This window comes from Wolbachia endosymbiont of Listronotus oregonensis (genome assembly GCF_031205055.1).
GTDB lineage: Bacteria > Pseudomonadota > Alphaproteobacteria > Rickettsiales > Anaplasmataceae > Wolbachia.
This window is the reverse complement of sequence record NZ_CP102118.1, coordinates 1,153,430-1,567,375: the sequence shown is the minus strand read 5'-3', so window position 1 is coordinate 1,567,375 and position 413,946 is coordinate 1,153,430. Positions and strand designations below refer to the sequence as shown.

General features: G+C 35.5%; 338 protein-coding genes, 14 tRNA genes, 1 rRNA gene, 1 other RNA gene and 63 pseudogenes (1 of these 417 running past the window's edge). 192 read left to right on the top strand and 225 right to left on the bottom strand.

Annotated elements, in window-relative coordinates; genetic code table 11:
• Positions 1 to 287 precede the first annotated feature (287 nt).
• Positions 288 to 455, top strand: coding sequence for a hypothetical protein (locus NMD99_RS07910; protein WP_265017346.1), 168 nt, complete (start codon positions 288 to 290; stop codon positions 453 to 455).
• 178 nt (positions 456 to 633) lie between these two features.
• Here the strand turns inward: NMD99_RS07910 and NMD99_RS07905 are convergent, their stop codons facing one another.
• The 3 genes from NMD99_RS07905 to NMD99_RS07895 all read right to left on the bottom strand — a co-directional run bounded on the left by NMD99_RS07905 (position 634) and on the right by NMD99_RS07895 (position 1,976).
• A complete protein-coding gene (locus tag NMD99_RS07905; RefSeq protein ID WP_309166145.1) occupies positions 634 to 891 on the bottom strand; it encodes a hypothetical protein in 258 nt (85 codons plus the stop codon).
• A gap of 124 nt (positions 892 to 1,015) precedes the next feature.
• Positions 1,016 to 1,144, bottom strand: coding sequence for a hypothetical protein (locus NMD99_RS07900; protein ID WP_309166144.1), 129 nt, complete (start codon positions 1,142 to 1,144; stop codon positions 1,016 to 1,018).
• Positions 1,145 to 1,379: 235 nt separating this feature from the next.
• On the bottom strand, positions 1,380 to 1,976 hold the full coding sequence (locus tag NMD99_RS07895; RefSeq protein WP_309166143.1) for a hypothetical protein: 597 nt from the start codon (positions 1,974 to 1,976) through the stop codon (positions 1,380 to 1,382).
• Between the two features lie 959 nt (positions 1,977 to 2,935).
• Here NMD99_RS07895 and NMD99_RS07890 point away from each other — a divergent pair.
• From NMD99_RS07890 to NMD99_RS07880, 3 pseudogenes are all read left to right on the top strand, one after another.
• Positions 2,936 to 3,960, top strand: a pseudogene (locus tag NMD99_RS07890) (extracellular solute-binding protein).
• 202 nt (positions 3,961 to 4,162) lie between these two features.
• Positions 4,163 to 4,954: pseudogene (locus tag NMD99_RS07885) on the top strand (aspartate carbamoyltransferase catalytic subunit).
• A gap of 325 nt (positions 4,955 to 5,279) precedes the next feature.
• A pseudogene (locus NMD99_RS07880) lies at positions 5,280 to 5,432 on the top strand (IS4 family transposase); the annotation flags it as partial.
• Positions 5,433 to 5,553: 121 nt separating this feature from the next.
• On the opposite strand, the pseudogene rho reads toward NMD99_RS07880, so the two are convergent.
• Together rho and NMD99_RS07870 are read right to left on the bottom strand one after the other, a co-directional pair.
• Positions 5,554 to 6,956: pseudogene (gene rho, locus NMD99_RS07875) on the bottom strand (transcription termination factor Rho).
• A 192-nt stretch (positions 6,957 to 7,148) separates the two neighbouring features.
• A pseudogene (locus NMD99_RS07870) lies at positions 7,149 to 7,756 on the bottom strand (cell cycle transcriptional regulator TrcR).
• 337 nt (positions 7,757 to 8,093) lie between these two features.
• Here NMD99_RS07870 and NMD99_RS07865 point away from each other — a divergent pair.
• The 5 genes and pseudogenes from NMD99_RS07865 to trpS all read left to right on the top strand — a co-directional run bounded on the left by NMD99_RS07865 (position 8,094) and on the right by trpS (position 13,243).
• Positions 8,094 to 9,901: pseudogene (locus NMD99_RS07865) on the top strand (peptidylprolyl isomerase).
• Positions 9,902 to 10,277: 376 nt separating this feature from the next.
• A complete protein-coding gene (gene rpsP, locus NMD99_RS07860; protein ID WP_253307256.1) occupies positions 10,278 to 10,598 on the top strand; it encodes a 30S ribosomal protein S16 in 321 nt (106 codons plus the stop codon).
• A gap of 11 nt (positions 10,599 to 10,609) precedes the next feature.
• Positions 10,610 to 11,596, top strand: a complete 987-nt coding sequence (locus tag NMD99_RS07855; protein ID WP_253307255.1) for a polyprenyl synthetase family protein — start codon at positions 10,610 to 10,612, stop codon at positions 11,594 to 11,596.
• Between the two features lie 61 nt (positions 11,597 to 11,657).
• Positions 11,658 to 12,227, top strand: coding sequence for a nucleotide exchange factor GrpE (locus NMD99_RS07850; protein ID WP_253307254.1), 570 nt, complete (start codon positions 11,658 to 11,660; stop codon positions 12,225 to 12,227).
• A 17-nt stretch (positions 12,228 to 12,244) separates the two neighbouring features.
• On the top strand, positions 12,245 to 13,243 hold the full coding sequence (trpS, locus tag NMD99_RS07845) for a tryptophan--tRNA ligase (protein WP_264688393.1): 999 nt from the start codon (positions 12,245 to 12,247) through the stop codon (positions 13,241 to 13,243).
• An 86-nt stretch (positions 13,244 to 13,329) separates the two neighbouring features.
• On the opposite strand, the pseudogene NMD99_RS07840 reads toward trpS, so the two are convergent.
• Positions 13,330 to 13,538, bottom strand: a pseudogene (locus NMD99_RS07840) (IS256 family transposase); the annotation flags it as partial.
• A 10-nt stretch (positions 13,539 to 13,548) separates the two neighbouring features.
• Positions 13,549 to 14,064: a gamma carbonic anhydrase family protein gene (locus NMD99_RS07835; protein ID WP_253307252.1), complete on the bottom strand. Its 516-nt coding sequence runs from the start codon at positions 14,062 to 14,064 to the stop codon at positions 13,549 to 13,551.
• A gap of 144 nt (positions 14,065 to 14,208) precedes the next feature.
• Here NMD99_RS07835 and secG point away from each other — a divergent pair, with 144 nt between their 5' ends.
• From secG to NMD99_RS07815, 4 genes and pseudogenes are all read left to right on the top strand, one after another.
• On the top strand, positions 14,209 to 14,529 hold the full coding sequence (secG, locus tag NMD99_RS07830; RefSeq protein WP_264732556.1) for a preprotein translocase subunit SecG: 321 nt from the start codon (positions 14,209 to 14,211) through the stop codon (positions 14,527 to 14,529).
• Positions 14,529 to 16,131 (top strand): annotated as a pseudogene (locus NMD99_RS07825) (CTP synthase). Before secG ends, NMD99_RS07825 begins: the two are co-directional and overlap by 1 nt.
• A 41-nt stretch (positions 16,132 to 16,172) precedes the next feature.
• On the top strand, positions 16,173 to 16,592 hold the full coding sequence (locus tag NMD99_RS07820) for a nucleoside deaminase (protein WP_253307249.1): 420 nt from the start codon (positions 16,173 to 16,175) through the stop codon (positions 16,590 to 16,592).
• Positions 16,593 to 17,193: 601 nt separating this feature from the next.
• Positions 17,194 to 18,375 (top strand): WD_0033/WD_0034 family tandem repeat-containing protein, encoded by a 1,182-nt coding sequence (locus NMD99_RS07815; protein ID WP_265017585.1) that lies wholly within the window; start codon positions 17,194 to 17,196, stop codon positions 18,373 to 18,375.
• Between the two features lie 243 nt (positions 18,376 to 18,618).
• On the opposite strand, the gene NMD99_RS07810 is transcribed toward NMD99_RS07815, so the two are convergent.
• Positions 18,619 to 19,836: an MFS transporter gene (locus NMD99_RS07810; RefSeq protein ID WP_309166137.1), complete on the bottom strand. Its 1,218-nt coding sequence runs from the start codon at positions 19,834 to 19,836 to the stop codon at positions 18,619 to 18,621.
• Positions 19,837 to 19,913: 77 nt separating this feature from the next.
• Between NMD99_RS07810 and NMD99_RS07805 the strand changes: the two are divergent.
• Positions 19,914 to 21,144 (top strand): annotated as a pseudogene (locus NMD99_RS07805) (IS256-like element ISWpi15 family transposase).
• Between the two features lie 299 nt (positions 21,145 to 21,443).
• Here the strand turns inward: NMD99_RS07805 and NMD99_RS07800 are convergent.
• From NMD99_RS07800 to NMD99_RS07725, 16 genes are all read right to left on the bottom strand, one after another.
• A complete protein-coding gene (locus NMD99_RS07800; protein ID WP_309166135.1) occupies positions 21,444 to 22,943 on the bottom strand; it encodes a recombinase family protein in 1,500 nt (499 codons plus the stop codon).
• Positions 22,937 to 23,371: a DUF2924 domain-containing protein gene (locus tag NMD99_RS07795; protein ID WP_309166132.1), complete on the bottom strand. Its 435-nt coding sequence runs from the start codon at positions 23,369 to 23,371 to the stop codon at positions 22,937 to 22,939. The genes NMD99_RS07800 and NMD99_RS07795 overlap by 7 nt, the downstream gene beginning before the upstream one ends.
• Before the next feature lie 42 nt (positions 23,372 to 23,413).
• Complete coding sequence (locus NMD99_RS07790) at positions 23,414 to 23,971, bottom strand: ankyrin repeat domain-containing protein (RefSeq protein WP_309166130.1); 558 nt, start codon at positions 23,969 to 23,971, stop codon at positions 23,414 to 23,416.
• A gap of 313 nt (positions 23,972 to 24,284) precedes the next feature.
• Complete coding sequence (locus tag NMD99_RS07785; RefSeq protein ID WP_309166128.1) at positions 24,285 to 24,683, bottom strand: ankyrin repeat domain-containing protein; 399 nt, start codon at positions 24,681 to 24,683, stop codon at positions 24,285 to 24,287.
• On the bottom strand, positions 24,680 to 25,084 hold the full coding sequence (locus NMD99_RS07780; RefSeq protein ID WP_309166127.1) for an ankyrin repeat domain-containing protein: 405 nt from the start codon (positions 25,082 to 25,084) through the stop codon (positions 24,680 to 24,682). Before NMD99_RS07780 ends, NMD99_RS07785 begins: the two co-directional genes overlap by 4 nt.
• A gap of 194 nt (positions 25,085 to 25,278) precedes the next feature.
• Positions 25,279 to 26,439 (bottom strand): phage tail protein, encoded by a 1,161-nt coding sequence (locus NMD99_RS07775; RefSeq protein WP_264688208.1) that lies wholly within the window; start codon positions 26,437 to 26,439, stop codon positions 25,279 to 25,281.
• A complete protein-coding gene (locus NMD99_RS07770; RefSeq protein ID WP_253308960.1) occupies positions 26,439 to 27,221 on the bottom strand; it encodes a baseplate assembly protein in 783 nt (260 codons plus the stop codon). Before NMD99_RS07770 ends, NMD99_RS07775 begins: the two co-directional genes overlap by 1 nt.
• A gap of 2 nt (positions 27,222 to 27,223) precedes the next feature.
• Positions 27,224 to 27,559 (bottom strand): GPW/gp25 family protein, encoded by a 336-nt coding sequence (locus tag NMD99_RS07765; protein WP_253308961.1) that lies wholly within the window; start codon positions 27,557 to 27,559, stop codon positions 27,224 to 27,226.
• Between the two features lie 19 nt (positions 27,560 to 27,578).
• On the bottom strand, positions 27,579 to 28,682 hold the full coding sequence (locus NMD99_RS07760; RefSeq protein WP_309166124.1) for a PDDEXK nuclease domain-containing protein: 1,104 nt from the start codon (positions 28,680 to 28,682) through the stop codon (positions 27,579 to 27,581).
• Entirely contained in the window at positions 28,666 to 28,920 is a 255-nt protein-coding gene (locus tag NMD99_RS07755) for a PAAR domain-containing protein (RefSeq protein ID WP_253308963.1), read from the bottom strand. Before NMD99_RS07755 ends, NMD99_RS07760 begins: the two co-directional genes overlap by 17 nt.
• An 8-nt stretch (positions 28,921 to 28,928) precedes the next feature.
• A complete protein-coding gene (locus NMD99_RS07750; RefSeq protein WP_253308964.1) occupies positions 28,929 to 29,384 on the bottom strand; it encodes a phage baseplate assembly protein V in 456 nt (151 codons plus the stop codon).
• The gene (locus NMD99_RS07745; RefSeq protein WP_264688407.1) at positions 29,371 to 29,847 is read right to left on the bottom strand and encodes a hypothetical protein; all 477 of its coding nucleotides are present in this window, start codon (positions 29,845 to 29,847) and stop codon (positions 29,371 to 29,373) included. The genes NMD99_RS07750 and NMD99_RS07745 overlap by 14 nt, the downstream gene beginning before the upstream one ends.
• Positions 29,848 to 29,955: 108 nt before the next feature.
• Positions 29,956 to 30,339 carry a phage tail protein gene (locus tag NMD99_RS07740; protein WP_253308966.1) on the bottom strand — a complete coding sequence of 128 codons (384 nt, stop codon included), beginning with the start codon at positions 30,337 to 30,339 and terminating at the stop codon, positions 29,956 to 29,958.
• Positions 30,340 to 30,645 carry a head-tail joining protein gene (locus NMD99_RS07735; RefSeq protein ID WP_253308967.1) on the bottom strand — a complete coding sequence of 102 codons (306 nt, stop codon included), beginning with the start codon at positions 30,643 to 30,645 and terminating at the stop codon, positions 30,340 to 30,342.
• Between the two features lie 192 nt (positions 30,646 to 30,837).
• The gene (locus tag NMD99_RS07730; protein ID WP_309166120.1) at positions 30,838 to 31,842 is read right to left on the bottom strand and encodes a major capsid protein; all 1,005 of its coding nucleotides are present in this window, start codon (positions 31,840 to 31,842) and stop codon (positions 30,838 to 30,840) included.
• Positions 31,843 to 31,914: 72 nt separating this feature from the next.
• Positions 31,915 to 32,244 (bottom strand): head decoration protein, encoded by a 330-nt coding sequence (locus NMD99_RS07725; RefSeq protein ID WP_265016806.1) that lies wholly within the window; start codon positions 32,242 to 32,244, stop codon positions 31,915 to 31,917.
• A 227-nt stretch (positions 32,245 to 32,471) separates the two neighbouring features.
• Here NMD99_RS07725 and NMD99_RS07720 point away from each other — a divergent pair, with 227 nt between their 5' ends.
• Positions 32,472 to 33,431: an IS110 family RNA-guided transposase gene (locus tag NMD99_RS07720; RefSeq protein ID WP_253308968.1), complete on the top strand. Its 960-nt coding sequence runs from the start codon at positions 32,472 to 32,474 to the stop codon at positions 33,429 to 33,431.
• A gap of 112 nt (positions 33,432 to 33,543) precedes the next feature.
• Here the strand turns inward: NMD99_RS07720 and NMD99_RS07715 are convergent.
• The 7 genes and pseudogenes from NMD99_RS07715 to NMD99_RS07685 form a co-directional block, all read right to left on the bottom strand.
• A pseudogene (locus NMD99_RS07715) lies at positions 33,544 to 33,753 on the bottom strand (major capsid protein); the annotation flags it as partial.
• A gap of 34 nt (positions 33,754 to 33,787) precedes the next feature.
• Complete coding sequence (locus NMD99_RS07710; RefSeq protein WP_264687786.1) at positions 33,788 to 34,165, bottom strand: head decoration protein; 378 nt, start codon at positions 34,163 to 34,165, stop codon at positions 33,788 to 33,790.
• A 347-nt stretch (positions 34,166 to 34,512) separates the two neighbouring features.
• Positions 34,513 to 35,976, bottom strand: coding sequence for an AAA family ATPase (locus tag NMD99_RS07705; protein WP_264688405.1), 1,464 nt, complete (start codon positions 35,974 to 35,976; stop codon positions 34,513 to 34,515).
• A gap of 104 nt (positions 35,977 to 36,080) precedes the next feature.
• Positions 36,081 to 37,133: a S49 family peptidase gene (locus NMD99_RS07700; RefSeq protein ID WP_253309939.1), complete on the bottom strand. Its 1,053-nt coding sequence runs from the start codon at positions 37,131 to 37,133 to the stop codon at positions 36,081 to 36,083.
• A gap of 21 nt (positions 37,134 to 37,154) precedes the next feature.
• Entirely contained in the window at positions 37,155 to 38,582 is a 1,428-nt protein-coding gene (locus NMD99_RS07695) for a phage portal protein (protein WP_309166117.1), read from the bottom strand.
• A gap of 147 nt (positions 38,583 to 38,729) precedes the next feature.
• Positions 38,730 to 39,794, bottom strand: a pseudogene (locus NMD99_RS07690) (IS256 family transposase).
• A 112-nt stretch (positions 39,795 to 39,906) separates the two neighbouring features.
• Positions 39,907 to 40,740 carry a coiled-coil domain-containing protein gene (locus NMD99_RS07685; RefSeq protein ID WP_309166115.1) on the bottom strand — a complete coding sequence of 278 codons (834 nt, stop codon included), beginning with the start codon at positions 40,738 to 40,740 and terminating at the stop codon, positions 39,907 to 39,909.
• Between the two features lie 633 nt (positions 40,741 to 41,373).
• On the opposite strand from NMD99_RS07685, the gene NMD99_RS07680 reads away from it, so the two are divergent.
• The 4 genes from NMD99_RS07680 to NMD99_RS07665 are packed head-to-tail and all read left to right on the top strand — an operon-like array spanning position 41,374 to position 55,500.
• The gene (locus NMD99_RS07680; protein ID WP_309166114.1) at positions 41,374 to 44,010 is read left to right on the top strand and encodes a hypothetical protein; all 2,637 of its coding nucleotides are present in this window, start codon (positions 41,374 to 41,376) and stop codon (positions 44,008 to 44,010) included.
• A 35-nt stretch (positions 44,011 to 44,045) separates the two neighbouring features.
• Positions 44,046 to 50,498 (top strand): hypothetical protein, encoded by a 6,453-nt coding sequence (locus NMD99_RS07675; RefSeq protein WP_309166112.1) that lies wholly within the window; start codon positions 44,046 to 44,048, stop codon positions 50,496 to 50,498.
• Positions 50,499 to 50,507: 9 nt separating this feature from the next.
• Positions 50,508 to 55,316 carry an RHS repeat-associated core domain-containing protein gene (locus NMD99_RS07670; protein WP_309166111.1) on the top strand — a complete coding sequence of 1,603 codons (4,809 nt, stop codon included), beginning with the start codon at positions 50,508 to 50,510 and terminating at the stop codon, positions 55,314 to 55,316.
• Positions 55,317 to 55,344: 28 nt separating this feature from the next.
• Positions 55,345 to 55,500 (top strand): hypothetical protein, encoded by a 156-nt coding sequence (locus tag NMD99_RS07665; RefSeq protein WP_253303103.1) that lies wholly within the window; start codon positions 55,345 to 55,347, stop codon positions 55,498 to 55,500.
• Between the two features lie 172 nt (positions 55,501 to 55,672).
• Here the strand turns inward: NMD99_RS07665 and NMD99_RS07660 are convergent, their stop codons facing one another.
• On the bottom strand, positions 55,673 to 56,578 hold the full coding sequence (locus NMD99_RS07660; RefSeq protein ID WP_309166110.1) for an Rpn family recombination-promoting nuclease/putative transposase: 906 nt from the start codon (positions 56,576 to 56,578) through the stop codon (positions 55,673 to 55,675).
• Between the two features lie 121 nt (positions 56,579 to 56,699).
• Here NMD99_RS07660 and wmk point away from each other — a divergent pair, with 121 nt between their 5' ends.
• From wmk to NMD99_RS07645, 3 genes and pseudogenes are all read left to right on the top strand, one after another.
• Positions 56,700 to 57,611 (top strand): WO male-killing family protein Wmk, encoded by a 912-nt coding sequence (gene wmk, locus NMD99_RS07655; RefSeq protein ID WP_309166109.1) that lies wholly within the window; start codon positions 56,700 to 56,702, stop codon positions 57,609 to 57,611.
• Positions 57,612 to 57,781: 170 nt separating this feature from the next.
• Positions 57,782 to 58,438, top strand: a complete 657-nt coding sequence (locus tag NMD99_RS07650; RefSeq protein WP_265022664.1) for a JAB domain-containing protein — start codon at positions 57,782 to 57,784, stop codon at positions 58,436 to 58,438.
• A gap of 99 nt (positions 58,439 to 58,537) precedes the next feature.
• Positions 58,538 to 59,002 (top strand): annotated as a pseudogene (locus NMD99_RS07645) (hypothetical protein); the annotation flags it as partial.
• A gap of 81 nt (positions 59,003 to 59,083) precedes the next feature.
• Here the strand turns inward: NMD99_RS07645 and NMD99_RS07640 are convergent.
• Complete coding sequence (locus NMD99_RS07640; protein WP_309165561.1) at positions 59,084 to 60,049, bottom strand: IS110 family RNA-guided transposase; 966 nt, start codon at positions 60,047 to 60,049, stop codon at positions 59,084 to 59,086.
• Between the two features lie 215 nt (positions 60,050 to 60,264).
• A pseudogene (locus NMD99_RS07635) lies at positions 60,265 to 60,709 on the bottom strand (IS110 family transposase); the annotation flags it as partial.
• A 490-nt stretch (positions 60,710 to 61,199) separates the two neighbouring features.
• Between NMD99_RS07635 and NMD99_RS07630 the strand changes: the two are divergent.
• A pseudogene (locus NMD99_RS07630) lies at positions 61,200 to 62,215 on the top strand (IS110 family RNA-guided transposase).
• 251 nt (positions 62,216 to 62,466) lie between these two features.
• On the opposite strand, the gene NMD99_RS07625 reads toward NMD99_RS07630, so the two are convergent.
• The 4 genes from NMD99_RS07625 to NMD99_RS07610 form a co-directional block, all read right to left on the bottom strand.
• Positions 62,467 to 62,652 (bottom strand): hypothetical protein, encoded by a 186-nt coding sequence (locus NMD99_RS07625; protein ID WP_265017479.1) that lies wholly within the window; start codon positions 62,650 to 62,652, stop codon positions 62,467 to 62,469.
• 597 nt (positions 62,653 to 63,249) lie between these two features.
• Positions 63,250 to 64,005 (bottom strand): cytochrome c1, encoded by a 756-nt coding sequence (locus NMD99_RS07620; protein ID WP_373457563.1) that lies wholly within the window; start codon positions 64,003 to 64,005, stop codon positions 63,250 to 63,252.
• A 5-nt stretch (positions 64,006 to 64,010) separates the two neighbouring features.
• Positions 64,011 to 65,213 (bottom strand): cytochrome b, encoded by a 1,203-nt coding sequence (locus tag NMD99_RS07615; RefSeq protein ID WP_309166966.1) that lies wholly within the window; start codon positions 65,211 to 65,213, stop codon positions 64,011 to 64,013.
• A 108-nt stretch (positions 65,214 to 65,321) separates the two neighbouring features.
• The gene (locus NMD99_RS07610; RefSeq protein WP_264329184.1) at positions 65,322 to 65,573 is read right to left on the bottom strand and encodes a DnaJ domain-containing protein; all 252 of its coding nucleotides are present in this window, start codon (positions 65,571 to 65,573) and stop codon (positions 65,322 to 65,324) included.
• Positions 65,574 to 65,742: 169 nt separating this feature from the next.
• Here NMD99_RS07610 and NMD99_RS07605 point away from each other — a divergent pair, with 169 nt between their 5' ends.
• On the top strand, positions 65,743 to 66,315 hold the full coding sequence (locus tag NMD99_RS07605) for a NifU family protein (protein WP_253309984.1): 573 nt from the start codon (positions 65,743 to 65,745) through the stop codon (positions 66,313 to 66,315).
• On the top strand, positions 66,312 to 67,538 hold the full coding sequence (hisS, locus tag NMD99_RS07600; RefSeq protein ID WP_253309703.1) for a histidine--tRNA ligase: 1,227 nt from the start codon (positions 66,312 to 66,314) through the stop codon (positions 67,536 to 67,538). The genes NMD99_RS07605 and hisS overlap by 4 nt, the downstream gene beginning before the upstream one ends.
• Positions 67,539 to 67,558: 20 nt before the next feature.
• On the opposite strand, the gene surE is transcribed toward hisS, so the two are convergent.
• A complete protein-coding gene (gene surE / locus NMD99_RS07595) occupies positions 67,559 to 68,311 on the bottom strand; it encodes a 5'/3'-nucleotidase SurE (RefSeq protein WP_309166103.1) in 753 nt (250 codons plus the stop codon).
• Between the two features lie 1,073 nt (positions 68,312 to 69,384).
• Between surE and NMD99_RS07585 the strand changes: the two genes are divergently transcribed.
• Positions 69,385 to 69,531, top strand: a complete 147-nt coding sequence (locus tag NMD99_RS07585; protein WP_309166102.1) for a hypothetical protein — start codon at positions 69,385 to 69,387, stop codon at positions 69,529 to 69,531.
• Positions 69,509 to 69,640 (top strand): hypothetical protein, encoded by a 132-nt coding sequence (locus tag NMD99_RS07580; protein ID WP_265017474.1) that lies wholly within the window; start codon positions 69,509 to 69,511, stop codon positions 69,638 to 69,640. Before NMD99_RS07585 ends, NMD99_RS07580 begins: the two co-directional genes overlap by 23 nt.
• A gap of 343 nt (positions 69,641 to 69,983) precedes the next feature.
• Here NMD99_RS07580 and ffh read toward each other — a convergent pair whose 3' ends face one another.
• From ffh to rseP, 7 genes and pseudogenes are all read right to left on the bottom strand, one after another.
• Positions 69,984 to 71,327 carry a signal recognition particle protein gene (ffh, locus tag NMD99_RS07575; protein ID WP_253309603.1) on the bottom strand — a complete coding sequence of 448 codons (1,344 nt, stop codon included), beginning with the start codon at positions 71,325 to 71,327 and terminating at the stop codon, positions 69,984 to 69,986.
• A pseudogene (locus tag NMD99_RS07570) lies at positions 71,312 to 72,870 on the bottom strand (proton-conducting transporter transmembrane domain-containing protein). The gene ffh and the pseudogene NMD99_RS07570 overlap by 16 nt, the downstream one beginning before the upstream one ends.
• A 344-nt stretch (positions 72,871 to 73,214) precedes the next feature.
• Positions 73,215 to 76,016 (bottom strand): FAD-dependent oxidoreductase, encoded by a 2,802-nt coding sequence (locus tag NMD99_RS07565; protein ID WP_373457549.1) that lies wholly within the window; start codon positions 76,014 to 76,016, stop codon positions 73,215 to 73,217.
• Between the two features lie 29 nt (positions 76,017 to 76,045).
• A complete protein-coding gene (gene fabZ, locus NMD99_RS07560; RefSeq protein ID WP_253309601.1) occupies positions 76,046 to 76,486 on the bottom strand; it encodes a 3-hydroxyacyl-ACP dehydratase FabZ in 441 nt (146 codons plus the stop codon).
• Positions 76,487 to 76,490: 4 nt separating this feature from the next.
• The gene (locus NMD99_RS07555; protein WP_253309600.1) at positions 76,491 to 77,042 is read right to left on the bottom strand and encodes an OmpH/Skp family outer membrane protein; all 552 of its coding nucleotides are present in this window, start codon (positions 77,040 to 77,042) and stop codon (positions 76,491 to 76,493) included.
• The gene (gene bamA, locus NMD99_RS07550) at positions 77,043 to 79,379 is read right to left on the bottom strand and encodes an outer membrane protein assembly factor BamA (protein WP_253309599.1); all 2,337 of its coding nucleotides are present in this window, start codon (positions 79,377 to 79,379) and stop codon (positions 77,043 to 77,045) included.
• A 7-nt stretch (positions 79,380 to 79,386) separates the two neighbouring features.
• Positions 79,387 to 80,505, bottom strand: a complete 1,119-nt coding sequence (rseP, locus tag NMD99_RS07545; protein ID WP_309166097.1) for an RIP metalloprotease RseP — start codon at positions 80,503 to 80,505, stop codon at positions 79,387 to 79,389.
• 100 nt (positions 80,506 to 80,605) lie between these two features.
• Between rseP and NMD99_RS07540 the strand changes: the two genes are divergently transcribed.
• Positions 80,606 to 80,884, top strand: coding sequence for an FAD assembly factor SdhE (locus NMD99_RS07540; RefSeq protein ID WP_182158663.1), 279 nt, complete (start codon positions 80,606 to 80,608; stop codon positions 80,882 to 80,884).
• Here the strand turns inward: NMD99_RS07540 and NMD99_RS07535 are convergent.
• The 3 genes from NMD99_RS07535 to NMD99_RS07525 form a co-directional block, all read right to left on the bottom strand.
• Positions 80,859 to 81,185 (bottom strand): cell division protein ZapA, encoded by a 327-nt coding sequence (locus tag NMD99_RS07535; RefSeq protein ID WP_182183710.1) that lies wholly within the window; start codon positions 81,183 to 81,185, stop codon positions 80,859 to 80,861. The genes NMD99_RS07540 and NMD99_RS07535 overlap by 26 nt on opposite strands.
• Positions 81,186 to 81,257: 72 nt before the next feature.
• Positions 81,258 to 81,536 carry an HU family DNA-binding protein gene (locus NMD99_RS07530; protein ID WP_010963035.1) on the bottom strand — a complete coding sequence of 93 codons (279 nt, stop codon included), beginning with the start codon at positions 81,534 to 81,536 and terminating at the stop codon, positions 81,258 to 81,260.
• Positions 81,537 to 81,565: 29 nt separating this feature from the next.
• The gene (locus tag NMD99_RS07525) at positions 81,566 to 83,218 is read right to left on the bottom strand and encodes a 30S ribosomal protein S1 (protein ID WP_309166090.1); all 1,653 of its coding nucleotides are present in this window, start codon (positions 83,216 to 83,218) and stop codon (positions 81,566 to 81,568) included.
• 147 nt (positions 83,219 to 83,365) lie between these two features.
• On the opposite strand from NMD99_RS07525, the gene trmB reads away from it, so the two are divergent.
• Positions 83,366 to 84,031, top strand: a complete 666-nt coding sequence (gene trmB, locus NMD99_RS07520; protein ID WP_253309594.1) for a tRNA (guanosine(46)-N7)-methyltransferase TrmB — start codon at positions 83,366 to 83,368, stop codon at positions 84,029 to 84,031.
• 590 nt (positions 84,032 to 84,621) lie between these two features.
• Here the strand turns inward: trmB and NMD99_RS07515 are convergent.
• The 9 genes from NMD99_RS07515 to NMD99_RS07475 form a co-directional block, all read right to left on the bottom strand.
• The gene (locus tag NMD99_RS07515) at positions 84,622 to 84,765 is read right to left on the bottom strand and encodes a hypothetical protein (RefSeq protein ID WP_309166088.1); all 144 of its coding nucleotides are present in this window, start codon (positions 84,763 to 84,765) and stop codon (positions 84,622 to 84,624) included.
• A 582-nt stretch (positions 84,766 to 85,347) separates the two neighbouring features.
• A complete protein-coding gene (locus tag NMD99_RS07510) occupies positions 85,348 to 86,076 on the bottom strand; it encodes a putative folate metabolism gamma-glutamate ligase (protein ID WP_253309580.1) in 729 nt (242 codons plus the stop codon).
• A 1-nt stretch (position 86,077) separates the two neighbouring features.
• On the bottom strand, positions 86,078 to 86,557 hold the full coding sequence (locus NMD99_RS07505; RefSeq protein WP_264687902.1) for a dihydrofolate reductase: 480 nt from the start codon (positions 86,555 to 86,557) through the stop codon (positions 86,078 to 86,080).
• A complete protein-coding gene (gene folP, locus NMD99_RS07500; protein WP_253309582.1) occupies positions 86,554 to 87,834 on the bottom strand; it encodes a dihydropteroate synthase in 1,281 nt (426 codons plus the stop codon). Before folP ends, NMD99_RS07505 begins: the two co-directional genes overlap by 4 nt.
• A complete protein-coding gene (locus tag NMD99_RS07495) occupies positions 87,834 to 88,064 on the bottom strand; it encodes a dihydroneopterin aldolase (protein WP_309166083.1) in 231 nt (76 codons plus the stop codon). The genes folP and NMD99_RS07495 overlap by 1 nt, the downstream gene beginning before the upstream one ends.
• Before the next feature lie 195 nt (positions 88,065 to 88,259).
• Complete coding sequence (locus NMD99_RS07490) at positions 88,260 to 88,919, bottom strand: CADD family putative folate metabolism protein (protein WP_253309584.1); 660 nt, start codon at positions 88,917 to 88,919, stop codon at positions 88,260 to 88,262.
• A 78-nt stretch (positions 88,920 to 88,997) separates the two neighbouring features.
• Positions 88,998 to 89,074: transfer RNA gene (locus NMD99_RS07485), tRNA-Ile, on the bottom strand.
• A 42-nt stretch (positions 89,075 to 89,116) separates the two neighbouring features.
• A complete protein-coding gene (trxA, locus tag NMD99_RS07480; RefSeq protein WP_253309585.1) occupies positions 89,117 to 89,440 on the bottom strand; it encodes a thioredoxin in 324 nt (107 codons plus the stop codon).
• Positions 89,441 to 89,565: 125 nt separating this feature from the next.
• The gene (locus NMD99_RS07475) at positions 89,566 to 90,186 is read right to left on the bottom strand and encodes a ribonuclease D (RefSeq protein WP_264687899.1); all 621 of its coding nucleotides are present in this window, start codon (positions 90,184 to 90,186) and stop codon (positions 89,566 to 89,568) included.
• A gap of 180 nt (positions 90,187 to 90,366) precedes the next feature.
• On the opposite strand from NMD99_RS07475, the gene NMD99_RS07470 reads away from it, so the two are divergent.
• The 7 genes and pseudogenes from NMD99_RS07470 (at position 90,367) to NMD99_RS07440 (ending at position 96,027) form a co-directional block, all read left to right on the top strand.
• A tRNA-Gly gene (locus NMD99_RS07470) sits at positions 90,367 to 90,439 on the top strand.
• Between the two features lie 324 nt (positions 90,440 to 90,763).
• The gene (locus tag NMD99_RS07465) at positions 90,764 to 90,949 is read left to right on the top strand and encodes a hypothetical protein (protein WP_309166081.1); all 186 of its coding nucleotides are present in this window, start codon (positions 90,764 to 90,766) and stop codon (positions 90,947 to 90,949) included.
• A gap of 154 nt (positions 90,950 to 91,103) precedes the next feature.
• On the top strand, positions 91,104 to 91,541 hold the full coding sequence (locus NMD99_RS08070) for a J domain-containing protein (protein WP_373457548.1): 438 nt from the start codon (positions 91,104 to 91,106) through the stop codon (positions 91,539 to 91,541).
• Positions 91,542 to 91,557: 16 nt separating this feature from the next.
• Positions 91,558 to 92,445: an ankyrin repeat domain-containing protein gene (locus NMD99_RS07455; protein WP_309166080.1), complete on the top strand. Its 888-nt coding sequence runs from the start codon at positions 91,558 to 91,560 to the stop codon at positions 92,443 to 92,445.
• 389 nt (positions 92,446 to 92,834) lie between these two features.
• The gene (locus NMD99_RS07450) at positions 92,835 to 93,971 is read left to right on the top strand and encodes an ankyrin repeat domain-containing protein (RefSeq protein WP_253309587.1); all 1,137 of its coding nucleotides are present in this window, start codon (positions 92,835 to 92,837) and stop codon (positions 93,969 to 93,971) included.
• Between the two features lie 359 nt (positions 93,972 to 94,330).
• Entirely contained in the window at positions 94,331 to 95,215 is an 885-nt protein-coding gene (era, locus tag NMD99_RS07445) for a GTPase Era (protein WP_253309588.1), read from the top strand.
• Positions 95,208 to 96,027 (top strand): annotated as a pseudogene (locus tag NMD99_RS07440) (3'-5' exonuclease). Before era ends, NMD99_RS07440 begins: the two are co-directional and overlap by 8 nt.
• Before the next feature lie 43 nt (positions 96,028 to 96,070).
• Here NMD99_RS07440 and NMD99_RS07435 read toward each other — a convergent pair.
• On the bottom strand, positions 96,071 to 97,411 hold the full coding sequence (locus NMD99_RS07435) for a lipase family protein (protein WP_265016682.1): 1,341 nt from the start codon (positions 97,409 to 97,411) through the stop codon (positions 96,071 to 96,073).
• Positions 97,412 to 97,748: 337 nt separating this feature from the next.
• Between NMD99_RS07435 and NMD99_RS07430 the strand changes: the two are divergent.
• From NMD99_RS07430 to NMD99_RS07415, 4 genes and pseudogenes are all read left to right on the top strand, one after another.
• A pseudogene (locus tag NMD99_RS07430) lies at positions 97,749 to 99,759 on the top strand (WD0745 family porin).
• A gap of 148 nt (positions 99,760 to 99,907) precedes the next feature.
• Entirely contained in the window at positions 99,908 to 99,970 is a 63-nt protein-coding gene (locus NMD99_RS08065) for a GIY-YIG nuclease family protein (RefSeq protein WP_373457562.1), read from the top strand.
• A 402-nt stretch (positions 99,971 to 100,372) separates the two neighbouring features.
• A complete protein-coding gene (locus NMD99_RS07420; protein ID WP_264687893.1) occupies positions 100,373 to 101,179 on the top strand; it encodes a DUF2163 domain-containing protein in 807 nt (268 codons plus the stop codon).
• Positions 101,180 to 101,210: 31 nt separating this feature from the next.
• A tRNA-Ser gene (locus NMD99_RS07415) sits at positions 101,211 to 101,296 on the top strand.
• 260 nt (positions 101,297 to 101,556) lie between these two features.
• On the opposite strand, the gene NMD99_RS07410 is transcribed toward NMD99_RS07415, so the two are convergent.
• Positions 101,557 to 102,600, bottom strand: coding sequence for a class I SAM-dependent methyltransferase (locus NMD99_RS07410; protein WP_253309925.1), 1,044 nt, complete (start codon positions 102,598 to 102,600; stop codon positions 101,557 to 101,559).
• A 101-nt stretch (positions 102,601 to 102,701) separates the two neighbouring features.
• Between NMD99_RS07410 and NMD99_RS07405 the strand changes: the two genes are divergently transcribed.
• Positions 102,702 to 103,073, top strand: a complete 372-nt coding sequence (locus tag NMD99_RS07405; RefSeq protein WP_353273101.1) for a hypothetical protein — start codon at positions 102,702 to 102,704, stop codon at positions 103,071 to 103,073.
• The gene (locus tag NMD99_RS07400) at positions 103,074 to 103,358 is read left to right on the top strand and encodes a DUF2610 domain-containing protein (protein WP_007549418.1); all 285 of its coding nucleotides are present in this window, start codon (positions 103,074 to 103,076) and stop codon (positions 103,356 to 103,358) included.
• 6 nt (positions 103,359 to 103,364) lie between these two features.
• Here NMD99_RS07400 and dapD read toward each other — a convergent pair whose 3' ends face one another.
• Positions 103,365 to 104,195, bottom strand: a complete 831-nt coding sequence (dapD, locus tag NMD99_RS07395; RefSeq protein ID WP_253309923.1) for a 2,3,4,5-tetrahydropyridine-2,6-dicarboxylate N-succinyltransferase — start codon at positions 104,193 to 104,195, stop codon at positions 103,365 to 103,367.
• A gap of 73 nt (positions 104,196 to 104,268) precedes the next feature.
• Here dapD and NMD99_RS07390 point away from each other — a divergent pair, with 73 nt between their 5' ends.
• The gene (locus tag NMD99_RS07390; RefSeq protein ID WP_309166078.1) at positions 104,269 to 104,685 is read left to right on the top strand and encodes a zinc-ribbon domain-containing protein; all 417 of its coding nucleotides are present in this window, start codon (positions 104,269 to 104,271) and stop codon (positions 104,683 to 104,685) included.
• A gap of 128 nt (positions 104,686 to 104,813) precedes the next feature.
• On the top strand, positions 104,814 to 105,494 hold the full coding sequence (gene rpe / locus NMD99_RS07385) for a ribulose-phosphate 3-epimerase (RefSeq protein WP_253309921.1): 681 nt from the start codon (positions 104,814 to 104,816) through the stop codon (positions 105,492 to 105,494).
• 202 nt (positions 105,495 to 105,696) lie between these two features.
• On the opposite strand, the pseudogene pnp reads toward rpe, so the two are convergent.
• From pnp to truB, 3 genes and pseudogenes are all read right to left on the bottom strand, one after another.
• Positions 105,697 to 107,969 (bottom strand): annotated as a pseudogene (gene pnp, locus NMD99_RS07380) (polyribonucleotide nucleotidyltransferase).
• A gap of 14 nt (positions 107,970 to 107,983) precedes the next feature.
• Entirely contained in the window at positions 107,984 to 108,256 is a 273-nt protein-coding gene (gene rpsO, locus NMD99_RS07375) for a 30S ribosomal protein S15 (RefSeq protein ID WP_006279944.1), read from the bottom strand.
• A gap of 12 nt (positions 108,257 to 108,268) precedes the next feature.
• Complete coding sequence (truB, locus tag NMD99_RS07370) at positions 108,269 to 109,204, bottom strand: tRNA pseudouridine(55) synthase TruB (protein WP_264688464.1); 936 nt, start codon at positions 109,202 to 109,204, stop codon at positions 108,269 to 108,271.
• Positions 109,205 to 109,337: 133 nt separating this feature from the next.
• Here truB and NMD99_RS07365 point away from each other — a divergent pair, with 133 nt between their 5' ends.
• On the top strand, positions 109,338 to 110,138 hold the full coding sequence (locus NMD99_RS07365) for a hypothetical protein (protein ID WP_309166073.1): 801 nt from the start codon (positions 109,338 to 109,340) through the stop codon (positions 110,136 to 110,138).
• Positions 110,139 to 110,194: 56 nt separating this feature from the next.
• On the opposite strand, the gene ribD is transcribed toward NMD99_RS07365, so the two are convergent.
• Together ribD and NMD99_RS07355 are read right to left on the bottom strand one after the other, a co-directional pair.
• Positions 110,195 to 111,415, bottom strand: coding sequence for a bifunctional diaminohydroxyphosphoribosylaminopyrimidine deaminase/5-amino-6-(5-phosphoribosylamino)uracil reductase RibD (gene ribD, locus NMD99_RS07360; RefSeq protein ID WP_373457561.1), 1,221 nt, complete (start codon positions 111,413 to 111,415; stop codon positions 110,195 to 110,197).
• A 28-nt stretch (positions 111,416 to 111,443) separates the two neighbouring features.
• Positions 111,444 to 112,625, bottom strand: coding sequence for a deoxyguanosinetriphosphate triphosphohydrolase (locus NMD99_RS07355; RefSeq protein WP_264687883.1), 1,182 nt, complete (start codon positions 112,623 to 112,625; stop codon positions 111,444 to 111,446).
• A 47-nt stretch (positions 112,626 to 112,672) separates the two neighbouring features.
• Here NMD99_RS07355 and NMD99_RS07350 point away from each other — a divergent pair, with 47 nt between their 5' ends.
• Both NMD99_RS07350 and NMD99_RS07345 read left to right on the top strand, forming a co-directional pair.
• Positions 112,673 to 113,134, top strand: a complete 462-nt coding sequence (locus NMD99_RS07350; protein WP_253309915.1) for a HesB/IscA family protein — start codon at positions 112,673 to 112,675, stop codon at positions 113,132 to 113,134.
• 39 nt (positions 113,135 to 113,173) lie between these two features.
• Complete coding sequence (locus NMD99_RS07345) at positions 113,174 to 113,848, top strand: ABC transporter ATP-binding protein (RefSeq protein ID WP_253309781.1); 675 nt, start codon at positions 113,174 to 113,176, stop codon at positions 113,846 to 113,848.
• A gap of 246 nt (positions 113,849 to 114,094) precedes the next feature.
• On the opposite strand, the gene NMD99_RS07335 is transcribed toward NMD99_RS07345, so the two are convergent.
• Positions 114,095 to 114,793: an alpha/beta hydrolase gene (locus NMD99_RS07335; protein ID WP_309166068.1), complete on the bottom strand. Its 699-nt coding sequence runs from the start codon at positions 114,791 to 114,793 to the stop codon at positions 114,095 to 114,097.
• A 155-nt stretch (positions 114,794 to 114,948) separates the two neighbouring features.
• Between NMD99_RS07335 and NMD99_RS07330 the strand changes: the two genes are divergently transcribed.
• A complete protein-coding gene (locus NMD99_RS07330) occupies positions 114,949 to 116,085 on the top strand; it encodes a cysteine desulfurase family protein (RefSeq protein WP_253309913.1) in 1,137 nt (378 codons plus the stop codon).
• A 696-nt stretch (positions 116,086 to 116,781) separates the two neighbouring features.
• Positions 116,782 to 117,073 (top strand): annotated as a pseudogene (locus NMD99_RS07325) (IS4-like element ISWosp8 family transposase); the annotation flags it as partial.
• An 81-nt stretch (positions 117,074 to 117,154) separates the two neighbouring features.
• Here the strand turns inward: NMD99_RS07325 and fumC are convergent.
• On the bottom strand, positions 117,155 to 118,549 hold the full coding sequence (gene fumC / locus NMD99_RS07320; protein ID WP_253309912.1) for a class II fumarate hydratase: 1,395 nt from the start codon (positions 118,547 to 118,549) through the stop codon (positions 117,155 to 117,157).
• 613 nt (positions 118,550 to 119,162) lie between these two features.
• Here fumC and NMD99_RS07315 point away from each other — a divergent pair.
• On the top strand, positions 119,163 to 119,333 hold the full coding sequence (locus tag NMD99_RS07315) for a hypothetical protein (protein ID WP_309166066.1): 171 nt from the start codon (positions 119,163 to 119,165) through the stop codon (positions 119,331 to 119,333).
• Between the two features lie 10 nt (positions 119,334 to 119,343).
• Here NMD99_RS07315 and ispG read toward each other — a convergent pair whose 3' ends face one another.
• From ispG to ssrA, 9 genes and pseudogenes are all read right to left on the bottom strand, one after another.
• Complete coding sequence (gene ispG / locus NMD99_RS07310; RefSeq protein WP_264687879.1) at positions 119,344 to 120,624, bottom strand: flavodoxin-dependent (E)-4-hydroxy-3-methylbut-2-enyl-diphosphate synthase; 1,281 nt, start codon at positions 120,622 to 120,624, stop codon at positions 119,344 to 119,346.
• 25 nt (positions 120,625 to 120,649) lie between these two features.
• Positions 120,650 to 121,269 (bottom strand): annotated as a pseudogene (locus NMD99_RS07305) (TRP75-related protein).
• Positions 121,270 to 121,465: 196 nt separating this feature from the next.
• The gene (locus tag NMD99_RS07300) at positions 121,466 to 121,990 is read right to left on the bottom strand and encodes a GAS domain-containing protein (RefSeq protein ID WP_253309908.1); all 525 of its coding nucleotides are present in this window, start codon (positions 121,988 to 121,990) and stop codon (positions 121,466 to 121,468) included.
• Positions 121,991 to 122,144: 154 nt separating this feature from the next.
• Complete coding sequence (locus tag NMD99_RS07295; RefSeq protein ID WP_253309907.1) at positions 122,145 to 124,268, bottom strand: FtsK/SpoIIIE family DNA translocase; 2,124 nt, start codon at positions 124,266 to 124,268, stop codon at positions 122,145 to 122,147.
• Positions 124,269 to 124,547, bottom strand: coding sequence for a YggT family protein (locus tag NMD99_RS07290; RefSeq protein WP_006279515.1), 279 nt, complete (start codon positions 124,545 to 124,547; stop codon positions 124,269 to 124,271).
• 142 nt (positions 124,548 to 124,689) lie between these two features.
• Complete coding sequence (locus NMD99_RS07285) at positions 124,690 to 125,001, bottom strand: type II toxin-antitoxin system RelE family toxin (RefSeq protein ID WP_264687877.1); 312 nt, start codon at positions 124,999 to 125,001, stop codon at positions 124,690 to 124,692.
• Positions 124,982 to 125,203, bottom strand: coding sequence for a hypothetical protein (locus NMD99_RS07280; protein WP_253309905.1), 222 nt, complete (start codon positions 125,201 to 125,203; stop codon positions 124,982 to 124,984). The genes NMD99_RS07285 and NMD99_RS07280 overlap by 20 nt, the downstream gene beginning before the upstream one ends.
• Positions 125,204 to 125,417: 214 nt before the next feature.
• On the bottom strand, positions 125,418 to 125,855 hold the full coding sequence (locus NMD99_RS07275) for a ClpXP protease specificity-enhancing factor SspB (protein ID WP_265016675.1): 438 nt from the start codon (positions 125,853 to 125,855) through the stop codon (positions 125,418 to 125,420).
• Between the two features lie 22 nt (positions 125,856 to 125,877).
• Positions 125,878 to 126,213, bottom strand: a transfer-messenger RNA (tmRNA) gene (gene ssrA / locus NMD99_RS07270).
• A gap of 311 nt (positions 126,214 to 126,524) precedes the next feature.
• Between ssrA and NMD99_RS08060 the strand changes: the two are divergent.
• Positions 126,525 to 126,712: pseudogene (locus tag NMD99_RS08060) on the top strand (hypothetical protein); the annotation flags it as partial.
• A 125-nt stretch (positions 126,713 to 126,837) separates the two neighbouring features.
• On the opposite strand, the gene NMD99_RS07265 reads toward NMD99_RS08060, so the two are convergent.
• On the bottom strand, positions 126,838 to 127,479 hold the full coding sequence (locus NMD99_RS07265) for a hypothetical protein (protein WP_264687874.1): 642 nt from the start codon (positions 127,477 to 127,479) through the stop codon (positions 126,838 to 126,840).
• Positions 127,480 to 127,635: 156 nt separating this feature from the next.
• Here NMD99_RS07265 and NMD99_RS07260 point away from each other — a divergent pair.
• Positions 127,636 to 127,849 (top strand): annotated as a pseudogene (locus NMD99_RS07260) (IS110 family transposase); the annotation flags it as partial.
• 419 nt (positions 127,850 to 128,268) lie between these two features.
• On the opposite strand, the gene NMD99_RS07255 reads toward NMD99_RS07260, so the two are convergent.
• Positions 128,269 to 129,645: an ankyrin repeat domain-containing protein gene (locus NMD99_RS07255; protein WP_309166046.1), complete on the bottom strand. Its 1,377-nt coding sequence runs from the start codon at positions 129,643 to 129,645 to the stop codon at positions 128,269 to 128,271.
• 100 nt (positions 129,646 to 129,745) lie between these two features.
• Between NMD99_RS07255 and priA the strand changes: the two genes are divergently transcribed.
• Entirely contained in the window at positions 129,746 to 131,749 is a 2,004-nt protein-coding gene (gene priA / locus NMD99_RS07250) for a replication restart helicase PriA (protein WP_253309901.1), read from the top strand.
• Between the two features lie 9 nt (positions 131,750 to 131,758).
• Here the strand turns inward: priA and petA are convergent, their stop codons facing one another.
• The 4 genes from petA to NMD99_RS07230 form a co-directional block, all read right to left on the bottom strand.
• Positions 131,759 to 132,358: a ubiquinol-cytochrome c reductase iron-sulfur subunit gene (gene petA / locus NMD99_RS07245; protein WP_253309900.1), complete on the bottom strand. Its 600-nt coding sequence runs from the start codon at positions 132,356 to 132,358 to the stop codon at positions 131,759 to 131,761.
• An 86-nt stretch (positions 132,359 to 132,444) separates the two neighbouring features.
• The gene (gene gyrA, locus NMD99_RS07240; RefSeq protein ID WP_309166045.1) at positions 132,445 to 135,153 is read right to left on the bottom strand and encodes a DNA gyrase subunit A; all 2,709 of its coding nucleotides are present in this window, start codon (positions 135,151 to 135,153) and stop codon (positions 132,445 to 132,447) included.
• Positions 135,154 to 135,205: 52 nt separating this feature from the next.
• Positions 135,206 to 135,278, bottom strand: a tRNA-Val gene (locus NMD99_RS07235).
• 81 nt (positions 135,279 to 135,359) lie between these two features.
• Entirely contained in the window at positions 135,360 to 136,235 is an 876-nt protein-coding gene (locus tag NMD99_RS07230) for a tetratricopeptide repeat protein (protein WP_253309898.1), read from the bottom strand.
• A 459-nt stretch (positions 136,236 to 136,694) separates the two neighbouring features.
• Between NMD99_RS07230 and NMD99_RS07225 the strand changes: the two are divergent.
• Positions 136,695 to 137,319: pseudogene (locus tag NMD99_RS07225) on the top strand (IS110 family transposase); the annotation flags it as partial.
• 243 nt (positions 137,320 to 137,562) lie between these two features.
• Here the strand turns inward: NMD99_RS07225 and NMD99_RS07220 are convergent.
• Positions 137,563 to 138,576, bottom strand: a pseudogene (locus NMD99_RS07220) (IS110 family RNA-guided transposase).
• Positions 138,577 to 138,799: 223 nt separating this feature from the next.
• Between NMD99_RS07220 and NMD99_RS07215 the strand changes: the two are divergent.
• Positions 138,800 to 139,345, top strand: a pseudogene (locus NMD99_RS07215) (IS256-like element ISWpi15 family transposase); the annotation flags it as partial.
• Positions 139,346 to 139,368: 23 nt separating this feature from the next.
• Here the strand turns inward: NMD99_RS07215 and NMD99_RS07210 are convergent.
• Both NMD99_RS07210 and NMD99_RS07205 read right to left on the bottom strand, forming a co-directional pair.
• Positions 139,369 to 140,252 (bottom strand): annotated as a pseudogene (locus tag NMD99_RS07210) (Rpn family recombination-promoting nuclease/putative transposase).
• A gap of 367 nt (positions 140,253 to 140,619) precedes the next feature.
• Positions 140,620 to 142,261 (bottom strand): annotated as a pseudogene (locus NMD99_RS07205) (ATP-dependent helicase).
• Positions 142,262 to 142,521: 260 nt separating this feature from the next.
• On the opposite strand from NMD99_RS07205, the gene NMD99_RS07200 reads away from it, so the two are divergent.
• The 9 genes and pseudogenes from NMD99_RS07200 (at position 142,522) to ccmE (ending at position 150,653) form a co-directional block, all read left to right on the top strand.
• Positions 142,522 to 143,799 (top strand): leucine-rich repeat domain-containing protein, encoded by a 1,278-nt coding sequence (locus NMD99_RS07200; protein WP_265016509.1) that lies wholly within the window; start codon positions 142,522 to 142,524, stop codon positions 143,797 to 143,799.
• Positions 143,800 to 143,859: 60 nt separating this feature from the next.
• Positions 143,860 to 144,446 (top strand): annotated as a pseudogene (locus tag NMD99_RS07195) (NADH-quinone oxidoreductase subunit J).
• On the top strand, positions 144,437 to 144,745 hold the full coding sequence (gene nuoK / locus NMD99_RS07190) for an NADH-quinone oxidoreductase subunit NuoK (RefSeq protein ID WP_019236815.1): 309 nt from the start codon (positions 144,437 to 144,439) through the stop codon (positions 144,743 to 144,745). The pseudogene NMD99_RS07195 and the gene nuoK overlap by 10 nt, the downstream one beginning before the upstream one ends.
• A 4-nt stretch (positions 144,746 to 144,749) precedes the next feature.
• A pseudogene (nuoL, locus tag NMD99_RS07185) lies at positions 144,750 to 146,596 on the top strand (NADH-quinone oxidoreductase subunit L).
• A 3-nt stretch (positions 146,597 to 146,599) separates the two neighbouring features.
• Positions 146,600 to 148,042 carry a complex I subunit 4 family protein gene (locus tag NMD99_RS07180; RefSeq protein WP_253309434.1) on the top strand — a complete coding sequence of 481 codons (1,443 nt, stop codon included), beginning with the start codon at positions 146,600 to 146,602 and terminating at the stop codon, positions 148,040 to 148,042.
• Entirely contained in the window at positions 148,039 to 149,403 is a 1,365-nt protein-coding gene (locus NMD99_RS07175) for an NADH-quinone oxidoreductase subunit N (protein WP_265045032.1), read from the top strand. The genes NMD99_RS07180 and NMD99_RS07175 overlap by 4 nt, the downstream gene beginning before the upstream one ends.
• Positions 149,404 to 149,420: 17 nt before the next feature.
• Positions 149,421 to 150,143 carry a biotin--[acetyl-CoA-carboxylase] ligase gene (locus NMD99_RS07170; RefSeq protein ID WP_253309436.1) on the top strand — a complete coding sequence of 241 codons (723 nt, stop codon included), beginning with the start codon at positions 149,421 to 149,423 and terminating at the stop codon, positions 150,141 to 150,143.
• Entirely contained in the window at positions 150,140 to 150,277 is a 138-nt protein-coding gene (locus NMD99_RS07165; protein WP_253309437.1) for a CcmD-like small membrane protein, read from the top strand. Before NMD99_RS07170 ends, NMD99_RS07165 begins: the two co-directional genes overlap by 4 nt.
• On the top strand, positions 150,261 to 150,653 hold the full coding sequence (gene ccmE / locus NMD99_RS07160; RefSeq protein WP_253309438.1) for a cytochrome c maturation protein CcmE: 393 nt from the start codon (positions 150,261 to 150,263) through the stop codon (positions 150,651 to 150,653). Before NMD99_RS07165 ends, ccmE begins: the two co-directional genes overlap by 17 nt.
• Positions 150,654 to 150,728: 75 nt before the next feature.
• Here ccmE and NMD99_RS07155 read toward each other — a convergent pair whose 3' ends face one another.
• The 4 genes from NMD99_RS07155 to NMD99_RS07140 form a co-directional block, all read right to left on the bottom strand.
• Positions 150,729 to 151,157, bottom strand: coding sequence for a hypothetical protein (locus NMD99_RS07155; RefSeq protein WP_253309439.1), 429 nt, complete (start codon positions 151,155 to 151,157; stop codon positions 150,729 to 150,731).
• Between the two features lie 121 nt (positions 151,158 to 151,278).
• The gene (locus tag NMD99_RS07150; RefSeq protein ID WP_253309440.1) at positions 151,279 to 151,593 is read right to left on the bottom strand and encodes a hypothetical protein; all 315 of its coding nucleotides are present in this window, start codon (positions 151,591 to 151,593) and stop codon (positions 151,279 to 151,281) included.
• Between the two features lie 62 nt (positions 151,594 to 151,655).
• On the bottom strand, positions 151,656 to 153,188 hold the full coding sequence (locus NMD99_RS07145; protein WP_309166039.1) for an MgtE intracellular N domain protein: 1,533 nt from the start codon (positions 153,186 to 153,188) through the stop codon (positions 151,656 to 151,658).
• A 198-nt stretch (positions 153,189 to 153,386) separates the two neighbouring features.
• Positions 153,387 to 153,462, bottom strand: a tRNA-Ala gene (locus NMD99_RS07140).
• Positions 153,463 to 153,865: 403 nt separating this feature from the next.
• Here NMD99_RS07140 and NMD99_RS07135 point away from each other — a divergent pair.
• Positions 153,866 to 153,938: transfer RNA gene (locus tag NMD99_RS07135), tRNA-Lys, on the top strand.
• 19 nt (positions 153,939 to 153,957) lie between these two features.
• A complete protein-coding gene (gene nuoF / locus NMD99_RS07130) occupies positions 153,958 to 155,211 on the top strand; it encodes an NADH-quinone oxidoreductase subunit NuoF (RefSeq protein WP_253309962.1) in 1,254 nt (417 codons plus the stop codon).
• 28 nt (positions 155,212 to 155,239) lie between these two features.
• Here nuoF and infC read toward each other — a convergent pair whose 3' ends face one another.
• The 4 genes from infC to nuoI form a co-directional block, all read right to left on the bottom strand.
• Positions 155,240 to 155,758: a translation initiation factor IF-3 gene (gene infC / locus NMD99_RS07125; RefSeq protein ID WP_253309442.1), complete on the bottom strand. Its 519-nt coding sequence runs from the start codon at positions 155,756 to 155,758 to the stop codon at positions 155,240 to 155,242.
• A gap of 12 nt (positions 155,759 to 155,770) precedes the next feature.
• Positions 155,771 to 157,672 carry a threonine--tRNA ligase gene (thrS, locus tag NMD99_RS07120; protein ID WP_253309443.1) on the bottom strand — a complete coding sequence of 634 codons (1,902 nt, stop codon included), beginning with the start codon at positions 157,670 to 157,672 and terminating at the stop codon, positions 155,771 to 155,773.
• Positions 157,669 to 157,845: a hypothetical protein gene (locus NMD99_RS07115; protein WP_309166037.1), complete on the bottom strand. Its 177-nt coding sequence runs from the start codon at positions 157,843 to 157,845 to the stop codon at positions 157,669 to 157,671. Before NMD99_RS07115 ends, thrS begins: the two co-directional genes overlap by 4 nt.
• A 77-nt stretch (positions 157,846 to 157,922) precedes the next feature.
• Positions 157,923 to 158,405 carry an NADH-quinone oxidoreductase subunit NuoI gene (gene nuoI, locus NMD99_RS07110; RefSeq protein WP_038199316.1) on the bottom strand — a complete coding sequence of 161 codons (483 nt, stop codon included), beginning with the start codon at positions 158,403 to 158,405 and terminating at the stop codon, positions 157,923 to 157,925.
• Positions 158,406 to 158,618: 213 nt separating this feature from the next.
• Between nuoI and mnmE the strand changes: the two are divergent.
• The 3 genes and pseudogenes from mnmE to NMD99_RS07095 all read left to right on the top strand — a co-directional run bounded on the left by mnmE (position 158,619) and on the right by NMD99_RS07095 (position 161,265).
• Positions 158,619 to 159,946: pseudogene (mnmE, locus tag NMD99_RS07105) on the top strand (tRNA uridine-5-carboxymethylaminomethyl(34) synthesis GTPase MnmE).
• 47 nt (positions 159,947 to 159,993) lie between these two features.
• Positions 159,994 to 160,081: transfer RNA gene (locus NMD99_RS07100), tRNA-Ser, on the top strand.
• Between the two features lie 168 nt (positions 160,082 to 160,249).
• Positions 160,250 to 161,265: pseudogene (locus NMD99_RS07095) on the top strand (NAD(P)/FAD-dependent oxidoreductase).
• An 858-nt stretch (positions 161,266 to 162,123) separates the two neighbouring features.
• Here the strand turns inward: NMD99_RS07095 and NMD99_RS07090 are convergent.
• The 3 genes from NMD99_RS07090 to rpmE form a co-directional block, all read right to left on the bottom strand.
• Positions 162,124 to 163,758 carry a hypothetical protein gene (locus NMD99_RS07090; RefSeq protein ID WP_309166032.1) on the bottom strand — a complete coding sequence of 545 codons (1,635 nt, stop codon included), beginning with the start codon at positions 163,756 to 163,758 and terminating at the stop codon, positions 162,124 to 162,126.
• 91 nt (positions 163,759 to 163,849) lie between these two features.
• Positions 163,850 to 164,644 carry an NAD kinase gene (locus tag NMD99_RS07085; protein WP_264688435.1) on the bottom strand — a complete coding sequence of 265 codons (795 nt, stop codon included), beginning with the start codon at positions 164,642 to 164,644 and terminating at the stop codon, positions 163,850 to 163,852.
• 27 nt (positions 164,645 to 164,671) lie between these two features.
• Positions 164,672 to 164,884 carry a 50S ribosomal protein L31 gene (gene rpmE / locus NMD99_RS07080; RefSeq protein ID WP_253309449.1) on the bottom strand — a complete coding sequence of 71 codons (213 nt, stop codon included), beginning with the start codon at positions 164,882 to 164,884 and terminating at the stop codon, positions 164,672 to 164,674.
• Positions 164,885 to 165,012: 128 nt separating this feature from the next.
• On the opposite strand from rpmE, the pseudogene fabD reads away from it, so the two are divergent.
• A pseudogene (fabD, locus tag NMD99_RS07075) lies at positions 165,013 to 165,992 on the top strand (ACP S-malonyltransferase).
• A 31-nt stretch (positions 165,993 to 166,023) separates the two neighbouring features.
• On the opposite strand, the gene gpmI reads toward fabD, so the two are convergent.
• From gpmI to NMD99_RS07055, 4 genes and pseudogenes are all read right to left on the bottom strand, one after another.
• On the bottom strand, positions 166,024 to 167,598 hold the full coding sequence (gene gpmI, locus NMD99_RS07070) for a 2,3-bisphosphoglycerate-independent phosphoglycerate mutase (protein WP_264688433.1): 1,575 nt from the start codon (positions 167,596 to 167,598) through the stop codon (positions 166,024 to 166,026).
• Between the two features lie 33 nt (positions 167,599 to 167,631).
• A tRNA-Asn gene (locus NMD99_RS07065) sits at positions 167,632 to 167,703 on the bottom strand.
• A 19-nt stretch (positions 167,704 to 167,722) separates the two neighbouring features.
• Positions 167,723 to 167,914: a hypothetical protein gene (locus NMD99_RS07060; protein ID WP_253309452.1), complete on the bottom strand. Its 192-nt coding sequence runs from the start codon at positions 167,912 to 167,914 to the stop codon at positions 167,723 to 167,725.
• Between the two features lie 35 nt (positions 167,915 to 167,949).
• A pseudogene (locus NMD99_RS07055) lies at positions 167,950 to 168,061 on the bottom strand (IS5/IS1182 family transposase); the annotation flags it as partial.
• Between the two features lie 98 nt (positions 168,062 to 168,159).
• Between NMD99_RS07055 and gatA the strand changes: the two are divergent.
• The 3 genes from gatA to NMD99_RS07040 all read left to right on the top strand — a co-directional run bounded on the left by gatA (position 168,160) and on the right by NMD99_RS07040 (position 170,755).
• Entirely contained in the window at positions 168,160 to 169,629 is a 1,470-nt protein-coding gene (gene gatA / locus NMD99_RS07050) for an Asp-tRNA(Asn)/Glu-tRNA(Gln) amidotransferase subunit GatA (RefSeq protein WP_264688431.1), read from the top strand.
• Positions 169,630 to 170,253: 624 nt separating this feature from the next.
• Positions 170,254 to 170,445, top strand: a complete 192-nt coding sequence (locus tag NMD99_RS07045) for a hypothetical protein (protein WP_309166029.1) — start codon at positions 170,254 to 170,256, stop codon at positions 170,443 to 170,445.
• A 121-nt stretch (positions 170,446 to 170,566) separates the two neighbouring features.
• Positions 170,567 to 170,755, top strand: a complete 189-nt coding sequence (locus NMD99_RS07040) for a hypothetical protein (RefSeq protein WP_309166027.1) — start codon at positions 170,567 to 170,569, stop codon at positions 170,753 to 170,755.
• Positions 170,756 to 170,844: 89 nt separating this feature from the next.
• Here NMD99_RS07040 and alaS read toward each other — a convergent pair.
• Positions 170,845 to 173,453: pseudogene (gene alaS / locus NMD99_RS07035) on the bottom strand (alanine--tRNA ligase).
• 174 nt (positions 173,454 to 173,627) lie between these two features.
• On the opposite strand from alaS, the gene NMD99_RS07030 reads away from it, so the two are divergent.
• The 5 genes from NMD99_RS07030 to purH all read left to right on the top strand — a co-directional run bounded on the left by NMD99_RS07030 (position 173,628) and on the right by purH (position 177,273).
• Positions 173,628 to 174,071 (top strand): PAS domain-containing protein, encoded by a 444-nt coding sequence (locus NMD99_RS07030; RefSeq protein WP_253309455.1) that lies wholly within the window; start codon positions 173,628 to 173,630, stop codon positions 174,069 to 174,071.
• Positions 174,072 to 174,169: 98 nt separating this feature from the next.
• On the top strand, positions 174,170 to 174,376 hold the full coding sequence (rpmI, locus tag NMD99_RS07025; RefSeq protein ID WP_253309456.1) for a 50S ribosomal protein L35: 207 nt from the start codon (positions 174,170 to 174,172) through the stop codon (positions 174,374 to 174,376).
• 20 nt (positions 174,377 to 174,396) lie between these two features.
• Positions 174,397 to 174,762, top strand: a complete 366-nt coding sequence (gene rplT, locus NMD99_RS07020; RefSeq protein ID WP_064125369.1) for a 50S ribosomal protein L20 — start codon at positions 174,397 to 174,399, stop codon at positions 174,760 to 174,762.
• A 19-nt stretch (positions 174,763 to 174,781) separates the two neighbouring features.
• Positions 174,782 to 175,681 carry a methionyl-tRNA formyltransferase gene (gene fmt, locus NMD99_RS07015; protein WP_309166022.1) on the top strand — a complete coding sequence of 300 codons (900 nt, stop codon included), beginning with the start codon at positions 174,782 to 174,784 and terminating at the stop codon, positions 175,679 to 175,681.
• An 80-nt stretch (positions 175,682 to 175,761) separates the two neighbouring features.
• The gene (gene purH, locus NMD99_RS07010) at positions 175,762 to 177,273 is read left to right on the top strand and encodes a bifunctional phosphoribosylaminoimidazolecarboxamide formyltransferase/IMP cyclohydrolase (protein WP_309166020.1); all 1,512 of its coding nucleotides are present in this window, start codon (positions 175,762 to 175,764) and stop codon (positions 177,271 to 177,273) included.
• Between the two features lie 524 nt (positions 177,274 to 177,797).
• Here the strand turns inward: purH and NMD99_RS07005 are convergent.
• Positions 177,798 to 177,923, bottom strand: a complete 126-nt coding sequence (locus NMD99_RS07005) for a hypothetical protein (RefSeq protein WP_309166019.1) — start codon at positions 177,921 to 177,923, stop codon at positions 177,798 to 177,800.
• A gap of 585 nt (positions 177,924 to 178,508) precedes the next feature.
• Positions 178,509 to 179,938 (bottom strand): annotated as a pseudogene (gltX, locus tag NMD99_RS07000) (glutamate--tRNA ligase).
• Positions 179,939 to 180,087: 149 nt separating this feature from the next.
• Here gltX and NMD99_RS06995 point away from each other — a divergent pair.
• Positions 180,088 to 180,840: an ankyrin repeat domain-containing protein gene (locus NMD99_RS06995; protein ID WP_309166018.1), complete on the top strand. Its 753-nt coding sequence runs from the start codon at positions 180,088 to 180,090 to the stop codon at positions 180,838 to 180,840.
• A gap of 72 nt (positions 180,841 to 180,912) precedes the next feature.
• Positions 180,913 to 182,990: pseudogene (locus tag NMD99_RS06990) on the top strand (acetyl-CoA carboxylase biotin carboxylase subunit).
• Here NMD99_RS06990 and NMD99_RS06985 read toward each other — a convergent pair.
• Genes NMD99_RS06985 through NMD99_RS06960 form a run of 6 tightly spaced genes read right to left on the bottom strand, consistent with a single transcriptional unit; the run spans position 182,973 to position 187,546 of the window.
• A complete protein-coding gene (locus tag NMD99_RS06985; RefSeq protein WP_253309463.1) occupies positions 182,973 to 183,971 on the bottom strand; it encodes a COX15/CtaA family protein in 999 nt (332 codons plus the stop codon). The pseudogene NMD99_RS06990 and the gene NMD99_RS06985 sit on opposite strands and share 18 nt — an antisense overlap.
• Positions 183,953 to 185,551 carry a glycosyltransferase family 2 protein gene (locus NMD99_RS06980; RefSeq protein WP_309166964.1) on the bottom strand — a complete coding sequence of 533 codons (1,599 nt, stop codon included), beginning with the start codon at positions 185,549 to 185,551 and terminating at the stop codon, positions 183,953 to 183,955. The genes NMD99_RS06985 and NMD99_RS06980 overlap by 19 nt, the downstream gene beginning before the upstream one ends.
• Positions 185,552 to 185,565: 14 nt before the next feature.
• Complete coding sequence (locus tag NMD99_RS06975) at positions 185,566 to 186,042, bottom strand: F0F1 ATP synthase subunit B family protein (RefSeq protein WP_064125097.1); 477 nt, start codon at positions 186,040 to 186,042, stop codon at positions 185,566 to 185,568.
• Between the two features lie 8 nt (positions 186,043 to 186,050).
• A complete protein-coding gene (locus NMD99_RS06970; RefSeq protein ID WP_264688424.1) occupies positions 186,051 to 186,530 on the bottom strand; it encodes a F0F1 ATP synthase subunit B family protein in 480 nt (159 codons plus the stop codon).
• 3 nt (positions 186,531 to 186,533) lie between these two features.
• Positions 186,534 to 186,761 (bottom strand): F0F1 ATP synthase subunit C, encoded by a 228-nt coding sequence (locus NMD99_RS06965; protein WP_250294934.1) that lies wholly within the window; start codon positions 186,759 to 186,761, stop codon positions 186,534 to 186,536.
• 59 nt (positions 186,762 to 186,820) lie between these two features.
• On the bottom strand, positions 186,821 to 187,546 hold the full coding sequence (locus NMD99_RS06960) for a F0F1 ATP synthase subunit A (protein WP_253309466.1): 726 nt from the start codon (positions 187,544 to 187,546) through the stop codon (positions 186,821 to 186,823).
• A gap of 230 nt (positions 187,547 to 187,776) precedes the next feature.
• Between NMD99_RS06960 and NMD99_RS06955 the strand changes: the two genes are divergently transcribed.
• From NMD99_RS06955 to NMD99_RS08050, 3 genes are all read left to right on the top strand, one after another.
• A complete protein-coding gene (locus NMD99_RS06955) occupies positions 187,777 to 188,064 on the top strand; it encodes a hypothetical protein (RefSeq protein ID WP_253309467.1) in 288 nt (95 codons plus the stop codon).
• A gap of 120 nt (positions 188,065 to 188,184) precedes the next feature.
• Positions 188,185 to 190,404 carry a phenylalanine--tRNA ligase subunit beta gene (gene pheT, locus NMD99_RS06950; protein ID WP_373457545.1) on the top strand — a complete coding sequence of 740 codons (2,220 nt, stop codon included), beginning with the start codon at positions 188,185 to 188,187 and terminating at the stop codon, positions 190,402 to 190,404.
• The gene (locus tag NMD99_RS08050) at positions 190,389 to 190,580 is read left to right on the top strand and encodes a phenylalanine--tRNA ligase subunit beta-related protein (protein WP_373457560.1); all 192 of its coding nucleotides are present in this window, start codon (positions 190,389 to 190,391) and stop codon (positions 190,578 to 190,580) included. The genes pheT and NMD99_RS08050 overlap by 16 nt, the downstream gene beginning before the upstream one ends.
• On the opposite strand, the gene NMD99_RS06945 is transcribed toward NMD99_RS08050, so the two are convergent.
• The 4 genes from NMD99_RS06945 to hemJ form a co-directional block, all read right to left on the bottom strand.
• Positions 190,574 to 193,261 carry a hypothetical protein gene (locus tag NMD99_RS06945; RefSeq protein WP_309166012.1) on the bottom strand — a complete coding sequence of 896 codons (2,688 nt, stop codon included), beginning with the start codon at positions 193,259 to 193,261 and terminating at the stop codon, positions 190,574 to 190,576. The two genes, NMD99_RS08050 and NMD99_RS06945, sit on opposite strands and share 7 nt — an antisense overlap.
• A gap of 68 nt (positions 193,262 to 193,329) precedes the next feature.
• Positions 193,330 to 196,716 (bottom strand): isoleucine--tRNA ligase, encoded by a 3,387-nt coding sequence (gene ileS, locus NMD99_RS06940; protein ID WP_253309963.1) that lies wholly within the window; start codon positions 196,714 to 196,716, stop codon positions 193,330 to 193,332.
• A 334-nt stretch (positions 196,717 to 197,050) separates the two neighbouring features.
• Positions 197,051 to 198,370 carry a tRNA (N6-isopentenyl adenosine(37)-C2)-methylthiotransferase MiaB gene (gene miaB / locus NMD99_RS06935; RefSeq protein WP_264688421.1) on the bottom strand — a complete coding sequence of 440 codons (1,320 nt, stop codon included), beginning with the start codon at positions 198,368 to 198,370 and terminating at the stop codon, positions 197,051 to 197,053.
• Positions 198,371 to 198,639: 269 nt separating this feature from the next.
• Positions 198,640 to 199,068, bottom strand: coding sequence for a protoporphyrinogen oxidase HemJ (gene hemJ, locus NMD99_RS06930; protein WP_253302778.1), 429 nt, complete (start codon positions 199,066 to 199,068; stop codon positions 198,640 to 198,642).
• A 65-nt stretch (positions 199,069 to 199,133) separates the two neighbouring features.
• On the opposite strand from hemJ, the gene pdhA reads away from it, so the two are divergent.
• Together pdhA and NMD99_RS06920 are read left to right on the top strand one after the other, a co-directional pair.
• The gene (gene pdhA, locus NMD99_RS06925) at positions 199,134 to 200,114 is read left to right on the top strand and encodes a pyruvate dehydrogenase (acetyl-transferring) E1 component subunit alpha (RefSeq protein ID WP_253302779.1); all 981 of its coding nucleotides are present in this window, start codon (positions 199,134 to 199,136) and stop codon (positions 200,112 to 200,114) included.
• A 160-nt stretch (positions 200,115 to 200,274) separates the two neighbouring features.
• A complete protein-coding gene (locus tag NMD99_RS06920; protein WP_264688224.1) occupies positions 200,275 to 200,505 on the top strand; it encodes a hypothetical protein in 231 nt (76 codons plus the stop codon).
• A 523-nt stretch (positions 200,506 to 201,028) separates the two neighbouring features.
• Here the strand turns inward: NMD99_RS06920 and ccmA are convergent.
• Together ccmA and NMD99_RS06910 are read right to left on the bottom strand one after the other, a co-directional pair.
• Positions 201,029 to 201,652 (bottom strand): heme ABC exporter ATP-binding protein CcmA, encoded by a 624-nt coding sequence (gene ccmA, locus NMD99_RS06915; protein ID WP_253309471.1) that lies wholly within the window; start codon positions 201,650 to 201,652, stop codon positions 201,029 to 201,031.
• Between the two features lie 3 nt (positions 201,653 to 201,655).
• On the bottom strand, positions 201,656 to 202,087 hold the full coding sequence (locus NMD99_RS06910; RefSeq protein WP_253309472.1) for a hypothetical protein: 432 nt from the start codon (positions 202,085 to 202,087) through the stop codon (positions 201,656 to 201,658).
• Positions 202,088 to 202,282: 195 nt separating this feature from the next.
• Between NMD99_RS06910 and aspS the strand changes: the two genes are divergently transcribed.
• Together aspS and NMD99_RS06900 are read left to right on the top strand one after the other, a co-directional pair.
• The gene (gene aspS, locus NMD99_RS06905; protein ID WP_309166010.1) at positions 202,283 to 204,082 is read left to right on the top strand and encodes an aspartate--tRNA ligase; all 1,800 of its coding nucleotides are present in this window, start codon (positions 202,283 to 202,285) and stop codon (positions 204,080 to 204,082) included.
• 35 nt (positions 204,083 to 204,117) lie between these two features.
• The gene (locus NMD99_RS06900; RefSeq protein ID WP_253309473.1) at positions 204,118 to 205,380 is read left to right on the top strand and encodes an MFS transporter; all 1,263 of its coding nucleotides are present in this window, start codon (positions 204,118 to 204,120) and stop codon (positions 205,378 to 205,380) included.
• A 7-nt stretch (positions 205,381 to 205,387) separates the two neighbouring features.
• On the opposite strand, the gene NMD99_RS06895 is transcribed toward NMD99_RS06900, so the two are convergent.
• Positions 205,388 to 206,347, bottom strand: a complete 960-nt coding sequence (locus NMD99_RS06895; RefSeq protein ID WP_253309474.1) for an RluA family pseudouridine synthase — start codon at positions 206,345 to 206,347, stop codon at positions 205,388 to 205,390.
• Positions 206,348 to 206,522: 175 nt separating this feature from the next.
• Between NMD99_RS06895 and NMD99_RS06890 the strand changes: the two genes are divergently transcribed.
• Entirely contained in the window at positions 206,523 to 207,818 is a 1,296-nt protein-coding gene (locus NMD99_RS06890) for a Na+/H+ antiporter NhaC family protein (RefSeq protein WP_265016436.1), read from the top strand.
• A 1,037-nt stretch (positions 207,819 to 208,855) separates the two neighbouring features.
• Here the strand turns inward: NMD99_RS06890 and ppdK are convergent.
• On the bottom strand, positions 208,856 to 211,534 hold the full coding sequence (ppdK, locus tag NMD99_RS06880; RefSeq protein ID WP_309166007.1) for a pyruvate, phosphate dikinase: 2,679 nt from the start codon (positions 211,532 to 211,534) through the stop codon (positions 208,856 to 208,858).
• Positions 211,535 to 211,800: 266 nt separating this feature from the next.
• Here ppdK and NMD99_RS06875 point away from each other — a divergent pair.
• The 4 genes and pseudogenes from NMD99_RS06875 to NMD99_RS06860 form a co-directional block, all read left to right on the top strand.
• Positions 211,801 to 212,046, top strand: a pseudogene (locus tag NMD99_RS06875) (PD-(D/E)XK nuclease family transposase); the annotation flags it as partial.
• A gap of 357 nt (positions 212,047 to 212,403) precedes the next feature.
• Positions 212,404 to 212,682 (top strand): hypothetical protein, encoded by a 279-nt coding sequence (locus NMD99_RS06870; protein ID WP_264377970.1) that lies wholly within the window; start codon positions 212,404 to 212,406, stop codon positions 212,680 to 212,682.
• Entirely contained in the window at positions 212,679 to 214,226 is a 1,548-nt protein-coding gene (gene ltrA, locus NMD99_RS06865) for a group II intron reverse transcriptase/maturase (protein ID WP_309165860.1), read from the top strand. The genes NMD99_RS06870 and ltrA (NMD99_RS06865) overlap by 4 nt, the downstream gene beginning before the upstream one ends.
• A pseudogene (locus NMD99_RS06860) lies at positions 214,223 to 214,807 on the top strand (Rpn family recombination-promoting nuclease/putative transposase); the annotation flags it as partial. The gene ltrA (NMD99_RS06865) and the pseudogene NMD99_RS06860, both read left to right, overlap by 4 nt.
• Positions 214,808 to 214,827: 20 nt before the next feature.
• Here the strand turns inward: NMD99_RS06860 and NMD99_RS06855 are convergent.
• Positions 214,828 to 216,153: an IS110 family RNA-guided transposase gene (locus NMD99_RS06855; protein ID WP_309165749.1), complete on the bottom strand. Its 1,326-nt coding sequence runs from the start codon at positions 216,151 to 216,153 to the stop codon at positions 214,828 to 214,830.
• 272 nt (positions 216,154 to 216,425) lie between these two features.
• Here NMD99_RS06855 and NMD99_RS06850 point away from each other — a divergent pair.
• Positions 216,426 to 216,572 (top strand): annotated as a pseudogene (locus NMD99_RS06850) (Rpn family recombination-promoting nuclease/putative transposase); the annotation flags it as partial.
• Between the two features lie 106 nt (positions 216,573 to 216,678).
• Here the strand turns inward: NMD99_RS06850 and NMD99_RS06845 are convergent.
• The gene (locus tag NMD99_RS06845; protein ID WP_253309477.1) at positions 216,679 to 218,034 is read right to left on the bottom strand and encodes a phosphomannomutase/phosphoglucomutase; all 1,356 of its coding nucleotides are present in this window, start codon (positions 218,032 to 218,034) and stop codon (positions 216,679 to 216,681) included.
• A 131-nt stretch (positions 218,035 to 218,165) separates the two neighbouring features.
• Here NMD99_RS06845 and NMD99_RS06840 point away from each other — a divergent pair, with 131 nt between their 5' ends.
• The gene (locus NMD99_RS06840) at positions 218,166 to 220,361 is read left to right on the top strand and encodes a coiled-coil domain-containing protein (RefSeq protein WP_265016437.1); all 2,196 of its coding nucleotides are present in this window, start codon (positions 218,166 to 218,168) and stop codon (positions 220,359 to 220,361) included.
• 677 nt (positions 220,362 to 221,038) lie between these two features.
• Here the strand turns inward: NMD99_RS06840 and NMD99_RS06835 are convergent.
• The 6 genes and pseudogenes from NMD99_RS06835 to NMD99_RS06810 all read right to left on the bottom strand — a co-directional run bounded on the left by NMD99_RS06835 (position 221,039) and on the right by NMD99_RS06810 (position 228,474).
• Entirely contained in the window at positions 221,039 to 222,334 is a 1,296-nt protein-coding gene (locus NMD99_RS06835; RefSeq protein WP_309166004.1) for a cbb3-type cytochrome c oxidase subunit I, read from the bottom strand.
• 185 nt (positions 222,335 to 222,519) lie between these two features.
• Positions 222,520 to 224,970: an endopeptidase La gene (gene lon, locus NMD99_RS06830; RefSeq protein ID WP_265016438.1), complete on the bottom strand. Its 2,451-nt coding sequence runs from the start codon at positions 224,968 to 224,970 to the stop codon at positions 222,520 to 222,522.
• Between the two features lie 15 nt (positions 224,971 to 224,985).
• Positions 224,986 to 226,262, bottom strand: a pseudogene (clpX, locus tag NMD99_RS06825) (ATP-dependent Clp protease ATP-binding subunit ClpX).
• The gene (gene clpP, locus NMD99_RS06820; protein ID WP_253309482.1) at positions 226,262 to 226,888 is read right to left on the bottom strand and encodes an ATP-dependent Clp endopeptidase proteolytic subunit ClpP; all 627 of its coding nucleotides are present in this window, start codon (positions 226,886 to 226,888) and stop codon (positions 226,262 to 226,264) included. The pseudogene clpX and the gene clpP overlap by 1 nt, the downstream one beginning before the upstream one ends.
• An 11-nt stretch (positions 226,889 to 226,899) precedes the next feature.
• Positions 226,900 to 228,234 carry a trigger factor gene (tig, locus tag NMD99_RS06815; protein ID WP_264688507.1) on the bottom strand — a complete coding sequence of 445 codons (1,335 nt, stop codon included), beginning with the start codon at positions 228,232 to 228,234 and terminating at the stop codon, positions 226,900 to 226,902.
• Positions 228,235 to 228,392: 158 nt separating this feature from the next.
• Positions 228,393 to 228,474, bottom strand: a tRNA-Leu gene (locus NMD99_RS06810).
• 140 nt (positions 228,475 to 228,614) lie between these two features.
• On the opposite strand from NMD99_RS06810, the gene NMD99_RS06805 reads away from it, so the two are divergent.
• The 3 genes and pseudogenes from NMD99_RS06805 (at position 228,615) to NMD99_RS06795 (ending at position 231,536) form a co-directional block, all read left to right on the top strand.
• Positions 228,615 to 229,211: a BON domain-containing protein gene (locus tag NMD99_RS06805; protein ID WP_064124795.1), complete on the top strand. Its 597-nt coding sequence runs from the start codon at positions 228,615 to 228,617 to the stop codon at positions 229,209 to 229,211.
• Positions 229,212 to 229,271: 60 nt separating this feature from the next.
• Positions 229,272 to 230,201, top strand: coding sequence for a glutathione synthase (gene gshB, locus NMD99_RS06800; RefSeq protein ID WP_264688409.1), 930 nt, complete (start codon positions 229,272 to 229,274; stop codon positions 230,199 to 230,201).
• Between the two features lie 104 nt (positions 230,202 to 230,305).
• Positions 230,306 to 231,536 (top strand): annotated as a pseudogene (locus NMD99_RS06795) (IS256-like element ISWpi15 family transposase).
• Here NMD99_RS06795 and NMD99_RS06790 read toward each other — a convergent pair.
• Together NMD99_RS06790 and NMD99_RS06785 are read right to left on the bottom strand one after the other, a co-directional pair.
• Positions 231,477 to 232,667 carry an OTU domain-containing protein gene (locus tag NMD99_RS06790; RefSeq protein ID WP_253309837.1) on the bottom strand — a complete coding sequence of 397 codons (1,191 nt, stop codon included), beginning with the start codon at positions 232,665 to 232,667 and terminating at the stop codon, positions 231,477 to 231,479. The pseudogene NMD99_RS06795 and the gene NMD99_RS06790 overlap by 60 nt on opposite strands.
• A gap of 194 nt (positions 232,668 to 232,861) precedes the next feature.
• The gene (locus NMD99_RS06785; protein WP_309165998.1) at positions 232,862 to 233,644 is read right to left on the bottom strand and encodes a DsbA family protein; all 783 of its coding nucleotides are present in this window, start codon (positions 233,642 to 233,644) and stop codon (positions 232,862 to 232,864) included.
• A gap of 118 nt (positions 233,645 to 233,762) precedes the next feature.
• Here NMD99_RS06785 and NMD99_RS06780 point away from each other — a divergent pair, with 118 nt between their 5' ends.
• The 6 genes from NMD99_RS06780 (at position 233,763) to NMD99_RS06755 (ending at position 238,188) form a co-directional block, all read left to right on the top strand.
• Positions 233,763 to 234,008, top strand: coding sequence for a hypothetical protein (locus NMD99_RS06780; protein WP_264688386.1), 246 nt, complete (start codon positions 233,763 to 233,765; stop codon positions 234,006 to 234,008).
• The gene (locus NMD99_RS06775; protein ID WP_253309840.1) at positions 233,986 to 234,498 is read left to right on the top strand and encodes an AAA family ATPase; all 513 of its coding nucleotides are present in this window, start codon (positions 233,986 to 233,988) and stop codon (positions 234,496 to 234,498) included. The genes NMD99_RS06780 and NMD99_RS06775 overlap by 23 nt, the downstream gene beginning before the upstream one ends.
• Positions 234,491 to 235,456, top strand: coding sequence for an AAA family ATPase (locus tag NMD99_RS06770; protein ID WP_309165996.1), 966 nt, complete (start codon positions 234,491 to 234,493; stop codon positions 235,454 to 235,456). Before NMD99_RS06775 ends, NMD99_RS06770 begins: the two co-directional genes overlap by 8 nt.
• 18 nt (positions 235,457 to 235,474) lie before the next feature.
• The gene (locus NMD99_RS06765) at positions 235,475 to 236,962 is read left to right on the top strand and encodes a UbiD family decarboxylase (RefSeq protein ID WP_253309842.1); all 1,488 of its coding nucleotides are present in this window, start codon (positions 235,475 to 235,477) and stop codon (positions 236,960 to 236,962) included.
• A gap of 43 nt (positions 236,963 to 237,005) precedes the next feature.
• Complete coding sequence (locus NMD99_RS06760; protein ID WP_253309843.1) at positions 237,006 to 237,536, top strand: phospholipase D family nuclease; 531 nt, start codon at positions 237,006 to 237,008, stop codon at positions 237,534 to 237,536.
• Between the two features lie 109 nt (positions 237,537 to 237,645).
• Positions 237,646 to 238,188: a hypothetical protein gene (locus tag NMD99_RS06755; RefSeq protein ID WP_253309844.1), complete on the top strand. Its 543-nt coding sequence runs from the start codon at positions 237,646 to 237,648 to the stop codon at positions 238,186 to 238,188.
• Between the two features lie 417 nt (positions 238,189 to 238,605).
• Here NMD99_RS06755 and NMD99_RS06750 read toward each other — a convergent pair.
• The 18 genes and pseudogenes from NMD99_RS06750 to NMD99_RS06660 form a co-directional block, all read right to left on the bottom strand.
• Positions 238,606 to 238,741, bottom strand: a pseudogene (locus NMD99_RS06750) (IS66 family transposase); the annotation flags it as partial.
• 81 nt (positions 238,742 to 238,822) lie between these two features.
• Positions 238,823 to 239,521 (bottom strand): ribonuclease III, encoded by a 699-nt coding sequence (gene rnc, locus NMD99_RS06745; RefSeq protein WP_253309845.1) that lies wholly within the window; start codon positions 239,519 to 239,521, stop codon positions 238,823 to 238,825.
• Between the two features lie 90 nt (positions 239,522 to 239,611).
• On the bottom strand, positions 239,612 to 240,679 hold the full coding sequence (locus tag NMD99_RS06740; protein ID WP_264688383.1) for a quinone-dependent dihydroorotate dehydrogenase: 1,068 nt from the start codon (positions 240,677 to 240,679) through the stop codon (positions 239,612 to 239,614).
• Between the two features lie 138 nt (positions 240,680 to 240,817).
• Positions 240,818 to 240,889, bottom strand: a tRNA-Cys gene (locus NMD99_RS06735).
• A 5-nt stretch (positions 240,890 to 240,894) separates the two neighbouring features.
• Entirely contained in the window at positions 240,895 to 241,791 is an 897-nt protein-coding gene (locus tag NMD99_RS06730) for a class I fructose-bisphosphate aldolase (RefSeq protein ID WP_253309992.1), read from the bottom strand.
• A 64-nt stretch (positions 241,792 to 241,855) separates the two neighbouring features.
• Positions 241,856 to 244,161, bottom strand: a pseudogene (locus NMD99_RS06725) (AAA family ATPase).
• 204 nt (positions 244,162 to 244,365) lie between these two features.
• Positions 244,366 to 245,592, bottom strand: coding sequence for a DEAD/DEAH box helicase (locus tag NMD99_RS06720; protein ID WP_253309848.1), 1,227 nt, complete (start codon positions 245,590 to 245,592; stop codon positions 244,366 to 244,368).
• 35 nt (positions 245,593 to 245,627) lie between these two features.
• A complete protein-coding gene (locus NMD99_RS06715) occupies positions 245,628 to 245,879 on the bottom strand; it encodes a cold-shock protein (RefSeq protein WP_064124857.1) in 252 nt (83 codons plus the stop codon).
• A gap of 174 nt (positions 245,880 to 246,053) precedes the next feature.
• Positions 246,054 to 247,388 (bottom strand): TldD/PmbA family protein, encoded by a 1,335-nt coding sequence (locus NMD99_RS06710; RefSeq protein ID WP_253309849.1) that lies wholly within the window; start codon positions 247,386 to 247,388, stop codon positions 246,054 to 246,056.
• 18 nt (positions 247,389 to 247,406) lie between these two features.
• Positions 247,407 to 248,279 (bottom strand): ATP synthase F1 subunit gamma, encoded by an 873-nt coding sequence (gene atpG / locus NMD99_RS06705; RefSeq protein WP_264688382.1) that lies wholly within the window; start codon positions 248,277 to 248,279, stop codon positions 247,407 to 247,409.
• A 209-nt stretch (positions 248,280 to 248,488) separates the two neighbouring features.
• On the bottom strand, positions 248,489 to 249,709 hold the full coding sequence (locus NMD99_RS06700; RefSeq protein ID WP_253309851.1) for a heme biosynthesis protein HemY: 1,221 nt from the start codon (positions 249,707 to 249,709) through the stop codon (positions 248,489 to 248,491).
• Positions 249,706 to 250,436: pseudogene (locus tag NMD99_RS06695) on the bottom strand (hypothetical protein). Before NMD99_RS06695 ends, NMD99_RS06700 begins: the two are co-directional and overlap by 4 nt.
• Positions 250,429 to 251,657: pseudogene (locus NMD99_RS06690) on the bottom strand (lipoprotein-releasing ABC transporter permease subunit). Before NMD99_RS06690 ends, NMD99_RS06695 begins: the two co-directional pseudogenes overlap by 8 nt.
• 133 nt (positions 251,658 to 251,790) lie before the next feature.
• Positions 251,791 to 253,079, bottom strand: a pseudogene (locus NMD99_RS06680) (sugar phosphate nucleotidyltransferase).
• 117 nt (positions 253,080 to 253,196) lie between these two features.
• Positions 253,197 to 254,459: a hypothetical protein gene (locus NMD99_RS06675; RefSeq protein ID WP_253309856.1), complete on the bottom strand. Its 1,263-nt coding sequence runs from the start codon at positions 254,457 to 254,459 to the stop codon at positions 253,197 to 253,199.
• A gap of 76 nt (positions 254,460 to 254,535) precedes the next feature.
• Entirely contained in the window at positions 254,536 to 254,892 is a 357-nt protein-coding gene (sdhD, locus tag NMD99_RS06670) for a succinate dehydrogenase, hydrophobic membrane anchor protein (protein ID WP_253309857.1), read from the bottom strand.
• Complete coding sequence (gene sdhC, locus NMD99_RS06665; protein ID WP_253309858.1) at positions 254,889 to 255,266, bottom strand: succinate dehydrogenase, cytochrome b556 subunit; 378 nt, start codon at positions 255,264 to 255,266, stop codon at positions 254,889 to 254,891. Before sdhC ends, sdhD begins: the two co-directional genes overlap by 4 nt.
• Positions 255,267 to 255,366: 100 nt before the next feature.
• Positions 255,367 to 256,871 (bottom strand): 16S ribosomal RNA (locus NMD99_RS06660).
• Between the two features lie 153 nt (positions 256,872 to 257,024).
• Here NMD99_RS06660 and NMD99_RS06655 point away from each other — a divergent pair.
• Together NMD99_RS06655 and NMD99_RS06650 are read left to right on the top strand one after the other, a co-directional pair.
• Positions 257,025 to 257,639, top strand: coding sequence for a hypothetical protein (locus NMD99_RS06655; protein ID WP_253309859.1), 615 nt, complete (start codon positions 257,025 to 257,027; stop codon positions 257,637 to 257,639).
• Positions 257,640 to 258,206: 567 nt separating this feature from the next.
• The gene (locus NMD99_RS06650) at positions 258,207 to 258,338 is read left to right on the top strand and encodes a hypothetical protein (protein ID WP_309165984.1); all 132 of its coding nucleotides are present in this window, start codon (positions 258,207 to 258,209) and stop codon (positions 258,336 to 258,338) included.
• Between the two features lie 8 nt (positions 258,339 to 258,346).
• On the opposite strand, the gene NMD99_RS06645 is transcribed toward NMD99_RS06650, so the two are convergent.
• Positions 258,347 to 258,526 (bottom strand): hypothetical protein, encoded by a 180-nt coding sequence (locus tag NMD99_RS06645; RefSeq protein WP_265016489.1) that lies wholly within the window; start codon positions 258,524 to 258,526, stop codon positions 258,347 to 258,349.
• Between the two features lie 227 nt (positions 258,527 to 258,753).
• Here NMD99_RS06645 and radA point away from each other — a divergent pair, with 227 nt between their 5' ends.
• Positions 258,754 to 260,097, top strand: a complete 1,344-nt coding sequence (gene radA / locus NMD99_RS06640; RefSeq protein ID WP_265045316.1) for a DNA repair protein RadA — start codon at positions 258,754 to 258,756, stop codon at positions 260,095 to 260,097.
• Here the strand turns inward: radA and ftsY are convergent.
• Complete coding sequence (ftsY, locus tag NMD99_RS06635; RefSeq protein WP_253309540.1) at positions 260,084 to 260,995, bottom strand: signal recognition particle-docking protein FtsY; 912 nt, start codon at positions 260,993 to 260,995, stop codon at positions 260,084 to 260,086. The genes radA and ftsY overlap by 14 nt on opposite strands.
• Before the next feature lie 190 nt (positions 260,996 to 261,185).
• Here ftsY and iscU point away from each other — a divergent pair, with 190 nt between their 5' ends.
• Genes iscU through hscA form a run of 4 tightly spaced genes read left to right on the top strand, consistent with a single transcriptional unit; the run spans position 261,186 to position 264,206 of the window.
• Positions 261,186 to 261,578 carry a Fe-S cluster assembly scaffold IscU gene (gene iscU, locus NMD99_RS06630; RefSeq protein WP_114516867.1) on the top strand — a complete coding sequence of 131 codons (393 nt, stop codon included), beginning with the start codon at positions 261,186 to 261,188 and terminating at the stop codon, positions 261,576 to 261,578.
• A gap of 10 nt (positions 261,579 to 261,588) precedes the next feature.
• Positions 261,589 to 261,993: a HesB/IscA family protein gene (locus NMD99_RS06625; protein WP_264328899.1), complete on the top strand. Its 405-nt coding sequence runs from the start codon at positions 261,589 to 261,591 to the stop codon at positions 261,991 to 261,993.
• Positions 261,986 to 262,444 carry an iron-sulfur cluster co-chaperone HscB C-terminal domain-containing protein gene (locus tag NMD99_RS06620; RefSeq protein WP_253309542.1) on the top strand — a complete coding sequence of 153 codons (459 nt, stop codon included), beginning with the start codon at positions 261,986 to 261,988 and terminating at the stop codon, positions 262,442 to 262,444. Before NMD99_RS06625 ends, NMD99_RS06620 begins: the two co-directional genes overlap by 8 nt.
• A complete protein-coding gene (hscA, locus tag NMD99_RS06615; RefSeq protein WP_253309543.1) occupies positions 262,422 to 264,206 on the top strand; it encodes a Fe-S protein assembly chaperone HscA in 1,785 nt (594 codons plus the stop codon). Before NMD99_RS06620 ends, hscA begins: the two co-directional genes overlap by 23 nt.
• A gap of 7 nt (positions 264,207 to 264,213) precedes the next feature.
• On the opposite strand, the gene lepB is transcribed toward hscA, so the two are convergent.
• Together lepB and NMD99_RS06605 are read right to left on the bottom strand one after the other, a co-directional pair.
• Positions 264,214 to 264,960 (bottom strand): signal peptidase I, encoded by a 747-nt coding sequence (gene lepB, locus NMD99_RS06610; protein WP_253309972.1) that lies wholly within the window; start codon positions 264,958 to 264,960, stop codon positions 264,214 to 264,216.
• 36 nt (positions 264,961 to 264,996) lie between these two features.
• A complete protein-coding gene (locus NMD99_RS06605) occupies positions 264,997 to 265,362 on the bottom strand; it encodes a hypothetical protein (RefSeq protein WP_309165981.1) in 366 nt (121 codons plus the stop codon).
• A gap of 80 nt (positions 265,363 to 265,442) precedes the next feature.
• Here NMD99_RS06605 and NMD99_RS06600 point away from each other — a divergent pair, with 80 nt between their 5' ends.
• Positions 265,443 to 266,630, top strand: a complete 1,188-nt coding sequence (locus tag NMD99_RS06600) for a phosphoglycerate kinase (RefSeq protein ID WP_265016494.1) — start codon at positions 265,443 to 265,445, stop codon at positions 266,628 to 266,630.
• A gap of 58 nt (positions 266,631 to 266,688) precedes the next feature.
• Positions 266,689 to 267,516 (top strand): EndoU domain-containing protein, encoded by an 828-nt coding sequence (locus tag NMD99_RS06595; RefSeq protein WP_253309545.1) that lies wholly within the window; start codon positions 266,689 to 266,691, stop codon positions 267,514 to 267,516.
• A gap of 177 nt (positions 267,517 to 267,693) precedes the next feature.
• Here NMD99_RS06595 and NMD99_RS06590 read toward each other — a convergent pair whose 3' ends face one another.
• The 3 genes and pseudogenes from NMD99_RS06590 to NMD99_RS06580 form a co-directional block, all read right to left on the bottom strand.
• A complete protein-coding gene (locus tag NMD99_RS06590) occupies positions 267,694 to 268,659 on the bottom strand; it encodes an RluA family pseudouridine synthase (protein ID WP_253309973.1) in 966 nt (321 codons plus the stop codon).
• The gene (locus NMD99_RS06585) at positions 268,650 to 270,500 is read right to left on the bottom strand and encodes a hypothetical protein (RefSeq protein ID WP_253309546.1); all 1,851 of its coding nucleotides are present in this window, start codon (positions 270,498 to 270,500) and stop codon (positions 268,650 to 268,652) included. The genes NMD99_RS06590 and NMD99_RS06585 overlap by 10 nt, the downstream gene beginning before the upstream one ends.
• Before the next feature lie 34 nt (positions 270,501 to 270,534).
• Positions 270,535 to 272,455 (bottom strand): annotated as a pseudogene (locus NMD99_RS06580) (ComEC/Rec2 family competence protein).
• Between NMD99_RS06580 and NMD99_RS08045 the strand changes: the two are divergent.
• From NMD99_RS08045 to NMD99_RS06570, 3 genes are all read left to right on the top strand, one after another.
• Positions 272,448 to 272,585, top strand: a complete 138-nt coding sequence (locus tag NMD99_RS08045; RefSeq protein WP_179945548.1) for a hypothetical protein — start codon at positions 272,448 to 272,450, stop codon at positions 272,583 to 272,585. The pseudogene NMD99_RS06580 and the gene NMD99_RS08045 overlap by 8 nt on opposite strands.
• 190 nt (positions 272,586 to 272,775) lie before the next feature.
• Positions 272,776 to 272,852 (top strand) — tRNA-Met (locus NMD99_RS06575).
• Between the two features lie 531 nt (positions 272,853 to 273,383).
• The gene (locus NMD99_RS06570) at positions 273,384 to 273,548 is read left to right on the top strand and encodes a hypothetical protein (protein WP_309165978.1); all 165 of its coding nucleotides are present in this window, start codon (positions 273,384 to 273,386) and stop codon (positions 273,546 to 273,548) included.
• 232 nt (positions 273,549 to 273,780) lie between these two features.
• Here the strand turns inward: NMD99_RS06570 and NMD99_RS06565 are convergent.
• Positions 273,781 to 274,530: pseudogene (locus NMD99_RS06565) on the bottom strand (DNA-methyltransferase); the annotation flags it as partial.
• A complete protein-coding gene (locus tag NMD99_RS06560; RefSeq protein WP_309165976.1) occupies positions 274,521 to 274,733 on the bottom strand; it encodes a hypothetical protein in 213 nt (70 codons plus the stop codon). The gene NMD99_RS06560 and the pseudogene NMD99_RS06565, both read right to left, overlap by 10 nt.
• 67 nt (positions 274,734 to 274,800) lie before the next feature.
• On the opposite strand from NMD99_RS06560, the gene NMD99_RS06555 reads away from it, so the two are divergent.
• Complete coding sequence (locus NMD99_RS06555) at positions 274,801 to 275,520, top strand: helix-turn-helix domain-containing protein (RefSeq protein WP_253309548.1); 720 nt, start codon at positions 274,801 to 274,803, stop codon at positions 275,518 to 275,520.
• A gap of 401 nt (positions 275,521 to 275,921) precedes the next feature.
• Here the strand turns inward: NMD99_RS06555 and pdxH are convergent, their stop codons facing one another.
• The 3 genes from pdxH to NMD99_RS06540 are packed head-to-tail and all read right to left on the bottom strand — an operon-like array spanning position 275,922 to position 277,586.
• A complete protein-coding gene (gene pdxH / locus NMD99_RS06550; protein WP_253309549.1) occupies positions 275,922 to 276,515 on the bottom strand; it encodes a pyridoxamine 5'-phosphate oxidase in 594 nt (197 codons plus the stop codon).
• 16 nt (positions 276,516 to 276,531) lie between these two features.
• Positions 276,532 to 277,347 (bottom strand): bifunctional DNA-formamidopyrimidine glycosylase/DNA-(apurinic or apyrimidinic site) lyase, encoded by an 816-nt coding sequence (gene mutM / locus NMD99_RS06545; RefSeq protein WP_253309550.1) that lies wholly within the window; start codon positions 277,345 to 277,347, stop codon positions 276,532 to 276,534.
• A gap of 17 nt (positions 277,348 to 277,364) precedes the next feature.
• A complete protein-coding gene (locus NMD99_RS06540) occupies positions 277,365 to 277,586 on the bottom strand; it encodes a hypothetical protein (RefSeq protein WP_253309551.1) in 222 nt (73 codons plus the stop codon).
• 19 nt (positions 277,587 to 277,605) lie between these two features.
• Here NMD99_RS06540 and NMD99_RS06535 point away from each other — a divergent pair.
• Positions 277,606 to 277,678 (top strand) — tRNA-Thr (locus NMD99_RS06535).
• Positions 277,679 to 277,731: 53 nt separating this feature from the next.
• Here NMD99_RS06535 and NMD99_RS06530 read toward each other — a convergent pair.
• Entirely contained in the window at positions 277,732 to 279,258 is a 1,527-nt protein-coding gene (locus tag NMD99_RS06530) for an acyl-CoA carboxylase subunit beta (RefSeq protein WP_309165974.1), read from the bottom strand.
• A 107-nt stretch (positions 279,259 to 279,365) separates the two neighbouring features.
• Positions 279,366 to 280,490, bottom strand: coding sequence for a hypothetical protein (locus tag NMD99_RS06525; protein WP_309165973.1), 1,125 nt, complete (start codon positions 280,488 to 280,490; stop codon positions 279,366 to 279,368).
• A gap of 125 nt (positions 280,491 to 280,615) precedes the next feature.
• Here NMD99_RS06525 and der point away from each other — a divergent pair, with 125 nt between their 5' ends.
• The 10 genes from der to NMD99_RS06475 all read left to right on the top strand — a co-directional run bounded on the left by der (position 280,616) and on the right by NMD99_RS06475 (position 290,249).
• Positions 280,616 to 281,941 (top strand): ribosome biogenesis GTPase Der, encoded by a 1,326-nt coding sequence (der, locus tag NMD99_RS06520; protein WP_253309555.1) that lies wholly within the window; start codon positions 280,616 to 280,618, stop codon positions 281,939 to 281,941.
• Positions 281,938 to 282,468, top strand: a complete 531-nt coding sequence (locus NMD99_RS06515) for a disulfide bond formation protein B (RefSeq protein WP_309165970.1) — start codon at positions 281,938 to 281,940, stop codon at positions 282,466 to 282,468. Before der ends, NMD99_RS06515 begins: the two co-directional genes overlap by 4 nt.
• Positions 282,443 to 282,985 carry a demethoxyubiquinone hydroxylase family protein gene (locus NMD99_RS06510; protein ID WP_253309557.1) on the top strand — a complete coding sequence of 181 codons (543 nt, stop codon included), beginning with the start codon at positions 282,443 to 282,445 and terminating at the stop codon, positions 282,983 to 282,985. Before NMD99_RS06515 ends, NMD99_RS06510 begins: the two co-directional genes overlap by 26 nt.
• Positions 282,986 to 283,155: 170 nt before the next feature.
• On the top strand, positions 283,156 to 284,706 hold the full coding sequence (locus tag NMD99_RS06505) for a collagen-like protein (RefSeq protein ID WP_309165969.1): 1,551 nt from the start codon (positions 283,156 to 283,158) through the stop codon (positions 284,704 to 284,706).
• A gap of 225 nt (positions 284,707 to 284,931) precedes the next feature.
• Complete coding sequence (locus NMD99_RS06500) at positions 284,932 to 285,714, top strand: collagen-like domain-containing protein (RefSeq protein ID WP_309165967.1); 783 nt, start codon at positions 284,932 to 284,934, stop codon at positions 285,712 to 285,714.
• A gap of 92 nt (positions 285,715 to 285,806) precedes the next feature.
• The gene (locus NMD99_RS06495; RefSeq protein WP_309165965.1) at positions 285,807 to 287,219 is read left to right on the top strand and encodes a collagen-like domain-containing protein; all 1,413 of its coding nucleotides are present in this window, start codon (positions 285,807 to 285,809) and stop codon (positions 287,217 to 287,219) included.
• Positions 287,220 to 287,223: 4 nt separating this feature from the next.
• On the top strand, positions 287,224 to 288,357 hold the full coding sequence (locus NMD99_RS06490; protein WP_309165964.1) for a hypothetical protein: 1,134 nt from the start codon (positions 287,224 to 287,226) through the stop codon (positions 288,355 to 288,357).
• Positions 288,354 to 288,551 (top strand): hypothetical protein, encoded by a 198-nt coding sequence (locus tag NMD99_RS06485; protein ID WP_309165962.1) that lies wholly within the window; start codon positions 288,354 to 288,356, stop codon positions 288,549 to 288,551. The genes NMD99_RS06490 and NMD99_RS06485 overlap by 4 nt, the downstream gene beginning before the upstream one ends.
• A 114-nt stretch (positions 288,552 to 288,665) precedes the next feature.
• Positions 288,666 to 289,646, top strand: a complete 981-nt coding sequence (gene mraY, locus NMD99_RS06480; protein WP_253309561.1) for a phospho-N-acetylmuramoyl-pentapeptide-transferase — start codon at positions 288,666 to 288,668, stop codon at positions 289,644 to 289,646.
• A 6-nt stretch (positions 289,647 to 289,652) separates the two neighbouring features.
• Positions 289,653 to 290,249: a ribonuclease HII gene (locus NMD99_RS06475; RefSeq protein ID WP_010082329.1), complete on the top strand. Its 597-nt coding sequence runs from the start codon at positions 289,653 to 289,655 to the stop codon at positions 290,247 to 290,249.
• Between the two features lie 14 nt (positions 290,250 to 290,263).
• Here the strand turns inward: NMD99_RS06475 and virB9 are convergent, their stop codons facing one another.
• From virB9 to NMD99_RS06460, 3 genes are all read right to left on the bottom strand, one after another.
• Positions 290,264 to 291,049, bottom strand: coding sequence for a P-type conjugative transfer protein VirB9 (virB9, locus tag NMD99_RS06470; RefSeq protein ID WP_253309562.1), 786 nt, complete (start codon positions 291,047 to 291,049; stop codon positions 290,264 to 290,266).
• Positions 291,050 to 291,236: 187 nt separating this feature from the next.
• The gene (gene mlaD / locus NMD99_RS06465) at positions 291,237 to 291,692 is read right to left on the bottom strand and encodes an outer membrane lipid asymmetry maintenance protein MlaD (RefSeq protein ID WP_264688362.1); all 456 of its coding nucleotides are present in this window, start codon (positions 291,690 to 291,692) and stop codon (positions 291,237 to 291,239) included.
• A 2-nt stretch (positions 291,693 to 291,694) separates the two neighbouring features.
• Positions 291,695 to 292,009, bottom strand: a complete 315-nt coding sequence (locus NMD99_RS06460) for an NADH-ubiquinone oxidoreductase subunit NDUFA12 family protein (protein ID WP_253309564.1) — start codon at positions 292,007 to 292,009, stop codon at positions 291,695 to 291,697.
• 64 nt (positions 292,010 to 292,073) lie between these two features.
• Between NMD99_RS06460 and NMD99_RS06455 the strand changes: the two genes are divergently transcribed.
• The 3 genes from NMD99_RS06455 to purF are packed head-to-tail and all read left to right on the top strand — an operon-like array spanning position 292,074 to position 296,100.
• On the top strand, positions 292,074 to 293,540 hold the full coding sequence (locus NMD99_RS06455) for a proton-conducting transporter transmembrane domain-containing protein (protein WP_253309565.1): 1,467 nt from the start codon (positions 292,074 to 292,076) through the stop codon (positions 293,538 to 293,540).
• Between the two features lie 45 nt (positions 293,541 to 293,585).
• On the top strand, positions 293,586 to 294,689 hold the full coding sequence (rodA, locus tag NMD99_RS06450; protein ID WP_253309566.1) for a rod shape-determining protein RodA: 1,104 nt from the start codon (positions 293,586 to 293,588) through the stop codon (positions 294,687 to 294,689).
• 25 nt (positions 294,690 to 294,714) lie between these two features.
• On the top strand, positions 294,715 to 296,100 hold the full coding sequence (purF, locus tag NMD99_RS06445) for an amidophosphoribosyltransferase (RefSeq protein WP_265016499.1): 1,386 nt from the start codon (positions 294,715 to 294,717) through the stop codon (positions 296,098 to 296,100).
• 19 nt (positions 296,101 to 296,119) lie between these two features.
• Here the strand turns inward: purF and NMD99_RS06440 are convergent, their stop codons facing one another.
• The 6 genes from NMD99_RS06440 to smpB form a co-directional block, all read right to left on the bottom strand.
• Entirely contained in the window at positions 296,120 to 296,629 is a 510-nt protein-coding gene (locus NMD99_RS06440) for a DNA-3-methyladenine glycosylase (protein WP_253309568.1), read from the bottom strand.
• A 398-nt stretch (positions 296,630 to 297,027) separates the two neighbouring features.
• Complete coding sequence (gene ruvB / locus NMD99_RS06435) at positions 297,028 to 298,002, bottom strand: Holliday junction branch migration DNA helicase RuvB (RefSeq protein ID WP_250296119.1); 975 nt, start codon at positions 298,000 to 298,002, stop codon at positions 297,028 to 297,030.
• Positions 297,999 to 298,571, bottom strand: a complete 573-nt coding sequence (ruvA, locus tag NMD99_RS06430; protein WP_253309569.1) for a Holliday junction branch migration protein RuvA — start codon at positions 298,569 to 298,571, stop codon at positions 297,999 to 298,001. The genes ruvB and ruvA overlap by 4 nt, the downstream gene beginning before the upstream one ends.
• Before the next feature lie 83 nt (positions 298,572 to 298,654).
• Entirely contained in the window at positions 298,655 to 298,933 is a 279-nt protein-coding gene (locus tag NMD99_RS06425) for a hypothetical protein (RefSeq protein ID WP_309165956.1), read from the bottom strand.
• Positions 298,934 to 299,749: 816 nt separating this feature from the next.
• Positions 299,750 to 300,541 (bottom strand): prolipoprotein diacylglyceryl transferase, encoded by a 792-nt coding sequence (gene lgt / locus NMD99_RS06420; protein ID WP_253309570.1) that lies wholly within the window; start codon positions 300,539 to 300,541, stop codon positions 299,750 to 299,752.
• Positions 300,542 to 300,547: 6 nt separating this feature from the next.
• A complete protein-coding gene (gene smpB / locus NMD99_RS06415; protein WP_253309571.1) occupies positions 300,548 to 300,997 on the bottom strand; it encodes an SsrA-binding protein SmpB in 450 nt (149 codons plus the stop codon).
• Between the two features lie 98 nt (positions 300,998 to 301,095).
• Between smpB and NMD99_RS06410 the strand changes: the two genes are divergently transcribed.
• Complete coding sequence (locus NMD99_RS06410; protein WP_253302098.1) at positions 301,096 to 301,617, top strand: Na+/H+ antiporter subunit E; 522 nt, start codon at positions 301,096 to 301,098, stop codon at positions 301,615 to 301,617.
• Here the strand turns inward: NMD99_RS06410 and NMD99_RS06405 are convergent.
• From NMD99_RS06405 to NMD99_RS06390, 4 genes and pseudogenes are all read right to left on the bottom strand, one after another.
• Positions 301,610 to 302,026: a hypothetical protein gene (locus NMD99_RS06405; protein ID WP_253309572.1), complete on the bottom strand. Its 417-nt coding sequence runs from the start codon at positions 302,024 to 302,026 to the stop codon at positions 301,610 to 301,612. The genes NMD99_RS06410 and NMD99_RS06405 overlap by 8 nt on opposite strands.
• An 846-nt stretch (positions 302,027 to 302,872) precedes the next feature.
• A complete protein-coding gene (locus tag NMD99_RS06400) occupies positions 302,873 to 304,015 on the bottom strand; it encodes a group II intron reverse transcriptase/maturase (RefSeq protein ID WP_309165955.1) in 1,143 nt (380 codons plus the stop codon).
• 50 nt (positions 304,016 to 304,065) lie between these two features.
• Positions 304,066 to 305,154: pseudogene (locus NMD99_RS06395) on the bottom strand (IS481 family transposase).
• Positions 305,155 to 305,207: 53 nt separating this feature from the next.
• A complete protein-coding gene (locus NMD99_RS06390) occupies positions 305,208 to 305,873 on the bottom strand; it encodes a reverse transcriptase/maturase family protein (RefSeq protein WP_309165954.1) in 666 nt (221 codons plus the stop codon).
• Positions 305,874 to 307,181: 1,308 nt separating this feature from the next.
• Here NMD99_RS06390 and purN point away from each other — a divergent pair.
• Entirely contained in the window at positions 307,182 to 307,748 is a 567-nt protein-coding gene (gene purN, locus NMD99_RS06385) for a phosphoribosylglycinamide formyltransferase (protein ID WP_187297655.1), read from the top strand.
• A 2-nt stretch (positions 307,749 to 307,750) separates the two neighbouring features.
• Here the strand turns inward: purN and NMD99_RS06380 are convergent, their stop codons facing one another.
• From NMD99_RS06380 to ribF, 4 genes are read right to left on the bottom strand one after another with little or no spacing between them, the layout of a single operon-like run.
• A complete protein-coding gene (locus tag NMD99_RS06380) occupies positions 307,751 to 309,061 on the bottom strand; it encodes a M16 family metallopeptidase (protein ID WP_265016709.1) in 1,311 nt (436 codons plus the stop codon).
• Complete coding sequence (locus NMD99_RS06375; protein WP_253309575.1) at positions 309,048 to 310,388, bottom strand: M16 family metallopeptidase; 1,341 nt, start codon at positions 310,386 to 310,388, stop codon at positions 309,048 to 309,050. Before NMD99_RS06375 ends, NMD99_RS06380 begins: the two co-directional genes overlap by 14 nt.
• A gap of 29 nt (positions 310,389 to 310,417) precedes the next feature.
• The gene (gene lspA / locus NMD99_RS06370; RefSeq protein ID WP_096617753.1) at positions 310,418 to 310,894 is read right to left on the bottom strand and encodes a signal peptidase II; all 477 of its coding nucleotides are present in this window, start codon (positions 310,892 to 310,894) and stop codon (positions 310,418 to 310,420) included.
• Entirely contained in the window at positions 310,891 to 311,823 is a 933-nt protein-coding gene (gene ribF / locus NMD99_RS06365; RefSeq protein WP_264687999.1) for a riboflavin biosynthesis protein RibF, read from the bottom strand. The genes lspA and ribF overlap by 4 nt, the downstream gene beginning before the upstream one ends.
• Before the next feature lie 68 nt (positions 311,824 to 311,891).
• On the opposite strand from ribF, the gene grxC reads away from it, so the two are divergent.
• From grxC to NMD99_RS06350, 3 genes and pseudogenes are all read left to right on the top strand, one after another.
• Positions 311,892 to 312,242, top strand: a complete 351-nt coding sequence (gene grxC, locus NMD99_RS06360; protein WP_164224674.1) for a glutaredoxin 3 — start codon at positions 311,892 to 311,894, stop codon at positions 312,240 to 312,242.
• 115 nt (positions 312,243 to 312,357) lie between these two features.
• Positions 312,358 to 313,229, top strand: a pseudogene (locus NMD99_RS06355) (hypothetical protein).
• Between the two features lie 568 nt (positions 313,230 to 313,797).
• Entirely contained in the window at positions 313,798 to 313,989 is a 192-nt protein-coding gene (locus tag NMD99_RS06350) for a hypothetical protein (protein WP_309165944.1), read from the top strand.
• On the opposite strand, the gene NMD99_RS06345 is transcribed toward NMD99_RS06350, so the two are convergent.
• Complete coding sequence (locus tag NMD99_RS06345; RefSeq protein WP_253309578.1) at positions 313,980 to 314,447, bottom strand: SWIM zinc finger family protein; 468 nt, start codon at positions 314,445 to 314,447, stop codon at positions 313,980 to 313,982. The genes NMD99_RS06350 and NMD99_RS06345 overlap by 10 nt on opposite strands.
• Before the next feature lie 203 nt (positions 314,448 to 314,650).
• On the opposite strand from NMD99_RS06345, the gene NMD99_RS06340 reads away from it, so the two are divergent.
• Positions 314,651 to 314,872: a hypothetical protein gene (locus tag NMD99_RS06340; protein ID WP_264688003.1), complete on the top strand. Its 222-nt coding sequence runs from the start codon at positions 314,651 to 314,653 to the stop codon at positions 314,870 to 314,872.
• 98 nt (positions 314,873 to 314,970) lie between these two features.
• On the opposite strand, the gene NMD99_RS06335 is transcribed toward NMD99_RS06340, so the two are convergent.
• The 4 genes from NMD99_RS06335 to rsfS are packed head-to-tail and all read right to left on the bottom strand — an operon-like array spanning position 314,971 to position 317,411.
• Positions 314,971 to 315,531, bottom strand: a complete 561-nt coding sequence (locus tag NMD99_RS06335) for a hypothetical protein (RefSeq protein WP_253307172.1) — start codon at positions 315,529 to 315,531, stop codon at positions 314,971 to 314,973.
• Between the two features lie 54 nt (positions 315,532 to 315,585).
• The gene (tyrS, locus tag NMD99_RS06330) at positions 315,586 to 316,836 is read right to left on the bottom strand and encodes a tyrosine--tRNA ligase (protein WP_253307173.1); all 1,251 of its coding nucleotides are present in this window, start codon (positions 316,834 to 316,836) and stop codon (positions 315,586 to 315,588) included.
• A gap of 60 nt (positions 316,837 to 316,896) precedes the next feature.
• Entirely contained in the window at positions 316,897 to 317,094 is a 198-nt protein-coding gene (locus NMD99_RS06325) for a hypothetical protein (protein ID WP_265017553.1), read from the bottom strand.
• Entirely contained in the window at positions 317,085 to 317,411 is a 327-nt protein-coding gene (gene rsfS / locus NMD99_RS06320; protein WP_253309997.1) for a ribosome silencing factor, read from the bottom strand. Before rsfS ends, NMD99_RS06325 begins: the two co-directional genes overlap by 10 nt.
• A 180-nt stretch (positions 317,412 to 317,591) precedes the next feature.
• On the opposite strand from rsfS, the gene NMD99_RS06315 reads away from it, so the two are divergent.
• Genes NMD99_RS06315 through NMD99_RS06305 form a run of 3 tightly spaced genes read left to right on the top strand, consistent with a single transcriptional unit; the run spans position 317,592 to position 319,513 of the window.
• Positions 317,592 to 318,209, top strand: coding sequence for an AAA family ATPase (locus NMD99_RS06315; RefSeq protein WP_253307174.1), 618 nt, complete (start codon positions 317,592 to 317,594; stop codon positions 318,207 to 318,209).
• A complete protein-coding gene (locus tag NMD99_RS06310) occupies positions 318,202 to 318,687 on the top strand; it encodes an RNA pyrophosphohydrolase (protein WP_253307175.1) in 486 nt (161 codons plus the stop codon). The genes NMD99_RS06315 and NMD99_RS06310 overlap by 8 nt, the downstream gene beginning before the upstream one ends.
• Positions 318,688 to 318,703: 16 nt before the next feature.
• Positions 318,704 to 319,513: a TatD family hydrolase gene (locus tag NMD99_RS06305; RefSeq protein WP_253307176.1), complete on the top strand. Its 810-nt coding sequence runs from the start codon at positions 318,704 to 318,706 to the stop codon at positions 319,511 to 319,513.
• Here NMD99_RS06305 and mdh read toward each other — a convergent pair.
• The 6 genes from mdh to NMD99_RS06275 are packed head-to-tail and all read right to left on the bottom strand — an operon-like array spanning position 319,488 to position 323,232.
• A complete protein-coding gene (mdh, locus tag NMD99_RS06300) occupies positions 319,488 to 320,450 on the bottom strand; it encodes a malate dehydrogenase (protein WP_253307177.1) in 963 nt (320 codons plus the stop codon). The genes NMD99_RS06305 and mdh overlap by 26 nt on opposite strands.
• Before the next feature lie 3 nt (positions 320,451 to 320,453).
• Positions 320,454 to 321,026 (bottom strand): NADH-quinone oxidoreductase subunit C, encoded by a 573-nt coding sequence (locus NMD99_RS06295; RefSeq protein ID WP_253307178.1) that lies wholly within the window; start codon positions 321,024 to 321,026, stop codon positions 320,454 to 320,456.
• Positions 321,019 to 321,534: a NuoB/complex I 20 kDa subunit family protein gene (locus NMD99_RS06290; RefSeq protein WP_164224545.1), complete on the bottom strand. Its 516-nt coding sequence runs from the start codon at positions 321,532 to 321,534 to the stop codon at positions 321,019 to 321,021. The genes NMD99_RS06295 and NMD99_RS06290 overlap by 8 nt, the downstream gene beginning before the upstream one ends.
• Positions 321,535 to 321,537: 3 nt before the next feature.
• Positions 321,538 to 321,891: an NADH-quinone oxidoreductase subunit A gene (locus NMD99_RS06285; RefSeq protein ID WP_006279576.1), complete on the bottom strand. Its 354-nt coding sequence runs from the start codon at positions 321,889 to 321,891 to the stop codon at positions 321,538 to 321,540.
• 18 nt (positions 321,892 to 321,909) lie between these two features.
• Complete coding sequence (locus tag NMD99_RS06280; protein WP_164224547.1) at positions 321,910 to 322,278, bottom strand: HIT domain-containing protein; 369 nt, start codon at positions 322,276 to 322,278, stop codon at positions 321,910 to 321,912.
• 3 nt (positions 322,279 to 322,281) lie between these two features.
• The gene (locus NMD99_RS06275) at positions 322,282 to 323,232 is read right to left on the bottom strand and encodes a hypothetical protein (RefSeq protein WP_264688007.1); all 951 of its coding nucleotides are present in this window, start codon (positions 323,230 to 323,232) and stop codon (positions 322,282 to 322,284) included.
• 179 nt (positions 323,233 to 323,411) lie between these two features.
• Between NMD99_RS06275 and NMD99_RS06270 the strand changes: the two are divergent.
• Positions 323,412 to 324,940 (top strand): annotated as a pseudogene (locus NMD99_RS06270) (Mur ligase family protein).
• Between the two features lie 50 nt (positions 324,941 to 324,990).
• Entirely contained in the window at positions 324,991 to 325,941 is a 951-nt protein-coding gene (locus tag NMD99_RS06265) for a complex I NDUFA9 subunit family protein (RefSeq protein ID WP_253307182.1), read from the top strand.
• An 8-nt stretch (positions 325,942 to 325,949) separates the two neighbouring features.
• Here the strand turns inward: NMD99_RS06265 and NMD99_RS06260 are convergent.
• Positions 325,950 to 326,023: transfer RNA gene (locus NMD99_RS06260), tRNA-Arg, on the bottom strand.
• 654 nt (positions 326,024 to 326,677) lie between these two features.
• On the opposite strand from NMD99_RS06260, the gene NMD99_RS06255 reads away from it, so the two are divergent.
• The 6 genes and pseudogenes from NMD99_RS06255 to NMD99_RS06230 all read left to right on the top strand — a co-directional run bounded on the left by NMD99_RS06255 (position 326,678) and on the right by NMD99_RS06230 (position 336,498).
• The gene (locus NMD99_RS06255) at positions 326,678 to 326,860 is read left to right on the top strand and encodes a hypothetical protein (protein WP_309165917.1); all 183 of its coding nucleotides are present in this window, start codon (positions 326,678 to 326,680) and stop codon (positions 326,858 to 326,860) included.
• A 310-nt stretch (positions 326,861 to 327,170) separates the two neighbouring features.
• A pseudogene (locus tag NMD99_RS06250) lies at positions 327,171 to 327,326 on the top strand (transposase); the annotation flags it as partial.
• Between the two features lie 119 nt (positions 327,327 to 327,445).
• The gene (gene clpB, locus NMD99_RS06245) at positions 327,446 to 330,109 is read left to right on the top strand and encodes an ATP-dependent chaperone ClpB (RefSeq protein WP_253309998.1); all 2,664 of its coding nucleotides are present in this window, start codon (positions 327,446 to 327,448) and stop codon (positions 330,107 to 330,109) included.
• A gap of 26 nt (positions 330,110 to 330,135) precedes the next feature.
• On the top strand, positions 330,136 to 334,842 hold the full coding sequence (locus NMD99_RS06240; protein ID WP_309165914.1) for an NAD-glutamate dehydrogenase: 4,707 nt from the start codon (positions 330,136 to 330,138) through the stop codon (positions 334,840 to 334,842).
• A gap of 5 nt (positions 334,843 to 334,847) precedes the next feature.
• Positions 334,848 to 335,144 carry a Sec-independent protein translocase subunit TatB gene (tatB, locus tag NMD99_RS06235; RefSeq protein WP_253307184.1) on the top strand — a complete coding sequence of 99 codons (297 nt, stop codon included), beginning with the start codon at positions 334,848 to 334,850 and terminating at the stop codon, positions 335,142 to 335,144.
• Complete coding sequence (locus NMD99_RS06230) at positions 335,116 to 336,498, top strand: PleD family two-component system response regulator (RefSeq protein ID WP_264688012.1); 1,383 nt, start codon at positions 335,116 to 335,118, stop codon at positions 336,496 to 336,498. The genes tatB and NMD99_RS06230 overlap by 29 nt, the downstream gene beginning before the upstream one ends.
• A 143-nt stretch (positions 336,499 to 336,641) precedes the next feature.
• Here NMD99_RS06230 and recO read toward each other — a convergent pair whose 3' ends face one another.
• On the bottom strand, positions 336,642 to 337,364 hold the full coding sequence (gene recO, locus NMD99_RS06225; protein WP_253307186.1) for a DNA repair protein RecO: 723 nt from the start codon (positions 337,362 to 337,364) through the stop codon (positions 336,642 to 336,644).
• Positions 337,365 to 337,515: 151 nt separating this feature from the next.
• Between recO and NMD99_RS06220 the strand changes: the two are divergent.
• Positions 337,516 to 338,141 (top strand): annotated as a pseudogene (locus tag NMD99_RS06220) (hypothetical protein).
• A gap of 230 nt (positions 338,142 to 338,371) precedes the next feature.
• Here NMD99_RS06220 and NMD99_RS06215 read toward each other — a convergent pair.
• Positions 338,372 to 338,710, bottom strand: a complete 339-nt coding sequence (locus tag NMD99_RS06215) for an outer membrane protein assembly factor BamE (RefSeq protein ID WP_309165911.1) — start codon at positions 338,708 to 338,710, stop codon at positions 338,372 to 338,374.
• Between the two features lie 130 nt (positions 338,711 to 338,840).
• Between NMD99_RS06215 and NMD99_RS06210 the strand changes: the two genes are divergently transcribed.
• The 3 genes from NMD99_RS06210 to tsaB all read left to right on the top strand — a co-directional run bounded on the left by NMD99_RS06210 (position 338,841) and on the right by tsaB (position 341,826).
• Positions 338,841 to 339,830 (top strand): ribonucleotide-diphosphate reductase subunit beta, encoded by a 990-nt coding sequence (locus NMD99_RS06210; RefSeq protein WP_253307200.1) that lies wholly within the window; start codon positions 338,841 to 338,843, stop codon positions 339,828 to 339,830.
• A 263-nt stretch (positions 339,831 to 340,093) separates the two neighbouring features.
• Entirely contained in the window at positions 340,094 to 341,224 is a 1,131-nt protein-coding gene (locus NMD99_RS06205; protein ID WP_253307199.1) for a cation:dicarboxylate symporter family transporter, read from the top strand.
• A complete protein-coding gene (gene tsaB / locus NMD99_RS06200; protein WP_309165909.1) occupies positions 341,224 to 341,826 on the top strand; it encodes a tRNA (adenosine(37)-N6)-threonylcarbamoyltransferase complex dimerization subunit type 1 TsaB in 603 nt (200 codons plus the stop codon). Before NMD99_RS06205 ends, tsaB begins: the two co-directional genes overlap by 1 nt.
• Here tsaB and NMD99_RS06195 read toward each other — a convergent pair.
• Positions 341,821 to 342,444, bottom strand: coding sequence for an AAA family ATPase (locus NMD99_RS06195; RefSeq protein WP_253307197.1), 624 nt, complete (start codon positions 342,442 to 342,444; stop codon positions 341,821 to 341,823). The genes tsaB and NMD99_RS06195 overlap by 6 nt on opposite strands.
• Before the next feature lie 280 nt (positions 342,445 to 342,724).
• Between NMD99_RS06195 and NMD99_RS06190 the strand changes: the two genes are divergently transcribed.
• The 7 genes and pseudogenes from NMD99_RS06190 to NMD99_RS06170 all read left to right on the top strand — a co-directional run bounded on the left by NMD99_RS06190 (position 342,725) and on the right by NMD99_RS06170 (position 346,419).
• Positions 342,725 to 343,435, top strand: a complete 711-nt coding sequence (locus NMD99_RS06190) for a class II aldolase/adducin family protein (protein WP_253307196.1) — start codon at positions 342,725 to 342,727, stop codon at positions 343,433 to 343,435.
• Between the two features lie 165 nt (positions 343,436 to 343,600).
• Positions 343,601 to 344,312, top strand: a pseudogene (locus NMD99_RS08125) (transposase); the annotation flags it as partial.
• Positions 344,313 to 344,520: 208 nt separating this feature from the next.
• Positions 344,521 to 344,754, top strand: a complete 234-nt coding sequence (locus NMD99_RS06185; RefSeq protein WP_253307195.1) for a DDE-type integrase/transposase/recombinase — start codon at positions 344,521 to 344,523, stop codon at positions 344,752 to 344,754.
• Entirely contained in the window at positions 344,751 to 344,879 is a 129-nt protein-coding gene (locus NMD99_RS08035) for an IS3 family transposase (RefSeq protein WP_353270857.1), read from the top strand. The genes NMD99_RS06185 and NMD99_RS08035 overlap by 4 nt, the downstream gene beginning before the upstream one ends.
• A gap of 74 nt (positions 344,880 to 344,953) precedes the next feature.
• Positions 344,954 to 346,132, top strand: coding sequence for a ribonuclease D (locus tag NMD99_RS06180; protein ID WP_253307194.1), 1,179 nt, complete (start codon positions 344,954 to 344,956; stop codon positions 346,130 to 346,132).
• A 37-nt stretch (positions 346,133 to 346,169) separates the two neighbouring features.
• Positions 346,170 to 346,292 (top strand): hypothetical protein, encoded by a 123-nt coding sequence (locus tag NMD99_RS06175; RefSeq protein WP_265017559.1) that lies wholly within the window; start codon positions 346,170 to 346,172, stop codon positions 346,290 to 346,292.
• Positions 346,270 to 346,419 (top strand): hypothetical protein, encoded by a 150-nt coding sequence (locus NMD99_RS06170; RefSeq protein ID WP_309165904.1) that lies wholly within the window; start codon positions 346,270 to 346,272, stop codon positions 346,417 to 346,419. Before NMD99_RS06175 ends, NMD99_RS06170 begins: the two co-directional genes overlap by 23 nt.
• 2 nt (positions 346,420 to 346,421) lie before the next feature.
• On the opposite strand, the gene coaE is transcribed toward NMD99_RS06170, so the two are convergent.
• Complete coding sequence (gene coaE / locus NMD99_RS06165; RefSeq protein WP_253307192.1) at positions 346,422 to 347,009, bottom strand: dephospho-CoA kinase; 588 nt, start codon at positions 347,007 to 347,009, stop codon at positions 346,422 to 346,424.
• A gap of 166 nt (positions 347,010 to 347,175) precedes the next feature.
• Here coaE and NMD99_RS06160 point away from each other — a divergent pair, with 166 nt between their 5' ends.
• The 3 genes from NMD99_RS06160 to NMD99_RS06150 all read left to right on the top strand — a co-directional run bounded on the left by NMD99_RS06160 (position 347,176) and on the right by NMD99_RS06150 (position 349,677).
• Positions 347,176 to 348,579, top strand: coding sequence for an NAD(P)H-dependent flavin oxidoreductase (locus NMD99_RS06160; RefSeq protein WP_309166959.1), 1,404 nt, complete (start codon positions 347,176 to 347,178; stop codon positions 348,577 to 348,579).
• An 80-nt stretch (positions 348,580 to 348,659) separates the two neighbouring features.
• Positions 348,660 to 349,511: a hypothetical protein gene (locus NMD99_RS06155; RefSeq protein ID WP_265016717.1), complete on the top strand. Its 852-nt coding sequence runs from the start codon at positions 348,660 to 348,662 to the stop codon at positions 349,509 to 349,511.
• A gap of 43 nt (positions 349,512 to 349,554) precedes the next feature.
• Complete coding sequence (locus NMD99_RS06150) at positions 349,555 to 349,677, top strand: hypothetical protein (protein ID WP_264688022.1); 123 nt, start codon at positions 349,555 to 349,557, stop codon at positions 349,675 to 349,677.
• 335 nt (positions 349,678 to 350,012) lie between these two features.
• Here the strand turns inward: NMD99_RS06150 and NMD99_RS06145 are convergent.
• From NMD99_RS06145 to NMD99_RS06125, 5 genes and pseudogenes are all read right to left on the bottom strand, one after another.
• Positions 350,013 to 351,120 (bottom strand): annotated as a pseudogene (locus NMD99_RS06145) (transposase).
• A gap of 243 nt (positions 351,121 to 351,363) precedes the next feature.
• On the bottom strand, positions 351,364 to 352,536 hold the full coding sequence (dxr, locus tag NMD99_RS06140) for a 1-deoxy-D-xylulose-5-phosphate reductoisomerase (RefSeq protein WP_264688023.1): 1,173 nt from the start codon (positions 352,534 to 352,536) through the stop codon (positions 351,364 to 351,366).
• A 73-nt stretch (positions 352,537 to 352,609) separates the two neighbouring features.
• Complete coding sequence (locus tag NMD99_RS06135) at positions 352,610 to 353,107, bottom strand: hypothetical protein (RefSeq protein ID WP_264688024.1); 498 nt, start codon at positions 353,105 to 353,107, stop codon at positions 352,610 to 352,612.
• Positions 353,108 to 353,373: 266 nt separating this feature from the next.
• Positions 353,374 to 354,078, bottom strand: coding sequence for an ABC transporter ATP-binding protein (locus NMD99_RS06130; RefSeq protein WP_264688025.1), 705 nt, complete (start codon positions 354,076 to 354,078; stop codon positions 353,374 to 353,376).
• Positions 354,071 to 354,853, bottom strand: a complete 783-nt coding sequence (locus NMD99_RS06125) for an MlaE family ABC transporter permease (RefSeq protein ID WP_264731954.1) — start codon at positions 354,851 to 354,853, stop codon at positions 354,071 to 354,073. Before NMD99_RS06125 ends, NMD99_RS06130 begins: the two co-directional genes overlap by 8 nt.
• 331 nt (positions 354,854 to 355,184) lie before the next feature.
• Between NMD99_RS06125 and rpmF the strand changes: the two genes are divergently transcribed.
• The 3 genes and pseudogenes from rpmF (at position 355,185) to NMD99_RS06110 (ending at position 357,363) form a co-directional block, all read left to right on the top strand.
• Positions 355,185 to 355,367 (top strand): 50S ribosomal protein L32, encoded by a 183-nt coding sequence (rpmF, locus tag NMD99_RS06120; RefSeq protein WP_010962967.1) that lies wholly within the window; start codon positions 355,185 to 355,187, stop codon positions 355,365 to 355,367.
• Between the two features lie 10 nt (positions 355,368 to 355,377).
• Positions 355,378 to 356,414, top strand: a pseudogene (gene plsX, locus NMD99_RS06115) (phosphate acyltransferase PlsX).
• Entirely contained in the window at positions 356,407 to 357,363 is a 957-nt protein-coding gene (locus NMD99_RS06110) for a beta-ketoacyl-ACP synthase III (RefSeq protein ID WP_264688027.1), read from the top strand. Before plsX ends, NMD99_RS06110 begins: the two are co-directional and overlap by 8 nt.
• A gap of 912 nt (positions 357,364 to 358,275) precedes the next feature.
• Here NMD99_RS06110 and NMD99_RS06105 read toward each other — a convergent pair.
• A complete protein-coding gene (locus NMD99_RS06105) occupies positions 358,276 to 358,770 on the bottom strand; it encodes a Smr/MutS family protein (RefSeq protein ID WP_264688028.1) in 495 nt (164 codons plus the stop codon).
• A 92-nt stretch (positions 358,771 to 358,862) separates the two neighbouring features.
• Between NMD99_RS06105 and rlmB the strand changes: the two genes are divergently transcribed.
• The 7 genes from rlmB to NMD99_RS06070 all read left to right on the top strand — a co-directional run bounded on the left by rlmB (position 358,863) and on the right by NMD99_RS06070 (position 363,194).
• Complete coding sequence (gene rlmB, locus NMD99_RS06100; protein ID WP_253307272.1) at positions 358,863 to 359,627, top strand: 23S rRNA (guanosine(2251)-2'-O)-methyltransferase RlmB; 765 nt, start codon at positions 358,863 to 358,865, stop codon at positions 359,625 to 359,627.
• An 80-nt stretch (positions 359,628 to 359,707) separates the two neighbouring features.
• The gene (locus NMD99_RS06095) at positions 359,708 to 360,430 is read left to right on the top strand and encodes a Bax inhibitor-1/YccA family protein (protein WP_264688029.1); all 723 of its coding nucleotides are present in this window, start codon (positions 359,708 to 359,710) and stop codon (positions 360,428 to 360,430) included.
• Positions 360,431 to 360,967, top strand: a complete 537-nt coding sequence (locus NMD99_RS06090) for a cytochrome c oxidase assembly protein (RefSeq protein ID WP_253307274.1) — start codon at positions 360,431 to 360,433, stop codon at positions 360,965 to 360,967. It abuts the gene before it with no gap.
• A 143-nt stretch (positions 360,968 to 361,110) separates the two neighbouring features.
• Positions 361,111 to 361,425, top strand: coding sequence for a GIY-YIG nuclease family protein (locus NMD99_RS06085; RefSeq protein WP_253307275.1), 315 nt, complete (start codon positions 361,111 to 361,113; stop codon positions 361,423 to 361,425).
• Positions 361,426 to 361,524: 99 nt separating this feature from the next.
• Positions 361,525 to 362,502 carry a quinone oxidoreductase family protein gene (locus tag NMD99_RS06080; RefSeq protein WP_265016719.1) on the top strand — a complete coding sequence of 326 codons (978 nt, stop codon included), beginning with the start codon at positions 361,525 to 361,527 and terminating at the stop codon, positions 362,500 to 362,502.
• Positions 362,503 to 362,747: 245 nt separating this feature from the next.
• Complete coding sequence (locus tag NMD99_RS06075; RefSeq protein ID WP_264688032.1) at positions 362,748 to 362,945, top strand: hypothetical protein; 198 nt, start codon at positions 362,748 to 362,750, stop codon at positions 362,943 to 362,945.
• Between the two features lie 51 nt (positions 362,946 to 362,996).
• Complete coding sequence (locus NMD99_RS06070) at positions 362,997 to 363,194, top strand: hypothetical protein (protein WP_309165895.1); 198 nt, start codon at positions 362,997 to 362,999, stop codon at positions 363,192 to 363,194.
• A gap of 553 nt (positions 363,195 to 363,747) precedes the next feature.
• Here the strand turns inward: NMD99_RS06070 and ispH are convergent.
• On the bottom strand, positions 363,748 to 364,677 hold the full coding sequence (gene ispH, locus NMD99_RS06065) for a 4-hydroxy-3-methylbut-2-enyl diphosphate reductase (RefSeq protein ID WP_309166956.1): 930 nt from the start codon (positions 364,675 to 364,677) through the stop codon (positions 363,748 to 363,750).
• Positions 364,678 to 364,697: 20 nt separating this feature from the next.
• On the opposite strand from ispH, the gene NMD99_RS06060 reads away from it, so the two are divergent.
• Positions 364,698 to 366,323, top strand: coding sequence for a peptidoglycan D,D-transpeptidase FtsI family protein (locus NMD99_RS06060; protein ID WP_253307277.1), 1,626 nt, complete (start codon positions 364,698 to 364,700; stop codon positions 366,321 to 366,323).
• A 2-nt stretch (positions 366,324 to 366,325) separates the two neighbouring features.
• On the opposite strand, the gene NMD99_RS06055 is transcribed toward NMD99_RS06060, so the two are convergent.
• Together NMD99_RS06055 and elbB are read right to left on the bottom strand one after the other, a co-directional pair.
• A complete protein-coding gene (locus NMD99_RS06055; protein WP_253307278.1) occupies positions 366,326 to 366,634 on the bottom strand; it encodes a hypothetical protein in 309 nt (102 codons plus the stop codon).
• A 178-nt stretch (positions 366,635 to 366,812) separates the two neighbouring features.
• Complete coding sequence (gene elbB, locus NMD99_RS06050; protein WP_264688033.1) at positions 366,813 to 367,538, bottom strand: isoprenoid biosynthesis glyoxalase ElbB; 726 nt, start codon at positions 367,536 to 367,538, stop codon at positions 366,813 to 366,815.
• Between the two features lie 256 nt (positions 367,539 to 367,794).
• Between elbB and NMD99_RS06045 the strand changes: the two genes are divergently transcribed.
• On the top strand, positions 367,795 to 368,691 hold the full coding sequence (locus NMD99_RS06045) for a hypothetical protein (RefSeq protein ID WP_373457559.1): 897 nt from the start codon (positions 367,795 to 367,797) through the stop codon (positions 368,689 to 368,691).
• Between the two features lie 53 nt (positions 368,692 to 368,744).
• Here the strand turns inward: NMD99_RS06045 and NMD99_RS06040 are convergent, their stop codons facing one another.
• From NMD99_RS06040 to NMD99_RS06025, 4 genes are all read right to left on the bottom strand, one after another.
• The gene (locus NMD99_RS06040; RefSeq protein WP_253309836.1) at positions 368,745 to 369,296 is read right to left on the bottom strand and encodes a 5-formyltetrahydrofolate cyclo-ligase; all 552 of its coding nucleotides are present in this window, start codon (positions 369,294 to 369,296) and stop codon (positions 368,745 to 368,747) included.
• Positions 369,280 to 369,900, bottom strand: a complete 621-nt coding sequence (locus NMD99_RS06035) for a ferredoxin reductase domain-containing protein (protein ID WP_253309835.1) — start codon at positions 369,898 to 369,900, stop codon at positions 369,280 to 369,282. The genes NMD99_RS06040 and NMD99_RS06035 overlap by 17 nt, the downstream gene beginning before the upstream one ends.
• Before the next feature lie 95 nt (positions 369,901 to 369,995).
• Complete coding sequence (locus NMD99_RS06030; RefSeq protein WP_264688035.1) at positions 369,996 to 371,141, bottom strand: SurA N-terminal domain-containing protein; 1,146 nt, start codon at positions 371,139 to 371,141, stop codon at positions 369,996 to 369,998.
• 167 nt (positions 371,142 to 371,308) lie between these two features.
• Positions 371,309 to 371,399, bottom strand: a tRNA-Ser gene (locus NMD99_RS06025).
• A 99-nt stretch (positions 371,400 to 371,498) separates the two neighbouring features.
• Between NMD99_RS06025 and NMD99_RS06020 the strand changes: the two genes are divergently transcribed.
• Both NMD99_RS06020 and NMD99_RS06015 read left to right on the top strand, forming a co-directional pair.
• Positions 371,499 to 371,642, top strand: a complete 144-nt coding sequence (locus tag NMD99_RS06020; RefSeq protein WP_264688036.1) for a hypothetical protein — start codon at positions 371,499 to 371,501, stop codon at positions 371,640 to 371,642.
• Between the two features lie 12 nt (positions 371,643 to 371,654).
• On the top strand, positions 371,655 to 371,783 hold the full coding sequence (locus NMD99_RS06015; RefSeq protein ID WP_265017222.1) for a hypothetical protein: 129 nt from the start codon (positions 371,655 to 371,657) through the stop codon (positions 371,781 to 371,783).
• 123 nt (positions 371,784 to 371,906) lie between these two features.
• Here the strand turns inward: NMD99_RS06015 and ppa are convergent, their stop codons facing one another.
• The 5 genes from ppa to mnmA form a co-directional block, all read right to left on the bottom strand.
• Entirely contained in the window at positions 371,907 to 372,413 is a 507-nt protein-coding gene (gene ppa / locus NMD99_RS06010; RefSeq protein WP_182183735.1) for an inorganic diphosphatase, read from the bottom strand.
• Positions 372,414 to 372,483: 70 nt separating this feature from the next.
• Complete coding sequence (locus NMD99_RS06005; RefSeq protein ID WP_309165888.1) at positions 372,484 to 372,663, bottom strand: hypothetical protein; 180 nt, start codon at positions 372,661 to 372,663, stop codon at positions 372,484 to 372,486.
• A complete protein-coding gene (locus NMD99_RS06000) occupies positions 372,648 to 373,574 on the bottom strand; it encodes a WD1261 family protein (protein WP_309165887.1) in 927 nt (308 codons plus the stop codon). The genes NMD99_RS06005 and NMD99_RS06000 overlap by 16 nt, the downstream gene beginning before the upstream one ends.
• A complete protein-coding gene (locus NMD99_RS05995) occupies positions 373,531 to 373,701 on the bottom strand; it encodes a hypothetical protein (protein WP_309165886.1) in 171 nt (56 codons plus the stop codon). The genes NMD99_RS06000 and NMD99_RS05995 overlap by 44 nt, the downstream gene beginning before the upstream one ends.
• A gap of 107 nt (positions 373,702 to 373,808) precedes the next feature.
• Entirely contained in the window at positions 373,809 to 374,921 is a 1,113-nt protein-coding gene (mnmA, locus tag NMD99_RS05990; RefSeq protein WP_253309830.1) for a tRNA 2-thiouridine(34) synthase MnmA, read from the bottom strand.
• A gap of 186 nt (positions 374,922 to 375,107) precedes the next feature.
• Between mnmA and NMD99_RS05985 the strand changes: the two genes are divergently transcribed.
• Entirely contained in the window at positions 375,108 to 375,242 is a 135-nt protein-coding gene (locus NMD99_RS05985) for a hypothetical protein (RefSeq protein ID WP_309165885.1), read from the top strand.
• On the opposite strand, the pseudogene NMD99_RS05980 reads toward NMD99_RS05985, so the two are convergent.
• Together NMD99_RS05980 and NMD99_RS05975 are read right to left on the bottom strand one after the other, a co-directional pair.
• A pseudogene (locus NMD99_RS05980) lies at positions 375,239 to 376,314 on the bottom strand (rod shape-determining protein). The gene NMD99_RS05985 and the pseudogene NMD99_RS05980 sit on opposite strands and share 4 nt — an antisense overlap.
• 20 nt (positions 376,315 to 376,334) lie before the next feature.
• Positions 376,335 to 377,750, bottom strand: coding sequence for a gluzincin family metallopeptidase (locus tag NMD99_RS05975; RefSeq protein ID WP_253309828.1), 1,416 nt, complete (start codon positions 377,748 to 377,750; stop codon positions 376,335 to 376,337).
• 277 nt (positions 377,751 to 378,027) lie between these two features.
• On the opposite strand from NMD99_RS05975, the pseudogene NMD99_RS05970 reads away from it, so the two are divergent.
• The 6 genes and pseudogenes from NMD99_RS05970 (at position 378,028) to NMD99_RS05945 (ending at position 384,038) form a co-directional block, all read left to right on the top strand.
• Positions 378,028 to 378,506 (top strand): annotated as a pseudogene (locus NMD99_RS05970) (OmpA family protein).
• A gap of 142 nt (positions 378,507 to 378,648) precedes the next feature.
• Complete coding sequence (tilS, locus tag NMD99_RS05965) at positions 378,649 to 379,935, top strand: tRNA lysidine(34) synthetase TilS (protein WP_264688043.1); 1,287 nt, start codon at positions 378,649 to 378,651, stop codon at positions 379,933 to 379,935.
• Positions 379,936 to 380,143: 208 nt separating this feature from the next.
• A complete protein-coding gene (locus NMD99_RS05960; RefSeq protein WP_309165882.1) occupies positions 380,144 to 381,103 on the top strand; it encodes an ATP-binding protein in 960 nt (319 codons plus the stop codon).
• A gap of 82 nt (positions 381,104 to 381,185) precedes the next feature.
• Positions 381,186 to 381,356: pseudogene (locus NMD99_RS05955) on the top strand (tRNA lysidine(34) synthetase TilS); the annotation flags it as partial.
• A gap of 12 nt (positions 381,357 to 381,368) precedes the next feature.
• Positions 381,369 to 383,201, top strand: a complete 1,833-nt coding sequence (gene ftsH / locus NMD99_RS05950; RefSeq protein ID WP_264731997.1) for an ATP-dependent zinc metalloprotease FtsH — start codon at positions 381,369 to 381,371, stop codon at positions 383,199 to 383,201.
• A 159-nt stretch (positions 383,202 to 383,360) separates the two neighbouring features.
• Positions 383,361 to 384,038, top strand: a complete 678-nt coding sequence (locus tag NMD99_RS05945) for a hypothetical protein (RefSeq protein ID WP_264688046.1) — start codon at positions 383,361 to 383,363, stop codon at positions 384,036 to 384,038.
• 25 nt (positions 384,039 to 384,063) lie between these two features.
• Here the strand turns inward: NMD99_RS05945 and tmk are convergent, their stop codons facing one another.
• Entirely contained in the window at positions 384,064 to 384,666 is a 603-nt protein-coding gene (gene tmk, locus NMD99_RS05940; RefSeq protein ID WP_253302246.1) for a dTMP kinase, read from the bottom strand.
• 108 nt (positions 384,667 to 384,774) lie between these two features.
• On the opposite strand from tmk, the gene NMD99_RS05935 reads away from it, so the two are divergent.
• Positions 384,775 to 385,347 carry a thioredoxin family protein gene (locus NMD99_RS05935; protein WP_182367219.1) on the top strand — a complete coding sequence of 191 codons (573 nt, stop codon included), beginning with the start codon at positions 384,775 to 384,777 and terminating at the stop codon, positions 385,345 to 385,347.
• A gap of 5 nt (positions 385,348 to 385,352) precedes the next feature.
• A complete protein-coding gene (locus NMD99_RS05930; protein WP_264688048.1) occupies positions 385,353 to 387,071 on the top strand; it encodes a monovalent cation:proton antiporter-2 (CPA2) family protein in 1,719 nt (572 codons plus the stop codon).
• A 30-nt stretch (positions 387,072 to 387,101) separates the two neighbouring features.
• Here the strand turns inward: NMD99_RS05930 and NMD99_RS05925 are convergent, their stop codons facing one another.
• From NMD99_RS05925 to NMD99_RS05910, 4 genes are read right to left on the bottom strand one after another with little or no spacing between them, the layout of a single operon-like run.
• A complete protein-coding gene (locus NMD99_RS05925) occupies positions 387,102 to 387,719 on the bottom strand; it encodes an SURF1 family protein (protein WP_253309892.1) in 618 nt (205 codons plus the stop codon).
• Position 387,720: 1 nt separating this feature from the next.
• Positions 387,721 to 388,197 carry a bacterioferritin gene (gene bfr / locus NMD99_RS05920; protein WP_253309893.1) on the bottom strand — a complete coding sequence of 159 codons (477 nt, stop codon included), beginning with the start codon at positions 388,195 to 388,197 and terminating at the stop codon, positions 387,721 to 387,723.
• Positions 388,198 to 388,256: 59 nt separating this feature from the next.
• Complete coding sequence (locus NMD99_RS05915) at positions 388,257 to 388,751, bottom strand: RDD family protein (protein ID WP_253309894.1); 495 nt, start codon at positions 388,749 to 388,751, stop codon at positions 388,257 to 388,259.
• Positions 388,751 to 389,389, bottom strand: coding sequence for an HAD family hydrolase (locus tag NMD99_RS05910; protein ID WP_253309895.1), 639 nt, complete (start codon positions 389,387 to 389,389; stop codon positions 388,751 to 388,753). The genes NMD99_RS05915 and NMD99_RS05910 overlap by 1 nt, the downstream gene beginning before the upstream one ends.
• Positions 389,390 to 389,549: 160 nt before the next feature.
• On the opposite strand from NMD99_RS05910, the gene NMD99_RS05905 reads away from it, so the two are divergent.
• From NMD99_RS05905 to NMD99_RS05895, 3 genes and pseudogenes are all read left to right on the top strand, one after another.
• The gene (locus NMD99_RS05905) at positions 389,550 to 390,377 is read left to right on the top strand and encodes a hypothetical protein (protein WP_253309896.1); all 828 of its coding nucleotides are present in this window, start codon (positions 389,550 to 389,552) and stop codon (positions 390,375 to 390,377) included.
• Positions 390,378 to 390,456: 79 nt separating this feature from the next.
• Positions 390,457 to 390,594, top strand: coding sequence for a hypothetical protein (locus tag NMD99_RS05900; protein WP_265017218.1), 138 nt, complete (start codon positions 390,457 to 390,459; stop codon positions 390,592 to 390,594).
• 144 nt (positions 390,595 to 390,738) lie between these two features.
• Positions 390,739 to 391,753: pseudogene (locus NMD99_RS05895) on the top strand (IS110 family RNA-guided transposase).
• A gap of 228 nt (positions 391,754 to 391,981) precedes the next feature.
• Here the strand turns inward: NMD99_RS05895 and NMD99_RS05890 are convergent.
• From NMD99_RS05890 to NMD99_RS05880, 3 genes and pseudogenes are all read right to left on the bottom strand, one after another.
• Positions 391,982 to 392,684, bottom strand: a pseudogene (locus tag NMD99_RS05890) (IS256 family transposase); the annotation flags it as partial.
• Between the two features lie 23 nt (positions 392,685 to 392,707).
• Positions 392,708 to 394,255: a hypothetical protein gene (locus NMD99_RS05885; protein WP_309165871.1), complete on the bottom strand. Its 1,548-nt coding sequence runs from the start codon at positions 394,253 to 394,255 to the stop codon at positions 392,708 to 392,710.
• 140 nt (positions 394,256 to 394,395) lie between these two features.
• The gene (locus tag NMD99_RS05880) at positions 394,396 to 395,757 is read right to left on the bottom strand and encodes a DEAD/DEAH box helicase family protein (protein ID WP_309165869.1); all 1,362 of its coding nucleotides are present in this window, start codon (positions 395,755 to 395,757) and stop codon (positions 394,396 to 394,398) included.
• 777 nt (positions 395,758 to 396,534) lie between these two features.
• On the opposite strand from NMD99_RS05880, the gene NMD99_RS05875 reads away from it, so the two are divergent.
• The 4 genes from NMD99_RS05875 to NMD99_RS05860 are packed head-to-tail and all read left to right on the top strand — an operon-like array spanning position 396,535 to position 408,758.
• Entirely contained in the window at positions 396,535 to 397,725 is a 1,191-nt protein-coding gene (locus NMD99_RS05875) for a hypothetical protein (RefSeq protein WP_309165867.1), read from the top strand.
• Between the two features lie 29 nt (positions 397,726 to 397,754).
• The gene (locus NMD99_RS05870; RefSeq protein WP_309165865.1) at positions 397,755 to 403,367 is read left to right on the top strand and encodes a hypothetical protein; all 5,613 of its coding nucleotides are present in this window, start codon (positions 397,755 to 397,757) and stop codon (positions 403,365 to 403,367) included.
• A 55-nt stretch (positions 403,368 to 403,422) separates the two neighbouring features.
• Positions 403,423 to 405,411 carry an ankyrin repeat domain-containing protein gene (locus tag NMD99_RS05865; protein WP_309165864.1) on the top strand — a complete coding sequence of 663 codons (1,989 nt, stop codon included), beginning with the start codon at positions 403,423 to 403,425 and terminating at the stop codon, positions 405,409 to 405,411.
• Positions 405,369 to 408,758, top strand: a complete 3,390-nt coding sequence (locus NMD99_RS05860) for an ankyrin repeat domain-containing protein (protein ID WP_309165862.1) — start codon at positions 405,369 to 405,371, stop codon at positions 408,756 to 408,758. Before NMD99_RS05865 ends, NMD99_RS05860 begins: the two co-directional genes overlap by 43 nt.
• A gap of 333 nt (positions 408,759 to 409,091) precedes the next feature.
• Here NMD99_RS05860 and NMD99_RS05855 read toward each other — a convergent pair.
• The 4 genes and pseudogenes from NMD99_RS05855 to NMD99_RS08030 all read right to left on the bottom strand — a co-directional run.
• Positions 409,092 to 409,909: pseudogene (locus tag NMD99_RS05855) on the bottom strand (Rpn family recombination-promoting nuclease/putative transposase).
• Entirely contained in the window at positions 409,906 to 411,453 is a 1,548-nt protein-coding gene (gene ltrA / locus NMD99_RS05850) for a group II intron reverse transcriptase/maturase (RefSeq protein ID WP_309165860.1), read from the bottom strand. Before ltrA (NMD99_RS05850) ends, NMD99_RS05855 begins: the two are co-directional and overlap by 4 nt.
• Positions 411,450 to 411,728 carry a hypothetical protein gene (locus NMD99_RS05845; RefSeq protein WP_264377970.1) on the bottom strand — a complete coding sequence of 93 codons (279 nt, stop codon included), beginning with the start codon at positions 411,726 to 411,728 and terminating at the stop codon, positions 411,450 to 411,452. Before NMD99_RS05845 ends, ltrA (NMD99_RS05850) begins: the two co-directional genes overlap by 4 nt.
• A gap of 357 nt (positions 411,729 to 412,085) precedes the next feature.
• Positions 412,086 to 412,328 (bottom strand): annotated as a pseudogene (locus tag NMD99_RS08030) (PD-(D/E)XK nuclease family transposase); the annotation flags it as partial.
• A gap of 556 nt (positions 412,329 to 412,884) precedes the next feature.
• Between NMD99_RS08030 and ltrA (NMD99_RS05835) the strand changes: the two are divergent.
• Positions 412,885 to 413,946, top strand: the 5' portion of a protein-coding gene (gene ltrA / locus NMD99_RS05835) for a group II intron reverse transcriptase/maturase (RefSeq protein WP_265016383.1). The gene runs 174 nt beyond the window's last position; the window shows 1,062 of its 1,236 coding nt (coding positions 1-1,062); the start codon lies at positions 412,885 to 412,887; its stop codon lies beyond the right edge, outside the window.

The window sequence follows — 413,946 nt, the reverse complement described above, 5'->3', positions numbered from 1 at the left end:
GCAAAGGTTTAAATTGTCAAGATGCATGCACATCGAACATTGCAGACCAAAATTTGGGGAGATTTAAAGAAAATATAAAAATACTCTTAAAGTTGATATTTAAAGGGGAATTTGACGTTCACTATAACCCTGGGGTAGCGAAGAAACACTAAAGGATTATTTCTTTTTTGATTATTTCCATCCAACTGCAGAACTTCATCATGAAGTTGGTAATGAAGTGTATGAGTTGATTTGACACAGTTTTTTGAACATTCCCTAGATCCCAGTGTCCCTATGATGTCATCCCAGTGCTTGACACTGGGAACCAGAAAAGTTTGCTTGTGAACAAGCAAACTAGCACAGAAAGTGATTACAACATTTTCGATGAGATTATATGGAAAACTGGATCCCAGTGTCTGGGCACTGGGATGACATCGTTTACTATGTGCCATATTGCAATGTTCGTACAGCTGTGAGTCACGCACTTTGCTTCAATATTTGCACATTAGCCACTCCTCTGAACAGATACAGTCAGTTTAGCTATAACTTCCTAAGTTTGCTCACAATCTCTTGACTTGACCATATGTTTTTTTCCCAAATGTTACTATCTTCCTCCTTTTCCTTTCTCAATTTGTGCAACCATTTCCTTAACACTTACTTGTGTGGGGGGGATTTTTTCTGACATGAGATTTTGGATAATTTTGCTGTTATGTGTTTCGTTGCAGATCTTTTATTCTCTGTTAGAAATGAATGAGATTGTTTTTTCTTCACACCGATATCCGCTTGTGCTGCTGGGGTAGTTTTGCTTTCAGCAAGCCGTACATTAGCATTTCCTTTTGCTTGATTTTGCTCAAATTTTTCTTTTAATGCCTTTACTTTACTGCCCATCTCGCGATTAGCTCCTCCTTTCATAGTAGCTGCTGCTACTTTTGGTATCGCCTTACCAGCAGCTTTTTGTGCTGATTTCCTATTGTCTTGATTTTCAGATTTTAGTGGTACTGTAGGTTTACTTTAGCTGATTTTTTAAGAATTACTTCTATACTTTTGGCTCTGTGCTTACTTTTTTATCAGCACGGTTTAGATTTTTAGGCTTTGGCGGTACTGCAGGTTTATCTTTGACTACCACTTTCGATTCTTGTCTAACTTCTTGACCAGTAGTAAACATTTTTTTTGGCACTTGCGATGCTCTTGGTGGTTTTGGTAGTACGAGGGATTGAGGTTGTTGTTTCTGCTTACGTTTTCTTTTTGCCTCTATATGTTCTTTAGAAACTGTTGCATAAATTGGCTCTTCTTTGGGCGATTTTGAACTCTGCGAATTTTCTATTAAAATTTTACTCTTCTTCTCTTATAATTTGATATGTCTTCATATTCATGCTCTTCATTTAATAAACTTCCATAGCCTAAATCTTCTCTCTGCTCATATAAAGGATTTTCCTTTTGCTTTTTCTCTTATAATGTGATATGTCTTCATATTCATGCTCTTCATTTAATGAACTTCCATAGCCTGAATCTCCTGCTTGTAGATCATATAAAGGATTTTCTTCTTGCTTTGACGCTGTTCTATCCTCTAAGTTCACTCCATACAATCTATGTTCCTCCTGATTTTTTTTACTTTGCTCTAAATCTGAAATTTTCTTTAAAACATTTAGGTATTCGAATGTTATTTTTTCAGCAAGACTGGGCAATTTATCATTAGCAAAATTTCTTATATCGTTATCCTGAATTGAAGCATCTTTTCCCAAGATTTTATTAAATGTTTCCTTGAATATTCCAAAAAAACCTGATGGCTTTTTGTTCACCGGTTCTATATAATTATTCAAGTCACTACATATAACAAACTTAGCTACATCTTCTGCCTTATCTGTAAAACTCTCTAATGTCTGGGATAAATCTCTCACTGTTTTATTATATTGTTCACCAATATTTTTCAGCTTTATAGCTTCTATCAAGGAGTCGAGATTTTTTTTATAGTTCTCACTTTTAAATGGATCATTCATACTAATTACAGCTCATTATTTATTAAAATATAGATCTAAAATATTAAGATCTAGTAAATATTACTTTTGTAATTCATGTAGAACTATAGCTATAATAAGTAATACGTCATACCGCCGCGGTATCTCTTAGCCGCTAACACGTAGCGGGATGACGATTGTCAGGGTGTCATCCCAGCGCCCCTATGATGTCATCCCAGTGCGTGACACTGGGATCTAGTCTTTATCATGCAGCCACTTATTTAAAGTTAAGTTTTCTGGATTCCAGTGTCTGGGCACTGGGATGACACCTGTAGCCCTACGTCATACCGCCGCGGTATCTCCAGATCCGCTAACACGTAGCGGGATGACGGTTGTCGTTTAGCCATAAATATTTAAGAAATTTACCAAACGAAAAAAAAGGCAAAAGAGGCCCTGGTCATTGTCTATTTTCTGTATTGGCGTTTTTTTAAGTCTTAAACACTGCAATTTAGCTGCTTTTAAGTGCAGCTCACCTTAGTTCAAATGTTTAAGAAATTTACTAAGCAGAAAAAAAGGCAAAAGAAACCCCGTGTTAGCTAGTTATCACTCTCTAATCCTGCAAATTGGCGTACTATACTGTCTTAAACGCTTTATAAGCGCGTTTCAGCTTGTGTAGGTAAAAACCTAGAAATGTTGTGAAGACATAAGGTGCACATAGTGCAAAAAATTAAAAATAAGACGCCAACTACGTTGTTTTTTTGCTGTTTAATCTGCACAGATGAAGATAACTGAATACCTTCAGTTTCATGATAAGGGGGCTGACGGAGTTTGTCAAGTAGGTTTTATGGCCTAGCGTCACGCGCTGGAATGACAATTTCGATTATTTCATACATTGACTTCGGTAAATCCAAATTATATTAGCTACATCTAACGAATTTTACACTTGCTAAGATTGCGCTATTTGAGTATCTTTAACTGAAAGAAGTTATTTTTTATCCAATATGAAAAAAGCCTTTATATTCACATCCTTAATAGCAGTTGTATTAATAGTCATTACTTTTTTGTATAAAAACAGCGGAACTGACAATTCACAAGTAGTGAATGTCTATTCATCGCGCAAAGAAGAATTAGTACGTACTTTATTTGATGAATTTACAAAAAATACAGGCATTAAAGTACGTTACATCATTGATGATTATTCTCAGCTACTTTCACGCATGGAAAATGGCGGTGAAGCTGACTTGCTTTTAACTGCAGATGCAGTGAACCTGATTTTGGCAAAAAAAAGAGGGCTTTTATCTCAAGTGGATTCAGAGATTTTAAAAAGTGTTATACCTGCAAAATTTAGAGATAGTGAAGATTATTGGTTTGGCCTTACAAAAAGAACCAGAATATTAGTTTATAATAAAGAGTCAGTAAATCCTAAAAACTTAAGTACTTATGAAGATTTAGCAAATGAAAAATGGAAAGGAAAAATATTAGTGCGTTCTTCTACAAGTCCATATAACCGGTCATTGATTGCTTTTATGATTGCAAATAATGGTTTTGAAAAGACGAAAGAATGGGTAAGTGGAATTGTGAGTAATATGGCAAGAAAACCAAGTGGTGGTGATACTGACCAAATTTATGCTGTAGCTGCTGGTGAAGGAGATGTTGCAATAGTAAATAGTTATTACTTTGCAAGAATTCTTTCATCAGAAAATAAAAAGAATGTTATAGACAAACTAGGGGCTTTTTTCCTAATCGCAATGATCACGGCGTAATGGTAAACATCAGTGGTGCAGCAGTAACAAAAAACGCAAAAAACAGGGAAAATGCTATAGTCTTATTGGAATTTTTAGTAAGCAAGCAGGCTCAAGAGCTATACGCTAAAAAAAACCAAGAATACCCTGTTATTGAAGGCGTTGAAACTTCCGATATACTAAAGTCTTGGGGAAATTATCCACAAAGTGATTTACCTCTAAGTGAACTTGAGAAGCATCTTCTTGAGGCTGTTATGATAGCGGATGAGTGTAAGTGGAAGTAATCCCCAGTGCCACTGAACACTGGGATGAAAGATTTATGCTAATGTACCTTACTCTTGACTCGCTGAACTTTTTCTTCCTTCTAACTTAATTTTGACTTTACTATCTTTTTCTGTTCTTTCACCAAAACAATTGCTGCACAAAGGTCTATTGAAAAACAATAATAAGAAAGTAGAATAGGTTCAAGTAGTTGAAAAGGAAACTATGCACAAGAGAAGGAATTTGTTAAACATTCAGACCTTACAGTCGATGATGTAGAAAATATAACTAAGTTTTGAAATAGCAGCAAAAAGCCTTGGAGCAAATGTTGTAACTTTGCCAATAAGATCTTCTTCTATTAACAAGGGAGAAGATCTAAAAGACATGATCAAAACATTAAATGCAATGAATCCTGACTATATAATAATCAGGCAAAAAAATAGCGGTATTGTTAATATGCTGGCTAAGAATGTTAGCTGCTCGCTAATCAACGCAGGCGATGGAAGCAGTGAACACCCAACTCAAGCTCTTGCAGATTATCTTGTAATCAGCAGTCATAAAAAGCAAATAAAGGATCTCAAAGTTGTGATATGTGGAGATATTCTGCACAGCAGAGTTGCAAGGTCAAATATAAGGTTGCTAAAAATGTTTGGAGCAGAGATAAGCTTGGTCGCACCACCAACTTTGATTTGTAAGCATTTTCCTGAAGTAGATTCAGTCCATTATTCATTAATTGAAGGTATAAAGGATGCTGATGTAATCATGCTTTTAAGACTGCAGAAAGAGCGCATGAATAATAGTTGTTTTGTTCCTTCAGAGAAAGAATATTTTCATTTGTATGGACTTGATTCACAAAAGCTATCATACGCAAAACCAGATGCGATTGTTATGCACCCAGGGCCAATAAATAGAGGGATTGAGATTAGCAGCGATGTAGCAGATTGTGTTATTTTACAGCAAGTAGAATTTGGATTGGCAATACGTAAGGCAGTGCTGCACTATTATAGGCCTTGTTAATATTAAAAGATGCTACACAACTAATGCGAAAGAAGGGTTTTTTCATGAAATGACGAGAATGGTTTGAGAATGGCCATTAAGATGTTAAGGCCGAGGATATAGTGTGGAAGTTTTTACGAAAGCCTGAAGTCAATCAACAACCTTGCAGAACGGCAAATTAGACGGCTATCGTAAAAACAGCTTTTTCACCTGGTTGGAACGTGGGGAAAGGTTCGTGGAAGAATGTTGTCGATATTTTTGACATCACGTCTCAATGGCCAAAATCCCTTCCAAAAGTTACGACTGCTTAGTTCTTTATTCATTCTCACAATCCGTGAACGGTTACTTGTTTTTAGCGTTAAGCAGCAAAATTAATAATTTGAGAATTTTCCTGAAAAAACTTACCACAAACTGGTCACAATTTTCTGTGAAAGACAGATATAGAAAGACTAGAGTATCCACCTTAAGTTCATTGAATTTTCTTACCTTTGCTTCTTAACTTGACGCGTATAGTTTATTTAACGCTCCCTAAGTTCGCCATTGCCTGAACGGATACAATTATTTTAACTATAAAAGCGTTTTACTTTTTGCTCAGCATATCCATCATAACTGGCTTACTTTTAGTGATTCATGGAGTTAAAAAAGTCAGCATTGCTCTTTGTTAAAAGTAGTTTGTCACGTAAAAATTCCATTGCTTCAACAGATCCCATAGGATTGAGTATTCTACGCAACACCCATATTTTATTTAGTATAGCCTTATCAACTAATAGCTCTTCCTTCCTTGTTCCGGATTTTGTAATGTCAATAGCTGGAAATATACGTTTATCAGAAAGTTTTCTATCAAGTATAATCTCAGCGTTTCCTGTACCTTTAAACTCTTCAAAAATAACCTCATCCATTTTTGAACCAGTGTCTATAAGAGCTGTAGCAATGATTGTCAAAGAACCACCATTTTCAATATTACGAGCCGCTCCAAAAAAACGCTTGGGTCTCTGCAGTGCATTTGAATCCACACCACCAGTTAGAACTTTCCCAGACGAAGGAATAACAGCGTTATAAGCACGTGCAAGTCTAGTAATATTGTCAAGTAGGATTACCACATCTTTTTTATGCTCAACCATTCTTTTAGCTTTTTCTATTACTATTTCAGCAAGCTGTACGTGACGGTAAGCAGGCTCATCAAACGTAGAACTCACTACCTCACCTTTTACAGAACGTATCATATCTGTTACTTCTTCAGGTCTTTCATCTATAAGTAACACTATTAATTCTATTTCAGGGTGATTTATAGCTATAGAGTTAGCCATTTGCTGAAGCAATACAGTTTTTCCTGTGCGAGGTGGAGCAACTACTAACGCTCTTTGCCCTTTTCCAAGAGGAGCTACTATATCTATAGCACGCATGCTTAAGCCTTTTTTATCATCACCACTATTACACTCAAGTACTATGCTTTCCTCAGGATAAAGAGGAAGCAAATTATCAAAATGGACGTACTTTCTTAATTCACTGACTTCAGTAGAGTTTATACTTTGAACCTTAGTTAAAGTAAAATATCTTTCTTTATCACCAGGTGGCCTTATTTCTCCACATGCCATATCTCCTGTACGTAAATTAAACTTCTTTATTTGCCCGTTAGAAATATAAACATCATCGGTACTTGGAGCATAATTTGCACTTGCTGAACGTAAGAAACCGAAACCATCAGGCAATATTTCCACTATTCCACTCCCTGTGGTTATGCCTCCTTCTTCGCTCATTTTCTTCATTAAGCTGAATATCATTTCCTGCTTTAGCATTCTACCATTGCTTTTACCGTTAGTTGAAATTTTTCTTTCTTCAGCTAACTCTAACAATTCTTCTGCTGTTTTCTCTTTTAATTCGCTCAGATCTAATGTTTTTCTGTTTTTCTAGTACCTTCATTGACCATCTGTTTTACTGTATCGTTATTGTGAATTTGCTCACTTTTTTCAGGTTGAGCTGTAACCTTTCCTTTTGCCAAAACATCTTCATTGATTGTTGTCATAATCCTCCAAAAATTTTAATTGATGCTTACTAACCTAAAATGTGACTATAAGATAATAAATTAGGCTGAGCTAGTTTTAGTGCGTATTAAGCTTAATTATTATTAAACCCCGTACTTTACTTACATTATACTAATAAACACTAGCAAGTCAAGTTAATTTAATGTTAACAAAGCACAAAAATTTGAGGATTTTCAATAGCTATTCTTTATATTTTTTAACCTTTCTTGCTTCTCTTCTTCTACTTTTGCTTTTTCCACTTCTGCTTCTAAATTTTCTTGACTACATAAGCCAAGTAGTACAGGATCTTGGGGTTTTATATTTTGCATGTTATGATGAGATCCATCTCTTACTTGCTCAACTGTGTAATTTGTTGTACTAATTAATTTAGCTATAACGTTATTATCCAAGATAGGAAATTTTTTTACTAAATAATAAATCGCATCAGGTTTATCTCTACGCCTTGCCGTAGAGGCAAAGCCAAGAATGCTACCAATCGCTTTACTCCTTTTTTTATATTTTTTATAATCAAATTTGGTACACGGTTTGAATTTTTTTTGCAATCATCGATTTCTTTTTCAGTAATTACCCCAGAAATAATAGGGTTATATTTTTCAACTTCTATTTCCTCATCAGCTATGTCTTGTACTTCTTCAAGGGCCAACCTACAGCATTGTGCTATTTGATTAAAAGTTAAACCAGTGTTGTCTACTAACCAAGCAGCTATTTGCATTAGAAACTGTTTATTTCCATCGTTATTGCCCTTAGAAGATTCCATTGACATCAAAAAAGCATCTCCCATTTAAAGTATCCCTTACTGTTATACAGAGCTAAAATATAAGCTATTAAAACTAAAAAAGCATTAATTTTGTCATTCAATGACTTTTTGTTTGTCACTTCCCACCTCTTAAGTTAATTAAATGCGCTTACGTTTAAGCATATTTCAAACGATTCAAAAAAATATTTTCCCTTCTTAAGGTATAGTATAACTTAGTCAAACATATGTTTCTATTTAAGAAAAGAGTTAAATTTTAAGTTAATATATTGTAATATTATATATATTGGCTAATAAAGCAACAGGTTTACAAGAATTAAATTATCACTATTCTATAATTAACCATTAATTAACTGAGTTTAAAATGAATGTTAAAAATTTTTTCACTAAAGTAACCGTTGTCCTTTTAGCTTGCTTATTAGTCTTCATGGGAATTGGCAACCTTTTATCAGGTGATGATGAAAAAGAAGAGGTAGCTAGGGTTGGAAAAGAAGTTATAACGTCAGATGAGTATAAATCACTATATCAAAATTATGAAAAGCAAATTTCTGGATCTGATGCGAGTAGAGAACAAGTAAAAAAGCTGAAATATGATTTGCTTAACGCACTTATAGAGCAAAAACTATTGTTTAACCTAATTAGTGAGCTGGGGTTGACAGTTGAGAAGAGTCTATAAAAAACCATATTAAAAATACCAAATACTTTCAAAATGATAAAGGCGAATTTGACAAAAATAAATTCCATGAAACGCTAAATGACCTGCATATGACAGAGAAAGAGTATATAGCAAAGCTAGAGAAAGTTCTGCCTGCAATGATGTTCATGACTTCGTTATTTAAAGATAATTATCCGGTAACTTTTGGCGAGAGAGTTGATGAGCAGATATACAAAAGTCGCTACCAAACTAGAGTGGTTGATATTGTTAAAATAACTGAAGATGCAGTTACAAACATTCCTGAACCAGATGATCAAGCATTACTTGATTTGTACGAAAGAAATAAATCCCATTTTTATTATCCTGAGTATCGAACTGCGCAATATATTTCCCTAGGCCAAAAGTATTTTGAAGATCAAATCAAGATCTCAGATGAAGAAGTTGATGGTATAATAGAACAACAGGAACTAAAAGATCAAAGAGATGTATTCAATGTAATATTTTCTACCAAAGAAGAAGCTGAGACAGCAAGAAGAGCATTTGAGGAGGGTAAAACAAGCTTTGAACAGATAGTAGGAGAGTTTGGCAAAGCAAAACTTGAGGAAACTAGAGTAAATAATATAACTAAGGATTTTTTACCAGAAGACGTGAGGGAAAAGGTATTTGCTCTCAAAGTAGGTGAAGTAAGTGAAGTTTTAGCAAGCAGTTTTGGTTGGCATATAATAAAAGTGGAAAGTGCGCATCAAATCTCTGATGAAGACTTAGTTGATTTAAAAAAAGACATAAAGTCAGTTCTAACTAACCAAAAGTCTTTTGAAAGAGTCAATGATTTCATAAACCAAGTGAACTATAAGATATACAATGGTTCAGAAATTGAAGAAATATTGAGTGAATATAATTTACCTATACAAACTATTGGTCCAGTAGATGCGAGTGGAAAAGATCAAAGCGGTAATAACGTAGGAGATTCTGGTGATTTGATTTCTTTCATTTTTTCGCGAGAAAAGGATCAGAAAGGTTATTTCAAGGGCGTTGGGGACGCTGTTGTTAGTGTAAAAATCATTGATATCGTTCCACCCAAATTGCAAAGTTTTGAAGAAGGCAGGGCATTAGCGGTAGAGCTTTGGTGTAGTGAGTTTATAAAAGAAAGAATGTTTAAAATTGGGCAAGAGGTTGCAGTTCAACTAAGAGAAAAAACAGATTTGGAAGAAATTCAAGGTGTGGAATTAGTTAAAGGTCAGCAGATGCAACGCAATGAAGTGGATCAACAAAACTACCCCTTTTCTTTTGTAGAAGAGATTTTCAATATGAAAACAACTGGTTCAGTGACAGACCCTATTCAATACAATAATGAAATTATAATAGGTGTTCTAAAAGAAATGCATTCATCAAATGGTAAATTAAACACGCTTGACACCGGAAAACGTGTGATGATATCGCTAAAAGAGCAATTAATTAGCTATCTGGAATCAAAGTATAAAGTCGAAGTTAATCACGCTATACTTGATGATATATAGTCAAAAATCTTATAAGTTGCTTCAAACGCATCCAGTGCCGAGACACACAACTGTACGAACATTGCGATTTGAGAGCAATCTTCACTAGGAAGGATGTCATCCCAGTCTGGGATCCAGGAATTTTATTAAGTATAAAAGTAGCCGTTTTATGTTAAAATACAACGTTTTAATGATTATGAAAAGGCTGGATTCCAGACTGGAATGACACCATTTGCTGTGCAATTTACCTTCAAAAATGAATGTTCGTATAGCTGTGCGCCCGGCGCTGCCCTACATTATTGGTAATTATATTATAAGGTGCAAAAGTTGTATAATTCATTTGACTTAAAACGGCTCATTGTATAAAATTGTGACTAATATATGAATAAAGGTTAACATGGTAGTTAAAATAAGGTTGGCAAGGTTTGGCGCAAAGAAACGCCCTTTTTATAGGATAGTTGTAGCTGATTCACGAGCACCAAGAGATGGGCGTTTTATTGAGAAAATAGGACAATATGATCCAATGTTACCAAAAGACAATAAAAATCGTGTTGTGGTGAAGGCTGATAGATTAAAACATTGGCTAAGCGTAGGCGCGCAAGCAACTGAAAGAGTACTATGGTTCATTAAAAAAGGCATAGTAACTTTAGAAACAGAACCAAAGAAAACAGAAAAGAAGAAAGTAGAGAACGAGAAAGCACAGGGACAAGAAGCATAAGTCTCTTTAAAATGCTAAATACTGATTTAACAAATAATGGTAAATTAGACGATGTCGTATCTTCTGATCTATCAGCTATGAAGGACTTTATCTTCAAAAATGTCAATGATGAAGGTGCTAAGCTTGCTACTGATATTATATCTCATCTTGTTAGTTCAGGTGGAAAAAAAATAAGGCCTAAACTAGTTTTTATTATATGTAAAATGCTAAACTATTCTGGGGAGGATAGGATCAACGTTGCTGCATCGGTAGAGTTTATACACAATGCTACTTTACTTCATGATGATGTGCTCGATGAAAGTGAGGCACGCCATGGAGTTAAAACAGCGAATAAGATTTGGGGAAATAAATCAAGCATTTTAGTTGGTGATCTATTGTTGACTCTAGCATTTAGATGGCTTATAGAGTGTGGAAATTTAAATATTCTCTCTATTTTATCTAAAGCATCGCATTTACTTGTGAAGGGTGAAATAAAGCAGATGACAACACGTTTTGACCCCCACACAGTCAGGGAAAATTATTTTGATATCATTGGAGAAAAGACAGCATCTTTATTTTCTGCATGCTGTGAAGCTGCATCTACAGTATCTGGTGCAACAAATGACGAAACAGAGAGGCTAAAGAATTTTGGTTTTAATTTTGGTATGGCATTTCAAATAGTTGATGATATGCTCGATTATACTGCTAATCAAGGCACTTCTGGAAAACAAGTCGGAAAAGACTTTTTCGAAGGTAAAGTCACCTTACCTGCTATTATAGCATACGAAAAGGGCAGTCCAGCAGAGCAAAAATTCTGGGAAAAATGCTTTTCTTCAGCTAGACACAATTTTGACCAAGCATTACACTATATTAATCACCATAATGCCATTCAGCTTTCTATGGAAAAAGCTAGATACTACATTAATATGGCACAAAATGATATTAGTACTTTTTCTGATTCTTTTTATAAAATTACTTTAATTGACTTTTTAAATGCGAGCATAGAAAGACAAATGTAGCTGGTGCTTGATATTTTCGAATTAATTGCTATATATTTATTAGATTCTTAAGGATAGTGATATGTCAGACAGTAGTAAAGAAAAAAAGAGGAAATTTGCCGATATGGTAAATAGGCAGAAAGGTGACGACCAACAAAGTGATAACCATAAGCAAACTGATGATTTAAATGAAGATCTCAATACATTAAAAGAACGTGCAGCTCAGCTTGAAGATCATTTACGCCGTGCTGTTGCAGATAATGAAAACGTCAAACGTATAATGCAAAAGCAAATTAGCGATGCAAGTGACTATGCAGTCACAAAATTTGCACGTGATATGATCGACTCGTGCGACAATTTAAAAAAAGTAATGGAAATTTTGAAAGACGGTGATCCTGTTCATGAGGGGATTAAAGTAGCTTATCAAAAAATTATAAATGATCTAAAAAAACATGGAATAGAGGAAGTAGATCCACTTGGTGAGCTTTTTGATAGTAATTTACACCAAGCTGTTGTGGAAAGAGAAGACAATGAAAAAGAGCCTGGCACTATTATAGAAGTACTACAGACTGGTTATACTATCAAAAATAGGTTGCTCCGTCCTGCAATGGTTATTCTTTCTAAGAAATCTGCTGATTGTGGAAGCGATTAGCATGAGGTAAATGTATAATGACAAGTATTGTCTTTTCAGGTATCCAGCCAAGTGGCGTACTACATTTAGGTAATTATCTTGGTGCAATCAAACAGTGGATAGACTTACAGCATAAATACAAATCTCTTTTTTGTATTGTCGACCTACATGCAATCACAGCAAATAAGCTTCCCGCAAGTGAATTAAAAAGTAATATTTTCAAAACAGCAGCAGCTTATATTGCATGTGGAATAGATCCAGAAAAGTCCATTATTTTTAATCAGTCCACGGTTAGTGGTCATGCAGAACTGGGCTGGCTGCTTGGGTGCTATACACCAATTGGTTGGCTTAATCGCATGACTCAATTTAAAGATAAAGCTGGCGGCGATAAACAAAAAGCCTCTCTTGGATTATATAGTTATCCAGTACTTATGGCTGCAGATATATTGTTGTATCAAACTAAATACGTTCCTGTTGGTGATGATCAAAAACAGCATTTGGAGCTTGCACGTGATATTGCATCAGCTTTTAACAATCATTATAAACTGGATTATTTCATCGTACCTGAAATCTTAACTTTGGATTGCACATCAAGAATAATGAGCTTAAGAGATGGCACAAGCAAGATGAGTAAATCTGACCCTTCAGAATATTCGTGCATTAACCTTGATGATACGGATGATTTAATTGTCAAAAAAATAGAAAAAGCAAAAACAGATTCAATTCTAGGCTTTGATTTTGCTACTTTAGAGTGCCGACCAGAAATAAGCAATTTGATAAACATTTATTCAGTGCTTAGTAATGTAAATGCGGAAAAAGTATGTGAAGAAGTGAACAAACATGACATGAAGCACTTCAAAAAAGAGTTAGCTGATTTAATTATCAGTGTTATATCACCCATACGTGAGAGAATGAATGATCTTTTAAAAGACCAATTCCATTTACGTGAAATATTAAAAAAAGGTACAAAGAAAGCAGCAGAAATTGCAACCCATAATATAAAAGAAATCAAGGATATTATTGGATTTGCTCAATAGACCTCTTGCATAACCTAAGGAATCAATTCAAAATTGTAAAAACAGGCAATAAGGAAATGTTCAAAAAAGTGTGTCAAACCGCATTTTTAACTCAACTCAATTTTCAATCTACCAGGAAAGAAAATATCAAGTTGAGATATAGTTAAAGCCCAATTAGGATAGTCCAATTTTGCTCTGCCTTTTTTATAGCACAATATACCTGTTTGTACAAGCTAGTAAATGAGCCCTTAGTTTTAGTGAATTTTCTAATCTGTCTATGCAGTCCCTCAATAGGGTTGGTAGTATAAATTAGCCTCACGCGAACTTTAATTTTTATATTCCTTCATTAGCATAATATAATTTTGTGCTGATTGTGTAATATGTTTAATTTCTTCATTCGACATTTTTTTGAAGAACTTTGCTGGCCTGCCAGCCCATATTTCCCCACTTTTTATTACTTTTCCATGTGTCACTAGCGAGCCAGCAGCTACCATAGCTTCAGGCTCCACAACTGCATGGTCCATCACGGTAGAGCCCATACCAATAAACGCTTTATCATGCACCATACATGCATGCAACATACAAAAATGTCCCACTGTTACCATATTGCCAATAGTTGTATCACCACCTGGGTTTCTATCCACATGAATTACCGTTCCATCTTGAATATTTGTTCCATCACCTATTTTTATTGATCCAACGTCCCCTCTGACCACACAATTAAACCAGATGCTCGCATCTTTTCCTATTTCAACCTTGCCTATGATATGCGAACCACCTGCGATGAAAGCACTTTCGTCTATTTTTGGTTCATAATCTTTGTATTTTAAAATGTGATACATATTAAGCCCACAGTTTTATGCATATGCTAACCAAAATAAGGTAGGCAGTAAATACATACTTAGATTCCAAGCTACTTGGGTGACAGATGTTCTTGACTTATGCACTTTATGCTCCTAAAATTTTTATTTTCAGCTCTATCTATAATGTCAGTAGCGGTATTAAGTATATTTCAAGTAATATTGGTTGTTGTGTTAGTAATTTTAGTGCTCTTGCAGCCGCCTGGGAGTAGTTCGTTAAGTGGTTTTAGTAATACACAACAGGGAGTCAATTCGATGATTCCGGTAAAATCTTCTGAAAACCCGCTCAGCAGAATAACGGCTATTGTTGCTGGATTGTTTATTATAAACACATTGCTATTGTCAGGATTATATTCAAAAGACGTACATAAAAAATCGATTGCAGAGAAAATTATATTAGAAAAAAAGCAAGAAAGTGAACCTACTTCTGTTCCATTTGAAAATTAATGAAGGAAGCTAAATTTATCTTTGTCACAGGTGGAGTTGTGTCATCGCTTGGTAAAGGCTTAGTTGCTTCAAGCGTTGGTGCGCTTCTTCAAGCTTACGGTTTTAAGATCCGTATCAGAAAACTTGACCCGTATCTCAACATTGATCCTGGGACAATGAACCCAACTCAGCACGGAGAGGTGTTTGTTACCGAGGATGGTGCTGAAACTGATTTGGATCTTGGGCATTATGAGCGTTTTACTGGAATTAAAGCAACAAAAGATGACAATATAACAACTGGTAAGATATATCATGAGTTGTTGAAGAAAGAGAGGCGTGGTGATTATCTGGGCAAAACTGTGCAAGTCATTCCTCATGTGACAGATTTAATCAAATCGTTCATTTTTAATGGTACGGAAGGTTTAGATCTTGTAATATGTGAAATAGGCGGAACTGTAGGTGACATTGAAAGCCAACCATTTTTGGAGGCTATACGCCAAGTTAACTACACATTAGGAAAACAAAGAGTTATCCTTATTCACTTAACTTTAATACCATATCTTGCCGCAGCGCAAGAATTAAAGACAAAACCAACGCAGCATTCAGTTCGAGAGTTAAATTCCGCGGGGTTACAACCAGATATTATATTATGCCGCAGTGAGAAAGAAATTTTCGATAATCAGAGAGAAAATAGCTAAGCTTTGCAATGTTTCTTTGTCCAATGTGATACCTGCTCCTGATGTGAGTCATATATATGAGTTACCGGTGTTGTATAGCCAATGTGGGCTTGATACGCAAATTTTGGAGCACTTTCATTTAAGTGAGCCAAAACCAAGCTTGATTGAATGGGATCAAATAGTGCATTCCATAAGGCACCCAACACAGGAAGTTACTGTGTCTATAGTGGGAAAATACACCGAATTCCCTGATGCGTATAAATCACTAGTTGAAGCATTAAATCATGGTGCGATTAGTAATAAAGTCAAAGTAAAGATAAATTGGGTTAACTCAAGAGAGAAGGAAGAAAAACCTATAAATGAAAAGCTTATAGGGGAGAAGTTACAGAATTCTCATGCAATTCTTGTCCCAGGGGGGTTTGGTGATGACGGAGTAGAGAGTAAAATATTAGCAATAAATTATGCCCGTACAAATAATATCCCATTTTTCGGAATTTGCCTTGGTATGCAGCTTGCAATTATTGAGTTTGCTCGTAATGTTGTTAAGCTTGAAGATGCACACTCTGAAGAATTTCATAACTGTAAACATCCAATCGTTAAGTTAGCTGGCGATCAAGATGACGATCTTGGTGGAACCATGAGACTTGGGGCATACAAATGTAATATAAATGCAAGCTCTAAAATGATGGATGCATATAGTAACACTACTATTTCAGAAAGACACAGACATAGATACATAATCAATTCAGATTATAAAGATGATTTGGAAAAAAATGGGCTGCTATGCAGTGGCATATCAGAAGATGGAACATGTATAGAGGCAGTGGAGTTAGAGAGTCATCCGTGGTTTATTGGTGTGCAGTTTCATCCAGAGTTTCAATCAAAGCCGTTTTCTCCTCATCCTCTTTTTATATCGTTTATTAAGGCAGCAGTTAATAAAATTTAAAAAAAGAAGATTAGCAAAGGAAAGTGTTCAAGTATCAATATATGGAGCTTGCCATAGAGCAAGCCAAACTTGCTCAAAAAAATGATGAGGTTCCCATAGGTGCCGTAATAGTTAGTGGAAGCAATGTCGTTTCTTCTGCACACAACATATCCAACGATCCAACTGCACATGCAGAGATGTTAGCGATCAAGCAGGCATGTGAGTTGCTCTCAACTTCAACGCTTTATGATTCTGACATATACGTAACATTAGAACCATGTCCGATGTGTGCTCAAGCTATTTCCTTTGCCAGGATTAAACGATTGTACTTTGGAGCTTATAATCCAAAAGGTGGAGGAATTGAAAATGGTGCTAAGATATTTCAATTTTGCAGCCATATACCTGAAGTTTATGGTGGGATATTAGAAACAGAATGCTCTTTTTTGTTAAAGGATTTTTTTGAGAAACTGAGAGACATTTGACAAACCGTCATGCTACTTGTTTTCCGATACAAATTCGTCATCCCGCTACGTGTTAGCGGGATCTATGCTAGGAGATACCGTGACGGTATGACGGTTAAGTAATTCGTCATTCCAGCGCGTGACGCACAACTATACAAACATTGTCCCACCAGCAGGGTGTCATGCAAGTAGCTGACACATAGCTGTACGAACATTCATTTTTGAAGGTAAATTGCACAGCAAATGGTGTCATCCCAGTGCCCAGACACTGGGATCCAGAAATTTTGCTTATAACTGAGCTGATGAGCTAAAGGTAGTTGTCTTACGCTAAAACAAACGTTTTTAATTAAGTTGCATAGAAGCTGGATCCCAGTGTCTGGGCACTTTAGACAATGTTACAAAAAATAATATCATAGAATTCAATAGGATAATCCCTAGAGAATTACTCATCTACAAAAAGGCAAATCGTGTTAATGCTGTTTAGATGTAAAAGATAAGCTAAATCTTTACATGGAATTTAAAACAGTAGAATACCTTTGATTGAAAGAAAGCACCAACTTTATGGGGTGAGCAACTGCAACTACTACCACTAAATCAATAAATCTTAATAGGGGAAAACATTATGAAAACGTCAAAACTGACATTAGTATGTGATATATATGAGTTAACAGATAAAGATAGAAAGAATATACAAAAACTAGCAAGAAAAATAGAAGAAGGGGAAGGTGTTGCCGAAAAGTTCAAAAATGGAATATTCAAAAAGTCCAGCTATAACGCAAGCACAATTCTTTTAGCAAAAATAACTTACGAGTATCATGGTAGAGAGGAGACGTTGTCACTACTACATTATGCTATAAGTCATAAAAATAATCAAGCTGTAAAAGATCTTTTAGAAGAAGCCAAAAAACAAAAACTATTAAAGGAAGTTCTGAATGAAGAGATGACCACAAAACATTCAGATGGTCGGGAAGAAATTCATACAATACTTACAGATGCTATATCACGTAGAGACAATGACATGATTAGAGCAGTGTTAAAGATCTCTGAGGAAAATGGTATTTTGAAAGATATTCTAAAAAAGAGAATAATTATAAAACATTCAAATAGCAAGGAAATGACTTACACCCCATTCACCTATGCTGAAGCGTGTGAAAATAGTGAAGCTGTAAGAGAACTGGGAAATATTCTTAATAAGAGAGCAACCCAGCAGCCCACTGTTGTAACAGCCAAAACTACTACAGCTAGAAGTGAAAAAGTGCTTCAAGATACTATCGGTAATATCGAGGCACCGGCTAACGCATATGAAAATAATAATGAAAGTAGTCTTGAAGAATCTATAGAACATAAATATCTTGAGCCATGCGAAAATAGTAATGAAAGTAATACAATAGCTATAGAGCACATCGCTGCTTCAATAGAAAAGCTCGATAATACTGGAATATGCGAAAAAAATGAAACTGCTGTAACAGAAACTGACATACAAGAGCCAAATGCTTCCAACAGCCTTTCTTCTGCTGCATGTTTTGATAATGGATCTAGCAAAGAAAATACTGCAGACAAAAAAGAAAAACCATCAATGCAACAAAGACGAGCAATCTTGGCTGGTAGTGTTGGTGCGGCATTACTAGTCTGTGGTATTGTAGCTTGTATATTGAAAATGTATGCCATAGCGGTGATTGGGGGAATAGTTGGATTAGCGTGTATAGGTTTTGCACTGTACAATTCGTTCAAGCCAAATACCAAGCTCGAGAAAGTGAGAGATGTAGAACAGCCAATTATTGAATCTTCTTTAAACCCAATATAAATCAAAAAAAATGGTCATAATCATCAAGTAAATTTTTTAAAAAAGTAAAATGAGATAATTTCTTTGGAAGAATCTATAAATCATTAACTTATAGCCCTTCTCATAATAATCCAAATTAGGTAAGATACGGATTCATGGCTATGGTGGAAGTCAGTAGGCAAGCAGCGTATAGTGATCGGATTATTGTGAAAAGAGCTATACTATAAAACGTCTCAACTTTCTCTCCACTTTTTCTGGGTAAGGTCACTTAAGTGATAACCTTTGATTATTCATTATTAATGATAGCCCTAGCAATACTAACAACAAACCAACTAGTAAAAACATTATATCAATCGTAATAAAATTGGTTAACAATGCACCAATTAAAGGAGATATAATCATGAAAAAGTTTTGAATAGATTCACTGAATGCAGAAACTGAGCCTATTATATTTTGTTCAACTTCCGTCTGTAATAGAATAGCGTATGGTATATTAATAAGTGCTCCTGTTATCCCAAATAAAAGCCATATTAATACATAAAAATATACAGACAAATTTATCTGATAAAAAGCCAATAACCCTAAAAGCAATAATAATAACCCACCAAAGATTTGCCCTGCAGAAATTAATGCAATATATCTAAAACGGGCAATATAAGTAGTAACTATTACTGAACCGACAACACTACCTACTCCAATAGCACTTATTGCTATTGCATATATTGATGCATTAAAATTCATGAATTTGTTTAAAACTATTATATAAAAATCGAATACAAATATTATGGCAAATCTTAATGCACTGTTAATAATAACAACATTTAAAAGTTTATTATTTTTAATTGTATTGCCCACATTTATCAGCTTCTTATATATAAAAGACAATTTACTAACCTTATTATTAGTTAATTTTGTTTCTGTAAATTCCACAGGTAAGCTAATAGCTTTAATAAAGCATGCAGATACTAAAAAAGTGAAGGCATTAACAATAAACAGAAAATCTATATCACAATATAAGATCAACAAACCGCCGAATGCAGGACCAATAATTTTTGCAAATTGGTTCGAGGTATGCAAAAAACCTGATGCTCTTGGCAATAAATCATTAAGAACCATTACTTTTAATGCTATTTGTCTAGAAGGTAAGAAAAAACAACGGCATATTCCCTCTAAGAATAGTAGTAACAAAATTATCTTATAATGATAAGCTGAAAAATACAAAATAATAGATAAAGCTGCTCGAAAAACATCAGAATAAATCAAAATAGGTATTGGATTTTTATTATCTACTGATACTCCTATAATTGAACCAAAAAAGACGCTTGGAGCTGCCATAGCAATCTCAACAATAGCGAGCATTTGTGATGGTAAGCCAATATCATAGATGAATAATGAGGCAATAATGGGTATTATCATCCAATCACCTAAACTGGAAATAAAATCGGCAATAAGTAAGTTGACGTAGTTAGCATTACCGATCAAACGATGGGAGTGTTAAATAAACTGTGTCAAACCGAAAAAAAAGTAATAAATTGATATAAAAAAATGGAGGTTTGACAATGAGTCAGAAAGTAGTAAACAGAACTACCGGTTTGGTAGATTATAAAGAATTAGAAACAAATATCCTGTCGTCTATACGAGAAGGAAGACCGTTGACAGGAAGAGATGGAGCATTAACACCGTTTATAAAAAAGTTGCTGGAGGTAAGCCTGGAAGGTGAAATAGAAAACCACTTGTCGGCTGAAAGCGAAGAGAATAATCGAAGAAATGGGAGGAATGCAAAGACTTTACGTACAAGCGCAGGGTCATTTGAGCTTTTGACGCCAAGAGATAGGGAAGGAAGTTTCGAACCACAAATAGTCAAAAAAAGGCAAACAAACTTACATCCAGAGCTTGAAACGAAGATTTTGAGCACATTTGCCAGTGGTATGGGCTATAGAGATATAGTGTCACATGTTGAGGAAATTTATGATCACAAAATATCGGTGGCAGAGATATCAAGTATTACTGACAAATTGCTACCAGTAATCAACGAATGGCGTAGTCGCCCGCTGCAGTCTGTATATCCGATAGTTTTCATGGTTTTTTAAAGTCAAAGAGGACGGGCATTGCGTAAGTAAATGCATGTATAACATATTAGGCATAGATCAAAATGGCAAAAAAGAAGTATTAGGTTTTTATTTGGCTGAAAGTGAAGGAGCTAACTTCTGGTTGGGAGTGCTAAATGACCTCAAAGAAAGAGGAGTAGAAGATATCCTTATTGCCTGCGTTGATGGGCTGAAAAGCTTTCCTGCAGCTATAAACAGTGTCTTTCCTAATGCGGAAGTGCAGATGTGTATAGTGCATCAGATACGCAACTCACTGAAGTATGTGGCCAGTAAAGATGCGAAGAGTTTTTTGAGCGATTTAAAGAAGGTATATCAAGCTTCAAGCAAGGAAATTGCCGAGAATTATCTGTTGGAATTGGATGAAAAATGGGGCACAAAGTACCCTATGGTTATAAAATCTTGGCAGAATAATTGGGAAAACTTGTCTGGTTATTTTAAGTATTCTGGTCCAGTTAGGAGGATAATCTACACCACCAATCCCATAGAGGGGCTACATAGGCAAATTAGGAAATTCACTAAGACCAAAGGCTCATTTACCAGCATAAATGCCTTGTATAAGCAGGTATATTGTGCTATAAAGAAGGCAGAGGAAAAGTGGACGATGCCTGTACATGATTGGGCATTAACTATCTCTCAACTTGATGTTTTCTTTCCTGGCAGATTGAAAATTGAGTTGAACTAAAAATGCGGTTTGACACAGTTTATTTAACACTCCCTCTGTTATTCCAGGACTATATGTTCTGGTTTTGTTGCATATTTGTTTTTTAAATGAGCTATACTCCTTAATATGGTCCCAACTGAAAATTGATTTCAGGAACATTTGTTCTTGTTTTATTGAAGCATTTTGAGTTTTTTAGATGGTTTTGTATGTAGATTTAAGATTATCACTATTTTTGTTATATAATTAAGCCTTTAATACTGATTTCCCTCAATTTTTGAAGTATTGGTTTTCTGGCACATACTCTTTTCGATCTGTTGCTTTTATAAATCAAGACCATAGAATTTCTCCATTTGCTCACTCCATAACACCGGTATTTCTCTCAAATCCACTAACTTCAAGCTTCTTGGCTGTCTCCCATTTATTATGTCTTCCTTAATCTTCGGAGCTAAATAATTCAATCTTAAAATTTGTTGTATTCGTCTTGTACCTATATTAATTTTGGTACTCAGCTCCTTCACACTTGCATATTTTTCCTCTTCTAGTTGCCGTTTCCACAGATGGGCCCTTACCACTGCTTTCAGTAGTGCATTGTTTGTTTTACCTTCTGGTTCTACTACTGTGCATTTATTTCCTTTCTTTTTTAACCCCATTGGTATAAATTTTTCTTCTGACTCAGAGTGCACCTCTATTCCATCTTCTTTTACCATTACTCCCTTTATTAACTTTTTCACTACTTCTTTCTGCTTTCCAAAACTTAAATTTTCCCATTTTTCTTCGGTCTTTTCTCCCCATTTTTCATATAAATCTTCTGCTCTCTTCATTGCTTCTTTCTCTACTTTTCCCGCTACTATTGTTCGATTTACTGATTCACAATTTTTTCCCCTTAAATGATTGTTGCATACGTAATATCGATATCTCTTATTCTCCTTTTTTGAGTACGTCAGAGTCATGTTTACATCACAGCTCTTGCACTTAATTATTCCCCTAAGCAACGCTTCCTCATATTTTGCTTTTCTATATGGTTGATTCTTTATCAATTCCTGCGCTTTTTGCCATTTTTCCTCTTCTATTATCGCCTCATGCTTTCCTTCATACTGTTTTTCATAATGCCGTACTTTTCCCATATATATCGGATTTGTTATTATTCTCCTCACCGTTGCTTTTTTAAAGATATCTGACTTTGCTTTCGTTCGATATCCTTCTCTGTTTAACTCCCTTGCCAACTCTGCCATTGACTTCAGCTCTACATACCTTTCAAATATATGCTTCACTGTCTTTGCTTCTTTCTCATTTATTATTAATTCTTTATCTTTTACATCATACCCTAGTGGCAAAGTTCCTCCCATCCATAGCCCTTGTTCTTTCGATGTTGCTATTTTATTTTTTACCCTCTCTACTATCATTTCTCTTTCTAGTTGCGCTGCTCCTGATAACACTGTTTGCACAAATTTTCCCATTGGCGTATTATTGTCAAATATTTGTGTTACCGCTACAAAACTTATCCGGTGCCTTCTAAAAAATGACGTTACCTCTATGCAGTCCTTTGTTTCTCTTGATAACCTGTCTAGCGTATACACTACCACACAGTCCACTTCTCCGGTTTTTACATCTTCAAATAATTCCTTTATCGCTGGTCTATTTAAATTACTTCCTGAATAGCCTCCATCATCGTACCTTTTGGCCAGTGCTACCCACCCTTCTCGGCTTTTTATATATTTTTCACATGCAACCCTTTGCGCATCTAAACTATTAAACTTTTGCTCTAGACCGTCTTCATTTGATTTTCGCGTATATATTGCACATCTTACCTCTTTTAGCATTTTTTCTCCTTTTCTCTCATTCCAAACAAGAGCGGTCCATTGTAGCTCATTCCCATTATTTTTCCTGCTACTGCTGATAATGACGTATAAAACTCTTCTCGGTAGATCAATCCTGTATTTGTTACCATTACAACGTGGACTTCTTCTCCTCTCTCTAATATCAACTCTGTTCCCTCTACTGGCAGTTTATCGCTACTTATTCTTTTTCCCTTCTCTAGCCGATCTGCTAGGTATTCTAGTCTTTTTGCCCCTTTTCTTGATATTTCTCCATACGCTTTCTCCTGTAACCTATATGCTAACCTCGATATCAAATATTTCTTTGTGTATTTAGGTGCTTCTTCCCCAAATACCTTTCTCCATATTTTCCTCAGCTCTTCCAACGCTTTTTTCTCTAAACATTTCACTTCTTTTTCTACTTTTTTTTCCATATAATCACCTTTTCAAACACAGCACTTCTGAATTTTTAAACGCTATAGCACTTTCTCATCCACAAGCTCTTCTTTTACACCTGCTGTCGTACTTTCCCTTGTTTTTTCTATGAACTCCCTCTGTTTATTTGCGATTTTTACGTTCTCTAACACTTCTTTTATCTCTTTATTATTTCTCGCATAATCCATTGCCGTTTTGCCAAATTTATCCTTTTGCTCTACATTTGCTCCCGCTTTTACTAGCTCTTCTACTATTTTTACCTCACTTACCATGCATGCCAGGTGTAACGCGGCAAATTTGCTACTTCGTTCCACTGCGTTTACCTCTACTCCTGCCTTTATCAGCTCCTTTGTATTTTCTACACGTTGTCCCATTACTGCTAAGTGCAATGGTCTATATTGTCCCGCATCTGCCACATTTATATCTGCTCCTTTTTTGATTAATAACCTCACTTTTTTTGGATCTGGCATTCCCACCGCGTAATGCAATATCGTCCTTCCTTTTGTGTCTTTTTTATTAATATTTTCTATTGAGTTATCTAATACTTCTTTCCACGACTTATTAAACTCTTCTCTTTCTTTCTTACTAAATTTTACCATAATGTTCCTCAGCTATTAATGCAATTTAAAGTGCCTCCAATTTGGCTCACTTTAGCGCTTAGCAAATCTTGTTTGTTTACTAGCTACTTTTTCACTTAGGGCTGTTTTGGCATAAAAAGCAAGTTTTTTTTACAAAATATACACATTTTTTTCGCATATTAGATTAAGATATAAATCTATATACTTAATCTGTTAAATAATAAGCGGTTCCTCTCCTGCTGTTGTCAGCTTTTTCTTTTAAATTTAGGCTTCCTATTTTTCCTATTATCTTGTAGCCAACCCTTTTACTCCCTTCTCTTACAGAAAGCTCTTTTTATAGCCCTTTTATCTTCTCATCCATATCTTCTAGCTCTTTTTCCACTTCCATCAGTGCCTTCTTGACCAATGGCGCTTCTTCTAACTTTTCCCTTATTTCTTCAAACCTTCTTTCTCCTTTTTCTTTTAAATCTAGGCTAAATATCGCATCTACTGTCCGCTCCGACAACTCCCTTAGTTTTTCTAGCAACTCTTCAGTTCTCGCATAATACATTGCTGTTTTGCCAAATTTATCCTTTTGCTCTACATTTGCTCCAGCTTTTACTAGCTCTTTTATTATCTCTTTTGTTTCTCCTGTCTTGCATGCTATATGTAGTGGTGTATATCCTTTTTGGTCTTTCGCATTTACGTCACCTCCCGCTTCTAATATTGCCCTCACGTTCACTATTTCCCTCATAAATACTGCTTCATGTAGGGGGTCCTTCCTATGTAGTTCCCAGTATTAACATTCGACCCTGCTTTTATTAGCTCCCTTACTGTCTTTTCACAACTCATTAAGCTCGCACTATGTAATGCCGTATATCCTCCATCATCTATAGCATTTACATTTGCTCCTCCTTCTATCAGTGCTTTTACATTCTCTACCTTTCCATAGAATGCCGCTAGGTGCAATGGTGTCTCGCCTCTATTGTTTCTATCGTTTGTACCTGCACCTTTTTCTATTAATAACTTTATTACTTCTGGATTTGACACTTGTGCTGCTCGGTGCAATATTGTGCAACCTGCTGCGTCTTTTTCATTTATTCCACGAAATGAATTCTCCTTTAATTTTTCCAGTCTTTTATTTAAATTGAACATTTTAGTTACCCCACTATAAAAACATACATAAAGTCGCCAATTTGGCTCACTTCAGTGCAAGATCAATTTCTTATGTTTACCTACACCTACCTAATTTATAGCTGTTTTGGCATGGAAAAGCAACTTCTTTTTTTCAAAAAACACACATTTTTACCGAATGTTAATGTAGTATATGAAGATATAAATATATGTATTTAATTCATTAAGCATATAGGTTGTTTTTCTTCCCAGGACCTGTTCAAATGTCGATGTTCATGCCATGTTAGTACACCTGGGTAAAACACTAAAATGTAGTTTTCTAGCTCGTATGTTGCATTTTTTTGCTTTGAATCCAATTCGTTTTCAAAATGAATGTAGTGTTCTGCTACGCTAAATCTTATTATTTTGGGGGTAGAGAAATTCTTTACTTGATAGTGGTGAACGGCAAAAAATCTTTCTAAAATTGGCTTGTATTTTAAATTCCACAGTTGTTCAGATAGCTTATCACTTCCTAGTAAAAACCTTTTTCCCCTCTCTTCTATACTACTTACTGGAAAACATGCGTTTATTTCTCCTAAACTCCAACTGTCCGATAATACTATCTGCGCTTTAGCAAACTTAATCTCAGGTAATAAGCTCTGTGGTAGCGGATATAACGTTTTTAAATTATTCCACTGATGACTTCTTTCATAAATACCGTTATAATTCTTTGTGTGAGGCTCGGTTTCTCCAAGTATTGCTACATCTAGCCTATACAGATCATTACTTAATGCCTGCTCATAATGATCGCGTAGATAGTTTTCTATAATCCTAATAACTGGACCACTAGACCTGAAAAAATTTACTCTCCCAAATGATAACACTGGTCCATCTTTTTCTATTTTTACCCCCGAATAGTCAGAAAGAAGATCTCCAAATAAACTCTCATCCAATATAAATCTCTGCGCATTATAATAATCGTTAAAAATCCTCATTAGCCGTGATCTTGCTGGCAATGATAGTTTTGCTAATTCTACTACTGCATCAACGAAGAAGTCGTTCGGAACATCTTTTATCCCTATCTGTAATTCAAAAAAGTGTTCTCCGGGTGGCTCTTCAATAATTGTAATATCTTCTATATTTGCCCACTTCAGTGCTATTTTCAGCGATGCTGGTGTTCCTCTCAAACGCTGAAATTTTATTCCTTCTTTTATCGCCTTTCTTTTGTCTTTTACCCAGCGTAGAATTTCCCCCAATCCATATTCTTCAACCAACCACGGCAATATTTTTTCCCCTAGGCTAAATTTAAATCCTTTTACACAGCTTGGGTCTACTTTGTAATCGATTGCATCAATCAGCGCTTTTTCTTGCTTTGTTGCGTTTGGTGGTAATAGCATTAATTCAACTCAACATTTAAACTTCTTAAGGCAGCACACTCATTCCCCAGTACCACAACATCCTCTCTTGGCTCGATTAATTCTACGTTTTCTACCCCATCCACAAACAGGTTGGCTATAATCCATGATTTCGTTACTTTCCATCCTAATCTTTTCGTTGTTTCAAATTTTTCTATAAATTGCTTCTTCACCGTTTCAATAATATCTGGTCTTTTAATGCTAATTTTACTGTGGATATCTATTTCTATAATATTGCAACTTACCACTTCTATTGTATCTGTTAAAATCCTCACATCCTCCCTGTTTAGCTGATTTCTGACAATTTCTAGTAATTCTTCTGGCAGTGTGGATAATTCTGTGGATAAGATTGAAACTTGTACTTTTCCTGGTACAGGTGATTCTACTAATGCATCTTTTACTCTCGTATCTGCTGATAATGCATAATACCGATAATTTCCTCCTGTGCTTGAGCCAACTATTCTTGCCTTGATTCTTTTTCTAAATCGTTCATCCTTTTCCCCGTTCTCCCTTTCCACTCCGTAAAATTCAGCTAAATCATCAAGTTCTTCTCCCCTTGCAAACTTAAGTAAGTTGCCCCTTGCTGCTTCGTTTATTCTTTCTCTCAGCAAAAGTTCTCGCCATGCTGCTACCTCTAAAATCTTTATTGCTGGGTCACTTTCTACTAATGCTGTAAAACTTGAGTCTCGACGTATCAACTCCTCCTTCATACGTGAAAAGATTTCTTCGAAGTTCAGTGGCTCAATAATGTTAGGCTGCTCCATCTTTATACCACAACTCCATCAAAGCGAATCTTTTCCCCCATTGGTAAGTACAATCCTTCTAGGTCAAGCGTTACTTTTCCTTCTTTCACTTCTGTTATTTTTACTTTTTCTAACTTAAATCTCTTTTCCCACTTTTGTAGTGCTTCTGCTGTTGCTGCGTAAATTTCTAACGTAAAATCACGATTGATTGGCCGGTCAACTAACTCAAGTAATCTTGACCCATAGTTCCTGCGCATTATTCTGCTGTTAATAGGAGTAGTTAAAATATTAACTATTGATTGCTTTAAATGTTCTATTCCTTCTAACTCTTTTCCAGTATTAACGTCCATTCCTCGCATAAACACGTTGCCTTTTGTGTTATATCTGTTTAATCATTTTCTTCTTAGTACTTGCGTGTTTTTCACGAGCTATAGAGATAGCTTTTCTCAACTTCTCCTCAAGGATTTCCTTAGGAGGCAACTGTCTTAAATACTGTGCAACATGAATATTAGATCCTTCAAGCTCCAGGTATTCTATATCTTCTTGATCCTTATCAGCACACAAAATAATCCCTAGGGGTTTTTCTTCATCTGGTTTTCGTTCATTTTTATCTAACCAATTTAAGTACCATTCCATCTGTCCTTTATAAGCTGGTTCAAATCGACCAATTTTTAGTTCTATTGCAATAAGGCGCCTTAATCCCCTATGAAAAAATAGCAAGTCTAAATACCTATCAATTCTTTCGGTACTCATCCTTTTTTGACGTGTCACAAAACAAAAATCATTACCAAACTCTTGTAAAAATTTTACCAATTCATCCAAAATCGTATTTTCTAGATCAGTCTCACTATGACTTGATGGCAATTCCACAAAGTTAAGGAAGTATGGATCGTGAAAAATGAATTCGGGGGCTAACGTATTTTCTTCACGTAACTGTTTGATGCTTTGTCTTATGAAGTCCTCAGGCTTTTTTGCTAGTGCTGTACGTTCATACAACATGGTATCGATTCTACTACGTAGTGCTCTAACACTCCATCTTTCAATACGACACATTTCTATATAATAATTACGCTTCAGCTCATCAGAAATTGCAATAATTTCTACAAAATGTGACCAACTCAATTGTTGTGACAGTGTCGCGACAATTTCTTGATCGGGAAAGAATTTGGAAAATTGCACCATCCGAAACAATGAAGCTCTATCAAATCCACGTCCATATTTCATCTGAAGTTCTTTTGCAAGTTGGGAGATGATTTGCTTCCCATAATCTGCACGTTTGTGCTTTAGGATATCTTGATCAATTCTGGAGCCAATTTCCCAGTTTAACAATACTAGAGTAGAATTGAATTGAACAGAAAGATGATTCTTTGCTCTATCTATTAAATTACTAACGTCTCCTAATAGGCTAGTAGTTATATCCATGTTCATAATTTTACTTTTGGTAAGTATAGCACATGGTTTATTTTTATTCTGAAAAAACATTACTACTTCCACTTATTACCTTAAAACCACAAGATACTGAATCCCCAACTCTTCCTATACCATGACCATTTGCAAACACTGTTTTTGACCCTTGTGCCATTACCTTACCTTCTGTAAAACTATCTCCTTGCCGACAAACTGGTCTTCCGTTTACAAATATATCTCTGCTTCCACTTATACAAAAATGCGGCAACGCTTCCCCGCAGTGATCTCCTAGGCATATAACTGATTTATTCATTCCTTTTCCTAATTTAGATTTATTCTTTGTGCCTTAAGTTTTATTCCATCCTTTGTCATCTCTACGCTTGATCCTTCTACTTTCAACGTTATTTTATCTACTACTTCAATCTCAAGATGATGATTCTCCTTGTCGTACGATAATTTTGTTCCATCTTGAAATTTTACACTATTTATTTCCTTTTTATTCTCCGGAGGCGGATATTTCTCCTGATATATTGCCGGTAACACCACTCCTAATGATAATTCCCCAAATGGTGATAACACTACCACTTGCTCATCAATATTCGGTGGTGACCAGCTTTCAGCTCGGCAAGTAATCCATGGTAACCAATCTGTTAAAAATTCTCCTACTTTGACCCTTACTCTTGCTTTTTCATAGTCGATTTCTTTCACTAGACCTATACGAATAATATTCGCTAGCCTTCTATTTAGCTCTGCAATGGCAAAATTATGGTCTAACATTTATATTTCCCACGTTTATGGTATGTGGCTTAATTTTTCCCTCTAACCAGACTGATTCTCCCAAATGCAGCTCGTGAACCCATTCAACTAACCACACTAAATACGCATCCAACTCTGGCCTAAATCCGTCAATTTCCGCAGATATAAATTCTCCTGGCGAAACATTTTCCACGTTCCAAGTATTTTTACTTACAACCCTTGCAACTTCCGCTGCCAGTGACCTTACCACTACCTGAGAATCCTCGACTGTTCCATCAACTACTACTCTTGCCTCAAATCTTGCCCTCAACGCTAATTCCTCAGTCCCCGGATCTTTTCCTGGTTCTAAACTTGCAAGCTCTACAAACACTGCTGGCGCTATTATTTCCCGACGTTCTGCTCTATACATTTCGCACGTTTGTATTGCTGGGATTTCTTCTTTTAGCGTTTTACAAATTGCCTGATGTAAATTTCCCCAGAACATTATTTCATATAACTCATTTGCTGATCAAAATACTTCTCAAATACTCTCTCTACTTCATTATCAACTAACTCTTTCATTATTTCCCGAGCTTGCGTGTTTACTTTAATTTCATCTATTGGTATGTACCTTCTTTTCTATATGACCATTTTTCATTGTTGCTATAAATGCTCCTTCATACATACGGCTTCCTACTTTTGCTCCTATCTTTGTCTGTTTTATACTCCCAAGTTTTGCTACTCCTATCCACTGCGAACTCAGCTTCACTACTGACCATAAACGCTTTCTATTTGCTTTATCCACACTTAACTTTTTTCTCATTGCTTTTTTTGGTATTTGTTTTTCTTCGCTAACTTGTTTGACAGTTTGCGATCTTACCCATAGTGCTGTTTTGTTTAATGCCCTCACCGTCGCTTTTTCCACTTTTTTCCTTTCAGCATCTATACTTTGTATTACCTTTTCAATACTACCGGTAACTTCAACGTTAATACGCATTTACACCCCTGACGCTTGAATTTTCCAGATTATTCCTGAATTATCCCTAAGCGGCGGTGAGTGTACTCTGTATCTACAACTACCTATGGAAAAAGTATCTCCCACCATTGGCTTTAATACATCAAACACACTTACTTCTAAAGTCAAAATTTCTCCTACAAATTGTCCTTCACCAATCCCGTATAATTTATCTGGCTGTTGCTTTAATATCTGTACCTTGTATGACTTATCCTTTGACTCATACAACGCTTGCTCTCCCAGATGTGCAAAACAATCTTTAAATAATCTCTTAATATTTCCTTGCATTCTTCCTTTATACTTACTAAACTTCTAAAGCTTGTGTAGGTAGCTTTTTCGTACCTCTTTTCTTGTAGTTGCTCTGCCTACAAAAACCATTTGCACATCTTACCTTTATATAGTAATTTAAGAAGCACGCTAAGAAAGTGGCTACATTGGTAGGAGAGTTTGATTAAAGTCATTCTCTCCTTTTTGGCTCCTCTATGCTGCAACGATTTTTACTAATATCCCCGGACGGTGGCACATCGGCAAAGGGTTTGATTGGGTATGAAGGTCAGTTCCTCTATCAAATCTTCTTGGCTCTTGTTTTGCATAGAGCGGCTGTCCTAGTGTATTTACTGTTTCATTGAAGTCCGCTGGCGCAAAGTAAGTAGTAAATGTGTTTGCTGTACCAAGTGGAAAACAGTGCCCCGTATCTTTTTCTATAAACCTTCTCACATTTCCTTCAGGGTCAGTTGCTTGTCCTCTGTACTCCTCAAATGTTATTCCACAGAACGTAAATCCTGATCTCATGTCGTTCCGGAGTGCTGCTCCTTCTTGCCATCTCTCGTATGCTTCTTTTACCTTGGTATGAGAAGTTAAAGCGTCAAAAAACTCTGGGCTTACCAGCGCATGAATCCCGGTCATATATTCACCACTTAAGTTGTCCTCAACATGCCTCAATACTTCCAGACACTTACGCTTGACATCGGTGGTTGCTGTTCCCAGCGCAAAATTTACTACTTTTGGCGTAATTTCAAATTCGTTGTAAAGGTTTAATAACTCACTGCCATCAGCATCCAGAATAATCCCTTTTAACGCCCCCATCCGCAAATGTTCTAACGTTATTGCGTGTTTGTTTCTCATCAATTGCAAATGATCGGTTACTACATCTGCAAGTGCTTTTAGTTCACTCTCTGACCCAAATGCCCTTATTCCTTGTACTTCTTCAGGCAATACTACGTCATCATGGGGAATATGTGGTATCGTAAACGTCCTTATTTTCCTTTTTCCTCTTTTCCCTACTGTTGCTGGTGCTCCTGGGACTTGTGTTGGTAATAAAGTTAAAACTCCGTGGTGTTCTTCTATCGTAATATGTCGAAATCTTACCGATCTACTTGGAAATAAATTTAAGCTTTCTGTTCGACCATAATTTATCGGCAATATGTTTATTGCTTTAGTTAATTCCGTCATACTAAATGCTGGATTTGTAAATGGATTTTGCATTCTTTCCCCCTTTCCCTTTAATGCTGTGTGTTTTAAGTTGTTTCTATGTAAGTTGCTGAGTCTGGTAGCTCGTTAAACTCCCTTGCGGATGATAACGCCTCGTGCTTCAAGTTGCTTTATTGCTGCAGCTTTCTGCTCTTCTGTTATATTTGCTGGCCACACAACCGCATGATCTGCTAGCATTGCTATACGAGTAATGATTACTGCTTTGGTGGTTTCCGTTGCGTTTACATCACTTGTTATTACACCTATTGCTGTTTGTGTGCCATCTGTGGCTGTCGGATTTATTATCTTAATCATGTTATCTTTATCATAGCCAACAACTGTTCCAAGTTTGAGGTTTTGTCCTTTGACTACGGTTATTTCCTCTCTTGTATAATCTCTATATACTTCATATTTCAGAAGATCACCTTATATGTTAAAAACAAGTTCATAAATATTACAAAGTGGTAATATTAAGAACATGCAGAGAAGAGGAACCGTAGATCGCCTTGGTCATAAAGGACCGTAATTTAGCAAGGTTCTCTTCCCTGATTATTTACTGAAAAGTTCCGAACAACTGATTGAGCTTTTAGGCTCGTATATAAGGGTGGAAAATGCAGTATTACATGTTATTCTATGGAGGAATTATGAATTTATCAAATATCATTGCTGGCATTGATGTTAGCAAAAATAAACTAGATATCCACATTCATCCACTTGGACATTATAAAGTATTTGAAAATAACGTTCAAGCTATTGATCAAATACTCGACTTTTTGCATTTACATAATGTAATCAAAGTTGGACTTGAAGCAACTGGTGGGTACGAAAAATTATGTGCTTATACTTTACTAAGCCATGGTTTCGAAGTATATGTAATTCAACCTAGATGGGTGAGAGACTATGCAAAAAGCCTTGGTATTGCTACTAAAACTGATAAAATAGACTGCAGCATTATCTCACGTTATATTAATAATACAGATATGCGCGTTACTCCTTTAAAAGTTAGTAATGTTGACTTCTTGAGGCAAAAGCTATCTCGTAGAAATCAACTAGTAGAAATGGCAAAAATACAAAAAACTCAAGCTCATCAAGTAACTGATATATCCATAATCAAACAAATGGAAGAGCTACTTGTCATATTACAGAATCAAATTCAAGTTTTAGAAGATGAGATGATTGAGTTGATTGAACAAAGTCAAGAGCTTAAAAAAAAATACATATCAATAACTAGTATACCAGGTGTAAGTAAAATCACAGCTATTACTATTATTTGTTATCTGCCAGAATTAGGAACTCTTCAAAGAAAGCAAATATCTAGCATTGCCGGAGTTGCACCTTTTAATCGAGACAGTGGTTTTAATAAAGGAAAAAGGTGCATTCAAGGCGGTAGGTCACAAATTAGAACAGTCTTGTATATGTGTATTCTTAGTGCGCGGAAATGGAATTCTTTCATAAAAACTTTTTTTGATAGGTTACATAATCAATATAAAAAACCATATAAAGTTGCTTCCACTGCTGCTATGAGAAAGTTACTTTTACTTGCTAACTCTTTAGTAAGAGATGACAGGGTTTTTACTGAGGAATACAGCCCTAAGTCTGCTTAGATCCAACACTAGCAGATTAGTGTGGATGTGGATAAGTGCGCTTACACAGACTGAAAGCACTTATCCACATCCACACTTTTTAAAAGAATTTAAATCAAATATTACAACTTATTTTTCCAACAGTTGCTGGTGCTCCTGGAACTTGAGTTGGAAGTAGTGCTAAAAAACCGTTTTGTTCTTCAATGGCAATATGGCGAAACCTTACTGATTTACTCGGAAAAAGTTTTAAACTTTCAGTTCGACCAAAACTAATTGGTAAAATATTAATAGCTCCAGTTAATGCTGTCATATTGAATGCTGGATTTGAAAGTGGATTTTGCATAATGTTTAGCTCCTATTAAAAATTAATATAAAATTCAGATTCCTTTACGGACAATAATACCCCTCTCTTCAAGTTGTTTTATTGCTGCTGTTTTTTGCTCTTCAGTTATATTTGCTGGCCAGACAATTGCATGATCAGCAAGTAAAGCTACGCGAGTAATGATTACTGCTTTAATATCTGCATCTTTACTATTTACATCGTTTATAATCACACCTATTGCTGTTTGAGTACCATCTGTGCCTAGCGGATTTAGAGCTCTTATAAAGCCCCCATCATCTGTCTTTTTGCTAACCACTGCTCCAAGCTTTAGGTTTTGTCCCTTAGCAACAGTAATTTGGTCACGTGAGTATAGATTTGATGCCTCATATTTTAAGAGGTCACCAAGATTATTTGGTTCAGTTATACAAGACATGTTTTTCTCCTGGAAATTTTGGCTGATAAAGTTATTAATTTTGTTTTTTCCGCTGAATTTGTAGTTGCTATAGTCCGCGGAATAGCTTTAGCTTTGTAGGTTTATATATTTTGTCGTGCCTTGGCTGCCTGCATCAATAAATCCTCCGAAATTACGTAAAATATGTTAAAAGCATCTTTGGCTTTATAGCCCACCAAGTAAAAATTATTTTTCAGTATTTTTCATTTCTCTATTGACTTTTAACACAACTGCTAAATTATTTGTTTCAGTTATACTTGTCATGTTTTTTCTCCTATATTTGTTACTTAAAAAAACTGCTTAAGTTTTTCTAAAATTTTGATGTTAAGTTAAAATAAATCTTCTAACGTAATCACTTTGTTGATTATATCTTTCAAGTGCTGGTTTTCAGTCGCTCCGTTTGCAGCAATAAGTACCCAAAATATTTGTTTCTTTGACCTAGTTTTCTCTTTATAAATTGCCTCTTTTTTTCTTAACTGTTCTATATATTCTTTTGTTATCGTATAAGGCTTATCACTGTATTTTATTTCACAAAGTGTCGTACATCCATCCTCTCGATCAAACACCAAGTCTATCTGAGCACCACTTTCTTCGCTGTCTTTCTCTGGGTGATATTGCCACTCACCACATACAGTTAGTATATGTTCCATCTCTAGTTTTCTTTTAATCGTATTGGCATGTTTAAAACACACTGCTTCAAATGCTTGTCCTGTCCATGTTAGCCAAGCTGGTTTTTTTATTGCTAACTCCCAATAATGAACATCACTTGTTATTGCCTTTTTCATTACTTCTCTGAATGGTTCAATCCACGTTAGATAAAATAACACATATTCGTCCATTACCCTGTAATATACTCCTCTCTTTGCCTTATTCAGTGGTAAAAAACCTCCAATAAATCCTGCTGCTTCTAAGCTCCTTAGTTTAGTAGTTAAGTACCCACCTTCAGTGATTTTAGTTGCTTTTATAAGTTCTTTCCTGCTGATCCCTTTTGGCTTTCTTGCAATCGCACGAATAATATTTATATATATTTCTGGTTCTTCATACAACGAGTGGAACAACATATCAAATTCATCAAATAACAAACCTTCCTTCTGAAAACAGATCGCATTAATATTTTGTGCTGCTGATAATCCTTGACTTACTTCCTTAAGGTAGTGTGGTATCCCTCCCATGTCCATATAGATCTGTAATATCTGCTGGTGATTAAGATTGACTCCTGAATACCTTAGATACTCTTTAGTTTCACTTAAGTTAAAAGGCTGCAAAGGTATTCTTGCAGTAATACGGTTATGTAATCCTCCTTTATTATAGATTAAATTTTCTAACATCCATGATGCTGCTGAACCACACACGATCAATATAAGCCTTTTTCGATATGTCCAATATACATTCCAGTAGTGTTCCAGTGCTACTAAAAATCCAGATTTTCTTGCAGCAAGCCATGGCAACTCATCAAAAAATAAAACAACCTGCTCATTTCTATGAATATCAATCGAAAGAGTTAATTGATGCAATGCATCCATCCAGTTTTTAGGCAAAGCCATTCTTACACCATTGTAAAAAGATCTAGATAATGATTCTGCAAAGATCTCAAGCTGCTCCTTCAAAGCACCTTTGTTGAGACCTGTCTGCTCAAATAGGATTACATCACGTTTGTTGAAAAATTGTTTTATTAAATATGTTTTTCCTACACGACGTCGACCATACACTGCGATAAACTCGGCTGATTGGGAAAGAAGCTTATTTTCTAGGATGGCTATTTCTTTTTCTCTACCAATTATTGGTTCACTCATACAATTTACCGCGGCGTATGTTAGCATTATATACCGCGGTTATAAGATGATCAACTTTATTTTACCGCGGCGTATGTTAGCATTATATACCGCGGTTAAGACCATCAAATGCCCCGACTTTTCGCTACCTGCATCATCAAGTCTTCCGGTGTACTTTGCGGTATTGTACTCAAAATCTCTGTCTTCTTCGTACGCTCTGCTAGTATCGACATTAATATCTCTTGCGCTTGTTTCGCATTTACATTCTGCTCAATAAATTCTCCTATCTTCTCTGGCATCTTTGATAAATTACATAATCGTATTACCTCTAATACTTCCGTGCGGCAGCTCTCGTACCCTAAACATCTTCCTTGCTCAATTAGATCATCAATATCTATTGCTTGTTCTTTTATCTCAGTTTTAGTCATATTATTTCTCCTATAATTATCTATAAATTCAGAAAACGTTGTGATTCCATCAGCAAGACCTATTTCTATTGCTCTCTCACCAAAATATAGCCCTGCTTCCGTTGATTTGATTCTTTCCGTGGACAAATTTCTGTTTCTTGCTATAAGCTGCAAAAACATTTCATATAGGCGGTCTACTTCCTCTTGTAAGCTTTCCAGACTTTCTGATGTTATTGGCTCATGCGGGTTTAAATCGTTTTTTCGACTTCCTGCAAATACTGTGGTATATTTTATCCCTTGTTTTTCATCAAACCCACTTTGATCTATATGACTTGCTATTACTCCTATGCTTCCTACCCCAGATGTTCTGCTTACAAATACTTTTTCGGCACTTGACGCTATTGCATACGCCGCAGAATACGCATCATCATTTGCTATTGCTATGATCTTTTTTAATGCCCTTGCTTCGTAAATAAAGTCAGCAAGGTCGAATAAACCGTTTACTTCTCCTCCGGGGCTGTCTATGTCCAAAATTATTATTTCTACTTCTTCATCTATTAAAGCTTCTTCTATCTCTTTACGTATCTTCTCATACGATGTCATCCCCAACACATCATCAAAAGCTTCTGAATTCTTCGTCAAGATTCCATGTATTGGTATTACTTTTATTCCCCTTTCACTATTTCTTACTGCATGTTTTATGTTTTTAAACGTTGGATGCTTCTCTACATGTAATGACAATAAATCAAAGCTTCTTTGCTCTATCATCATCGGTTTATTGAGCCAGCTCACTTATATTATTTCAGTATTAGAATTAAAACTACTGACGTCCGAGTCAAAACTTAAGTTGAGTGAACTAGCACGTCTTTGATCTTCGGCAATTTCTTGGTCTATTTCCTCTACATCATAACCAAGTTCTGATACCACTTCTGACCTGCTCTTAAACCCATTCCTTACCGCCATTTGCTGTGCTTGCTGGTCTTTTAGCGGATCCACCCAATCAAATCCTTGTGGTATCCATTTTACCTCTTTCGCCGCTTCTTTTGCCCACTTTTCACCTATGTCTAGTTCTCCAGATAGTATTGCTAACTCTAACCACCTATCCCATACTGGCCGGCAAAATTGAAATACCATTATGTTATGCTGTAACATTCCGCACCTCCGGCGAAACTCTATTAACCCGGCTCGGATTGATGAATAATTGACATTTGTTAAGTCACCTGTTAGCTGCTCATAAGTTATTCCCATGCCTACTGCTATTGCCCTGAGCTGCTGTTTCATGAATGCTTCATAACTTCCTCCAACATCTGATGGTTCCGAGAACTTAATATCTTCTCCGGGATCAAGTAATTGCATAATCCCAGGTTCTAAGCCTGACAGCGCTACTCCTTGTTCATTACTCTCTCCTTCTCCCATGATGTTCGCTTCAGGATCAAGTCTGGTAATAAATCCCGCAAACATTGCTGCAGTCTTTTTTCTCACTAATTCCGCATCGTCATATTGATCAAGTTCATAGAGCTTTAACAGTACACTGGACAACCACGGTACTCCTCGAATCTGCCCAGGTCTTAGTGGTCTATAGATATGTAAAACATCATTTGCTGGTACACGAACTGATTCGCCAAATGATCCTTCTCCAGGGTGTTCTCTAAATAGGTAATATGCTTCTCTTTGCCCAAGTCTATTGAACTCAATGCCGTTTCTAATTACATTACCATTGGCAAGGGTTTGATTGCTCTTATTGTCTAAATGCTCTGATTCCAGTACTTGCAGTTGCAACGGCACACAAAGTCCATCTTCTCGTTTTCTTGTTCGGAGTCTTACAAAACATTCTCCTCCTTCTATCATGCTCCTACAAACCAAAGCTTGTAATCCATAAAAATCACTCACTCCGCTACTGTCTGCTTCATCTGTCCATCTCAGCCATAACTCTTGGACTTTTTTCCGAAATTCTGCATCTTTCGCCTTTGACTGCGGTTTTATCCCTGTTCCAACGCAATTACTCACTATCGTATCGATTATGTTTGCTGCATAGGAGTTCTTTCTTACCATATCACGAGACCGACTACGTAGGTGCTCAAGGCTTTGAGACAGCAAATTGTTTATACTTCCTGACTCTGGTTGAAAGTGCAATAATCTCCTTCCTGAACCTGATGCATCCCACGCTGAGCTCTTGATTTTTGGTTTCCGGAATAATTGTTTGAATGATTTCAATAACATTTAGCCTCTGATTGTTTTAATTATGCAGCAGGTTGTTGCACAAATTTATAGTTTAATATTGAGAAATTTCAGCAAGCTGCTGGAGAATTTGGTCATTATAGTGCATTTACCTCGGGAGTGTTAAATAAACTGTGTCAAACCGCATTTTTAGTTCAACTCAATTTTCAATCTGCCAGGAAAGAAAACATCAAGTTGAGAGATAGTTAATGCCCAATCATGTACAGGCATCGTCCACTTTTCCTCTGCCTTCTTTATAGCACAATATACCTGCTTATACAAGGCATTTATGCTGGTAAATGAGCCTTTGGTCTTAGTGAATTTCCTAATTTGCCTATGTAGCCCCTCTATGGGATTGGTGGTGTAGATTATCCTCCTAACTGGACCAGAATACTTAAAATAACCAGACAAGTTTTCCCAATTATTCTGCCAAGATTTTATAACCATAGGGTACTTTGTGCCCCATTTTTCATCCAATTCCAACAGATAATTCTCGGCAATTTCCTTGCTTGAAGCTTGATATACCTTCTTTAAATCGCTCAAAAAACTCTTCGCATCTTTACTGGCCACATACTTCAGTGAGTTGCGTATCTGATGCACTATACACATCTGCACTTCCGCATTAGGAAAGACACTGTTTATAGCTGCAGGAAAGCTTTTCAGCCCATCAACGCAGGCAATAAGGATATCTTCTACTCCTCTTTCTTTGAGGTCATTTAGCACTCCCAACCAGAAGTTAGCTCCTTCACTTTCAGCCAAATAAAAACCTAATACTTCTTTTTTGCCATTTTGATCTATGCCTAATATGTTATACATGCATTTACTTACGCAATGCCCGTCCTCTTTGACTTTAAAAAACCATGAAAACTATCGGATATACAGACTGCAGCGGGCGACTACGCCATTCGTTGATTACTGGTAGCAATTTGTCAGTAATACTTGATATCTCTGCGTCAAAAGCTCAAATGACCCTGCGCTTGTACGTAAAGTCTTTGCATTCCTCCCATTTCTTCGATTATTCTCTTCGCTTTCAGCCGACAAGTGGTTTTCTATTTCACCTTCCAGGCTTACCTCCAGCAACTTTTTTATAAACGGTGTTAATGCTCCATCTCTTCCTGTCAACGGTCTTCCTTCTCGTATAGACGACAGGATATTTGTTTCTAATTCTTTATAATCTACCAAACCGGTAGTTCTGTTTACTACTTTCTGACTCATTGTCAAACCTCCATTTTTTTATATCAATTTATTACTTTTTTTTCGGTTTGACACAGTTTATTTAACACTCCCGAGCTTGGACCAGTATTCAATTCATCAGAAGACTCAGCTACTAAATTAGAGGCTTGAGATTCATGTATATCATGATTAATTGACCTACTTTCACTTCTTTCTTTATTAGTTTTCTTTCTTGATTCTCCTGAAATCGTCTCATTAGCTCTTGTATTAACTCTTTTTGGCCCTCCATTAACTCTTTTTTAAAATCTTCCTTGTCTTGCTTCATTTGATTCATCCCTTCTTGATGTCTTTCCTCTGCTCTTTTCCTTTCTTGCTTCATTTGATTCATCTCTTCTTGATGTCTTGTCTCCGCTTCTTTTTTTGCTTTAGACATCTCTCTTATTAACTCTTTTAAGTTCTCTTGTTCAACTTTAGAATTCTCTCTTTCCTTTTTATACCTTTTTTCATCTTCCTCCGCTTGCTTCATTAAATCTTTTATCCCTTGTTCTAATTCATTAATCAACGCTTGATTCCTTCCCCCTGTTTCCTCCCCTTTTTTAACTGCTTCTTTCAACAGCTTTTGCAACCTTTCTGTTTCCTTTTGCAACTTCTCTCTTTCCTCCGTAGACTTTTCTCTCTCCTCTTTAGATTTGTTAATTGATTCATTAAGTTTGTCTGTTAGATTTTTGTTTTCTTGTTTTATTGCTGCGATTGCAGAATTACACTCCTCTTTAACTTCTGTCAATTGTTTCTCAAAACTTTCTAACATTTGCTTATTCTCAGCTTCTAATTTTGATATCATTTCTTCCTTCTGAGATATGGTATTATTTTGCACAGCTATAGCGTTATCCTTCTCAGCTACAACATCCTCTAGTGTAGCTATAGTATTATCTCTCTCAGCTATAGCTCGATTTCCAGTAGCACTACCAACAATACCACCTAACACCACCAATAGCACTACCAACTGCAGCACCAGCAACTCCAGCAGCAATAACTGCAGTATCCACTCCAAACATATAACCTCCTCTTAAAATAAAAATTATTATGTATAACAAAATTGATTAGTAAGTCAACTACCTTTTTCAAAAAATACTTTCAATAAAAATGTAAGTCAATTAGCACCACAAAAAATCTAATTATTGACTTTTTCTAAAATTGCAAAAAAGTACCTACCTTTGTGAGAACTTATTGGGTAAAAATAGGGTTGTGCAAATAAAGGTGTGAAATTTTTGCAATAAAGCTAGGTACGTTAGTTCGCACCTAAATATCACAAAAATAGGCTAATATAGCTGATTTTACGATATAGTAGAATTATTATATAGAAAAGTTCGCACAGAACAAGCGGTAGACCATGCCATCCCAAGAAAAATAGTTCTCACGGTCCTTGATTTTGAGTGCTGAGAATGGCCAAATTACCTAGGTTTTCAATATAATATATTGATAAATTAATAGTCTGTCATCTGATAATGAGATAGGAAAATTACAATAAGCCTATCATAAAAAAAATTTCAATTTGAATAAATAAATGTTGCTTTCATCATAATTCTTATTATTCTACCTTTGGAATATTATAGAGGTTTATATGTTTGCAAGTAAAAAGCTAAGTCTAAATGAGTGGAAAAATTGGGCTATCGGTCTTGTGGGTAATACTATGTCTTCAATTGATCAAGCTACCTCACGTTGGTTTTGGAATTTAATTAATGGTCTACCTCGTGATTACTTTGCCAAAACATTTGATCAAGTTAATTACCTTGATAAACGAGTTTGGGAAGGAATGTTTAGAGCAAGGATAGATGAAATAAAGGAACAGCTAGAGTTGGAAGTATCAGAAAGTATTTTTGAAGCTGATCTTCTGAAGTTGCAGGGGTTAGTCGTTAAGTATAGTTTGTCTCCTGTTACTTATGAAGATGGACTTGAGGAATTAGAAAATTTTATATCTACCTTGGGTAATGGAGATAATTATCTCAAAATATTGAGAGAAGTAAGGAATGAGTTTAGGGAAGAATTAAAATTACAACCTGCACTATTAAAAGAATGTATCGAAGGCGAAGCTAACTTAGGAAGAAAGGAAAGTGAGTATTATAAATCTCTATTGGATGATAGAAGCTTAAAAAACACAAGCCCTGAAAGGGTTATTAGTGAATCGCCAATTTTAGATAAAGCTGCTGTAAGCAAAAGGGGAAATAACAATTATAAGTTAAGGAATATTAGCAAGTTGCTTTTTAGTAATCCCGGACAAGCATTAACTCTGTTTTTAGCCGCTCAATCAGCTTTTGCTAGCGCTGCTAATATTCAAATGAGTAATTCTACTGGACTTGCTATAGGAAATGATACTTTATCTTTTGATAATAATCTTTCTAATTTATCTGAGTTTAAAGGGAGAATAAATGAAAATGTTTCTCCCAATAGTATTTCCAAAAGTAGCAATTTTAGGAATAGTAACAAGGTAAGAAAAGAAATTGAAGTTGTTGAAAGAGACCTTGATGGTAGGTCTACAGAAATAAGAAGAGACACCGGTGAGCTGGTAGAAGTTTTAACATATGTAAAGAGCCAACGCTCTAAACGTGCTGCTAACGAGTTAGACTCAGAGATGGAGACTGTGCCTGAGAATCAAGAGGAAATCATTATCGGGCTTGAAAATAAAGTGAGAGAGTTAAAAAAGGAGATTGAGGAGATAAAGAATTCTTCTTCTGCTTCTGATGAACGTTACAAAGAACAAATCTCCCCGCTTGAAGGGCAACTGTTTTTTTTACAACGATCGTTCAATGATATGAAAAGGCGGTTTAATCAAACACTAACACAAAGAGATGGTGAAATATCCGGGCTGAAGGTAATTGTGGAAAATCTTGAAAAACAAGTCAAAAATTTGAAGGAAACAATTCAAGAAAATGAGCGAAAGTACCTATATGTTGAATGTACTAAGGATATAGAAGCAAGGAAGTTTAAAGATGCAGAAAAAAAACTAGCACAGATTAATAATGAAACTGAAACTTCTAATATAGTAAAAAATGTATATAGTGGCCGGATAGATAACTTTCCTTTGTTGCTTGAGTTTGGTAAGAGTGTCGGGGATACCAAGTTAGCGTTTTGGGTTTACAGAGCTTTAGATTATGAGTTGAGGGACACTCACAATGATGATATTTTAAAAGTCATTGAGTTAGCTGGGGCTGTAAAATCAGAAGTACTTGAGCAACAAAACACCACTCCTCATCTTGGGATAGAAGCAAATAATCTTTCAAGCAGCTTAAAAGATTTAATAAAGATTATGGCAGTAAAAAACTTAAGTGATGCTATAAAGGATAAAACTTATGCTCAAGGAGAGCGAAATGTTTTTGAAATCTCTAATGCGATTTTTTCACTGGAGAAACAGTTGTTCAAAGAGTTAATTACAAGTGTTATTGATGATGTATATGGCAAAGTGGATACGTATGGTGGAATATTAGGCTTTATATCGGAGAATCGTGATATTTCCCAGCGTGTATATGAGTATGAAGCGCTGCTTAAAAAAATGAAAGTTCAAAATCATCTTAGCTATGATACTGCAGCAGTTGAGTTAGCTTGCTGTATTAAAGACTTAATAGCTGATGTTAATCTTTCGCAAGAAACACGAGGTATACTTTTGAAGTTACAAGTTGAATTACCTGAAACTCTCAAGATTATAGTATTTGCAGAAAAAGTATGTATTAAAAATGTTGGATTTGGTGAGTATCTGTATGCTGCCTCTGATGGTTTCAAATATGGTGAGAAACGTAGGGTTTTTACTTGGCGGTCTCGAGATGAAAAAGTTACGCAAGGCGTATGGGAACTCGAACGTCATGGCAAAAATTATTACATAAAAAATACTCAGCATAATGAATATTTATCTTCTGGTAATATGGGTTATGACTATATTGGAACTCCATTTACTTTGCCTAGAGAAAAATTTCAACCTTATGAATGGGAGCTTAACCCTACTCATTCTGGTATTGAGATACTTTATCACAGTGAAGGCAAAATTACATCTGGTTTATGTATCTGGAGTGTTGAACCATATGACAATGGAAGGAATAATGTAATGGAAGGAGATAGGAAAGGATCGTTATGTATGTGGAAGTTTGAAGACTGTAGTAATATGCGCAGGCGTCGTGATGTACAAAGCTACTCAGAGCCTTCTTCTTACCTCAGCGATGTTACTTTAGATAAAGCAAAAGGTACTAATTCTTCTTCTATTGCGAGGTAACTACTTGTTTTCATAGGTTTTTTAATGGATTTCATATGCCAAATTTTTATAAATTGAGTTTTACTAAACAAGTCTTTCCTTTTGATGAAGGGGTACAACTCTATCAAGGTGATAGCCCGTTACAGTTCTATGCTCCTCATAAAGGAGAACTGGGTAGATACGAGTATAACAACAATACTTGGAAAGAGACATTATCTATGAAAGGTCTTCATGCGCGGCAAATCTATTTTGCTGACGTATTAGGGAATGGGGAGTTGATGTTGATTGCAAAAACTCAAGAAGGAATTAGTTTTTACCAACACAAAAATAGTGAATTTAGTCTTTTAAGTAAAACTGAGAATTTTAGGAACAATGCTTTTGGTAGTACCCGTGACTGGGATAAACCTGACAGTATTATAAAGTTTGGCCATTTTTACCGTGATCAAGGCTTGGTTGGAATATTAACTTATCGAAGAAATTATGGAACAAAGCTCTTTTTGATTAGGAAGGATTTGCTTCAAAAACAGCAGTATCCAATTCATACACCTAAGTATGATTATGCTATTCCTGGTAATTTTTCTCAAGCTAAGTTTGCCTTATCTGATTTAAAACAAAATGGCCAGGAAAATATTATTGTTCATGGTAATAATGGTTTTAATATATATTCATTCAATCAAACTCACCGACTAGAACATCTGATGCAGGTACCAAGTAGTGCCAAGTCTGATGATTCTGAAGAGGAGTTATTCTTTCCTAATTTAACCGGCCAGTCTTATCGTGATATTGTTGTATTAAATTCCAGCGGACTGTTTGTTTATCAATATAACAATAGTATCAATAATTATGGACTGATTGATTATCAGCCTTCATTCTCAAAGTTAAAGGGCTGGGAGCAAGAATATATAAATTCCATTCAATTTGAAGACATAGATTTAGATGGCAGAGAGGATATGCTCTTTACTGGCCCGAGTGGAATAAACTTACTTTCATTTAATAATCGTACTAATCAGTGGCAGTCCTTGTTGGACAATTCTGAGCTTACTATTTCTCAGCGTCATAGTGATGTAGTGAAGGTGTTCCCCGCTAGTCCTCCGATTACAAAATATCCGATAGTTTTTACAAAGTATAAGAATCAATTACACTCGGCAAACATTGTCGAAATTAAAGATTCACTATCTTTAGAAGAGGAACTTGAGATACACAGTACTTCATCTCAGGTGGCAACATCAAAGGTAGTGCCACAAGTATCTAAGGTTCATCTTGAAGAAGAAAAGCCTCCTCTTTTACTGAGGGATCAATTAGATTACTCTTCGATTATCGATGCGGTTAATAAGAATACAGGAAAGCTAAATTTTAAATTGCCATTAATTGATTTATCAAATCTTTCATCTGATCTTAAGTTGGATGTGCTTTATGATGGTAATAGTCAAATATTCGGTAACTTGGGACTTGGTTGGTCTTTACCACAAAATTTCATAATGATGGATCACCAATTGAGTATTTTTCCTGAAGATAAAAAGTATTATGTTATTCTGCAAGATTTGCCACAGCAACTAGTATTTGATTCTAAAAATTCAACTGATAACGTTTATTCCTTTAAATTATCGAATGAACAATCTGATGTACAGGTACGTTATTATAGAGACAAAGAAAGATGGGAAATAGATAGTAAAGATGTTAAGCAGAGTTATGGTGGTGCTCAAAGTGGTGCTGTTAGTTGGCAATTGAAGTGGAAAAACTGGCGAGGTGTAGGTAGTAGCTCCACAGGACAAGAGCAATTTGCCAATGTTTGGTATTTAGCTCAAGTAGAGGATAAAAATAATAATGTTCTGCATTGTACGTATGACGCAATTAACGTTGAAGTAGCCGGTGGTAATAGTTTTACCAGGGAAATTTACTTAAAGACCATTAGTGATGATCAGGGCAATAATATTACCTTCAATTACTCTGATAAAGACAAAAGTGAGTATGATTTACCTCCTATAGTAGATAAGCAAGGCAATATCGATACACAAATTGTGCAAACTCGTTATCTTAGTGGCTATAAGGTTAGTACCGCAAGCTATCAACAAGATATCAGTTTCGTTTATGAAGTAAAAGATAGAAAGCGTTTATTATCTAAAATTAAGCAAGAAGGTGATTCCACTAATCAGCCGATTCTACAATTTTCTTACAGTAAATCACATATGTTAGAGAAAGTTGTTTTACCAACTGGTGCGAGTGTTCAATTTGACTACCAATTCTTGGAAAAAGACTCCTCAATTAATGAGAGGATTGGGCAAAGGTATGATGTAGGGAAAGACTACAGAGTAGACTATGTCTATGATTGCCTACTTGTGAGTTATCTCGATAGACAAGAGCGAGTAGTACTTAGAATGTTTAATCAAGAGGTGACAGAGGAGTTGTACTCTTCTCTAGCATGGAAAGATTCATCAAAATTGCCGCTGTTAGGAAGGGGTGGAGCAAAATCTTATGAGATTGTTCTCGTAAGTGGATTTCTTGCCGTTGTTTTATCTTATAGCACTGATCAAGAGTTGCACTTACTACGCCGAGAAGAAGGTAAATGGGTATCCAAATCTTACACTTTTAGTGAAAAAACAACAATCAATTCTGGCAAGGATTTTATGGTTGTAGTAGATAATGACTCTGCTATAGAAGTAATTAGCTGGAATAAAGATTCAAAAGAGTGGAGAAAGGATAAACCTTTTGCTGAGTCAGAAGCACCACTATTGCTCAAAGTGTTTGGTAGAGGGTTTATCTTTTATGATAACGATCTTTTGTCAATAGGATATAAAGATTATGAAGACCGGTGGCGGTATAATACAATTGAAGCAATACCTGGAGTGATTAATGATATAGAGGAAACATTAGATAAATTTGATTTAGATAGCAAGCGGCGTGATAATTTTTTCGCATTCTTCAAAAATAATGCATTGCAAGTCAGTAATAATTTGTTGTTTCTAAATAGATGGAAAACGGAGGGAATGAAGCTTTATTCTGTAATAGACTTATTTGTTCTGGATAGTAGTTATAAATTAGCTAAACACGAACAAAAAAAGATTCTACAAGATGATTTAAATCAAATTTCAGATTGGTTGGAAAATGGTAGTGGAAGTTCTTTCAAACTTGCTTATCAAATTGTTAACGATAAATTGAAGGTTGTTGCTAAGGATGTTCGTGGTAGTATTGTTGATGAAATACATAAGCAAACTGATAATTCTAATCGAAGAAATGATCAAAAAGATGAGGTTCTCAAGGATACTACTAAATTTCTGGAAGATCCTGCAAAAAAGCCTTTTCTGCTGAATCCTTATAAGTATCTTGCAGCTCTCAATTCACAAGTGGTGATATGTAACAACACGAAGCTTACTTTTACTGGTGATAACTGGAAGGAAGATAAGGTATCTGAAGAAGAGTTAAAACAGTTGAAACAGGAGAAATTTTCTATTCCACTTGGTGAAAAATTTGTTTTGAAAAAGGAAGATTTAAATTTTTCCATCAAGCTATATAAGAAGTCAAATGATAAAGAGGAGCTGGTTAAAAATCTAGGAGTCAATCAATTGAATCAGACTGTGATCAGATATCCGATTTACTTAGCTTATCAGCCAAGGGATCAACGGGTAAACGTGATTAAGTTTGCAAATGATGGTAGTATTAGTAGAACTGATGAATTGTCTTGGTTAGAGAAATTAAGTCCATTCAGTAGTTATCAAACATTAGTAACGAGTGAAAATAGTGGTAAGACTTTGGTCTTTCGCAAACAGGCTGGACATTTATTTCCTGATCCTGTTATTACACAAGTTACAGTGAGTTTTGATGATGGTAATAAGCGTATTACTGGATATGAATATAGTAAAGCAAAAGCGTTAGGTAATATTATATATTATGAAAATGTTTCTGTAGTTCCAGGCAATGATAAGGGATCTTTTGGTTGGATAGAAGAAACCAGAGATCTTGGCAACCAATCTAGAACAGAAAAAAGAATTTTTAACTCACAAAAAGAGTTAATAAAAACTGTAAATTTTGAAGATAAGCAAGCTAATGCTACCGCAGTAGATAAGGAGAATTTATACTTAAACACTACCTTACTGGATAGAACAGGAAGACTGGAAATAGCACAGTTTTTTCCTTACGAAATAGCAGGTGAAGAAGTTGGTTACTATGGCTTTGAAGGTTATGAGATAAATAGAATTGGTAAAAAGGATTCCACATTTGAAAAGAAATGGGTATTTGATGAAAAGGATATAATAAGAGAAGGTTTTTCATTTACTGGAAGAAACTATCTAAGCTTATCAGGAAAGTCCTTGGTAGGGAAGTTTCAGCCAAATGATCAAAATCAGGAATACATAGCATCATGCTGGGTAAGGCCACACAGCGAAATGTTTAAACTTGGTGATATTGTTCCTTATCTAAAAGCAGTTGTTTCAGCTGAAAACAAAAATGAGACGGTTTTACCACTTGGTGAGGTTAAGTTGCAGTTTGGTAATTGGTTCTATTTAGAGGTAATTATAGATTTATTTTATGCGAAAGAGGTTTTGAAAAATTTAAATGAAGTACAGACAAATAAAACTCTAGTAGAAGAAGAGAATGTTAAATTAACAACATCTATTATTGTAGCTCCTGGTACAAACACTACTATTGATGTAGATCATGTTCGTTTCTCTCCGCTCAAGAGTAGTTTTAAAGCTAATGTATATACCAAACAGGTGAAAGAAGTAATAAGTGCTAGTGGACTGGTTGAGAGACAGATTTATGATAAATATCAAAAGCAAGTAGGAAGCATCAGTGGATATGGTGAGCTTAAAGAGCTTAGCACTTACACTAAGTCTTCAAGTATTGGACAAATTTTAACAGAGCTAAAGAGTAGTGTTATGATTCAGCCTGAAAATGGTTTTTACGAGGATTTTGCTCCTGACTCATTTAACGAGCGCTGGAAAATAGATAGTGCTGATGCTTGGCAAATTTCTCCTGGTCGATTACACCATTTAACTAATGATTCGCATACATTGCAGTTAGGTTCAAGCGATATAAATCGTAGTTCATGTGGAATGAGGTTTTATTTCTCACTACAGTCAGATGGTAGTGTAATCAAATTTAACAATAATCTCAAAGCAATGCGCACAGGAAATAAAGCGGAGATTACATTCTCAGGGAGAGATCAATCTATACCACTTGATGGTGAACTACTAATAGTTGCTGAGGGTAAGCGGATATTCGTATGGGTAGATGGAGGTTTATACTTTGATGGATTTTTGAATGTTTCCCTGTTCAATTTAGAAATTAGCGGTAAAGCAAGAATAAGTGATGTGATTGTCTTTAGTCAGCCAAGTGTTGAAGTAACTTATTTGAATAAACTGAATGAAAAATTACAGAAGATTGTGTTAGAGAGTGAAAATGTTTCAGTAATAACGCAATATCTGCATAATGAGCTTGGTAGACAATCTATTACCACACAACCAGCAGGCATAGAGAGAGCTAACCCTCTAGCTTACTATTCTAATTTTGTTACAAATGGTAATCCTTATACAGCAAATTCAGTATGGAAAACTGGCAAATTGGAAGGTGATGCTGCAAGAATTGTAGGAGAATATGGTTACAGTCAGGTTAAATATTGCGATAATCCACTGAATGAGGAGTGTGTAGTAGGTTTACCTAGCAAAGAGTTCTCTATTTCAGGTCCTTATGCAAAACGTTTTTCTTCTTCATTAGATAATTTGTTTATCAGCAATCTCTTTCCTGCCAGCAAAAATTATAGTTACCGTGTAGAGCATAAACCTGGAAACGTGAAAGATATTTCTGTTTTTGACAGCAAGGATAACAGAGTAGCTTGGTATATCTCCACTCCAAAAAGTGTTGGTCTACTAAGCACTTATGAGTATGATGAGAATGACAAACTAGTAAAGAGTTTACCGCCTATTTATCATGAGAAGGTGGGTACTTTTTACAAAATGAATTCACAGCTTAATTCTACGTCTAGAGAGGAAAAGACTTTGCAAGATTCTTTAGGCGTAAATATAAGTTATGACCAAAGGGGAAAAATCATTAGTAAAACAACGCCAGATTCAGGGAAAGTAGAGAATTTATACGATAAGGATGGATTGCTAAGATTTGTTTTACACTATTCTAATAATGAGAAGATTGATAATACTGTATATTTTGATTATGACGAACTAGGAAGACTGCAAAGTACGGGTGAAGTAATTTCTTCAACGCCTAATGAAGAGCTGCTGAGTTTAGAGCTTTCTGGTAACAATACAAGAGCATATCAGGAGTTTTACTATAGCGATGCTGAACGTCAGCCTGTTCTTCGTGGAAAGGTAGCTAGAACTATTACTTTTAACGCTGGTGAACCTCTGATTGAAGAATCGATAGTAAATATAGATGAAGAAACCATAAGTAAGCGAATTTTTATTCCAACTAAAGATGGAGAAAAGCCTTTATTGATTGGAGTAAATAAAAGATATGGAGCAGGGAAATTAAGGGAGGTAGAATATCCAATTGATATTTAGGATAGACCTTTGAGGATTAACTATCAGTATGACAAGCTTGGTAGGATTGAAGGTATTGGTATAAGGGGAAAAGAACACCTGTTTGCAAGTTTTACCTATAATTCTTATGGACAGATCAGTAGTGAGATGCACTTACCAGATTTAGAAAAGAACTTTACGCGTCAATATAGTTATAATTCTGCAGGCTTTTTAACTGAACTAAAGGATAAATTTTTAACGGAGAGGGTTTACTATACCAATGGAAGTTATGGTGGTTATGGATATGGTGATGGAACTATTACACGCACTGAATTTCAAGCAGACTGGCATGAAAATTGTGATGATAGTAAACTTGGATTGAATGAGAAGTCATTTGTAAGTGAATATGTCACTTCTGAAGAATCAGCACTTTGTTTTCGCGAGCTAAAGAAAGGAGGTTATCTGAATGACAATGGGCATCAAGCAAAAGTTTCTTCTACCATGAGGGGCGAGCTCCCAATTATTTGCAGGTATGGTTCGACTGGTCGTCACATTCAAAACACCTTGGGAAGAGAAGGATTTCCTAGAGAATATGGACATAGCTATGATTATGGTAATTATCAAGAGTTGACTAAGGCCAAGTATTTTGTAGGTAAGGAAGCGCCTATGCCGCTGCAGCCTGATAGTTTTGCTAGAGAAATTCCTAGAATGAATGAAACGGCCTCACGTGATATTTGGAAGAGGTTAAAAGAGTCTTGGTATCTGATAGAAGACAATGAAAAAGTTGATCTATCTTTAGGTCATGGTAAAAGGGGAAAATCTTTTATTAAAGGCACACTGCTTGATGATCTTAAAAGTGTTAATGCTGATTATGAACGGTATAAATTACCTTTAGAAGAGGTATTGATTGAATATTTTGCTCAAAAGCGGGATTTATCATCATTGAAGGTAAGTTTGCGAGATGCATTTGTAAGGTGGGGTAGTATTGAGGAAGCAAATGCAAATAAGATTGTGAAAATGTTAGAAGAGAAGGGATACTTAAAGAACCCTTTTGCAAAAGAGTTTAATGAGGTAATGGAGCGGTATCAGCCATATGTTCACGAAATAGTTAGTGTTTTATCGGAACATTTTGCTAAACGGCTTGGTGAAGCAGAGTTTGATGTTGAGTCTTATAGTATAGATGCAAATGGTAATCATGGTCATTTTTATACTGGATTTGATCGTTATGAGATTGGCTATCGTAATAATACCAACCAAGTTAGCAATGTGAAATTTCAATCTTTTGCTTCATCTGAAAGAAAACAAAATTTTTTAATGAAACATGATAGTCGAGGAAATGTTATTCAGGCTTTGCACAAAGGCATTGAGCAAATTGATTATCATCCGGTATCAAATCGTGCTACTAAAATTAAATTAACCGACGGTAGAGTGTTAGAATTTTACTATGATGCACGTGGTGAACGTGTACTAAAGAGAGTTTACGATAAAGCAGGGGAAGCAACAAAAGAAATACACTATATAAGAGATGAGTTTGGTCGAGCATTAGTAGAAAGGGAAGTTACTTATATTGCTGGAGGTTTGAGACCAGACGTATCAGTAACAGCATACATCTATGGTCCGAGAGGGTTGTTTGGGTTTATTAGGAATAATGAGTTTTATAGTGTAATAACTGACCATGAAGGCTCAATAAGGTTAGTGGTAAAGGGTGATGAAGTTGTAGCAGCGTATGATTACTTACCATATGGTAATTTAATGCGTAAGTACGAAAGTGATCCTGAAGGTAAAATTTCATATCGTTATACAGGTCAAGAATGGGATGAAGAAATAGGTTTATATAACTACCATGCAAGATTTTATGATCCGAGTATTGGCCGTTTTTATCAGATTGATCCGAAGGAGCAGTACTTTAGTCCATATAAATATGCTGGTAATTCGCCGGTATCAATGGTTGATCCAGATGGAGAGCTTGCCTTCCTGGTTCTTCTACCATTTATCATAGCTGGAGCTATAGCAGGAGGGTATTTAGGTGGAGCTGCAGCGAATAATAGATGGGATCCCACGGTATGGGATTTTAAAAGTAAAGAGACTTGGCTTGGTATAACAGGTGGAGGTATTGCTGGAGGATTCTTGCCAGTAGGATTTGCTGGATCTGTGCCTGCTTTGACTACCATGGGATTGTCAACTGGAGGAGCTATTGCTACAACAACAGGGTTAGGTCTTGGTGGTAGTTACTTGGGCATGAGCGCAGCTAATAATGAATGGAATCCTGGCAAGTGGAATTATGAATCGCCTGCAACATGGAATGCGGGATTTCATGGGTTTGCATTAGGCTCTAGCATACCAGCTGGAATCCATGGTGCTAGAATAGCTTACGGAAAGTTAAGTTCTAGTTTGAGTAGAGGTGCTTTCATTGGTGGTGGAGGAACTTTCGGTGTGGGGTCATTTGTTAAGAGTGGATTTGACAATCAGTGGGATTTTTCAAAGCCTGGAATGTGGTATGGTGGGCTACAAGCATTTGATGATGCTACTAATTTGCCGGTGTTTGCACGAAGCTTTTTTAAATCTGCGCGTAGGGGTTTTAAGGATATAGCAAAGGGAATGGGTGGTGGTCGTTATAGTTTGCTTGATGAGACACATAAGATGTATGGTTATCCGTACGCATCTTATACTGCGGGAAAGATGGCTTTAAAGGTGTTGGGAGTGTCTGTGCCAGCCTTCATACTTACTGCACTGAGTGAGGAACTGGATATGAGTAACCCAGGGACTTATTTTTCCATAGTTCGTCAAATGGCTATGGTCAATCAAAATTGGCTGATTGGTAAATCTTTTTACCGAAAATCAGGATTTAAAAAAAGGTTAGAGATTAATGAACAAAAAAAATTATTGTCTAAGCGAATTGCAGACGATGCTATTGATTCATATAGGAGTGAACTCAGAAGTACACCAGGGAGCAGTAGTGCTGACAATGCCATGATTCCCAACAGAGCAGTTGCTGTAGGAATGAGTGATAGATATGCAGTAGTTGGATTTTCGGGAAACAAAGGTAAGGGATTTATAGCGTTCTATCGTCATAATAAATTCAAGGCCTATCAGCCACTAGATGAGTTATACCTAGAAAATAATAAGTATATTGCTAATAGAGAAGTAAGTGCAAGCGATGATCCTGTTCGTAATCTAGAGATTATCACAGCAATTAATAAAGTTCAAGAGGATATAAAAAGGGATAATGCAAGATTGTTGAATGATATTAGTGCAGAGGATTTATCTAAAATGTTACCTGGTTTGGGGGTGGATTTGAGGGAGCGTGTGGTTCAAGAATTGAAGGCAACTCTAGGAAAGGGTGTGATGATAGATAAGGGTGATTTAAGCAGAAAAATGGTAGAATATCTAGAAAGAGTGAATACCAATTATGTAAAATATTTACGTGAAAAGATTAAACAACATCAAAATAGAATGAAAGAGTTAGGAAGAGATGTCAAACAAAGTACAGGACAAGAAAATAAAATCAAGGAACTAAAAGGGTTGCAAAAAGAAGTACAAACCCTCAATGGCTATCTGAGAGAACAGAAAACTGATAATCTAAAAAAACAAGTTGATTCGTACCTGAACAGAGAAAACGGGCTTGTTGAGATAATTCACAGCCTTGATGATAGGCTGACTCATTGGGATTACAACAACTGTGCTGAGCCTCACGTCATTACAGCGTTATCTAGGGGTAGGGAAACTTTCTCTAATCAGGCGTTAAATATCTATCAAGCATTCAAAGAAGACATAAAATTTTTGTCTACTTATAAAATAAATCGTGAAACAGGAGAGTTAGAAGATTTTCCTAGGTGTGATAAATGTATGATATCAACTCAAACAATTCGTAATGTTATAACAGATCCTGATTGGTCTGCCTATCTTAGTTACAACATAGACAATTATAATAAAAAGTTAGGGCGTTATGGTAAGAATGTGCCACATTTCCTTCTGACTATAACAAATAGTTCGTTGAAAGCAGAAAATTCTAGTTCAATCAGAGGAAAAAGATCGGTATTTGTTGGACAGGGTGAAGTAGAGACGATATCTAACTCTAAAATTAGAGCTGGTAGAGTAACTTCCATTTCAAATCAACTAAGTAAGGAAAGTATTATTGATATAAACAAAAAAATTACAAATAGTGCTACTCGAACGTCTTCATGGATAAATGATTTATTTGGTTGGATAAGAAGCTCTGTGAGTGGGTTATTAGGTTCTGAGTTACCTGAAGTAGTATCAAGTACTAAAAGTCCAATCTCACAAGTTGATGCAAAAATGGATGTAAACGGTACGATAATGTTACTTGACTTATTAATTAGAAAGGTTACAGGTCAAAAGTATATTTCTACAGCAGATCAGTCTATATCTCCACTAGAGGCACAGGGATATGCACTCAATATTACAAAGGGATTTGAGAAAGTAGTAGAGCAAGCTGCATTAAAAAGTGGCATATCAATGCACCGGTTAAATATTGATTATATGGGAATGCAGAAAGAGATTACTAGGAAAGTCATGAGTGGTAAATTTAATGAAATTTCAGGGACTTTAAAATCGTATGTAGAGAAAGCATTTCCTGGTAGAGAAGCTGGTAAATTAAGTTCGAAAAAGTTTGACAAGTTTATGGTAGAGTTTAATAGCGGGCTAAATGTTGTACTAAATCAATCAATAGAGCAGATATTACACAACGGAGATGGTAGATTAGAAGTTGGTGGTGCAAAGGAAATGAGTTTAGAGCCTCAAAGTTATTTAAGTAATGCTTCCGTTCAAGGCCATTCAAAAGTATCAACTTGTCTTTCTGACATAGGAGTAACTAAGCTTGTGAATAACCTCAGTAGGTAGACTAAAATATGAGAGATGGAGGTATAATATGCAAAATAGGGGAAAGTTTACAATAGGATTTAAAGTAAAGGTAGTCAAAATAATTAGGGAAACCAGTAGCAAGTTTGATGGTCTTAATAATAAAATGGATGAAGTAGACGTTACAGGTAATAATGCTAAGTGGTTAATGTGTTTTCCATATTGAACTTACAGTACGTAGCTTTGATATAGAAGTTTGGGTAACGTTATGATAGTAATTTATATAATTCTTTGTGCAATCTTTATAGCTGTTTTAGACAGTTCATTAGACTCTTAATTAGGGGATATGTCTAACTTAGAGAAGGTTTTCATAAATATTGAAGTGAATAAGTAGGGATTTATGTTTTTTCTTTGAGTTGTGAAATTTCAGAATGAGAGAGACCAGTAATTTGAGCTATAACATCAATAGAGACACCGGCCTTGAGTGAGTTTTTTGCAACTTCAATTTTACCTTCAATTTTACCTTTTTGATGACCGATTTGGATGCCTTCTTGTCTACCTTTGTGAGTAGCATCATCGAGTTTTTGTTCCAAGATAGCAGCTTCTTTTTGTAAATCCATTACCCTTTCTTCATAAGCTACAAGATCTTTCTCATTCCAATGAAATTTATCTAACTCGTCATACGCTAACTTTATTATCGGTGACTTTTCTGCTATTTTTCTTAAATCTTCATCCGTAGTTTCTTCTGCATATTTGAAGAAAAAGAGCCAACGATCTACTACATTTTCTAGCTGATCTTCTCTGCTCTTAGGAAACTTTGGCAGCTCAATGAAGATAAATTGAAAATCTTTTAAGTCATGCTCGTTAGTTTTTTCATCTCTTATGGTATGGCTAGATATATAATCAGGCTTATCAGGAAATAAATTACAATTGGAAATAGCAATAAAGAAAACCTTCTTTAAATCAATGTACTTACCACCTTTATCAGCCTGCCTTGAGTAAGCCTTAGCAGCATAAAGTTGAGCACGTTTTTCGAAGCCTTTATCACGAGCGAGTTGCATTTCCGCAATATACCTATTTCCATATGAATCCTTACAAAGAACATCAACAATGCTTTGTTTATCAGAAGCAATCTCAGGATCCATAATAGTGCTAAGGAACTCAACATCTTGAATAGTGTTAACCCCAGTAAAGCCTAAGATGTCATTTAAGAAGTGAATAAGGATATTCTTATTTTTCTCAGTGCCAAACACTCGTTTAAAGGACAGGTCGAATTTTGGATCAAGAAACTTAGAAAGAGCCATAAGAAAGTAAGATAAAAAGCATTGATAATTATACACAATTATGAAGAAATATTCAACTAAAATTGAAACGTAGAAGTTTTTGTATATCTTTTATTTGGTAGTATTAACCTATATAATATTTATGGTAAATATCTCAATAAGGTATCAGATAGCACAAAAAGTAAGGAGCTGGAGGTTAAAGCGAGGATATACTCAAAAAGATTTAGCGGGAAAAATCAGCGTAACGTATCAAATAGTACTACAATATGAAAAAGGAACACGTAAAATTTCGATTGAAAAGTTGTATGCTATAGCAGAGATATTGTCGATTGGTATTGTAGACCTAATTCCTGTATCAAATGAAAAAATCTGTTTTGAAGATGAGGGAGAGGAAATATTAAATCTAGTAAGAAAATATAAAAAGATTAATGATCAAGAGTTGCGTAGAATGTTATGTTTTTTAACCAAATTTGTTCAAGTTAGTGAGAAAAGTAGTAAAAAAGCAGAGAAAGTAAAAATTGCAAAGGATTTGGTTAAAGCAGGAATTTCTGTTGATACTGTTTCAAAAACAATTGGTCTCTCTGCTGATGAATGTGTTGAAGAAAAAACGGGTTCTATCTACTGCCAAATAGGAAAAAAGATAAAAGAATGGAGGGCAGTACGGGAATATACTCAGAAGGATTTAGCAGAGAAAATGGTTACAACACGTGATGAAATAAGCAATTATGAACAAGGAAGGGTTGCTGTTCCACTTGATAAATTATATGAGATAGCAAAGGCATTATCGATTAATATTATGGACCTACTTGAGCTAACAGAAGATGCAGATGATAAAGTGGTACCTGATTTAATAAAAGAATACAAAAAAATTGAGAGTCAAGAATTACGCTATGCGCTAATAAAATCTCTGTTTGAAAGCATACAAATTTGCGAAGAAAAAGTGAAAAGAGCAGAAAAGATGAAAATTGCAAAGGATTTAGTGAAAGGAGGAATTTCTACCGATATTATTTTGCAAATAACAGGCCTCTCTTTAGGAGAAATTCAACAGATTTAAAATAAAAAATCAGTATATATTAATATCTTTACTCTTAGATGAAAAAATAAGTAAAAAAGATTGAGAAATTGATTTGACTTCACTCGAAAGCTATGGCTTTATGCCAATGCTGATAAAAAAACAGCAGTAAATATTTAAAAAAAGTTTGTTGTTAGTGAAAGGTAAATTATATGAATAAAAGTAAAGAAGAAATCGAATTCAGAATATTAGAAAGCAAAGGCAAAGCACTACTTGATCGTGAAATAATGGAAACGTTTTTAAGTGCAGTACATGAAAGGCCACAGGCTCAAGAAATTGCTAAAAATCTGGTGAATACTTATACGGGAGTAGGAAAGATTTTAGGTAGAGAAATGGATGACCTGAAAGTTATAGAAGGAGTAACTGATTCTGCAGTAGCAATGATTATGTGTGTTAAGGAAACACTAGAAAGAGTACTGAGAGAAAAGCTCAAGAGTGAGCCAATAATGGACTTACAAGGGCTAGTAGAGTACTTAAACGTAAGTATAGGCCACTCAGAAAGGGAATGTGTAAAAATACTGTACTTGAATAAGAAGCGCCAACTAATTGGAGAAGAATCCTATATTGGTGAAATGGAAAAAGCACCAGTGTACATAAAGGAAATTATAAGAAAAGCATTAATAAAGAATGCAACATTAGTAATAATGTCACACAACCATCCTGGGGGACGCTTAGAACCATCAGAAGAAGATCAAGCAGTAACAAAGAGCTTAGCAGCAGCATGTAGTACTGTAAGCGTTAGATTATTTGATCATATTATTATCACAAGTGGAGGCTATTTCAGCTTTCGAGAAAACGGATTGTTATAGTAGAAAGTATTTGCAAATATACTCACTATAATTTATAATGAGTAGTAGAGTGTATAACAACTATACACTTAAAAAGTATATTTAATAGCGGAGGCTAATATGGGTAATAAGATAATTGTACCTTTTAATGATAAAAAGGGAGGTACTTACGAATTAAACATTGATCTTGATAAATTATCAAAAGGTGAGATGTTGAATGCTATTATAGGAATTGGTCGTGCTAAAGAGCAGTCCACTTTTGTAAGCAAAATTAATAAGGCTAAAAAACCTGGAGAAGTGCCCTTCCCTAATAGAGACGTTCAAATCAACTACGGAAAGGGACTTGATTACATATATGGCACAAAACCTATAAGTGATCAAGAAGATAAAAATCCATTTACCTCTGCCTTGCAAAAAATAAAGCCAAGTAGAGGTGAAAGTGAAAAGTTGAGCTGGTTTAAGAGTACTGTGGTAAGAGCAAAAAGTCCAAATGAACTGCACAAGGCTGTAGACGAAGCACTAGCTGCTGGAGCAAGGCTAAATGCATGTAATGATAGGGAATGGAGTTTTGCAGCAGTTGTGTTAAAAGTCAATAGAAAAATTGATGTAGCTGTGAATAAGTACTTAAAATTTGTGTGGGCGTACTTATTCACAGCTATGCTATTGCTATATAGAAGCAGTTTTAGGGCTATACTCCTCAGTAAACAGTCTACCGTCTCTTACTAAAGAGTTAGCAAGGATAAGTAATTTTCTCATTGCAGCAGTAGAGGTAACTTTATATGGTTTTTTATATTGATTGTATAGCCTATCAAAGAAGATTTTTATATAAGAATTGTACCTTTGCGCACTAAGAATGCACATATGTAAAACCTTTCTAATTTGTGATCTACCACCCTGAATACACCTTTTTCCCTTACTAAAACCACTATCTCGATTAAAAGGTGCAACTCCGGAAAGGCTGGATATTTCTTTATGTTGGAGAGTTCCAAGCTCGGGTAGATAACAAATAAAAGTAATAGCTGTTATTGCACCTACACCAGGTATACTAGTTATTGACATATACTTTTTTTTAAGCTCTTGATTTTTATCGACTAATTCCATTATCTCATCTTCTAAGACTTGAATTTGATTTTGTAAAACTGCAAGTAGCTCTTCCATTTGTTTGATTATAGATAAATCGGTTACTTGATGAGCTTGGGTTTTTTGTATTTTTGCTATTTCTACTAGTTGATTCCTGCGAGATAATTTTTGCTTCAAACAGTCAATACTACTAACTTTTAAAGGAGTGACACGCATGTCTGTATTACTAACATAACGTGAGATGATGCTACAGTCTATTTTATCAGTTTTAGTAGCAATACCAAGGCTTTTTGCATAGTCTCTTACCCATCTTGGTTGAATGACATATACTTCAAAACCATGTCTTAATAAAGTATAAGCACATAATTTTTCGTATCCACCCGTTGCTTCAAGTCCAACTTTGGTTACGTTATGTAAACGCAAAAAGTCAAGTATTTGATCAATAGCTTGAACGTTATTTTCAAATACTTTATGATGTCCAAGTGGATGAATATGGATATCTAGTTTATTTTTGCTAATATCAATGCCAGTAATAATATTTGATAAATTCATAATCCCTCCATAAATAATGTGTATACTGCATTTTCCACCCTTATATACGAGCCTAAAAGCTCAACCAGTTGTTCGGAACTTTCAGTATAATAAACCAGAGAGGAGAACCTTGCTGCAAAACGGTCCTTATGACCAAGAATATGTACGGTTCCTCCTCTCTGCGTGTCTTTATACCGCTATTTCGTAACATTTATAAAGACTTGTTTTTAACATATAAGAATATGTGTAGATGCACTTTCAGTGAGATTTTTGCGTTGCCGCACGTAACTGCGCAATACACACATCTGATTATCTGGCCTAAACGATCCATGAAGCAGTCCGTAGCTATGCAGTTGTTGGAGCCATTGGCAATCTTGAACGTCAGACTTCCTACCAGGTACATTCTTTACATGCCGTGCATTTTACCTCGAATTTGTATGACTCAAGTATTTGAAATAAAGGAATCCAGTATACTCCTGTTGATTCCATAGCTACTGTTGTAACTTTACACTTTTTCAACCACTGTGCTAAGTTATGAAGGTCTTCAGTAAAGCAGCCAAATTTCTGAACGCGTTGTTCATCTCTTCCTTCAGGTACACACACATAGTGTACAGCTGAACCAATGTCTATTCCTGCTGCATTAGGATTCACTATTTCTAATTTACTTTTTGCTTTTTTCATGGTAACTCCTACATATAATTTGTAATAGGGAAACGCTTCAGCTTGGAACGGTTGATAGTACAATCTCCTAACCGAGGTAGTCTAAATGACTCCATCAATGATTTGACCGTTCCTTCCAAAACCATGCTTGCATACGGGCACTTAGGCACCATTGAAAATGTCGGTCATAACTGCAGAGGCGCTCCCTGTACAACTATACTTGAAAACTACTAAAAACTTAAATTTGTGTGTTTCTTTCTGATTTGACAGATTTCGTCTGTTCGATGCTTGTATCTTGTCAAAAGCATCTAATGTTTTAAGCTTAAGCATTAGGTGGAGAAGGGAGGAACTCTGTGCTTCTTCTTAGATATAAAATCTGTAGAGGAGATAAGAATTCCCTTCTCAAAAGTATAGGCTGGACGGTATCGTAGAAAGACCTGAATGGTTCTAATTCTGTATTCACAAGACTAGCCTTACTTTTCATTTTTAATGGTAACGTATGGGGTTATATATGATCAACAACTTTTTGGGCATAGATATATCAAAAGATCGCTTTGATGTTTTTCTCTCATTTATAAGCAAAAAAGGAAAGCGTGAAACTAGAAAAAGAAGCTTTAAGAACGATGGTTTCAAAGTCTACTGAATTTTCTACACAAACATAATGTAGAAAAAGTAAAAACCTGCATGGAATCTACTGGTTGTTATAGCGAAGCACTGGCTGAATTTCTACACAATGCTGGACATTTTGTAAGTGTTGTAAATCCTTATTGCATAAAATCTTATGCAAGGAGTAAGCTGATACGACAAAAGAATGATCAGACCGATGCAGAAGTTATTGCTGATTATTGCCAAAGACAGGAACCTTCTAGTTGGACACCACCTTCTCCTGAAATGAAAAAATTAAAACATCTTTATCGTTGCTCAGTTGCGTTAAAAGATGAGTTAACATTAGTAAATAACCACTTAGAAAAAAAGAGAGACTGCCTAAAGAAGTTGCAAATGCTTGGGAAGACCTTGCAATGAATATAGCTCAAAAAATAGAAACAATAAAAAACTCCGTACGTGAACTATTAAATCAACACAAAGAATTGTTGGAAAATTTTCAACTTCTATTGACTATTCCAGGCATAGGAGAAGAATCAGCAATAGCTATTTTAGCTGAAGTTTCTGATATAGAGGTTTTTAGAGATGCCAGGCAATTGGCAGCATATACAGGAGTTATACCACGAAATATGACGTCAGGTTCCTCTGTATATGCCAAACCCAGATTAAGTAAATCCGGTTCACAAACATTACGTAAGGCACTTTTCTTTCCTGCCATAGTAGCTTAAGAATCACAATCCTATCATTATGAGCTTTTGCCAAAGATTAAAGGAAAAGGGTAAGCATAATATGGCCATCGTTGGTGCTGCAATGCGTAAGCTACTCCATATCATTTTCGGTATTCTGACATCCAAAAGTGCTTTTGATCCTAACCATATCAAAAACTACAGGGCTAGGAGGTTGACTGAAGGTTTAGTACTTTAAAATCAAAAATGCTTCCTATCTATCTTATGTAAAGTGGTATCTTACACAAATTTATTGAATGTTGTTGGTTAGTGGATATGTTGATAAGTAAATTAGTTTTATACGCACAAAACAGATGAAGTTTACTTATCAACATATCCACTAACTATAATCTGTGTACTGTTACACAATTGGAAGTATTTTTTGATTTTATGATGCAACTTGGGAAATTTTTATAATTTTTTTGTTGACTAACAAGACGGTATCTCCTGTCATCCCAGTGCTTGACACTGGGATCCAGGAATTTTAATTGTAAGTAATGCATTGGGTTTGGTGAGTATGGGTTTTGCGTTATAAAATGAAGCACTTTTGGTGAATTTGTAAAGAAAACTGGATCCCAGTGTCTGGGCACTGGGATGACATCCTCCTAGTAGAGATCGCTTTTGTAATTGCAACATTCGTGCAATCTTTAGCTATAAATATTTAAGAAATTTACCAAACGAAAAAAAAGGCAAAAGAAGCCCCATGGTGGTTGGCTATTCACTATGTACTAAAATATCGGCGTTTTTTTTATTCTAAAACGCTTGATTAAGAGCGATTTAGCTGCTTTTAACTTGCAACTAACCTACACCGCAAGTGTTTAAGAAATTTACTAAGCAGGAAAAAAGGCAAAGAAACCCCAGGGTAGCTAGTATTCAAATTCTCCCTTGTCTATTTGACGTTTTTTGCTGTCTTAAACGCTTTATAAGCGCGTTTCGGCTTGTATAGGTAGAAACCTAAAGTTTTATAAAGACATGAGGTGCACATAGTGCAAAAAATTAAGCATGATTTACGCCAAATACATTAAGTTTTTTTGTCATTAATCCACTGTAGAGATTGCGAAGATAAATAAATAGCTTCAGTGTTATGATAAGGGGGCTGGCGGAGTTTGTCAAGTAAGTTTTTCGTTTCTATGTTGTCAGCTACTTGCATGACACCTCTGGGCACTGCCGTCATAAAGGAACCAGTGTTAGCTACTTGGATGACAACCATTGTATTTGAGGCAAAATTGACTATCACTTCTTTTTATAGAGCTTGCTCCAAATTCTATTGTTAGTTAATACAAAAAACACTGTTAAAATTATAAAATACGCCACTACTTTTAATCCAAGTTTATGCCGGCGCTCTAATTCTGGCTCTGCTGCCCATTGTAAAAAATTTATCACATCATACGCCATATTTTCAACTGTGGCTTGTCTTGCACCATCATATTCCACCATTCCTTCAGAAAGTGGTGGCGCCATAGCTAACCTGCCTGTTGAAAAGTAAGGGTTGAAGTATAAATCATTTTCATCGTGCTCGCCGTTTTGATAGCCTGTTAACAGTGAATAGACATAATTTGCACCATCATGCCTTGCTTTAATAATTAACGATAAGTCTGGTGGAACTGCACCATTATTGCTTGCTGCAGCTGCTTCTTTTGTATCAAAAGGTGCAATAAAATAATCCGAAGGTACTCCAGGTCTATCGAACATTTCACCCAAATCGTTCGGACCATCTTTAACTTGATAAGAAGCTGCAATCTGTTTTATATCTTCTTCAGAAAAACCAACATCTTGCAAATTACGAAATGCTATCCTATTCATTGAATGACAAGCAGCACAGACTTCTTTATACACTTTATAGCCTCGTTGAATTGACTCTCTATCGAAAGATCCGGTAATTCCATCAAATTTCCAGTCCATTTTTTTATTTGGTGATGGCTTGAATTCTTCTGCATACACAAAATTAGCAAAAAACAATATGCAAAGTATAGCTAACATACTTCTCATCAGCATTACTTCATCTCCGGCACAGAATCACTTAAGGTTTTTGGTGGTTCTTTTGGCTTTTCATATTTACTAAGCAGTGGTAAAATTATTACAAAATATGCAAAATAATAAAGAGTGGATAGCCTACTCATAGTGATGTAAGGCTCTTTCACCTCTTGTCCTCCAAGCCAGGCAAGAAGTGCAAAATTTATTGCGAAAACCCAAAAAAATTTTTTGAACACTGGGCGATAAGCACCACTTTTAACTTTTGATTTATCAAGCCAAGGTAACAAAAACCAAACTAAAATAGACGCAAACATGGTAAGCACACCAGTAAGTTTATCTGGAATTGAACGTAGCATTGCATAAAAAGGTAAAAAGTACCACTCTGGCACTATATGTACCGGAGTGACCATAGAATCAGCTTCTATATAATTGTCTGGATGTCCAAGATAATTAGGAGCATAGAAAACAAATGCAAACAAAACTACAAAAAACAGACCAAAAGTTATGCAATCCTTGACTATATAATAAGGATAGAGAGGAATGGTATCCTTATCTGATTTTACCTCCACTCCACTTGGGTTACCAGAGCCAAACCTATGCAGAGCTATCACATGAAGCATAGCTAAAGCAATAATAATGAAAGGCAGAAGATAATGCAGAGCAAAAAAACGGTTAAGTGTTGGATTATCAACGGAAAAACCACCCCATAACCATATAACTATTTTATTGCCAATTAAAGGTATAGCTGAAAATAAGTTGGTTATGACTGTTGCACCCCAGAAACTCATTTGTCCCCAAGGCAATACATATCCCATAAAGGCAGTTGCCATCATTGCAAAAAATATAAATATACCAACAAACCACACCATCTCTCGTGGCCTCTTGTAAGATCCGTAATATAATCCACGCATTATATGAACATAGACTACCATAAAGAAGAGCGATGCCCCAACAGCGTGAGTGTAGCGTATTAACCACCCGTAATTCACATCTCGCATTATGCGCTCTACACTATTAAACGCATAATCAACATGCGGAGTGTAGTGCATAGCAAGAAATATACCTGTTATTATTTGTAAAATTAGCGCTATACCAGCCAAAGAGCCAAAGTTCCAAGCATAATTTAAGTTTTTTGGCACTTGGTAAGAAGCAGTGTGTTTCAAAAAAGAAAATATAGGCAATCTATATTCTATCCACCCTAATATGCCTTTTTCTTCTTCTATCGTTGTTTTTTTTTCTGCATAACTTAAAGCTTTCTCTACCTTTAACTCGTTTTATTGTAGCAACTTATCCTTTACACACAAATAAAAAGTTTAAAGCGATATTAATTACTACCTCTTCAGCAACCTATCACGTGCCGCATTTAATTTCTGTGCAAAATACTCTGAGCCTCCTTTATCTGGATGAACTAATTTCATTAAATTTTGATATGCTTTATTAATTTCATTTTGACTTGCCTCAGGATTCAGCCCCAGTATCTTTAATGCCTCATCTTTGGACATGTTATCACCAGTGTAATTTTCAGTATAACTTCTACTGCTATTAAATTCGTTCAAAAACTTACTCAATATAGAGTTCATCATGAAACTTATGTTATTTTTTTTTGTCAGGAAAAGAAAAAATACAACAACGCTAGGCAAAACAAATGTAACTACTATGAATACTAAAAAAAGAAAAAAGATGAATGACATGTATATTTTTTTATCATTTTATGATTAAATAGTAACAATTATAATTGTCATGGTAAATAACATGTTCATCCAGATTGAAGAAACACCAAATCCAAACACACTGAAATTTCTCCCTGGATTTGCAATTCTAAACGAAGGAGAAACGGCTGATTTTTCAAATGCAGATGAAATAAAAAACTCCAAGCTAGCAGCAAATCTTTTTCAAATAGAACATGTGGTAAGAGTGTTTTTTGGTCATGATTTTATTTCAGTAACAAAATTGGGTGGAATTAATTGGGATACATTAAAAGTAGAAATTTTAACTACAATCATGGATCACTTTACTTCAGGTGGAAGAGCACTAGATAAAGAAGGAGTAAATGATAATAATATACCGGATGAAGAATTTTTTGATAAAAATGATATAGAAATTGTAAATAGAATAAAAGAATTGATGGAAAGTTATATCAAACCTGCAGTTGCTCAAGATGGTGGCGATATCAAATTTCGTGGCTATAAAGACGGGATAGTCTATGTTGAGTTACAAGGAGCTTGCTCTGGATGCCCAAGTGCTGCAATTACTTTAAAGCAAGGAGTGCAGAATATGCTGAGCTACCACATACCAGAGGTTGCAGGTATAGAGACCACACTATGACTAATCAAACGGTTAGAGGAACAAAAGATCTCCTGTTTGATGAATGGTACAAGTTTAAACACATAGAGCAAACAACAAGCAGAATCTCAAGTCTATATGGCTTTTTGCCTGCTCAAACTCCGATATTTGAATATACGGAAGTTTTCACAAAGACTTTAGGTGATAGCTCAGACATCATCACTAAAGAGATGTACACCTTTAATGATAAAGGGGGAAAGAGCATAACTTTACGTCCTGAGTTCACTGCAGCGGTTGTTAGGCTATTAATTGAAAAAAAACTGCAAACGCCGATAAAATTATTTTCAACAGGGCCTGCATTTCGTTACGAAAGACCGCAAAAGGGAAGACAGAGGCAATTTCATCAGATAAATTTTGAGGTTTTTGGTGTAGAAGATTCAAAAGCCGATGTTGAATTGATATCACTCGCTCAGCACTTACTAACTGAATTTAGCATCAATAAAAATGTAAAGCTGGAAATCAACTCTTTAGGTGATAGTGAAACAATAACTAAGTATAGAGAAGCTTTGATCTTATACTTTACAAAGTATCAAAACGATCTATCAGAAGATAGCAAAAATAGGTTGATCAAAAATCCACTCAGAATACTGGATTCTAAGGATGAGAAAGATAGATTAATAATTTCTGATGCGCCTAAAATCAGTGATCACTATACAAAAGAATCTTCATATTTCTTTGACCAGGTGTTAAATGGACTGCAAGCTCTTGGCATACCTTACACTGTAAATAGCAAATTAGTTCGAGGTCTAGACTATTATTGTCACACAGTATTTGAATTTGTCACAGAAGATTTAGGTGCACAAGGGGCAGTTTTTGCCGGTGGAAGATACGATAATTTAGTATCTTCAGTAGGTGGAAAACACACTCCAGCGATAGGATTTGCAGGAGGTATTGAACGCATAATGGAGTTAATCAATTATTCTCCGAAAGAAGAGCGACCTATTTACCTAATTCCGATCGGCAGAGAGGCTGATGAACATGCTCTAACACTTGCGAATGAATTGCGCAGAAATGGTTTATATGTAGTCTACGAATATAGCGGAGCACTTAAAAACCGAATGAAAAAAGCAAATCAAGCAAATGCTAAAGCTGCTTTAATCTTTGGCGATGAAGAATTGAGTAGTAAAACTTTAAAGATCAAAAACATGGATACAGGTGAAGAAAAAATAATTGCTCGCGATAACACAATAGAAAACATCAATTAAGAGCAATGCAAATGTTTTTCTTAGTCAGCTATAGAAGAAAATTCGTCTGCACAAGAATTTTTCATAGCATTCAATGTATCATAATCTGTAAAATCTAATTTTACTGGTGTGATAGTAATAAATCCTTCTTTTATTTTATTTACACTACCACTGCCTGAGTGCTCTCGAGACCAATTTAAGCTAAAAAAGCCATTCGAATTTTCAGTAAAAGTTAAATCCCCATCAATGTTATATTCACCTTGTTCAGCAAATTCTACTCCTTTTACTTTTTCCGTAGCAGGAAAATTTACACTCATCACTATGTTTTTAGGCCAACCAACCTTAACTAGCTTGGCAATAACCTTTGGTGCAAAAACCTTTGTATTGTGCCAGTCTATTTTATCATGATAAACTTGGCTCAGCGCAATAGAAGGTATAGAACTTGCAGCACCTTCCATTACAGCACCAATTGTTCCTGAATAACAAATATCGTCCCCGACATTTGATCCAATATTTACTCCGGACAATATTAAGTCTGGTTTTTTATTCATAACTTTATTTAGCGCAATAATGACACAATCTGCAGGAGTACCAGACACACTAAATTCCCTTTCACTATGTTGGTTTATTCCAATAGATTGTTTCACTGGATAATCAAGAGATCTTGCAGCCCCGCTTCTATCAGTATCTGGTGCCACTATCCATATTTCTGACGCAAAATTCCGTGCAATCTCTTTGAGTAATTTTATTCCTTCACTTCCAAAGCCATCATCGTTTGTTATCAATATTATCATATACAATACTCAGCTATACAGTTCCAAATTATGTAAATCACTGGCTGTAAATAAACTCATGAGGCTTTAAGTTTCTTTGCATAACTATGAACTGTAACAAAGAACCTGCTGTAAATCAATAGATTTCTTGCACAGGCTATAACTGTCATTACAATAGAAACGAAAAAACCTACTTGACAAACTCCGCCAGCCCCCTTATCATCTTACTATTACCCACAAATAAAAACATAGTATTGTATTTACTCAAATAATTTAATTTTATTAACCTGAAAGCTTATTGGATTAAAATTATTAAACTAAGAGTTATAATTTTAGCAACTAAAAGCTGTAAATTGCACCATATAAACAGTTATTTCAAGCAAAAGTTATGCCATTAAGAGCTATGCAACAAACATTTATATTTGTGGGTAATAGTAAGCTTATCATGGTACTGAAGGTATTCAGTTATCTTCATCTGTGCAGATTAAACAGCAAGAAAACAACGTAGTTGGCGTCTTATTTTTAATTTTTTGCACTATGTGCACCTTATGTCTTCACAATATTTCTAGGTTTTTACCTATATAAGCTGAAACGCGCTTATAAGTCGTTTAAGACAGTATAGTACGCCAATTTGCAGGATTAGAGAGTGAACACTAATTACCACGGGGTTTCTTTTGCCTTTTTTTCTGCTTAGTAAATTTCTTAAACATTTATGACTAAAGGTTAGTTGCATTAAAAAGCAGCTGAGTCGCGGTTATTAAACGTTTAAAACATAAAAAAACGCCAATACTGAAAATAGACAATGACTAGGGCTTCTTTTGCCTTTTTTTTTGTTTGGTAAATTTCTTAAATATTTATGGCTAAACGACAACCGTCATCCCGCTACGTGTTAGCGGGATCTCTTGTTAGCGGCTGAGATACCGCGAATGAATCGCGGTATGACGGTTAAGTAGGGTGTCATTCCAGTCTGGGATCCAGTCTTTATTATGCAGCCACTTGGTTAAAATTAAGTTTTCTGGATCCCAGTGTCTGGGCACTGGGATGACAAGAAAGAGGCTACTCGGATGACACCCTGACACCCGTCATCCCGCCACGTGTTAGCGGGATCTATGCTAAGAGATACCGCGAATGAATCGCGGTATGACGGTCTGCGGCGATATGACGGTTCGCGGTGGCATGACGATAACTTCGTCATCCCGCCACGTGTTAGCGGGATCTATGTTAAGAGATACCGCGAATGAATCGCGGTATGACGGTCTGCGGCGATATGACGGTTCGCGGTGGCATGACGATAACTTCGTCATCCCGCTACGTGTTAGCGGGATCTATGCTAAGAGATACCGCGAATGAATCGCGGTATGACGGTCTGCGGCGATATGACGGTTCGCGGTGGCATGACGATAACTTCGTCATCCCGCCACGTGTTAGCGGGATCTAGAGATACCGCGGCGGTATGACGGTGTAGATAGTAATTCGTCATCCCGCTGCTTGTTAGCGGGATCTCTTGTTAGCGGCTGAGATACCGCGAATGAATCGCGGTATGACATGTTGCTTGGATCAGCTATAGTATTTCTTAAAATTAATAATAAATTTCTTGGCTAGCAAGAAGCTGTAAATTTTTTTGCGAGACCTAAGCCGCTTTTGATATAGCTAAAGGTTTACTGACAATCGTCTCATTCCACTACCTGCTGACTTACTTTCTGCTTAGCATATCCATCAAATCAGATTCTTTGAGTTTACTATGGTCAACTTTACTGAACTTATTTACCACAGAGCTCATTTGATTATACTGCTTAATCAGAAGATTAACTTCAGTTACACTTGTTCCGGACCCCTTAGAAATTCTAAGTCTTCTTTTGCCATTTAAAATATCTGGATTTTGCCTTTCTTTTTCGGTCATTGAGTTTATGATGGCTATATATTTTTTCACTTTATTGTCATCTGGCACACTGCTACTTAGCTTTTTTGTGAATGAACTAGGGATGAATTTCATTATGTTGCTAATGCCATCCATTTTACTCAGAGTTTTTAACATTCCCACTAGGTCGTTTAGGTCGAATTTACCCTTTTTTACTTTCTTTTGTAACTTATCAATTTCTTCCTGACCAACAATCTCAGCAGCTTTTTCAACCAATGAGACAACATCACCCATGCTAAGTATCCTTTTTGCAATTCTATCGGGATAAAAATCATCGAGGTCACTTAATTTTTCACCACAAGCAATAAATTTAATTGGACAATCGGTGATCATTTTCATAGAAAGAGCAGCACCACCACGTGCATCACCATCAACGCGGGTGAGAATAATGCCGGTTACACCTATTACCTCATTGAATGATTTGGCAATGTTGACCGCATCCTGGCCTATCATTGCGTCGGCTACTAAAATAACTTCTGCAGGTGAAGCTATTTCCTTTACGGCTTTCAACTCATTCATCATATTATTGTCAATATGAAGCCTGCCTGCGGTGTCTAGTATTAATACATCATAATTATCGTTCTTTGCTGCTGCCAGTGCCCTTTTTGTAATTGCAATAGGCCCCTCATTTATTACTGTAGGTAAAGTTTGTACGTCTATCTGTTTACCCAGCACCTCAAGTTGTTTTTGGGCAGCCGGCCTATAAATGTCTAAAGAGGCAAGCATCACTTTTTTCTTTTGCTTTTTTAGCTTTAAAGCAAGCTTTCCTGAGGTAGTTGTTTTACCTGCACCTTGTAAGCCCACCATCATAATCACAGCAGGGGGTTTAACTGCTAGATTTAAGTCACTTTTCTCTGATCCGAGAACTGCAACTAAATTATCCTGCACAATTTTAATTATCATTTGTGCTGGAGAAACACTTTTTATGACTTTTTCCCCAATCACTTTATCTTTAATGTCGTTGATGAATTTTTTTGCAACTTCAAGTGAAACGTCAGCTTCAATTAAGGCTATGCGTATTTCACGCATGGCAAGATTAAAATCATCTTCAGAAATGATCGACTTTCCTCTTAGTTTACTAAATACAGAATTTAAACTTTCAGTTAACGATTTAAACATAATAGCGTTAGTAGAATACTCATTAAAAGAGAGAAGAAGCTGAAACAAAACTCACTGAGTTATAACCCAGCACTTCTTTAAGTTTAGTAATATTATTAAAGTATAAACTAGTAAGTGAATTAGTCAAGTTTTGCACTACGCTGGCAAATATTTCTCTAGTTTTAGAGACTAACTGATTGAACAGCAAGACAATATAGGGTATGAAAGCTCTAAAAGTCCAATCAACATCCATTTTAAAATTTATTCTCGGGTAAAATAACTTGCGTAAAGGAATAAACAATAAAGTGGTACATAATAACAAATTAAATTGCGACAAAATATTTTTTGTGTTGTACACAAAATCGAAAATCGAAGATTTATTGTAAATAGGTAAGTAAGGATTGCCAGTGATTACGCATATAAATGCTAAAATGATCATAGTCATTTTGCTCCCCCTCTCTGCTAAAGGTTTTGACTTACTTTTTGCAATAAATAAGTAATAAAGAAACTTTAGCCCCACGCTTAAATGAAGCAGCAAATTTAGAACCTTATATAAATTTTTATACCCTTTTAAGGCAACAGTGTTCATTTCAATTTCAGCTGTGATATATGATTTACTGATAAATCCAGCGGTTCCAGGAAATGCAGCCATTGTAAGTATTGCGATTATAGCACACATGCCTTCCACTGACATCAGTTTACCTACTCCATTAAAACTAATTGTTTTTGTTCGTGAAATAATCGAATTGCTGACCACAAACAATAATGATTGATAAACAAGAGAGAAGATTATATGCAGTATCAAAATTGGTATTGCCTTTTCCGAAGGGCTGAGTAAACCTCCTGCAATAATCAGCAAGCCCATTTGTCCTACAATATTATAGCATAAAAATCTACGAATATTTTGCTCAAGAGAAGCAAATATAATGCTGTAAATTGCAGTGATGGCGCCTACAAGCGCTAATATTTCAGTACAATCTTGCCATAGGTTATAAGTGTGTAAAAGCATCACTAAAAAAGAGACTTTAGTGGTAAATAAAGAGAAATATGTAGTGCCATGTAGCGATGCAGCAGGATATGCATCAACAACCCAAAACGAAAAAGGGAAACAAGCGCAGTTTATCAATAAACCTAAAATTATCAGGTTAGTACTTTGCAGTGCCAATCCTGCTGTTAATATAACTCCAACGAAAAAGTGTACACAAGCGTACCTTATTGCAGGTCCACTATCTCTACAGCCAGCTGCGATAGTAAAAAATGCACTGACGGTCATTAATTCACAGAATATTATAACCAATATCATATGTTCAGATAAAACTGCATAAAGTGAACTAATAGTGTAAGCAGCAAAAGATAGCATCTCTGAAAAAGTCAAATTTTGTGCTGGTAGAACAGCTAAAAATGCAACTGATAAAAAAGATATTAGTATGATACGAAAAGATAAATCAAAATCTAGAATTGGGAGAGACCAATTTACTGCAATGCTCAAATTTTCAGGTAATTTTAGGACTATAACTATTAATATAGTCAGTAGGAGTAACAGTGACGATTTACAAAGTTGCACAATAATTTAAACCAATATGGTTTATGCTATCTCAATATATGAATAAAATCAATTTGCATATTAACCACTAATTAAACTAATTATCATATAATTATATCAGAGTTTAGAGGGTTATAGAGAAACCGGTCAGATTAGGTTTTTAACCTAATCTGACCGATAGCTTTAATAGTGAGGTAAGCTTTAATATAGCATTCTTAATTCACAATGCTACACTCGTGCATAATTTATTTTTAATTTGTGCACGAGCGTTAGTAAATTATTTACTTTTTGAAATAAAATTTGGCATCACTTTAATATCCAGACTTAGTAAACCTCAGTTGGGCTTCCAGTTGGACCCATAAGAATTACTTGTTCACCTTCTTTAAAACATTTACATAAATTAGTGGAACCGCCAGTTTCAAGCACAATAGTGGAAATAATTCCTTTTTTTTGTCTACTTCAGTGCCGGTTACGGCTATACCTTCCATAGCAAGGTTTGTATTATTGGCTTTTCTGCTATTGGTTTCAAAATTTTGCAACCTAAAGAATTGTCCAGGTTTAAAATTCTTTGCCGCAAGTGGTGCTTTGATCACTATTTCCACAACTTTGTCTGTTAAATATTGAACTTTTATAACCTTTGCAGTGAATTGCTCTTTGATTTTATTGAAAAATTCTTTGTTAGCCAGATCTTCAACGCTTGACCACGCATTTTTTTTCTGGATCTCAGTGTCAGCTACTTGGATGACATCTTTTTTGGTGAAAGTTACTCTTACATTACAACATTCATACAATTGTGCATATGACTCCGAGATTCTAGCTGGAGTGACAGAAACGAAGCTATTAACTCTATTCAAAAGCTGGGAAATAATAGGGTAGCCGTTCTTAGCACTTGCCATAGCTTTCACGACGCTGCCGCTATACGAAGGATGAAGATCACCAAAAAAGCTAATTGTTTTATTGCCTTGCTTATATACTAATATTCTGTCTTTATTCTGCATCTTAGGAGAAAATATTGGATCTATTTCTTTTCCTGATGAATTCAAATGAGTAAAATACCCATTGCTTAATTTAAAATGCTTTTTATCTTCTGTTGCAATAACTGTATTTGGCTCAGTACCTGCTGCTATAAAAATAGAACGTGCTTTCATGCATTTGATTTCGCCGGATTTTGTGTCTATTAGTTTTATTGATTCAGCATGATTATATTTATCCGTCACAACTTCAACTGGCTCTAAGTTTTCAATAAAGTAAATCCCTTCTGACAGTGCATTTTGCACCTCTTCGCTATTTAATCGATAACTTGGCGAATCTTTTAGCTCTTTTCTATATACAACTTTCACTCCCCCCAAACTCTGCATTAACTCTAATATTTTTATTTCTCTACTCTCTTTTTTTGCTAACTTTTGCTTTTCTCGGATCAATTGTGCGTGCGATATAAACTCATTCGCAATTTCGCGCTCTTCCTCTGTCCAATCTTTTTCAACATAGTCTTTTCCATATTTACCAACCAATACCTCGTAACGAAGAAGAAATTTTTCTACTTGAATTGGATAATACGCTAAAGCTTCAGTAGCAGTGTCAATTGCAGTAAGCCCAGCCCCTATTACAACTATCGGCATACGAACTTGCAGATTTGCTATAGAATCAAATTTAAGAGCGCCAGTCAGTTGTAACGACATAAGAAAGTCAGATGCCATACGCACTCCACGAGCTAGCATATTCTTTATTTTTATCATTCGAGGCTTACCTGAGCCAAGCGCCAAGGCGATGTGATCAAAACCTAGATTGAAGCTATCTTTCACGGTAATTGTGCCACCAAAACGAATGCCGCCATAAATTGCAAAATTTTCACGTCTTTCTAGTAATAACCTGATAATTTTTAAGTAATTTTTATCCCACCTAGAAGTAATGCCATATTCTGCCACTCCACCAAACCCACCTGCCGTGCGTTCACTCAATTTTTCGTGTTCAAAATCTTTAATTAGCTGGAAATTATCGATTAAAGGTTCAATCTTTAGTCCATCAATGGCGATAACGTTATGCCCATCATTCAACAAATGATGAGCTAAATTAAAACCAGCAGGACCAAGGCCTACAACTAGAACGTTTTTTCCGGTGTTTTCTCTTGGCAATGAACGCTGAAAATTTAAAGGATTCCAACGGCTGAGCAGAGAATATATTTCAAATCCGTACGGTAAACTAAGCACATCATCCAAAATCCTTGTTTCAATCATTGGCACATTCACGGGTTCTTGTTTCTGATATATGCACGAGTTCATGCAGTCATTGCATATTCTGTGCCCAGTAGCCGCACATAATGGGTTATCTATCATCACAATTGCAAGGCTTGCTATGCTGTAACCTTCGCTTTTCACCAGATTCATTTCTGATATTTTCTGTTCTAGTGGACAGCCATGCAGCTCAACTTTTAGTGGGGACTGTTTAAAAGTATTGTCGTTATTAATTAGCCCCTTTGAGCAGCTGTCCTTATTTTGCTTATGACAGAATATGCAGTAGTGAGCGTTATCTAATGCTTTGTTCAAACTCACCTTTTTGCTTGTTAGATCAAAACCATATCGTCTTTTTACTTCATTTGAATACAGCACTTCAACTTTGTCTACTTCTTTTTTAGAAAATGGTATGAGATTTTCATGGTCAATTTTCCTATGGATACTAAAGAGTATACTCCGTTTATTTTTTACTCTCCACACTGCATATTGTGCCGCAAGTTCTATTTCTTCTTTGTGATTTTCTTTATCTTCAAACCAATGCATCACCTGCTCGGCAAAATTTTTTTCTGTTGTTGGCAAAGTGAGAAAATGACTTAGTTTGTTAGTAATATCTATATTCGCCACATTAATGTATTTCTTCAATGCGTAGCGTTGGACAAATAACCTTTTGCATTTATATATCACAGCAAAGTCATTGTGTTTTTTCTTTAGCTCTTCTATTTCTTTTTCAATGTTGAAAAGTTTTGCAATAAACTCGTCAAATAAATATGAGAGGTCTATTATTAACTGGCTATCACCAATCTGATTTTTCCTTGCTTCAATTAATGAACAAAACAAGCTTTCATCACATGATTTAATATAATTCAAAAATGTCTCATCCAATTTTATTAATCCACTGCGAGTATATAAATTTGAAAATGAGATATTAAGCTGCATTATACAGTATGCACACTGTCTTTTGTATATTACGTATTTTGTAGCATAGCTAAAATCGTTGCTTCTGCAACCTTTTCTTCACCAACACACGCAATACACTCAAATTTACATGCACTTAAACGTGCGTTTTTAACATTAGCTTGCAGAATCAGTGTGTCCCCTGGAGTGACTGGCTTTCTGAATTTTGCATTTTCAATAGACATAAAGTAAATAGCTTTGTTTTCTATTGTACCTTGACTTTCTTTACCAAGAACACATATAGCAGATGCTTGAGCTAGCGATTCAATTATCAAGACTCCTGGCATTATTGGATGACCAGGGAAATGACCAATAAAAAATGGCTCATTAAAAGTCACATTTTTGATTGCTTTTATACTTTTACCAGGATCACACTCTATAACCCTATCTACTAAGAGAAACGGATAAGAATGTGGTAGTATTTTTATAATATCACTGATATTAAATTGCATAAGCCTACTCAATGCCTTTTAAAGCAAATTCAGGTATTTCCTTGTTTATATTGTTTAATACCATATCCGATAAATCAACTTCATCCATAGAGTATAAAACTTGTTTCTTTTTTGAAATAAATAGTACTAAATCTATGTTGTTTTTTTCTGCCGTTTTTTTAGCAACTTCTTTTATCTTGTTAAAAACACTCTCTACTGCATCTCTATAACTTTCTTCTAAATACAACATTTTTTCAGCGTAAGCATCTCTAGCATTTACAGTATGCTTATTAAACTGTTCTGTCTTTTCCTTTTTTGCTTCTTCTGACAAAAGTTCAAATTCTTCTTTTGATGGCTTAAGTTTTTCTAACTCACTTTCAAATTCTTGTTGTAATCTAGAATTCTGCTCCTTTATTTGTTGTTGTATGTTTCGCAGAGCAAGAGATTCATTGATAACTTTATCACTATCAATAATGGCAGCCTTTGTGTTCTGAGGTTGATATCCTGCAAACTTATACCCCACAAATAAGGAAATAATTAAGGCAATAACTGATATAAATAACTGTATATATTTCATTCAAATCCCCGCTTCAATAGAAAATTTAACATTTGGTGATGGTATTATATCATAAGATTCCTTTACTAAAGGAAACCCAAAATCTAATCTAAGTCTACCAAAAGGAGAAGGCATTGAAAAGCCAAAACCTGGTGACACTCTTATAAGCTTACTATCATTATATGGATCTTTATATTTCTCATTTTTATCATCTAAGCCAAAAAGTGTTGCATAGTCAACAAATAATGAGCCTTTGATACCAGCATAGTCATATAGTTTTGGTAGTGGAAAATCTACTTGCTGTGTTAAATTAAAATAAGTTTTGCCTCCCAATGAGCTTTTATTTTTGTCTTCTGCTCTTGGTCCAATGCCGGAAAGGTCAAACCCTCTAATCTCATTACCCCCTTTAAAAAAGTGCTGGCCAATGTTTAGATCTTCATCGGTATAAGAAAAAATATGACCTGCTGCCATCTTAAAGCGTAGTATTATGCTATCGTCAATTTTACTTAATATAGGATGCGTGTAAAAAGACAAGAACTCAGATTTTAGGAAGTTTACATTCCCTCCCAATCCTGAAATATCCTGACTTAAGCGCAGTAAATACCCTTCTTTTGGAGTATAGAGGTTATCCAGTTTATTATACGCTAATGTGTATCCTACTGATGAAATCTGATGTTCACCTTCTTGCCCCTTTATTATATCAGAGATGTCATTGTCTTTTCCATCCTTATTATCCATATGTATACGGTTATACTTGTAAGAGTAGCGAATGGAATTAGTTAAGTTTTCTATAACTTTGTATGATAATTTGGTTGAAAATCCCATGTCACAACTGTCGAAGCTAGTGTGTGGTTTATCTTGTTTTTCATAAAATACGCCCACACCTAGTGATGTATCAGAATCGTTAAAATTATTTTCAACAACCTCTACATTAGTAGAAAGTGAATATTGATTTTTCTCAAGAGCAAAAGAGAGCTCTTTACCACTACCAAATAAATTACGATCTGTGAAATCAGTTTTTACAAATGCTCCACCAGGAAAGGACATACCTCCTGCTAAAGATAATGAAGCAGTTCTTTTTTCTTTAACATTTAAGTCAAGATTTACTGCATTGTCATTAACTGCGTAACTATTTACTTTCACTGTTTCAAAAAAATCACTACTAATTAGTTTTTTACGTGATTTTTGAATCTCAGATATATTGTATGCATCACCTTCTGCTACACTTAGCTTACTTCTGATCACTTTATCTAAAGTGCGATCGTTACCATCAATTGTAATTTGATTTATATAAATCTTTTTACCCGGCAGCACTCTGTAGGTCACATCTACAACATTGTCACGTTGTGCATACTCTGGATTAACTTTTGCAAATATATATCCTTTCTCATTTAAATACTTGTTTATTTTTTCTACTGTATTATTAATTTTAACTCTATTAAATATCTTATCGTTTTCCTCTGTTATAAAGTCCAATATTTCTTCTTTTAGGCTTAAATCCTGAATTTCAGTTTCAATATTAACCTCATTATTTCCAAACAAATATTGCTGTCCTTCGTCAATCAAAAAAGTCAATTCTATCTGATTGTTATTATCAATCTCAACAATCGGTTGAATATTATTTTGAATATATCCCTTAGACGAATAAAAACGATCGAGCAATTCTGTGTTAATCAATAAATATTGTGGTGAATAACGAGTTCCGCCCTTAAACATGGCTCTAAATAACTTACTAAATATGTCATTACTATGCACTTTAATAGCTTGCTCTAGCTCGTTTTCAGAAAAGTTTTTGTTACCTATAAATCTTATATCCTTAATTTTAGAGGTTTTACCTTCTTTTATTTTAAAAATTAGATTGACCCTATTACTATCAAGCTTATTCAGCTCATATGCAACGTTAACACCAACCTTACCGTTATTTCTATAAGTAGTGATTAAATTCATTAAATCGTTTTGCAATTTTGTTTCAGTGAAAATAGTTAGCGATTTTGATTGAATTACATTATTTAGCAGCTCTTTGCTGTTAAATAATTTATTACCCTTTAATATTATCTTGTTAATTAGTGGATTTTCTTGAATTTTTACTACTAAATTTTTTTTATCATCGATATAAGCGTTAACACTAGCAAACAACTTTGTTTTATATAAACCTTTTATAATCGAATCTATATCATCGTCGTCTACATAGCTACCAGGTTCTAACTTTATATAAAACCCTATTGTTTGATTGCTTACTCGCTCATTGCCAATGCATTTGATATCTTTTATCTGTACTTTTTCCTTATTTTCTAAAGCAACAAGTAGAGCGGGAAAGGAGATAAAAATTACTATTAGTATGTAAAATAGCTTTTTCATATTTATTTTAAAAAAGACTCCTAATATCATTCGAAATTGCAATTGCCATCAGCAAGAACAAAATGAAAGTACCAAAGGTAGCCTCATATTTTTGATATTTCAAACTTAAATCTCTACGTATAACTGCTTCTATAATATAACGAAATAAATGCCCACCATCCAGTAGCGGAATTGGTAGCAAGTTAATCGCAGCTAAATTAGCTGAAATAATTGCCATGAGATACACAACCATAATAAATCCTTTTTTGGCTGATTGCCCTGAATATTTTGCAATTTTTATTGGTCCACCTATTTCACTTGCACTTCTCTTACCAACGATAATTTGAAAGATAGCTTTGATCGTTAAGCACATAGTGTGGTAAGTTTCACTTACTGATAAGCTCACAGCCCCAAGAAAAGATGACTGCTTTAATGTATTGACTGAAATAATCCCTATAGTTTCTCTTTCTATTATGTTGCCAAAAACATCTCTACTCTCAATTGTCAATGGAGTCAGGCTAGTTCTACGCTCCTCATTATTTCTGCTATATTTAATTTCCATTCTCGTCTTGGGGTGCGACATTATCACACGTGAAATATCTTCAAAGTATTTTATTTTATGTTCATTGATTTGTGTAATAGTGTCACCTGGTAATAGGCCAGCTTGTTTGGCTGCACTTCCTTCAATTACATCCCTAATCACCGGTGGAGTGCGGTAATAACCTGCCGTGCTAAAAAATATTGTAAAAGCTATAACAGCAAGTATCATATTTGCAAAAGGTCCTGCAAAAACCACTGCTGCTTTTTTATACCGCGGTTTTGTATGAAATGAATACAACTTTTCTTCTTCAGTTAATTCTTTTTGATCAGCTGGGACACTCACTGCATTAGTATCCCCTAACATTTTAACATAACCACCCAATGGAACAGCGCTTAGTTTCCATCTAGTTCCAGACTTATCGTTAAAACCAAAAATTTCAGGACCAAAACCTATAGAAAAAGATTCAACTTTAACTTTGCATGCTTTGGCAACAACATAATGCCCATATTCATGCACAAACACTATAACAGAAATGATTAAGGCAAATGACAAAAAACAATATATTCCATCGCTAAATTGATGAATAAGATTAGAAATTAATTCCACCTGTATATTTAGATCTTAAACAAATGTTAAGTATATTAAAACGCGCCTCGCTTGACAAGTATTTAGTTTAACTTTTAAATTAAAAAAAAGTTTAATTGTAATGACAGATACCTCACTACTCAGAAGAAAATTGATGTATAGAAGCTGGCATAGGGGTTGCAAAGAAACCGATATACTTTTAGGGCATTTCGCATTGAAATATCTTGATAAATTTTCCTTGAGCGAACTAATCGAATACGAAAAAATAGTTGATCTTGATGATTACGAATTATATTGTTACATAACTCGTAAGACAAACCTCCCTCCTGGCTTAAATAGTCAGATAGTCAATTTAATTGCTTGCTTTATTGAAGCTAATCCTTTATGCACTCAAGATTAGTGATAATCTTATTTACCTTATCTAGTACCTCAATATATTCTATTCTTTTCTCGTTTCTATACTTTTCGCGCTCTTGATTTGCTTCATCCAACCGCTTTGTTAATTCTAAAATTTTATCCTCAAGAATTAGCGCTGCAAGTAAGAAATTTAATGCATCCGAACCCTTACCTCCAGTTTTTTGAGATACAGAACCAACTAGCTTGTCAAAACTATTAGCAAGACGTAATAAATGGCTCTTTTTCCCACTTTCGCAAGATATTTTGTATGTGTTATTACGTATAACTATTTCTACTACTTGCATATGGTGCTAAAAATTTCTATCGTACAGTATAAACTCAAACCCCTACTTTCATCTTATTTATGGTATAAATTTTTATTCATTTATCAAATCAGATAATTTTTTACTGCTACGAAAATATGTTTTAAAGTATTGATTCTTTGTAAACTTCTGTAACATTAAATGGCTTGTTTCTTTCAAGTTATAACTTCTAACTGAAAAAGAACCAAACCCCCTAATTTCAACTCTATTATGATGCTTCAATGTGCTTGAAAGTATCCCAAAAAATCTATCAACTATAGCTGCTATAACAATCTTATCTAAAAAAGGATGTCTTTTTGCTACCCTCGCTATTATATCAGACTTTGTTGCCATTTATATGAAGCCAAAATAAGTAAACCTTATCACTTAGCAGATAATACTATGTTATATTCTTCAACACCCAATACTTCAACTTCTATTTTTTCTGATATAGAGAACTTTTTATTTTCCGGTAAATGCTCTTGATCTATTAGAAGGGTTACATCGTTCTCAACTTCAACGACCAGTCCATTATCTTCTCTCTTACCTACAATAACCTGTATTTTATCGCCTACCTTAACTTTCTTTATCAGTTCTTCAAGAGGATCATACTCTATTTGTTTTATTCCAAGATAAATTCTTGCCCGATTCACGTTAGCCCTTATTACTTTTGCTTCTATTTTATCACCTACATTATACTTCTTTATCTCATCTGAGCTATTTTTAGACCAACTTAAATCTTTCACATATATTGTCCCTTCTACGTCCTCATCTATTTCAGAATCATTGAAAGCAACAGATACATATGAGCCGGTATTATTCTTCACTTCACCAGAAACAATAGAACCAGGAGGATATTTCTTGATAAATACTTGCCAAGGGTTGTCTACACACCTTTTCATGCTTAAACTCATCCTACTCTTAGCAATGTCAATACTGAGAATTTTTACATATACTTCTTGTCCCCTTGTTACAAGACTACTAACTGGTAAATTACTCTTAACCCAAGTTATTTCTGACGAGTGCACTAAACCTTCAATTCCAGGTCTAAGCTCAACAAACAATCCATAATCTTCTATGCTTGTTACATAACCCTTATGCACACTATCAACTGGATATTTTGACTCTGCATCTTGCCAAGGGCTATCTTCTAGCTGCTTCACACCCAAGGAAATTTTAGCATTTTCCTTATCTATTTTTATAATTTTAACTTTTATAGTCTGGCCACAAGCAAAAACTGCAGATGGATGACTCACTCTACTCCAAGAGATATCTGTAATATGTAGCAATCCATCTATAACTCCCACTATATCTGATTCATGAATACCGACAAATACACCGTAATGAGTGATGCTTTTTATTTTTCCTTCTATTATATCGCCTTCATTTAAAGATTCTAAAAATTTAATTTTTTCACCAGCGTGCAATTTTTCTAACACCAGCTTTCTTGATACTACAATATTACCTTGCTTCTTATCCATTTTAAGCACGATGAACTTTTGTTCAGTTTCAATAAGGTGCTTCGCGTCTTTTACTTGCTTCAAATCCACATGACTCAGCGGTAAAAAAGCGCTTATTCCGTCACCAAGATCAACAATAAAACCACATTTAATTGAGCGTTTAATAACTCCTCTTACTTCAGCTCTTGTAACTGTATCTTCTTCCAACTTATTCCATTTCTCGTCTCTAATTGCTTTTTCACGGCTAAGAACAACATTACCATGATAATCTTCAATTCTTTCCACATAAACTCTAATTTTCGAGCCAATAATGATCTCATCATTACAACCGAGTTCCTTGATCAGAATTCTCCCGTCAGACTTTAAACCAATATCAACCACAACGTCGTTAGGGTTTATTCTTGTAATTACACCTTCTACCACATCTCCTTCTTTAATTTTGTTAACAAAAGAATCTTCAAACAAGGCATTATCTTGATCCTCAAATTGGCCTTGACATATCTCTTCTATAAACTTGTTTGATGATAGCTTTCTGATAGTAACCGGTAGATTTACAACTGGATCATTATTATTCATGCAATGTGACCTTTAATTTAAACTTTATTAGAACTCATATATTATATAATATTAATAATTATTGACAAGTAATTTTTCGTTAATTCATTTCGAGAATTGTTTAAGCTATATAAAATATAGTGAGAAAATTATATATGTATCAAGAATATGCTATTTAAGAATAGCAAGTGGATTAGATCGTTCTCCAGAAGGTCCAGGTTAAAACCGGATGTTGATGAAATATTGGAAAAATATTCTATTCAAAACAGCAAGGAATCTATAGAGAAGATTGTAAATTCACGAAAAAGAATATGGGTAGAAATAGGCTTTGGCAACGGTGAAAATATGCTTTACCAGGTGCTCAATGAACCTGATCTATTATTTATAGGATGTGAGCCCTACTTAAAGGGGGTTTCTCGCTTGCTAACAAACATAGAAATACAAAACATAAAAAACATTTTAATATGGACAGAAGATGCAAGAGAATTGATTGCAAATTTTCCTGACAACAGTGTTGAAAGATTCTTTATTCTCTTTCCAGATCCATGGCCAAAAAGAAGTCACAATAAAAGACGATTAATTAATACGGAATTTTTAAATTTATTAGCAAAAAAAATACTTATAACAGGGGAAATATTCATTGCAACCGATCATCAGGACTATGCAGAGTGGATAGCATCACATATAAAGCAGTGTAACTCTTTAATCTATAGGGAAGACGATTTCACAAGTTATACTCTTACAAAATACCACAAAAGAGCGCTCAAAGATCAGCGTAAAGTAAGGTTCTTTAAAGTAAGTGTTATTAATAATTTGCAGACTATGGATCAATAGAGTTTTTGCATATCTCTTTTACGTTAACTATAGATTAAAAATAATAAAAAAGAGGGAGAAATAGAGTAAATTCCTTTAACTACTTCTCCTTATGAAGGAATAGACTTCTTGCATAACCCAAACTAATACCAATTCTCATTGTTGACCAGTCAAATAGGAGACATTGGTATGACTACTTGGATCCAGCCTTTCCATCCAAGACGGCAGTGCCCTGACTACTTGAATCCAGAAAAAAGAATGGTGTCATGAAAGTAGCTGACACTGGCTTCCATCCAAGAGGGTGTCATCCAAGTAGCCCTTTGTTGTCATCCGAGTAGCCCCTTTCTCGTCATGCCGCCGCGAACCGTCATACCGTCACGGTATCTCTTAGCCGCTAACAAGCAGCGGGATGACGAGTTACTATACCGCCGCGGTATCTCTTAGCCGCTAATAAGCAGCGGGATGACGAGCTTATCGTTATGCCGCCGCGAACCGTCATACCGTCACGGTATCTCTTAGCATAGATCCCGCTAACACGTAGCGGGATCTATACCGCCGCGGCGCTAACAAGTAGCGGAATACTTAACCGTCATACCTTAACATAGATCCCGCTAACACGTAGCGGGATGACGAGGCTTATCGTCATACCACCGTGAACCGTCATACCGCGATTCATTCGCGGTATCTCTTAGCATAGATCCCGCTAACACGTAGCGGGATGACGAGCTTATCGTCATGCCGCCACGAACCGTCATACCGCGATTCATTCGCGGTATCTCGGCATAGATTCCGCTAACACGTAGCGGTATGACGGTTGTCGTTTAACTATAAATATTAAGAAATTTACCAAACAAAAAAAAGGCAAAAGAAGCCCTAGTCATTGTCTACTTTCAGTATTGGCGTTTTTTAAGTCTTAAACACTGCAATTTAGCTGCTTTTAAATGCAACTCACCTTTGTTTAAATGTTTAAGAAATTTACTAAGCAGAAAAAAAGGCAAAAGAAACCCCGTGTTAGCTAGTTGTCACTCTCTAATCCTGCAAATTGGCGTACTATACTGTCTTAAACGACTTATAAGCGCGTTTCAGCTTATATAGGTAAAAACCCAGAAATGTTGTGAAGACATAAGGTGCACATAGTGCAAAAAATTAAAAATAAGACGCTAACTACGTTGTTTTCTTGCTGTTTAATCTGCACAGATGAAGATAACTGAATACCTTCACTATCATAATAAGGGGGCTGGCGAAGGGTGTCAAGTAAGTTTTTTCGTTTCTATTCCCAATAAAAGTTCGTTATATGGTTATGCAAGAAGTCTAATAGCAGATTTTTAAGTTTCTCTTTAACTCTTTAACCAGCGGGCTCCCATGAGGAGAGGAGAGTAAAGATCTTTTTTCATAGATATCTTAACACTTTTTTCTTCTTTTGTAGTTGGCGGACGAGTAAGAAAGTGAACCTTTGGTGCACCACTAATTATTGCCATTGGTGTTTGCTCTGCCCCTTCTCCCATAACTAAAACAGCAGATGTTGCCAGTGCATCAAGAAGATTGACTTGTGTTACTTGCAGTGATTGATTATAAAGATCTGGCTTGCCTATATAGGAATAAAGTGGTTCAAATCCACACCAACCAAGAGCAACGCCCGTAATCCCACGACGCATAGGTGTTACATTACTATCTGTAATCAAAATACCAAGATGTTTTATGCAGTGTTTTGTCTTGAGATAATTCCATATTGACAGAGCTGTTTTCTGAACATCTTTTGGATATAGAATATATACCTCATTACCATTTGATTCATCAATACCAGCAGATGGAATTAAGATATTATCTTTAATCGTTAAACAGATACTGTGAGCCACATCAACAACTGCATCAGCTTCCCTTTTGATTAGCTCTTCTTTAGAACAAGCAGTTTTGCAAACCACTTGTTTTTGACAAATGGAAATGATTTTTGATGTGATAGCAAGAACAACTTCCTCTTTTAACAAATTTGAAACATAGCGATCAAGAACTGCTTCTAATAACTCGCCGCATTCAATACGATGGGTGTAAATTGCTTCAACATGCATATTAACGTGTTAGCCTGCATATAGTATAATCTTTTGTTTGAGCAAGAGCGGTTTTATACCATCCATCAAGAAGTGTTAAGTTGAAATATACATCACCTTTATAAAGTCTGTGAATTTCTGTTATGATAAACTCTGAGATTAGATCATACTCCAAAAAAAGGTGCGCTATTTGTGCTCCACCAATCATAAAGACTTTAGAACTACTTTGGATTGACAAAAACTCTTGCATAGAAGAAATAATAGTGCACTTTATACCTCTATTAAAACAAGAACTTAACTTGTTACGAGAAAAAACAACAGGGATACGATCCTTCAATATGTTTTGGGGTACTATTTCAAATGTTTTTCTTCCCATAACAATAACTTGTTTGTCAGTCACCTGACGAAAATGATCTAACTCACTTGGATAATGCCAGGGCAATCCATTATTTATTCCAATTACCCCCTTGGGATCAACAGCCATAATTCCGATAACTATCATCCCTGTAAAGCAGCTTGAGCTGCAAAAAATCGCATGTGATCACGCACATTATGCACTCGAAGGAAATCAACCTTGTTGTGCAATGCAGATGATAAAGCAATTGTTTCTAAATCTCGGTTAAAGACAGGTTCTGTAGAAAAAGAAGAAATAAATGACTTTCTAGAATGGCCAACCAGAACTTTGCAGCCAAAATTTTGTAACGTTTCTATACTGCGTAAAATCTGGATATTCTGGTACATAGATTTGCCAAAACCAATACCAGGATCAATAATGATCGAGCTTTGATCAAAACCTAGAGCTAGTAATCTATTAATGTTCCTTTCTGCCCAATTATTTATGTTATCAATTGGATCAATGTCACTTGGGATAATGTTGTCTCTATGTGGTGGTATGGAAAGTGAGTGCATAATAACGATGCCACATCCACTGCTAGCAATTGCTTTTAAGGTATTATCATCTAGATCTCCCTTCTGATCGTTTACCCAGGCAATGTTGTAGTGCTCCAAAACGTTCAAAATAACATCTGGCCAGAAACTATCAATGCTGACTTTAATATCGCCAGCTTTCATATAATCGCTAAGATTATCAAGTACTGGCTTTAGACGTGCATACTCTTCCTCTGGGATCTGCATTAAAGATCCAGGTCTTGTTGATTGAGCACCAAGTTCAACTATGCTTGCACCATCTGATAACAGCCGCAGTGCCTGCTTGGTTGCTTGATCTGAATCATAATAAAGACCACCATCTGAAAATGAATCAGGAGTAATATTGACAATACCTACAAGTTCTGGTGAAAGCGTAAAACTCCTTAAAAAGCAATCCTTAATGTTAGGGTTAACAGTACCAAACGTTTTGTTAACTACTGCCATGGGGCTCAGCATTGCCATCAAGTGAAGCAAAAATGGTCTGTTTATCAATTCTGGGTGAGGAATTCTAAGGTAGGGTGTATCGAGCGTTAGATCATCCCATAACAAAATATCCAAATCAATAACGCGAGGTGCCCACTTTTCATAGACCTGCGAACGGCCAATATCACACTCAATTTGTTTTAGACCTTTTAATAGCTCTTCGGGAGAAGAAGAACAACTTCCATAGACAATCATGTTGAGAAATGGCTTATCCCACTCAGGTGGAGCACCGTTTGGTAAAATGGCCTTAGTTTCTAGAATGATCGAAGACTTTAAATCTTTAAAATAGCGTTCCTTTAGTAACTGAGCAGCCCTTTGTAAATGGGAAAAGCGATTTCCTATATTTGAGCCAATAGAAATATAGATCATTAGTTATCTTCCTGTTCTTGTAATGTATTACAATAAGTAAAGAGAACACCTCCATGCACACCGGGAACGGGTGGTGCAACTTTGTGAGTAGTCACTCTTATGGAAGAAATAATATGTTTTTTTTGCACCAAAAGATTATTAATGGCTCTGTATATATCATGGGTTAAGTGCTCGATTAAATTGAATTGCTTGCTTTGAACGAGAGATTGAATACTCTGAACTACCTCCAAGTAGCATATAGTATCCTCAAGCCGGTCAGTTGTAAGTCCTAAAGGGGGGATTTAAAGGTAAAATCAATATTAACACTAACTAATTGAGAATGAAACTTCTCTTCTGCACTACATCCTAAATGAACCCAAAGCCGCAGGTCAGATATAAGAAGATTACATTGCATTTTAATATCACTGAGTTTAATCTACTTACAATTAATGACACACACTAGCGTTCATCATCCCGTCAAGAAAACCCCACAAGAGTTTTGCTCCTTTTTTAGCGCCTTGCATGGCTTTCTCTTGCTCTTCTTCGCTTAAGTCTGCAATAAGATTTGCACATTCCTCAGAATGCCATTCATCAGCATGCATATGAACCGTAAAAAATTGAAGAGAACGCTCATCACTTATTGAATAGTGTTTTTTTAAACCTTCAATTTTAGACTTAGAAACCTCTGGAGTTTGACGTTCATAAGCATAAAGTGCACCCAAACCGGAAGCAAAGTCTGATCGTACAATATCAAAGTAACCATCAACTAACTCCTGTGTCTCTTTAATCTGTGCATCCTTATGGAGATCAGACCGTGTTACACCAAGCCCTTCAGCAAAACGTTTCCATAACTCTGGGTGATTTTCATCACCTTGTTCTTCTTCTATCAAATTACCAAGCAAAACCTGTCGCATTTTTAGATCTGGGCACAAAAAATGTATACCACTGATATAACGAGGAAACGCAGCAACGTGGTGATAATATTCTTTAGCATAGGTTTGTAAAGCTTGCAAGCTTAAGCTTCCTGTATTCCATGATTGGTAGAATGGATGATTTAGTAAGTGCAACTCATCTAACTTATTATTCAAAGATTTAGTAAATTCCATTATTTCCTCTATTATATCAACATATAATTCATATACTATAGTTTTCTCATTGTTACGATCATGCTAAGATCAACACAATGGTGGGATTGGTAGGACTCGAACCTACGACCAATTCGTTATGAGCGAACTGCTCTAACCGACTGAGCTACAATCCCTTTTATCAATATTTATAATACACACAAAAGCAAATTTGTCTATTAGCTTATTTCACTATCAACCCAACTTAGCAAATCATTTGTTGCACCAATTTTGCGTGCAATTTCCTTACCATCTTGAAATATGATTAAAGTGGGTATAGATTGCACTCCATACTTACTTGGCACTTCAGTCCCTTCATCTATGTCGAACTTGCAGATCTTAATCTTGCCTTTTCTGTCTTTAGCCAACTGTTCAATACGCGGCATTAGACTTTTACATGGCCCACACCATTCTGCCCAAAAGTCTATCAGAACAAACCCTTTATAGTCAGTGACTTCAGATTTGAAATTTTGATCATTTACTGATATAATGTCATCACTCATAAAATACCTAAACTTAGAACGATTGCTTGTAAAATATAGCGCATCAATCAACAGTTAATCAACTAAATTCTTCTGAAAAATTGCCCTAAAGTGTCTTGCACAAACAAAAAACTTCTCACAAATGGTTATATCTGATGATTAAAGATATCCACGTTTTCCCAACCCATTAAGTCTAACTCAATGCGAGTAGGAAGAAATTCAAAGCACTTTTGGGCCAATTCTTTTCTATTTTCACGTTCCAACATTAAATCTAGCTTTTCCTTTATCTTATGGAGATACAAAACATCAGATGCAGCATAATTTTTTTGTTTGTCTGTCAAATTTTCATTTCCCCAATCAGAAGATTGCTGCTGCTTATTTAATTTGGTATCAAGTAGTTCTAAGCACAATTCTTTTAAGCTATGATTATCTGTGTAAGTGCGAACTAAACGTGAAGCTATTTTTGTGCAATAGCACGGAAGTGCCCAAATTTCCAAGTAATAACGTATTATGCTTACATCAAATCGCGCGAAGTGAAATATTTTAGTTATATTTTTATCCTCTAATATTTTTCTCAAATTTGGCGCTGTGTAATCGTTCTTGAGTTGAACTAAGTGAACGTTGCCATCATTAAAAGAGAGCTGCACAAGGCATAATCTATCTCTGCTATGAAGTAGCCCCATTGCCTCGGTATCAACAGCTATAGAACTTATATCATCTGGTATTGAACTAGCTGGCAAGTCGTCTTTATATAAAAATATTCCCATAAAATTAATACATTTTTTGGCACAATTGAAAACCTATGATAATCAAAAATGAGCCTTAAGTATACGAAAAGATCATAGAAGGAACCACGCAAATTTATGGGCTCTCACATTTTTCGTGTACACGGGGTTTACAAATCGCTGTATATGCCTATAATTAAGTAAATTTAGGTTAATTTAATTGCGGGAGTAGCTCAGTTGGTAGAGCGCAACCTTGCCAAGGTTGAGGTCGAGGGTTCGAACCCCTTCTCCCGCTCTTTACTTTCAAAATCATTTCGTCAAAAATCCCTTGACATATTTCGCCAGCGCCCTTATTATGACAATAAGGGTATTTATGACTCAAAACTTGTTTTTGACCTGCAGGCTCAATGACAAAATTCAGTAAAAAACTTAGGGTATTTATTGGCGGATTACATAAAATTATAGCGGCTGCATGTCTTTTTTATTTTTTCTACATTCAGCCAAATCGCGCTTATTTTAAGCGTTAGCACATTATTACAGCGCCACTTACAGTAATATAGAGTCAAAACTCGCTACTCGGGGCTTCTTTTGCCTTTTTTTTCATTTGGTAAATTTCTTAATGTTTATAGCTCAAAGAGAGGTGTCATTCCAGCACTTGATGCTGGAATCCAGGAATTTTATCAAGTATAAAAGTTATGTTAAAATGCACCATTTATGGAAAACTAGATCCCAGTGTCTGGGCACTGGGATGACGAGAAAGGAGCACTGGAATGACATCATAGAGACCGCTGGGATGACATCATAGGGGCGCTGGGATGACACCCTTTCCTAGATGGAGATAAATTACAATGTTTGTACAGTTATGGGATTGCGCAGTGGATGCAGTTTAACATAAAAAGCTTTGCTTTTTGAAATTTTGGGTTATACTTAGCTTAAGATATTCCAGTAGGAGGTTTATTGTGAATAGAAAGGAAGCTTTAAAAATATTAGGCTTTAGTCCAAGTGATAATCCAAGTGAATACGAAATTAGAAAAGCATATAGAAAATTAGCTCTTGAATATCATCCTGATAAACATTCAGGTGAGAGTAAGGATGTGCAAAAACAAAACGAGGAGAAATTTAAAGAATTAGGTGTTGCATATAACCTTTTCACTGGAAAAGATACGGAAGAAGTTACAAAACTGACTGATGAAAATTTAGATGAAATTAATTCTCCTGAAGATTTAAAGTTTTATCTATATGAGGCTATCTCAGAGGGAAATACAGCATTTCTGAAAAAACTTTTTTCCAAGTTCAAGAGCAGTAAAGATGGAAAATTTGGTGATTATATTAATGATAATATATATGCCTATCCAGCACTGATGCTTTCTGTGCTTAAAGGGGGGGGGGAACATTAAAATTATAAAGCTACTCTTGGAAAATGGTGCTAATTGTAACGTACAAGACGAATACGGTGACACTGCGTTACATCAGGCTTGTAGTGGCTGTTATGATGAAGTTGTAGAATTACTCCTGAAACATGGTGTTAACCCTAATATACAAAGAAAAAATGGTGACACTGCATTATTTGCCCATATTATGTTTGGGTTACCCCGTAATGCGGATAGTAAAATTACGGAACTACTTCTGAAACATGGTGCTGATCCGAACATAAAAAACGATAACGGTGATTCTACATTATACTGGGCGTGTTATCGCAGGAATAGCAAGGTTGTAGAGTTGCTATTAAAGTACGGTGCTGACCCTCTTGCCAACAGTAATTCTGCACTATACTCAGCATTTCGAAAGTGGTACAACGAAATTATAGAGTTATTACTGCAATATCGTGCAGACCCTAACGTTATATTAGGTAGTGCTTGCAGAGGAGGTGACGTTAATCTTGTAGAACTGCTTTTAAAATATGGTGCAGATCCTAAAGGAAAGGTTTATGACTGTGATACGGGTGGCCTAATAGAGCTAACTTCTGCATCTTTCAGAAACAGTAAAGTTAAAGTGCTACTAGCACAATATAGTGGTGTTGAGAAGCACTACCTGCGTAATCGAACAATAGAAGCTCTGGTCTGTTGCTGTTTTGCAGCAGGTTTTACTGCCTTAGGTGTTATGTATTCCCCTTGGTGCTTTATACCAGCAGTAATTTGTGCCATTTTTACATGTCTTGCTGTAAGAGGTATTGTGAAGGCAGCATTTCTCACAGAAACAAAAGAACCTTCTCCTGAATTTGCTGAAGTTATTACTGAAAAAGTAGTAAATAATGTTGAGCTAAATGCTGAGGACAATCTAAAAGAATTGACAATGCATTAGCTTAATCACAACTGTACGAGCATTGTTATTTAAGAGCAATCTCTACCAAGAAGGGTGTCATTCAAGTAGCTGACACTGGAATAACGTCCTCCTTTGTCATCCAAGTACCCTCTTCTTGTCATTCCAGTGCTTGGCACTGGAATCCAGGAATTTTATCAAGTATAAAAGTTATGTTAAAATGCACCATTTATGAAAAACTAGATCCCAGTGTCTGGGCACTGGGATGACATCATAGGGGCGCTGGGATGACACCCTTTCCTAGATGGAGATAAATTACAATGTTTGTACAGTTATGGGATTGCGCAGTGGATGCAGTTTAACATAAAAAGCTTTGCTTTTTGAAATTTTGGGTTATACTTAGCTTAAGATATTCCAGTAGGAGGTTTATTGTGAATAGAAAGGAAGCTTTAAAAATATTAGGCTTTAGTCCAAGTGATAATCCAAGTGAATACGAAATTAGAAAAGCATATAGAAAATTAGCTCTTGAATATCATCCTGATAAACATTCAAGTGCAAGTGAGGATGTGCAAAAATACAACGAGGAGAAATTTAAAGAATTAGGTGCTGCATATGACCTTCTCACTGGAAAAGATACGGAAGAAGTTACAAAACTGACTGATGAAAATTTAGATGAAATTAATTCTCCTGAAGATTTAAAGTTTTATCTATATGAGGCTATCTCAGAGGGAAATACAGCATTTCTGAAAAAACTTTTTTCCAAGTTCAAGAGCAGTAAAGATGGAAAATTTGGTGATTATATTAATGATAATATATATGCCTATCCAGCACTGATACTTGCTATAAAAGAAGGAGGGAACATTGAAATTATAAAGCTATTCTTGGAAAATGGTGCTAATTGTGACACGCAGGACAAACAAGGTTGTACTGCGTTACACAAGGCCTGTAATAAATGTTATAATGAAATCATAGAATTACTCCTGGAGCGTGGTGCTGACCCTAATAAAAGAGATCAAGAAGGTAAATCACCACTTCATTATGCTATTTATAGTTGTTGTGGCATTGCTCGTCATAAAGCTGTGGAATTACTTTTGGGTAAAGGCGCTCATCTTAATATGCAAGATAATCAAGGTAAGGCACCACTGCACTATTTGTGCAGTGGACATTTTTTCGGCGGTAGCGTTGAAATTGCGAAATTACTTCTAAAAAAAGGGGCTGATCCAGGTTTGAAGGATAAAGATGGCAAAAAACCAGTGGACTGTGTTGCTGGTGCTAGCAGTGATGCTGGAGAAATGTTTGGTGCTATTAATTATGAGAAAGCATTCTGGATTGGGTGTGCTACGCTATTAACTACAGCAGGTAGTATTGCCTTGATTTCTGGGGTTGCAGACGCGTACATAGGTAAAGTTTGGTGTTCTACTCTTGCAGTAGGTATGGCTGCTGTTGCATTATGTAGTGCGTGCTGTGCAATAAAAATTATGTTCTTTTCAAGACCCTCAACTGAGTTTACTGAAGCTAGGGCAGAGTTTCTTAATAGTCAATCACCAAATCCAGCAGGTGCAGCTTAATAATTATAGCTAAAGTAATCTAGGTTTACCGTCATTCCGCTACTTGTTAGCGGAATCTATGCTGGGATACCGCGAATGAATCGCGGTATGACGGTTAAGTAATTCGTCATCCCGCTACGTGTTAGCGGCTAAGAGATACCACGGCGGTATGACGTAGAATTGCTGTCATCCCGCTGCTTGTTAGCGGATGAGATACCGTGACAGTATGACGGTTCGCGGCGGTATGACGTAGGATTGCTGTCATTCCGCTACGTGTTAGCGGGATCTAGAGATACCGTGACGGTATGACGTAGGGGTTGCCGAGAACTTGTCATTCCAGTGCTTGACACTGGCATCCAGTTTTCTTTATAATTTCCTTTGTGAAAGAACAAAAGTGCTTATTTGTAACCATAGCTGGCTTACCAAATGCTGGGAAGTCTACATTAATTAACAGCATCATAGGCAAGAAAATTGCAATTGTTACACCCAAAGTGCAAACAACAAGGACGCAAATAAGGGGTATTGCAACATGCAACAACACACAAATTGTCTTTACTGACTCCCCAGGAATTTTCTCAGCAGAAACAAAACTTGAAAAAGCTTTAGTCAAATCTGCATGGTCAGCAATCAAGGGTGATGACATCACTTTGTTACTTGTTGATGTAAGCAATTATTTGAAAAATATAGAAAGAATTAAGACTATATTTACGCGGCTGCAGCGCACAAAAGGCAGATGCATTTTGGTTATCAATAAAACTGATTTGGTAAAAAGGCCAGAACTCAAGATGGCGCATGAGCATCTGAATTTGCTTTATAAATTTGAAAAAGTTTTTACGATATCAGCATTAAAGAATGATGGACTTTCTGATTTGATGAATTACTTGTCTGAAGTTGCACCGGTGAGCCCTTGGTTTTATGAAGAAGATCAAATAACCGATTCCTCGACAAATTTTTTATCAGCAGAAATTACGAGAGAAAAATTATTCTTGAACTTGCGTGAAGAATTGCCATACTCTACAGCTGTTATAACTGAACAATTTGAGGAAAAAAAAGATAAGAGTTTAGTCATCAAACAGATCATATTCGTGTTGAAAGATAGTCATAAAAAAATAGTGCTAGGGAAAGATGGCAGTAATATTAAAAAAATTAATATCGAAGCACGTGCTGAACTAGAAAAATTATTTGAGTGCAAGGTTCACCTCTTTTTGTTCGTAAAAGTGCGACCTTGGATCGACCGTCCTGAGGAGTATATAGGCAATGCTTAATTCTTTGTTAGTATTTGATATTGAAACTATACCAGATGTAAATTCCTGCAAAAATTTACTCAATATTAGTGATGATAGTAGTGTAGAAGAGAAAAGGGATGCATTAACAAAATACCACCTGGAAATAACAAACGGGCAAAACTCTTTTCTGCGTCAGCCCTTCCACCAAATTGTAGTTATCAGTTTTTTACTTTGCAATATAAGCCACCAGAGCGGTTATGAGGTGTTCACACTGCAAGAAATAAGATCTGGAGGCACACTAAATTCCAGTGAAAAGGAGCTAGTGAAAGGATTTTTTAACTACATATCAGAGAAAAAGCCAAGATTAGTTTCGTTCAACGGACGCACTTTTGATATACCAGTACTGAAGTATCGTGCTATGGTCCATGGCATTCAAGCAGAATACTTTCATAAAGCTGGTGATAAGTGGAATAGTTACAATCAGAGATATAGTAGTGATTGGCATTGTGACTTACTTGAAACCCTCTCTGATTTTGGAGCCTCTGCAAGAGTAAAAATGAACGAAGTTTGTGCAGCATTTAACCTTCCTGGCAAGATTGGAGTTGATGGGTCACAAGTTATGGGCTTATATGATAGCGGCAAGATACAAGAGATTCGAGATTATTGTGAAACAGATGTGATTAACACTTATTTGATTTACTTGAGGTTCATGCATCATCAGGGAAGGATTACTACTGAAAGCTACAACAAAAGCGTGGAAGAGCTGCTTTTAGAGTGCGAAAAAAAAGAACATCTAAAAAAATTTAAAGAGGAATGGTTGTGGTGGAAATTTTTATATTGAATTTAAATGAATAGATGTTATGGAGCAATCTAATAATTGCTCCATAGTAATAGTTATAAACTCCTTGCAGTAGACAAGTAATTCTCATATGCTATCTTGCTTTGCACAACTTCTGCTTGTTCAATCTGAGAAGAATTTTTATTTTTTACTTCTTCGAAAAAATTTGACCCACCAAAAATATAATTTACTGCATTGGCAGCGTAATATTGAGCATTACCTAAAACTGCAGAGTTAATTCGATTTAATATCCTAACAGGATAGTAAAAGAGAGATACGTTATTATTTGATCGAAAATCACTTTCATCCATCCTATAAACGGCCTCATGATAACCATCTATTCCATGCAAATAACTTACTAGACTAGAATATCTTTCTGGTGTCGATACTCTTAATTGTGCACCTACGTGAGCATAACCAAACGAACCAGGGCACAATGCTGGCACTGGATCTCGCTGATGGTGAGTGACCCTTATGGTTTTTTCCTGAAGAGCGTCATTATAAATTTCACTGGCAGTCAGGTCAAAAACCCTTGGATCAGCAAAAGTTGCAACATGAACATCTTCAGCGCCTTCTGTTTTGTTGAGGCATAAAGCAGCTATCTTAGCAATAGCTCCTCCCATACTGTGACCTGTGAGATTGATTTTAAAATCTTTGATTTCTGATCCTTGTTTTTCAGCATGAGATTTCAAAATGCCATAAAGATTAGGCCATGAATCTGTAAATGAATTATAAAAACCACGATGAATTCTTCCACCGTCAGGTAAAAGTTCTGAAGTAGTAAAAGATGCATTTAGATCAGTGATTGCATCATTTAAGCCACGAGTACCGTGGTAAGCTATTGTTATTTCTTCACCTTTTATGAAAACATACCCAGCATCTTCTTCGAAACTATTACCAAATGGAATGATTTTATAACCTTCGCTAAAAAGTTCAGCTCTAGTTTTATACATTTTTTTAAATTCAAAAATAATATCCTCAGAAGGATTAGTTTCTTTGTGCATTCTCCCATCTGCTTCAATAGCTATAAAATCTTCCTCACTTACATTTTTACAAGTTAATATATGATGTTTTTTTTCATCTAACTTATCGTCACTATCACCATAGCTTATTTTACAGAAATTACTCATTTCCAATAATTTCTCTTTATCAAACCCTGCAATTTCTGCGATACTTTCATCTATCTGGTAAGCAGAAGGTAAAGAATGTGGTTCATTTGGGTCAGCAGGATTTATAAATTCATAATCTTCAATGATCTCAAACTCATCATCCACCTTATATTTGCCGTTATCTGCTAAGATGGAGCTTGATTGTTCAACATCACCTAATTGTGAATCTATACTACTTGCACTAGTACCTGTGGTGCTAAACCAATTGCGTAAAAAACTAAAATCCATAACTACCTCAATCTACTATCAGCTAAACAATTTATTTAACTATAATGTAGATTGATATTATTGTCAATAGTATTTTCTATAATCTTTCTATTGCTAGAATAAAAAAATTTTACTTCCATAGAATAAATAGTAGAGTTATAATGCACTAGTAAGCAAAAAATATTAACCTTTGTGCTAAATTTTGGTTAATATAAACGTTAGGCATATTAAAAAAGTTGTTTTTAAGGTGTTGCACTTTACTTTTGTTTTCGCTATAAGATTGCTTTAAGTTGAATTTTCAACATTTTTATATATTTACATTTAAGACAATGATTTCGAAATTTTTTGGGGGCACTTCATGAAAAAATCTATTTATACTAGAACTGCTCTAGTTTCTTTATTAACTTTATGTTCTTTCAGCAGTTTTGCAGCTGACTTTCCTGATGAGAGTATGAAGGAAATAAAAAAGCAAGAGAGCACAAAAACTTCTGGAAAAACAGAAGTTATGAAAACATCAAATAAAAAACTGAAAGAAAAGATGGACAGAATATGTAATGCTGATCCAAGAAAAAAGCTGAAGAGCTTAAGAAAAAAGAGGAGCTAAGATTAGCAGCCGAGCAGAAGAAAAAAGAGGAGATCAGGCTAGCAAATGAGAAAAAAGCAAAGCTTATAGAGGATTCAAAAGCGAAAGCTCTAAATGCTAAGAATTCTAATATAGAAAAAGGTAAAGTTTCAAAAACTAAGGCTTCTAAAACTAAGAATGCTAAAATTAAAGCTAAAGATGTAAAGAAGGATGTAAAAGTTGTTAACAAAAATACAGAGGAAAAAGGTAAGGCAAGTCCTGTTGTTTCAGTTGGTGGAGTTGATATTATCGACACCAACCAAGGAAAAGATGGCTTAAGAATAACTTTTGGTGGTGTTGTTGATGCTCAAAGCTATGGCAAAGCAGGGCCAAGTGGTGAAGAGTATAAACGTTACAACGTTATGCCAAACAGATCTATAGAGTATTATACTGCCCCTCAGGATAAGATACAAGGAGCAAATCCCGTATTCCCTAGTGGAATAGGAAATATTGGTGATTACAGCAACGATATGGGTATGACTGCTGATGCGATATTACACCTCAGAGCAGAAAATAAAAATGAAGATTTAGGTCTTCTTTATGGTGCTGACGTGCAATTTCACGTCCCAGTTACAGAAGGCAAAGGGGCTTCACAGGGTGTTTACGCTGCAAGGAGCAGGAGTGCACATGTATTTTTAAATTCAAAACATGGTGATCTAAAGCTTGGTTATCAATTTGGTCCTGAGGCTCTGATGAGACTTGATGCAACAAGAATTGCAACTGTTGACGGAGCTGCAGATAGTGACTGGTTCAGAAAAGTGAACTTAGAAGGAAGCGCTGCGAGCTTTCCATTTTATGTAACACCACGTCTTTACACTGAAAGTTTTTCGAGTGAAAGTGAAAAATTCTCTTTCCGCATGGCAGGGAAATACAACAAAGATGTTATGACTACACTGCCATTTAGAGTTGCTTACTACTCACCAAATTATATGGGCGCAAGATTTGGTATCAGCTACTCACCTCGTTATGATAGTAGCTTGTTTACTGTAAAAGAAACAGTTCCTTTCAAGGATAGTACAGATAATGATAAAATAAAACATAAGGAAGAGATAAAACATGTCGGTCCAGACTATGAGCACATAATAAGTGCTGGTGCATCATATGAATATGACTTTGATAAATATAAGGTGAAAGTTAAAACTTCTGCAGTTGGTGAGTATGGTCAAGCAAAAAACCAAGTAAAGATAAGCATCTTTATAAGGAATTTGTAGAGTACAATGACCTTATGGGTGTTAATTTGGGTGTAAGCGCTGATTATAAGATTAATGAGGATCAAGGCATAAAATTTGCTGCCTCTTTTGCATATCTGGGCAAATCTGGTCAACCAAAAGGTATTGAAATACTGACAAAAGATGCTAATAATAAAATTGAAAAATATGAACTGCTTCCTGATGCTAACAAAAGAATGAAAGGGCTGAAAGCTCAATTTGGTGAAGATAGTATGGACACCATGTATTGGACTGTAGGAGCTGGCTATCAATATGAGAATATCTACACAAGTTTGACGTACTTTGGTAGCAGAATGAATGATGGAGATATGCTTCACGATGGCGCACTTGGCGTTCAATATGATCTATCTCCTGCATGCAGTAAGAGCAAATTTGTTCCTTACGCAGCTCTCCATTATTTTATGACTAACGAGAAACAAAACGCAAATCATAAGATTACAAAAGCAGGTAGTACCACAGAAGAGGCACCTTCTAACCAAGGAATTCTCCTTCTTACTGGTGTGAAGTTTTCTTTCTAACCAGCTAGTACACACCACAATTTAATGTGGTGTGTATCTTATTTGTTAGTGTTTATTTGTCAATCAAATAAACATATAGTGTCCTCTCTCCTGTCATCCCAGTGCGTGACACTGGGATCTAAGTTATATGCAAAATTATTACGTTTACATACTTGCAAGCAAGAATAATCGAACTTTATATACAGGTATAACATCAAATCTGATTAAATGAATCTGGGAACATAAGAGTAAAGTTATTTCTGGCTTTACATCAAAATACAATGTACATAAATTAGTTCATTTTGAAGAATTTCAAGATATAAATTCAGCTCTTAATAGAGAAAGACTGTTAAAAAGTTGGAAAAGAAAATGGAAGACTGATTTGATCGAAAAAGAAAATCCAAATTGGGTAGATTTATATGATAACATAGTCAGGTAAAATTAGATCCCAGTGTCACGCACTGGGATGACACCCTATGGTTACTGGAATGACACCCTATGGTTACTGGAATGACACCCTATGGTTACTGGGATGACACTCTATAGCTACTCAGATGACGGGAAAAGAACACACTGGCTTATCTACTAGCCGTATAGCTACTTTCAAATTCAATCAATTAAACAGGAGGCCCCTATGCAAACCACACTAAAAAATCATTTAGCTGGAGAATTACTTACCACTGCTACGTGCTGGAAATTAACGCTTGCAGGTGGAGAAGTAATGGGATTCACTGACTATGATGAAGATTTAAATATTAATAATATACTCTATAAATCTTCAAGTGGATTTACAGCCAGTAGTATAATATTAAACAGCGATTTAAAAACTGATAATCTAGAAATTGAAGGGATATTAAATAGTGGTGATATTAAAGAAGAAGATGTTTTATCAGGAAAGTACGACTTTGCAAATATTGAAATATTTCTTGTGAATTATAAAGACTTGACCCAGGGAACAATGAATCTACATTCAGGAACTTTTGGTAAAGTGACATTAAGTAGTGGAAGATTTATTGTTGAAATTAGAGGGCTCTCAGCAAAGCTTGAGAGAAGCATAGCAGAATTATACTCTCCTGCATGCAGAGCACAATTTTGCGATGATAAATGCAAAGCCGATACTAAAAAATTTAGTAAAATAAGTACAATCACTAAAGTAATAGACGAAAGAAGATTTGAAGACACGAATTTAGCTGAGAGTGATGAATATTATAAGCACGGAGTAGTAAAATTCTTTGGCTCAACAGCATTTGAAGGTGTAGTAAAAGAATATAAAAATAAAGTAGTTACGTTGTTTACTTCGCCTCCATACCAAATTTCTGCTGGGGATAAATATTCAATACTCGCAGGTTGCGATAAAACATTTCCAACTTGCAGAAGCAAGTTTAACAATACTGTAAATTTTCGTGGTGAACCCTATATACCAGGTTTTTATATTGTTTAGCAGCACAATTTTCAATATTATGAATATGCATGGAAAGGTGGCTGAGTGGTCTAAAGCACACGCTTGGAAAGCGTGCACATATGAAAATATGTCGGGGGTTCGAATCCCCCTTTTCCGCATATTACTTCTAGAATGGTATAAAACCCTCGGTCGCGCGCGCAACTCTATTCCTATAGTGAGTAGCTCCCTCTTATCTCATTTATATCATATTTTTAACTTACCCAATAACATAAATTACTTTAGCTATGCTATAGCTAAAGTGACTTAGGTTTACCTACAATTTGAAAAACAACAAATTCGTCATTCCGCTACTAGTTAGCGGCTGAGATACCGCGAATGAATCGCGGTATGACGTAGGGAAACCTTTCTTGGGCTAGCTATATCAATAGCATTGCTTTAAAAAGAGTGCCCATATTTTCAGTCAACCTTAAGAATTCACTAAAGATCCTATTCCTTTGTTCATCACTTGCGCTTTTCATTAAAGCCTGGGTTCTTTCTTTTATGCCAAAAAGATATAAAAATTCTCTTTGAGTTAAAATCTCGCAATCTACGTGTTTTAATGAATCTTTTAATGCTTGAAAGTTCACAAGTGCAGTAATATCACTATTACCAACATTCTCAAGAAAATTAGCATACTTATGTTGTTTTATCGATTGCAAAGTGCTCTTATACGCGGGGTATACATAACCGTAATCTATAATCAAAGCAGCTCCTTTATTATTATGTATCTTCTTCTCAAGTTTTTTTAATATTTCAACCCCAGTTGAACATATTTCCACCACTGCACCATCGAAACTCCCTGTCATGCAAGTAGCTGACACTGGAATCCATGATTCTTTTTTTCTGGATTCCAGTGTCACGCACTGGCATGACACCAAGAGACTGCCATCATCTTGTTTTGTCACCCTATTTTCATACCACCCCTCATCACGATATACAAACTGATCTATCGGAAGAGCGTCAAAGAACTCATTTGCTAAAAAAATGGTTGGTTGTTCTGGTAGGTTGTCAATATCTTTGTGCCAATTAACACCTAAGCCTTTTAATTTTTCCTTTTGTATCTTCCGTAAAGTAGGGCTTATTTCAACTAAGTGGATCAACATTGAATTAAAAAAGCTGCTGTATTTTTTAGTGACTCTTATTATATCGTGAATGAGTGTTCCTTTGCCTGGCCCAAGTTCAACTAGAGAAAATTTTGATGGCTTTCCTAATTTTTCCCATGTATGCATTATCCAAACTGCAATTACTTCACCAAATAATTGGCTGATCTCAGGTGCAGTAGTAAAATCACCATCCTTACCAAGTGGTAATCTACTCGTATAATAGCCGTATTTTTCATGGTACAAAACGGCATTCATGAAATCACTGATGGATATTGATCCTTGACTTTTGTCAATTAATTCGTGTATATAAGTGAGCATGTTATTAATAAATGTTTAACTATAGCGTGCCATAATATAAAATAGTAGAGTATTTATATATATAGTATAAACTTAAGTTTGTGAGTAATAGTGCTTCAGTTATGGACGACAAAAACACCGATTATGTTGCCCTTATACCTCAAGATGATAGTATTGAATACAAATTTGAAGAAGCTGTCAATTTTATAGAAAACAAGGTTATAAATGCTGATGGACTAACTTTAGCGGAAGTGTTTCAAGTGCTAGTTCAAATGCTAGATGGTGATCTAGAATTGGTAAAAAAAGTACTAGCATATGCTAATATTATGGCAAAGCATGGAATGAAGGTAGCAAAAGAGTCGCAATTAAGCAGAGCTGATGTTCGCCGAGCTTTGGAAGGTAAAGAAAGTGTTGTCAATAGACAAGATTTTATAAAGAAACCACCTCTTCCACCTGCTATAAAATCGACCAAAAAGAAAAGTAGAGGTCTTTAGATGGCTGAATCTATAAAAAAATTTACTGTACAATGTGACTTCAAAGGACAAAGTTCACCTTTTGCAATATATATAGGAAATCCAAAAAGTGATGCTCATCCAATTCATCATCAAGATTCCTGGCTTGTAAAAGAACGTGGAGGGAATATCCCTAATAAAGTAAAAGAAAGTCTACAAAAATTATATAAACTATCTCAAGAAAATGGAGTCTCTTTCTCAGAGTTATGTGCGTATGCCATTACTGTGGTTAGTAATAATGATAAAAAAAGTGACGACAAGCAGTGAGATAGTTTAATCCCTCAATATTTCATTTATAGAGGTTTTCGATCTCGTCTTTTCATCCACTTTTTTTACTATAACTGCACAATAGGTTGAAATGTTATTTTTAGATGGAATAGACCCTGGTACCACTACAGAATAAGGTGGCACTTCGCCATAAAATACCTCGCTAGTTTCTCTATCAATAATCTTTGTTGATGCTCCAATAAACACACCCATGCCAAGGACTGATCCTTCTCTCACTACCACACCCTCGGCTACCTCGCTACGTGCTCCAATAAAGCAATTATCTTCTATAATGACAGGTGAAGCTTGAATAGGCTCAAGGACTCCACCTATTCCCACTCCACCGGAAATATGGCAGTTTTTTCCTATTTGCGCACAGCTACCAATCGTTGACCAGGTATCTATCATTGTTCCTGAATCAACATATGCACCAACGTTGATAAAACTTGGCATTAGAACAACATTTGTACCTATATAAGCAGATCGGCGGACAAAACACCCAGGAACTGCTCTAATTTTTAACTGGCGAAATTTCTCCTCATTCCATTCACTAAATTTGTTACCGATCTTGTCAAACCAGCAATTGGTATTGTCTATTATTTTGTTTTCTTCAGTGAGAAAATGTAATAATATTGCCTGCTTTATCCACTTATGTACTACCCATTCTCCACTTGATAGCTTTTCTGCTACTCTAATTTTGCCACTATCAAGGAGCTCAATTACCTCTTTAATTGCTATTCTTGCTGTTTCCTTTAGGTTACAGTCATTAAATTTTTCTCTATTTTTCCAAATATTTTCTATCTCACTTTGTGTTTTTTTTAGTTGCAAACCTTCCATTTGTTATATATATTAATATTAAATTTATAGCTCTGTATCATTTGAGCTTGTTACCACTTTATATGTAAGTGCTATGAAAATACAATGTAATAGTTGTACTAAAACTTACTTAGTATCTTCTGAGCAAATTGGTGCATTTGGAAGAAAGGTAAAGTGTACGAACTGCAATCATATATGGCATGAACATCTAGAAGAAGCGTCAAACAAATCGCACTCTGCTAATATACAGGAAAAAAAAATTAGTGGAAGGAATTTTTTACAAAATCTAGCATTTACCACTCTAGCTTTTGCAACAGCTACAGGGTTATGCGTCGTAATTGCTAATGGCATCTTTCCTAGAGAGATGAACAAAGCATACAAAACGATCAGTTCATATAAGGATTCAATAAGCTATAAATTAGGGTACAAAAAAGAACAAACAGAAAATCCAAATGTAAAAAAACTTGTTGTAAATAAGTTTTATCAAGACTACCTTTTTTATCTAATTTAAGATCTAGTTAAATAGGCATAAATCATCGCCGATATCGGTATCCAGTTCCTATAGCTACTCAGATGATGCAAATAGTATTAGGGTGACAGAGTCTTAAAAATAAGTTATTTTTTAGTAAAAAACAGCTCATGAGTATTAAAATTGCACCTTCTATACTTTCAGCAGACTTTGCAAAATTAGGAGAAGAAGTAAGAAAAATTAGCGATTTAGGTGTAGATTACATACACATAGACGTTATGGATGGGAATTTCGTTCCAAATATTACAATTGGTCCTAGCGTTGTCTCTGCAATACGTAAATATAGCAATCTTCCTTTTGATGTGCATTTAATGGTCAAATCTCCTGGTAACCACATTGAAAGCTTTATAAATGCTGGTGCTGATATTATCACTGTACATGCAGAAGCAGAGATACACCTTGAGAGGTTGATAAGAAAGATAAAGTCATACAAAAATGTAAACGACGCAAAAAAAACGATTCAAGCTGGAGTCTCAATTGTTCCTTCAACTTCCCCAAGTGTGCTTGAATACATAATACATGAGCTAGATATTGTGCTGATTATGACAGTCAACCCTGGCTTTGGAGGGCAGGAATTTATTCATTCACAGTTGAACAAGATATCTACTATAAAAAAAATGATACAGGAGCGTAATCTTAAAACACAAATTTCAGTAGATGGTGGAATTAACTTTTCTAACGCAACTGATATAATAAAAGCAGGTGCTGATATTTTAGTTGCGGGATCGGCGATATTCAAGGCTGAAGATATTAAGAAGGCCGTAAATGATCTTAAAAATCCATCGTGGTAATCCTATATAGCTAGTGCAGCCCTACGTCATACCGCGATTCATTCGCGGTATCTCAGCCGCTAACACGTAGCGGAATGTTGGCAAACCTAAGATCTTTAGCTAGTTAACACAAATTATTTCTATTATCTACCAATTTGAAAAAGTCTCTGGTCCAAGTAGTCAAGCTACTTGGATGACAAGAGGTAACGCAAGAAGTTTACTTTTAATAAAAGCCTGATGATGAATCATTATTACCAAATTTCGGCTTATTTCTGTTGCTGAAACCAGAACGAGGACGAGAAGGCTTCTTATGGTAACTTCCTCCAGGTTTTCTATTAAATGAATTATTGTAATAATTATCCCTGTCATTTGGACCATCTTTCCTTTCCTCGTTGTAAAGCTCACCTTCAAAAAACTCTCCCGTCTCTTGATCAACTCGACGTCTTGACAACTTTGGACACCCACCTTTTTCGAAGTCAATTACTAGTGCTTTGAAAGTATCATCTTGTTTAAGTATGCTCTCTATAGAATCTATGTGTTCATTAGCTACTTCACTTATGTGCATTTTTCCTTTTCTGCCATTAAGAAATTCAAGCTCTACAATAGACTTCTCTATTTTTACAACTTTGACATCAACTATAGAACCTTGTTCTAGTTCTGTTATTGAATCAATCATCATACTCTTTGCAATTTCAGCTTCAGTGCCACTCGTGGCAAAAACAGAAACTTTACCATCATCTCCTATTTCAATTTTTGCATTACTTCTTTCACACACACTGCGTATATTTTTTCCTTTAGCACCAATAGCTGCAGAAATTTTGTCTTTATCTATGTAAAATGATAACATCCTTGGTGCATGGTCTTTGACGTCATCACTGTGTTCTGAAATCACTGCATTCATTTTTTCTAAAATATGTAATCTTCCAGCTTTTGCCTGTTCTAAAGATTTTTCAACAATTTCAAAGCTTATACCAGAAATTTTCATATCCATTTGTAGTGCCGTAACCCCTTCACTAGTTCCTGCTACTTTAAAGTCCATATCACCAAGATAATCTTCATCACCCAATATATCGGAAAGTATCACATACTCGTCTTTATCTTTAATAAGGCCCATAGCAACTCCAGCAACAGGGGCCTTTATTGGCACACCCGTATCCATTAAAGCAAGAGAAGTCCCACAAACTGTTGCCATAGAAGAAGAACCATCAGACTCCAAAATTTCGGACACTACTCTTATTGTATAAGGAAATTCAGATTTATCGGGTAAAACAGGATGAATTGCTTTCCAAGCAAGTTTGCCATGACCGATTTCTCTTCTTCCTGGTGCACGTGCAGCAGAAGTTTCTCCAACAGCAAATGAGGGAAAGTTATAATGCAACATGAAATGCTCACGTCTATCCCCTTCAATATCATCCACAATTTGCTCATCTTGAGTAGTACCAAGAGCAGTAACAACCAATGCCTGAGTGTTGCCTCTTGTAAACAGCGCAGAACCGTGAGTTCTGGACAGAATATCAACTTCAACTTCTATCTGACGTATCTCATCATGCTTACGACCGTCTATCCTTACACCTTTCTTCCTAATTATTTCACGTACTAAAGATCTTTCAAAGTTTTTTACTGCATACGTAATTAACTTTTCATCTTTTCCAGTCTCTTTAAGAGTATTCAATATATTCTCCTGACCGCTTCTAGAGCTTGAACTCGCTCTTGTTTTACTGTTTGCGAATATGCTTTTTCAAAATCTTTACCGTATTTTTCGAGCTCTTGTGTTATATCTGATGTATCAACAGGAGCAAAGCTTTCAGGCTTATTGCCAACTGTATCAGCAAACTCTTTTATGAGCTTAATGACAGGTTTAAGGTGTTCATGGCCAAATTTTATTGCATTAAAAACATTTTCTTCAGAGAGCTCTTTCACTTCTGACTCAACCATTAAAATCGAATTTTCATCACCAGACAAAAACAGATCCAAGCTGCTTGCTTTCATCTCTTGAACAGAAGGGTTGAGTATATAGTTATTATTTTCATCACAACCAACTATCACTCCAGCTATAGTAAAGTGAAAAGGAACACCAGAAATCGCAAGAGCTGCAACAGCACCAATCAATGCTGGCACTTCAGGAGGATTGACTGTATCATAAGTTAATAGATTACACATCACACTAATTTCATCATGAAATCCTTCTGGAAAGAGTGGCCTTACACTCCTATCTATTACTCTTGAGATTAAAGTTTCTCTATCAGATGGCTTGCCTTCCCTTTTAAAAAAACCACCAGGGATCTTACCCATGGCATAGCTTTTTGCGATAAACTGCACATTTAAAGGTAGGAAATCAACGCTTTCTTCCTTCTTTTTACGTACAACAGTTACTAAAACAGAAGTATCACCGTAATTTACAACTACTGAACCATGAGCTTGGCGTGCTATTTTTCCTGTTTCTAAAGATAAGGTACGACCACCCCACTCTATAGATTTTTTTATAATTTTAAACATACTAAATTCCTCGATTATTTTCTAATGCCTAACTTCTCTATTAATTCCTGGTAGGCTTCATTACCAAATTTACGCTTTATATAATTTAAGTGCTTGCGTCTTCTACCTATCAATATAAGTAAACCACGCTTAGAGTGATGGTCATGCTTGTGCACTTTAAAATGCTCAGTTAAGTTACTGATCCTCTCGGTCAAAATTGCACATTGTACAAAAGATGAACCTGTATCATCCTCTTTAATCGCATATATATTTATCAAACTCTTTTTCTTTTCGGATGTTATCGACATCTAAACCTCATTTTAAATATTAAAAACACGAATAGGTTTCACACAACCATAAATAAAACTGCAGATTGCAATAGGTACACTACCCACTATCGTACAACAAATATCATAATTCTTTAAATTACGCAAGTTATTTAATACAACTTCCTGACCTTTTCTGATTTTCCCCGCATCTTCTGGGGAAATTTCAATTTTGAACATCGATTTTAAAGCCGATTCAATGGGAATGATGAAACTTTTTGCATTACTCCCTGTACCTTCTATTACTCCAGTATCACCTTTTGTTATCGGAGAGTAAGTTATTGTGTTTCTTTCAGCGAGCTGTTCAATTGTCACTGATTCGTTTTCTCTAAAGTCACCTACCATAGTTCTTCTTAATTTCGTAATGTGTCCAAAACAATTTAATGCAATGCCAAGATCCCGAGCAATTGATCTCACATATACACCACTACCGCACATCATAGAAAAATTTGCACTATTATTTATGGTGTCCACAGATATCAATTTCAGCTCATGTATTTTGACTTGTCGGGGTTTTATATTTACCTTTTGCCCACTTCTTGCCAATTTATACGCCCTTGCTCCTTTAATTTTTATTGCTGAAAATTGAGGAGGAGTCTGCTTGATCTCACCAATAAAATTTTTAATTGCACAATTTATTTGATTATATTCGGGTTTTATATCGCTAGTTCTAATGATATCACCACCCAAATCATCCGTTGTTCTTTGTTCGCCCCATTTTATTGTAAAATCGTATGCCTTTAAGTCACAAGATAAATACGGTACAGTTTTTGTTGCCTCGCCAAGAGCAATTGGCAACACACCTGAAGCTAAAGGATCAAGTGTTCCCAGATGACCAGCTTTCTTAATTCCAAAGATCTTTTTAACTTGGGTTACAGCTTGTGCAGAACTAATTCCTATTGGTTTATCGAGATTCAGCCAGCCGTGTATCATATGTGAATTATATACAGCTGATGACAGTTTAGGAAGCAGCTTGAAATATATACTTTAAATAATAATGTAAAAAATAGCTTGACTAACATGCATCTATTAACACATACTTAATCCTTTTAAGGGGACTATTATGACTATAAATACAAATAAAAGCATATTGAAGTGGGAAAACACTGCACATATAACAAAAATGAGTATTGAAGGTTTAGTTGCACTTGCATCTTTAGCGGGAGCAATAACGGCAATATTAATTGCTACTAAAGTAATTGCTGGACCTGCATCTTTAGCACTTGTTGCTAGCCCTGCTGGAATTGCAGTTCTATTTATTGCCGCTGTATATTTTGCCGCAGCAGCTTATGCTTCATATCAGCAAATGCAGAAGAATGAAGAAATAGGAGTGAACGGTAAGGATGGTAAGGATGGTAAGGATGGTAAGGATGGTAAGGATGGTAAGGATGGTAAGGATGGTAAGGATGGTAAGGATGGTAAGGATGGTAAGGATGGTAAAGATGCAAACTTTGCTACTCTTGTCAAAGATGTGGTAAAGAGTGGTACGATTGTTGAAGAAACAGTTAAAAAAGACGGCGATAACGATGTTCAGCAATTATTCCTGACACTTCCAATTGCTGATTACAAAGAACTAGCAAAAAATAATGAACCAGTTCACATATTATTAGCAGATGGGAAAGTTGTTAAGCTTGCACACGTAGCTCCTGAAAATAATGCTACTGAATATAAGGTGCAAATAACTAAAGTTGCTGAAAAAACAACTGTTGCTGACATGAAAGCAGAGTTAGGTATGACTACTGATTCTAAGCCATCAAAAGTTGCGGTGAGTAATGAAGCTTTGGAAGCTTTAAAAGGTAAAGTAGCAACTAACTTAGCAGATGTTGCATTAGAAAATGCTATATCAAACGCTAAAAAAGTTTAAAGTTAATGAAAGAAGAGGTAGAGGTGGTTCTGCCTCTTTTTTTCATTTGAGAAGAGTTACGGTAATCTATCCCACATCTCAACTACATCCTTACTAAACTCTATTATCTCTACTTTTTTAAATTGGTAACAGTTGTTGATGGATTGAATTCCTAAATTCCCTATAAAGGGGATGGCATCATTACCTAAAATTTTACCACTGCGGCAGATTATCAGCCTGTCGATTAAACTATGCTTCAGTAGCTCTGTGATTAACACTCCTCCACCTTCAACTAATAGCCTTGTTATACCAATTTCTGAAACAAGTTTTGATGCCATGTCTTTTAGGCAGACTTTATCGATAATGTCAGGCTCCGATGTCATTCCAGCGCGTGACGCTGGAATCCAGTTTTCATTATGCAATTGCTTGAAGTTTTCTGGATCCCAGTGTCTGGGCACTGGGATGACAGGAGAAGGCGTTAGAATGACAGGAGAGTGTGTTGGGGTGACATCTGGAATAACAGGAGGTTTGTGATTTGAATTGACTATCAAATAATTAATGTTTTTTATTTTTCTCTCTATTTCTCTGTTTGTAATCACCCAAGTTATTACTTTATCTGCAGTCTTTGCAATATTATGCTCTTCCTGCAATTTTTCCTGGCTATCAATAATTAGCCTTATTGGCGATCTACTTCCGAGTTCTGGTAATCTGCAAGTTAAGAGTGGATTATCGTTAATAAGAGTATTGCTGCCAATCATAATTGCATCATATTTTGCTCTGAGCTCATGCACCCAATTTCTCGTATCTTCACTTGTTATCCATTTGCTATCGCCTGTAAATGTTGCGATTTTTCCGTCAAGAGTTGTTGCAATTTTGCAAGCTATAAATGGTCTATGAAATTCTTTAGTGGTGAAAAAACCGACATTCAGTTCTTCTGCCTCTTTTTGCATAATACCTTGCTCAACTTCAATTCCTGCTTCTTTCAGAGCTTTAATGCCTCCACCTGAAACTCTGCTATCTGGGTCAATAGTTGCAATTACTACCCTTTTTATTCCAGCTCTTATGATTTCCGCAGTACATGGTCCTGTAACTCCAAAGTGGCAACATGGCTCGAGCGTGATATACATAGTTGCACCATGGGTTAAACCTTCTGCACTTTGCAAAGCAACCACTTCTGCATGTGGGCGCCCACCTACTCCTGTATATCCCTCACCAATGATTATACCATCTTTTACAATAACACACCCGACAGTAGGATTTGACGCAACATTCCCAAGATTTTTTCTGCAAGCCTTAATGCAATTGACATGAAATGATCATCAGTCATTAGAAAGAAGTCATTTCATATGAAGTGTCGAATATTCTCCTGTGCTCATGTATAGCAAATCTATCTGTCATTCCCGAGATATAGTCGCATATTACTATTGAACGCTGGGATTCACAAGCAAGTTTGCTCCACTCTGTGGGAAGTAATCTTGGATTTTCATAAAAACATTGAAAAAGTTCCTGTATTATGCGTTTCGCTTTGTTCATCGTTCTACTCAGTTTATAGCTTCTGTATATTTTCTCCATGTTGAATCTTTTCATTTCTTTTGTAGCATTCGCAACTTCTGGTGAAAATGTGACTAGCATTTTATTTAGACTTCTTACGTCTTCTACACTTTTTATTTTATGATCTTCAATATTTCTTTCAGTCTGAGAAACAACATCACTTATCATAGTTCCTATAGTTCCACTCAGTGATTCATGTATGAGTTTGCTCTGAGGTAATTCTGAATATCTGCTCCTTATGTCTTTAAACATTTTTTCAATTAAAGGAACATTCAGCAAATCTTCGATGGTTACTAAATTTGCTCTGAGTGCATCATCAAGATCGTGAACACTGTAAGCAATATCATCGGCAATTGAAGCAACTTGCGCTTCAATGCTTGAAAATTCCTCAAGTTTTAGATCATATTTTTCATTATATTCTAATAACAGCTGATTATTTGTAGAAGACTCCGCGTTTTGACCAAGCAAGGGACCATTATGTTTTGCAACCCCTTCAATCACCTCCCAACTTAGATTCATACCATCAAAATCAGCATGTTTTTGTTCAAGATAAGTTAAAATCCTTATAGCTTGAACATTATGATCAAACTCATACTTCTCACTATCAACTTGAACTAGAGCATCCTCACCTGTGTGACCAAATGGGGGATGACCAAGGTCATGTGCAAGCGCTATGCATTCAGTGATGTCCTCATCTAAGCTGAGCCTGCGTGCGATGGATCTTGCAATTTGTGCAACTTCAAGGCTATGAGTCAGCCGAGTGCGATAGTAATCGTGCTCGTAATTGATAAAAACTTGTGTTTTGTACCCCAATTTCCTAAACGCATTAGAGTGAACAATGCGATCCCTATCACGCTGAAAGCAGCTGCGATTCTCATCTTCTGGCTCTTTGAAGTATCTCCCTTTTGTTTTGCTTGGAAAGCATGCATAACTTAATAGAAAATTATTGTTTGACATGTAAAATTTCTACTATAATAAATTATCAATAATAAACGGTGGTTACTATGTCAACAAATTACAACATCAACTTAACTGATAATGCACTAAAAAAAATCCACTTTCTTGCAGAGCAGGAAGGGGATAAGAGTTCCGTTTTGCGGGTTGCAGTTTCAGGCGGTGGATGTTCTGGCTTCAAATACAATTTTCTTATGGATCAAATGAATAAAAATCTATCTTTGGATGATGAAGATGATGATTACGATGATGAGTTTGATGACGAAGACGAAGATGATGACTATGAAGAAAGCGAGGACTATAGAAGCCACTCCAATTTTAGCGAAAAAGGTAAAGATATAGTAATTAATGATGAAAATGGAAACCCTGTATTAATGGTTGATAATTGTTCAGCAAAATTTTTAAATAACTCAGTTATAGATTATACTGAGGATCTCAGTGGTTCTGGTTTTCAAATAAAGAATACCCTTGCTAAGTCTCAATGTGGTTGTGGTAACAGTTTTTCGGTTTAATTATTACCAAAATTTAGATGCCTTCTGGGTCTTTTAAACATGGGTGATAATGTAGCTCTAGAACTAACTTCTGTAGATAAAAGCTTCAAGGACAATTCTGCTGTTGTAAAAGACATCAACCTAAGTGTCACAAGAGGGCAAGTAGTAGCGCTGATTGGCAATTCAGGTGCAGGAAAAACAACTATATTGCAAATCGCAGGCTTGTTGGACAAGCCAACTTCAGGTATAGTTACGATAGATGGAATAAATTGCACACAAGCCAATAATAAGCATAAAACCCATGTAAGAAGAAATTTTCTTAGTTTTGTTTATCAATTTCACTATTTGTTACAAGAGTTATCGGTGTTGGAAAATATTATGCTTCCTCAACTTATTGCAGGAAAAAGCAAAGCTGAAGCAAAAAAAAATTCGCAAGCAATGTTGGAAAAATTTGGTCTGGAAAACAAAGCAAGTAGCATGGTATCTGAAGTTTCGGGTGGGGAAAGGCAGAGAGTTGCAATTGCAAGAAGCATTGTAAATTCTCCAAAGCTTTTACTTGCAGATGAGCCAACAGGAAATTTAGATCCAACAAATTCTTTTAACGTGTTTTTACTGCTACATTCATACGTAAAGGAAAATAACAGCTCTATGCTTATAGTAACGCACAATCATCTCCTTGCAGAAAAGGCAGACTGCATTTTCCAATTGAGAGATCGATCATTAGTGAAGTTGTGAATAGGAAAAATAGCACAATTTAAAACTACCTATGCCTTATACTTATCTAACCAATGATCATTAACAGAGTACAACTCGCATGAAACGCTTTCATTGCTTTTTATACACGGACTTTTTAACTTACGCTGTTTACTTAGGGAACACCCCGATAACATAAACACAGCTAAAACAAAAAATAATAGCTTTTTAAACATAACAAAACCTTTTCATTTATATTACTACACTCATTTCTCTTGTTTGTAAAGGTTAGGCATATTCTTTTACCCTTACCTCTTTTTTGACCTTTTGAGAAGAAATAGCTGCACTGTTTAAGCGCAGTTTTATATAACCATCTACGATTTGAGTCACTTCCTCTTCTTTATCCCTTAGAAAGTGATTAGTATCGTCTATTATATGGTATTTCATGTGATCACTTTTTACTGAATTTATTAACCTTTTTGCTAATTCTGTTACATCGCTTTCTTCTGAGATTGTATCGTTACTGCTTTGTATTATAAGCCCAGAAACTGGACAGGGAGAAAGAAAAGAAAAATCGTACTTAGTTACCGGAAGAGAAAGAGCAATAAAACCCACTATCTCAGGGCGACGCATTGTTAGCTGCATAGCCACCCATGCTCCAAAAGAAAAACCAGCGATCCAAATTGGAACGTTGCTAGGATTATGTTCCTGAAGCCAATCAATAGCTACCGCAGCGTCAGTTAATTCTCCTATAACCTTATCAAAAGTTCCGGTAGATTTTCCCACACCACGAAAGTTAATTTTCAATGCAGAAAAATTGTTATCGATAAAAGACGTATATATACCATGTACAATTTTACTACCCATATTACCACCATATTGAGGGTGATGATGTAAAACCAGCACAACCGGCGCGTTGGCATCTTTGCTTTGGTGGTATTCACCTTCTATCTTTCTTGTTGCATTATTCAAAAAAACTTCTACCACGGTAACTCCTAATAAAAACCTGCTTGACAGGTATTGATGACATGAATTATTAATTATGTATTAATTTCGCTGTTTTTGCAATAAATTTTTTATCGTGTTAAAGCTAACGTACATAGTTATGGCTATAGTTGATGGTAAACTTATTTAAGTGACAGATGAGTCCATTCTCTTTAGAAAATAGTGGTTACGTATATGCTGATTACAATGCAACTGCTCCAATTAGTGAGAATGTAAAAAAAAGTATATTTGAGGTCTTGTTAAAACAAACGCTCAATCCATCATCACTACATAAAAGAGGACAAGAAGCGAGGAAGATTCTTCAGGATGCAAGAGATAACATACGTGATGCTCTTGGTGTTCCAAGTGATAAAGAAATAGTTTTTACGTCTGGTGCGACTGAAGCGAATAACCTTGTTATGAGAGGAATAGCAGGCTATCTGCATGTAATTTCAGCTATAGAGCATCCTTCAATTCTTAATTCTGCATGTAATCCATATATAATACCCGTTAATCAGGAGGGCATTGTTGACTTTTTAGAGCTAGAAAAAATTCTAAGCGAACTTAAAGGAAACAAAGCAATAGTTTCAGTTATGATGGCAAATAACGAAACCGGAGTTATTCAGCCTGTTAAGGAAATAGCTGAAATAGCACACAAATTTGGAGCAATTTGCCACACTGACACTGCTCAAAGTGTTGGAAAAATTAAAGTTAATATGGAAGATTTAGGAGTGGATTTACTCACTTTATCCGCCCATAAATTTGGCGGTGTAGCAGGCAGTGGAGTTTTAATATTCAATAAAGAACTTGCGATAGAACCTATTATAATAGGTGGTGGACAAGAGAAGGGATTTCGTGGTGGTACGGAAAATATTGTTGCGATTGCAGGCCTTTCTGCTGCACTGCAAAATATTCCAGACCTTCTATTAAAAATGGATGAAGTAAAGGAGCTACGTGATCAATTAGAGTGTGAATTATTAAATCTTGCCAGTGATATAAGAATCTTCGGTAAAAACTCTAAGAGGCTGCCAAACACAAGTTTTATTTATATGCCAGGAGTAAAGAGTGATGTGCAGCTCATGCATTTTGACTTGAATCATATTGCAGTTAGTAATGGTTCTGCATGTTCTTCTGGAAAAGTTGAGCCTTCCCATGTTTTGCTTGCAATGGGGGCAACAAAAGAGCAAGCAGAGTGTTCAATTAGAATCAGTATAGGTCCAGAAACTAAACCACAAGACATAAAAAAAATAGTGGATTGTTGGTATAATATCTACAAGAAGAACACCTTGGTATAGATAATACGTGGTATCATGCAGGGAGCTATAAATTAGATGTAAAAACTTACTTGACACCCTTCGCCAGCCCCCTTATCATAACAGTGAAGCTATTTATTTATCTTCGCAATCTCTGCAGTGGATTAATGACAAAAAACTTAATGTATTTGGCGTAAATCATGCTTAATTTTTGCACTATGTGCACCTCATGTCTTTATAAAACTTCTAGGTTTCTACCTATATAAGCTGAAACGCGCTTATAAAGCGTTTAAGACAGTAAAAGACGTCAAATAGACAAGGGAGAATTTGAATACTAGCTACCCTGGGGTTTTTTTGCCTTTTTTCCGCTCAGTAAATTTCTTAACGTTTATAATTTAGGTTAATCGCATTTAAAAGCGGCTGAATCGTAGCGTTTAGAATAAAAAACGCCAATATTTTGAAGTACATATAAATAACTAGTCACCAACGGGGCTTCTTTTGCCTTTTTTTTCGTTTGGTAAATTTCTTAATATTTATGGCTTAGGTTAGTTACAAATTAAGAGCAATATTCACGGAAATGGTGTCATTCCAGTGCTTGACACTGGGCACTTTAGACAATGTTACAAAAATAATATCATAGAATTCAATAGGATAATTCCTGGTGTACAGTCCCAGAGTGTGATGGTATGATAAAATATGAGAAAACAATACCATCAAAGGAGGAATTATGGGACCATACACCTAGAGGCTGTATTACAAGAATTTTGGGCGAACTTAGTTATGTGTAATATATTATCGCTTCATATGTGTGATGCACAAGGGCCTTGGAACCCAGATCAAATTACTGAGTATCGTTTAAATTTTTCAGTTTTGTTTGGTGTAATGAGCAGAAACTCTATCAAGTACTTATTGCACCAAAAAACTTTCAAGCCCTTTTTAAGCATGCGTGCTAAAGTTAAAATTCGACCAGGGCAGCCACAATAAGGTAGATAAGCCCAAACGCCATCATGTTTTTAGGAGAGTTTGCTAATGGAGGCTCTTAAGTTGACGCCATTGGCTGAACGGATACCTCTTAACTTGACGCGTATGGTTTATTTAACACTCCCAACGGTTACAAATAATTCACCATTTCTTCTGGTTTCACTATCCTTTCAAACTCCTCCTCAGTGAGCAGTTGAAGTTTTGCTGCTGCTTCTTTTAGAGTGATATTTTCTTTATAAGCAAGCTTCGCTATTTTTGCTGCATTGTCATACCCTATATGCGTATTTAATATAGTGACCAACATTAACGACTGATTCAGTAAATCTTTTATCCTCTCTTCATTTGCCTTAATACCAACTACACATTTTTCTGTAAAATTTAAACTTGCATCAGCTAAAAGTCTTATAGACTGCAAAACATTGTAAATTATCACTGGCTTAAACACATTCAATTCAAAATGACCGTTTGAACCACTAATGGTCACAGCAACATGATTTCCCATAACTTGAGTGCACACCATAGTTACTGCTTCACACTGAGTTGGATTCACTTTACCTGGCATAATTGAAGAACCAGGCTCATTTTCCGGTAACATTATTTCCCCAATTCCACATCTTGGACCAGAACCAAGCAACCTTATATCATTTGCAATTTTCATTAAACTGACTGCTACTGTATTGAGTGTTCCACTGAGCTCAACTAAAGCATCGTTTGCTGCTAGCGCTTCAAATTTATTGCCTGCTGAAGTAAATGGAAGATTAGTAATTTCTGCAACTTTGCTTGAAAAACCTTCAGCAAAACCCTTTTTAGTATTGAGTCCTGTGCCAACCGCAGTGCCACCTTGTGCAAGCTCGTATATACCACTTAAAGTTAATTTTACTCTCTCTATCCCCTTTTTAATCTGGGCTGCATAGCCAGAAAACTCCTGTCCCAGTGTTAGGGGCGTTGCATCTTGTAAGTGAGTACGTCCTACTTTTATTATATTTTTAAATTCCTGAACCTTATTATCCAGCACCTTATGCAATTTTTCAAGATTTGGAATAAGCAAGCAGTTTATTTGCTCTGCTGCTGCTATATGCATTGCTGTTGGAAAGGTGTCATTTGATGACTGACCATAATTCACATGGTCGTTTGGATGTATCGGAGATTTACTACCCAAATTACCACCTAAAATCTCTATTGCGCGATTGCTGATCACTTCATTCATATTCATATTAGTCTGCGTTCCGGATCCGGTTTGCCAAACAACAAGCGGAAATTCATTATTAAATTTGCCATCTATTACTTCCCTTGCGGCTGCGCAGATTGCGTCCCCTACCTTATTATCTATGCTACCCTGCTTCATGTTAACACGTGCTGCTGCAAGTTTTACTATTGCTAATGCTTTAATCAGAGGCTCTGGCATTTTTTCTGTGCCAATCTTAAAATTTTCTAAAGAACGTTGAGTCTGCGCTCCCCAGTAATGTTCACTTGGTACTTTTACTTCCCCTAAGCTGTCTGATTCTATTCTCGTTTTTCTATCCATATTTTCCTTCTTAGCGTCATGCAAACTGGTTCACTACATAATTTTTTCATGTCTACTTCTTGGTTAATTAAATCATACTAGATCCAAGTAGTCAAGTGTGACCTTACCCAGAAAAAGTAGAGAGAAAGTTAAGACGTTTTTGGAGTAAAATAAAACGTTTTTTCAAAATATGGCAAATAGTTTATTCTCTTTGTAAAAAACATTCCAAACTTTCTCTCTACTTTTTCTGGGTAAGGTCAGTTCAGCTATAGGCAGCAGTTTTCTGTATTTACTTTAAATTGAAGAAAGCTCAAATGAAAGATCGTGTTTTGCTAAAAATCACAGAATGCAGTCTGGTTACAATTATTTATCACTAGTGCCTAAAGTGATCTCCTTTATCCTCTCATCTGCTAGTATTTTTAATTCCTCACCGTATCTATAATAATTTCGCTTTATAACGTGTAACTCATCAGCAGAAGAAGAATCTAATTTAGGGTAATATTCGTAATCGCAATTTTCTTCGATGTCCTCAATGCTTATAGATGATGCTAAAAGTGGAAATAGAATTAATAGTAAAGTTAGTAGGATTCTTGTACACCACGTCCTGGGTAGCGCGTGACCAGAGAAAAAAGATATGGATCCAAGTAGTCAGGGCACTGGGATGACAGAAGATAGTGCAAGAAATTTCGTAAAAAGCTTTTCATACCAACTATTTAAACTCAATTGTGTTATAAATATATTAATAGCGAAAAAAGAAAAACAAGGTTTAATTTTCTTTTTTATTTGCGATTTATCTATTAATTAACCGTGAAAGGTTACGTGTAATGCTCCTTCACATAATTATCAATAATTACCTTAAATTCTTCAGAGACATTATCACCTTGTAAAGTTTTGAAATATTTGCCGTCTTTGTAGACTGCTGAAACAGGTTTTTCTCCATATCCAGGCAAGCTGATTCCCAAATTTGCGTGTTTGCTTTCTCCAGGACCATTTACTATGCATCCCATAACAGCAATGCTCATATGCTCTACACCTGGATTTTTTTTCTTCCACATCGGCATATGAGTTTTTATATAGCCATTCACCTCTTCAGTTAATATACGAAAACGATCGCTACTCGTGCGCCCACAACCAGGACATGAATTAACCTGAGGGTTAAAGTGTCGCAAGCCTATAGACTGCAATATTTCCTGACACACCACCACTTCATTAGTACGCGATTCACCAGGACGTTGAGTCAAAGAAGCCCGTATTGTATCTCCAATGCCATTTTGCAATAAATAAGTAAGCCCTGCTGCGGTATTTACCACACCTTTATTGCCCATACCAGCCTCAGTTAAACCCAAATGTAGTGCATAATTGGAAGATTTTGCAAGTGCCATATAAACTAAAATTAAATCTTGTACTTTGCTAACTTTACATGAAATGATTATTTTGTTTGAATTTAGACCAATTTCTTCAGCTTTTTTTGCACTATCAAGAGCAGACATTACAAGTGCTTTGCGCAGTATAACGTCAGAAGGCCTTGAATTACTAAGCGAAGAGTTTTCATCCATCAATTTTTGCAAAAGGTATTTATCAAGACTACCCCAATTTACTCCAATTCTAACCGGAAGATTGTGCATTATTGCATACTCTATAACCCTTTCAAACTTCTCATCACGTTTGTCGCCAAAGCCTATATTGCCTGGGTTTATCCTAATTTTACCCAGCATTTTGATGTTGTCTGGATAATCTTGAACTAATTTATCTAGCTCATACTGACCACAGCCTACCAATATTTTACCGTCAAAACCTTCTTTATTTATCTCTTCTACTATATAAGGTATTGCCCTTGCTACTTCCTCTGAATTCAAGGCAATTCGCACCAATTCTGAACCTGTACGCGCTAGTTCTGTTATCTCTTTTGCATAATGTTTTGCGCTACTTTTTATATTATCAGAATCTATATGCACGCCAAGCGCCATAGATTGTACAACTATAGGATTATTTCCACCTATCTTTACTTTTCCAACTTCCACAACATGAGTTTTGTGCCTGGAAATCGGCAATAATTCATATGCATCATCATTCAATATCAGGTCTTTATCTAGCATATTATTAATGGCCAATATTGTGATACTATTTTACTGTGTCAGCTACGCTGCCAAATGAACTCGAACCATTCAAACTATAAGCATCTACGTTATCCAAATTAGCAATAGAATCATGTGAGCACGTTTTTCTTGATGGATTTTCTTTTATAGTGACATTTATAGGAGAAACTTTTTTTTCTCGTGTTGAAGTAACTTTCTTCCCTTCTTGTTGTTCACTTTCATGCTGCTCGCTTTCATACTGGGAAACTGGCTCTTGATCTATAAATACAGCACCCTTTAAACGTGCGATATTAATACCATGCTGATTTATCATAGCGCTCTCTTCATCGTCGACTATGCACGCTTCCATGTCATTTGGCTCATTATCAAGACTAGCAATTTTTTTCTCTTTTAATTTTTTGATTAGATCTTCTTTATTTATAGCTCGATCTTGTGACTTTTTTTCTTGAGCAATTCCCTACGCTTCTCATACAGTTTATATGACTCAGCAAAATCCTCATCTGTATGAAAGTTTGCACCACCAGGGTTACCAGGAGGTATGTATCTCTTACTGAGCTTAGATTTAGCTTCAGCACTATGCACAGTAAAAAAGCTAGAAACCAAAAACATTAATATAAACAAAACTTTAGAAAAAACCCTAAGCATATGGTGCTATAGTAAATATCGTGTTTTAAAAGATAGCAATTAACAAACTTTAAGTAAACCAGAATCTTTACTAACTTTACAATACAAATATTTTTCTAAAAAGTGATATACTTACTATCAAAAACCTACATAGGCTAAGAGAAGAGTAAGGTGCTACAAGTTGCGTAACACCTTCTCAAGAAGAGTGTTATGCAACTTAGTCTGGCATTTGCATATGCTTCTTTTCATTGCCATCGATAGCATCTACATTATTAAGTTTTGCGTCTGGTGTATCTTTAGACAAGTTCTTTTCTTTCTCCCTTTCACACTTAACTCCCTGATAGATACAGAATGCAACAAAAGAAGTTATCGCTATTGCGGCAACAGCACTGACTATGGCACAAATTAGTAGTGTTTTTTCTTGATCTGCTACTGCTTCTGTGAGTGTTTCCACTTTTTCTTCTAAACCTGTGAAGTTTTCTTGCAAGCCTGTAAACTTTTCTTGCAAACCATTGAATTTATCTGATAGATCTGTTGACAAACCGTCAAATTTACCTGACAACTCTGTAAATCTTTCTGATAAACCACCGAATTTATCTGACAGTTCTGTTACTTGTTCTGGCAAACCTTTGAAGTTTCCTAATAGCTTCTCTAGTTCTTCTACTTGTTCCTGCAATTTTGTTATGTCTGTTATGTCATTGCCAGACAAACTATACCAAGCATTACTCAAAATATTTGACATTTTTACCCCCTAATTAATTAATATATTACTATTGTACGTTCTCAGTACTTAAATTAGTATTAAATCAATTGTCATTATGTATTGATCTTTTAATAATTTTGTTTTACTTGCTTTTTGAAAGTGCAAAAACTTAAGTTAATGTATTACAAGGTTGCTATTCAACCAATATCTCTCTCTTTCCTGAGTAATTTGGAGAGCTGACAATTCCTTCTTTTTCCATTCTTTCAACAATATTTGCAGCTCTGTTATAGCCTATTCTAAGTTGTCGCTGAATGTAACTGGTTGAAACTTTTTGATCTCTTTGAATGATGGCCACTGCTTGATTGTAGAGGTCGTTTTCTTCATCCTCTGTTTCACCTTCTGATTCCACAGAAGAATTTTCATCTTCTTTGGTGATTTCCTCCATATAATTTGGCTCACCTTGCATTTTTAGATGATCAACTATATCTTGCACCTCATTATCACTTACAAATGGGCCGTGAACTCGAATGATCTTACCACCAGAGGCCATATAGAGCATATCACCCATACCGAGCAATTGTTCAGCTCCTTGTTCGCCAAGTATTGTACGGCTATCTATCTTAGAAGTAACAGCAAAACTGATTCTCGTTGGAAAGTTCGCCTTTATCACACCTGTGATCACATCCACAGATGGGCGTTGTGTTGCCATTATGATGTGTATTCCTGCAGCACGAGCCATCTGAGCTAAACGTTGAATAGAGCACTCTATCTCTTTGCCAGCAACAAGCATCAAATCTGCCATTTCATCCACGATCACTACAATATACGGAAATGTCTCCATCTTGATTGGTATTTTTTCAAACAAAGGTTTGCCTGTTGTTGAGTTAAAGCCAATCTGCACAACGCGCTCCAATTCTATTCCACTATTCATCGCTTCTGTGATTTTTTGGTTATAGTTTATTACATTGCGTACATTTAAATACGACATCATGCGATAGCGATTTTCCATTTCTTTCACTATCCACTTAAGAGCGATAACAGCCTTTTTTGGCTCTGTTACTACTGGCGCCATTAGGTGCGGTATTGCATCATATATTGAAAGCTCAAGCATTTTTGGGTCGATCATTATCATCTTACATTCATCAGGACTTAATCGATAAACGAGCGAAAGAATCATAGTGTTAATCGCAACTGATTTACCCGACCCTGTGGTTCCAGCAACGAGCAAGTGGGGCATTTTAGTCAGATCTGCAATAACTGGTTTTCCACTTATTTCTTTGCCAAGGGCAATTGGGAGATTTAAGTTTGCATTCTGGTATTCTGGTGATTCAAGCAAATCACGCAGCATTACAATTTCTCGTTCCTTGTTCGGCAACTCTATTCCCATAGCATTTTGCCCACGAATTATTGAAATACGTGCAGAGAGTGCACTCATCGAACGTGCAATGTCATCTGCAAGGCCAATTACTCTTGCAGATTTCGTACCAGCTTGTGGTTCAAGTTTGTATAAAGTCACAACCGGCCCATAGCATACACTGATAATTTTTCCTTGCACGCCAAAATCACTCAGGACTTGTTCCAGCAGAGATAAATTTTTATTGCTCTCCATTTCATTCAGCTGCTTTCTCTGCAAAGACTCCTCTGCTTTAGAAAGTAAATGAATGCTTGGAAACTCGAACTCACTGGAAGGTTTAAAAATTTCTTCGGTAGCTTTTTTCTGTCTTTCTTTTGGTTGTTGTTTAGTAGTGATTTTAGTTCTATGTTTTTCTTCTACTACTAATGGTGCAACTGAATATTCAGCAGTTTTATGTGATCTGAAGAATGGAACATTTACAAATAAGCAAGCTATTTTTTTACATAAGAAGAATAGAGAGTAAATTGCTCTCTTCCAACCAACCGATCCTACAAGACCTATTGATGTTACTATCACAAATACATAAAATGGGCAGTTATTAACGAGTGCATTCCCTATTATTCCACTGTGTCTGTACCTTGCAGTGATGCCTAGCGAAAGTTGTGGTAATATAGCACATACCCCTAAATTGATTAATATTAAATAGAGAATTTTCAGCAGTATTTTTGCTGGCCTGAAGATCAACAAGTAAACTATGGTTGTAGCTATTGTAACACTAGTTAATCCAAGAAATTGAACCAATATATCAGCTAAATATGAACCTACTATTCCACCTAAATTTGTCACTTCCTTATTTGTAGCCGTGTTTAAGGAAGGATCTTTATAGTTGTAGCTAAAAACTGATATATATACATATATTAAAAGGGATAGATATATTGCTGATTTTAGATATTTTTTTAACATCTACCTAAAGTAGTAAGCTACTGTATATTTTACAAAGTGAATTGTTATTAGCAATATCATTATAGATAAATCTAATCCATTGAACGGTGGTATATATCTTCTAATAATCTTTAGTGGTGGATATGTCAATTGGTTCAAGATGTGCATTATGCTACTGACAGTTTCATTATATATGTTCACCATATTAAGTTTAACCAGCCAGTTTAAGACAACCCAACATATTAGAATGAAGCTATAAAGATCAAGTAACGTGTTGAGTAGATATATAATTGGATGCATGCATATCTATTACACGAAAGTTATAATAAAGACAAGTATTTAGCCTTTTCAAACTCAAAATGTTGTTTTTGCTGAACCAAAAAAAACTTCATTTTTTGAGCTGCACCTAAGGTAGGAGGAAGGAGGGCTGTATAAAATATATTTAATGTTTCAGTAGGTCCAATATTGCCTGCTTGTAAATATTGTCCCTGTGTCCTATTGAAACAATAATTACTATACGTTTTGCAGTATTTACACGATAGACAATACGGTAATCATCAGCAACTTTTATTCTTCTATGTCCCTTTAATCTCTTGCGTAGCAACACACCGTTACCAATAGGATCAATCTCAAGATACTTTTTTATTGCGTCTTTAATACTTGGCTTTACATCTTTCGGCAAGAAAGGCAAATTTCTTTTAAGAACATGCTTTAGATATTTAATGGTGTATCGCTTATTTCCAGATGTCTTCACTATCCTCTACTTCTTCTGCATCATCAGCATTTAACTCCCTAATAATTTTGGAAAATGCAATATCTTCCGCTTCAAGTTCGATTGCTTCCTTGACTAGCTTTTCTGTTAATTTTTGAACAGACTGCTTAGTGGCTCTAGCTAGTTCAACAAGATGCTGCGAAGTTTTTGGGTCAAAAGTTATACTAATTCCTGAATCTGCCATAAGTTTTACCGAAGCCTACTACCACAACTATTTTACAACATTTTTCTGAATTTTTCAATAAAGAAAGTTGATGATATGTAAGAAAAATTTTGCCACCTGCGTTAATAAACAATTAAAGATTTAGCATATTTGTCTACGATAGTATTCCTCTATTCTATTACTTAAGTTAGACCACTTTTTTCTATTAATATTTTTTGTTTACAAAGATGAGCAATTACTCATCACGCAGTTGATCTATGGATATAATACTACCGTTTGATAATTTTTCAGTACATTTTTCACTTTTGTATTCTTTATCAGAATCGATACTGATTTTGTCAAATATTAAAACATCTCCTGAAATTTTATCACGAAACTCACTAATAGCAAAAAACGGTATAGTAATTCGCTCTTGTTTTCCTTGAAAACTCAAACTGACGCTAAATTTATCCTCAGAAACTTTTAAATCATAGAATTGATGCTGTAATATAATAAGCATTTGAGTGGGGTATGACTTTTTCAAATGATCTGGCATGGTTACACCATTAAAATATGTGAAAAATAATATTTCTAAATGAGGGATAAAACCATTACCTGATATAACATCTAAAGTCTTTTTGATAACTTGAAACTTAGCAGAATTAAGCAATTTTTTGTAATCTGTTTGCTCCATATAACTTTCACATACATAAATTTTTGGGGAACTTCTGTTACCCGGCGTTCCCTGAACCGTGCTTATAGCAATGAAGTTATAGTGCTTAAATTAAGCAGCTATTGCAACATTGTCTTCAGCAGCAAAATTATCGTTTGCATTTAAATTATGAACTCTTAGCGGTGGTGTCTAACCGAGCAAAACTACCATCTTTACTATGCATGTCGATCCTTATTCGCCCCCATATAAATTAAAAATATGGTGGAGGCGCCGAGTACTGCCCTCGGGTCCAATACACCTATTACAGGGTGATTTTATTGCTATAGTACACAAAATGTACGTAGCTATTATATAGCAACATTAAATAAATGTCAAGATATTATGACCTTAAGTTGATTTATTGCTAAGACAAAATTAAGATTTCCAGTAAAAAATTCTGTGACCTTACCCAGAAAAAGTGGAGAGAAAGTTAAGAAAATTTTTTACAAAAAGAATAATGAATCACAATGTTCAGGAATGCAATAATTAATAGCAGAATGCCTACGCTGTTTTTTGTAAAAATTTCTATGTATTCAAATATAGCAGTTCTAGCTTGTTAAACAGAGTGCTTAGGTCCAAAGTGTGATGGTATGATACATAAGAAATTGCCATCGAAGGAGGAATTATGGTTACACCTTTACAACTTTGTTATATTACGCAAAAAGACTCAAAACTCTCAAAACCTTATGAATTTATATGTAACCAGTGGACACAAGCATCCTGAATTATTTATACTAAATCCATACCATCACACTTTGGACCTAGTTCCTTATTCATTCTCACAATCCGTGAACGGTTACAAATACTGGAGTTTACCCTTTTTCTTGTTATTTTTTTAATCTATAGTTAGCATTCAAAACCATATTCGAAAAGTATCTCATATATTTCCAGATTTTTTCAATGCTGTTTATTTCATCCTCAACATTGTCTCTACCTTTATGAACTAAGTTACAATTTAGCAGCATTAAAAATTATAACGTATTCCTACCTCCAGAGTTGCATCTGGTATTTGTAATGCTTTTATACCACTTAGTTGCCCGCCTGCAGCAATACCAACTGCACCAACTATCTGTGGAGCAATTTCATAATCAACACCGACCTTCAGTTTATAGGAAATAGAACCCAGTATTTTATCTACTACAGATGCCTCCTCTGCAGCAGCTCCAGTAACCTCACCTGCACTCGAAGTAGTGGTAGCTCCTGGATCTTGAGGTTTTGAATCTTTGCTTTTACCACCTTCACCAAAGCCAAAAGGTATTACTTGTAAGTATCCTCCTAAACCTCCACTGACATATAGTTTAACGGGATCAATATCAAGGTCAGGGTAATAACGATAATTTGCCAATAAGCTAGCCCCTATTTTCCTTGTATCCTTATTAGCAATATCACTCATGTTAGCAAGAACCTCAAGTTCAAACTTAGAGTTTTTGTCATGATGATAACCAAAAACAACGCTAGGTTTCATTACAAAGCCACCACCCCATCCAGCACCAAAGTTTAAACCTGCATAGTACTGATCTTCTGACTTACTTGCACTATTATTAGCTGCACCTGCTAGAGATGAAGTAAGCAACACAGCCAAAACGCATAATCTCTTCATTTTCATATAACTCCTCATACAAAAAAATATATAATGCATAAGTATATATCCTTTATATTAAAAAAGATATAACCGCATGTCAAAAAAAGTATACCTACAAAGTAAAGGATGTGCTACTCGGATGTATCCGTTCAGCAGAATGGCAAAATAGGTAGACAAGCTAACGTATTTGTTAAGTTATGTGTAAACAGGAGGTTATGAGAAACTTGTAATAAAGTTGTATAACATAGCTGTTCATAGAGCTCACCCAAATCGGGCATATGCATTTGCAAAAGCCTGCAATCACTTTGCAAAAACCGATAAATTAGATGCAAAACTGTTGGAAAAGTATGCTGAATTCATCGCAAAAAACGATGGGGTAAAAGACTTACTATTACCCACAAATAAAAACATAGTATTGTATTTACTCAAATAATTTAATTTTATTAACCTGAAAGCTTATTGGATTAAAATTATTAAACTAAGAGTTATAATTTTAGCAACTAAAAGCTGTAAATTGCACCATATAAACAGTTATTTCAAGCAAAAGTTATGCCATTAAGAGCTATGCAACAAACATTTATATTTGTGGGTAATAGTAAGATCTAAATCCGATAGAGCATTGTTGGCACACCATCAAAAGTCGCCTCAGACCTCTAATGCATCAATGTACAGACTTACACCTTTTAGTTGGTAATACCATTTTAGACGTTTATCATTCGTTTTAGAAAATACTATAGAATCCAGAAAAAAACATGCCTAGACGAGCTATTTGAATGACATTAGTTGTTAGTTATGCAGCTAACAGCTTCACTATTACAACATTTGTTTACTGTTATGTCTGTAAGATACCCTACTACCACCTAATGCTGCACCTGCAATTCCTAATAATACAGCAGTTGCAACTACTCCAATAGCAACAATCTCAGGTATAATTCCTATTGCAGCTAGTGTGGCTCCTACAGCACCAAATAATAATGCTAAGCCTATAACTCTTGGGGAAATTCCTGAAGCTTGTTTTTGTGGAGAATGATGATTCTTATTATCTGTTATAGGTGGCTGAGCACTTTGCTTTTCCACTGTATGTAAGTTATTGTTAGTTGCTTTTTCTTTGTGTTCATTAAATAATTTTACAAGCTTACTTTTCTTTCTAAGGTCGGCCCAACATGATGCACTGGCGTTTGACTCCCCCTTTTCTTTTTGACCACAAAATTTAGGGTCAGCGTCTGCCTTCAATAGTAATTTTGCAATTTCAATATCATGATCAGTTTCCACACTATTACTGTAAGCAATACATTGTAACATCTTACTTTTTTGCCTATTAGATGCATACGGTAAAAGCATTTCTACTGTACTCTGACTATATTTTGTAATATTGCCGATAATTAACTTTTCTTCTACAGAACCTACACCAATTTCAGCACCGTGTTCAAACAGTACCTTAACAACATCATTTTTGCTTTTTTCTAGAGCATAATACAGCGGTGTAAATTCAGATACACTACATGTATTAGGATCTGCTCCATGCTTTAGAAGCATACTTATGACATCAAGATTACCTAGATCACATGCAATATATAAAGGGGTGCCAATACCTTCCATCAAAATATTAACATCTATTGCGTTAAGTTGTGAGCATAGCTCGACACTGCTATTATGAGCTGATATTGAATTGTTAGCGCTATACTTTGATAAAACTTCTTCAAGTAGCTCTATCCAACCTGATTCAAAATTGCTGCAGGAATTTTTTACAATGTAGTGCAATATTGACTTCCCAGTCCATAAATCAAAAGGTCTGGTTTGTGAATTGATATTTTTGACTTTTTCTAACAAAATTTTTGTCTTGGCTAGATCTTTATCATCAAGAGCCTTAAATAAATCAACCTCTTCTTCACTTAGATGTGAGCCGTAGCGCTCTCTAAGAAGTTCTTTTGCCAAGTTGTCAATCCAATCATCATTAGGCTGTTTGCTAATGAATTCTTCATTCATCTCGCCTATTGATATTTTATATGCTACTGATATTTCTTTAAACTTTTCTGTTGCTGTCTTTTGCTCTTCTTGGCTTTTATCTGACCATTTGTCGGGATGCCATTTCAATGCAAGCTTGCAATATGCCTCCCTAATCTCTTTTGTGCTTGCACTCTCTGACAATCCTAATACTTTGAATGCCTCTTTACGTATTTTTGGAATCATACTCACTCCCCCAATCAAATTAATTTAGTATAATACTATACCAGTTTAATCCACAAAAATCAAACGAATATTTTCAAAACAGTGCTAAACTTAGGCTGCTATGACAAGAACAGTTGATGTATTACTACCACTTCCAATTGATCAGTTATTTTCGTATGCAATTGAGGAAAATACTGAGATTTTACTTGGAGATTACGTAGTGGTGCCATTTGGCAAAAAACGCTTGATCGGAATAGTTTGGAAATATAGTGACAAGAGTGGTCGAGCATTAAAATTTATTGAGCAAAAAATCGATTTACCAAATATTAGACCAAAATTGATTACATTTGCAGAGTGGGTTGCGCAATACAACTTAATACCTATTGGTATGCTTGCCAAAGTGATAATGGGAGGAGTGTTAAAAGTAAACCAAATAGATAAATTGGTTTGTGCTAAGCAGAAGCAGGAAATAAGTGAAATAAGTTGCCAATTAAACCCTGAACAGCAGATAGCTAGCGATAAAATAATAAGCAGTTTGAATGAGTATTCAGTGACTTTGCTTGACGGTGAGACAGGATCTGGAAAAACGGAAGTTTACTTATCCGCAATTGCAAAATTGGTAGAAACTGTAAACAGTGCACAAATTTTAATCCTCTTGCCTGAAATTGTTTTAACTTCACAATTGGTAAATCGTGTTCGCGGTCAGATATCAAAAAACTTAGCTGAATGGCACTCAGGGCTCACTCCAAAAACTCGCCGGAATAATTGGCTCAATATAGCAAGTGGAAATGCGCAGATAATTATTGGTGCACGGTCAGCGCTTTTTTTGCCTTATAAAAACCTAAAATTGATTATCATTGATGAAGAGCACGACTCATCTTTTAAACAAGAACAGGGAATTATATATAATGCTCGAGATATGGCGATAATCTTAGCCAAATTTGAAAATATTCCGATTATTTTATCATCAGCAACTCCACTGCTTGAAACGATTCATCATGTTAAAAGCGGGAATTATAATCATGTAAAGCTAACCAAGCGATTCGGTGGTGCAGAATTGCCACTCATTAAAGTAGTAGATATGAGGAACAACAAGCAATGGATCTCCTCTGAGCTTTTTGAAAGCATCAAACAAACCATAGAGAAAAAACAGCAGGTTATGCTCTTTTTAAACCGCCGAGGGTATGCACAACTGGCAGTTTGTAAAAAGTGTGGATATAAAATTTCCTGCTTAAATTGTGCTGTTTGGCTTACATATCACAAGAAAAAAAATGCTCTTTTGTGCCATCATTGCTCTTATCAATTAAAACTCCCAGAAAAATGCTCTGATTGCCAGAGTGAACAGTCATTTTCCCTTTATGGCGTAGGAATTGAAAGGTTACTTGAAGAAATGGTGAAATTAATACCAAACGCAAAAACTGCGATGATAAGCAGCGATCAGAAGTCGGTTAGTAACGTAATTGACTTGGTACTGAAAGAAGAGGTGAACATTATAATCGGCACACAAATAATTGCTAAGGGGCACAATTTTCCTAAATTAACTTTGGTTGGAGTAATGAATGCAGATTTGAGTCTCGAAAATTCTGATTTAAGAGCAGCAGAAAAGACGTATCAATTGTTGCACCAAGTTGCAGGCAGGTCAGGAAGGTTCAATGAAAAAGGAATGGTAATAGTGCAAACCAATAATCCTGAAAGTTCAATAATAAAAGCATTGCTACATCAAAAAAGGGACTCATTTTATGAAATTGAACTTAAGTCAAGACGCGAAGCCAAAATGCCACCATTTAGCAGATTAATAGCGCTTATAATTTGTGGTAAGAATCAGATTGCGACACAAAAAGCAGCGAATGAAATAGTAAAATCTCTTCTCTGTCATACAAGTAGCTCAACTACTTGTATTCAGGAAAAAAATGTAAGTGCAGACAAAAAGGAATTTGAAATTCTTGGTCCATCACCAGCAGCAATAAATTTCTTAAATAATAAGTATCGGTATAGGGTGTTGCTAAAAATACACAATAAGCACAGTCTATCTATACAAAAGAAGCTGAAATGTTGGATTAAAAATTGTAACTTGAATTCGAGTATTGCAGTGATAATAGATGTTGATCCTGTGAGTTTTTTTTAACGAGTTCCGTTAAGCCTTCTTGCCAATTACCACAACATTCTCACTGGGAAAAAAATAATCAGGTACAACCATATTTTTTGGTGCAGGTCCCCCAATTACTCGGCCTGATGTGTCATAATATGAACCGTGGCAAGGGCAGAACCAACCGTTACCATCTTTTGTAGCGTGATCAATCGGCACACACCCAAGATGTGTACATATTCCGATCATGATTAACCATTCATCTTTTCCTTCGTATACTCTCTGCTCATCTAATTGAGGATCCCTCAAGCTCTTCACATTCACAGCTCTTGCAGCCTCAATTTCTTGCTTTGTGCGTCTACGAATGAATACTGGTTTACCTTGCCACTTTACTTTTACTCCGTGTCCTTCCTGAATTCCAGACAAATTCACCTCCACTGTGGAAGTTGCTAAAACTTCAGCAGAAGGATTCATAGACTTAACCAGTGGCCAAAGTCCACTTGCAGCTCCTATACCTGCCATAGCGCATGTAGTTAATGTTATAAAATCTCTCCTACTCTTATTTTTAGTAAGATCTTTAACAGGAGGTGTTTTTTTATCCTCTTTATTTGCCAGTGGTTTTTTATTTTTAGTTAAATTTTTGTCCATTGATCTCTACTTAGCCATAAGTATATATTTTAAATTAAATACTGCGTATTAATCAACAAAAACTTGCGCTTTTTGTTTAACCTGTACTACAGTTGAGAAGAGATAGAGTTTTCAACTTCAGAAATACTATCTTCAGTGGAATCAGGATCTTCAATTTTCGCTACTGACACCACCTTTTCTCTACTCTCTGTTTTAAACAGAGTGACTCCTTGAGTGCTACGTCCTGCAATTCTGATATCATTTACTGAAATACGAATTAACTTTCCTTTATCTGTAATAAGCATGATATTATCACCCTGCTCAACTGGAAAACTAGCAACAACATTACCGTTTCTGTTGGTAGTAAGAATATTGGTGATACCAACACCACCCCTGTTAGTTATTCTATACTCATACGCAGAAGTTCTTTTACCAAAGCCATTTTCGGTAATAGTTAATATAAACTCCTCATTCACTGCAAGTTTTAAGAACAATTCGTTATCTATTCCTAAATCATTCAAAGTCTTTTCCAATTTAGAATCAATGGAGTTATTAATTGCAGTCCCCAGTCTTTTTGCAAGTGGAACTTTTAAGTAAAGTTCTTTTGTTTCTGTTGCTACACCTATCCCATTTAATATGGTCATGGATATCACGCTGTCATTCTTTGCAAGTTTGATACCTCTTACGCCATCTGAATTGCGACTTTTAAATTGACGCACATCACTTACAACAAATCTGATACTTTTGCCGAATCTTGTTGAAAGAAAAACATGATCAATTTCATTGCATACTTTAACTGATATTAACTTATCTCCTTCATCGAGCTTGATTGCTATTTTTCCATTGCTTGGAATATAGTGAAAATCCGCTAAAGAGTTGCGCCTTATGTTCCCATGAGCAGTAGCAAAAACTATGTTTTGATTTTCGTCATTTTCACTTGGTAATGGCATTATATTAGTTATAGTTTCACCATCGCTAAGCGGGAATATATTAACAAGTGCTCTTCCACGTGCAGTTGGCTCTGCAAGAGGTAACTTATAAACTTTTAATCTATAAACTCGGCCAATATTAGAAAAGAATAAAAGGCTAGTGTGGGTATTCCCAACAAATAATTTTGTGGTTACATCCTCTTCTTTTAATCCTTGTCCTAGCTTTCCTTTTCCACCACGACGCTGAGTTCTATAATGAGAAAGCTTCACACGCTTGATATAACCATTCATAGTTACGGTTATCACCATATCCTCTTGTGGAATTAGATCTTCAGCTTCAATGTCCGTATCTGATTCCTCTATTGAAGTTTTTCGCGGCACAGCAAATCTGTTCTTTATTTCTTGTAGATTGTTTTTTATTTCTTTCATCAACTTCTCTCCTGAGCCAAGAAAAGCGATATATTCTTTTATCAGGTTGATCATTGAACTTAGCTCAGCTTCTAATTTGTCTTTTTCAAGGCCTGTTAAACGTTGCAATTTCATGTCAAGAATAGCTTTCGTTTGCAGCTCAGTTAATCTATACACTCCGTCTTTCAAAAAGCTTGTGCTGTCTGAGATTAATCCAATAATTGTGTTTATCTCAGCTGAAGTTTTCCATTCTTTATTTAAAAGTTCTCTACTTGCTTCCGCAGGATCTTTTGCACCACGGATGATTTTTATCACTTCATCTATGCTCAAGACCGCAATGTAGAGCCCTATATATATATGAGCTTTTTCCCTCGTTTTTCTTAGACGAAATTCTGTTCTCCTGATTAATACTTCTTTTCTAAAATCAACAAAAGCAGCTATGATTTCTTTTAATGACATAAAAGCAGGCCTGTTGTTGTTGAGGACTAAAGTGTTAACACTAAAACTACTTCTTAGTGGAGTTAGTCCCAATATTTGATTAAGTATAAAACTTGCTTCAGCATTTCTTCTGAGGTCAATTACTACTCTAATACCAGACTTATCAGACTCATCCCTAATTTCTGTTATGCCATCAATTCTTTTTTCTTTTACAAGCTCACCTATCTTCTCAATTAATTTTACTTTATTTACCTGGTAAGGTATTTCATCAATCACTATTGCTTGCCTATCTTGTGGCAGGTCTTCCATGTGAGTCTTGCCTTGCACAACAATTGATCCACGACCCGTTGCAAATGCTGATCTTATTCCAGACCTTCCAAGAATCGTTCCCCCAGTTGGGAAATCCGGCCCTGGCATCACTTCAAGTAACTCATCCAAAGTAACTTCAGGATTATCTATATATAACATACAAGCATCTATTATTTCTCCAAGGTTATGAGAAGGAATATTGGTTGCCATACCAACTGCAACACCGCTTGCACCATTTACCAATAGATTCGGAAATTCTGCAGGCAGTACAACAGGCTCTGTTTCATTTCCATCATAGTTTGGCCTAAAATCAACTGTATCTTCGTCAATATCATTTAGTAAGAAGTGCGACACTTTGTGAAGCCTTGCTTCTGTATATCGCATCGAAGCGGGTGGATCTCCGTCTATCGAACCAAAGTTACCTTGTCCATCAACAAGTGGTAAAAGAAGAGAGAAATCTTGGGCCATTCTAACCAAGGAATCGTAAATAGCTGCATCACCATGTGGGTGATATTTCCCCATTACATCCCCTACTATACGAGCCGCCTTTTTATATGGCTTACCAGCATCGTATCCAGCCCTTGACATTGCATATAATATGCGCCTATGAACAGGTTTAAATCCATCTCGCACGTCAGGTATAGCCCGGCTTATGATAACGCTCATTGCGTAGGAGAGATAAGAATCTTCCAGCTCTTTTACTATTGAGATTGGTACTATATTATCCTGCATTTTCTATATTTTGATTGAAGTAATTAATAATATTAACATTCAGTTAAGCAAATGGGCAATGACAGACTTGAACTGCCGACCTCCTCGGTGTAAACGAGATGCTCTACCAGCTGAGCTAATTGCCCCTTTAGATGTAATTCTATAGCTCAATATTATTATTGTAAACAAAAATAGCGATAAATTAGATTTAGGTAAGCTATAAGCTTTTATGAAATCTTTGGGTGCGTGCTGTGGAGTTTTATAAATTTTAGTCTTGCTGTCACTTTGTATAAAGGTATTTTTTCACTCACATCTTTCGAAGTTGTAGCCATGTTCAACAACTTTAAGTAGAATATTGTAGCATTTTTAAAATCTGAAAGTTTATCTAGAATAACAGCTAAATTATAGGTATAAAAAATATTGTTTTCATCAAGGGAAATAGCAGTTGTCATATACTCTTTACCTTTTACATAATCCTCCTTTTTCATATAAATCAGACCTAAATTTGCTAATAAAGGAGCATAATTTTTATGTATATCATACAATTTCAACATTTCACTCAACGCCAGATCAGGATCATATTGTGAGATTATCGTCAGAAAATTTTTTAATATGTAAGGGTTACTAGGGTATTCTTTTAACAGTCTTGTGTAAATCTCTACAGCTTTTTTGTATTCTTTATTAGCGTAATAAATATTTCCCAATCCAATTAAAGCATTTTTATGATAAGGAAACTTTGTGATGATCTGATTAAGGAGAGAAATAGCTGTTTCATTATCTCCTGACTCAAAGGAATCTTTTGCTTTTTTTAAAGTAGAGTATATGTCAAAACTCTTGCCAGAATTCTGCGCAATTTTGATATTAAATTTGTCACTTTTTCTCTCAATAACATCAAGATCTTTATACTTTTTATCAGCTTTTATATGCTTGACAACACTATCAAAGGCCTTCTGTATCTCCAAATTTTCACTAGCATAGGTAACAGAAGACCTCCATAAAATCACAACGCAAATTAACATGCAGACAAACATAGATCCTAGTGTTGTGGCATTGGCTGCAGCGTGTAACCAGTAAACCTTATTTCTTTGAGCTATGCGTAACACATTACAAATTCATAAATGCTAAATTACCTATCTCATACAATAATAAAGATATTATTAATTAGCGATGCTGCGTAGAATGCACTTATCTTTTGTCTTCCATATTTCGCTCTATTAGACTTCTTGCATAACCCAAACTTAAGTAGAAAAAAGGCAAATAGTTATTATGGCTCTAAGTTTACCGACGATAAGAACCGTCATTCAAGTAGCTCCTCCCTGCCATCTAAGTAGCCTTCTTCTTGTATCTTGTCAAAAGCATCTAATGTTTTAAGCTTAAGCATTAGGTGGAGAAGGGAGGAACTCTGTGCTTCTTCTTAGATATAAAATCTGTAGAGGAGATAAGAATTCCCTTCTCAAAAGTATAGGCTGGACGGTATCGTAGAAAGACCTGAATGGTTCTAATTCTGTATTCACAAGACTAGCCTTACTTTTCATTTTTAATGGTAACGTATGGGGTTATATATGATCAACAACTTTTTGGGCATAGATATATCAAAAGATCGCTTTGATGTTTTTCTCTCATTTATAAGCAAAAAAGGAAAGCGTGAAACTAGAAAAAGAAGCTTTAAGAACGATGGTTTCAAAGTCTACTGAATTTTCTACACAAACATAATGTAGAAAAAGTAAAAACCTGCATGGAATCTACTGGTTGTTATAGCGAAGCACTGGCTGAATTTCTACACAATGCTGGACATTTTGTAAGTGTTGTAAATCCTTATTGCATAAAATCTTATGCAAGGAGTAAGCTGATACGACAAAAGAATGATCAGACCGATGCAGAAGTTATTGCTGATTATTGCCAAAGACAGGAACCTTCTAGTTGGACACCACCTTCTCCTGAAATGAAAAAATTAAAACATCTTTATCGTTGCTCAGTTGCGTTAAAAGATGAGTTAACATTAGTAAATAACCACTTAGAAAAAAAGAGAGACTGCCTAAAGAAGTTGCAAATGCTTGGGAAGACCTTGCAATGAATATAGCTCAAAAAATAGAAACAATAAAAAACTCCGTACGTGAACTATTAAATCAACACAAAGAATTGTTGGAAAATTTTCAACTTCTATTGACTATTCCAGGCATAGGAGATACCGTCTTGTTAGTCAACAAAAAAATTATAAAAATTTCCCAAGTTGCATCATAAAATCAAAAAATACTTCCAATTGTGTAACAGTACACAGATTATAGTTAGTGGATATGTTGATAAGTAAATTAGTTTTATACGCACAAAACAGATGAAGTTTACTTATCAACATATCCACTAACCAACAACATTCAATAAATTTGTGTAAGATACCACTTTACATAAGATAGATAGGAAGCATTTTTGATTTTAAAGTACTAAACCTTCAGTCAACCTCCTAGCCCTGTAGTTTTTGATATGGTTAGGATCAAAAGCACTTTTGGATGTCAGAATACCGAAAATGATATGGAGTAGCTTACGCATTGCAGCACCAACGATGGCCATATTATGCTTACCCTTTTCCTTTAATCTTTGGCAAAAGCTCATAATGATAGGATTGTGATTCTTAGCTACTATGGCAGGAAAGAAAAGTGCCTTACGTAATGTTTGTGAACCGGATTTACTTAATCTGGGTTTGGCATATACAGAGGAACCTGACGTCATATTTCGTGGTATAACTCCTGTATATGCTGCCAATTGCCTGGCATCTCTAAAAACCTCTATATCAGAAACTTCAGCTAAAATAGCTATTGCTGATTCTTCTCCTATGCCTGGAATAGTCAATAGAAGTTGAAAATTTTCCAACAATTCTTTGTGTTGATTTAATAGTTCACGTACGGAGTTTTTTATTGTTTCTATTTTTTGAGCTATATTCATTGCAAGGTCTTCCCAAGCATTTGCAACTTCTTTAGGCAGTCTCTCTTTTTTCTAAGTGGTTATTTACTAATGTTAACTCATCTTTTAACGCAACTGAGCAACGATAAAGATGTTTTAATTTTTTCATTTCAGGAGAAGGTGGTGTCCAACTAGAAGGTTCCTGTCTTTGGCAATAATCAGCAATAACTTCTGCATCGGTCTGATCATTCTTTTGTCGTATCAGCTTACTCCTTGCATAAGATTTTATGCAATAAGGATTTACAACACTTACAAAATGTCCAGCATTGTGTAGAAATTCAGCCAGTGCTTCGCTATAACAACCAGTAGATTCCATGCAGGTTTTTACTTTTTCTACATTATGTTTGTGTAGAAAATTCAGTAGACTTTGAAACCATCGTTCTTAAAGCTTCTTTTTCTAGTTTCACGCTTTCCTTTTTTGCTTATAAATGAGAGAAAAACATCAAAGCGATCTTTTGATATATCTATGCCCAAAAAGTTGTTGATCATATATAACCCCATACGTTACCATTAAAAATGAAAAGTAAGGCTAGTCTTGTGAATACAGAATTAGAACCATTCAGGTCTTTCTACGATACCGTCCAGCCTATACTTTTGAGAAGGGAATTCTTATCTCCTCTACAGATTTTATATCTAAGAAGAAGCACAGAGTTCCTCCCTTCTCCACCTAATGCTTAAGCTTAAAACATTAGATGCTTTTGACAAGATACAAGTAGAAGATATCCTTATTGCCTGCGTTGATGGGCTGAAAAGCTTTCCTGCAGCTATAAACAGTGTCTTTCCTAATGCGGAAGTGCAGATGTGTATAGTGCATCAGATACGCAACTCACTGAAGTATGTGGCCAGTAAAGATGCGAAGAGTTTTTTGAGCGATTTAAAGAAGGTATATCAAGCTTCAAGCAAGGAAATTGCCGAGAATTATCTGTTGGAATTGGATGAAAAATGGGGCACAAAGTACCCTATGGTTATAAAATCTTGGCAGAATAATTGGGAAAACTTGTCTGGTTATTTTAAGTATTCTGGTCCAGTTAGGAGGATAATCTACACCACCAATCCCATAGAGGGGCTACATAGGCAAATTAGGAAATTCACTAAGACCAAAGGCTCATTTACCAGCATAAATGCCTTGTATAAGCAGGTATATTGTGCTATAAAGAAGGCAGAGGAAAAGTGGACGATGCCTGTACATGATTGGGCATTAACTATCTCTCAACTTGATGTTTTCTTTCCTGGCAGATTGAAAATTGAGTTGAACTAAAAATGCGGTTTGACACAGTTTATTTAACACTCCCCTTCAATCTCACTAATAGAAAGGCCAGTAAACTTGACAATAGTGTTGACATCAACATTATTAGCCAGCATTGCTTTTGCGACTTCAATTTTCCCTTCAATTTTCCCTTTCTCTATACCTTTTTGTATACCTTTCTCTTCAGCAAGATCAAGTCTGTATTCAAGAATGGCTTCTTCTTTCCGTAGATCCATTATTCTTTCTTCGTAAGCTACTAAATCTTTTTCGTTCCAACGAAACTTGTCTAATTCATCATATGCTAGCTTTATTATTGGCGCTTTTTCTGCTATCTCTTTTAAGTCCTCTTCTGTTGTTTCTTCTGCGTATTTAAAAAGAAACACCACCTTTCTACTATACTTTCTAACTGCTCTACTTTACTTTTTGAAAATTTGGGCAATTCTATAAAGATAAATTGAAAATCTTTTAAGTAATGGCCGTTAGTTTTTATATCACGTATATTGTGAGTAGAAATATAATCAACTTCTTCAGGAAGTAAGTTACAATTTGATATAGCAATAAAGAAGACTTTCTTTAAATCAATGTAGTTGCCAGATTTATCTAATTGTCTTGAGTAGGCTTTAGCGGCATATAATTGAGCGCGTTTTTCGAAGCCCTTGTCTCTAGCGAGCTGCATTTCTGCTATATATCTATTTCCGTGAGAATCCTTGCAGAGAACATCAACAATACTTTGTTTATCAGAGGCAACTTCGGGATCCATAATAGTGCTAAGAAACTCAACTTCTTGTATTGCATTTATCTCAGTAAACCCTAAAATATCGTTCAAAAAGTGGATCAGGATATTCTTATTTTTTTCCGTTCCAAAGATTTTTTTGAAACACAAATCATTGCGAGGATCGAGAAATTTTGAAAGAGCCATGGCAAAAATGCTTGAAAATATTAATAATTATACACTATTATTAACAATTATTCAACCATATTTTTGAAGATAGCTATAGCTATGCTGCCGCGGTATCTCTTAGCATAGATCCCGCTAACAAGTAGCGGGATGACGAGGTTATCGTCATGCCGCCGCGGCGCTAACTAGTAGCGGAATGACGGTTTTTCAAATTGTCGGTAAATCTAAGTCAGTTTAGCTATAGGCAGCAATTTTCTGTATTTATTTTAAATTGAAGAAAGCTCAAATGAAAGATCATGTTTTGCTAAAAATCACAGAATGCAGTCTGGTTACACATATAGTTGAAGTAATTCAGATTTGTAAGATATGTTTATCTGCAGTTATAGCTTCAACAGTAGGCGTTACTCTTGATTACCTCAACATTTTCTCTTGGCAATTCTTTAATGAACCGAGAAGTGCGCATCGGTTGCCACTGGTTGTTAATTTCCCTCCTATCTGCACATGAAATGATTAACCTTTCTTTGGCTCTGGTTATGCCAACATATGCGAGTCTCCTTTCTTCTTCTAAAGCTTTACCACTTTTATCTTCAAAAGATCTTTGATGAGGAAATAATCCCTCTTCCCAACCAGGTAGAAACACGCACGGGAATTCAAGTCCTTTGGCTGCATGAAGAGTCATAACATATACGGTGTCATCGTTATTCATATTATCCACTTCCATCACTAGACTTATATGCTCCAAGAAAGTTGTGGCATTATCGAAATTTTTTAAAGATGAGATGAGCTCCTATGCTTCTTTTTGGCCGATTTACGATCCTTTCGAAAGCTAAGTCATCGTTATTGTTTGTAACGAGTCTTAAATATGCAATTATATCCCTGACTTCCTGACGTTCGTAGAATTTTACGCCACTTATAATCTTGTAGGGAATTGAATATTTTATAAAATACTCTTCGAGAACTCTAGTTTGAAAAGTGGCCCTTACCAGCACTGCAATGTCACTAAATCTGTATTTATTGAGCTTTAATATCTGTTCGCTTATGAACCTTGCTTCAGCTTTTCCGTCCCATAATTTTATTAGATTTACCTTTTCCCCTTCAACGTTTGTTGTCCACAATTTTTTTTCTAGCCGAGTTTTATTGTGATTGATAACATATGACGCAGTTGCAAGTATGTGAGATGTTGATCTATAGTTACACTCTAGTTTGACAGTTTTTGCATTTTTAAAATCATCAGAAAATTTTAAAATGTTTTCAACTTCTGCACCACGCCAACTGTATATTGACTGATCGTCATCTCCCACACAGCAAATATTTGAGTGCTTTTTTGCAAGGTATTTTAGCCAAAGATATTGTATTGCATTTGTATCTTGATACTCATCTACCATGACATACTTAAACTTGTTTTGGTAGTAGGACAGAACTTCGGTCTTTTGATTAAAGAGTTGTATGTTATATAGCAATAAGTCACCAAAATCGACAGAGTTAAGGAATTTTAACCTTTCCTGATACTGGTGATAGACTTTGAGTGCAATCACGTATACTGATCTAAATGATTGAACGTCTTCCACTTCAGATGGCAACAAACACTTCTCTTTCCATTGCTGAATAATATTCATAATGGTCTTACATTTTTCTGATAGGTAATCAGGGCTGATTTCATTCATGATGTTTTTTATTACCTGTAATTGGTCATCCACACCAATAATTGTAAAATTGGAATTTAGCCCCACGACTTCAGCATGATGACGTAGAATTTTTGCTGCAATTGCATGGAAAGTGCCAAGCCATGGTATGTTTGTGCCTGTTAGCTCAAGTACCCTTGATACCATCTCATTTGCTGCTTTGTTTGTGAATGTCACTGCTAATATCTCATCAGAGTAAGCGTGACCGTTCCTAATTATGTGCGCTATTCTTGAAGTGATCGTTCTTGTTTTTCCGGTTCCGGCTCCTGCCAATATTAAAACCGGTCCATCTATGTTAGTTACAGCTAATTGTTGTTCTGGATTTAGCAGTGAGAGATAATCGTTCATTTGCAGCTCTATAGATTATAACTTCGTAAAGTTAAACCTATGATCGAAATATTGTAAAGGTTTTATTGAATAGAACAGTTAAAGAATGTCCTAGGTGTATGGTCCCACCATACCAATTTATTGTACTAATTCTAGTATAACCTGCCGGGACAATCTATTTCAGTTCCAATACCTTACATTATAAGGATACAAGTCAATAATTGACAATCACTGAGATACAGGCTAAAATGTTTATATGATAATTCTTGTGAGGAGGAAAAATGGATTTTGACAAATATATTAAAGGCAATGCACTTTTTATACATGGATGTGTTGCTGTAGATATAGTGGTTAAAGAGCTAGTAAGGTTTTTACAAAATGAAACACACATTACAGAACTTGGTCTAGAATGGTGTAAAATTGATGATGAAGATGCAAAAGAGTTAGCTAAGCTTACACATCTTACTTCACTTGATTTATCCATGAACAACATTAGTGATAAAGGTGCAAAAGCTTTAGCTAGTCTTACCAGTCTGACTAGACTTAACTTATTGAGTAACAATATTAGTGTTGAAGGTGCAAAAGCTTTAGCCAATGGCAAGCTTAAAAATCTCAAGCAGCTTAACTTAGAAAACAACAATATTGGTGATGAAGGTGCAAAAGCTTTAGCCAATGGTAAGCTTGAAAATCTCAAGCAGCTTAATTTAAAAAACAACAATATTGGTGATGAAGGTGCAAAAGCTCTAGCTAACGGTAATCTTACAAGTCTTGAATGGCTTAAATTATCATGTAACAAAATTGGTGGTAAAGGTGCAAAAGCTTTAGCTAATGGTAAGCTTGAAAATCTTAAATATCTTGATTTAACGCAAAATAATATTGGTGCTTCTGAAGGTGCAAAAGGGTTGGCTGAAGGTAATCTTATCAATCTTGTTCAACTTAATTTAACCCGGAATAAGATTGGTAAAAAGGGCGCAAAAGTTTTAGCCAATGGTAAGTTTGAAAATCTCGAGCAGCTTAACTTAGAAAACAACAATATTGGTGATGAAGGTGCAAAAGCTTTAGCTAATAACAATCTTACAAAGCTTGAATACCTTAGTTTAAAAGACAACTACATTCGTAATGAAGGTGCAAAAGCTTTAGCTAATGGTAACTTTACAAAGCTTCAACATCTTATCTTAACCGAAGGTGTTGGTGATGAAGTTAGAAAAGAGCTAGAAGCTAAGCTTACAAATTGTACTGTTGTTGTACATTACCATAATCAAAATCTACCATTCAGTCCTGAAAACAATAGCAAATATTATGCTGGCTACAGTACAGCAATTGGCTTATTTTTAGGTTTGAGCATAGCATATCTTGCAGGAGCTGCTGCTTTAACTCCTGTTGTTGCTGTTGCAGTATTTATTGCAGCCACTGTTGTTGGTGCACTGGTGGGTTATGGTATTGGAAAATTTTGTGAAAAGGTCAGTGAAGAGAAGCAAAATGATCCTGATATGAGTATGTGTACTGCAATTAAGAATGTCCTTATCCCTGAGTGTTTAATCCATAAGGTAGGCATTTAGTATTGACTTTACAACGATAGTCACTTTAAATTAGTAATTGTTGTTGCAGTTAAAGTATCGATGCCTTTTTTCTTTTATTTTTTCGCAATTCTTAGCATTTTATCTGCTGTTTGTGTAATTAGTGTAAGAAATCCTGTGCATGCAGTATTATTTTTAATTTTCACCTTCGTTAATTCTGCAGTTCTTTTTATTCTCCTTGGAGCTGAATTCATTGCTATGATGGTGCTGATAGTATATATCGGTGCGGTTGCAGTGTTATTCCTTTTTGTAGTTATGATGCTCGATATTGACTACATAAGGTTGCGCCAGGGTTTTGCGAAGCATTTCACTCCTGGTGCTATATTATGTGTTGTGTTTTTTCTGATTATCAGTTTTGTAATCCGCAGCTCAACGCTGAATATAAGTAATGTTATAAACTATAATGCCAATAACGTGAAAGCTATCGGTAATTTGCTCTACACTGACTACATGTACGCTTTTCATCTTTCTGGTATTCTGCTGCTTGTTGCAATTGTCGGTGCAATTGCTCTTACTTTGCAGGACAAGAAAAAGGAGTTAAAAAACAGAATGTATTAAAGCAATTGACACAATCTTCATCTGTAAAATTGGTTAAGGCTAAATTTGGAAAAGGAGTAGAATGGAAATAGGATTAAATCATTTTTTGATAGTTGCTGCTATTTTGTTCACTATTGGGGTGTGCGGTATTTTCATTAACCGTAAGAGCATAATCAATATACTGTTATCAATAGAAATATTATTGCTGGCGATTAACATCAATTTAGTTGCTTTTTCTGCCTTTATGAATGATATAGTTGGGCAAATTTTTGTGATGTTTGTGTTGACTGTTGCGGCAGCAGAGTCAGGAGTTGGGCTTGCAATATTGGTTGTATATTATAGAAGTCGTGGCAATATAGATGTTGAACAAGCGAACTTAATGAAAGAATGAAAGTATGATGGATATACTGAAATTAATAGTATTTTTGCCACTCTTTGGTTCGCTATTTGCAGCACTTTTTAGAAAAAGTCAGTTAGTTACAACGGCAGGGATTGGAATATCTGCAGTTTTATCTTGGTATGTTTTTCTCACCTTCTCTGAAAACTATCATTTAGTTTTATTTCCTTTGTTTTCATTAAGTGTATTAAAAGTAAATTGGGCAATTAGTGTGGATGCTCTCTCATCCTTAATGCTTATTGTTATTACCACCGTTTCACTAGTAGTCCACCTCTATTCTATCGGTTATATGGAGCATGATAAAGGGAAGTCGAGGTTTTTTTCTTACCTATCGCTATTTACGTTTTGCATGATTGTGCTGGTTGTAAGCGATAATTTCGTGCAGCTTTTTTTGGCTGGGAAGGGGTTGGCCTATGTTCTTATTTACTCATAGGATTTTGGTTCCAAAAATATTCTGCAAATAATGCAGCAATTAAAGCATTTGTTGTAAATAGGGTAGGAGACTTTGCACTATTAATTGGAATCTTTCTTATTTATTATACATTTCACTCTTTGAAATTTACTGAAGTTTTTGACACAGCTGATCTTCTTGGCGCACAGAACATTAGGGCATTCTGCTGTGAATTTAAAATAATTCATATAATATGCATATTACTTTTTATTGGCTGTATGGGTAAATCTGCACAGCTTGGTTTACATGTTTGGTTGCCAGATGCAATGGAAGGGCCAACCCCTGTTTCTGCACTCATTCACGCAGCAACGATGGTAACAGCAGGTATATTTTTAGTAGCAAAATGTTCTCCATTGTTTGAGCTATCAAATGTGGCACGAGAATTAATAGTTATTGTTGGGGCACTTACTGCTTTTTTTGCAGCTACGGTTGCGATTACTCAGAACGATATAAAAAAAATAATTGCTTATTCAACCTGCAGCCAACTTGGTTATATGTTCATGGCATGTGGGCTTTCTGCTTACAATGTTGCTATTTTTCATTTAATGACACACGCTTTTTTTAAAGCTCTACTATTTCTTGGTGCTGGCAATGTAATTCATGCAATGCATCATGAGCAAAACATTCAGAAAATGGGAAATTGCTGGAAGAAAATCCCTTGCACTTACACTCTCATGTGGATTGGGTCTCTTGCGCTTTCTGGAATATTTCCATTTGCAGGTTTTTACTCAAAGGATTTGATAATTGAACATGCTTATAGCACGGATAGCTTTGCTTTTGTAATAAGCTTAGTTGTTGCATTCTTCACAGCGTTTTACTCTTGGAGGTTATTGCTTCTTGTGTTCCATAGCCAAAAACAAAGTAAAATTAATATACATGAAGCACCGAAGATTATGCTTATACCATTACTGATACTTGCTTTTGGATCGGTATTTTCTGGAGTGTGGGGAGCAAATATTTTGAACATAACTAGTAATGCGTTTTGGAAATCAAGTTTAATGGTGATTGATGAGCATGGAGTTCATAATTTCTTTATAAAACTACTACCAACCTTGGCAAGCCTAAGTGGAATAGCTCTTGCGTACCTGATTTACCAATATCAAGTAATTAGGCAAATTAAGAGTAAATTTTTACTTAAGTTTTTGCAGAATAAATGGTACTTTGATGAGGTGTATGAGTTTGTTATAATTGCACCGATAAGGTTTATATCTAGGCTTCTATGGAAGTTTGATGTTAAGGCTATTGATTCATTTGGACCAAATGGTGTTGTAAGGTTGGTTAACGAATGTTCAAAAAGTTCTATAAAGTTACAAACTGGTTATATATTTGATTATGCATTTATTATGTTTGTTACTTTAATAATCGGTGCTTTATATATTATTGGAATTAAATAGAAGGTGTTGTTACTTAGTATATTCTTGCTTCCACTGATAGGAGCGTTGATTTTATCCTCGATCAGGATTAATCATCAATCTATACACTTAAGATTCCTTGCCCTATTTTTTGCTGTACTTCCATTTTTGCTTAGCATTGTAGCTTGTATAGAATTTGATTATAACAATGCGGACTTTCAGTTTGTCAGCTATCCAGTAAGAGATATTGGAATAGGGGTGGATGGAATATCGTTGCTTTTCCTTCTACTTACGACCTTCTTGTTTGTTATTTGTATGCTCTATAATTGCAAAATGAGTTATACGACCCTAAAAGCCTATATGGCATTATTTCTACTGCTTGAGAGTTTTGTAGTCGGTTTTTTCGTTTCACTGAATGCTATAAGCTTTTATGTGTTTTTTGAAGCTGTCTTAATACCAATGTTCTTTATTATTGGCATTTGGGGAGGGAAGCAAAGGATATATGCGACGTTTAAGTTATTTCTTTATACATTAACTGGCTCATTATTATTTCTACTTGGGTTGGTATACATCTATAGTGTTTTTGGAACGTTTAGTATACAAAAATTAGCTACATTAGTGCCAAGCCTTGATCTTGAAGTGCAGTCATTGCTGTGGATTGCATTTTTTATTTCTTTTGCAATAAAAGTACCTATGTTTCCATTTCACACTTGGCTTCCTGATGCGCATGTGCAATCACCAACTTCTGGGTCTGTGATTTTAGCTGGCTTGCTTATTAAAATGGGGGGATATGGATTTTTAAGGTTTTCTATTCCAATGCTTCCTCAGGCAAGTTTGTATTTTTCAAATTTCGTTGTTGTGCTGAGCATTATTGCGGTGATATATGCTTCTCTAGTTGCGTTTGCTCAAGATGATATAAAGAAGTTAATAGCTTATTCTTCAATAGCACATATGGGAATCGTTACCGCTGGCCTCTTTTCATTTTGTGAGGAAGGAGTACTGGGTAGCATATTTCAAATGATTAGTCATGGCCTTATTTCTGCTGCTTTATTTTTGTGTGTTGGAATGCTATATACTCGAACTGGAACTTTGGAGATTGCAAAGTACTTTGGCATAGTAAATACAATGCCAAAATTTGGTTTTATGTTCATTTTGTTTTCAATGGCTTCAATAGGGCTACCTGGAACATCTGGGTTCATAGGTGAGTTTTTGGCTATGGTTGGAATGTTTAAGAGCATAGGTTTTTTTACAGGATTTATCGCACTTGGCACTATTTTAAGCGCAGTTTATATGCTGAATTTATGTAAGCAAATAATATGGGGGGTTAGCTATTCTAAATTATTAAATAATCGCTTGGATAGCATAGAATTTTCTGTCTTAATTCTGCTTGCAGTGTTTGTTATTTTGCTTGGATTCTACCCAACCCTTGCACTGAATTATTTGAAGCCATGTATGGCAAATTTGTTAGTCAAATATAATGCGCTATGAATTATATACAGATATTGCCGGAAACGTTCTCTATTATCTCCTCGTTAGTGTTGCTACTGCTTGGAATTATATTTAACCGCCGAACTATCAACTTATTAGCACTTGGCTGCACAGTGGTAACTTTGATTATTTTAATTATTTCGGCAGAAAACAATGAAATTTTTCTCTTTAATTCGTTGTTAAAACTCAATTTATACATCAGGTCAGCCCAAGGGTTAATTCTCAGCACAGGAATTTTAATACTTTTGATGCTGAATTTATCAAAATATGACTATAAATATGAATTTTCAATACTGATTCTTTTTGCGCTATTTGGCATGATAACTTTGGTTTCAGCAAATAGTCTGATTTCTTTTTACTTAGCTTTTGAGTTGATGAGTATATCTTTATATGTTCTTGCGAGCTTTAATAAAGATTCAGCTTATTCATGTGAAGCAGGAGTGAAATATTTTACACTTAGTGCACTATCTTCCTGCATTATGCTATATGGAATGTCGCTGCTTTATGGATATACAGGACAAGTCAATTTCTCTGAGCTCTGTTCATTCTTGCAAAACCATCAGATAACTTATGGAATAGTTTTTGGGTTAGTTTTTATCCTTATTGGTTTGTGTTTCAAGCTTGCTATTGCTCCTTTTCATATGTGGGCTCCAGATGTCTATCAAGGTGCACCTACCATAGTAACTGCGTTTTTTTCTACGGCCCCAAAAGCTGCACTTGTAACATTTTTAATTCGATTGATGAATGAAGAGTTAGTAAATGTAAAAAGTTATGTTCAGCCTATTTTCTTATACGTTTCAGCATTGTCTGTGCTTATCTCAGCTTTTGGGGCCTTGCGTCAGCAAAACTTAAAAAGGCTGCTTGCTTACAGTTCAATTGGTCACATTGGTTTTATATTTGCTTCACTTTCTATTTTTACACAAGCAGGAACAGATAGTGCCTTAATGTATTTGGTGATATATATCATCACAAGCATAGGACTATTCTCATATCTCGTACAAATTGACGATGACGATTGTGATATTGCAAATTTATCTGGTATAGGGAAGAAACACCCAATTGTAGCATTTCATCTTTCTGTACTGTTACTCTCGATGTCGGGAATACCTCCACTTGCAGGTTTTATCGCTAAATTTTTTATATTCAAAAGTTTAATAAATTCTGGCTTTATCAGCCTGTCTTTGATCCTTGTAATAGCGAGTGTGATATCATGCTACTATTATTTAAATATCATGAAAGTTATGTATTTTGATAAAGCTAGTGGTAATAAGGTTGCTTATTCTAAGGGTCTATTCATTATCACTTCAGTGGCTTCACTTATCAACCTCGTTCTTTTCTTATACGTTTTACTCACTCATTGAACTAAAGGGCTGACAAGGTGATCCCTAAGGGCTTTCATATTCATCATTACAAAGAAGTTTCAAGCACTAACGAAGAAGCGTTAGATTTAATTGATAAAGGAATATCAAATGAAACTGTCATTATTGCTGATAAACAAACAGAAGGTAGGGGACGCACTGGAAAAAGCTGGATTTCTCCAGAGGGTAATCTCTATGCGAGTTTGATAATTAACCAAGAAACGGATGTCAGCAAATTGACAGAATTGACTTTTGTTACTGCTCTTGCTGTTGGCAACACGTTACTATCATTTATAAGTGACAGTAACGTTCAACATAAATGGCCAAATGACATTCTAATCGATGGCAAGAAAATAAGTGGAATATTGCTTGAAAAAAGATCCAATTCGAATTGGCTCATTATAGGAATTGGAATTAATGTCAATCATGCACCACTTCCAGGAACAACGTGCATTAGCAATTACGGTGAATCTGTGTCTAACATGGATCTGTTAAAGGAATTAATAATAAATTTTAATAAGCTAAGAAAGCAATGGCTATTTGATGGGTTTTATGCTATAAGAGAAATGTGGTTAAAAAAAGCATTCAAAATGAATGAGCAAATCAGTGTAAAGTTAGCTGACAAATTGTATGAAGGAATTTTTGCTGATATAGATAAAAGTGGTAAATTGGTGTTGCAGCAAAAGGATGGAAGCTTAATTTATTTTGATGCAGGTGAGTTATTTATTGATAATGCATTATGAATACATATGTAATTTTTGCTTACCTTATTAGTTTCACGCTGATTGCTGGAGAGCTAATTTTTACCATTTCTTGCTATATTAAAAGTAAAAAAATCTTAGAAAGCCTTAAAAGTAATAATGAAGAAGAAACATAAGCGATTACTTATAACTTCAGGAATTTTCTGCTTTTTAAGTTGTGCAGTTTTTTTTATTTTAACAACGCTCAAAGAAAATATCTCATTTTTCTATACAGTAAGTGAGGCAATAGTTTTACCAAATAATCAAAAGCCAATCCGTGTTGGTGGAATGGTTGTTGAAAATAGTGTGATACGGAGCGAAAGCGAAGTGATTTTTCAAATGACAGATTTTAATAAGAGCGTTATGGTGAAATATCAGGGAATACTTCCACCAATGTTTTCAGAAAAAAGTGGTGTTGTTGTGCAAGGTAAAATGTTTGATAATAGTACTTTTCTTGCAGATACAGTGTTTGCAAAACATGATGAGAACTATATGCCGAAAGTTTTAAAATAGATTCCCTAATTCAGCTGTATTGAAACGATATGTAGAGAGTAACAGCCTGCTAGCAAGCTGTTACTTTCCTAACTACTATAATATATCAGAGTGAGTTGGCGCTTCCCATTCATCTATGTTATCACCACCAGTTGTTCCTGTTTTTAATTTTCCAACCTCTTCGTTTAGGTTGTCAAAGTTTTCTTTCAAAAATTTAAGATCCTTCTTATTATCCATAACTAGCTCTTCAACCCTATTTGAATTATCATACAATTCATCCATATAATCTTGATGACCTTTCAACACGTCATTCAATTTAGGAACAAATGTGTCATTTAAATCTTTGACTAGTTTATCTAGAATTTTGTGGACGTAATCGACCGACGCATTCTTTTCTTTATTGCCTTCAAAAGATTTAGGCTTAATTTTGACCTCTATGTCATTTATTATTCTACGATTGGTACCGCTCATTCTGCTTGTTACTCCAAAGTTGCTTTCGCTTTCTTTTACACTGTAATTACTCATATTAACTCCTATAAAAAATTAGAATTTAAAACTAACTAGTTACCTTGAAATGGTATGTGAAAAAAGTAATAGCCCACTGGGCTATTACTTTTTCTTATTTTTGCTAATTATTAGCTATTTTCTATCCTAGTGGATTTAACTCTGGAGAAAAAAAGGTGTTGGGATTTGTTATGTCAGAATCCGTGAATGAATCTACTTCATCTCTCAATTTATCGATTTTCCCAATTAAACCTGAATCTTTATCACCAATTTCCTTCTTTATTGTAGATAAGTGCTGTGTGGTTTGGCTTACTACATTATTGATATGTTTTATTATGGGATTGACTGATTCTACAAATGTGTCAGCTTTTACCATCCCTTTAGTTCCTGTTATCTCTTTTAATGGTGCCTCAATTAACTCCACATTAAATTTTTTATCTTCTGTTGAATTATTCATGTTTATTAACTCCTTAAATAATAATATTAAAAATAATGTTATTCATTATCTTCTGTAATCTGCTAAACAGATATGGAGTAATCCTGAACAGTATAAGCATCATTACTGTTAAGGTAATACTCTTCATTTACTACAGAAGAATGTTGATAGCTAAATTGATTGGGGTTAACTATATCATCACCTTCCAGCAATTCCTTAAGTTCTTCAAGTTTTTCTTTCATTTCCTCTTGTTTCTTGTTTTGTTCATCAAACTTCTCTTTTAATGCATCAATAATAGCTTTAGACTGATCTTGATTGCTGAGATCACCAATCACAGCTGTCACTTTCTCATAAGGCAGTTTGTGAATGATGTCTTTAAGCTCTTCTGCGCCTATGTTATCCAAAAGTTCTTTAAACTGCTCATTAGACATATTGCGAGCAAAAGCTTGAAGTTTGTCTGGGTTATCAACTAAAGACTTAATGATAATCTGAATCTTATTAGGATTAGTTAAATCTCGAGCTACTATTGCAAGTTTCTTGTGGTCTAGCTTATTAATTAAATCATGTAATCTATCTCCTTCTAAATTGTGTACTAGGGCTGGAAGTCGATTTTTCAACGTTTCGTCCAAAATAGTGTTTATACTTTTCTCATCTGCATCTTTTATTAGTTCTACAAACTGATCATTGCTTATTGTCTTGATAGCCTCCAGAAACTGATTCATTTTAAGGTGAGGGAAAATTTCTTTTACTTGGTCTAGATTTAAGTCTTTCACTAGGTTTGTAAGCTGATTTTTATCTAAAAGAGGAACAATTATTTGTAACTTTTCTGGATTTAGTTCCTGAGCAAGGGTTTTTAGCTGGTGATTGGTTAGATGATCCACTAAAGCTTGGAGTTGTTCATCCATTAAGTTCTCTGCTAAGACCTGCAACTGGTTTGAATTTAGTTCAGGAATTATTTTTTGCAGCTGCTCATTCGTTAAATTCTGTGCTAAAATCTGGAGTTGATTTGAATTCAGTTCAAAAATTATTTTTTGCAGTTGAATAGGTATATCAAGTAACATATTATTCACTATTTCCTTTATTTCCCCTGCATTACAAGGTGCTACGTTTTTTTGCAGCGCTGTATTGTAAGGTGAATCGATAATATTTCCTTTTTTATCTGAGAAATAGTATTTACCACTTTCGTCTCGCGTTACGTATTGATACGATACAGCTTGTGCAAGAAAATCCACACTACTGTATCTTTCACTGTTATCTCCTACACTAGTTACTACGTTTACTAGCTGATCATTAAGGTATATAAGAGAATTATTAGTGGCATCTCGGTTATACCAGTTATTAGCGTTCAGACTTTGTCCCGATTCATTAAGACAAGTATACATTCCGTTATGAAATTGACAGAAGTTTACGTTTAGTGTTAGCACCTCTTCACTTTTATCATTCAGCGGTATAAAAGCAAGTTTAGCAATTTTGTATGGTCTACTCACATCAGCATTATCTCTGCCAGAAAAAGAGGTTCCTAAACAAACATTTTTGCCTGGATAGCATGTCATTCCTTCGCTTATCACAAGAGACTTTCCAGGTACCATCTTAAAAACATGCTTTTTTCCACTCATAGGCATTACCAATAAATTAACTGTTAGTATTCTAACATTTATTGATTAATTTATTATTAAATTGGTATATATTAGAATTATAATAACAAACATTACTTGCATAAAGAAAAGTTACAGAAAGAGGGATTTTTTAGGGAACTAGTATAAAATACTAATGGGCTAAAATAAGCTGACTTTATGATATGCTAGAACCTATATTGGTGGAGGCAAGCGGGATCGAACCGCTGACCTTCTGCGTGCAAAACAGATGCTCTACCAGCTGAGCTATGCCCCCAATTCTTGCTTAAAGCATAAATCACTCAGGCTGAAATGCAAGAAATATTTATCTGTTATAGCTAAACTGACTTAGATTTACTGACAATTTGAAAAACCGTCATTCCGCTGCGTGTTAGCGGAATCTATCTGCAGCAGTGTGACGTGTTAGCTATAGGCTATTGCTAAGCATTATAATAGTGCACAAATTCTGCAGGGTATATACAGTTTTCTATTTTTCTTATCTCCTTAGCGTTATACTTCACACCATCCAATAAAAATTTTTTAAATTATCCATAGATTTTTTAACTAAATTATCACTAACGCAGTATATTATATAATTTATTTAACCACACATGAAAATTTTAGTTTGATTAAAACGGATAAAAACTGTATTGATGTTTAGTATAGCTGAAAAATGAAATGATCCCGTAGCTCAGCCGGTAGAGCAACTGACTTTTAATCAGTGGGTCACGCGTTCGAATCGCGTCGGGATCACTCACAAATTTTGAAAAACATGCTAAAAGAACAAGACAAAATATTCACCAACCTAAATGGTAAAGAAACTCCACTACTTAAGGGTGCAAAAAAACGTGGTAGCTGGCAAAAAACAAAGGAGTTACTAGATTTAGGATCAGAAAAGATCATTGATGAAGTAAAGAAATCTGGTTTGAGAGGTCGAGGGGGTGCAGGATTTTCCACCGGCCTTAAGTGGAGCTTTATGCCCAAAAATCTCCCAAAAGCATATTTAGTAGTCAATGCAGATGAGTCAGAACCTGGTACATGTAAAGATAGAGATATATTGCGATATGAGCCACATAAGTTACTTGAGGGAATTCTCCTAGCCGGCAAAGCGATCAGCGCATCAGTTGCGTATATTTATATCAGGGGTGAATTTTATAATGAATATTTAGTTCTAAAAAAAGCACTTGAGGAAGCCTATAAAGAAAACTTAATTGGAAAAAATGCCTGCAAATCAGGTTATGATCTTGATGTGTTTATCCATAGGGGTGCAGGAGCTTACATATGTGGGGAAGAAACAGCTCAACTCGAATCAATTGAAGGAAAAAAGGGCTTTCCTCGCATGAAACCTCCATTTCCCGCAGGTGTTGGACTTTTTGGCTGTCCAACCACAATAAACAACGTTGAAACTATAGCCATGGTTCCAGATATTCTAAATCGCGGAGGAGAATGGTTTGCATCTCTTGGTAAACCAAATAATACTGGTACTAAGATTTTTTGTATTTCAGGACATGTAAACAACCCGTGTAATGTTGAAGAAGAGCTCGGAATTCCACTACGTGAATTGATTGAAAAATACGCAGGTGGAGTGCGAGGGGGTTGGGATAATTTACTTGCTGTAATACCTGGTGGGTCTTCAGTGCCATTAATTCCAAAATCTATATGCGATACTATTGAAATGGATTTTGATTCATTAAGAACCGCACAATCAGGGCTTGGTACTGCTGCTGTAATAGTGATGGATAAATCAACTGATATAATAGCTGCAATAGAGAGGTTATCACACTTTTACATGCATGAGTCCTGTGGACAATGCACACCATGCCGTGAAGGTACTGGATGGATGTGGAGGATTATGAAGAGGATGGTGGCAGGAGATATTAAGCCTGATGAAATAGATAAGCTGCTTGACCTTACAACTCAAATAGAAGGACATACAATTTGCGCGCTTGGTGATGCTGCAGCTTGGCCGATTCAAGGATTAATAAGACATTTTCGCCATGTTATCAAAGAGAGAGCGATAATTTAACTCTACTTATACTTCTTAAGCCGTTTTGCTACTTAGCAACCAAAGTTAAAAAATATTGATTTCCTTCTCTTTTAGGTGCTAATTCTACCTTTGCAATATCTTCAGTGTCTCTAATTAGCCGTTCTAATTTTTCCAGTCCAACTTCAGTGTTTATAAGCTCTCTCCCTCTAAATCTCATTGTAACTTTAATTTTATGTCCATGCACAAGAAAATCCATTGTTTGACGCAATTTTGTTTCGTAGTCGTGATCACCAATATTGGGACCCAGTTTAACTTCTTTTATAGTTAATGCTTTTTGTTTCTTTTTTGCTTCACTTGCCTTCTTTTTTGCATCATATTTTTGTCTGCTGTAATCCAGAACTTTACATACTGGAGGAGTTGAATCAGGTGCAATTTCCACCAAGTCTAAACCGACATTCTGAGCAGATGCCAAAGCTTGTTCTATTGGCACAATTCCGACCATTTCACCACTGTGATCAACTAAGCGTACCTCCTTAGCTGTGATGAGTTCATTAATTCTATTTTTATTGTTCTTTTTTATTTGCAAACTTTAACTCCCTTAATTCAAATTAACACTTTTTAACAGCGATTCAGTAGCCTTTTCCAAAGAAAAAGACTCCTGTCTTTCTGATCCTAAATTTCTCACTGACACAGTTTTACTTGTAACTTCATTTTTGCCTATAATCCATAATATAGGAACCTTGTTTGAACTATGCAAACGTATCTTATAACTAATTTTTTCATTGGTCAAATCAGTCTTGACTCTCACACCTTGTTCTTTTAAAATATTGCTAATTTCTGTGGCGTAACCGTCAGCTTCATTTGTAATGGTCAGAATAGCAAGTTGCGTTGGAGCAAGCCAAACTGGAAATTTTCCTGCATAATTTTCTATCAAAATTCCGATAAAACGCTCAAAAGTCCCAAGAATTGCCCTATGTAACATGACAGGGTGATGCTTGTGCCCATCTGCCCCTATATAAAAAGCTCCCAGACGTTCTGGTAAAATGAAATCAACTTGTAATGTTCCACATTGCCAATTTCTGCCTATTGCGTCTTTCAAAACGAACTCTAACTTTGGACCATAAAATGCACCTTCACCAGGGCTCAGTTCATAACTCAAGCCCGCTTCTTTAACGGCTTCAAGCAGCGCTTTTTCAGCTCTATCCCACACTTCATCATTACCGGCTCTAATATCTGGACGGTCTGAAAACTTCACAGAAATTTCATTGAATCCAAGCTCTGAATATACTTCTTTTAAAAGGTCACAAAACTTTACAGTTTCAGAATTTACTTGTTCTTCCATACAAAAAATGTGTGCATCGTCTTGCGTAAAACCACGCACTCGCATCAGTCCGTGCAATGAGCCTGAGCTTTCATTTCTATGGCATGTACCAAACTCTGCCATACGTATTGGTAGATCACGATAGCTTCTCGTGTGAGAATTAAAAATCTGCACATGACAAGGACAATTCATAGGTTTTATTGCTAGCTTTTTGCTTTCAGATTCATCAACAATGAACATATTTTCACGAAATTTATCCCAATGTCCCGACTTTTCCCACAGTTCTTTACTTACCAAAATAGGAGTTTTTACTTCAAAATAGCCATTATTTATCAATTTCTTTCTTATATAAGACTCAAGAACATTATATAGAGTATATCCTTGTTCATGCCAAAAAACCTGCCCGACAGCTTCCTCTTGGATGTGAAATAAATCCATATCCTTAGCAATTTTGCGGTGATCACGTTTTTCTGCTTCTTTGAGACACTCAAGGTAAGCGTTTAATTCATCCTTATTTCTCCATGCGGTGCCATATATTCGCTGTAACATTGGACCCTTAGAATCACCACGCCAGTATGCTCCTGCAACTTTCATAAGCTTAAACGCTTTGACTCTGCCAGTTGAAGGAGAATGTGGACCGCGGCATAAGTCAACAAAATCGCCTTGTCTATAAACAGTTAGGTTTTCACTCTCTGGTATAGAGGATATAATTTCAACCTTATATTTTTCGCCTATACCACTAAAGAAATCAACTGCCTGCTTGCGAGTCCAAACCTCTCGAACAAATCTGTGATTACTTTTTACAATCTCTTTCATTTTCTTTTCTATTGCAGCAAGATCATCCGTAGTGAAGGTACGATCTGTAGCAAAATCATAGTAAAAACCGTCCTGAATTGTTGGGCCAATAGTAATCTGAGTATTAGGAAATAGCTCTTTCACTGCCTGCGCCATTATATGAGCAGCATCGTGCCTTATTATGTCCAAACCCACTTCGTCACTCAGTTGTATCACCTCTATCTCTGTATCAGATTCAATTTCACGTGAGAGATCATACAACTCACCGTTTACTTTCAATGCAACTGCTTCTTTCAAAGCATCCAGTTGTAATATATCAAAGCCAGTGACTTTATCGTCATATTCTTCTATTCTTTTTTCAGCTGGAAAAGTAATTTTAATCATTTATCGACCCTTTTGTCTAACCCTCTCTTTGTCATCCCAGTGCGTGACACTGGGATCCATCTTATTTTTATAATGGAAATTAGTTTAACGTATGCTCCTAAAATCTGTTGTCCATTGCACAATTTACAAATATTTTTATACCTGGATCCCAGTGTCACGCACTGGGATGACAAAAAAAGGAACACTGAAATGACAGAAAAACAGCACCTGGGTAACAGAGGAATGATTTGAAAGCTATAAATTTTTAACATCAGTAGTACGGTCTATTCTTTTTTAACCTGAGTGCAATTGCGTCTTCCCAAACTTCACCATTACGCAATAACTTTTCTTTATTGTACATTAGCTCCTCTCTTGTTTCAGTAGCAAATTCAAAGTTAGGACCCTCCACAATTGCATCAACTGGACATGCCTCTTGGCAAAGTCCGCAGTATATGCATTTTGTCATATCAATATCATAGCGCGTGGTGCGACGACTACCGTCTTCTCTTTCCTCTGCTTCAATAACTATTGCTTGAGCAGGGCAGATAACTTCGCATAATTTACAAGCTATGCATCGTTCTTCACCGTTTGGATACCTACGCAACGCATGCTCACCACGAAACCTTGGACTTAAAGGGCCCTTCTCCATAGGATACCTCAAAGTAACCTTTGGCTTAAACATATATTTTAATGTAATAACAAACCCTTTAATTAACTCTACAAAAGACCAATACCAAGCTAATTTCTTGAGCATAAAATATTTAAAACCTATGTTGATAATTATAAATCATATTATCAGTTTTCAAAATAAATATTTTCACCTGAGTGACCTTTGCAGTTTTTTATATAATGTATTTATTAATATGATATTACTATAAACTAGCAAGATAGATAAAAATTTTGAATATTTTCAAATTAGGTATTTTGGTTTCTTAAGTGTAATATTGCTAAGTAGTTTATATAAATAATGACAAACACAAATGAAACTATTTTCGCTTTATCGACCGTATTGGGTAAGTCAGGAGTTGCAGTAATCAGAATTTCAGGCAACTACGCGCTTAAAGCTTTAAATCATTTTCATATTAAGAAAGAAATTAAACCAAGATTTGCTACTTTAGTTGATCTATATGATGATTCCAATCAATTGATAGATAATGGAATAATCATCTATTTCCCTGCTCCAAACAGTTTCACTGGCGAGAACGTTATAGAGTTACAAGTGCATGGAAGCAAGGCAGTCATAAAAATCATCTTGGAGGAATTATCAAAAATTTTCGTTATGGCCAAGCCTGGAGAATTCTCACTTAGGGCTTTTCTAAATAGTAAATTTGACTTAACGCAAATAGAAGGGATTGCAGACTTAATTGATGCTGAGACGAAAATGCAAGCTAAACAAGCGATTAAGCAGATATCGGGAGAATTGGAGAGACTATACAGCAATTGGAGGCAAAGATTAATAACGATACAATCCAAAATCGAAGCATATATAGACTTTCCAGAGGACATTTGGGCAGAAAAAAGTGAATTGAAAAAAATTAATAATGAAGTGCAATCTCTCGTGCAGTTGATACAAGAGCATTTAAATGATAATAGACGGGGCGAAAGGTTGCGTGAGGGTTTACATATTGTAATAACTGGTGAACCAAATGTCGGTAAATCAACTCTATTTAATTTCTTAGCCAAGCGTGATATTGCTATTGTTTCTGAATATGCAGGCACAACAAGAGACGTGCTTGAAGCTCATATTGACATTGGCGGATACCCAATCATTCTCTCTGATACTGCTGGAATTCGTGAGAGTTCAGACCCGATAGAATCAGAAGGCATAAGTCGAGCAAAAAGAGGTCTTTTGAAGCTGATCTAAGAATAGAACTATTTCCTTTTGAACAACGTTATAATATCAATTGCAACGTTGTAAATAGCGATACTATTTATGTATTGAGCAAAGCTGACGATGCAATTAATGACAGAAATATACTGATTGGCGATGTAGATTTTCTACCTATTTCTATTTTAAAGGGAATAGGTACAAACAAGTTGATCTCTCTCATAAAAAAGAAGGCAGAGGAAAAATTTGGGCATGATAGAGACACTCCTGTGATTACTCGGCAAAGACATAGGAGTCACATGCAGAAAGCACTGGAACATTTACAACGTTTTAATATCGATAATCCAATTGAGTTGATATCTGAAGATTTGAGGCTTGCTGCATTTGAACTTGGTGCGGTGATTGGAATTATTAATGTTGAGGAAATATTGAGTAGTGTGTTTAGCAACTTTTGCGTGGGCAAGTAAAGCTTTTATAGATTGCTTAAAATCAAATGTTGTGATAGAAAAGAAATGGACGGATGGCCGAGCGGTTTAAGGCACCAGTCTTGAAAACTGACGTACGTGATGAGCGTACCATGGGTTCGAATCCCATTCCGTCCGCACAGCATCCCGCGATGTTAGCTGATTTTTAGAGCTTATTTGGACTATGTGGTTCATAACGCTGGAAATCTTATCTAATCTAGCCACATCTTTTAAAAATACATCCCTTTGTAAATTGACCTTATTAGCGAAGAAAGCTAATATCTATAAATAGATTACCATCTGAATATGAAAACCGATATAGTAATAATAGGTGCAGGGCCTATTGGAATATTCACTGCTTTTCAAGCGGGAATGCTTGATATGAGATGTCATATAATAGATGTTTTGGATCAAGCAGGAGGACAATGCACAGCTCTTTACCCAGAAAAGCCAATATATGATATACCTGGTTATCCTGTAATTACTGCCCAAAAATTAATTGAGCAATTAATGGAGCAAGCTTCACCATTTGAGCCTGTTTACCATTTAAGTCAAAAAGTGGAAAAGATTTCGAATAACTGTGATCAAAGCTTTACTATCATAACTAACACAGGTACAGAGGTAAAATGTAAGGCTGTTATTGTTGCTGCAGGTAACGGAATGTTTGAACCTAACCGTCCACCCTTAAGTGGTATATTAGAATATGAAAATCAATCTGTATTTTACAGTGTAAATAAAATTTCTGATTTTCAGGACAAAACTATAGTCATTGCAGGGGGGGTGATTCTGCAGCTGATTGGACTGTAGAACTTTCTAAAGTTGCAAAGAAAATTTATGTGATACATAGAAGAAAGGAATTTCGCTGCACTCCTGAAACTAGAAATAAATTAGAATCACTTGAAAATGATGGAAAGATAGAACTGGTAGTGCCATATCAATTACACGAACTAGCAGGAGGTAATGGGCAGTTGAGCGCAGTGATAGTAAAAAACATTGCCTCTAAGGAAGAAAAAGAAATATCCGCTGATTCTTTGCTGCCATTTTTTGGATTGTCAATGAATCTTGGTCCAATAAACAGTTGGGGTATAGAGTTAGAACATGGCCGCATAATTGTCGACCCAGCTACACTTAGAACCAGTAGAGATAGAATATATGCAATCGGAGATATAGCTACTTATCCAGGCAAACTCAAGTTGATACTAAGTGGTTTTGCCGAGAGTGCCATGGCTTGTTATGACATATACAAAGTAATCCACAACTCTCCAGTCAATTTTCAATACTCGACTTCAAAGGGAATTCACGGAAAAGAAAAACTTACTTGACACCCTTCGCCAGCCCCCTTATCATGAAACTGAAGGTATTCAGTTATCTTCATCTGTGCAGATTAAACAGCAAGAAAACAACGTAGTTGGCGTCTTATTTTTAATTTTTTGCACTATGTGCACCTTATGTCTTCACAATATTTCTAGGTTTTTACCTATATAAGCTGAAACGCGCTTATAAGTCGTTTAAGACAGTATAGTACGCCAATTTGCAGGATTAGGGAGTGAACACTAATTACCACGGGGTTTCTTTTGCCTTTTTTTCTGCTTAGTAAATTTCTTAAACATTTAAACTAAGGTTAGTTGCATTTAAAAGCAGCTAAATTGCAGTGTTTAAGGCTTAAAAAACGCCAATACTGAAAATAGACAATGACTAGGGCTTCTTTTGCCTTTTTTTTCGTTTAGTAAATTTCTTAACGTTTGTAGCTAAACGACAACCGTCATCCCGCTGCTTGTTAGCGGCCAGAGATACCGTGACGATATGATGTAGGACTGCTGTCATCCCGCTACGTGTTAGCGAGATACCGCGAATGAATCGCGGTATGACGGTGTAGATGATGGTTAAGTATCCCGCTACTTGTTAGCGGCTAAGAGATACCGCGGCGGTATATTCGTCATCCCGCTGCTTGTTAGCGGGATCTCTTGTTAGCGGCTGAGATACCGCGGCGGTATGACGGTTAATTATTCTGCGGCGGTATGACGTAGGGTTGCACTAGCTATATCATGCATTTTATTAACCGACACTATAAACAACATCCTTACAATTATGAGATTGGACTACAACTTGCTCAAGCGTTAAGCTGCTGCGTTTAGCATCTTTACTGTGGTTTTCTCCAAGAACCTCTGTTCTTTCTTGTTTTATTTCTTCAATGAATTTCTTGTTAACGCTTTCAGTGTTAATCTTTTCCTGAGAATAATAAGGTTAGTGCAATTTGTTTTGTTATAATAATGCACGCCAAAACATACAACTAATAATGCAAGTACACCTGAGCCTATAAGCAATGATAACCCTATGTTATTAGTCAAAGGGTTTTGGTAAAATTTTTGTACGTTATTAACACCGCCTTCCGCGTACAGCAATAAAGGAAGTGCTATATTTGCAGCAACTACACCGGTCAGTAATGCAGTAAATAGTGGCCTATTGTTAATTACTGATTCTATTTTATTAGTTCTACTAATTACTTTTTCATCAATGTTAATGAAGTCGTTTTTAGATTCCCAAGCATTAAATATAAAATTTGAATGAGTGTTGTTGTTATACTCTAATCTTACAGATTTTATAGCTTTATTTTCTGGCTGATGCTTTAACACCTCATCTAAAATTCCATCCGCATTTTTTTCTTGAGTTTTATGCTCTGCAGTATCTCTAAATTGCCTTATTGCAAAAAGTATTGGACTAATTGCAAGCAACGCAGCAAGTGCGATAACTGGTATAGTGATATATTTTGGGCTGTTTGTAAAAAATGCAATAAATTTTGCTTTATCTTGTAAGTATAATAAAGCTGCAGATGTGCCAAGTATAATAGCACTTGCACCAAAAATTATAAAGCCCTTCTGCTGCATGGCATATTTTGCTCTTGGCCAGGATCTGTTTGTTTTTTTATTTGTTGTACTACCTATATCAGAATTTAGTGACAAAGACTCTTCAGAGTCATCTTTGCTTTTATACGATGGTGGAGGAGTTGGAAACGTACCTGGACTTTTAATATCCTGAGGATTCGGTATAGGTTCTCCAATCCATTTTTCTACTTTGCCTAAATAACCATCATCCGCTGCTCCGTCTGTTCCTGTTGTTGGCTCACTAGATACATTAATCCCTTTAAATGCAATATTGTTTATTTCCTCTTCCCTGACATCAACTTCCGCTATTTCTTGATCTATATTTTCTAAGAGACCCTTCATATCTTTTTCTAATAATCCTTCCTTGATGCTTTTATAAAAGTCATCAGCAGGATTAATGCCCCGCTGATTACCATCAACTAACATGACTTTTTGCGGTAACATACCTTTGTCTTTCTTATATGCTTTTAAAAGAGATAAAACACATAGATGTTTTCCAATTTGTGGATCTTGAGGCTCATTCATTCTTTTAGCTACTTCTGCTGAATTTAGTGGATCTTGACGCTTAGTCGTTCCTCCAACTACTTTAATACCTTGTGCCTGCTCTTCTGTTAAGCCTAAATGATTTTTCACTACATACTCTACTGCTTTTATGTATTTTGCAGACGATACAATAGCAACTTCTACTCCGCTTGAAAGTGCAGAATCTAATACAGACCTTAGCTTTTCTTTATTTTTGATTCCCGAGCCTTCCTTTTGTAAAAATTCTTCTATTTTTTCTTTAATTACTGCTTTTTCTTTGCCAGAATCATAATCATCATATCCCTTGGATGTAAAGAAATTGCACATAGACTTATTTGTAATTGTTTGATCAAAGTCAAATATTAATAGTGCATTCTCTTCAGACGATGGTAGATTCGTTACTGGTCCCATATTTACTCCAAAATTAATTACTATGTTGTGTTGATTACGCTATAGTTATTAAGATGTAGTAAATACCAGTTTACGGATAATTATGAAAAATTTAGTATAGAAATTGCCTATCAAAGATTCTTTCATTGAGTGAGTCGTCTTTGTCAAAAAGCAGAGTGATTGTGTTCTCATGGTCTTTTTGTATTTTTATCTGTGATATATTATGAAACTCTTTGTAATCTGATACTACAAGCGCTGGACGATTTTTTGTGTCGTTAATGTCAATTTGTACGATCGTATCATTTGAGATTAGTGCTCCATTCCAATGCCTTGGGTAATAGCTATTGATGGAGGTCAGTGCAAGTAAGTTTGAATTTAGTGGCAAGATTGGGCCACCGGCAGAGAAGTTATATGCAGTGCTGCCTGTGGGAGTAGATAATATTACTCCATCCCCTCTAAATTTTTCTACTTTTAGTTTATCATTAATAGTAATATTCATCTCTACTATTTGGTTTGCTTTCCTAAAAACATATACTTCGTTTACCGCTATATAGTGGTATTTCTTGCCACTTGTGTCTGTTGCTTCCATTTTTAGTAAAGTTAACTGAGTTGAAGTTGCGTGCTCTATATGATCAATTAAATCTTCACTGCGGCTAAAGCATTTATTCATCAAAAACCCAACATTGCCAGTGTTTACTCCGTATACGTGTGTGTTTTTGTTTTCTATAACGTAATTATGCAAGGTGCGTAGCATAAAGCCATCACCGCCAACAACTATCAATAGATCGATTTCGGACTTATTTTCTTCTGTTATATTGATAAAATTAAGTTTCTTTAATAGTTTAGATACTTCCTGCGATTTTGGTGACTCAGAAGCGATATAGCCTATATTTTTGTATTTATGCATGCTTCACTCTGAAAAAGAAGCGAAAAACTAGAAAATATCCCCATATTTATCGTTAAACTTAGCTAATTTGCTAGTTTTACTTGCTGACCCGCTTGTCAAACTTCCAGTCCATGCAGGGTGAGTGAGAGGATCCCTATCAAGTTTTATCTTATCACCTTCCTTTCCATAAGTGGAACGAGTTTCAAACTCTTGACCATCTGTCATGACTATAGTAACCTTATGATAATCAATTTCTGCCATTGTTGCTTATAAACTTTTAGTCAGTTAATATTCTAGTGAACTTAATTCACTAAGTCAATCATTATTCTAAAATATTGACAAAAAATAAATAAAATGTTATACTTAATAAGGAATAAATAATAGTTATCATGATTTTTGCTTTCCCTGGTCAGGGCTCTCAGTTTGTAGGAATGGGAAAGAGCTTATATAGTGAGTTTTCCGTTGCAAGACAAGTATTTAATGAAGTGGATAGCATATTGGGTAGAAAGCTGTCTCATTTAATCTTCAACGGTCCTATTGAAGAATTAACCATTACAGAAAACGCTCAGCCAGCTATAATGGCAGTGTCAATCGCGACGCTACGCGTTATCGAGCATGTGTTTGGTGAATCTCTTTTTCTAATTATGGAATTAAATATGTTTGTGGACATTCAGTCGGTGAATATACAGCGCTATGTGCTGCAGGGGCATTGACTCTTGAGTCTGCAATCAAGCTGCTGAAAGTTCGCAGCGAAGCAATGCATGAAGCTTCTTTGAAATGTGAAGGGGGAATGGTTGCGTTGCTTGGAGCAGAGATAAATGAAGTGGAAGATATATTGAAATCAGTTCAAATTGACGGAATTTGTGAAATTGCAAACGATAACGGTGGCGGACAAGTGGTTATAAGTGGTACTAGAGAGGGTCTTGAAATATTACCCGATTTGCTCAAGAACTTGAACATCAAGAGATTAGTTAAGTTACAGGTTAGTGGACCTTTTCACTCATCTCTTATGAAACCTGCTGATGAAAAAGTTTTGGAATTTTTGGAGGGTATTAAAATAACCCGTCCTATAGTTCCTTTGATATCAAATGTTACAGCTAAAGAGGAGAGTGATCCCAAAGTTATAAAAGCTTTACTTGCTAAACAAGTCATAAGCAGAGTGAAATGGAGAGAAATGGTTTTGTATATGGCAAGCCGTGGCATTAACAAATTTGTTGAAATTGGCCCTAATAAAGTTTTATCTAATTTAGTCAAAAGGATTGACCAATCTATCAGTACAAAAAGTATAGGTAATATTGGTGATATAGACAGCTTCTTTAATGAATCATTAGTACTAACAGCGAAAAATTTAAAAGTTGGGTTAAGTTAAAACACATCTATTTGCCAGCGCATGACGCTGCCTAGCTGGAATGACAGAGGGTAATGCAAGAAATCAACGAACTGCCTGTCATTTCATCCGGTTTCTTAATTCCAAGTAGCTGTAAAATAGTGGGAGCGATATCAGATAATCTTCCGTCTCTTAGTTTTAGATTATCGCAAGACACAATAAATGGCACTTTATTTAGAGTGTGCGCTGTATGAGGTGTATTATTTTCTTCATCGAACATACATTCCACATTACCATGGTCTGCAGTAACAATTAATGCAGTGTTGCTTGACTTTTTAACAGCACTCAGCACTTTCGCAAGACAATCATCTACAGCTAGCACAGCTTTCTCGGCTGCTTTTATATTACCTGTATGCCCTACCATATCAGGATTAGCGTAATTTACAACTATCAGTGCGAATTCTTGGGAGTGAATTTTTTCTACAAGCTTTTCTGTGAGCTCAAAGGCTGACATTTCGGGCTGCAAATCATAAGTTTGAACTTTTGGTGAGGGAATGAGTATTCTTTCTTCACCAGAGAAAGGTTCTTCTTTTCCACAATTGAAAAAGAAAGTCACATGAGCGTATTTTTCGGTTTCGGCGATGCGTAATTGTTGCAATTTATTGTCTTCTATTGTTTGTCCTAAAGTGTTAGCAAAAGATATAGGAGGAAAAATATAAGGAATTTTAAGATCTTCTTTATACTTCATCATACTTAGAATTGAAGAAAATGGTTTTCGTTTACGACCTTCTGTCGTACGAGTAGTTTGACCATAGATTCCAGCGTCACGCGCTGGAATGACACCTGATTGGTTTAGTAAAATACTTGCTAATTGTATCATTCGATCAGCACGAAAGTTAGCCAACAGCACTCCATCTTCTGGTTTTATACCTTGATAGTCACCTATTACTGCGGGCCTGACAAACTCATCAGTTATGTTATTTTGATAATTTTCATCAATCAACGATACTGCATTATCATGACGAGGTGCCTTTGCAAATGCGATAGCCTCATAAGCTTCAATTGTTCTCTCCCACCTGTTATCACGGTCCATAGCATAGTAACGCCCAGAAACAGTAGCAATTCTTATGTCATTTCCCTTTATACTCTTTATAAATTCTTGAATGCATTTTTTTCCTGAATTTGGTAATGTGTCTCTGCCATCTAAAAATGCATGTATCACCACTTTGATTCCATGCTGTGATATTTTATTTGCTAAAGTCGAAATATGCTTTTGATGCGAATGAACACCGCCATCTGACACTAATCCCACCAGATGGCATACTCCGTTCTTACTTTTTAGATTACTAATAAAGCTTTGTAGATTTGCATTGTTTTCTATTGTTCCAATTTCTTGATTAATGCGCTGAAGGCTTTGCATTACTACTCTACCACTGCCAATATTCATATGGCCAACTTCTGAATTACCTATTTGACCACCAGGTAACCCAACATCAGTTCCACAGGCGGACAAACTGCATTTTGGATAATTAGAGCTAATATATTGCCAACAGGGTGGATTTGCGTTGCTAATAGCATTATATTTACTGCTTTCTACTCCATTTCCCCAGCCATCTAGTATACATAAGACAACTGATTTAATGCCCATATAAGATTAACACTAGAATTTCACAGAGAAGAGCTCCCCGGGCCGGATTCGAACCAGCGACCAATTGGTTAACAGCCAACTGCTCTACCACTGAGCTACCGAGGAATAAACCGTCTTTAATTTATCACGTTGAACGTTGATTGTAAACGTTTTTTGTATACTTTGTAAGAGCCTGTTCAAATTCACTTCGCTTTATTACTTCAACAGTTGCACCAATAATATCTTTTATTTGAGTTGCAAAATTCTCTCCTGTATAGCCCGCATCAACCAGTATATTTTTAACTCCAGAAAGGTTTTCTTTTGCATTGTTGACCATTCTCACAGCACTAGTTGTTCCTGCAGTTGCTACATAAATTGCATGTCTTGAGTATCAACTGCGATATGGCCCTGAGATTTTTTTACCAGCGTCATAGCCTTTTTCTTCAGCAGTATCTGCGTTCTTTACACTCTGAGCATCAATTATGTACAGGTTCTTAGCTATATTTCTAGCTGTAACTATAAATGTATGGATTTTTTATCGTGCCATGTTATAATTAACGTCTTGCTAAAAATTAAATATTGATGAATGAACTAAAAAAGTTAAGTATTACACAAATGCATGACGGGCTCAAAAAAAGGAGTTTTTCCGCTGTTGAACTCGTGGAGGCGCACATCAGTGCGGTTGAAAATGAGAAATTAAATGCATTTATAACAAAAACCCCAGAGATAGCAATGAAAGCTGCTAAAGCTGCAGATGAACATTTCTCTAGGCAAAAGGATGATTTAATCTCGCCGCTCATGGGTATACCAGTTGGCATCAAAGATCTATTCTGTACAAAAGGAATAAAAACAACAGCATGCTCAAAAATGCTGGAAAATTTCGTTCCGACTTACGAATCTACGGTGTCTGACTTGCTTTTAAAAAGTGGAGCAGCCATGCTCGGTAAGCTTAATATGGATGAATTTGCTATGGGTTCTGCGAACACAAACAGCTATTTTGGCCCTGTTGAAAATGTGTGGATTAGAAAAAGTGATGGGGAAAAAGTTGTTCCTGGTGGATCATCTGGTGGATCTGCAGCATCGGTTGCTGGATTTTTATGCGCTGGAGCGTTAGGAAGCGACACCGGTGGATCTGTACGCCAACCAGCAGCTTATTGTGGAGTAGTTGGAATAAAGCCAACTTATGGAAGATGCTCGCGTTTTGGTATGATTGCATTTGCGAGTTCTCTGGATCAAGCAGGAGTCATTACTCGTTCTGTCTCTGATTCAGCATTAATGCTGGAAGCAATTTGTGGCTATGATAAAAAAGATTCAATATCGAGCGAAAAGCCAGTGCCTAAATTTTCTAGCTTTATAAATGGTGATGTCAAGGGTAAGTGTATTGGTATACCAAAAGAATATAGGATGGATGGAATTTCAGAGGAAATAGTTCATAATTGGGAAAGAGTTGCTTCCTATTTAAAAGAAAATGGCGCTGAAGTTGTTGACATTACTCTGCCACATACTAAATATGCAATACCGGTCTATTATTTAATCTGTTCTGCTGAAACTTCATCCAATCTTGCTCGTTACGATGGTGTGCGTTATGGATTAAGGGTTGATGCTGATACCCTTGAAGAAATGTATTCACTAACAAGAGCAGAAGGTTTTGGTAAAGAGGTGAAAAGAAGAATTTTAATTGGCGCTTATGCGCTTTCTTCAGGTCATTATAATGAATATTACGAAAAAGCGCAGTGCATTAGAGCATTAATCAGAAATGATTTTATAAAAGCGTTTGAAAAAATAGATTACATACTTGTGCCATCTGCTCCAACAGAAGCTTTTGGCTTAAATGAAAAGCCAGATCCGCTAATTATGTGCATCAATGATGTGTTTACCGTGCCAGCAAGTCTTGCAGGATTGCCTGCTATTTCTGTTCCTGTTGGGCTTTCCAATGAGGGTTTACCACTTGCCTTGCAAGTGATTGGAAATTATTATGACGAAGCTGGAATATTAAATGTGGCAAGTTTGATAGAGCAAAATTGCGGCAGAATAATTAGACCTCTTGCGTAATCTATTTTCTGATAGTAATTTTTGCATTAAAATTTGCTTATGCTCATCAACGTACTCTATGGCTCCATTTTTAGATGAATAGCAAAAACAGGGCATATTAATCTGTTTACAAAATTTTCGTGTAACAGTTCACACTTAATTAAACAGACTAAATTCTGTAATTTTGGGATGTTGAAAAATTCACCTTACGTTGTCATTCCAGCGCATAACGCATAACTGTACGAACATTGTGATTTGGGCCTACCAGAAGTGCAATGCCTCTTATCCAAGTACCCTCTTCTTGTCATTCCAGTGCTTGACACTGGAATCCAGTTTTCCATATAATCTCATCAAAAATGTTTATTTTCTAGCTACTTTTATACTTATCAACTCAGTATGCTTACTTACAATTAAAATTCCTGGATCCCAGTGTCAAGCACTGGGATGACACCCTCCTGATGGGCCAAAATCACAACGTTCGTACAGTTGTGCACGTGACGCTGGAATCTAGTCTTTATTATGCAGCCACTTATTTAAAGTTAAGTTTTCTGGATCCAAGTAGTCAAGCTACTCGGATGACACCCTCTTGGATAGAAACCAGTGTCAGCTACTTTCATGACACCATGACAACCGTCATCCCGCTGCTTGTTAGCGGGATCTATGCTAAGAGATACCGCGAATGAATCGCGGTATGACGATCTGCGGCAGTATGACGGTTCGCGGCGGCATGACGTAGGACTGCTGTCATCCCGCTACGTGTTAGCGGATGAGATACCGCGAATGAATCGCGGTATGACGATCTGTGGCGGTATGACGGTTCGCGGTGGCATGACGTAGGACTGCTGTCATCCCACTACGTGTTAGCGGATGAGATACCGCGAATGAATCGCGGTATGACGATCTGCGGCAGTATGACGGTTCGCGGCGGCATGACGTAGGACTGCTGTCATCCCGCTGCTTGTTAGCGGGATCTATGCTAAGAGATACCGCGAATGAATCGCGGTATGACGATCTGCGGCAGTATGACGGTTCGCGGCGGCATGACGTAGGACTGCTGTCATCCCGCTACGTGTTAGCGGATGAGATACCGCGAATGAATCGCGGTATGACGATCTGCGGCAGTATGACGGTTCGCGGCGGCATGTGACGATAACCTCGTCATCCCGCTGCTTGTTAGCGGGATCTAGAGATACCGTTACGGTATGACGAGGGAGAACAGTTGCTACTTGTTAGCGGCTAAGAGATACCGCGGCGGTATGATGTAGAGTGCTTAGAAGCGGTTATTTTGCTATAAATGGCTGTAATGGCATCATCTATTTTATTGCTATCACAGCCTGTTTGTGCAAGTTCAGCATTCCCACCACAGTTCTTTTCAACTGCTATTGATATTAGTTCTTTTGCGCTAATCTTATTGATTAAGTCTTTACTTACTTTAATAATCAAGACTGTTTTATCTTTTTCTGTTGCCGTGAAAGCTATTACCGTTTTTGGTTTTTGTTGCTGCAAAACAAACTCTCTTATCACATTTGCTGGAATATCAGTGAAAGTGTGGCTTATAAAATTTATTCCATTTATTTCAGTGCTTTTTATATTCTCTGCACTCACAAGCTTTTTATATAGGTTTCTTATTTTGGTTTCGGATTTTTTGTGTTCTTGACTTAAAACACTTAATCTGCTTGTTATTTCACTTACTGGCACTTTTACGAATTCTGCAACTTTTTTTAAGTTAATTTCATTATCACGTACATAATTGATTGCTTCCTGACCAGTTAAAGCTTCAATTCTCCTCACTCCAAAAGCAACAGAACTTTCTGTTACTATCTTAAATAAACCGATTTCTCCAGTATGTTCAACGTGCGTGCCACCACATAGCTCTTTCGAATCTCCAATATTTACAACTCTAACCTGATCACCATATTTTTCACCAAACAACGCCATGGCTCCTTCGTCTATTGCCTGATTCATGCTTTGAATTTTTGTAGATGCAGAAAGATTTTCTCTGATTAGAGAGTTTACCATATCCTCTACCCAGAATAACTGATCTTGAGTCACTTGAGTGTTATGGCTGAAGTCGAATCTCAGTCTATCTGGTGCAACTAGGGAACCTTTTTGAGTGACATGATCACCCAAGATTTTCCTCAATGCAAAGTGCAGAAGATGCGTAGCCGAATGATTTCTTCTTAAGGTTTGCCTTCTTTCCTTGTCGATGCTTGCTGTAACTACATCACCTTTACAAATTGAGCCGAATTTAACTATGCATCTGTGCAAACATAGGTCATTAACCTTATGGGTATTCTCGACTATAATAATACTTCTACCAGGTTTGATCAGACTGCCAGTATCCCCACCTGTCCACCTGACTCGCCATAAAAAGGTGTTTTATCAAGTATAATGATTATCTTTTCTCCCTCCTTTGCAGAATCAATTACTTCATTTTTAGAGGAAACTATAGCTAGTATTTTCGCATCACTTACTTCATTGAACTCATAACCAACAAATTTTGTTTTGCCAAATTTATTGATCAAATCAAACCATACTTGCTCAACAGATTTTTCACCAGATCCAGCCCATTTAGCACGTGCTCTCTCTTTTTGTTCTCCCATTGCATTATCAAAACCCTTCTGGTCAAAATTTATTTTTTTCTCTTTTAAAACATCAAGTGTAATATCCAAAGGAAACCCATAGGTGTCATATAGCTTAAATGCTGATTCTCCAGGTAAAGTATCGCCCGATTTTAAATCTGTAGTGAATTTCTCCAGAAGATTGATACCTTTCATCAAAGTGTCTTTAAAGTTTTCTTCCTCTGATTTTAACGTCGTTTCTATTAAGCTTTTGGCTCTGACTAATTCAGGATAAACATCTCCCATATAAGCCGAACTCGTGCTATCTATCAGCGCCGGAAAAATGCGATGGAGTAGAGAATCATTATATCCAAGCAAGTGGATATAACGCGCGGCTCTCCTAATTAATCTGCGTAATACGTAATTCCTGCCCTCATTTCCAGGAAGCACTCCTTCTGCGATGAGAAATGCAGCCGCGCGAAGATGATCTGCTACGATCTTATGCGCTATTTTATTTTCCGTTCTTCCACAGTACTCTTGAGATTTATTGATCAGAGCAGAAAATAGATCAATATCATAGTTATCATGGACATTTTGCATTACAGTAGCTATTCTCTCAAGACCCATTCCAGTATCGATGCATTTTTTTGGCAATTTGTGTAAATTACCTTCTTCATCTTTGTTAAACTCCATGAATACCAGATTCCAGATTTCAACAATTCTATCGTCGTCTTGTAAATTAGGACTCCCATGATCATAAAAAATTTCAGAACATGGACCGCATGGACCAGTGCTTCCCATACTCCAAAAGTTATCGTCCGTTGCAATTCTTATGATTTTATCACTTGAAAAGCCACTTATCTTACGCCAAATCTCGTACGCCTCATCATCAGTATGGTAGACGGTTATGGATAGTCTGTTTTTATCAAGAGATAACTCCTTAGTGATAAATTTCCACGCAAATTCTATCGCAGTTTCCTTAAAGTAATCACCAAAGCTAAAATTTCCGAGCATTTCAAAAAATGTGTGATGCCGAGTTGTATAGCCAACATTTTCAAGATCGTTGTGTTTACCGCCTGCTCTTAGGCACTTTTGACTTGAGACAGCACGTTTCATTTCAGTTTTTTGAGCACCAGTAAAAATATTTTTAAACTGCACCATACCAGCATTTGTAAACATGAGTGTTGGGTCATGTTCTGGAATCAAAGGAGAAGAAGAAACCTGTTCGTGGCCATTACTTATAAAAAATTTTATAAATCTTTCTCTGATTTCACTTAACTTCATTATTTTTATTGAGATTATTCATGAATAATAAGCTGCAATGGAAATAAAATCAATTACAATACCACCACTCTCTAGATCTCAGAACTTCTAGTGATATGCACCTTGTGGTAAGGAAAAATCAATATATTCACGATAAATTTACCTCATATCTGTGTTTTATATGTGGAAATTGGAATGGAAATTTATGTAGGCAAAGAAAAAAGAATAGCAAATGTGGTAACTGAGCACTGGAGTGACATAAAAGGACCAGACAGAGATTGGCCAGAAAGGCACGAAATAGACACTGCAGAAATAATGGAGTCATGGCAGCATTGTTTTATCATTGAAGTCAAGGATCAAGGTTATATTTGTGAAAATGCAGGAGAAAAGGCTGTTGAATTCTATGGTTTTGAGAAAAAGACGCGCATTGATAATAAGTATGCAATTGATGCACCATTTTTGCGACTATATAAAATAGATGCAGTTATTGATAAACTTGATGCTGTAATAGAGAGTAAATGCCCAATCAATGAAGAGGAAGAAAGTGAAAGTGTTAAAATGAGGCAAGTATTGTTGCCACTTGGGAATAAAGAAGGTATAACACACATATTGGGCGTAATTACTTTTAAACTCCTTTAATATACAATTTTAATTTGATTCTTTAATAAAATTATTTATACTAATGCTTAATTACTATTAAAGAACTCAATAGTAGTGTTTGTAAATTTATTTGGAATATGAAGAGAATAAAATTAAAAACCAAATCTTCTGTTAAAAAGCGCTTTCACCTTACAGCTAAGGGTAAAGTCATTTCTACTCAGTCAGGCAAAAGGCATGGCATGGTAAAGAGAAGTAAATCTAATATTCGTAATCAGCGCGGTACAACGATTCTTGGTAAATCTGACTCGCGTATAGTTAAGCTTTATATGCCTTATGATATTTAACAAAATGGAGGTAAAATAAAATGGCTCGGGTAAAACGTGGAGTCACTACTCACGCTCGTCATAAAAAAATATTGAAACTGGCAAAGGGTTATAGAGGACGTGCAAAAAGCTGTTATAGAATTGCATTACAAAGAGTTGAAAAAGCATTGCAATATGCTTACAGAGACAGAAGAACCCGTAAACGTGATTTCCGTAGCTTATGGATAATACGTATTAATGCAGCAGCAAGAGAGCATGGGCTTACTTATGGTAGGTTTATGCATGGTCTTACACTTGCCGGCATTGATTTAAATAGAAAAATTCTTGCTGAGATGGCCGTTAATTATAAGGATGATTTTGCCAAATTAGTAGAAGCTGTAAGTGGTAAATTAGCGGAGAATTCTTAAAGCAAAAACACTTGAAAGCGTGAGAATTATTTTCATGGGGTCACCGGAATTCGCTGTTAGTACGCTAAACTTACTATTGAAATCACAGAATGAAATAGTAGCAGTATACACCAAGGCTCCAAAACCTTCAGGACGTGGACAGAAGCCAACGAAATCTCCAGTACATGTTATCGCTGAAGAAAGTAACATAGAGGTATGTACTCCTATCTCTCTAAAGTTTTTGGCAGAGCAAGAAAAATTTAGAAATTTCAAACCAGACGTTGCAGTTGTTGCTGCGTATGGATTGATACTTCCAAGAAAAATTTTGAATATTCCTAAATATGGTTGTATTAATATTCATCCTTCATTACTACCAAGGTGGCGTGGTGCAGCTCCGATACAGCACACAATTTTAGCAGGAGATCAAGAAACCGGGGTTAGCATTATGCAATTGGATGAAGGATTAGATTCCGGCCCTATTTTAAAACAGGAAAAATTTCTTATCGAAAAGAACGATAACTACAAGACATTGCATGATAAATTGTCTGAATTAGGCAGTGATTTACTGCTGAAAGTGCTAAACGAAATTGAAAAACAGGTTCCCTTAAAACAGAACGATAATGATGCATGTTACGCTGACAAAGTGGAAGACTATAAAATTTATGCAAGTGATGCTTGTGAGGTTGCTTATAGAAAGGTTAAAGCGTTTTACCCAAAAGCGTTCATCAAGATAGAGAATAAACGTATCAGGATACTTGATGCTGACTTTGAAGCTCTCGCTTCAGAACAAGGTAAGATTGTTAACGATAATATGCACATAAGTTTAAAAGGTGGCACTTTAATTCCTAAAGTTGTACAAATGGAAGGGAGAAATCCTTACAGTATTGAAGATTTTATTCGTGGCTTGAAATCAAGCATGGTAAAAAAATTTATAGAATAGACTGCTTTAAATTAGTGTAGAAATGTAATAGCTAAATTTCCTTTTCTTAGATATAATCTTAAAAAACTTTCCGTACAAAAATGAAAATAAAAAGAGCTTTAATATCAGTATACGACAAAACGAATATAATTGATCTTGCATCGTTTTTAATGCAGCAACAAATAGAAATTCTCTCAACGGGAAATACTTATAAAGCACTATCTGATGCCGGAATAAAAACACAAGAGGTCTCAGATTACACACAATTTCCAGAGATACTGGGTGGTAGAGTAAAAACTTTACACCCTAAAATTCATGGAGGAATACTTTGCAATAGAGAAAAGCACAAAACGGAAATGCAAAATCTAGGTGTTGAGCCAATAGACCTGCTTATAACTAACCTATACCCATTTTGGGAGACAGTAAGTAGCGGCTCAAATGAAGATCAAATTATAGAACAAATTGATATCGGCGGAGTGGCGTTAATTAGAGCTGCAGCAAAAAACTTTTGTTTTACTTCAGTTATTTCTAGCATTCAAGACTATGAAGCACTAAAAGCTGAGATGATAAAAAATAACAATGAAACAACATTGGAATATAGAAAACATTTAGCAACCAAAGCATTTGCTCTCACTGCACACTATGATTCTAATATTCACAGTTGGTTTTTATCCCAGAGTAAAAATAATGAGTTGCCAGAGTTTTTTGCACTATATGGACATAAAGTACAAGAACTCAGGTATGGTGAAAATCCCCATCAAAAAGCTGCATTTTATAGTAATCAATTTACCAAATATCCGCTAGAAAAAATACATGGGAAAGAGTTGAGTTATAATAATATAGTAGATATAGAGTCCGCACTTAACATAATTTCTGAGTTTAAAGAGCCTGCAGCAGTGATAATAAAGCACAATAACCCATGTGGCACTGCTGTTAGTGATAATGCTTTGGAGGCATATGAAAAGGCCCTATCGTGTGATGAAGTAAGCAGTTTTGGTGGTATAGTAGCTTTAAATCGGGAGATAGATTTAAAGCTAGCAGAAAAATTAAACGAGATATTTTTGGAAGTAGTGATAGCACCTTCAGTCAGCAATGAAGCACTAAAAATTTTGCAAAGAAAGAAAAATTTAAGAGTGATTATTCATAAATCTTTCCAACAAAATGTGAAATACCAAACTAAAAATGTTGTTGGTGGGTTTTTGGTGCAAGAAAATAATGACCACACAATAAAAGCAGAACAAGTAACAGAATGTACTACAACAGAAAAAGAAAAGGAAGATCTTATTTTTGCCTGGAAAATATGTAAACATGTGAAATCCAACGCAATAGTTATAGCAAAAGATGGTTGTGCTATTGGCATCGGTGCAGGGCAAACAAGCAGAATAGATAGTGTGAACATTGCAGTAAAAAAAGCAGGTGAAAAATGTAAAGGTGCAGTGCTTGCTTCAGATGCATTTTTTCCATTCCCAGATAGCATAGTAGAAAGTGCAAAACATGGAATTACAGCTATAATTCAGTCTGGTGGCTCGCTGAAAGATCAAGATGTGATAAAAGCTGCAAATGAAAATAAAATTGCTATGTTTTTCACTGGCGTTCGCAGTTTTTTCCATTAGGCTTTGTGTCTTATGGCTAGAGATTTTTCCATATCATACCACCATAACTGTACGAACGTTGTGATTTGAGTCCACAAGGTAGGATGTCATTCAAGTAGCCTCCTTCCCCTGTCATCCCAGTGCCCTGACTACTTGGATCCAGATTGGACACTGAGCTGGTGAGTATAAAAGTATAGCTTCTACGTCATACCGTGATTTATTCACGGTATCTCACATAGATCCCGCTAACAAGTAGCGGGATGACGATTCTTCAAATCGTCAAGGTGTCATCCGAGTAGCTTGACTACTTGGATCCAGGAAACTTAACTTTAAATAAGTGGCTGCATAATAAAGACTAGATTCCAGCGTCACGCGCTGGAATGACAAGTTCGCGGCGGCACCCTCGTCATCCCGCCACGGTATCTCTAGATCCCGCTAACAAGCAGCGGGATGACGGTTGTCAGGCTAGCTGTCATCCCAGTGCTCCTTTTTGTCATCCGAGTAGCCCCTTTTGTCATCCCAGTGCTTGACACTGGGATGACACCCTACTTAACCATCATACTGCCGCGGTATCTCTTAGCCGCTAACACATAGCGGAATGACGAAGTTATCGTCATTCCACCGCGAACCGTCATACCGCGATTCATTCGCGGTATCTCATCCGCTAACAAGAGATCCCGCTAACACGTAGCGGGATGACGGTTGTCGTTTAGCTACAAACGTTAAGAAATTTACCAAACGAAAAAAAGGCAAAAGAAGCCCCGTGGTGCGAGTTTTGACTCTATATTACTGTAAGTGGCGCTGTAATAATGTGCTAACGCTTAAAATAAGCGCGATTTGGCTGAATGTAGAAAAAATAAAAAAGACATGCAGCCGCTATAATTTTATGTAATCCGCCAATAAATACCCTGAGTTTTTTACTGAATTTTGTCATTGAGCCTGCAGGTCAAAAACAAGTTTTGAGTCATAAATACCCTTATTGTCATAATAAGCTTACTATTACCCACAAATAAAAACATAGTATTGTATTTACTCAAATAATTTAATTTTATTAACCTGAAAGCTTATTGGATTAAAATTATTAAACTAAGAGTTATAATTTTAGCAACTAAAAGCTGTAAATTGCACCATATAAACAGTTATTTCAAGCAAAAGTTATGCCATTAAGAGCTATGCAACAAACATTTATATTTGTGGGTAATAGTAAGCATAATAAGGGGGCTGGCGGAGTTTGTCAAGAAATTTTCTTATTTCATTTAAATTGCTTGTAACCTTCTTATACACTCGTCTTTACCAAGAATCACCATGATATCGATGATTCCAGGTGCATCCATTACTCCAGTTATAGGGGCACGTAATGAGTGGTATACACTGCTTATTTTCATATCATGTGATTTTGCACATTCCTTGATCTGAGAAGATAAAAAACCCTTATTCCAATTTTCATCACCGATCTTTGACAGAAATGATGCGAGTAACTTAATTATATTGAGGTTAGATTTGACAATTTGACAAGCTTCTTCACTTAAATCAAGTGGCGGATCTTGAATATAAAATTTTGCTAAATCCAATAATTCGGTCAGGTAGTTTGCTCTTTTTTTCAGCTCTGTCAGTCCCTGCAGTAAATAGCCCTTTTTTTTGTCAGTTAGAGTATTTTCTCTAAGCATTAGAGTCAGAATATCTTCATTGCTCATATTACTAATATAGTGGTTATTCAAATGCTCCAGTTTTTTGAAATCGAGCCGTGCAGGTGAACGACCAATACTTTCTAAATTAAACCACTCTATTGCTTGCTCATCGCTAATAATCTCATCGTTGCCGTGACTCCAGCCAAGTCTCAGCAAGTAATTACGCATCGCTTTTGGCAATATTCCCATCTTTTCATAATCGCAAACGCTTGTGGCACCATGCCTTTTGGATAGCTTATTCCCATCTTCCCCATGGATAAGCGGTACGTGTGCAAAACGTGGAACATCAAAATCAAGAGCCTGGTATATTAGCAATTGCTTAAAAGTATTAGTGAGATGGTCAGAACCGCGTATTATATCAGTTATTCCAGCATCATGATCGTCAACTACCACGGCGAAAATATATGTTGGAGTGTTATCAGAGCGTAAGATCACTATATCATCAAGCTGGTCGCTATTTACTTTGATTTGGCCGTATATTTTATCATCAACGACGATCTCTTGCGAGTCTGGCACTTTGAAACGGATAACTGACCTCACACCCGATGTCATTCCAGCGCGTGACCACATATTTTTTCTGGATCCCAGTGTCGAGCACTGGGATGACAAGAAGGAGGTTTTGTAGTACATTTATGCTTGTATATCTTGCCCTCTTCTCTTGCTTTTATTTTCTTTTCTGCAACTTCATCTTCAGGGCAGTAACAGTGATACGCCCTACCCTTCTCAACTAAAAGGTTTGCTACTTCTTTATGCCGCTCTATTCTTTTTGACTGATATACTATTTCTCCATCATAACTCACACCGAGCCATTTTAGCCCTTCTATAATTGCATCAATTGCTTCTTGTGTTAAACGTTTTCTGTCGGTGTCCTCAATCCTTAGCAAAAACCTGCCACCATGGTGCCTCGCGTAGAGCCAATTAAATAAAGCAGTACGAGCCCCTCCAATGTGCAAAAACCCTGTTGGTGATGGAGCGAATCTAGTGACTACGTCTGGCATATTTGTCTATTACAGTAATGTAAATGATGATAGCTAAAATTTATGCTTGCAACAATGTGGAATTTATTTATTCTGAGAGATAAGATTTACTTGTTTTTCATAAGTTATGTTGTATAATTTATTATTGGTTGAATATAGCGAGGTGAGTTATGGATGGACTTGTAGATATAGCAAAATTGCTTTCAGATAATGAAGCTACTGTCGGTTGGCGTTACACCGGCCCTTTTGATAAAACAAAACAAATAGTACGGGTAGATAATCTCTTGCATCTAGCTGCAAGAATACCAAAAAAAGATAAATTTGTAGACATTTGCAGGAAGAACATTGCTTCTGTAACTGCGCATAATGAATATGGAAATAATCCATTTCATGAAGCAGCAAGGAGTGGGATTTTGCTGCCTGCAGTAAAAGAGATTGTGCATTACTTAGAGACGGAAGCTGATAACAAAATTACAAAAGCAGAAGAAGCTGGAGATCGGAAAGAAGTAAGCAGATTGAAAGAGGAACTCAAATGTAATAAAAAATATATTAAAGATGCGCTCTGCAGTAAAGACCATGCTTTTAATAAGAAAAGGGAAACTCCTCTTTATTACTTAGATGCTGCACAACAGAAAGAAATTAAGCAAATCGCAGACATAAAAGACAGCTTTATATGTAATCAGAAGTTTCACCTGTGTTTATATATAGTAGGGGCTATAGCGTGTATTGCTGCCTTGTGTTTATCTTTATATTTTCTGTATCTATCTTCTCAGACTTTTGCACTAAGCTCGATGGTTGCAATAGCTTCTGGCGGAGTCACATACCTGTCAGTTAAGGCATGTAACGAGATACATGCCTTGCATAACGAAAGCACTTTAGTGGAAACTAATGTACAACTTGCAGGAGAAGGTTTGGGTGTTTGATGAAGCTAGAAATTACTTGCAGGCAATGATATAGAAATTTACTTTCTTAACTTAAGAAAGTATACTGATACGATGACGGAAAAGAAGTACAGTAAGATTTTAATAGCAAACAGAGGAGAGATTGCTTGCAGGATTATCAGAACTGCCCATAAGATGGATATATCTTGTGTATGCGTATATTCGGATGCGGATATAAATTCTGTGCATGTAAGGCAAGCAGATGAGTCGAGGTATATTGGCCCTTCGCCATCTTGCCTCAGTTACTTAAACATCGAAAAAATATGCGAGGTAGCAGTTGAAACAGGTGCACAGGCAGTTCATCCTGGTTATGGGTTTTTAGCGGAAAATCCAGATTTTCCACGTGCTCTTCAAAAACATAATATAGACTTCATCGGTCCCAGTGCAGAAACAATAGAAGTTACAGCCAATAAAATAACGGCAAAAGAAGAGGCAAGAAAGGCTAGAGTAAATGTAGTACCAGGATATATGGGCAAGATTAAAGATGTCGCTCATGCAGCCATCGTTGCTGAAGAAATTGGCTTTCCGGTTATGCTTAAAGCTGCATCAGGCGGTGGTGGCAAAGGAATGCGAATTGTAAATTCCAAAAAAGAAATTGAACTAGCGTTCACATCAGCAACAAATGAAGCAGAGAAAAGTTTTAAGGATGGCAGTATCTTTATAGAGAAATATATAGAACTACCAAGACATATTGAAATACAAATCATAGCAGATAAATATGGCAATATAGTGTGTCTTGGAGAAAGAGAATGCTCGATACAAAGGAATAACCAGAAAATAATGGAAGAAACGCCAAGTCCATTCATTAGTGAAGAAGTAAGACAAAAAATGTATGTCCAATGTGTTTCTCTGGCAAAGCAAGTTGGCTATTTTTCAGCAGGCACTGTTGAGTTTGTTGTAGATAAAGACCAAAACTTCTATTTTCTTGAGGTAAATACGAGATTGCAAGTTGAGCATCCAGTAACAGAATTTATAACTGGAATAGACATAGTAGAAGAAATGATTAGAACTTCCTGTGGAGAGAAATTGAGATTCAATCAGGATGATATTAAACTTACTGGTTCTGCAATAGAAAGTAGAATTTGCGCTGAAGACCCATCGAAGAAATTTTTCCCTTCCAGCGGAAGAATAAAATATTACGATAAACCGGATGAAAATGATTATGTAAGAATAGATGATGGAGTTGCTGCAGGTTCAGAAATTAGCACGTTCTATGACTCAATGATTGCAAAAGTTATAACATATGGAAAAGATAGAGTAGAAGCGATCAGTAGAATGCAAAAAGCATTGTCTGAATGCTATATAGAAGGAGTAACAAATAATATAGAATTTCTAGAATCCATCTTCCATCACCCAAATTTTATTGCAGCAAAGCTCCATACGAGATTCATTCCAGACCATTACCCTAGTGGGTTTCACGGCGATTTTGTTACAGAGGAGTATATTAAAATATTTATTTTCACTGCGTTATATGTTCATTTGGAAAATGAAGAAAGGTACCATCATAAAGCAGTGAATGAAACACCTCAGGTGTCATTCCAGTGCGTGACACTGGAATCTAGTAAAAAGAAGGGGCACCAGTATCAGCTACTCGGATGGCAGGTGACCGTGCAAGAGATTTATTCATAGTGAATATAAATGACAATGAGTACTCCGTAAGTGCAAGATATCAAGATAATATATTAACAACAGTATATAACCACAATACATACTCTGTAGTAGGCAAGTGGAAATCAAGTCATAAGTTACTATATATTACAATTAATGATGATGCTGATATAACATTTAAAGTAGAAAAACAAGGCAGCAAATACTTCATAAGACATGCAGGCATGAAAGCTGAGTGTTGTATATTTAAGCCTCATGTAGCTGAATTAATTAGGTTAATGCTAAATAATGAAACAGAAGGGATTTCAGCAGATGCTGTAAAATCCCCAATATCTGGCTTATTAGTTAAGTTGCACGTAAATATAGGAGATCAGGTGGAAATAGGACAACCTTTATTTGTGGTGGAGGCAATGAAAATGGAAAATATCATATGTGCTGAAGCAGCAATGGTGATAAAAAATATTCTCGTTCAAGAAGGAAAAAATGTGCAGATTGGTGATGTAGTATTAGCTCTGCTTTCTTAAATAACACAAGAAGTATAAACTTGACCCAAACAAGATAAATGAAAACACTTGATGAGCTATGGCAATGGCTATTGGTATGTGCAATAATAGAGTAATTACACCCAAAATGATCTGAATGATAACGGAGAGCAGCATAATATATACCGGTTTTACGCTAGCATTTTTTACTGTGAGTATTACTACCAAAGCTAGTATTAGCAATGCCAGTGCTCGATGTATAAATTGCACTGTTGCTCTGTTCTCAAAGATATTCAGCCATATAGGGTGTAAGAAAAATAAATCTTCTGGAACGATTTGTCCGTCCATTAGTGGAAAGGTATTGTAAATCAAACCAGCATTTAATCCCGCAACAAACGCACCGAAAATTATTTGTATTACAATTAGGGCCAAAATCATCCCTGTGTAGTATATAGTGTCACTACTAATCTTAAGTTTAGTTTGCTTTGGCCTGATTTGGTAATCAAAAAATTGATATGACAATAATGCAAAGACAATTAATGCTAATAATAAGTGAAGTGCAAGCCTATAGTGGCTAACATGAGGTTCAGTTACTAAACCACTTTTAACCATATACCAACCAGCAAAAGCTTGTAAAGCTCCAAATAATAATGCCACAAATAGCCTTATTACTACCTTTTTAGATATTTTTCTTCTTAATGTAAAATATATAAATGGCAGGACAAAAACTAAACCTGTTAGTCTTGCAACCAATCTGTGTACATATTCTATTAAGTATATAGCCTGAAATTCCTCCATACTCATACCATAGTTGAATGCTTTATACTCAGGTGTAGTTTCATATTTTAATTTTTCTTGTAGCCAATCTTGTCCACTCAGTGGTGGCAATGTTCCAGTGATGGGTTTCCACTCCGTGATTGACAATCCTGCTTTTGAAAGTCTGGTAAATCCACCAATCCCCACCATGAGAATTACCATAATACAGCAGAGAAAAAGCCAAATAGCTACAGGTTTTGATTCCATAAACCATGCTGAGTTTTGTTCCATCGCTCAGGGTAAAGAATAAATTCCCATAAGGCAAGAAAAGCTGCAACACTATGTAGCAGACTATAGACCGGAAAAAATATCGATACTATATAAAAATAAAAAGGCATCTTTTGCTGTTTGACAGCTATTACCAAAAGAATCAGGTTAGTAACGTATACCACTACAAAGTAGTACAAAAATAATTCATTTAAAACTTTAGTTAATATCAATGAAAGCAGTAAAAATGGAGTAGTAAAAAATATAAAAGCTGCAGAGCCAACAAAAAGATTCAATAGCAAAATTCCCTTAAATCCAGTGTGTTTATAAAGTGACTTTATATTTTTTAAATGAACAATATAAGTTTGCATATAGCCTTTGATCCAGCGCGCTCTTTGCTTAATCCAAGCAAATACAGCAATTGGTGACTCTTCCAATGTTTCTGAGTCAATCATCCTGGTTTTATATCCCATTTGCGCAAGTCTCAAACCAAGGTCAGCATCTTCGGTAACACTATAAGCATCCCAGAAAAACAATTTTTTTAGAATTTTTACTGAAAAATGATTACTGCTACCACCCAAAGGCATTGGCATGTTCATTTTTTGGAATCCAGGCAATAAGTATTGAAACCAGTTCATATACTCCAGAGAAAAGGATTTTGTCAGAAAATTATGATCATAATTATAGTAATTCAACCTTGCCTGTACACAGGCAAGCTTATCGTCGCCCTTATTAAATTCAATCAGTGCTTTTTTTAACTGCAATGGGTCTGGTTTATCATCCGCATCATATATTACTGCATACTTTCCTCTAGCAAAGCTCATAGCATAATTGCATGACTTGGCTTTTGTTCTAGGCAAAGAATGAGGCACTTTTATTACTTCAAAATACTGTGGTAAAGTGTACTTTTCTATAGCTGCTAGCGTTTCCTGGTCATCACTTTCTACCTGAAGCTTCACATCTAATTTCGATTTTGGATAATCCAAACTTTCAATGCTTTCGATCAATTGCTCTATCACTGCACTTTCTTTAAAAGCAGGCAATAAAATAGTATATATAGGAAAATCTTCTTCATTCAGCTTACTATAATCCACTTTTTGGTTGGAGGTTTCACATAAGTTAAAAATTGTAGCTATAAACTTGAATAAATAACTAGAACATCCGATTATAAATATCAACATCAAAGCAAAATATGTATATTTCTCTGTTAGTGTTAAAATTGAAGTTACAATAAAGAAAGAAGCAAAAAATATTGAGCTTAGTTTAATGCTTTTAGCTGAAAAATTAGCATTCTTGTAATATAAGTAGTTGCTTGCAAATTCTGAAATACCAAAGTGCGAGTTAAGAAGATTTAAAATCTGTTCGCTATCCACTTTTATTAATACATAGTCAATACCGTAATGAGCTTCGACCCAACGGTTGATATCTCGGCTTGTGTCTTCAACCATAAAAAAAGTAGTATCATTTAATTTTTGCCAAGGAATTATATTAAATTTATAGTAAAAAAGTTTCTCTTGCTCTTTGCATAAACTAGAATCAAACTTAATTTTTTCTACATTATCAGCTTGAAGTATAGGCAATTGTTGCATTAAACCTAATGCAATTTTTTATTTAAGTCACGTGAAAATGAAGATATGACCTCGCTACTACGCTTATCATCTTTACGTTCATGCATTATTTTTTTTACAGCATCAGCAGCTATATTCGCTGTGTTAGCCTGTAAGTCTCCAAGAGCTTTTTCAACTTGGTCAGTGACTTTCTTCAAGTTAGAATGGGCATTGTCATCTAATGTCTGATCTAGCTGCTGTCTATTGTGCTTAATGATACTATTAGCTTTATCAAGTGCTTCATTCATCATTTTATTAACTTCTGCATCTAATTCTTTGTATTTTTCAGAAGATTTTTTGTAATACTCCAACATATCTTTCCTGAATTTTTCAGTTTCTTCACTTGAAAATTTGCTTTTGTTACGCTTATTGTTAAGCGCATTTTTTATCACTTTCTTTAGCAATTTATACGAAAGGACAAAACTTACCAAGAAGGCAAGACCGATAATCAGTGATGTAGACATAAAAACCCCTAAAATTCTTTGGACACCAAGTCAGCAACAAACTCCTCTTCAATTTCAGAATTGGTCAATTTAGTATAATAAATTAAAGCAATACTAGTAGCCATTTGTTTTAACTGATCAGTATATTCAGATTTAAATTCTGCCACTTTTTCTTCAATAAGCTTGCTCATTTTTTTGTCTTCCTCTTCTAATATATTCTTAACATTAGCTCTCATTTCTTCTACCTGAGCAAGTGCATCATCTATGATCCTTTTTGCCTGTATTCTAGCTTGGTTTAAAGCGGCATTATACTTGGCAATCTGCTCTTCCGTGAGTCTTAAAAGATGAACAGAACTATTAAAAGAATCCAATACTTTTTTACTTCTAGTGCTTATTATTTCATCTAACTTTGGTAAAAATAAACAACTTACTACGAAAAAAAGTGAAGAGAAAAAAATTAAAAACCAAAAAACTTGAGAAAAGAAGTTTGAAACATCAAGCTGTGGCATGTGTTAAGCAACAAATATTAATAATACTGCAAGTAAAAACGCAAGCAATCCCATTATTTCAACCATAGCAGCACCAATATAAACGTAAGTTTTCATTTTACCTTCCGATTCAGGATTCCTCGCAATCCCATTCAGCATAGCAGAAAAGATATTAGCTATACCTAAACCAGCACCGAGCATTCCAAACGCAACTAAACCAATTGCTATAAATTTTAAAGCTACTAAATCCATATATTACCTTTAAACATTTCTTTATAATATAATTGTAAAATATTCTGCAAGGAAGTCAATTACTTTACTGCATCTGACAAATATACACATGTTAATATAGTAAATATATAAGCTTGTAAAACTGCAACAAATACTTCAAACCCTATCAATGCAATTATGAACAAAAACGGCGCAGGAGTGAGAAATATGTTCATATTTACAATAAACCCTGCTATCACTTTGATAATTGTATGACCCGCAATCATATTTGCTGCAAGCCTTATTGATAGGCTAATCGGCCTTACTAAATAAGCAAACAACTTAATAATAATTATTATAGGTGCAAGCCACGAAGGAGTTCCTTTTGGTAGCAATATGCGTAAAAATTCTACTCCCCTTTCTTTAAATCCAACAATCGTTATATAAATAAAAACCACCATCGATAAAGCGAAGGTGACTATCACATGACTTGTGACCGTGAAACTATAAGGAAGAACACCAACCAAATTACATGATAAAATGAAAATAAACACTGTAAATATCAATGGAATGTGCTGCAAGCCTTTGCTTCCAGTGTTACTTTCTATTATTGAAACAACAAAATCATATACATATTCAACTGCAGCTTGCAAATATCCTGGTATTACTGACCCCTTCTTTATTCCAAAAAGCAAAAAGAGTATCACCAATATCACCGAAATCATCATGAAAAGAGATGAATTGGTAAAGCTTACGTCATACCCAAATAACCTAGGTAACTCTATTATTGTATATACTTTAAACTGTTCCAGTGGATTTAATGCCATTTTAATCTGAACTATAAACAGTAAATAAAGTATGAATTTTATAGGACAAAGTCAAGAATTAAGATAAAGCCCTGTATCATTATAACATTGATACATTAACAAAATATGTAATTAGAGTGTTAATTACAGTCAGCTCTGTATTTTAAAACTTACTAATCTTATTAAATAATTCAATATCTTGACTTAACATCTTATTTTAATTATAATTTAATTTTTAGTGAGGTATTATTATGAACGAAATAGATTTTATTAACACTAATCATCCTTTAAATTTAGAGCAGGAATTTGGTAGTGGATACATTAAACTAACAGATGGCTCCTTTAACGAATATACTGGCCATTATCAAATGGGAAGCGAAATACTAGATAAAAGCCATAATATGATAGGAAACTTAACTATTGATGGTTACATTCATAACTTCCATGAAGATAACCACAATATGAATCTTAAGCTCTCTATGGAGATAGATTTAAAAGGTGATATCGAGAAGATAAATTCTCTCTACAATAATATATAAAATTACAAAAACTTCTGCATCCTTGTTTATGATGTAGAAGTTACCTTTTATTCCATTACAACAAGCTTTAAAAGCACTACATTTTATATTACAATAACTCTTTTATTTCTTTAAAGGTTCATGAAATTCACATTATCTTGGTTATTAGAACACTTAGAAACCAATGCTAGTTTAGAAGAAATTACCGATAAATTAACTCACATAGGGTTAGAAGTAGAAGATGTGATCGACAATACCAAATTAGCTGGTTTTATTGTTGCAAAAGTATTAGAAGTTGCACCTCATCCAAATGCCGATAAATTAAAATTATGTAAAGTAGATGACAGAAGTAAAACTCTACAAATAGTTTGCGGAGCAAACAATGTTAGAGAAGGTATGAAAACTGTGCTTGCATCTCTTGGTAGCACATTGCCAGAAAGTGATTTCACAATCAAGCCTACAAAAATACGAGGAGTGCTAAGTGAAGGGATGCTCTGCTCTGCTTCTGAACTTGCGCTAGTTCAAGAGGAAAGTGAAGGAATAATCGAGCTTTCCGATGATTATAAAGTAGGGGATAAATTTTTCAATTGTGACCCTGTAATTGATATAAATGTTACTCCAAACCGTGGAGATTGCTTAGGCATTTATGGAATAGCTCGCGACCTTGCTGCAACTGGAATTGGGACATTAAAGACTTTAAGCATTCCACAACTTACCAGCTCCATAAATTCACCAATCGATGTTGAAGTGACTGACGGAGAAAGTTTTATTAGTGGAATATACATCGCCAATGTAAAAAATCAAGAAAGCCCAAAGTGGCTAAAAGATAAATTGGAATCGATAGGAATGCGCTCCATTTCTACAATAGTTGACATTACTAACTATATTATGATATCTTTTAATCGTCCAATGCATGCGTTTGATGCAAACAAAGTAGATGGCAAACTTACAATAAGAAAAGCAAATGATGGAGAAAGCTTCTTTGCTTTAAATGGTAAGGAATATTTACTGGACAATAATATAAACATTTATTCTGATAGTAAAAATATTCATGGAGTTGCTGGAATTATAGGTGGAAAGTGCAGTGAATGTACTCTTGAAACCACCAATATTTTTTTGGAATTAGCTTTGCTCGATCCAATCTCTATCACTAAATCTTCAAGACAGCTCAGCATCTCCACAGACGCTAGTTACAGATTTGCACGTTCAATCGATCCTGGATTTACCCTTGATGGACTCAATCTTGCAGCCAAAATGATTTTGGATTTATGTGGTGGAGAAGTCTCAAGCGTAGTGTCTGCCGGTAATCTAGATAAAGAATACACCTCTGTCATCCAAGTAGCTGACACTGGGATCCAGAAAAAACCATGCCGGAATGATGCTAAGATAAGCCTTGATTACCAAGATATAAACAAGTTTGGAAGTGTATCTGTATCACCTGATGAGACGTTCGATATCTTAACGAAACTAGGGTTTAGTATTGATAAAAAAACCGAAGGCAATTGGAATGTACAAGTACCAAGCTGGAGACCGGACGTGACTATACCTGCTGACCTAATTGAAGAAGTAACAAGAATATACGGCTATGACAAAATAAAAGAAGAACCACTACCAAATAATGTTGAAGAAGTAGATAGTACATACGACAATTTGCGTATTTTGATGACAAACAGAGGGTTTCATGAAGTGCTAACCTGGTCATTTATGAGTGAATCAACAGCTGAAAAATTTGGTTACTCGAATAAGTTATTTATCATCGATAATCCGTTTAACAATAACTTTAATATGATGAGACCAAGTATTATGCCAAATTTATTGCAAGTCACTGCTGATAATATTGCCCATGGAGTATCTGATCTTGCAATCTTCGAAATTGGGCCGATTTACGATGGTGAAGCTCAGTCTAAACATGTCTTAAGTGGAATAAGAACAGGAAATAATTTACCGCGAAACCATTATAATATTGATAGGAAAGTAGATGTTTTTGACGCAAAGGCTGATTGCATAGCAGCTTTGGAGTTTTTTAACGTCAATTGCGATAATTTAACGATAGAGAGAGCAGAAAAAGAACATTACCACCCAGGAAAGTCAGGCACTCTCTCTTTTAAGAATAAAGTAGCAGGTTATTTTGGAGAGTTGCATCCTAATATATTAGATCTTTTTGACATCAAGCAAAAAGTTGTAGGTTTTGAGGTAATACTAGAAAATATTGAAAATTTACCTGTAAGTAGAAAGAAATTTATCGATTATAAATACCAAAGTGTAAAACGTGATTTTGCATTTATTGTAAATAAGGATGTGGAAGTAGGTAACATAATCAATGTGGTAAAAAAAGCTCAGAGCTCATCACAGAAGTTTTAGTATTTGACGTATACCATGGAAACAATATAGAACCGAATAAGATGTCTATAGCATTGTCAGTTACTTTCTGCTCTCCAATCCACACTTTAACTGAAAAAGAGATCCAAAAAGAATCAAGTGCTATAGTCAATTTGGTATATGAAAATACCGGAGGAACTTTGAGAACTCATCATTGAGTCACAATCATAGTGTTCTGCTTTTGCTGTGTCACACTTACTTCATCCAATCTATTCCCAATCTTGAATTCAACATCCTTAAAAAATCTATTCCACATTCCATGCAAATGCTCTTCTACTTTAGGCCATACATCATTTTTAAATGTTTTCCCATCATCAGAAAATACATCACCTATCAAGGCTCCTACTTCTTCATAACTTGATTCGAAATGTTGAAGAAATGTCTCTATTTCCTTATGAGTATCATGTGCCACACTCAACGCTTTTCCTTCTGTGCTCTTATCTTTGTTTACGGTAGCTGACCATCCAATCACATTATAATTAAAACCAACTTTAAGAGAGTTCCAAATCTTCCACAAACTATTCCCATTATCTTTTGGTACATTATTTATTATGAGGTTCGCTAACCTGTCTACCAGAGGAGACAATAAATCTTGACAAAAATGCTTGATATTATCTTTCGTTTTAATCACAGGATATTTGATGCATCTTTCTGCCAAATAGTACTCAAGTTCCGCTTCCTCTAATAATCTCTTAATTGCTTCTTCGTTAAAAGTTTCATGCTCGAACGCTTTCAGTAAATCATCTTCTATTATTGCAAATTTTATTTTTTCACGAGATTCCAGCTCTTCTCTATAATTATTTTTTGTTTCTTCATTTATCAACAATCCTTCTTTTTTTAACTCTAATTGCTCTAATGCTTCTAAAATTTCTTGGTTATTTCGCAAGCATAACTCTATTAACTCCATACTTGAAGATTTCTCTTCTTTACTATTTTTCTCAACATCCAAATCCTCATTCTGCTTTCCTATTATTTCCTTCAGTCTTGTAGGTTGCGTAAAATATTCTCCAATTTCTTTTCGATAAGAAACAATCTTGTTTACTAGACGTTTTTCATCTTCTCCATTGAATAGCATGTCCTTATTATCTTCTACATTCTTTATACTTTCCCCTTGCTTTTCAAATAACTCTTGAATTCTACATCTTGTTATTTCTAAATACATCTTCTCTACAAAGTCATTCACTTTATCCGAAGTCCTTGTTTCCTTTAATTCACTAAAATCTTCTGCTAAAGATTGCTTTATTTTTTTATCTGACTTACTCAGTAGAGTGTTAATAGTCCTTATTCTCGATTCTATTAGCCTTTCCTCAACTTTTTGATCATCATATTCAAATTTAAAAAGATCTTCTAATTTCCTTTTTAAAGCACCATCTTTTAAGTTACCGTTTTTCCTATTTTTATGCATCTCTTTTAATTTTTCACATATCCCATTATATCTTTTCTGTCCTATTTCTCTTAAATCCTTAATCTCTCTTTCAGCATTATCTAGAGCTTTCTTTGTTTCTTGAGGGTACATATCTTCATAAGTATTAATTATTGTCCTTTCAGCTATTTTCCCTTCTTTTATAAGCTGTTTCCATTTTGCTTTAAACATAGGAAGCCCTCTATCGTCCAAGTCATCTGGTACTTTTGCTCCTGCTTTTTTTAGATCTTCTAGTATCATTTCCTTTTCAGTCGGCAATTCCTTACCTTGGCTTTTCAGTTCTTGCTCCACTAATACCTCTTTCAGTCTTTCTTCTAATGAAAAATCTTCCTTTTCCTCTCTTCTTTTTTGTGCAAATTTAATTGCTTGTATAAAAGCAATTCGATAAGCATTTTGTATTAAGTAATTCACCAGTTTAGAATCTACACTATCCACCACTTTCAGTCTGAATTCGTTCAACAGTTCCTTCAGCTTATCATATGTAATATCTTTTCCTTCTAGCTTCATTAGCTCTTCCATAGTCTTTGCGAATTCCTGAATCGAAATTGCAAGCACATTCTTGATCTCATTACGTAAAGGCCTAAGGCCGTTTTTTAAATTGATATTAGCTGATAATTTCAGTATGGTATTATGTTCTGAATCACGTGCAACATTAAACCAACTACCATCTTTATCTTCATATAAATCTCTAAGTAATTGTTCAAATTGCGGTGGAAACTTAACTTCCATATCCCACTTAATGTCCGACTTACCAGCATCTATTTCACGAAAAGACACTTCAATATTCTGGTGTTCATTCTGATATAACCCATTACTTATTTTTAGAGCAGCAACCAAAGAATGAGATAACTTTCTGTTTGTAAGATAAAAAGTAGCTAAGGCGGGTGTTGCAGGAATAATTAAGGCTATAAGCACAGCTATATCAACAAGAATTGCAATTGCAGCAAGAACGCCATATGCCAATCTTTTTGCTGTACTTACCTCACTCTTTTTTGTTTTACTTTCCTCTGAACTGGTTTGTGTTTTACTGTTTGTTTTATATATAACTAACCCCAATGCAACAGAAGCAACATAAGGAAACATTAAAACTGATAGAGCTGAATTTAATACTTTCTTCTCCAGGCAAGCTCTGTTTATTTCCTTAAATATTTCGCTTGATATATTATACCAGGAAGTAAAAAAATCGGAGCCGTAACCTTTATAATGAAATATACTTAGTGGAATGCTAAAATCAGCACCTATTTTTTTTAAATTACTAACAGATTCTTGCTCTTCCAAAGTAGCAACAGGTCCTTCCTGTTTTTCTGAAGTAGCAAAAGATTCTCTTTGTAAATTAGGTTGTCCATTTAATGCATCTAAATCACCACTATTGTTATTTAAGTCAACAACTTCCTCACAACCTACAACAGCATTCATACCATAACCTTATCCAATTACCTTAAGTATAGCATAAATACTGACAATCTTGCAACTTTATTAAAAATCTAACGCTCAATGCTAACATTTAAATCCTGATATTCCTTAGAATAAAAGTTAGTTCCAATTTCTGTATTAATGTCCAAAGATAAGGCAAGGGTCTGCTCTTTTATATATTCAATCCACGTATTTATTGCTTCCTTAATTTTCTCATCTTCTGTTTTGATTATTACTCTGATTCTATCGGACATATGAAAATCAGCTTGTTTCCTAGTTTCCTGAATGAGCCTCACTACATCTCTTGCAAGCCCTTCTAGAATCAATTCATCATTTAAAGTAGTGTTTAGGATAACAACCCCTTTGTTGTTATCAAATACAGAGGAGAATTCACTGTTTGCTTTTAATAATAGTTCATATTCGCCTTTTTCTATGATATAATTTTCTGACTCGTCCCCCAAAAATATGAGACCTCTTTCTGTCATTCCAGCGCGTGACGCTGGAATCTGCGTCTGGATCCCAGTGTCAGCTACTCGGATGACACCGGATTCAACTTGTTTCCACTTTCCTTGTTTAACATATTGAACCAGTGTCTTAATCTTCTCCGGAATTCTTTTTCCAAGCACAGGGAAGTTGAGTTTTAACTCTAGTGATGCAATATCTTCAAGTCTGTTTACTAACTTCAGTTTTTTTACATTTACCTCATCTTTTATCATCTCTTGGTACTCATTTGAGTTTTCAGCACACTGGATCCCAGTGTCACGCACTGGGATGACAGAAAACGGCTCACCTTCAAGAAAACTACAGGAAGACTGATGATAAATGATCATACTGCCAAGTGGCTGTCTGATACGTATATTAAAAGTGTTTCTAATAGAGAGTGCAGAGTTACATATCTCTCTCACTAGATCCATTTTGGCAATGAGCTGACTATCAAACTTCTCTAATTGTGGGAAATCAGCCAAATGAACAGATGTTTCTTCATACTTAAGCCCTTGCCATATATTCTCTGTTATAAGTGGCAACAAAGGGGCTGCAGCTCTTAGTATGTAATAAAAAACCGTATATAGAACATTATAAGCATCAGTTTTATCCTGATCCAAATCACTTTTCCAAAAACGCTCGCGACTGCGACGAATATACCAATTATTTAGCACTTCAAAAAAGTTCATCAAAATTTTGCAAGCCTCTTGGGAGTTATAGCTGTTCATAGAAGTTTGGATACTTTCTACAGCTTCAAAACATTTGGAAATCATGTAGCGATCAATAGTACTTTGATAATCCTTACAAACTTCAGCTTTAATTCCATCTGCATTTGCATACATGGTAAAAAAGTGATAACTGTTCCAAATAGGTTTTATTACGTTTTTCAGAACGTCTCGTACTAAATTCCCTTCTTTATCAAGTAGCAAATTACCACCACAAACAATAGATCCAGAAAGCATAAGAAAACGCAGTGCATCAGAACCGTATCTATCAAAAACCTCCATTGGATCTGCATAGTTATTCAAACGCTTGGACAATTTTTGCCCTTTTACATCCAAAACAACACCGTGGCATATGCAGTTCTTAAATGGTTCCCTATCAAACAAAGCAGTGGACAATACAAAGAGCGTATAAAACCACCCCCTGGTTTGCGCTATGTATTCAGTGATAAAATCTGCAGTTTCAAACCACTCCTTATTTTCAAACGGATAGTGGACTTGTGCGAATGGCATCGAGCCAGATTCAAACCAGCAGTCAAATACGTCAGGCACACGACGCATAACTGATTTTCCTGTTGGATCATCAGGATTTGGCCTCGTTAAAGTATCGATAAATGGTCTGTGCAAATCATCTACTTTAACATTAAAATCTCGCTCTAGTTCTTCTATCGAACCATATACATCCACTCTTGGATATCTTGTATCATCTGATTGCCACACAGGAATCGGAGTACCCCAGAATCGATTGCGTGAAATTGACCAGTCGTGTGCCCCTTCAAGCCATTTTCCAAATTGACCATCTCTAATGTGGTTTGGTATCCAATTAACTCTCTTATTTAGCTCTACCATTCTGCTTTTGAATTTTGTAACGGCAACATACCAAGAAGGCATAGTGCGATAGATCAAAGGAGTGTCAGTTCTCCAGCAGTGTGGATAATTGTGAATATATTGTTCAGTTTTGAACCAGTTTCCTTGTTCTTTCAATTTTTTTATTACTGTATCATTGGTATCAAAAACATGAACCCCTGCCAAATCTGAAACTTCAGCAGTAAATTTTCCACTGTTATCAATTGGACAAATAACTGGAATATCATGGCTTTGGCAAAGGTAAAAATCTTCCTCACCAAATCCAGGAGCAGTGTGTACAACGCCAGTACCATCTTCTCCTGTAACATAATCAGCAACAAAAACACGGAATGCATTCTTTGTATCTTTAAAGTAATCAAACAGCGGCTTATAGGAAAGGCCTGCAAGATCATTCGCTTTAAGTTTTATATTGCAGTTTTCATATGGAATATTGTTTTGTTCAGAGTGGCTGATAAATTTTTCTAGGTAGCTTTCAGCGAAAATATAAATTTCACTCTTCACTGAACTCCTTTCATTAACTTCTGTCATCCCAGTGCTTCGACACTGGGATCCAGAAATAGATTCCAGCGTCACGCGCTGGGATGACACCAAAGAGTGGACTGACACTGCACAATACTTGATGTCCTTTCCTATCGCCAATGCCAGATTGCTAGGAAGAGTCCAAGGAGTTGTAGTCCAAGCAAGTAATTTACATTTTTGTTTAACACTTTTAAACTGCTGTGGGTTTTCTAAAAGCTCAAATGCAACAGTTACAGCTTTGCTAGTCTTTTCTCTATATGCGTTATCAAGCCTTGTTTCAAAATTGGATAATGGAGTTTCGCACGCCCAGCTATATGGAACAACGCGTACTGATTCATACACTAGACCCTTATCATAAAGCTGTTTAAATGCCCACATGACCGACTCCATGAATGATTTATCCATGGTTTTATAGTCATTATGAAAATCCACCCACCTTGCCTGCCTATTGACATATTTTTCCCACTCTGATGAAAATCTCATTACAGAAGTACGACAATGGTTATTGAATTTTTCAATGCCGAATTTTTCTATCTCAGTTCTACCAGATATTCCAAGTTCTTTTTCTGCACCCATCTCAGCCGGTAATCCATGGCAATCCCAACCAAATCTACGTTCAACCCTTTTTTGAAGCATAGTTTGATATCTTGCAAATGCGTCTTTGATGAAACCAGTGAGTAAATGTCCATAATGTGGAAGTCCATTTGCAAACGGAGGCCCATCATAAAACACAAAACAATTATCCTTGGAACGTTCTCCAACTGACCGCTCAAAAACTTTATTTTCCTGCCAAAATTTTATGATTTCTTTTTCTAACGACGAAAAATCAGGACTACTTACTGTATCAGGATAATGCTTTGACTTCATGTTCATTTTGACCGGATAAAGCCAAAGAATATAGGGCTTTCTAGAAAATTACAAATGCAAAAAGAAACAAACTTATTCCTGCACCCCACACCCTATAGCTAACACAATCCCACGTCATACCGCGATTCATTCGCGGTATCTCAGCTTAACCGTCATATCGTCACGGTATCTCTAGATCCCGCTAACAAGTAGCGGGATGACGGTTGTCGGTAAGCCTAAATTACTTTAGCTATAGTTGATAAACTTGAAATAAACTACGTGAAGTACTTCTATCTTGTTCTATAGGGGTACTTTCTCTCAATCAAAATAATTCTCTGACGGATGTCCAACAGAGCTATCCTGCACCACACCCCAACAAACTATTCTGCCGAGCTTCCAATACCTTCACATTTACTATTTTATCTCTATACTTCCCTTCAGGATCATCAATGCACACTGATTGCATATATGGGCTTTTACCAATAATTTGGTTTTGGTGTTTGCCTTTTTTATCACTGAACAAAGCAGGTATAGTTTTGCCTACCATACTCTGGTTAAACTCAAGTTGTTGCTTACTAATTAATTTCTGTAAACGAAGAAGGCGTTCTGTTTTAACCTCTTCTGGTACTTGATCTTTTCTTTCTGCTCCTGGTGTACCTGGTCTTGGGCTATATTTAAAGCTATAAGCCTGAGCATATCTAATTTTTTCTACTAATTTTACAGTTTCTTCAAAATCTTTTTCGGTTTCTCCAGGAAAACCAACAATAAAATCAGAAGAAAATTCGATTTCAGGTTTCAATTTGCGAAATCTGTCTATTATTTCCAAATACTCCTCTGCAGTGTGCTTTCTGTTCATCGCGTGCAATATTTTATTCGAACCTGACTGCACAGGCAGGTGAATAAATGGCATGAGTTTTGGCTCTTCCGCATGTGCCAAGTAGAGAGATTCATGCATATCTCTTGGATGAGAAGTTGTATAACGAATCCTCTCTAGCTTTTCAATTTTAGCAATATGACTAACTAATTTGCCTAAATCCCACACTTCCCCTTCGCATTTCCCATGGTAAGCATTGACGTTCTGACCAAGCAAATTGATTTCCTTCGCCCCATTTGCAACTAATTTCAATGCTTCACGAAATATTTCATTCACTGGCCGTGAATACTCAGCTCCACGAGTATATGGTACTACACAAAACGTACAAAATTTATCACAACCTTCTTGTATGGCAAGAAACGCAGAAGACCCCTGGCTATTGCCATAGCATTCATCTGGCAATTTATCAAACTTTGCAACTTCAGGAAAATCAGTGTTTATTACATGACCTTTACTTCTGCTTGCTTTGACTATCAGCTCCGGTAAGGTAGCGATACTCTGCGGACCAACAACAATATCAACAAAAGGAGCCCTTCTGAATACTTCTTCTCCCTCTGCTTGCGCTACACATCCAGCCACCACTATAGTAATTTCTTTTCGTGACGAATGAATCTTCCCGAGCTCAGAATAAAGCTTTTCTGCTGCCTTCTCTCTAATGTGACAAGTGTTCAGTATCACCAAATCAGCTTTTTCTGCATCACTAACAACGTTGAACCCCAAAGGTTTAATTATATTTTCCATTAAAACGGAGTCATAAACGTTCATCTGACAGCCGTAAGTTTTAATATATAGGCCTTTCATATTTGGTATGTCTTTTTCAAAACCCTACATATAATCACATTAAATGTCCAACAGACCAGCGCGTGACGCTAGTGAACTTGCTAGCACAATAGATTTTTATAAAATTGGATCCCAATGTCAAGCACACAGCTATTGCAACTCGACTTCACCAGTATCCCTGTAAAAATCATTGGTAAACCTCAGTAACTTTAGCTTATGTTATTTTCAAAAAAGTCAAAAATGAAAATAGAAGAGTAGCTGAGCTTTCTGCTTTTTCTGGGTAAGGTCAGTCAAAAAGGTTTTACAACAACCATAATAACTATAACTATTATCAATACTGTAACTGCTTCATTTAAAACACGAAAATAAACGTGTTTTTTTTCATTTGAACCCATTGCAAAATTTTTCCTATATTTTGCAAGTAGCATATGAATAATTAACATCAAAAGTATTGCAAATGCTTTTACATGAAACCATCCTTCACGATATGCTTCCCTAATAACCATTAATGTGATTCCAAGACCAAGTGAGAAAAGCATTGCAGGGTTTATGATATATCTAAGTAGCCTCTTTTCCATTGTTTGAAGCAAGCTATCATTTTCCGATCCCGGTTTTACAGTTGCGTGGTAGACATAAAGCCTGGGTAAATAAAGCATACCTGCCATCCACATAATGGCGGAGATAACGTGAAAAGCTTCAAGCCAGTGGTAGTAATCCATTGAGATTTATTACAAAATGTTAAAAATTTCTGATATTATTTTAGTTTAATGAAAAAGAAATCGATATGAAAGCAGAAAATTTCACTAAAGAACAGATAATTGGATTCTACAGGAAAATGCTACTCATACGCAGATTTGAAGAAAAAGCAGGACAATTATATGGAATGGGATTAATAGGTGGGTTCTGTCACCTATCAATAGGGCAAGAAGCAGTTGCAGTTGGAACTCAAGCTGCATCAAAATTAGGTGACGCTTTTATCACAAGTTATAGAGACCATGGCTTAATGCTCGCATGTAATTCTGATCCAAATGTTGTAATGGCAGAACTCACTGGCAAAGAAACAGGATGCTCGAAAGGTAAAGGTGGTTCGATGCACGTATTTGACGTTGCAAAAAAATTCTTCGGCGGACATGGAATAGTGGGGGCACAAGTTCCAATTGGCACAGGAATAGCATTTGCTAATAAATATAAGAAAAGAGACAACGTGGTATTCACGTATTTTGGTGACGGTGCTGTAAATCAAGGGCAAACATATGAATCATTTAATATGGCAGCTTTATGGAAGTTACCTGTAGTTTATATTATAGAGAATAACGGATATGCAATGGGTACTTCTGTAGAAAGATCCACTTTGGTAACTGAGCTATATAAAAAAGGAGAAAGTTTTGGTATTCCTGGAAAACAAGTTGATGGAATGGATTTTTTCTCTGTTTATGCGGCTACAAGCGAAGCAGCGGAACACACACGCAGCGGAAAAGGGCCTATCCTGCTTGAAATGAAGACATATCGATATCGCGGCCATTCGATGTCAGATCCTGCTACTTATCGCTTAAAAGAAGAAGTTGAAGATATGAAGCAAAATCATGACCCTATAGGCACTTTAAAGAAATACATGATAGATAATAAAATTGCTTCAGAAGAAGAATGTAAAGTAATTGATAAGGAAGTACGTGATTTAGTAAAAAAGTCGGAAGATTTTGCCAAAAATAGTAAAGAACCAAGCGTTGATGAGTTGTATACTGATGTTTACAAATTTGTTAGCTAAGTAGGCTTCTTTTTTTTATCCAGGTGGCAACTAACTGTACGAACATTGTATAGTAAACGATGTCATTCAAGTAGCTCCTTCTCCCGTCATCTAAGTAGCCTTCTTCTTGTCATCCGAGTAGCTGAAACTGATTCCTTTATGACGGCCCAGTGCCCTCTTCTTGTCATCCCAGTGCCCTGACTACTTGGATCCAGGAAAAAGAATGGTGTCATCCCAGTGCCCCGACACTGGGATCCAGAAAAGTTTGCTTGTAAGCAAGCAAACTAGCATAGAAAGTGGTTACAACATTTTCGATGAGATTATATGGAAAACTGGATCCCAGTGTCTGGGCACTGGGATGACAGCAGTCCTACGTCATACCGCGATTCATTCGCGGTATCTCTTAACATAGATCCCGCTAACAAGCAGCGGGATGACACCTCTCTTGGGCTCTTTTAGCTACAAACATTAAGAAATTTACCAAACGAAAAAAAAGGCAAAAGAAGCCCTAGTCATTGTCTATTTTCAGTATTTGGCGTTTTTTAAGTCTTAAACACTGCAATTTAGCTGCTTTTAATTGCAACTAACCTACGCTGCAAATGTTTAAGAAATTTACTAAGCAGAAAAAAAGGCAAAAGAAACCCCGTGTTAGCTAGTTGTCACTCTCTAATCCTGCAAATTGGCGTACTATACTGTCTTAAACGACTTATAAGCGCGTTTCAGCTTATATAGGTAAAAACCCAGAAATGTTGTGAAGACATAAGGTGCACATAGTGCAAAAAATTAAAAATAAGACGCCAACTACGTTGTTTTCTTGCTGTTTAATCTGCACAGATGAAGATAACTGAATACCTTCACTATCATGATAAGGGGGCTGGCGGAGTTTGTCAAGGAAGTTTTTTCGTTTCTAACGGTTGTTAACGTGCTGCCAAAAACTATGCAAGAAGTCTATTGAAATCGCGTATATCAATCGTTGTAAAATCACACAATTGCTCTGTAGAGCTATGCCCTGTAATAATTACTATACCATTTTGCTCAGAGCGTATTGAGATTAGGTTCAGCACTAATTCACACGTTGCACTATCAAGATTACAAAATGGTTCATCTATCAGCCAAACGTTTGCATTAGAAATCAAGAGGCGAGCAAGTGCAACTCTTCTTCTCCAGCCTGCAGAAAGTTCGCCATATCTAATATTAATTACAGGCTGCAACTGCAAGCAACAAATAGCTGCCACAATCAATTCCCTAGTATTTCGTATTCCTGCCCAGAATTCTATGTTTTGGGCAACAGTTAAGCTATCTTTACAGGCATTCTTATGCCCTACGTAGACCATAGAAGGTATATAGGATTTTGGATCATCATATATGTCTTTTCCGCAGTACCTTATATTGCCTGATACCGGCGGTAAAAGTCCAGATAAACTTCTAATTAAGCTGGTTTTACCACTACCATTTGGACCAGTGATTAGAATCTTTGATTTTGGCTCAGCTTTAAAACTGAGATGTTTAAATAATACTTTGTTATTACGAGCGCAGGATAAATTTTCACATTCGAGCATGAATTATCTGCCCTTCCCCTTATGTTTACCTTGAGTTGAAGCCTGAGCTTTTACAAATAGCTCCCAAAATCCTTTCTTTCCGCCTTCTCTATGTATCAATTGTGCAAAACGCTGCATTAAACCATTACCCATCATAACCATCTTTGTCCATTTACCTACCGGTTTTGCTATGTCAACTATTTCTAGATCTTCTTTATAAACCTGTATATCTTTTTGCTTTTCGCGTAGCATTTCCTGTTGTTTCATCAACTCTTTTTGCTTATTTTTTTGATATAATTCGTTGAATTTTCTGTCTTCTTCCCACTCTTCTTTAAAAACTTTTCTAGGAAATATGATTTTTCTAATGCGATTTTTGTATATTTTTCTCAAAAAGAGAAATACTGCAGCTACAGCAAGTAATGTTACGCTATATAATATGATCTGTGTAAGTGGCATTTCCTGTATCTAATTCATTAAAAATACCCTTACTATTATACCATAATTATAGAAATTGTGCAATTTCTTTGCGGGTAAAGACAGTATAAAAGTAATACTGCTCTATTTCGTAAATTGGACAAATATCTGAGAATGGGCTTGTATGTAGTAAGGTTTATTTCTATACTTTTTAAAGAATTTAGAAGTAAAACAAATATGAACTGCTATAAAACTCACACGTGTGAAGAATTAAGGAAGAACGACGTAAAAGGAAGTTACCTCTCTGGATGGTTATATCGTAAGCGCGATCACGGTAACTTAATTTTTGTTGATTTAAGAGACTTCTATGGAATCACTCAACTAGTATTTAATAATGATAAAGACTTTTTTGATGAGACATCAAATTTAAAATTGGAGAGTATAATTACTGTTACAGGAATAGTTGAAGCTAGAACTGAAGATACGGTAAACAGCTCTATCGCAACCGGAGAAATTGAGGTTGTAGTTAGCAATTTACACGTTGAATCAGAAGTTGAGTTCCACTGTGATGAAGAAATAGCAAAAGAAGAAAGAAGTATATTAGCGAGCATTGCTGGCGAACAAGAATACCCAGAAAATATGAGATTTAAATATCGTTTTCTTGATTTAAGGCGAGAAAACACCCGCAACAATATTATTCTGCGCTCACAAATTATTGCAGAACTCCGCAAGCTCATGATAGAGCAAGGGTTTTTGGAAATTCAGACTCCAATACTTACTGCTTCGTCCCCTGAAGGTGCACGTGATTATTTGGTGCCAAGCAGACTAAATCTTGGTAAATTTTATGCATTGCCGCAAGCTCCACAGATTTTTAAGCAATTGCTCATGGTTTCAGGGTTTGATAAATATTTTCAAATTGCACCGTGTTTCCGTGACGAAGACGCAAGGGCTGACCGTTCTCCGGGGGAGTTTTATCAACTAGATCTTGAAATGTCTTTTGTGACTCAAGAAGACATCTTTCAGATTATTGAGTCTACCTTATATAAAGTGTTTGCCAAATTTTCTTGCAAATCAGTTGATAAAGATTTTCCGCGCATTACATACAAAGACGCAATGCTCAAATATGGATCTGATAAGCCAGATCTGCGCAATCCATTATTAGTCAGCGATGTTACAGAAATTTTCCGTGATTCAGAGTTCAATATTTTCAAAAGCAATATTGAGCGCGGTATGGTAGTGAGAGCCATCCCTGCTCCTAAAACAGCAGAAGAACCACGCAGCTTCTTTGATAAAAAAATAGAACATGCGCAAAAAGAATTCGGCGCTAAGGGGCTTGGGTATATAACATTTGATAAGGACGGCATCGCAAAAGGGCCAATTGCTAAATTCCTTGATGAAAACAGGCTAAATTCTATAAAAGAAATAACGGATGTAAAGCCTGGAGATAGTGTATTTTTTGCTTCTGATAAGGAAAATGAAGCAGCAACAATTGCAGGGAAAGTGCGCACTCTTTTAGGGTCAGAACTCAGTCTTATAGATGATAATATCTTCAAGTTTTGTTGGATCATTGATTTTCCCTATTTTGTATATGACGATAAAAGTAAAAAAATCGATTTCTTTCATAACCCATTCTCCATGCCACATGGTGGCTTGAAAGATTTAGAGGACAAAAATCCACTGGATATCCTTGCTTACCAATATGATCTTGTTTGCAATGGAATAGAACTGTCAAGCGGGGCGATTCGTAGTAACAAGCTGGATATCATGTATAAGGCCTTTGCCATTGCAGGCTACAGCAAAGAAGAAGTTGATACAAAATTCGGTGCGCTCGTGCGTGCATTCAGGTTCGGAGTGCCGCCTCACGGCGGTATAGCACCAGGGGTTGACAGAATGGTTATGCTGCTTGCTGATGAGCCAAATATTCGTGAAGTAATCTGTTTTCCTATGAACCAGCAAGGTGAAGATGTTCTAATGGGTGCTCCTTCTGAAGTGGACAATAAACATTTACGTGAATTATCCTTAAAGGTTATTGAATAAAAATTTTTATAGCGGAGTGTGGTAAACCGAAAATCATGAACGATATTCAAAAAGCAATACTATCAAGCATAATCTGCAATATGATTATATGGTATGAAGTAACTCTATTTGGAGTTTTAACACATATAATAAGCAATGTTTTTTTTCCTTCAGAAAGCGATTATTTAAGCACAATCAAATTTCTTGGTAGTTTTGCAATTGGATTTGGATTTAGACCGCTTGGTGCGTTTATTTTTGGTTGCATTGGAGATAAGTACGGTAGGAGGAAAGTTTTGCTGACTTCCGTAATATTAGCTTCGATATCATCTACTGCAATTGCGGTCATACCAGGATTTAAAGAAATAGGAATATTTTCTCCTATATTACTTCTGCTTTGTAGAATAATACAAGGAATGGCAACAGGAGGGGAAACGAGTATCAACTCAGCCTTTTTAATAGAGCATTCAAGCGATAAAAAAAATCTAGGCTTTTTAGGTAGCATGAAAGCTTTTAGTGGTGCTCTTGGTTCTATTACATGTTTTGTAATGATAGCTATTTGCAAAAAATTTACAGGTGAAAATTATGAAATTTGGGGCTGGAGGTTGCTCTTCTATTTCTGCTTTATTATGGGCATAATAGGCTTCTTAATAAGATACATAATGGAAGAGAGCCTAGCATATAAAATTCATGATCAAAATAGAAGCTTATCTGATTCTCCATTTTTAGAATTAATCAGGGACTATAAAAAGGCATTTGTGCTAGCAATTGGGCTTGGCGTTGCCCAAAATGCAATCGTTTATTCAGCAATCATGTTTTACAACATATCTGTAAAAGAACTTATTCTCTCAGGCATCAATATTAAAAATGTAGTAAGGATTATAGTTGAAATTACATTTGGAGCGTCTGCAGTGCTGTTTGCAATACTGTCTGATAAAGTTGGAAGAAAAAATGTAATGATTCCTACATTAGTAGCTCTAGCTTGCGCCGGTTTGCCGGTACTTTCGCTATTATCGTATGATAATCACTATGTTATAACGCCCACTTATTGGCTAATAACCATACCAATAAGTGCATCTTTTGGAATATATAATTCTCTTGCTTGCGAGTTATTTCCAACGAAAGTTAGGTGCACGGGCTTTAGCCTCGCACATAACATATCTGCAGGAATATTTGGTGGCCTTTCTCCATCCATATGCATGTGGCTTATAGAAAAAACCGAAACAAAACTTGCAGCAGGCATTTATCTTACTGCCTGCGCATTAATTAGCCTAATATCTGTGCTTCAAATTAAAGCCAAAGACAGAAAAGTTGATTGGTGAAATCGTTTCAGTCGAAAAATAGCGCTTCAATGGATTTTTCGATGTGTTTAGTGATAGGAGCGGTGATAGTGATTTCTTTATTGTTTGGCAGTTTTAAAGATAAAGAATGCGAATGAAGGTGAATTTTATTTGCTATCCCATCAATAAAAGCTTTTTTACCACCATATTTACCGTCACCAAGAATAGGGCAATTTATATGAGCTAAATGTGCACGTAACTGATGGGTTCTGCCGGTAATTGGTTGTAATTTTAAATAAGCAACATTGTGTTTGGATTTTGCTATAATTGAAAAATGCGTAGTGGCATTCTGAGGTGAATTTTCATCAACGACCACTTTTTCTTGACCTGAAACATATTTTTTCACCAATGGATAGTCTATTGTTCCACTATCCTTGCTCGGTATGCCAGAAGTTAATGCTAAATAAGTTTTTTTTACTCTTCGTCCTTTAAATTCTTCCATAAGGTATCTGGCAACATTAGCGTTGCGTGCGAATATTATCACTCCACTCGTATCTCTATCTAGCCTATGGACAATTTTAAATGTTTCTCCCTCTCTTATTTGGTCAAGCAAATCACTCATGCTAATCTTTACTTTTACGCCACCTTGAACGATGACCCCTGCGGGCTTGTTTATAGCTAGTATATATTCGTCTTCATATAATATGTTCTCTCTTAGTAGATTCACTAACTTTTCATTATATTTGCGATCAGAATTAGCGTTCTCAATATAATTCAAGTGCTTCAGCGTTATAGTTTGTCCAGAATTTACTCTATCACTAGACTTTGCTTTGCAATCATCAACTTTGATTAACCCTTTCCTTAAAGATTTTTCAATTACAGATTGCTTTAGATCAGGAAAGATTCTTCTGATGTACCTATCCAGCCTAACGTTATCGTCTTTTACTGATATGGTTTTTATATTCTCCATTACTTTATTTGGATGTATGCTAATATCAACTGTTTGCATGACATAAAATAAAGTATAGCACAAGATATAAACCCTTCGGCTACATGTGCTATTTATTTAGTAGATTAAATATGAAGTTTAAAACTCTGCTGTCAACTTCCTGCAAAACTAGTGAAAAACAAACTTGCTTAAAACCACTTAATTAGTTATAGTCGTAAGTTTGAGGTACAGTAAAATGACAGCTTTTGTCCCTTTGATTGTTTTTTTAATCTTGTACCTTGGAAGTGGTGCTTATTTTTCTTTTATCGGAACTGATAATCCACTTCATCAGGTTTCACCAGTAATCTGCTTGTTACCAGCGCTATTTTTTGCTGTCTCACGTGGTACAAATAAAATTCAGCATAACATCGATACTGTTATCAAGGGCATGGGTGACAAAAATACCCTTACTATGTGTTTAATTTTTTTATTTTCTGGAGCATTTTCTGCGGTTACTCAATCAATTGGTAGCGCAGACACTGTTGCTAATTTAATTCTTAATTTCCTTCCAGCAAGATTAATGCTGCCTGGAGTATTTTTGGCTTCTGCTTTTATTTCAACTGCAATTGGTACATCTATGGGAGTTGTTGCGCTGATGGTACCTATAGCTGTTAATCTGGCAAAAAGTGGAGCTTTTGGCCTTGAAATAGGAACTGCAACTGTAGTAGGTGGTGCCGTGTTTGGTGACAACCTCTCAATGATATCTGATACCACCATTGCATCTGTTTCTTCACAGGGAGCTTCAGCAAAAGATAAACTTAAAATAAACTCTAAGGTTGCATTTACTGCAGGTATTATAACACTCACCTATCTGGCAGTGATTTCAAGTAGTACAAAAATTATTTCTATATCAAATTTAGATTATTATTCTATAATAAAAATTATTCCTTATATTTCTTTAATAATCATGGGGCTGCTTGAAGTCACCACTTTAGTAACAATAACTGTAAACATAATTATTGCTGGTGTGCTAGGAATAGCTTTTTTTGATTATGCCATCGTTCAATTTCCTCATGACGTGTACGACGGTTTCAAAAAAGTAAACGAAATAGTAATATTTGCTCTATTTATCGGTGGGTTGAGCCATATAATGTACAAACAAGGTCAAAAAGCGTTGCATAAACTCATCGATGAAAGCAATATCACAAAAACTAAAGCTGAATTTTTGATAGCAGGAATTGCGTCTATGTTTACTACCTTAGTTGCCAATAATACCATTGCTATTTTACTAAGTGGTGGCATTGCAAAAAGACTCGCACAGAAACACGATATTGTACCATACCGCAGTGCATACTTATTAGATGTTTTTGCTTGTGCTACAAAAGGCATCTTACCTTATGGTTCTCAACTATTGCTGGCAGGTAGCATCGCCTTTGTATCACCTGTTTCTTTATTAACACAGGTATATTACTGCTTTATTTTAGCAGCAGTTACAATAGGCGAAATAATCATCAACAGCAGAAAAGAGAAACATCGTGCGGCTGCAACTTAGAGTTTCTCTTTTTTTACCCATAAGGAACGGAATTACTTGACAAACTCCGCCAGCCTCCTTATCATGAAACTGAAGGTATTCAGTTATCTTCATCTGTGCAGATTAAACAGCAAGAAAACAACGTAGTTGGCGTCTTATTTTTAATTTTTTGCACTATGTGCACTCTATGTCTTCACAACATTTCTGGGTTTTTACCTATATAAGCTGAAACGCGCTTATAAGTCGTTTAGACAGTATAGTACGCCAATTTGCAGGATTAGAGAGTGACAACTAGCTAACACGGGGTTTCTTTTGCCTTTTTTTCTGCTTAGTAAATTTCTTAAACATTTGCAGCGTAGGTTAGTTGCAATTAAAAGCAGCTAAATTGCAGTGTTTAAGACTTAAAAAACGCCAAATACTGAAAATAGACAATGACTAGGGCTTCTTTTGCCTTTTTTTTCATTTGGTAAATTTCTTAAATATTTATGGCTAAACGACAACCGTCATCCCGCTACGTGTTAGCGGGATCTCTTGTTAGCGGCTGAGATACCGCGAATGAATCGCGGTATGACGGTTAAGTATCCCGCTACGTGTTAGCGGCTAAGAGATACCGCGGCGGTATGACGGTGTAGATAGTAATTCGTCATCCCGCTACTTGTTAGCGGGATCTCTTGTTAGCGGATGAGATACCGCGAATGAATCGCGGTATGACGGTTAAGTAGGGTGTCATCCCAGTCTGGAATCTAGTCTTGATTATGCAGCCACTTATTTAAAGTTAAGTTTCCTGGATCCCAGTGTCTGGGCACTGGGATGACGAGAAAGGAGCACTGGGATGACAGAAGAAGGAGGCTACTTACATGACATCATTCTTTTTCCTGGATCCAAGTAGTCTGGGCACTGGGATGACATCATAGAGGCGCTGGCCCTGACAATCGTCATCCCGCTACGTGTTAGCGCCGCGGCGGTATAACGGTTAAGTAGGGTGTCATTCCAGTGCTTGACACAGTTGTCTAAGTGAGGAAAGTCACCAGTGGTTATATTATTGCTATATTTCTCACTTACCCAACAAACTTAGATTTTACACTAAACTGTGCTGCCACTAACTTTGCAACCGGTACTCTATAGGGTGAGCATGAAACATAATCCACCCCTGATTCGATGAGAAACTCTATAGATTTTGGATCTGCTCCATGCTCTCCACATATACCTAGTTTTATTTCTTTTCGGGTTTTTTTGCCTCTTTCAATGGCTATCTTGATTAACTCCCCTACCCCTTCGATGTCCAGCACTTCAAATGGATCATTGTCAAATATATTGCTTTCCTTATAAGAATCGAGGAAATTAACTGAATCATCTCTTGAAAGTCCCATGGTTGTTTGCGTTAAATCATTAGTGCCAAAACTAAAAAACTCTGCATGTTTTGCTAACTTATCAGCAATCAGTGCTGCTCTTGGTAGTTCTATCATCGTTCCAATTGAATAAGCCTTGTCTGATGTCATTCCAGCGCGTGACGCTGGAATCTGCGTCTGGATTCCAGCTGAGATGACAGAGGATTCTTTCTTTGCTAGCTCGCATATCAGAATAAATTCTTTCTCATTCATTATAAAAGGGATCATGATCTCAGGCTTGATTTCTACACTTTTTTCCTTTTTTAGCTCATTTGCAGCACTAAGTATTGCCCTAATCTGCATGCTATATATTTCAGGATGAGAAATGGCAAGTCTACAACCTCGATGGCCAAGCATTGGGTTCTTTTCTGACAACTGTGCTATTTTATTTTTTACTGATTCAACTGACTTACTAAGTGATTTGGCGATTTTTTCTATAGTAGACTGATTATTGGGTAAAAATTCATGTAAGGGTGGATCAAGCAACCGTATAGTGACTTCCCTACCCTCCATAATAGAAAATATTTCTTTAAAATCAGACTTTTGCATTTCTTCCAGTTTAATGAGCGCATTTGCCCTTTCATTTTCATCGTCAGCTATTATCAACTTTTGAATGAATTCGATTCTATCACTAGCGAAAAACATATGTTCTGTGCGACATAAGCCTATACCTTCTGCACCGAATTCTTTTGCAATTTTTGCATCTTTTGGAGTATCAGCGTTCGCTCTCACTTTGACCGTTTTGATTTCATCTATCCAGTTGATTATCGTTTTGAATTCTTGCGATAATTCAGGTGAAATTGTAGGAAGAATGCCAAGCATAACCTCCCCTGTTCCTCCGTTGATGGTAATTGGTTCACCTTTATTTACTTTTGTATCCCCCACAGAAAAGAAAGTTCCATCTTTATCGATATAAAGTCCACTTACACTGCAAATGCATGGCTTACCCATTCCACGGGTTACAACAGCAGCATGCGAGGTCATCCCTCCCCGTGCTGTTACTATGCCACTTGCAGCATTCATTCCATTAATATCTTCAGGACTCGTTTCTGACCTTACTAAAATCACTTTTTTACCCTGCTCTGCAGCTTTTTCAGCATCACTTGCACTAAACACTACATATCCAGAAGCAACCCCTGGAGAAGCCGGCAGTCCCTTCCCTATTACTTTTTGGTCACTCTTAACGTCAAGAACTGGATGCAATAAATTGTCAAAAGTTTTTGGATCAATTCTCAATATTCCTTCTTCTTTTGTAATCGTTCCTTCGTTTACCATATCAACTATTATGCGAATAGCAGCTTCAGCCGTGCGCTTGCCAGACCTAGTCTGCAAAATCCATAACTTACCGTCCTGCACAGTAAATTCGATATCCTGCATGTCTTTATAATGCCTTTCAAGTTTTTCACATACCACACATAATTCTCGGTAGACACTTGGCAGCAACTTCTCCATGGTGTTTTCTTGCTCTCCGTCAATTGGCATAGGAGTATAAACACCAGAAACCACATCCTCACCCTGAGCATTAACCAAAAACTCACCAAAAAGCTTTTTTTCTCCAGTTGAAGGATTTCGTGTAAATATCACACCAGTTGCAGAATTATCATTTAAATTACCGAAAACCATTGCTTGCACGTTGACCGCTGTTCCAAGGTTTTCAGGAATGTTATGTATTCTTCTATAGGAAACAGCCCTATCATTTTTCCAAGAGGTAAATACTGCATTAACTGAGTTTAACAATTGCTCTTCAACGTTCTGCGGAAAATGTTTTCCTGTTTTTTCATGTACTATCCTTTTGAAATTGTTAACAATTCTCTTTAAAACATCAACATCAAGATCAGCTAAGCTTTTTGCTCCACTCTTTTGCTGCTTATTATCAACAACATCTTGAAATAGGTGATGGTCAAGCTGTAGTACAACATTGGAGTACATCATAATGAAGCGGCAGTAGCTATCGTAAGCAAAACGTTCGCCACTTTTTTTTGCAAGCCCAACAACGGTTTCATCATTTAGACCAACATTTAAAATAGTATCAAGCATGCCCGGCATTGAACTAACACTACCAGAGCGTATTGAAACTAATAAGGGATTATTTAAATCCCCAAACTTACAACCGATGTCATTTTCGAGCATCGCCATGTAGTTTTTGATTTCACTACATATGTCATTCCAGTGCGTGACCACATTTTTTTCTGGATCCGAGTAGTCAGCTACTTGGATGACAGAAGATCTATTGTCTTGATAATAGACTTTGCAAGCAGAGGTGGAAATTGTGAAACCGGGTGGAACAGGAATGCCAACATTGCACATTTCTGCTAAATTTGCCCCCTTTCCTCCCAGCAGATTTTTCATTTCTGCATTGCCTTCGCATTTACCCTGGCTAAAGTAATGTATTAACTTTTCCCCATCATTTTCTCCGGATTTTCACTGATAAACACATTGTACATATAGTTCCAATAAACCTGTGAAGACTTGAAACCTTAGGATAATAAATTTTACAAAATTTTGCAACAACGTTCCTTCTGGCAACATCAGTAAAGTTAACAAAAAAGATGACAAATTATTGAATTATTATCAATAAGAATATATAATATAAAGATACATTTAAAAATTTTTTTATGGCTCTTTCTAAATTTCTCGACCCCAAGAATGATGTTGCGTTCCGGCGTATTTTTGGTACTGAAAAAAATAAAGACATCCTCATTCACTTTCTCAATGATATTTTGGGGTTCACTGGCAAAGATGAAATAAAAGAAATAGAATTCCTCAGCACTATTCAAGATGCTGAAATTGCCTCTAAAAAACAAAGTATCGTTGATGTACTCTGCAGGGATGAAAATGGGGTGCAAGTAATAGTCGAAATGGTGCGACCTGAAAGTCTTCGGTCATATTGTTTAAAAGGAGAGGAATTCATTCAGAAAGAAACTGAAAGGATTCTAAAACTTATTAAACCAGATGTTTTGCCATCTGAGTCTACGCATCAGTGCGAATCGGGCAACCGGTTGGTGACAAGCGATGCGGACAATGAACCTCCTCTTGAAAAGAAGATGCTCAATCGTGAGAGGAGCATAAACTACAAGCATCATGTGGTTGGAGGGCTAGGCTAGTGGTATGGTGAACGTAAGTGAAGCTTCATAAGTATCGTAATGATTAAGGAGCTAAAGATGCTGATAAGCTCTGACCAAAAGATAATGTGGATAAGTTACATTTTTCATTTCTAGATGTACGCAAATAATAACTCCACCGGTATAGAGAAGTCACCTAACCTACTATTGTATGACAGAAGGAACAGGGTAAACCTGTATTTTTGCCTACATGGCAAGCAAACCGCAAGGAATGCTGATGAAAGTGCAGGTAAAGGAGAATGGAGAAAGCGAATGCCATTTTGTAACGAAATGGATAGAATTTGTAACATTAATTCGCGTGAAAACGAGCAGACTTCCATTTGGTCCCTCGTGACAAGAAACTTTGTTAACCACTTAAGGGAGGAAAGCAGATGATTACAGATAAAACTGTAAGTGCACCTACCGACAACTCCGAAGCATGGAAACAATTGCCATGGAGGAAGTGCCAAAAAGTTGTTATAAGGCTACAAAGACGTATTGTTAAGGCTGTCCAACAGGGAAGATGGGGTAAGGTAAAAGCTTTACAGCGTCTTCTCACACGCTCCTTTAGCAGCAAAGCTTTAGCTGTTAAAAGAGTAACTGAAAACCAAGGAAAAAACACGGCAGGTGTAGATCGTCAACTGTGGTTAACTTGCAATGCTAAATTTCAAGGAATAAAGCAGTTAAAGCAAAGAGGATATAAACCTTCTCCGCTAAAACGGATTTATATCAGTAAATCTAATGGCAAAAGAAGACCTCTTGGAATACCAACGATAAAAGATAGAGCCATGCAAGCATTATATCTGTTTGCCCTGGAGCCAGTATCTGAAACGATCAGCGACCGTCACTCCTATGGCTTTAGACCTAAAAGATCCTGCGTGGATGCTATTGCTGCTTGTCACTTATTACTGGCAAGACGCAATCGACCACAATGGATACTAGAAGGTGATATCAAAGGGTGCTTTGACAACATTAACCATGAATGGCTTATGAAGCATATTCCTATGGAGAAGAAAATTCTGCATAGTTGGTTAAAGGCTGGTTTCCTAGAGTCAAAAACCTTGTATCCCACAACTGCTGGCACTCCGCAAGGAGGTATAATTTCTCCAATACTAGCTAACTTTACCTTAGATGGTCTTGAACAGTTATTAGAAAGTCGCTTTGGTAAATTAGGTAGCAAAAGAAGAGGAAAAATCAGAAGTGGAGTGAATGTAATCAGGTATGCAGATGACTTTATTATTTCAGGTTTTACACATGAACTACTGGAAAATGAAGTTAAGCCATTAGTATCATCTTTCCTTCATGAGAGAGGTCTAGCTCTGTCAGAAGAGAAGACAAAGATTACATTTATTACAACAGGGTTTGACTTTCTTGGTTGTAATGTACGTAGATATAATAAGAAGTTAATTATTAAACCTTCGAAAGAAAGTATTAAAAAACTTCTTAATAAAGCACGTACATTGATAAAAGCAAATATAGCGAACACTCAGGCTATAGTAATTAAGTCACTTAACTCTCTACTGAGAGGATGGGGAAATTACTATCACCATGTGTGTGCTAAAAAAGCGTTTAGAAAAATCGACAATGAAATTTGGCATAGTTTATGGAAATGGGCAAAGAAAAGACATCCTCGTAAAGGATTACGTTGGATAAAGAATCGTTACTTCAAAGTAATGGGTCAACGACAATGGGTTTTTGCTGCACCCATATGCAAGAACAAACCAAAAGAGATACGGTATTTAAGACTGCTTAAGCTGATTGATATACCTATCAGACGACATGTTAAAATCAGAGCGGATGCAAATCCCCTTGACTTAAAATGGAAAAAGTATTTTGATGAGAGAGTGAAACGAACAAGAATGTTAGCAAGCTCCTTTTCAAGAGAAGGTTCTCTACTGTTAGTGTCACCACTAAAGTTGATGTATTCTGAGGATTTATGAAAGACAAGCCGGTTCGAGAAAAGAAGAACTTAGATAAGGGGCTCAAGCGTAGTGTGGGGAAACCTGCATGCTGCGTTTCTAAGGGAGGGAGTAGTAGTAATACTGCTTCCTTACCTGACCAAGTTGCCAAAACTAAAGGCTTTGAAAAACGCGCTCAATATTACGCTGCTAAAGCTTATTCAAGGCAAGCTGATAAAGGTGATCAATATCATAATCTTAAAGAAATTATCTTTATTGCTATTGCTGATTGTATTCTCTTTCCTAATAAATCTGAGTATAAGTCAGATCATGTAATGTTAGACAAAGATAGCTATGAACATGATTTAAAAGATTTTTATTTTACATTTATTGAGTTACCAAAATTTCCTAAAACTAAAGAAGACCAATTGGAGAGTATAGTTGAAAAATGGATCTATTATTTTAAATATGCAGATGAAACTAGCGAAGAAGAATTGGAAAAGATAATAGGTAGTGATGTAATAATTAAAAAGGCATATGAAGAACTAAATAGATTCAACTGGTCAGAGAAAGAATTTATTGCCTACGAACAGGAAATAAAACGTATTCGTGATGAACGGGCTTCTAAGAAACTTCCCATTAGTTATTCCTGTTGAACTAAGATATAACCGAATTCCTGTGCCTTTTTGATTAAATTTTTTACAACTTTCTCTTTGTAACGTGTTTCATAATAATCTATTCCTCTTTCTACATATTCTTGTCCATACTTCAACATACTATAAAAGATACATGCTAATTTCCTTGCCGTAGCAGTAATCGCTTTTGGTGCACCTAGTCGTTTTTTTAACCTTCTACAATATGCACCTATTCCGCTATTGCTTCTTGATACACAGTGAGCAGCCATTCGAAATGCATTCGCGGCACGATTAATGACTTTACGTGTTCTTGTGCTAAACACTTTTTCCCCTGTAATTTTATTAGCAGGGCTTAGCCCCAACCACGAAGTAAAATGCTTTTCTGATCGCCATTTATTATAGTTAATACCAACTTCCGAAATGATAGTTTGTACAGTTAGTATATCCAATCCAGGAATTTTGGTAAAATCTATACCAGTTACTCGATATAATTCTTCATGCAAAGCAAAGTTTGGTTTACTTTTTCTGTGCTTATTTTTCTCTTCACCTAACTTTTTACTCTCATCAGACTTTGTCTCAAATGTTTTATAATATTCTTCAATGCTCCTGTCACATTCTGCTACTTTTTCCTGATAAATATTATATAGCTCAAATTCTTGCTTTAATGTAAATAGGTGTTCTTTTCTATAGTTTCCTGCTAATGCTTTTGCAATAACAGATTTATCACTTTTTATTCGTCCATCTCTTAGTTCAGCCAATTTTTCAGGATTATTCTCACCATCTATTATTGCTTTAATAATTTGCATTCCAGTTACACCAGTTGTATCGCTTATAACTTTATGTAGTTGAATATTCATTTGTGTTAGCGCTTTTTGCATACGCAAAGTATGTGTAGAAGCATTTTCAATTAAATTTTTACGTTGCCGAACATAACTACGCAATACACACATTTGATCATCTGGCCTAAATGACCCTTGGAGTAACCCGTAACTGTGTAGTTGTTGAATCCATTGACAATCTTGCACATCTGATTTTCTCCCAGGTACATTTTTAACATGTTTTGCGTTTACCAGTTTTACTTCAAATCCGTGTGATTCAAGTACTTGAAACAAAGGAATCCAGTACACTCCTGTTGACTCCATGGCTACTGTATTAACTTTACATTTTTTCAACCATTTTGCTATGTTGTAGAGATCTTCCGTAAAGCAGCTAAATTTTTGTATACGTTGTTCATCGCTTCCTTCGGGTACACATACATAATGTACAGCCGAGCCAACATCGATTCCTGCTGCATTAGGATTCGTTATCTCTAATTTACTTTTGAACTTTGCCATTTTTAATCTCCATTATATAATAATCCATAATTGAGAAGTGCTTAAGCTTGGGACGATTGAGTTATACATTCTTCTAATCGAGGTAGCCCAAAAGGCTCCATCAGTGGTTCGACCGTTCCTCCAAAGCCACGCTGTCCTACGGGCACTTAAGGCACCATTGCACAGTTCGGCTATAACTGCAAAAAGCTCTTCTCTACAAAATTATACATAAAATTTGCCATACACTCAGCTAGGAAGTTTCTTTTTGGTTTGACAGGTTTTATCTGTCCGGCGCTGTTCTTGAACAAAAACTTGATGATGCTAAAAAGGAAGGAAAAATTGAAGTTGCAAAAACAATGCTGGCTAATAATGTTGATGTCACCACTATTGTTAAGTTTACTGGCCTCTCCATGAGTGAGATCAAAGAATTGCAGAATTAAGTGGACCCGCAAACGGTTACACGAAATAATGCTGCAGCCTGACCAGGTGATAAGTACATTTAGCCTATTTATCTTTATACTTTCATGCCAATTTTATAAATCAAATTTATTTCTGTGAATAGCTACAATTTAAAGACCTTGCTTCATCAATGTAATGGAACAAAACCTTTTTAGTAAGTTCAAAACCTTCTAAAGTCTCTCCTTCGCATCTTGCTGTAATGCAGTTTTGCGTATTTGATACCCTAAGAAGCCACCAACCTTTATTATCGGTTACTTTAACACCATCAAGATCTGAAAATACAATATTTTGCTTCTCCAGTATTTTCTTTATTGATTCAATTATTTGAAATTTTTTCTCATCTTTCACTACAATCTTTACTTCATGAGTGATATATAACCTCGGTAAATCCTCAATTACCTGAGATAGGCTTTGGTTTTTCTTAAGCAAAATGTCAACTGCTTTAACAGCAGAATATAGCCCATCATCAAAACCTAGCTCAGAAAAGAAGAAGTGCCCGCTTAATTCACCAGCAAACTTTGCCTCTTCCTCTACCATCTTCTTCTTAACTAGTGAATGTCCAGTAGCGCAGGTAATAACTTGCCCTCCTAACTTACTAACAAAATCATGCACTTTCATACTCATTTTTACGTTGGCAATAACTTTGCTTTCTGGATATTCCTCCAACACTTCACGTGCAAAAATTATAAATAAATGGTCATTGGAAACAACACTGCCTTTATTATCAATTAAGCGCACCCTATCGCTATCGCCATCTAGCGCAATGCCAAGATCACATCCATATTCCTTCACAATGTCAATTAATTGAGCGAGATTTTTTTCCTCTATGGGATCTGGATCATGCAGTGGAAATGCCCCATCTATAGAGTTATTGGTTACGATGTGTGTATGACCAGGCAAGATCTTTTCAATATACCTTATAATTCCACTTGCTGGACTATTTCCACAATCCCAGGCTATTTTTAATTTCTGTGTAGTATCGTTCTTCACTGCACTTTTTAATATGCGAATGTACTCACTATATATATTTATGTTAATTAAGCTTCCAATCCTTGTACTGTCTTTAATTGGATTGCTTATAATTTCCTTTATCTCTTGATCTGAGAAGACTTTTTTATTACTAAAAAATTTAAAGCCATTGTATTCACTTGGGTTATGAGAAGCGGTTATTACAATACCAAGATCCGCCTGCGTGATTTGTGTTGCAGCGTAGAGCATAGGTGAAGAGCATAGTCCAACGCGTATAACATTTGCACCGGATAAAGTTAAGCCCCTAATTAATTCTCTTTCTATACCTGGTGAATCTATTCTGCTGTCGTAGCCGACACAAACACTAGCTACGGTTTGGCCAAACTTTCTACCTATCTCGTACCCATCATTAATCTGCAAATCTTTGCCTACTATACCTCTAATATCGTATTTTCTTATAATGGTATTGTCCATACTGCACTGCTTAAGGAGTAACTACTATATAACATAATGGACAAGTGCTCAAGTTTATTTACTCAACGATTAGTTGATTTTTTAAAAAAAATCTGTTAATATTATAGTATACTTTTTAAAGATGCAAAATTATGCCACAGGAAAACGAAAATGTATTTATAGCTGAGAATCAAAGTCTAAATGTAGATGAACAGAAGAAAAATGATATTCTAAGTGTCATTGAATCTTGCAACGATCTTCAGGATTTTATTAAAAGACTGGAGGAAGAAAATTTAATCTGGTACTTTATTGGTCCTTTACGCAAAGATGAGGACATTACAGGACAGATAAATTTAAAGTGGGAAAAGGAGTTCCAAAAATTTGAGCAATCAATAAACACAATGCATAAAGAACTTAAGTCGTCTCTGCCTGGTCAAAATTTCTTAGCGTATTCAACAAAAGATAACGACTTCAAAATTAGATTTGAAAATGAAGAAAAACCAATAGAAATTAGCAATATTTTAAGAGCCAGCAGAGAAGGTAAGGTTTATAACATATCTTTAGAGAAAGATAGTCAAATAACTGCGACCAAAAAAGGCAGCGAAAGGCACTATGATTTTACTGGTTCAAGCTCATGTGAAATGACCATTAACTGGCAGGCTAAAGATTCTGAAGGTAACAGCATAGACTGTAGCATGATCGTAAAATTGGATTCTAGTGGTATACAAAGTGTCATTGGTGAGCCAAAGTTTGGTGATTTAAAGTTCACACCAGAGGAAATAAAAGATAAAATATTAAAATTAGTTGAGCAGAATAAAGAAGTTTTTATCAATGGAAAAACTCTGCATCAAGCTTTTACTGACATGTCCAGGAGTGTAGACGATCAGCAAGTACCAGCAGAGGAAATATTTACAAAAGATCCACATATATCACCACAGTCACCTACACCAAGCAGCAGTGGGTATTCCTCTCCTAGCACACCTTCTTCACGTAGAAGTTCTTTCTCTAGTGTTAGTGAATTTAGTGATGAAGATGAAATACTTGAGGATGATATGTCTAGTGATGAAGAAGAGCATGAACAAGAAGGAGCAAAAGGTGAAGTAGACGAAATTGAGGAATTAGAGAAAGAAAAAGAAACATTTGCTAAATATTTTGCAGCGCAGGCAAAGCAGCTTGAGGATCTAAGATTAGAACGTGACTTCTTGAGAGATGAAGTTAATGAACAACGGCAAGTTATATCTGAAAAAAATCAAAGAATAAAGGAACAAGGTACTTTAATTGAGTCGCTTATGAGTAAAGAGCAATTAAAGAATCAAGAGTTAGTTAAGGAATTAAATCAACTGTACAAAGAAAAAGAAGATTTAGAAATGGCAATTCAGCAATCTGGTATAGGTAAAAAGTCTCTTGCAGATGAGATAGAAGAAGTGGAGAAAAATGAGAAAATAGAGAGTTTGAGAAAAGAAATTAAGCAGAAGGATGAAAAGATACAGCAGATAGTAAGAGAGAGCCAGAAATTAGAAGGAAAGCTTCAAGATTTAAGGGCAAAGTATTCGGAAGTAAAAAACGAAGATAGTGAGTATATTGAAAATTTAACCCGTAAACTAAAACAAGCTGAGATTGAATTTATCGATAATAAAGATAAGCTGACTGAGCAAATAGAAAAATTGGCAGAAGAAAAGGAAAATTTATTTAGACAATTAAGAGCAAAAAGTACAGATTCAACATCGTTCAGAAAGCAACAATCAGAAATAGATAAGCTTAAACAACAGCTTAAGGAAAAGGAAGGGATGTTAACGTGTACACAGGAAGAGCTGGCATCTGTCAAAGAGAGTCTAGAGCAACTGCAGAACATATTACAGCAGGAAAAAGGTCAGGCAACTCAAACTGAAGTTGAATATGAAAGTAGAGGAACAAGCATGCAGCAGCAAGACCAAGGTACACAAGCTGTAAACAACAACTCAAGCAGAATAGCTAGTGGGTTAAGACAAGAAAACAAAAAATTGACTAGAGACAAACTAACTATATCTGAACAATTAAAACAAAAAATAAGAGAGATTGACGAGTTAAAGAAAAATTTAAAGCAATTACAAGAAGAAAATAAACAACTAAAACAAGAAGTTACTAAAAACGCAGGAGTTGATACACCATCTTCAACAGGTCAAAAAGAAGCTAAAGAAGCAGAAGTTATACCGCAAAACATTATGGATTGGCCTGTTCCAATTCCAGACGATAAACCGGAAGAGCAGAAAACTCCATTAGAGCCAATCAAGGTAAATACAGAATTATCAGATCCAAAATCAATCCCCGCTGAGGATCCAGAAAAATCTCCTCCTCTTTCAAAAGGATGAGTTTTGCTTCTATTGTTAACTATAGCTAAGACGTCATACCGCCACGGCGCTAACGAGTAGCGGAATGACGAGGTTATCGTCATTCCGCCGCGAACCGTCACACTGCCGCGGTATCTCACATAGATCCCGCTAACAAGCAGCGGGATGACAGCAATCCTACGTCATACCGCGATTCATTCGCGGTATCTCATCCGCTAACACGTAGCAGGATGACGATTGTCAAGGTGTCATCCGAGTAGCTTGACTACTTGGATCCAGAAAACTTAACTTTAAATAAGTGGCTGCATAATAAAGACTAGATTCCAGCGTCACGCGCTGGAATGACACCATTTTCGGTCTCTTAAATTGCTTTAGCTACAAACATTAAGAAATTTACCAAGCGGAAAAAAAGGCAAAAGAAGCCCCGTGGTGCGAGTTTTGACTCTATATTACTGTAAGTGGCGCTGTAATAATGTGCTAACGCTTAAAATAAGCGCGATTTGGCTGAATGTAGAAAAAATAAAAAAGACATGCAGCCGCTATAATTTTATGTAATCCGCCAATAAATACCTGAGTTTTTTACTGAATTTTGTCATTGAGCCTGCAGGTCAAAAACAAGTTTTGAGTCATAAATACCCTTATTGTCATAATAAGGGGGCTGGCGGAGTTTGTCAAGTAAGTTTTTTCGTTTCTATGGGTTAGTTGGTACGCGCTTTGCGTTTTAACAGATGTAAAAGCACAATTATTACGAACAACATTCCACCAATAACTGATATAGCTCCACCCGCAATAAAACAAGCACGTGCCAACATTGATGAAATACTTGGCAGATCTGCAACTTTTCTTAAGGCACCATATCCACCAAGCCATACAAGTCCAGTAATATGGAGAAAATGCCCCACACTGTAAGCATAAATCTGTAATCTTACCATGGAACTTTTTACCTCTTTAAAGTTTAATTTAGGTAACAGCCAATAAATGAAATTCATAAAAGCTATAGTGATCCCAACTACAGAACCATGATAATGAGCGGGAATGGTGACATTTCCTTCAATAGTCAGCACTCCAAGCACATCTCCATAAATGAACAATAAAAATGAATGTAATAAATAGTTGCTTTTATCATTAGTAAAAGTCCTGATGTTGCAGCACACTAATATTATCAAAAAGCACGGCAAAACTGCTCCAGCAATTCTCATATGCCAAGTAAAAAACTGTATTAACTTGGCGCTATCAATTGGATAAACAAAATATATAAACGATGCACCCATAGCCAAAATTGTGTTTATAAATAGTGGTAAAATAGTAATTTTATTGCTTGAAGCTAAACTAGCATCGCTTAACATTATTAAATAGACTAAAAACATTCCTTGAGTAAAAGCAAACTGCAATAAATGTCCGCCTCCCCAAAAGAGATATTCGTAAAACAAATTCTTATCTGAGTGATATAGACCTGGAGGCATATTTTGATATGCTAAAACAAAGCAAAGAAATGACGAAACAAGTGTAATAACCAGCCCAACTTGCCCCACAGAGAGAAATGAAACCTCTTTTTTTGATGTGTATGCTAGCATTGCATTTACTAATATACTGGTGGTAAACAAACCAAGACCAAATAAGAATAATTTGTTTTGTAACACGGGAATATAGTTACTTTTGATAACTTCAGTGTTTGGAACGAATGCAGATACAAACATCAGCAGCATCGAAAGGGTTGATAGAACCCATGAAAAGTTAAACCAACTATTGGTATTTTGTAGGTTTATGATAAAGAGCAGAGATATTATAGAGCACATCCACACCAAAATTGACAAATTCACGTGTATCACCAGCGCATTATCAAAGATATATTGTGCAGAAGGAACGAGAGAGGAGATAAAAGGCAATCGTAAAAAAATAACAATTATTGACAGTAACCCAGAGCAAGCAAGAGCACATACTGCTAAGAATATCCACTGTTTACAAAGTGTAGCGTTATTTTGTATGTTGAGCACGGTCATTTTCTCTTTTTATTTTTGATTGATAAAGTATTATAATATAAAGCGCTATAAATTTTTCAAATTAATTGGCATTGATGAATAATATCACAGCAAAGCAGGTCATATCCTTATGGAATGCGCAAGTTGGTGGGTTTTTGCCGGACAAAAGAGAAATGGAGATTGTATAATATCTTCTTAATCTAATGCTTCAATGTTTCCGACATAGGAAAAGTATCATCTTTATTTTCTATAGAGGAAGGCACACTATTTTGATTATCACTATCAATTGGAGTAGTAGGGTGCATTAAAGCAACTTTCATAACTTCATCAATATTCTTAGCAAAAACTACGTTGATCCCCTCTTTGATGCTTGCCGGAATCTCTTGCATATCTTTCTCATTTTCACTTGGTATAATCACAGTTTTGATTGATCCTCTGAGCGCTGCAAGCAATTTTTCTCTTAAGCCCCCAATAGCTAAAACTCTACCACGCAATGTCACTTCGCCTGTCATAGCAACATTTTTGTTAACTGGTATATTCGTCATAAGAGAAACAATAGACGTACATACCGCGCCGCCAGCAGAAGGGCCATCTTTTGGTACCGCACCCTCAGGTACATGTAAATGTATATCATTATTTTGGAATTTTTCGGGCTTTATACCAAAAAACAAACAATTTGATCGAATATAACTATACGCAGCTTTTATAGATTCTTGCATAACCTCTCCAAGCTTTCCTGTGTATTTTATTTCTCCCTTGCCCGGAATTAGGACTGATTCTATCATCAAAATATCACCACCTGTTTCAGTATAGGCAAGCCCAGTTACTACTCCCACTAAACTCTCATTTTCTGCAATACCAAAGGTATATTTACGTACCCCTAAATAATCTTGTAAATTGTCAACCCCTACGGATATTTTCTTATTTTTATCAGTCAATATTTCTTTAACTGCCTTTCTCATGAGCTTTGCAAGCTCCCTTTCCATACTCCGCACACCACTTTCACGTGTATATAAACGTATCAACTTGTATAACGCCTCATTAGTTATGTCCCATTCCTTCTGATACAAACCATGCTCCTTCTTTAACTTCGGAATAAGGTGGTGTGTAGCAATACTGATTTTTTCATCTTCAGTATACCCGGACAATTGTATAATTTCCATCCTATCACGCAAAGGATGTGGCAAATTTAAGCTGTTTGCCGTAGCTACAAACATTACACTTGAAAGATCAAACTCAACTTCCAAGTAATGATCCGTAAAGTGTTTATTGTGCTCAGTATCTAAAACCTCAAGTAATGCAGATGCAGGATCGCCACGCGAATCAGAACCCATCTTATCTATTTCATCAAGCAGAAAAAGCGGGTTGCATGAATTAGCTTTTTTCATATGTTGAATAATTTTACCAGGCATTGAGCCAATATAAGTTTTCCTATGCCCTCGTATCTCGGACTCATCACGCACACCACCAAGAGCTATGCGAACAAAATCTCTTCCTACTGCTCCTGCCATAGACTTAGCTAAAGAAGTTTTACCAACACCTGGCGGTCCAACCAAGCAAAGTATAGGACCTTTTATCTCTTTTACTCTTTTTAATACTGCTAAAAATTCTATTATCCTATCTTTTACTTTCTCTATGCCATAATGATTTTCATCTAAGATTTTCTTAGCTGCATTTAAGTTAATTTTTGCATCTTTGTACTTTCCCCACGGCAAATCAAGTAACCAATGCAAGTAACTAGATATAACTGTAGCTTCAGGAGAAATGGGATTCATTTTCTTGTATCTCTTCAAATCAGTTATAGCTTTCTCTCTTGCTTCCTGAGAAAGCTTTGTTTCATTTATCTTTTTTTCAAATTCATTGAGTATATTCCCTTCATCACCATTCTCAAATTCGTCTAATTCTTTCTGTATAGCTTTCAATTGCTCGTTAAGGTAGTAAACTTTCTGAGTGCTTTCAACTTGCGATTTAATTGTCTTATATAAACGGTTTTGTGCGTTCAAAATACTTATTTCTCCCTCAATAAAAGCAAAAGCTTTTTTTAAACGCTCTTTTGGGTCATAAGCCTCAAGTATGCTTTGTTTATCCGATACTTTTATATTTAAATGTGAAGCTACCGTGTCTACAAGTTGATCAACTTCTTTGATTTGATCAATGGGGTTAATGGCAACTTCAGGCTGATTTTTCTTGTTTAGCTTACACCAGCTATCGAACGCGTCTATAACAGATCGCCTTAAAGCTTCTAAATCAATATTGTCTTCATCTTCTTTATAATGATTGTCTAACTCTACCCTGGCTTGTAATAAAGTATGAGAGCTAATATATTCTACAACTCTTCCCCTTCTTATCCCCCGGATTATAACTTTTACTGCATTGTCAGGCAATTTTATTAATGGTTGTATAATGTTTGCTAACACACCTACTTCATAAAGATCTTCAGGCTCTGGATTATCAACAGAGCCATCTTTCTGTGCTACAAGAAAAATCTCATTTTGGTGACTACTACTACTTGTTGCATATTCTAGTGCATTAACAGATTTTTCTCTGCCTATGAATAAAGGCACCATTATATTTGGAAAAATTACTACATCTCTTAAAGGTAATACTGGCAATGCAGTAAAACTAGAGCTCACAGCACGTTCAATGTTCATAATATATGCCTCAAATTAATCATTAACCGTTATAACATTGCCATTATTATTATGATTAACCGTTGCTTTTCCTAATTCTACCATTTTCTTAGTGATTACTATAGTGCTACCTTCAAAATCTCCGTTTCCAGCTGTATACATAACGTCAAGCAAAAGTGACTCCAAGATAGCACGTAACATTCTTGCACCTGTTTTATAGCTTATAGCCTTTTTAGCAATAGCTGATATTGCTTCATCTGAAAACTCAAGGTTTACTTTGCTAAACGCAAGCAATGCTTTGTACTGTTTTATTAGTGCATTCCTTGGCTCTGTCAACACATGTATTAAATCTTCATGATCCAACTCATCTAAAACAGCAGTTATTGGAACCCGCCCTACAAATTCGGGTATTAAACCGAATTTGATTAAATCTTCAGGTTGAACATCATGTAAAGCATTCTTTTTCTTTTGCTCTTTAGACTGACTTATATCTGCTCCAAAGCCAACTGACGTTCCCTTTTTCTCGCTTCAATAATCTTATCGAGGCCTTCAAAAGCTCCTCCACAAATAAATAGTATGTTACTAGTATCCACTTGTATAAACTCTTGTTGTGGGTGTTTTCGCCCTCCTTGTGGCGGAACATAAGCAACTGTACCCTCCATAATCTTAAGCAGAGCTTGCTGGACCCCTTCACCTGAAATGTCACGGGTTATTGAAGTGCTTTCAGATTTTCTTGTAATCTTGTCTATTTCATCTATAAACACTATACCACGCTGTGCTTTTGCAACGTCATAATTTGCAGCTTGTAATAAACGCGACAACACGCTTTCTACATCATCACCCACATAACCTGCCTCAGTTAAAGTTGTCGCATCAGCCATGGCAAATGGCACATCTGAAACTTTAGCAAGTGTTTTGGCTAGCAAAGTCTTACCAGAACCAGTGGGACCAATAAGCATTATATTTGACTTCTCGATTTCAATATCACTTATAGCATGAAATTGTACCATGGATTGACAATGGTTATACATAGCTACAGATAAAACGTGTTGCGCGTGTTCTTGACCTACAACATGCTTGCTGAGAAAATTTTTTATATCCTCAGGTTTCTTTAGTAATAGCTTCATATCAGATATACGATCTGAATTAAAAGATCTATCTTTCTTTTGACTTATTGCTTTATGGGATAATTCTATGCACTCATTACAAATAAACACCTTTAAACCATCCGAGGAGTTAGTAATCAATTTATCTACTTCATCTTGCGCCTTGTTGCAAAAAGAACAGTAGTGTAAATCATTATTGTTATCCATTAACCCACCTTTTGTTTAACTTTAATATTTTCAATTTCAATATCTGTACGCTCAGCTATCACCCTGTCAATTAAGCCAATTTTCCTTGCTTCTTCAGGATCCATGAATTTATCTCTTTCCATCATTCCTTCAATTTTCTTCAGTGAATTTCCAGTATGTTTTTCATAAATTTGATTTAGTTTTTTCTTAACTCGCAAAATTTCATTAGCATGTATTTCTATATCAGTTGCTTGACCATGATAACCACCAGATGGCTGATGTATCATAATTCTTGAATGAGGTAGAGAGTAGCGCTTACCTTTTGTACCAGATGCAAGCAATAAGGAACCCATAGACGCAGCTTGACCTATACATAAAGTTGAAACGTCTGGGTTTATATACTGCATTGTATCGTAGATCGACAAACCAGCAGTTACAATACCACCTGGTGAGTTGATGTACATACAAATGTCTTTATCGGGATTTTCCGATTCTAAAAATAAAAGCTGTGCTACTATTACACTGGCCATGTTGTCCTCAATAGGACCTGTTACGAAAATTATTCTTTCTTTCACTAGTCTTGAATATATGTCATAAGCGCGCTCACCGCGACTAGTTTGTTCAACTACAATTGGTATAAGAGTCATACCTTTTCCTATTAAATATTACCAAACAATTCCTTTAATTCTTTCACAGAAATAATCTGCTCTTCTTTACTAACTTTTTCTATTATATAATCTGTCACTTTATACTCAAGCGCTTGCCCTCTAACTAATTCTTGAAATTGTTTATTTGATTCAAAATGCTTAAGTACTCTGTCAAACGGTACATCCTTACTGACATATTGATTTACAATAACATTCAAAACATCATTTTGAGTTAATGATATTTTATTTTCTGCACTAAATTTCATAAATAACATAGCAAGCTTTACACGTTTTTCAGCTTCTTTACAAGAATCATTTTGAGCACCCAGTTCTCCTTCCATTCTTTGTTGCTCCTGTTTTACTATGTCTGTGGGTAAATCAAAACTATAATTAGCATCCAAATAATCAAATAGCTCCTTTTTAATTAAGAGATTTCTCATTTCGGTGCACTGATCACCAATCATTTTTTTTGCATGACTTATTAGCAAAGAATAATCTTTAAAACCAATACTCCTAGCTATTTCATCATCATTTTCAAAATCTTTGGCAATTTGAATCTCATTAACTCGCACAGAAAAATCAGCTTCCTGTCCTGCAAGTGAAATGGCTTGGTAATTTTCAGGAAATTGCAACTTAAAGTCCTTTGTTTCTCCCTTTTTCATACCAGTTAATTGATCTTCAAAACCATTAATAAATGTGCCAGACCCTAAATTAACGGCAAAATTTTTGCTACTTCCACCCTGAAAGAGCTTATTCCTAATCCGCCCTTCAAAATCAATTATCAATTTATCCCCATCTTTCGCTTGATAAGAAGCATCATCAACAGAGGCGAAATTGGGGAACTTTGTTTTAATAGAATCAATAAATTCTTTTATATCTTCCTCTTCAATCTTTGCTTCAATTTTCTTTAAGTTTATTTTGTCAAGATCTATCATCGGTACTTCAGGCATCGACTCAAAAGATAGCTTGTATACAAAATTGCCCTCCTCATTTTCTTTGCCCAGATCTGGTAATGATATAACATCAACCTTAGGATAAATGTGAGACTTGACTTCAATTTTTTTCATCAAATCACTTGAGCAATAATCAATTGTATTATTTATCACATATTCCAAAGCTTCGTTTTTATAATTTGCAACAACAAGGTCATAGGGCATCTTTCCAGCCCTAAACCCAGGTGATTTTGCATTTTCTGCTATCTCTTGCAACCTGGAATTTACCTTTTGTTTTATATAATCACTACCAACTGTGATTTCATACTCATACTTTAGTTTATCTATACTAAGCTCTTTGTAGGTATATACGCTACTTACTTCGACTGTATTTTGAGGTATATTATTAGACATCATAATTCATTTATTAACATTTTAATTCATATCTTAATAGAGTCATTTTACCAGAATTTAAGTTAAACACAATCCTTAAGAACAGGTTTTTATACAAACAAAAGTGTATTCAGTGATTATAAATTTTCCCTTAAAACCTAAGTTACATGACTTTAAAGTGCGGATAGAGGGACTTGAACCCCCACGAGCAAGCTCACCAGGACCTAAACCTGGCACGTCTACCAATTCCGCCATATCCGCAAGAAATTTTCAGTACCCTATTATAGGTATTCCATTAAAAATATTCAAGGTTTAAAGTCTTACTTAATTTATAGTATTTACACAATCAAAAAAGCTTATTAACATTTCTTAATGAAAGCTCTAAATCCTGAAAATCAATAATGAGATTAATAACAAGCTTCTTACTTGCAATTTTTTTGATTACACAAAGTGGTTGCACAACCCTTATAATAGGTGGTGTGGTGGCTACAGCGACAGCAACAGCAATAACAATGCAGGACAAATCCTTGGGAAATATCATTGATGATACGACTATGGTCATCAGAATTAATAAGGGGCTCTTAAAACATGGGCTATTTTCATCCATAAAAGTTAAAGTAAGTGAAGGAAGAGTATTGCTCATTGGAAGTGTTGACACTCCTGAAAAACAACTTACAGCAGAAAAAATAGCTTGGCAGCAAAAAGAAATTAAAGAAGTGATAAATGAAATAAGAGTAATACCAATTCAAATGGCTTCCATGCTAGACACTACTGTAGATGGCATGATAACAGCGGAAATAAGAACAAGACTTCTGGGGAAAAGAAATATTAAATCAATTAATTATAGCGTTAATACGGTTGATAGAGTTGTTTATTTGATGGGTATAGCCCAAAATAAAGCGGAATTAAAAGCTGTAATATCAATTGCAAGAAAAGTAAAGGGAGTAAAACAAGTTGTAAGTTATGTACGATATAAGTACAGTAAATTACGCCATTAGGCAAAAATCGCCTTCAAATTATAACATTTGTACAGTTGTGACAATAGGTAGAGAACATAAATGAAAGTTGCCTTTCAGATGGATGAAAATATAAATTTTGAAACTGACACTACATTCGTGCTAATAAAGGAAGCACAAAGGAGGAAGCACGAAGTTTTTGTCTATGCTCCTAACAATTTAGCACTAAAGCTAAACCATCCAATTGCTCTTGCTCAGAAAGTCAGCGTTGATGATTTTAGTTTTATCTCTAAAGAGGATGTAGCAATCAACTTGAATGAAATGGACATCATATTTATCAGACAGGATCCACCCTTTGATATGCGCTACATTACAACAACCTATATCTTAGAAAAAACCAGCGCATTGGTAATTAACAATCCAACAGAAATAAGAAATTGTCCTGAAAAATTGATAACTTCATTATTTCCAGAGCTAATTCCGCCGACTTTGATCACTGAAAATATATCGATGATTAGAGATTTCTACCACAACTATCAAGATATTATTCTGAAGCCGTTGTATAGTTATGGAGGAAACGATGTAATAAGAATACGAGATGAAAACAGCATTCAAGTGGTAGTGGATCTCATGATAGCAAAATATGAATGTCCTGTAATTGCGCAATCATTTTGTAAAAACATAGATAAAGATAAAAGAATATTGCTACTTTATGGTCAACCAATTGGAGTAATGAAACGAGTTCCAAAAATCAGTGGAGAGATCAGAACAAACATGCGACTTGGAGCAAGTTTTGAGCCCGCTCAAATGAACGATAGAGACAATGAAATATGTAACAAAATTGGTCCTGAATTAAAGAAAAGGGGGCTAATATTTGTTGGTATTGATATTATAGATGACTTCCTGCTCGAAATTAACACAACTTCACCCACGGGAGTGGTTTATATCAATAAATTATATAATATATCGCTAGAAAAAGACCTTTGGGATGTGTTTGAAGAAAAAGCAAGCAGCCATCAACTAAACCTGTGAACAATTACCTTAACAAACTCAGTAGTCCCATTGGGAGTGTTAAATAAACTGTGTCAAACCGAAAAAAAAGTAATAAATTGATATAAAAAAATGGAGGTTTGACAATGAGTCAGAAAGTAGTAAACAGAACTACCGGTTTGGTAGATTATAAAGAATTAGAAACAAATATCCTGTCGTCTATACGAGAAGGAAGACCGTTGACAGGAAGAGATGGAGCATTAACACCGTTTATAAAAAAGTTGCTGGAGGTAAGCCTGGAAGGTGAAATAGAAAACCACTTGTCGGCTGAAAGCGAAGAGAATAATCGAAGAAATGGGAGGAATGCAAAGACTTTACGTACAAGCGCAGGGTCATTTGAGCTTTTGACGCCAAGAGATAGGGAAGGAAGTTTCGAACCACAAATAGTCAAAAAAAGGCAAACAAACTTACATCCAGAGCTTGAAACGAAGATTTTGAGCACATTTGCCAGTGGTATGGGCTATAGAGATATAGTGTCACATGTTGAGGAAATTTATGATCACAAAATATCGGTGGCAGAGATATCAAGTATTACTGACAAATTGCTACCAGTAATCAACGAATGGCGTAGTCGCCCGCTGCAGTCTGTATATCCGATAGTTTTCATGGTTTTTTAAAGTCAAAGAGGACGGGCATTGCGTAAGTAAATGCATGTATAACATATTAGGCATAGATCAAAATGGCAAAAAAGAAGTATTAGGTTTTTATTTGGCTGAAAGTGAAGGAGCTAACTTCTGGTTGGGAGTGCTAAATGACCTCAAAGAAAGAGGAGTAGAAGATATCCTTATTGCCTGCGTTGATGGGCTGAAAAGCTTTCCTGCAGCTATAAACAGTGTCTTTCCTAATGCGGAAGTGCAGATGTGTATAGTGCATCAGATACGCAACTCACTGAAGTATGTGGCCAGTAAAGATGCGAAGAGTTTTTTGAGCGATTTAAAGAAGGTATATCAAGCTTCAAGCAAGGAAATTGCCGAGAATTATCTGTTGGAATTGGATGAAAAATGGGGCACAAAGTACCCTATGGTTATAAAATCTTGGCAGAATAATTGGGAAAACTTGTCTGGTTATTTTAAGTATTCTGGTCCAGTTAGGAGGATAATCTACACCACCAATCCCATAGAGGGGCTACATAGGCAAATTAGGAAATTCACTAAGACCAAAGGCTCATTTACCAGCATAAATGCCTTGTATAAGCAGGTATATTGTGCTATAAAGAAGGCAGAGGAAAAGTGGACGATGCCTGTACATGATTGGGCATTAACTATCTCTCAACTTGATGTTTTCTTTCCTGGCAGATTGAAAATTGAGTTGAACTAAAAATGCGGTTTGACACAGTTTATTTAACACTCCCTCTTTCTTGTAATTATTAATTAATTTTTTTTGTATTTCTTTTTGTTGTGTTTTTTGTTCTTGCTGATGAGAGGAAGGGATTTCTTTATCTATGTGAATTTGTAAAACCGGCGCACTAGTACTGGTATTAATTATTTCTTGTTGTACTTTTTGCTCTGATTGATTAGAAGTAGGAATTTCTCTATCCGTATAAACAGTCGCACTAGCGCTGGCATTAATTCCTTCTTGTCGTGTTTTTTGCTCTAGTTGATGAGAAAAAGGGATTTCTTTATCCGTATAAACAGTCGCATTAGTGCTGGTATTAATTCTTTCTTGTTGTACTTCTTGCTCTGGTTGATTAGAAGGAGGAACTCTTTTATCTGTACTAAAAATTTCTTCACTAGAAACTTGTTGATCTTCTTTTATATCTTCAGAAATTCCACTAAGGAGTGGTACAAAATGTTGCATGTAATTCACTACTCCTACAGTTTTTTTACTATTATCTATCTTTAATTGATCAAGATTCACATCTTGTATAAAAACTTCTAGATCATCATCATGTGCTGTAATTTTAGTTACTGTAACTTTTTGACTATCTTCCTCTATTGAATAAATATAAAGCTCCACTTCATACTTATCACATATCATTCTCCCTTCAACCCCTGGGCGACCCCATATAGGTGGGCTAGCTTCTGTAGCCATACTTCTAATATCTTTTAAATATCTATCAAAAGATGCAATATTGTCTGGTATAATATTGTTCTGGTTATCTTTCATTACATTTCCGTTTGAACCTATCATAGGTACAGCATATCCTTCAGCAATATTTTTTGTTATTTCATTAAAAACCCATCGTGAGTCCTTTTTGTTTTCAGCATAATCTGCACAATCTTTTCTTAATGATTTTGCGGTAAAACGATAACCAGGTTTTATATTTAACTCATTCAACCCTTGAGCCACGGAGTCAAAAAAGCAATCTCCTGTCTTTATAGCAATTCCTATGTTTAGATTTTTGGGACAAGCATTTTTTAAATTATGCAGTAAATCACTTGATTTTTTCTTTTCTTTGATTTGTCGAAAAAGAGCAATTGGTTCTCTTGTATAATTAGGCTCTTTCATATTGTAACCTCAGAATGGTAGCTATATGTTAAGTTTAACACTTTTTAATGGATTAGTCAACCTTTGCAGGCTAAGGTTATGCTCGACTGTAGGCATCACCTGCTTTTCTTGAGCTACTGCGTATCTTATACGTACTGCTATTTATCACATTCATAATTAGATTCGTTTACGTTGTCAAGTAAAAAAATAAAATTTTATAGCAAATTAATCGCTGAAGCTAGTTTTTGCTTGCGACTTAATTCATCTACTTTTTTGCGTAATACATTCAAATCAGTTGCTCCTACAAACAGACTATCCCCAATTATTAAAAAAGGTGTGCCCCCTACTCCCAAATCTCTTACTAGGAGCTTACTGCCATTTATCATTTGCTCAATTTTGTCCGCGTTATTTTTCATGGAATTATTAAAATCGTCCTCATCAATCCCTATGCTTTTCACTATATCCAATATGCTTTCGTCTGAAAATCCTCCTTTGTGACTTAAAGCAGAATAGTGAAAGTCGAAATATTTTTCTTTATCAATAAAGTAAACAGCTAAAGCGCTTTTTGCTGCCCTTAAAGAGTCATTACCAAGTATTGGAGCATCCCTAAAGATATACTTAATTTTACCGTCGTTAATTAACTGTTTTATATCGTCTTTTATAGTCTTGCAATATCCACAAGAATAGTCAAAGAAACCTACAGCTATAACACTACTATTTTCATTTCCGGAGTAAGGACAAGTAAGGTCAAATATTTGATCCTTGTATTGTGAAATTTTACTTTTGGTCACATTATCTCGAGCAGCGTAACTACTTTTAATCGACTCCTCTTTGAGAGTTTTTACGATCTTATCAAAATTTCTACTTATATAATTATCTAATTTCTCACCTATATAATCATCGCTTAGCATTTGGCTGCGATTTGAAAGCCAATTGTTTATTACTGGTAAACTTGCTACTGCCAGTATAAGGATCAATAAAAACGATATTCTAGACATACAATTTATTTAAAAACCTACAACATAAAACTTTAGTACACATTTATCTGTATATTAAAAGAAGCATCTAATATTAATATATGAAAACATTTATATCAAGTGTATTTTATAACCAGTTTTGCCTCAAATGCAAACTTTACGTACAATGGAACTCAAGCACATTACTGAAAAGCTCATCAGAAGACTTGGTGATGCAAATGACCAAACCATCGCCAGAATAGCCAATTATGAGATGCTCTATCTTTTACCGCCGCGTATAACAACTGTAAACATGGCGGTAAAAAAAGTTGATCATCTTATAACCGCCGTGTATAATGCTAACAAATGCGGCGGTAAATTATATGAGCGAACCAATAATTGGTAGAGAAAAGGAAATAGCCATTCTAGAAAGTAAGCTTCTCTTTTCCCCATTTGCTGAGTTTATTGCAGTGTATGGTCGGCGTCGTGTGGGTAAGACGTACCTAATAAAACAATTTTTCAGTAAACATGCCGATGTTTTATTTGAACAAACAGGTCTTAATAATGGTACTATGCAGGAACAACTTGCAATTTTTACACAGTCGTTATCAAATACTTTTTATAAAGGTGCAAAAATGGCTTTGCCTGAAGTGTGGCTGGATGCATTACAACAATTAACACTTGCTATTGATAACACACATGAGAATGAACACATTGTCTTATTTTTTGATGAACTTCCATGGTTAGCTACAAGAAAGTCTCGTTTTCTAGAAACGTTAGAATATTTTTGGAATATACATTGGACAAACCGAAAGAAGCTTATCTTGGTTGTATGTGGTTCAGCAGCTTCTTGGATGTTGGAAAATATAATTTATACCAAAAGGGGGGTTGCATAACCGCATTACCGCAAGGATACCTTTGCAGCCTTTTAACTTACGTGAAACTAAAGAGTATCTAAGATATTTAGGAATCAACCTTAATCACCAGCAGATATTACAGATCTATATGGCTATTGGAGGAATACCACATTACCTTAAGGAAGTAAGTAAAGGATTATCAGCAGCACAAAACATTAATATGATCTGTTTTCAGAAGGGTGGTTTGTTATTTGATGAATTTGATATGTTGTTTCACTCCTTGTATGAAGAGCCAGAGACATATCTAAATATCATTCGTGCGATTGCAAAAAAGCCAAAAGGGATAAGCAGAAAAGAACTTATAAAAGCGACTAAAATCACTGAGGGTGGTCGCTTAACTGCTAAATTAAGGAGTTTAGAAGAAGCAGGATTTATTGGTGGTTTTTTACCATTGAACAAGGGAAAGAGAGGAGTATATTACAGGGTAATGGACGAATATGTATTATTTTATCTAACGTGGATTGAGCCGTTTAAGGAAGTAACAAAAAGGGCAATAATAAGTGATGCTCACTATTGGGAGTTAGCAATAAAGAAACCAGCTTGGCAAACATGGACAGGGCAAACATTTGAAGCAGTGTGTTTTAAACATGCCAATGTAATTAGAAAAAAATTAGATATAGAGCATATAGCAGTTATATGTGGAGATTGGCAATATCAACCAGAAAAATACAGTAAAGAGTCTGGTGCTCAAATAGATCTAGTTTTCGATCGAGAAGATGGATGTGTAATGCTCTGTGAGATAAAATATAGTGATAAACCTTATACAGTAACAAAGGAATTTGTCGAACAATTAAAAAGAAAAGAAGCAATTTATAGAGAAAAAACGAAATCAAAGAAGCAAATATTCTGGGTGTTAATTGCTGCAAATGGAGTTTCTGAGAACCAATATCTAAAAGATACGATACATCATGTGATTACACTAGAAGACTTGTTTTAAGTTATTTTAAATTTTAATATGTACACCAACTTACGCGACTTCATTAAAGCCTTAGAAGAAAAAAAAGATCTGATTAGGATTAAGGAGGAAGTTTCAACAGTTCTTGAAATGACAGAAATTCACCGTAGGGTTTTGTCAAATAAAGGACCAGCTATCATCTTTGAAAATGTTGTCACGGAAAACGGTAAAAATTCGATTCCAGTTTTGGTGAATTTATTTGGTACTATTAAGAGGATTGCATTGGGGTTGAACATAAACCCTGGTGAACTAAGAGATCTTGGTAAACTTTTAGCATTTTTGCGATCACCTGAGCCACCAAAAAACTTCAAAGATGCCGTGAAAATGTTTCCTTTACTAAAAGTTGTATTGTCGATGCGAAGTAAAGTTGTGAGCAAGGCTCCATGTCAAGAAGTGGTGCTAACTGGGGATGAGGTGGATCTTAGTTTGCTACCTATTCAAACATGCTGGCCAAATGAACCTGCACCACTTATCACCTGGCCAATTGTGGTGACAAAAGGCCCAACGGAAGACAAGCAAGATAATTTCAATCTTGGAATATATCGTATGCAGGTTATAGATAAAAAAACGACTCTAATGCGCTGGCTTGCACATCGTGGTGGTGCAGGTCACCACAAACGATGGAAAGAGAAGGAACAAAATATGAAATTTCCTGCTGCTGCTGTGATCGGTAGTGATCCTGCAACAATTATTGCTGCGGTAACTCCAGTGCCAGAAACATTGTCAGAATACCAATTTGCTGGGTTGCTGCGCAAAAAACCGCTTGAGCTTGTAAATTGTAAGACTATTCCGCTTCAAGTGCCAGCTCATGCAGAGATTGTTCTGGAAGGCTATGTAAGTTTGGATAGATATCAAGATGAAGGGCCATACGGAGATCACACCGGCTACTATAATTCTGTTGAGCAATTTCCAGAATTTAATATTACTGCAATTACTATGCGCAAAAATCCAATTTATCTCAGCACTTTCACTGGCAAGCCACCTGATGAACCATCAATTCTTGGTGAAGCGCTCAACGAAATCTTTGTGCCCATTCTTATCAATCAATTTCCAGAGATAGTGGATTTTTATCTACCACCAGAAGGTTGTTCATATAGAATAGCGGTGATATCGATAAAAAAGTCTTATCCAGGGCAGGCAAAAAGAATTGTTATGGGCATACTTTCCTTTCTAAAGCAATTTTTATACACGAAGTTTATTATCGTTGTTGATGATGATATAAATGTACGTGATTGGAAGGAAGTGATGTGGGCAATATCAACGAGAATGGACCCTGTGCGTGACACAATCACAATAGAGAACGCACCTATTGATTATTTAGATTTTGCTTCCCCTGAAAGTGGACTTGGAGGTAAAATGGGATTTGATGCAACAAATAAAATCCCGCCTGAAACCAAACGAGAATGGGGAGAGAAAATTAAAATGAGTGAGGAAATAGTAAGAAAAGTCACGGAGAAGTGGGAAGAATATGGATTGACAGGTGATTAAATTATGATGTAGCCTATCGCCGTATATCCGGGGGTGGGTTGTTGTGAGGCTTTTTCACTTTTTATTCTTGTTAATGTGTTTTTCTCTGTATTACTATGCGGGTTTTATATTTTCGCCCTGCCCAAAAGCTACGGTTTGCTTTTCACCTGGAGAAGATTGTGCTGTACCGATAATCAGCGTAATAGATCAGTCTAAAAAATCTATCTTAGTTCAAGAATATACATTTACTCTTGGAACAGTTGCAAAATCTTTGATTAATGCTAAAGAACGCGGTGTTGATGTTAAAGTCATCTTAGATAAATCGCAACTCTACTCAAAATATAGTGTTATAAATGAATTATTTTCAGGTGGAGTACCAATTTGGATCGATGATAAGCCAAAGATTGCTCATAATAAGATAATGATTGTTGACAATCAAAAAGTCATCACAGGGTCATTTAACCTTAGTAAGACAGCTAAAAAAGGAAATGCTGAAAATTTATTAATTATTACAGATTATCCTGAATTGATTCAGCAGTATGTGAAAAACTGGGAGGCACGAATGTCACAATCTTATAAATACGCTCCCAACTAATCGAGAGCGCTTGCTTAAAATCAGTTCTAAAAACAGCAAGAGAGAGCTTTTTTGATTGATTGACATAATGATTATGATATAATGAACTAAAAGTTTAAGGAATAAAGTAATGGATTATATAAATGATGCTGACGGTAGCTACACTGCCATTCATGATTTTTTTCAAAACAACGGTGTTGGAGATTACAAAGTTCAATGCAGTTATGGTGGGGTGCCGTATGCTACTGATGAGTACGTGCATTCTGGCGATAAATTTTGGAGTAATAATTTCATAGACTCACATTTTGGCAGGGAAATAAAAATGTATCCTCAAAGTGAACTTTTAGCTAAAGAATATGCTGGAAATACGTTGCCAGTTTCAATATCACTAGATAAGGATTTAATAAAAATGAAGGAATGTCAGAAAAAAACGAAATTTGTGGAACTAGAAAGGGAGTCAGGTGATTTAGTGTATGATAAGCAAAAGCATGTAAAGTGTTACACAACAAAGCTATCATATGATGATGTACATATTTACAATAACGATAAAGTTTCAACATTTAGCATAAAATACGACGTGCCAAATGATCCGAAATACAGTTTAAATATAACATTTACAAAGGTTAATGATAATAAACCAGGATTTTGGCAAAAATTTAAAAACATGTTTTAACCTGACCGTTCACTGGTTTTTACTCAATCAATCAATTACATTCTGTAATATTTGGGACGTCAAAAATTGACTTTATTTTTCTTGAGCTTTTTTTAATTTAAAATAAATACAGAAGCTTGTATCTTGAAATTTGCTGCAAGTGCAATTGCTTTCTAGCTATCTTTTATGGTATCTGTTCAGCTAAGCGGTGTGAGAGATAATATAGCTAAACTGACTTAGATTTACCGATAATTTGAAAAACAAAAATTCGTCATTCCGCTACTTGTTAGCGGAATCTATGCTGAGATACCGCGGCGGTATGACGTAGGAAAACCTTTCTTGGGTTAGCTATATCAGTTAATATTAAATTTTTATAATTAAAAAATATGCTATTTTTTAAAACTTTCATTCTCCTTGACTCTGTCAACTTCACAAAACAACTCTTGGACCAAATGTATCTGGCATAACACCTTTTGGTAACTTGCTACTTCTTTTTTTTCCGCATCTCCAACAACGGCCATTGATATTCCACTACATAAGGCTTAATTTTTGGTAGATCAACTTTTTTATGAATAATACTATGCTTCTCCTTAAATTGACCATTTCCCCTAAACGCTATTAGCTTCCTTAAAACTTACATTAATGCCTATTTTGCCTAAACTGAAGCGTCTTTTCCAATTTTTTCTAGCATCAACTCAGCAGCTTTTTGTTCAGCAATCTTTTTACTAGAAGCACATGCAGAAACTTTACCATAATCTTCTATGCAAACTGATATAGTAAATTCAGGATTGTGTGCTGGTCCAGTTTGTTTTACAAGCTCATACTCTGGTAAAGGCAATTTGTTTTTCTGAGTCCACTCTTGCAGTGAGGTTTTAGGATCTTGAGGGGGGTCAAGCATGCTTTTAGCTAGCTTTTCCCAATATTGGGTAATAAATTTTTCAACATTTTCAAGTCCGCCATCAATATAAATTGCACCTATTAGTGCTTCAAGCGAGTTTTCTAAATTTTTTAGGTTACATCTTCCTCCATTGCAGCGTTCACTATTATTCATGATGATAAAGCTGCCTAATTTTATTTCTTTAGCAACATTAGCAATGGTGTTGCCACAAACTAAATCCGTCTTTCTTTTTGCCAATGCTCCTTCTTTTTCTTCAGGAAATAGTTTAAACAGTATGGCAGATACGACCATATTCAAAACACTATCGCCCAAAAACTCTAGTCTTTCGTAGCTTACAATCTGGTTTTTGCTATTCCTTTTATTTACGCTTGGGTGAGTTAGTGCCTCTTCTAATATTGCATAATTTGTAAATTTATAATCAATGATCTTAGATATTGCATCATTCAAACTCTTCATACCCATTATTTAAAAGAAAAGCACTTTCTACCACCTTTATACCAGAGAATTAGTCTTATTTTATTAAAATAATACCACCAACTTCCAAAATTAATGTATACAACCCACCACCTCACTAATGTTACTAAATCCATCTCTCCTTATTAGTTCTGCAAGTTCTAGATTAATTTTGTTTACAACTTGAGGTCCGTGGTATATGAGAGCAGTGTACAACTGCACCAAAGAGGCTCCTGCCTTTATTTTTTTATATGCATCAGCACCACTTGAGATTCCTCCGCACCCTATCAATAATATTTTGCCCTTAGTAAATTTGTACATATCGCCCAATAACTCGGTTGAAAGTTTGAACAGTGGTTTGCCACTCAATCCGCCACTTTCGTTGTGGTGGGAATGCAGATTATCTCTACTTACCGTAGTGTTGCTTACTGTTAATCCGTCAATCTTATATTCCAACGCAAGCTCAGCGATATTTTCTTTCGTTTGCTGATCTATATCTGGTGAGATTTTTAATATTATTGGTATGGATTTAGAATTATCAATTGATTTCCGGATGGATTTCAACAATTTCGATAATTCTTGCTTATTGTGCAGATTGCGTAAATTAGGCGTGTTTGGAGACGAGATGTTCAGCACTATATAATTGCTTTTTCCATATACCATCTTTATTAAATCAACATAATCACTAATTTGGTCTTTCGATGCACTATTTTTTCCTATATTTATGCCAAAAATGCAGTCATCAAGCTTGGTTTCATCTATTTGTTTAAGAAAATAGTCTATTCCTTTATTGTTAAATCCCAATCTGTTAATTACCCCTTGATCTTTAATTAACCGAAAAATTCTTGGTTTTTTGTTTCCATATTGTGGATTACGAGTTACAGTACCAGTTTCAATAAACCCAAAACCAAATGAAAGCATAGGCCTTATAACTTCTGCATTCTTGTCAAAACCTGCAGCCAGGCCCACGGGGCTTCTGAGCTTATTACCAAAAAAATTCACACTCAAAGATTCTGGTAGCTCTATAGGATTCTTATAAGGTATTTTCTTTAATGCCATGATTGCCAAAGAGTGAGCAACTTCAGGCGGCAGTAAAAACAATAAATTACGTAATATCATTTTGTAAAACACTTTGCTTATTTTTAGTTTATTTTTTACCATGAAACGCTATAAGAGTATAACCATAACTTGAAAAGAAATTGATTTTACTTATGAATAATGGACAAGCTTTCTCTATAGGTTACACACTTAAAGCTACTGTTGAATTGAGCAACTTTTACAAGATATAGAAAATGAAAGAGGCCGGGACCGGAATTGAACCGGTATAAAAGGATTTGCAGTCCTCCGCATAAGCCATTCTGCCACCCAGCCGTTTTTTATGTGTAGATATCCATTATATCTTTTAGCATAGATAAAGCTTCCTCCCTTTTGCGTTGAAAAGTGTTACGTCCAATGATTGAACCATTACCACCTCCCTGCTTAATTTCTTTCGCTTCATTGCATATGTCATCTACTTCCTTCGATTCGCCACCAGAAAAAACTACTATTCTTTTCCCTGCAAAGCAAGATTTTTTAATATATTCAATTCTTTTAGATAATGATTCAATATTTTCTGTTTCTATCTTTTCTTTTTCCAAATATCTAGTTGGAAGCTTTACTTTGATTATATTAGCGCCAAGTAAAGCTGCTATGTGCGCAGCATAGGCAATAACATCAACTGCTGTTTCACCTTCTTTGGAAATTCCTTCACCACGTGGATAAGACCATAGCACTACTGCAAGCCCATAAGATTTGGCTTCAGCTACGATTTCACGGGCTTCTTCCATCATATCAAAACACTTAGCAGAACCAGGATATATAGTAAATCCAACAGCCAAGCAGCCCAAACGCAGTGCATCTTTCACAGAAGAGGTTATTGCTTGATCAGAAGTCAGATTTTTTGAATGTAAGGAGTTGGAACTATTAAGTTTCAAAATAAGTGGGAGCATTCCAGCATAAGTTGAAGCACCAGCTTCAATCATACCAAGTGGAGCAGCATATGCACTTACTCCCGAATCAACTGCAAGCTGAAAATGATAATGTGGGTCATAAGCATCAGGGTTAACTTCAAAGCTTTTTATTGGCCCGTGCTCAAATCCTTGATCTACTGGCAGAATCACTAACTTGCCAGTACCGCCAAGCTTTCCATGCATGAGAATACGAGTAAGATTTGCTTTTACCCCGGGGTTTTCACTTTCGTAGTAGCTTAGGACTTGTTTTACTTTATCACTTATCACTATAATTCAAATTAAATTTAAGTTATAAATTGTAACAAAGATGAAGTTCAATACAAGGATTTTAAACTATATTAAAAGCAATTTTATTTTCTACTTTATTCATATAGATTCTTAATTTCTTTCCTTTTATTAATTTACGATTCAGTATTTCTTCCGCTAAGTAACTTTTTATCTCTTTTTCAATAAGTCTCTCTATCGGACGTGCTCCCATTTCCTTACTATAACCCATTTGTACAAGATAAGATTTCACTTCATCCTCTACCAAGCAGTTTATGCCTTTTTGCGTCAGTTGCTTTTTCAGTTCTAGGACAAATTTATCCACAATATGCAAAATCACATCCGTACTTAAGTCAGAAAAAGAAATAATCGCATCAAGACGATTACGAAATTCAGGGCTAAAAACCTGTTCTATTGCTTTTTCGCTATCACCAATGTTAAAATTTTTATGCCCAAAGCCAACAAAACTTTTGCTGCGTTCAACTGCTCCTGCATTAGTTGTCATAATTAAAATTATATTGGAAAAGTTAACTTTACGTCCGTAAGTGTCTGTAACACAACCATAATCCATAATTTGTAGCAATATATTATAGATATCGCTATGGGCCTTTTCAATTTCATCAAGCAGCACAACACTATATTGATTGTTAGATACAGACTCTGTGAGTAATCCACCCTGATCATAACCTACATATCCAGGAGGAGAACCAATCATCCTTGATATCGTATGAGATTCAATATATTCGGACATATCAAAGCGTATAAGATTCATGCCCATGCTTTCTGCTAATTGTTTTGCTAGCTCGGTTTTACCAACACCGGTTGGCCCTGCAAAAAGATAATTTGCTAAAGGCTTATTGTAATTTCTCAACCCAGATTTAGCAATTTTAATAGAATTAACAAGAGATTCTATTGCCTGCTCTTGGCCAAAAATCACCTTTTCTAGATTAGCTTTTAAAGACTTTACTTTCTGCAAATCATCAGATTCAGATCCGCAAGGCACATTTGTAATTCTAGTAATGGTATTCTTAATATCTCTACTATTTACAATTTTACCCCTGTTTCTTAGCAATTTACAATATGCCCCTGCCTCATCAATAACATCAACCGCTTTATCAGGTAATATTCGCCCAGTAATATACTTATGCGAAAGTTCAGCCGCAGACCTAATGGCATTCTTTGTATAATATACTCCATGATACCCTTCATAGTAGTGCTTTATACCATCTAGTATCTTTATCGTTTCATTAACAGAAGATTCTTTAACATTAATTTTTTGAAACCTTCTCGCTAGTGCTTTATCTTTTTCAAAACTAGTGCTGTATTCTCTATATGTAGTTGCACCTATACAACGCAGTGTACCTCTTGCAAGCGCAGGTTTGAGTAGGTTACCTGCATCAAGAAAGCTACCACTTGTAGAACCTGCTCCAATGATAGTGTGTATTTCGTCAATAAAAAGGATAGCACCTGGTTTTGCCTCAATCGCTTTTATTATAGATTTTATTCTCTCTTCAAAATCACCTCTGTAGCGTGTCCCTGCAAGGAGTGATCCTAAATCCAAAGCATAAATTATACTGGACCTGAGCGCACTCGGAACACTGCCTTCAATGATCTTGAGTACCAAACCCTCAACTATTGTTGTTTTGCCAACACCTGGGTCTCCAACATATAAGGGTTGTTTTTTCTACGCCTCAATAATATTTCTATAGTGCGATTTAATTCATAATCACGACCAATAACATAATCTATTTTTTTGCTTCTTGCATAGTCATTTAAATTTTTACAATAACTTTGTAGAACTTCCTCATCTTTTAGTAGCTCACCTTTATTTACTGTAGTAGGAGCGTCATTATTTTTATCAAGTTTTACTTTATGATTGGTGGTGTATTCATCTATATCGCTCAAGTATTTCATATTAGATATATGGTAAATCAAATTGGAATCTTTCACACTTTGTTTCTGCAATAGATCTTCAACGTATAAATCTTGCCCAGACAAAATTTCTACTAGAACACTTGCTCCATTTATTTCTTTTTTTCCCAAGCTATGAGCCCGTATTATTGCTCTGTGTATTATGCATTGAAACATTGAGCTAGGTTTAACTCCACTGATAATCAATTCAGAACTGCTTTGTAAAAACCCTTTTATATTATTATTATAATCATTAGCCTTAATATTGCATCTTGATAGAATGTTATCCATATTGATGATTTCATCGGCTCTGATATTACATCTTGATAAAACGTAATTTACATCCACGTCTTTAGTTAACGCCAGCAATAAATGTTCTACTTTCGCATATTTTAGATTAAAATTAGAAGCAATGAGTAGCGCTCTATTCAAACTTGCCTCTAAGTTTTTGGAAATCATCTCCTATTCTCTTTAAAAGTGGGAACTCATATATAATGAATAGCACACAATTATTAAAAAAATTGAAATCCAGCAGTTCGCTGTAGCCAATTTGAATCCCCACTCTGGATCTACGTCATAGCACCGCGATATCTCAACATAGATTCCGCTAATGAGTAGCGGAATGACGAGTTTTACGCTTATCAAGTTGTAGGTAAATCCTATTTAATATGCTTTTTCTAGTACTCTGCTTTTCTTCTTAAATGCATTGATCTTTTTTCTACCGTATTTAGTCTTTAACGTACTTGGCCTTTTAAAGACCTTTTTGCTATTACGTTTTTTAAATTGCACACTACAATCAAAATTTGGCTCTCCTTCTTTGTCTGCCAATGCAGGCAGTCTTCTCTTATCTTGAGGTGTAACAAAAGATAGCGCATGCCCTTCAGCTCCAGCACGTGCAGTTCTGCCTATACGATGAATATAGTCAGCTTGCGATTGTGGTGCATCATAATTGATAACATGTTGAATGTGGGGAATATCAAGGCCGCGAGAAGCAACATCTGTTGCAACCATGATTTGATTGCGGCCACGACGAAAAGAATTAATGACCCTTTCGCGCTTGTGCTGCCTTAAATCACCATGAATTGCTAAAGCGCTATAGTCATCTTTGTGCAATCTGCTAGCTAGCTGATCCGCTCCTTGCTTTGTTTTGACAAAGATAATGATTGATCCTTCGCGCTGACATAGTTGTGTAACAAGCTTTTCATATTTTTCTGATTCTGATGCATAAACAATCTCTTGCTTAATTTTTACAGAAGTTGTAGTCTCACAATCAACAGAAATACGTTCTGGTCGATTAAGGTACTTCTCAGTAAGTTTAACTATATCACTAGGAAGAGTTGCAGAAAACATAAGAGTCTGCCGTATTTTTGGCAGATATTTCATGATCCCTTCAATTTGAATTCCAAAGCCCATATCAAACATACGATCCGTTTCATCAAGCACAAGAACGCTAACATTGCGAGTAATCAAAGTTTTACGCTCAATATGGTCTATAATACGACCAGGAGTACCTATTACAATTTGTGGTTTTTTCTGAAGCTGATTTAGCTGCCTAAAAATAGGCTCACCACCAATCAATAAAGCGACCCTTAGTGCAGAATTTTGAAATAAGAGTTTTCTTATCTCATTTGTTACCTGATGCGCAAGCTCCCTGGTTGGCACGATGACTAAAGCTGAACCAGTGTTAGGCTCATTCAGCAACTTAGCAACCAACGGAATAGCAAATGCCAAAGTTTTTCCAGTTCCCGTTTGAGCAGACCCAAGAATATCTTTACCTTGTAGCGCTAAGGGAATCGCTTGTATTTGAATCGGAGTTGGGACGAAAAGATTATTTTTATCTAGAGCTTGTGTAAGCGAAGCTGGGAGACCCATCTCATAAAAATTATTCACAATACGTTAACCCTATTAAAAGACTTCATAATAGATTAATCTTCCAATCTTAAATTTATTGCAGATTTTTTATCTTCTCCGTTTCTACCACGCTCCTCTTTAACCTCATAACTCACCCTTTCTCCTTTTATCCCCTTCTCTTTATTCTCTCCTTTAAGTGTCTCAGGCCTTATTCCTGAACGTTCCAACGTGCTAATATGTACAAAAACGTCACCCCCTTTACCTTCTGGCTTGATGAAACCATAGCCTTTTTCGGCATTAAACCATTTTACATTACCAAATTCCATTTAAACAACTCCTAAATTATTAATTAACATTACTAATGTGATGAAAAACTTTGAAATTACGATTGAGAATGCTTTAAGCTTAGCTATTGAAACTAAACCTTTATACTCCATAGTCTATTCTTAACATTACATGACAATAATACACAATTGTTGTACTTAATGCAAATAAATTTTTTAATCGTTAAGCGAACCTGCAACCGTCATTTCGCTAACTTTAATCGTTGGTGAATTAAATTGCCCACAAAAAGTTAGATCATCTGCAACGACTAAATTGCTAAACATATCCTTTAAATTGCTAGCAATGGTAATCTCATGTATTGGATACGTTATTTTTCCATTTTCTATAAAAAATCCGGAAGCGCCTTGGCTGTAATCGCCATTGATTAAATTAACACCAAAACCAAATAAATCAGTTACATATATTCCCTCTTTCACTTCCTGAATTAATTCTTCAAACGATACATTACCATTCTCAATGTAGAGGTTACTAGCTGCAGGAATAACTGCAGCATTACTTGCACGAGTTGCACTTCCGGTTGTTTCTGAGTCTAATTTTCTAGCCGAGTATAAGTCTAAAATCCAATTTTGTAATATTCCGTTTTTTACAAATATATTTTTCTTGCTAGTTATCCCTTCTCCATCAAATGGTCTCGATGCTATGCCTCTTGGCAACAATGGATCATCGACAATATTAATTCTATCGTTGAAAATCTGAGCGTTTAAACTACCCCTCAAGAAAGAACTGTTGCTTATAATACTGCTCCCATTTATAGCAGAAGCAAAACTTTTTACTAGCCCTTTTGCTGCTCTTTTTTCAAAAATAACTGGAAATTTACCAGTTTTAATTGTACGTGAATTCAATTGATCAACTGCTCTTTTTGCTGCTTCTTTTCCCATTAACTCTGGCAACTTTAAATCACTAAAATTACATGCTATATCATAATCGTAACCAACCTTCATTTCACTTTCTCTTCCAGCAACAACAGAGACCTGATTAGCAAAGGTTGATTTACTAAACGAGCCAATAAAACCAGAAACAGTCGATAATACTGTATTCACTAAAGCGTATGAAGAAGAGGCTCCTTCAGAATTAGTGATACTCTTATGTGCAAGGGCTGAATTTTCTGCAGCTTCAGCAATTTCTTTTAGGTTATCAACGGTTACAACATTATTATCTGAGATACTTAAATCTGCAGAAGAGATATAATTACTACCATTTACAGCAAAATTAATGCAAGGATCTTCTGGCGCATTCTTTGCCATTTCTACCACTTGGCTTACCGTATCACTAAGATTATTCAAATCGTTTGTAGAAATATACGCAGCTTTGTTTTTACCTGCTATAGCTCTGATTCCTACAGTGCAATTTTTAGATTGTGATATTTGCTCAATTTTTGATAGACGCTGAGAAACTGAAGTCTTATTAGTTTCATATATTGTAACTTCCGCATCTTGATTCTGCTTTTTTATTAATTTAGTGATATCTGCTGCAATATTTAATATATTCATTTTCTATTCCTTAGATTTTTATAAAGACTCTGCACCACCTATAACTTCAATTAAATCAGTTGTAATTGCTGCTTGACGAGAACGATTATAAAGCAATGCTAGTTTGTTCAGCATCTCTTTAGTGTTTCTGTTTGCTGATTCCATAGCAACCATTCTAGCACTATTCTCACTTGTTGCACTTTCAAGTAAAGCAGAGTAAAGAGCAATTACAACGTAATCCTGAATCAAAGATTTTAAAATAAATTCAATATTTTGTGGTTCATACTCATAGCCGTAATCTGTCGTTGGACCAGCCAGAGAGTTATCAATCAAGGATGAGTCTTTACTCCATGGTTTTATTGTTTCCAACATTGGTTTTTGCGTGAAGGTATTATAGAATTTACTATAAAAAACTTTAACTTTATCGTATTTACTTAGATCTATACCACCAACCAAAGCTTCTACGTGCTTTAACGTGATCCCCTTACTATTTTCAATTTTTAAGATACTTTTAGAGTCAAACCTATTTTTACCTACATCAAAAGCTTTTTTACCAAGAAATACAATATCTACTTTTTTGCCATTTGCGATTGACTTATTTACACGCTCTTGACTAAATTTGACAATAGAAGAGTTAAAGTTGCCGCACAAGCCACGATCAGACGCAACAATGAATACTAGGTAAGAACCGTCATTACTGATATTTAGAATTTTTGCCAGTAATTTTTGATCAACTGATAGCATTAATGAAGAAATAATGCTATGCAGCTTAGATATATATAATTTTGAATTTGATAATTTCTTTTGGCTTTGTAATAACTTTGCTGCAGAAACCATTTGCATTATTTTCGTGGTTTTCTGTACAGACCTAATATTCTTAATTCTTAAGGATAATTCCTTTAAGCTCTTCATTTTGTATACAACCCTGATTTATTAAAATATATAATTGTTAGTGTCTAAAAGCAAGTTTTTTTGACATTAGAACCAAGTCTAACTAAAAAACTTGCAGGTTTATTATTTTGAAATAAGGGTTATATTAAGAGATCTACTCCAAAAATTGTTCAATAGAGGTCTTTGATGGTAATTTCCCATATATTATTATCATCACACTTTGTGGAACCTTATAATATATAATAAACGCAATTAAAACTATTGCAATTTGAACATTTATGATCCCATTGCTTTAGTTCTCTGTTACAATTTTTACACTTCCAGCCCGGATCAGGCAAAGCTTCTGAGCCCATCTTGTTTAGCCAATAAATTACCTTGTCGTGTTCTTGCAATGTAACCTTAAGTTGTATTACAATAAAGTAGATTGACATGTAATTAGCCTTTTTCATAGCAGTGTCTAAATATTGACTTGCAAGATCATATTTACCTGAACTCATTGAGGACAAAGCAAGTAAACAGTAACTAAAATAATAATCAGGGCGTAAGTTGTATAGTCTTTCAGCACCTTTACTATTTAAATTGATGTACATTTTAGCTGACTGAGGAGTAGGATTTACTGCATATTCTGCCTCTAGCACTGCAGAAGCTTTTCTGATTTTTCCAAGTTTAATATATAATTCTGCCTTTAAATAATTAATGGGCCGAAAAGTTGCATAATAACTTTGTGCTCTGAGTAAAGACTTTATAGCCCCTTTAAAATCCCCTTTACTTTCATATTGTTTTGCCAAAGCACAATAAAAAACTGCAAACATTTCTTTATGGTCAAAGGGAAGAAAAATATTGAACTTAACTGCTTCCCTCAACTTCAAAATTGCATTAATCCAATCTTCTTTCAATATGCAATGCTCTATTTGAAAGGGAATAGATAGCATTTTATCATTAATTGAACTAGAGCAATATTCTATAAATTTTTGAAAGACTACTTTTTCTTGTTTGAGGTGAACAATCAGCTTATTGGCCAGAAGTAGAGCTAAGTTACGATTTTTATTTGCAACGTTTGTTAAACCGTTACTGAAAAAGCTGTAATTTCCCGTCTTACCTGAGTTAAAGAGCTTTATTAAAGATAACTTATCACTCTTCTCATTTAGACTTTTAACTAGCTTTTCAGCATTCTCTATATTGTCTAAGTCTATGCTAAAAAAAGCTTCAAAGAGAAGCAATTCTTCCCTATCCCTTCTTCTATTTCTTATGTTGGCAAATGTTGATAAAATGGAGGAAAAAAAGCGTACAAGTGTAATTAATAAAAATAATAAAACTACACAAGTAAAAATAATGAAATATAGATCAATACTTATAGTGTAATTGCCTAATTCCAATTTTATTACTTCACCACTTACCTTGACCCATATGCCAAATAAAAACGAAAGAGCGAAAATTATAAAATAAATCATGAGATATATTGTAATAAGTGATGATATATTGTTGAAATATTCTTAGAAGCTACAATAAAACCATTCAATTTATTCAGCCATGGCTTGAATTCTGAATGCGTTAAATTGCTTACTGTAACAGTTATATTTTGCCAATCATTATCGTTTATTGACTCCTCAATTTCTGCGAATTTTGCCCTTAATGGGTCATTTTTATCTTGTATTCTAATCCAGTTTGAAATGATTTTTTTAGACAATGTACTTTTATTGTAGTTAATAACAGCAATGGTCTTCTCAAAAGATAACTTCAACTCACGTAAAGTATCTACCTCTTTCAAACTTTCCAATTCATTTACTGCATTTTCTATCTCTGGATCATCAAGCTCTGATATCAAAGGCTTTATTGAATTTATATGATTATCAAATTTTGCTTCTCGCAATAACGAATTCTTCATTTTAACTACAAGTAGCAGCAATCTTGCGAGGTTCTTATACCTTGAGCTACCATCACCTTGCTCACATTGAGTGTGCAGACCTCTCTTTAAGTCAAATATCTTTTTTCTACCCTGGATTGATTAACTTCAAGTGACATTCTGAATTCATCTATTTTTTCCGTTAAAACATTTATATTGTCTTCGCTTTCTTGCTGACTTATTTTAAAAAAGATTATGTTATTTATTGTGATGTAACCGGTAAATAACAATACAATTAAGAACCAACCTATGTACTTTTGCTGAGTATCATTCATAACGTAGTATCTCCGCAGGATCTTGTGCAGCTGCCTGCAATGCAGGAGCAATTGTCGCTAAAAATGATAAGAGTAACGCAAGTGCAGAAATACTTACTACATCTTGAGGGACTAATATCACCGGTAAACTTGAAAAAAGTATATCATAGGATCAAACAGCTTGACGTTAGTAATGTTTTCTAAAAACACTCTAATACTTTCGATATTGAGAGAAAAAACGACACCTATAATACAGCCAAGACAAGTTCCCGTAAAACCGATTAATAGACCACAAGCGCAAAATATGCGCATAATGCTTCCACTTGTTGCACCAAATGTACGCATAATTGCAATCGCGGATTTCTTTTCTTGCACTATCATCATTAAATTTGAGATAATATTAAACGCTGCTACAACTATAATCAAAGTAAGAATTAAAAACATCACATTTCTTTCAGTTTTTAAAGCACTAAAATAATGGCTTTGCTGTGATTGCCAACTTTCAGCTTTCATTCCTATTTCTTTTTCTATAGCATCTGCAAGCTTACCAGCTCTAGTAACGTCGTCTACAAGTACTTCTATATTTTTTATGCTATTTTCATAATTAAAAAAGGCTTGTGCTGATTTTAGAGGCATATATATCAAGGTATTATCATACTCAAACATACCCATATCAAATATTGCTATAACTTTATATTTTTTCATTCGCGGCATTTCACCAAGTAATGCATCAAATTCTTCAGATGATATAAACGTAATTTTGTCGCCATAGTCAACGTTCAAAGCTTCTGCCAATCGTGCTCCTATTATTATCCCTTCATCAAATTTTTTTACATCACCTATAATTACATTATTTGTAATGGTAGTACTATCAAGCAAATCTTTAGTTGACACACCTCGCACTACGCTACCTGCAATTTTACCATTTGCTACAATAATAACTTGATCATTGGTCATAGGAGTAGCTTTTAATATACCAGGAATTTTCTCAATCGATTTCGAAACTGTGCAGTAATCTGAATTTATGTTCCTATCAAAATAAACATTAATATGGCCATCAATGCCAAGTATTGAGTCAAGCAACTTTGCTCTGAATCCGTTCATCACAGACATCACCACTATTAGTGTTGCAACTCCAAGGGCAATGCCGATAATAGAGAACAAAGTCGTTATAGAGCAAAATCTGGCATTTTTCGCTCGCAAATAGCAAGCAGCCATAGTAATTTCAAAGGCAATGGACATTACAAAATATTTTGAGGTTAAACATTATATTCTTGAAACTTCGTATAATTGTAGACTTTTCTTTATTTGAAAACTAGATATTTTTACTCCTTTAAATTTAGCAGACTTATAGAGTATCTTTAACATTAGAATTTCAAAATCTTCCATATACATCATCCAACCTCACTATATCATTATCAGATAAATGCTCTCCTATCTGAAATTCAACTATTTCAAGTGGAGAGCTTGTGCTTCTATTTTCAATCCTATGGGAAACTTCCCTTGGGATTTCTATCATATGGTCTTTTACTATAGCATATTCTTTGTCGCCTAAACTAACATACCCAACTCCCGATAGTACTATATGGTATTCATCTCTATAGTGATGGAATTGCTTAGAAGTGCAGCTTAATGGATTTATAAAAAGATATTTTATAAGAAAATTTTCGCCTATTAAAATTATACTACAAAATCCCCATGGCTTGATTTCTCTTCTTATCGCTTTTGCTTTCTTAACCTTATTAATAAACGATATTAGGCTTTTGTTTGGTTGCTTATAAGCTCCACCCAATAAATTTTTATTACTTTCTGTCGTTGAAACTGGCTCTCTTTTTTTGTTACATGTCGGAATGACGACGTAAACTTCTCACTCAATTCTAAAACTGAATTCCAAGTTCCAACATCCAGCCAATCGAAATTAGCTTCTATCATTGCAACGTTTTTTGCTTTTTCCATTACCAAGTAATCAATAGAGACGCCTTCAATTCCTGCAAAATCTCGTTGTTTTAAATACAGAAATCTCTCTTGCGGTGTGAAATGTTTCACACTTGCAAAACATAAATTATAAAGAGTCGGGGCAGATTTTTTGATCTCATCTATATAGCGTTTTGCTTTGAACACAAATATTCCAGAATTCCAATAATAATCATTACTTAATACATGCTCAGGTTTCTCTATGAAATCCTTTACTATATGATACTTTTCCTTATGATCATAAACTGCATTTATATAGCCGTATTCAGAATTGAATTCATGAGGCTTAACTCCAAACGTAACTATAGAGTTAGTTTCAGAAGCTAGCTGAGATGCTTTGTGAGCAGAAGCATAAAAATTATTCAAATCACCTATAAAATGGTCTGAAGGCAGAATTAACATTATCTCGTTTTCATTGCAGAGAAGCGCAGCAATTAATATCGCTGCTGCTGTTCCAATTTTCACTGGTTCGAAAATCACTTTATATTCTCGCAGCGCATGCAACTCCTTCTTCACTAACGACTCGTACTGTATATTTGTGGCAATTATGGGTGGCATATAACCACTTTTTAGCCTCAATAAAGTGTTCTGAAACATAGTGTTATGGCTAAATATTTTTTGAAATTGCTTTGGCTTCGATAAAGGCCAAAGTCTGCTGCCACTACCACCACATAGTATTACAGGGCGCATATAGTTAAGAAAATTAATTAAATAATTAACATCTTGTGCTAATAGTAAAATGCATGCAAGTTTTTGTTGTGGAATAGTTAATAAAGAAAGTAAATGTTAATTTAAAGTAGTGGCCGGTTAGCGAGGAGGTAATTGAAATTTTTCGTCTTGCAATGAACTCCGTCTGCTTAGTACTTCATTAACATGAGGAGTATCACTCACTTTTTCAACATCTGCTTTTTTAGACGCAGCTATTTTCTCATTACTTTTGTTTTGCAACTTCTCCTTCTTTAAGCTTTTTCCAATATCTGGTTCTCTAGATTTATCTATACTTTCACTACTTTTATTTGACGGCTTCTCTAAGTCTTTTTCAATACCTGGCCTTCTAGCATTAAGCTCATCCCATGTGCCCACTATACTAAGTGGCTTATGATCCTTTTGCCCTGGCTTTAGCCTTTCTCCACCTTTAATAACATTAAAGTCACTTTTTGCTTCTTCCCAACATCCTTTCAATTGGTGTTTCCACATAGTGAAGTAAGCATCACCATACTTCTTCTTATCTGCTACAAATAATAAAATTGGAGCCTTAAGTATGGTAGCTCCCATATTCACTAAATTTTTTACTGCCATTGCAGGGGTGAACAAAAGATAGCCAAAAGACTTTGCAATTGGGTTTTGTTCGCTTATTAAATACTCCCCTAACTTTATAGGAAGAGAAGTCAACAATTTAGTACAAACTTTAGCCAAGCTTGCAACGAAAATAATAGGAACAGATATAAGACTTTTATCTAGCTCCAAGTTATTATTCTGATCTCTAATTTCTGAAAAATGGGTGCTTAGCTTCTTGTAATCACTAGTGTATAGTAATTTTCCATTTCTTCCTTTTTCATCTCTATCTTTCTCATCAACTTCTCCCGTGTCATCATTGATGAAGCAACCTTTTTTAGCAAGAAAAGAAGAATTAGTTAATCTAAGTAACTTAGTATCAACCTCAAAGACCGGCAAGTGTTTTTCAAGATCTATTTTTGAAAACTTAAATGGCTTATAAAATTTACTATAATCATTAACCTCACGCCTACCTTTACTAACTAAAAAGTCAATAGTAAAGTAAGATTTTTTATCAATTTCCTTAACCAAGGCTAGATCAAATTCGTATTCATTATATATAAGCTGGTACTCTGGATTTCCGTCTTTATTTTTTACAAGCTTGTCATTTTTTTTTACAACTCTCCCAGAATCTACAATCTGATCATAATTTTTTGGATATTGACACTTTCGTCCATCCTCATATATCATTACCTTTCTAAGGTCTTTGACATAAACTTGAGACTCAGATGAACTAAATAGATCCTTCACCTTTAGCGTAAGGTCTATTCCCCACTTTTTCAATGTCTCTAACATATTGCTAAACCAAAATCGCTATAGTTCAATGATAAAACTAGTACACTAATAATATATTAACACAGAATTGGCAATTTTACAAGAAAATATGCCTGTAGAAGACAAAGATTGTAAAAGCGAGGGTTATATAAGTAATGCTTGATAAGTACTTTATGCATGTAATTGTGAAAATCCTTAGAGATACGCTGTGTATATAATCTTCACACACTACCTGCATTCCAAGAACTGCGTGCCAAAAAATGCAAAACAACAATACAACAAAAAATAAAAGCTCTAGAGGGTGATTAATAAATTTTTCACTAAAAGACAAAGAGCTATCAGTATAAAATGCGCAAGAAAATGAATAGATAAACCAAGGAAACAGGAGCAGTAAAATTACTGCAGAAACACGCTGGACCCACCAATGATGTACTGAATTTCCAGATTGACTCATATAAACATAAATAAAAAAGCAATAGTAGAAAGAAGTAGCGTTACTGTCAGCAGTATAGCACTCCTTGAAACGCCAGTAATTTCTAAATTAAGCCCAACATCCCACAATAAATGACGAATACCATTAAGAAAATGATATACAAAACTTACAAAACATAAGACATAAGCTAATTTAGCAACAGGAGTGAATAATAATGCATTTAAGTACCTTACTATAAGTAACTCAGGAAAGTAAACATGTAATATGAAATACCAAGAAAGTATCATTAATAAAAGGAATAGCAAGATACCAGTCAATCTGTGCATAATAGAGAAAAAACTAGTAACTTGTACTTTATATATTTGTAAATGTGGAGAAAGAGGCCTATCACTCATAAAATTTCGTTATTGGGAAATTAAAATAAAGTAGAAGTAAAGACAGCAGTATAGCACATAACAACACCATCATTAAAAATGGTAAGTTATGCGCAAAGCCCAAGGAGGTAATCCAGCTGCAGATTCCCCTACTGCTACCTTGTTACGACTTCACCCCAGTCACCGATCCCACTTTAAATAACTCCCTCCTTGCGGTTAGGTCGTTAGCTTCGAGTGAAACCAATTCCCATGGCGTGACGGGCAGTGTGTACAAGACCCGAGAACGTATTCACCGTGGCATGCTGATCCACGATTACTAGCGATTCCAACTTCATGTACTCGAGTTGCAGAGTACAATCCGAACTGAGATGGCTTTTAAGGGATTAGCTTAGCCTCGCGACTTTGCAGCCCATTGTAGTCACCATTGTAGCACGTGTGTAGCCCACTCCATAAGGGCCATGATGACTTGACATCATCCCCACCTTCCTCCAGTTTATCACTGGCAGTTTCCTTAAAGTCCCCAGCATTACCTGATGGTAACTAAGGATGAGGGTTGCGCTCGTTGCGGGACTTAACCCAACATCTCACGACACGAGCTGACGACAGCCATGCAACACCTGTGTGAAATCCGGCCGAACCGACCCTATCCCTTCGAATAGGTATAATTTCCATGTCAAGGAGTGGTAAGGTTTTTCGCGTTGCATCGAATTAAACCACATGCTCCACCGCTTGTGCGGGTCCCCGTCAATTCCTTTGAGTTTTAATCTTGCGACCGTAGTCCCCAGGCGGAATGTTTAACGCGTTAGCTGTAATACAGAAAGTAAACTTCCCATATTTAACATTCATCGTTTACAGCGTGGACTACCAGGGTATCTAATCCTGTTTGCTCCCCACGCCTTCGCGCCTCAGCGTCAGATTTGAACCAGATAGACGCCTTCGCCACTGGTGTTCCTCCTAATATTTACGAATTTCACCTCTACACTAGGAATTCCTCTATCCTCTTTCAATCTCTAGGTTAGCAGTTTTAAAAGCAGTTCCAAGGTTAAGCCTCGGGATTTCACTTTTAACTTACTAACCAGCCTACGCGCCCTTTACGCCCAATAATTCCGAATAACGCTAGCCCTCTCCGTATTACCGCGGCTGCTGGCACGGAGTTAGCCAGGACTTCTTCTGTGAGTACCGTCATTATCTTCCTCACTAAAAGAGCTTTACAACCCAAAGGCCTTCTTCACTCATGCGGCATGGCTGGATCAGGCTTTCGCCCATTGTCCAATATTCCCCACTGCTGCCTCCCGTAGGAGTCTGGACCGTATCTCAGTTCCAGTGTGGCTGATCATCCTCTCAGATCAGCTATAGATCATTGCCTTGGTAGGCTATTACTCCACCAACTAGCTAATCTAATATAGGCTCATCTAATAGCAATAAATTTTTCCCCCCGTAGGGCGTATACGGTATTAGTTGCCGTTTCCAACAATTATTCCGTACTACTAGGTAGATTCCTATATATTACTCACCCGTCTGCCACTAAGTTATACCATAGCAAGCTACAATATAACTCCGTTCGACTTGCATGTGTTAGGCCTGCCGCCAGCGTTCATTCTGAGCCAGGATCAAACTCTCAAATTTAGACTTCAACCTATAAAAGGTTGAGGGTACATCGGATAAATCCGACAAAAAATAATTTAGCTTAATACTGCTGTCTTTATTTCTACTTTAGAAATATTTTAATCTCCAACTATTCAAACAACTTTGAGAACATTATTATGTGATATAATCACTATGTCAATATGTTTTTGCAAATCAAAAGCATTAATGTATAAATATATAACTATTTGGAATATTACCATGAAAAAATACATCTTTCTGCTTGCACTCGCACCAATGTTAGTTGGCATCACATTATACTTATTGCGCAACATTGATAACACAAAACAATCTATAACTGCGGGTGACAAGTTTTACGAAGTATTATTCTTTAAAAAAGATAATAAGCCGCTGCTAGAAGAAATAGATTCAAATTGGGGGTATTTAGCAAATTTTGAACACGCATTCAATCATATCTCAGATTCAATGCCAACAAACACAGCATCTATTTATAATGATTTGGCAGATGATAAAGATGCTCCTAATGTTTTGCGTGAGTTAGCACAATACTTAGAGGTAATGAGCTTACTTCACTCCAACGGTGAAAAAATAAATAAAGATAAAATTGATAATTTAGAATCAAGTGCAGTGTATCCTTATTCAAGCCAAGAAGCTATCGCTGTAGTAAAGATACATAATAACGACATTAAAGGTGCAACTGAAATATTGCGTTCCCTATTAAATGACAGAAAATGCCCTATCCTAATCAAAGCTAATGCACAAGAACTACTCAGGATATATGGAAGTTAACTCATTAGACTTTTTGTATAGTTTTTGGCAACAACCGTTAGAAACGAAAAAACTTCCTTGACAAACTCCGCCAGCCCCCTTATCATGATAGTGAAGGTATTCAGTTATCTTCATCTGTGCAGATTAAACAGCAAGAAAACAACGTAGTTGGCGTCTTATTTTTAATTTTTTGCACTATGTGCACCTTATGTCTTCACAACATTTCTGGGTTTTTACCTATATAAGCTGAAACGCGCTTATAAGTCGTTTAAGACAGTATAGTACGCCAATTTGCAGGATTAGAGAGTGACAACTAGCTAACACGGGGTTTCTTTTGCCTTTTTTTCTGCTTAGTAAATTTCTTAAACATTTAAACTAAGGTGAGTTGCATTTAAAAGCAGCTAAATTGCAGTGTTTAAGACTTAAAAAACGCCAATACTGAAAATAGACAATGACTAGGGCTTCTTTTGCCTTTTTTTTCGTTTGGTAAATTTCTTAACGTTTGTAGCTAAAAGAGCCCAAGAGAGGTGTCATCCCGCTGCTTGTTAGCGGGATCTATGTTAAGAGATACCGCGAATGAATCGCGGTATGACGGTTCGTGACGGTATGACGGTTCGCGGTGGCATCTCGTCATCCCGCTGCTTGTTAGCGGGATCTATGTTAAGAGATACCGCGAATGAATCGCGGTATGACGTAGGAATGAATCGCGGTATGACGTAGGACTGCTGTCATCCCAGTGCTTGACACTGGGATCCAGTTTTCCATATAATCTCATCGAAAATGTTGTAACCACTTTCTATGCTAGTTTGCTTGCTTACAAGCAAACTTTTCTGGATCCCAGTGTCGGGGCACTGGGATGACATCATTCTTTTTCCTGGATCCAAGTAGTCTGGGCACTGGGATGACAAAAAAGGGGTACTCGGATGACAAAAAAAGGATGCTACTGGAATGACAGGAGAATGGGCTACTTGGATCCTAGAGGGAAGCGTTCGTGCAATTATTGTGCATGAATTTAAATGGCACAACTTATGACAATTATCTTCGCACCAAAACGTTTGTGAGACTCAGTGGTTAGATTTACTTCGCCTATTCAGCTAATTTTTATTACAATTATAACAAAATAATTTTGGCTTTGATGAAAACTGTATATGTATGTCAATCCTGTGGTCATAGCACTGGTAGGTGGGTAGGAAAGTGCATTGCATGTGACAATTGGGATACAGTTGTTGAAGAAATAGCAGTAAAAACGGGCAAAAGAAGTATATCTGCGCCAATTTTAATAAAGGCGTTATCGGGTAGCGAAATTATCACTCCAAGTCGTTTTCTAACAGGAGTAGAAGAATTAGATAGAGTTTTTGGTGGGGGTATCGTTCAAGGTGCTAGCATTCTAATTGGAGGCGAACCTGGTATTGGAAAATCTACCCTTTTGCTTAGAATTGCAGCTAATGTTGTGCAACTTTCCTCTTTTGAATGTCTTTATGTATCTGGCGAGGAATCTTTAGAGCAGGTGAGCCTCAGAGCAAAGCGTCTTAAGATAAATGAACCTAAAATTAAGCTTTTATCTACAGTGTCTTTAACTGATGTAGTAGCAACAATAAAGGAAAATAAAAGCATTAAATTTTTAGTAATTGACTCTATACAAACAATGTATGATAGCAGAATTACATCGGCACCAGGAACTGTAACTCAGGTTCGTACTTGTGCCCATGAATTAACCATTCTTGCAAAACAATATGGTGTTTCTCTTTTAATAGTTGGTCATATAACTAAGGATGGGCAAATAGCTGGACCTAAAACTTTGGAGCATATGGTAGATACGGTATTATATTTTGAAGGTGAAAATAGCAATCAATACCGTATTTTGCGTACTATTAAAAATAGATTTGGCCCTGCAAATGAAATTGGTGTTTTTGAGATGTCTGAAGCAGGACTTGTGCCTGTTGATAATCCATCATCATTGTTTCTGATGGCCCATGACAGAGAAGTAGTTGGCAGCGCCGTATTTGCAGGAATTGAAGGTTCAAGACCAATTTTAATGGAAGTTCAAGCGTTGATAGCAGGGACTAATATGGCAACCCCAAGAAGGGCAGTAGTTGGGTGGGATATTAATCGATTGGCTATGATCATCGCGGTGCTAAATGCTCGCTGTAAAATGTTTTTGCATGATAAAGAGGTATACCTAAACATTGCAGGGGGACTCAAAATACAGGAACCATCGGCTGATCTTGCTGTTGCTGCTTCCCTTATTTCAAGTGTAGTAAATTTACCGCTGCCAACTTCTTCAATAATCTGCGGTGAAGTTGCACTTTCAGGAGAAATTAGGAATGTCTCGCATGCTGATCTTAGACTAAAAGAAGCACAAAAGTTAGGATTCAAAAAAGCAATTATGCCTAAAAATGGTAATTACTCTTCTCATGATATTGAGATAATTAAGCTTGGTCACGTAAGGGAATTAAGAGAAGTCTTTAATTACAATTAAATAACGCTTCAGCAAACTCTTTACTAGTAAACTCCTTTAAGTCCTCTATACTTTCACCAATTCCTATAGCATGTAACTTTACCTTATAAGCTTCTGCAAGTCCAATTACTACTCCGCCCTTAGCGGTGCCATCTAGCTTTGTTATGATTAGCCCGGTAACACTAACCATCTTACTAAATGCCTCTAATTGGCTATAAGCATTTTGGCCGGTAGTTGCATCAAGAACTAAAATAACGTCATGAGGGGCAGTGTCATCCAATTTCTTTATCGTTCTATATATTTTTGATAACTCCTCCATAAGGTTCACATTATTTTGTAGCCTGCCTGCTGTGTCAATTAGAACAACATCAACGTTATCTTTTATAGCTTGACTCACAGCTCTATATGCCACACTTGCAGAGTCGCTACCATGCTCTCCAGTAACAATCAAGCAATCAGAACGTTCTGCCCAAATGTTTAATTGTTCACTAGCAGCAGCTCTAAATGTATCACATGCAACAAGCATAACGGACTTTCCCATCTCCTTATATTTATATGCGAGCTTACCTATAGTTGTGGTTTTACCATTACCATTTACTCCACATACCATTATTATATGTGGTTTTTTGTTCAAAATTAACGGTTGCACAACTGGGCTCAATATAGCTTCTATTTCGTTCATTAACTGCTGCGAGATAATATTATACTCAACTTCCTTGTCAAATTTGATGCTTGTGAGCCTGTCAATAATCAACTTGGAAGTTTTATGACCAATATCCATGCTAATTAGCAATTCTTCTAGCTCATCTAAAAGCGACTGATCTAATTTTTTTTTGCCAGAAAAAATACTTTTCACCCCGTCGCTAAAGCGAGAAGAAGTTTTTAACAAGCCTTTATAAAGGTTACCAAATAAACTCAAGAGAATACTCCTTTTAAATTACAAACTTAATTACAATATAGAGAATGACATGCACTACGTGAATTTGTAAAGTAAATATACTCATTTTCGTAATATTTTGTAAGTAAAATATACACAAAACTAGTGTATTTCACTTTAGTTTTTAACCTAAATATGTTATAATGTAGAATAGCGGTTCACAGGTAATTTTATGAGTTATAATGAGAAAATTTTAGATCATTACGAAAATCCAAGGAATGTTGGCTCTCTGGATAAAAATGATCCAAATGTTGGTACTGGTTTAGTTGGTGCACCATCGTGCGGTGATGTAATGAAATTGCAGATAAAGGTCAATGACAAAGGTGTTATTGAAGATGCAAAATTTAAAACTTTTGGTTGTGGTTCTGCCATTGCTTCAAGTTCCTTGTTAACAGAGATGATAAAGGGAAGAACCATCAGTGACGTTACACAGATAAAGAATACTCAAATAGTGGAAGAGTTGTCTTTACCTCCAGTGAAGATACACTGCTCGGTGCTTGCTGAAGATGCTATAAAGGCTGCTATTCATGATTATCAAAGCAAACAAAGTAAAGGTGGACATTGAGAACTAAAGCATGAGTGAATATCAAGGAGTAAACGCTATAAAGAAAGATAAAAAACTTATTACTATAACTGCGAAAGCAGTAGAAAGGATAAGGTATTTATTGGACCAAAAGAAGCATACTAACCTTGAGAAACCGGAAGAAGCAATAGGAATAAGAGTGCTAATTAAACAAAAAGGATGTTCTGGTTTAAAATATGATATTGAATATGCATATGATACTCGTCCTTTAGAGTCGATAATTGAGGAAAACTGCAGTGATGACCAAAAAGTTAAAGTGTTGATCGATCCAAAATCTGTCATGTTTATTCTTGGCTCTGAAATGGATTATGTAGAAGAAAAATTTTCATCGGGTTTTGTTTTCAAAAATCCTAATGAGAAAGGAAAATGTGGTTGTGGAGAGAGTTTTCATGTCTAGCAGCTATTTTACATTGTTTGAAATTGAACCAACTTTCAATATCAGCTTTGATGAGTTAGAGAAAAAATATATTGAGCTAAGCAGGACTGATATAAACGAAGGACAATCTAAAAATATAATTAATATTAACAAAGCTTATCAGGTGCTAAAGTCACCTCTAAAACGTGCCGAGCATTTGTTGAATCTTTTTGGTGTGGAAAGCCCAAAGGATCATCCAAATTCTGAAATATTAAATGAATCAATGGAAATAAGAGAATATTTGCTGGACTGCGATGATCTACAATTTGCAAGTAGGATGGTTGATGAAAAAATAAAAGATTGCGTTAAAAACCTAATTAACACTTTTGCTGTAAAGAATTTTGATGGAGCTGCTACACAAGTCTTAAGATTGAAATATTTATATAAGTCATTTGAGGAGGTGAAAAAGAATGCAACCAATTCAAATTTCTGAACCAAATTCAAGTGAAGTAGTTTTTGGTATAGATCTTGGCACTACTAACTCTTTAATTGCTATGGTAAATAAAGCTGGCAACGTGGAGATATTTAAAGATGAGCAGGGAAGAGAGCTACTGCCTTCTGTTATTTCGTATGAAAATAATACATTGAAAACTGGCTGTGACGTCGGTCAAAATGCAATCTACTCAATAAAGCGTTTAATGGGTGAAAGTGTTGAAGAATTAAATAAAGAAGGCCTCAATTTTGAAATAGATAACGAAAGTGAAAAAGTTATTAGAGTAAAATGCTCAGAGGAAAAGTATCTTACTCCTGTTGAGATTTCTGCTGAGATATTAAAAGCTTTATGCGAGAGGGTGAAAAAGTCTACAGGAATGGAAGTAAAAAAAGCAGTGATCACTGTGCCAGCTTACTTTGACGATTCAGCACGTAACGCAACTAAATATGCAGCAAAATTAGCTGGCATAGAAGTTCTTCGTCTCGTTAATGAACCAACTGCTGCTGCACTTTCTTACTCCATTGAAAAGAACAACAGCAGCGGAATATATGCAGTTTACGACCTTGGTGGAGGAACATTTGATATTTCAATATTGAAATTACATCAAGGAGTGTTTCAAGTCCTTGCGGTTGGTGGTGATACCAAACTCGGCGGTGATGATTTTGATCATCTTCTGAGTTCAATTGTACTTGATAAGTATAGAGAAAAAGTAGGTTTAAACAAGGAGTCGACAACACACCTTAATGTCATTCCAACACATAACGCTGGAACCTGCAATATCCGTACCGCGAAAGAATACTTAAGTGAAAATGCATCAGGCACTTTTGGCTTTAACATTAACGGCAAGCCATTTGAATGTGAAATAACTAGAGAGAAGTTCGAACAGGCAATAAGTCCTTTAGTTAATAAGACTATCAATATAGTCACTCGTACTATAAGCGACATAGATCTTAAAATTGATGATATAAAAGGAGTAATTTTAGTTGGTGGTGCAACTAGAACACCATTGGTTCAAAATTCACTAGTCAAGCTCTTTGGAAATAAAGTACTGAATGACGTGGATCCAGATAAAGCAGTTGTCATGGGAGCAGCTCTGCAGGCTCATGATTTAACTTCGAGCTCAAAAGATAGGAATATTCTCCTGGATGTTTTACCTTTATCACTTGGCATAGAAACTATGGGAGGCATAGTTGAAAAAATCATACCAAGAAATACACCACTACCAGTTTCAGAGATAAAAGAGTTTACAACTTATGTTGATGGGCAACCAGCAATGAAAATTCACGTTTGTCAGGGAGAACGTGAAATGATCGAGGATAACAAATCTCTAGCGCAGTTTGAACTAAAAGGTATACCGCCACTGCCTGCAGGTTCTGCAAGAGTTGAAATAGAATTTACAGTTAACGTTGACGGGATCTTGACTGTTACTGCAAGAGAAAAAACTACTGGAATTGAGCAGACAGTTAAAGTAAATTCAAGTTTTGGCTTGAGTGAAGCTGATGTTCAAAATATGGTTAACCAGTCAATAAACAGCTTTGATGAAGATATGAAGGCTCGTTCCCTTGCAGGTGCTAAAATTAATGGAAATAAACTCATACACTTGGTTGAAAACAATAATAACCTTTCCACTGATCAAAAGTTGAAAAACCTATTACAAAATGCAAAAAACGCTTTACAAGGCAATGACTTGAATGAAATTAACAACACTATCGCCGAGTTAGAAAATTCTTCTTTAGAGTTATGTGAATTAACAAATAGGTAGAAAAAGCTTACACAACCTTGTGCAATACCCTATTTAATCTCAAAGCAACAGGTAACCTGAAATTAAATGGTAACCAATCGACCTTCCCCAATTTAAACGATAAACCAACTATACTTACACGCCCAATGATATTTTCCATTGGTACAAAACCAACCTCAGGAAACCTGCTATCCAAAGAATTATTTCTGTTGTCTCCCATAACAAAAAATTGATCGTTAGGTACATAATAAACCGTAGTGTTATATGATAGCTTATTAGAAATGTTATCTACCAAAATCTCATGCTCCTTGCCACTTAAAAGCGTTTCTATATATCTTGGTATGTTACGATTTGACTCATAATCAAAAAAACTTTCAATTTGCCTTCGCTCTACTTTCTGATCATTTAGGTATAATTCTCCCTCTATCATTTGCACTTTGTCGCCTGGTGTTCCTATTACTCGCTTAACAAATCGGATACTGTCGTTTCTTGTGGGTTTGAAAACTACTATGTCGCCACGCTTTGGAGGGGTATAAAAAATCCTGCCGCTAAAAATGTTTGGAGAAAATGGAAATGAGTGTTTACTGTAACCGTATGAATATTTACTAGTAAAAATGTAATCCCCTTCAAGTAGGGTGCTTTTCATTGAACCAGAAGGTATATGAAATGGCTCGAATAAAAAACTACGTATTGATAGCGCAATCAACAGTAAAAAAAACAATGAAGATAAAAATCTTCCCGTTCTTATCACCCAGTTTTTGCTTAGTTCTTCCAACTTTTCCAACTTTGTTTTTCTTATAGATTAAGCTTATTATAATACATAAATTAAAAAATGGTAATATGAAATTTTACTTGTGAATGTTATTCCTCTATTCAAAACAATTTTGAAAAGGCGGTTCATTTCTTTCAACGGTGTCATCCAAGTAGCGTGACACATAACTGTACGAACATTGCAATTTGCAGGTGGCAGATGAAAGTAGCTGACACTGAGATCCAGAAAAAGAATGGTGTCATCCAAGTAGCTGACACTGGTTCCTGCAATCTCATCGAAAACGTTGTAACCACTTTCTATGCTAATTTGCTTGTAAGCAACCTGGATCCCAGTGTCGGCTACTTGGATGACACCATTATAGAGTGAACCAGTGTCAGCTACTTTCATGACACCATCTGGATGCAAATTTCCTTAAACGTTCGTAAACTTAAAACTTTACTTTAGGTCAAACTGCTGTATAGTGGCTTTATAGCTTTAGTTTTACAATGAATATACCTAGTATAGAAAATTGTGATCTTCACAATAAAACCGTCTTACTCAGAGTTGACTTCAATGTTCCTATAAAAGATGGAGAAATTCGTGACGTCACTCGTATTTTGAGAGCATTGCCTACTATTGAGTATTTAGTGAATGCAAGTGCAAAGATTATTATTATATCGCATTTCGGACGCCCAAAGGCCAGAGACAATAATCTGTCGCTAAAAAATGTAATTGACACTTTATCGCAGTTACTAAATAAAAAAGTGAAATTCATTGATGATTGCGTTGGTGAAAAAGTGCAAAAAGCAGTGAGTGCTATGGATGCAAGAGATATAATATTACTAGAGAATCTAAGATTTTATAAAGAGGAAGAGCAGAGTGACTCAAATTTTGCCAAACAACTAGCATCTCTAGCGGATATATATGTAAATGATGCATTTTCTTGCTCTCACAGAGCTCACGCTTCTATTTCACGCATTACAGAGTTTTTACCTTCCTACGCGGGATTTTGCTTACAAGATGAGCTAAAGTATCTTGAAAAAGCTGTATCGTTTAAAGCTAAACCTATTACTGCGATAGTTGGGGGAGCCAAAATGTCAACTAAGATAAAAATGCTTATAAAGCTAACAGAAAAGGTTGATTACCTAGTTCTCGGAGGTGCAATTGCTAATAATTTTTTGTTATTTAGCAAAGTAAATATAGGAAAATCTTTCTTTCAAAATGGTGTTGACGACCTTCTACATAATATTGTTGAAACAGCAAATAAAAACAATTGCAAAATAGTTGTGCCAGAAGACGTTCTGGTTGCAGTAAACTCTGATTACAGCACTAGTATTTCAAGAAGAACTGAGTCCATTTTGGACGGTGATATAATTTTGGATATCGGACCACAAACTTTGAGTACAATAAGCAGTATAATAGCAAGCAGTAAGACTCTGCTGTGGAATGGACCTATTGGTGTTTTTGAACATTCAGCTTTTGCAAGTGGTACAATAGGGGTAATGAAAGTCGTAAGTGACTTAACGCACAAAGGAAAGTTAACCAGCATAATAGGGGGAGGTGATAGTCTATCTGCAATAAGCGCTGCAGGCCTTACCGATAAGGATTTTACATATGTTTCCACTGGTGGAGGAGCGTTTTTAAGTTGGCTGGGTGGTGATGAAATGCCGGGAGTTGCTGCTCTGCAAAAATGATTAGATTAAAACTTTTTTAAATTGTTTCTTATAAGCTAGCTTTTTTGTGAACGTGATTATGTCGAAGACAGTTAAACTAATTTTGTGTTTAATAATACCAATAATAGGATTTATTTTTTATATTAAGGATCATTATTTTCACACCAGTTATGTAGAAGAAAATGTTAAGGTCAATTTTGAACCATTTTTCAGTTCACAACCAGGTTATATACCACCGTTTCCAGAATTAACTGACTTCGATAGAGGAGTGTTGAAAGTTTGTGGAGATTGGGGAGCACATCCAGATAAAGAAGATTTCAAAATTTTACTTAGTTGTCCGCAGCATCAAGAAGTAGTGAAAGGAATATATGATAAGCTTGATCATCAAGTGATTACGCCAGATGCGGATTTGGAGTTATTTAAAGATGAACTGGCTAACATTTGGTTTACAAATAGTGAAAGTGAAAAAGAAACTATAGGGTTTGGACATATTTTTTGTGGTGAGCCAAACGATAAATTAGGTGGTATGCATTTTGTAGGTAGATATGTTGAAGCTCAAGAAGATAAATGGGCAGGTGCAATTTGGAATGATAAGTCCCTATGCAATAAATCAGATATTAAGCCACCAGTTTATACATTTGGAATGAAATATTTGGGTAAGGATGGGGAAGTGAAAGTTAAATGCCCAAATGGATACGCATATAACCTTCATGCCGATGATATTTTAATTTCTGCAACTAAGGCGTTCAAGGAATTAGGAAAAGATGGAATGTGCCTATATGAAATGGAAGATGACAATTATCAATCAGTGTTTGTAAGAAAGAATGATGCTATACTCACGTTCTATCCCGACTTAACACCAAAATGTGATGATAAGAGTACTTATTGTAGCTGCAGTAAATCTTAATTTATTTCAGCCAAAGATATATATAGCTAAAGTGGCTTAGGTTTACCTACAATTTGAAAAACAAAAATTCGTCATCCCGCTGCTCGTTAGCGGGATCTAGAGATACCGCGAATGAATCGCGGTATGACGTAGGGAAACCTTTCTTGGGTTAGCTATACCAGCAATGATGCCGTTACTTCAAAAATCAGGTAAACCTTTCTTAGGTATATTTTCAAACTCACCAATTAAAGTTTTTATATCTTGCGGTAAATCAGAGACAAATTCCATGTATTCCTTACTTTTTGGGTGGTATAAGCCCAGTGTATAAGCATGTAGTGCTTGCCTATTGAAATTATGAATGAAACTAGAGTTTTTAGCATATTTTGTGCTTTTACTACTATTTTTTCCGTAAACTTGATCACCAACTATGGAATGTCCTATGTGGCTCATGTGGACTCGAATTTGGTGTGTTCTACCTGTCTCTAAAGTGCATTTAACCAGGCTTACTTGTCCTATAACTTTCTGCACTAAATAGTGAGTGATTGCTAATTTGCCTGTGATTTTTGTTACACACATCATTTCTTTATTACCACGCTTTGGAGCAATGTTAGTCTTTATCGTTCCTTGTTGAGTAGACAATGTTCCCCAAACTACTGCTAAGTATTCCCGCTTTACTTTACGATTTGATAACAACTCAGACAAAAAACTATGGGCTTCCTCATTTTTTGCAATTACCATCAGCCCACTGGTATCTTTATCGAGTCTATGAACAATTCTTGGTCTTACATCAAGGTGAGCGATAACTGCGTTCAAGAGCGTATCATTGTTTGTCCCAGCACCAGGGTGCACTGTTAATCCACTTTGTTTACTCAGAACTATAATGTCCTCATCTTCATAGACGATATCAAGTTTTATGTCATAATTAGGCTCAATTGATGTGGATATGTCAGGTTGAACGAGATGCACCACATACTCTTCACCTGGTTTTACTATGTGATCATTATTAATTATCGGTATGCCAAGTAATTTCACCTGCTCATTTTGTATCAATCTTTGAGCTTTACTGCGTGATATGTTGCACTTTTCAGCTACGTAGATATCTAGCCTTAATTTCTCCTTATCATTATTAACACTTAAGGTTATTACTGAGTGATCTATAGTGATTTACCCCGCGCCATTTCCCATGCTGCTTGAATATTTTGATTTACGAAATCAACTTTTGTACTAGGAAGATCACCTTGTTTTTTAATATGGCAAGTTGTTTGAGAGCCATCTTTCCAGTGAATTATTATCTTGTTATCAAAATCCCGTAGTGTTGCCTCAACCTTTTCTTCTTTATTATCTTTTTCTTCCAGCTTAATAGATTCTAATAAATAATATAGAAAGTCACTTGGTTTGCCGTTGATTTTTTCTTTCCATTCATCTGTTTTTTCTCGTTCAAATAAATCTTTTTTCAGCTGCCTTACTCTGTCTTGTTTTTCTAAGACTGCCATTTTTTCTTGTAGCTTCTTCTCTTCATCTACTAATTGATCAGTATTATCTTCATTATCAGGCTCACTTGGTCGGTTGTGTTCTTCTAATAACTGTGTCTGTATCTCTTGATCTGCAGATTCATTAGTACTAGTTTGCATATCTTTATTTGCAGATCGATCAGTATTAGATTGACTACTGCTTCCTTGCCCATTTTGTTGAGGGTTGGGGTTATTAGGTGCGTTAGGTAATCTTTCATCTGCAAAAGTCGCTCCGGATAATCCCATACGGGCTCCAGGTTTAAGTCTAGATATTCTATCTTCTAAAGTCTCTGCTAGATTACTCAAGTTGTTTACTAAACTCATTACCTTTTCTACGTCCACTTCACTCAGTTTACCTTTTACGTCTCCGCTAACTTCTTTACACAGAACATCCACACTTTTACTAATATTTTTCAGGCAGTCAGTTATTTCTTTACTAGCAGTTGTTTTCACCTCATCCACATTTTTCTTTATATCTTTTTCTAATTTATCAAGTAAAGCTTTGAGATCCTTCCCTATACTGCCAAGCGTTTCTTTAATGTTAATATTTGCAGGCTTTAAAAGATCGTTCTTAAATAAACAGCAAATTTTATCAATAAAGTCAGTTAGGTGTCTATTAACTAATCTTCCCAATCGAGATATCGGATCATTCTCCTCTTCACTCTTAAATTTATTCTCCATTACTGATACAACACTACCTTTTCTCCATGGGAGTAAAATATCCACATTATCGAATTTTTTAACAATATTGCATGCGTTATTTACTTCATTACTTTTTAATTTACTCAATGCTATACATATTCCAACAATGAAGACAGCACTCACGAATGCAATGAAACCCCATTCTTCCCAACCATGAACATTGGCAAAGCTAAATTTATTTTGTATCAATGCACCAGCTACAATTAGACCGCTCAGCACATATGGCACAGTAAGCAAAATAACTTTATTTCTATTCTCTTGTCTTTTGTTTTCTAATATTTCTCCCTGTTTTTCAGAGATTGGTAAAATTATTGAAAAACCTTGCTTTTTATCGACCAAATCAGGAACAATTTCTATTGTTAATGCATTTTGAGCAATCTCATTTATTTCATCACTTTTTCCACCTCTAATCTTTATATCTATTGGGCTATCACCATCTTTTGATTTCTCATCTTTTATTTCTTGCTTGTATATATATCTTAGAGCAAGAGAGGTTAATAAAACTACTCCAAAAATAACAGAAACCAGAAAGTAAGTTGGCATTAATGTTGGGTTAAAAGTAGCAATAAAGCTTAAATCGTTAAGGGTTATTACCATTGCAGTTATGTAGGCTAGAGAAAATTGAAGCCAAGTGTTCACAACTGCTATAGGTAGGGTATTATTTACAGAATATTTTTTTGCTGCATGCCATGCTTTAGGGAGAAAACCAATGGCATCATTTATTCTGGCTACATTATGATCATGAGTTAGGTTGAGGTTTAAAGAATTTCCTTCTTGAGTACCTAAATACATAAATTTCCTTACATTTAAATTTAATTAATTATTGTTAACAACACTTTAAAATCAAGCTTTTTAACTTATGCCAAGGCCGGTTAGAGCGCACTTTATTAATCTTTACGTAACGATTTGTTAACCAAATTGAATGTGTGCCATATGTTTTTAGATTGGTGTATTTAATAGTTCTAGTATTACAAACTGAATAGTCGAATTCACTTAATTGAATTATTAAATCAACTTTATCACAATTTTCTGAAATATCTTCTTTTTTATAAGCAAGCAGTACTGATTTATTATTTCCTTTATTATATATACAGCCATAATCGTTGCACTTTAGTCTTTTATCTGGATTGCTATATTTTGTATGATTCAAAATTTGGTTCTGCCCATTTTGTTTCGCCCATGTTTTGACAACAAAGTTCCTATTTTTTCTGGTGAGAGAATATAGTAAGTTATCACTCTCCTTTGCAGCAACATTATCAGCATTTATTAGGATGTCGGGGGTTTTATATGCGGTGCTAAAGCAAATACCTAGTACAATAAAGAAAATTCCGAAGAAACGCCAATTTCTTTCCCACAAGCACAGCCACAATAAACCAAGTGTTATGATAATAATTGATGAGGCAGGAAAAGTACGAATGGGAATAACCAAATACTGAAGACTAGCGATTGCATTTGTTATATACAAGATACTGTCAATTGGGCGCTCTATAAATGGCGCTATAATCCATTCAATACCTAAAGGAATCAATAAGACATAAATTATTCCAAGTGGAATAATAATTAATGTAACTATTGGTATAGCAACTAAATTTGTGATAATACCACTAATTGAAAAATAATTAAAATTGTATATCGTGTACGGAACAGTTGCTAAACTTGCTATTACTGAGCTGATCATTATCGACACAAAATATTTCATTATTTTTATTTTGAACAATTTATTAGCATTAATTTGATAACTGGCAACCAGTGCCAAAACCGCAGAAAATGACATCTGAAAGCCTGGCTTTAAAATTGCTTCTGGTTCTACTGAGAGTATCACTGCAGCAGCAAACGCAATTGCTATTAACCCTCGATATTTTCTCTCATCATTATTGCAACGAGTACTAAAATCACCATGATGTAGGCACGCTGAGCAGAAATTTGCATACCGGTAATCAACAAATAAAACGTGGTTGGCAAGATAGTAAGGAATGCAGATATTTTCTTGGTGTTATACTTAAGAGTCAAAGTTTCAGATATTGCGAATAAATTACGAAACACTATAAAAAACAGGCCAGCAACAAATGATAAATGCAAACCAGATATGGCAAACAAATGTGCTATACCTGAATCTCTTATCGCATCCATAGTTTTTTGGTCTATTCCGTCCTTTTTGCCGATTAGTAATGCAGAAATTATGTCTGCATGTGGTTTTTTAATATTTTGCTGCAGGTTTTCATAAATGTATTGACGGAAAGATTCTATATATTCTTGAAATTTCCTTGCTTCAGCCTTTTTGTGCAAAGCTATTTTGCTTGTTGCAAAACCTGTTGCACTTATTTTCTGATAATATGCTATTCTTGCAAAATCATATGCATGCTCCGAGGGCGCAATCTTTAGAGGGAAGAGTTTTGCTGATAATTTTACTTGATCGCCTATTTTAATGCCTTTTTCCACTTTGGTTCTAACTGATATTCTGATGTTATCTAGAGCTCTATCCGGTGTCATTCCAGCGCGTAACGCTGGAATCCATATCTTTTTTTCTGGATCCCAGTATCAAGTACTGGGATGACAAAAGGGGGTGCTGGGATGACAGGAGAGGATTTTGAGATAGTAGAGACAGAAAGCAGAAATTGTTTGTATGAGCCCCTGTCATTAATGTCCTTCACTGTGGCAATTATATCTTTTACGTATCTCTCTTTATCAAGAATTTGAGTATCAACTAAAGCTGTTCTTAATTTACTAGCTGTAAATCCTATGAGCACTGCAATTAAAGCAATGCATAGTATTGTGTACCTTTTGTGCAGTATCGCAATCAGAGTTAGTGTAGGTGGAAGCAAAAGAAAAATAGATATAGTGAAAATGCAGCTTGGTTCAAAACTTAGGGAAAAATAGGTTAAAATCCCTACACACTGACACACAGGAAACCACAGTATCAAGTTATATTTTTCATTACGTAGGTTATGACGTATATAGCTAACTATTATGTCAAAAAAAGTTAATAAATATACTAATATACGACCCATAGCGGATTTTATCCTTGTATATCCTATAATTGCAAGTATAATAGCTAAATAAACAACGACGCGGGATGGAGCAGCTCGGTAGCTCGTCAGGCTCATAACCTGAAGGCCGTAGGTTCAAATCCTACTCCCGCAACCATTTTCCAACTGTACGAATATTGTGGTTTCAGGTAGAAACTACTTGACAAATTCCCCCAGTCCCCTTATCATAATACTGAAGGTATTCAGTTATCTTCATCTGTGCAGATTAAACAGCAAAAAACAACGTAGTTGGCGTCTTATTTTTAATTTTTTGCACTATGTGCACCTTATGTCTTCACAACATTTCTGGGTTTTTACCTACACAAGCTGAAACGCGCTTATAAGTCGTTTAAGACAGTATAGAACGCCGATTTGCAGGATTAGAGAGTGACAACTAGCTAACACGGGATTTCTTTGCCTTTTTTTTCTGCTTAGTAAATTTCTTAAACATTTAAGATAAGGTGAGTTGCACTTAAAAGCAGCTAAATTGCAGTGTTTAAGACTTAAAAAACGCCAATACAGAAAATAGACAGTGACTAGGGCTTCTTTTGCCTTTTTTTTCATTTGGTAAATTTCTTAATGTTTGTAGCTAAAGTAATTTAGGCCTACCGACAACCGTCATCCCTGTAAAGGTCAAGTATCCCGCTACTTGTTAGCGGATGAGATACCGCGAATGAATCGCGGTATGACGGTCTGCTGCTTGTTAGCGGCTAAGAGATACCGCGGCGGTATGACGGTTCGTGGCGGTATATTCGTCATCCCGCTACTTGTTAGCGGGATCTATGTTAAGAGATACCGCGGCGGTATGACGTAGGGCTGCTGTCATTCCAGTGCTCCTTTTTTGTCATCCGAGTAGCCCCTTTTTTGTCATCCCAGTGTCACGCACTGGCATTTGTTGTAAACTCACTTTTACTCTATGGTTATCTTTTTATACTACCTTGTCTACCTTATTTTGCCGCTCCGCTGAACGGATACGAACAAAGAGCATAACTAAACTACTAATGACTGCTGAGTGAACTTAGGATCCAATACAGACTGCTTAGCCTTTAACACTTGCTCTTCACCATGAACAATGCGTTGATAAATAGTTTCTTTTGAGCATTCTTTTTTAAGAACCTAAAAGCAGATGCAGCAAGATATTCTCTATTTTCTTCAAATGCTAACCAGTAACGGTCTTCTTGCTCACATACAAAACCTGTTGTGTTAGAACCAGCAAAAATATCTAAAACAACATCTCCTGGTTGTGTTAGAAACTGAATAAAAAATTGAGGTAATTTAGCAGGGAATCGAGCTGGATGCTCTTTTACACCTAGTTCCTTACATGCAGCAAGATACTGGCTGTTAGATTCTGAATTGGGAATCTGCAAAAGATTTGATGGAATAGCTCCTCCATTATCTTTACCAAAGCTACTACCAATATTATGTCCTGATGGTCGTTCTTTTGGAGTATAATAAGCCTTTGGGTTCTCGATAAGTTTTTTCATGCGGCCACTGTATTCCACTAGCACCTTTGTGACATCTGCTTTAGGCCACTCAGTTTTGCTGAACCACCATACTGTATTAACAGAATCTTTTGCTCTGATTTTTCTCTTATTTACCCATTCAATTGGACTTGGCAATTTAGAAGGATTATACCAATAGAAATCTTCTGCAAGGAAGAAGCCTATGTCATCACAGAAATGTATAAGCACTCTAAAATTATATAAACTTTTGGATGGCACGCCTTTTTCATAAGCCCCACCTAAATCAAGTACAAAACTGCCTGTATCTTTGAGTTTGCTATGTACTAATTTTGCAAATCGACTAAGCCAGGCAACATATTCGGCTTGGGATTCATTTCCGTATTCTTTTTTCTTTGCAAAGCAAACGGTGGACTGGTTATTACGAGGTCTAAGCTATTGTCTGGTAATTGTGGCAATAGGTTAAGAGAGTCTCCACAATATGCAGCTCCCCTATCTGTAATATATGTGGGTTTACTATTAAATTTAAATTTTTCCAATATGTGCACCATATGAAAGATACTTATAGTCTGTAGACTTATAATTGTCAACTATTATCTTACAAAGATGACAAAAATAAAAAAACAATCTTTGCGGTTACTTCTTTCCCAGAATATACGAAAGATAAGAAATATAAAAGGGCTTTCCCAAGAAACTCTTGCTGATTTATGTGAATTACACAGAACATATATAGGCTCCGTTGAACGTGGTGAGAGAAATATCTCTATAGATAATGTTGAGCGCATAGCAGATGCCCTTGGTGTTGAACCTACTGCACTTCTAAATCAGGATCAAGACAGAAAATGTCTGAAAGATATATTTCCTCATATACGGAAGTATCAGGAGTTTGCTGTTAAGCATGGTATAAATGATATCTTTCAGGATAACGGCGGAAAAATCCTACAAGTCTTATTACTAACTGGACTCACTATTCTTCCAGCACGCGAGGGAAATGATGTCATTGATGAGTATGGTAATGAATATGAGCTTAAATCAGTAAATGCTCTTCTTACAAAAAGCTTTTCTACTCATCATCATATGAATCCTACAATAATTGCAAAATACCGAAAGGTGGATTGGGTATTTGCTATTTATGAAGGAATAGAGCTAAAAGAAATATATAAATTAACGCCGCAAGACCTTGAACCATATTATATTACATGGGAAAAGAAATGGCATGATACTGGTGGTAAAGACATCAATAATCCCAAAATTCCTTTAAAATACGTCAGAGATAAAGGTAAGCTTCTTTATCATTGTGATGAAAGAGTATGTGACCGCCACTAACTTCCTCCATCCCAGGTTGATTTTAAATTGTCCGGAATGCTGAAAACCCTAACATTTAACTCTTTTTTTGATAAACTTGTTTATTTGCTGTTTATTAAAATTTTCACTTCAAAATTTAACCTCACCAAAAGTATAAGAAGCCTGTCCAATGAAAAATTCTTAACCTTCTATAACTAACCCAAGAAAGGTTTCCCTACGTCATACCGCCAAGGATAGATTCCGCTAACAAGTAGCGGAATGACGAATTTGTTGTTTTTCAAATTATCGGTAAACCTAAGTCACTTTAGCTATAAAATTATAAGTTATTTGCTCTTTTTTATCCTTAATCCAGAATTCGGATTAGTAGGGTGTCATCCAATTCTCAATGGTAAATTAAGAAGGGTCTGCAACAACGAATGTAGCTAGGGATATAATTGCTCTATTTTCCAATTGCTTCCCTCAACAAGAGTATATCTAAACCTAGTGTGTCTCCTATATTCACCTTCTTGCCAAAATTCAATTACTTTTGGGATTACGCAAAATCCCACCCAAAAGTCAGGACGAGAAACTTGTGTATTGTAAAATTCTTTCTCCTTCAATTTTATAGCTTGCTCAAAATCTTGCCAATCTTTCAGAATGCTCGATTGTTTTGAGCACCATGCGCTAATTTGACTATCGCGCGCTCGAGAAGAGAAGTATTTGTCAGTTCTTTCATCGTTTAGAAGTTTAACATCTCCTTCAATTCGCACTTGCCTAGCAAATTCTATCCAGTGAAACACTAATGCAGCTTTAGGGTTCTCGGTCAGTTCTTTTCCTTTTCTACTATTTATGTTAGTGAAGAACACAAAACCTTCTTTACTATATTCCTTTAGTAATACTACTCTTGCAGATGGAATGCAGTCTTTGCTACAAGTTGCTAGCGTCATTGCAGTTGGTTGTTTACACGGAGAATTAAGTACTTCTTCATACCACTTTGAAAACAAGTTAATCGGATCTTTTTCAGGTAAAAATGTCATATTCAAAAATAAAATCTTAATTCTGACATACGTTGCAGAAATAAGTGCTACGGCCATTTTGTCGTATAAGTGTTATGATATTGTTGCAGATTTTGCAAGGTTTTTGAACTTTACCATATACGTAAAAGTTATTTTGAAAGTATCCAGCAGATCCAGATGGCTGTGCATAATCTTTCAGTGTTGAACCGCCTGCAGCAATTGCATCACTCAGAGTATTTTTTATTTCAGCAGCAAGTTTTTCGCACTCTCTATAGGTCAAGTCTTTTGCTGACCTGAGTGGTGATATGCGGGCTCTAAACAAACTTTCAGAAGCATATATATTGCCTACGCCAACTATTAATTTATTGTCCATTAATGCTGATTTGATATTCACTTTTTTGTTTTTCAGCAACTCCTGTAAATAGTCTCCACTGAATTCATCCGTGAGGGGCTCTATTCCAAAACCATCAAAAAAATTTATTTCTTGTTCTTTGCTTAAAATAATAACTAATCCAAATCTTCTTGGATCATTAAAGATTATTGAAGTATTATCGGAAAATAAAAATACCACGTGATCGTGCTTATTCCGCACTTGATCATGGTCAGCATATATAAGCTTTCCGCTCATGCCAAGATGTATGATTACAGCCATACTACCATCTGTATTCCAGATCGTATACTTACCTCTACGCTTGATGTTGCGTATGACTTTGCCCTTTAGCATATCATCAATATTTTTTGTTATTGGGGCACGTAAATTCCAATTATTAACTATAACATTGCTAATTTGCTTGTTTTTAATTTTATCAAGCAAAAAGTTAGAGATTACTTCTACTTCTGGTAGTTCTGGCATGATACCTCCTTCAAAACTTAAGTTTCTGATGGTAATTTTGTCGTTAAAGCTTCCTCAAATACGTTTGGGTATTCTGCGGCGCTTCTTCCTAAAAATTCCTCACCACAAACAAATTTTGAAAGGGGTCTGCTTTGTCTACTCTGTTGCTGCTTTTTTCTTTTCAAAATATTTTGCTTTAAAGCTTTCGCTAATCTTTTTTTCTCCTCTTCTTTTTCCTTATTCTTTTTTGTATTATTCATTATCATAATGTATAAACTTGCCGTTGTAGCTCAGGTGGTAGAGTACGTCATTGGTAATGACGAGGTCCCAAGTTCGAGTCTTGGTAACGGCACACTGATTACACTTATAATATTGCATAACTTGCAAGCAAGGCCTAAAAGAAAGTTACAGAGGTAAGTTGTCATGCTTTTTCCATATCCTTTCTACTTTCTTGTTTTTGAGTAGCTCTAATGCTTTGTGAAAGTGATGCCTTGTTTTACTTGGCACTATAATGTCATCAATGTATCCATGTGATGCAGCAAAAAATGGATTAGCAAATTTCTCTTTATATTCTTTGATTAACGTTTGCTGATCTTTTTCATGCCTAAATATAATTTCAACTGCACTTTCAGGGCCCATTACAGCTATTTCAGCAGTTGGCCAAGCATAATTTATGTCACCTTTTAAATGTTTCGAGTTCATAACGATATATGCACCACCATACGCTTTTCTAGTGATAAGGCTAATTTTCGGCACAGTTGCTTCAGCGTAAGCGTAAAGCAGTTTCGCTCCGTGTTGTATTATATTATTGTATTCTTGGTTTTTACCAGGTAAAAACCCCGGAACATCAATAAGTGTGATGATCGGAATGTTAAATGCGTCACAAAACCTTACAAATCTTGCAGCTTTTCTTGAAGAATCAATATCCAAACATCCTGCAAGGTGCATGGGTTGATTTGCAACAATACCAACAGTATTTCCTCCAATTCTACTAAAGCCAATTATAATATTACGAGCAAAATCAGGTTTTAGTTCAAAGAATTTCTTCTCATCACAAACTTTTTCAATGAGTTCATACATATCATAAGGAGTGTTAGGATTGGTAGGAACTAGAGTGTTTAAGGATTCATCAATCTCATTAACATCATTACAGGTTGGTACAGATTTCGGTGATTCTTGATTATTTGCTGGTAAAAAGGTAAGGAATTCACGCATTTTGAGTAGCATCTCAACATCATTATTGAATGCAAAATCTGCCACTCCTGTTTTGCTTGTATGAATTTTTGCTCCACCGAGGTCTTCGAAGCTTACATCTTCATAGGTAACCTTTTTTACTACATCTGGTCCGGTTATAAACATGTATGAACTATTCTTTACCATGAAAGTAAAGTCAGTTAATGCTGGAGAATAAACAGCCCCTCCTGCACATGGACCCATAATTAAAGAGATTTGTGGTATAACGCCCGATGCATTTACGTTTCTTTGGAAAATTTCTCCATAACCAGCAAGGGAATTTACTCCTTCTTGAATTCTGGCTCCACCAGAATCATTTAGTCCGATAATTGGAACCCTGGCATTAATTGCCATATCCATAATTTTGCATATTTTTTTTGCATGTGACGCACCAAGTGACCCACCAAAGACAGTAAAATCTTGCGAGTAAACGAAAACTTTTCTGCCATAAATAGTACCATGACCAATCACTACTCCATCACCTAAAAAATTAGCATTTTGCATGCCAAAATCAGTTGCGTGATGCTTCACGAATTTATCGTATTCTTCGAACGAATTTTCATCGAGTAATACACTGAGCCTTTCTCTAGCAGTTAATTTCCCTTTTTCGTGTTGTTTATTGATTCTGTTAGAACCGCCTCCTTTTTCAGCTTCTAGTGCTTTGGTTTTTAGATTTTCTAGTATTTCAAAGTCTTGCATACAATAAAGTAGTTTTCAAATTAGTTGTAGACTTTATTAAGTTTACAAACCCTATTAACTATACACATACACTATTGCTATATGCAACAGTGTATGTATGATAATTGTTAATGCGCTGGTAATTCCTGGCCACTACTTTGAGAATGTTGTGGTTGACTAACGTTTTCTAGAACAGAAGAAGGTAAACTAACTTTACTGCTTTTCGTTTGTACAAAACTTTTAGCAGCTTCAACAACCTTGCTTATACGAGGTTCTTTTTCTAGCTCTTTTAGGTACTTTGAGAAGATTTCACAACTTTTATCATCAATATGTACTATTATTTTGCCAAAGCTTGAGGCATTTTCTGGTTTGTCAGCCTTTTCAGAAGATAGAGTCATTACAATCTTTTCACTGTTGCTTATTGGAAAAGTCATCTGTAATCTGCCCTTTATATCATGATATTTTTCATCTTGTATTCGTATTACATTATCTCCTTCCCCAATCTTTAATGCTCCATCTAAATTTTGAAATTCTGGATTACTCAGGAATTTTGCAGGAATCACAATGCTTGCTTCTGGACACTGTATACAATAAAATTTATTATCTCTTTCTACTATAACATCTTTTATCACATTTTCTTCTCCATCTTTTTCAATGCCCTCACATACAATTTGTTTTAGATTTGATAAATAGCTGTTATGTTTTTCCAGTAGACTTGTTGGCAATAACTCCAAAACTTTCTCACTCACATAAGTGCCTGTTGAAACTAGGTCGGATATTTTTAACGAAAGAAGATCTAGTTGATGTTTTTCATGAATGGACAACTCGAACTTCTTTAGCAAGTGCACATTAGATATCAGATAATCTATTATTGATAATTCTTCGAAGAACACATAGTACGGCATGCCAAACCTGATCTTTTGACTTTCTCCAAGTTCTACAGATTTTATCCATTTCTTTATCATTTGTCCCACAGTCAGTCGCTTCTCACCACATAACCTAAAAGCTTGACGTATAGCTTCCAATACATTCGAGATATTTTCTTTCATACGTTCATCAACTTGTTCATATATTGCTCCATCTAATTGAAATTCCGACATCACTTCTGGACGGTTCATTTCTTCTTCGAGTTTTTCACACGATGCCCTAAATTCAGGCGTATCTTCATCCTCAGACTCATCCATAGCCTCATCTTCAAAATGCCTGCCATCATCTAGAGAACTAAGCTGCTCATTTATATCTTGCCCTACCATATATCCCCTACTTATAATAAAACAAGAAATTCTAGTTGTATTATGCTCGCGTGATCTATAAAGTCAATAGTTAAATTGCAAGATTTCGGTTATAATTTACTGTGTATAGAAGGTGCTCTTAAATTATGCTAAAAATCGCTATAGTAGGCCTACCAAATGCTGGTAAATCAACTCTTTTTAATAGATTGGTGGGAAGAAAAGCAGCGGTGGTCAGCAATATTCCAGGGGTTACACGAGATAGAAGAGAAGGAATAGGCAGAATTAGCGATTTAGAGTTTAAAGTTATAGATACAGGAGGATGGAACGACCAAACTAATTTTTCACTACAAGTTATTGAACAAATAAAATTTTCTCTATCCAATTCAAACATCATTTTCTTTCTTGTTGATGCAAAAGTGCAAAATGAGCAAAACAAAGAATTTGCAAAGTGGCTGAAGAGAAAAATAAATAAACCTGTGATACTGATAGCAAATAAATGCGAGAGTCATAAGTCTGAAAATGTTGATTATTTGCAGTTTTTTGATTTTCTTGGCCCGGTGTATATCTCTGCCGAACATAATCTTGGCATGGTTGATCTTTATGATGCATTAGCTGATGTTATTGAAAATTTGAACGAAAACACTGATCTATTGGGCAATGAGTCCAGTAAACTTAGAATTGCAATCATCGGTCGCCCAAATGTCGGAAAATCAACTTTTTTAAACAGCCTACTTACAGAAAACAGAGTAATAGTGAATTCAGAGCCAGGCACCACACGTGATTCTGTAGATATTGTATATGATCATAATGGGGAGCTAATTACTCTCATTGATACTGCAGGAATCCGCAGAAAGGCGAATGTTATAGATGACTTAGAATCAAGATTTGTTGAAAAAAGCTTAGAATCAATCAAGCGCTCTCATGTGGTAGTTTTAATGCTAGACTCCCTAGTTGGTATTGAGCAGCAGGATTTATCAATTGGTGAAGCTGCAATTAAGGGAGGGAAAGGGATTATTGTTGTTTTAAATAAGTGGGATTTAATAGGTAAGGATGACAGAAGTAAGTTAATAAAATTTGTCAAACAACAGGAAGTGACTCGGTTATTCTTGGAAGTGCCAACTGTAACAATTTCTGCATTGAAAGGCATGCGCTGCGGCGATGTGATAGATAAGTGTCTTGAAGTGAGTGAATCTTTGAACAAGAAAGTCAGCACTGCAAAACTGAATAAGTGGCTAATTGATGCTTTAGATAGGCACTCTCACCCGCTTGTAAAAGGTAAAGCAGTTAAAATGAAGTATATCGCTCAAATTGGTACTAAACCTCCAGCTTTTTCTTTGATATGTAACATACCTGAAAGTGTTGATGAAAGTTATAAACGCTATTTAATTAATGATCTTAGAAAAAATTTCTTCGTAGATGGTGTGCCAGTCAGATTACTTTTGAAAAAAAATAAAAATCCCTATGCAAAATGAATACTCTGCTTTATACTTTCAGGGGTCTTTATAATAATTTACTTAAAGTCGTGTGTAATAACTCCAGAATTCCTACAATCTTTCTGCTATCAAGTGCTTTTGCTCTAATTTTTGCATATGTGCTAGAATATTTTTTCAACATGCTGCCATGCAAGTTATGTACATACGAGCGGGTAGTTTACTATGTTGCAGGGTTACTTGCAGTAGTATGCATGCTTAAAGACAACAAAATTCTAATCTATGCAACGTTTTGCAGCTACCTCATAGGTGCAGTAATATCTTTTTATCATGTAGGTCTTGAACTCCACTTATTTCATGATGTTTTAGGTTGTACAGAGCAAGCAAGTGGTAACGTTAGTATAGAAGAGCTCAGAAATAATCTACTAAATCCTAATTACTCTCCATCTTGTGACAGACCTCATTACGTTCTAGGTGTTTCCTTAGCAACATGGAATTTAGTTTATCTCATAGCAGCTCTGTTCGTATCAGGTAAGGTGTATTGTGGAGAAAGAAAGAAATCTAAATAATTTAAGGTACAGCAACAATCAGTTCTTGCAACAGGCAATTAGAGTAAATCATGCTGGGGAATATGGAGCTATTTGCATTTATTCTGGTCAAAAATTTATTCTTAAAAAATCTTCTATAATCAATGAAATAATTGAAATGGAAGAGCAGGAAAAAAAGCATTTTCACTATTTTAATGAGAAAATCAAAGAGCAAAAAGTTCGTCCTACTGTTTTGTTGCCAGTTTGGCGTGTTTTAGGAGTGTCACTTGGCGTTGCAACTGCCATTATGGGCAAAAAAGCTGCTATGGCTTGCACTGCTGCAGTTGAAGAAGTTATAGGGGAGCACTACAAAGAGCAAGTTTCACATTTAGAAGATGGGGAATTAAGAGAAACTATAAGTAAATTTCGCGACGAGGAGTTAGAGCACAAAGATATTGCAATTCAGCACAATGCTGAAAGCGCATTTGGCTACAACATTTTATCTTCATTCATAAAAACAGGCTGCAAAACTGCTATTTACTTGTCCAAGTTAATTTAACTAAGCAGCTTTCTTAAAGTGTTTTTAATGTTATGATGACAACAGAAACCAGGAAGGAATTCAAGTGTAACAATTATTTTATAACTATATTTACATATCACCATTATTAATCAATAATTAGTGTTTGTAAATTAACTGTGTCTAAAACATAGACCACAAAGGAAGGGAAAATGCGTTTTAAACTAGAAAAGGAAGATGCCCCAGGTAAAGACTGTAGTAACGCAACTCGTTATGTGATAACTACTAAAGTAAGAGTAAATAACGAAACAACAGTTAGTCTACCTACTACATCTTACGTTATTATTGATGAGCCTAGAGGTCAGCGCCTTATTGTGATTGACTATAGCTGTGGAACACAAAAGGTGCTGAATGGTTTATCTCAAGGACTACAACTAAAGCTAGAAAAAGTAGGAGATGACAACAAGTTAGCTTTGGTTACTGACTCAGGTGAATATTACTATTATTACCATGATGGCAATATTATTAATATAGCTACTATTGATTTTATACCTCAATCCCGCAAGAATGGTGAATATGTTCATGTATATGATTATGATACACGTTCTATAAAATTTAAACCACTTGAAAGTAGTAAGGTTTTAATAGATCCAAAAGATGTAATAAGTAGTAAAAATATGAGTCTTATTGGCAATAGACTTGATATACGAATTGGAGACAATTTTTTTAAGGGATCGGAAAATCAATTATACCAATCTTACAGGAGTGTTGAGGTATATAATTCCACTGGTAGTAAGGTTGGTATGTTGAATAATGTTGTTCCAATATTCGATCGGAGAAGTGATGATTTCAAATTATTTCCTTTTCATGGAATAAAGAGATTGAATGTGAAAAATAGCTATTTCGCAACAGAAAAATTAGGTAATAATTATGTTGGCTGCATATCAGATGAAAATAGCGAATGTAAGAATTTTTATGGTTTAAAACCTGATTTTGTAGGATATAACTACAGCCATAACTTAGATTTATATCCTTATTATTATAACTTAGAAAATTTTGGTAACTTTTTGGAGGTTGATGTGGTGAATACTAGAGAATTTGAAGACTTAAAAGCAGAAGTTCAACATTTAAAAGAGCAAATTAAGCAATTAAGACATACAGAACAAGTAGAAGGAATGCCTAGACTTCCAGGTTATCCAGGTCCTCCAGGTTATCGAGGTCCTCCAGGTGATAAAGGTCTAAGAGGTTATGAAGGTTTTCCAGGTCCTAGAGGTATTCCAGGTATTCCAGGTATTCCAGGTGAAAAAGGTAGACAGGGCGAGCCTGGGTCGCCAGGCTTTAGAGATCATTCAGGTCTTCCAGGTGGAAAAGGTTATCCAGGTCCTAAAGGTGAGCCAGGAAGAGATGCAAAGCCCGAGAATGTGGCAGCTATTTTATTATCAAGTGAACTAGAAAGATTCGAAAAAGCGCTGTTTAATACACCTATAACTGAATTAAAAGGTAAAACACTTAATAACTATGTTACTCAAGACCTGCCGAAGGAAATTGCAAATAATAAAAACTTAAAAAAAAGTATAAAGGGTGAAAAGGGCGATCAAGGATTAAGAGGAGAAGTTGGTTCTCCAGGTCCAGTAGGTCCTAAAGGTGAGCCAGGTTATCCAGGTCCTCAAGGTCTAAGAGGTGAGAAAGGTTATCCAGGTCAAGATGGTAGAGACGGAACCCCTGGTCCTAAAGCTTACTATTACCCACAAATAAAAACATAGTATTGTATTTACTCAAATAATTTAATTTTATTAACCTGAAAGCTTATTGGATTAAAATTATTAAACTAAGAGTTATAATTTTAGCAACTAAAAGCTGTAAATTGCACCATATAAACAGTTATTTCAAGCAAAAGTTATGCCATTAAGAGCTATGCAACAAACATTTATATTTGTGGGTAATAGTAAGGTCCTAAAGGACTAGATGGACCTCCTGGGCCAAGAGGTTTGCCAGGTCAAGGAGGCGAACCAAGACCACGTGGTCTCGATGGGCTGCCAGGCATACCTGGAGAAAAGGGCCAAAAAGGCGAGTTTTATGCAGTCTCAGGACTAAAAGGAAAGCCAGGTCCTAAAGGGGATCAAGGTCATCCAGGTCTAAACGGGTTGCCTGGAGAGAAAGGTGACAAGGGTGATCAAGGTTATTCGGGTTACGGCTATCCAAGCCAAAAGGGTGATCCAGGTGCACCTGGATCACCAGGACTAGATGGAATGCCTGGAGGACCAAAAGGTGAAAAAGGAGAAGCTAGTGGCCCACAAGGTCCAAAGGGAGAAAAGGGAATGCCAGGGTTGAGTATAACGAGTCCAAAAGGAGATCGTGGAGAAACGGGATTGAAAGGCTCAAAGGGGGATATAGGGCCACAAGGCCCTAAAGGCAAACAAGGTGATTTAGGGCTTATAGGGCCACAAGGCCCAAGTGGAGCGAAGGGAGAGAAAGGTAATGAAGGTAGTAGTGGTCCTAAAGGGCTGAGAGGTTGGAAAGGTGAATCTGGTTTGCAAGGTAAAGAAGGAGCGCAAGGTAAAGCTGGTAAAGATGGAACCCCGGGTTCTAAAGGAGCAGATGGAGCTCCTGGTCTTAGAGGTCCAGTAGGTCCAAGAGGCTTTAATGGCACGCAAGGAGAAAAGGTGCTCAAGGTCCAAGTGGAGCAAAGGGAGCGCAAGGTAAAGCTGGTAAAGATGGAACCCCGGGTTCTAAAGGAGCAGATGGAGCTCCTGGTCTTAGAGGTCCAGTAGGTCCAAGAGGCTTTAATGGTACGCAAGGTGTACAAGGAGAAAAAGGTGATCTTGGTCTCAAGGGAGATAGAGGTGAAATTGGAGCACCAGGAATGGATGGATTGCCAGGTCTACAAGGCTTTAATGGCACGCAAGGAGAAAAAGGTGCTCAAGGTCTAGTAGGTCCTAAAGGTGATAAAGGAGATTCAGGTCCAGTAGGTCCTCAAGGAGTAGATGGAGCGCCAGGTGTGTCTGGTAATAAAGGGGATGCTGGTCCAAAAGGCGATATGGGTGATAAAGGAGATACCGGAGCGCCGGGTACGGCTGGATTAAAAGGTGACAAAGGAGTAGATGGATTACCAGGGATGCCTGGAATAAAAGGTGATCAGGGAGACATAGGTCCTAAAGGCGATATGGGTGATAAAGGAGATACCGGAGCGCCGGGTACGGCTGGATTAAAAGGTGACAAAGGAGTAGATGGAGCGCCAGGTGTGTCTGGTAATAAAGGGGATGCTGGTCCAAAAGGCGATATGGGTGATAAAGGGGATACTGGGTTGCCAGGAATGCCTGGAGAAAAAGGTGACCAAGGAAATGCAGGTCCAAGAGGCCCTCAAGGAAATAAAGGTGCTCAAGGTCTAGTAGGTCCTAAAGGCAACACAGGAGCGCCTGGTCCTAAAGGCTCAAAGGGAGAAGATGGAATAGGTGCTGCAGTTGCTGATCAGTTTCTGCGCAAGATGAATCAAACAAAAATTGAAATTCAGAACGCTCAGAAAGCAGCAGAGGTAGCTAAAAGCGCTTCTGAAAAATCTGCCAAAGAAGCTAAAGATTTTAAAGAAGAGGCTGACAATTTTGTTGATAAAGCATTTCGATCAGAACAAAATACTCAAGCACTTTATAGTAAGGTAAAGGATATATTTTGTAAAACAAAACCTACAGATCAAGTTTGTACTGCACGTATAAAGAAGAGGGAAATTAAAAATTCAGACAATCTGCCAGTGACAAGTGGAGCAGGTAGACCAACTTCATTTATATCTCAAGTAATAAATTTCTTTTATCCTTTTGTAAAACAAGATGAATATAAAATAGAGAATAAAATACAAGAGCTTAATCAAGTGGCAAAAGTAATGGATGCAGCAGATATTGCTATAAAATTTGAAAAAGTATTAGAAGAAACAGCTTCAAAATGCGGCATTCCAAAGAAAAGCCTAAATTTTGATCCAGTAAAACTACAGTCAACCATTCTAGATAGGTCATTATTTAATGATGAAAGTCGTAACGAGCTGTTAAAACTCTTATATTTATCTGCAAAAAAATCATGTCCAAATTACAAACAAACTGATAGATTTTTGACTACTTTCAAAGATCGTATGGAAAGAACATTAGAAAACAATGAGCAACAAAGGGGGTTTGTTAATATTGAGAAAACAGCAACAGATAACGAGCAGCCAAGGAGTTTTATGAGCGATGTCACTCCTCCAAGTAGTTTCAAGGCGATTGATCTGAAGGCTGTTAATTGTTTAAGGTAATAGTATGGGAAATACATTTAGAATAGATAATAAAGATCCGCTCTATAAGAAGCTGATTAAACTTCCTACTGCATATTACAGGTTAGAGATTAATAACAACAAGTATACTATTCGTTCACACATTGGTACGGCTGAGTTGGGTGATACTATTAGTGATTTAAAGTTACAGAAGCTGGGTGATAAAATAGTTTTATATAAGGGAAAATCACCTCTGAAAGTGAAAAATAAAGATGGTGAAGAAGAGAATCTTATTATAGAGCAAGAAGATATCATAAGTGCAAACAGGGACAATATTATAGAAAAGCTTAGATCAAAACCAATAGAGATTTCGCTTTACCACATAGAAGACATTCCATATTTTGGTGCCAAATTACCCATTTCTAGACACAGTACAACAACTGAAGTACTAAACTTCATCAATTTTAATGATGAAAATGATCCAGTACTACAGAAGATCAAAGGAGAAAATGGTGGACTTTATTTTACAATAAAAGATGACAATATCTATATATCAGACAAAAATGGAAAGTGTCTTCCAGTGTGTAAAGATGACAGCTGCTATAAGTATCAATACACAAAAGATAAATGTGGTGTATTAACAATAAGTGATGTATCAACAATAATAGGCAATTTAACCGAGACTAACAACGAAAAGCAGAAATTCACTTTGCAAAAAGGGGAAGAGTTATCGGATAACATCTATGAAGCAAATGTTGCCTTGAATGATAAGCCCATAGCTACTTTACCAAAAATAGGTTACTACATGCTCGATGATCAATTGGTCATGCGTAATCATGTTACGAAAGAGGAGGTAATTGTCCCAAGGGATTTTCACTATTTAAAAGTTGTTAAATTTAATAATGATGATTATAAATTAACGTTTTGTAATTTTTTAGGTAATGAATTCTTTGAATATAAAAAATACGATCCACAGTATTCGAACGTTTCAGATGAATATAAATTCATAAGTTTGAGTTGTATGAAAGAAAAACGTAACCTAAATCTTGGTGAGTTACTTAGCCATCGGCCATCGTTTTTTATTACAGAAGGAATTGCTGAACCAGATTCTCTAGGTAACCATCAAGCTGTAGTGTTCGAAGTAATAAATAGTGGAAAGGGTGAAAAAAGGCTACATTGACTGATGAATTTGGTTATTTTGATAAAAATAATAAGTTTCACTATTATGATTATCATAAAAAAACGGAATATGATACTTATGATTCTTCTGAGATTAATCTAAAAGAAATGTATAAATGGACAGATAAAAATAGCGAATTTTGTTTTGCAGAAGATAACAATATAATTCTTCATACTATTCCAGAGTTATTGTAATTATGCGCACCAAATTAAGGAAGAATGAAGCGAAAGAGGGATAGGTTATAGGATGACAGAAGTTGGCTTTATTAGCTATAGGTGGTATGATACTTAGTCAATTTAAGTGAGCAGATGATCTTAGCTACAAAAGTATTTTTTACCTCATTTGTTTTTGGGTTTATTCTTTTTCCCTATTTTATAAAGCTTCTAAAAAAAATAAGTAAAGATGGGCAACCAATTAGATCATGTGGACCAGAAAGTCATTTAATAACAAAAAAGAATGTACCACCTATGGGCGGAATAATAATACTGATTTCTTCTTTATTACCAATTTTACTCTGGGCTCAGTTAACACTAGAAATTTTGCTGCTGATATTGATAACTCTATTTTTTGCTCTACTTGGATTTATTGATGATTATTTAAAATTGAAGACAAATCACTATCGAGGTTTAAGTGCAAAAACCAAAATACTTATTCAGTTTATTGTAACTCTGGTTAGTATGTCTATACTTAAGCTATACTCTGCTGAAGGTTTTACAAAAACGTCTCTATTTAAAGGAGTAATAATCGACTTTGGCTATCTATATGTTCCGTTTGCTGCGTTTGTAATTGTCGGCTCTGCTAATGCTGTGAATCTCACAGATGGTTTGGATGGCCTTGCTGCAACTCAAGTCATCACTTCCTTTGCTTTTTTGGGGCTAATTGCATATATAACTCAAGCAGATATGAATATTACTTTATTCTGCATTGCATTTATAGGAGCTATTTTAAGTTTCTTGTGGTTTAACACACATCCAGCAAAAATATTTATGGGTGATGTTGGAAGCCTGTCAATTGGTGCAGCTTTAGGGTTAACTAGCGTTTTAATGAAGAGAGAAATGCTTTTTGCCGTTATTGGAATAATCTTTGTAATAGAGACTCTATCTGTGATTATTCAGATATCATATTTTAAATATACAAAGTTTAAATATGGAGAAGGAAAAAGAGTTTTTCTTATGGCACCAATACATCATCACTTTGAGAAGAAGGGATGGTCAGAAAATGTAATCGTTATGAAATTTTGGATAATTTCTATTATCTGTTCAGTTTTTACTATAACTTTCTTATTATAAAAACCTATGAAATACCCAGACTTTACATTAGAAAATAAATTATCAGGAGTGATAGCAGGAGTGGATGAAGTTGGAAGAGGTCCGCTAGCTGGTCCAGTAATATCCGCAGCCGTAGTGTTTATTGATAGAAATACAATTATTGATGGAATCAACGACTCGAAAAAGTTGACTCCTCAATGTAGGCAAGTCCTATATGAAAAAATAACATCCGTTGCAAAATTTGGTATAGGAATGGCAAGCGTAGAAGAAATAAATTCATACAATATCTTGCAAGCAACAAAACTTTCAATGAAACGTGCGTTGATAGACCTGGACCTAGAATTAGATTATGTGCTAGTTGATGGTAATCAACCACCTGAAGTGAAATGGCAAGTGAAATCCATAGTAAATGGTGATAATTTGAGTACATCAATTGCAGCAGCTTCAATCGTTGCAAAAGTTACGAGAGATCGGCTTATGCAAGAATTGCACAATAAGCATCCTGAATATAATTGGTATAAAAATAAAGGATATGGGACAAAAGAGCACCTTAACGCTATTGGCCTTTATGGAATTACAGAACATCATAGAAAAAACTTTGCACCCATATCTCGGGCATTATAGCCTTTAGATAGTAATCACTTACCTTTTTTGAAAGGCATGTTTTCATTAAATAGGCAAACTGTACTTGATCCATTCCTTAAGGTAAACACTGAACTCACCCTTTCGATTATCAGGTAGTTGTCAGCTGTACGGAAGTTTACTAAAGACTCATACCCTGCAGAATCAACCATAAAAACTGCCGGGAAATCAGAGTTTATTTTATTGAATTGTAGATATGTAAATTTTCCGTCATCAAAAACCTTAATTGGTATTATTGACTGACTGCCTTTAACGTGCGAGATGGAATAATTAAAATTTAAGCCCTTCTTTACAACTTCAATGTCGTTTATATCAGGAATAATGGTATGACTAGCTTGTTCGAAGATATCGCCGTTATTTGTTGTGTAAATCTCATCACTGCTAAATAATGGATAAAGAAACCTTACTTCATATGCTAATTTTGGATCATCTAGTCCAGTTGCTTCTTCAGCATGAAGTTCAAAGTAATAAACTCTTTTATTGGTAATTATAGTTGCGTTAGTATCGGCAATATCATCTATAGGCTTAATAAACAATCTGTTACCTTGAGGAAGGAGTTGCCAACCAGTTGAATCACCCATTGAAAGGTTTTGTATTACCTCCCCTGGTTCAAACAATATGCTGGATTGATAACCATAAAAACCCGTATACTTATGTATAGCTTGTGGGTTATAATTTATTACCTTTATGTGATTATCTCCAGCTATTGAACGTGGCTCCTGTTTTGCAAGTGCATCACTACCACAAAAAAACAACAGTACGGCAAACAGTAAACCAATCATAATATCAAAATAAATTAATCTTCATTTTATCATTGATAGACATGCACTGCAACTGTTAAGCTGTACTATAAACCCCAATTATAGGTTAGCAAGGGGTAGAAAAGGCAAGAAATAAGGCAAACTCCTTAAATACTTTAGAACTACAGGAGGCTTCACCTGAACGGATATACTTGGAATCCTGCCATTTTCACTTCGTAAACATACCAAGAATTCTGTCCATTATTCCACCCATATTTGCTTCAGCTTGAGTATACTCTATTTTACCACCGTGCAAGATTAGTTTAATATCTGATCCAGGTGATATATTAACAAATTTACTGCCAACAACTCCACTGCTAGTGATCAGAGCTGAACTATCAATTGGCAATTTTATGTCTCTGCTTATACACATGTCGATTCGTGCTACGTAGGTAGCTTTGTCAAGTGATACACCAGTTATGCTTCCAACGTCCACACCAGAGATCTTGACACTATCACCAACTCCTATACCGTTAGCGTTAGCAAAAAGACCATATATTTTATAGCAATCCTTGTAGTTTTTCTTTATGTAAGATAGCTTATCAATAGCAAAGAAAACCAGAAAAATAGTGAAAATTAATACAAATAATCCAGCGGTTATTTCAAGTATATTTGACCTTCGCATCTTTAGTTATCAGGACTCCAGCTTTTATAGTAATTTTTCACTTTTTGGTTTGGATAGTATGCATCTTTTGTACCCGTTAAATTAGGAGTATGTTTTACTTTTCTTTTTTTATTATTAACTGGTACTACATTATCAGTATAGTGAAGCCATATATGCCATTCCGGAGACACTGTTGTAGGCTCAGAAACACTGCTATACATAACCCACCTTTTTCCTTTACTTGATTCATAATAAGAATTTCCATTTTCATCTCTTCCTACAAATTTATCTTCTCTTCGTAATAGGCGTTTTATTGCGTTACAAATTTTAGATAACATAAGAGTATTAAAACAAAAAGTATTATATATACTAATACTTTAACGATATATTAACAACAATTTAATGCAATTACCAATTTTACAAGTTATTATACCAATAATTGCATCAATGTTTTGCTTTCTTACCAAGAAACACAAGGTATCTTGGTTTATTTCTTTTATTGCAACAACAATCACTCTTATCATTTCATCGATACTACTCGTTAAAACATATAAAGGCGAGATTATAACTTATCACCTTGGAGACTGGGCTCCTCCGTACGGCATAGAGTTAAGAATCGACGTGTTAAACTCCTTGATTCTAACTTTGGTGAATTTTATAGCGCTGATAAGTGTGCTTTATAGCTTTTATATTAACGAAAAAGAAATTAGCAAAAACAAAATCACTGGTTTTTACTCTCTATTTCTACTGTGCTTAAGCGGACTGCTCGGAATTCTAGTAACAAACGACATATTCAATCTTTATGTTTTTTTGGAAATTTCATCTCTTTCTTCTTATGTATTAGTTTCAATGGGAAGGGATAAAAAAGCCTTGGTTGCAGCATTTGAATATCTAATTAGTGGCACTATAGGGGCAACGTTTTACTTGTTTGGTGTTGGGCTTTTGTACTCCATGACAGGAACGCTCAATATGTCTGACATGGCTGAAAGAATAGTTCCATTATACGATAACAACATCATAAAACTTGGCACATTGTTCATTTTTGTTGGTCTCTCAATTAAAATGGCACTGTTTCCATTAAGCAGGTGGCTGATTAATGCATATAGTGAGGCGCCAAGTTTCATTAGCATATTCTTTTCAGGCACAGTGACAAAAGTGATGATATATGTTTTCATTAGGATCTTCTATACTGTTTTCCATCAGAATTTCTTCTTATTTAAACCATCACTAAGCAACGTGATAATTATCCTCGCACTTTGCGCTGTTATATTTGGGTCAATATCTGCAATAACTGCAAAAGATATAAGAAGACTGCTTGCTAATTCTAGTGTCAGCCAAATTGGTTATATAATTTTAGCACTGAGTTTTAACTCAAAAACAGGTGTATTTGCAGCAATTCTTCACATAGTAAACCACAGCATAATAAAAACATCTTTATTCATGGCTGCAGGATGTATTTCTTACAAATTTGATACAACAAAAATAGAGAATTTATCGGGACTCAAGAAATCAATGCCTTATACAGCACTTGCGTTTACTCTACTTAGTTTAGCATTAGTCGGTGTGCCGCTAACAAATGGCTTTGTAAGCAAATGGTATATAATGAAAGCAGTTATAGAATCTCGCGCGTGGATTTCCCTGATAGCTTTTGCTGCCGGTTCTTTTCTTGCACTAATATACATGTGGAAGATGGTAGAGAAAATGTATTTTGAAAATAGTGCAGCATCAAGCGCTGGAATGACACTAGGCAAAATTAATGATGTGCCATTTCCTATGCTTTTCTGTCTATTGTTTATGGCAGCTTTAACAATAGTAACTGGAATATATAGCACTCCAATTCGGTTAGTAGTTGAGAAGTTGGTTTTTTGATTTTTATCTTTGTTTCATATTTTACTATACTTTAAGGTTATAAGTGTGGATAGGCTGAAGAAGATTCATTGGTTATTAGTCATTAACGTGATAGTGCTGTTTTGCGTTGGCATTGCTGTTCAATACTCTTCTGCTGGAGGAAAGTGGGTACCATTTGCAATTCACCAAATAGTCATATTTTCCTTCTTTTTCCTACTCGCTATAGCTATGTCATTCATAGAGCTAGATTTTTATTTGAAGCACGCCTACTTTTTTTATATAGCAGCAGCGATTTCGCTATTAGCAGTAAATTTTTTTGGCTCGCACATAATGGGTGCGACGAGGTGGATAAGAATTGGGTCAATTAGTTTGCAACCATCAGAATTTGCAAAAGTAGGCTTAATACTTGCGCTTGCTCGTTATTTTGATAAGCAAAGTGTGTATAAAATGATGGAATTTAAAAGATTGCTTAAGGCGGTAATAATTATTTTCTTGCCTGTATTCTTGGTGTTAAAGCAACCTAATTTAGGCACAGCTGTGATAATGTTGTTTATAGGAGCATCAATTATATTCACAGCAGTAATAAAAAGAGCTCATTTAGTAATTTGTGGGACGCTTGGCATTTTTGCAGTACCGGCTATTTGGCCTTTTTTACGTCCTTATCACAAGCAAAGGATATTGTCGTTTTTGGATTCATCAGTGGATCCACTTGGAATAGGTTATAATGCGCAGCAATCTCAGATAGCTATTGGTTCAGGAGGTTTGCTTGGTAAGGGCTTTGTTAACGGAAGTCAAACTCAACTTGGATTTTTGCCGGAGAAACGTACGGATTTTGCTTTTGCAGTGCTGAGTGAGGAGTGGGGCTTTTTAGGTAGCATGGCTTTAATTTTGCTTTATACCTCATTACTTGGCATAATTTTCTCTATCGCTTATAGGTCGAAAAATTATTTTTCTAAGTTAGTATCTATCGGGATTTTTGCTTTTTTTGGCGCTCATTTTTTTATAAACATTGGAATGTCAATAGGCCTCTTGCCTGTGATAGGCGATCCACTGCCATTTCTTTCCTATGGAGGAAGTACAACTGCTGCAAGCTTGATATGCATAGGATTATTGCTGGCAATAAAAGCAGATGAACAACAAAATGCTTGTATTTCACCTATGCTAAAGTAAAATTAAACTTTACTTAATAGTTTTTATGCTAGATGAAATGCGTGAGGAATGTGGAGTATTTGGTATAAGCTGCAATAACGATGCTGCATTTAACTCTATACTTGCTCTCCACGCTTTGCAGCATAGAGGTCAAGAGTCTTTTGGCGTAGTAACCAGTAACAACGATAAGCTGCACTCTTATCACTTTCAAGGTCAAGTGAGCAGCGTATTTGATGATATAGATGAAATAAAGAAATCCTTACCTGGAGATTGTGCAATAGGTCACGTTCGATACTCAACAAGTGGTAGTAAATTTGGAGTGCAGCCCATGCTTGGCAAAAGTGGCAAATTTGGGGATTTTGCCATAGCACATAATGGTAATTTAATTAATATTTCTCCGATACGCGAACAATTAATTAAACAAGAGTGCGTTTTTCAGTCAGATATTGATACAGAAGTAGTAGTGCATCTGACAGCAAGCGGTGAAAAAGATAGCTTTTTAGAGAGTTTTATATATGCATTAAAGCAAATACAAGGTGCTTATTCTTTTGTGGCAATCAATCAAGAAGTAGTTATTGGAGTACGTGATCCATCTGGAATCAGGCCTCTTGTTTTAGGAAAGTTAAACGGTTCTTACGTTCTTGCATCTGAAACTTGTGCTCTTGATATAATAAATGCAGAGTTTGTTAGAGAAATAGAACCAGGCGAATTAGTTACCATCAGTTCGGATAGTAAGCTAGCCTCAATGTTTCCTTTCCCACAGCAAAAATCAAGTTTTTGTATTTTTGAATACGTTTACTTTTCGAGACCAGACAGCATAATGGAGAATAGGTCCATATATGATATAAGAAAAGAAATAGGAAGAATACTTGCAGAAGAGAGCCCACCAAAAAACAATGTAAATATGGTTGTACCAATACCTGATTCTGGAATACCTGCAGCTATTGGATATGCAAAGCATTCAGGATTACCTATGGAACTGGGGATAATTCGTAATCATTACATAGGAAGAACTTTTATACAACCAACCGCTGAAGTACGTAAAGTTAGAATAAAATTAAAATTCAATGCTAATAAGCACACTTTGAAAGGTAAAAACATAATTTTAATAGATGATAGTATAGTGCGTGGTAGTACGCTCAGAAATATAATAGTTATGCTAAAGGATGCAGGAGTAAAAGAGATTCACCTCAAAATTTCAAGCCCACCAATTAAGCATTCTTGTTTTTATGGAATAGATACGCCAGAGTGCAAAGATTTAATTGCTGCAAATAAATCTGTAGAGGAAATTAAGGAAGTTATAGGAGTAGATAGCCTAGCCTTCTTGAGTATTGATGGACTATATCAGGCTGTTAAAGGAGAGGTGCGTAACAATGCTACACCACAATATTGCGATGCTTGTTTCACTGGTGATTATCCGATTGGCAAATAGTCTACGCAAGATCTTAAGTTTAGAAAATCTTAAACCGCCAAAATTTCTCTTGGCCTTTACTAATTCCGATTCTTGGAGTGCACACATAATCCGGGTTGAGATGAGATTCATAAACACAAAATTTGTGGCTTATAGTAAGGTCCAGTTTATTGTGTTCTTTTGTAATGTTTAATCTTTTGCACAATATTCCTGGTCCGCCTAAGTTTGCTTCAAGCGGTTCAATGAGCTTTAATCCCCGTATTAACACTGCTGCTGGGAACCCTTCTGCTTCTGTTACAATATTTAAACAGTAATACATTCCATATATAAAATACACGTATGAAAACCCCGGCATACCAAACATTACTGAGGTTCGGTTAGTATAGCCTCTTGCCGCGTGACAAGCTGGGTCATTCATTCCTATATAGGCTTCAACTTCGGTTATTATTCCACTAAAGTTAGAAAATTTGAGGACTTTTCCCAATAACTCTCCAGCTACAGTTAAGGTCGGCCGCTCGTAGAAATTTCTTGGTAGTATTGTGCTACCCATTTTTTATTTTTGTTCTGAGGTTCTATATAGAATTCAGTTTAAGAATTTCTGGATCCCAGTGTCAAGCACTGGGATGACAAGAAGGGGAGCTACTTGAATGACAAGAAAATGGTACTGGCATAATAAGAAAGAAACACTGAGATGGTGAAAGAGAGAATATACGCAAGCAGCACTCATAGGGTAGCGCGTGACGCTGGAATCCAGTTTTTTCCTATTACCACAAACCATAGCTTAATTAGTTAGAATAGCATAACTAGCGAATACGAAATGGAGAAGTTTTAATTTGAACTACAGTTTCAGTGCTATTTAACATATATGCCTTTATACACAAAAATGCCAGTATATGATATTATGCCAATCAATATATAATTGAATTATGGTAAAAAAGCTCTCTAATATTAAAGGCTCAAATACTCCTTTGCTTGATCAGTTAGAACGCGCCCCCTTGGTGTGCGCTTTACAAAACTAATTTTGATTAAATAAGGTTCTACTGTTTCTTCAATATTGCCAACATCCTCGGATAGCGCAATAGATATGGTGTCAATTCCAACAGGTCCTGAGGTGTTGAATAAAAATCTTAGATAATGCATATCAAGTTTATTGAGTCCCATTTTGTCTACACCCAATTTTAGCAATACAGAATCAGCGACTTCATAAGTGATTTTTTTGTCATCTTTCACTTCAACAAAATCCCTTATTCTTCTGAGTAACCTCAAAGCAATTCTTGGAGTGCCACGTGCACGGCAGGCAATTTCCCGTGCTGCATTTTCTTCAATTTCAGTAGAAAGAACTCTTGCGCCTCTTTTTATAATATTAACCAGTTCTTCAAAAGAATAAAACTCAAGATGCAAGGGAATGCCAAAACGATCTCTGAGTGGCGCAGAAAGTAATCCAAGCCGTGTAGTTGCTCCGATTAACGTAAATGGTGGTAGATCTATCCTTAAAGTGCGAGTAGATGGACCTTCACCTACTAATATGTCCAAGCAAAAATCTTCCATAGCAGTATATAAAACTTCTTCGATGCTGCGATTTAATCTATGGATTTCGTCGATAAATAGAACATCTTTTGCATTTAAAGTGGTAAGCACTGCAGCCAAGTCCCCAGCTTTACTAAGTAAAGGACCAGAAGTTGCGCGGAAGCTGACCCTTAATTCTTTAGAAACAATTTGTGCTAAAGTTGTTTTGCCAAGTCCTGGGGGACCATACAATAAAACGTGATCTAAGGCTTCAGTTCTTGTCTGTGCAGCATTTATAAACACTTTTAAATTTTGTATTAAGTCTTTTTGCCCGACAAAATCATCAAGTTGTTCAGGTCTGATGTTGATATTGCGCACATCTTCAGTATATTCTTTATCGCACGATATTGATTTCATAATGTTTTAAGCGCCATGCGAATAATATCCTTGGTGTCCAGATTTGACGATTCGTCTTGTATTTTTTTTATCGTATCATAAGCTTTCATTTTTTCATACCCAAGATTGATCAATGCTGAAAGGGCATCTTCATTGATTGGATGAAAATTATTGTTATTTATTTCTAATTTACTCACTTTGCCACTTAATTCAGTGATGATTCGATTTATGAGTTTCATGCCAAGTCCACTCATCTTGAGTGCTACTTTATCTTCATTCATAATTGCCAAAAACAGCTGTTCTGGAGTTAATTTACTCAAAATTGACATTGCAGTTTTATAGCTAACACCACTTACTTTAACAAGCAACCTCAAGCACTGCTGTTCTTCTTTGCTTATAAAACCATATAGCTGAGCGACATTTTCTCTGTTATTTGCATAGGTTTCGATAAGTAATTTAACTCTACTTCCGATGGAACATGCATTTAAAGTTTTGGCTGAGAGATACACCATATAGCCAACATCATTCACATTCAGGATTATGTGATCACTGCGCACTTCATCAACTATTCCGCTTAGATTTCCTATCATTTTTAGCACTGTATAGGGTTCAGTTTAAATACTCCTGGATCTTAGGTCAAGCAAACGAACATTATAACAGAGAGCCAAGTAGATCATAGAAACGAAAAACTTCCTTGACACATTTTGCCAACATTTGCCGCTTCAAGTCTGTCTGCTATGACTTTTATATACTGATAATCATTATACTCACACCCCGGTACCACCGTTTGAAAGCACAGTTCAATGAATTTTAGAAAGTTTATTTTGTCCATGATATAATGTTGAAACCAGCGCGTGACGCTGGGATGACAAAAAAGGAGCACTGGAATGACAAGGCTATAGGTTGCAAGCGAGACGTCATACCGTGATTTATTCACGGTATCTCTTGGCATAGATCCCGCTAATAAGTAGCGGGATGACGAATTGCTTAATTGTCATACCGCCGCAGACCGTCATACCGCCGCGGTATCTCATCCGCTAACAAGAGATCCCGCTAACACGTAGCGGGATGACGAAGTTATCGTCATGCCACCGCGAACCGTCATATCGCCGCAGACCGTCATACCGCCGCGGTATCTCATCCGCTAACAAGAGATCCCGCTAACACGTAGCGGGATGACGATTCTTCAAATCGTCAAGGTGTCATCCGAGTAGCTTGACTACTTGGATCCAGAAAACTTAACTTTAAATAAGTGGCTGCATAATAAAGACTAGATTCCAGCGTCACGCGCTGGAATGACACCATTTTCGGTCTCTTAAATTGCTTTAGCTAGAAACATTAAGAAATTTACCAAATGGAAAAAAAAGGCAAAAGAAGCCCCGTGGTGCAAGTTTTGACTCTATATTACTGTAAGTGGCGCTGTAATAATGTGCTAACGCTTAAAATAAGCGCGATTTGGCTGAATGTAGAAAAAATAAAAAAGACATGCAGCCGCTATAATTTTATGTAATCCGCCAAAAAATACCCTGAGTTTTTTACTGAATTTTGTCATTGAGCCTGCAGGTCAAAAACAAGTTTTGAGTCATAAATACCCTTATTGTCATAATAAGGGGGCTGGCGGAGTTTGTCAAGCAAGTTTTATGGCCTAGCGTCACACGCTGGAATGACACCGGATCTCACATTCATTCTACTGCAACGCAGAAAATTCGTACAATTGTGCATGATGTAGGGTTTCTGGCTACATTTTTCTATTAAACTCACCTTTCCTCTATGTAACAGATTTCGTATTAAATTTTAAATTTAATGCGCCTAGATATACAAGCATTCCTAGCAAAACCATAGGTATAGAAAGCAACTGCCCCATAGTTAAATCAAGCCACAAATAGCCAATTTGATAGTCTGGTTCGCGAAAAAACTCAACGAAAAAACGTGCTACTCCATACCACATAACTGCAATACCAGTTAACGCACCGTGATACAGTCTTATTCTAGTCAAGAAAAACAGTGAATTTGCAACTGCAAAAAGTAGCAGTCCTTCAAAAAGTGCCTCATAAAGCTGGCTTGGATGACGCAGCAAATTATCACCACTTTCTGGAAATACCATACCCCATGGCATAGTTGTAACTCTGCCAAATAACTCTCCGTTTATAAAATTGCCTATGCGACCTAAAAATAAACCTATGGGAACTCCGCAAGAAACTAGGTCCAGTGCATAAAATATAGGAATGTTATGTCTTTTACACGAAATTATTACTGCAAGCAAAACTCCTATAGCACCACCATGAAATGACATTCCTCCTTCCCAGGTCTTCAATATCTCGATAGGGTTGCTTATATAAAGAACTGGATCATATATCAATACGTAGCCAAGTCTACCTCCAAGGATAATGCCTACAATAGTGGCTGTTAATAACGAATCGTAAAAATTCTTAGTAAATATTTTTTGGTCGTCTAGCTTGTGTAAATACCAATATGCAGACACTATACCCAAAACGTAAGCTAAGGAATACCAATATATAGAAACAGGACCGATGCTGAAAATTACTGGATTTAAAGACATATTTTGCTATAAATTATTCTTAGACAATCTACTTTTTTCACGATCCCACTCTCTCTGTTTTATGGTTGCTCTCTTATCGTAGAGTTTTTTTCCTTTTACAATGGCAATTTTAGTTTTTGCAAATCCTTTATCATTAAAATAGATCGAAAGCGGCACAACAGTTATCCCAGCGGTTTTGATTTGACCAATTAGTTTGTTTATCTCTTTTTTATGTAAAAGCAGTTTACGTTCCCTTTTTGGTTTATGATTTTTTCGGTTTGCAGCTTTATATTCTGCAATATGCATATTGTGCAGCCATATTTCGCTATTCTTTTCGATAACGTAGGCGTCGGAAATATTTACTTTTCTTTCTCTTAGCGATTTAACTTCACTGCTTAATAAGACCATACCCGCTTCAAATTCTTCTAAGATGAAATATTCAAACCTTGCTTTCCTATTTTCTGCAATAACTTCCATATCTAAAGATATCTTTAAGCTTCAATATATTACAGAGTTTTTGACTTAATTCATAATATATCTTTCCTTAAAAAATCATTTAAGTTATACTGCAAACCATGAACCTTAGGCAAAAAATCAAGTTTTTTTCTCTATCATTTGTAATTTTATTTTCTCTATGGACTGTATTGTCTGGTTATTTTGAGCCATTTTTTATTTTTTGTGGAGTGTTTTCCTCTATATTCACATTATTTATCTTTAGAAGGTTGATAAACGCTGAAAGAGCTCTTAGCCAGATTTTAAATGGTACGAGTAGACTGTCGTTTTATAAGTTAGTAAGTTATATACCATGGTTAATGTACCAAATCATTTTATCAAGTGTTTATGTAACAAAAAAGGTGCTACGACTCAAATCTAAGCTTGAGCCAATCATTATCCTAAGAAAATGCAAAGGGCATAATGATGAAAGCATTGCGTTATTTGCCAATTCGGTTACAATCACTCCTGGAACTTTAACTATCAATGTTGAAAGTAAGCAGAAAACATATTTCTCTACCATGTATCTGATAGATAAAGATCTTGAAAGCGGCATTTCTGAAATAGAAAATAAAATCTTAAAAATACTACGTTCAGTTAAGTAATTGCTTTAAATAAGTTAACAGCATCCTTATATTCCCTTACAAGACTTTCAAGCATCTCTTTTGGAAGGCTATTGTTAACAATAGAACATAAATAATTATGTAAATCTTCTAACCTTAGTATGTTATTTCTCTTCTTGCTGTTGAATTTATACGGAAAAATACCTTCCATAACTTCAATAGTAGTAGCCTTGTTTAAAAATACATTTTCACTTGTCACGCTTATTCTTGCTAAAACAGTGTTAATTTCAGGTTCGTCATTTGTATAAAAATCTGATAGCTGAGTTATTCTAATAACGTATAAAGTTACTATTTTTGATAAGCAATTATCAGCATATTCACAATTTTTTATTACCTCCCACTGAGTAACCTGGGATTTACCTATTTTTGCATTGTTCGGTAATTTACTCATTCAACTTTCTCCATTTAATCCAGTAGATAGATTATACTAATACTTTGTTAAATAAATGATAACGCAATCATAAAAATATATATTCATAATGGCATGTTATGTAAAATAGTACGATATCCAGACATTAAAGTTGATTTAGGCTGGTTTATATTGGGCACCTCTTATTTCTGCATTACCTAAGCAAGCTAAGCTGTAAAATGACAGTTGGACATCAGCTCATAACAGGAGCACTCTGAAATATAGGGAGAGTAGACCGGCAGACCTTCCCGCCAGCCTCTCACAGAACCTTACTATTACCCACAAATATAAATGTTTGTTGCATAGCTCTTAATGGCATAACTTTTGCTTGAAATAACTGTTTATATGGTGCAATTTACAGCTTTTAGTTGCTAAAATTATAACTCTTAGTTTAATAATTTTAATCCAATAAGCTTTCAGGTTAATAAAATTAAATTATTTGAGTAAATACAATACTATGTTTTTATTTGTGGGTAATAGTAAGGTTCGGAGAGGGGTTGTTGGAAAAGTACTTAACAAGTAACTCGCTGGCTGCCCACTCTACTTCATGCACAGTTCTGTGACTTACTATTACCCACAAATAAAAACATAGTATTGTATTTACTCAAATAATTTAATTTTATTAACCTGAAAGCTTATTGGATTAAAATTATTAAACTAAGAGTTATAATTTTAGCAACTAAAAGCTGTAAATTGCACCATATAAACAGTTATTTCAAGCAAAAGTTATGCCATTAAGAGCTATGCAACAAACATTTATATTTGTGGGTAATAGTAAGTCTCCGAACCACGCATGATCGTTTCCGTATCACGTGGCTCTCCAATAATCTAACGTTTTAAGGAGTCACCATCATATTTTCCATATTGGATTTTCTTATGGCATTCATGACAAACAACAAGAGTCTTCCTCTGTCGTTCAATCATTCTCTTTTTCCATTTCGGTAGCTCAGTATTACGTTTACCTAGCAAATCAGCAAGTTTACGTACGTGATGTACTTCAATCTGCTCTTGTGATTTACATAATTCACAAGTTTGTGCCAATAGTCTTTGCTCTATTTCACTACGCTTATTCCATATTGGTATAAGGTTATCACTTATACTTACCCATTTATTCCATTTTAGTGACACAGCACCAAAGTGTGTAATTAATGGTATCTTTGATGGTAAACGATCTACTCTGACTTGGATGACTTTTCGTTTTTCACCTTCGTCGTTTTCAATCATTGCACCAAATTTTCTATAAATTTTCCTGCAAGTTGTTTTGTATTTAGATGCTAAAGTCTTTACTAATGATACTTCCATCACATACTTCAAATAACTTAGTGTGTGAAGGTTGTAGGCCATTTTGTAATATTGTACAATTCCTCGATATTCAGTTTGATACTGAGCAACAATACTGTAAGCTGTATCAAGTGTACGTTGAGGTAAATGTATAGGCTTTCCACAACGCATATATTCAGAACACTTTTTCTGCTTTATATGATGTGGTACACGTAACCCAATACTACCGTTAATACATCGTTGTGTCCGATGATCATGTTTATCATCTGCATGCAAGACGTGTATTTTATAACCTAAAAAATTGGCTTTGCTATCACACGCGTGTGTAATAAGCGTTTTATCTTCATTAAGCATAAGTTTGAGCTCCTCATTGAGGAATTTAGCAATCTCATTTTTAATTTGTTCAGCTTCATTTTTTGGTCCTGCAAACCCTACCAGAATATCATCAGCATACCTAACATACCAAAGACGTCGATAATTTAGATCACAAGAATCCTTAGATGGCATACCCTGCACTAATTGACGCAGTTGTTTTGCTTGATCCCAGTTCCCTTGTTTTCTCATCATCGATACTTGCATGGTTAACCTTAAATATTTTGGATTTGTCTTTCTTCGCTTACCTCGGTTATTTGCTGGTATTAGTATATGTTCCACATGTTTATCTAACCGATCGAGTAATATGTTACTCAAAATTGGACCAATAATATGTAATAGTTTAGACTTGATCTGACGGGCGTGAATTAACTGACAGAAGAATTGACAAAGTCAAAACCAAAATCAGCATCCTGTTTAATGCTATCAATATTTTTCTGATAAGCAATATGCATACTATCAAAAAAGGTTTGCATAGGTGTTTTACCATAGCAATATTTACCTGAATGCGGTCTAGATCTATTGTAAGAATGCACCCAATGGTCTACATCTAACTGAAGTTCTGCCAAAGAGGTGTAAATTTTCTTTCTAAAGATAATATTGTAACATTCATCCTGCATAGTTCTGTGGAACCTTTCACATATGCCATTAGTCTGTGGAGAACGAGCTTTGGTTCGAGAATGATCAATATTTTCTACCCCCAAATACAGCTGGTAAGCGTGATTTTCAGGTCTGCCACAATACTCTGTACCACGATCAGTCAAAACGCGTAGCAATGATACTTTCTGTTCATCAAAAAACGGTACTACCCTATCATTAAGAAGATCTGCAGCTGTGATAGCAGTCCTTTCCGTGTAAAGCTTAGCAAAAGCAACTCTAGAATAGTATCAACAAAGGTTTGCTGGTAAATTCGTCCAATACCTTTGATATTACCTACATAATAACTGTCTTGGCTACCTAAGTATCCTGGATGCTCTGTTTCAATTTCTCCATGGGCCTCTTTTTCTTCCTTAGCCTTTTCCAGAGCTGTTAGTTGTCCTTCTGTTAAAACTATGCCATCTTGTGCAACTTTTGCTTCTAATGCCTTTAATCTCTTTTTGAAATTTTCAAGATCGTTTCTTTGCCACACTGATCTTATTCCACTTGCAGAGATGAGAATTCCTCTCTTTATTCAGTTCGTTTGCTGCTCTTTCTTGTCCATATGCTGGAAATTCTATTGCTATTTCAATTACTGCTTTTTCTATATCCTCTGACACTCTATTTGCATATAATGGCTTGCTTTTGCTTATCTCGTGTAAAGCTTCTTCTCCTCCTGTTTCATACAGTTCTTTGAAGCGGTAAAATGTATCCCTTGAATACCCCATTACCTTACACGCTTGTGATACATTTCCTAATTGCTTTGCAAGTTCTAGCAATCCCAACTTTGGTTTTAGTATTTTTTCTTGTGTTGTACTCATATCTGACACTCCTTTTAAATTTGTTCATATTTTTATCTTACTTTGTTCGTATGTCAGATCAAGTCTAAACTATTACAAATAATAGAACCTTGTGGTACCCCACTATGACTCTTATTGTACTTCCAATTTTCCATATATCCTGCTTTTAGCAGTCGATTGATTAGCTGAATAAAACGGTTATCTTGGAAGCTTTCACTCAGTATTTTCAACAACATAGTATGATCAATTGAGTCATAACATGCACTGAGATCTCCCTCTATAAACCATTTTGTACCTCTGCCTTTTTGCATTACTGCTCTTAATGCAGTGTGGCATCCACGCTTTGGTCGAAATCCATGTGAACATTCACTAAATTTAGGCTCATAGTAGGCTTCCAATATTAATCGGATTACTTCTTGAAGTAACTTATTTGACCATGTTGGCAATCCTAACGGCCTGCGTTTACCACTCTTCTTTAAAATATAGATACGTTTTACTGGTGTCCACCGATATCGCTCATAGCGTAAATCCTCTATGATTTTATCGATTTTCTCCAAAGACATACCATCAACTGTTTCAGTTGTCACACCTTCTGTCATAGCACCTTTATTACGACAAAGTTTGCCATACGCTCGAAGGTAAAGATCACGCTGATAAAGTAGGCGATATACGTTTTTAACCGGCAAATTTCTTTGTCCACGTTCACGTATAATGTTAAGTATTGTTTCAGCTTTCCGCATCTTGCGTACCTCCCAATTTCAACATTCAATTATCTGTCACCCTTTGCCCTGTATGTGGCTTTCCCACGCTCCCCGGTGATTCGTTACTTTCACGACTACTACGATGACTCCGTAACCATAGAACTCGCGTTCCTTAGGTCATCCCATGTTCCGTCACTAAGAACTGTTCTAGATCAACTTAGGTTTTCCATTCATCCTCTTAAATAAGTTCACTACTTATCGTTCTACAGCCAGAATGTCACACAAACGAAAGTTTAATCTGTGCTTACCGTAGACATGGGGTTTTAAATGCGATACCCATGGATGTGAAGTCCCACCCCTGAAGATTAGAATTCAAGCAGTTTAGCTTTAACCATATTGATCAGGTGTTGCAAGCCGTTATCTTACACATCTTCAGATAACTCTCGCTTTACATACATGCTCTTGTCCTCCTTCCCTTTCGGGTTAAAGTTAGTTGTTCACCTCGAGGCCATTTATTCTGAACCCCGCTTAGCTCTGCTAAGTATTTCTTAATGCGTACCACGGCGCACCCTCTCGACTCACACAGCTCCCATTATTCGGCCCTTGCTACTAATTATAGCATAATCAAGGACTCTGTTTTAATCAATTGCTCATCCCATTTCTGGTTGACAAAACAATTAAAACTAAATCCCTTCGCTCCATTTCCATTACAGAGACTTCTTCACTACTACGCGCCCCTGTTTTTCGCATCGGTACTCTCACCCTTGGAGTTTAGCTCCTTGGATTTCTCCCTTATCATCGAAACGACAGGTTCCCGCAGTTCCACGCAATAGCCCAAAATAGATTCACGCCACCTCTATGCCGGACGCCACCTATCCGGTAAACAAGCTCCCGATAGATTTATCCCAGGTTAAGTTAGACCCCTGGTTTTGACGTCATTTAAAAGGTTTCGACACTTCATCAGTGGTTCACTTTCGTTCATCTCTCCATTCCTTACATGACATATAATTGTGCCTTTTCCATAACGCTCACTACCTTGCCAAAGCAGCTTATAGTTGTTTGAAGCCTGCTCTTGTAAACCGGCTCCGAGGGGCCCACCCTCATCTATTGCGTAGCTTTTGCACTTAGTTTGCTCTTACTTGAACATTCTTTGTGTCTCTACGGCACACCTAACCCAAGAAAGGTTTTCCTACGTCATACCGCCAAGGATAGATTCCGCTAACGAGTAGCGGAATGACGAATTTGTTGTTTTTCAAATCGTTGGTAAACCTAAGTCACTTTAGGTATAGATTTACTTTTTGAGTTATTTTGTTAACATTAATTATTACACCAAATCAATTGCACAAAATGAAAAAGGTGAAACTTGGGATACTAATTTCAGGCAGGGGATCAAATATGCAGGCCTTGATAGAGGCATGTCAAAATCGTAATTTTCCTGCAGAAGTTGTGTGCGCTATCACAAATAATAGCGAAGCTGCTGGCCTAAAAATAGCAGAACAAGCAGGAGTGCCAGCGTTTATTGTTAGAGATAAACCACTTGATGCTGATAAAATTCACGAAATATTTGTTCAACATAAGGTTGATTTAATTTGCCTTGCAGGGTTTATGAGAATCCTGCAAGCTAATTTTCTCAGTAAATGGAATAACAAGGTGATAAATATTCATCCCTCTCTACTTCCGTCCTTTAAGGGCCTAAATGCTCAAGAGCAAGCTCTAAAAGCAGGAGTAAAAATCGCAGGCTGTACTGTACATTACGTCACTCCTGAAATTGATGCTGGAGCCATAATTGCTCAAGTTGCTGTGCCAGTGTTACCAGCTGATGATATTCAAAGCCTCTCAGAACGCATTCTAGCTGAGGAGCATAAGTGTTATGTAGAAGCAGTAAGATCAATAGCAGAAAATATTAATTATTGACCTTAAGTGTTTCTCCCAACTTCAACAAAAAATAAATTTTCGGGTTCCAGTAAAGAGCTTGCCAGTTCGTTTACTTTCTCTAATTTAACGTCATTAATATAGCTCACAAAATCATTTATATGGTTAATATCGCGGTTGTTTGTCTGAATATTATTTAGTTTTGCAACTATGTTGTTATTATTAAACATAGAGAAAACATAGGAATTTACCATACTAATTTTTGTATCCCGAAACAACTGCTCATCAATTCCTTCCTTTTTTATCCTGCTAAATGTATCTTTTACCGCTGATATTGATTGACTGGCAGTAGAACTATCAGTACTAAGACTTCCAATCATAATGTTCCCATGTTTATTGAGAATAATACTCGCATAAACACCATAAGTAATGCCTAAGTTTTGCCTCAGTTCTTTCATTAATATTGAATTCAGCCCCATGCTGCCAAGCGCATTAATCAAGACTTGAGCATTATAGTAGTCTGGATCTTCATAAGCTATGCCTTTTTGAGCAAAAAATATTACACTCTGTGGTATATCCATAAAAATGTTTTTATTCTCTGCAGGACCAAAATCATTTTTCACAGGTATTTTTCTAACTTTTGATCTTTTTGACGGCAATTTAGATAAATATTTATCTAATAATGTAATAATTTCTTCTTTTTTTGCACAACCAGCAACACTGATAACTATGTTATCTTTAGCAAAATTACGCTTTATGTATGTTAAAACATCATCTCTAGTAATGCTCATTACAGTGTCAAGAGTTCCATATTCACTTTTTGAGTAAGGATGTTTTTTAAACAATAACGTATTCAATTCTTTTCCAGCAACAAAAAAAGGATTTTTTTCAAGATTATTAAAATCAACTTTGGCTTTCTCGAAAACTCTATTCAACCCTTCAGGGTCAACTTTAGGACGCATTATAGCGTCGCTCAATAATGAAATACCTTCTTCAAGATTTTCTGATAAAGCATCTAATGAAACTCTAAATGCTTCTAAACCAGCAATAAAATTTAAACTAATCCCTTTATCTTCTAGCCTTTTTGCAAAATCTTTGGCATCATTTTTTCCTGCCCCTTCTTGAATTATAAGAGAAGTAAACCAGGTAAGTCCTTGTTTTTCTACATTTTCATATGCATAACCTGCATCTTTGAATGATATATTAAGTGAAATTTTTGGTAAATCGTGGTTTTCAACAAATAGAAACTTAAATCCTTTACGGGTAGTGACCTCCTCTATATTTAGGTTACCACTTGCTTGTAAATTAAAGCCTAGACAGAAAAAAAATAGGAGTACAAATTTACTTATTCTCATTATCATCTCCTTTTGGCAACAAACGACCAATTAACTTATTAGCAGAAAAAATAGCACAGATTTTATTATTTACATCCTCTAGATTGACATCATTAATCTTGCTATATGAAATATCTATTTCATCAAGTGGAATACCAAGCGCTAAGTGTGAGCCATAAAAAAATGCTATACTATTTAAACTGGATAAATTGTCAAACTGTGCTGCCTTGTACCTATACTTCGAGTTTTGCAATTCCTCGCTTGTTATTCCTGTGGACATAAAATTATTAATAGAATTTTCTAATTCTCTTTCAACAGTGCCTAAATTAACCCCACTTTTTGGAATGACCTGAATATCAATATAGCCATCACTAAAAGTTAAACTATTGTAATAAGCAGATACTGATACTGCCACATCTTTATCTAGAACCAAATCTTTATACAGTTTGCTGGATTTGCCGCCACCTAAAATGTCAACCGCTAAATGAGCAGCAGAGGCTTCATTTATGTGATCAAATAAGGGAACACGATAACGAAAATATAAAACTGGTTCTTTTACTTCAGTGCTCTCTAAAATCACCGATAAGCCTGCATTATGCACTGGATCCTGATTTGGATAATGCCTAATTACTGCCTTAGACTTAATGTCACCATATTTTTCTTCTGCTAGCTTCACAACTTCATCAAATTCCACATCACCAACAATCAATAATATTGCATTGCCGGGGTGATAATAGTTATTATGAAACCTCACTATGTCATCCTGATTGTAAGTTTTAATATCGCTCTCCCAGCCAATAACAGATCTACCATAGCCATTACGGTAAAATGCACTATTCATTTCTTCCCGTAATAAGTTGTTAGGATGATTATCAAATCTCATCTTCCTCTCTTCCAGTACAATGTTTTTTTCTCTTTCTATTTTATCTTGAGTAACATTAAAATTGCCCATTCTGTCTGCTTCAACTTCCATTGCCAGTGGTAAGTCATTTTTAAGGGCTAATTCGTAGTAACAGGTATATTCCTTAGTAGTAAACGCATTAAACTGGGCCCCAATGCTACTCATAGTGGCTTCTATATCTGTGAACTTCCCTGTAGTTTCAAACATTAAATGTTCAAAGTAGTGAGCCAATCCTGCTTTGCCAATTGGATCATCCATTCCCCCAACTTTGTATATTACTGCATGTAAAACGGCTGGAATCCGATGATTAGGAACAACATAGACATCTAGTCCGTTACTGAGTTTAGCATGTTTTATGTCGTGCTCTATGCTTAAAGCCTTCAAAGAAATTGGGTAAGTAAAAAAGAGTGCAGGTAGTATAAGAAAACTAAAAAACTTATGAAGCATTATTTCGACCTAATATAAAAACAATTATTTTATTCCTCATTTTGTTTGGAAATAAACATATCGTATATATACCACTTATATAACAATGTAAACATTCCACAAACTATAGATAAATCCGCTAAATTAAAAGCTGGCCAATACCAATCATCAATATGAAAATATATGAAATCATATACAGCTCCCCAATAAATCCTATCAACTACGTTTCCGATTGCTCCACCAATCATCAGAGAAAACCCAAGGTAAGTTGACTGATCATCAGACTTGTATATCAAGTATGCAAGTATACCAATTATTAGTATTGAAAATGCTGAAAAAAAGAAACCGCCATGCGGTAAAGCGCTACACATTCCAAAACTAATGCCTGAATTCCAAACTTCAACTAGCTTTATAAAGCTAGCGATCTCAATTGATTCTCCCTCATCAATCAATGAGTTTATGTACAATTTGCTCGTTTGGTCAATCAATACTATAATTAATATAACAATTAAGCATAACTTTTTCATAAATTTGCCTTTAACCTATAAATTTTAAGTATATCATAATTTATCTGTTTTGTTAACTCCTCAATACTATGGAATTTTTTTTCTGACCTTATGAATTTTAAAAGTTGTATATTAACTTTATGATTATATAAGTCTTCATCAAAATCGAATATGTGCATTTCTATTATAGGCTTTTTCAGATCCTTAAATGTAGGTCTCATACCAATATTGACTACTCCATATAACCAGTTTGGGTTATTATAAGAAAACATCACTTTAGCGTAATATGTACCAAATTTTGGTTTTATCATGCAATCTTCTATAGGAATATTTATGGTTGGGAATCCTATTTCTCTACCTCTACACGCACCCTTTGTCACAACACCAGAAACTTGATAAGGTCTACCAAGTAATTTATTAGCAATGTCTATTTCACCTTTCTGTACATACTCTCTGATTGAAGAAGAAGAGCAAATTTTGCCGTCAATTATTAATGGCTCTAATTTAGTCAAAGAGTATCCATATGTTTCAGAATATTTCTCTAGAGTTAATATATCACCCAATCGTTTATGACCAAAAGTACAATTTTCTCCGACAATTATGTGTTTAGCGCCATATTTATCTATTAAAATCTCACTGATAAAGTCATCGCAGCTAACCTCAGAAAAACCTCTACTAAAATTAATAATATACAAGTAATCTATACCATAGCTGCTGATTAGTTCCTTTTTTTGTTCTTGGTCTATTAACCTAAAATTGTTTCTACCAAATAAAACAGTTGATGGGTGAGGCTCAAAAGTTAAAACTGCAGAGGGTAATCCTCTTTCTTGTGCTACCTTCTTTAGAGTGGAAATTGCAAATTCATGTCCTAAATGAATGCCATCGAAATTTCCGAAGGTTAGTGCTATATTATTTTCTATCCCTTGCTCACAATTATAAATAATTTTCATACAATTTGATGTTTTTACATGTTTCTTATATATAATAACTATATTTTAGCAAGCTACGGAGATAAATTGTGAAAAATACTAAAGGAAAAGTTATAATATATGTAAAGCATCACTGCCCATTCTGCAAAAAAGCAAAAGAGTTACTGGATAAAAAAGGGGTGAAATATGAAGAAATCGATGTGCTCAAAAACTCAGATCTATTTAACGACATAAAATCAAAGTATAACGTTAGAACAGTTCCACAGATCTTTATTAACGATAAGCACATTGGGGGGTGTGACAAATTGATGGATCTTGAAAAAGAAGGAAAGTTGGATGATATGCTAAATAATAATGACAATCACACTGATGTCACAACCTACACAAACAGCAATGATGAATGTGGAGAGTGTGTTATACCACATGATGATTTTATGTAACTTTTTATCTTGTTTTGTCGTGTAATACGTAAATGAAAACTAGTATGCTCACTTTAAACAATTCTTAATGAATTAAAAATACAATTCATTTAGTGAGTTTTTTTAGTGGGAAAAAATGACAAAAAATATTTCAATTATTAGCAGAAACTTAATTAGTATCGAATTAGTTAACAAACAAGATTTAGAGAATTTCATCAAGATTTTCACAGTGCTTGATAAACATATAGCAGCTAAAACACTTTTTACAGAAGAAGTGAGAATAGAGTATAAACAGCACAACGGCGGAGAAGTTGTTGAATTGCTAAAAGATACAGACTTTACATATCATGAGGTTGAAAATGTATTGAACCACCTGAGTAAACATGAAATGAAGGTGCCCAGCAGTGTTATAGCACATACCCTTTTTGCTGCATACAATCACGCACTTGAATCTAAGAATGTAGCATTTTCTTTTTCTGAAGGCTCTCCACAATTTAACATCAGAGTAAATAAGAATACCTTTATAATAACTCCTATGAGTGAAGAGAATTTGGAATTGAATTCACAAAATAGCAGAACGCTTATAGAGTCATTAAAGAGCAAAAAAGTATTTATGATTGTATAGTAGAGGAAAATACTATTAAAGTTATAGTGCATTCTGAAATACATCAAGCTATAAATTTGATTATAAAATCACTGATAAAGTCCCGCCTTTTAGCAAAAGAGGAAGAAGGAAAATTCAAAGAGAAATTGAGACAACTTGCTTTTAAGGATCAAGCTTTTGTTGAGTATTCTAGCATCAGAACCATCAATAGGTATCCACATAATCATCCTCTGAGGAAGCATGAAAGTGTTACTAAGGATATAGAAAATATTTTATGTGATTTCATAGCAAATGAGAACAGCGAGTTTGCTATAGAACGGTTAAATAGGCTGAGCTCAGCAGTTTCTCCGGATACTCCAAGAATCATCACTAAAACTATAGATAAACTTGTTAAGTTTCACTAAGGTATACGAGAGCCAATAGATTTCTTGTATTACCTTTTGTCATCCAAGTAGCCAAGCTACTTGGTTCTTTTTTGGTTCCAGCACTATGTACATAGCTGTACAAACATTGTAGCCGTTATTCAGTAGCCCTCAGAAACGAAAAAACTTACTTGACACCCTTCGCCAGCCCCCTTATCATGGTACTGAAGGTATTCAGTTATCTTCATCTGTGCAGATTAAACAGCAAAAAAACAACGTACTTGGCGTCTTATTTTTAATTTTTCGCACTATGTGCACCTTATGTCTTCACAACATTTCTAGCTATATAAGCCGAAACGCGCTTACAAAGCGTTTAAGACAGTAGAGAACGCCAATTTGCAGGATTAGAAAGTGACAACTAGCTAACACGGGGTTTCTTTTGCCTTTTTTTCTGCTTAGTAAATTTCTTAAACATTTAAACAAAGGTGAGTTGCATTTAAAAGCAGCTAAATTGCAGTGTTTAAGACTTAAAAAACGCCAATACTGAAAATAGACAATGACTAAGGCTTCTTTTGCCTTTTTTTTCGTTTGGTAAATTTCTTAAACATTTATGGCTAAACGACAACCGTCATCCCGCTACGTGTTAGCGGCTAAGAGATACCGCGGCGGTATGACGGTTCGCGGTGGCATGACGATAACCTCGTCATCCCGCTACTTGTTAGCGCCGCGGCGGTATGATGTCTTCCTTGGATCAGCTATAGATTACCTGATCTCACCATCTTTCCAATCACTTTATACATAATTCTCGGATTTTGAAAACTTACTTTGAGTGAATTGCTCATATTCTTTATCCTCTAGTTCTTCAAAAATCTCAGGATAATGTTCACTGGAACGAGTAATTATTGAAATTAGCTCTTGCTTTGTTTTTTTAAGTAAAAACCTTTCAAAGAGAGTCTGTTCATCTGGGCGCGCAGACGACCGATACTCCTCTCTGTCAAGATCAATCAAAGCAAAACCTGTTGCAGCCATATGCTTACATGGACCAAAGTAACAGAATGCAGGGCAGGAACATGTTCCACTGAAAAGAGGACCATCGTGCTTTAGTGTTACTCGATATACATTTGATCCAACTACCTTTGATTTAGCTTGAGATTCATTAACAGATATAATCTGTACCTTTCCTTTGTTAAAATAATCTCTTCCGCTAGAGAGGTAGGGTTCTTTGATAAGACCTGTGATATCTTTATAATACAGTCTCATTTTTGCCTCCTTATTTCATATATAAAGCCCTCAATTTTCTAATATATCCTTTCTTCCATAAAAATTTATTAACCCACCACAACTTTTATATGGCCCTGCGGACAACTTTATAGTGCTATAGCTAACTCAAGAAAGGTTTCCCTACGTCATACCGCGATTCATTCCACAACTGTACGAACGTTGTAGTTTGGGCCACCAGTGGGGTGTCATCCCAGTGCCCAGACACTGGGATCCAGCTTCTATGCAACTTAATTAAAAACGTTTGTTTTAGCGTAAGACAACTACCTTTAGCTCATCAGCTCAGTTATAAGCAAAATTCCTGGATTCCAGTGTCAAGCACTGGAATGACACCATTTGCTGTGCAATTTACCTTCAAAAATGAATGTTCGTACAGCTATGGATTCATTCGCGGTATCTCAGCATAGATTCCGCTAACAAGTAGCGGAATGACGAATTTGTTGTTTTTCAAATTGTAGGTAAACCTAAGCCACTTTAGCTATATATAATAGAATTTCGCTTTCTACTATCTTTCCAATCGCTTTATACATAATTCTCGAATTTTGAAAATTTGCTCCATGTTATACGGTATGGTTGGGTTACTGATCAGCCAGCTCTCAATAAATTGTTTATGCTTTTCTATTTTATAGCTTCCAAGGTGTTCTGGCTCAATTTTTTCTTCCTCTGTCAGTTTTAATAACATGTTATTTCCTGGAAAAGTTATGTCAATAATTCGGCTTTCGTAACGAAGATAGCAATGCATTTCTGGAATGTGTAGTAAGTTATACTCATTTAGAATTGCAGAAGCTTTCGGAGTGTTCACTTTATTCATCATAAAGACAGCTATGTGTAGCGTTATGTCGATTTCACATTCGCAACCTAACTTATAAATCAGAGCATGTTTTGTACTACACGTTCCTCGTCTTTCATTGAATACTGATATACAATCTGTGCGGTCAAAATTGCGTCCATAAGGCAGCTCATGTACATATTCTAATGCTTCACGTAACGTAATAATATCCAAATTTAAAAAGAGATTCGATATAGGCTTATGATTAGATAAATATATTTGATTTAAGTCATTCATATCATCATTATCTAATTTCTCACTTGTATAAAATTTGTTTTCTTACTTCGAGACCTAATCTACCACAACTTTAATATGGCGCTTCTTTCCTGCAGATAATTTTATAAATGGCTGACCTTTAAAGCTCTCGAAATTTATTATATAGTTAACGTCATTTATAATATTATCATTAACTTTGCACCCGTTGCCCTGTATTAAACGCTTTGCTGCGCCTTTTGAAGGTTCAAAACCGGTGTCACGCAGTAGGTTTACTAAGGATATGCCGCTTGCAACTTGTGCTTTTTTTATGATGTAATCAGGAAGTAGTGAGCTATCTTCATTCTCAAAAGCAGAGACTGCAGCAGATAGTGCAAGTTCCGCTTCTTTGTCACCATGACATATTTTTGTCACCTCTGTTGCTAAAACTTTTTTTGCTTCATTTATTTCCTGATCTTTTAAGGATTCTAACTTTTTGATCTCATCAATTGACACATCAGTGAGCAATCTCAAAAAACGTCCAACATCTTGATCATCAACGTTGCGAAAATATTGCCAGTAGTCGTAAGGCTTTAGCATATTATCATCAAGCCACACTGCTCCACTTTCAGTTTTGCCCATTTTTACCCCTTGAGCATTCAATAAAAGAGGGGCAGTAAGGCCAAACAGCTCAGGTAAATTCAACTTTTTTCCAAGCTCAATTCCGTTTACTATATTTCCCCACTGGTCTGACCCTCCAATCTGCAGACGACAGCCATGCTTTTTATTCAACTCAACAAAATCATAAGCCTGCAATAGCATGTAATTAAATTCCAGAAAGCTTAAGGTTTGCTCTCTATCCAGCCTGGTTTTCACACTATCAAAACTTAGCATACGATTTACAGAAAAATAAGCTCCTATATCACGCAAAAAATCTATGTATTTTATGTTATCCAACCAATCTGCGTTATTTACTATCATTGCACCAGTCTTGCTGTCATTAAAAGACACCATTTTCTCTAATATTCTCCTTATGCTGGATGTATTTTGATTGATGTTCTCTACGGGCAAGATGCTTCTTGCTTTATCTTTGAAGGATGGGTCACCAATTTTTGTTGTGCCACCTCCAAGTAAGACTATCGGCTTATAACCAAATTTCTGCAGGTGACGGAGCATCATAATCTGAATTAGGTGACCAGCATGAAGACTTGGTGCTGTGCAATCAAACCCAATGTATGCGACTATATGATTATTTTCGGATAATAGCTGATCTAACTCTTCAATATTTGTACATTGGTATAGGTACCCTCTTTCTTGGATAAAATTTAAAAACTCGGACTTGTGTTTCATTTTATAAACCCCAGTCTATCCTGTCATTAATGCCGAAGGTAACCCTAATAGGGAAAGATGTCATCCAAGTAGCCAACACTGGGATCCAGAAAACTTAATTATAAACAAGCACACTATACAACGTTTTCGATGAAATTGCATGAAAAACTGGATTCCAGTGTCAGCTACTTTCATGACACCACTACCTGTGCAGGAGTTGCCTTCAAAATTACAACGTTTGTGCAGTTGTGCACCAGCTATCCAGGCAATCAGTTCCATAACTCTTCTATTTTATAATACTCCCTTACTTCTGACCTGAATATGTGAACCATTATGCCTTGAAAATTCAAAATCACCCAATTGCCTTCATCCATACCTTCTACATCTATTTTATCATGTCGCTCGAGACTTTTTATTACGTGTTCAGCTAACGCTTTCACATGGCGACTTGAATCACCAGATGCAATAATCATATATTTTGCAATAATGGTTCTATTCTGCACATCGAGAGTAACTATATCGTGACCTTTATTTTGATCTATTATACTTACAATCATGCTTTTTATTGATTCTGTATCACTGGATACATTAGTCATCATCTTAAATTATTTAATTTACTTATAATTATACACTCAAAATCTCTAAATATGAACTATTTTCAACGCGACTGTTCGTTAAAAAGGTATTACCTGCATCTATTTTATCATCATGTTTTTAGCATGTACAATGATATACTTTTATATATAATTGAAAATAGCTTTCTACTAGTATTCATTATGGACAAGACTCTCATCTACTTAATCGGCTTTCCAGGCAGTGGTAAGTTTACTACTGCAAAGGAACTGTGTAAAATCATTGATGCAGTAATAGTAAGCAATAATCTATTCAATAATATTATATTTGATATTGTTAAATTGCAGGATGCTGAAGTTCCAGATGAACTATGGGAAAAAATTTTTGCAGTTAGGGAAAATATATTAGCAATACTAGAAAAACACTACATAAAATCAAAACATTATATATTTACAAATGAATTGATAGAGGGTGACCCCTATGATCAGAGAATATACAACTCTGTGGTAAATTTAAGTAAAAAAATGGATATGGAAATTCTTCCTGTAGTGTTACATTGTAATGACGAAGAACTAGCAAGGCGTATTCACTCAAAGGAGAGATGCCGGAAAAATAAAATTATTGATTCGGATTTTGTTATGAAAAGAATTGAAGGGAAAAGGCTATTTATACCGGAAGGTACACTTGAAATTGATAACTCAAACTTAAGTGCAAAGGAAGTTGCAAAGAAAATTGTTGAAGAGATGAAGGAAGAAAAAAATGGAAAATTAATTAAAACTTCTGTAACAAATCATTTAAAAACAGAGCGTACTCGTGGTTGAGCAGAAAGATAAGTATCGTCCTTGTGTTGGCATAATGCTATTTAACAGACAAGGACATGCCTTTATTGGAAAACGCTTTGATAGCGACTCTTACTGGCAGATGCCACAAGGAGGTGTTGATGATGGTGAGGAACTGGAACAAGCAGCGTTACGTGAGTTGCTAGAGGAAGTTGGTACTAATAAAGTAAAGGTTATAACTAAAAGCAAGGATTGGATATACTACAACTTGCCTGAAGAAGTTATACCAAAGTGCTGGAATGGGAAATATTCTGGTCAAAAGCAAAGGTGGTTCTTAATGAAATTTTATGGAGAGGATAAGGATATTGATATTAATTATACTGATCATCCAGAGTTCAAAGAGTGGCGTTGGCAAAGTATAGATGATTTAGTAGCCAATGCTATATCATTTAAAAAAGAAGTTTATAAGACAGTGATAGAAGAGTTTTCTTCTATAATAAAAACCTCTATTATTGAGTAAAATTTACAATAAGCTCATGATAGTAGATTCTCATTGCCACTTGATTTATTTTTCCGATGATGAAATACCAAAAGTAATTTCAAGGGCAGAGCAAAATGGTGTAAAAATTTTGCATAACATATGCGTAAGCATTGATGATATCCCTAAATTATTAAAAATTTCTTCATCCTACGATCAAGTCTACTTCTCTGTTGGTATACATCCACTTGATGCTGCTATAGAAAACGGTGAGTGTATACATGCTGATGAATTAGTTGAATTTACTAAGAATCAAAAGGTAATTAGTATCGGTGAAACCGGGTTAGATTTTTATAAATCTGACAACAAAGACAATCAGAAAAAAAGTTTTGCATCACACATAGAAGCAGCAAGAATAACAGGGTTACCTTTAGTTATTCACACTAGGAGTGCTGATAGTGAGATGATCGATATGTTAAAGTCAGAAATGAAAACCTGTGCTTTTAGTGGAGTAATGCACTGCTTTGCTTCCTCTAAAGAGCTTGCTTATCAATCTATAGATTTAGGGTTATATATTTCATTTTCTGGAATCATTACTTTTAAAAATGCGAGCTTACTCAGAGGAATTGCACAAGGTGTACCACGCGAACGTGTTTTGGTTGAAACTGATGCACCGTATCTATCACCTGAGCCTTACAGAGGAAAAAAGAACGAACCAGCAATGGTAAAATATGTTGTGGATTGTTTGGCAGAGTTATGGAATGAGTCACCCGACAAAGTAGCAGAAATAACCACAAGCAACTTTTTTAGGCTGTTTACGAAACTTGAGCTACAAGGAAGTTCTATAAAACCATTGATTTGCTTATGAGCCTAAATAGTTCTTTCACTGCATTCACAGATTTATCGAACATTTCTCGTTCACTATTATCCATCTTAACTTCTAGGACCTTTTCAACTCCATTTTTTCCAATAATTACAGGAACACCAATAAACAAATCTTTTACACCATATTCACCATTAAGGTAAGCAGCACATGGTAATATACGCCTTTTATCTTTTAAATATGACTCTAACATGCATATAGCTGAAGATGCAGGAGCGTAGTATGCAGATCCAGACTTAAGCAGATCAACTATTTCTTTACCGCCATTGCGAGTGCGTTCAACTATTTCATCAACTTTTTTCTGCGTAATGAGACCCATATCGATAACTTGGGTAAGTGGAATGCCAGCGATAGAAGTGCAATTAATGAGTGGTACCATAGTGTCACCATGTCCTCCAAGCACAAAAGCAGATATATCTTCAACTGAAATATTTAATTCACTTGCAAGAAAATAACGGAAACGGGAAGAATCAAGCACTCCTGCCATTCCAACAACCATATTAGCTGGAAGGTTTGAAAATTTATGCACCACTGAAACCATGGCATCCAAAGGGTTGGTAACCACTATTACAAACGCATTTGGAGAATACTTCTTAATATTTTCACCAACCTCCTTCATTACTTTAGCATTGGTTTGCAGGAGGTCATCCCTGCTCATTCCAGGTTTTCTAGCAATGCCTGCTGTTATGATGATTGCATCAGAATTTTCTATATCTTTGTATTGATTAGTTCCAGTTAAACCAGAATTAAATCCATCAATAGGGGATGATTCTGCTATGTCGAGTGCTTTACCTTGCGGTATTCCATCACTAATATCAAGTAAAACAACATTGCCGAGTTCCCTTAGTGCAATCATATGGGCAAGAGTTCCACCGATATTTCCTGCACCGATTAAAGATATTTTTTTTCTTTGTACTGTCATTTTCTACTCCTTTGTATTTACTTTTATGGTTTTACCTTCCCAAGGCGATAGGCTATCAAGCATACGAAAATCTTGCGATAAATCTATAGGATTATATACAACCTTTTTTGCCTCTATATCGTATCTTACTTCCTCATAACCAGTGAGAGGGAAATCTTTTAACATTGGATGACCTTTGAATCCATAGTCTGTTAGAATCCTACGCAAATCAGGGTGATCAGAGAATTCTATTCCATACATATCAAACACTTCACGCTCAAACCACGAAGCTGTGCTAAATACCTTTGCTATGCTTGGAGGCATATCGCCCTCACATAATTGAAGTTTTATGTGTACTCTAATATTATGCACAATGCTGAGTAAATTGTACACTAACTCAAAGCGCTTTTCTCGATCTGGATAGTCAACCCCAAAAATATCAACTAATAGTTCAAACCTACACTTTTCATCATCACGTAGAAAGGATAGGTGCTTTTCAATTTCATCTAAAGTTGAATATATTACAATAATGCCATCATCTTTTTGAATGCACTCACACTTGGTCTTTTTTTGTATATGCCTTGCAGTTTTATCCATGCTTTATATTCTGAGTTCGTTTTATTTTGTTTTGTAGGCATAGCATTCCATATAGCAACGCCTCAGCGGTTGGTGGGCATCCAGGGACATACACGTCAACTGGCACAATTCTATCACAGCCTCGGACTACTGAATAAGAATAATGGTAATAACCACCACCATTTGCACAACTTCCCATAGAAATAACATACTTCGGGTCTGCCATTTGATCATAAACCTTGCGCAATGCTGCTGCCATTTTATTAGTTAGTGTGCCAGCAACAATCATCACATCTGATTGACGTGGGCTTGCACGAAACATTATGCCATATCTATCAAGATCATAACGGCTGGATGCAGTATGCATCATCTCAACTGCGCAACATGCAAGACCAAATGTCATTGGCCACAATGAACCAGACCTTGCCCAATTCATTACATAATCTATTAAATCACCAAATTTAGTAACAAGAAACCCTTCTTTTTTATAACGACCCCAGTCATCATTAGATAGAATTTGATTTGTCATAAACTACTCCCACTCTAATGCACCTTTACACCATTCATAGATAAAACCTATAGTGAGTATTGCAAGAAATACCATCATAGACCAAAATCCACCATAGCTTATCTTAGATAAAGAAACAGCCCAAGGAAAAAGAAAAGCGATTTCTAAGTCAAATATTATAAATAATATTGAAACTAGGTAAAATTTAATGTCAAAATTTTTTCTTGCACTGGATAGTGGATTGAAGCCACACTCATATGTGGAAAGTTTTTCACCATCTGGCTTACTCACTGCAAGAAACATAGGCAATATACCTAAAGCAAAAGATACTACAATTGATACGCAGATAAAGATTACTATGGTTAGATATTCGCTCATTTAACAAAACATATAACACTATGAGTTTACATGCTTTCCTAACTTTTTACCACCTAAAATATGCACGTGAAAGTGTGGTACAACCTGCTCTCCATTTTCACCGTAGTTAGTGACTAATCTATATCCTGTTTTTTCTAAATTATATTTATGTGCTATTTCTCTGACAATTTTGAAAAAACTTACTATCTCCTCTTCAGAAGCTTTTAGAATAAAATCATCGTATGAAATATATTGATTTTTTGGTATAACTAAAATGTGAACTGGTGCGTCAGGGTACTTATCACGAAAAGCTAGTACATTTTCATTTTCATGTACCTTCTCACAAGGTAACTCACCTCTTAATATTTGAGCAAAGATGTTATTGCTATCATAAACTTCATTGCTCATATTTTAAGAGCGACCTTTCCCTCTTCCTTTATTTCTTTCTACATCAGGCGTAGATAGTGGTTTTATTACTTCACAAGAGGCATCTTCAAAATTCAAAAAAGTACTTCCCAATCCTTCTGCTTGCTTTTTGATATCTCGTTCTGATAACTGCATATTTTTTATAGGAGAAATAGCTTCTTTACTTTTACCAAAAGGAAACTCGTTAGGATTAGTAATGTTAAAAGATTTTACTAATTCATCTGTACTTGTAACAGTTTCTGAAGACTGCCCTGGTGACTTTCCAGTTTGTGCTGGCCCTGGAGTTTTTGATGGTTTGTTCTGGTTATCATATTCTCGATACAATTTTTCTGCAATACCATTCAGCAATTTTAAGTCTGTATGAATTTTAAATTCTCCACCAGTAATTCCTGCAAGCTTCTTAAGGTCTTCGTCAACTTTATTAGCAATTCCTTTAAGAACAAGCTCTTCTATTTCTTTCTTGCTCTTGCCTTTATTATCAGGATTAGTTTTAATAGTGTTAGCTATTTCCTCAACGTTAATTTCAATTACAATTTTGTTTTCTTCTCTAAAAATAGTTACATTTGGCAGGTTTTTCTTTATTTGACCTAATTGTTCATCGTTCAAATAAGGTATATCTCCCGTCAGAGTCCTTGACGCTAAAAAAGCTACCTTTCCTTTCCCTTTCTTTTGCTCTGTTATTTCTACACCAAGATTCTCACTAGCTTGTGTGGTTTCTATAGGTGGGTCATACTCTTCAAGTGGGCTGCCAATAATATAACGCCCGCCATTTTTTATGTCGTGCCACATTTCGCCCCGAGACTTAAACCAGTTTTTTGGCTGTATAGGATATATTATACCCCCAAATAGAGCTCCTATACCTCTACCCAGAAAATTTCCTACTCCCGAAGCTGCATTACCAACTTTAGATTCTTCATTTTGGTCGTTTTTTGGCATACACACCTCCAAGTTACTTTCTAAAACTAAATACATTTTAATTATAGACGAAAAAATTTAAACTTCTATATCCATTATAAGATAGAATTATAGGGATTGCAACCATTATTTATACATTGTCTAAAACATGTGGTATTTGCTACTTTATTCAATTTACTTTAAAGAGTACTCTCTAAATTATGTTTAAATGGAATACAAATAATATCATTGATGCAACTGGCGGAAGAGGCGTAAATGGTTGTAATTGGACACATAGCTCAAATATTTCAACGGACACAAGAAGCATAAAAAAGGTGATTTATTTATTGCACTCAAGGGAAAGAATTTTGATGGCCATAATTTTTTGCATGAAGCGTTTTTAAAAGGGGCTGCCGCTGCAATAGTAAGTGAGGGTAAATATAAAAATTTCCCTCTCATTATTGTACAAGATACCCTGAAAGCTTTGCACGATATGGCATCATACTATATTAGAAATATTCTTGTTGATGCTAAAATTATTGCAATTACAGGCAGTGTCGGGAAAACCACTACAAAGGATATGCTGCACACTGTTTTATCGCAATATGGAGTGTCCCATGCAAACAAAGGTAACTTAAATAATAATATAGGATTGCCTTTGACAATTCTAAAAGCTCCAAAAAACTGCCAGTACTTAATCCTTGAAATGGGAATGAATAAAGCTGGTGAAATAAAAGAATTATCAAAGATTAGTAATCCAAATATTGCAGTTATTACCAACATCGAACCTGCACATACTGAAAATTTTTCATCACTATTTGACGTTGCACAAGCGAAGTTAGAAATTCTATATGGTATGAAAAGTAATGGTACTTTGGTCTTGAACAGAGATAATAAATATTATGATTATCTCTCATCACGCGCCAATAGAAATGTAATAAGCCTCGGTAAAGATAAAAATGCTGAAGTTTGTTTACTAAACTTAATAAGAAACGATGAATCTTCTGTCATTTCAGCACTATCTTCTGTCATCCCAGTGCCCAGACACTGGGATCCAGGAAGTTCAATTGCAAATGAGCATATCAGACGGTTGTATAATAAAGACTGGATTCCAGCGTCACGCGCTGGAATGACATCAAACCGAGTTGCTAATAGATTAAGTTTAAAAATCAGGCTGAGTGATAATCAAATTATAAACTGTAATTTACGTGTACAAGGTGAGCATTTTGCTTATTCGCTACTTGTTGTTGCAGCAGTTGTGCAGAGCCTCGGACTTGATTTATCAAAATTACCACTTGCACTTAAGAATTTTAGTGTAACGAAAGGTAGAGGCAATATTCATAAGGTCAAATACAATAAAAAATATATACATTTAATTGATGACTCCTATAACGCCAGCCCTGCTTCGATGAAAACTGCAATAAAAACTTTGAGTACATATTCTAATCAGAGAAAAGTAGCTTTGCTTGGTGATATGTTGGAACTTGGTGATAAAAGCATAGAATTTCATACAGATTTGGTTAAGATTGTCACAGAAAATAATATAGATAAAATTTATACAGTTGGTAAATTTATGTTAGAATTGCATGAGCTTTTGCCAGATAATATAAGAGGCGCGCATTTTAATGATTCTAATCAATTGAAAAGTGATTTAGCTAACATTATTCAGAATAATGACGCAATTCTAGTTAAAGGCTCACGAAGAATGAAAATGGATCTTATTGTACGGGAATTCATAATAGAATATTAAGCAAAATCATTGTATTAATTTACAGTAACAAATTATTAGGAACTTTAATCGTGACAAAACGTGTAATTATTTTTGGTGGAACGGGGTTTATAGGGAAACACATCGTAAGACGCTTGGCAGCAGAAGGATATTTAATAAAGATATTCACTCGTAATCAGGAAAAAGCTGCTTGTTTAAAATTGTGTGGCAATTTGGGACAAATATCAATATTTAAAGGCGATTTTTTTGATGAAAAATCAGTTCTAGAGGGTATGGAAGAATGTGATGTAGCCATAAACTTAGTGGGAATATTATATGAAGCAAAAAAGCACGATTTTTACGCTGTTCACGTTAAAATAGCTGAAAGGATAGCAAAAGCTGCAAAAATGAAAAATGTACCTATGATGATACATTTTTCCGCTATGGGAATAGAAAATAGCAAGTTGTCAAAATATGCCAAAAGTAAATTGGAAGGTGAAAAAGCTGTAACTTCAGCATTTCAAGAAGCAATAATAATTAGGCCAAGCCTTGTATTTGGTAAAGAAGATAACTTCTTTAATAAATTTGCAAGATTAGCAACTGTTCTTCCTTTTTTGCCGCTAATTGGCAATGGAACGACTAAATTTCAGCCAATATGTGTAACAGACTTAGCTGAAGTGGTATATCGTATTATCAGTTTTAATAAGCAAGACAAGAAAATTTATAACATGGGTGGACCAAAGGTTTACTCTTTCAAAAGCTTATTGAAGTTTATTCTGAATGTTACTAACAGAAAGTGTTTGTTGATCAATGTATCTTTTCCAATGGCAAAGTTAATAGCTTTCTTTTTAGAAAATAAAATTATTTCTATGCTGCTAAAACCAATAACTGGAGATACGAACCCTGTGCTTACTCAAGATCAGGTGAAAGTTATGATGAATAGCTCAATCGAAAAGTCAGCTGACCTTGAAACAATGAAGGTTCGACCATTAGCAATTGAAAATGTGGTGCCAGAATACTTGAAGATTTATAGAAAGTATTGATAGAAGAGTGTGCCCGGTAGGATTCGAACCTACGACCCACAGCTTAGAAGGCTGTTGCTCTATCCAGCTGAGCTACGGGCACACAATATATATAAAATGCTTCTTAGTACAAGTGAAGTCAAGTATTTCGTGTGAATATGATGTTTGTGGTAATATCTTACAACACCTTGTCATTGCAGTTGTGTGTCATGCGCTGCCGAAATTGGATGCGAGAAGTCCATTTATTTTAGAAAATATTATATAGAAAGTTGCTTGACAAACTCCGCCAGCCCCCTTATTATGACAATAAGGGTATTTATGACTCAAAACTTGTTTTTGACCTGCAGGCTCAATGACAAAATTCAGTAAAAAACTCAGGGTATTTTTTGGCGGATTACATAAAATTATAGCGGCTGCATGTCTTTTTTATTTTTTCTACATTCAGCCAAATCGCGCTTATTTTAAGCGTTAGCACATTATTACAGCGCCACTTACAGTAATATAGAGTCAAAACTCGCACCACGGGGCTTCTTTTGCCTTTTTTTTATTTGGTAAATTTCTTAATGTTTCTAGCTAAAGCAATTTAAGAGACCGAAAATGGTGTCATTCCAGCGCGTGACGCTGGAATCTAGTCTTTATTATGCAGCCACTTGTTTAAAGTTAAGTTTTCTGGATCCAAGTAGTCAAGCTACTCGGATGACACCTTGACGATTTGAAGAATCGTCGTCCCGCTGCTTGTTAGCGGCTAAGAGATACCGTGAATGAATTACGGTATGACGGTTCGTGGTGGTATGACGGTTCGCGGTGGTATAGTAATTCGTCATCCCGCAGCGGGATCTATGTCAAGAGATACCGTGACGGTATGACGGTTAATTCACGGCGGTATGACGGTTCGCGATGGTATGACGTAGGACTGCTGTCATTCCAGTCTGGAATCTAGTTCTTATTGTACATTTACTTGGTGTAGAGTTAAGTTTCCTGGATCCCAGTGTTGGCTACTTGGATGACATCATAGGGGCGCTGGAATGACACCCTGACAATCGTCATCCCGCTACTTGTTAGCGGGATCTAGAAATACCGCGGCGGTATGACGGTTCGCGGTGGTATGACGTAGGACTGCTGTCATTCCAGTGCTTGACACTGGAATCCAGCTTCTATGCAACCTCATCAAAAACATTCATTTAGTATAAGATCAGCTACTTTCCATGCTAGTTTGCTTATAAACAAGCAAACTTTTCTGGATCCCAGTGACCTTTGTTGTATTGCCAAAGAGATGGGTCGTTGAGCGCTCTTTTGCTTGGTTGGAAAAGTGTAGGCAGTTGTGGAAAAATTGCGAACGTAAACTCAATACCAGCTTGCAAATGATTGTCCTTTCCTTCATTTCTCTCCTATTACGAAGATTTTAAACAGGTTCTTAAGAAAGTTTTAAATTTTTGCAGACCATACCTAACAATAAACAACTTTAGGTTTAAATTTATGAAATCAGTTGTTATATACATCAGCAAATACGAATTTAACTGGTGTTATGGACTTAAATAAATTTACCGAAAAAGCAAAAAGTCTAATTCAAAGTGCTCAGATGAAAGCGTTGGGAGCTGGGCATCAGATTTTTATGCCTGAGCATTTACTCAAAGTGATGCTTGAGGATGAATTAGGTTTAGTTCAGGATTTGATAAACGCTTGTGGTGGAAATGTGCAAAGTATTTCTGATGCTGTGGATAGCGCAATAAAAAAGTTGCCAGTAATTGAAGGTCCAGGAAGTGGGGGCCTTCAACTTTCAAGAGAAATAGCAAAAGTTTTTGAAGATTCAATTGGTATTGCAAAGAGAAATAAAGATTCATTTGTTGCTGTTGAGCGTTTACTGCAGGGCCTCACTGCACAAAAAGATGATACTGTAGGCAAAATTCTGGCAGAGAATGGTGTTACACCGCAAAAATTAAATTCAGTTGTTACAGACATGAGGAAAGGTAGCAGTGCAGACTCGCCAAACAGTGAGGAAAAATTGAACGCGGCTAAGAGATATACAAAGGATATTACAGAGCTTGCTATGCAAGGCAAGCTTGATCCTGTAATTGGTCGTGATGAAGAGATCAGAAGAACTATGCAGGTATCACTGAGGCGGACAAAAAATAATCCAGTGCTGATCGGTGAACCTGGTGTTGGAAAAACTGCAATAGTTGAGGGGCTTGCAAATAGAATCGTTGCAAATGACGTGCCACTTGGTTTGCGTGATGCAAAAGTTTTAGCCCTCGATCTTGGCGCATTAATTGCTGGAACAAAATTTAGAGGAGAATTTGAAGAAAGGTTAAAAGCAGTTATTAATGAGCTTTCGAAAGCGGAGGGAAAAGTTATCTTGTTTATAGATGAGCTTCATACTTTAGTTGGAGCAGGAGCAATAAGTGGTGCAATGGATGCTTCAAATTTGCTAAAGCCTGCTCTTGCGCGTGGAGAAATTCGCTGTATAGGAGCCACAACTTTAGATGAATATCGTCAGCATATAGAAAAAGATCCTGCACTTGCAAGGCGTTTTCAGCCTGTGTTTATCTCTCAACCAACTGAAACTGATACCATTTCAATACTCAGGGGTTTGAAGGAAAGATATGAAGTGCATCATGGTATAAGAATTACAGACGGTGCAATAATTGCTGCTGCAACGTTGTCCAATAGATATATAACAGATAGGTTTTTACCTGATAAAGCAATTGATTTGATTGATGAAGCAGCAAGTAGGGTGAGAATTGAAATGGATAGCAAGCCTGAAGTTATTGATGAACTTGAGAGAAAGGTTATACAGCTAAAGATTGAAGCAGAAGCTCTAAAAAAAGAAAGTGATGAAAATTCTAAACAGCGTTTAAAAAAGATAAATGAAGAGATCGAAAATCTAAACAGTAAATTTGCTGACTTGAACAGCAAATGGCAGATGGAAAAGAATAAAATAGCTAGAATACAAGAAACAGTTGAAAAATTAGATAACGCCAGAAAAGAGCTGGAATTGGCTCAGCGGAGTGGAAATTTAGGAAAAGCAGGAGAGCTGATGTATGGTGTGATCCCTCAGCTTGAGAATGAATTAAAAAATCAGGAAAAGGTTACTGATAGTTTCTTAAAGAAAGAAGTGACTGGAGATGATATTGCAAACATTGTTTCAAAGTGGACAGGAATTCCAGTTGATAACATGATGCACAGCGAAAAGGAAAAACTTCTTAACATGGAGAATGAAATAGGAAGAAGAGTAATAGGGCAAAAAGGCGCGATAGAAGCAATAAGTAATGCAGTTAGGCGCTCTCGCTCTGGTGTGCAAGATACTAATCGACCTTTCGGTTCATTTTTATTCTTAGGCCCAACCGGGGTTGGAAAAACAGAACTGGCAAAAGCCCTTGCTGAATTTCTGTTTGACGATCAATCAGCGCTTTTGCGTTTTGATATGTCAGAATATATGGAAAAACATTCTGTTTCAAAGCTAATTGGCGCGCCTCCAGGGTATGTTGGCTATGAGCAAGGTGGCAGATTAACCGAAGCAGTAAGAAGAAGGCCATATCAGGTTATTCTGTTTGATGAAATAGAGAAGGCAAATCCAGATATATTTAATCTATTGCTGCAAATCTTGGATGAGGGTAGACTCACTGATAGTCATGGCAAATTAGTTGATTTTCGCAACACCATACTGATCTTAACTTCTAACCTTGGTGCAGAGATAATGCTTAAGGGAGTTACAGAAAATGAGACTCTACCTCCTGTCATCCAAGTAGCTGACACTGGGATCCAGATGCAGATTCCAGCTTCACGCGCTGGAATGACATCGGAAGGAGGAGTTGCTAACTCTGTAAAAAGCGAAGTGATGCAAATAGTTAAATCAGCATTTCGTCCAGAATTTTTAAACAGGCTGGATGAAATTATTATATTCCACAGTTTAACCAGAGATGACATCTATAAAATTATAGATGTTCAATTTTCTTATTTACAAAAAACACTTGCTAAGCGTAAACTGAGTATAAGTTTGTCGCAGGAAGCTAAAGAACTAATAGCACAAACTGGCTATGACCCTGAATATGGAGCAAGGCCCCTAAAAAGGGTTATACAAGAGTGTATTCAAAATAATTTAGCTAAATTAGTTTTATCAGGGGAAGTAGTAGAAAATGATGAGCTAATAGTGTACGCTCTTGATAATGAAATCTTAGTTAAAAAGGTTTAAGTTCACTGTGTATTTTTGTTAAAAAAATGTGTATAGATCATAATGTTGACACTGAGTCTTTATTTGAGTTAGTTGATCAAGAAAATCAGCAAGATAAAGAAAAAATTAAAAAATTTATTAAGTATTTTTATAGTTTTGTTTATAAAAGCGACCTAAAAGCCAACGATAAGTTTTTGCTATATATTGTAAACGATGCTTACAATTTTGTTTCTCAAAAAGAGAAAGATGAAAGTAAGTTAGTAGTAAGCAATATAGATGATATACCAGGAATAGAAGGCGATTTTACCACGATTAAGATAACAAACGATGATATGCCATTTTTGGTTGATTCTGTTATTGCAACTATTAAATCGCACAATTTAACCATATGCTATTACAGCAACAGCATAATTAACATTAAAAGAAAAGATGGCCTAATAGATGAGATTTACTCCTTGGAAGAAAGCAATGGAGTCAAAGAATCAGTTATATATGTAATTATCAAAGGTATAAGTGACAGTTTTGTTGATACATTAAAAGAATCTCTACAAAAAACGCTGAAAGCAGTTAATTGCGTTGTGAAAGATTGGCACTTAATGCTCAAGAAACTTGATGAAGCAAAAAGTCTTCTTTTTGCCATCGAGCAGCCAGCGTCGAACGCTGGAGTGACACCAGGAAAAGATTTCTTAGATTGGCTAAAAAACAATAATTTTGTATTTCTAGGTTATCAAGAATATATTGCTGGTAAAGATGAAAAACTCGTCTGTGATAGCAAAAAGGACCTTGGCCTGATAAGAGTAGGTCAAAGTACGTTGATTCCTTCTGCAAACCTTGATTCCCTATACATATTGAGATCAGATCTAATCTCAATAGTCCATCGGCGTACATACATGAATTGTATAGGAGTAAAAGAATTTGATGACCAGGGTAATGTAGTAAAGGAACGGCGTTTTTTCGGGCTATTTACTTCTGTAGCGGAGGTCCAAGATATTCGAACTATTCCAATAATAAGAGATAAAGTTAAAGTTATAGAAAAAAATGCAGGGTTTGTAACCGGGGGCCACAATAACAAAGCTTTAATTTCTATTTTACAAGCATTCTCTTGTGATGAATTATTCCAATCAAATGAAGACGAATTATTTAAAATTTGCATTTCGATCATGTCTCTTGCGATTAGGCCAAGGGTCAGATTATTTTTAAGAAGAGTAAGGGATTTTATTAGTTGCATAGTGCTGATACCAATGCGTTATGCTAGCGCTAGGCTAATGTTCAAGATACGTGACATATTGAAGGATGAGACAAGTGCAGAAAGTTCAGATATTTATAACAATCACATTATCAATGAATATGATTTGATGAAATTGCATGTAGTGCTAAAGACCAAAAATGCTAGTGTTCCTGATGACGAAGTTTTGCGTATCGAAAACAAATTGAGGAACATTACGGAAAAGTGGGAAGATCGTTTTATAGACAATTTATATAATACTTTTAGTACTGTTGAGGATATATTCATCCGTTATTGCAAGGCATTTCCAATAAGCTATCAAGAGAGTTTCGAACCTCATGACGCATATTACGATATGAAAAAATTGGAGATAGTGAGGAAAAAAGGAGTTAGCGAGGTCGATTTAAGACTTACTTGTGATAATCTTAATTATCAATTAAAGGTTTATACTCCAAGCAATAGAGGCCTTGAATTATCGAAGATATTAAGGATCACTAAGAATTTGGGAGCTAAGATTCTATCTCATAATGGCTATTACATAGAAATTAACGGCGGAATATGGATACACCATTTTGTGTTGTCAAGAGTCGATGAATTAATAGACAACATTACTCTAAAAGAGCAATTTGAAATAACACTTGCGAAAGTGTTTAGAAAGGAAATTAAAAATGATTATTTCAATAGTTTGGTCATTATTGCTGGACTGGAGTGGAAAGAAGTGCTTCTGGTTAGAGCGCTCAGTGCTTACCTAAAGCAGACGTCATTTAACTACAATCCAGAATATATCCAAAAGGTAGTCTCAGAGTATCCAAAAATAGTAAAGTATTTGATACAACTATTTCATGCAAGATTTGATCCTAGCATAGACATTGATAGAGCAGAAACCACGGACATTTTCATAGAAAAAATTGAGGAACTTCTAAAAGAGATCAGCAATGTTTCACATGATTACGTTTTGCGCTCGATATTTAACTTGATAATGGCTATTTTAAGGACCAGTTATTATCAAGACGATAAACCATATTTATCTACAAAATTTGACTCAAATAAAATAAATGGTTTGCCTGATCCTCGTCCATATCGTGAATTGTATATTTATTCAAATCTTTTTGAGGGAATACATCTAAGAGGAGGGAAATTGGCCCGTGGTGGCTTAAGGTGGTCGGATAGGACGGAAGATTTTCGCACTGAAGTTTTGGGGCTCATGAAAGCTCAGATGACAAAAAATGCGGTTATTGTACCTGTTGGCGCAAAGGGTGGGTTTGTAATTAAGCAAGTTTATAAAGACAAAGATATTTTAAGAGAGAAAGGTGTTGAATGCTATAAGAGTTTTATCAGGGGAATGCTTGACATTACTGATAATGTAGTTAATGGCAAAATAATTCCACCAGAGAATGTGATTAGGTATGATGAGGATGATCCATACTTGGTAGTTGCAGCAGATAAAGGCACTGCTTCTTTTTCTGACTATGCAAACCAAATAGCCTCTGAATACAATTTTTGGCTTGGCGATGCATTTGCATCTGGTGGATCAGCAGGTTATGATCACAAAAAAATGGGTATTACAGCCAGAGGTGCATGGATTGCAGCGCAGAGGCATTTTTGGAAAATGAATAAGGATATTTACCAAGATGCAACTGTTATTGGAATTGGAGATATGGCTGGCGATCTATTTGGAAACGGTATGCTGCTTTCAAAAAATATACATTTAATCGGCGCATTTAACCATATGCATATTTTTATTGATCCAAATCCTAGTGCAGAAAAGAGTTTCACAGAGCGTAAACGTCTCTTTGAGTTACCATTTTCAACTTGGATGGATTATAACAAAGATTTGATTTCTAAGGGTGGAGGAGTATTTGAGCGTAGCAGCAAGCAAGTAAACATTTCTCAAGAAATAAAAAAATGCTTTGATATAACAGAAGATATGCTACCTCCAAGTGATTTGATTAGATATCTACTCAAAGCAGAAGTGGACTTCATATGGAATGGAGGAATTGGCACGTTTGTTAAGGCAAAGAGTGAAAATCATAGCATGGTCGGTGACAAAGCAAACGATGAGTTAAGAGTAAATGGTAAAGATATTAGAGCTTCTATGTTTATAGAAGGCGGAAATTTGGGATGCACACAGCTTGGAAGAATAGAATATGCTGAAAGAGGTGGATATATAAATGCAGATTTTGTTGATAATTCAGCCGGAGTGATATGTTCGGACCTTGAAGTTAACATCAAGATTGCATTTGTTTCAGCTATGAAAGCAGGGGGTGTTTCTTTAGAAAAAAGGAATGAAATACTGGCAAGTATGGTGGACGAAGTTGCATCCAAAGTGCTTGAGAACCACAACAGAATTGAAACAAAAGCATTACTTCTTGAGTGTTTGCAAGCTAAAGAGAGATTGGAGCAGCACCACAGGTTACTGCTCAGTTTAGAAAAATCTGGGCTGTTAAACCGAAGCGTAGAATTTCTTCCAACTGAAGAAGAGATAGCAAGGATGTTAACTGGTGCAGAAGGTTTCAGTTCTCCTCAGCTTTCTATTCTAATGTCTTATGCTAGAATGGCAATAAAAAATGACATTATACATTCCGATCTGCCTGAAAAAGATCTTATATCTAATGACTACTTGCTAGGTTATTTTCCTAAAAAGATGATAACAAAGTTTAAGGATTTCATATTAAAACACCAACTTCGTAGAGAAATTATCTCTACTTGCATTGCAAATGATGTAGTGAATAGAATGGGCTGTATATTCATCAATAATTTGGCTGAGAACACTGGAATTAAGGTACAAGAAGCGGTTAACATATATATTGTTGTTAACCACCTGTATGATTTAAACAGCCTGTGGCAGAAAATTGATGAATTGGATGGAAAAATTGATGTTAACTCATACTTACAAATAGTGAGGAACGTGCAGAAATTTATTGGCAGAGTATCGTTTTGGTTAGTGAAAAATCTTGGCAAGCTTAGCTTTGTAGAGTTGGATGATGTTACAAAATTTAAAGATGCAATTGAAACTTTAGGCCAGAACTTAACTGATGTTTTAGATGAACACCTATTAAAGGTCTGTAGCCATGGATCAACTTCTTTAGTAGAACTTAATATAAATAAAGATCTAGCAAAAAAAGTTGCTGATCTATACGTTCTTGCTTATGCACTGGACATTATATCTGTTGCTGAACAGACATCTTTGTCCATTCTTGATGCTGGTAAAATATACTTTGAGTTAAAGTCGCTGTTAAGATTCGATCTGATTAGAACAATTGCCATCAAGATGAAAAGCCGCTCTTCTTATTGGGATCGCAGCTTAGTTAATGATTTATTGGACGATTTAAGCAATTACCATCACAAGCTAGCTGTTAAAGTCATAAAAGCTACTGATAACCCCGAAGATAAGGTTCAAACCTGGGCTTGTAATGATAAGGACTACATAGAACGTTATAATAGTTTTTTAGATGAGATAGTTGCTTCTAAACTTGATTTAAGCAAATTAATATTTATAATCAGGAGGATTAAAGTACTTGCTTCATAGGAAAAATGTTTAATATAGGTCTTTCAGAAATTTTGGTCGTTGCTTTAGTGAGCATAATTGTTCTTGATAGAAATAAGGTGCCTGTATTTATTGATCTTATTAGGAATACATATAGGTATCTTATGATTATAAAATCAAAAGCTAGGAGGTTATTGAAAGACGCAGGAATTGAAGACTTATATAAAGAGTGTAATACTGAGAAAGTAAATTACATAGTTGGTAAAAATGGTAAGCTTTATCCTACTTACGATATAGATAATACATCTAAAGATAATGACAGCGAAGATTCTAGTAGTAGATGATGTACTATCTAATGTCAAGCTTTTAGAAGCTCGACTAAAAGCAGAGTACTATACGGTTATCGTAGCTCATGATGGTGAAGAAGCTATAGATTTAGTAGCAAAGCAGCAGCCTGATATTATATTACTTGATATCATGATGCCAAAGATGAATGGCTTTCAAGTTTGTAAGGAGCTAAAGAGTGATCCCTTGACAACCCATATTCCAATAATTATGGTAACTGCACTGCATGATACTCACAATAGAGTACAAGGCATTAATGCTGGTGCAGATGACTTTCTGACTAAACCAATAAACGAAACTGCTTTATCTGCGAGAATTAAGTCTCTCACACGCTTAAAGATGATTATCGACGAATTGCGTTTGAGAGGAGAAACCAACGCTGAGATTGGCGGAGTAGCAGGAAACAGTATTATGGATTATTCTAATCAGATTTTTGATGCTAACATACTTGTTGTAGATGAAGATGTCTTTCAAGCAGAGCAGATATATAATGTACTAAAGCACCGCTTTAGGTCAATTAAAATACTGAGTGATCCAGTGGAGGCATTAAAGGTTGGTATTAAGAATAATTACGACCTGATCATTTCTGATATGCAGTTTTCAAAAACTGACGGCCTGCGTTTGTGTTCTGAGTTTCGTAGTAAAGTAGAAACACGCTATACACCAATTCTGATTCTTTCTGAGGATTATGATAAAAACAATTTAGTAAAAGCACTTGATGTAGGTGCTAATGATTATTTAACAGTACCTTTGGATGAGGGTGAGTTAATAGCAAGGGTTAATTCGCAAGTAAAACGCAAAAGATATCAAGATGCCTTGAGAATGAATTTATTTAATAATGCGGAAATGTCTATAAAGGACCCATTAACTAACTGTTATAATAGAAGATATTTTGATGCACACTTAAGAAACATTGTTAAGGACTCTGTGGAAAAGGATAGAAGGTTGTCTCTTATGATACTTGATATAGACTATTTTAAGATGGTGAATGACAGTTTTGGGCATAGTGCTGGAGATGAACTTTTAAAGCAAGTACAGAAAAGAATTTCTGAAAATATCAGAGTGACAGATTTACTAGCTAGGTTTGGTGGTGAGGAGTTTGTTGTTGTAATGCCAGATACCAATGTATCAGATGCGTACACTATTGCGGAGAGAATACGAAAAATTATTGCTAAAGAACCTTTTATACTTGCGGACAAAAATACAACCCATAACATAACTGTTAGCATTGGAATTGCAGAAATGCAAGGATCTGACCTTGACGATATTAAAAAATTTATAGTACGTGCTGACAAATATTTATATAAGGCAAAAAACAGTGGTAGAAATAGAGTGGTTACTGGCTATAGCTAAAGTGGCTTAAGTTTACCGACAACCGTCATTCCGCTACTCGTTAGCGGAATCTATGCTAGATACCGCGAATGAATCGCGGTATGACGTGTTGCTTGGGTTAGCTATAGATTTCTGAAATGATTTCAAAAAAATGATAACTAAGGTTAAAGCGACAACATGAGGTTTCTCAGCTCTGGAAATTTCATGTTTAACTGCAAAAATAGATACTTATTTAAAAAATATCCTGTGACTTTCAGTCCTAACTGAAATTCTTGGAATGAGTAGCTGTTTTGTAGGTTATTATTGTATACATCATGCAACATTTGTGGAAAAGGTAGGAGTTTATCTGCATAATAATCTCCTGCTTTTTTTGACACTGCTCTACCAGTTTTTGGAGAAATAAATTGTAAGTTTTCCTTAACACCTGTTACAGCACATTTGGATAAGTCTAACTTGAATCCCAATTGCGTAAGAAGCAGAAGCTCTAAGTTAAGATAATGGCTTTGCCAAGACTGATTGTTGTGTTTAATTACATCGATGAAATATCGAAAATTGTCATACAGCATGGCACAGGGTTCACTTTCTGGAAGCACTTTTTCTAAAATAGAGGAGAAAGAGACAATAGTAATGCTTTTTAACCTATCTTGAAAGAAATGATGGAATGGAGATTCGATTAATTCGCACTTTAAAAAACCCAGATTTTCAGGTAACTTAGCACTCCATTCTGCATGTAATAGATTACTTATCTGAAACTTATAATTGCTATTGTTTGTTAGCTTAGTTAATCCCCTGCGCTTTCCATGATTTTTTGTAAACAGAGAAAGAATTAAGTTTTTATCGCCGTATTTTTTAGCAGCTATAATGATGCCTTCATCTTTCCATCTCATTTAGAGTATATTGACCGTATTGACCGTATGATATTATAGAAATAGTAAAATTAGTACAGCAAAAACTACGTCTTTGAGCTTAAATCAACTAAAATATATTGACTTTATGTGCAATATTAGCTTTAAACCAGTAAAACAAACTGCTTAACATATGCGTTTTTTCTATTCTAATTACATTCTTTTTTTATCTTTATGTTGTTTTCTGCTTTTTTCGTTACCTTCAACAAAAGCCCAAACGAATGATACGTCAGTTGTTCCTATACCACAAAGGAAAAAAGAAACAGTTGAGCACACTGTTGTAGCACAACCGAGGCAAATTATCGAAATGCAAGAAGAAGTCATTATTAACGAGGGTAAAGAATTCATTCCAGTTCCAAAAAGAAAAAAAAGTGTAGGGAAGAAACTAAGAAGGGATGTTAGAGAGGCAAAAAATGAAATAGGAAACGAAAAAAGCGTTGAGAATAAAAAGGATGAATTAGTTGTAACAGAAATTATTAACTCTATAAGAGACAAACTTACAAAATGCTGGAGCATTCCTGAAAGCATAGCTTACAAAGAAAATTTTAATATAAAAATTAACTTATTATTATCCAGTCAAGGCGAGATAATTATGGCCGATGTAGCAGACAGTGATTCCTATCGAAATAATCCACTTTTCAGGTCGATAGCAGATAATGCAATGCGTGCAGTATATAAATGTAGCCCATTGACTGGCTTGCCTACTCAGCACCACCACATTTGCGTGAAGTAACACTAGACTTTATTCTAAATGGGTAAAATCTTACAATAGACCTCTTATATTACCTTCTGTCATCCAAGTAGTCAGGCTACTTGGATGACAGAAGTAGACACTTCACATTATCATTCCAGCGCTCCTTTCTTGTCATGCCAGTGCGTGACACTGGCATCCAGAAAAAAATAGATCCCAGTGTCTGGGCACTGGGATGACGTAATACGGTTCTTGGATGACAAAGAAGGGCGGGAAAAACTCTGTAGTCAGCAGATTTTCAATCAGGAACAGCCAAAGATCTCTCTAAGATGTCAGTTTCTTTTGTATCTGCAACTTTACCGTCCTGATCGAATGAAATTTGCAGGGACTTACTGCTATACTTCCTTTTTCCTAAGAAGTTAGCTTGTTTAATTTTATATGAGACATAGTAACAAACATTGTCATCGAACTTTGATACTAATATTGGTGATCCTAAAGTGTGAACCACTTTTTCTTTATCGTCACCTGCTTTTATCTTGCTCCACAATTCAACACTAATGCCAGGAGCTCCGTGGTTGTGAATAGTGTGTGTGCAGCTCACTGTAAATAATAAAATAAAAGATATTAATACTCGCATTTCTGTTGATAAATTACTTGAAGCTATAATACACTAATAAATTACCTGCCGTCAAATTTCAAAAAGTTAAATTGACTGATTCTCAATATCACTTAATATAATATTTACTTTAGAAAATAATAGGTGTCTTATGTCATTGTTAGAAGCAGATCCAATATACAAACCTTTTAATTACCCTTGGGCGTATGATGCGTGGCTGCAGCAACAAAGAATCCATTGGATACCTGAGGAAGTTCCGCTTGCTGATGACGTGAAGGATTGGAAAACTAAACTTTCAAACGTAGAGAAAAATCTACTAACTCAGATTTTTAGATTCTTTACTCAAGCGGACATTGAAGTAAATAACTGCTATATGAGGCATTATTCAAATATATTTAAGCCAACAGAGATATGCATGATGCTTGCAAGTTTTTCCAATATGGAAACCATACACATTGCAGCTTATTCTTATCTTTTAGACACAATTGGCATGCCAGAAAGCGAGTATCAAGCATTTTTAAAGTATGATGCTATGAGAAAGAAATATGAATACATGCTGGAATTTGAGGAAAGCAAAAAACACGATAAAAAACATGTAGCTAAAACTCTAGCAGTGTTTGGTGCATTTACCGAGGGGTTGCAGTTATTCGCATCGTTTGCAATTTTGCTCAATTTCCAACGCTTTGGAAAAATGAAAGGCATGGGGCAGATAATCGCCTGGTCAGCCCGTGATGAAACTTTGCACACCAATTCAATTATTATGTTATTTAATACATTTATTAAAGAGAATAATGAAATTTGGGACAACGAGTTTAAAGAGGAATTATATTCTGCATGCCGCACTATTGTTGAGCTTGAGGACGAATTCATAAAGCTTGCCTTTGATTTAGGAGATGTTGAAGGACTATCCGCAGAAGAAGTGCGCAATTACATACGCTACGTAGCAAACAGACGGTTAATGCAATTAGGTCTTGAGTCCATATATGATGTCAATGATAATCCTATTCCATGGCTCGATGAAATACTAAATGGCGTTGAACATACGAATTTCTTTGAAAATAGAGTAACAGAGTATAGTCGTGCAGCAACTCAAGGCACATGGGAGGAGGCTTTTACTGAAAACGACACGAATAATAGGTGAGTGCTAATTTCACTCTTCTTTGTCATGCAAGTAGCTGACACTGGAATCAGTTTTTTGATCGAGAATGTTGTATAGTGCATAATCAATTTTCCTGGATCGAAGTAGTCAAGGCACTGGGATCTAATAGATAATATTCGTGCAGTACGCGCGGGAGTAACAAAAGCTGCTTGTCTTTCATAATGTTTCGTAGCAATAGGCAGTTTTGCTTTACTTAACAACCAACTTACCATATATATGTCCATAGGACATTGGTATATAAGAACGTGCTACAACTATTAATCTTACTCACGGTCATCACTTCAGTTGCATTCTTTGGTCATTTAGTTCCAATGGAAGCAAAAACCTTCTTGTACTCAACGAGCCTGAGTATAAAAGAGGTTTTGCTATTTATAATGCCTTTTATTATTTTTGCGTTAATCTTTAGCAGTGTTAACAATCTTAAGCAGTCAGCTATAAAGTTTATATTGTTACTTATTATAATGATCTTCTTATCGAATCTGGCTTCAAGTTTAATAGCTTATTCTGTTGGGCATTTTATCATACAAAACACTTATTCAATACAAGATATAACGTATGAAGAAACAATTGTTCCTTTATGGTCGTTTAGGCTGCCTGCATTGCTTTCTAATTTTTATGCCCTTGCCTGTGGATTTGTGTCCAGCATAGTAGTGTCCACACTGCTACCCAAGAAAAGCAAAGAGCTTTCGAACAAAATGTTAGATTTAACTCTCTTTATTTTGAAGACGTTTTTGACGCCGATTATTCCAATATTTGTACTTGGGCTTGCTTTAAAAATGCAGCATGATCAAGTTTTATCTATAATATTTAAGGATTACTCAATAATTTTCATTATTATAGCATCTGCAACCTACCTTTATGTTTTCCTCTTATATGGAGCAGCAAATTCATTCAAGATCACAAGCTGGATAGCTAGTATAGGCAATATGATACCGGCATTTATTACTGCGATGAGCACAATGTCTAGTAATGCAACTATGCCGCTTACTCTTGAAGGAAGCAAAAAAAATGTAAAGCAACCTGATATAGCATCGTCTGTTATACCAATAACTGCTAGCTTCCATTTAGTAGGTGATTGCTTTTTTGTTATAATATTATCAATGGTAATTACTTCTGGTTATTTATTGTCCACAACGGACTATGTAACTTTTCTTCTCTATTTTTTGTTATTTAAGTTTGCTATCGTTGCAGTGCCGGCAGGAGGAATTATGGTAATGCTACCTATTCTTGAGAAATACCTCAAATTTTCTCCAGAAATGCTTTCGTTAATCACAGCCTTGTATATAGTGTTTGATCCAATAATCACTTCAGCAAATGTTATGGGTAATGGTGCCTTTACTATGATGTTTACAAAACTCTATGATAAGCTTAAGTAATGTCTATTTTAGCGATTGATACTGTAGGTACTGGTAGTTCAATAGCAATAGTTGATTATGATGGTAATTGTTTTGTAGAGCGCAATTCCGCCAGCAACAATCATGTAGAATCATTTTTTCAAATTCTGAATACTTTGTTTGATAAGCACAATTATAATTATGATAAAATAGATCATTTAGCGGTAGTAGTTGGACCAGGAAGTTTCACTGGAATTAGAGTTGGTATATCAGCAGCACAAGGTATAAATCTTGCTACAAATAAGCCATTATACGGAGTTAATGCGCTGGAAGTTCAAGCTTACACAATATCTTTGCTTTGTACGAATAGCAAAAAAAATATCAGAGCTATAATCAAAAATGCTCAAGGGTTTTATACGCAGTTATTTGATTTCAATTTATTGCCGCTATCTGGTCCAACTGCAGCACGTGAACCTGGATCCAAGTGTCACGCTATAAGCAGTGACTGCATTACACATATGGATTGCAATTTAAATGCTAGCCATGCAGGACTATTGGTTCATTATAGACTGAAGAACAAGCAAAAATTAAATGAAGTTGAGGCTCTATATTTAAATGAGCCTCAGTATATGAAATCATTATAGACTATTCTTTCGCGTACATACAATGTGGCTAAGCCTGTGCATCTGGTTTACTATCTCTTGAGCTACTTCTTTTATACTCATATCTGAATTTTCTATCTCTATGGCACTCGGTGGTATAAATAAATTGTTAATCCTAAATTGCTCTATCATGCTATTTACATTAGTCACCTTCCTATTTTTTCTTTGCCTTTTTAATGCAATACGCTTTTGTAATGTCGGTAGATCACACCTAAGTACCACAGGAAGGATTTCTGTGTTCATTTTTTTACTAAGCCTTACTATTGAATCATACATCCTCATGTTCTGGTCATTATTTTCCATCAACTCATCAATAAATATGTAATTTTTTGAGTGAATCGGATAATTTTCTATTACCTGAAGCATAATTTGCATAATGTCATATATTCTATCTTGAACTTCTTTAGGTATTTGATCACGTTCAAAGACACCATTGTATATAGAGCAAACTTGAACATTGTTATAGAACTTACTATTTACAATTAATGCGTCTATCATATTGGACAATTCTATTGCTGTGGAAAGTTTACCACTTCCTGAAAGACCAGAGAGATATATGAAAAATCCTGCTGGCTGTTTTTTTGTGTTAATACTTACCATATTATTTTCAATCTTGAAACTTACATTTATAATAACATAAAAACAAAGCTTTAAAACATATGAAATATTACATAGAAAATTATTTTTATAGTTAAGATATTATGTAATTTAGAAACATAAATTCTGTATATAAACTCTATAATAACGATAACTATTTTTAAGCAAGCTACAACACAAAAGTGTTTGGTATTCAGAAAGCAAGACAGAGTGGCATAGACTTATTAGTTTACTACAAGCCTTTTTTCGTGTATAAATCTTCAGAAGATTCTAACAGAGGATTGTGTTGTTAACAAAGAGCAGAGTAAAAAGGGATCTAGTCTATGCCTATCAGATTTTGTCTTACCTTAAACTGGATGATCATACATATACTCACCTCTCGGTATGTTCTGAAGATCAAAAGTCGTTTTATATTTACCCATTTGGTATACGCTTTGACGAAGTGAATGAAAATTCATTGATGAGAGTATCACTAGATGGAAATGTGATTGAGGGTACAGAATATCAATATAATAAAACTGGCTATATAATTCATGGTTTTGTTTATCAAGCAAGGAAAGACATTCAAGCAATTTTTCACCTGCATACACCTTCTATTGTAGCAGTTTCTTCTCTAAAAGATGGACTACTTCCAATAAGTCAATGGGCACTGCACTTTTACAATAAAATCTCTTACCATAATTATAATTCCCTAGCACTTAGCAATACAGAAGGAAAGAGGTTAATAGCTGATCTGAAAGAAAATTTTGTCATGTTAATGCGCAATCATGGATCTATAACGTGTGGTCGGACTATACAAGAAGCAATGTTTTACACGTATCATTTAGAACGAGCGTGCAAAACTCAATGTTTAACGTTAGCAATGAATAGGGAGTTATCAATTCCAAGTGAAGAAATTTGCTCAAAAGCTGTAAAGGATCTCCTATCTTTTGAAAGCAATCTTGGTGAGAGGGATTGGCACGCATGGGTTAGACTAATTAAAAGTAAGTTGTAAGAGGCTTTCGCACTACTATCTGTCATCCAAGTAGGGAGTCATACGCGTCAAGTTAAGAGGTTATGAGCAAATTTAGAGAGGTTAAAGTGGATACTCTGACCTTACCCAGAAAAAGTAGAGAGAAAGTTAAGACGTTTTTGGAGTAAAATAAAACGTTTTTTCAAAATATGGCAAATAGAAGCAGCAGGATTCAAATTAGAAGCTGTTAAGCTGGTTAAAGAAACAGAAGTAAAAAAATAGCAAAAGATCTAGGCATAGATGGCAGTATGTTAAGTAAATGGGTAAGAAAATATGATGGAAAAATGTCAGAAGCATACGCATTTCCAGACAAAGGCTCCTTATGACAAAGAAAGATTTGATCTAAAAAAAGAACTAGCAAGAGTAACAAGAGAAAGAGACATTTAAAAAAAAGCCCTGACCAAACAAAAAGAGTAAAGTATTCTTTTATATAGAAATTGCTATAAAATACAGGAACTATGTAGGGTTTTAGACATATCTGCTGGTGGTTATTATAAATGGGTTGCTAAGGGAAAAAGCAGTAAGGAATTAGCAAGAGATGGGCTTCTAGCAGATATTCAAAAAAAGCATCCAAATGCAGATCCCTAAAATTCACGCTGAATTAAAAGCTTTAGGCAAAAATTAAAACAGTACAAAGTGTTATGCAGAAAAATGGTATTCGGGCTATATTGAGAAGAAAATTTAAAACTAAGAAGCAACAAACGGACAATAGAGTCGTAGCTCTCAATATATTAGACCAAAACTTTATTGTCGATCAACCAAATAAAATATGGGATTACTTATATAAAAACCAAAGAAGGATGACTATATTTGGCAGGATCTATATTCACGCATGGTAGTTAATCTTACTATTACCCACAAATATAAATGTTTGTTGCATAGCTCTTAATGGCATAACTTTTGCTTGAAATAACTGTTTATATGGTGCAATTTACAGCTTTTAGTTGCTAAAATTATAACTCTTAGTTTAATAATTTTAATCCAATAAGCTTTCAGGTTAATAAAATTAAATTATTTGAGTAAATACAATACCATGTCTTTATTTGTGGGTAATAGTAAGGTAGTTAATGAGCAGTTCAATAAATAAACAATTGGTTGTTGACTCTTTATTGATGGCCGTTAATAAGCGCAAACCCGATAAAAATCTGCTGTTACATAGCGATCAAGGGTCACAGTATACCTCTCAAAATTACCAATTTCTATTGAATACAAAAAACATCATTTCCAGCATGAGCCATAAGGGATGTTGTTACGATAACTCTGTTGCAGAAAAGTTCACTCAAAAGGGAGCTGCTTATTGATACTTCTCGCTCAACAAACCAGAACTGCCATATTTGAATACATAGAAATCTTTTATAACAAACAACGTAGGCATTCTACTATTAATTATTGCATTCCTGCACAATTTGATGCATCATTCTCATGACAAAAACGTCTTAACTTTCTCTCTACTTTTTCTGGGTAAGGTCAGATAAAGTAGAACCACCAAGTGAAAAATATATGCTAATTAGTACAACATCAGAGCTGGAAGATACGTGTGAAGAATTAATAGCAAAAAAGCCGAAATTTATAGCAGTTGACACGGAGTTCATTAGAAATAATTTAACCTACTACCCAAAATTATCGTTAATTCAAATTTCTTACGGAGAGAAGAGTTTTATTGTAGACGCATTAGTGCCAGAAATTGATTTATCATTCATTAAGAAAATAATGCTAAATCAGGGGATAACCAAAGTGTTTCATAGCTGCCGGCAGGATATAGAATCCTTACTCACTGTGTTTAAATGTATTCCCACTCCCATTTTTGATACCCAAGTTGCCGCTATGTTTTGTCATTATTATCATGACTTTATTGGTTACTCAAAAGTAGTAGAGCAATATCAAGGAGTAGTGCTGGATAAAATTAAAGCTAAAAATTCAGATTGGTTAAGGCGTCCGTTGTCCGAGGATCAGTTAGACTATGCAATAAACGACGTGGTACACCTATATGACTTATACCAAATATTGTGCAATAAACTTGAAGAAAATAATAGGATGTGTTGGTTTCAAGAAGAGATGGAATCAATAGTTAATATAAATAAGTATTTACATAGTCCAAAAGATGCATGGAAGAGAATTAAATTTAATTATGAAGCAAATCCAAGATTGGTATTAACTGTTAAAGCAGTTAGTGAATGGCAAGAGACCTTAGCACAGCGCTATAATATGAATCGTAATAAAGTAATTAATAATGCTGTAATAGCTGGTTTTATTGAAAAAAATGTAGAGCATGTTGATGAGATTTTAGATGATCTCAAGAGGAATGCAAAAAATATAAAAGATGCAGATTTACTAGAGTTTGTGAATATTTTTAATGAAAATGAAAAAAATTGGATGCAGCAAAACAACATCTTACCGAATAATTATGACAAATCTGTATTCGATATACTCTCAATTATTTTAGATAGTAAATGTAAAGAAAGTAACATATCAAGGAAATTAGTTTCTTCAAAAGATGAGTTAACCGGGTCAATATCTGGGCAGATAGATAAACTATTCAAGGGGTGGAGATACGATTTTTTTGGCAGGTCAGTTGAATCATTTTTGAACACAAGCTCAAAATTTGAGATTTCAGCAGTGAAATCCGCAAATAATATAACCAAAATTCAGAGTAATTTAGTGGAGAATAACTGTTGCTAAAGTAACTTAGATTTATCGACAATCGTCATTCCGCTGCTTGTTAGCGGGATCTAGAGATACCGCGAATGAATCGCGGTATGACGGTTCGCGGCAGTATGAAGATAACTTCGTCATCCCGCTGCTTGTTAGCGGGATCTATGCTAATACCAATTCTCAATAATAATGAGACAAATGAAAAAGAGTGCTTTCCGCCTATAACTGGAGGTTTAAGTGAATTTATCGTATATTCTATTTGTCTTCCCAATAACGAAGTTTGGTATAAGAGATACCGTGACGGTATGACGTAGAGCTACGTGTTGAGGTTTAATGAATCCACTATTTTTTTTATTTGAGAAAAAACATACTCTTTGCTTACACTGGTGTCGATAATAAAGTCACTCATCTTCCTTTTCTCCTCAATAGATAACTGAACATTGAAGATTAAATTTAGCTTTTCTTTATCTATGTTGCGTTCGTTAAGTCTTTGAGCTTGCACAACGCTATCTGCATAGATAAAAATAATAAGGTCACAGTATGAATGAAATTTTGTTTCTAATAGAAGTGGCACATCTAAAACTAAAAGCTTTCTATCGATCTTTTTTTCCTTGGCAATAAAAAATTCTAATTCACGCAGCACAGCAGAGTGAACCAAAGATTGAAATTGTTTCCAATTTTCATCGTAGGCTAAGAAATATTTAGACAGTACTGTTCTACCTATTTCACCATTTACTACCACTCCAGGAAAATTTTTTTCTGCATAACTTATTATGCTTTTATCCACTTTATAAAGTTGGTGTACAACAGAATCAGCATCAAACACAGCAGCACCAAACTCTTGAAAGCAATTAGCTACAAAGCTCTTTCCTACCCCAATTCCGCCTGTTAGACCTATGATCATATAGCAAAATACATTAGACTTCTTTCGAAACTATATTACAGTAGCTGCTGTGTCTACTCAAAACCCAAATTTGGCTATGCAGAGGCTCTGATGATAAAAGAAAAAATAAACAGCTATTATTTTTTTAGTAATTAAGTAAAATAGAGTGAAAGATTGCGAGGAAGTTTTGAAAAATAAGATAAAAAAGATAGTAATTTCAGGAAAGGAAGTGTGGCCAATCATTGAGGGCAGCAAAGGCATCGCAATCAGTGATGGAAGGTCAAGTGGAGCATTTGCTGCAGCAGATGCTGTGGGTACGTTTTCTGGTGCAAATGCTAAGCTTATTGATGATAATGGTGAGTTAGTGCCGCTGATTTACAAAGGCAAAACAAGAAATGAAAAACACAGTGAATTGATTGAGTATAGTATTAAAGCTGGAATCAGTCAGGCAAAAATAGCGAATGAAATATCAAAAGGTCATGGAAGAATACATATGAATGTGCTTTGGGAGATGGGAGCAGCAGAACGCGTGCTTCATGGCATATTAGAAAAAGCAAAAGGCTTAGTTCATGGTATTACCTGCGGTGCTGGTATGCCTTATAGGCTTGGAGAAATTGCAGCTAAATATCAGGTTTATTATTACCCTATTGTCTCATCGGTGCGTGCTTTTAAAGCATTATGGAAGCGTACTTACCAAAGAATATCTTCCTGTTTGCTTGGTGGAGTAGTGTATGAAGATCCATGGCTTGCTGGAGGGCACAATGGACTCAGTAACAGTGAAGACCCAGAGCTACCACAGGCTCCATTTGAAAGAGTTGCAGAGCTTAGATCTTTCATGAACGAGATCGGTCTTTCAGAAACACCAATTGTTATGGCAGGAGGAGTGTGGCATTTGAAAGATTGGGAACATTGGTTTGACAATCTGCAAATTGGACCAATAGCTTTTCAGTTTGGCACTCGTCCACTTTTGACGAAAGAAAGCCCAATTTCTGCAGAGTGGAAAAAGAAGCTACTCACTTTAGAAGAAGGTGATGTATTTTTAAATAAATTCAGTCCAACAGGGTTTTACTCATCTGCAGTAAAAAATAACTTCATACGTGAGTTGCAGAAACGGAATTCACGTCAAATAAAGTTTTCAGAAAATGCCAGCGAAGAATTTAGTAGTGAATTTGCAATGGGTAGCAGAGGTAGGAAGATCTACCTTACTTCAAAAGACAAAGAGCTGGCAAATACATGGACTAAAGCAGGGTATACAGAAGCAATGAAAACTCCAGATACAACTGTTATTTTTGTGACGCCAGGCAAATTTGCAGAGATAAGACAAGATCAAATCAATTGTATGGGATGCTTAAGTCATTGTTTGTTTAGCAATTGGAAGGATCACGGCGACCATTCAACAGGACGAAAGCCAGATCCACGGAGTTTTTGTATACAAAAAACACTGCAAAACATTATACATGACGGCGATATTGAAAATGAACTCATGTTTTCCGGGCACAATGTGTACAAATTTAAGCAAGATCCGTTTTATGAGAATGGCTACGTACCGACAGTAAAAGAGCTGGTGGAAAGGATATTAACTGGGTATTAAGTTATGGTTGATTTGACAAGAAGACGTTACTTTGTTATAATAAGTATTTATTAATTTAGTCTTAACTTAAGAGGGTATTTATGGTAGCAAGTGATAGTGTTTTAAAAAGGTATGCGTTAGCCTATATAAAAAAATCTGGTAGTAACAGTAATGTTAAAGAGTTTTTACAATTTTGTAATACGCAAAACACCACAAATTGGAGTGAGGAGAATTTTAAAAATGCGTATGAAAAATTTACACATCCAAATTCAAGCAATAGGCACGATACAGGAAGCAGAAATAATCAATATAACGCAGGGAATAACAGGCAACCTACAGGCCCTCAGGTTACACACGTACATGTACACAATGATAGAGGTTTAGATTTTTGGGATTATTTACTACTTCGCAGCCTGTTTGGTGGTCATACTACAGTTATAAATAACCCTGGTTTCAGTAGTGGTAGCCATCAAAGCAGAGAAGATAAGAAAAAAGACTCGGAAGACAGTAGAAAGCTATTAGCTTTAGGTATGGTAGCTGCAGTTGTGTGTGTTGCTTTCCATGCTGGTATGTGTTTTTGGTATAACAGCAGCAGAAAAGCGGCTAGAAAAGAAGAAAAAATAGATTATCTTGATAATAAGCTTAAGATGCTTAGGAATATAGAATTTGCGGTTGGCGCTGTTTCTTTAGCGGCTTTGGTAGCTTGTGCTGTTTATCCAGTGTTACCAGTGTGGGGTTTAGTTATCCTTGGCGTTAATTCTCTCGTATGTTTTGCTGGTGGTTTAGCTTTTCATATGAAGCATGAGAAAGAATCAGATAATATTGAGAAGGCTAAAGAAGCAGTTAGGAATTATGGACCACCTCCTCCTTACTCTCCTCCAAGCGCTCCTCCTTATAGTGAATTTAATAATTCTAATTCGGAACAGCAGTTTGAGAATTATAAGGCGTACTAAACCCACAACTGTACGAACATTGTGATTTGGGCCCATCAGGAGGGTGTCATTCCAGTGCTCCTTTCTCGTCATCCCAGTGCCCAGACACTGGGATCCAGCTAAGTTAGTGAGTGTAAAAGTAGCCAACCTTACGTTAAAACACAACGTTCTTGATGAGATTGCATAAAAACTGGATTCCTTACATCATAGAGGCACTGCCATTATAGAGTAAAATGAGATCCCAGTGTCTGGGCACTGGGATGACAGCTAGCCTGACAACCGTCATCCCGCTACTTGTTAGCGGGATCTAGAGATACCGCGGCGGTATGACGGTTTGCGGTAGTATGAAGTAGTACTGCTGTCGTCCCGCTGCTTGTTAGCTGATGAGATACCGCGGCGGTATGACGGTCTGCGGTGGCATGACGATAACCTCGTCATCCCGCTACTTGTTAGCGGGATCTAGAGATACCGCGGCGGTATGACGAGGGAGAACAGTCAATGGCGTCAACTTAAGAGCATACATTAGCAAACTCTCCTAAAGACATGATGGCGTTTAGGCTTATCTACTTTATCGCGGCTATACAATCTTCCCGGTCGGATCTTAACTTTAGTGCGTATACTTAAAAAGGGCTTGAAAGTTTTTTGGTGCAACAAGCACTTGATTGCCTCATCACACCAAATAAAACTGAAAAATTTCTCAGCAATTTGATCTGGGAAGGCCCTTGTGCATCACACATATGAAGCGATAATATATTGCACATGACCAAGTTTGCCCAAAATTCTTGTAATACAGCCTCTCCAGAAAAATTCTCTAACTCTGCTCCTACTTTGAGTCGTTTATAGCACTCCTCTATGTGCCACCTTAATACATAAGCTTTACTCCAAAGTCTCGATCAAAAACTCTGTTTCTCCGTTGGCTAATGTTAGCTCTTACTTTCTGTCCTTTCATTTTATTTTTTAGCTTTTCATTTTCCAATATAAAATCAAAATCTAATTCGCCAGCGTTCCCATAGCTTGCTATAATTTCTTTTTTGCAAGCGAAAAATAAAATCTACTTCCAAATCATCATGCTGCTGAATGAATTTTACTGAAGACGATCATAGATAAATAATAATTTCTCTTGATTTAATGAACGCATTTGAGTGATAACTTCGGGTAATTGCTCTTCCGCCAACGTTTGTTCACCTATATTCCAAGCCGTAAAACGAGCACTACAAATCAGCGAAGTACACAAATCAACAAACAAATTGCCAATGGTGCCTGTTGTTCCATTTGGTTCAAACTCGGATACAATTTCCTCAGAGCTGAATACCAGAACCATCTGCTGCAATAAGTCTATAGCCTCTCCAACTCAGGTTCATCCTGATAGGCTGTTTGGATGCTTAAATTCTTGAAAGCCTGTATGGCAAATCTTATACCTTGCTTTAGAAAAAGCTTGCTTTGAGGGTACATGTCAATGGCTCCATAAGTTCACATTCTATTCCCAAACTTTTTTTAACTAACTATAGAAAATACTGTCGAAAAAAGAAGTTTTCTTGTTCGTGTAAAACTCAACACAATGGATTTTCTGAAAAGTTTTCGAGTATATTGCATTTTTAATTTGTAAGATAAGATCTTTTCCTTTTTGCATGCCTCACCTAAAAATGACACATTTTAAACTTTTTTGTTGCAATAAAATAGAAACAAAAGTGCTGTCTCTTGTAGTATTTTACTCCTTAACATCCCTTAAGTTGATGCCATTGCCTGAACGGATACAATTATTCAACCATATTTTTGAAGATAGCTAGTTTCTGTATTTATTTTAAATTGAAGAAAGCTCAAATGAAAGATCGTGTTTTGCTAAAATCACAGAATGCAGTCTGGTTACATTACTCTAGCTATACGCAACAACTTTACTTTCAACAATTTTATTAGCAATAATACGACTTTCACAATCAATATTTATTATATCAGATAGTGAATTAATATCAGTGTAACTATCAAAACTTTCCATTGTTGATTCCACTACCTCTACTATTTTTAAAAAGCCAATTCGTGACTTCAAAAATTCATTAACAGCTATTTCATTTGCAGTATTGAGCACAATACTGTTTGTTTGTGGAGCAGAAGAGTTTAACACTGCCATGCTAAGCTTTAGCGCAGGAAAACGCTTATGGTCTGGTTCTTGAAAGGTCAATTTTCCTTGCTTTGTTAAATCTAATTTACGATTTAAAGCTGATCTTTCCGGCCAAGACAAAGCATATGAAATAGGAATTGCCATGTCAGTTTCTGCAAGCACAGCAAAGTTGAACCCATCCTTATAAGTTACAATTCCATGTACTATTGACTCAGGATGCACTATTGCTTCAATTTTATCCGGGCTGATGTTAAACAAGTTATGTGCTTCTATTATCTCTAGTGCCTTATTCATCATTGTTGCACTATCAACTGAGATTTTCCTTCCCATATTCCAAGTGGGGTGACTAAGCGCCTGATCTACCGTGACATTTCTTAATTGCTCAGAACTATAGTTTAAGAATGGTCCACCAGAAACAGTAAGTATGATCTTTTCTACGCATTTGTCGTCATTTTGCAAAACTTGAAAAATTGCGTTGTGTTCAGAGTCAATAGGGATTATTTGTACGTTTTTTTCTTTAGCTTTTTTAAGTAATAACTTTCCACCGCAAACAATGCTTTCTTTGTTCGCTAGTGCAATGACTTTAGTGCCACTTTCTATGACTTCTATAACTGGCCCAAGGCCTGCGATACCAACTATTGCAATAACTGAGAGATCAACGGGTAGGGAAGCAACATTTACTAGACCTTCAGCGCCAATTGCTATTTTTACATCTGTACCAAGTAGGTTTTCTCTTAAATCTTTGTAAAACCTTTCATCGGAGATAGCAACGTATTTTGCATTCAGCAGTTTTGCTTGGTGTGCCAGTAGAGCAAAGTCTGAGTGGGCACTTAGTGCTTCCACTTGGTATTCTTCTTTTCTCCTTGAGAGCAAATCTACAGTCTTTTTTCCAACACTTCCTGTTGATCCTAAAACTGAAACCTTTTTCACTAAGACAAACTCACAACAATAGCAACTTTTCTTATTAGGTCTTCTCGCATACTATTCAGCAGTTTTTAAGCGTTTAACCAAGTTCATGTCCGTGGTCATCGCCAACAGATGGTGAAGGACCAGGTGAAAAAGATTGACCATGGTGATCACCTGCATCATGCATGTCTTGCAAACCATCAGCATTATGAGCTATTTCATTATTGGCATGAGGGTAATCATCTGAGTGAGGTCCCTCATCACCATGAGCCATATCCATTCCTTCTGATGGCATATCTTCCCCACCTCCACCTGAAAAATGTTCTCCAAGGCTTTCAAGAAATTTTATGCCAAACATATTACCTGATTTTCCAAACAGTGTTACTAAACTACTGCCACTTACCAAACTTTCAAACACGTTACTATAAGCAGCAATTGCTCCTTCATGAAAGTTGAACAACCATTTCATTCCATCCACGACTGTTGAAACAGAGTCGCTATGACCAAGACCAAAACCACTTTTCTCACCAGCAGCCTCTTGGTGTTGCTGCTGCGCTTGCCATTCTGCAATATTTGGACCTTGAGCTTCACTCATAAATTTTTACTCTCAACCTTAAGCTATTATTTTATCACAAATATTGCAAAATATCAATAGAGCTTTTGAATATAGCTAATACAAACAATTTCTGTCATCCTATATATAGCTAAACTGACTTACGACAATTTGAAAAACGACAAATTCGTCATTCCGCTACTAGTTAGCGGAATCTATGCCGAGATACCGCGAATGAATCGCGGTATGACGTGTTGCTTGGGTCAGCTATAGGATCCAGTTTGAAAAAATCCGAATTCCAATGTCTGCTACCTTATATAACGAATGAATTTCTTTATATATTCGTTATTAGTATTTTGTATTTCCTGAACAGTTCCATGGGAAATGATCTCCCCTTCATGTAATACTGCTATTTTATCAGCTATTTTAAATGCGCTATGAATATCATGTGTAATCGTGATAATTGTAGTGTTAAGATCTTTAGATAATTTTATTATTATCTCGTTTACTATATCTGACATAATTGGGTCCAATCCTGAAGTTGGCTCATCTAATACGATGATTTCTGGATTGTGTGCAATCGCCCTTGCAAGTGCTACTCTTTTTTTCATTCCACCTGATAGCTCTATTGGAAACATATCTGCTATGCTTTCCTCCAGTCCAACATCATTTAACTTCTCGATTGCTAGCTGTTTTGCCTCCTTTTTGCTGATATTAAAGCGCTTTTTATAATTAAAAGATATATTTTCCCACACTGTAACGTAGTCAAATAAAGCGGAATTTTGAAATAAAACCCCAAATTTATTTTTGCTTTTACTATTTATTTTAACAGACCCTGAGTCTGGAGCAAGCAAGCCGATAATTGTTTTTGTTAGTACAGATTTGCCGCTTCCTGAGCCGCCAAGTATGACTAATGATTCCCCTTTTAATATATCGAAACTTAGATCTTTTAGTACTGTCCTATCATCAAAAGATAAGCTTAAGTTCAATATTGATATTATGGGGTTACGCATGTATCAAAGTAATCATGTAGTTTGCTAAAATGATCAGTATGGACGATAAAACAACAGTTGATGTTGTAGCAACACCTACTCCTCGTGCACCTTCTTTGCAATGATAACCGTAATAGCAACTTGAGACAGAAATTATGGCGCCAAAAGCAATTGCTTTTATTAGCCCAACAATAAAATCGTACATATTAAAGAACTGAGCTGTGTATTTAATGTATATATTTAAATTGTGGTTAAATTCGAAGACTGCAGTGATACATCCTCCAAATATTCCTATTAGATCTGCACATACTGTAAGTATGGGAAATACTATGATTGACGCTAAAATCCTTGGTGCAATTAAATACTTGAAAGGGTTGATGTTCAAAGTTGTAAGGGCATCTATTTGCTCGGTGATGCGCATTGTACCAATTTCTGCTGCAATTGATGATCCAACCTTCCCTACCATTATTAAGCTGATCAAAACTGGTCCTAACTCTTTAATGATAGTGATCGTAACAAGTTTGGGTATTATCTGCTCTTGGTTAATTAATGAGTCACTCAAGCTGCTTTGTAAAACTATCGCCGCTCCTATAAAAACTCCAGTGAGCCCAACAATTGGCAGAGAGAAAAAGCCTATCTCTATAATTTGTTTTGCTACGTTGCTAAAATAATATGGTGGCACAAAGCAGTGGTATAGAGATTGAATAAAAAATATGAATGCACTACCAAGCCTTAACAAAAAATTGATAAAGTACCTACCAATTATTCTAACACTATTTATATCAAAAAAGCTCACTTTGTATTCATTTTAGCTAGAGGTTAGTCTTACTGATTTTATTAAAATTTTTATTAACTTTATCGCAAAGTATAGCTGAGATATGTTTTAAGTTCAACATACTTGATGTTTTAATTTAAAGCTTAACCCAAGAAAGGTTTCCCTACGTCATACCGCCGCGGCGCTAACTAGTAGCGGAATGACGGTTTTTCAAATTGTAGGTAAACCTAAGCCACTTTAGCTATAGGACTCAATTACATAAGCAAACCTTACTTATTTTATTATCCCTGTTTACTTCTTGTAAAAAACATGTTATTAATGAATTGAGTTTTGTAGTAGAATGGAGGAAGTTTTGGCAGTTCCAAAAAGAAAAAAGTCGAAGTCAAGGCGTAATATGCATCGTTCTCATCATGCTATTGAGCCTAAGAATGTTGTGGTATGTTCAACAACTGGAGAATTCATGTTGCCTCACAATGTAGCAGTAGATGGCAGTTACAAAGGAAAACGAGTTTTCATTAAGCAACAGGCAGAATGACTATTATGGTATGTTACCTACGGTCAATAATCACATAGTTATTGCACTTGACGCTATGGGGGGCGATTTTGCGCCTCTTTCCGTAATTCAGGGTGCTGGTTTTTTTTTGGATAATCTTGTTGACCCAGGCATTAAAGTTCTTTTTCATATTTATGGAGATAAGGAAAAGTATCTCCTTTGCTTTTGAAATATAAAAAAGTAAGTAACAATTCTGAGTTTACTCATTGTTCTGACAATGTCCTTGCAAATGATAAGCCATCTTTTGCGCTGAGACATCGTAAAGACTCAAGTATGAAAGCTGCAATTGTTGCAGTGAAAGAAGGTAAAGCTTTCGGAGTGGTATCTTCAGGCAACACCGGGGCGTTGATGGCAATTTCCAGATTTATTTTAGGAACATTACCAAATATTTATCGTCCTGCTATTGTCTCTATCTGTCCAACTAAGACAAAAAGCTTCGCTTTGCTTGACCTTGGTGCAAATGTCGATTGTAATGCCGATTCGTTATTCCAATTTGCATTAATGGGAAGTATATTTGCAAAAGTAGCGCTAAAAATTGACAATCCTGAGGTTGCTTTGCTAAATATCGGTACAGAAGAAGTTAAAGGTAATGACTCAGTGCGCGGCGCTTTTGAGTTGCTTAAAAACGCTCCAGGCATTAATTTCAAAGGGTATATAGAGGCAAGTGAATTTTTAGAGGGTAATATAGATGTGATTGTTGCTGATGGTTTTGTTGGCAATGTAATGCTCAAAACAGCTGAGGCAACCGCTAGTACTTTTATCAATCTAATAAAGCAGGAAGTATTCAACTCGTGGATAGCGAAAATGCTTATTGGTATATTGTTAAAATCTAAACTAAATAAAGCATTAACGCGTTTTAATCCCAAAATTAGAAGTGGAGCTATGTTTTTAGGGCTGAATGGTATCATCATTAAAAGTCATGGAAATTCTGATGCTATTTCTTTTGCCCATGCTATAAAATTTGCAGTAAATGCAATTAGTGAAAATTTAAATCAAAAGATAATTAACGGGGTAAGTCATATTGAATAAAAGTTTCATATTAAGCACTGGATCTTATCTACCAAGAAAAACGTTGAGTAACAACGAAATTGCATCGATAGTTGAGACAAGCGATAAATGGATAAGGCAGAGAACAGGAATAGTTCAAAGGCATATAGCAGATGAAGGAGAATTAACGTCAGATCTAGCTGTAAATGCAGCAAAAAGTGCTATAGAAAAAGCTAAAATTTCAGTAGATGAAATTGACTTGATTATAGTTGCAACAACAACGCCTGATAAAACTTTGCCTAGCTGTGCAACGATTGTACAAAGTAAGTTAAAATGTAAAAACGCATTTTCTTTTGATGTACAAGCAGCATGCTCTGGTTTTATATATGCAGTTACAGTTGCTGATTCGCTCATAAAATCTAACAATAGAATTAAATATGCGCTCGTTATTGGTGCTGAAATAATGTCTAGGATTGTTGACTGGGAAGATAGGTCAACTTGTGTACTCTTTGGTGATGGTGCTGGTGCAGTGATAATAAAATCGGAAATGGGTAGCAGCGTCATCATATCAACAAACTTACACTCTGATGGCAATGTGGACATATTATGTACGAACGGAGGGGTATCCTCTACTGATGATTCTGGAAAAATATGCATGAATGGAAGAGAAGTGTTTAAACATGCAGTGGATAAGTTAACAGCCTCAGTAGAGGAAACACTAAGATGCAATAATTTGAAAATCACTGATATTGACTGGTTAATTCCCCATCAAGCAAACATTCGTATTATTGAAGCAGTAGTAAAGAAATTAGATTTTCCTATAGAGAAAGTGATTAATACCGTTGATAAGCATGCAAACACCTCAGCAGCGTCAATTCCACTGGCCTTAGACTATGCAATACAAGAATCAAAAATAAAATCAGGAAATCTGGTACTGCTGATTGCAATAGGTGCAGGTCTCACATGGGGTTCCGTGTTGCTGCGCTATTAGACTTCTTGCATTACCTCCTGTTACCCAACTCGTAGAACATCACACCATAGGGCACAGCATAACTGTATGAACATTGTGATTTGAGTCCACCAGATCTAAGTAGCTTGACTACTTGATTGGATGCTGAGTTGGTGAGTATAAAAGTATAGCTAACGCTGTCATACCGCCCACAACTGTACGAACATTGTGATTTGGTCCCATCAGGAGGGTGTCATCCGAGTAGCTTGACTACTTGGATCCAGGAATTTTAATTGTAAGTAAGCATACTGAGTTGATAAGTATAAAAGTAGCTAGAAAATAAACATTTTTGATGAGATTATATGGAAAACTGGATCCCAGTGTCTGGGCACTGGGATGACAGCAGTCCTACGTCATAACGCGATTCATTCCTACGTCATACCGCGATTCATTCGCGGTATCTCTTAACATAGATCCCGCTAACAAGCAGCGGGATGACACCTCTCTTGGGCTCTTTTAGCTACAAACATTAAGAAATTTACCAAATAAAAAAAAGGCAAAGAACTCCCGTGGTGCGAGTTTTGACTCTATATTACTGTAAGTGGCGCTGTAATAATGTGCTGACGCTTAGTTTAAGCGCGTTTTGGCTGAATGTAGAAAAAATTTAAAAGACATGCAGCCGCTATAATTTTATGTAATCCGCCAAAAAATACCCTAAGTTTTTTACTGAATTTTGTCATTGAGCCTGCAGGTCAAAAACAAGTTTTGAGTCATAAATACCCTTATTGTCATAATAAGGGGGCTGGCGGAGTTTGTCAAGGAAGTTTTTTCGTTTCTGCGGGCTACTTGAATAACGGCTACAATGTTTGTACAATTGTGCGTAACGCGCTGCCGAACACTGGTTTTTATATGGCTATATAAGAAAAATTAAGGCTTAAAAGGAAACTTAAGCAGCTAATAGGGCCTAAGCCTTTTTAATAAAACATAAAAAGCCCCTTTACCACCATGTTTTTTCGTAGCTTGCTGGTAGTATAGAACCATATGCTGGATTTTAGTATCATTTAACCACTTATTTAAGTTATTCTTTATAGTGTCTGTTTTATTTGTTGCACTGCCGTATCCCGTAATTACCAATAAACATCTATTTCCTGCTCGATAATTTTTGATAATAAAATCTATCAATTTACAGTAAGCATCCTCTATACTATAGCCGTGCAAATCGAGCTTATCGCTTATAAAATATTTACCCCTATCAACTTTTGATTTTGTGTTTTGGTCAAGACAAAATGATGAGTTACCATTATTGGTATTAAGAAAATTCCTTTGTAAGTCGGAGGTACCTTTATCAACCATAGACTTTATATTTACTTTATGATTAACTTTTAAAGTAACTTTTCCACATTCTATTGGCTTAACATTTTTTTGCCAATCCAACTCATCGTCCGACATAAACGCATTAATCGAATTGTATAATTTTACAACAATATCCAAACATAGTAAAATGTTGCTTATTCTATAAAAATCAGATTTTCGATAATACGATGAAATCGTCAAAAACTAATGAGAATTTTTGGCTGTATGGAAAGCACACCTGCATGTCAGCACTGAAGAATAAAAATAGGCGGTGTATAGAACTATTAGCAACAGAAAATTTCTATAGAGAACACGAAAAAGAAATTAGGCAATGTGCAAATAGTAAGGGCATTAAAGTTCGATTAGTAGAAAACAAAATACTTAATGACGTTTTATCTAAAGGTGCTAACCATCAAGGAATTGCTTTAAATGTTGCCCCTATTCTTTGTAACTTAAGCATCGAAGAAGTAGCTGAAAGCTCAAACGACAGCTCTACTATAGTCATTTTAGATCAAGTCACTGACACGCACAATATTGGGTCAATTTTAAGAACTTCAGCTTGTTTTAATGTCAACGCATTGGTTTTACCACATAACCACTCACCGAGTGAAAATGCATCTATTGCAAAAGCAGCAAGTGGAGCTTTAGATATTGTTCCGCTAATATACGTTACAAATATAGTAAAAACTATGCAGTATTTAAAAAAGGTCGGCTACTGGTGTTACGGGTTTGATTGCAATGCTAAAGAAAATATAGATGAAATAAAGAGCTTTGAGAAAAAAAGAGTAATCATTTTTGGTTCTGAAGAGAAAGGAATGCGGAGGTTAGTTAAAGAAAATTGTGATTATCTTTTAAAAATCCCAATGTCAAACGTAATTGACAGCTTAAATGTTTCAAATGCAGCAGCAATAGGCCTATATTCTATTTATATTAAAACAAATGCCAGCGCATAACTGTTTATAATAAAAATACTTGATAAAAATGTGGTTTTATATTATAATGTGTTAAATAATGGACAAAAGGAGTTGTATTTATGTCTTACATGAGAAATGAACAGGATATCCGCTCTCAGGGCGTTTATTATAGCGCTGGGCTCAGAAGTTACCTAACTAAAGTATATAATTACATGGCTTTAGCTTTAGGCGTTACAGGGCTTGTTGCGTTTCTAACGGTATTTTCTGGTCTTTTTCAGGTAATTCATTCTAATCCTGTTCTGTCGCTTGTGATAATATTCTCTCCAGCTGCATTGGTGATCTATATGCGGTATAGAATTCAACACCTAAGTGCTCAGTCTGCCGTTACTATATTTTTCTCGTTCTCAGTGTTAATGGGGCTTTCCTTATCTTATATTTTTATAGTTTATACTGCAGAAAATATAGCAAGAGCGTTTTTCATTACATCAATTATGTTTGGCTCTATGGCTTTATATGGTAATACCACAAAAAGAGATCTTACAAGTATGGGCTCTTTCTTGATTATGGGAGTCTTGGGGATAATTATAGCATCCATAGTAAATTTATTCCTTGGAAGTAGTCCTCTCTACTTTGCAATATCGTTCATATCAGTAATAGTCTTTACCTTAATGACTGCGTATGATGCTCAAAGAATCAAGGACGTTTATTATAAATATAACGACGGATCAGAAGTCGCTACTACTAAATTGGCAATACTGGGTGCAACTGATCTTTATTTTAACTTTATTAACATATTTCTCAATCTACTCAGGTTACTTAACTTGTTCAATAATAGGGACTAGATGTTTTCCTTTTTAAGGAAAGGTAGTAAGAATTCTATAGTTTTCTTTTTAATATCTTTAGTCGTGTTGATGCTATGTCTTGCATATGCATCGGTGCCACTATATAGCATTTTCTGTAAAGCTACCGGGTATGGTGGCACAACAAGAAAAGTAACTAATGCAACAATAAGTGCAACTGACCAAAAAATCAGGGTCCACTTCAATGCTGATATAATGTCCGATCTACCTTGGGAATTTAAATCAGAAACTAACTACGTTGACGTAAACATAGGAGAACAAAGTTTAGCATTTTATTACGCAAAAAATCTATCTGATCATCTTTCATTTGGTATGGCAGTATATAACGTTACGCCTTTCAAAGCAGGTAAGTATTTTAATAAAGTTGCATGCTTTTGTTTTGAAGAACAAATGTTGCTACCAAAACAAAAAGCTGCTATGCCCGTATCTTTCTATATAGATCCTGAGATAATGCTTGATAGTAATACAAAAGATTTGAGCGAAATAACACTATCATACACGTTTTTTAAGCTTAAGTAACAAACTTTTTCCTATTGTCATCCAAAGCTGAAAGAAGGTATCCGTTCAGGATAGCGGCAAGGTAGTATAACCATAGAGTAAAAGTGAGTTTACAACAAATGGTGTCATCCCAGTGCTTGACACTGGGATCCAGGTTACTATATATGAAAAGTTATTATGTTTATATACTTGCAAGTGAACGAAATGGAACCCTGTATATAGGTATAACATCAAATTTAATTAAACGAATTTGGGAGCATAAAAGCAAAGCCATTTCCGGTTTCACGTCAAAGTACAATGTTAGTAAATTAGTCTACTTTGAGGAGTTTCAAGACATAAATTTAGCAATTAGTAAAGAAAAGCTTCTAAAAAGCTGGCAGAGAAAATGGAAAATAAACTTAATTGAAAAAACAAATCAAGAATGGAAAGATTTATATGATGAAATCGTATCTGGATTCCAGCGTCACGCGCTGGAATGACAGGAGGTAACGCAAGAAGTCTATTGATTGTGAAAACAATAACTTTGCAAAATATTAATTATTAGATAACATAATCAAAGTTTTTATCTTACATTCATCATGGTTAGAGCTATACAAATTAAAAAAACTGGGGGGCCAGAAGTATTAGAATTTGTAGATAAGAATATAAGTGAGCCAAAAGGCGAGGAAGTTTTAGTACGTCACACAACTATCGGCTTAAATCGTTATGATTTAGAGCACAGAAAAGGTACACGCAAAATTAAAAATTTACCATCAGTGCTTGGAGTGGAAGCAGTTGGGGTTATTGAAAAACTTGGTAAAAAAATCAGTGATGGATTCAAAGTTGGAGACAGAGTTGGATATTGCACAGCTCCTCCAGGGGCATATTGTGAAAAGCGCATTATACACCAGAAATATCTGATAAAAATTCCAGATGACATATCTGATGAAGTTGCTGCTGCAGTGCTGTTTAAAGGTATGACAGCTCACTATTTAGTTAATCAATCTTATAAAGTTAGGCCTGGTGCTTTCGTGCTAGTTCATGGGGCTAATGGTGGTTTAGGACAAATAATATGCCAATGGGCAAAGGATAAAAAAGGTGTAGTGATAGGCTCTGTAAGCTCTGATGAAAAAATGAAGACAGCTTTACAAAGTGGCTGTACATACGCAATAAACTACAATGATAAAGACTTCGTTTCTAAAATTATGGAGATTACGCAAAACAGAGGAGTAGGTGCAGTGTATGACCCCATAGGTTACGCTACAAGCAAGCTCTCTTTTGAATCTTTAGGCAGGTTCGGCATATACGTTTCCTATGGGCAGATATCAGGTAACGCTCCTATTAGTTTTTCTTTACTTAGTTCACGTTCGTTATTTGCAACTGGAACCTCAATATACCATTATAAGCATGATAGATTCACATTAGTGCTTACCACAATGGAAATCTTCGAGATGATAAGAAAAAAACTTTTAACTGTACGGATCAATAAAAAATATAAATTTGATGAAATAATTCAAGCCCATCGTGATATGGAAAATAGAAAAGTAAGTGGGTTAAATATTATTAAAATCTCTTAAATAAATTAGTAATTTAAACTAACCATTCATTAAATCATATCAACTAGAATTTCACATATTTAATTCTCCTTTTGGGGAAATTAAAAGCATATAGCTAAACTGACTTAGGCTTACCGACGATTTAAAAAACCATCATTCCGCTACTCGTTAGCGGAATCTATGCTGAGATACCGCGAATAGACTTCTTGCATAACCCAAATTAAGTAGAAAAAGGTATCATCCGAGTAGCTGACACTGGTTCCTTTATGACGGCAGTAGCCCCTTCTCCTGTCATCCCAGTGCCCAGATACTGGGATCCAGTTTCACCTTATGATGGTGTCATGAAAGTAGCTGACACTGGTTTCCATCCAAGACGGTGTCATTCCAGTCTGGAATCCAGAAAAAAGAATGGTGTCATCCCAGTGCCCAGACACTGGGATCCAGGAATTTTATTAAGTTGGTAAGCATAAAAATAGATGTTTTACGTTAAAATACAACGTTTTCGATGAGATTATATGGAAAACTGGATCCCAGTGTCAAGCACTGGGATGACAAAAAAGGAGTACTGGAATGACAGCAGTCCTACGTCATACCGCGATTCATTCGCGGTATCTCAGCCGCTAACTGTTCTCCCTCGTCATACCGTCACGGTATCTCTAGATCCCGCTAACAAGCAGCGGGATGACGATTGTCGTTTAGCTATAAATATTTAAGAAATTTACCAAACGGAAAAAAAGGCAAAAGAAGCCCCGGTTAATATCTATTTTCAGTATTGGCGTTTTTTAAGTCTTAAACACTGCAATTTGGCTGCTTTTAAATGCAACTCACCTTATCTCAAATGTTTAAGAAATTTACTAAGCAGAAAAAAAGGCAAAAGAAATCCCGTGGTAATTAGTGTTCACTCTCTAATCCTTCAAATTGGCGTACTATACTGTCTTAAACGACTTATAAGCGCGTTTCAGCTTATATAGGTAAAAACCCAGAATATTGTGAAGACATAAGGTGCACATAGTGCAAAAAATTAAAAATAAGACGCCAACTACGTTGTTTTTTTGCTGTTTAATCTGCACAGATGAAGATAACTGAATACCTTCAGTTTCATGATAAGGGGGCTGGCGGAGTTTGTCAAGTAAGTTTTTCGTTTCTATTCCCAATAAAAGTTTGTTATAAGGTTATGCAAGAAGTCTAATGAATCGCGGTATGACGTCTTAGCTATAGATGCTGATTTGTGTGATTTCAAGAGAAGCTTAGTAGATAAGTTGTGTTTTAAACCAAATTCGGTATTTTAAACTGAACATTTTCAATAATACCACCTGGCATCACTGAAATTTTTACACTCAGGTTTACTTTTAGGTAGTCCATTAATTCATCAACCAATATGTCAGGAGCAGAAGCACCTGCAGTGATTCCTATCTTTTCTACGCCATGAAACCAGCTTTTATTCACACAGCTGTAATTATCAATTAAGTAGGCTCTTTTTCCTCTGGCAGTGCACAGATCTAATAAGCGGTTTGAATTTGAGCTATTTTTACTTCCTACAACTAACACCATGTCTACAATTTCAGCTAGCTTTTTAACAGCATTTTGTCTGTTTTGCGTTGCATAGCATATGTCCTTTAAATCTGGACCTGTTATGCTTGGAAACCTGAGCTTCAGGGCAACAATAATTTCACGGGTATCGTCGATGCTTAACGTGGTTTGTGTAACATAAGATAAATTATCTGGATCTTTAACTTTTAAATTGCGTACGTCCTGCACAGTTTGCACTAAAATGATAGTATTATTTACTCTTCCTCTAATTCCCTTAACTTCTGGATGGTTTTCATGCCCAATGAGAATTAGTTCTTTACCACCGTTTTCATACCTTTTTGCCTCTTTATGCACTTTGCTGACTAAAGGACATGTTGCATCAATCACTTGAATACCCTTTCTTTTTGCCTCATCTTCTATATTTTTTGACACTCCGTGCGCGCTGAAGATCAGTATTCCTCCATTATCTTCAATTTCCTCGATACTGTTCACAAAAACCACTCCTTGTCTCTTAAAGTCCTCTACTATATATTTATTGTGAACAATTTCGTGTAGCACATAAACTTGGCACTTGTTTTTGTATTTTTCTAAAGTAATAGCTAATATGTCCACAGCTCTTTTTACCCCGGCACAAAAACCTCGCGGCTCAGCTAAGATAATTTCCATTTTTGTCAAATCAAGTAAATATGCAAGCATTACTTAAAAATAAGCTCCGCTCACTGTGTTTTATAGTACCATTATTTACGTTTTATATAATAATTATTTTTCGCATATTCTCTTTAACATTTGATCAACCTACTACTTCAGAAAATTTTAGAAAAGATAATACAGTATATAAACAACCTGATATTTTAGATAGAAATGGAGTGGTAATAGCAACAAATGTGCCCACAACATCACTATATACAGATGCAACCAAAGTAAAGAATCCGGAAAGTATAGCAGCACAACTGTGTTCTATTTTGAATGATCTTGAATACGAGAATTCATATAGAGTACTTACTTCAAAAAAGAAATTTGCTTGGGTAAAGCGGCACTTGACTCCAAAAGAACTGTTAGCAATAAAAAATGCCGGCGTGCCAGGAATAAACTTCTATAACGATGTAAAACGTATATATCCTCACAGTAATTTATTTTCACACGTGCTTGGTTACACTGACATAGATGGCAACGGTATTGCAGGAGTTGAGGCATATATAAGTAAAAACAAACAACATTCTGTTATCCAAGTAGCTGACACTGGGGTCCAGAAAAAAAATACGTGGATTCCAGCATTACGCGCTGGAATAACACCTTACCAGGGTATTCAACTATCCTTAGATACACGAGTGCAAAGCATAGTGCATGAAGAGCTAACTAAAGCTGTAAGCAGATATCAGGCACTCGGCGGAGTAGGAATTGTTTTAAATGTGAGAAATAGTGAAGTCATCTCAATGGTCAGTCTGCCTGATTTTAACCCCAACCTACAGAATAAGGCAGAAGACGTACAAAAGTTTAATCGCGCCAGTCTTGGGGTGTATGAGATGGGGTCGGTATTAAAATTCTTTACAATAGCCGCAGCGCTTGATGCAAACGTTGTAAAAATTGATGATTTATATGACGTGTCAAAGCCAATCACTATTGGGAAATATAAAATTTATGATCTTCATGAATTTAAGATTCCGGAAATCACTGTGCGAGATATATTTGTGAAATCATCCAACATTGGTGCAGCAAAAATTGCAGTTAAATTAGGTATTGAAAAACAAGTAGAATACTTTAAAGCTATGAAGCTATTTTCTCCTTTGAAAATAGAAATACCAGAAAAATCTACACCGATAATCCCGGATAAATGGAGTGAAAACACTTTAATAACAGCATCTTATGGTTATGGCATAGCTGTAACTCCTATACATCTTGCACAAACTGCAGCAGCATTAATCAACAATGGGGTATTTCATAACGCAACCTTGATGTTGAATAAGAGAAGTATAGGAGAGCAAATTATCTCAAGAAGAACTTCCAGGGAAATGAGAAAATTATTACGCGCAGCAGTAACGGATGGCACTGGCAGCAGAGCAAAAATAAAGGCATATTCAATAGGGGGAAAGACTGGATCGGCGGAAAAAGTTGTAGATGGTAAATATAGCAAAGATGCAAACATAGCGTCATTTATAGGAGTGCTAACCATGCTTGACCCAAGGTATATAGTGCTAATTGCTATTGATGAACCTCAAGGGATACACCATACCGGGGGAATAATTGCTGCGCCTATAGTAAAGAACATTATAAATAGAATAGCACCTATACTAAATGTTACACCTGAGATGTAAAATTATGATTGCTTTACTATAACTTCAAATCTATCATTACCAAAATTCTTATTAATATACCAAGAACCATCATCTTTAGTTACAAATTCAAGACCTTTAAGGTCTCTTTCTATTGTCTTTCCATTTTGACCATCAATAGCGATATTAATATCGAATGTAATAACGTCTAGATTTATCATAGCTTCTTTCCCGCTGCACGAATTTAGACTGAACTTGCCTAACATAACATCATTAAAACTCACTTCCCCTGTATAGACATCACACTGACCGTCCATACAACACGTAGTTTCAATATAGAAAAGGTCTGACATATAAAATACCTTACGTTTATAAAAAAAGAGCTAAATATATATAGCTAGTGCAGCCCTACGCCATACCACTAACAAGTAATAGTCAGTAAACCTAGGTCTCTTAGCTATATAACCATAATACAGCTAGGAATGTAAAGTTCAACAGTTAATTGTGTAAGGAAGTCTAAATTACTACATCTTAGAGGAATGGTTGTTTAGTTTTTTTGTTAATCTTTTTTACCATACTGTCAATCATATGCTTTATCCCTTGATATACAGAGTATGTACTTTCGTCGCTACGCATATAAGCAGAACAGGAAAATACATTATACTCTTCGTCTTCTATTGATAACCCTGTATCGCACTTTATGTGTTTGCCGCCAAGCTTCTCTATCAACTGTTCTTTGTCATCTCCTATAGTTACCTTAATCTCACTTTCTTCTTTACCTATCTTGCTACTTAAAATTGAAACAATTACGGCTGGAGATATGCATATTGCTCCTATTGGCTTTTTTGTGACAAAAAATTCTGAAACTAATCTTTCAAATTCAGGCATTACTGTCACCATGTCTTTATTTTCAGCTAAGTCAGATAAATTTTTCGCAACCCCGTATCCACCAGGTACGACTAGCATGTCAAAATTTTCAGCTTTGGCTTCTTTTAAGTCATATATTTCGCCTCTTGCGATTCTTGCTGCTTCTACAAGTACATTCCTTTTTTCTTTCACTGCCTCCTTTGTTTTATGATTCATAACTTGTGTGATATTGATGTCAGGTGCAAAGCATTTAACATCCACTTCCTGCTGATCAAGCACAAGCAGACTTAAAACCGCTTCTCTTACCTCTGCACCGTCAAGGTGACCACACCCTGATAAAATCACAGCAGCTTTTAATTTTTTTTCACCCATAAAGTACCTTGATTTCATATAATCTAGATATTTTAATACAAATTCTATATTTGGAAAGGGGTATGTTATATCAATTATGATATAATTAATAATTAGTATGTATAATTAGGCATATTTACAGTCAATGGAGTAAAATGTGGCTGAGTTCTTTGATAATGAAACTGACTACCAAGAACTAAGAAAAGCTATTTCAGATATAATAGAAAGCATCGCACAATTCCCACAGGAAGAAAAAGGGAAGTTGTTTGAAGCCCTATCAGAACAAGTTAAAGGGATGAATCTCAAAGATTTAGGTTTAGCGATTAATGACCAAGGCTTGCAAAAGGAGGTAAACAAAGAATTATTTATAAAATTCATTGAAGAAGCACTTAAAGGGTTAACTTCTGAAAACGTTGACTCAAAAATAATAGAAGAGGCGTTAAAATCTGTTAATCAGCAAGCAATAAGTAATGTTATAAATAATAATAAAGGTCCGCTGGACAATCTAGTCAATTATTTTAAATCAGCATCTGCAAATAAAAAAATTGGAATAGCTTCTACAGCAATAGTATTGGGAGTAGCATTTTCTCCGCTTATTGTGCTTGCTACATTAATAGCGCTTGTAGCTATTGGAGCGCGTTATGTAGGAATAGGTATAGGAAAGGCAGGGGAAAAAATAAAAGAAGGAGCGATTGAAGCAGGAAAAGCAGTGAAAAGTTCATATAAGGATTTAATAGATAAATTACCTACAGTTCAAGCAAGAGAGAATAACTTTAGTAGATTAAGAACAAACGTGCTTGAAACTATTGCAAACATTAGTCTTAAAGATAACGAAGGCGTTGACGCTAAAAAAGGTCTTGATGATGGGAAAAAAATATTAGAAATGCTTCAAAATGAAAGGCAGCGATCTGCTATACAAGAGTTAGTAAAGAATGGAACCATTCAAAATTTTTCAGAAGATGATATGAGCAGACTTCTGGAAAAGGGCCTCAGTACTCATGTAGCAGATATGAAAGCACTTAATGATCTTATAAATAAATTTCAACCTGCAATTATGGCTATTGGTAACGGTAAAATAGAAGATGTAGAACAAAAAGTTAATGAGAAAGCTCAGGAAATGAAGCCAGATTCTCAATTAGGTAGTTCAAGTGCTGAACGAGTGAGTGAAGAAGGAATCACAGGACCGGGTTGATGCATTTGAGGAGCGTTTTGACGCAAAAATTACTATCAGAAAGTGGGGTTACGCTACTCCTTTCTATCCACTTTTTTGAGCAATCCACCTCCACATCTAACACACATCTCAGTGATTATAATATCCAATTTTTGATCATGTTTTTCTACAGGTAAATCTTTACAATATTGTTTCTCATAGGCTACACCTATAAATATTTTTCCAAGCGGCCGTAATTTTTTTATCATTGTATCATACCAACCACCGCCAAAACCTAATCTATTAAAATGATCATCAAAAGCAACAACAGGAGTAATGATTGTGTCGGGAATTACATCTTCATTTGTTTCGTTCCATCCCTCAAATCTTAGCAACTGATTTTTATCAGGAATTGCTACTTTATAACCTAAATAGAGCAAACGACACATCAAAGGGACAACATTTATTTCCCCATCCATTGGAACGTAAGCCGCAATTGTTTTGCCTTTAACGTAACTTAAGTTCTGATTAAAGAGATTAATAAGGGAACTTGCCGCATAACTGGAATAACTTTCATCAATATCTTTTCTTATAGCTCTATATTGCTCTCTTATTTCCTTTTTGTGCTGTTTAATATCTTTGAACATGATCTATCCATTTCGCAGTGAGTTTTTCTTGTAAACTATTTTGCTTTAAGCGCTCACTTAAAAAATCAAAGTCAATAAATTCCATATCCTGGTCTTGATTACTGCAACTATAAACAAAACTCCTTTCTCCTGTTTCCGTATTTATATGTTGCTGAACACACTGAGCGCAGATTTCTTTCATCATACACTGCATAGGAGAATTAACTGACGATATTGCTATGTGACTTGACTTCAGATATGGCTTTAAAATTGTTTTTCTAGCTTCATTCACAGCTTTCATCATTTTATCAGAACCAATAGTGATAATTTTATCTATAGTGTTTAAATTAATACCTAATCTTCCTTGTTGATAAGAGACTATTGCATCAACTATATTACCATGAAAGGATTTATCTTGATCTCTGCTTGTTTCTATCAATCCTTCTTCACATGCCCAAACTACTGCATTTGATGCACGCTCTATCAGTGCTCGTTTAAATACATCACTTAATTTCTTATAGCCAGCAAAGTACAAAACCTTATTATTATTTTCAAGACACGCCTTCCCTATCGAAAATAATACTGCATTTCCAACTCCACCACCAATTAGCATTATATTCTTCATGTGCTATTTTAACTATATTTGTTCAAATTTTTTGAAATTTTATAGAACAAAGTAATTTTCGTACACAAAGACAGAGACAAGGACACTCTCTGACTTCAACTATACCGATAACTGACAGCTGAATTTTTACGCATATCATCTAATAACAAGTTGCTTTGTATCATAATCTTTTGTTGGTACATCTGCTGTTTAATTGCTTCTATATCCGCTGCATTACTCTTGATATCACACAACATCATTAACTTTGCAGTGCCATTTTCTCTTAATTCTACTATTTCATTCACACTTGTTTTACTAAATAAAATCTGTAAATCAGGATTTAAATCTCGCATTTTTATTTCAAACTCTTTTGCGTTTGGCAACTTAAAATCATCTGCTAATTTGTCAAAATTTAAACAATTGACCTTTTGCTCTTGAAAATTATCCAATAAACTTTCTGAACCCTCAACCACAATCTGTTTTAATTTTAAAGTGCTTTCCAGCAGTGCATAATTAAGTTGTACCTTGTCTATGACTTTTATAATAGAGTAACCTTCACTGAAACTGAATGGACCTGCTATATCGCCGGTTTCTAGTCTTTCTAAAACGCTCTTAAGTTTATCTTTGAGCTGACTTAAATTAACTGTTGCTTTACGCATCTTTATTGGAGATTCCGGGTTATTACTATTACGTAATTTTTTTACTAAATCTTCAGCTATGCCATAAACATCCTTGTCTTTTTGATCAGGAATTATAAACTCTTGGAACGTGATAAGATAATCCGGCTTTTCTGTTTGCCTTTTTACATCATCTACTTCTTTATCGCTTATATTAATAAATGGCACAATTCTTACTTCAATAATTTTGCTCCATAGTAACTGACATTTTATTTGTTTTCTTAAAATACTAAGATCTATATTATGCTTTTTTATGTATTGATCAACTTCATTAGCCTTAAGTTTAAAACTTTGGGTTAAAAATAATATGATAGCATTATCTAACTCCTCGTTGCTCAATTTTATATTCAGCCTCTGTGCTTCATTGATAATGATAATTTCGTCTATTAGCTCCCTAAGAATTTGAGGTTTTGCTTCTTTTTGATTAACACTTTGAGTGCCAAACAATGAATTTATAAAGTTGATGCGTTTTTCGATATCTAAATTTGAAATTGGCTCACCATTTACATCTGCAACAATTTCAATCTCGGTTGCAAGCAACCTAAGTGGCAACACTATCAACAGTAAAATTAGTATTTTATGCATATAAGTAAGGTTAACAACCAATTCTATAATAAATACTGAGTCAACGCTAGCCAACTTTTTAATAGCTATCTAAGCAAAGACGGAAATAAAAACCATTGCAACAAGATCAGGTAAACAGGCTAAAAACATGCCAATATAGCGAATTCAGACCGTGCTAAAACAGTATACGGAAGGAGAGGGATTCGAACCCTCGATACGACTTTTCAATCGTATAACGGTTTAGCAAACCGCCGCCTTCAGCCGCTCGGCCACCCTTCCAAATTTAGAACCTAAAGATTATATAATACCAAGACCTCTACCGCCTGTCTAATGCTTTTAACAGCAACATTTTTCCGAACAACTGTAATTTTTAGATCTGTGGTACAAAAATCTATAGCTAACCCAAGAAAGGTTTCCCTACGTCATACCGCAATTCATTCCACAACTGTACGAACATTACAATTTGAGCCTACCAGAAGAATGTCATCCCAGTGCCCAGACACTGGGATCCAGGAATTTTGATTGGGCACTAAGTTGGTAAGCATAAAAGTGGCTGGTCTTATGTTAAAACACAACGTTCTTGATGAGATTACGGCAAGGTTGGATTCCAGTGTCAAGCACTGGAATGACACCATTTGCTGTGCAGTTTACCTTCAAGAATGAATGTTCGTACAGTTGTGCGCGGTATCTCAGCATAGATTCCGCTAACAAGTAGCGGAATGACGAATTTGTTGTTTTTCAAATTGTAGGCAAACCTAAGCCACTTTAGCTATAAATCAACAAAAACTAATTTCTGCTTTTTTCAATGATTTTCTTTGCTTCTTCTACACCAACCCATTCTCCAACTGCTACCGTTTTTCCCTTTTCTAGATCTTTATAATGAGAAAAGAAATGAGCAATTTTATCTAGTAGGTTTTTAGATAAGTCAGAATAGTCCTTTATATTGTCATAATAGCTATCAACACTGGAAACAGGCACAGCTAATATCTTTTCATCTTCTCCTTTTTCATCTTTAGTGAGTAATGCGCCTATTGGACGCACCGATATTAAAACACTAGATGCTAAGGGAAATTGAGTTAGCACCAAAACATCCACAGGATCACCATCACCTGCGCAGGTATTTGGTATAAACCCATAATTGCAAGGATAAGTCATTGAGGTAGACAAAAATCTGTCAACTTGTAACAACCCAAGCTCTTTATTAAATTCATACTTTACAGGCTCAGCATTTGCACTTATTTCAATTACCACATTCACCGCATTTGGTACCGCTGTTATTTTACTTAAATCCATAAATTACCTTCTTAACTTAAGAATAAGCATTATACAATATGTACTTTTAAGTTGCTACATTTATGTAGTTCTAAGCTTGTTTTGCATGGAGCGATTCTAAATTTTCATTCGTCATTCCATTGACTGTTGAAAGTGGTGGTTTCTGTGATAATTGAAATAAAGCATATACTATTACAATAGTAAGCACCGCACCAACTATCAAGTTAGTAAGGTTGTCTTGTGGCAAAACATTTTTTATTGAGTTGAACAATTTTTGCTCCATAAGGAAATAATCAGCAACATATAACCCAACAGATAATACAAACATACCCAAAATAAGTTTACAGACTGTGTTTTTATGGTCTTTTTCTTTTTCTTGCTGACAATGAAATTTGGCCTACATTTATTCTCTTCTTGTGGCACTGAGTAGTATATATTTTTATGGCTCGTTACTAATTGTTCAAATTCATCACTATTTTGGTTTTTTAACAGTTGCTCTAGGGTGTTTTTTGTATTTATAGGATATATTAATCCATCCATTTTTAATTCTTTCTCTTGTCGATCCACATTCTCATGGTCGATTGTATATTTATCTCTACTTGATAACTTGATCATATGTAGTGCTTTAGCTAAGAACATTGTATAATGCGCTATTAACTGATTCTCACATATCTCTAATACTTCTCTTTTTACTGTTTTGTTAGATGACGAAAGTTCTTTATAGTGACCACCCAAAGAAAAGAACAATGCTATATCTTTATCTGCTTTTATGTCATGAATGGAATAATAGCTGCTGATAATGCACTTATTTAATGCAAATTCTCTGTCATATTTGTTTAATGTAGTTTTTTCATTTAGTAACTTTCTAACACCAATAAGTACTTTATTTTCAAAATCTTTTTCTGTTTTAAATATTGCTTCTCTCTTTGGATTTGCTAAGATGTTAAGTAAATCTAATTTACTTCCATCTACTTCTACTACTTCATTTATATCTCTATTTAACTCAGACCCTTTAATAACTTCATATATTTTATCTATGACATCTTTAGTATTCAGGTTGTTGTTTTCACTAAGTATCTTATAAGCTTGAGCATAAATTAAAAACAGCCCTTGTAGACTAAACTTTAAGTTAAAATATTCATCTAATGGCTCCCCCTTTTTTAATGAATGCAGACAAACCAAAATGATTTCTGCAGTCCATACTACGATCTAAGTCGGCATGTTGAAAGCCACCTAAAAAAATAAACAAAGTCTCTAATAAATTACCCTTACCAACAATTTTTATTAGTTCTTCAACTTCCTTAACCATTGCTAAAACCTATAATGTTCTACTTTATAGTATAAGCGATATAGGGTAAAATAGCAATAAATATTATTGTACGTTTACATTCTGCATAAAAAAATTAAGCCACCCAGTTAAGAGCATATCCATCCTCCACCGATAACTTGTTCACCTTTATATGCCACACAGGCTTGACCTGGACTGATGCCAAAGTAATCGTCGTTTAAAATGACACAGGCTTTATTTTTTTCGTCAGTTGAATGTATTGTTGCTAAACTTCCCGCATGTGATGATCTCAGCTTCACAGTTACTTCCATACCTTCCTTTGGTTGTTCTAACCAATTTAACTCCTTGATCAATATTTTTTTTTGCATTAATGCGTTGATCGGACCTACTATAACCTCATTATTTTCTGTATTAATTTTTATCACATAAAGAGGTTCATTGTGTGCGATACCCAAGCCCTTTCTTTGCCCCACTGTAAAATTTACTATGCCACTGTGCTCGCCTAGCACTTTTCCATTAACATCCACTATTTTACCTTTCTGTACAGATTGTGGAGCTAATTTAGCTATTGTTTTACTATAGCTTTCGGAAACAAAGCATATATCTTGACTGTCCGGCTTTTCAGAAATTTGTAAGCTGAAATACTTTGCTAATTTTCTTATATCACTTTTATAGAACCCACCTAGTGGAAATCGCAAAAGCTTCAACTGCTCCTTTGTTGTAGCAAATAGAAAATAGCTTTGATCTTTACTTTTATCAATGCTTCTGCACAACTTTACCTCACCATTTTTTTCTAATCTTCTCACGTAATGTCCTGTTACAAGCACATCCGCACCAAGATTTTTTGTAACTTGCAATAGATCACGAAATTTTACCGTTTGGTTACATCTTACGCATGGTATGGGAGTTTCCCCACGCATATAGGTACTTGCAAAATCCTCTATTACTTCCTTTTTGAATATTTCCTCGTAGTTTAAAATATAGTGAGGAAAGCCAACACTTTCAGCCACGCGCTTAGCGTCGTAAATATCCTGTCCAGCACAACATGCACCTTTTCTTGCGTTAGCATTACCGTCGGTGCCATAGAGTTGAAGAGTCACACCTATCACCTGGTACCCAAAGTTATATAGCAGTGCTGCAGCAACGGAGCTATCAACTCCCCCGGACATTGCAACAATAGCCTTGGTCTGGTGCGGAGCTCTATCTTTTAGCAGAGGTTCAATTTTAAATTCTTTTAGCATAATCGCCTTAATTTATAAACGCAAATCTTGTGTCATTCCAACATACAACTGTGCAAACGTTTTGATTTGGGGGCAATTTACATAGTAGATGATGTCATGAAAGTAGCTGACACTGGAATCTAGTGTCTATTTATGCAAATTCATTAAAACAGCATATTTATTTGTAATTAAGTTTCCTGGATCCCAGTGTCAGCTACTCGGATGACACCCTTTCCTGCTGGAAGTTGCCTTCAAATTACTTGGTGCGTGACACTGGGATCTCATTTATATTACATAATTCCATCAAAACAATTCGATAAACTACCTTCAAAAACAATTTAATCTTGCTTGAATAAAACATGGCCAAAATAATCCATGTTTTCAAGCACTTTTCCACTACCCAAGGCAACACAACAAAGTGGGTCATCTGCAACACGAACTGGTAATTTTGTTGTTTCACTGATAACTTTGCCCAAGTTACGCAATAATCCACCACCACCGGATAAAATTATTCCTCTATCGACTATATCAGAAGAAAGTTCAGGTGGAGTGCTCTCCAGTGCAGTCCTAATAGCAGAAATTATCTGATGTACAGGCTCTATTAAACTCTCTGCAACTTGATATTCTGATAAAAGCATTTCTTTTGGCATGCCACTCACTAAATCCCTGCCTTTAATTATCATTCCCTCTTTGTTATTTTCACCTGGCAGACTGGCTGAACCTACGTTTTTCTTAATTTTTTCAGCAGTTGTTTCACCGATTAATAACTTATGATTTTCACGAATATACGATTTTATTGCTTCATCCATAATATCGCCACCTACTCTGGCAGAACGTGAATAAACAATTCCGCCTAAAGAAATAATTGCAACTTCAGTTGTACCGCCTCCTATATCAACGATCATAGAACCCTCAGGTTCAGTAACTGGGAGCCCAGCTCCGATTGCTGCAGCCATTGGTTCTTCAATCAAAAATACTTCATTTGCACCAGCACTTTCTGCTGCATCTTGTATAGCACGCCTTTCAACTGGCGTGGATCCAGATGGAACGCATATGATAATATTAGGTTTATTAACAGTGAATTTTGTGTTTGCACTGCGTATGAAATATTTTAGCATTTCTTCCGCACTTTTAAAATCAGCAATAACTCCATCCTTTAAGGGCCTTATCGCCTCTATTTCTCCAGGCGTTTTTCCAAGCATCATTTTAGCTTTTTACCAAAAGCATAAGGAACGTAGCTTCCTTTTTCTTTTACTCTTGCTACAACTGAAGGCTCATCAAGCACTATTCCCTGATTTTTCTGATAAACTAAAGTGTTTGCAGTACCAAGGTCTATGGCAATATCGCTAGCAAACAAACCTTTGAAAGTAAAAAGGCTATAAAACTTTCCGGTCAATTTTCGAACAAAATTCATACATAACTCAAGAAAACCATTTATTGAGACAAATTATACTTTTCAGATAGGTAGTAAGTAACACACTCAACGTCTAAACCCTTGCCTGTTACTTTTTTTAGCAGTTCCAGGCCACACTTTGCACTGTATATATTTTGAGATAACCAACTGATAAGTAAACTAAAATCTCCTTTTATTATAGCACTTAATGATTCGTAATGATTCTTTTTAACGAAAGAGAAAATCTGCACAGCAGCAATTAAAGCAATAATTTTTATAGGAAAGTAGCCCATAACACCGCTTGCCCAATATTCATCTTGAAAATAAGTGTCCAGCTCATTTTTAGCTTTTACTGGAATTTTATAGTGCTTCATACCTTCCAGCCACGCATCGTGCAGATCCTTAACTTCCAGTGTACCATTTATTATATCCTGTTCTAACCTAGTTCTCAACATAATATGAGCTAACAGACTAAATTCATCTGCGTTCTTTAAAGAAGAGGAAAGGTTTATTTCATTGAAAACCAAGTGCAAATTTTCAACACTGCTATTAGTTTTGCCTTTTATAGCAAATTTCTCTTTTATGTGTGGTTGAATGAACTCAATAAATTCTCTGGATGTTCCAATCATCCTTTCCATGAATAACCCTTGAGTTTCATACATAACATGTCTCGTAATTGGGCTACTTATAGAATTTTGCGCTAAACATTTTTGATAAATCGCATAACCACTATGCCGTAAAAGTGAAAATAAACCATAACAAAAATCAGATTCATCATAATCTATAGGGTAGTAATAAGAAGTACGAATCTCATTTAGTGCAATACCCATTTGCTGTAAACATAACGAGCCAAGTTCAATCTGCTTCTGAGTAGCAACTCTTTGTATATTAGTAACCTTATCCTTTTTCTGCTTTTCAATTATTTCATCCACATTTTCGCTAAAAAATTTGCCTACCTTGGGGAATACTTCCCTTATATTCTTTTCTGTGATATCAGAGTCATAGTCAGCAAGCAGTGAGTCGTATTTTGAGCATTTTAATTGCTGCGATTTTATAGAAGCTACTTCGCGAATGAGTGTGATTAAATCAGTAAAACGTTCTTTTAGTTTTTCTAAGTTACTGGTTTCAGAATGAGATAGTTTCCATAAATTTTGGCATTCAACCTTAGCTTTGGATAAAGACTTTACTAAATCAATAGGAACAGCACTGTTGCTTTTATGTATTCTCTCTATTAACTTTAGCTGCTGAGTATTTGCACTTTTTTTGTTACCAAGAGCATCTGCTAATGATTCCTTTATTGCATCATGAGAGATAATTTCATGTCTGATTTCTTCTAGAAGACTCATTTGTTCAACTTTGTCCTCTATATTCAATTGGCTTTGGTTTAGTACTTTTAGCGTATTTTCGATATTCTTTACCCTATATAATACTTCCTCTAAAAACTTATAAGATTTCATAATTTGTTCATTGTTTTAGAAAACATCTCTTTAATATCGTAATAGATTAATAATAAAGTTAAAAGTATATTTGCTTAAAGTACATAAAAAATTGTACTTTTTATTCCTTTATTGGATTTTTCTACTCAGAGTCCAGCATATTATAAGAAAATTAATTGTAAGGGTGTAGAAAAAGTATTTAGTATTTTATTTCTCTTGACTATATTACAATATGGAGAGATTATTAGCTACTGAAATTAAAGTTACGCACTATTTTAAAATTTATGGAGGTTTAGTAATGTGGAGTAGACTGGTTATAATGTGCTGTTTTTGTTTGCTACTTACTGGTGTAAGTTCTTGCCCAAAAAAGGAGCAAATACAACAAATAAAATGAATTCTGTTGTTAAGCAGATAGGTGATAAAAGAGTTTTCTTTGGTTATGATGAATCTAGTATTACTGAAGTAAGCGCAGATGCATTACTTAACGTAATGGAGGTGTTACAAGATAACCCTGACGCGAAGGTTACTTTAACTGGTCATACTGACAACCGTGGTTCTCATGAATATAATCTTGCGCTAGGCGCTAGAAGGGCAGATGCAGCTAAAAAATTTATGGTTAGTTGTGCACCCTACATAGAAAACAGAATAAAAACTGCTTCTAAGGGTGAAACTGAGCCTTTGGTTAATGTAAAAGATGATTCTAGAAATTCTAAATATGAAAAAGAGCATGCTAAAAATCGTAGAGTGGAATTTTCATTTTCTGGAATAAAGAAATAGTTTCTTGCATTAAAACCTGGATCCCAGTGTCAAGCACTGGGATGACAAAAGAGAGCAATTCCGCTGCTTGTTAGCGGGATCTATATATACCACAAATAAGTCGCTGTATGACGTAGAGACTATCTTGCCATCAAGAAACATAATGAAATTAGAGTTATTATTTCAAAATATAGCTAATAGCTTTGCTTTCTATAACCAAATCGCAGTTGCAGTATCAGGTGGTGTAGATAGTATAGTCTTACTGCACTTAATGACTAACTGGGCAAAAAAAAACAAGCTTTCACTTCCTATAGCATTAACAGTAAATCATGGGTTACGTTCAGAGTCTCAAAAAGAAGCTGATTTTGTTACAAGTTATGCAAAAGAACTTGGAGCAAAGGAATCGTTCATATTAAATTGGGAGAAGCAAAATATTAAAGGTAATATTCAATTACAGGCACGAAAAGCACGATATAAGTTACTAGCAGAGTGTTGTAAAAACAATAATGTTAAATGTTTGCTCGTTGCTCATCACAAAGATGATCAAGCAGAAACGTTCTTATTAAGATTGGAGCGAGGTAGTGGCGTAGATGGATTATCATCAATGGATTACAAATCTTTCTTAAATGGTATTTATATATTTAGGCCATTGTTAAATTTTAGTCGTAGTGAAATAGAAAAGTACGCTAAGCTTCACCGGTTAAAATGGATCGAAGATAGAAGCAACTATAACTTAAAATACAGGCGAACTTTATACCGTAGCTTACTTAAAGCAAGTGACAATCAAGAGATTTTAACAGAGCGAATATGCCTCACAGCCCTTCATATGAAAAGAGCTGCAAAAGCGTTGATGCACTACACACGCCTTGCATTTAATGACTGTGTTAATGTTCATGATCTTGGTTATATTGAAATTAAACTAAGTGAATTTTATCAATTGCCAGAGGAAATAGCCTTGAGGCTTCTTCTTTACTCTATAATGGCAATTGCCAGTAAACATTATAAACCAAGGTACAATAGCCTTATTGCGATATTTAATAAAATATTGCAAAAGGATAGTAATGTTAACTGTACACTTTCTGGGTGCAAAATAAGAAAATATGGAGAAAATATCTTAATAATTAGAGAATCGTCAAAGATACAAGAAATTACCGTAAACCTACCTTTAAATGAACCTACTCAATGGGATAACAGATTTAGCTGCACAATACTCGGAAATCAAGAGTGTTCAGTTATCATCGCTCCATTAAAAAAAACACAAAAAGTTCCTGAATTTCTGAAGGATTACAACTGCTGCCCTGAAGTCTTTTATTCTTTGCCTACAGTACAAAAAGATGGAAAGGTACTTGCTTATCCTGATGTAATTCATGATACAAAAGACATCAATAGTAATAAGGTTCAATTCATTATTAGTTGCATAATACAAAAAAATCTTATATTATCGATATAGTATGATCGATGATGAAAATTTATCTTAGTGAGGGATTATAATGAAAATAACTTGGCGAGAGTTCTTTAAATTCATTTTCCCTTTGTTATGTTTAGCAATTGCTGCTTTTATTTATCTTATGTATATTCTGTTTCTTAGAATTAAGACTGCTACGGACACCATACTTTTTATGCCTATCATTATAAAATCCGCTGTAGTAACTTGTGTAGTGGCAGGTACTGCAGCTGTACTTTTTGTGTTTGGGGCAATATGTGTTGTTGTTTATGAACTAATGACATCACCTAAAGTAACGAATGAACAAAAAGTAACACTTGATGATGTTGCAGTTTCAGACGATGTAAGACGAGAGTTAAGAAAGATTTGTAAACTTCAGTCAAAAAGGGAAATAGAAATAGACGAAAAGCTAAATTATGCGCAAGACACAGGATACATTTTTTATGGTCCACCGGGGACTGGCAAAACTTTGCTTGCTAAAGCAATTGCAAATGAAACTAAATCTTCATTTATAAGTGTTTCTGCATCTGAGTTTATTCAGCGGTATGTTGGCACTGGTCCAGGAAATATACGTAAGCTTTTTGAGAAAGCAAGAAAAAATGCTCCTTGTATAGTTTTTATAGATGAAATTGATTCTGTTGGTGAAAAGCGCTGTGATGGTAGCAGTTATGGTCATCAAGCGTATACAGAAACTTTAAATCAGTTATTGACTGAATTGGATGGCTTCAAATCTAGAGAGGGTGTGATAGTAATTGCTGCAACTAATCGTATGGGTGTTTTAGATTCTGCACTCACTAGGAGTGGTCGTTTGTCCAAGCACATTAATATTCCTTTACCAGACGAAAACCTACGTGAGAAAATATTAAATCTTTATATGAAGGACACACCAAGAACAGAAGATCTAGATCTTACAGAACTTGCAGGTAGAACTAAAGGTTTTTCAGGAGCTGATTTATTTAATTTAGTAAATTCTGTAAAAGATTTTGCCAGAAATTGTATTGTAAAAGAGGACACAGAAGAAATCGTTATTACCATGAATGATGTTAGTAATGCACTTGAAAAGCTTAAGGATGAATTTCAAAAGCCTGAGAATGAAGAAGCAAATGTAGGAAATGTGTTACAGACTCTTTTTAGTATAGCTCCAAGGAATTCTAATGGACTTACTAGTACGTGAATTTATAGCAGATGAAGTTAATTATTGTTCATGAAAAAAAACACACTGAGTGGTGGTCACAATTAAATACATCTTTTAAATTTACAACTGCTGCCCTGAAGTCTTTTATTCTTTGCCTACAGTACAAAAAGATGGAAAGGTGCTTGCTTATCCTGATGTAAATTATAACGAAAAAAATACCAATGACGATAAGGTTCAATGCATTATTAATAGCACGATAAAACAAAATTTGGTAAGCTTGATTAGTACTTAGTTAGAAATAGAAATGAAAAAATTTTTAGAAGGCTTATTGATCTGGTTAGTAATTATTGTTCTTATTTCAGTTGTTTATATTCAGTTCAGCGGAAATGTAGGTAGAAGTAAAACAACCATACCTTTTTCGGAATTTTTAACTAGACTAGAAGACAATGATGTAGAAAATATTGTCATAAAAAACCAGAGCATTGAGGGCAAGTTTAGGGATGGTTCAAGTTTCAACTCAAGCGGTGTTATATATAGCGACCTAATAAAAAATTTACATGATAGAAAAGTGAGATTCTCCTTTTCAACTGGAGATTCTGCCATGAGCGTAATTGGTGGATTACTTATCTCATGGGTCCCAACATTTATCTTTATTGGCTTTTTGCTATTCTTTCTTAAACAAACACAAGCGGGGGGCAACAGAACTATAAGCTTTGGCAAGTCAAGGGCTAGACTCATGACTAGTGGGAAAAAAGTAACATTTGATGATGTTGCCGGAATTGATGAAGCAAAAGAAGAGCTAGTAGAAATCGTTGATTTCCTTAAACAAAGGCAAAAATTTCAAATATTAGGTGGAAAAATACCAAAAGGGTGCCTTTTAATTGGCTCTCCTGGAACTGGTAAAACTTTACTTGCTCGTGCAATTGCAGGAGAAGCTAATGTGCCATTCTTTAGCATTTCTGGATCTGATTTTGTTGAGATGTTTGTTGGTGTTGGTGCGAGCCGTGTTCGTGATATGTTTGATCAAGGCAAGAAAAATGCTCCTTGTATAATTTTTATAGATGAGATAGATGCGGTGGGTAGACATCGTGGCATTGGTCTTGGTGGTGGTAATGACGAAAGAGAACAAACATTAAATCAGTTATTAGTTGAGATGGATGGCTTTGAGTCTAATGAGGGCGTAATAATAATTGCTGCGACTAACCGTCCGGATGTCTTAGATCCAGCACTGCTTAGGCCTGGTCGTTTTGACCGGCAGATTACTATTTCTTTACCCGATATAAATGGGCGCGAGAAAATATTAAATACGCATATAAAGAAAATATCAATGGCCCCTGATGTAAATGTGAAAACAGTTGCAAGAGGAACACCTGGTTTTTCAGGGGCTGATTTAGCAAATTTAGTGAACGAATCTGCGCTTATTGCTGCAAGAAGAAACAAGAAGATTGTTACCATGGATGATTTCGAATATGCACGTGATAAAGTGATGATGGGTGTGGAAAGGCGATCTCTCATTATGACAGAAGAGGAAAAGAGACTGACTGCATACCATGAAGCTGGCCATGCGATGATTGCTGTTAATATGCCTGCTTCTGATCCTATACACAAAGCAACAATTATTCCACGCGGTAGGGCACTCGGTTTAGTTATGAGACTACCAGAAACAGATAGAGTGTCCCTCACAAGAGAAAAGATACTAGCAGATATAACTGTTGCAATGGGTGGACGTGTGGCAGAAGAGCTAATTTTTGGCTATGATAAAGTCACAAGCGGCGCATCTTCAGATATAAAACTAGCATCAGATTTATCACGTTCTATGGTAACAAAATGGGGAATGAGCGACAAAATAGGTCCGATCTATCACAATCGCGAACAAACTATGCATGGTTCTGAGATAATTTCTGAAGATACGTTAAAACTTATAGATGAAGAAGTGAAGAAAGTTGTGTCTTCTTGCTATGAAAAAGCGAAAGACATTTTGACCAAGCATAAGAAAGGCTTAGATCTCATTGCCGAAAATCTACTGGAGTTTGAAACTTTAACAGGAGATGAAATAAAGGACATATTAAGCGGAAAAAAAATTGTTAGAGAGGAAAATGAGAAGAATGAGAAAATAAAAAAATCCTCTCTCTATTAGATCTGACCCTAGCTTAAAATGCTAATCAGCTAACGCTGCAATAAAACATTCAGAATTGTAACTGTCAATATAAATTGTATTAGAATATTCATAATGTTGCATTTTCATCACGATAATGCTATCATTCAGTTAGTATTACTGTTTAATGAGGTATGAGTAATGGTTGACGTAGCTTCTATTGGTGTAAATGCAGTCATTGATCATAAGTATAAAAAAAGAGCGCAATTAACTTTATTAGGGCTATTTCTTGTTGTATCAGCAGCAACTGCTGTCTGGTTTCTCTTTCCTGTATCACAAAATGTACTAGTGCCATTTTTGCTCCCAGCCGTATTCTTGTTCTTTACTCTATCTATGGGTTATTACATGTTCATATTTAGTTGTGAAAAAAAATCTTTGGTAAAGAATGTTCTTGGTATGGTTGAACCAGCTGAATCAGTAAAGAGAGTGTATTGCCAAGAAAATATTAAATCCTTATTAGCAGAAGTGAGAAGTACTACGAGAGATAGGTTTTGCAACGCGCTTGTTAATCTTTGTTTTGAAGATCGTAGTAAAGCACACGAACTTGCATTATCTGTGAAAGAAATTGACGATATTGTGTCTTCAATAAAAAATAAAGACCTCTTAGACCATTTTGATCAATTTTTTACTATTACTGAAGTAAGTAATAAAAAAAATAGAAGTGAATTAATGAACCTCACAAGGGCATATAAGATAATAAGTGAAGAAGATCCAGACAAAATACAGGATTTTTTAGCTACTCAAACAAAAAGTTATTCATGTGAAATAATGTTACCTAAAATTAATAATTTTCTATCACAAGTTAAAGGTTCGGTTTAAATTAGTAGAGGTTAAATAAATATAGTTAAGTCTTTGCAATAGTGATTTTATCAATAATCTTAGTGTGTACTTGATTATCATTTTTTGTTTCAATTTCAGTGATGACATGGCACCTAACGGGCTCTTTTATGGCGATTTCTTTAAACCCTTTTCCAACTTTATTATAAAAATTAACATCCATTTCTTCATATTTATTCTTGTCTTTCGCTCTACTTAACCCAACTTTAACATCAATATCTAGAATAAATGTAATATCTGGATATCTAACTCCAGCCAACCTGTGCAAATCTTCTATTAGTTTTAAATCAACTCCAAACCCATATCCTTGGTATGCAATGGTTGAATCAATAAACCGATCACAAATCACTATTTTCCCTTCTGCAAGAGCTGGTAATATTAATTTTTTCATATGTTCGTGCCTCATCGAGATAAGTAGCAAGAGTTCAGAAATAGGATCAATATTATTTGTTAACAACACTCCTCTTATCTTTTCTGCAAAATCAGTGCCACCTGGTTCTCGAGTCGACACTACATTATTTTCGCCGTGAATTTGCTTAAAATGATTTGCAAGTAGCTTAGATTGTGTTGTTTTACCAGAGCCGTCTATTCCTTCGAAAGTTATGAACATAAGTTTTATAATTATAATACTAAAAAAGAATATGCAAACAGTATACATAGAAACCGTTTGACATTTAAATAATAAGACCGTAAATTACATATGGTATAATAATAGTCTATGGTTGCTCTGAATACTCCTAAAGTCGATTTTAGTTTTACTGCAAAAGATTTTAATCTTTTGGGAGTAGACAATAAATACTATACATTAAGTGACTGTTGTGGAAAAAATGGTCTTATTGTAATGTTTATATGCAATCACTGTCCTTACGTTCAGTCAATTATTAGCAATCTGGTAAGCGATGTTGATCAATTGAAAAAAGATTATCAGGTAAACACCGTTGCAATAATGTCAAATGATGTAAATGAATATCCAGAAGATTCCTTTGAAAATATGATTAATTTTGCCAAGGAAAATAAGTTTACATTTCCATATTTAATTGATAGTACACAGAAAATAGCTAAAGAATACGGGGCTGTTTGCACTCCTGACTTTTTTGGCTTTAATTCCAATTTAAACCTTTGCTATCGTGGACGTTTTAATGACACAAAAAAAGAAAAGGTTCAAAGCTATGAAGTAGGAAGTAGTGACTTATTTCAAGCTATGAAATTTATTGCAGAAACTGGTAATTCTCCAATTGACCAAAAATCAAGTATTGGCTGCTCAATTAAATGGTCTAATTCTACAGGTTAAATATCATGCACAGTGGCTCTCAGCATTTGTTTGATATTATAATTTTACTTTCTGCTGCTGTGTTTATAGTCATAGCGTTCTGGAAAATGAATATTAGTCCAGTGCTCGGTTACTTCGTTGCAGGTGCAGTTATTGGTTCTCATGGATTTAATCTGATACACTCAGCTGAAGCAATGGATAATCTTGCAGAATTTGGTGTAGTTTTCCTATTATTCATTATAGGCCTTGAATTGACATTTGAACGCCTGATCGCTATGCGTATTCATGTATTTGGGTTCGGTTCTCTTCAAGTTATAGTTACCATGGTAGCAATATGGTGCATCGCTCTTGCTTTCGGAGTGAATACGAATATAGCAACAGTTATTGGTGGTGGGCTTGCGCTATCCTCAACAGCAATAGTGTTGCAGGTTCTGCAAGAAAAAGGTTCTCAAGCAAGTCAGGTTGGTAGGTTGTCAATAGCAGTACTATTAATGCAAGATTTTGCAGTGGTACCATTAATAGTATTGGTACCTTTACTTGCTGGCAATTCTGAGCACAGCCTGATAAGCTCATTGGCAGGTTCATTGGTGCAAGCAGCTATTGCATTAGTGCTGATATTTATAACTGGTAGATTATTGCTTAGACCTTTATTTTCGGTTATTGCTAAAATGGAAAGTAATGAGGTCTTTATATCAACAACGCTTTTAATAGTATTAGGAGCAGCATTTATTACTGAGCAATTCCATTTATCGTTGGCATTAGGTGCATTTGTCGCTGGATTGTTAGTTGCAGAAACAGAATACAGACACTCAGTAGAACACGCAGTATTGCCATTTAAAGATTTGTTTCTTGGCTTATTTTTCATGACTGTTGGTATGTCTATCAATACCGAACTTTTACTCAACAAGTTACCACTAATTACTTTATTATCGATTATCCTTATCGTTTTAAAAACATCTATCATATATATATTGTGTAGATTTTTTGGGTTTAAGAGTGCACCTGCTATACAAGCTGGGTTACTACTTTCACAAGGCGGTGAATTTGCGTTTATTTTATTTCGCTTAGCAAATGAACTAAATGTGCTACCAAGTGAAATCGCTCAAGTACTTATGATGGTAACTACAGTAACCATGGCTTTCACTCCTCTTTTATCGGGGCTTGGAGATTGGATAGCAAACTCATTTAGCACTGAGAAAATAATATTAGATGATGAAGCTGTTGAAACAGATACACAAGATCTTTATAACCATGTAATAGTTGCTGGATTTGGTAGAGTGGGATATATGGTAACAAAAATGCTTACTGCAGAGCATTTAAGTTACGTTGTTGTAGATATTCAATCAAAAATAGTCAAAGAAGGAAAAAGTGATAGTTTTCCTATATATCTTGGAGATGTTACAAGATGTGAAATTTTAAAATCAGTAGGAATAGAAAGAGCTCAAGCTCTCGTTATTTCAATAAAGAATGAAGTTACTATAAAAAAAGTTGTTTCCTTAGTTGCTGCAAATTTTCCGCATGTAAATATTGTAATACGCTTACCAGATCTGAGTAATGTGGAGGTTTATAGAGATCTAGGAGCTAGTAAAATTATTCCTGAAACATCTGAGATAGGATTGCAGCTAGGTGGAGCTGCACTGAGCCTCAGTGGTATTAGCGAAAGTGGAGTTACGTCTTTAAAAAGTAGATTTAGAAAAGGCAATTACAGTATGTTAAAAGACCTTGGTAGTGATAAAGATGAATAACTACTTTTCTAATTTTATGTACAGAAAGCTTCAAGCTTTATTGAGGTTTTGCCTATAGTAAATTACGCACATAATCAACCAAGTTAAGGAAAGTGCAAACCAAGTGATTGCATATTCCAAATGCTTCATTGGCTGTATAGCTACTTTGCTGCCAAAATTGTTCGGCCACAATACACACTTCTCTAGCTTAATACCTAACTCATTGGAAATTTCCTCTGTACTCAGGGTAAACCATGTATTCGAAGCAGTATCGTTTTTGATGAACCAATTTTTGCTTTTATTGCTATCGCAATATAAAGTTCCATCTGCAACTACTTTTTCAATTTTTACTTTTTTCTCCTTTTTTTCTCTGACTATTCCTTTATTCACCAACATGTAACGTCCAGTGGTGAGCAACATAGGAGACAGCACGTGATAGCCGTGTTGCCCTGCAAAAACATATAGTTCTATGTCACTTAGAATCCCATCGATCTTGACATGCCTATAGTTAAATTTTTCAAGGTCGTTATTGGGCAATAGATGAACAACTGGAAGACTCATACTTTTAATAATATTATTCTTCCAGTTCAATCTGAATACTTGCCATAATCCTAATAAAAAAAGAAGCAAGCAAGGTATAATTAAAATAAATACTGTTTTTTTTAACACTCTATATTTGTGTTCTTAAATAGTTTTCAACACCCATTAGTTCAATAAGGTCTATCTGTTTCTCAATCCAATGGAAGTGCTCTTCTTCATTTTTTAACATCTCTTCTAATAACATTACACTAACAAAATCTTTTTCTTTCTCAGCGATAGAAATCGTTTCTTTGATATCCTTAATACCTTTTCCCTCTAATTTTAAATTAGCCTCTAAGATTTTCTGTATTGTGTCTTTTGCAAACTTTCCATCATACTTTGATATTTCATTTGTATCTTGAAAATTTGGTACGCCTTTAAGCAATAAAATTCTTTCTGCCAACTTGTTTGCATGTTCAAGTTCTTCGTTAAGCTCATTTTTTACCTTTTCTGCAAGTCTATTAATTCCATTGTTTTTGAGAACCGCAAAATGCAAAAGATACTGACGTACAGAAGTCAGCTCATTGGTCAATAATTTGTTCAAATGTTTTACTATCTCTTCATTCATAATCTTCCCTTAGTTCAATTTATCAGCATAATTTATATGATAACGATGATTATAGCAACTCATTTAATAGTTCCTTTGATAACAACCGTATTAAATAGCATGTCGTGGTATGTCTGTTTCTTTTTAGAAAAACAAGCAACTAGATACCAGCAGAGAGTGAGCAGCATTATAATTACTTTCAATGCACTCAAGACATTCACTAATACCTCCTGATCTTGCAAAAATTCAGTAAGGACAACTACTACACTGTTTAACAAAGGAAGAAAAAACTGGGAAGTGCTTCTGTCAAACGCTAAATTCAAGTCTATTTTAGAATTATCTAAATTGATAGTACATATATTCATTAACTGTTGACCTGGAGTTGCTTGGGCCTTTGAAGATATAAAATATGTGAAGTAACTACAATTTACACACATGTATGATAGATGTAAGATCAACGGAGAATCCTCTAATAGCAGTATAATTAATAAAGTTGGAATTAATAAAATTGCTACATCTATTAAATATGCGCAAAAGCGCCTTTGTATACTGGCAATCTCTGTAACAGCGGTCATTACCTATCTTCTAAATACTTTATTATAAAATCTGTAAGTTTATCAAAATGTTGAAAACATGACAAATCTTCATAACCGCTTATTGATTGACCGTATATAATAGGTAAACAATTGGCATTTTGTGCACACAGAACATCTGTGATGCTATCACCAACGAAAAACACATTTTCTCTATTTATAGGCAACGTACTCTCTTCTAGTGCAAATAGCAGTGGGGTTGCAGATGGTTTATCTTCCGCGGTATCGCATGACCCAACTACTCTTTCAAAGTAAGAATCTAGTTTAAAATAGGCAACTTCTTTACGTAAATTAGTATTTTTCTTATTACTTACTATTGCTAGATAAATATTGTGGCTTTTCAGTGTCTGCAACATTTTCTCTACTCCTTGATTCAGAGCAATGTTTTGCAATAGTGCATCGTCTAAATATTGTTGATATATCTGGTTCGCTTTTTTCCACTGATCGCCAAATAAATTGACCATATAGCTCTTTCTCGACTCATGGGAATTTCTATCAGCAGCTTTATTACTATACCCCATTGAGTTTATGGTATGCTTAATAGCATTAAAAATGTTATCTTGAGTGTCAACTAAGGTATTATCCCAATCGAATACTACTGCTAATTGACTATCCTTCATCTCTTATATGGTTATACATTTCAACTTAATAAGTAAATAGCATTTTAATAAAAAAAATATAAATAGGACGCTCTTACTCTTTACCACAAGTTATGTTAACTGTTTTTTATATAATTAGCTAATATACTGGTTATATGATATGTTTTAATAGGTAACAGGTATGGCCCAGACATCTAAAGAAAGTGTTGAAAAAAAGTTTAAAGGTGTCTTTGAACGTTCTCCAGGTGCTTTTCCAGAAGGTACTCCGTTAGAAGAGAAGGTTAATTATATTGCAAAAGGAACAAAGGCTCTAAAGGCTATGAAAAGTAAAGAGCTCGAAAACAAAATGAAAAGCGTTGCAGAATTGAATCAGAAATTTGAAAGTCAAAAAAGGCGTACAGATGAAAAAATACGTCAAGATTTTGAAAGAATTGCTGAGCTTGACCAACAATATAAAGGGAAGGGCATCTTCACAAGTGAAAAAGTTGCAGAATCAAAAAATGACAAAAAATTTCAAGAAGCAGCCAACACTCTTAGAGAAACTACAGCAGAAGGTAAAAGCGTTGAACAGAGTGGACAAAAAAAGACTTCTGAGGCTTCTGTACAAACAGATACACAGCCATCAGAGCACATCGTTAGTCCCTCAGTGAGCAAGAGTTCTGTAAAAGAGAAGCCCAACACTGAGCCAGGCAAAAAAGATACCACACCTCAACCACAAGAAAATCAAAAAGAAGAAGGGTTTTTGAGTCTTCTGAAGCGCTTTGTTAAGAAAATATTAGAAAAACTTTTAGGTGAGGATGAAAAGAGTGTGGAAAATGCTCGTGGCATAAAAGAAGATGCTCAAAGAGATACGTCAAATAACGAAGAGCAACAAAAGAGTAAGCACTTTGATAAAATTTTAAATCAGGACCAAAGTATAAGCGAGGGTTTGAAGCAGGCAACAAAGCTTGAAAACCCAACGATAACACCTGTTAATACTCCTGAAGTAAATACAGGTCGTGAAAGGTGATCCGCTTTCAAGCTTCATTATACCGCCACGAACCATCATACCGCCGCGGTATCTCTAGATCCCGCTAACAAGCAGCGGGATGACGATTGTCCGGGTGTCATCCCAGCGCCTCTATGATGTCATCCCAGTGCCTCCTTCTTGTATCTTGTCAAAAGCATCTAATGTTTTAAGCTTAAGCATTAGGTGGAGAAGGGAGGAACTCTGTGCTTCTTCTTAGATATAAAATCTGTAGAGGAGATAAGAATTCCCTTCTCAAAAGTATAGGCTGGACGGTATCGTAGAAAGACCTGAATGGTTCTAATTCTGTATTCACAAGACTAGCCTTACTTTTCATTTTTAATGGTAACGTATGGGGTTATATATGATCAACAACTTTTTGGGCATAGATATATCAAAAGATCGCTTTGATGTTTTTCTCTCATTTATAAGCAAAAAAGGAAAGCGTGAAACTAGAAAAAGAAGCTTTAAGAACGATGGTTTCAAAGTCTACTGAATTTTCTACACAAACATAATGTAGAAAAAGTAAAAACCTGCATGGAATCTACTGGTTGTTATAGCGAAGCACTGGCTGAATTTCTACACAATGCTGGACATTTTGTAAGTGTTGTAAATCCTTATTGCATAAAATCTTATGCAAGGAGTAAGCTGATACGACAAAAGAATGATCAGACCGATGCAGAAGTTATTGCTGATTATTGCCAAAGACAGGAACCTTCTAGTTGGACACCACCTTCTCCTGAAATGAAAAAATTAAAACATCTTTATCGTTGCTCAGTTGCGTTAAAAGATGAGTTAACATTAGTAAATAACCACTTAGAAAAAAAGAGAGACTGCCTAAAGAAGTTGCAAATGCTTGGGAAGACCTTGCAATGAATATAGCTCAAAAAATAGAAACAATAAAAAACTCCGTACGTGAACTATTAAATCAACACAAAGAATTGTTGGAAAATTTTCAACTTCTATTGACTATTCCAGGCATAGGAGAAGAATCAGCAATAGCTATTTTAGCTGAAGTTTCTGATATAGAGGTTTTTAGAGATGCCAGGCAATTGGCAGCATATACAGGAGTTATACCACGAAATATGACGTCAGGTTCCTCTGTATATGCCAAACCCAGATTAAGTAAATCCGGTTCACAAACATTACGTAAGGCACTTTTCTTTCCTGCCATAGTAGCTAAGAATCACAATCCTATCATTATGAGCTTTTGCCAAAGATTAAAGGAAAAGGGTAAGCATAATATGGCCATCGTTGGTGCTGCAATGCGTAAGCTACTCCATATCATTTTCGGTATTCTGACATCCAAAAGTGCTTTTGATCCTAACCATATCAAAAACTACAGGGCTAGGAGGTTGACTGAAGGTTTAGTACTTTAAAATCAAAAATGCTTCCTATCTATCTTATGTAAAGTGGTATCTTACACAAATTTATTGAATGTTGTTGGTTAGTGGATATGTTGATAAGTAAATTAGTTTTATACGCACAAAACAGATGAAGTTTACTTATCAACATATCCACTAACTATAATCTGTGTACTGTTACACAATTGGAAGTATTTTTTGATTTTATGATGCAACTTGGGAAATTTTTATAATTTTTTTGTTGACTAACAAGACGGTATCTCCTCTTTCTTTGAGGTCATTTAGCACTCCCAACCAGAAGTTAGCTCCTTCACTTTCAGCCAAATAAAAACCTAATACTTCTTTTTTGCCATTTTGATCTATGCCTAATATGTTATACATGCATTTACTTACGCAATGCCCGTCCTCTTTGACTTTAAAAAACCATGAAAACTATCGGATATACAGACTGCAGCGGGCGACTACGCCATTCGTTGATTACTGGTAGCAATTTGTCAGTAATACTTGATATCTCTGCCACCGATATTTTGTGATCATAAATTTCCTCAACATGTGACACTATATCTCTATAGCCCATACCACTGGCAAATGTGCTCAAAATCTTCGTTTCAAGCTCTGGATGTAAGTTTGTTTGCCTTTTTTTGACTATTTGTGGTTCGAAACTTCCTTCCCTATCTCTTGGCGTCAAAAGCTCAAATGACCCTGCGCTTGTACGTAAAGTCTTTGCATTCCTCCCATTTCTTCGATTATTCTCTTCGCTTTCAGCCGACAAGTGGTTTTCTATTTCACCTTCCAGGCTTACCTCCAGCAACTTTTTTATAAACGGTGTTAATGCTCCATCTCTTCCTGTCAACGGTCTTCCTTCTCGTATAGACGACAGGATATTTGTTTCTAATTCTTTATAATCTACCAAACCGGTAGTTCTGTTTACTACTTTCTGACTCATTGTCAAACCTCCATTTTTTTATATCAATTTATTACTTTTTTTTCGGTTTGACACAGTTTATTTAACACTCCCTGCTTAACAGCAGTTCCTACTTCCATATCTGGATTTTCTGCTTTCTTTTCATAAATTTTTACTGCTCCAAATAGTATAGCAGCAGTTACCACAGCTCCAACAAATATGCCAGCAGCTACCACAGGATTGAAAACTGCTGCACCTACAACTAAAGCGTAAATTCCCACTGCTATAAATGGAGAAGCTATCATCACACCATACATAATTTTCTTTTTTGTGCTGACTTGCTGAAAGGATTTACTTGCAGTACTAGGTGTTCCTATACTTTCACTTGCATTATGTACAGAGGCACATCTTCTTTGTGATCTTTCTTTTTGTTCCATGAAAATTGGAGCTCTAGAATTGGGATCGGCTTTAAGTAAATCTTCGTGGCTCATAGGTTTTGTATGAACTATATAGCGTACCCAATCTGCTAGTGACATGTCGTCCGAGTATTCTAGTGCGTTTGTGCTCACTTGCTCCAATTGCTTGACTACACCTTTAAGCCCTTTTATTGACTCTTCTAACTCCTTGAGTGCTGCATCATTTAATGGGATGCTTTCTGCATAATCTACACAAGCCCCTAATCTCCTTACATTTTCTAGGTTTACTTTTTGTGTATTGAAAGTTCTTTCCAAATTAGATGTACTTCGTTTTAAAACACCGGTAAAAACGCTTATAACAGCTTTTTTATCATAACGATATTGAATGCTTAGATTACTCAACTCGCTCTTTATTCTTTTTGCAACTGCGTTTCGAAGACTTTGTTCTTTCTGAAGATGAGGATTCAAATCATAGAGTACGATAATTTGCTTTATATCCCACTCCAACAAAGCAGAACACGTTTTAATATTACCTTCTCCATCTCGAATATAATTTTCATGCCCCTCCTCAAGCTTTGTAATGAGGTTTGCTCCTGATAGCGTAGTTATTTCATCAACCTTTAAGCAGCTTTCATCAGATGTAAACATATCAAAATAACATGATCCTTTACTTTTTGCATCTCTTCCAACTCTTCCCATAAGCTGAAGTAAAAACATTGGATCTAGCATTTCGGTTTTGTCTTTTACTATAGCTGCAGCTCTGCTGAGTCTTGGAGCATCAATTCCTAATGCCAGCTCTTTAGAAATAGTGTTTGGCACAAAGCCAGCCTTAATTATACTAAGTATATTCTTTTTATCCATATCATCAATATACTGATAGATTTGCTCTCCATTACTTTTGAAACGCTTCACACTTCCATTAAAGCAACAGATAACTGCATCCTGCTCACAAAATTTTTTAATTTTAGGAAATTCGTTAAAAATATGCTCATGTAGTTTTTTATCTCCAGGATAGTTACGTTCCGTACTTTTTTTGTGACCTTGATCACTTTGAAGCTTATGTAATTTCAATATAGCATCTGTGAGTTCAGAATTGAACTCTAGAGAAGAAGAATCAGTAATTTCATATTTTTCATCAATAAATTTACTTATTTCATCCTTATTAACTGCTCTGCCACTCTTTTTATATTCATCCAAAGTATCAAGTATGTTATGTAGTTTAATGGAAGGAAGTAATTTGCTACCAATTTCAACATTTAAGTTTTCCTCTACCAGGCATCTTATATTGTTTTCTGTTAACCCAATATTCAGATCTTTAATTACTTTAACAAAAGATTCTATGCGCTTTTTTCTCTTTCTTGAGCATCATCTTTTCTTCCCTCAGTGATATAATTTTTCACGTTTTCTGCCCACCTTTCTTCAGTGCCGATTAAACCTTTCTTATAAGCTTGACTGTCTAATGATTTGCTAATGAAATCTAAAAATGGCTGTGATAGCTTACTAAGATCACCGTTCTGCTTTGTTATCTCACTTATAAATTTCGCTACTGCATCTTTATATTGATTGAGTCTTGTATGGGTATTTTCACTTTTTTCTGTATATGCTATTTCTGGATTTACAAATCGCAACTCATATGTGCTTTCGCCTCGACCTTTAGCACTTACCATCTCTTCCAAGTTTTTAAATTTCATTTTATGGTAGTACACCACAGGCAATTTTCCAATACCAAGTGCTTCTCTTTCCTTTGGAGAAAGCAAGATCTGTTGTTTTATTTTAAATTCTTCACTGAGAAATTTATCTGGTGTAGCACTGAAAAAAGCAGTCGGGTTACCACGAGATACTTCAACTGCACGAGCCATTTGCACAGCATTTTCTTTCAATTTTGGAGCTTCATCGATAAGAATCAATGCTGGTTTGCTTTTATTTTTACCATATTTATCATTAAGCAAATTCCATTGCGTATTAAACGCTTCAGTAAAAGTTGAAGTTGCATATTCAGCATTTGTTTCAGAAAAAGGTTCAGCAAATTCTTGTGCAACTTCATCAGGTAAAAATGCTCTATCAAAATTATTTGATTGATTTCTCAAATTGTCGCTTGGAACTGCAGTAACGCAAGGAATATTTGTAAGATAAGCCCAGAATTTTAAGAGCGCTATATCCCCTGTTTTTCCTGAACCAGTTGCTATATTATTTGCTATTCTTAGTCTTTCTTCTAATGGTGTCCCTTCATCCTTTAAAACCTCTATGACTTTGTAAAAATTGGCAAAACGCAAAGCAAATGGAACTTTTTTACCTAGCCCACCGACTTTTAAATCTTGCAATCTTGATTGATCATGTAAACCAACAGCAAATGCCCTATTATTATTTGGATCTTTTTCGAAAGACACTTTACTATCGGCCCATAGAGCTATTATCTCTTCGTCAGTATATTTCAGTATATCTTTAGCTTCTGGTTTAGTATGCTCACCTAAAATTCCAAGCTCATAGCTACCACCTTTTTTGATAATGTTAACTTTATATGAATTACCTTTTACTTTAAACTCTGCTTGTGTTTTACCTTGAGTAATTGCCTCAACAATTATATCTTGCAGTGATTTTCCACTATCAACTTTAATCTCATTTAGTTTATATAATAGTAAGTAAGTGTTGTATATTTCCTCTGCAGTCCCAGAAATTTTCTCTTTTTGATGTAATCTCATCTTTTCCTCACTATTTTCTAATGAACAATTTAATTTTTGTTTAAGTTAGATAAAAGCTTAGCAACTCTTGTCAAAATTTGCAAGTAAATACTACTATCTCTAGCACTACAATAAATTTGTTTGTTTACTTCTTTAACCTTTCTCAGAACCACAAAAAGGTACATATATCTGTGAGAACAAGCCGCGTAAAAATAGGGTTGTGAAAATAGAAAAGTAAAACTGTTGCAACAAAGTTAAGCAAATTAGTTCATATATAAATTTAGTTAAAGTAGGCTAATATAGCTGGTTTTGCGATATAGTAAAATTATTATATAGAAAAGTTCGCACAGAACAAGCGGTAGACCAACACATCCCAAAACAAAAAGCTCTCACGCTTGCTGGTTTGGGTACTGGAAATGGTTATTTTACTTGAGATCTTAATAATATGTTTTCCTAAATTAATATTAATTTGCTTGCGGAAGAATTAAGGCAAATTTATGGCAAAACAAAATTTAAAATAAACAAGAGGTCATGTATTGAGCCTGCTAAAAGCCTTTTGCCTCAAACTACTTTGGGTTAGAAAATTTTTCTTAAATAGTGATTGACAGGTTATAAAGGTGTAGTATGATGTTGAAACTGATATAGGGTTTATAAATTATTATAGCTCTGTATGTTTTTTATGGAGGTGAGAATTATGGACTTAGATGATCTGACTAAGGTAGCTTTCTCTATTATTAAGGATAACGATCCTTATAAAGAATCTAAACAACTTCAAATAAAAAATTGGGGCGGGGATATTTGGAGACTATCAATACCGGAAATCTTTCTTTTTTTCTTGATATATTATCAAATGAAGAATGTTGGGAAAAAATCGATACAATACATGGTATCAAACTCAATAGAAGAGTAGTGGCTAGAAAGATGATAGAGCCACAGAATTGGAAGGGTACAAGTAATCCACTAGATGACTTTGATCGTTACCAAGTTGCATGTTGGTGTTGCTTAGAAGAAGACATAATCACTCTATTTGATCATTTTAAACAGGAAGATAAAATAAAAGACGGAGATTCAGACGCAATAAAAAAATTAGTCAAATCAGTAAGTGGAAATTGGTGTACAGATGCAATGATGCAATTTTGGTCACATTTCATTAGTGGATACATTTCAGAGTTAGATCTAAAAGGTCAGCATCCTTATGTTTTTGGTTTACATCGTGCAGCAATAAGTTCTAATAGAAGACGTGTAGAAGCGGTGGAATTCTTTTGGAATAAGATAAAATCATTACCTGAAAGTGAGTTAAGTGCTCGGGAGAAAGATGAGGTTTTTATGAAAATTGCAGTGCATGCAGCACATGATAATGGCTATCCTGATGTATTTGAATTTTGTTTAAGTCAGATAAGTCCTGATAAATATCCAGAGCTTTTGAAAAGAGATTTAGAAAAGAATGGTTATTATGGATCTTTAAATAGAATGAAGGACGTGCTTAGTTTTGATAAATTTCAGGAATTATTTGATTGTTTAAAATCAAGTGAAATTTCAGAAGATGATTATTCTCTTTGGTTGAAATTCATGATAAAGGACTGTCCAGAGCATTATTTAGGTGCTGGTGTGGAGGTTTTTATGCATATGTGGAAAAAAGAAGGATTTGATAATCATCGTACCTTCACATTGGACGAGGAAATGATGGAAGATTCTTCTTTTCAAGGAAAATTTTCAGTACATTTGGTTGAAAAAGGTTTTATGAAGCCAGTGTGGGCAATGTTAGATAAGGCTAATTCTAAGCAAATCAAGGAGTTTATGTCTTCTGAGAAAGCAAACTGTATACATTCTATATTAGAACAAAGAGATAATCAATCATTAAATAGGTTTTTAGGCTATGGTAAGTCTGCTGGTGAAAAACTCGATCAAAAAAACATACCTGGCCCAAGTAGTGATTTAGCTGAGGTAGGGATTAGTAAACAGTCTTATGTGGGGTTAGGTGATCATTAAAAATATTATATGTCTAAAAGGAGGGTTATATGCCTAAAAGAAAACAAGGAGAAGTCGATAATCAAGGAGTGCAGGATTTTGAATTAATAGAGCTACTAATTCGAGAGTCAGTAAAAGCTGGCCCAAGTACTTCAGCTCCAAAAGGGAGTGATTTTGAATCTTTCAAAGCAAGGTTTCAATCGTATGTTGACCAGGTTCCATCGTATTTACATTCAGTAGGTAAAGAAGGATTTTTTCCTCATTTCTTTTTAGGGAGCTTTTCCACTTTGGTAGATACAGAAATTGCAAAAAAGCTGGATATTGAAAAAGTATATTTTAGTTTTGATAGTGCAAAGACTCTAAAAGTAGCTGTTATTAAAAAAGGAGAAATCAAAAGCCCAGAAGATGCTGCTGATAAAGTAAAGGTCTTTGTTATTGCAGAATCTGGTAGCACAAAGAAAAAGTTTAGCTATGGTGAGCTAGATAAGATATTAGGCAATACTAAAGTTGCCAGAAATAATGTTGTGAGAATAGCTAGAAATCAAGGTAAGCTAGGTGTGAGATTGGTAGAAATTACTAAAGAAAAAGATGCCAAAGGGAAAATGGCAGGAATATCTGTTAATGTGGAAAATAATAAATTGGACAATGATGCTTCTACAATACATGAGTTTAAGGAAATAAAAAAGGGATTATGGAATAATCCAGAAAGTGATATAGCAAAGCTGACTAATCCTGATGTGGAAAAAGTGAAAAAACCTGTTGAAAATATTCTAAAAAAAGTTAGTAAAATTCACTCTGAACATAAGGATTCACTTGTCTATGGTCAAGAAGTAAAAGAAGCAGCACATCATGGATTTGTAGCAGGAGCTTTAGTGAATTTCCGCTATAGGTATAATCTCAGGGTTTACTTAGAGCAATTTGCAGGGAGAGGTTATGCTGATATTGTTCTAGTGCCTCGTGGCAAGGATAGGTCATTAAACGCTGTTCCAATTATTATTGAATTAAAAGCAGGAACAGCTGCTGGTACAACGCCAGGTAATGCATTAGAGCAAGCAAAAGATTATGCAAAAGGTTTTCAGCCAAACACAATGCGTGTTTTAACCGTTTCAGATAATGTGCTTTGTGTAGGGTTAAATTTGGATTCAACTGAAGGTGAAAAGTTTTCAATGTATGTATCACCTCGTGGAGATAGAGAAATTGCTCCACCTACAATACAGGCACTCTTGAAAGAAGCTTCAGATTGGGATGGAAGACAAGATACGATCACTAATGTTAAAGAAAAGATAAAACAGCCACTAGAACGTATTTATCATACATTTCCCGGTACACCAGAGAAAGGAGGTAATTACTTTAGTAGATTCCTGTTAGGGCAACTCCTTCTTGCTAATGAGTTCAAGAGAATTAATTTAGAGAAATCTGTATTTTTATATAATGAGTACCCACTTGCTTCTTCTACAAGGTCTGGTGCACAATCAACTGAAAGGCCTGTGACAACATTCATGCTGACTAAAGGAAATCAAGGGCAGAATAAAGAGGTGTTTATCTTTCACATTAGAGAGGGAGGAAAAGGAGAGTTTAGTGAGAAAAAAATACCCATTAACCTACCAACAGTCAGTAAAATAACAGAAGTATGTATAAGTTTACAAGAGGAAAGAAAATCAGATTTTTTCGATGTAGAGAAGGTTAATAGATATAATTCCTTGGATAAGTATAGGCAGGGAAAAAGTTTTTTTGGTGGAGAGTGGAAAAACATTCCTTATCCTGCTGGGTTAAAGGAAACATTTGATGAGGTATTGAAGTCTCAGCTTGCTTCTTCACAAGATCAATCTCAATCAATAGGCAAGTATAAGGAGTTATTTGGAAAATTAGGTGAGACAGTGCTACCTTTTAAGGTTCTAATAGAAAAGGAAGCGCATACTCAAGCTATATCTCACGGAGCATTTAGCCACTATAGTGATATAAAGCTAGGAGAACTACAAGAAAACAGGGCATTAGTATTAACTGAGTTTCAAACAGGCAGAGGAAAACGTATTGATATGCTGGTTCATGGTATCAAATTTGCAGATCAAGCTAGCAGTGCTAAAGAATACGATCCAGTAGGGTTAGAGCTTAAAGGACCAAGGGAAGGCAAGACAGCTGATGCGTTAAAAGATGAAGCAAACAAACAAATAGCCGATGAGTATAAGAAAGGTGTAACTTATAAGACGCTGACAGATGGGAAAAAAGTAGATTTTATAGGTGTTGTATTTGATAAAGGTGCGAATAATGCAGATTCCCTTATCTTAATGAGCAAAGATGCGTTTACTCCTGTTAAGGTAGTTCATAGTTCTATCTTTAGTATTAGTCAGCAGCAATGTTCCAAAGGAAGGAAACAGCGTAGTACAGGTATGGTCTGTATAGATTCACGTGATGAAGAAAAGATTACAGAGAAAGAAAAGGAAAAACTTATTAAAGAGTTGTTTGGTATTGAAGCTTATGACACAAAAATTATAACTATAGATTCTCCTCAAGTGAGTATTGATAGTGGTAAAGTAAATATAAAATTCAAAGACAATAACGGTAATGATAAAGAATTAATAATAGATAACGCTACAAATATTAAGAGTATAGAAAATTATATACTGGATAAGGAAAATCTTGAGATAAAGTTAAAAGTAAGCAGCGATAAAGAGTATGCGATAATAGAAGAAATTAAAGGACAAGGTATTGAACATTATTTAAACATCGATGGTTACAAAGTAAAACTTGATAGTATAATTAAAGATTTTATTACAGATCCAGAAAGAGAGAAAATTCATAATAAATTACATCAACTATCAAATGATAAGCAGTTGTTAGAGAATAAAAAATACATTGAAGATGTAGGTAGTATTGAAATAGCTAATCAAAATTATGATAATGTTATAAGTGAGATTAAACGGAATTTATTGGAAAAAGGAGTTAGAGAGAATACTTTTAACCAATTTGAAAATCACTTTAGTGACATTAACAAAAAAGTTTTTGCAAAATATATTGACGATGTAAGAAAAAATCTTGAGCAGCGAGGAATTGAATTTGATCATAATAAGTTTGATTCAGCAAAGATAAAAGGGGCTAAAAGTGGAAAATTTTTCTCCCTCATGGCCATATATGACTTGTTTGATAGCATAAGTGATGCAACAACACTTGGACGGCATGATAATGATGCTCTGAAGCAAGTGTTTGGTATCAATGGCATACTAGATGCTATGGATGATGTTAGAGAGAGTATAAGTATTTCTCCTAATAGTAAAATAGGAAAATTGGTCAGTAAAATACCACAACCTATACGTCAGGCTTTTATTAAGGTTATTAGTAATCCAGTAGTTCAGGGTATTACATTTGCAACTATTGCTTATCAGTTTGGATATAGTGTAGATGAAATAACTAAAGGTAATCATCATCCATTAAATTATTATTGGGCAGCTAGCAGTGGTGTAAAGTTAGCAAGCATGAGTATAAAACCTATAAGTATAGGAATTAGTTCTACAATGAAGGGTGTAAGTGCTACTACTAAGATTTTAAGAGGACTATCTGCTGCAAGCAAAGTTTTAAGCAAAGTGGCAACAGTTACTATGGTTGCTGATATATTAATAACAATTGGCGTAGAAATTCATGAGAGAGTAGAGTATACCAAAGCAATAGCAGAGCAAATACCTCTGTTACCTGGTAATGAGCAGGCAGAAGTCTTTTTTGCAAAGGTAATTAGGTTTTTTACAGGGAGAGATGTAGAAAAGGAATATGAAGATAAGATTAGAGTAAAAGGTTACTTAAATCATGTAAAAGAAGTAGCTATTCAGTTGTTAAATGATAATTATAATATAGCTGCAGTTGTACAATACGTAATCTCCATTGAAGAGAAATATAGTGAGGTGATTAAAAGCTTTGGAACAAGGTCTATGTGTAAGAGGCAAGCATTTTTAGGTTGTAGAGGCATGGTGACGGAAGAGTGTGGTTTGGAAAAGAGGTACGATGATATTTTTTTTGGTAAAATCGACCTAGCTTCTAATTTGAAGAGTGATTTATTTTCCCTCAATATATCTCAAACACTGCCTACAAGGCCTTATACTTTGGTCATGAATGAAGGTTGGGAAAGATTTATCTGTAATGTAAAAAGTAGTTCTCAATGTCATCAAGATATAGATGAAAAGAAAGTTTACATTGTTAATACAGATGCAAAACACATCCCTCATCTAACAAAATATGAATATGAAAACCTTGGTTTAAGAATTGTAGATGCACCATTAAGAAACCCGCTACAAAAATTTCAATGCAATGAAATTAGTAAAGTATCGAAAGGATATGGAGGTATCTATGATCTACATTTTCCATGTAATACTGGTAAGATTCATAAGAAGTGTCAAGAAACCTTTACACTCTCAGGAGAGCCTTTTATTTTTACTAATCCAACAAGAAAAAATTCTAACAGTAAAAAAGACAAAATGTTTCCCAAGGATTCGGTGTTATATATTTCAGGGCCTAGGACATTAACAGCAGCTGTAAATTATCCAGCAGTAATGCATATTCCAGAGGGCAGTAATATACGTTATATTGGCTCTAAAAATAATGAAACTATTTTTATTGTTAATAGTTCTATATCTGGTGCTCTTGAAGGTGGAGCAGGAAAAGAAAATACTCTAGTAATGAATGTTAAAGTTAATAATGTTGCTGTAGATTTGCATGAAGGAGTGATACATTATGGTAGTAGTAATATAAAACTAGTTAACACGTATAACTATGTGTCAAACTCTGATAGCAAACAAAATATTACTACTCACTGTAAAACAAGGTTAATTAACGTAAAAAATACAGAAGTGCATCAGGGTTCATTTGATTGTCAAGGTCAAGATTATGAAGTCAGAGTAGTAAATAAAGAAAATGTGCATTATAGAGGGTTAAAACAAACAGTATTTATTGTTAATGAGAATAGTGATAACGCTAAGATAGTGAGTGATTTAAGTGATACAGGAAAAGAAAACTTTGATGTAATAGATATTCAAGGTGCTAATATTACACAGTTGGAGATAAGTGAAGATATAGGAAAAGGTGGCTATAGTTTAAATCTTTTAGCTGATGATATGGAAAGTATTGTTTCGAGTACTAAAATAGATGATTTTAAAAACTTAGTAATTCAAGCAAAATATCAGGGAATAACAGAATCTGTAGTAATACAAGATAAGTCTTTATCTGATATAGTAAAGGATATCTGGTATCAAGAGTTAAATGGTTTAGGAAAGGATATTGATGGAGAAGTTGTACAAAATGGTGAAAAAAAGTTAAAAGCATTTATACAAGCAAATATTTTAAATCTAGAGTTACCTAATGCATACCAAATTACAAAAGATATTGCTAACAATAATAATTTAAACATTCCATTATCTAAAATAGAAGTCACTAGAAATTACATGGGAATACCCGCAGAAAAAGTGATAATTGGTGGTGTATATTCAGATCAGATAATTGTTGATTTTAGTTACAATAGTTCCGATCTTAGTAGTAGTTATCAAAAATACCACGACAATAAAGGAAAGTATGATTATAATCGCTATATGATAGAATGTAATCACTATCAAGACATCATGGTAGAAGGGGGAAAAGGACAACATCAGTATGTTATCAAACTACCAGAATATAATATACATTAAAGTATGATACCCTTTCATCTACTATAAGGCTTAATTTAAAAATAAAAACAGAGCAGTGCTTCATCAAAGTATATCTTATGACATTATCGATTTTGCTGAATTAAATGTAATGGATATTAATAGTATAAATATAAGGGAAGGTGAAAGGAATTATATAAACGAATGCTATAACAAACCAATTTCTGATCTTACGGAAGACAGTTTAGAGATACAAAATATTACAGTATTAGATAGTAATGGTATCAAATGGTCTTTATCTATTGGTTTAATTGATTACTTAAAAAGTCCAGAATATCAATATATTGTATTGCGGATAAACAATAAATTTTACAAAATCGATAGTGCAAATCTAGAACTTAAACATATAGAAACAAATCCTAATTTTTTCAGATATTACAAACCAGATGAACAAGGATTACAGATTTACCATAATCAGCCAATTAATAATAATGATATTGGTTTAGTCGATTTCAGAGATAATTCTATATTAGGTTTTGATGCAGAAGTTATTAATGATAGCTTAGTTCTATTACACAAAAATAATACTCTAATAAAAGTAGAGAATTGGAATACCTACCAGCCAGCAAGAGAGATGATATTTGCTTTTAACGATACAATGCTCTCTAACTCAAAATGCATAATTTCTACTTGTAACCCAGAGGATATTATAGGGGACCTTAATAAAGAAAAAGTGGTTGTATTAAAAAATCAGATGTTTAACGCTATAGTACAAAATAATATCAGTGAAGCTGAAAGAAAAATTAAAGCTATTGAAGGTAAAAGTGGATTAACACCTTTATACGTTGCTATTCAAGCAGGCAGATTGGACATAGTAGAAATTCTTTTTGATGGGAAGCATTTTAGTGTTAAAGATAAAGACATCTATGGTTGTAACCCTCTGCACTGGTCTGCTCAGCAAGGCAATTTGAATATAGCTAAGTTTCTTGTTGAGAAAGGTGCTGACATTGGAGCTAAAGATAAAAATGGTAGAACATCTCTTCGTATAGCTGCTTGCAATGGTAATCTAGATATGGTCAAATTCTTCCTTGATAAGAATGCTAGTATTGAAGCTAAAGGTAACGACCCATATAAGATGATGGGAGTAGTTGAGGGCGTAAAGAAGGAAATTATTAACCAAGCAGATACTGCACCTAATGTAAAAAGATGGGCAGAGTTTTTTGTAGAGAAGTTAAGATATTCAATAAAAAGTGTAGCAAAAGAGAAGCTAAAGGATGGCATGTTGCGTAATAGGTATAGTTCAGTTAATGAACTTGCTAATGAAATTTATAAATCAGATGGAAAGCTGTTTGATGATATAATTAAAGGAGTTATAAATGATGTGTATGGGAGGGTAGATACGAAAGAAACATTAAGTTATGTACGCAGTCATAATAATGCTGGTCAGCGTATATCAGGTTATGTAGCTGTGTTTGATGCAATGCAAAGAAATGATGATTTAAATAATAGTGCAATATTTAAGTTAGCTTACTCTATTAAAGAGGCAATGAGTTTTGATAAATATTCTAGTCTCGATTCAGAAAAAAGATCTGATCTTGAAAGGCTAAAAAGTAAATTACCAGAATCAGTAAAGAATATAGTATTTGCATCAAAAGTATGTATTAAAAATACTTATCAAAATGAATATTTATATGCTGCTGTTGATTGTTTTAATTATGACACAGAAAGGAGGAGAGCGTTTACTTGGGTTCCTGGGAAAAATGATAAACAAAGTGTGTGGAAGATTCAGCCTGATGGTGATAGCTTTCGTATAGTAAATGTTGAGTTTAATGAACATTTATATGCTGCTAGTAATTATTTTAATTATGATAATGATAATAGACGAATGGTATTTACTTGGATTCCAGGGGGACAAGTTACGCAAGGTGTATGGAAGATTGAGCCTAACGGTGATAAATGTAATATAAGGAATGTTAAGCATAATGAGTATTTGTATGCTGCTGATTATGCTAAATATGACAAAGATAGGAGAAGAGTATTTACTTGGGTTCCGGGGGCAAGGTTACACAAGGTGTATGGAGAATAGAAGATTGTGGATCTACTGTAAGAAAAGGTAGAAGTCAGGTTGAAGGTACAAGCGCTGTGGACAATACTGGTGGAGCTTTTAGTTTTAATCAAAGCCTAATAGAGCCTCCTGTTTGCAATATTTCTGTGAATAATCATTTTGAAGAAAGTGTTGATGTTAATTCAACAGATGAAAATGGTTGGACACCGCTACATTTAGCTGCATGGAAAGGTCAATTAGACAATGCTAGATTATTAATAGAGAAGGGAGCTGATATTAATGCTGAGAATATATTTGGTAGAAAACCTGTACATGTTGCTGCTGAAAGTAATAATACAAACATCATAGAGTTTTTTCTCAGTAAGGGAATGAACGTTGATGATACTGATAGGTATGGTAGAACGCCACTATACTGTGCTTCTTGGAATGGTCACTTAGGTGTAGTGAAGTACCTTGTAGAAAAGGGAGCTGACATTAATGCTCAGGACAAAGGTGGTGAGACATCGCTGGATGCTGCTACTGATCAAAAACATGACGATGTTGTAGGGTATTTAAAACAAGTGCAGCTAAATCAAGAATTACTTATTGCAGCACAATATGGTAATTTTGATGAAGTTAGAGATCTTGTAAGTCAAGGGGCTAGCTTGAATACTAAGTATAGTAATGGGATGACTGTTATGCATTCTGCTGCTTATGGTGGTAATCTGGATATAGTAAAATATTTTGTAGCAGATGCAAAAAATAGCTTAGAAATTAAAGATAATGGCAGTAGAGTTCCCCTGCACTATGCTGCTTACAATGGTAAGCTAGATGTGGTAAAGTATTTTATAGATGAGGAGAAAGTTGATGTTAATCTAAAAGATAGTGATGGGCAGACAGCATTGCACATGGCTTCTGGTGGCAGCCATCTGGATGTAGTGGAGTATCTTGCAAGCAAGGGAGCAGATATCAAAGCTAAAGATAAGGATGGTAAGACACCGCTAGATATCGCCATCGACCAAAAGCATGATAGCATCGTAAAATACTTAAAACAAGCTCAATTAAATGAGCAATTACTGGCTGCAGTAAAAGATAGTGATTTTAATGAAGTTCAAGGCCTTGTAAATCGAGGTGCTAACGTTAATGCTAAAGATAAAGATGGTAAAACCCCTCTACATTATGCTTCACAGTCTTATCATCGTTTAGGTATGGTAAAGTATCTTATAAGTAAAGGCGCTGGCATCGATGTCAAGGATAACAGTGGTGGAACTCCTGAAGATGAGGAATGTTATACTAATTCTGATACAATGATGAAAGTTTTTATGCAAGCACACTTAGATAAAGAATTGTTACTTACTGTAAAAAATGAAAAAGATCTAAAGACAATTAGTGATCTTATTGCGAAAGATATTGACGACAGAACGCATGGTGGGTTTTATTATACTTGGAGTGGTAATTTAGGTACAGTAGAGTTTCTTGTTAGTAAAGATGTGAGTGTTAATGCGACTGATAAATATGGCTGCACATTACTACACTGGGCTGCATTGAAAGGTCATTCAGATATTGCTAAGTTTTTAGTTGATAAGAGAGCTAATGTGAATGCTAAAGATATACTTGGCAGAACTCCTATGCACTTTGTTGTTATGAATAATCACAAGGATATTCAAGGTGTCTATGGTAGGGGACCTATGTATACTGCTGCTGAGAACAATGATAAAGAAATTATAGAACTTTTCCTCATGAAAGGAGCGGGTATTAATGAGGCTGATGGAAATGGCGAGACGCCACTACACTTGGCTTCTTGGGGTGGTCATTTAGATGTGCTGCAATATCTTATAAATAGTGGAGCTAATGTTGATACTAAAGATGATAGTGGTAAAACATCTCTAGACATTGCTAGAGATAAAGGACATAATAATGTTGTAGAGTACTTACAACAAACACAGTCAAGTCTAAATAGGCAATTGTTAGCTGCAGTGCAAGGTGGTGGTTTTAATGAAGCTAAAGGTCTCATTGCCAAGGGTGCTAACATTGATACTAAGGACGAGGACAGCAGTACACTACTGTATTCAGCTGCTGAAATAGGTGATTTAGATAGAATAAGGTTCCTTCTTGACAATGGTTCTAATATTGAAAGTAAAAATGGGGAATATCAAGCAACTCCTTTACATGGAGCAGTTGCAAACTACAGGCTAGATGCAGTCAAGTTACTTCTTAGTCATGATGCTAATGTTAATGCTGAAGACAAAGGTCATTGGACACCTTTACACTATGCTGCTGGCACCGATAGACTTGATATAGTGAAGTCTCTTGTAGATGCTGGTGCTAATCTTGGTGCTAAAGGTAATTACGGTAAAACACCACTAGATATTGCTAAAGATAAAGGACATAGTAGTATTGTGAACTATTTAAAAGAAAGACTCGAGGAAGAAAGATCTGCACGACGCGAACGCCGTCATTTGCCAAGTGAATCCCTAAATTCAGTAGCAAGTAGTGGCACAAGATCATCTTCATGGATAAATGGTTTGTGTGGTTGGGCAAAAGAAAAAGGTGGAAAATTGGCATCAGATTTAGTAAATGGGTTATACAGAGGTACAGCTAAAGAATTAAAAGATTCTAAACTTACAGATATTCAAATGGACTCAAGCAATCAATGGAAATCAAAACAGCCTAGCTATGATCAAGCACAAGAGATGGAATTTCAATATATGTCAAAGTATGATGCTCGTAAAAGTAATGATAAGAATGCCGGTGCCTACAGCAAAAAACGTGGCAATGACAGGCAAGCAAAACAACAATATGGAAGCAAAATGGGCAATGAGCAGAGTGTTAATCAATCGAGAGTTGTAGGTAATGAAAAACAGCAGAAGTTAGGAGTTTTACATAATGGACCAAAACCTACTTTATCTCACCATAGCAATAAAAATCATAGTTACTTTGATGGTCAACCTAAAAAAATTAGTGAAAGAAAGGAGCACATAGTAAATTATAAACGGTGTGATGACAGCTCCTATAAACATAGTAACCAACACAAACCAACGATTAGTGCAAACAATAAATGGTCTGAAAGGATTAGTAATGAGAGAATAGATAGTAGAAAAATGATAGGTGGTACAAATCAAAAACAACAAGGTTTTCATCAAAACCAGCAAAGTTCTCATAATTCTAAACATGCGCATTTAACAAGAGCTACGGCGCAAGTTGATGTACCAAGTACATTGTTTGCATTGAACATGTTGGCCATGAAAGCGACAAATCAGAAATTTAACAATACGCCATTACCTAAGAAAATTCAAAAGGGAATGCTGCATGCTGAAAAAGTTAGAGCTGAGGCTTTAGGAAGAAAAGTTGGAGAAAGAATTGAAGGTACTTTATGGTTTACCAAATAAGTAAAAAAGGATGTCACTCTTTTAACTCTTTAATTTTATCAGAAGGGAGATCAGTAGCAAGTTTGAGGGTTATAGATAGATAAAGTAGAAATTAGAGGTACAAGACTGAGATTAGGAAATAAGTGGTAATGTACTCTCCATGTTAACTTACAGTATGTATTTTTGATATGGAAGGCTGAATAGGAGGGTTTCGTTATGATAGTAATCTATGTAATTCTATGTGTAATCTTTATAGCTATTTTAGATAGTTCACTAGACTCTTGATTAGGGGTATGTCTAACTTAGGAAAGATTTTCATAAATGTTGAAAAGTGAAGTGAATAGGCTGGAATATTTATGCTTTTTCCCTGAGTTGTAAAATTTCAGAATGAGAGAGGCCGGTAATTTGAGCTATAACATCAATAGAAACACCGGCCTTAAGTGAGTTTTTGGCTACAGATATTTTAGCTTGTTTTTCGCCCTCTTCCTCCCTTTTTCTGCACCAATTTTGATACCGCGTTCTTCACCAATTAAGATGCCTTCTTGTCTACCTTTTTGAGTAGCATCATCGAGTTTTTGAGCAAGAATAGCCTTTTCATCAAGAATACGCTTGATCTCTTGTTCATAGGCAATAAATTCTTTTTCTGACCAGTTGAACCTATTTAGTTCTTCATATGCTCTTTTAATTATTAGATCACTTCCTATTATTCTCTCTAGCTCTTCTTCACTAGTTTCATCTGCATATCTAAAGAAGTAGACCCATTTTTCAACTATACTTGAAAGCTGATCTTCTTTGGTTTTTGGAAATTTAGGCAACTCAATAAATATAAAGTAAAAATCTTTTAGATCATGTTCATTAGTATCTTCATCGCGAATAGTATGCTTTGATTTGTACTCAGACTTATCAGGGAATAAAATACAATCTGCTATAGCAATAAAGATAATTTCCTTAAGGTCATGGTATTGATCACCTTTATCAGCCTGTCTTGAATAAGCTTTGGCAGCATAGTATTGTGCACGTTTTTCAAAGCCCTTAGTTTTAGCGAGCTGGTCAGGTAAGGAAGCAGTATTACTACTACTCCCTCCCTTAGAAACGCAGCATGCAGGTTTCCCCACACTACGCTTGAGCCCCTTATCTAAGTTCTTCTTTTCTCGAACCGGCTTGTCTTTCATAAATCCTCAGAATACATCAACTTTAGTGGTGACACTAACAGTAGAGAACCTTCTCTTGAAAAGGAGCTTGCTAACATTCTTGTTCGTTTCACTCTCTCATCAAAATACTTTTTCCATTTTAAGTCAAGGGGATTTGCATCCGCTCTGATTTTAACATGTCGTCTGATAGGTATATCAATCAGCTTAAGCAGTCTTAAATACCGTATCTCTTTTGGTTTGTTCTTGCATATGGGTGCAGCAAAAACCCATTGTCGTTGACCCATTACTTTGAAGTAACGATTCTTTATCCAACGTAATCCTTTACGAGGATGTCTTTTCTTTGCCCATTTCCATAAACTATGCCAAATTTCATTGTCGATTTTTCTAAACGCTTTTTTAGCACACACATGGTGATAGTAATTTCCCCATCCTCTCAGTAGAGAGTTAAGTGACTTAATTACTATAGCCTGAGTGTTCGCTATATTTGCTTTTATCAATGTACGTGCTTTATTAAGAAGTTTTTTAATACTTTCTTTCGAAGGTTTAATAATTAACTTCTTATTATATCTACGTACATTACAACCAAGAAAGTCAAACCCTGTTGTAATAAATGTAATCTTTGTCTTCTCTTCTGACAGAGCTAGACCTCTCTCATGAAGGAAAGATGATACTAATGGCTTAACTTCATTTTCCAGTAGTTCATGTGTAAAACCTGAAATAATAAAGTCATCTGCATACCTGATTACATTCACTCCACTTCTGATTTTTCCTCTTCTTTTGCTACCTAATTTACCAAAGCGACTTTCTAATAACTGTTCAAGACCATCTAAGGTAAAGTTAGCTAGTATTGGAGAAATTATACCTCCTTGCGGAGTGCCAGCAGTTGTGGGATACAAGGTTTTTGACTCTAGGAAACCAGCCTTTAACCAACTATGCAGAATTTTCTTCTCCATAGGAATATGCTTCATAAGCCATTCATGGTTAATGTTGTCAAAGCACCCTTTGATATCACCTTCTAGTATCCATTGTGGTCGATTGCGTCTTGCCAGTAATAAGTGACAAGCAGCAATAGCATCCACGCAGGATCTTTTAGGTCTAAAGCCATAGGAGTGACGGTCGCTGATCGTTTCAGATACTGGCTCCAGGGCAAACAGATATAATGCTTGCATGGCTCTATCTTTTATCGTTGGTATTCCAAGAGGTCTTCTTTTGCCATTAGATTTACTGATATAAATCCGTTTTAGCGGAGAAGGTTTATATCCTCTTTGCTTTAACTGCTTTATTCCTTGAAATTTAGCATTGCAAGTTAACCACAGTTGACGATCTACACCTGCCGTGTTTTTTCCTTGGTTTTCAGTTACTCTTTTAACAGCTAAAGCTTTGCTGCTAAAGGAGCGTGTGAGAAGACGCTGTAAAGCTTTTACCTTACCCCATCTTCCCTGTTGGACAGCCTTAACAATACGTCTTTGTAGCCTTATAACAACTTTTTGGCACTTCCTCCATGGCAATTGTTTCCATGCTTCGGAGTTGTCGGTAGGTGCACTTACAGTTTTATCTGTAATCATCTGCTTTCCTCCCTTAAGTGGTTAACAAAGTTTCTTGTCACGAGGGACCAAATGGAAGTCTGCTCGTTTTCACGCGAATTAATGTTACAAATTCTATCCATTTCGTTACAAAATGGCATTCGCTTTCTCCATTCTCCTTTACCTGCACTTTCATCAGCATTCCTTGCGGTTTGCTTGCCATGTAGGCAAAAATACAGGTTTACCCTGTTCCTTCTGTCATACAATAGTAGGTTAGGTGACTTCTCTATACCGGTGGAGTTATTATTTGCGTACATCTAGAAATGAAAAATGTAACTTATCCACATTATCTTTTGGTCAGAGCTTATCAGCATCTTTAGCTCCTTAATCATTACGATACTTATGAAGCTTCACTTACGTTCACCATACCACTAGCCTAGCCCTCCAACCACATGATGCTTGTAGTTTATGCTCCTCTCACGATTGAGCATCTTCTTTTCAAGAGGAGGTTCATTGTCCGCATCGCTTGTCACCAACCGGTTGCCCGATTCGCACTGATGCGTAGACTCAGATGGCAAAACATCTGGTTTAATAAGTTTTAGAATTCTTTCAGTTTCTTTCTGAATGAATTCCTCTCCTTTTAAACAATATGACCGAAGACTTTCAGGTCGCACCATCTCAATTATTGTTTTGACGCCTGTAGAATCAACACAGAGAACATCAACAATGCTTTGCTTTTGAGAGGCAATGACAGGGTCTTGAATGGGACTGAGAAAGGAGACATCTTTAATCTTGTTGTCATCGGTAAGACCTAGTATATCATTAAGAAAGTGAATAAGAATATCTTTATTTTTTTCAGTACCAAGTGCGTCCAGAGAAGGCAAGTATTGTTCAGTAGGAGATAGACCTACCAGGATAAAAGTCGGAATCCTGTAGCTTGGGTAGCAGCATGGAGGGAAACCAAAATGTTGAAGCCTACCGACAACATTATCGTAGGATAATGGCGAATTACCAGGCCGTAGCGAAAGCGAATACACAGATTGCCTCGAAAGGAATATTCTGAAGGTCGAGCCATCTTGGTACTGGCGAAGACAGAATAGACCAGACGAAAAACGAATGAAACGATTGGTCTACTTCAGCGGGGTGTTAGTAACGGCATGGCAATGAGGACATACAAAGCAACTGGAGAAGCCCTCCTCATCCCAAGGAGAAATACCTTGGAGAGGTAGGTTCTATAACTGGAAAACAGGAAGTGAACTGAAGATGAGAGGGTGGCGGATGGGTGCGTAGTAGTGAAGAAGTGAGGTAACGCTCATGGAGCAAAGACACCCTGCTAGTAGAAGTCTTTTAACAAAAGGAAGGTAAAGGTAAAAATGATAAAAATGCCAATAAAATTACAAGACCTGAGAAGAAATCAAAGCGAAAGCAGAACCGGAATGGCGATTCTGGGGAATCTATGTTCACGTCTGCAAGATGGAGACACTGGAAGAAGCATATAAGCTAACAAAGAAGAGTAATGGGGCACCAGGAATAGATGGGATGACATTCGAATCGATAGAGGCAGAAGGCTTAGAAAAGTATCTTCAACAAATAAGACACGAACTAATAACCAAGACCTATAGCCCAAATAGGAACCGGAGGAAGGAAATACCAAAATCTGGAGGAAAATTCAGAAAGTTGAACATACCCTGCATCCGGGATAGAATAGTGCAAACAGCACTGAAGCTAATACTTGAACCGATATTCGAATCAGACTTCCAAAAAGGATCATACGGGTATAGACCTAAGCGTAATGCGCATGAAGCAGTACAAAAAGTAACGGAAGCAGCAATCAAAGGCAATACAAAAGTAATTGACGTAGATCTGAAATCCTACTTCGACAATGTGCGACATCATATTCTGATGGAAAAGATTGCCAAAAGAATAAATGACAAAGAAAACATGCGCATGATTAAGCTAATCCTCAAAACAGGAGGAAAACGAGGAATAGCACAAGGATCACCACTTTCGCCACTACTAAGCAATATATACCTAAATGAGGTAGATAAAATGTTGGAGAAAGCAAAAGAGGTGACCAAAGAAGGAAAGTACCAACGTATGGAATATGCCAGATGGGCAGACGATTTAGTGATACTGATTAGTGAACACCCGAAACGGGAATGGCTAGAAAGAGCAGTATACAGAAGGTTGGAAGAAGAATTAGCAAAACTAGAAGTGAGCGTAAATGAAGAAAAGACAAAAGTCATCAACCTAAAGAAAGGAGAAACATTTAGCTTCCTAGGGTTTGATTTTCAAGAGAATATCACAAGACAAGGAAAGTGGAATGTCAGGAAAACACCGCAGATGAAAGCACGAACAAACCTGCTACGCAAGTTGAAGGAAATATTTCGGCGCTATAAATCGCAACCGATAAAAAGAGTGATACATGACATCAATCCGATATTGAGAGGGTGGGTAAACTACTTTAGGATAGGGAACTCTGGTCGAAAGTTCAATTACGTAAAACATTGGGTGGAAAAGAAGGTAAGACGCAAC

Excerpts from the sequence above, each read along its gene's own strand:
- NMD99_RS07905 (WP_309166145.1), bottom strand. The coding sequence starts at position 891 with ATGAAAGGAGGAGCTAATCGCGAGATGGGCAGTAAAGTAAAGGCATTA.
- NMD99_RS07900 (WP_309166144.1), bottom strand. The coding sequence starts at position 1,144 with ATGTTTACTACTGGTCAAGAAGTTAGACAAGAATCGAAAGTGGTAGTC.
- NMD99_RS07895 (WP_309166143.1), bottom strand. The coding sequence starts at position 1,976 with ATGAATGATCCATTTAAAAGTGAGAACTATAAAAAAAATCTCGACTCC.
- rpsP (WP_253307256.1), top strand. The coding sequence starts at position 10,278 with ATGGTAGTTAAAATAAGGTTGGCAAGGTTTGGCGCAAAGAAACGCCCT.
- NMD99_RS07855 (WP_253307255.1), top strand. The coding sequence starts at position 10,610 with ATGCTAAATACTGATTTAACAAATAATGGTAAATTAGACGATGTCGTA.
- NMD99_RS07850 (WP_253307254.1), top strand. The coding sequence starts at position 11,658 with ATGTCAGACAGTAGTAAAGAAAAAAAGAGGAAATTTGCCGATATGGTA.
- trpS (WP_264688393.1), top strand. The coding sequence starts at position 12,245 with ATGACAAGTATTGTCTTTTCAGGTATCCAGCCAAGTGGCGTACTACAT.
- NMD99_RS07835 (WP_253307252.1), bottom strand. The coding sequence starts at position 14,064 with ATGTATCACATTTTAAAATACAAAGATTATGAACCAAAAATAGACGAA.
- secG (WP_264732556.1), top strand. The coding sequence starts at position 14,209 with ATGTCAGTAGCGGTATTAAGTATATTTCAAGTAATATTGGTTGTTGTG.
- NMD99_RS07820 (WP_253307249.1), top strand. The coding sequence starts at position 16,173 with ATGGAGCTTGCCATAGAGCAAGCCAAACTTGCTCAAAAAAATGATGAG.
- NMD99_RS07815 (WP_265017585.1), top strand. The coding sequence starts at position 17,194 with ATGAAAACGTCAAAACTGACATTAGTATGTGATATATATGAGTTAACA.
- NMD99_RS07800 (WP_309166135.1), bottom strand. The coding sequence starts at position 22,943 with ATGCTAAAAGAGGTAAGATGTGCAATATATACGCGAAAATCAAATGAA.
- NMD99_RS07795 (WP_309166132.1), bottom strand. The coding sequence starts at position 23,371 with ATGGAAAAAAAAGTAGAAAAAGAAGTGAAATGTTTAGAGAAAAAAGCG.
- NMD99_RS07790 (WP_309166130.1), bottom strand. The coding sequence starts at position 23,971 with ATGGTAAAATTTAGTAAGAAAGAAAGAGAAGAGTTTAATAAGTCGTGG.
- NMD99_RS07785 (WP_309166128.1), bottom strand. The coding sequence starts at position 24,683 with ATGAGGGAAATAGTGAACGTGAGGGCAATATTAGAAGCGGGAGGTGAC.
- NMD99_RS07780 (WP_309166127.1), bottom strand. The coding sequence starts at position 25,084 with ATGTTCAATTTAAATAAAAGACTGGAAAAATTAAAGGAGAATTCATTT.
- NMD99_RS07775 (WP_264688208.1), bottom strand. The coding sequence starts at position 26,439 with ATGCTATTACCACCAAACGCAACAAAGCAAGAAAAAGCGCTGATTGAT.
- NMD99_RS07770 (WP_253308960.1), bottom strand. The coding sequence starts at position 27,221 with ATGGAGCAGCCTAACATTATTGAGCCACTGAACTTCGAAGAAATCTTT.
- NMD99_RS07765 (WP_253308961.1), bottom strand. The coding sequence starts at position 27,559 with ATGCGAGGAATGGACGTTAATACTGGAAAAGAGTTAGAAGGAATAGAA.
- NMD99_RS07760 (WP_309166124.1), bottom strand. The coding sequence starts at position 28,682 with ATGTTTTTTCAGAATAAAAATAAACCATGTGCTATACTTACCAAAAGT.
- NMD99_RS07755 (WP_253308963.1), bottom strand. The coding sequence starts at position 28,920 with ATGAATAAATCAGTTATATGCCTAGGAGATCACTGCGGGGAAGCGTTG.
- NMD99_RS07750 (WP_253308964.1), bottom strand. The coding sequence starts at position 29,384 with ATGTTAGACCATAATTTTGCCATTGCAGAGCTAAATAGAAGGCTAGCG.
- NMD99_RS07745 (WP_264688407.1), bottom strand. The coding sequence starts at position 29,847 with ATGTTCTGGGGAAATTTACATCAGGCAATTTGTAAAACGCTAAAAGAA.
- NMD99_RS07740 (WP_253308966.1), bottom strand. The coding sequence starts at position 30,339 with ATGCGTATTAACGTTGAAGTTACCGGTAGTATTGAAAAGGTAATACAA.
- NMD99_RS07735 (WP_253308967.1), bottom strand. The coding sequence starts at position 30,645 with ATGCAAGGAAATATTAAGAGATTATTTAAAGATTGTTTTGCACATCTG.
- NMD99_RS07730 (WP_309166120.1), bottom strand. The coding sequence starts at position 31,842 with ATGCAAAATCCATTTACAAATCCAGCATTTAGTATGACGGAATTAACT.
- NMD99_RS07720 (WP_253308968.1), top strand. The coding sequence starts at position 32,472 with ATGAATTTATCAAATATCATTGCTGGCATTGATGTTAGCAAAAATAAA.
- NMD99_RS07710 (WP_264687786.1), bottom strand. The coding sequence starts at position 34,165 with ATGTCTTGTATAACTGAACCAAATAATCTTGGTGACCTCTTAAAATAT.
- NMD99_RS07705 (WP_264688405.1), bottom strand. The coding sequence starts at position 35,976 with ATGAGTGAACCAATAATTGGTAGAGAAAAAGAAATAGCCATCCTAGAA.
- NMD99_RS07700 (WP_253309939.1), bottom strand. The coding sequence starts at position 37,133 with ATGATGATAGAGCAAAGAAGCTTTGATTTATTGTCATTACATGTAGAG.
- NMD99_RS07695 (WP_309166117.1), bottom strand. The coding sequence starts at position 38,582 with ATGTTATTGAAATCATTCAAACAATTATTCCGGAAACCAAAAATCAAG.
- NMD99_RS07680 (WP_309166114.1), top strand. The coding sequence starts at position 41,374 with ATGTTTGCAAGTAAAAAGCTAAGTCTAAATGAGTGGAAAAATTGGGCT.
- NMD99_RS07675 (WP_309166112.1), top strand. The coding sequence starts at position 44,046 with ATGCCAAATTTTTATAAATTGAGTTTTACTAAACAAGTCTTTCCTTTT.
- NMD99_RS07665 (WP_253303103.1), top strand. The coding sequence starts at position 55,345 with ATGCAAAATAGGGGAAAGTTTACAATAGGATTTAAAGTAAAGGTAGTC.
- NMD99_RS07660 (WP_309166110.1), bottom strand. The coding sequence starts at position 56,578 with ATGGCTCTTTCTAAGTTTCTTGATCCAAAATTCGACCTGTCCTTTAAA.
- wmk (WP_309166109.1), top strand. The coding sequence starts at position 56,700 with ATGGTAAATATCTCAATAAGGTATCAGATAGCACAAAAAGTAAGGAGC.
- NMD99_RS07650 (WP_265022664.1), top strand. The coding sequence starts at position 57,782 with ATGAATAAAAGTAAAGAAGAAATCGAATTCAGAATATTAGAAAGCAAA.
- NMD99_RS07640 (WP_309165561.1), bottom strand. The coding sequence starts at position 60,049 with ATGAATTTATCAAATATTATTACTGGCATTGATATTAGCAAAAATAAA.
- NMD99_RS07625 (WP_265017479.1), bottom strand. The coding sequence starts at position 62,652 with ATGTTGCAATTACAAAAGCGATCTCTACTAGGAGGATGTCATCCCAGT.
- NMD99_RS07620 (WP_373457563.1), bottom strand. The coding sequence starts at position 64,005 with ATGAGAAGTATGTTAGCTATACTTTGCATATTGTTTTTTGCTAATTTT.
- NMD99_RS07610 (WP_264329184.1), bottom strand. The coding sequence starts at position 65,573 with ATGATGAACTCTATATTGAGTAAGTTTTTGAACGAATTTAATAGCAGT.
- NMD99_RS07605 (WP_253309984.1), top strand. The coding sequence starts at position 65,743 with ATGTTCATCCAGATTGAAGAAACACCAAATCCAAACACACTGAAATTT.
- hisS (WP_253309703.1), top strand. The coding sequence starts at position 66,312 with ATGACTAATCAAACGGTTAGAGGAACAAAAGATCTCCTGTTTGATGAA.
- surE (WP_309166103.1), bottom strand. The coding sequence starts at position 68,311 with ATGATAATATTGATAACAAACGATGATGGCTTTGGAAGTGAAGGAATA.
- NMD99_RS07580 (WP_265017474.1), top strand. The coding sequence starts at position 69,509 with ATGTTAAGAGATACCGCGAATGAATCGCGGTATGACGGTCTGCGGCGA.
- ffh (WP_253309603.1), bottom strand. The coding sequence starts at position 71,327 with ATGTTTAAATCGTTAACTGAAAGTTTAAATTCTGTATTTAGTAAACTA.
- NMD99_RS07565 (WP_373457549.1), bottom strand. The coding sequence starts at position 76,016 with ATGCAGCTTAATATCTCATTTTCAAATTTATATACTCGCAGTGGATTA.
- fabZ (WP_253309601.1), bottom strand. The coding sequence starts at position 76,486 with ATGCAATTTAATATCAGTGATATTATAAAAATACTACCACATTCTTAT.
- NMD99_RS07555 (WP_253309600.1), bottom strand. The coding sequence starts at position 77,042 with ATGAAATATATACAGTTATTTATATCAGTTATTGCCTTAATTATTTCC.
- bamA (WP_253309599.1), bottom strand. The coding sequence starts at position 79,379 with ATGAAAAAGCTATTTTACATACTAATAGTAATTTTTATCTCCTTTCCC.
- NMD99_RS07540 (WP_182158663.1), top strand. The coding sequence starts at position 80,606 with ATGACAGATACCTCACTACTCAGAAGAAAATTGATGTATAGAAGCTGG.
- NMD99_RS07535 (WP_182183710.1), bottom strand. The coding sequence starts at position 81,185 with ATGCAAGTAGTAGAAATAGTTATACGTAATAACACATACAAAATATCT.
- NMD99_RS07530 (WP_010963035.1), bottom strand. The coding sequence starts at position 81,536 with ATGGCAACAAAGTCTGATATAATAGCGAGGGTAGCAAAAAGACATCCT.
- NMD99_RS07525 (WP_309166090.1), bottom strand. The coding sequence starts at position 83,218 with ATGAATAATAATGATCCAGTTGTAAATCTACCGGTTACTATCAGAAAG.
- trmB (WP_253309594.1), top strand. The coding sequence starts at position 83,366 with ATGCTATTTAAGAATAGCAAGTGGATTAGATCGTTCTCCAGAAGGTCC.
- NMD99_RS07515 (WP_309166088.1), bottom strand. The coding sequence starts at position 84,765 with ATGACGGTTCGTGGCGGCATGACGATAAGCTCGTCATCCCGCTACGTG.
- NMD99_RS07510 (WP_253309580.1), bottom strand. The coding sequence starts at position 86,076 with ATGCATGTTGAAGCAATTTACACCCATCGTATTGAATGCGGCGAGTTA.
- NMD99_RS07505 (WP_264687902.1), bottom strand. The coding sequence starts at position 86,557 with ATGATAGTTATCGGAATTATGGCTGTTGATCCCAAGGGGGTAATTGGA.
- folP (WP_253309582.1), bottom strand. The coding sequence starts at position 87,834 with ATGATCTATATTTCTATTGGCTCAAATATAGGAAATCGCTTTTCCCAT.
- NMD99_RS07490 (WP_253309584.1), bottom strand. The coding sequence starts at position 88,919 with ATGGAATTTACTAAATCTTTGAATAATAAGTTAGATGAGTTGCACTTA.
- trxA (WP_253309585.1), bottom strand. The coding sequence starts at position 89,440 with ATGAGTGATGACATTATATCAGTAAATGATCAAAATTTCAAATCTGAA.
- NMD99_RS07475 (WP_264687899.1), bottom strand. The coding sequence starts at position 90,186 with ATGGGAATATTTTTATATAAAGACGACTTGCCAGCTAGTTCAATACCA.
- NMD99_RS07465 (WP_309166081.1), top strand. The coding sequence starts at position 90,764 with ATGTTTATAGCTCAAAGAGAGGTGTCATTCCAGCACTTGATGCTGGAA.
- NMD99_RS07435 (WP_265016682.1), bottom strand. The coding sequence starts at position 97,411 with ATGGATTTTAGTTTTTTACGCAATTGGTTTAGCACCACAGGTACTAGT.
- NMD99_RS07420 (WP_264687893.1), top strand. The coding sequence starts at position 100,373 with ATGCAAACCACACTAAAAAATCATTTAGCTGGAGAATTACTTACCACT.
- NMD99_RS07410 (WP_253309925.1), bottom strand. The coding sequence starts at position 102,600 with ATGCTCACTTATATACACGAATTAATTGACAAAAGTCAAGGATCAATA.
- NMD99_RS07405 (WP_353273101.1), top strand. The coding sequence starts at position 102,702 with ATGGACGACAAAAACACCGATTATGTTGCCCTTATACCTCAAGATGAT.
- NMD99_RS07400 (WP_007549418.1), top strand. The coding sequence starts at position 103,074 with ATGGCTGAATCTATAAAAAAATTTACTGTACAATGTGACTTCAAAGGA.
- dapD (WP_253309923.1), bottom strand. The coding sequence starts at position 104,195 with ATGGAAGGTTTGCAACTAAAAAAAACACAAAGTGAGATAGAAAATATT.
- NMD99_RS07390 (WP_309166078.1), top strand. The coding sequence starts at position 104,269 with ATGAAAATACAATGTAATAGTTGTACTAAAACTTACTTAGTATCTTCT.
- rpe (WP_253309921.1), top strand. The coding sequence starts at position 104,814 with ATGAGTATTAAAATTGCACCTTCTATACTTTCAGCAGACTTTGCAAAA.
- rpsO (WP_006279944.1), bottom strand. The coding sequence starts at position 108,256 with ATGTCGATAACATCCGAAAAGAAAAAGAGTTTGATAAATATATATGCG.
- NMD99_RS07365 (WP_309166073.1), top strand. The coding sequence starts at position 109,338 with ATGACTATAAATACAAATAAAAGCATATTGAAGTGGGAAAACACTGCA.
- NMD99_RS07355 (WP_264687883.1), bottom strand. The coding sequence starts at position 112,625 with ATGTCAAACAATAATTTTCTATTAAGTTATGCATGCTTTCCAAGCAAA.
- NMD99_RS07350 (WP_253309915.1), top strand. The coding sequence starts at position 112,673 with ATGTCAACAAATTACAACATCAACTTAACTGATAATGCACTAAAAAAA.
- NMD99_RS07345 (WP_253309781.1), top strand. The coding sequence starts at position 113,174 with ATGGGTGATAATGTAGCTCTAGAACTAACTTCTGTAGATAAAAGCTTC.
- NMD99_RS07330 (WP_253309913.1), top strand. The coding sequence starts at position 114,949 with ATGAGTCCATTCTCTTTAGAAAATAGTGGTTACGTATATGCTGATTAC.
- fumC (WP_253309912.1), bottom strand. The coding sequence starts at position 118,549 with ATGGATAGAAAAACGAGAATAGAATCAGACAGCTTAGGGGAAGTAAAA.
- NMD99_RS07315 (WP_309166066.1), top strand. The coding sequence starts at position 119,163 with ATGGATCCAAGTAGTCAGGGCACTGGGATGACAGAAGATAGTGCAAGA.
- ispG (WP_264687879.1), bottom strand. The coding sequence starts at position 120,624 with ATGCTAGATAAAGACCTGATATTGAATGATGATGCATATGAATTATTG.
- NMD99_RS07300 (WP_253309908.1), bottom strand. The coding sequence starts at position 121,990 with ATGTCAAATATTTTGAGTAATGCTTGGTATAGTTTGTCTGGCAATGAC.
- NMD99_RS07295 (WP_253309907.1), bottom strand. The coding sequence starts at position 124,268 with ATGTTAAAAAAATATCTAAAATCAGCAATATATCTATCCCTTTTAATA.
- NMD99_RS07290 (WP_006279515.1), bottom strand. The coding sequence starts at position 124,547 with ATGCATCCAATTATATATCTACTCAACACGTTACTTGATCTTTATAGC.
- NMD99_RS07280 (WP_253309905.1), bottom strand. The coding sequence starts at position 125,203 with ATGGCAGATTCAGGAATTAGTATAACTTTTGACCCAAAAACTTCGCAG.
- NMD99_RS07275 (WP_265016675.1), bottom strand. The coding sequence starts at position 125,855 with ATGGAGCAAACAGATTACAAAAAATTGCTTAATTCTGCTAAGTTTCAA.
- NMD99_RS07265 (WP_264687874.1), bottom strand. The coding sequence starts at position 127,479 with ATGAAAATGAAGAGATTATGCGTTTTGGCTGTGTTGCTTACTTCATCT.
- NMD99_RS07255 (WP_309166046.1), bottom strand. The coding sequence starts at position 129,645 with ATGATTCCAAAAATACGTAAAGAGGCATTCAAAGTATTAGGATTGTCA.
- priA (WP_253309901.1), top strand. The coding sequence starts at position 129,746 with ATGACAAGAACAGTTGATGTATTACTACCACTTCCAATTGATCAGTTA.
- petA (WP_253309900.1), bottom strand. The coding sequence starts at position 132,358 with ATGGACAAAAATTTAACTAAAAATAAAAAACCACTGGCAAATAAAGAG.
- gyrA (WP_309166045.1), bottom strand. The coding sequence starts at position 135,153 with ATGCAGGATAATATAGTACCAATCTCAATAGTAAAAGAGCTGGAAGAT.
- NMD99_RS07200 (WP_265016509.1), top strand. The coding sequence starts at position 142,522 with ATGGATTTTGACAAATATATTAAAGGCAATGCACTTTTTATACATGGA.
- nuoK (WP_019236815.1), top strand. The coding sequence starts at position 144,437 with ATGGAAATAGGATTAAATCATTTTTTGATAGTTGCTGCTATTTTGTTC.
- NMD99_RS07175 (WP_265045032.1), top strand. The coding sequence starts at position 148,039 with ATGAATTATATACAGATATTGCCGGAAACGTTCTCTATTATCTCCTCG.
- NMD99_RS07165 (WP_253309437.1), top strand. The coding sequence starts at position 150,140 with ATGAATACATATGTAATTTTTGCTTACCTTATTAGTTTCACGCTGATT.
- ccmE (WP_253309438.1), top strand. The coding sequence starts at position 150,261 with ATGAAGAAGAAACATAAGCGATTACTTATAACTTCAGGAATTTTCTGC.
- NMD99_RS07155 (WP_253309439.1), bottom strand. The coding sequence starts at position 151,157 with ATGAGTAATTACAGTGTAAAAGAAAGCGAAAGCAACTTTGGAGTAACA.
- NMD99_RS07150 (WP_253309440.1), bottom strand. The coding sequence starts at position 151,593 with ATGAATAATTCAACAGAAGATAAAAAATTTAATGTGGAGTTAATTGAG.
- NMD99_RS07145 (WP_309166039.1), bottom strand. The coding sequence starts at position 153,188 with ATGAGTGGAAAAAAGCATGTTTTTAAGATGGTACCTGGAAAGTCTCTT.
- nuoF (WP_253309962.1), top strand. The coding sequence starts at position 153,958 with ATGCTAAAAGAACAAGACAAAATATTCACCAACCTAAATGGTAAAGAA.
- thrS (WP_253309443.1), bottom strand. The coding sequence starts at position 157,672 with ATGATTAAAATTACTTTTCCAGCTGAAAAAAGAATAGAAGAATATGAC.
- nuoI (WP_038199316.1), bottom strand. The coding sequence starts at position 158,405 with ATGCTCAAGAAATTAGCTTGGTATTGGTCTTTTGTAGAGTTAATTAAA.
- NMD99_RS07090 (WP_309166032.1), bottom strand. The coding sequence starts at position 163,758 with ATGGGACCAGTAACGAATCTACCATCGTCTGAAGAGAATGCACTATTA.
- NMD99_RS07085 (WP_264688435.1), bottom strand. The coding sequence starts at position 164,644 with ATGCATAAATACAAAAATATAGGCTATATCGCTTCTGAGTCACCAAAA.
- rpmE (WP_253309449.1), bottom strand. The coding sequence starts at position 164,884 with ATGGCAGAAATTGATTATCATAAGGTTACTATAGTCATGACAGATGGT.
- gpmI (WP_264688433.1), bottom strand. The coding sequence starts at position 167,598 with ATGGGCATTAAATCAGTTGTCTTATGTATACTAGATGGCTGGGGAAAT.
- NMD99_RS07060 (WP_253309452.1), bottom strand. The coding sequence starts at position 167,914 with ATGGTCAACAATGCAAAAGAAAACCTTTCTGGAGTTAAAAATATACTG.
- gatA (WP_264688431.1), top strand. The coding sequence starts at position 168,160 with ATGAATGAACTAAAAAAGTTAAGTATTACACAAATGCATGACGGGCTC.
- NMD99_RS07030 (WP_253309455.1), top strand. The coding sequence starts at position 173,628 with ATGGAAATTTATGTAGGCAAAGAAAAAAGAATAGCAAATGTGGTAACT.
- rpmI (WP_253309456.1), top strand. The coding sequence starts at position 174,170 with ATGAAGAGAATAAAATTAAAAACCAAATCTTCTGTTAAAAAGCGCTTT.
- rplT (WP_064125369.1), top strand. The coding sequence starts at position 174,397 with ATGGCTCGGGTAAAACGTGGAGTCACTACTCACGCTCGTCATAAAAAA.
- purH (WP_309166020.1), top strand. The coding sequence starts at position 175,762 with ATGAAAATAAAAAGAGCTTTAATATCAGTATACGACAAAACGAATATA.
- NMD99_RS06995 (WP_309166018.1), top strand. The coding sequence starts at position 180,088 with ATGGATGGACTTGTAGATATAGCAAAATTGCTTTCAGATAATGAAGCT.
- NMD99_RS06985 (WP_253309463.1), bottom strand. The coding sequence starts at position 183,971 with ATGGAATCAAAACCTGTAGCTATTTGGCTTTTTCTCTGCTGTATTATG.
- NMD99_RS06975 (WP_064125097.1), bottom strand. The coding sequence starts at position 186,042 with ATGTCTACATCACTGATTATCGGTCTTGCCTTCTTGGTAAGTTTTGTC.
- NMD99_RS06970 (WP_264688424.1), bottom strand. The coding sequence starts at position 186,530 with ATGCCACAGCTTGATGTTTCAAACTTCTTTTCTCAAGTTTTTTGGTTT.
- NMD99_RS06965 (WP_250294934.1), bottom strand. The coding sequence starts at position 186,761 with ATGGATTTAGTAGCTTTAAAATTTATAGCAATTGGTTTAGTTGCGTTT.
- NMD99_RS06960 (WP_253309466.1), bottom strand. The coding sequence starts at position 187,546 with ATGGCATTAAATCCACTGGAACAGTTTAAAGTATATACAATAATAGAG.
- NMD99_RS06955 (WP_253309467.1), top strand. The coding sequence starts at position 187,777 with ATGAACGAAATAGATTTTATTAACACTAATCATCCTTTAAATTTAGAG.
- pheT (WP_373457545.1), top strand. The coding sequence starts at position 188,185 with ATGAAATTCACATTATCTTGGTTATTAGAACACTTAGAAACCAATGCT.
- NMD99_RS06945 (WP_309166012.1), bottom strand. The coding sequence starts at position 193,261 with ATGAATGCTGTTGTAGGTTGTGAGGAAGTTGTTGACTTAAATAACAAT.
- ileS (WP_253309963.1), bottom strand. The coding sequence starts at position 196,716 with ATGAAGTCAAAGCATTATCCTGATACAGTAAGTAGTCCTGATTTTTCG.
- miaB (WP_264688421.1), bottom strand. The coding sequence starts at position 198,370 with ATGAAAGGCCTATATATTAAAACTTACGGCTGTCAGATGAACGTTTAT.
- hemJ (WP_253302778.1), bottom strand. The coding sequence starts at position 199,068 with ATGGATTACTACCACTGGCTTGAAGCTTTTCACGTTATCTCCGCCATT.
- pdhA (WP_253302779.1), top strand. The coding sequence starts at position 199,134 with ATGAAAGCAGAAAATTTCACTAAAGAACAGATAATTGGATTCTACAGG.
- ccmA (WP_253309471.1), bottom strand. The coding sequence starts at position 201,652 with ATGCTCGAATGTGAAAATTTATCCTGCGCTCGTAATAACAAAGTATTA.
- NMD99_RS06910 (WP_253309472.1), bottom strand. The coding sequence starts at position 202,087 with ATGCCACTTACACAGATCATATTATATAGCGTAACATTACTTGCTGTA.
- aspS (WP_309166010.1), top strand. The coding sequence starts at position 202,283 with ATGAACTGCTATAAAACTCACACGTGTGAAGAATTAAGGAAGAACGAC.
- NMD99_RS06900 (WP_253309473.1), top strand. The coding sequence starts at position 204,118 with ATGAACGATATTCAAAAAGCAATACTATCAAGCATAATCTGCAATATG.
- NMD99_RS06895 (WP_253309474.1), bottom strand. The coding sequence starts at position 206,347 with ATGCAAACAGTTGATATTAGCATACATCCAAATAAAGTAATGGAGAAT.
- NMD99_RS06890 (WP_265016436.1), top strand. The coding sequence starts at position 206,523 with ATGACAGCTTTTGTCCCTTTGATTGTTTTTTTAATCTTGTACCTTGGA.
- ppdK (WP_309166007.1), bottom strand. The coding sequence starts at position 211,534 with ATGAAAAATCTGCTGGGAGGAAAGGGGGCAAATTTAGCAGAAATGTGC.
- NMD99_RS06870 (WP_264377970.1), top strand. The coding sequence starts at position 212,404 with ATGTACGCAAATAATAACTCCACCGGTATAGAGAAGTCACCTAACCTA.
- ltrA (WP_309165860.1), top strand. The coding sequence starts at position 212,679 with ATGATTACAGATAAAACTGTAAGTGCACCTACCGACAACTCCGAAGCA.
- NMD99_RS06855 (WP_309165749.1), bottom strand. The coding sequence starts at position 216,153 with ATGGCAAAGTTCAAAAGTAAATTAGAGATAACGAATCCTAATGCAGCA.
- NMD99_RS06845 (WP_253309477.1), bottom strand. The coding sequence starts at position 218,034 with ATGGACAATACCATTATAAGAAAATACGATATTAGAGGTATAGTAGGC.
- NMD99_RS06840 (WP_265016437.1), top strand. The coding sequence starts at position 218,166 with ATGCCACAGGAAAACGAAAATGTATTTATAGCTGAGAATCAAAGTCTA.
- lon (WP_265016438.1), bottom strand. The coding sequence starts at position 224,970 with ATGAACATTGAACGTGCTGTGAGCTCTAGTTTTACTGCATTGCCAGTA.
- clpP (WP_253309482.1), bottom strand. The coding sequence starts at position 226,888 with ATGACTCTTATACCAATTGTAGTTGAACAAACTAGTCGCGGTGAGCGC.
- tig (WP_264688507.1), bottom strand. The coding sequence starts at position 228,234 with ATGTCTAATAATATACCTCAAAATACAGTCGAAGTAAGTAGCGTATAT.
- NMD99_RS06805 (WP_064124795.1), top strand. The coding sequence starts at position 228,615 with ATGAGATTAATAACAAGCTTCTTACTTGCAATTTTTTTGATTACACAA.
- gshB (WP_264688409.1), top strand. The coding sequence starts at position 229,272 with ATGAAAGTTGCCTTTCAGATGGATGAAAATATAAATTTTGAAACTGAC.
- NMD99_RS06790 (WP_253309837.1), bottom strand. The coding sequence starts at position 232,667 with ATGAAAGAGCCTAATTATACAAGAGAACCAATTGCTCTTTTTCGACAA.
- NMD99_RS06785 (WP_309165998.1), bottom strand. The coding sequence starts at position 233,644 with ATGTCTAGAATATCGTTTTTATTGATCCTTATACTGGCAGTAGCAAGT.
- NMD99_RS06775 (WP_253309840.1), top strand. The coding sequence starts at position 233,986 with ATGAGCGAACCAATAATTGGTAGAGAAAAGGAAATAGCCATTCTAGAA.
- NMD99_RS06765 (WP_253309842.1), top strand. The coding sequence starts at position 235,475 with ATGTACACCAACTTACGCGACTTCATTAAAGCCTTAGAAGAAAAAAAA.
- NMD99_RS06755 (WP_253309844.1), top strand. The coding sequence starts at position 237,646 with ATGGATTATATAAATGATGCTGACGGTAGCTACACTGCCATTCATGAT.
- rnc (WP_253309845.1), bottom strand. The coding sequence starts at position 239,521 with ATGAAGAGTTTGAATGATGCAATATCTAAGATCATTGATTATAAATTT.
- NMD99_RS06740 (WP_264688383.1), bottom strand. The coding sequence starts at position 240,679 with ATGGTAAAAAATAAACTAAAAATAAGCAAAGTGTTTTACAAAATGATA.
- NMD99_RS06715 (WP_064124857.1), bottom strand. The coding sequence starts at position 245,879 with ATGGAATTTGGTAATGTAAAATGGTTTAATGCCGAAAAAGGCTATGGT.
- NMD99_RS06710 (WP_253309849.1), bottom strand. The coding sequence starts at position 247,388 with ATGAATATATTAAATATTGCAGCAGATATCACTAAATTAATAAAAAAG.
- atpG (WP_264688382.1), bottom strand. The coding sequence starts at position 248,279 with ATGAAGAGCTTAAAGGAATTATCCTTAAGAATTAAGAATATTAGGTCT.
- NMD99_RS06700 (WP_253309851.1), bottom strand. The coding sequence starts at position 249,709 with ATGATTTATTTTATAATTTTCGCTCTTTCGTTTTTATTTGGCATATGG.
- NMD99_RS06675 (WP_253309856.1), bottom strand. The coding sequence starts at position 254,459 with ATGTTAGAGACATTGAAAAAGTGGGGAATAGACCTTACGCTAAAGGTG.
- sdhD (WP_253309857.1), bottom strand. The coding sequence starts at position 254,892 with ATGAGTCAATCTGGAAATTCAGTACATCATTGGTGGGTCCAGCGTGTT.
- sdhC (WP_253309858.1), bottom strand. The coding sequence starts at position 255,266 with ATGAGTGATAGGCCTCTTTCTCCACATTTACAAATATATAAAGTACAA.
- NMD99_RS06655 (WP_253309859.1), top strand. The coding sequence starts at position 257,025 with ATGTCAATATGTTTTTGCAAATCAAAAGCATTAATGTATAAATATATA.
- NMD99_RS06650 (WP_309165984.1), top strand. The coding sequence starts at position 258,207 with ATGACGGTTCGTGACGGTATGACGGTTCGCGGTGGCATCTCGTCATCC.
- radA (WP_265045316.1), top strand. The coding sequence starts at position 258,754 with ATGAAAACTGTATATGTATGTCAATCCTGTGGTCATAGCACTGGTAGG.
- iscU (WP_114516867.1), top strand. The coding sequence starts at position 261,186 with ATGAGTTATAATGAGAAAATTTTAGATCATTACGAAAATCCAAGGAAT.
- NMD99_RS06625 (WP_264328899.1), top strand. The coding sequence starts at position 261,589 with ATGAGTGAATATCAAGGAGTAAACGCTATAAAGAAAGATAAAAAACTT.
- NMD99_RS06620 (WP_253309542.1), top strand. The coding sequence starts at position 261,986 with ATGTCTAGCAGCTATTTTACATTGTTTGAAATTGAACCAACTTTCAAT.
- hscA (WP_253309543.1), top strand. The coding sequence starts at position 262,422 with ATGCAACCAATTCAAATTTCTGAACCAAATTCAAGTGAAGTAGTTTTT.
- NMD99_RS06600 (WP_265016494.1), top strand. The coding sequence starts at position 265,443 with ATGAATATACCTAGTATAGAAAATTGTGATCTTCACAATAAAACCGTC.
- NMD99_RS06595 (WP_253309545.1), top strand. The coding sequence starts at position 266,689 with ATGTCGAAGACAGTTAAACTAATTTTGTGTTTAATAATACCAATAATA.
- NMD99_RS06585 (WP_253309546.1), bottom strand. The coding sequence starts at position 270,500 with ATGTATTTAGGTACTCAAGAAGGAAATTCTTTAAACCTCAACCTAACT.
- NMD99_RS08045 (WP_179945548.1), top strand. The coding sequence starts at position 272,448 with ATGAGCACTGCAATTAAAGCAATGCATAGTATTGTGTACCTTTTGTGC.
- NMD99_RS06555 (WP_253309548.1), top strand. The coding sequence starts at position 274,801 with ATGACAAAAATAAAAAAACAATCTTTGCGGTTACTTCTTTCCCAGAAT.
- pdxH (WP_253309549.1), bottom strand. The coding sequence starts at position 276,515 with ATGACATTTTTACCTGAAAAAGATCCGATTAACTTGTTTTCAAAGTGG.
- mutM (WP_253309550.1), bottom strand. The coding sequence starts at position 277,347 with ATGCCAGAACTACCAGAAGTAGAAGTAATCTCTAACTTTTTGCTTGAT.
- NMD99_RS06540 (WP_253309551.1), bottom strand. The coding sequence starts at position 277,586 with ATGAATAATACAAAAAAGAATAAGGAAAAAGAAGAGGAGAAAAAAAGA.
- NMD99_RS06530 (WP_309165974.1), bottom strand. The coding sequence starts at position 279,258 with ATGCAAGACTTTGAAATACTAGAAAATCTAAAAACCAAAGCACTAGAA.
- NMD99_RS06525 (WP_309165973.1), bottom strand. The coding sequence starts at position 280,490 with ATGGTAGGGCAAGATATAAATGAGCAGCTTAGTTCTCTAGATGATGGC.
- der (WP_253309555.1), top strand. The coding sequence starts at position 280,616 with ATGCTAAAAATCGCTATAGTAGGCCTACCAAATGCTGGTAAATCAACT.
- NMD99_RS06515 (WP_309165970.1), top strand. The coding sequence starts at position 281,938 with ATGAATACTCTGCTTTATACTTTCAGGGGTCTTTATAATAATTTACTT.
- NMD99_RS06505 (WP_309165969.1), top strand. The coding sequence starts at position 283,156 with ATGCGTTTTAAACTAGAAAAGGAAGATGCCCCAGGTAAAGACTGTAGT.
- NMD99_RS06495 (WP_309165965.1), top strand. The coding sequence starts at position 285,807 with ATGGATGGATTGCCAGGTCTACAAGGCTTTAATGGCACGCAAGGAGAA.
- NMD99_RS06490 (WP_309165964.1), top strand. The coding sequence starts at position 287,224 with ATGGGAAATACATTTAGAATAGATAATAAAGATCCGCTCTATAAGAAG.
- mraY (WP_253309561.1), top strand. The coding sequence starts at position 288,666 with ATGATCTTAGCTACAAAAGTATTTTTTACCTCATTTGTTTTTGGGTTT.
- NMD99_RS06475 (WP_010082329.1), top strand. The coding sequence starts at position 289,653 with ATGAAATACCCAGACTTTACATTAGAAAATAAATTATCAGGAGTGATA.
- virB9 (WP_253309562.1), bottom strand. The coding sequence starts at position 291,049 with ATGATTGGTTTACTGTTTGCCGTACTGTTGTTTTTTTGTGGTAGTGAT.
- mlaD (WP_264688362.1), bottom strand. The coding sequence starts at position 291,692 with ATGCGAAGGTCAAATATACTTGAAATAACCGCTGGATTATTTGTATTA.
- NMD99_RS06460 (WP_253309564.1), bottom strand. The coding sequence starts at position 292,009 with ATGTTATCTAAAATTTGTAACGCAATAAAACGCCTATTACGAAGAGAA.
- NMD99_RS06455 (WP_253309565.1), top strand. The coding sequence starts at position 292,074 with ATGCAATTACCAATTTTACAAGTTATTATACCAATAATTGCATCAATG.
- purF (WP_265016499.1), top strand. The coding sequence starts at position 294,715 with ATGCTAGATGAAATGCGTGAGGAATGTGGAGTATTTGGTATAAGCTGC.
- NMD99_RS06440 (WP_253309568.1), bottom strand. The coding sequence starts at position 296,629 with ATGGGTAGCACAATACTACCAAGAAATTTCTACGAGCGGCCGACCTTA.
- ruvB (WP_250296119.1), bottom strand. The coding sequence starts at position 298,002 with ATGAAATCAATATCGTGCGATAAAGAATATACTGAAGATGTGCGCAAT.
- ruvA (WP_253309569.1), bottom strand. The coding sequence starts at position 298,571 with ATGATAGGAAATCTAAGCGGAATAGTTGATGAAGTGCGCAGTGATCAC.
- NMD99_RS06425 (WP_309165956.1), bottom strand. The coding sequence starts at position 298,933 with ATGCCAAGAGATACCGTGAATAAATCACGGTATGACGTCTCGCTTGCA.
- lgt (WP_253309570.1), bottom strand. The coding sequence starts at position 300,541 with ATGTCTTTAAATCCAGTAATTTTCAGCATCGGTCCTGTTTCTATATAT.
- smpB (WP_253309571.1), bottom strand. The coding sequence starts at position 300,997 with ATGGAAGTTATTGCAGAAAATAGGAAAGCAAGGTTTGAATATTTCATC.
- NMD99_RS06410 (WP_253302098.1), top strand. The coding sequence starts at position 301,096 with ATGAACCTTAGGCAAAAAATCAAGTTTTTTTCTCTATCATTTGTAATT.
- NMD99_RS06405 (WP_253309572.1), bottom strand. The coding sequence starts at position 302,026 with ATGAGTAAATTACCGAACAATGCAAAAATAGGTAAATCCCAGGTTACT.
- NMD99_RS06390 (WP_309165954.1), bottom strand. The coding sequence starts at position 305,873 with ATGCGGAAAGCTGAAACAATACTTAACATTATACGTGAACGTGGACAA.
- purN (WP_187297655.1), top strand. The coding sequence starts at position 307,182 with ATGAAAAAGGTGAAACTTGGGATACTAATTTCAGGCAGGGGATCAAAT.
- NMD99_RS06380 (WP_265016709.1), bottom strand. The coding sequence starts at position 309,061 with ATGAGAATAAGTAAATTTGTACTCCTATTTTTTTTCTGTCTAGGCTTT.
- NMD99_RS06375 (WP_253309575.1), bottom strand. The coding sequence starts at position 310,388 with ATGCTTCATAAGTTTTTTAGTTTTCTTATACTACCTGCACTCTTTTTT.
- lspA (WP_096617753.1), bottom strand. The coding sequence starts at position 310,894 with ATGAAAAAGTTATGCTTAATTGTTATATTAATTATAGTATTGATTGAC.
- ribF (WP_264687999.1), bottom strand. The coding sequence starts at position 311,823 with ATGAAAATTATTTATAATTGTGAGCAAGGGATAGAAAATAATATAGCA.
- NMD99_RS06350 (WP_309165944.1), top strand. The coding sequence starts at position 313,798 with ATGGCTAAACGACAACCGTCATCCCGCTACGTGTTAGCGGCTAAGAGA.
- NMD99_RS06345 (WP_253309578.1), bottom strand. The coding sequence starts at position 314,447 with ATGAGACTGTATTATAAAGATATCACAGGTCTTATCAAAGAACCCTAC.
- NMD99_RS06335 (WP_253307172.1), bottom strand. The coding sequence starts at position 315,531 with ATGAATGACTTAAATCAAATATATTTATCTAATCATAAGCCTATATCG.
- tyrS (WP_253307173.1), bottom strand. The coding sequence starts at position 316,836 with ATGAAACACAAGTCCGAGTTTTTAAATTTTATCCAAGAAAGAGGGTAC.
- NMD99_RS06325 (WP_265017553.1), bottom strand. The coding sequence starts at position 317,094 with ATGGAACTGATTGCCTGGATAGCTGGTGCACAACTGCACAAACGTTGT.
- rsfS (WP_253309997.1), bottom strand. The coding sequence starts at position 317,411 with ATGACTAATGTATCCAGTGATACAGAATCAATAAAAAGCATGATTGTA.
- NMD99_RS06315 (WP_253307174.1), top strand. The coding sequence starts at position 317,592 with ATGGACAAGACTCTCATCTACTTAATCGGCTTTCCAGGCAGTGGTAAG.
- NMD99_RS06305 (WP_253307176.1), top strand. The coding sequence starts at position 318,704 with ATGATAGTAGATTCTCATTGCCACTTGATTTATTTTTCCGATGATGAA.
- mdh (WP_253307177.1), bottom strand. The coding sequence starts at position 320,450 with ATGACAGTACAAAGAAAAAAAATATCTTTAATCGGTGCAGGAAATATC.
- NMD99_RS06295 (WP_253307178.1), bottom strand. The coding sequence starts at position 321,026 with ATGGATAAAACTGCAAGGCATATACAAAAAAAGACCAAGTGTGAGTGC.
- NMD99_RS06290 (WP_164224545.1), bottom strand. The coding sequence starts at position 321,534 with ATGACAAATCAAATTCTATCTAATGATGACTGGGGTCGTTATAAAAAA.
- NMD99_RS06285 (WP_006279576.1), bottom strand. The coding sequence starts at position 321,891 with ATGAGCGAATATCTAACCATAGTAATCTTTATCTGCGTATCAATTGTA.
- NMD99_RS06280 (WP_164224547.1), bottom strand. The coding sequence starts at position 322,278 with ATGAGCAATGAAGTTTATGATAGCAATAACATCTTTGCTCAAATATTA.
- NMD99_RS06275 (WP_264688007.1), bottom strand. The coding sequence starts at position 323,232 with ATGCCAAAAAACGACCAAAATGAAGAATCTAAAGTTGGTAATGCAGCT.
- clpB (WP_253309998.1), top strand. The coding sequence starts at position 327,446 with ATGGACTTAAATAAATTTACCGAAAAAGCAAAAAGTCTAATTCAAAGT.
- NMD99_RS06240 (WP_309165914.1), top strand. The coding sequence starts at position 330,136 with ATGTGTATAGATCATAATGTTGACACTGAGTCTTTATTTGAGTTAGTT.
- tatB (WP_253307184.1), top strand. The coding sequence starts at position 334,848 with ATGTTTAATATAGGTCTTTCAGAAATTTTGGTCGTTGCTTTAGTGAGC.
- NMD99_RS06230 (WP_264688012.1), top strand. The coding sequence starts at position 335,116 with ATGACAGCGAAGATTCTAGTAGTAGATGATGTACTATCTAATGTCAAG.
- recO (WP_253307186.1), bottom strand. The coding sequence starts at position 337,364 with ATGAGATGGAAAGATGAAGGCATCATTATAGCTGCTAAAAAATACGGC.
- NMD99_RS06215 (WP_309165911.1), bottom strand. The coding sequence starts at position 338,710 with ATGCGAGTATTAATATCTTTTATTTTATTATTTACAGTGAGCTGCACA.
- NMD99_RS06210 (WP_253307200.1), top strand. The coding sequence starts at position 338,841 with ATGTCATTGTTAGAAGCAGATCCAATATACAAACCTTTTAATTACCCT.
- tsaB (WP_309165909.1), top strand. The coding sequence starts at position 341,224 with ATGTCTATTTTAGCGATTGATACTGTAGGTACTGGTAGTTCAATAGCA.
- NMD99_RS06195 (WP_253307197.1), bottom strand. The coding sequence starts at position 342,444 with ATGGTAAGTATTAACACAAAAAAACAGCCAGCAGGATTTTTCATATAT.
- NMD99_RS06185 (WP_253307195.1), top strand. The coding sequence starts at position 344,521 with ATGAGCAGTTCAATAAATAAACAATTGGTTGTTGACTCTTTATTGATG.
- NMD99_RS06180 (WP_253307194.1), top strand. The coding sequence starts at position 344,954 with ATGCTAATTAGTACAACATCAGAGCTGGAAGATACGTGTGAAGAATTA.
- NMD99_RS06170 (WP_309165904.1), top strand. The coding sequence starts at position 346,270 with ATGCTAATACCAATTCTCAATAATAATGAGACAAATGAAAAAGAGTGC.
- coaE (WP_253307192.1), bottom strand. The coding sequence starts at position 347,009 with ATGATCATAGGTCTAACAGGCGGAATTGGGGTAGGAAAGAGCTTTGTA.
- NMD99_RS06155 (WP_265016717.1), top strand. The coding sequence starts at position 348,660 with ATGGTAGCAAGTGATAGTGTTTTAAAAAGGTATGCGTTAGCCTATATA.
- NMD99_RS06135 (WP_264688024.1), bottom strand. The coding sequence starts at position 353,107 with ATGAGTGAAGCTCAAGGTCCAAATATTGCAGAATGGCAAGCGCAGCAG.
- NMD99_RS06130 (WP_264688025.1), bottom strand. The coding sequence starts at position 354,078 with ATGCGTAACCCCATAATATCAATATTGAACTTAAGCTTATCTTTTGAT.
- NMD99_RS06105 (WP_264688028.1), bottom strand. The coding sequence starts at position 358,770 with ATGTCGGACGATGAGTTGGATTGGCAAAAAAATGTTAAGCCAATAGAA.
- rlmB (WP_253307272.1), top strand. The coding sequence starts at position 358,863 with ATGAAATCGTCAAAAACTAATGAGAATTTTTGGCTGTATGGAAAGCAC.
- NMD99_RS06095 (WP_264688029.1), top strand. The coding sequence starts at position 359,708 with ATGTCTTACATGAGAAATGAACAGGATATCCGCTCTCAGGGCGTTTAT.
- NMD99_RS06090 (WP_253307274.1), top strand. The coding sequence starts at position 360,431 with ATGTTTTCCTTTTTAAGGAAAGGTAGTAAGAATTCTATAGTTTTCTTT.
- NMD99_RS06085 (WP_253307275.1), top strand. The coding sequence starts at position 361,111 with ATGAAAAGTTATTATGTTTATATACTTGCAAGTGAACGAAATGGAACC.
- NMD99_RS06080 (WP_265016719.1), top strand. The coding sequence starts at position 361,525 with ATGGTTAGAGCTATACAAATTAAAAAAACTGGGGGGCCAGAAGTATTA.
- NMD99_RS06075 (WP_264688032.1), top strand. The coding sequence starts at position 362,748 with ATGACGGCAGTAGCCCCTTCTCCTGTCATCCCAGTGCCCAGATACTGG.
- NMD99_RS06070 (WP_309165895.1), top strand. The coding sequence starts at position 362,997 with ATGGAAAACTGGATCCCAGTGTCAAGCACTGGGATGACAAAAAAGGAG.
- ispH (WP_309166956.1), bottom strand. The coding sequence starts at position 364,677 with ATGGAAATTATCTTAGCTGAGCCGCGAGGTTTTTGTGCCGGGGTAAAA.
- NMD99_RS06060 (WP_253307277.1), top strand. The coding sequence starts at position 364,698 with ATGCAAGCATTACTTAAAAATAAGCTCCGCTCACTGTGTTTTATAGTA.
- NMD99_RS06055 (WP_253307278.1), bottom strand. The coding sequence starts at position 366,634 with ATGTCAGACCTTTTCTATATTGAAACTACGTGTTGTATGGACGGTCAG.
- elbB (WP_264688033.1), bottom strand. The coding sequence starts at position 367,538 with ATGAAATCAAGGTACTTTATGGGTGAAAAAAAATTAAAAGCTGCTGTG.
- NMD99_RS06045 (WP_373457559.1), top strand. The coding sequence starts at position 367,795 with ATGAATCTCAAAGATTTAGGTTTAGCGATTAATGACCAAGGCTTGCAA.
- NMD99_RS06040 (WP_253309836.1), bottom strand. The coding sequence starts at position 369,296 with ATGTTCAAAGATATTAAACAGCACAAAAAGGAAATAAGAGAGCAATAT.
- NMD99_RS06035 (WP_253309835.1), bottom strand. The coding sequence starts at position 369,900 with ATGAAGAATATAATGCTAATTGGTGGTGGAGTTGGAAATGCAGTATTA.
- NMD99_RS06030 (WP_264688035.1), bottom strand. The coding sequence starts at position 371,141 with ATGCATAAAATACTAATTTTACTGTTGATAGTGTTGCCACTTAGGTTG.
- ppa (WP_182183735.1), bottom strand. The coding sequence starts at position 372,413 with ATGGATTTAAGTAAAATAACAGCGGTACCAAATGCGGTGAATGTGGTA.
- NMD99_RS05995 (WP_309165886.1), bottom strand. The coding sequence starts at position 373,701 with ATGGTTAAGGAAGTTGAAGAACTAATAAAAATTGTTGGTAAGGGTAAT.
- mnmA (WP_253309830.1), bottom strand. The coding sequence starts at position 374,921 with ATGCTAAAAGAATTTAAAATTGAACCTCTGCTAAAAGATAGAGCTCCG.
- NMD99_RS05975 (WP_253309828.1), bottom strand. The coding sequence starts at position 377,750 with ATGAAATCTTATAAGTTTTTAGAGGAAGTATTATATAGGGTAAAGAAT.
- tilS (WP_264688043.1), top strand. The coding sequence starts at position 378,649 with ATGAAATTAGAGTTATTATTTCAAAATATAGCTAATAGCTTTGCTTTC.
- ftsH (WP_264731997.1), top strand. The coding sequence starts at position 381,369 with ATGAAAAAATTTTTAGAAGGCTTATTGATCTGGTTAGTAATTATTGTT.
- NMD99_RS05945 (WP_264688046.1), top strand. The coding sequence starts at position 383,361 with ATGGTTGACGTAGCTTCTATTGGTGTAAATGCAGTCATTGATCATAAG.
- tmk (WP_253302246.1), bottom strand. The coding sequence starts at position 384,666 with ATGTTCATAACTTTCGAAGGAATAGACGGCTCTGGTAAAACAACACAA.
- NMD99_RS05935 (WP_182367219.1), top strand. The coding sequence starts at position 384,775 with ATGGTTGCTCTGAATACTCCTAAAGTCGATTTTAGTTTTACTGCAAAA.
- NMD99_RS05930 (WP_264688048.1), top strand. The coding sequence starts at position 385,353 with ATGCACAGTGGCTCTCAGCATTTGTTTGATATTATAATTTTACTTTCT.
- bfr (WP_253309893.1), bottom strand. The coding sequence starts at position 388,197 with ATGAATGAAGAGATAGTAAAACATTTGAACAAATTATTGACCAATGAG.
- NMD99_RS05915 (WP_253309894.1), bottom strand. The coding sequence starts at position 388,751 with ATGACCGCTGTTACAGAGATTGCCAGTATACAAAGGCGCTTTTGCGCA.
- NMD99_RS05910 (WP_253309895.1), bottom strand. The coding sequence starts at position 389,389 with ATGAAGGATAGTCAATTAGCAGTAGTATTCGATTGGGATAATACCTTA.
- NMD99_RS05905 (WP_253309896.1), top strand. The coding sequence starts at position 389,550 with ATGGCCCAGACATCTAAAGAAAGTGTTGAAAAAAAGTTTAAAGGTGTC.
- NMD99_RS05900 (WP_265017218.1), top strand. The coding sequence starts at position 390,457 with ATGACGATTGTCCGGGTGTCATCCCAGCGCCTCTATGATGTCATCCCA.
- NMD99_RS05880 (WP_309165869.1), bottom strand. The coding sequence starts at position 395,757 with ATGAGATTACATCAAAAAGAGAAAATTTCTGGGACTGCAGAGGAAATA.
- NMD99_RS05870 (WP_309165865.1), top strand. The coding sequence starts at position 397,755 with ATGCCTAAAAGAAAACAAGGAGAAGTCGATAATCAAGGAGTGCAGGAT.
- ltrA (WP_309165860.1), bottom strand. The coding sequence starts at position 411,453 with ATGATTACAGATAAAACTGTAAGTGCACCTACCGACAACTCCGAAGCA.
- NMD99_RS05845 (WP_264377970.1), bottom strand. The coding sequence starts at position 411,728 with ATGTACGCAAATAATAACTCCACCGGTATAGAGAAGTCACCTAACCTA.